Source organism: Exiguobacterium sp. s6 (genome assembly GCF_018618155.1).
Lineage (GTDB): Bacteria > Bacillota > Bacilli > Exiguobacteriales > Exiguobacteriaceae > Exiguobacterium > Exiguobacterium mexicanum_A.
Genome location: NZ_JACSLN010000001.1, coordinates 452,385 through 913,757, shown reverse-complemented (window position 1 = coordinate 913,757; position 461,373 = coordinate 452,385). Strand labels below are relative to the sequence as shown.

Genomic DNA, 461,373 nt, shown 5'->3' with positions numbered 1-461,373 from the left:
GCGAGAGTGTCGCTGCCGGACGGGTCGGATGGACACCGGCCCGATATAACGTCTCATCGACATAAATATTGCCGAGGCCGACGAAAATCGATTGATCGAGCAACGCCGTCTTGATCGCACGAACGTTCATCCGCTTCAGACGGCTGTGAAGCGTCTCTGCTGTCACTTCAGGATCGAACGGTTCGAGGGCGAGCAGCGACAATGGCGGTGTCAAAAACAACTCTTCATTCGTCTTCAACTCCATCGTCCCGAACTTCCTGACATCGTTATAATGAAGCGTCGTCCCGTCCGTGAAGGTGAAGACGACATGCGTATGCTTGACCGGACTGACCATTTCGTCATGCGGGAAGAATTTCCCTTCCATTCGCAGATGCGAAACGAGATAGCCGTTCGTCAATTTGAACAAAATGAACTTGCCGCGTCGCTCGACGTCTTGAATCGTCTCGTCGAGCAACTGTTGTTTCCAAATCTCCGGTTCGTGACCTCGAATGATTTTTGCGTCGAGCACCTCGACATTTGCAATTGTTTTTCCCGAGACGAATGGCCGCAATCGGCGACAGACTGTCTCCACTTCTGGTAATTCTGGCATATCGATTTCCTTTCTCGTCTTTATTTCGTGTCAAACCATGTCTCACCGAACGAACCGTCCGCGCGGAGCGGCACGTCCAAGGTGACCGTGTGTTCCATCGCTTGTTTGACGATCGTCTCGAGCGAGTCCATTTCTTCTTTAGGTCCTTCAAAGATAAGTTCATCGTGGACTTGAAGCAATAACTTCGATTGAAGTCCTGACTCACGGAGTGCCACGTCGACATCAATCATCGCTTTTTTGATAATATCGGCGGCCGTCCCTTGAATCGGCGTGTTGATCGCTGTGCGTTCCGCGAAACCGCGCAAGTTGAAGTTGCGGGAATGGATGTCCGGGATATTGCGGCGACGCTTCAGCATCGTCTCAACATAACCGTGTTCCCGCGCCCGTTCGATCGCGGCATCCATGAACCGTTTCACACCCGGGAACTGCTCGAAATACGTATCGATGAACGTCTGTGCTTCTTTTCGGCTAATGCCGAGGTTTTGCGACAGCCCATAGTCGCTAATGCCGTAAATGATGCCGAAGTTGACGGCTTTGGCCTGGCGACGCATGAGCGATGTCACTTCTTCTTTGGCGACTCGGAACACGTTGGCCGCCGTCGACGTATGGATATCCTCATCATGGAGGAATGCCTCGAGCATCTTCTCGTCTTGCGACATGTGGGCCATGATCCGAAGCTCGATTTGCGAATAGTCGACCGCATACAGCATCCAGTCGGCCTCACTCGCGGTGAACGCTTTGCGAATGCGCCGCCCTTCTTCCAAGCGGATCGGGATGTTCTGTAAGTTCGGGTTGACCGAGGACAACCGTCCGGTCTGCGTCAACGTCTGCGTATAACGGGTATGGATCTTCCCGTCGTCTTTGATGACTTTTTGCAAGCCTTCGACATATGTCGATTGCAACTTGCCGAGCTCGCGGTAATGCATAATATGTTCGACGATCGGATGGAGCGGCGCGAGTTTCTCGAGCACGTCCGCTGCCGTCGAGTAACCGGTCTTCGTCTTTTTGACCGGTGGCAACGCCAACTTCTCGAATAGGATGACGCCGAGCTGTTTCGGCGAGTTGATATTGAACGGCTCACCGGCGAGACTGTGAATCTCCGCCTCGAGTTGAAGTAACCGTTCCCGCAAATCGTCTTCCATCACTTTCAATGTCGCCACGTCGACGTGAATCCCGGCCCACTCCATCTCTGCAAGCACCGAGGCGAGCGGCCGTTCCAAATCTTCATAGAGCGACGTCTGTTCGTTTTGGTTGAGTTCTTTGCCAACGTTTACGAACAGCGTCAAAATCGCCATCGCCTTCTCGCCGAGATGTTGCTCGAGCACGTCCTGTTCCGGGACGTGCAGCTTCGCACCCTTGCCATAAACCGCCTCGTCTTCCGGTAACGTGTAATCGAAATGAGCGGCAATCGAATCGAGTGTCGTTCCGCCCGACAGGTTCAGCAAATATCCGGCGACGAGCAAATCGTCATAGCCCCGGAGCGTCACACCATGTCGCTTCAATTGGACGATCGTCTGTTTCGCATCGAGACAAATCGTGGCTCGGTTCTCGTCGGCCAACCAGTCTCGTACTGCCGGGACGTCTAAAAGCGACACCTCGCCGACCGTCACGCCGGCTTTCGAGGCGATGGCCACACCGATGACCGGTTCTTCGAAATAGTCGTCTCGGAGTTGCTCGAGGATGAGGACCGCTTCTGTCAAATCTTGCTCGTCGATCGCAATATGATTCACCTCACGCGCTTCGACCGCTTCCTCGCTCGACGCTTCAAGGTTCAGTTTGCTCAGAAGCGATTTGAACTGAAGGCTCATGAACAACGGCTTCACTTTTCCAGCGTCATACGGATGGAACGTAAGGTCGTCCGTGCTAATATCGATTGGGACGTCCGTATAGATCGTCGCCAATTGTTTCGACATGAGTGCTTCCCGCTCGTTCGCCTCGACTTTCTCTTTTTGTTTCCCTTTTAATTCATGTGTATGTTCATATAGTCCTTCGACAGATCCGTAAGCCGTGAGCAGTTTAAGCGCCGTCTTCTCACCAACCCCCGGGATTCCGGGGATATTATCGGACTTATCCCCCATTAAGCCTTTCAAATCGATCATTTGGAGCGGGGTGAGACCGTCATAGCGCTCTTTGAACGCCGCCGCGTCCATCGTCTCCACATCGGTGATCCCACGCTTCGTCAAATAGACGGTGACACGATCGTCAATCAGTTGCAGTAAATCTTTATCCCCGGTGACGACCGTCACTTGATCGAACGCCTCATTTTTTGAGAGCGTCCCGATAATATCGTCGGCCTCGTACTGGTCGAGTTCGAGCACTTTGATCCCGAACGCCTCACAAATCTCGCGGACGATTGGGAACTGTTCCCGGAGTTCCCCTGGGGTCTTCTGCCGTCCCCCCTTATAGTCAGCATACGTGTCGTGCCGGAACGTCTTCTTCGACGCATCAAATGCGACCGCGAAATGCGTCGGTTGCTCATCTTCCATCAATTTTAACAACATCATGGTGAACCCGTACACGGCGTTCGTATTTCGACCGCTCGCATCCGTCATCGGAGGCAGCGCGAAAAACGCACGATATGTGAGTGAGTTTCCATCAAGAAGTAGTAGTTTATTCATTGGTCAACCTCCATTCTATCTGATTCCATCATATCATACGGGCACATGCGTTCGAAAAAAAAGACCCTTTTCTAGTAGCTAGAAAAGGGTCAATCTTCCTGACCGAGTGGAGATGAGCACCGGCCGGGACACGAGATGATGAAGAGGTCTCATCTATAGAGTAGCATCGCTTTGTAAAGTCGGTATGAACCCGACATGAATTCCATGTTAAGCGATTGGGAATTTGATTGTGAACGTTGTCCCAGCACCTTCGACACTATCCACGTGAATCGTCGCGTGATGAAGGTCGATGATATGTTTGACGATGGCAAGGCCGAGACCTGTCCCGCCGGAGTTCCGGCTCCGCGCTTTATCGACCCGGTAGAATCGTTCAAAGATTCGGCTCACTTCTTTCGGCGCGATGCCAATCCCGTTGTCTTTGACAATCAAATATGATCCGTCCGTTCTCTTTTCGACCGCGATTTCGACACGGCTGCCTTCCGGCGAGTAGTTGATGGCGTTGGCGACAAGGTTCAAGATGACTTGCTTGATTCGGTTCATGTCCGCCTGCAAGACGACTTCCCCGTCGTGGCGCGACTCCAAGTGAATCGATTTGCCTTCCGCTTTCTGGCTCAACACGAGACACACTTCCTCAACGAGCTGATTGAGCTGGACCGGGGTGAAGTCCAAATGGAAATCTTCACGTTCAAGCCGTGACAGCTCGAGTAAGTCCTCAACGAGCATTTGCATGCGCGTCGCTTCTTTTTGAATGATATCCAAAAATTGATCGCGCAACTCGGGCACTTCTTTTGCCCCGTCAAGGAGTGTCTCACTGAAACCTCGGATCGATGTGAGCGGCGTCTTCAACTCATGGCTGACGTTCGCGACGAAATCTTTCCGCATCTTCTCGAGTCGTTTCAATTCAGAAATATCGTTAAACAGGAGCGTCGTCCCGCGCAACATGCCTGTATCACTGAAGATTGGTGCGGCCGACACCATATACGTCTTTTGGTTGAATCCAGTTCGAATCGACAATTGACGGCGGTGGGGCTCTTCGGTCAAATAGACGTCCTCGATCAACGTCTCGACGTCTGGACTCGGTAAAATGCCGTGATAAAATTGACCAATCATCAAGTCATCGTATTGGAACATGTCACGATATGAGCGGTTGACGAGCGTCACGATGCCACGTTCGTCGACCAAAAGCAACCCTGCCCCCATGTATTCGATGAGTGACTCGAGCCTTGCCCGTTGCACGGATTCACCAAGTGAGATCGTCTCCAAGTTACGGGCGAGAACGTTGATCGACCCGGCCAGACTGCCCGTTTCTTCATCATTGCGCAATTCGTACACACGGGCCCGATAGTTTCCGTCGGCAAGTTCACGTAACACGATTGTCGCCTCATCGATTGGTCGGATAAACTGATTCGTCAAATTATGCAACACGAACAAAATCAAGAAGAATGAGAAAATCAAGGCCAAGGCAATCGTCAGCCAAATCCGGTCATATACCCCTTCTAGATCGGAGACGTAGCGGATGAAACTGAGATACACCGTATCACCCGAGGAGAGTTCGATCGGTTTTGTGAACTGAATCAAATCATCGCGCGTCTCGTTCCCAAACGTCCCGTCGTCTGGGATTGAAGCAGCGTCCATCCGAAAATCGAACGAACCGACCCGAAACGGTGTCCCGGCGATCACTTCCATCCGGCGATTGAGGAGCAGAATGTCGAAACTGCTCTCGTCATCGATTTGCCGGACATAGTCTTGAATCGCCTCGAGGTCGCCACCCTCTAAATATAAGGCGGCGAGCTCCGTGTCCTCTTTCAAACGATCGCGTTCGGAGTCCAAATAGAAGTCTTTGAACAATTGACCAAGCACGATCCCGAGGGTCAACAAGACGCCCGTCACGAGCAGGATGAGCGTCGTCAAAAAACGCGAGCGGTACGTCTTCATTCGGGCATCGGCTCTTCCATCTTATAGCCGAGACCGCGAATCGTTTTGATATATGTCGGTTTTTTCGTCACCGGTTCAATCTTTTCCCGAAGGTGGCTAATATGGACATCGACGATGCGCGTATCGCCGACGAAATCGTAATTCCAAATAGCCGATAAGAGTTGATCACGCGTCAAGACACGGCCTTTGTTTTTAGCAAGATAAGCTAACAGTTCGAACTCTTTTGGGGTCAACTCAAGCCGCTCCCCGTTTTTGAACACTTCATAGTTCGAAGCGATAATTTTCACGTCGCCGATTTCAATGACGTCCGCGTCCACCGCCGGCACCTCTTGTGGAGCCGAACGCCGTAAGATCGCTTTGACCCGGGCCACGACTTCACGCGGACTGAACGGTTTCGTCAAATAATCATCTGCCCCTAGTTCGAGTCCGAGCACTTTATCGAACTCATCGTCTTTTGCCGTCAACATCAGGATCGGCGTGTTCACTTTCTGTTGGCGGAGTCGCTTACAAACTTCGAGACCATCCATCTCGGGCAACATCAAATCGAGGACGATCAATACCGCATCCTGCTTCTCGGCGAGTTCGAGACCCGTCTTCCCATCATGGGCCGTCTCAACCTCAAAACCGGCTTGCTCCAAATTGAATTTCAATAACGTCGCAATCGACACCTCGTCATCGACAACAATCACTTTTTCGGCCACGCTTAGTTCCTCCTCTAATCTATCTGTTCTGTCACGTACACTACCTATTTTACAAATCAATGCCACGTCCGACCAACCTCAAAGCAAATCTTTACAAAAACAAAACAAATCCACGTTCTTCTTTCAGTGTAGCACGCGACCCTCAAAAACCAAGCGTACAAAAAACCTCGCCTGCTCAGCAGACGAGGTGACGAATCAGTTAAGGACGTTCAAGACGGAGCGGACCGATTCAGCCGAGCGCTCAAGCGCGGCCGTCTCCTCTTCCGTCAATTCAAGTTCGAGCACACGTTCAATCCCGTTCGCGCCAAGTATCGTCGGGACACCGAGATACAAGTCGTGGAAGCCGTACTCACCGTCGAGATACGCGATGGCCGGTAAAATACGTCGTTGATCTTTCAAGATCGCTTCGACCATCTCGACGATGGCCGCTGCCGGCGCATAGTAGGCCGATCCGTTCCCGAGTAGCTGGACGATTTCGCCGCCACCTTTACGGGTCCGATTGACGATCGCATCGATTCGGTCGCTCGGCAATAGCTTCTCGAGTGGGATGCCTCCCGCGTACGAGTAACGAATGAGCGGGACCATGTCATCCCCGTGCCCGCCGAGCACGAATCCAGAGACGTCCTTCACGGAGATATTCAACTCCGCAGCGACGAACGTCCGGAACCGGGCCGTATCGAGCACACCGGATTGACCGATCACGCGCTCTTTCGGGAAGCCTGACTCTTTGAAGGCGGCATATGTCATCGCATCGACCGGGTTCGTCAAGACGATTAAAATCGCATCGGGTGAATAGCGGGCCACTTCTTTCGTGACGGCACGCATCACTTTGGCGTTCGTCGAGACGAGGTCGTCCCGGCTCATGCCAGGTTTCCGGGCAATCCCGGCCGTGATAACGACGATATCCGAATCCGCCGTGTCGGCGTAATCCGACGTCCCCGTGATCCACGAGTCAAACCCTTGAATCGGCGCCGTCTCTTGCATATCGAGCGCTTTCCCTTTCGTCGGGCTCTCGTTTTCTTTGATATCGAGCAGGACGACGTTACCGAGCTCTTTTTGAGCCAGATACAGTGCAGTCGTGGCTCCCGTGAATCCGCTACCGATCACCGAAATTTTATTGCGACGAATCATTGTGCTCTCCCCCTTGGTTTAACTGATGAATTACATGTTTTTGATTAGTTCATCTGCAAACTCTGAACACTTCACTTCTGTCGCGCCGTCCATAAGGCGGGCGAAATCGTATGTGACGACTTTCGAGGCAATCGTCTTCTCCATCGAGTTGATGATGAGGTCAGCCGCTTCGTTCCAGTTCATATGACGAAGCATCATCTCACCTGACAAGATGACTGATGACGGGTTGACCTTGTCAAGACCTGCATATTTTGGTGCCGTACCGTGTGTCGCTTCAAAGATCGCATGGCCCGTCACGTAGTTGATGTTCGCTCCTGGCGCGATCCCGATTCCGCCGACTTGGGCAGCGAGTGCATCCGAGATGTAGTCCCCGTTCAAGTTCATCGTTGCCACGACATCGAATTCACGTGGACGTGTCAAAATCTGTTGCAAGAAGATATCGGCGATCGAATCTTTTACGATGATTTTGCCTTCCGCTTCTGCTTTCGATTGAGCTTCGTTTGCAGCCGCTTCGCCTGACTCTTCTTTGATGCGGTCGTACTGTGCCCATGTGAAGACTTTGTCGCCGTATTCTTCTTCTGCGAGCTCATAACCCCAGTTTTTGAAGGCGCCTTCTGTGAACTTCATGATGTTCCCTTTATGGACGAGCGTGAGCGATTTACGGTTGTTCGCGATCGCGTACTCGAGAGCCGCGCGAACAAGGCGTTTTGTTCCTTCAGACGAGATCGGTTTGATGCCGATTCCAGACGTTTCTGGGAAACGGATTTTGTTGACGTTCATCTCTTCTTTTAAGAATGAGATCAATTTTTTCACTTCGTCGCTGCCTGACGCGTACTCAATCCCAGCGTAGATATCTTCTGTGTTCTCACGGAAAATGACCATGTCTGTATCTTCTGGGCGCTTGACCGGTGATGGGACGCCTGTGAAGTAACGGACCGGACGCAAGCACGTGTACAAGTCAAGTTCTTGACGGAGTGCTACGTTGAGTGAACGGATTCCGCCGCCGACCGGTGTCGTCAATGGACCTTTGATGGCAATCAAATATTCACGGATTTGATCGAGTGTCTCGTTTGGAAGCCATTCGCCTTTTTGGTTGAAGGCCTTTTCCCCAGCGTACACTTCCATCCATTCGATTTTCTTCTCGCCGCCGTATGCTTTTTCGACAGCCGCATCAAAGACGCGCACCGATGCGTTCCAGATGTCTGGTCCTGTGCCGTCACCGATGATAAATGGAATCGTCGGTACGTTCGGTACGTTTAATACACCGTTCTCAACTGTGATTTTTTCGTTTTGTGTCAACATAATGAATCCCCCTAAGTACATTTATGTAGGCCGACGCGAACGCCGACCTACGTCAATTGTTAGTTTACCAAAGTTTATGTCTAAATTGTGACTCGATCTTCTCGTGTCGCGTCAATTAACGCTCATTCACCGGGACGTATGACCGGTTCGTCTCGCCAACGTACTCGGCGCGCGGACGAATCAAGCGGTTGTCAGCATACTGTTCGAGAATGTGGGCGATCCAGCCCGACATGCGTGAGACGGCGAAGATCGGTGTGAACAACTCTTCATCGAGACCGAGCGCATAATAAGTCGATGCTGAATAGAAATCAACGTTCGGCTTCAAGCCTTTCTCTGTCTCGACGAGGTGATCGATCTTCTCAGACATCTCGTACCATTCCGGCTCGCCGATTTGGGCCGTCAGTTGGCGGCTCATCTCTTTCAAATGTTTCGCACGCGGGTCGCCGTCCTTATAGACACGGTGACCGAAGCCCATGATTTTCTCACGACGCTCGAACTTGCCGCGAACGTAGTCTTCGACTTTGTCGACCGAACCAATCTCGTGGAGCATTTTCATGACCGCCTCATTCGCACCGCCGTGAAGCGGGCCTTTGAGCGCTCCCATCGCTGCCGTCACGCCTGAGTAAATATCAGACAACGTGGCAACGCAGACGCGGGCCGTGAACGTCGAAGCGTTCAATTCATGGTCGGCGTGAAGGATGAGTGCCTTATCAATCGTCTTCTCGGCTACCTCACTTGGTTCTTCTCCGTTCAACATGTATAGGAAATTGGCCGCATACGACAAGCCAGGTTTCGGCGCAACCGGTTGTTCGCCTTTACGAAGACGAGCGAACGCCGTTACAATCGTCGCAATTTGAGCTTGGAGACGAATCGCTTTGCGCATGTTCGCTTCTGTACTCATATCTTCAGCCTCTTCATCATAAAGCGCGAGCTGTGAAAGGGCCGTCCGAATCGTCGCCATCGCATTGGCCGATTTCGGCGCCCGTTCGAGCGTCGCGATGACTTCTTTTGGTAATTTGGCTTCTTTCACGAGCGCTTCAGAGAGCTCAGTTAATTCATCTGCTTTTGGAAGACGGTCGTTCCATAATAGGAAAACAACCTCTTCAAAAGTGGCGTGGTCCGCCAAATCGTCGATTGTGTATCCTCCGTAAGTCAATTGTCCGTCGATGATCGAACTGACTTTTGAGGCCGCTGCCACAATTCCTTCTAATCCTTTTGTCGTTGACATCAATAACTCCCCCTCAGTCTTTAAAAGTGATCGACCGCATCATACAGTCTGTTGTGTAGGGAATAAGGGCGGGAAGTCGAACACTTTCCCCAATCCGTTTCGAGCTCGCTCCACCCTGTCCTTTATCTAGTATAAACAATTTACTGAAAAAAAGAAATGTAAGCGTATCCAGCCGTCAAAAAATGTCAGAACCATTTTTCTAACAGGCTAAATCCACCTAAAATCAAAGCGGCGATCCCGGCTCCAATCAGCGGTCCAACCGGCACACCTTTCATGAAACCGACGGCTAGGATGGTGCCCGCGAGGAGTGCCGTCGTCACGACAGGGTCCACTCGCATCAGTTGAACGCCTTGGGCCGCGGCGAGCGCGACGAAGATTCCTGACCCGAAAGCGATGATGCCGACCGGCCCTTTAATACTATTCCACAATTCCCTAAACCCGATGTCACCGGTCGCAATCGGGACGAGCACGGCAATCGTGATAATCGTCACGCCCCAATGGATGCCTTTTGAGGCGAGCGTCGGAAACAGTTGATCACCGAATCCGATTGCTTTAATAATCAATAGGACGCTGCTGGCGATGATGATCGATTGGTTATGGGCAATGACACCGATCAACACGAGCAGCAATAAGAATAAATACGCACTCATCATAGACTCTCTTTCTGAATGGAAAAAGAACCGACTCATGAGAGAGTCGGTTCGATTGGCATTCGATTACGCGTTGTAGATTTTACCAGTAAGTGGGTCGATCGAAATCATCTGTCCGTCACGGAACGTTGATGTCGCTGATTCGACACCGACGATGACCGGTTTACGGAGTGATGGCCCGACGATACCAGCATGGCTCGTCAATCCGCCGTCTTCAGTGATGATTCCAGCCGCTTTTTCAATCGCTGGCATCATTTCTTTATCTGTGAATGGTGCGACGAGGATCATGCCGTCTTTCGCTTTCGCATTCGCTTCGTCTGCATTGTTCGCAATGACGACTTCACCGACGAGACCGCGCTCACCGATCCCGCGGCCGTTTGCGAGGGCGTGACCGACGATATGAACTTTCATCATGTTCGTCGTACCCGCAGTCGCAGCCGGGATACCAGCCGAGATGACGACGAGGTCACCGTCTGTGACGAATCCAGCGTGACGAGCCGCTTCTGAAGCTTGTACCAACATCTCATCCGTGTTGTTCGGCATTGTGTCAGCGATGATCGGGTACACGCCCCAAACGAGGTTCAATTGACGTGCCACACGCTCTGACTCTGTGACCGCGATGATGTTCGCCTCTGGACGATACTTCGCTGTACGAGCAGCCGTGTAACCTGATTGTGTCGGTGTCAAGATCGCTTTCGCGTTCAAGTTGATTGCCGTGTGGGCAACCGCTTGTGAGATTGCATCCGTGACCGTGTGCTCACTGCGTTTCTGACGATCTTTAAGCAAGTTTTTGTAGTCGAGCATTTGCTCAGTACGTACAGCGATTGCTGCTTGCATTTGAACTGACTCGATTGGGTAGTCCCCTGCTGCCGTCTCACCTGAAAGCATGACCGCATCCGTACCATCGAGGATGGCGTTGGCAACGTCAGATGCTTCCGCACGTGTTGGACGCGGGTTGCGTTGCATTGAATCAAGCATTTGTGTAGCCGTGATGACCGGTTTCCCGAGGTCGTTACACTTCTTGATCAATTCTTTTTGAACTGGTGTGACTTCTTCCGTTGGGATCTCGATTCCGAGGTCACCACGAGCGACCATCAAACCGTCAGAAATCGCCAAGATTTCGTCGATATTGTCGACACCTTCTTGGTTCTCGATTTTCGGATAGATTTTGATGTGTGACGCGTTGTTGCGTTCAAGAAGTTGACGAATCTCAACGACGTCAGACGCACGGCGGACGAACGATGCCGCGATGACATCGATGTCTTGTGAAATCCCGAACTCGATGTCCGCGATGTCTTTGTCTGTAAGGGCAGGAAGGTTTACCTTGACGTTAGGCAAGTTGACACCTTTCTTCGTCTTGATGACGCCTTCGTTTTCGATGACGCAGCGAAGGTCACGGTTCGGGAGCTTCTCAACGACAAGGAGACCGATGAGTCCGTCGTCGAGCATGATGCGTGAACCGACTTCAACGTCTTCGTAGAGACCTTCGTACGTGACCGAGAAACGATCTTTCGTTCCGACGATTTCTTCTGTCGAGACGATGATGACTTCTTTGCCTTTTTCGAGGAGTGCTTTTCCGTCTTCAAACGTATGTGTACGGATTTCAGGACCTTTCGTGTCAAGAAGAACCGTCACGACTTTGCCGGCAGCTTTTGCTGCTTCACGGATGTCGCGGATACGTGCGCCGTGCTCTTCATAGTCACCGTGTGAGAAGTTGAGACGGGCGACGTTCATACCGGCTTCAATCATTTCCGGAAGACGTTTCTCTGAAGCTGGTCCAATCGTACATACAATTTTCGTTCTACGCATAAATAAAAACCTCCTAGGGGATGTATTACATTTACACACAGAAAACGGGGGGTCAACCGACCTGATCCCGTCTCTGTGGAGTTCACTGGTACTCGTTAAATCGAAAGTTGGTTCGAAAGATCGATCAACTGCATATCGAGCGTGTGCTTGTTGTGATCGAGCGCTTCGTCGATATCGAGATCCATCATCTTACCGGCACGAATGCCGACGACACGTCCTGCCTTGCCTTCGAGTAAAATCTCGACAGCGTAAGCACCCATGCGGCTCGCAAGCACGCGGTCCGCAGCAGTCGGGGAACCGCCACGTTGAATGTGTCCAAGAATCGTCACGCGTGTCTCTGAGTTTGTCTTCTCAGCGATCATCTTTCCGATCTCTTCCGCACTGCCGGCGCCTTCAGCGACGACGACGATCGAGTGTTTCTTACCGCGAGCCACACCATGGTTGATGCGTTCCACGATCGCACTCAAGTCTTCTGGACGTTCTGGGACGAGGATTGACTCGGCACCGCCGGCAAGACCGGCATAAAGTGCGATATCACCTGCGTCACGGCCCATCACTTCAATGACATACGTCCGTTCATGCGACGACGCCGTGTCACGGATTTTGTCAATCGCGTCAAGCGCCGTGTTGAGCGCTGTGTCGAATCCGATTGTCGCATCTGTACCCGGGATATCGTTGTCGATCGTTCCCGGCAGACCAATTGTTGGGAAACCGAGTTCTGTCAACTTTTGGGCGCCACGGTATGAACCGTCTCCACCAATTACTACGAGCGCGTCGATGTCGAATTTCTTCAACTGCTCGACCGCTTTCGCACGACCCTCTTCCGTTCTAAACTCAGGGCAACGGGCCGAACGTAAGAATGTTCCTCCGCGTTGAATGATATCGCCGACCGAACCGAGGTTCAATTCGACGAGATCTCCTTCGATTAGACCTTGATAGCCGTTATACACACCGTACACTTCTAGACCTTCGAAAATTGCTTTTCGGGTCACGGCACGGACTGCAGCGTTCATTCCAGGGGCGTCTCCCCCACTTGTCAATACCGCAATACGTTTTAAATTCACGTCACTCACCTCTTATGTGTTTTAACGAAATCTGAAAATAAAATACCATGTCTGACCTTTGTTTTACAACACAAGTATGTGAAAAAAAAGCATGGGGTGTGCTCAAAACCAGTCATCTCGTGAGTGAATGAACGTGAACCCGAAGCGGTTGTTAACGTTTTCACGAGCCAATTGTGCCAATTTGATGATATTTGGCGGCCCGCCCTTGCAACAACTCATTTTGAGTCCGGCCTCGCAACTCCGTCATGTGTTGTGCTAATACAGGCTTTAAGAGTGATGACTGTAATGACACATCGATGTGGGCGCCGCCGAATACCTCGGTGACGACTTCATCGACAATCCCTAAATTCAGCAAATCTTGTGCTGTGATCTTCATCGTCTCCGCTGCGCGTTCTGCGAGCTTCGCGTCTTTCCACAAGAGCGCGGCGGCGCCTTCTGGTGAAATGACCGAATACGTGCTGTTCTCTAACATGAGCAGACGGTCACAGACACCAATCCCGAGCGCTCCGCCCGACCCGCCTTCTCCGATGACGATCGAGATAATCGGCACTTTCAACGTCGCCATCTCGAACAAGTTGCGCGCAATCGCCTCGCTTTGTCCACGCTCTTCGGCGGCTTTCCCAGGGTAAGCGCCTTTCGTATCGATGAACGTGATGACAGGACGATTGAACTTTTCCGCTTGCTTCATAAAGCGAAGCGCTTTGCGATAGCCTTCTGGATGCGGCATCCCAAAGTTACGTTTCATGTTCTCTTTCGTGTTACGACCTCGTTGATGGCCGATAATTGTCACCGCTGTCCCGTCGAGTGTGGCCAATCCCGTTACGATGGCAGCATCATCATAGCCGTGACGGTCACCGTGCAACTCGATGAAATCTGGAAACAGTTGGGTGATATAATCGAGCGTCGTCGGCCGTTTCGGGTTACGCGCCAGTTGCACGCGATCCCACGGTTTCATATTCCCATAAATGTCTTTTTCTAATCGATGAAGCTTTGCTTCAAGATGACGGATTTCTCGAGATAAGTCGATGCCTTTCGTCTCTGCCGTCTCGCGCAACTTCCCGAGCTGTTCGTTTACTTCTTTGATTGGATCAAACATGATGGACCTCCCCGCCGTGTAACTCGATCATCTTCTTCAAGAACGAACGCATCTGTTCACGGTGAACGACGGCGTCCAGTTGCCCCGCTTCTAACAAGAACTCGGCAGTTTGGAAGTTGTCTGGCAATTTCTCACGAATCGTCTGTTCGATGATGCGACGACCGGCGAAGCCGATCAACGCCCCCGGTTCGGCGACGTTCACATCCCCGAGCATCGCGAAACTGGCTGATACGCCACCTGTCGTCGGGTGCGTCAAGTAGGCGACGTACAAGAGACCGGCCTCGTCATGTTGTTTCAACGCAATCGACGTATTGGCCATCTGCATCAAGCTGACCATGCCTTCTTGCATGCGCGCTCCGCCTGAAGCGGTGAACAGGACGACCGGCAATCGTTCTTTCGTCGCGGTCCGGACGGCCGAGGCGATCGCTTCTCCGACATACGCCCCCATCGATCCCATACGGAAGCGGGCGTCCATGACGCAGACGACGACCGGGAGCCCATCGATCGTGGCGCGGCCACAGACGATGGCTTCTTCAATCCCAGTTCGCTCCCTGTCTTTTTTCAATTTATCTTCATAATCTGGAAAATCAAGCGGGTTCTCTTTGACGAGCGGTCCCGCAAATTTTTCAAACGATTGACCGTCGACCAACATGTGAATCCGCTCATCTGCACTGAGCGGGAAATGGTAGCCGCAATCACACACTTTATGATTTTCGTTTAACTGTTTCGTGTAATGCATATATTTACAGGATGGACATTTTGTCATCAAGCCTTGTGGTGCGTCAATTTTTGGTTCTCGTTGACGCAAAGGCATATATCGTTTCGGTTTCTTGAAAAAAGCAGTCATCGCTTCCCCCTCGTTCATTCCGGCATCCCCGCCTCACGCCACATCTCCAACAATCGTCTACGTTCATCTTCAGTATACAAGTCGCCCGCGTCCGTCCCGTCATAAAATCGGTTTACTTCACTCCAAATTCGAATGAACAGTTCATTCTTCAACCCGAAGATGAGATGCTGCCGGAAGGCACGGTCCGTCTCCACACTCCCCTCTAGCAACGCGATGCGTTCCGGGGTCGGTTCGACTTCCGTCAACGCCAAGCGTTCGAGCAGTCGCAACATATCGACAATGTCTGACGCCTTCGTCTGTTTCGTGACGATAAATTCAGACAAAATCTCAATATACCGATGGCGATCTTGCTCACATAAAAACGTGCCGCCGCCATGTCTCGTCTCAACGATTCCAAGGAAGCTGAGTGCCCGTAACGCTTCACGGACCGAGGCACGGCTGATGGATAGGGTCTCGGCGAGTTCCCGTTCTGACGGGAGACGGTCGCCTGGCTCGAGTGAGGCCTGGACGATCAACGTTCTAATTTTAGAAATATTTTCGTGAAATGAGGATGCGTGTTTTCCATGCATCTGACCGTTCAACTCCCTTTTTGGATGGCATTTTCTCTAAAGTGGTCAGACCAATTAATCAGATTATACCACTTTTTATGACTTGGTACTAGTTTTCGTACCGGGCAATTTCGAGTCGACCCGCTTCAACACGACATCCGTTTCACCAAACCGTTGTTTCAACGCCAAGAGCAATGACTCCGTCGGATTGACCGCATACGCCGAGGCAAGTTGCTTCACTTCCTTTGAATCCGAGAACCGACAAATAACCGGCACATCCCCTTTGGACGTATGGAGCAACTCTTCGAGGTCGGCGAACGACTCCAAGCGCAGCCGGACAAAGAGCGCTTGTCCATGGAGCGGCCGGACCCGCTCGACGACGAGTTGACGCCGTCCGTCCCGTTCATTTGGATGCACCTCGAGCAAGAGGACGTTCCCGACGTAAAGCGAGCGCGAAAATTGCGCGAACACTCGCGGGAAGATGACGACCTCATCTTGCGACACACCGTCATCGACCATGACGACACCCATCTCTTCGTTCTTCTTCGTCTTAAATGTCCGAATCGCATCCACGTAGACGACGATGAATCCACGTTCGCCATGGAGCACTTCATCAATCGTCACCGTCTCGATCGAGAGGGGCGCGACCGTCGTCAATGGCGAATGGACGATCCACGTCCCGAGCGCCTCTCGTTCTTCTTCGGACCAATTCGGCTCAATCGGCGCGGATCGTTTTAACCCGAGCGCGGATAACTCATCCGGGAGCAGATGCGTCTCTGTCTCCTCGCGAAGCCGTTCGACCGCTTCAAAGGCACGTCGACGCTCACCATGGTACATCCGATCCAACGCCCCAGCACCGAGCAGGCGTCGCAGTTTCATATGGTCTTTCGTTCCCCAGTCCATGAGTTCAAGCAGGCGCTTCACATCGGTGAACTCGGCATGATGCTCAATCAACCGTTCGACATCGCGTTTCGTCAACCCTTGGACCGCCTTCAGTCCGAGACGCACGCCGGGCCCTTCTAAAAAGGCGGCGGCTTGGCCGTGCAGAACGTCGGGCGGATAGACAGGGATTTTTCCTTTCCGCAACATGCGGACGAGCTGATTCGTCTTGTCGTACGTCACGAGATAGAAGATTCGTTCAAAGTGCGCCTTCACATAAGCTAGACGGTAACTGATCAAACTGTAGGCGACGGCGTGGGAACGGTTGAAGCCGTAACCTGCGAACTTCTCGATCCACGAGAACACTTGCCGCATCGAGTCACTGTCGAACCGCTCCGACGAACGTTCTAAGAAGCGGGCCTTCTCGACGTCAATCGCTGCCACGTCTTTCTTGGCGATGGCGCGGCGTATCAAATCCGCTTCGGCGTATGAGTACCCCGCGAGCTCCCGCAACAAGCGCATGACTTGTTCCTGGTAGACGAGCACGCCGTTCGTCGTCCGCATGATGTCGCCGACGACCGGATGGACCGCTTGATAAGGCATCCCATGCTTGCGCTTCGCATACGTATCGATGAACTGCATCGGCCCCGGACGATAGAGCGACATCGTGACAACGATATCCTCGAACTCGGTCGGCTTCACTTGCCGAAGCGCTTGTTTCATCCCTTCCGACTCAAATTGGAAGATCCCGTCCGTGTCACCCCGGGCGAGCACGCGGAACGTCTTGGCGTCATTCAATGGGATCGTCTTCAGCGAAAACAGCTCATCCGTCTCCCGAATCAGCGCCTCCATCTGCCGGAGCCTCGTCAAATTGCGCAGGCCGAGCAAATCGATTTTCAACAGACCGAGCGCTTCGAGATCCTTCATATTATATTGGGTCACTTGCTCCCCTGTCGTCGGCTGCAACGGTGTGATCGCATCAAGTGCCTCCCGGCTGAGCACAAGGCCGGCCGCATGGACCGAAGCTTGGCGCGGTAACCCTTCCAACTCGGAGGCGATTTTCAAGAGCTGCGAGCGTTTTTGACTGCCGGCGAACCATTTCACTTTCGAAGGGTTGGCCAAAATCCCGGCCAGCCCGTCATCTTTTACTTGTTTGCTGGCCGCTTGTCCTTCTTCAAGCGTCAGACCGAGCGCCCGCGCGACATCCCGTAACGCCACCTTTGCACCGAACGTGGCGAGCGTACCGATTTGGGCCGCATGGTTTTCACCATACTTCTCCAACACGTAGCGAACGACCTCATCGCGTCGTTCATCCTCGAAGTCCAAGTCGATATCCGGCATCGTGATTCGTTCCGGATTCAAAAATCGTTCGAACAAGAGACCGAACCGGACTGGGTCGACCTCGGTGATGTGAAGCGCGAAACTGACGAGCGACCCGGCCGCGGAACCACGACCCGGACCGACCTCGATCCCTTGTTCCTTCGCATAGCGAACGATATCTTCGACGATGAGGAAGTAAGAGGCGAAACCCGTCCGCGCGATGATATCGAGTTCATAGCGGGCCCGTTCGATATAATCTTCTTGGAATAGGTCGAGCGCCTTTAAGCGGTCGGCAACGAGTCGCTTCAACCGGTCGATGGCACCTTCGAATTCTGGGATGGATGTTGTAGCTTGCGGCAACCGAGTGACGGACACGAGAGATTCGAATCGGTCGAGTGCCTCGAGTTCGATCGGTTCAAACCAATCGTTCATCTCACTCGGTAGGCGGACGTATTTCCCTTTCTGGTGAACGTCTTCTTGCGAGATGAGCTCTCCTTCGCCGATGGCGACGATGGCACGATACGCCTCGAAATCTTCTGGGCGCATGTAACACGTCTCGGGGGCCGGCACGAGCTTCGTGCCGAGCTCATCCCGCATCTCGCGGAGCTGTCTGAGCATCAACGTCTGCTCCGTCGTTTGGGGCGCCGGCAATCCGAGCCATAGTTTCTCCTCGTTCACGTAACCGAGCAGATGGTTATACAAGCGCCTGCGGTGAACTGGGTCGTTCGTCTTCCAATTCTCCGGTAAGACGACTACCGCCAGTTCGGTCGTCTCGGTCACTCCATCGGCCTGCACAAGGCGATACAGTTCCGGCAACTGCTCCTCGGTCAACGCGTAGACGAGGACAGACACGTCAAACCCATCCATCCGCAACGTGGTCCGCAACCCGATGACAGGTTTGACCGCATAGCGCTCGCACAATCGGACGAACTGCGGCAAGCCGTATAATGCATCGTCAGCGAGCGCGACAGCCCGACTCCCTCTCTCAGCCATCAGCGCGACGTATTGTTCAAGTCGAATCGTGCTCTGCATCAAACTAAAAGCCGATCGTACATTCAAGTGGATCACAAGATCCCCCCTTTCTTTTTTTCACAATTGTCAAACTCATTCCGGCACTTGTCTGATACAATAATTATAGACAAAACTTCTCCTAAAAGGGGGTATAAACCGTATGATTATTAATCGGGGCAAAATCGCACGAGACAAGCTCGAAAATTTACAGAACGGCCAGACCGTCTTCGCCGATAGCCCGGAGATTATCGACCGACTCCGCCGCTATATCGCCGAGTATCAACTCGACGTCGTCGAGGACGTGACCGACCGCGGCACATGGTTCATCCCACAAGATCAGGATAAAAGCTGAAGAGAGCTGACCAACGGGTCAGCTCTCTTCTGTTTCGAACGTGAACGGTGCCGCGACTTCATCGAGTGCCGCGATCACTTCGTCCATCTCTTCCCATGTATCGATCGTGGCACCGGCTGCCATCGGATGGCCGCCACCGCGATAGCGTTTCGCCACTTCATTGATAACCGGCCCTTTCGAACGGATTCGCACCCGAATCTCATCTTTGTTCTCGACGAACATGACCCAGCACTTCAATCCTTCGAGTCCTGAGAAACTGTTGACGAGCAACGATGCCGCTTCCGGTGTCGCGTGGAACGTCCGCAAGACGTCCGCATCGATTTTGACGTAGCCGACACCCGCTTCTGTCACGTTGACGTTTTGAAGCACATAGCCTTGGAGTTGTAACGTCGCCAAGTTCGTCTTATACATTTGACGATACAACCGATTCGTATCGATGCCGTAGTTGATTAATTCGGCGGCGACCTCAAACGTGCGCGGCGTCGCATTGCGGAACTGGAACCGTCCCGTGTCGCCGACAATCCCGGCGAACAACAAGAATGCGGACGCCTCGTCAAGGGCAAGCCCCCAGATTCCCGCAAGTTCAGCAATCATCTCCGACGTCGAACTGACCGTCGTGTCGACGATTTGATGGGTCGCATACGCGTCCTCATCAGGGTGGTGATCGATTTTGACGACCGTCTTGCCTGTCAAGGCGTGCGGCCCATCGATTCGTTCGTGGTTAGCCGTGTCGAGCACGATGACGAGCGCATCTTTGTACATGTCGGCTTCAACATGCTCCATCTTGCCTAAAAATTCTAAGTCGCGGACGATGCCGCCGACGACGTAAATCCGTTTTTCCGGATAAGCGACCTCTAACATCCGCTTCAACCCTAGCTGACTGCCGAGCGCGTCAGGGTCAGGACGGACGTGTCGGTGGATCATGATCGTATCCGCCGCTTCAATCAATTTCAATATCGTTGCTGCCTCTGGCCAGTGTGCCATCGCCATTCCTCGCTTTCTTGAACACTATTCTATGGTATGATGATAACAGATTACACGTCTGAAAGGGGTTTCTTCACTTGGGTCAATTAATTATGATCGGACTCATTTTGTTTTCGTTAGGTGCCTATTTCGTTTCTAAACGACGCGCCTATTTGACGAAGACACCATACCGGAAAGCGCTCTTTAACACGCAAGCGCTTATCTGGTTGAGCCTGTTCCTCGCACTTTTCGCCGTCAACCAAATGATCGGCGGCCTCGGGCTCGGCTCGACGATCGGTTGGATCGTCAGCATCGCCATGCTCGTCCTAGGGCTAGGCAATGCCGTCGTCGGGTTCATCCGGTACCGTAAAATCTATCCGCTCGCGAACGAAGAGCCGATCAAACAAGCATAAGGACAGACAGAAACGAGCTGATGACATCATCAGCTCGTTTTTTAGTTAACGGTCGATCAATTGCGCCGTAACGAGCGCTTTGGCAACGAGTTGCGTGCCTTGCGTCATCTCGACGTCGACTTTCCCGAACTTCCGGCCAAGGTCGAACACGTTGGCCGAGACTCGGATTTGGCTCTCGATTTGAATCGGTTTCATGAAATAGACCGTGATATTCTCGACGACGAGGTCGCCTTTTTTCATATGACGCAGACTCCGAGTCGCCCCTTCGACGAGTAACGTCGTCAAGACACCTGACGACGCCGTCCCCATGTGGCTCGTCATTTGCGGCGCGACCTCGACGGTGAACGCGGTCCCGTTCGAGTTCGGATCTTCTTTCAATTGGTTTGTGATCATATTGTCGAACGTCTCGCCGACTTGCGGTTGGCGGTTGGCGAGTTGGAGCGCCTTCAAGACGTCTTGGCGACTGATGATTCCGAGCAGACGGCCGTAGTTGTCGACAACCGGCAACATCTCGATACCTTCCCATACCATTTGGTGGGCGGCATTGGTGACGCTCGTCTGAACGCCGACCGTGATCGGGCTCTTCGTCATCACTTTCTCGATTTCGGTGTCATGCGGGCGGTCAATCAAGTCTTTCGCCGTGATGACCCCGACGACTTTCATCTGTTCGTCGATGACGGGATAGCGATTATGTTTCGTCCGTTCATTCAGCTCATGCCAGCGTTTGACCGTATCGTCCACTTTTAAATAGAACGTGTCGTGGAGCGGAATGACGATATCCGATACGAGTAGAATCTCTTTTTTGATTAAACGGTCATAGATGGCACGGTTGATCATCGTCGCGACGGTGAAACTATCATAGGAGGTCGAGATGACCGGCATGTGGTATTTATCCGCCATCCGCTTCACTTCGTCGGTCGTATCGAATCCACCCGTGATCAAGACGGCACCGCCAGACTGGAGCACGAGTTCATGCGCCTTTTCCCGGTTTCCGATGATGACGAGCGAGTCGACATCGATGTAACGCATCATCGCTTCGAGCTTCATCGCCCCGATGACGAACTTCGAGAGCGTCTTATGCAGCCCGTCACGGCCGCCGAGCACTTGCCCGTCCACGATATTGACGACTTCAGCGAACGTCAGTTTTTCGATATTCTCTTTGTGCTTACGCTTGATTCGGATCGTCCCGACCCGTTCGATCGTCGACACAAATCCTAAATTCTCTGCTTCTTTGATGGCCCGATACGCCGTTCCTTCTGATACCGCCAACTCTTTCGCGATTTGGCGGACCGAAATTTTGGACCCGACATCGAGCGACTCGATATGTGCTATGATCTGTTCATGTTTTGTTGTCATGTCACGAGTCCCTTTCCTCAATACATTTTCTGTCATCCTCAGTATACTGTATCAGTCGTTCTTCTTCAAACTGTACTACTGAAATGGTGACATTTCCTTTCCGTTTTGGAAAACGTTATAATGAGAAAGAACGCCAATGAACGAGAAGGAAGGGAAACGAGTTGAATCAACGAACCAACCATATTGCACAATCTTTGGCCACGAAAGGGTTAGACGCCGCTTTCGTCACATCGAAAGCATCGGTCTTCTACTTTTCAGGAGTATACGCCGAGGCTCATGAGCGGCTCATCGCCATTCTTGTCTTGAAGAACGGCACGACCGCGATCGTCTGTCCAGCACTTGAAAAAGGAATCGTCGAAGCGAGCGAGTGGAACGGCGATATCGTCACGTACATGGATCATGAAAACCCATGGGACAAAGTCGTCAAACTGTTCCTCGACCAACAGATCATCCCCGAGCGAATCGGAGTAGAAGGCGAGCATTTGACGTACAATCGCGCCGAGCAACTCCGCGCCGGTTTCGCGGGACTGTCAATCATCGACTTGACGGAAGAGTTGCAGGCACTTCGCATGATCAAGTCACCGGACGAGGTCCGCTTGATGAAGCGCGCCGCCGAACTCGCCGATATGGCGATCGAGGCAGGGATTCGCGCATTGCGTGAAGGCGTGACCGAGCTCGAGGTCATCGCGGAAATCGAGTATGCGATGAAGAAGCAAGGCGTCCGGGAGATGTCGTTCGACACACTTGTGTTGTTCGGTGAGAATAGCGCCGACCCGCACGGTGTACCCGGCAACAATCGCTTGAAGAAAGGCGATTTCGCTTTGTTCGACCTCGGTGTCATTTGGCAAGGATACGCCTCTGACATCACTCGCACCGTCGTCTATGGAGAAGCGAGCACGAAACAACGAGAGATTTACGAGACCGTCCTCAAGGCCGAAGAAGCTGCGATCGAGATGGCGAACGTCGGGACGACGCTCGGCTCGATCGATATCGCGGCCCGTCAAGTCATCACGACGGCCGGCTACGGGGAATACTTCACGCATCGTGTCGGACACGGTATCGGCATCGAAGTACACGAATTCCCGTCAATGGCCGCCAATAACGACATGACGGCCCAAGTCGGGATGACGTTCACCGTCGAACCGGGGATTTATCTCCCTGGCGTCGGCGGCGTCCGCATCGAGGACGACATCGTCATGACCGAGAGTGGCCCGATTCTGTTGACGAGTTATCCGAAAACGCTCCAAGAAATCGATTGAGTCACAAAGAAAGACCAGCCGCGCGCGGCTGGTCTTTTTCACGGTCAATAAAAGAGTCGGAACATGACGTCTCGTTGTGGCACGTCACGGCGTTCCATCGTCTCAAGGAACGAGCGTTTGTCATACGGCACGGCTTGTGGGTGAATCGAGAAGCCGGCCTCACCCCACTCGAGGATGCCGTAACGGGCCAAGTCGTCACGGGCGACACCGAGCGCTCCCGGATTGAAATAATGTTTCACGTCATCCCGAAACATGTGCTCCGGATGATGATGCCCGAAGCAGATGACATCCGCCTCATACGCCGCGTAAAGCGACTGCATGTTCGAAAGTGTCGCCTCGACGATGTCGTGGAACGGTTCCTCGGTGATCGGCGTCTCCCGTTTCTCGGTCGGGATATGGTAATGGATGCCGTATACGCGAGTCCCTTCGACAACACGTTCAATCGTGCGCGGCAGCTTGAAGAGCGCCTCCGCATAGGCAGGTTTCAACGTACGCGCCACCCAATCATGATGCGGGCGCGTGTGTGCGTAGCTTTCGGGATGCCCTGTCCCAGCCATGAGCGACAACACGGCCTCGTCATGGTTGCCCGTAATCATGTGCACGCCGCGGTCGAGCAGTCGCGCCATCACTTCGTTCGAATCGGGTCCCATCGCAATCATGTCCCCTAAACTCCAGATTTGATCGATCCGTTGCCGGTCCAGTTCGGCAAGCACCGCATCGAGCGCTTGGACGTTGCCATGGATATCGGTCAATATGGCCAACTTCATGCAGACCCCTCCTTATTTCCGGTATTGATGGACGACGTTGACACCGCCGGTCACATCAATGACAGCACCCGTGACCATGTCAGAATCGCGAGCGAGCAAGAACAGAATCATTCGTGCGATATCTTCACCTGTCCCGTGCCGGCCGACCGGTGTCTGGTCATCCGGTTCGGCCGCTTCAATGCGCATCTCTTTTTGAGCGCCGACGATATTGCCCGGGTTGATCATATTGGCCGTGATCCCGTAGGCCGCCTCTTCGAGCGCGACCGACTTCGTCAAACTGACGAGTCCTGTTTTCGCTGCCGCGAACGCCGACCGGTGAATCCAGCCTGGTGCCGTCGCACTTTCCGGGAAGCCGTACGTGATGATGCGGCCGAACTGTTTCGACCGCATGCTCGGGATGGCTCGGCGCATCAACCAAAACGAGGCTGACAAGTTACCCGTGATCACCTCGTCCCATTCCTCGTCAGACAAGTCGACGAGACATTTCCGTTCAAAGATATATGGCCCGGCATTCAAGATGAGCGCGTCCGGTTCTCCGAACTTGGCCACCGCCTCTTCATAGGCACTCAAGACGGCCTGGCGGTCCGTCAACGGCGTCTCGATCATATGTAACCGCTCGTGGTTCCAATCGATTGGCTTCCGTTGCAATACGCTGACGTGCCAACCTTCTTCTAACAGTCGTTCCGTCACAATGCGGCCGATCCCTTTCGCACCGGCCGTGATGACTACGTGTTTCATCGTCATCCCTCCTCTGTATCATCTTACCCGTTCCGTCTGCTCATTTCCAAACTTCAACCTGTTCGGTGAGAAAGTTGTGAATATTTCACACATTTCTGAAAGAATCGGGCGTGAATTTAGGCAGAAGTGGTATACTATACATGTAAGCCGCACGTACATTTCAAGCGAAAGGTTGGGATTTACATGGCAATTGTCTACAAACATATTCTATCTGCCGTCGACGGCTCGAAAGAGGCGGAACGCGCATTTGAAACAGCAATCGACGTCGCCCTTCGAAACGATGGCAAGCTGTATATCGGTCACGTCATCGATACACGGACGTTCGCCACGGTCGAAGCATATGACCGGACGATTACCGAGCGTGCTGAAACGTATGCGAAGGAATTGCTCGAGGACTACGTCAATCGCGCGAAAGAACGTGGTGTCAAAGAAGTCGAGACGGTCATCGAGTACGGCTCTCCGAAAGTGACGATTGCTAAAAAAATCGCACCGAATCACGACATTGACCTCATCATCTGTGGAGCGACCGGCTTGAACGCCGTCGAACGCTTCTTCATCGGTAGCGTCTCTGAAAGCATCGTCCGCTATTCGAAGTGTGACGTGCTCATCGTCCGCCAATAACGTATTAACCAAGGGCCATCGCAAATGCGATGGCCCTTTCGTATGACTGATTATAATACTTTGACAGTTACTGTCTTACGACCGAAGTTGAGGGCCGCACTTTGTGAGTACATTAAGATGTCGATTTTGTTGCCTTTGATGGCGCCGCCTGCATCGGCCGCTGTGTATGTGCCCATCAACTTCCCGCCGACGTACACTTGTACTTTCTTGCCGAGCGGGATGACGCGCGGGTCGACAGCGATAACATTACGTTTTTGGGCCCGGACGTTCCAACCTAGTGCCGTCACACCTGAACATCCTTTGCAATACGGTGTGTAGGCCGAGGCATTCATTTTATAAGTTTTCGCTTTCAAACTTGTTTTTGTTACCGACTTTGTAGCTTTTTTAACTGACTTCAAGTACTTAGCAGCGATCCAACCTGCTTTGCCTTTGTAGTTGACGCGAATCCAAGCCCCTTTTGAGCCGGTACGCTGTAATTGTTGTCCTTTGTTGATCTTGCCGATGACTTTTCCGTTGAGTGAACCTGCCGAGCGGACGTTCAATCCGTTAACTTGGCTTTGAACGTAAACTTTTGAAGATGCCTCAACTTGTTGTTGTTGTGGCAAGAGCATAGCGAGTGTCATGACCGTCAGTAGTAAGACCGTTCCAATTTTTTTGAGCATGTGGTTTGTCCTCTCCTAGTCGGTTTGTGAGTTGTAAGTTCATGGTGTCGAATCTGTGGTGCCGTATTCACTGTCACATTTCGCGTTTATTGCTGAATGTTTCGTCCAGATAACTATATGACGAAACATGACGACGTGCGTTTACAACTAAAATTCATTTGAGTGTCATCAAAGTTACGATTAGATTACAAAACCGTCATCTTTTAAAGAAAGATGACGGTTTTAATAATAATCTTTAGTTTTTGTCATATTAATTCCCATTTAAAGGAATTAATATATCTGGATTGTTACGAAAACCTGCTTTTCTTACGTCAAATGTTACAAACGAGATGGATTCATTCGGTCCATTGTCACAATCCCTTCCCTCTTCATGCGTCAAAAGCACTAAAAAAGTCCGTCTCGCAAGGTTGCGGGACGGACTTTGTAATAACTTAAACGTGTGACTCAACGAGGTTGGCGATGCGTACGGTATCGCGTGCGATGACCAACTCTTCGTTCGTTGGGATGATGATGACTTTGACTGGTGAGTGCGGGTAGTTGATGAACAACTCTTTGCCGCGTGCTCCGTTGTTGAGTGATGGATCCCAATAAACACCCATGAACTCAAGGCCACGAAGGATGCGCTCACGGATGACGTCAGAGTTTTCTCCGACACCAGCTGTGAAGATGATTGCGTCGACGCCGTTCATCTCAGCCGCATATTGACCAATGTAACCATGGATACGGTTCGAGAAGATTTTGAGCGAGACTTCGGCACGGTGGTTGCCTTCAGCCGCTGCTTGCTCGATGTCACGCAAGTCACTCGAGATACCCGAGAGACCGTAGACACCTGACTCTTTGTTCATGACGTTCAATACGTCTTCAGCCGACTTGCCTGTCTTTTGCATCAAGAACGGGATGAGGGCCGGGTCAAGTGATCCTGAACGTGTGCCCATCGTGATTCCTTCGAGCGGTGTGAAGCCCATTGTCGTGTCGATCGAACGACCACCGGCAACCGCTGCGATTGATGCACCGCTACCGAGGTGGCATGAGATCAAACGAAGGTCTTCAAGCGGACGACCGAGAAGCTCTGCCGCACGTTGCGTGACGTACTTGTGGCTCGTTCCGTGGAAACCGTACTTCCGGACGCCGTGCTCCGTGTAGTACTCGTACGGAAGGCTGTACAAGAAGTTCTCTTCCGGCATCGACTGGTGGAACGCCGTGTCGAAGACCGCGACTTGCGGTACGTTCGGCAAAATCGTTTGGAACGCACGAATCCCCGTCAAGTTTGGCGGGATGTGGAGCGGTCCGAGTTCGACGAACGATTCGATGTTCTTCATGACTTCATCGTCGATGACGACCGAATCCGCGTACAACTCTTTTCCGTGAAGGACACGGTGACCGACGCCTGCGATTTCGTCGAACGACTGAATGATATCAAGGTCGATCAATTTTTCGAGCGAGAGCTCGACCGCTTCTTTATGTGAATGAAGCGGTGTGACGATATGGAACTTTTGTCCTTCGCCATATTTAATCGTGAAGATCGCATCTTCTTTTCCGACACGCTCGACGAGCCCGACGGCGAGCATCTTCTCAGATGGCATCTCGAGAAGCTGGAACTTTAATGACGAACTACCTGCGTTGACTGCCATAATTTTTGTCATGTCATACACCTCTTACCTTTCGATTTAAACACGAGTCTTTATCTGTTCTCTTAAAAACCGATAACTGTATCATAATGAAGATACTTGATATGGCATATGTTTTTCAAGTCTTTTGCCCAATAAAAATTATGTTGTTTTAAACCAATCGTCAATCTGTTTCACAATATTGGCAACCGCACGTACGTCCGTGAACGACGGCAATTCGACGAGGAGCGCTTGTTTCGGGCGTTTGACGCCTTCCCCGAGCTTTTGTAACATCAATAGGCTCTTCGCATATCGCTCATCTTTGAACATCGTCGTCGGGAGTTGCAGAACTCCTTTGACGACGGCCTCACGGTCCATCCACTGTTTTAATTTCCCTTCGTCATCCTGTTCAAACAAATTGTTCGGGATGACGAAGATGCCATGCGCGCCCGGTTTCAGGTGGCGCATCGCTTGTTCGATCAACAAGAAGTGGGAATAGGAATGGCCTTCCTCACGTTTCAAGGCGTAGCCTGACGCCACCTCATCGTTCGGATAGTAGCCGATCGGCAAATCGACGAGCGCTAAATCGCTCGGCTCGACGAACAACGGTGCGAGCGCGTCCTGGTGGAAATACGACACCGGTTTCCCGAGTAAGTTGCTGATCGCGTAAGACAGACGAAGCATCGTCTCATCGACTTCGACGGCTTGTGCGGTGGCGTCTTTCAATTGTGTCAACACGGCATGCACGAGTGTCCCCGTCCCGCTTCCAAGTTCAAGCACGCTCGCCCCGTCTTTGACGAGCTTCGTTGCCAAGTACCCGATGAACAGGCTGACAGCGTCCGGTGTCGGTTGGTGGTTCGGCGGGAGTGTCGTCGTCTCCTCGAGCACGAGCAGACTGACGGCTTTGCGGACATCATCCGTCTTCTCCTGTTCGACATCGACTCGTTCAAATACTTCAATCAACGCCTCGAGCGGTAACAAATCAAGGTCGGTCGTCAGCTTCTTCGCCTCTTTCTTCCAATCCCGATACAATTGTTCAAATCGTTCCATCTTCGATCATCCTTTCCATACAAAACCGGCCCTCTGATGGAGAGCCGGTCGGTTCACTTCTATTAGTGTAAGCGATTCGTGGTCATTTCGCCAAGCGAATCAGTTCGCTTTATCAAACGCTTCGAGCGCCGCATCGAAATCGACCTCGTCTGTCATCTCATCCATGTACTGGACGTATTGGACCGTACCTTCTGAGTCGATGACGAACACCGAGCGTGCGAGTAGACGGAGCTCTTCCATCAACACGCCGTAAGATTTCGCGAACGATTGGTCGCGGTGGTCCGATAACATGATGACGTTATCGAGGCCCGAGGCCGCACACCAGCGACGTTGTGCGAACGGCAAGTCGTTCGACACGGTCAAGACTGTCCCTCCAAGCGTTGCCGCTTTCTCGTTGAACGCACGCGTTTGTGCATCACAGACGCCTGTATCAATCGACGGGACGACACTAATCAATTTTTTCCCTGGGTATGACGCGAGCGTCACCTCTTCAAGTGCCGTCGTGAGCGCTGTAAAGTCCGGTGCAGCATCTCCGACTTTGACCGGATTCCCTTGCAGTGTAACGGTATTGCCTTTAAATGTTGGCATCGTTTCATCCCCTTTGGTTTGATTTATACTTCTTCATCATATCGATGGTGCCGTCTCGATGACAAACTTCCTGCCTCAGACGGCCTGATTGTGATTTTCCCTATATCGAGCGTCTAAAACGCTGTATAATGAAAGAGACTCAATTGACAAAGGGGATGACATGGATGAGAAACAACGTTTATTTGTACCATCGTAACGTCAACGACTTTACTAAAGAGGTAAAGAAACTAATCGAGATCGGTGAGAAGCATGGCTTCAACGTCGTGAATCGTCCGGAAGACGCCAACATCATCGTCGCCATCGGGGGAGATGGCGCGTTCTTACAGGCCGTCCGTTATACAGGCTTCCGTCAAGACGCCATCTACGTCGGGTTCGGACGCGGATTGAATGAGTTTTATTGCGACTTCGACATACATAAGCTCGACGAAGTCGATCGTTTATTCTCAGATAACTCTGCTCGGATCGAAGCCGGGCTCGAGGTACGGAAATATCCGCTCTTATCGGCTTCAATCAATGAATCGACACCGATGCTTTGTTTGAACGAAGCCTCGATCAAGTCGAGTATCATCAAATCACTCGCCATTGAGGTATATATCGACGATCTTCACTTCGAGACGTTCCGCGGCGACGGGATGGTCGTCTCGACGCCGACCGGCTCGACGGCTTATAATAAATCACTCGACGGCGCGATCGTCGACCCGCTCATCCCATGCATGCAAGTGAGCGAAATCGCTTCGGTGAACAATAACCGTTACCGTACACTCGGTTCTTCGTTCATCGTCCATGATTCACGCAAACTGTCGCTTCGCATCGTCGAAGACGGGAACGACTATCCGATCATCGGGATGGATAACGAGGCGCTCAGCCTCAAATATACCGACCGAATCGATATCGAGCTCTCTGACCAAGTCGTCAAAACGGTCAAGTTGAAAAACAACTCGTTCTGGCACAAAGTACAACGCTCATTCTTCTAAACGACAAAAGGCTAGCCGTCCATTTTACTTAGACGGCTAGCCTTTTTATTATGCGTTGACGACGTCGGCCTCATACACCGGCGACCCTTCGACGACCGTCATGACGAGTCGGTTGTCGAGGATGTCGCGCCCGCGAAGTTCGAAGAAGTCTTCTTCCCACACCGTGAACGTGGCGTTATAACTTTGAATCAACAAGCCGTCACGTCCGTGCGTGCCTGTGGCGACGCGCGGTGCATACGTGAAGCTACGGAGCGCTTCATACATCGACAGGCGTTCCGGCGGATTGAGCGCGCCCGACTCCTCGAACGATTGACGGGTGACGGCACCATACAGGCCTTTTCGTACATCGACCGAAGAAATTGGGGCGTCACTGCCCCCGAGAATGAGCGCTCCCGTGTCGAGCATCGATTTGAAGCGGTAGGCGTTATCGACCCGGTCGTTTCCGAGCCGATCGAACAACAAGTTCATGTCGTCCGACAAGAAAATCGGCTGCGCATCAATCAATACCGGCAGCGCCTGGATCCGTTTCAACAATGCATCGTTCAAGAGCGAGGCATGGATGATTCGGTCCCGCGTCCCGCGCTTGGCCGGATACTTCTCGAGCAACGTGATGAACTGTTCGGCGGCGGCATCCCCGATGACGTGGGCTGCCACGTTCATACCGTACGACCGCGCCTTTTTGACGAGCGCCTCGAGATGGTCCGGACGATGGACCTCGATTCCGCGCTGACCCGGCTCGTCCGTATACGGTTCCGATAAGAGTGCCGTCCGTCCCCCGAACGACCCGTCGACGAACAGTTTCATCGCCCCGAAATCGAAACGTGGTCGTTTCGCGAGCGCATCGTGACGAATTAATTGATCGACGACTTGTTCATGGACAAGCAGATGGGCGTGGAACGGGAGATCTGCTAACACGTCCTCATACGCTTGAATCGTCTCGAGCGGGTCGCCATGATAGAACAGGTCTTCCGTATGGGCGCCGACAATCCCGTGGGCGAAAAGCGAGTCGATGGCCCGGTGGAGTGAGGCGACATTTTTCTCGCGATTCCCCCCCAGTTCTTTATGGAGCAAATCGAGCGCCGCATCGTATAGCACCCCGTTCAGTTTCCCTTCCGCGTCGCGTCCGAGTTTTCCGCCTTCGATGACGGTATGGTGAATCAAGCCAAGTCGTTCCAATCCTTTCGAGTTGACGACGGCGACGTGGCGACAGACCCGCTTCAAGACGACGGGCCGGTCTGGGATGACGGCATCAATCATCTCACGCGTTGGCATCTCTCCGAGCAGACGGTCATTGAACCCTTCCGCGACGAGCCAATCGTCACTTCTGTCACTGCCGTCCTTTTGTTTCATCGACTCGAGCAGAGCTTGCAAATCCGTCGTCTCGGTCGCATCGATGCGGTCGAGCGCTTCCCCGTATCCGATCAAATGGATGTGCGAGTCGGTGAACGCCGGATAAACACTCTTCCCTTCAAGGTTCACAATCTGTTTGATCCTTCCGGCGTATGTACGACGAAGGTGGCCTTCCTCACCTAGCTTCAGAATGCGACCGTGCTCGACATACATGGCGCGAGCCTGTTCATGCTCTTTATTCATCGTATAGATCTTTCCGTTTACCCATAGCGTTCCCATCACAAAATTCCTCCTCGATTCAAAAAAGATTGACGTCTACGTTAATTCCCGTTTACGTCAATCTTCATGCATCATTATTTTCGTAATAGCTCTTGTTGCTCCAAACCTTTTTCGACACGCTGACGAATCTCGCGGGCCGCGCCTTCATCGAAGCGGCCGAGGACGCGTTCACCGATTTCGACGGCCGTGCCGTACTCTCCGTGCAAAAACTTGTTCTCGGCGAGCGTCAAGGCGATATGGACCTCGTTGTCACGCCGGCGATAGCGGTTCGCATATTGCAGGAGCTGCTCGGCGTACGTGACTTGGCGTAAGAGCGCTTTGACCCGGTCGCGGAAGTTGTCCATCGTCTCTTCGACGTCGTGGCTGAGTCCAACGATATACGTCATATTGAACGGCGCCTTCTCGAACTGTTCGTCCAACGATTGAACGCCTTTTTGCAATTGGCGCATATCGCTCGTCAAATCCGTCGGGACGACCGGCATGGCGCTCTTCGTAAGGAGTCGGCGATGGGCCGACAATTCCTTCTTCCAAGACTCGAGCTTGTTACGAACCTCGAGCTCTTCTTTACGGAGCGAGTTCGTATTCTCGATGAAGCGTTCATGCATGGCACTGAACTGGTCGAGCGACCGTTTTGCTTCTTGTACTTTCGACTTGATCATGCTGAACGGGATCATTTGGGCGACGAGCGCCTGTTCGATATCGAGCACGTTCGCCGTGAGCGTCGCCCGCTCACGTTCAAGCTGTTCAAATTCTTCACCGACTCGAGCGTTGATCTCATAGTTGCTGACGAGTCGAGTCATCTCTTGATGGAGTCGCGCCATGACTTCGCTCGTTTGGCGGTCACGGTCTTTCACACTCGCGAATTCTTTCTTCACGTATTGGCGCGCGTCGACTTCGGTCCGGAACGCTTCGAACAACTGGTCGATGTCCGAACTGAGCTGTTGCATGTCCATCTCGAAATGATCGAAGTTGAGCTGTTCGATGCGGTCCATGAGCGCCGATCGGCGATCTTCCGCCTGCTCGATTTCTTCCATTAAACCGAGCGGTTCGAGCGCGTAGCCGTCCATTTGCATCTCTTTATGCCCCGAACGCAACTGGTTGAGCTGTTGTTTCAAGTCAACCTGCACCGTGCGGACGAACTGAGGGATGACACTGACGAGTTCACGAATTTTCGTCACTTTCTCAGACAAGACTTGGCCGGCGACGTACGCCTCCGATACTTGGCCTTCTTGCTTCAACGTGATCATCTCGGTCCGTTTTGCTTCCGCTGCCGCAATCTCAGATTCGACGAGTTCATACGTCGGGCCGAACGCACTGTTTTGCGCGACGAGTGTCTTCCGGAATTGGTACAGCTCTTTCTCGTCTTTTTTGACGATATCGAGGAGCGACGAATGATGCTGATTAAACTCATCCATCTCGTCGAGCATGGCGTGTACCATCGACTCGAGCTCTTCAATCAACTGTTCCGTCGCATTCAAATCCGATTTAACTTTGAGGAAGCGATATTTGTCCAAATCTTCTTCGGCATGATAGAGCGCCTCATCGATTTGCCCGGTATGTACACTGACGAGTTCGTCCCATGACTGATGCCAACGCTCGAACTTTTCTTTCGTCTCGCCCTCCATCGGCCACTGTTTGAACTTCTGCAGTTCGGCCGGGACGCTGGCGCTGAGCACGCTTTGTTTGCGCATGTCTAAATCATCAATTTTCTGGTAAAAATTCCTTCGCACGAGCATGCTTCCCAGCATCGCCCCTAATGCGATGACAATGATTCCAATTAAAATTCCGTAGATTCCGTAATCCATCTCTGTCACAACCTCCAAGCCGCTTTCGTGGACTTATGTATCTGAATGAATAAATGAAGTATTTTATGAGTATAGATAATACTAATCATATTATAGAACCAATGATTTGCATAGGTTTTCCAACGGTTTAGGGAGAGAATGTTATTTTTCACATGAATCTTTTAAGAAGACAAAATAAAAAAATGCGTGTACCATAATGCTAATCAATCTTGCTTTCATTCATTAGGAGGGAATCCCATGTTCCAAACGACTACTTATTCTGGCGACTTGGCCGCCGGTTACGACCTACTAAACAAACAACTCGCCGCGCTTCTCGAAGGCGAGACGAACCGTGTCGCGAACCTTTCGAACGCGAGCGCGTTGCTCAACCAATTCCTCGACCGGATCAACTGGGTCGGCTTCTATTTAACAGAAGGCGAAGACGCTCTCATCCTCGGACCGTTCCAAGGCCTGCCGGCTTGCGTCCATATCGCGTTCGGTAAAGGAGTCTGCGGGACAGCCGCCTCGACGCAAGAGACACAACTCATCGCAGACGTTCATCAATTCCCGGGCCATATCGCTTGTGATGCGGCTTCGAACTCGGAAATCGTCGTCCCGCTCGTCCGTGACGGTAAGACCATCGGCGTGCTCGATATCGACAGCCCTGAGTTCGATCGCTTCTCGGATGTCGACCGTCAAGGGTTGGAGCAATTCTGTCAGACATTACTTCGCTTCATCTGATTGACAAGCGAATCATTTCGTCGTATACTGATTTTTGTGCATGAAATGACGATAGCAGTCATTGACAGACGTATCCACCTTTCGGGCCTCGACTGAGTCGGAGGAGCATCTCGTAGCTTCGCTATCAAGTGAAGGTGCTTGAACCTATGAAAGGGGCGTCACCAGTCTTTGACACCGTTGTTCTTTTGTGCAAAATACATGAACAACAAGGAGGAGTCCAAACATGGCTCGTTACACAGGTCCAGCTTGGAAACTCTCGCGTCGCTTAGGCATCTCGCTTAGCGAAACGGGTAAAGAATTAGCAAAACGTCCTTACGCACCAGGTCAACACGGAAATGGTCGTCGTAAAATCTCTGAATACGGTCTTCAGCTTCAAGCGAAGCAAGCACTCCGTCACATGTACGGAATCAACGAGAAGCAATTCCGTCGCATCTTCAACGATGCTGGGAAAATGCAAGGTATCCACGGTGAGAACTTCATGTTCTTGCTCGAGTCACGCCTTGACAACCTCGTTTACCGTATGGGTCTCGCTCGCACACGTCGTGGAGCGCGCCAACTCGTCAACCACGGTCACATCCAAGTTGACGGTTCACGTGTAGACATCGCGTCTTACCGTGTAAAACCAGGTCAAGTCATCTCAGTCCGCGAGAAGTCTAAAAACTTCAAAGCGATCGCTGAAGCTCTCGAAGTAGCACCAGCTACAAAAGACTACGTAACATTCGACGCTGAGAAGCTCGAAGGTACATTCGTACGTCTTCCTGAGCGTGCTGAATTGAACGACCAAATCAAAGAGCAACTCATCGTTGAGTACTACTCACGTTAATGCTTTTATCCCCTTCCCTGCCTCGGCAGGAAAGGGGATTTTTTTTACTTTAATATTTGTTCACGAATCCGGCCCATCTGCGTATCGAGCGCGTCCGCCATCTTGGCCGCTTCGATCAACTCGAGTTTCGACGCCTCCGGGACGACGTGCTGGTATTTATAATGTAGCTTATGCTCCGTCGCCGCCCAAAAGTCCATGGCGAGCGTGCGGATCTGAATCTCAGCCGGCACCCAAATGACGCGTTCCGCCAAATAAACTTTCGTCCGGACGATGAGATGCAGGCTCCGATAACCGCTCGGCTTTGGATCTTTGATGTAGTCTTTGATTTCATCGATTTGTAAATCGTCCCGCTTCTTCAAATGATCGAGGATGGCGTAAATGTCATCGCGGAAACTCGTGACGATCCGGACTCCTGCGACGTCATAAATATTGTCCCAAAGTGCTTCCACTTCAAGTGGGAGCCCTTTTTGGTTCATCTTCTTGATAATTGACGGCAACGTCTTCATCCTCGTCTTCACATGTTCGATCGGAGAGTAACCGAGCCGCGTCTGCCAATCGAGGTCGATGATGCCGAGGTCGCTCTCAAGCTCGGTGATCGCCATCTCATAGTAGCGGAACCGCTCCCGCCATTGGTGGAACTGTTCGCCAAAAAACTCTTCAATTTCCATAGGAAAGCCTCCTTATCGTCTATACTTGCCATCGTATCAGACCGAAACCAATTTGAGATATAAAAAAACGTCCATGTCCGCAACATTTGGGACATGGACGAATGCATCAGACGTGACGGATCACGAAGTATTTTTTCTTGCCTCGGCGGATGACCGTGAACTCACCAAGTGTATCGGCACGTGTCACCGTCTTATCGAGCGCTTGTTCGCGCTCCCCGTTCAAGTAGATCGCCCCGTTTTGAACGTCTTCGCGGGCTTGACGTTTTGATGGCGCAATCTTCGCTTCGACGAGAAGATCGACGAGGTTACGTTCGCCGTCAAGTTCGAACTGAGGCATGCCTTTGAATGCAGCATCCATATCTTCTGGCTTGAGCGCCTTCAAATCACCGCTGAAGAATGCCGCCGTGATGCGGAGCGCTTGATCGAGGCCTGCTTCACCGTGCACGAGTTTCGTCATCTCTTCGGCGAGGCGACGTTGGGCGATACGTTTTTCCGGTGCAGACGCCACTTCGCTTTCAAGAGCCAAGATGTCGTCATGCGACAAGAACGTGAAGTATTTGATGAACTTGATGACGTCGGCGTCGTCGACGTTGATCCAGAACTGGTAGAACTCGTAAGGTGTCGTCTTATCGGCGTCGAGCCAGACCGCACCACCGGCCGTCTTACCGAATTTTTGTCCATCCGACTTCGTCACGAGCGGTACCGTCAAACCGAACGCCTTCTCCGAGTGACCAAAGCGACGAATCAGTTCGAGACCGGCCGTGATGTTGCCCCACTGGTCGCTGCCCCCAACTTGAAGACGGCAGTTCTCAGTTTCGTACAACTTCAAGAAGTCGAACGATTGCAAGAGCATGTACGAGAATTCCGTGTACGAGATCCCGTTCTCCAAACGCGAGTCGACCGAGTCTTTGGCGAGCATGTAACTGATTGGGAAGTGTTTGCCGATGTCGCGCAAGAAGTCGATAATCGACAACTCTTCCGTCCACTCGTAATTGTTGCGGATTGAGATTGGATTCTCTCCTTCAAGCGGCAAGAAGCGGCTCAATTGGTCTTTGATTCGATCCGAGAATTGTTTGACCGTGTCGAGCGTGTTGAGCGAACGCTCGTCCGAACGTCCTGACGGGTCACCGATCATGCCGGTCGCCCCACCGACGAGCGCGATGACATGGTGCCCCGCCTCTTGGAAACGTTTGAGTGTTAAAATCGGCAGCAAGTGCCCGATGTGGAGCGAGTCCGCCGTCGGGTCGAACCCGGTGTAAAGCGTCGTCGGTTTGTTCAGCTGTTCTTTCAATCCTGCTTCGTCCGTCATTTGGTTGACGAGACCTCGAAATTCTAAATCCTTCAATAATTCCATCTGTTCCACTCCTTCAATTGACATAAAAAACGCCCCTTCTCATATTGAGAAGGGACGGAGATTCCGCGGTACCACCCTAATTGCCACAGCTGTGGCCACTTGTAGCGAGAGATAACGGTCTCGACCCGGCCGAACGGCACGCTCCAAAAGTGTAATTCATCGGCTGACATTGGCTAGTTCACAGCACCCACTAGCTTTCTGGACAAGCGGTCAGTCGACTACTTCGCTTTCTTCATAGCATCTTTGTTTATGGACTATGCTTTACATTTTATAAGTTCCATTTCCAAATTGTCAACCGAGAATATGGAAACTTGCATCCGGTAGTCGATTCGGGGTAAGGTCAGGAAGGACTTGTGCTATAATCGTATATATTACTGTCAAAAATAGTTTTACACCATATTAAGGAGGCTGTCATGCTGCAAAAGATTCGAGACACATGGAACCAACCAAAGTCCTTGAAAGCCCGCCGTTATGCCAATGTATTTTACGATGTATCGTGGAACGTACTGCTCTTAACGATTATATCGGTCGTTCTCATTGGATTTTTAGGCGCCGGGATCGGAGCGGGTTATTTCGCTTCCCTCGTCAAGGATATGCCGGCACCCGCATATAAGACGATGACGTCGCAAATCAACACCTACTCATCGACTTCTGACATTTATTTTGGAAGCGGTGAACGGATCGGAAACTATACGACGGATGAAGTACGCGTTCCCGTCGCCGTCGAGAAAGTCTCTCCGTTCGTCGTCGATGCGTTACTCGCGACAGAGGACGTCGAATTTTACGAGCACGACGGTGTCGTGCCAAAAGCGACACTTCGCGCCATCTTACAAGAAGCGACCGGGTCGGAAGACCGGACCGGTGGCTCAACGCTCACCCAACAGCTCATCAAAAACCAGATGCTGACGAACGAAGTGTCGTTCGAACGAAAAGCGAAAGAGATTTTACTCGCCCTTCGCCTCGAGAAAGCAATGAACAAAGATGAGATCTTGAACGCGTACTTGAACGTCGTCTCATTCGGACGAAACTCGATGGGACGCAACATCTCAGGGATTGAAGCAGCCGCTCGCGGTGTCTTCAATACATCGGCTGAGAAGTTGACGTTGCCACAAGCCGCTTTCCTCGCTGGGATCCCGAAAAACCCGTTCCTGTATACACCGTATTATCAAGGCGGTGTCATTAAAGAGGACGTGTCACCGGCCATCAACCGGATGAAAACGGTACTCAACCGGATGTACGTCGCTGGGAAAATCACAAAAGAAGACTATGACGCTGCATACAACTATGACATCACAAAAGACTTCATGAAGACGCAATCGAAGCCGCGTGATCGCTATCCGTATGTTGTGCAATGGGCTGAAGAAGATGCCCTCATTATCGTTCGGGATCATATGCTTAAACAAGACGGCGTTAACTTGAACGAATTGAGCGCAGATGACCGAAAAGAGATTTTAAACACATACGGACGTCGCGCCCACAACGCACTCCGTCAAGGTGGCTACAAGATTCATTTGTCCCTCGATAAAGAAGTGCACGAATCGATGCAACAACCGGCCCGGAACGTCAATAACTTCGGACCAAATAACTCACCAAAAGTCGACCCTGAGCAAGGTCCGGAGCAAACCGCCGCCATCATGCTCGACAACAAGACCGGTCGCATCCTCGGATTCGTTGGTGGTCGTTATGTGAACGGAAAAGCTGATGACTTCAACCGAGCGCGTCAAATGGAGCGCCAAATCGGATCGACGGCAAAACCGCTTCTCGTTTATGCTAACGCGATCGAGAAAGGCCTCATTACTACCGATACGGTTATCATTGATGAAAAATATAAATATCAAAATGGATCAAACCCAAACACCGTTGAAATCAACAATGAAGATTTAACATTCCGAGGGCCGATGACGGCGCGTGATGCGTTGAAACAATCTCGAAACGTACCGGCTGTGAAAATCTACGAGGAACAGGCTGACTTTAGAAGTGACACAGAGAAACTTCTTCAAATGGGGATGAACGTCCCAGACGATACACGTGATGCGCCATCGATGGCACTCGGTGTAAGTTCAGTAAAGCTAGCAGCACTTGCATCAGGTTACGCGATGCTCGCCAACGGTGGCGAACACGTCGAACCGTATATCATTGACCGCGTCGAATATCAAGACGAGGTGATTTACGAGAAGAATCCGAAGAAGACACGCATCTATTCAGATCGTACCGCTTACTTGATTGTCGATATGCTCCGCGACGTTTACACGTCAGGAACAGCGACATACGCCAAATCACTCTTGAACGTCCCTGGCGACTGGATGGGGAAAACCGGTACGACTCAGTATATTCGTGACTCGTATTTGGTCGGCTCGACCCCAGGCATCACGCTCGCCGTCTGGACAGGATATGACAAAGAAAATGGTCTAGTCGATGGACAAGGATATGGACGATACTATCAACGGACACAAGGCATGTGGTCTAAAATTGCTAACAATGTCTACCTCGACAGCCCAGAAGTATTCAACTCGAACGCCCGCTTTGTGCAACCAGCTAGTGTAAGAGCAAGCGACTTTGGTGACTCTGGCTCATTCTCTGAGAAGAAGAAAGTCGAAGAGAAGAAGAAGAAAGAAGAGGAAGCCAAGAAGAAAGCCGAAGAAGAGGCGAAGAAGAAAGAAGAAGCTGAAGAAAAACAAGAAGCCGAAGAGAAGAAACAAGAGGCTGAAGAAAAACAAGAAGCTGACGCTGCTGCGAAAGAAAAGGCAGATGCTGAGGCTAAAGCGAAAGCTGAAGCGGAAGCGAAGAAAAAAGCTGAAGCCGATAAGAAGAAAGCTGAAGAAGAAGCCAAGAAGAAAGCCGAGGCCGAGAAAAAGGCTGAGGAAGACAAGAAGAAAGAAGACGCCGAAGCTGCAGACGGCGCCTAACTCGACAAGAAAGGTCGACACATCGCGTGTCGACCTTTTGTCGTTCAATCTTCCATTGTCGATAAGTCACCTGTCTCAAGGTTCAATTCCCAGGCTTTCAAGACGCGACGCATGATCTTCCCGCTTCGTGTTTTCGGTAGCTTGTCTTTGAATTCAATCTCACGCGGGGCCGCATGGGCCGCGAGCCCTTCTTTGACGAACTTTTGAATCTCCGTCTTCAGCTCGTCTGACGGCTCATAGCCTTTACGGAGCGCGATGAACGCCTTGATAATCTCTCCACGGACCGGATCTGGTTTCCCGATGACACCGGCCTCGGCAACTGCCGGGTGCTCGACGAGACGACTCTCGACTTCGAACGGACCGACCCGTTCGCCTGCCGTCATGATGACGTCATCGACGCGGCCTTGGAACCAGAAGTAACCATCCTCGTCCATATAGGCCGAGTCGCCTGAGACGTACCAATCACCCCAGAAATAGCTCTCATACTTGGCGTCGTTCTTCCAAATCTTCCGCATCATCGACGGCCACGGCGTCTTGAGGGCCAAGTTGCCCATCCGATGTGGTGGGAGCGGTTGACCGCGGTCGTCTAAGATGGCCGCTTCACAACCCGGGATGGCTTTCCCCATCGAACCCGGTTTGATATCCATCGTCGGATAGTTACAAATCATCATCGCACCCGTCTCTGTCATCCACCACGTATCATGAATCCGTAACCCGAACGATTCGTTCCCCCAACGAATGACTTCCGGGTTGAGCGGTTCACCGACCGAGAGGATATGGCGGAGAGATGATAGATCATATTTCTCGAACGCTTCTTCGCCGGCACCCATGAGCATCCGGAACGCCGTCGGCGCGCTGTACCAGACGGTGACCCCGAACCGTTCGATGACCGAATACCAGAACTCCGGATTGAATCGTCCCCCGACGATCACATTCGTCGCCCCGTTCAAGAACGGAGCGAAAATCCCGTAGCTCGTGCCCGTCACCCAGCCTGGGTCGGCCGTGCACCAGTAAATATCATCCGATTGCAAGTCGAGCACCCATTTTCCCGTCATCAAGTGCTGCACCATGGCGTTATGGACGTGCAGGACGCCTTTCGGCTTCCCGGTCGACCCTGACGTATAATGCAAGATCATGCCGTCCTCACGGTCGACCCATGTGATGTCGAGGTCAGTCGAAGCTTCAGCCGCCAATTTGCGATAGTCGATGATTTTCCCGGCTTCTTCTACCCCGTCGCCAACGATCAAAATCGTCTCCAAGTGCGGGAGCTGATCGACCGGGATGCGCGGCAAGAGCGCCTCGGTCGTCACGATGACTTTCGCTTCCGAGTCGAGCAGACGGTCGTGAACGGCTTGTTCCATGAACGCCTCGAACAACGGACCGACGATGGCGCCCAATTTAAGTGTGCCGAGCAAAATAAAATAAAGTTCTGGACTCCGCGGCATGAAGATGAAGACGCGGTCGCCTTTCTCCACTCCAACCGATTTCAGAACGTTTCCGGACCGATTGCTTTCTCGTTTCATATCTTCATACGTATAGCGCTCTTCTCGTTCCCCATCGAAATAGAGCAATGCCAGTTTTGTGGCAAGTTCACCTTCGGCGTGACGGTCGATCGCTTCGTACGCCATGTTGACGTTCCCCGTCAAATTCCAAGAAAATAGTGCTTCTGCTTGAGTCCACTCGAACGACTGACAAGCCTCTTCATACGACGCCAATTGATGTTCCCCTGATAACGCTTTCAATTTTTCCATCGCTAAAGATTCGCCTCCCCTGTAATGAATGGTATAACCACTTTCAGTATAGTGTTAATATTGTGACAAATCAATGAATTTCCAAAATCTCCAAAAGAGCGTGAAAGAAGGAGAATGAAAGCGCTATAATAGAAGGTGGAAAAGGTGGTGACTCCATGGAAAAACAATATCATTCAAAGGTGTGGGAAACCTCACTCGGAGCCGTAATCATCGATGGACCCATCGAAAGCGATGTACTGGCGACGTATCGCCTCGATGAGGGATTGACCGCATTTCGTGAACCAGAGGACCAACATAAGGCCCTCGTCGAAATCGCTGACTTGAAAGAAGGTCGCATTATCGTGGCCCGCGTCGACAATCTCGTCATCGGCTACGTGACGTATTTATATCCAGACCCGTATGAACGTTGGAGCGAAGGGAACGACCCTTACATTCTCGAGCTCGGCGCCATCGAAGTGAGTCCGCGCTTCCGCGGTCAACGGATCGGCAAACAGCTGCTCGAAGTGTCGATGATGGATCCACATATGGACGACTTCCTGATTTTGACGACGGAATATTATTGGCACTGGGATCTAAAAGGAAGCGGACTCTCCATTTGGGACTATCGGAAAGTGATGGAGAAGATGATGAACCACGGCGGGCTCGTCTTCTTCCCGACCGACGACCCGGAGATCGCTTCGCACCCGGCCAACTGTCTCATGGCACGGATTGGCAAGAACGTCCGGCAAGAGACGATTGACCACTTCGATTCACTCCGGCTGCGACGCCGGTTCATGTATGACTGAGGAGGGATCTGGATGCTGATTGAACAAATGATGAACCGTCATGTCGTGACGATTCAACCGACCAACACGATTGCCCATGCGGCCAAGCTCATGCGCGACCACAAAGTACGCCATCTCATCGTCACAAATCCGGCCCGTCAAGTCGTCGGAATCGTCGGCCAGTTCGAGATGAGCGGTGCGACGAGTGTGTTCCACCCCGAAAGCGAGAGCGCTGACTTTAAAAACCCCGTCTCGAGCATCATGCGTCAAGATGTGACGACGGCGCACCCGTACGATTTTTTCGAAGACGCGGCCGCCTTGTTTTATGAATATCGTTTGACGTGTCTTCCAATCATCGAACAAGGAAAGCTCGTCGGCGTGTTGACCGAGACAGATTTATTGCGTTATTTCGTCCAATTGACCGGTGCACTCGAGCCAAGTTCACAAATTGAAATCTTAGTCGAGAATACGACCGGCACGCTTGAGAAAGTGACACGGCTCCTCGCCAAGACGAACGTGAATATCATCAACGTGTTCGTCCACCCGACGGCCGACCCATATAAACGGATCATCTCGTTCCGCGTGCAGACGATGAATCCGCTCCGCATCATCGAACGGTTGAAGCGTGAGGGCTTCGACGTGCTCGGTCCGGAGATGTCCCCATGAGACCGGCCTACATATTCGGCGAGAACGAGAACTCGTACCGCTTTCACGAAGATCATCCGTTCAATCCGATTCGCCTGGAGCTGACGACGTCTCTCCTGATCGCCTCAGGTAAGCTTCAGGCCTCCGAGTGTATCGCTCCTCCCCTCGCCTCAGTCGAGTCGCTGGCGCTCGTGCACGACCTCGATTATATCGAGGCGGTCCAAGCGGCTGCCGCAGGTGAGCTGTCGACGTTGAAAGCGAACAAATTTGGGCTCGGTACTGAAGACACTCCGATTTTCCCAACCATCCATGAAGGGGCGGCCCGGCTGGTAGGTGGGACGATGCACGCCCTTGACTTGGTCGCGAGCGGAAAAGTCGAGCGTGCGTTTCACGTCGGGGGCGGTCTGCATCACGGGATGAGACGAAAAGCGTCAGGTTTTTGTGTCTATAACGATGCGGCCGTCGCCATCGCTCACGTCCGTCAGACGTACGGGTCGCGTGTCTTGTACGTCGATACCGATGCCCATCACGGTGACGGCGTCCAATGGCTGTTTTATGACGATGCGGATGTGATGACCTTATCCATCCATGAGACCGGCCGCTACTTGTTTCCTGGGACAGGATCGGTCACGGAGCGTGGTAACGGGAACGGCTATGGATACAGTTGGAACGTCCCGGTCGATGCGTTCACCCAAGATGATTCCTTCCTGCGCTGTTACGAGACCGTGTTCCGGGAAGCGTGCGAGTGGTTCAAACCCGATATCATCCTGACACAGAACGGCGCCGACGCCCATGCGTTCGACCCGCTGACACACCTCGCCTCGACGATTCGGACGTTCGAACAGATCCCACAAATCGCCTCTCGACTCGCCGATGAGTACACGGAAGGTCGCCTCGTCGCCCTTGGTGGCGGCGGGTATGACTGGTATCGGACGGTGCCGCGCGCCTGGTCCCAAGTATGGGCCGGCCTGACGCGTGAGGCACCGTATCGTGGTGACATCCCGGTCGAATGGATTGAACAATGGCAGGCCAAAGCCGATCAAACGTTGCCGACGCGGTGGGATGACCACGCGTACACGTTCCAACACATTCCACGAAAGCAACAAATCGAGGAGAAGAATTGGGAAGTGTCGAAACGCGCCTTTTGGCCGTTCATCTCGAACGATCGCAAATCATTATATGTCTAAAAAAATCCCCTCGCCTGCGGAGTGACTCCGACAGGCAAGGGGATTTTTTTCAGTCTTGACGTACCGAATCACGACGTTCGATGCGGTGCGGCAAAACGACGTTTTTCTCTTCGATTTCTTCGGCGTTCAAGATTTTCGTCAAGAGACGCATGGCAACGGCACCGATGTCATACATCGGTTGGACAACCGTCGTCAATTTCGGACGAATCATCGTCGCGAGACGCGTGTTATCATGGCCGACGACTTCAAAATCGTTCGGGACCGAGAAACCGGCGTCTTGAATCGCGTGAATGACACCGAGTGCCATCTCATCCGTGCCGGCGAAAATCGCTTTCGGGCAATCGTCACGTTCGAGCATCTTCTGCATCGCCTCAAGGCCTGATGCGTACGTGTAATTCCCGAGGACGACGTCACTCTCACGGAACGGGAGTCCGGCGTCGTCAAGGGCACGGCGGTAACCAGAGAATTTCTTCTCGCCATTGATTTGTTGCTCGAGTGGTCCTGTGATGAAGCCAACTTGTTTGTGGCCGTGGCCGATCAACATTTCGGTCGCATCGTACGCTGCCTGCTCGTAATCGATGTTGACCGCCGGAAGGTCATATCCTTGGTTGAGCGTCGCCGCAAGGACGATCGGCACCGGCGACTTCTTGAACTCGTTGACGAGATCTTCGTGCAGACGTCCACCCATGAAGATGATGCCGTCGACTTGTTTGCCGAGCAACGTGTTCAACAAATGGATTTCTTTGTCACGGTTCGAGTCCGAGTTCCCGAGAATGATGTTGTACTTGTACATCGTCGCCACGTCTTCAATCCCACGCGCGAGGTCTGCGAAAAAGATGTTCGAGATATCAGGGACGATGACGCCGACCGTCGTCGTCTTCTTGCTGGCGAGTCCGCGGGCAACGGCGTTCGGACGATAACCAAGACGGTCGATGGCGTCCTGGACTTTCTTACGGGTCGTCGGTTTGACGTTCGGGTTTCCGTTGACGACGCGTGAGACGGTTGCCATCGACACCCCGGCTTCTCGTGCGACATCATAGATGGTTACATTATTACTATTCATTATAACTCCTCCTACAAGCAATGATTTTCAAACGATTTTCAAAAAACGTGTCAAAAAAGGAAGACAGGTATCTGTCATCATTTTACCCTGTCTTCACGCTATATAAAACGTTTCCAATTGGAAAGCTTACTTTTTCACCAAATCAAGTTGAGGGAACTGGGCCGTAAGCCCGTCCACGAATTGATCGAATTGGTCGAAATCGAGTTGTTGCTGGGCATCCGACAAGGCAATCGCCGGATTCGGGTGCACTTCGACCATGACGCCATCGGCTCCGACCGCAAGCGCCGCCTTGGCCGCCGGCAGTAACAAATCACGTCGTCCCGTCGAATGGGTGACATCGACCATGACCGGTAAATGCGTCTCTTGCTTCAAAATCGGTACCGCCGTAATATCGAGCGTGTTGCGTGTCGCCCGCTCATACGTCCGAATCCCGCGTTCGCACAAGATGACTTGGCTATTTCCGCTCGCCATGATGTACTCCGCCGCATAGATGAACTCCTCGATCGTCGCCGCGAGACCGCGTTTCAACAAGACCGGTTTTGAGGTCTTCCCGACTTCTTTCAACAAATCGAAGTTTTGCATGTTACGCGCGCCGACTTGGATGATGTCCACATAAGGGAGGGCCGACTCGACCGCACCTGGTGTCATGATCTCCGAGATGACCCGCAAGTCGTGGCGATCCGCTGCTTGTTTCAACAGCTGCAATCCATCAAACCCAAGTCCTTGGAAATCATATGGGGAGGTTCGAGGCTTATACGCCCCGCCGCGCAAGATTTTGACACCAGACAACGCTAACTTTTCAGCGACGGCATTCACTTGTTCAAATGATTCGACCGCACACGGTCCCGCAATCAATTGCGGACGTCCGTTCCCAATCGTGACATCATCGAGCGTGACAATCGTATCTTCGGCTTGACGCTTACGCGAGACGAGCAACGTCTTATCACGGTCTTCTCCTTGAAGCTCGGCCGAGGCTTTGAACATCTCTTTGAACAAGTGCTGCAAGCGAGCCGTCTCGAAAGGACCAGGATTCGATGCCGCAATAAAGTCTAACATTTCTCGTTCCCGGACCGGGTCGTACCGTTCGACGCCTTGCAGACGTTTCACTTTACCAATCTCGACAGCGAGCGTGCCGCGGCGGCTGAGCAAGTCGAGCATCTCACGATTCAACTCATCCATCTCGCGACGTAAACGATTCAATTGATCTTGTGGACTCATAAATACCCTCTCATTTCTAAGCCGTTCTTTCCAGAAACCTAATTATATCGAACTTTAACCGCTTTGTCATAGGGAAATGGGCTAGCGACACAAAATCAACAAAAAAAAAGCGTCCGGATGGTCCGGACGCTCAATGCATCACTTGTTGCCGTTTTTAAGATCGTTTTTCAAGTCCTTTAATTCTTGTTTCGACTCATCGTCGAGCAAGTCTTTTACAGGGGCTTCAAAATCCGATTCATAGTCTTCTGACTGATCACGGCTGCTTGATGCTTCTTGTTTGTTCGCTGCCGATTTGTTTGTGTTTGCTTTGTTCGCGTTCGGCTTGCTTTCTGATGACTTCGGTTTATCAGATGAGGCATCCGTTTTGGCGTCTGCTTTCGATGAATCGTTTGAGTCGTTCGATTTTTTTGTTTCGCTCGACTGATCTTCTGAAGCGCGGTCGAGTTGTTCTTTCACTTCAGCTTCTGCCTCGGCTACGAGCTGATCGGCTTTCTCCATCGCTTCTTCGATTGACAACTCGTCTTCGTCGACTTGTTGCTTCAATTCGGCTGCTTCACGGGCCTTATCTTTGACGAGGTTCAAGACAGGCGCTGCTTTATCGCTGGCCACTTTGATCCATTCGCCGACGACCGGCTCCGCTTTTTCACGTACTTCTTTCGATTTGACCGTCAATCGCTCACGCGACGTCGCCGTCTTCTCGTCTAAATACGTACGCACTTCACGACCGCTCTTCGGTGATGTGAGGAGTGCAACGGCCGCGCCGATTACGCCGCCAAGAACGACACCTGCCAAAAATCCACCGCTCGGTTGTTGTTCGTTGTTATATGTTTTGTTCTTGTCGTATGTCATCGTTACTTCCTCCTTGTGATGGTTATGATTTGATTGTATCGTCTGTCGCAATCAAGCCTGGTGAGACCGTTGTCGGTTCTTGTTCTTGTTTCCGGTCTCGACGTCCGCGACGACGTGATGGTCGTTCGTCAGAAGATGTCTCGGTTTTATTTTTCTTAAATAATTCTACAGCGACAGATCCCCATCGTACCGCTTGGGCGATCTGTTCTTTATTTTCGTCTGCTGCCACGTGAACAGAAGAAGAAACCGTCCGTACCGACTCCGTCACTTCGTTGAGCGACGTGCCGAGCTCATCAAGCGCGTGAGCCACTGGTGCGAGCAATTCTGTTTTCTCTTCGACGTTATCTACAAGACGGTTCGTCTTATGTAAGAGCGCCGTCACTTCCATTGTGATTCCGTCTAATTGACGTTCTAAGTTTTCAGTCGTGTTGGCGACGCTGCCGAGTGTCCGATTGACGTTCGACAAGACACGTGCCAAGAAAAATACGAGTACGACAAATGCGAGTGCCGCGATGAGCCCTGCAATGCCTCCTAATGTGATTTCCATGCATCCATTCCTCCTGTTCGATAATGTGGTGTTTTCATTATAGCACCATTATGACTGAAAAGATTTGTCACAACCGTTTTCGCCATCCGGTCTGATTATTCCTTTACCCGTTTTTATGTTTTCGATTACACTAAAATAGAAATAAATTTAAAAAAGTTAAAGGGGTGGACGTATGAGAGATCCAAGAATCACGCAACTCGCCGACGGATTGATCAATTATTCGGTCGAATTGAAGCCAGGGGAACGCGTTCTAATCGAAAATTTTGGTGTCGAGGAGTCGCTCGTCGAAGCGCTTGTCGAGAAGGCGTACGAAGCCGGGGGGCATCCGTTCGTCTTGTTGAAAGAGAGCCGTATTTTGCGTAAGCTCTACAGCGGAGCAAGCCGAGAGCAACTTGAGCTCATGGCCGACATCGAGCGCAAACAAATGCAGGCCATGGACGCCTATATCGGACTTCGGGCCGGTGACAACATTAACGAGTTATCAGACGTTCCGGCCGAGCAACAAAAACTCGTCGGGGCCACCATCGGTAAAATGCATACCGAGGACCGCGTCAAAGGAACGAAATGGGTCGTGCTGCGTTACCCGTCCCCATCGATGGCGCAACTCGCCGGCAAATCGACCGAGGCGTTTGAGGACTTCTACTTCAACGTCTGTACGCTCGATTACGGCAAGATGGACCGGGCCATGGACGCACTCGTCACGCTCATGAACGAGACCGACCGTGTCACGATCAAAGGGCCAGGAACGGACCTCAGCTTCTCGATCAAAGATATCCCGGCCATCAAGTGTTCCGGTCAGATGAACATTCCGGACGGTGAAGTGTTCACAGCGCCGGTCAAAGACTCGATCAACGGCGTCATCACGTATAACACGCCATCTCCGTATCATGGCTTCACATTCGAGAACGTGTCGTTGACGTTCCAAGACGGAAAAATCGTCAACGCGACGGCGAATGACACCGACCGAATCAATGACGTGTTCAATACGGATGAAGGCGCACGCTACGTCGGCGAATTCGCCATCGGCGTCAACCCGTACATCCAACACCCGATGAAAGATATCTTGTTCGATGAAAAAATTGACGGTAGTTTCCACTTCACACCAGGCCAGGCATATGACGACGCCTATAACGGGAACGACTCTTCAATCCACTGGGATCTCGTCAACATCCAACGTCCTGATTATGGCGGCGGCGAGATTTGGTTCGATGACGTATTGATTCGCAAGGACGGACGCTTTGTCGTCGACTCGCTCTTGCCACTCAATCCAGAAAATTTGAAATAACAAAAAACAAGCGTGCCGCAATCGGCACGCTTGTTTTCATTATAGCTTCGTCTTTTTGCCGAGCGCTGCCGACATCATCCAAATCTCTTTCTCGAGTCGCTCGATATGAGAGACGAACGTGTCTTCGATGGCTTCGTCCCCGTCTTCGAAGTTTTCCATCGCGTCTTGCATCTCTTGACGGATCTGTTTGAAGTCACTGATCACGTCCTTGATCATTTGATCGGTATCCGCATGGCGATCCCCTTCTTGCAACGTCGAATGTTCGAGATATTCTTTCATCGTCGCATACGGTTCGCCGTCATTCATCAAGAGCCGCTCCGCCACGTCATCGTACAGTTCAGCGACGAGGTTATACAGTTCCTCCAACTTTTCATGGTACGTGAAGAAGTGAGGTCCGCTAATGTACCAGTGGTAGTTATGCAGTTTGACGAATAAGAGGCCATAGTTGGCCACCTCTTTGTTCAATGTGCTCAATGCGCCTTGGCTTGCCATCATTAACATCTCCTTTTCCAAATTCAGTCGCTAATACTATTACCGTCTTGACTTGATGTTAAACACAAAAAAGCGAACGGCTTAAGCCATTCGCTCTCGATTCACGCTTCGAGTTGGACGTGATTCTCGTATTCACGTTGGTACGTTTGAATGTCTCCGGCTCCCATGAACAGGAGAACCGCGTCTTTATGTTGACTTAAGACACTGACCCCGCCCCGCTTCAAGACGTTCGCGCCTTCGATACGCGATTGCAAGTCTTCGATCGTGACGGTACCTTCTTGTTCGCGAGCCGAACCGAAGATGTCACACAAGTACACCGCGTCCGCTTCGGCTAATGCCGCAGCAAAATCATCCATGAATGACTTCAGGCGTGTATACGTGTGTGGTTGGAAGATGGCTACAACTTCACGCCCGGCGTATTTTTTACGTGCCGCTTCGACTGTCGCGCTGATTTCCCGTGGATGGTGGGCATAATCATCCACTAACACTTGGTTTCCGAGCGTCGATTCGCTGAAACGACGTTTCACGCCGTTAAACGTCTCGAGGCGGTCTTTAACCAATTCTTTCGGTAAGTTCTCATAGTCACACGTCGCGATGACGGCAAGGGCATTCAAGACGCTGTGGTTGCCATATCCCGGAATGCGGAACGTCCCATAGAAGTCGTCACGCAAGTAGACGTCAAACGTTGTTCCGTTGTCCGTCGAGTTCACGTTCTCGGCACGGAAGTCGTTATGGGCACCGAAACCGTAATAGACGATTGGCACGTTTGCTTGAATGTGTTGCAGGTTCTCATCATCGCCACAAGCGATGATGCCTTTTTTCACTTGCTTCGCCATCTCTTGGAACGCATCGATGACGTCATCGAGACCCGAGAAATAATCCGAGTGATCGAAGTCGATGTTCGTCATGATAGCGTAGTCTGGACGATAGTATAAGAAGTGACGCTTGTACTCACATGCTTCGAAGACAAAGTTCTTCGAGTCTTCGACCCCTTCTCCTGTGCCATCGCCAATCAAGAACGACGTCGGCTCGATGCCGCGCATGACGTGAGCCAACAGACCTGTCGTCGATGTCTTACCATGAGATCCCGTAATGGCGACACTCGTGTAGTGGTCGGCCAATTCGCCGAGAAACTCATAGTATTTGTATATCGTCAATCCGAGCTCGCGCGCTCGAACGACTTCAGGGTGATCGTCAGCGAAGGCGTTGCCCTGTACGACGATTTGCCCTTCGGTAATATTTTCAGGATCAAACGGAAGGATTTCAATTCCTTTGCGATTCAATGCTTCTTCAGTAAAAAATGCTTTGTCAACGTCCGAACCTCGGACCTCATTGTTCATGTCATTTAAAATTTGAGCTAAAGGACTCATGCCCGTTCCTTTAATTCCGACGAAGTGATAACGGTTCATCTGTAAATAGCCCCCCTAATTCATTGCGGTCTGTTGAAAAAATGCGACAAACCTTTGTCATTATAGCAAAACTCCAGGAGTCATGCTATTACAGATTATTGTTTTTTTTCGCCAAACGACGACTCTTATACATCGCCATCCGGTCTTGCGGTGTCATCATGACATTGAGCGGAGGGCCTTCCGCTTTATAAGAGACGCTCATCGCAGGCGTCAATTCTTCTTCGTCAGGCACTTCAATCGGTTCATCAGTCTGTAATGTTTTCGCAACATCTTCGACAACCGGGGCCACCGTCTCAACCGGTGCATCGAGCGAAACGTCCTCTTCGGTCACGTCTTGCTTTTCTTCCCGGACGGCAATCTTCGATGATTTCAAATCGGTCGAACCCATGAACACAGAGGCGAACCCGCTCTCTACAATCGAGACTTCCCCGAGGAGCGGTTTAGTATCTTGTTCAGCTGTCTCGTCTTCAGAGACGAGCGGGCTTTCCACGATCGTTTCCGTGGAAATAATCGTCTCTTCGCTTGGCGTCTCCGCTGATGGCGATTCGTCCGCTGCGACATCGAGGTCAGGCTGTGACGTCGGCGCATCATCGACGGTCGGCACGGATTTATCTACTGAATCAACCACAGCTTCATCAACTGATTCCATCACAGATTCGTCTACTGACTCCACCACCGGTTCATCTACGGAATCAATTACCGGTTCGTTCTTAGGCTCAGCCTCTACGATTGGCGGCACCGCTTCTGACACTTCCTCTACCGGGACGGCCACTCGCTTTGCTTGGCGGATCGCTGAATCGTCACGCGTCTCCGGAGAATGTTCAGTCGGCAGAATGATTTTCGGTTTCGGTCGGGCGTATCCATAAATCGGAGATGGCACATCCGACGGTACAAATTCATCCTTCGGCTCGGGCTTCGGTGCAGGCGCACCTTTCTTCCCTTCCTGGGATAGTTCGCGTCGAATTCGGTCTGCTTGTTGTTTTAATGAACGTTCATATGCATCCATACTTGATTCCTCGCTTTTTCACTCAATCCTATTTAGCAAAAAATCGGTCGAATTTAGCGACCGATTTCAAATGCTTTCCCTACTTCATATTCGTCATCCAATACGAGAATCCCTTTTTCTTGCGGTGCATCAGGTAAGTTCAATTCTCGCGCTGAACAAATCATCCCGTGTGAACTTTCACCTCGTAACTTCGATGGACGAATGATTAAACCAGACGGCATGACCGCTCCCGGTTTCGCGACGACAACTTTTTGGCCGGCCGCGACGTTCGGTGCGCCGCAGACAATCTGGACATCACCTTGATCGGTCTCAACTTGACAGATCGACAATTTGTCCGCATCCGGGTGCTTCTCAGCTTCTTTGACGTAGCCAACGACAAATTTCGGGGTGAAGTCCACGCCCGAAAGCTCGGCTTCGATATTTTGTTTACGCAAGATGACACCGAGCGTCTCAATCAACTCGGCCGTCAACTCGACCGGCCCGTGCCAGTCGCTGACGTCAAAATAATTACTGGCATTGAAGATGTTATAGCCATTAACTTTCCCCGTCGTCGATTTGACGATGGCGACATCATCTTTCCGTTCAACGACTTGGTGGTGGCGATCGCCTTCTCTTAACAAGACCATGAGGACATCGCCGATTCCTTCACGGTTATAAAAAGCATTAATTTGCATACGTAAAAACGCCCCTTCTTTCAAACTAGACACAAATAGTTTAGCAGATTATGCGTCCGTTGGTGGGTTCTTTTTTCCGACAATGAAAATTGGTTCGAGAACGCCGTCCTCATAATGGAAAGAAAGAGCCGTCACCGGAATCCGCCCATTCGTGAAAAAGTCGAACATGAGCTGTTGCATCGCATCATAACCTTGATCGTTGCGGATGTCCGCGATGATCATCACGTCCTGATGCGGTACCCCGACGAGCATATCGCCTTCGATCCGGCGCTCCATGACCCGCAAAAACTCATCATTTAAAATCCGTGACGCTTCATACCCGTCCCGAGCAGCCAGAAAATAGAACGTATTCCCGGCCACGGTATCTTCTTTTAAATCGGTCGGCAACTTCTTGACGTTCTCCCGTGCCAATTCGTCAAGACGCGTCAAAGGCATCCCGTCCAAATGCCGCTCTTCGATCAAGCGATAGCCGTTGCCCAAATCGAGTGCATAAAAGACAGCCGTCTCAGCTGTATGTGGCGTCATCGCAAGTGCTTCCCCACGCTTCGTCTCCGTCGAGAACGAGGCCGAACGGATGACGGGATAAATGTTGACTTCATTGCCAGCGAGTGTGACCGCATCGTCGGCCGAGAGCGCTGTCTTGATGTAGTCGACGACCTCTTCAATGGCGACTTCTCCCCGGACTTTCGCTTTCGCTACGAGCGGGGCGAGACGGATGTTGACGCCGAAGCGGTCCGTGGACCGCTCGATGCGCAACACCTCGTTCTCACGGTCATACGAGGTCCGGTACCCTTCCGTAAACCGGCGTTCGAGATGGCGACGTAATTCATTCCGTTCCATCTAGCTCACCCTAACCCATGAAGGAAGGCTTCGACTTGCTCAGGCGTCTTCCGTTCGCGTCCGACATAGCGGTCGACTTCTTGTCCGCCGTTGAAGGCGACAAAGCTCGGAATCCCAAAAATGTCGAGCTCTTGTGCGAGCTCCATCCAGTCGTCACGATCGACGTAGTAAAACGTCCAATCTTCGAACTTCGCTTCGATGTCTGGCATGAACGGATCGAGGAAACGGCAATCGCCGCACCATGTCGCTGAAAACATCAAGATGCTCTTCCCTTGTTTTGCTTCTGTATACTCGTTCATCGTTGTCAATTGTTTCATGTTCACCACTCCTGTTCTTTTTTCCCCATTCATGATAGCATAAGTCCGTTGTCACATTCCGCTCTCATGTTTTATGATCATCGGGAGCGAAGACTACGTGAAAAAGGTGAAGTCATGACAAAATGGACACGTGAACAGTTGAATCCAGAAATGAAACATCCGCTCGAGCAACTCGTCGGCGTCATCGGTATGCTGGCGATTCTGCGCTACGGTTACTTGTTCATCGATACGGACAAGACGCGAGGCGAGATTTTAGTATGGCTCGTCGTCGGGTTCGCCGTGATTTACATACTCGAACGGGTCGGCAAACGCCTCGTCCGTGCCTTGCCGATCATTCGAAAACGGTTTTTACTCCCCGTCTATGTCGTCTTGCTCGTCTTATTCTTGGCGAGCTTCCGCGTCCCTCGTGAAACCGTCGAGACCGTCCGAAATCTTTTCGGTTGGTGAACGAAAGAGAGCGTCCCGCTTATTCGCCGGGACGCTCTCTTTCGTGTCGCTCAATATTCGATTTTCATATCGTTCGGCCGGATCCGATTCATCCGGACCAACACTTGATAGACCGCATAACTGAGCACTGCCGGACCGACAATCAAAAAGCCGAAGACGACGATGAACATGTGCCAACTGAAGCCCATCGTCTCGAGCATGACAATCGGACCGACGAGTCCGCTCGTCCCCATCCCGGCACCAGCCGCGACGCTCTCGAGCTCGAACAACAGAATCGCGATTGGGGCGAGCACCGCCCCCGCTATCGTCGGCGGCAACAAGATCCAAGGATTCTTCACGATATTGCCGACTTGAAGCATCGAAGTACCAATCCCTTGGGCGATCGCACCGCCGATGCCATTGTCCCGATAACTCGTGATCGCAAAGCCAACCATCTGGGCGGCGCAGCCAACCGTCGCCGCGCCTGCCGCGATGCCGCTCAAGCCGAGCATGAGCGCGATGGCCGCACTCGAGATCGGTGCCGTGAGCGCGAGTCCCATCAGTGTCGCGACGACGACGCCCATGAACAAAGGCTGTTGTTCCGTGCCCCACTCGATCCACGTCCCGAGCTGCGTCATGAACAAGCCGACATACTTACCGATATAGGTTGCAGCCAAATAACCGACGCCAATGGTCGTGAACGGTGTGACCAAAATATCAAGTTTCGTCGATTTCGAGACGAGTTTGGATACCTCGACAGCGAGCAACGTCGCCACATAACTGCCGGCTGGCCCGAACTCGTAACCAAACGCCCCGACGACGAGCGCCGAGAACAAGATGAGCGGCGGTGCTTGAAGCGCATAGGCGATTGCAATCCCGATGGCCGGACCGGTCAAGCCGATGGCCACATCACCAATCTCGATGAGCGTCGACCCGAAACCGGACAGACTCGTTTCGAGCAATTGTCCACCCGCCGTCTTCATAATCAAGCCGATGATGAGCGTACTGAATAAGCCGAGTGCCATATAACTGAGTGCCGTCACAAAATAAAGCGACGGACTGAGCGTGATCCCTTTTTTCTTAAACATGGAAATCCCTCTTTCCTGTCTTGTCAGTCGTAAAGTTTCTGTCTTCACACTTTTATCAGTATAAGCGTTTCTCGGGAAATTTCAATATAAAAAACGCCACTACACGAGTGACGTTCTCCCTACCTTTAGCGTGAAGCTCGAAGCGTCTCCATCGTCGAACGATCGAGTCGTTTGACGAGCGCCTTGAGTAGCGCTTTCGCCGCATCATAGTCGTCCGTATGCAGAATCGAGGCGTGTGTATGGATGTAACGCGCCGCGACACCGATCACGGCCGTCGGGACCCCTTCCCCGCTCATATGGATGCGGCCTGCGTCCGTTCCACCTGGCGAGACGAAGTACTGCGTTTTGATGTTTTCATCAGACGCCGTGTCGAGTAGGAAGTCACGCATCTCTGGAGACATGACCATGACCCGGTCAAGGATTCGGATGAGCGCCCCTTCCCCGAGTTGGCCGAACTCCGTCTTATTGCCAGACGCATCGTTAGCCGGTGACGCGTCGAGAACGAGCGCGACGTCCGGACGAATCATTTCGGCTGCCGTTTGCGCTCCACGGAGTCCGACTTCTTCTTGGACAGTCGCACCCGAGAACAAGATGTTCGGATGATCGGCTTTTGTCGTCTCTTCGAGCAACTCGACCGCCAGACCAACCCCATAACGGTTATCCCATGCTTTGGCCATAATCTTTTTCGGATGTTTGAGCGGCGTGAAGTCGCTTGTCGGCACAGCCGGAAGACCCGGACGGACACCCCATGACTCGGCTTCTTCTTTCGTATCGGCGCCAATGTCGATAAACATCTGTTTCATGTCCATCGGTTTACTCATTGCGTCCGGTCCGAGCAGGTGCGGAGGTGTCGATGCGACGACGCCCGGAATCAATCCATCGTTCGTCACGATATCAAATCGTTGCGCCATGAGCACTTGGCTCCACCATCCACCGAGCGGCTGTATGTATAGCATCCCGTTTTCTGTGATCCGGGTGACCATGAACGCGACTTCGTCCATATGTCCAGCGACCATGATGCGTGGTCCCGCCTCGTCCCCGACCCGTTTCCCAAAGATTGAGCCGATGCCATCCGTCATGACTTCATCGACATGCGGTGTGATTCGGTCACGAACAAACTGACGAACCTCTGATTCGAATCCAGGTGCGCCCGGAAGTTCTGTCAACGTCTTGAATAAGTCTCTCGTTTTTTGTTCCATTTCCATCCATCCCTTCAACCGTTCTTGTTTCATTATATACAGAACTTTTCGGCAGATGCGAATGGTTTTCGTTCCAATGGGGTACAGGTTTTGGTACGATGTACATGATAGCCATAGTTCAAGGGGAGGTAGTCATATGAAGAAAAGGTATTGGTTAGTTGGGATCGGGGTTGCCATCGCGGCCGCACTTATGACGAAAAAAGTGTTAGATGAACGAAGCTTATCGGCCGAGGACGCGCTCGAGTACACAAAACGGGCATTCTCAGCCAAAGGTCACGTTCAAGGCGCATGGATCTCGGCATCACCTGAGATTTACACGTATGACGGACGTGAGTATGACGTCTTTAAAGGCGGCATCTCGGTTCTCGAGAACGACGAAGAGAAGACGTACCAATTTACAGTCGATTCAGAGACTGGCGCTTTACTTGAATATGCATGATGTGGGGTCGGCGATGACATTCGCCGACTTTTTTTGTTTAATCTGGGCGAAAGAGTGGAAAATTGAATATGGTACTTTTCAAACTCAAAAAGGAGTGATCCCACGTGAAGAAACTGATCGGTGAAGCAAACGAGCTCGTGTCACAAATGGTCGAAGGAATGGTCCATGCCCATCCTGAACTGTACGGTCGTGTGGAAGGATTCAACGTCATCTGTCGTGCTGACGGGGCCAAGTCCGGAAAAGTCGGACTCGTCTCGGGTGGAGGCAGCGGTCATGAACCGGCCCACGCCGGTTATGTAGGTGACGGGATGCTCGATGCCGCTGTATGCGGTGAAGTGTTCACGTCCCCGACCCCGGACATGGTGCTCGAAGGCATCAAAGCGGCCGATGGAGGAAACGGGGTATTACTCGTCGTCAAAAACTATGCCGGTGACGTCATGAACTTCGAGCTCGCCGCCGAACTTGCGGACGCCGAAGGAATTAAAGTCGACCACGTCGTCGTCGCAGACGATGTCGCCATCTCGAACAAGGAAGATCGTCGCGGTGTTGCCGGGACCGTGTTCGTGCATAAGATCGCCGGTGCGGCTGCAGCGAGCGGGAAATCACTCGCCGAAGTGAAAGCGCTTGCAGAGAAAGTCGCGGCAAACGTTCGCTCGATGGGTATGGCTGTCGAACCTTGTTACATGCCGGTGAGCGGCAAGCCAGGTTTTGATTTGAATGAAGAAGAGATGGAAATCGGCATCGGCATTCACGGGGAGCGCGGCGTCGAACGGAAGCCGACGACGAACGTCGATGCCATCGTGGATGACCTGCTCGGCCACTTGAAAAAAGAAGTGAGTCCTGGCGAAGTTGCCGTTATGGTCAACGGTATGGGCGGTACGCCCTTGTCTGAATTGTACGTGACGTATCATTTCGTCGCGAAAAAATTAGAAGATGCCGGCTACACGTTGAAACGGAAATACGTCGGCAACTATATGACATCCCTCGAGATGCACGGGTTCTCGATCACGCTCTTGCCGCTCGACGAAGAAATGACGGGTTATCTCGATGCACCGTCGGCAGCACTCGGTTTCAAACTCTAATCCAATGAATGAGGTGTTTATGCAATGTTGACGATTGATGGGTTCAAGCAAGCATTACGACACGCCCAATCCGAGATTGAGGCGAACAAGGATACACTGACCGACCTCGACCGCGCCATCGGCGACGGAGACCACGGCATCAATATGTCGCGCGGCTTTGAAGCGGTCGTCGCCGTACTCGATGACGACTATGCCAGCCTTGGCGACTTGAGCAAGAAAGTCGGGATGACGCTCATGTCGAAAGTCGGCGGCGCAGCCGGTCCACTATACGGGTCGGCATTCGTCAAGGCTGCACCTAAGTTTGGTGACGTGACCGAAGCCGATTTCACGCTCGTTAAAGAAGCGCTTCTTGAGGCGTCGACAGCGATCAAGGCGCGCGGGAAGTCAGAAGTTGGCCAGAAGACAATGGTCGATGTGTGGGAACCGTTCTTGTCTGACTTGAGCGAGGGTGACGATTTTGATGCCAAACTCGACCGCCTCGTCGGTGAGACCGAAGATATGATCGCCACGAAAGGACGGGCATCTTATTTCGGTGAAAACTCACGCGGTACGGTCGACCCTGGCGCACTCTCGAGTTCCATCGTGTTGAAAGCGATTATGAAGGAGGTTGAGTGACATCGTAGAGCTCATCATCGTATCCCATAGCGCTAAAATCGCTGAAGGGATTCAAGACTTGATGAAAGAGATGGCCCCCGCCGTTCCGATCCATTTAGCGAGCGGGCTTGAGGACGGCAGCATCGGGACAGATGTGACCCGTATCCTCGAGGCAATCGAGGCCGTCGACAAAGAAGCGCTCATCTTATCCGATATCGGTTCGGCCACGATGAACGCAGAACTCGCTGTCGATATGTATGAAGGCGATAAAACGATTCAGTTCTATGACGGTCCGATCGTCGAGGGTGCCTTCGTCGCTTCCGTCTCATCCGGTAACGGCATGGATGTCGCTCAAATCGTCGAACAATTGAAAATGGCATAAAAAAAGAGCCTCGCGGCTCTTTTTTTAACGTGGGTTATCGTTTTTCTCATAAATCGGGTTCATGAACTCGGTCGTCGAGTAGAAACGTGGAACAACCACGAACAAGATGACTACCGGGATCGCGATTAAGAGTAGCAAAATCAACACAGGCAACCAATAGACAATTTGTTGTCCGAGCATGTCGATGTTCGCATCCGCAAATTCAGTCGCGCCTTCGACTTCTGCGAGGTCAGCTGTTGCGAGGATTTTGTTGTCCGTCGCATCATAGTAATGGAACTCGGTCTTACGTGTGATGAAGATGCCGTCACGGATCGTATCAATTTCAACGACCGCCGCGATGACTTCATTGCCATTCGAATGACGGAGCGTCTCTTCTTTTACGATTTCAGCCGTTCCTTCTTTGTAGTCATAATGCGTGGCTTTCAGATCCTCTTCAAGGGCGTCCAAGAACGCCTCGTTTGCCGAGGTATTAAGTGGTGCGATTGTTAGAATGAAGATTAGTGCAAGCAGGCTTGCCCATGCTTTTTTCAACATCCCCATGTTCCCCCTTCTCTAATTCCAGTTTAGCGTCATTCCTATTGTACCAAGAAGAAAGAAAAAAGTGTGAAGAAAATGCTATTAAAATAAGAAAAAAGCGTGTCAAATTTTCGGACGGAAAGCTGCCTCCATCCGATAAATCGGTTGTCCCATGGCGCTGAAGCGCTCTTCGTACTCGGTGCGCACGTTATCCGCCGGTTCGTTCACATGTAAATCAAGTGAAATATCTGTGAAGTACATGCCGTATTGGCTCATGCTTTCGAGCGAATATTCGAATAACCCCCGGTTATCCGTCTTGAAATGAATCTCGCCTCCGCGTGGCAACACAGCCTCGTACGTGGCGAGGAACGTTTTATACGTCAAACGACGTTTCGCATGGCGTGTCTTCGGCCATGGATCGGAGAAGTTCAAATAGACGCGATCGACTTCACCGGCTTCGAAGTAGTCGACGAGTTGCTTGGCATCAACAGTCAACACGCGGACGTTTGGCATCGGTGTCTCGACGAGCTTTTGCACGATCGATACGGCGACGCTCTCGAATAACTCGATGGCGATGAAGTCGACGTCCGGGAACTGTTGGGCCATCCCTAAAATGAATTGCCCTTTCCCCGAACCGACCTCGATGAAGAGCGGATTGTCGTTCTTAAATTCTGCTTTCCAGTTCCCTTTTAACGTTTCAGGATGAGTGATAAAGACGTGTTCTTGAGCTTCCATATATTCTTTGGCCCAAGGTTTGTGACGTAAACGCATGTTTTTCCAACCTTTCGTTCAAGAAATGTTCAAGTTTATGCTGACTAGCCGCTTCGTGCGAGCAGTCCCCTTGCGATTATACACGAAATCATTGTTTAATGAACATGAATCATCCTTCACAAGGAGGTTATATCGATGAGCACGTTGGATCAATTTTTAATCTTTTACGCGGCCCCGCTGACGTTTTTCGGCGCCGTCATCGCCACGTTCGTTTGGGCGTATTTCATGAAACCTGATGATGTCTAATGCATATGGAAAGGGATGGCTCACACTCGTGATCCATCCCTTTTTTCATTGTGTCCGTTCATCTGCCTCATCGAGCAGTTCACGGAGCACGGTCAATCCTTCTGCCCGGGCGATGCCGTTCTGTTCCCCATACAACGTGAGAACCGTCTGGGCAATCGCATACCAGTGCATCCGGTAATGGAGCTCTGACGTGTAACGAATGCCGTAATGGCTAAACCACGTCTCCCACTCCGCCTCATCGACATAACTGTAAACGACCATCGCCAAGTCAAAGGCACGGTCGGCGATGATGGCGTCATCCCAGTCGGTCAAATACAACAGACCCGTCTCGTCCTCGATCCAGTTATTATGGTTAAGGTCCGAATGGCAGACGACAAGTTCACGTTCGTCATCGATCGGTTGATGCATAGTGAGCCAACGGACCGCTTCATCAATCGTCACATCCGCCTCGTCTTGCTCATAGGCGGCACATTGCCGAAGCAATAGCGTCGACGTGACCGGTGTATGATTCAATTGCTGCAGCATGAATAATAGCTCTTTCGAATGATGAATCTTCCCAAGCTGTGCCGCCACATCAGACCGTTTCATATCGGTTGGCGATAGCTCACGACCTTCGATGAACTGTTGGGCACTGAGGACGTCGCCGTTGAACATCCGCTTCGTCCACAGCAATTTGGGGACGATGCCTTCGGCGGAAAGAATGGCTAAAAACGGGGACGAGTTCCGTTTGACAAAGATTTTTTGTTGGCGCGTCGTCGCTACGTACGCTTCGCCTGTAATCCCACCTGCGGAAGCCACCGTCCACTCTTCACCGAGCGCACCGATTATATCTGAATACATATTCATCACGCTCAAATCTCATTAAGAATTACAAAGATACAATCACCATATTAACACGCGATAATCGTCATTGACAACGACTCGACTTGAATCTCACGCGGATTTCGTGCAATCGGGACGAGGCTCGCCGTTTCCCCTTGCACATAAACGTTCCAGTCTCCGTCGGCATGAAACGTCACGTCACCGAACGTTCCGTTCAAATAGACACGGACGCGTTGCCACGCATCGTAGGAATGGCTCGCCGTCAACTCATAGGCGATCACGCCTGGAGGCGACGGAAGGAACTTGAATTGCTCCACGACTTTCTGCCGACTATCGTAACGGAAACACGTATGACGGCGCCGCAATTTCAGCAGCGTCTTCACAAATTCGACCTCACTCTGACGCTCGTCCCGCAAATCCCAATCGAAGTGATTGATTCGGTCCGGTGCGTTGTAACTATTTTCGACCCCTTGTTTCGTCCGACCGAACTCCTGGCCTGCATGGAGGAACGGGACGCCTTGCGACGTGATGACGATGGCCGTGGCGAATCGTTGCATCCGTAATCGCACCGCCTCGTCCATATCCTCACACGATAAGAGCAATTTATCGTAGGTCGTGTAATTGTCATGCGCCTCGACGTAATTGATTGTATATTGCGGGCTCGGGAATCGTCCGACGGTGACGTTCGGGATTTGAACCGCTCCCGTGATGCACTCTCGAAGCTCCCATTCCCGCCATTCGTTACCAGAGACGAAACCGCGTTCGCGGTCATTGAACGTCGACCCCTTTAACGCGTCCCGCATCATGTCATTGAAGTGCCCGATTCGAGGCATAAAGGCGGCGTTATGGGACGAGGCTTTCAACGATGGGCTGAGCGGTGTCGCCAAATCCCATCCTTCCCCGTAAATCAAGATTGAACGATCAATCTTATCAAGCGAAGCCCGGACTTGATTCATCGTCTCGACATCATGGATCCCCATCAAGTCGAACCGGAAGCCGTCAACGTGATACGCCTCGGCAAAGAAAGTCACACAATCGACAATCATCCGCCGCATCATGTACCGTTCCGAGGCCGTGTCATTCCCAACCCCAGTCCCGTTCGCGACCGTCCCGTCATGTTCATAACGGAAATAGTAGTAAGGGACGAGCGCTTCGAGCGAGGATTGTTCACGGATAAAGACATGGTTCATGACGACATCGACGACGACCCGCATCCCGTGACGATGCAGTTCCTCGACCATATGAGCATATTCTAGAATTCTCGATAACGGCTCGGCTGGGTCTGAGGCGTAACTCCCCTCTAACCCGAACCAATGAATCGGGTCGTATCCCCAATTGTATGGCATCCGGGTCGCCTCATCGACGCTGCCGAAGTCATGGACAGGCAACAGTTGCAGATGGGTGACCCCGAGTTCTTTCAAATAATCGAAGCCGGCACTGTTCTCGCCGCTCGTTCTCACTCCGGTCTCGACGATGCTGCCATACAAACCTTGCATCTGACTCATCGAGGACGGATGACTCGTGAAGTCCCGGATGTTCAGTTCATAGATGACCGCATCGGTCGCTTTCCGAAGCGGCGGCCGTTCCGTCGACGTGACATGGGCGGCGACATGCGCCTCGACATCGATCAATACGCCAAATTCGCCATTCAGGCTGACGGCTTTCGCGTAAGGATCGACGACCGCGTTCGTTTCGACTGGCGTCTTGACGTACAGTCGATAATAGTGACCTTCATAAAACCGAGGCACGTCGGCATGCCAGACACCACGGCTCTCTTTAGACATACGAAACCGCTCGATTTCACGATGTGTCGTCGAGTCGTGGATGACGAGCCAAATCGAGAACGCGACGGGAGACCAAACGTATGCCTCGATCGAGTGTTCGGAAAAAGTGAGGCCGAGCGGTCCGTCATAGGCATAACGGCGTTCGAACTCGTCCGTATGCACGATTTCACGTGGCACGACGACAATCGTTTTATGTCCGGGGTGAAATACAGTATAGACCGCTTCAAGCGTGACCGGTCGCGCCAATCGGATATCTCGCTCAATCGTACCGGCCTCTGTCGTCCATTCATTGAGCACCACATAGTCGACCGGTCGACCGTTCTGTTCAATCTGTACTGGAACGGATTCATATTCGGCGATGACTTCCAGTCGAATCGTCTCGAACGAGAGCAAAGATGCCCGTTCAATCGTCACATGTGACGTCGTTTGTTGCTCTGGTGTGTGATGCATACGCGTTCCATCCTCTCCAACCTACTGGTCCAAAAATTGTCGAAACGGCATCTGGGCTGTCGCATCTAGTAGTTTCGCCACATCTCGAATTTGTTGGGCTTTGACGATCGGTGCCCTCGTGTTCACTTGTTTCAGCCACGACTCATAATCAGAGCGTGAAATGAACTGAGTCGACCGTGTCTCGGGCACGTGATCGAAATAGCCTTCTGGGGCCACCGTGACTTTTTGGATGACCCCGTCATAGGACGGAAGAAACTGTCGAATGATTTCTTCAGTGCGCGTCAATGCAATGAGCGGATTGACTACACGTTTATTTTCCCCTTTGAGCGGTTGATGAATCCATGTCTTCTGCTTTGAGATGTGATAGATGCTCCGATCGCCGTCAAGCCATTCGACCAAATACAGATGTGACGGTCCAATGATAAGATGGCTCAATTCGACAGTTGCCCCGTTCCATTCGACAACTGGACGATACATGAAGAAGTGTTGGTCGTTCCATTCGGTCACCATCTTGCGATAACCGTATTCACGAAGGAACGGCAAGAACGGCATGTCTGCTTCGGTCGCCCCTTCACACGCGAACTGCAACTTCTGGATGTGGCGACGGTTCGCGAGGAGCGCCTGAAACTGCGTCTCCGAGAGCGGGGTCGGTTCGAGCTCGATACGTTCCGTTCGACGCCAAAATTTCCACCACGGGTTCTCGAACTCCATGATCTCGGGTGGATTCAACCGATTGGACTCATGCAGGCGGCGCATACGGGCGACATCGGACTCGACGTATTCTTGGAAACGATTGAACTGATCGAGCATATTTCGTTCATATTTAGATGTCACGTCAAAAATTTTAATCGGGATCGCCATGTGTCCTCCTCTGACCGCTGTAACGGAAATACTTCAACTGCCTCATAGGCAGGGGTGTGGTTCGGATTGATTCGATAAAGGATGACGGCTTCAATCGACTCTTCGATCTTGAACGTCGGGGGGATGTGTGGAATGATCGTTCCGGTGTCCCACTTTTTGGCGAGCGTGACGTGCGGGACGAACGGTTTCCGGTCGAGTGACGCGATCTCTTCAGACAGCTTGCGCCGGAGCGTCCCGGTGAGCGCCGTCAATTTCGCAGACGAATCCGGGACGATCGTCAATACTCGAGGACGATCTGGTCTCCCGAAGTGATCAATTTGTTGGAACATCAGTGAAAACGGAGCCGTCACTTCCGTCACGTCACGCGTGATCTCTTTGACCGCCTCGACTTCATCATCGTCCAATGCGCCAAGAAACTGAAGCGTCAAATGGAATTCTTCCGGCCGATACGTCCGGCGATACGAATAAAACGGCAAGATGGCCCGTTGAACGCGTTCGAACTCCGCCTCCTCCATCGGTAGCGCTATAAAGTAATGTGTCGACATCGGAATCATCCTTTCTCACGAAACCGTCTCAACCCTAGGAATAAAATCGCGCCAATCACACTGACGACTGTGTACATCCAAAATACACCGATAATGCTGTTCACTTCAATGATGATTCCGCTCAACTGATTGAACGCGGCCGTCGCCAAACCTGAAGTAACTGCCATATAGACGCCAATCGCCGTCGAGGTGACGTTTCGGCTGACAAGGCTTCGCACAAACTGAAGCGCGACCGGAATGAGCAGGCCGACGACGAGCCCTTGGACGATGGCGAGCAGCCAGACGACCCACAGTTCTGGTTCGAGTGCGAGCCAACCGTTGCGGAGCGCTGAAACTAACGCCGCTCCCGCAAGTACGTTGACCGTCCCAAGACGTTCGACGATTTGATACGCCACTTTCATGAACGGGATCTCACAAAGCACGGCCACTAAAAACAACGTCCCGACGAGCGTCGTCGAGCCGCCGATACTCGTCACGTATATCCCGAAGTAATAGTTGTTCGCATAGATTGGACCGAAGACGAGCATGCCCCCAATCAAAAAGGCGATGAACGGGGCGTTCCAGACGGCCGACCAAGCGAACGGGGCGACCGTCGTCGCGCGCGTTGCCACCGGTTCGGCAATCGTCCTTAACACGATGCTGCCGGCCACGAGTACGATGGCGCTGAGCAAAAAAGTGCTCGCAAGCCCCCACGTCGTATCCGCGATTCGTCCCATCATGAAAACGGCGATGGCGAAACCGGCCGACCCGAATAGACGGATGGCTCCATAATCAATTTTGACACGGGCCGTATAATCGAGTGTCATCATATCGATAAGCGGGATGTGCGCGCATTGGAACACCGACCAGGCGACCATCAAGAGCACGATCCAAACGTAATCGGTCGTGAACAAGAACGTGATGGAAAGGGCGGCCGCCCCGATCATGGCGATACCGAGCCACGCCCGGACACGGCCCGTCCGATCGGCCAGCATGCCCCATAACGGCTGGACACCAATCGAGAGGATCGGCATGATGGCGACAATCGTTCCGACCTGACCTGGAGACAAATCAAAGCGTGCCTGCGAGAAGAAAAGTGCCATGTAAGGAATGAGGGCCCCTTGCGCGAAAAAGATAGCGACATACATTGATTGAAACGATAGTTTTTGTTGATTCACTGTAAACTTCCTTCCTAACAGACAGAGAGCCGACCGAATCAGTCAGCTCTCACGGATTATTATTTAGCGAGCTCATAAATCGCTTCCGCATAGATGGCGGCGGCGCGAAGTAAATCTTCAATTTCCATGTATTCATCGACTTGGTGTGCGACATCTTTCGCTCCTGGGAACAATGCGCCGAAAGCCACACCAGCCTCGAGCGAACGGGCATACGTTCCTCCGCCGATGGCCATCAAGTGTGCCGATTCGCCGGTTTGACGCTCATACACATCCGCCAACGTTTTCACGAGCGGATGGTCCTCGGCCACGTGGTGCGGCGGCATATGGTGACGCGTCGACAGTTCGAACCCGAACGACAAGGCGATCTCTTTCAAGTTTTGCAACCGTTCTTCAAACTTCGCGGTATACGGATAACGGATATTGACCGTCGCCGTCCGCTCTTCGCCTTGATAGCGGAACACGCCACCGTTAATCGTCAAGTCACCGGTCTCGTCGGTCGCTTCGATGCCGAGCGAAATCCCGCGTGAATCAGCAAAGACGTGGCGGATGAACTCGATGTAGCGCTCCCCTTGAATATCGAGTGGAAGCGTCAGTAGGAACCCGGCAAGTACGTAGGCCGCGTTCACACCATTATCCGGCTCCATCGCATGGGCGGCGACACCTTTCATCGTGAACGTATACGTCCCCGCGTCCCATGTGCACGTCCCGTCAGCCTCATATTTCGCAAGGTAGGCCTCAAATTTTTCTTCGAGCACATCTTCTGTCTCAAGTACCGCGGTCGCGAAATCCGGGACCATGTTCGGACGTTCTCCGCTCACGAACGAGACCAAGTGATGTTTCGAGCCGGGTACGCGCTGAATTGGGAGTTGCTTCAAGACACCGTCATACAAACCTTTTTCCGCGTTGATAATCGGGAAATCGGCATCCGGTGCGAAACCGTATGTCGGCATCGCTTCCTGCTTAAAATATTCACGGACACAGCGCCATTCGCTCTCCTCGTCACAACCGGCGATGAGGCGGACACGTTTCGATAGCGGCAACCCGAGTTCTTTCACGATGCGCAACCCGTAATAAGCAGCCATCGTCGGACCCTTATCGTCATTGCTGCCGCGGGCGTACAGTTTCCCGTCCGCGACCGTCGGATTGAACGCCCCATACGTCCATCCGTCTCCGGCCGGCACCACGTCTAAGTGGCAGAGGATCCCAACGATTTCTTCGCCTGACCCGTACTCCAAATGGCCAGCGTAACCGCCGACATCTTTCGTCACGAATCCGTCACGCTCTCCTAACGCAAACATATAATCGAGGGCGCGACGGACTTCAGGGCCAAACGGCTCGTTCGGTCCGGACTTGTCTTCATCGAGGACGCTCGGGATTTGTAACAACCCTTTTAAATCTTCTAAAAACGCGTCTGTTCGTGCGTCGACTTCTTGTCTCCAATTCATCTCAATCTCCCCTTTGCGAATGTTCTCTCCCTTATTAGTATATCCAAATGTTAGAAAGACGAACATTCATTTCGAAAATATTTTTTCGTTCGTCTTTTAGAAGTTTTATTATCCATTTACACGATGTTCATTCGATATTTACGTTCATAACATGTTCTTTACATTTCGATTGTTCGTTCTTTTCACTTGCAATTCTATTTGAGAGCGGTATACTAAAGGTGTAATTTTAGAAAATAACAATTTCATATTTCATTTGTCGTCCGTAGGTTTTGTCTTTCATCATTCTACGCATTGGGAGGTCATCCAATGAAAGGTTCAACAGATCGTATGCTAACCCGCATCAAGTCCATTTATTTGTTCATTAACGAAAGGGAATGCGTCACCACTTCAGAACTAGTAGAGGAGTTTGGGATCACGTCACGCACCGTACAACGTGATTTGAACGTTCTTGAATACAACAATCTGGTTGAAAGTCCGAGTCGGGGCACGTGGACGTCATCAAAACGTTCGCTCAAGACGGCAAATTGAATAACAAGTTACAAGGGATTCCGCACGCGGGTCCCTTTTTTTGCACAAAAAAGTACGTGCCGATTGACACGTACTTCCGAATCATATGAGGAACAAGTCGACTTCGGGTTCTGTCAACTCACGGTATGCACCAGGTTCAAGCGTTGGATCGAGTTCGAGGCCACCGATTTGGACGCGCTCGAGCCGCTCCACATGTTTTCCGACCGCGGCGACCATCCGTTTCACTTGATGATACTTCCCTTCCGAGAGCGTCAAGCGAATCGTCGAGCGGCGCCCGGACTTGCTGAGCAGTTCAAGTCGTGCCGGTTTCGTCGTGTAGCCGTCCTCGAGTTCGACGCCTTCGGCGAAGCGACGGACATCATCTGCCGTCATCTCCCCATCGACTTCGGCGATATATACTTTGTCGACGTGTTTACGAGGCGACATGAGCGCGTGATTGAACGCCCCATCGTTCGTCAATAGCAACAGGCCGGTCGTATCTTTGTCGAGGCGTCCGACCGGGAACAAATCGTAATGGGCATAGGCCGGGTCGATTAAATCGACGACCGTCGACTCGACTTTGTCCTCGGTCGCACTGATGACACCAGCAGGCTTGTTCATCATCAAATAGACGAACGGTTTGTACTCGACGACTTCCCCGTGCACGGTCACACGTTCCGCCTCTAAGTTGATTTGTCGTTTCGCATCTTTGACGGGCTGGTCATCGATCCGGACGGCCCCTTGTTTCAATAAAATCTTGACGTCTTTACGCGAACCATATCCCATGTTCGCCAATAATTTATCAATTCGCATTATGCTTTCCTCCGATATTGGAATCGTTTCCCTAGTAGTTTTCCGGCCAAGTGACTTCTCCAACCGAGATAGCCGTATACGACGAGGCCGATTCCGAAACCGACGACCGTAGCCAATATATCGTTCCCCCAGCTCGGCTCATCTCGGAGCGTGACGAACAACGAGCCGTATACCGCGATAAACATCGCCCCACCCATGGCAAACATGAGCATCGTCCGACGCAACAATTGCTTATACGGGAACTGGAGCGTCCGTTGAATTTTCCACACCATGAGGATGATCGCGACAATATAGCCGGCGATCGTCGCGTAACCGGCGCCGATGCCGCCGAGCGCATAGACGAACGGTACGTTGAGTGCAGCTTTCGTCAATAGTCCCATCGCCGTCGCGAAGATGGTGAAGTACTGACGATTGATCCCTTGCAGGATGGCCGCTGCCACCGAGTAATAGGCCAGGAAGAACGCACTCGGCGCATAGTGGAGCAAGTAGACCCACCCTTCCCGGTCACCCGGGAACAGTGTCCCGAACAACGGCTCGGAGAGGGCGACCAACCCGATGACGGCCGGGATGGTGACAAAGAACGACACTTGGAAGATGTGGTTCACTTGATTACGGACTTTATTCATGTCGCCGTGCGTGAACGATTTCGTGACGAGCGGAATCGTCGCCATCGACACACTTGCCGCGATCGATACCGGAATCAAGACGATCTTATGGGCGTTCCCGGTCAAGAATCCAAACGCGGACGTCGCTTCAGCGACTGACTTGCCCGAGTTGAGCAACGTGTTGACCATCGTCAACTGGTCGACGAACTGATAGAGCGGCGTCGACAAGCCGACCATGACGATCGGGATCGAGTAACTGAGCAACTCGAGCAAGAGCGATTTCATCGAACGGACCGGCGTACCGGCCGGATTATCCGTCTGACGATGGATGTCTTTCCGTTTGCGCCAATACATGGCGAGCACGACGATACTTCCGATTGCCCCGATAAAGGCGCTGAACGTCGCGATCGTCACGGCGAGTACTTTCAACCCGTTCAACTCGGTCGTCGCCACGGCAGCGGTCCCACCGAGCGAGTCGGCGAGCGGACGAATGAGTGCCGAGTCCGAGAAGACGAACAAGACGAGCATCGTTCCGCTGAGCAGGAACATGATGCGGACAATCTGTTCGATGACTTGCGAGATGGCCGTCGGGGCCATGTCCTGATGTCCTTGGAAATAGCCGCGCACCATGCTCATCGCTGGGATGAGCAGGAGTGCGAAACTGACGCTACGCGTGACGAGCGTCAACGAGTCGATATATTGCTGATTGTTCTCCGAGTTGCGGACCATGAGTTCTGATAACCACGGTGCTGAGAAAAACAGTAATAAAAAAGCGACGACTCCGGTCACGAGCATCAGCTTCATCCCTTGACGGAACAAGCGCTGACTCGTGCCATATTCACCGAGCGCGTTATACTTGGCGATAAATTTTGAGACGGCGACAGGAATCCCCGCCGTCGAAATGGCGATCATGAGCGCATAATAGGTGTAGGCCGCCTGATAGAGCGTGACGCCGGCAATCCCGACCATCGCTTGGAAGGGAAACGTATAGAGCAGTCCGAGCGCACGCGAGATCAAATTTCCGGCTGATAAGAGCAGCGTGCCTTTGACGAAGGACTCCCGTCCTGAATCTTGTTTGACGCTTGATGACATGAGATACCTCCATCTATTCTTTCACAACTAATGTACCTAGTTTTACAAAACAACCGTTTCTCATTATACTCTTACTGTTGCAGATAATAAAGTTACGAACCGTTAAAGTTTAGATTGAGAAGAGAAACGAGGGATACCATGATGAAAGATGTCATCGTCATCGGAGGAGGCCCAAGCGGCCTGATGGCGACCTACGCCGCCGCCAAAGCCGGAGCGAACACGCTCCTGATTGATAAAGGATCGAAGCTCGGACGCAAGCTCGCCATTTCTGGCGGCGGGCGCTGTAACGTCACGAACCGCAAGCCCGTCGACGAACTGATTCAGTTCATTCCGGGGAACGGACGCTTCTTATATAGCGCCCTCGCCCAGTTCGACAACCAGTCGATTATCGACTTATTCACCGGGTTCGGCATCCCATTAAAAGAAGAAGACAACGGCCGGATGTTCCCAGTGACGGACAAAGCGCAAGATGTCGTCAACACGCTCCTCGGCGCCATCGACGCACTCGGTGTCGAGATTCGCAAAAACGCGAAAGTGAAGACGCTCCATTTTAATGAAGCAAACGAGTTTGAAGCGGTCGAACTGGAGGACGGTGAACGCATCGAGGCAGGCGCCTGTGTCATCGCTGTCGGCGGACAATCTGTCCCCCACACCGGCTCGACCGGCGACGGATATCCGTGGGCCGAGAAAGCCGGGCACACGATCACGGAACTGTTCCCGACCGAGGTGCCGATTTTGTTGAACGATGCCTTTATCGGCACGAAACAGCTGCAAGGGCTTTCGCTCCGGGACGTCGCCCTCACCGTCCACGGTAAAAAAGGCAAACCGATCAAGACACACCGTGGCGATATGATATTCACGCACTTCGGCATCTCGGGCCCGATCGCCCTCCGTTGCAGCCAATATACGATTAAAGAGCGCAAACGCAGTAAAGAGCGCGTCGTCGCCCTCTCGCTCGACTTGTTCCCGGACATGGCACGTGACGAGCTGTATCAAGAGCTGTGGAACCAAGTCCAAGAACAACCGAAACGGGCCGTCAAGAACGTCTGGAAAGGGTTTATCCCGGAACGGATGCTCGACCTGTTGTTGGCCGACCTCGCTTTCGGTGAAGAAGACGCGAGTCAGTTGAAGAAACAATCGGTCATCGATTTTGCGACACGACTGAAGACGTTTGAGCTACATGCGACCGGGACGCTCGATTTCGATAAGGCGTTCGTCACGGGCGGCGGCGTCTCTGTCAAAGAGATCGCCCCGCAGACGATGATGTCGAAGAAAGCGGACGGCCTGTTCTTCGCCGGCGAGGTGCTCGACATTCACGGCTATACAGGTGGTTATAACATCACGGCCGCCTTCACGACCGGGCATTGTGCCGGGTCGCACGCCGCAGAATTTGCTGTACGTACAACCGTATAAAAAAGAGAGCCTATCGCGCGCGATAGGCTCTCTTTTGGTGTCACTGTTTCGCTTCAAGTTGGCGTCGCACTTCCGCCTCGAGCTCTGGCTCGGGTGGCAACCAGCCTTCCGGCTTCATGACCTTATTGTCTGACGCGCGCAGGATCGGCTTACCATCCGGACCGAGCTTCGCCATATTGGCGCGCTGCACGATCTCGAACAACGGCACCGGGTCGAGCCCGAGCTCGACGAAACTGCCCATCACGAAATAGAGGGCGTCCGTGAGCGCATCACCTTGTCCGACGAGTCGCTCGACGTCATTTGTCGGTGGGGCGTCCTGGAGCGATTTCTGAACAGCCTGTTCGAATCCTTGTTGGAACGTGGCGATGGCTTGCAGGAACTCTTCCTCGTTCCGTGCCGATTGATGTAAAAATTCGACGACGGCCTCTTCTGCCGTCCAGACCGAACGTTTGACGGCCCGGTCTAACTCGAGCGGCTGTGGTGCACTCGCTTCCGGGTGCCCGAACGTCTCATGGAATTGGCGAACTTCTTCATAGAAATAGCGTTTGCTCATATGATCCTCTCCTATCAGTCGACCGAGACGAAGTCGTCAAGGTCGAACACATCTGGTCGCACGATGGCGAAAATTTCATTGTCTTGTAAAAACATACCGGTCGACCCGTACACACGAGGAGTGACCATCTGTCCGTTCATCGTCCCTTCATCCGGGTTGATCGTGTAGAGGACGAGTTCTTCTGAATCGAGGACGTAAATGCGTCCCTGGCGTTCGACGAGGCCGACACCGCGGAAGTTCTCGAACTTCTGTTGAATCGAGGCGCTCATCCCTTCGGTCGTGAGCGGTTTTCTCGACTCGATGGCCCACTCCGTCTCAGGTGCTGGCGTTTCTTCGGCGTCTGCCTCATCAGCCGTGGTCGCCGTATCGGCGTCTGAATCCACTTCGGTCGTCGCATCCGTCTCGGTCGCATCGGCTGTTTCTTCTGTTTCTGGCTTCGCTTCAGCGTCGGTGGCCGTCTCATCCTCGAGCGTCCGTTCTTGGACGTATAACAGTTCCACATCCGGCGTGTCCGCCAAACGGCTCATGATGATCAGTCGTTTCGTCTCCTCGTCATAACCGAGGCCGAACAATCGGTCTGTCGAGGCGATTCCTTTAATCAATTTGCGTCGTTGTTCCGTCCACCGGCCCTCTTCACGCTCGATTGTCACGAGAACCCCATTTGCCGTGACGGCATAAATCTTGTCCTCGGAAATCATGCGCATACCGATGAACTCGCCGAACCGGTAGGGCTGTCCTTCGTTGCTGAGGATGAGTGACGCGTTCACGCGATTGGCGTTCCCGCTCACTTCGAAAAACTCTTTATTTTTCGTCAAGACGAGATATGACCCGATCGTGTCACTATAGTACACTTCATCGAGCTGTTGAATCTGTTCGAGGGCATCGGTCGTATCGATATCCTCCTCGTCCGGCGAAGCTTCGACGGGAGGTACAGATGTCGCTTGGTGACTCGTTTGAATCTCTATTTTTTCAAACGTCGAGGCGATTTGGCTTTGAATATCCTCGTCCGAAAAGACGAACACATAGCACAAAATCACGCCGACGACGACGGCAAACAGCGTCGTATATAGTACGTAAGAACGTTTCATGGACGTTTCGTCCCCTTTACATGCAGTATCGCCCTTTAGTGTAACAAACCCGCCCCGAAAAGAAAACGACATCATACAAAAGAAAGGAACGTGTGACAATGTCACACATTCCTTTGCTTATCCAACGACGATATTGACGAGCTTACCTGGAACGACGATCACTTTGCGGACCGTCTTCCCTTCCGTGAACTCTTGAACGCGTTCGTTCGCGAGCGCATCGGCCTCGAGCGCTTCTTTCGAAGCGTCGCGGGCCACGTGCATCTTCGCACGAAGCTTGCCGTTCACTTGGATGACGACTTCAATCGTGTCGCTGACGAGTTTCGACTCATCAAACTTCGGCCATGCCGCATACGTCAAGTCTTCCGTCATGCCGAGACGCTCCCACAACTCTTCGGCCAAGTGTGGCGCGACCGGGGCGAGCATCTTAACGAAGTTGATCATTTCTTGTTTCGGAAGCGTGTCTTGTTTGTACGCTTCGTTGATGAAGACCATGAGTTGCGAAATCGCCGTGTTGAAACGGAGCGCCTCATAATCTTCTGTCACTTTCTTCACCGTCTGATGGTACGTCCGTTCGAAGTCGGCAGTCGGTGCGACGTCTTGAAGCTCTGTCTGATCGAACAAACGCCAGACACGGTCAAGGAAGCGACGAGCGCCGTCGAGACCGTTCGTCGACCAAGCGATGGCCGCATCGAGTGGTCCCATGAACATCTCATAAAGACGAAGCGTGTCGGCTCCGTGCGACTTGATGATGTCATCCGGGTTGACGACGTTCCCTTTCGATTTCGACATCTTCTCGTTGTTCTCACCAAGGATCATCCCTTGGTTATAGAGTTTTTGGAACGGCTCTTTCGTCGGGACGATGCCGATATCGTAGAGCACTTTGTGCCAGAAACGAGCGTAGAGCAAGTGTAGGACCGCGTGCTCCGTACCACCGATATACAAATCGACCGGAAGCCAACGCTTTAACTTCTCTGGGTCCGCGATCATGTCTTCATTGTGCGGATCGATGAAGCGAATGTAGTACCAGCAGCTGCCGGCCCATTGTGGCATCGTGTTCGTCTCGCGACGACCCTTCTCACCCGTCACTGGATCCGTGTACGTCAACCACTCGTCTGCGTTCGCAAGCGGCGATTCACCCGTACCCGACGGTTTGATTTCATCGATGATCGGGAGTTCGAGCGGGAGGTCTTCGACCGGGACCGTCTTTAGCGTGCCATCTTCCATATGAACGATTGGAATCGGCTCGCCCCAATAGCGCTGACGGCTGAACAACCAGTCGCGGAGACGATACGTCGTCTTCGCACGGCCAGTGCCGGCAAGTTCAAGCTCTTCGATGATTTTGGCGATCGCGTCGGCTTTATTGAGACCGTCCAAGCTACCTGAGTTGACGTGGACGCCATCCTCGACGTAAGCCGCCTCATCCAAGTTGCCGCCGGTGACGACTTCACGGATTGGAAGGTCAAACGTCTTCGCGAACTCATAGTCGCGCTCATCATGTCCAGGAACGGCCATGACCGCACCTGTACCATACGTTGACAACACGTAGTCAGCAATCCAGATTGGAAGCTTCTCACCATTGACCGGGTTGATCGCGTAAGCGCCAGTAAACACGCCTGTTTTCTCTTTAGCAAGATCGGTCCGTTCGAGATCTGTCTTTTTCGAGACTTCTTCGACGTACGCCTCGATGGCGACGGTTTGTTCCGGTGTCGCGATGGCTTTCACGAACGGGTGCTCCGGTGCGAGCGTGACGTATGTCGCGCCGTAAAGTGTGTCCGGACGTGTCGTGAACACCGTGACGACTTTTTCGTGACCGTCGACTTTGAAATCGACTTCGGCCCCGACCGACTTGCCGATCCAGTTGCGTTGCATCTCTTTGACGCTGTCTGGCCAGTCAAGCCCTTCTAAATCATCGAGCAACCGCTCTGCGTATTCCGTGATGCGGAGCACCCACTGCTTCATCGGGACACGGTAAACCGGATGGCTGCCGCGCTCTGACAAGCCGTCGATGACTTCTTCGTTGGCGAGTACCGTCCCGAGGGCGGGGCACCAGTTGACGGCGACTTCATCGACGTAGGCGAGTCCGCGGTCATGGAGCTGTGTGAAAATCCATTGCGTCCACTTGTAGTATTTCGGGTCGGTCGTGCTGATTTCACGATCCCAATCGTATGAGAAACCGAGCTCTTTCAACTGGCGGCGGAATGTGCCGATGTTGCGCTCTGTGAACTCGCGCGGGTCATTCCCTGTGTCGAGGGCATATTGCTCGGCCGGAAGACCGAACGCGTCCCACCCCATTGGATGGAGGACGTTGAAGCCTTGCATCCGTTTCATGCGGGCGATGATGTCCGTCGCCGTGTAACCTTCCGGGTGCCCGACGTGAAGGCCGGCTCCTGATGGATATGGGAACATGTCAAGGACGTAGAAACACTCCTTGTCCGGGTCTTCTGTCGTCCGGAACGCATCTTTCTCGTCCCAACGCTTTTGCCATTTCGGCTCGATGTCTTGATGTTTAAAATAATCCAAAATTCATCCTCCTCTGCATAAATAAAAAGCCTTCCGCCCCGGTAATGGGACGAAAGGCTTGAAAGCTCTCCGCGGTACCACCCATGTTGCATTTCTGCCACTTGAGACGCCGGTAACGAGGCGTAACTCCGGTTCACCCTACTGTTCGTTCAGGCGAACTGCTCCAAGGCGAGTTCTCGCGGTCCATATACCGGTTCACACCACCCACCGGCTCTCTACAAATACAGACGTCACGATACTATTCCTCTTCTACGCATGTGTATGATCTCACTCGTTCATTTTAGCCCAATCTGTTTTAGAGCGTCAACTTGATTTTTCAGGCACTCGGATGTCTTTCATGAAAATGAAGAACGCGAGCGCGATGGCCGTGAGCAAGAATAGCATTGTGAAGACGGCACCGATGCCGAATACGTCATAGACGAGGCCCGATAAGGTCGGGCCGATCATCCGACCGACCGAGGCCGCGATATTGACGAGTCCTTGGAACTGTCCTGCTTTCCCCGGCGGTGCGAGTTTCGCGGCAATCGTCGGAACGGCCGGCCAAATGAACATCTCCCCGATCGTCATGACGACCATCGCGACCATGAACATCGTAAAGCCCCCCGCGAACGGAACGACCGCGAAGGCGGCGAGGAAAATAACGGCGCCAACGATGAGTTGCTTCTTCAAATCGTCTTCAAAGTAACGAAGGGCCCGGTTGAGGAGCGGTTGAGCGAACACGATCAAGGCGCCGTTCACCGTCCAAAGGAGCGAATACTGGCTGATTGTCACGCCGAGGTCTTTCGAATGGACAGCGATCGTGCCTTGCCACTGCACGTAAACGAACCAAAGGGCCGCGTAACCGATGGCGACGAACCACATCGATTTCATCGTCGCGCCGGACAACGTCGTCGCCGCAGCCTCAAGCTGCGATTGGACGACCGGACGGGCCGGGTCTTTCAAATAACGGAGCCCGAACAAGAGGACGACGACGAACAAGACCGATAAGAAGAAGTTCGCGTAAAAGATCCACTCGATGTCGATGCGCGCGATTTGCCCGCTCATCGCTGTCCCGAGGGCGACCCCGACGTTTTGGGCGACATAAATCGCGTTGAACGATCGTCGCCCCCCTTCCGGCCAGATCAAGCCAGCAAAAGCGTATACTGTCGGGAAGACGAGGCCACCCGAAAACCCAATCAATCCAAGCCAGCCCAAGTAACCGAGGAATGTGGCATGAAACAACAAGAAGCCGAGCGAGCTCGCGAGCAACAGCCCGACCGCGAGGATGAGCGTCCGCTTCCCGCCGATCCGGTCAAACAGCGTGCCCCCGATATAGTTCCCAGCGATGGCGAGCGCCGAGTTGACGAGGAGGGCAATCCCTGCGAGCGTCATCGATTCGCCTAAATATCCATTTATATAGAGTGTGTTAAATGGCCATAAAAAAGACGCCGCCGTTGTATTAAGCGCCATCGCAATGACCAAAATCCATACCGAAATCGGCATTTTATTGTTCATACCAGTTACTCCTTTCATTCCCGTTTAACGATAAAAATTCGGCACGACGGCCGAATCAAGAATAAGTCCTTCTCCAAGCTAACGGAACGCCCCATAACTGTCAAGAAAAATTACTTATTATGAAGTAAACACGAGGAGAGCTTGTGATAGCATGAGCAAAGAAGGAGAGGATATTCATGCAACATCCATTTGGTGACGCCAGATACCACAAATTAAATGAAGCATATCGCCGTGAGTTCGGCGGGAAAGTGTTCAAGGTACCGCTCGACGGCGGTTTCACTTGTCCGAACCGGGACGGGCTCGTCTCGAAGGGCGGCTGTACGTTCTGTTCGGACGACGGCAGCGGTGATTTTGCCGGCAACGCCTGCGATCCGATCCCGGTCCAATTTGCCGAAGTGAAAGCACGGTTGCATCGAAAGTGGAAAGAAGCCCGCTACATCGCTTACTTCCAAGCGTTCAGCAACACGTATGCCCCCGTCGCCCGGCTCCGGGAATTGTTCGAGCCTGCCCTTAAAGAGGAAGGTGTCGTCGGTCTATCGATCGCGACCCGACCGGACTGTCTGCCGGACGACGTCGTCGACTATCTCGCCGAGTTGAACGAGCGGACGTCCCTCACGGTCGAACTCGGTCTACAGACGATTCACGATGCGACAGCGAAAAAAATCAATCGTGGCCATGACTATAAGACGTTCCTCGAAGGTCTCGCCAAGCTCCGCCGACGCAATATAAGCGTGGTTGTCCATATCATTAACGGTCTCCCTGGCGAGACGACAGAGATGATGCTCGACACGGCGCGAGAAGTTGCTAAAATGGACATACAAGGAATCAAGATCCATTTGCTCCACGTCTTGAAGCACACGCCGCTCGCCCGTCAGTACGAAAAAGGATTGCTCGAGCTCATGGACGAGACGACTTACGTCTCCCTCGTCTGCGACCAGCTTGAGACGTTACCGCCCGAGATCGTCATCCATCGGTTGACCGGTGACGGGCCACCGGATCTGTTGATCGGTCCGACGTGGAGCCGGCACAAGATGGCCGTTTTGAACGCCATCGATGCCGAACTGGTGCGTCGTGATTCCTTCCAAGGAAAAAAGAAGGATGAGAGCTATGGGATTAATGAGAGTCTTACCGTTCGCGAAGTACCTACTCCGTGAACACGTCACACCTGGTGCCGTCGCCATCGATATGACGGCCGGCAACGGGCACGATACATTGTTTTTAGCCGAACTCGTCGAGGCGACGGGACACGTCTACGCGTTTGATGTCCAAGCAGCGGCGGTCGAGGCGACACGCATTCGCATCGAGGAAGCAGCATTGACGGACCGCGTTACTGTCATCCACGACAGCCACGACACCGTCCGAGAAATTGTAGCGGACGAGACCCGTCCGATCACAGCCGCCGTGTTCAACCTCGGTTATTTACCGGGAAGCGACAAGTCGGTCACGACGACGGGCAATACGACCATCGACGCCCTCGAGCAACTGCTCGACGTCATGGCCGTCGGTGGTGTCATCGTCGTCGTCATCTATCATGGCCATGATAGCGGCAAAATCGAGCGCGACGAGGTGCTCGCCTACGTCGAGGCACTCGATCAAAAGCGGGCCGGCGTCCTCCGTTACGGCTTCATCAATCAAATCAATCATCCCCCGTTCATCGTGGCGATTGAAAAACGTGCATGAAAACAGGCGACTCGAGCGAGTCGCCTGTTTTGTCATTCTCGGATCAATTCATAAAACGTGATGAGCGTCTCCGCGAACTTCGTGTTCAGTCGTTCATAGCCGAAATGCGGGAAGCCTTCGAGCCGGCGGATGTACACTTGATCGCCGCCGATTTTTCGACAGACGTTGAGCGTCAGCTTCACATCGGCGAAGCGGTCGTCCGGCGCATAGAAGCAAGCGAGTGGAAGGCGCGGCAAATGTTTCTTCTCTTCTTGATGCTCGACGATTTCTTCCTCGATTTCCCGGTATTGCCCGTAGGTGATCTCACCGAAGCGGGACGACTCTTCGCCTGCACCCATGAACGTCATCATGCCGAGCGGCAAATCCGGACGGAAACGGTCGACCGCACTCGCGACGACTTGTTTCAATCCGCCGATTTGGCGGGACGGATGCCAGTCGAACAAGGGTGAGATATATGTCAAACTGCCGAGCGGCACATCGTATTCCTGGAGCAATCGGTTCGTTAACAACGCCCCGAGACTGAAGGCGATGACGTGAATCGGCAGTTTGTACTGGCTCGCCTCGCGTAGCGTGTTCTTGATTAACAGCTTATGGTCTTCCGCCGTCAAGCCGACCGTCTGTCCGGTCACGACGAGAACTTCATATTCGTCACGTAACCGTCCTAAAAACGCCTCGCTCAAGCGTGACGTGAACTGGAGCGGATAGACGATCACGATGACCCCTTTTCGTGATTCTTCTTCGTATGTCATACTGTCACCTCATTTTATTATGTCCATGTTTTTATACTAACAAAAAACATCAGCCGAGACTGATGTTTGTCAGAAAATCCGTCTAGGGTCTTAGCTCGGGTCATAGCGCAAATGAATCAGTTCCATCGGTTGGTCGTACACTTCCTCTTGAATCCGATTCAATTCGATGAACGCCTCATGGTTCAAAAAGGCAATCGCCTGCTCGTTCGAACTCTCGACGTACAGTTCGATCGGTTGAACTTTACGTTCGCGCAGATGAGACAATAAGGCCGTTCCGAGACCTTGTCGGTGATGGGTCGGATGAAGATAGAGTCGGAGCACTTCCCACGTATCCCCGCGGTCGATCGCATGATAGAACCCGATGACGTCGCCTTCGGCTTCACCGACAATGAACAACTGCTCTTTCGCTTCCTCGCTTGAACTGATGGCGCGGACGATCTCTTCTTGCTGATAAGCCCGTTCCATTACTTTTGAACGAACCTCGTCTTGTTCACTGACCGTTGCGAGCGCAATATCGCGGATGGTGGCGGCATCTTCTGGTACGGCTTCCCTGATCTTCATAACGGCATCCCCCTTTTGGCCAATCTAGTAGTATCATTCCCCATCAGCAAAAAAATATCCTGCCCGCTCATTACTTTTTGATGTCGAAATGAAGGAAGACGTTATTTTCCATTTTGACTCGGGTATAAGAGTATCAATGCCAACTTACAAAAAGGAGTGTTACTATGGAACCGAAACTACAACATGATCCAAAACTAGAGCAAGCCAACAATCCAAATCGTCAGTTTGACCAAGCAAATGCAGGTGGCCCTAAAATCACCGTCGTGACCGGGATGCTCCTCGGCGCCCTCGTCGGCGGTCTGCTCGCCTTACTTAGCACGTCGAACCGTGAGAACACGAAACAATCGTTCTCGAGCGCGAAATCGTCGGTCGGCGGTCTCGTCGATACGGTCAAACAAGACCCAGCCGGAAAGGCCTCACAAGTCATTGACCAAGTGAAATCGGCTTCTGGAATCATCCAAGAAGTTGCCACTGACGTTCAAAACGTATACGAGAAAGTCGCTGGTGAAGTCGACACGGTCAAAGAAGACGTGAACAAAGTCGTCGGCACGGCGCAAGAAGCGAAGTCAGATCTTCAATCGATCGGCGAGAAAGTCGTCGATGCGAAAGATACGGCGCTCGGGCAAGAAACTTCATCCGACACGTCATCAAGCAATAACGAATCATCGAATGACAACAAAACACAAGCCTAACAAAAAAACGACCTTTCGCTGAGAAAGGTCGTTTTTACTGTCTTATGCGAAGCGTTTCGCGCCTTCTTCAAGCACTGCCGCTTTATCCGTTTGCTCCCATGGGAGTTCAACGTCTGTACGACCGAAGTGGCCGTAAGCTGCTGTCTGCTTGTAGATTGGACGGCGAAGGTCGAGCATCTTGATGATGCCGGCCGGACGGAGGTCGAAGTTCTCGCGAACGAGTTCGACGAGCTCAGTCTCGCTCAATTTGCCTGTGCCGAACGTGTCGACTGCGATCGATACCGGGTGGGCAACGCCGATCGCGTAAGCAAGTTGAACTTCTGCTTTGTCAGCAAGTCCCGCTGCAACGAGGTTTTTCGCTACGTAACGAGCCGCGTACGCCGCTGAACGGTCAACTTTGGTTGGATCTTTACCTGAGAACGCGCCGCCGCCGTGGCGAGCGTAACCACCGTACGTATCGACGATGATTTTACGTCCTGTAAGGCCTGCATCCCCTTGTGGTCCACCGATGACGAAACGGCCAGTCGGGTTGATGAAGTATTTTGTATCCGCGTCGATAAGTTCAGACGGGATGACCGCGTCGATGACGTGCTCTTTCAAATCAGCTTGGATTTGTTCGAGTGTGATGTCTTCGGCATGTTGCGTCGAGATGACGATTGTGTCGATGCGAACTGGGTTGTTCGCTTCGTCGTATTCGACCGTCACTTGTGTCTTACCATCAGGACGAAGGTAAGCGAGCGTGCCGTTCTTACGAACTTCTGCCAAACGACGTGACAATTTGTGTGCGAGTGAAATCGGGAGCGGCATGAGTTCTGGTGTCTCTTTTGTTGCGTAACCGAACATGAGACCTTGGTCACCAGCGCCGATCGCATCGATTTCTTCTTCAGTCATTTGTCCTTCACGAGCTTCAAGCGCTTGGTCGACGCCTTGGGCGATGTCTACCGATTGCTCATCAATCGATGTGAGGACAGCACAAGTCTCTGCATCAAAACCATATTTTGCACGTGTGTAGCCGATCTCACGAACTGTTTCACGAACCACTTTCGGGATATCCACGTAAGTTGATGTTGTGATCTCACCTGCTACGAGCACAAGACCTGTCGTGACAGATGTCTCAGCCGCAACGCGGGCGTTTGGATCTTCAGCTAAAATCGCATCCAAAATCGCATCTGAGATTTGGTCACAAATTTTATCCGGATGTCCTTCCGTGACGGACTCCGAAGTGAAAAGTCGACGGTTCAAGTTTGCCATTTCGAAAAACCTCCTATAATAAGGGTGATGTGTGGACGGTACTCGTTCCCCTTACGCGTTGCTTTGGGACGGTAATGAAAAAAACCTTTCGCCATGTTCAATGGGAAAGGTTGAATCGTTCTTCCTTACCCTCTTATCGTTCGAAGCTTGCGCTTCGCTTCAGGATAGCACCTTTTCCGAATAACAATGACAAATCGGACGGTTGCTGGGCTTCGTAGGGCCTTGTTCCCTCCACCGCTCAGAATAAGAGTATCCGTTACGAAGACCATCATATAAATGACACCCCGTTCTGTCAAGCGTATCGACTGAATTCGTAAAACTTTTCACGAACTCGCAATAGTTATGTTTGTGAAATATCAAACATTTTTTTGTCGGTTTTCGATTTTGTACTATGACCTGGTACAGAATATGTTAGAATGACAGTGTAAGAAAGCGCTTACTTTAAAGGGTAAAAAAGGCTTGTTTTTGATTAGTATGTCACATATAATAAAAACGTCATACTAATTAAACGCGGAAGTATGCGGATTTCATCCACATCTATTTAGGGGAAAGGTGGGATTCAGGATGGCGACAACGCTCCTGAAAATCGAAGAATTAATTAAAGGTGCCGACATGATGCGGAACTTAACGGTTCCAGAATTGGTGGAAGAAGCCATTCGCAACGGGGAAGGCGTACTGACGAAAGACGGGGCTTTATCGGTCAGTACAGGTAAATTCACAGGACGGTCACCGAAAGACAAATTCGTCGTGCAAGATGAAGTCAGCAATCATTTAGTAGACTGGGGTCCGGTCAACCAACCGATCGCAGAAGAGAAGTTCACGGCACTGCTCGATAAAGTGCTCACGCATCTCGAGACGAAAGACAAGCTCTATTATCTCGAGGCGTCTGCCGGGGCTGACGAGCATTATACGCTTCCAGTGCGGGCCATCACAGAATACGCGTGGCACAACTTGTTCGCGAAACAGTTGTTCTTGCGCGAATGGCCGACACAAGGTGCCTTTGATCCGTTCACGGTCATCTATGCACCGAGCTATAAGGCCGATCCGGAAGTCGACGGGACGAACTCCGAAACGTTCATTCTCGTCTCATTCGCCAAACGGACCATTCTGATCGGGGGAACAGAATACGGCGGCGAAATTAAAAAATCGATTTTCTCAGTCATGAACTTCCTGTTACCAGAACAGCACGTCTTGTCGATGCATTGCTCGGCGAACGTATCGGACGCCGGCGAGACGGCTCTCTTCTTCGGGCTATCGGGTACCGGAAAGACGACGCTATCGGCCGACACAGAACGTCATTTAATCGGGGACGACGAGCATGGTTGGTCTCCTGATGGCGTCTTCAACATTGAAGGCGGTTGCTACGCGAAGACGATCAACTTGTCGCGTGAGAACGAACCTCAAATCTACGATGCCATTCGATTTGGCTCGTTGATTGAGAACGTCGTCTTGGACGAGGAACGGGCGCCAGACTACAAGAACATCTCACTCACTGAGAACACACGGGCAGCCTACCCGATTCAATTTATCGATAACGCGATGCTTCCGTCACGAGCCGGGCATCCGAACACGATCGTCTTCTTGACGGCCGACGCGTACGGCGTCCTGCCTCCAATCAGCAAATTGACGAAGGAGCAGGCGATGTATCACTTCTTGTCAGGCTATACGTCGAAGCTAGCCGGCACGGAGCGCGGCGTGACGGAGCCGCAGGCGACCTTCTCGACATGTTTTGGATCACCGTTCTTGCCGCTCGCACCGGAACGCTACGCCGACATGCTCGGCACGTTGATCGAGAAACATGACGTCGACGTCTATCTCGTCAATACCGGTTGGACCGGCGGAGCTTACGGCGAAGGATCGCGGATGAAGCTCGCCTATACACGGGCGATGGTGAACGCGGCCGTCAACGGGAAACTCCGTGACGTCGAGACGACGCGCCATGACATCTTCAACGTCGAGATCCCACGCCACATCGACGGGGTGCCAGACGACGTGCTCAACCCACGGGGCACATGGAAAGACGGGGCCCGCTACGACGCCGAGGCGGCAGCGCTCGCCCGTAAGTTCCAAGACAACTTCAAACGATTCACGAAAGCGAGTGAGGCGGTCGTCGCGGCCGGCCCAATCATCGTGTAATAAAAAATGACTAGCACCTGGTTCAGGCGCTAGTCATTTTTTGGTGCGACGGCTAACATCCAGTCCATCGCCTCATCGGTCGTCTTCCACTTTTCCCAAAACGGGAGTTGATGAGCGAACGGGACGATCCAAAGTTCGGCCCGCTCCCCCATCCGTTCGGCCACGGCTGTCGCATGGCGGAGCCGCACTTGCTCGTCGTCTGTCCCGTGAATCAATAACGTCGGGGCCTCCCAGTCCTTGTAGAGGGGTGAACGCTCCACATACGCCTCACGAGCCGCTTCCGGGTCACCCCCGGTCATACGGCGGAGCATTTTCCGCATCGAGCGTTGCTCTTCGTACGTCCATTCCAAATTGGTGACACCCGCCCATGAGGTCACGGACGTGAGCGGCCGCTCCGCGGCGAGCGACAACGCCATCATGCCCCCGCGCGAGAAGCCAAGGGCATGAATGAGCGTGTCCGTTCGATGGACGCGATCATAAAGAGACAAGACATCCTCTAAATCGGCCCCGCCGAAGTCTTCTTTCCCGCTCCCCCCATGGTTACCCCGATAAACAGGCGCCACGACGTGGAAGCCTTTGGCCGCGAACTGCATCAACCGGGGCAAGCGCACGTCCCCGATGCGTCCTGTTCCGCCGCGCAAATAAAACAGGACGTGCCCGTTCGGTCGCGTCGGCGTGATCGTATAGGCGACGACATCCTCACCATCGCGCGTCGCGTACCAGCCACGGTGGACCGCATAACCGGCATATGGAGGGAGGACCTCGATCCGGTCAAACCATTCGTTTTTCATGTAACACCTTCATCGTTTCCGGGAGCACCCGGTCTTTCATCATGAAACTGTACCGGTTGTTCCGGAGCAGATTCGTTGGCAGTTCCTTCATGAGCACGGCGCCGTCGGTCTCATCGACGGCCGGATGGTCATCGAAGCGCTCGATCTCGGCGAAGTAAATATTTTTGATGACCGTGTCCCCGCGCCCGAGCACGCGGTATTGTCCGAGATAGTGCAGCGTCTTCACGACACCACCCGTCTCTTCATACACTTCCCGAATCGCGGCATCATCCTCATGTTCGCCGGGCTCAACTTTTCCTCCTGGGAACTCGAGTCCGCGTTGCTTATGCTTCGTCAGCACCCATTGATTCTCATAGCGGGCGACGACCCAGACGTGGAGCGGTGTATCCGAAAATGGATAGTGCGCAAAGCTCAACTCGACTTTATTGTGATAGTAGTCCGTGAATGTCAACATAGTCCATCCCTTTCTTTCCCCTGTCTACTCTCACTTTACCTTGTCTTCCCCCAGTTTCAAACAAAAAAATAGGCCCGCCGGAGCGGACCTACTCAAAATTATTGGTTCAAGCGCTTTTCAAGCTCAGCTTTTTGTTCTTCGTAACCTGGTTTTCCAAGCAAAGCGAACATGTTCGCTTTATACGCTTCGACGCCCGGTTGGTTGAACGGGTTCACCCCGAGAATGTATCCGCTCATCGCGCATGCCTTCTCGAAGAAGTAGAACAAGTAACCGAGGTGGTACGGCGTCATCTCTGGCAATTCGACAACGAGGTTCGGTACTTCTCCGTCCGTGTGGGCAAGGAGTGTTCCTTCAGCCGCTTTGTCGTTCACGAATTGAATCGTTTCGCCAGCGAGGAAGTTCAAGCCGTCGAGGTCTTGCGCGTCTTCTGGCACGTTCATCGCGTGACGGACGTTCGTGACACGAATGACCGTCTCGAACAAGTCACGACGACCTTCTTGGATGTATTGTCCCATCGAGTGGAGGTCGGTTGAGAAGTCGACAGCCGCCGGGAAGATCCCTTTGTTGTCTTTCCCTTCTGATTCGCCGTAAAGCTGTTTCCACCACTCCGACACGTAGTGCAAGGCCGGTTCGTAGTTGACGAGCAACTCGATCGACTTGCCTTTCGCATACAAGGCGTTACGGACGACCGCATATTGGTACGCCTCGTTCTCAGAGAGCTCTGGTGACGAATAGGCGTTTTGTGCGTCGCGTGCACCTTCCATGAGGGCATCGATGTCGATGCCTGCCGCAGCGATCGGAAGGAGTCCGACCGGTGTGAGGACCGAGAAGCGGCCTCCGACGTCATCCGGGATGACGAACGTTTCGTAGCCTTCCGCATCCGCAAGCGTCTTCAAGGCGCCACGGGCACGGTCTGTCGTCGCATAGATGCGCTCACGAGCACCGTCTTGACCATACTTGTCTTCCATGAATTGTTTCAAGACACGGAACGCGATCGCCGGCTCTGTCGTCGTTCCCGATTTCGAGATGACGTTGACCGAGACGTCTTTGCCTTCGAGCACCTGGAGCAACTCCGTCAAATAAGTAGACGAGATGTTGTGACCGGCGAAGAAGACTTGTGGCGCGTTGCGCTCTTCTTTTGACAATACGTTGAAGAATGAATGTTGAAGCATCTCGATGGCCGCGCGTGCGCCGAGGTATGATCCACCGATCCCGACGACGACGAGGACGTCCGAGTTCTCACGGATTCGTTCCGCGGCCGCTTTGATGCGGGCAAACTCATCCGTATCGTAGTTTGTTGGGAGGTCGACCCACCCAAGGAAATCGCTACCTGCTCCGCTACGGTCATGGATGACCGAATGCATTGCTTTCACGGTTTCTTGCAATTGATCGACTTCATGTTCCCCGACGAAAGACAGGGCGTTTGAATAATCGAAACGTACAGTTGACATGTCATTTCCTCCTTTAAATCGCTCCTTGAAGAGCCATACATGACCCATCATAAACGGAAACGTCGGATTCGTTCAATCATTATTGCAAAATAGGCATCAAATCGCCTTATTTGCTCAACTCAAGAATCGCTGCCACGTCTTCACGTTCGAGTGTGCGGAAGCGACCGAACGCCCCGCGTTTCATCGCCGAATCCAAGATGGCGTCGAACGTCGACTCGTCGATATCATAGTCACGGAGCGAGCTTGGCGCGCCGAGCTCATCGAAGAAGGCACGAACGGCTGCAATCGTACGCTTCGCCGTTTCCAAATCCGTGTCAGCCGGTTCGACGTTGAACACTTCTGTGCCTAAGCGTGCGAAACGTGCTGCATTGTCTTCATCGAGTACATGTTCCATCCAGCGCGGGAACAGGATCGCGAGTCCGCCTGCATGCGGGATGTCATGGACAGCCGAGACCGCATGTTCGATGTTGTGCGATGCCCAGTCGCCCGAGGCACCCATTTGGAGCACACCGTTCAAGGCGATCGTACCTGAGAACAAGATGATGGCGCGCAAGTCGACATTTTCTAAATCGTCGACGAGTTTCGGTGCCGATTCGACGACCGCTTTCAACACGCCTTCCGTCATCCGCTCTTGAACCGGCGCATGGTTCGGGTGGAAGTACTGCTCGAAACAGTGGCTCATCATGTCGACGATGCCGTAAATCGTTTGGTCTTTTGGCACTGATACCGTGTAACGTGGGTCGAGGATCGAGAACGTCGGATAGACGAGCGGGTGACCCCAGCCGTACTTCTCTTGTGTCTCCCAGTTCGTGATGACCGAACCTGAGTTCATTTCAGAGCCAGTCGCTGCGAGCGTGAGCACCGTACCGAACGGGACCGCTTCCGTCGGGATGTGATCGCGAAGCACGATATCCCAAGCGTCGCCTTCATACGGGATGGCCGCCGAGATGAGTTTCGTGCAATCGATGACCGAACCGCCGCCGACCGCGAGCAATGCGTCGATGTTTTCTTCACGCGCTTGTTTGACGGCACGACGTACCGTCTCGATGCGCGGGTTCGGTTCGACGCCTGAGAAGTCGACGTAGTCGATTCCGGCATTGTTTAACTCGGCCACGACTTCTTCGTACGTGCCGTTCTTTTTGATGCTCCCGCCTCCATAGACGAGCATCACTTTCTTGGCGTCAAGCGCCTTCAACTCGCTCGCGAGTTTTTCGATCTGATGTGTCCCGAAAATAAGTTTCGTCGGGTTCTTGTATTCAAAGTTGTGCATGTTTCATCCTCCTTCGAAAATATGTAACACCTACACTATATACCCTGTTTTTTATGATTGAAAAGCAATCAGGCCTGAGCGTAGATGCGGTCGATGATCGTATGGAGCGTCACCGCCTGTTCCGCTTGCTCGTACGATGGCTCGTGCCGGCACGCCTCGAGGAACGTGCGAATCTGACTGGCGTACGGATCTTGGAGCGTCAGATGGGCCGGTGATTTATCGAATAAGGCGCCATGCTCTTCCGTATGGAGTTGGAGTGGAAAGAGCGACGCCCCGCCCATCGTGCCCCGTAGTTCGACCCGCATCGTGTCCGCCGCCTCGACATTGGCCATGAAACTCGCGTCTAAAAACAAAGATGCTCCGTTGTCGAACGTGACCATCGCCCGGGCCGTGTCTTCGACCGAGAACGCCTCTGCGTCCCAATCACCCATCAGCCCGACACCAGGCCGTGTGCCGAGGTATTGACCGACGTGACCGATGACATCGACCGGCTTCGGATAATCCATCAAATACAAGGCGAGGTCGAGCATATGTACCCCGATATCGAGCAGTGCACCGCCTCCTTGCAGTTCCTTATCCGTGAACACGCCCCATCCCGGGATGCCACGACGCCGCAGGGCAAGGGCCGTCGCCGCATAGACGTGACCGAGTTCCCCGGCATCGATCATCCGTTTCAATAGTTGTGTGTCCGACCGGTGCCGGTAATGGAATCCGTAATGCAGCGTCCGCTCTGCCTTCCGGGCCGCTGCTAGCATCTCGTTCGCCTCACGGGCCGAGATGGCCGGCGGCTTCTCACAGAGGACGTGGCATCCTGCCTCGAGTGCGGCGATGACTTGCGCTTTGTGGAGCGCGTTCGGCGTACATACACTGACCGCATCGAGTTGTTCTGTGACGAGCATCTCTTCGACCGTCTCGTACACCCGTTCGATTCCAAACTGTTCAGCCACCGCTTCCCCGCGCTCACGGGTCCGATTCATGACGGCGACGACGTCAGCCCCTGCCGCGATGTATTGCGGGATATGGGCAGTCTTGGCAATCCCACCCGTACCGATGATTCCGATTCTCATGGTCCTCACTCCTTTTCTGTACTGTTCGTGAACGAGCGGGACATTTCCTGTACAAAAAAAGACGACCTGCACATGGCAGGTCGTCTCAATCACTTACTTCTTGAAGTTCGTGTTTTTGATCCAGTCTTCGAGCTTGTCCTTGAGGACAGTGAATCCTGGAGCTTCTTCTTGCTTGAAGTTTGAAGCTTCGTTGCGGCGTGGTGCGCCACGACGAGCTGGCTTAGCCGACTTCTCGCGTTTTGGAGCTTCTTGTGTCGCTTTCATTGAAAGCTTGATTTTCTTAGATGCTTCATCAACATCAAGAATTTTCACTTCAACTTCTTGACCGACTTGAACGTACTCGTTCACGTCTTTCACGTAGTCGTGTGAGATTTCAGAGATGTGGACAAGACCTTGAGTCTCGTCGTCGAGTGCGACGAACGCACCGAAAGGTTGGATTCCTGTTACTTTACCTTTTAAAACTTGATCTTTTTCGTATTTTGCCATTACAAACACTCCTATGCTAAATTCATCAACTTACTATAACATACTTTTTTCGATAAAGTGTACAAATTAGTAAAAAAGATTATTTGGGATTATTTTCGTGTTTCAAAGTCGACGGGTCGGGTAAATACAAATCAAGCAAGACTTCAAGTATTCCCCCCTGATTCCGCTAGGCTAACGCCTAGCCCTTTTTTTGTTCAAAAGCTTGTAAACGGTCGCTGTGCGGCCACCTCAAACACCGTCTCCCCTACCATTTCATTCAACATAATCGCGTTCCGATATACGGCCATCCCTAAATTCGTTGCCGCCGGCCCGTGCGAATGTTCCAAGTTCGTATGGGTGAACAGACTGCCGGTCAACCGAGTCTCTGTCGCGATTTGATAGCGGTTGTTGACGCGCCATAGTCGTTCCGCTTCCCATTCGATGTCAAATCGTTCGACCCACTCCGGAATCCGCGGTCGATACCCGGTCGCCGCCACGACCGCATCGTATTCGTTCGTGAACGATTCACCGCTATGCTGCTGAGTCCCTTCGACCATATAGCTCGATGAGTGCGATACGCGCTCGATTTCGATTTGGGTACACAAGTTCGTCGCTTGGTCCGTCCCGTCCGCCGTCCGATGATATAACGCCCCATAGATGGCACGGAGCGTATCCGGATTGACGCCATTGCGGAATCGTTCGAACGACTTCCCAAGTTGCTCACGTTCCGCGTACGGTAATCGATTGAAATACTCGACATACGACAAGCTGAAAATCTCTTCCCCGAGTTTGCCGCTCTCGAGCGACTCGAACACGTCCGAGCGCGTCACCCAATCAATTTGTTGCCGCGTTTTATCGGATCGACTCAATAAATCGAGATACACCTCCGCCGCGCTCTGCCCGCTGCCGATGACGACGATGCGGTCCTTTTCAAGCAATCGTTCCCGCTCCATTCGATACGAGCTCGTATGGATGACGTCTTGGAACGCCTCTGGGATGAGCGGTTCGGCCCCGGTCCCGATGACGACGTGTCGCGTCGATAGCGTCTCTTCGCCTTTAGGCGTCGCGACCGTGACGAGGAAGCCGTCCTGTGCCGGACGGACGTCGACGATCCGGTGCGAGAACTTGATTGTGTCGAGCGAGGCAGCGATCGCCTGCAAATAGCGATTGAACTCTGTCCGGGGAATCGTCGGGCTCTCTTGGACGATGAACGTCTGCAGTCGGCCCGCCTGCTTCAAGTAGTTCAAATAACTGTGCCGGCTCGTCGGGTCGGCGAGCGTCACAAGGTCATATAAATAATGCGTCTGCATCGTCGCCGCTTCGAGCAACATTCCTTCATGCCACTTGAAGTCGTCCCGCTCTTCAAAACATATCCCCGTCAATTTGGTCGATTCGCTGAGCGCCATCAAGCCGAGATTGTACGGGCCACATCCGATTGCTACAAAATCCACTCGTTCCAATGACCTCACCTCGCTCGTCTTTTCCCATCTATTATACCACTAAAACGTAAAACAGACCCTCATCGCTGAGAGTCTGTCACTGTCGTCGTCACTTCGAACTGTTTCATGAACCGATCGATGCGACGAATCGCTTCTTGTAATTGTTCGACCGACGTTGCGTAACTAGCCCGGACGAAGCCTTCACCGCTCGCGCCGAAGGCGTTGCCCGGCACGACCGCGACCCGTTCCTCGAGCAAGAGACGCTCGGCGAACTCTTCGCTCGTCAATCCGGTGTGGCGAATCGATGGGAAGGCGTAGAACGCCCCACCCGGTACGTGCGTCGGTAACCCGGCATCATTGAGGGCCTGGATGAAGTAGTTACGGCGCTGCCGATAGCTCTTCACCATCTTCGGTACATGCTGGTCGCGGCTCTTCAGTGCCTCGAGACCGCCGAACTGAACGAGCGTCGGGGCACACATCATGCCGTACTGATGAACTTTGAGCATCTCCCGTGTTACGACTTCCGGCGCACATGTGAACCCGAGCCGCCAGCCTGTCATCGCGAACGCCTTCGAGAACCCGTTGACGACGATCGTCCGCTCGCGCATGTCATGAAGCGTCGCAAAGCTTGTGAAAGGCTCGTCATATGACAGTTCGGCGTAAATTTCATCACTGACGACCCAAAGGTCATGTTTCGTCGCGAGTTCCGCAATCTCGGTGAGTTCTTCACCCGTCATCGTCGCTCCGGTCGGGTTTGACGGGAAGCAGAGGAGCATCGCTTTCGTGCGCTCCGTGATCGCCGCTTCGACGTCTTCCCGGTTCAGACGGAACCCGTTCTCCGGACGACAGGCGACCGGGACGACCGTCCCGCCGGCGAGCTCGATGAGCGGCCCGTACGAGACGAAAGCCGGTTCAACGACGATGACCTCGTCACCCGGGTTGAGGAGAGCCCGGAAGGCGATATCGAGCGCCTGCGACGCGCCCGTCGTGACAATCAGTTCCGTGGCCGGGTCATATGTCGCCCCGAACCGGTCCGCCATGTAACCAGCGATTTCTTGACGTAACTCGAGGAGACCGGCGTTCGCGCTATAGGCCGTGTAGCCTTGCTCGAGCGCCGCATAGCTCGCCTCGCGCACGTTCCACGGCGTGATGAAATCCGGCTCTCCCACCCCGAGAGAGACGACGTTTTCCATCGTTTGCGCCAAATCGAAGAATCGGCGAATACCGGACGGCTTCATTGAGACGACTTGTTGGGATAGTGACTTCATGGCGTAATATTCAACCGTTTGTCTTCGACTTGCGGGGTGAATAAAATGCCATCATGCTTATACGTCTTCAATTTGAAGTGCGTCGTCGTCGAGACGACCGAGTCAAGCGGTGACAATTTGTCCGAAACGAACGACGCGACGTCTTGAAGCGAGTTCGCCCGAATGACGACTTGCAGGTCGTAAGCCCCTGACATCAAATAGAGCGCCGTCACTTCCGGGAAGCGATAAATGCGTTCCGCGACCTCATCGAAACCACGACCCCGTTTCGGAGTGACTTTGACGTCGATGAACGCCGTGACATCGTGGCGATTGATTTTTTGCCAGTTGACCATCGCCCGGAAGCCGAGCAAGATGCCGTCCGCCTTGAACTTTTCGAGCATCGCCTCGACAGTCGCCTCGTCGGTCGCGAGCAAGTTCGCCAACAATTTCGTCTCGAGGTAGCCTTTCTCTTCGAGCAGCTCGAGCAATTCTAGTTCTTTCGATGTATACATAGTTATTCTCCTTCCGTTCTACCGGGGAACGCCCCTGTGAACGTTCTCTCTGTCTGTCTCACATAGTCCCGTCGTTCGGCTTGGACGATATGGAAGTTCTTCATTTCCATATTGACCAAACCGTGCTTGTGACAGAACCGATCAAAGTAACGACGGCGCGTCTCGTCTTGTTTGGCCGACAAGTTGTCGGTGCCATTGAACGCATAGAGCACCGTCGCGCGGGCCGGATGACGAATCGTCCCGACCTCACTGACACGTAGAATGAAATCCCAATCCCAGTAGTTATAGACGTCCTCGTCGAACGATCCAATCGTCTCGTGGAGCTGTTTTCGATAGAGCGTACCGGACGGGATAAACGTCGAGTCTTGGCGAAGGCGCTCCAAATCGAGGGCGTAGGCGAATGCCTCCCAGTCGGTGACGCGACGGCGCCCATCTTCCCACGTAAAGCGGAACAGTTCCGCGTCCGTGAAGACGAGGTCGGCCGAACGGATGTCCTCGAGCGCTTGTTCGATATGGGTCGGCATGAGTAAATCATCATCGTCGAGCAACAGGATATAGTCGCCGCTCGCTTCCTGCACGCCGCGATTGCGGGCTTTGACGTGATGATTCTCGCCAAGCTCGATATATCGAATCGATAATCGATTCAAAAAAGGCGCCAAAAGATGCTGTTTTGGCGGCCCGTCATTATTGATCACAAGTACTTCAAACTCCCCGAACGTCTGGACGACCAGACATTCGAGCAGTTCCGTCAGTTCCGTCTCCCGCGAGTGGACCGGGATGACGATGGAAACGAGCGGGTTCATCCGCGGTAAGCAGTTTCGACGTGCGGCAAGATGGCTTCCCAGCTGACGCCGTTTTCTTTCGATACCGTGACGAAATCGCCATAGGCGAATACGCTCTCGACGCCTTCGATGGCGACGAGTTTCGCGAGAAGCGGTTGGTCCGTCTCTTCGCCCGCTTTCACGCTTTGGCTTTTCGCGCCGAAGACGTTCTCAGGAAGTGTAATTTTCATTGCATTTGGATTCGGTGTTGGATCGATACGTAACATCGTGGTTCCCCCTTATAGTTGACAAGATTCTGAAGACGCGAGTAGTCGTGCCGCCATGGCCCGTGTTTCCGGTTCACTTGGACAGTCGCCAAAAGCGTCTGTCAAGATCTGTCGAATCACGTCATCCAATTGATCGATCGAATCGACGTGAATGAGCGCCAAGGCGATATCGTCAAACTCTGGTCCATACGACCCAAGCCCGTAACCGAGTGGGTCCCATGCTAATAATAAGTCTTCTGCTCTCATTTGTTAAACCCTTCTTTTTACCTTGATTTCAAATCGTACTCCCTCAATCTACCTCACTTTTCAGTTCGATGCTAGTGAGCGTTCGAATTTCCCTCGTTTTGAAAAAGCAGTCGTCACTATATATAGTAATCGCTCAAATCGTAAATTGAATAGAAGATAGGACGAAATCCAATGAATTTATCGTTTATTTGGACATCCGGTTCATGATTGACCGCTTACATAAAATTGCACGCGTTCTCACGCCAACGTCAATTTAATTTTTTTCTATCTCATATCTCATCTCAAATCGGATGATAGCGCCGTTTTTGAGTAAAAGTAATCTAGGCGTCGACAGTTTGCCGAATGTCAAGATTGCAAAACTAAATATAGGTGATTTATGATTAAAAAGACTAGAAAACGTCAATATATAGTTAACGGATATTTATCACGTTCATCCATCATTGACGTCGAATCGGACAAGTTCCGCTATACCTTTATAATATCTACATCCGAAGAAGGAGTGATCGTTTTGACATCCCCTATCCATCACGAGACGATGTTGGCTGCTGCGCCAACACTTACTGACGTCTCGACATTAATCCAATCATTAAAACAACGCTACCCACAGCTTAGTGTCGAACGATACGAAGAACGAGCCGTCCGGGCGCTCGAAGGAAAGACACTGACACAAGATGTAGTATATGAACTCTTGACGATGCACGCCCTCGATATGTTGAAGGCTGAAGAGCCGGACTGGACGTTCGTCGCCACAGAAATGTACTTAAACCGCCTCTATTTAGAAGCGGCCCGTAACCGCGGTTATGACGCCTCGATGCGTTACGGCGCTCTCTATCCAATGATTGAGACGCTCACGACAAAAGGCATCTTCACCTCGGCACTACTCGATACGTACTCGAAAGAAGACATCGCCTATTTGGAGACGTTGATTGACCCGTCACGTGACCGCATGTTCACATACATCGGTCTCCGGACGTTAGCAGACCGTTACCTCGGCCGCGACCACGTCAAAAACTTGTACGAGTTGCCGCAAGAGCGGTTCATGGTCATCGCCATGACGCTCATGCAAAAAGAGAACGCTGACCAACGTGTGAAACTCGTCGAAGAAGCGTATTGGGCACTATCGAACCTCTATATGACGGTTGCTACACCGACGCTTTCGAACGCCGGGAAATCGTACGGGCAGCTCAGCTCATGTTTCATCGACACGGTCGACGACTCGCTCCGCGGCATCTACGACTCGAACACAGATGTGGCCACGCTCTCGAAAGGCGGCGGCGGAATCGGCGTCTATCTCGGCAAGATCCGCTCACGCGGCAGCGACATCAAAGGCTTCAAAGGCGTCTCGAGCGGCGCGCTCCCTTGGATGAAGCAACTGAACAACACGGCCGTCTCGGTCGACCAGCTCGGCATGCGCCAAGGCTCGATCGCCGTCTACCTCGACATTTGGCATAAGGACATCTTTGAGTTCCTCGATGCGAAATTGAACAACGGGGACGAGCGCCTTCGGACTCATGACTTGTTCACAGGCGTCTGCTTGCCCGACTTGTTCATGCGTACGGTCGAAGCACGTGGCGACTGGCACTTGTTCGACCCGCACGAGATTCGTACGGTCATGGGCTTCAGCCTTGAAGACTTCTACGATGAGACGGAAAATGGTGGTTCGTTCACTGAGAAATACATGGCGTGTGTCAATACCCCGGAGCTCTCGCGCGTAACGGTACCGGCCATCGACCTCGTCAAACGCTACATGCGTTCACAGCTCGAGACAGGAACCCCATACATGTTCTTCCGTGACGCCGTGAACCGCGCTAACCCGAACAAACACGCCGGCATGATCTACAGCTCGAACCTCTGTTCAGAGATCGCGCAAAACATGTCACCGACGACGATCGACGAAGAGTACACAGCGGACGGAAAAATCGTCATCACGAAAACACCTGGTGACTTCGTCGTCTGTAACTTGAGCTCGATCGCCCTCGCCCGGGCCGTGAAGTCAGATGTGCTCGAACGACTGATCCCGATTCAAATGCGGATGCTCGACAACGTCATCGACTTGAATACGATCGAAGTACCGCAAGCGATGATCACAAACCAAAAATACCGCGCCGTCGGACTCGGAACGTTCGGTTGGCATCACCTGCTCGCCCTCGAAGGCATCCGTTGGGAATCGGTCGACGCCGTCCAGTACGCGGAAAAGCTATATGAGAAGATTGCTTACCTCACGATTCAAGCGTCAATGGAATTAGCTAAAGAAAAAGGCGCATTCGGTGTCTTCGAAGGATCGGAGTGGCATACGGGTGAGTACTTCAAACGCCGTAACTACCGCTCACACGATGAACTCGATTGGGACGGCCTCGCGGAAGCGGTTCATCAAAACGGTGTCCGCAACGCCTACATGATGGCAGTCGCACCGAACTCGTCGACGGCGATTATCGCCGGCAGCACCGCCTCGATTGATCCAATCTATAAGAAGGTCTACTCGGAAGAGAAGAAAAACTACAAGATCCCGGTGACGGTCCCTGACCTCAACCCGGAGACGAACTGGTTCTATAAATCAGCGTTCGAAGTCGACCAGCTCTGGAGCATCCGTCAAAACGCGGCCCGTCAGCGTCATATCGACCAAGCAATCAGCTTCAACCTATACGTCAAAAACGACGTGAAGGCGACCGAAATGTTGGCGATGCACCTTGAGGCGTGGTCACTCGGAATGAAATCAATCTACTACACGCGTTCGACGACCGTTGAAGTCGACGAATGTGAATCGTGTGCTTCGTAACGTCACGTAACAGAAAGGTGGGACCAACCATGAACGTCGCAATCGTCTATAGTTCGATGAGCGGGAATACAGAAGAGGTCGCCGAACTGATTCAGGCGACCCACGTCCATCGGGGCGACCGCGTCGCCCTGTATGAAGCGGACCGCATCGGCCATCGCGAAGCCCAATCACTCGCCACGTACGACCTCGTTTACTTCGGGTCGTATACGTGGGCGGACGGCGTCTTGCCGGACGAGATGAAAGACACGTTCCGTCTCGTCTTGAAAGAACTTAATGTGCCGCTCCGCCAAGCCGCCGTGTTTGGGACAGGTGACAAGATGTTCGTCCACTTCTGTCGGGCGGTCGACGAGATGGCCTACCACCTTTCGAAATACGGAATTCCCCTCGCCGGTGAGACATTGAAAATCGAGCAGTCACCGCGCAATCAACCGTACAACGTCCGTCATTGGGCCGAACGGTTGGCTAGAAACACCGAAGAAGGAGTATATGTCCATGACCATTCAAAAGATCAAACTACTGTCGCCCAAACATCCTAACCGGGCGACTGCCATTATCGGGGGCGAGACGAGTTCCATCGTCAATTGGAATGACATCGCCTATCCGCAGTTTTACACCATCTATAAACAATTGCTCTCAAACTTCTGGATCCCGGATGAGATCTCGATGTCAAAAGACATGCAGCAATGGCCGCAGTTGAGCGAGCGTGAACAAGACGCCTTCAAACGCATCATCGGGTTGTTGTCGATCCTCGACTCGGTACAGACACGCTATATCCTCGAGTCATCGATGTTCTCATCAGACTCGTCGGTGCACGCCGTGCTCGCCGTCATCGCCCAACAAGAAGTCGTCCATAACCAATCATATAGTTACGTCCTCTCGAGCCTCGTCCCGCTCAGCGAACAAAATCGAATCTTCGATATCGCCAAGGACGACGAGATGGTCATGAAACGGAATCAGTTCATCTTGGACTTATATGAGGACTTCCGGGCCGACCAGACGGCCGAGACGTTCGCCAAGTCGCTCGTCGCCTCGATCATTCTCGAAGGCATCAACTTCTATTCCGGTTTCGCCTACTTCTACAACTTGGCCCGTCACCAGAAGATGGTCGGCACGTCGACGATGATCAGCTACATCCAGCGTGACGAGATGCAACACTCGTATTTCGTCAGCCAGTTACTCCGGGCCGTCTTGACGGAAAACCCGGAGATCGACGCCGACGGCAGCTTCAGCCAGTTCGTCTATGACACGATGGCGGAAGCCGTTGACCTCGAGGTCGAATGGTGCGAATACGTCCTTCGCGACCTCGACGGGCTCGACGTCAGCGAGATGCGCGATTACGTCAAGTACCTCGCCAACAAGCGCCTCCGCGTCATCGGCTTGAACGATCTGTATGAAGGGTTCAACGAAGACGTCATGCCGTGGATTCGTGCGTACTCAGACGATTCATTGAATGCCACGAAATCCGACTTCTTCGAACAGAAGTCACGCTCGTACGCAAAAGTCACCGACGCCAACGGCTTCGACGACCTATAAGCACAAAACGCCCCGACTCACGATGAGTCGGGGCGTTTTTAATGGATGAAATTTAATGATAAGCGCGTACGTACTGAGCGATCCCTTCAGCGACACCTTCCGCCATGCGTTGGCGTGAGGCGTTGCTCCGTAAGTGGGTGACGTCTTGCGGCGAAGAGATGAAACCGAGTTCGACGAGGGCCGATGGCATCGTATTATAACGAATCACATAATAGTTCGCCGTCTTCACACCGCGGTTCGTCATCCCGGACATCTTACCCATCAAATTAGATTGAATGTTCGTCGCCAGCACACGGCTCTTCGAACTGTGGGCTGAATAAGACGAATAGAACGTCTCGACACCTTTAGCATACTGAGTCGTCGCAGCATTCGTGTGCAAGCTGACGAACAAGTTACCGCGAAGCGTTTTTGCCGTCTGAACGCGTTGGTCGAGCGTCAAGTAGACATCCGTCGAGCGCGTCAACCGGACTTGGTAGTCATACTTCGAACGAAGATACGCCTCGACTCGTTTCGTCACATCGAGAACAATCGTCTTCTCATAGAGCGATCCATTCACCGCTCCCGGGTCACCGCCTCCATGGCCCGCATCGAGGACGATGACGGCGTTGCTCGTCGCGCTCGGCTTGAGCGTCATCGCGTAAGCCGTCGAGATGTAGCCGTCGCGACCGTTGTACTTGATTTTATAAAAGCCGTTCGTCGAGCCGTAATGGTCGACTTGAGTGCCATGGGCGAGTCGGCCGAGAATCGTCGAGCTCGCCGAGGCGCTCGCCCGGACGTTCAAGACGTCCCCTGGTGTGTTCGTGTACACTTTCCCTTTAGGCGTCGCCGCAGGGGCGGCCGGGGCCTTCCCGGCCGACAACCAAGCTGTCGGGGTATAGAACGTGTCCGACCCGATATAGACGACCGACCAGCTCGAGTTATGTTTGCTGTACGTCACCGGCGTATACTTCGGCAACACACGAGCGACCGGTGATGATTGAAGCGTCTTCTTGAACAGGTTGGCATTTCGGTTCGCATATCCTGTTACTTTTTGAATGACAGGCGGTTTCGTCGTCGGCGGTTTCGTTACCGGCGGCGCTCCTGGTGTGATCCATGCCGTCGGCGTGTAATATGTTTTGCTGCCGATGTAGACGATCGACCAACTCGAGTTATATTTGCTCGAGACGACCGCCGACTTGGCCGGCAACACTTTCAACACCGTCGAACGTTGGTTGCGCGCGCCGAACAGTTTCAACTCGCGGTTGGCATGACCATCGACTTTTACGACTGGCGGTTTCGTCGTCGGCGGAGGCATCGTCGGTGCCCCAGGCGTAATCCATGCCGTCGGTGCATAATACGTTTCGCTTCCGACATAGACGACCGACCAGCTTGAATTATATTTGCTCGAGACGACCGCTGACTTAGCCGGCAACACCTTCAACACCGCCGAACGCTGATTCCGTTCGCCGAACAACTTCAAATCACGATTCGTATAGCCTGTTTCACGGGCTGGTGTCGATGCGACGGCTTTCGGGGCAATATATGCCTTGGCCGCATAATACGTCTTCCCGTTCAAGTACACTTTCGCCCAAGACGAGTTATGCACGGCATATTGAACGGTCGTGCCTTTTTTAAGCGTCCGGTACACGGTCGCCTTGCTATGGGCCGACACACGGATGTTCAAGTTGACGGTCGTCACACCCGTCGAAGTGGCAGCTTGCTTCGTGACCGTCGTGGATTGGGACGGGATCCGCTTGATGTACTGGGCGGAAGCATAGTACGTTCGATTGTTTAAATATATCTTACTCCACGATTTGTTATAAATTACATATTTTACTTTTGTTCCCTTTTTTAGCGTTTGTATCAATTTTCCGCTCGTGCTTGGTGCAGAGCGAACGTTCAAGTTGACTGTCGTCTCTCCGTCCAAAGTAGCGGCTTCTACCGCGGGTATTTGGATTGAAAACAAGACAATGGTCATGATGAGGGCAAGTTTAAAAAGCTTCATATTCATCCAAAATATTCCTTTCTTCATACGCACATCGCGACTGACAACACCTTCATAGTAGCACATTGCTTTTATTAAAAAAGTAAATATTTGAAAAAATGATGAATACTTTTTACAAAAAAGGTGAATGTTTTTACCCTTGTTTTCGCACAATCCAAAACGTGTCAGTGCCATGTCGCTCGATCTCGACGGCGAAAGGGGCCGCTAGTTGCAAATCAGTCTCGATGGAGCGATCGATTTGGAAAGGCGGCTCAGGTTGTCGAATGACAAACCCATCGAGTCCCTCGACTTCGGCGATCTTTAAGAACCGCGCCAAGTGCCCTTCCCGCTCTCTATATCGGCTCACTTCTTCGAAAGGTTTAGCCTTCACCCCGCCCCAGTACCGTCCTTCCACATAAGAACGATACGTGCGGACCGAATCTTCCGTAATCGGGTCGGGGGTATGGTCGAAGCGTCCGAAGTCTCGGGACGACTTGTCTTCGATCAACGAGGCGATCTCCGCGAATAGGTCAAATCCATTCATGTCGGCAAGTTCCATGACCGCCTGTTGAACGGCCTCGATGTGTCGTTGCAACGATCCCGGCGTCGCGGACGCCTTCAATTTTTTATCGCCTTCGTAGGCATTTAATATGCGGCCAACTTCCCCCGCTTCGCGCACGAGGCGGTAGTAGCTACGTTCTTCTTTCGTCTCGTCACGGTCTGTCGTTTGATTCGTGAGGGTGATGGCATATTGATTCGCCAGACACGTCGAAATAACGAAGACGTCCATCAGCTCTTCTCGCAGGGCGACACGGTCGTCGGCATAGAGCGCGCCGCCAACTTCGCCCGCTTCTTCTAACAGCCGGGCCAACCCCGACAGCGGCCGCCAGTAGCCGCCTAAATGAATAATCATCCGATCGATTCGTCGTTGTAATTCCTTCATGTTTAATCACCTATCCATCCTCTATATTTACCGGTTGCGTGGTATACTATGCTCAATCCAATCGTTAGGAAAGGGGCCATGTGTCGTGTCGCCAGCCAGGCTTTGGCAGTTACTTCGTTTCCTGCTCGTCATTATCGGGCTCGTCTTCGTCATTTGGGGACTGAGCGTCCTCTTTACGTACACGTATCCTTTCGTGTTCGCCTTCTTGTTATCCTTGTTGACCGTCCCGCTCGTCAATTGGTTCGAGCGCGAGACCAAATTGCCCCGGGCTCTTGGGACGCTCGCTTCCTTGTTGATCGTCATGAGTGTCGTCAGCGGTGTGATTGCCATCGTGGTGACTCAACTCATCCGTTACTTGACGATCGCCGCCGAGAAACTTCCCGACCAGATTGAAACGTTCACCGAATACATACAACGCATGTTCAACGAAAAAATTGCCCCGTTCGTCAATGATGCGTATGACAGCGTCCAGCGGCTCAATCCGGGACAGACGAACTCGCTCGAAGGCGGGATCACCGAAATCGGGGTCCAGCTCGGAGCCGCGATCGGCGTCTTGTCACGAGGGGTCGCCGGTTTGTTGCAAAATATCCTCAGCGCCTTACCGCTTGTCTTGCTCTTGTTCATCGTCATCGTGCTCGCCTGGTTCTTCATCACGAAAGACTGGAACGTCTACATGCGGTCCATCGCGCGCTTGAATGAGCGCAAAGGCTTCAAGGAATTTGAACTGGTCATGACCAATTTGCGCTCGGCCCTGTCCGGTTACGTCCGGGCCCAATTGACGCTTATCTCCATCACGTTCGGGATCGTCCTTGTCGGCATGTTCATCCTGCGGGTCGACAATCCATTCTCTTTCGCTCTTTTAGCGGCCATCTTCGACTTGTTGCCGTACCTCGGCGTCGGGACGCTGCTATTGCCATGGGCCGCCTATGCCGCCGTGAGCGGCGACTGGTTCCTCGCCATCGGCCTCGTCATCTTGTATATCGTCGTCATCGTCCAACGTAACTTGGCTGAACCGAAAATCGTTGGTTCTCACATTGGACTTGACCCGCTCGCCGCCCTCATCTCGATTTTTGTCGGTTTGCAACTGTTCGGGGTGCTCGGCTTCATTTTAGGACCGGTCTTGGCCGTTCTGCTCAAGGCGCTCTATAACGCCCAAGTGTTTCACTATATGTGGAGATTCGTCCTCGGGCCGACGACACCAAAAGAGCGATGACGCGTCATCGCTCTTTTGTCTTCGGTACCGCCACGAACGGCGCTCCTTCAGTTTGGTCCGGATGCGTCACCATCCCAGTCGTTCCCGCCTCATAGGCGGCCACGGCCAAAATACAGGCGTCGATAATATCATCGACTTGTACGTTCGACATCTTCCACTTCCAGGGCGAGCTTTTTGAATAGCGGCGCAACAACTCGATTCGTTCGAGTTCTCCCGCCTCGGTCTTCTTGCTGAAACGCGCCTCGTTCCCGGTCATGACGGCGAAGCACACTTCCGGATGTGACTCATAGACGTCCGTTTCAGCGATCGTTTGAAACTCTCGAATCCGCGGCACAAGGTTCCACGCTTGTTTGCTGATTCCTTTTCCGACTAGTTCGCGACTTCTCGCGTTGGCCGTCTCATACGATGCTTCTGTTACCACTTCTTGAATCGGTGGTGTGAAGATCGATGACTTCCGCTCTTTTAGTTGCGACCGCATCCACGCGTCACACGTTCGGCCCGGCTTATCGATCGACCCTAAGTCTTTCGGCATATCGACAAAATGCACGGCCCCTTCGATCAATAAATCTTCCAACTTCTCTGAGATGGTCAAACAGAGCGAGATGCTGTCGTACGTGATTCGTACCCAACCCCCGCGCGCGCCATCAATTCCTACTCCGACCACGGCGTCCCTCCTGCATCAAAAACAACACACCGAGCACCGCGCAAAAGACGGTCACTCCTAACAACCAACGGCTTGGCCAAGCCGTGTATCCGAAACCGGAGACGACGGCCAAACCGATCAATACAAATCCAATTTTCAACGTTTCCATCCTTCGAGCATCGAGGCGAGTGTGCGCACCATGACGCCAGTCGGTCCTTTTGGTCCGAGGTCGCTCGCCGACGAACGTTCGCTCGTCCCAGCGATGTCGAGATGGAGCCAAGGCGTGTCCCCGACGAACTCACCGACAAAAGCGCCGCCGAAAATCATATGACCGTAACGGCCCGGTGAGTTGTTCAAGTCGGCGACTTCCGACTTACGCACTTGGTTGATGAAGACATCGAAGTATGGCATCTGCCAGACGAGTTCGTTCGTGTCACGGCTCGCAGCTTCTAAGGCGCCATAGAGCGACGCATCGTTCGTCAGGCAACCAGTCACTTCCGTACCGAGTGCGACGAGCACACCGCCCGTGAGCGTGGCCACATCGATGATGGCTTGCGGTTCATACGTCTTGGCAAAGGTAACGGCGTCGGCGAGGACGAGACGACCTTCCGCATCCGTGTTGAGCACTTCAATCGTCTTCCCGTTCATCGCCGTGATGACATCGTCCGGCTTGAATGCGTCCCCTGAGATCATGTTGTCCGTCGATGGGATGACACCGATGACGTTCACGTTCGGTTTCGTCGTCGCGAGCGTCTCGAATAAACCAAGTACCGTCGCGGCGCCGCCCATATCCCCTTTCATACCGACGATGCCGTCTTTCGGCTTGATCGAGTAACCGCCCGTATCAAACGTGATGCCTTTTCCGACGACAGCGACAGGCGCCTCGTCTCCAGCTCCGCGATATTCGAGCACGATCAACTTCGGCGGGATCGTCGACCCTTGGTTGACGGCGAGAAGCGCGCCCATTCCGAGCCCTTCCATCTCTTCTTTTTCAATGATGCGATGTTCAAAGCCGTGACGTTCGGCCAACTCGACCGCATAGTCCGCGAGCGTTTCCGACGTCAAAATATTGGCTGGCATCATAGTGAGCGACCGCGCCACATTCACACCACGTCCGTAAGCTGCACCTGCTAGCGCCTCTTCCTCTGCATCAGCTCCGAGCAACGTGATCGTTACGTCCGGTTTCGCCGGTTTCGGCTCTGATTTGTATGTAGGATGCTCATACGTCGCCATCTCATACGCTTCAGCAAACAGTTTCGCCGTATTCGGTCCGAACGTGTCGAGGGCGACTGCGACGTCCGTGAAGGCCCGGGCTTTGATGTGTTTGGCGACTTTCCCGAACCAATTGCGCACATTTTCAACCGTATTTTCGTTCCGTTGTCCGAGACCGACGAATAGGATCCGTTTGACCGTTCCCTCAAACGTCGGGACGATGGAGACTTCACCTGTTTTCGTTGAAATATCTGCCGATTGAATCAATGCTTTGACGCGTCCATTAAACAATGAATCGAGTCCTTCCTCAATCGTGTCGGCAGCGCCGATCCCCACGACGATTGTGTCATATGAGCCGTTCCAATCTAAGTCTTTCACTTGATACATGTTTGCCACTTCCCTTCTTTATATATGGTTAGCATAACGAACTTCTGCCAAATAATGAAACAGTATGCGCAAGAGTCAATAAATCTTCGAATTCAGGCGTTAACTCCTCGTTGTGACGATGATTTATTTTATGATAGGATAAGAAAGTACGCAATCAGGCATCCCTCCCTGTTGAGGCGAGGCCATTTTGTTCGGTCGAGGCTTCCCCTAGTAGTAGACCGTTGCTACTTTAATCTTCCAGGTTTTCGTTAGTTCCTTTTTCATTTCGGGTAAGAACTAACGAGATAACGTTGGAAACCACTATTTCTTTGAAGAGAGGGACTACGCTTATGTCACACATTAAAGGTATTGGCGCATCTGCAGGAATCGCAGTTGCGAAAGCATTCGTCATGGAGACACCTTCATTTGACATCCCGACAAACAAAATCGAGGACGTAGCAGCTGAGAAAGCCCGTTTCCAAGCGGCGATCGCTCAGTCGAAGACAGAACTCGAAGAAATTCGCGAGATCACACTTCGTGAACTCGGTGAAGACAAGGCAGAGATTTTCTCGGCACACTTGCTCATCGTCGAAGATCCAGAGATCGTCTCACCAGTGAACGACAAAATTGAAAGCGAACACATGAACGCTGCGAAAGCGCTCGATGAAGTCGCTCAAATGATGGTCATGATCTTTGAATCGATGGATAACGAGTACATGCGTGAACGTGCTGCCGACGTTCGTGACGTCACGAAACGCGTCATGGCGCATATCCTCGGTGTCACATTCATGACGCCTGCGTCGATTTCTGAAGAAGTCATCATCATCGCTGAAGATTTGACACCGTCTGACACGGCACAACTCAACCGTAAATACGTCAAAGGTTTCGCGACAAACATCGGTGGACGTACGTCTCACTCGGCAATCATGTCTCGTTCACTCGAGATTCCTGCTGTCGTCGGTACAAAAGTAGCGCTCGAAGAAATCAAGAACGGCGACCTCGTCGTCATCGACGGAACAGAAGGCGACGTCTTCGTCAACCCGTCTGAAGAACTCGTCAATGAATACGTTGAAAAACGTGCCTCGTTCGAAGCTTACAAAGAAGAGTTGAAACAGCTCGTCAACGAAGAGTCGGTCACAGCCGACGGCCATAAAGTCAAACTTGCGGCAAACATCGGTACACCGAACGACCTCGAAGGCGTGTTGAAAAACGGCGCTGACGCCATCGGCCTTTACCGGACCGAGTTCCTCTACATGGACTCAGAAACGTTCCCGACGGAAGAAGAGCAATATACAGCCTATAAAGCAGTACTCGAAGGTATGGACGGCAAACAAGTCGTCATCCGTACACTCGATATCGGTGGAGATAAAGAATTGTCTTACCTCGACCTTCCAAAAGAAATGAACCCGTTCCTCGGCTATCGCGCGATTCGCCTTTGCCTCGAAGAGACGGACTTGTTCCGCACACAACTTCGCGCCCTTCTCCGTGCCTCAGCGCACGGTGACCTCGCCATCATGTTCCCAATGATCGCGACACTTGAAGAGTTCCGCGCTGCGAAAGCGCTCCTTCTCGAAGAAGAAGCGAAGTTGAAAGCAGAAGGCATCGCTGTCGGTAACTACGAGACAGGGATGATGGTCGAGATCCCATCGACAGCCGTCATGGCGAAGCAATTCGCGAAAGAAGTCGACTTCTTCTCAGTCGGCACGAACGACTTGATTCAATACACGATGGCAGCGGACCGCATGAACGAGAAAGTCTCGTACTTGTACCAACCGTTCAACCCGGCCATCTTGAACCTTCTCCACAACGTCATCACAGAAGCACATAAAGCTGGCAAATGGGTCGGCATGTGTGGCGAGATGGCTGGAGAAGAGCTCGCGATTCCAATCCTTCTCGGACTTGGCCTTGACGAGTTCTCGATGTCAGCTTCAAGCGTCCTTCGCGCACGTAGCCTCGTGAAGCGTTTGACGAAGTCAGAAACAGAAGCGATCGTCAACGACGTCCTCAACATGGATACAGCTGAAGAAGTCGTGAACTTCCTCAGTGAAAAATTCGATATTAAGAAGTAACAAAAAAAGAAGTTCTCGCAGCTGCGAGAGCTTCTTTTTTGTTTACTCGGCGCCTTTATCGTCCGTTCTGAAGTCGAGCGCTTCACCGGCGACGACCGTCTCTCCGAATGAGACGACGACGATTTTGCCGTCTCCGTTCGTCCAAATGATCGGCGTGATGAGCGATGGGACTTTGTCGCGAATCAAATTGAGGTCAACGTCGAGCAAGACATCTCCCGCTTCGACGCGGTCGCCTTCTTTCACTTTGGCGACGAAACCTTCGCCTTTCAGATTGACCGTATCGAGTCCGACATGGATAAGAATCTCGCGTCCATCGTCCGCAAGTAGACCAATCGCATGTTTCGTCGGGAAGAACGTCGTGATTTGTCCCGTGACCGGCGCAACGACTTGTCCTGAACTCGGTTCGATGGCAAATCCTTCGCCCATCATGCGGCCCGAGAAGACTTGGTCCGGAACGTCATCAAGTGACAAGATGACACCTGACATCGGGGCGAGGAAGCGATGATCGGCATGTTCGGCCGCTTCCGGTGTGATGACGGCTTTTTCTTTCGGCTTGTATTCGCCACCCTCGATGATGGCCGCGATTTGCGATTTGAGCGTATCGGATTTCGGTCCGAAGATGGCTTGAATATTATCTCCGACTTCGAGTACTCCGGCCGCTCCCAAATCTTTGAGCAAGTCTTTATCGACTTGTTTGACATCGTTCACGGTGACGCGAAGACGCGTGATACAGGCGTCGAGGTGTTTGATGTTTTCAGGTCCGCCGAGACCGACGAGCACTTCGTACGGTAAATCGTCTCCGACGACGGCTCGGGCTCCTTTTCCTTCAGCGACGGTTTCACGTCCCGGCACTTTCAAATCGAATTTCGTGATGGCGAAGCGGAAGCCGAAGTAATAAACGACCGCGAAGACGAGGCCGACCGGAATGACGAGCCACCAGGCTGTCCGGTTCGGCAACACTCCGAACAATAGATAGTCGATGAGTCCGCCTGAGAACGTCATCCCGATTTTTACGTTGAGCAAGTGCATGGTCATAAAGGATAGTCCAGCAAAGACGGCGTGAATACCAAAGAGTAGAGGTGCAACGAAGACGAACGAGAATTCGACCGGCTCGGTGATTCCCGTTAAGAATGAAGTGAGGGCTGCTGAGAAGTAAAGTCCTTCGACGTCTTTACGACGCTCTTTCGGGACCGTGTGGAACATGGCGAGACAAGCGGCAGGCAATCCGAACATCATGAACGGGAACTTCCCGGTCATATACGTACCGGCCGTAAACTCGACTCCGTCACGTAATTGTGCGAAGAAGATCCGTTGGTCCCCTTGGACAAGGTCTCCCGCCTGGTTCGTATATTCCCCGAACTGGAACCAAAACGGAGAGTACCAGATGTGGTGCAGACCGAACGGGATCAAAGAACGTTCGACCAAACCGAAGACGAAGGCAGAGACGGCGACGTTTGCTTCAATGATCGTGCTCGAGAACGTATTGATGGCCGTTCCGATTGGCGGCCAAATATAGGCGAGCGCAATCCCGATCACCAAGCTGAACGCGGCGGTCGCGATCGGCACGAACCGTTTCCCGGCGAAGAACCCTAAGAAATCCGGCAACTTAATGTTGAAGTACTTGTTGTATGCGAATGCGGCAATGAGACCTGCGATAATACCCCCGAATACCCCCATTTGGAGCGTCGGGATCCCGAGTACCGATGCATAGGCCGGGTCTCCCTGGGCGATTTCCGCGGTAATACCGTTCCACGTACTGATAACTTTGTTCATAATCAAATAACCAACGATAGCTGCTAACCCGGCAACACCGTCCCCGTTGGCTAGCCCGATGGCGACACCGACGGCGAACAATAGACCTAGATTGGCAAACACGATATCCCCGGCATCTGTCATAACTTGCCAGACGAGGACGAGTGAATCGTTTGCCAAGAAAGGTAAGAGCGAAACGAGATCAGGGTTTTGGAACGCGGTACCAAATGCGAGTAATAGACCGGCTGCCGGTAGAATCGCAACCGGAAGCATGAGTGCCTTCCCGATTCGCTGCAAAACACCAAACACTTTCTTCCACATCATGGTTCCCTCCTTTTGTCAGAATACTTACTTTTCCCCATCTGCCAGTAGGCTGAAACCGTTTCACCCATACAAAAAAAGCCAATCCATAATGGATTGGCTTATAGCTTCATTCAGTTTGCTTTCTTTTCGTTACCTGAAGCGATGACCGCTTGCATTTCTGATTTCAATGCATCAGAACGTGGTCCGAAGATTGCTTGAATGTTGTTACCGACTTCAAGGACACCAGCTGCCCCGAGGCGTTTCAATTCTTCTTTGTTGACTTGGCTCTTATCTTTAACTTCAACGCGAAGACGTGTGATACATGCGTCTAAGTGTTTGATGTTTTGCGAACCACCGAAACCAACGAGGATATCTTGTGCAAGTTCCGAACCTGTAGCAGTTGATTGCTCAACGACTTCATCTTCACGGCCCGGTGTTTTAAGGTTGAACTTACGGATAACGAAACGGAATCCGAAGTAGTAAACGACTGCGAACACGAGACCGACTGGAATGACGAGCCACCAGTCTGTACGGTTAGGAAGTACACCGAAGAGAAGGTAGTCGATCAAACCGCCCGAGAACGTCATCCCGATTTTGACGTTCAAGATGTGCATGACCATGAACGAAAGGCCAGCGAAGACTGCGTGTACTGCGAACAAGAGTGGAGCAACGAACAAGAATGAGAACTCGATCGGCTCAGTGATACCAGTCAAGAACGATGTAAGTGCTGCCGAAGCCAAGAGACCACCGACGACTGCTTTACGCTCAGGACGTGCTTCATGGTACATAGCGAGTGCTGCTGCTGGAAGACCGAACATCATGAACGGGTACTTACCAGTCATGAACGTACCAGCTGTGAGCTCGGCACCATCACGAATTTGTGCGAAGAAGATCGCTTGGTCACCACGAACGATGTTACCCGCTGCATCCGTGTACGAGCCGAACTCGAACCAGAATGGTGAGTAGAAGATGTGGTGAAGACCAAATGGAATCAATGAACGTTCGATCAAACCGAAGATGAATGCCGCGAACGTGCGGTTTTCAGTCAACATGAAGTTTGAGAACGTGTTCAAGCCGTGTTGAACTGGTGGCCAGATGAGAAGCATAACGAAACCAGCGACAACTGCCAATACTGCAGTAACGATTGGGACGAAACGCTTACCAGCGAAGAAGCCAAGGAATTGCGGCAATTCGATGTTGAAGTACTTATTGTATGCCCATGCGGCAATCAGACCAACGATAATCCCTCCGAATACCCCTGTTTGGAGTGTTGGAATCCCAAGTACTGATGCGTAAGCCGGGTCACCTTGTGCGATGATTTCAGGTGTGAGTTCGAGCCAAACACCCATTACTTTGTTCATGATGAGGAATCCGACGATGGCTGCAAGTCCGGCAACGCCGTCCCCTGCTAAACCGATCGCGACACCGACTGCGAATAAGAGTGCTAAGTTCGAGAAGATAATGCCACCCGCTTGCTCCATGAGCTGAGCGAATTTCACAACGCCTGCGTTCGTTAACCAACCAGCGCGTGATGTGAGGGCCGGGTTTTGCATCGCGTTACCGAATGCAAGAAGAAGACCGGCTGCCGGCAAGATCGCTACAGGAAGCATAAGTGCTTTACCGACTTTTTGAAGAACACCAAAGATCTGCTTAAACATGATAAATCCTCCTTTTGTGATTGTTTCGTGCGGAAAGACGACTGTAGATGTCAGACAACCGACGTATCTAAACGTTTTCATAATAAACGTTTATAAAAACAGAAACAGGCATGAATAAGGTATAGAACGTAGACCTCTCCTAATGGAGACATCGTTGCGTTCCACTCCTTACTCATGCCTGATCGAATCAGTAACACGTAAGATACGTGGTATCAGTTATCTACTTGTTAGGCGCTGGAGATGCATCGTCAAATATGTCGCTTCACCTCGCGGGACAGGACGCTTTAATTCGCGTTCCATGATGCCCATCAGCTCCCAAGCAGTACTATAGCATAGCGGATATTCTTCGCGCAATACCTTTTCAATTTTTTGTGGGGCCTCCACCATCTCACCCGTCGCAACCCGCTCAACGGCGTACCTTAAGTGCCGAAGTAAGCGCTTATAATCGAGTGAAGTCCGGTCCATTTTGACGTTCAAACGACTCTCAATCGTCTGAACGATTTGCCCGATGATTTGGTTGTGCCGGTTGACCTCGAGGACGTTTTTAAACGTCGTCGCCGAATGGATATGGAGCGCGATAAATCCGATCTCCGCATCGGGCAACAGCACGTCGAGCCGCTCGTGAATCATATCGACGATTCGTTCAGCCAAGGCGTACTCATTCGGATAGAGCGATTCGGTCTCAAGCAAGAACGGATTTGTCACTTCCATCCCTTGTTCGATCCGCTTCATCGTGAAGAACAAGTGGTCGGTCAAACCGATATGAATATGTTGATCGACTTTCTTGCCCGTATTGTTCTCGATAAAGCCGACGATTTCTTGCATGAAGGCAATAAAGTCTTCATCGACGTGTTTAACGAGCTCACGGTATTGTGATTGTTCTTCTTTATCTGTCAGTTGATACACTTTCTCCGGGACACTGGCCGGGTCGACGAGATCGCCCGCTTTCTTGCCGAAGCCAATCCCTTTCCCGAGTAGAATGACTTCCGGTTCCGGATCATGTTGGCAAATGACAACGCTATTATTCAACACTTTCTTGATCGTATACATCGGTAATGTCATTCTCATCGCATCCCTTACTAATTAAATCGTTATCTTATCTAGTATATCGGTTCGCCTTCTAAAAAAGTAGGCAGAAAACAAAAAAAGACGAACATTTCTGCCGTCTTTAAAACATTGAGTAACCACTCTTACGCAAGTAGCGGATCGTGACGCCGGCCAAAATCGCACCGAGCAGTCCGAAACCAAGCATGAACACATCCAAAAACTGAAGTCCGAGCACCCGTTCGTAAACGTTGGCGAGCGCGGTCGATGTCTCCGTGATGTAACTCGAGAGCTTGACGTTATCAATCATCATAATGACGAAAATCGGATAGATGAACACGAGCGTCCATGTTTTTTTAAGTAGCATGTTCAAAATGAAGCCGATGCTGAAGAAGATGACCAAATAAAGAATCGCCCCAATGACAGCCTGGATGATATGCATGCGATTGCCCCCTTTTCCCGTTGTCTATTATACCGAATCGCCCTCTCTTAGGTCAAAGGTGAACCATGAAGCGTCATCAAAAAAAGTAGCCCGTTCGGATGAGCGGGCTACTTGGTCATATTGCTTAGAATTTACCTTTTTTGAGGACGAGACCGTACTTCTTCAATTCGATGAAGTGTTTGTTGTCGATCACTTTCTTCATGAATGAAGCGTTGCGACCGAAGATTTTTTTGCCCATGACGATGCCGATGCCGTCGTTATGGCCAAGTGAAGCGACTGTCCCTTTGCTCTCATACGTGAATTTCGAAGTCGATTTTCCGTTGATGAGCGCCGCGATGTTTTTCGCTACGTTGTGCGCTTGTTGCGTCGCGATTTGAGCAGTCGGCGGGTATGGACGGTTTGAGACCGGATCCATGACAGCCGAGCAGTCACCGATGATGAAGACGTTGTCGTGACCTGGGGCACGGTTGTCCGCCTCGACCATGACACGGTTACGGACCGCTTCAAAACCAGATTTCTCGATGATCGGGCTACCGCTCACGCCACCTGTCCAAAGGATCGTGTTCGCTGCGATCGTCTCCGTCGTGTCGCCTTGAAGCGGACCGAACGTGACGACGCCAGGCTCAACGCCTTTGATGCCGTTGCCGAGTTTCATCTCGACACCGTTACGCTCGAGCCATTTCTGTGCATACGTCGTAAGTTCTGGGTCGAAACCAGGAAGGACGGTCGGAGCCGCCTCGATGTTCACGATGCGAACCGCTTCACGTGGCACGTCATACTGCTTGCAAAGCTCAGGGACACGGTTGACGAGCTCACCGAGGAACTCGATACCTGTGAAACCTGCGCCGCCGACGACGATTGTCACGTACGAGCGGTCAGCCGACCCGTTCGTCTTATATTGTGCGAATGAGTATTCGATATGTTCTTTGATTTTACGGACGCTGTTCAATGAACTGATTGTCATCGCGTTCTCTTTGAGGCCTGGGATTCCGAATGTTTCTGGAATGCCGCCGAGTGCGAACACGACATAATCATATTCAACAGTCGAGCCGTCTGCGAGGAGTACTTGTTTAGCCGTAGTATCGACGCGATCGACGATCCCTTTGACAAATTTCACGCGTGACGGGTTCACAACGTCGTTGATGTAGATACGAGCTTGCTCCGGTTTCATCGTTCCGGCCGCTGGTTCATGGAGCCACGTCGTCTGGTAATGGTAATCATGCTTGTTGATGAGCGTGATGTTCGCGTCGCCAGCTGAGAGCGTCTTCTGGAGGTTCACCGCTGTGATGAGTCCACCGAAACCTGCGCCAAGAATAACAATGTTAGGTCGTTTCATGTTCATTTCCACCTTGTTTTGATAGTTTTGTTTTCTTGAACAATCATGTTGTGTGTTTTTTCACATGAATGTTCACAATAAAGCCTAAACCTTGTTCAACCAATGTTCACAATTGCTTCTCGTTCATTGTACGCTGTTTATTTCGTTTTCTCAATGGAAAAGCTTATCTTCTTGAATTTTTTTTGAATGTATAGGATGTTTGTACAGAATGGATTTAATTCACGATTGTCACTATAATGGATGTATACGTTTTGAGGAGGAATTCGATGAAATCGACGAAAGATGTGATCATCATCGGTGGCGGCCCGGTCGGACTGTTCACCGCATTTTATGCAGGTATGCGCCAACTCGATACGGCGTTGATTGAAAGTTTGCCGCAGCTCGGCGGACAATTATCGACACTGTATCCAGAAAAATATATTTACGACATCGCCGGCTTCCCGAAAGTGAAAGCCCAAGATTTGATTGACCAATTAAAAGCCCAAGCCGATCAGTTCGAGCAGGACTATCGCCTCGGGGAGACGGTCGAGACGGTCGAACGTCTTGAAGACGGCACGTTCCAGATTACGACGAACAAGGATGAGTACCATACGAAAGCCATCATCATCACGGCCGGGAACGGGGCATTCGCCGCACGACCACTCGGTCTCGATGGTTGTGAAGACTATGCCAACCTTCATTACTTCGTCGACAACATGGAGAAATTCCGTGATCGTCGCGTCATGATCGCCGGCGGCGGTGACTCGGCTGTCGACTGGGCACTCATGCTCGAAGGCATCGCGAAGGAAGTCCATATCGTTCACCGCCGTGACCGCTTCCGTGCCCACGAGCATACGGTCGAGCAAATGAAGGCCTCGACGATCAACGTCTGGACACCATATAACATTGAATCACTTTCAGGTGAGACACACATCGAGTCGGTCGAATTGACGGACAAAGACGGCGAATCGAAATTCGTCGAAATCGACGACCTCATCTGTAACTACGGTTTCGTCTCATCGCTCGGCCCAATCAAAAACTGGGGCATGGAGTTCGAGAAGAACACGATCCGCGTCGACTCACGCATGGAGACGACGGTCGCCGGCATCTTCGCCTGTGGTGACATCGCGACTTATGAAGGAAAAGTGAAATTGATTGCGACAGGCTTCGGTGAAGCCCCGATCGCCATCAACCAAGTGAAGCAGCTCGTCGACCCGACAGCGCGTCACCCGCAACATTCGACTTCGGTATTTGCCGGGAAATAACGATGTGGCCCCATCTTCATGATGAGGGCCATTTTTCATTTGCGGATTGTTTGCACAATGACCCGGTCGAGCCAGTCGTCGAGTTGGGTGAAGACGAAACCGGCCTTTTTCGCCTCCGCGATCGACATATAATAGTCGACGTCCGTATCGTACGGCGACGACTCGCCATCTTTGATGATCTGGACCGGTTTATTTAAGTGATGGCCGATCCGTTCCATGAGTGCCCCGAGCGAGATGACCCCTTCACTCGCCGCGTTGAACGGTCCGGTCACGTTCGCCCGACCGACCCATTCTAGAAAGGCGGCCGCCTCAAAGCTTGAGATGAATCCCATCTTCGCTTCCGGATGATGCAGCACGATCGGCTCTTCCCGTCGGACGGCGTCGATATAAAACTTGAGACGGTCTGTATAGTCGTCGGGTCCGAGCACGATTGGCAAGCGGACCGTCGCGACCGGGAACGAGGCGCGATGGAAGAAATAAGACTCAGCCTCTCGCTTCCCTTGCCCGTAATCATGTTCGGATTCGAGATGATAGTCATGATGGAGCGGATTGAAATCACTTTCTTTCAACTCGGCGTCTGGCGCATAAACCGACATCGTCGACGTGAGCACATATTTACCGACCTGGTCCATGAAAGCGTCCGAGGCGATCTTTGCCTGGTACGGGTTAAAGCAAATATTGTCATAGACGAGGTCGTAATGGTCGCGTGACAAATCTTTCATCGTCGCCACCGACTGCCGGTCCCCTTTGATCGACCGGATGCCCTCCGCCTCGGGTACTTGCAGTTGTCCACGCGTCACAATCGTCACATCGTCACCGGCCTCCGCCAACCGAAGCGCCAACCGCTTTCCAAAATAGCGTGAGCCACCGAAAATCAATACTTTTCTCATCGTCCCTGCCCCTCCTACATGAAATGACATCTCTTTTCATTTTCCCTTGCATCCTCTCGACTAATCTTCCACATCCTTGAATATTTTTGTTATTCTTATATATATAGACAAGAAAGAGGCGAGACGCATGCATCAGATCACATTAGAAAAAGGATGGTCGTGTGAATTACCGACACAATATGCCATTTACCAAAGCTTATCGGACTTCAGCCGTTACTCGGTCCTTGACCAAGAGGAAGAGAGCGTCTGTTCGTTCCGCATCACGAACGACACGTGTAAAATCACAGCGTTTCGTCCTTGGCAACATCAAATCGAGTTAGACGCGGCTTCGAAACTCATTCGATTAATTCTGATTGAAGAGACAGACTGAATACAAAAAAGGCCAATCATGAACATGATTGGCCTTTCGTTTAGCAATCCCCAGGTGTCCCGGCGTTCGACGCCGTCCGGAAACTCGAGCCGCAACCGCACGTGGCGATGGCGTTCGGGTTTTTAATCGTGAAGCCGCCTCCGAGCATCGACTGCTTATAGTCGATCTCGAGACCGTCGACGACCCCGTGATCGGCTTCGGCGACGATGACACGGACGCCGTGGTGGTCAAACTGAACGTCCTTGTCTGTCTTATCCTCATCAAACCCCATCCCGTAAGACAGGCCGGTACACCCGCCCCCTTGCACTTTGATCCGCAAGTACTGGTCGTCGGGGCGTTCGGTCTGTTTCATCATATCGATGACTTGTAATGCGGCTGATTCTGTCAAATGAATCATCTGAACTCCTCCTTCGTTATCTTAACTTCAAGTCAACTGACTTGAGATTTTGTGAAATATCTTGTATAACTAAACTGTAACAAAAAAAATTAAATCGTTCCATCTTCGGGGCAGGGTGAAATTCCCGACCGGCGGTATTGAAGACAAGTTCTTCTCAGCCCGTGAGCGAGCAAGGCGTTGCTTGCTGATTTCGTGAGATTCGAAAGCCGACAGTAAAGTCTGGATGGGAGAAGATGGCGGCATCCGACCGATATCCGGATGTTTTCTTCGGCGTGGTCTAAACACCGATGAGAGCATCTATTTCGTATGCGCGTAAACTCTCCCGATTGTTTGATACAATCGGGTTTTTCTATGCGACGGGTGCCATTCATCAAGGAGCGACAAAAGGAGAGATTTTGATGAAAACAACGCGCAACAAACGATTGACAACACTGGTGACGCTATCGATGCTCGGGGCCATTTCTTTTGTCCTCATGCTCTTTAACTTCCCGCTGCCTTTCCTACCACCGTTCCTAAAAGTGGATTTCAGTGACATTCCCGCGCTCGTCGCCGGGATCGTGTTCTCCCCACTCGCAGGCGTCGTGGTCGTCGCTCTAAAAAACGTCCTCTACTATGTCTTCAACGGTGGCGGCGTTCCGGTCGGTGAAGTCGCGAACTTCTTTGCAGGTGTCGCCTTCATGTATCCGGTCGCATGGTTCTACCATAAACGTAAAACGAATAAAGCGCTCGCTTCAGGCCTCGTGGCCGGTACGATCACGATGGCACTCAGCTTGGCGATCTTGAACTATTTGCTCATCTTACCAGCCTACGCGTTCTTCTTCGGCATGACCGAGATGGCGCAACCGGCAGTCAAAACGGACCTCGTCCTATACGGTATCTTGCCGTTCAACTTCATTAAGGCCTTGTTGATCAGCGCCTTGTTCGTCCCACTCTTCCTCAAATTGAAGCCGTGGATCGAACGCCAGCGCATGCAACTTCAAGCGTAACTGACAAGCACCTAGACCCCGGTCTAGGTGCTTTTTGTATAGGTACGCTATGCTAATGAGAGAATAGGAGGAGATGGATTGAACACGACTGAAGATGTGACCCATTTTTTAGAGACTGATGTGGAACTGATGCGTCTGTTGACAATCGTCGCTTCGCTCGGTTTACCCGATTGGTGGATTTGTGCCGGATACGTGCGGGCAAAAATATGGGATGACGCGCACGGCTACGAAGTACCGACGCCGACCGAGGACGTCGATGTCATCTACTTTGACCGATCTCACATCGACGAGGCGATTGAAAAACAGTATGAGGCACAACTGCACGACCTGTTACCGAACGTCCCTTGGTCGGTCAAAAACCAGGCCCGCATGCATCTGGTCAATCAATTGCCACCGTATCAATCTGCGGTCGACGCCTTGGCCCATTTCCCTGAGACGGTCACGGCCATCGGTGTCAGTCTTGATGCGGGCGGACGCTTGAAGCTGGCCGCCCCTTACGGTATCGACGACATAGTCGAACTAAAGTTACGACCGACCCCGGCCTTTGCGAACGACTCTTCACAACATCATATTTATCGAGCCCGGATTAATAAAAAGAATTGGCAAGCCACTTGGCCGAGACTCCAAGAAGTGGATATACCTCGTCAGGGATGATAAACACTAGTGAAACCCACCGCCTTACGGTCGGTTTTTTGCTGTTCATTCATAAACGTCACAACGAAAAAGAGTGACCACCGAAGTGATCACTCTGAGTATACCGTGTTTGATTAGAGAAGAAGACCAGCGAGTGTCGCTGACATCAAGTTGGCAAGCGTACCTGCGAGAATCGCGAGGACACCCATGCGCGCGATGTCGTTCCGACGGTTCGGCGCCATTCCACCAAGACCACCGAGAAGGATGGCGAGTGATGAGATGTTGGCGAATCCACAGAGTGCGAACGCGATCATAGCTTCCGTACGTGCCGAGAGGTCACCAGAACCGATGATTGGTGCGAATTCAGAGAAAGCGACGAATTCGTTCAACACGAGTTTTTGTCCGAGGAAGCTACCGAATTGAACAGCATCTGCCCATGGCACACCGATCACGAATGCGAGCGGTGCGAACACATAACCAAGAATCAATTGAAGCGTGAGACCGTCGAAACCGAACAAGCCACCGATTCCACCGAGAATCAAGTTAACGAGCGCGATCAATGAAACGAAGGCGAGAAGCATCGCACCGACGTTCAAAGCAAGGAAGAGACCGTCAGAGGCACCGCGAGCGGCTGCATCGACGAAGTTCGCTGCCTTGTTCTCTTCATCTTCAGCGATTTCGATATCGTCATCCGGTACGTCTGTTTCCGGGACGATGATTTTCGCGAACATGAGACCAGCAGGAGCAGCCATGAAGCTCGCTGCGAGCAAGTACTCGAGCGGTACACCAAGAGCAGCGTATCCAGCAAGAACTGAACCGGCAACCGAGGCGAGACCACCGACCATGACAGCGAAGAGTTCCGATTGTGTCATCGTTGGAAGGTAAGGTTTGATGACGAGCGGCGCTTCCGTCTGACCGACGAAGATGTTCGCTGTCGCTGAGAGCGACTCTTTACGTGACGTGCCAAGTGCTTTGGCGAGAGCCGTACCGAGGATACGGATCACCCACTGCATGACACCTACATAGTAGAGAAGTGCGATGAGTGACGACATGAAGACGATAATCGTCAACACTTGGAACGCGAAGACGAAGTTGTCTCCGCCGACAGCTGTACCGAAGACGAAACTAATCCCGGCGTTCGCCGTGTTCAAGACGTTCTGGACGCCTCCTGAGATCCATTCTAACGCGTTACGTCCTACTGTAGTGAAGAGGACGAGGAAGGCGAACGTAAACTGTACCGCGAAAGCGGCAAGCACGGTGCGCCATTTGATGGCTTTACGGTTGGTCGAGAAGATGTAAGCGATTCCAATTAGTGCCAAAATACCAACCACGCTCATGATATTCATTGGTGTTGTGCTCCTTTCATATTGGGGAAACCTGATAATGTGATATACCCGAATCGAGATGTGTCCTACCGTTTGAAACGCTTTCTTTTTCTGTTGTTAAACGTCAGACAACCTACATTCGAACCTCTTTGAATATAACAGACCCTTTTTAAAAATGCAACGGGTCAAAACGGTCAAAATAAAAAAAGTTTGAAGGTCCTTCAAACTTTTTCACCATGCCATTTCTTCAATTTTTTCATATACATTCGTCACGAGTTGTTCCGGTGTATCCCCGGTCACGACCTCACCATCGACGAGACAAAACAAGTCAAGCGAACAGACGCCGCAGTAGCCCGTACAGCCATATTCGACGACGTCTAAGTCTGGATCGGACTCTAATTTGGCGCGGGCGATTTGTGAACCCATCGCTAAATTGGAGGCACAGAACTCAATGATCGGATTCATCATGTCATTCACCCTTCCCCTTTCCTTCAAAGCAGGAAAATGGTTCTTCTACGGCGTATTATAACATGATACAGTTGAAGTGTAACAAAGGGGGATTTTTATGCGCAAATTAGTCGTCTTGGGAGGCGGTTACGGGGGTATGCGTGTAATCGAACGTGTCCTCGGCCATCAGCTGAAGGACGTATCGATCACACTCATCGACCGTCTACCTTACCATGGATTAAAAACAGAGTATTATGCACTTGCGGCGGGGACCGTGTCGGATCGTGACATCCGCATCGATTTTCCAGAAGAGGTCGACTACATATACGGCCAAGTCACCGATATCGATACGGGGGACAAAATGGTCCTGCTCGCGAGCGGGGAAAAAGTGCCGTACGACGACCTCGTCATCGGCCTCGGTTGCGAGGACAAGTATCACAACGTACCCGGTGCCGCCGAGTTCACGTACAGCATCCAAACGTTAGAAGAATCACGAAAGACCCAGCAAGCAATCAACGGCCTATCTCCGGGATCGGTCGTCTCGATCGTCGGTGCCGGCCTGTCCGGTGTCGAGCTCGCCAGCGAGCTGCGCGAGAGTCGTCCCGACTTGACGGTCCGTTTGTTCGACCGCGGCCCGTCCGTCCTATCGTTCCTATCAAACCGCGTCTCGATGTATGTCCAGTCTTGGTTCGAGGAACATGGTGTCGAAGTCATCAATAACTCGAACATCGTCCGGGTCGACGCCGATGGGTTATGGAACCATGAACAGCACTTCGCTTCCGATTTGACGGTGTGGACCGCCGGGATTCAACCGGTCGCCGTCGTCCGCAACCAAGGTTGGGAACTCGATGGGGGGGGACGTGTCAAATTGACACCACACCACTACGTCCCGGAACAGCCCGATATCTTCGTCGTCGGGGACAACGCCAGCCTGCCGTATGCACCTTCGGGTCAGCTCGCAGAAGCGCAGGCCGAACAGATCGTCCAAGTGCTACTCTGTAAATGGAAAGGTGTCGCATATCCGGATTTGCCGGATATCAAACTCCGAGGCACGTTAGGATCGCTTGGGAAGAAGGCCGGATTCGGTGTCTTCATGGGCAAGCAGTCGCTCACCGGAAAAGTCGCGCGATTGCTCAAGTCCGGAATTCTTTGGAAACATAAAGTCATTAAATAACATGCCTGGGTCGACCATCTCGGTCGATCCTTTTTAATGTAAAGCAATCCATTTGTCGTTCAGCCACCATCGTGTTGAGCCAAAAGTCTTGTATCTGAATCCCCTGTATCCTTATCTAAATATTCAGATTATTGATTCGATTGACATATTCTACCCGTTGGCAAAACTTGTTACTCTAGGGTCACGGCCGAACGACTTCGTGTCACCTCGCCTACATAACCCGAAGGAGGAAACAAGTTGAAAAAAATCTGTAGCACCGTCCTCGCCTCATTGCTCGTCTTGTCAACCGTCCCGGAAGCCGCGGAAGCTGCTCCCAACAAATCGAAAGAACGCGTCATCGTCGTCTTCAAAGAGTCAGCGAAGAATATCCCGCTCTCAATCGAAGGCATGGAAGTTCGCCAACAGTACAAAAACATTCCAGCCGCAGCGCTTGAAGTACCGAAAGCCGCACTGAACGGACTGAAGAACAACCCGCACGTCGCCCACGTGGAAGTCGATCAAACGGTACAAATCGAGAACCAGACCCAGGACTGGGGCATCCCGAAATTGAAAGCCCCATCGGCTTGGCAGAGCGGATACACCGGGAAAGGCGTGAAAGTATCGGTCGTCGATACGGGGATCTCGCCGCATCCTGATTTGACGATTTCGGGCGGTGCCTCATTCAGCACGGTCACGAGCTCGTACGCCGATGACAACGGTCACGGGACGCACGTCGCTGGTATCATCGGGGCCCGTAACAACAGCATTGGGACCGTCGGGATTGCCCACGAGGCGAGCATTTACGCCGTCAAGGCACTCGAGGCGAACGGTAGCGGTAGCCTATCGAGTATTATCGCCGGGATCGATTGGTCGATCACGAACGATATGGACGTCATCAACTTGAGTCTCGGGACGACGAGTCCATCCTCAACGCTCCAACAAGTCGTCGACCGTGCCAATAATGCTGGCATCCTCGTCGTCGCGGCAGCCGGTAACAACGGACGCACCGACGGATCGGGCGACCTCGTCAACTACCCGGCCCGATACAGCTCGGCCATCGCTGTCGCAGCGACGGACATCAACAACAATCGCGCTTCATTCTCGGCTACAGGCAGCACGGTCGAAGTCGCGGCACCAGGCGTGAGCATCAACTCGACACTCGCAACTGGAGGATACGGCCAGATGAGCGGGACATCGATGGCGACACCGTACGTCGCTGGTAACCTCGCTCTCATGAAGCAAGCGTTCCCGACGTTGTCGAGCGCACAACTCCGCTCAAAACTGTCACAAGACTCGATCGATCTTGGCGCGGTTGGACGCGACGCCTGGTTCGGAAACGGACTCGTCCAAGCTCCAGCGTCTGGTGGGACGTCACAACCTGTTCAAGCACTCGCGACGACAGTATCGACATCGAAGTCGACTTATTACGCGGGTGAGCAAGTATCGATCTCATCGACGGTGCGGGACGCGAACGGCCAACCGGTCGCAAACGCCGACGTCCGTGTGACGGTCACACAACCTTACGGCACGACGCTCACAGGGACAGGCAAGACAAGTTCGACAGGCGCCATCACGTTCACGCTCTCGACAAGTTCTTCATCACAGCGCGGCACGTACCAAGTGAAGGCTGATGCGACGCTCACTGGCTACACGGCTGGTTCGGCGACGTCATCGTTCCGCCTTCTGTAACGAACAAGAGTCGAACGACAATCGTCGCTCGACTCTTTTCATGCTGTCGTCTGCTCGATGGCCGAGTAGACTTTTCGTAACTGGACGACCCCTTCGTCCACGACTTCCCCATTCAAGAGGACAAGCGGATAAAACCACTCGTCTTGCTTGATCGCCTCAGCGATGTCGTCGTCCGCCGTCTCGAAATCGATGTACTCGAACTCGAACGCCTGATCCGGATATTTCCGGGCAAGAGCACTTTGCAACCATTCATATGTCTCGATCGAGCTAGGTGCCCCGACGCAGCTCGCACACTGCACCTCAGCCCCATATACCGTGATTTTCATGTCCATTCCCCCTGTTCTCTCCTATTATACAAAATTCAATAAGTCGTATCGTCACAAAACGCTCAGCGTTAATGATTGAGAAACAATCTCAAACTTGCTAGAATGAAAGGGAACCAGAAAGGGGTAGATACCATGGAAATGTTTGATCAAGTCCAAGAAGTACTCGATAAATTACGCCCGTTCTTGCTTCGCGACGGCGGTGACGTCGAACTCGTAGACGTGGAAGAAGGCATCGTCAAACTTCGTTTGATGGGTGCATGCGGCAGCTGCCCATCTTCAACCATCACTTTGAAAGCCGGGATTGAGCGTGCGCTCATCGAAGAAGTACCTGGCATCGTTGAAGTCGAACAAGTATTCTAAACAAAAAGGGAGACGTGAGTCATCCCTTTTTTTCATGCATGCGTCCATTCATCTAAGCTTTCGACCATATAGGTCGGGAGCTTTTCTTGTTCTTGGATAAAGGCCGGACCGTGTACGCCCGAATTGACATGAAGCGTCCGGAGCCCACCGTTGATTCCGAACAAGATGTCAGTATGATAGTTATCCCCGACCATGACGACCTCTTCTTTTGTGAGACCGATCATCTCAAGGGCGATATCGACCATGACCGGTTCCGGTTTCCCGATGAAGAATGGGTCTTTTTCCGTCGTCACAGCCAAGACTGATGTGAGCGCCCCGTTCCCCGGCAAAAAGCCACGTTCGGTCGGGATGGCGATATCGCCGTTCGTCGAGATGAAGCGGGCACCGGAACGAATCGCGAGTGCGCCTTTCGCCAACTTCTCGTAAGTGATATGGCGGTCGAGCCCGATGACGACATAGTCCGCCTTCGCCTCTTCCGTCACGTGGAAGCCACGTTCTTCAAGTGCTAAACGCAAGCCGTCTTCCCCAATCATGTAAACCGTCGCGCCCGGCGTCATCTTCTCGATGTAACGGGCCGTCGCCATCGCGCTCGTCAATACGTGCTCCGGTGTGACATGTACACCCATCGAGACGAGCTTATCTGCCACTTGTTTCGGCGTCATCGACGCATTGTTCGTGACGAACAAGTACGGGAAGCCCGTTGCTTCGAGTCGATTCACGAAATCGACCGCTGCTTGAATCGGGGCTGTCCCCGCATAAATCGTGCCGTCTAAATCAAATAAGTATCCTTTAATCGAATCCATCCAATCACTCGCTTTCTGGTAGAAATGCTGATACAGGTCCAAGTTCCACTTCGATATAATGCCGAACCTGCTCTGGGAATGCCTCGAACGTCGCTCTATAGCGCTCGACCCAAGCGTCGAATCGGTCCGAGTCTGCCGTGACGAACTCCCGGACGTAATGAGCCCGCAGCGCCACGAGCGCTTTTGCGGCTACTGCCGTCTCGGCATCGAGCACGCGTTCATCGAGCAAAATATCGACGATGTCCTCATAACTGCCCGGGTCGCGCATGATGAAGCCATCAATCATCGAATTGCCGACATCAATCACGCCTTCCATCAAATGGACGGCCAACCGCTGTTTCGCCAGTTCGACCGTGAAGGCGTCCCCCTCTAGTTGATCAAGTCGACCGAGCATCGTCTCCATATGGGCCAACGTCTCGCTAATCTTTTCTCTGTTCACAAAATACATCGGAATCCCCCCTGCCTCCTATAGTAATCCTTTTTCTCGTTCGAGAAAAGAATCTCACCTATTTACATCATTTATCCGATTGTGATACACTAATCCACGGATTAACACAATAAATAGTATGACACATTAAATAGACATCACGTGGAGGGTACAACACTATGGAACGAGAATTAGCGCTAGAGATCGTACGAGCAACTGAGGCAGCAGCACTTGCTTCGTCAAAATGGATCGGTCGTGGTCAAAAGAACGAAGCAGACGGCGCAGCCACGTCAGCAATGCGTGAAGTCCTCGGGACGGTCAATATGGACGCCACCGTCGTGATTGGTGAAGGCGAGCTCGATGAGGCACCGATGCTCTATATCGGTGAACGTCTCGGCACGACGTTTGGGCCGGAAGTCGACATCGCGGTCGACCCGCTCGAAGGGACGTCAATCGTCGCCAAAGGGCTCGGCGATGCCATGGTCGTCATCGCGGTCGCCGATAAGGGCGCCCTCCTCCACGCACCGGATATGTATATGGATAAACTCGTCGTCGGACCGAATTTGAAAGGCAAAGTCTCGCTCGACGAACCGCTCGAATCGATCATCGAGAAGGCAGCCCTCTATAACGGCAAGCGTATCGAAGAAGTCACGGTCATCATGCAAGACCGTGATCGCCATGAGCACTTGCGTCAAGCGGCGATGAACATGGGCGCTCGCGTCAAGCTGTTCGAAGACGGAGACGTTTCGGCGGGAATCGCGGCAGCCGTCAAATCAAATCCGATTGACATCTTTATCAGCACGGGCGGCGCCCCGGAAGGCGTCATCACGGCAGCGGCCGTCAAAGCGCTCGGTGGCGACATGCAGGCACGCCTTCACCCGATGAACGAAGAAGAGACGGCGCGCGTCATCTCGATGGGCATCGAAGACCCGCTCCAATTGCTCACAATCGACGACCTCGTCAAGAGCGATGACTGCATCTTTGCGGCGACAGGCGTCACGTCAGGCGAACTGCTCGACGGCGTCAAATTCTTGACGGACGATATCGTCGAAACGACGTCGCTCGTCATGCGCTCGAAAACGAAGACGATTCGTAAAGTCGTCGCCGAGCACACGTTGTCACTCAAGCCATACCTCCAAAAACAAGAAATCAACGCATAATAAAACCTCCGCTCTCGATGAGCGGAGGTTTTCGTTTAGAATCCTTGTTCGAAATCCGTTCCGGCATGGTTTGTCTGTGGTCGTTCCGCTTGACGAATCGAGTCGTAGAACGTCGCGTACGTCGTCGTGAAGTACGGGTAGACGTACAAGAAACCGATTCCGAGTGTGAACACCCCGACGAAGAACCAACCGATGAATGAGAGGACAAGTTTGAACGCGTCCATCTTATGCCCATCCATCATGCGGCGTGATTCCGTGATCGCCTCAAGGGCCGATAGTTCCGGTTGGTCCCGTAAAATGTAATACGTCAGTGAGTACGAGAACCCTTTGATGATTCCCGGGATCACGAGGAGCAACGTCCATAAGAAAATGAACAATCCCATGAAGAACGGGGCGAGCACGTGCTTGACGTAGCCCGTTTTAAATGGTTCGAACAACTTTGAGACGCCTGGCCGCTCGCCGCGTGAAACGGAAAGGACGAGCCACGCCCATCCGATCGTGAGCGGTGCAATCAACAAAGTGAGAAGAAGCGACAAGAACGTAAGTCCCGTGTCAGCCGCCGTCGGTATCGCCTCTGGGTCTACAGGGACAGGCGGCGCGAACGATTGTGGAATCCCGTTCAAGACGACGAATAAAATTAATAGCCCGGCCATCAGCCAACGCTTTCCGGTTAACATTTTTTGTGCATGTTGTTTTAACTGTGCAGTCATTTTTCATCATCCTTTTTGTGAGGTCTTTCCTAAGTGTACGTCATCGCCCCCAGAAAAGTTTCAAAAAACCACGAAAAAAGGGAAAAGGTTTTTTCCCTCCCCCTCAATACATCACATTGCCCATGAAAAACTGTGACATCGATAAAATAAATAAGAGCACACCTGTGGCCACTGCCGCCAACGAAATGATTTTAAATAGACGGCTTCTCAGAAACGCCTGACGATATTCAAAGCGGCGGATCAGCAATACGTGGACAACCTCATAGAGAAGGACTGCGGCCGTGAAGTAAAACGTCATGATACTCCCTAACCCGAAGAACAACATCGCAAGTAAGCCCAGACCGAAGTTATGAATTCGGTTGTGGACGTCATCGCGGTCACCGACGGTCGCCGTTTGTACGTGTTGCATACTTCCACCTCACTTCCAAAACCCGAACAGAAACAATTGCTATAAATATAAGTTATCACAATTTTCCCACCCCCAAACCTGTCACACCGTCTTTTCACCTAAAAGAAACATTTGGAAAATAAATGTAACAAAAAAAGCGCTGATGTCATCAGCGCGTCATATGCCGGTCGAAGGCTCAGCTTCTTCCGATTTATTGAATTTGCGTTTCAGTTTGAGCGGTTGTTTCGTGCCGCCGAAGACCGGACCGTCTTCCGCCTCATCGATTTCCGTCTCTTTCTTGAGCACGAAGAACGGGCACCCAAAGTTACAGTATTCATACACGTAATCCATCACATGGTCGATCCGGTTGTCATATGTCGCGAACTTGGATTTTGTCTCATAAAATCCTTTCAACCGAAGTTGTCCGTGACCCCAGTCCCCGACGATATAATCATACTTATCGAGCACGTCGCTATAGCGTGCGATGAATGCCTCCTCGTCAAAACCGTCCCGTTTTTCTTCGATGACGGTATAGCCGTGGCGATTCACTCTAATCATGTTTCACACCTCCACTCTCCTATCATATCATGCCAACCGGCCCCGCCCCTATCCTTTTCGGATGGCATTATGGCGTGTCACAATCGTTTCCCGCAACACATCACGGAGCAGTTCTGGCATGAAGTAACGCTTCGTCTGGTCGGCCAAGTAAGGAAGGAGCGGACCGAACGTGAACATGTCGACCGTGGCGACGCGATACGTCTCATCGAGCTCGACTTCCTGACCGTGGACGTAATAGCGACCATGCCTCAACTCGAGTCCGTGGACAATCGGGGCGCCAAGCACCGTTCCGCGAAACCCGAGGCCGCGGACATGCATCGTCGTGAACGCTTCTTCTTGGACATCGTTTAAAAAACGGATCAGCGTGGCTCCGTCCAGCGAGAGCAGACAAGGGTTGATCGGATGCGGACAGATGCGGTGAAGCATATTGAGCGTGACGTGCCCCGGCAATAACCCTTCCAATAGGACGCCTGCCGGGATCACGCTCACTTCAGCGTCACACCAGTCCGCCAGCCCGCCTGCCAACAGTTCACCGAGGGCAGATGGGCCGAACCAGTCGCTCGGATAACCCGGCGTGTCAGCGATGGTCACGTCGAGCAGCCGCTCGGCTTGGCTGTATTCTTCTTGTAAGGTTGAAACCGTCGCTTCATCTGTCTCTCGTTCCGTCAAGTCATGCAAACTGGCCCGCTTCTCGATGATTCGGTTCCCATCGAGGGTGAGTTCCACTTCCCCGACGTATTGACCGTATTTGCCGGCCTGGGCGATCAAGACGCCGTTCGTGACGACCCCGTCATCGAGCACGTGATGGGTATGGGCCCCGAGGATGACATCGATTTCCGGAAACGCTTCGGCGAGCCGCTCATCGGCATAAAAACCGAGGTGGCTGAGGGCGATGACGACATCACAGTCTCGGAGTGTTTCAAGTGCACGTTTCGTCGCCGCGTGCGGCGCTTCGATGGCCCAACCGAGTTCCGGATAAAGTTCTTCATACGGTGCCGTCACGCCGAACAGCCCGATGCGGAGTCCGTCTCGTTCGATGACGAGCGTCTCCGTCGCCCAATCGGGTCTCGTGCCATCCGCCTGATAGACGTTCGCGAGCAACACCGGGAACTCCGCCTCTTCGTATAGATGGGCGAGCCAGTCATGCGGGAACGTGATGCCTTCGTTGTTCCCAATCGTGACCGCCGTCGGTTGGACGCGATTGAGCAGGCGGACGTTCACTTGTCCTCGCGTCACTTCCGTCGCCGGATGGGTCCGGTCGGCATGGTCGCCGAGATCGAAGACGAGCGTCTCTTCTGTCCGGTGCTCGTTCAAAAACGAGACGAGACGCGGCCAGTTATGAAATTTCGAATGTAAGTCATTATAATGATACATCGTGATCGTTCTCAAGACGATTCCCCTTCCTAGAACAGGCTGATTTGGCTCGGGGCGAGCTCATATTCGGCACCGAGGATCTCGATCAACCGTTTGGCGTTCGGTACCGCGTCTCCGGCCGAGTTGTTGTTGAAGTAGACGTACACCGACTTCGCCGCTGCGTCGACTTGTTTGAGCGCCGCCGCGAGCTCTTGCAGTTCGTCTTCACTGTAGCGATACAGACAACGCACATGACGCCACTCTTGGCTCGTCATTCCTGGTTTTCTAAGCCAGCCAGCCGTGTTGCGCCCGTGTAAGCGAACGACGGCCACTTCCGGATTGGTCACGACCGGCACGAACGGGATGCTGCTCTCTTTCGTCTGCGGCTCATCACAGATCGTGTTGATGAACCGAAGTTCCGTCAAGAAAGCGAGCGTCCGCTCCCGGAACGCCTTGGAGAACCAAGTCGGATTGCGGAACTCGATCGCGATGTCATAGTCCTTCAACTCGTCGCGAATCGTCCGCAAATAATCGAGATGCGGCTTTGAGACGTCAAACCACGGCGGCAGCTGGACGAGCACGGCCCGGAGTTTTCCGGCCTGCTTCAACGGTTCGACCGAGGTCCGGTATCGTTCGAACAGTTCGGCGAGCGGTAATTTCGGTTCGCGGTCATGTCCGCTCATTTCCCTGGAAACTTTGACGACGAACTGGAACGTTTCTGGTGTCTCCTGGTTCCACTTCTCATAGTTCTTCACAGGTTGAATCGCATAAAACGAGGAATCGATCTCGACGGTCGGAAAATGCCCCGCGTAGGTCGACAGTTTATGTTTACGTTCTTCCGGGTTCGTATAGAGCAAATCGTGGTCGCCCCATCCCGTCACACCGACATAAATCATCATGTTCCCTCCTCACATCATTGTTCGAACGTGGCCGTCGCTTTCCGCTTCGACCAGTTCAACGTTCCGGCGAACGTCACGAGCAACAGGACGAGTCCCATCACGAACGGATAGCGCATATCGATATCAAACGCAATCCCGGCGAGCGTCGGCCCGACGATATTGCCGATGCTCATATAGGCGTTGTTCATCCCCATCGCAAACCCTTGTTCCTTATCGGCCATTTTCGACACGAGCGTATTCAACACCGGTCGTAAAATCGACGTCGACAAGAAGATAATCAACGTGACGGCGAAGAAAATCGTGTAAGACCCGGCGAACAGCGAGAACAAGAAGCCGAGCGCGGCGAGCATGATGAAGATGAGCACGACTTTGATCTCACCGAGCAATGAAACGAGACGGTCGACGGCGAACAGCTGCACGATGACGCTGACGATGCCTGTCCCGGTGATCATGACCGCAATTTGTTGCGGTGTCGCGCTGAACGTCTCACTGACGAACAAGCCGAGGACAGATTCATACGCCATCAAACCGAACGCCATGACCAAGTTGATGACGAGCACGAAGAAATACGGCTTCCGTGTCGACGACACGAGTTGGCGCGGCAACGACTCGCTCTCGCTCGTTTGAACGTATGGCTCTCGATCCGGTTCCTTCAATAGAATGATCGACGAGATGACGGCGACGAACGAGACGATCGCCGACAAGAGAAGTGGCGCCTTCAAACCGAACTCAGCGAAGAAACCACCGATCCCCGGTCCGATAACGATCCCGAGCGACATTGCCGCGGAAATATAACTGTTCCCTTTCGCCCGTTGCTTGAGCGTGGTGATGTCGGCCACGTAGGCGAAAATCGCCGGAATCAACAGCGCGGCCCCGACGCCGCCGATTGCCCGTGAAATCAAGAGGACGGTCAGGTTGTCAGATAAGTAAAAGACGCCCATCGAGACGGTAAAGCCGATCAGACCTAAAATAATCATTAGACGGCGTCCGTAAACATCCGCCCATTTCCCGGCGATCGGCGACATGAGCAACTGGGCCCCTGCGAAGACTGAGATCATGAGACCGGCAGCAGTGCCGCCTTCTCCGATCATCTTCAAATAATCAGGAATGATCGGAATGATGATCCCGAATCCTGCTACAGCGATGAACATGTTCAACATGAGAATCGCCAATTGTTTCTTTTGTTTAGTCGTCAATGTATGTCACTTCCTTTTCATCCTTTCATTTTACTTGTTGATGAATGGAATGAGCAAACGATAAGACAGCAAAACACCCATCCTTGACCAGAGGATGGGTGTTCGTTCACTTGCTTATGAGATGCGTGATTGAGCGAGTGATTGATTGGAACGTTGTTTCGGTAAGAAAAGCGTGATCACATACACGATCAACGTTGGAACCGCCCAGGCGAGCCCGATCTCGGCCATCGGCAAGTTCGTGATCCATTCGGTTGCAGCAGACGGCGCCAAACCGTGTGTCGTCTCAAAGAGCGAGAGCACGAGGGCCGTATACACTGTCGCCTTCATGGCGACGTGAGGGTTGCGTTGAATCCGTTCCGTGATCGACACGAGAACGAGTGCGATCATGACCGGATACAAGAGCGTGAGAAGCGGTACCGCGATTTGAATCAACGTACCGAGTCCGACGAGTGAGATGAGATAGCCGAACAACGTCGTCGCGATAACGACCTGATAATACTTGAGTGATTCGAACGTGTTGCTGATGAAGCGTGAGAACTCAGTGATGAGCCCGACCGCTGTCGTCAAACAAGCGAGGAAGACTGCTGCCCCAAGTGCGAGCATTCCGACTTGTCCGAATGAAGAACCGGCGAACGCTTGAAGCAAGCTTGCGCCATCTGTCGTCCCCGTTTGACCCGTCATATTCGCTCCGATCGATCCGAGCGAGATATAGACGAGCATCAAACATGTGACGGCAAGTAAGCCTGACGAGCGGAGAAGCGAAGACGCTTCTTTTTGGTCTGTCATACCGTTCGCTTTGAGCGTGACGAGCACGATGGCCCCGAAGACGAGTGCGCCGAAGACGTCCATCGTCAAGTAACCTTGTTTGAAACCTTCCCCGAGCGCACCGATCCATGTCTCATATCCTTCTGCTGGTGCGACCGGCTTCCCGAGTGGAGCCACGAGGTTCGTGATTCCGATTGCCGCAAGCAAGAGCAAGAGGATTGGTGTGATGATGCGTCCGATGATTTCAATCAATTTTTGAGCGCGTAACGTCAAGAAGAACGTTAATCCGAAGAAGACAGTTGAACTGATTGCGAGCGTGAGCGTAGATGGCGCACCGAGGAACGGTACGACTCCCATCTCATACGTGACGGCTGCCGTCCGAGGAATCCCGAAGAACGGCCCGATTGCCACGTACATTAATCCCGTCAAGACGAGAGCAAGACGCTTCGGAATATACCGAGCGATTTGGTCAGACCCACCGCCGACCCGCGCGACTGCGAAGAGCGCGAGTAATGGTAGCCCGACGCCGGTAATGACGAAGCCGACTAGGGCTGGGACGAGGTTCTGTCCTGCCATCGCACCTAGCATCGGTGGGAACAGCAAGTTCCCGGCCCCGAAGAATAATGCGAAAATCGTGAACGCTAACGGGAATAATGTCGATTTTTTCATACAACTACCTCCACATACATGTAATACCTTCCGTGTTACCCAATGAATCAAATGACTAAATTTTCTGACAATAAAGCGCTTGGTCTATTTCATTATACACACTTTCATTTTTTTGACCACCCTATCCTTAAAAATGATGTTTATTTTTTTGAAATGTGGATTTTTCATATGGAACCGTTCCCTCATTTTACAAATTATCGGCGAGCAAATGAGGAAGGATTGCTCTTTATGAGAGAAATGGTCAATAACGGATATCGAATTTCCGGAAGGATTCGATCGTCGCCTCTTCGGCTTCGATGCGTTCGACCCCGACAAAACGATTGCCGTCATATAAAGCACGTTTATAAGATTCGAGTCTCTCCGCGTCTCCTTCGATTTGAAGTTCGACCGTCCCGTCATTCAAGTTCCGAACCCAACCCGTGATGCCGTATTCAAGCGCTGTCGCTTGAGCGAAGTAGCGGAAACCGACCCCTTGGACACGACCCGATACGATGAGATGTTGTGCTTGTTTCATGCATGTATTCCTCCTTGTATGTGAAATAACAGGTTTAATGACGCTATAGTTAGGAAATAATATTTAAGTAAAATAATGGATAGGAGTGGTGATGTGGAACAACTTGTGAATATGGTGACGACGTTTTCGGATTGGCTATGGGGAGTGCCAATCATCTCATTACTTGTCTTGTCTGGACTTTATTTGACGATTCGTTTAGGGTTCTTCCAATTCCGATACCCGCTATACATATTGCAACAAACGTTAGGCAGTGTCTTTAAAAAACCAAAAGGCGAAGGCGACATCAGTCCTCGCCAAGCACTCACGTCGGCCTTGTCGTCGACAATCGGTGCTGCCAATATCATCGGGGTACCGGCTGCCATCATGTTCGGTGGTCCCGGTGCCATCTTCTGGATGTGGGTCATCGCCGTCGTCGGGATGGCCATCAAGTTCTCGGAGAGCGTCCTCGCTGTCCGTTACCGCGAGAAAAACGAGGCCGGGGAATTTGTCGGCGGTCCCGTCTACTATATGGCCAAAGGCTTGAAGTTGAAATGGCTCGCTTCTTGGTTCGCCTTCGCCCTCATGATTGAACTCATTCCGAGTATCATGGTCCAAGGGAACGCCGTCAGTTCGGCCGTCCGCGAGACGTTCGACGGTAATACGCTCGTGACCGGACTCATCGTCGCGGGCCTCGTCGCGCTCGTCGTCTTCGGCGGAGTGAAGCGGATCGCCAAAGTGACAGAGGTCATCGTCCCGGCGATGGCGCTCGTCTATGTCGGTGCCGGGTTCATCATTGTCTTAATGAACTTCTCGCAAATCCCGGAAGTACTCGGGCTCATCTTCTCGTACGCATTCCAACCGATGGCTGCCCTTGGCGGTTTCGCCGGTGCCGCGATTGCCGAGACGATTCGTTGGGGCTTCGCCCGCGGTCTGTATTCGAACGAGGCTGGACTCGGGACGGCACCAATCGCCCACGCGGCCGCCCAAACGGATCATCCGGTCCGTCAAGGCTTCTGGGCCGTGATCGGGATTGTCATCGATACGCTCATCATCTGTAGCACGACGGCGTTCGTCGTCTTGTCTTCCGGTGTATGGACAGAGGCCGGCGCCATGAACGACCCGGCCGCTCTGACGACGATCGCATTCCAACAGTACTTCGGTTACACGGGTAGCCTGCTCGTCACGATCTCGCTCATCTTCTTCGTCTTGTCGACAATCATCGTCATCATCTTTTACGGGTCGCGCCAAGCCGAGTACTTGTTCGGGTTGAAGGCCGGCTTCTTGATGAAAGTCGTCTATATCGCCTCGATCGTCATCGGTGCGATCGGCGGCGCCCAAATGATTTGGAACTTCCTCGACTTCATGCTCGCGATGATCCTCATCCCGAACATGATCGCCGTCTTGATGTTGAGCGGTGAAGTGAAGCGCTTGACGACCGAGTTCTTCACGTCCGAGAAATATTATAAGAAAGACGTCGCCGAGAAGAAGGCGTCGTAACGACAAACCCGGCTGCAATCGCAGCCGGGCCTTTTTTATGAACTCGATTCAATCTTGTCGATCGCTTGACGAATCCGTCCGACCGAGGCGTCGAACTGTTGTTGTTCCTCGTCCGTCAGTTCGATTTCGACTATTTGGCGGATACCGGTCCGATCAATCAAGGCCGGTACGCCGATATGGAGGCCAGAGGCACCGTATTCTCCGTCGAGATGAGCACCGATCGTCACGACGGAGTTCTCGTTCCGGACGATGGCGCGGACGATCCGAAGGAGCCCGAGCCCAATCGCGTAGTACGCCGCGCTCTTATATTCGATAATTTGATTCGCCGCATCGCGGACCCCTTGATAGATGGCGTCCAAATCTTCTTGGCGGTACGATTCATTCTCCTCAAGTAACTGCTTCATCGACTTCCCATAAATGCGGGCATTGTCCCAGGCGACGAATCCCCCGGCGCCATGTTCGCCCATATAATAGACGTGGCAGTTCCGTGATGACAAGTCGAAGTACTCGCCGACCTTATAACGAAGACGGGCCGTGTCAAGCACCGTACCTGAACCGATGACGCGGTGCTTCGGCAAGCCTGACGCCTCAAAGGCGACGTGCGCCATGACGTTGACCGGGTTCGTTGCGACGACGATGATGCCATCGAACCCGCTCGCCATGATTTGTTTCGTGACGTCGCGGACGACGACCGCGTTTTGTTCGGCCAGGTCCATCTGGGTCTGACCGAGCTTTTGAGCGGCACCGGCCGTGATGACGACGATATCGGCGTCACGGCAGTCCGAGTAGTCCCCTGCCCAAATCCGGACCGGGCTCGGGGCGAACGAGATGCCGTGGTTGAGGTCCATCGCCTCCCCTTCAGCCTTGGCGTGGTTCGAGTCGATCAAGACGAGCTCTTCACAGAGCGCCGCCATCGACAATTGATAGGCGAAACTGATACCGACCCAGCCAGCGCCGACGACGGCGATGCGGGTGATGTCTTTTGGATCAATCGTTTCCATTCAATCATTCCTCCCTAAAAGCAGTCTCTCTCTTAGCATACCCGACTCTCCTTCGTTTCACGACAAAAAAAGCGAACTCCCTTGCGGTGAGTTCGCTAATTAAAGATTATCCGATCGATCCTTCCATCTCGAACTTGATGAGACGGTTCATTTCGACGGCATATTCCATTGGCAATTCTTTCGTGAACGGCTCGATGAAGCCCATGACGATCATCTCCGTCGCTTCTTCTTCCGAGATTCCACGGCTCATGAGGTAGAAGAGTTGCTCTTCTGACACTTTAGAGACTTTCGCTTCATGCTCGAGTGAGACTTGGTCGTTCAAGATCTCGTTGTACGGGATCGTGTCCGACGTCGACTCGTTGTCCATGATGAGCGTGTCACATTCGATGTTCGAACGTGCACCTTTCGCTTTACGACCGAAGTGGACGATTCCGCGATACGAGACTTTTCCGCCTTGTTTCGAGATCGACTTCGAGACGATTGACGACGACGTGTTCGGTGCGAGGTGAATCATCTTCGCGCCCGCGTCTTGGTGCTGCCCTTTACCGCCGAGGGCGATTGAGAGCGTCATACCGCGTGAGCCTTCACCTTTTAAGATGACAGCCGGGTATTTCATCGTGAGTTTCGAACCGATGTTACCATCGATCCACTCCATCGATCCACCCGCTTCACAGACGGCACGCTTCGTGACCAAGTTATAGACGTTGTTCGCCCAGTTTTGGATCGTCGTATAACGGCAGTACGCGTCTTTGTTGACAAAGATCTCAACGACCGCTGAGTGAAGTGAGTTCGTCGTGTAGACCGGTGCTGTACATCCTTCGACGTAATGGACAGATGCGCCCTCGTCGACGATGATGAGCGTCCGCTCGAACTGACCCATGTTCTCCGAGTTGATGCGGAAGTAAGCTTGGAGCGGTTGCTCGAGCTTCACGCCTTTTGGTACGTAGATGAACGAGCCACCTGACCAAACAGCCGAGTTGAGTGCCGAGAACTTGTTGTCCGTCGGCGGAATCAATTTTCCGAAATACTCACGGAAGAGGTCTTCATTTTCTTTAAGCGCCGTGTCTGTATCTTTGAAGACGACACCTTTCGCTTCGAAGTCTTCTTGCATGCTGTGATAGACGACTTCAGACTCATACTGAGCCGAAACGCCTGCCAAGTATTTTTGCTCCGCTTCCGGGATTCCGAGCTTGTCAAACGTACGTTTGATTTCTTCAGGAACCTCGTCCCACGAGTGCTCTGTCTTTTCAGACGGTTTGACATAATACGTGATCTCATCGAAATCGAGTGCCGTGAGATCGCCGCCCCATGTCGGCATCGGCATTTTGCGGAACTGTTCGAGTGATTTCAAACGGAACTCGAGCATCCATGCCGGTTCTTCTTTCATGCGCGAGATCGTCTCTACGATTTCATTCGTCAAGCCGCGGCCTGAACGGAAAATCGAGATGTCTCGGTCATGGAAGCCATATTTATAATCGCCAATGTCAGGCATGTTTTTCGCCATATCGGTCTCCTCCTTCTACTTACGCTTCCTCGTCGACTCCCTTTTCAAGCGCTTTCCACGCGAGCGTGGCGCACTTGATGCGAGCCGGAAACTTTGAGACGCCAGACAACGCTTCGATGTCGCCTAGGTCGAACGTGTCTGTATCGTAGTCTTTCCCTTGGACCATCTCCGAGAAGATATTGGCCAATTGGAGTGCCTCGTCAACAGACTTGCCCTTCACGATTTGAGTCATCATCGATGCCGAGGCGAGACTGATCGAACAGCCTTCCCCTTCAAACTTGGCATCTTTCACGATTCCATCCTCAACTTGGAGTTGGAGTCGGAGTGAATCCCCGCATGTCGGGTTGTTCAAGTCGATCGTCACGCCATCTTCGATGACGCCACGGTTTCTTGGGTTTTTATAATGATCCATGATGACCTGTCGGTACAACATGTCGAGATTGTTAAAACTCATAATTGAAATACTCCTTCGTTTGACGTAGCCCTTCGATGAAGCGGTCGACTTCTTCTTTCGTATTGTACAAGTAGAAGCTCGCTCGGGCTGTCGATGATTGCTTCAGGAGACGCATGAGCGGCTGAGCACAATGGTGGCCGGCCCGGACCGCAATGCCTTGCATATCCAAGACGGTCGCTAAGTCGTGGGCGTGCACGTCACCTAAGTTGAACGTGACGAGTCCGACCCGTTCCTCTGGCCCGAAGATTTGGATACCTTCGATCGTCCGCATCTGTTCGATGGCGTACGTCGCAAGCGCCCGTTCGTGGGCTTCGACGTTCTCGAGACCGAGGTCTTCTAAAAAGTCGATGGCCGCTGCCAAACCGACGGCGCCGGCGATGATCGGCGTCCCTGCTTCGAACCGGTACGGGATGTCTTTCCATGTCGACTCATACAAGTCGACGTAATCGATCATCTCCCCACCGAATTCGACCGGCTCCATGTTTTTAAGCAACTGTTTCTTCCCGTATAAGACCCCAATCCCGGTCGGACCGAGCATCTTATGGCCTGAAAAGGCGAGGAAGTCGCAGTCGAGTGCTTGCACGTCAAGTTTACGGTGCGGTGCGCTTTGCGCCGCATCGACGACCATGACCGCGCCTTTCTCGTGGGCGAGTTTCGCCACGTCGGCGATCGGGTTGATCGTGCCGAGCACGTTCGAGACGTGACTCATGGCAACGATTTTCGTCCGGTCCGACAAGACGGCACGGACCGCGTCGAGCGTGACTCGACCGTCCGGCGTCAATTCGACGTAACGGAGTTTGGCCCCTTTACGCTTGGCGAGCTGTTGCCACGGAATCAAGTTGGCGTGATGCTCCATCGGCGTGAGGACGATTTCGTCCCCTGCTTCGACGTTGGCATCCCCGTAGCTTGACGCGACGAGGTTAATCGCCGTCGTCGTCCCGCGTGTGAAGATGATTTCTTCCGGGACGGCGGCGTTGATGAATGAACGGACGCGCTCCCGCGCCCCTTCATACGCATCCGTCGCGTGCGTCCCGAGCGTATGGACGCCCCGGTGCACGTTCGAGTGGATGCGGCGATAGTAATCCTCGATCGCCTCGATGACAGCAAGCGGTTTTTGGGAGCTCGCCGCGCTGTCGAGATAGACGAGCGGATGACCGTTGATTTCCTGATCTAAAATCGGGAACTGTTTACGAATCGAGGCATCGATCATCTTAACGTACTTTCCCTTCGATGACTTCACGGAGACGGTCTTTGACCGACTCGATCGCGAGTTGCTCGACGACCGGGTTCAAGAATCCGTGAATGATCAAACGTTCGGCTTCTTTACGCGACAGACCGCGGCTCATCAAGTAGTAGAGCTGCACGTCGTCGACGCGTCCGACCGAAGCGGCGTGACCGGCCATGACGTCGTCCTCATCGATGAGGAGAATCGGGTTCGCGTCGCCACGTGCCTTTTCAGACAACATGAGGACACGTTCCGTTTGAACGCCGTTCGATTTCGAAGCGCCATGGTGAATCATCGATGTCCCGCTGAAGATGGCCGTGGCCGAGTCTTTTTGGACACCGTGAATCAAGATGAACCCTTCTGACGACTTCCCGAAATGGTCCGTCCGGATGTTGAAGTTTTGTTTCTGTGCGCCACGACCGACCGTGACGGCTTTCGTGTCTGAGAACGTGTTGTCTCCGACGAGGTGTGTCTTCGTCTCGACGAGCGAGTTGCCGTCATTCATGTGACCGAGCGCCCATTCAAGGCGTGCGTTCTCATAGACGACACCACGGCGGTTCATGAACGAGAGGGCCGACTCAGCAAGCTGATCGACGCCACCGAAGACGACTTTCGCGTTCGCGGCTGCGAACACTTCTGTCACGGCGTTGACCGTGTGCGGCTCGTTCGTGTTCGAGAGGAAGCTCTCGACATACGTCACTTCACTGCCTTCGTCCGCGACGATGATCGTGTGGTGATAGAGCGCGCCGTTCGCTTGTTCCATCGTGAAGATGGCTTGGAGCGGGTCTTTCAACTGGACGTTCTTCGGTACGTATAGGAACGCACCACCGTTCATGAGGGCAGCGTTCAACGCAGACAAACGTTCTTCGTCCACGCGGACACCTTCCGTCATGAAGTACTTCTCGACGAGGTCCGGATGTTGTTCCATCGCTTCGTTGATGCCCATGAAGAGGACACCTTCTGGCGTCGCGAGTTCGTTGTAGACGACATGACCGTTGCGTTCAACGAGCACGTTTGTACGGTGGTCTCCAAGAAGTGCTTCGATTTCAGGCGTCAAGCCGTCGTGCTTCGTGAGCTCGACGTCTCCAGAGACGAAGTCCCATTTATCAATCTTGATCTTTTCAACTTTTGGCAAGGCGAGAGTCGGCGCAAGTTCTGCTGCTTCTTTGCGACGGTTGACCATAAATGCCGGTCCACCGAGCGCCTCTGCACGTGCCGCTACTGCTTGTGCATCCAATTCAAATTGTACGGTCATCGTACAGCCTCCTTACGCTTCTGTGTCTACTGTCATTCCAAGATCTTGCTTCACCCAGTCGTAACCTTCTGCTTCGAGTCGTTGTGCAAGCTCTTTGCCACCTGACATGACGATTTTACCGTCCATCATGATGTGAACAAAGTCTGGCTCGATGTAGTTGAGGAGACGTTGATAGTGCGTGATGATCAAGCAGCCGAACTCTTCTGAGCGCATTTCGTTGACGCCTTTGGCGACGACTTTGAGCGCATCGATGTCGAGACCTGAGTCAATTTCATCGAGGATGGCGATGTTCGGTTTAATCATCATCATTTGAAGAATCTCGTTACGTTTTTTCTCTCCGCCTGAGAAGCCTTCGTTCAAATAGCGGTGTGCCATTTCTGAAGGGATTTCGAGGACGTCCATCTTCGCATCGAGTTCACGGATGAACTTCATGAGTGAGATTTCTTGTCCTTCTTCGCGGCGTGAGTTGATTGCTGAACGCAAGAAATCGGCATTCGTGACACCACTGATTTCAGCAGGATACTGCATCGCGAGGAACATTCCGGCTTGCGCGCGCTCGTCAACTTCCATGTCGAGTACGTCTTCGCCGTTCAAATCGACGCTTCCGCCTGTTACTTCATACAATGGATGTCCCATAAGTGCCGATGCGAGTGTAGATTTACCCGTCCCGTTAGGACCCATGATGGCGTGAATTTCGCCACCTTTAATTTCAAGATTAAGACCTTTGACGATCTCTTTTCCTTCGATTGAGACGCGGAGGTCATCAATTTTCATGTGTGGTACGTTAGACATTCGGATACCCCTTCCGTTTTCTCGCCATTTTTGGCGTAGATTAGATATATTCTAATCTTAATCTAGGCAATTTTTTATTTCAAGCGACTCACCTTATTATTCATTCTCAATAAAACTTAAATGTTGAGAATGAGAATATCGGGAAATCAAGACTTTATCCAACTTTTTCCTCGATTAAGGCCAAACTTGCTTTCCGTTCTTTCAAGGCGCCGGCGAAGAAGAAGGCGCCGCAAGCCGTCAACACGGCCAAGCTTCCAAACACTGGCAACGCGGCGTTATCAAACCCATCGAGCAACACCCCGCCGATGACAGGGCCGATCGTCTGACCGAGCGCCGTCAACCCCATCGCCCCGAAATACGTCCCGCGCAGGTGAGCCGGTGCCAATTCGTCCGTCAATACGTCCGTCATCGTGAACATGAGCACCTCACCGATTGTGAAGATGACCATCGCGATGAACAACACCCACGTCTCGGTCGCAAAACCGATGAGCAGGAGCCCCGTCGACAGCGTCCCGACGCCGAAAAAGAGTGACTTGATCGGCGACACGCGAATCCCGAAGCGCATGATCGGATATTGGACGATGAGGACGGTGATCGCATTGACCGTCAATAGATAGGCGAACAAACGTGAGCCATCGCTGAAGCCGTCATGGAACGCGATGAACTGCGGCAACGTCGCATTGAACTGACTATAGCCGATGATGGCGAAAATCATCCCGATGATGACGTAGCGGAACGTCTTATCTTGTTGTAACACACGGAACGTCTCCGTCAAGCGCGGCCGGACTTTGACGCCGTCCCCTTCCTCGAACGGATATTTCCGGAACAACGTCGAAATGACAAGACCGTATAACACATAGACGCCCGTGACAACGAAGAAGGCGCTCTTCGCCCCGGTGAGCGACAACACGACCGCGAGCAATGGACCAATCGCCGCCGCGATATTGATTAAAAAGTAGCGGACATTGTAGACGATGACGCGCTGGTCCGGTTGCGTCGTGTCGCTGATAAGCGCGCGGGACGCCGGTTCGAGGAACGACCGTGACACGCCCATAAGTACCGAGAACATGTAAAACCAAAATAATTCCGTCACGAGCGCGAACCCGCTGAACGTGATCGCATTCAAGGCGATCCCGATGAGCATCAACTGTTTGCGCCCATAGCGGTCAGACAGCGTGCCCCCAAAAAAGCTCATGAATAACCCCGATAACGCCGAGATGGCGAACACCGTCCCGATGACACTCGCCGAGAAGCCAAGCGTCGCAAGATAAATCGCAAAAAACGGCATAACAAAAAATGTCGACAGCCGGGCAAAAAATGTACCAAATAAGACACCCAGCGTCAGCGGATGAATGTGTCGTATGTTCATCCGGATCCCCCCTTTTTCTACATATATGTAGTGTACTTCTATTGGTGCGCCAAAACTACTCCAAACAAAAAAGGCCCGGGATGTCCCGAGCCTTGACGACAATTATTATTTGACCGGTACGACTGCGCCTTTGTATTCGTCCAAGATCCACTGTTGTGTCTCTTCTGACGTGAGGACTTCAAGGAGTGCCTTGACGCGCTCATCATCTTCGTCGCCTTCACGTGTGACGATCAAGTTGACGTAAGGTGAGTCTTCGCCTTCAAGGGCGATCGCGTCTTCGAGCGGGTTGAGGCCGGCATCGATCGCGTAGTTCGTGTTGATGAGGACCGCGTCCCCTTCACCGTTGTTGAACGCTTGCGGGAGAAGTGCCGCTTCAACGTCCGTCTTGAACTCCAAGTTTTTCGGGTTGTCGACGATGTCTGAAACCGTCGCGTCCGTCGTCTTGCCTTCTGCAAGCGTGAGTAAGCCTTCTGATTGGAGCATCGTGAGGATTCGGCCGTGGTCAGCGACTGACGAACTCATGATGATTTCAGCGCCTTCTGGCAACTCATCGAGTGATTTGTAGTCTTGTGAGTAGACACCAATCGGCTCGATGTGGACGCCGCCGGCTGATGCGAATTTGTAGTCTTTATTCTCAGCCATTTGCGACTCGAGGTACGGCTCGTGTTGGAAGTAGTTCGCGTCGAGTTCGCCGTCCGCGAGCGTTTTGTTCGGGAGGACGTAGTCTTGGAACTTCTTGATTTCGAGCGTATAGCCCTTCTCTTCGTAGTCGTCTTGAATGTGCTCTAAAATCTCAGCGTGCGGGACGTTTGACGCACCGACGACGAGCGTCTTGTCATCGCCCGAACCTGATTCTGAATCTCCGCCGCAAGCTGCGAGAATCGTAAGTGCTGAAGCTGCTGTCAATCCGAGTACTGTTTTCCATGATTTCATTATAAAACCCCTCCAAATTTTCTATTTAGATCAAGCGGAACGCTTGTCAATTACTGATACGAGTCGATCGCCGATGAACTGGATGACGAAGACGATAACCAAGATTAAGACGGTCGCGACGAACGTGACGTCACTCTGTGAACGCTGGAACCCTTCGAGGAACGCCAAGTTCCCGAGTCCCCCGCCCCCGACGACCCCTGCCATCGCCGTATAACCGACGATTGCGACGATCGTGACCGTGATGCCTGACACGATGGCCGGCAATGCTTCTGGGAACAACACTTTATAGACGATTTGCCATTTTGTCGCACCCATCGATTCAGCCGCCTCGATGACGCCGCGGTCGACTTCGCGAAGGGCGAGCTCGACCATCCGCGCATAGAACGGAGCCGCACCGATAATGAGCGCCGGCAACGCTGCCGTCGACCCGAGCATCGTCCCGACGACGAGTAACGTGAACGGGATGAGCAAGATGATCAAAATGATGAACGGAATCGACCGGAACACGTTGACGATTGCGCTGATGACCGTGTAAATCGGACGGTTTTTCATCATGAGCGGTTCGTTCGTGACGTATAAGAGCATCCCGAGGGCGAGACCGATGACGAACGTCGCGGCTCCGGCGACGAGCGTCATATAGAGCGTCTCCCACGTCTGTTCTAACATGACTTGCCAATCTACATTAGGAAACATCGCTTTCTACCTCCACTTCCACTGCCTGCGACCGGATTGAGGCGATGGCCCGCTCGACTTCAGCCGGCTCTCCGATCAATTGGATGAATAATGTCCCGAGGGCACCGACTTGTGACTGCGTCACGTTTCCGCCGATGATGTTGAAGCCGATATCATGTTGCTTCAACACTTCTGACAGAATCGGTTGCTCGGCCGTCTCGTTCAAGAATTTGAGCTTGACGATTTGACCGCTCGGATAACGCGCTTTCAAGTGCTCGAACGTGAGCGACATGTCTTCGACCGCGCCGATCTGTTTGACGAACTCTTTCGTGATCGGCTGTTCCGGATGTTGGAACACCTCGGCGACTTGTCCGGTCTCGACGACCTTCCCGGCCTCCATGACGGCGACGCGGTGGCAAATCTTTTGGATGACGTGCATCTCATGGGTGATGAGGACGATCGTCAATCCGAGCTTTTTATTGATGCTGACGAGCAGTTCGAGAATCGAATCGGTCGTCTTCGGGTCGAGTGCGCTCGTCGCTTCATCGCAGAGGAGCACTTCTGGATTCGTAGCGAGCGCACGGGCTATCCCGACTCGCTGCTTTTGACCGCCCGATAGTTGCGACGGATAGCTGTCTTCCCGTCCGCCTAAGCCGACGAGTTCGACAAGTTCTTGGACGCGGCGTTTGCGTTCGCTGGCCGGTACCCCGATGAGCTCGAGCGGGAAGCTGATGTTTTCAGCGACCGTGCGTGACCATAATAGGTTGAAGTGTTGGAACACCATCGAGACGTTTTTACGTACCCCGCGTAGTTCCTTCGGCGTGAGCTTCGTCAGCTCGCTGCCGGCGACCACGATTTCACCGCTAGACGGTGCCTCGAGTCGGTTGAGCAAGCGGATGAGCGTCGACTTCCCCGCCCCTGAATATCCGATTATTCCAAAAATTTCGCCGCTTTCGATGGTAAGCGACACATCATCGACCGCCTGGACCCGACCGTTTTTCGTATCGAACCATTTGGCCACATTGCGTAGTTGAATCAATCCATTTCCCTCCTGACAACAAAAAAAGTACGCACGTTTGAGCAAACGTGCGTACTTTATCGGTACGGACAACGATTGCTCTCATCTTCCAAGGTTTACACCTTGCTGGAATTAGCACCATTTCGGATTGCTCCGCGGTTGCTGGGCGTCATAGGGCCAGTCCCTCAGCCTCTCTTGATAAGAGTGGTTGCGTATTTGATTAGCTTTATCATAGCGACACATTATTTTCATGTCAAACTATTTTTTTCAGACAAATTAAAAAAAGGTGCCATCCGAGGATGACACAGAACGTAGCACCTTGAGTCACTGAAGGACAACCCATAGATGAACCTCTTTTGCCCGATCAGAGCATTCATCCTTATATGGGGGATTTTACCCAATCATCACTCGGTCTTCGAACGGACCATGCAATTACGCGACCGGTGCCCCGACGCTTGATTTTTTTGGGGGACAATCGAAGGGAAGGTCCACCTGAAATCGCGTAAGCTCATGCAACGGTTGTTCGAAAACGTCTTGCTGACGGGAAAATCTCGACCTATGTTGTGTTCAAGTAAGATGTTGTAATGAATATATCATTCGTGAACTTTCTGTGTCAACTGATTATTTAAAATTTTCAGATTATTCTAATCATCCTATCTCATTTGACGAAAGATAGGACGTGCTGGACGTTTTGAAACGCATACAAACGATCGCGAACTTGGCCATTTTCCAGCTTCAATAGCGCCGGGACGCTCATGACTTGATACGCCTCGAGCTCGTTCGGGATAAAGTTGGCATCGCGCTTTTCAATCTGGAGTTCGGGGTCGACGGCCTCGACGACCGAGAGCATCCGCTCGGCCACGGCGCATGTACCGCACATTGGGGCGTATATATATAAGAATCCGTCAGTAATCATTGTTCTCACCTCTCTTCTAAGTATATGAATCCGGGCCGGTCTGTTCAAAAGTTGTGCTCAAATGGAAAATTCTGAACATTTCAACATTTTGTATTGACGCTCGCTAGAAAGAGGCATAGTATGGTCATTAACTTTATTGCTTTTGTACATAACAGCATACCAGTAGAAAAGGACAGGTGAATCCCCAATGACGGAAGAGAAGCTTACCGGAAAACAGTTTTTGATGAACGTCTTGAACGGCCTCAGTCTTGCCATCCTCATCGCCCTCATCCCGAGCGCCTTGCTCGGTGAATTAACGAAAGCCATCTTACCTTATGTTCCGTCACTGCAGTTCATCTTAGATGCGACGACAATTGCGATGCGTCTCTTACCGGTCATCATCGGTGTCGCCGTCGCCATGCAGTTCGGACGCTCGGCACTCGAGGCCGGCACGATCGGCATCGCGACCCAAGTCGGGAGCGGCGCCATCCGCATCGAAGAAGGGGCGTTCCTCATGGCTGGAATCGGTGACGTCATCACGGCCGGTGTGACGGCCGCTCTCGCGACGTTCCTCGTCATGCAGTTGTCGCCACGCTTGAAGACGTACACGGTACTCGTCTTACCGATGACGGTCATCGTCGTCGCCGGAGGGATCGGGGCGTTCCTACTCACTTACATCTCACAAATCACAACATACGTCGGGACGATCATTATGACGATGACGGAACTGCAGCCGATTGTGATGGGCATGTTGATCGCGATGGCGTTCTCGCTCATCATCGTCTCGCCGATCTCGACGGTCGGCATCGCCACAGCGATCAGCCTGTCTGGTGTCGCGGCCGGGGCCGCCAACCTAGGGGTCGTCGCCGCCGGTTTCGGTCTCGCCATCGCCGGCTGGCAGATGAACGCGACGGGAACGTCGATCGCCCACTTCCTCGGGTCACCGAAGATTCAAATGGCGAACTTCGTCCGTCGTCCGATCATGATGTTGCCGGTACTCGCCAATGCGGCCATCCTCGGAGCGCTCGCAGGCATCCTTCGGATCGAAGGCACGCCGATCAGTGCCGGTTTCGGCGTCTCCGGCCTCATCGGTCCAATCAACGCCTTGCATTTGATGCCGGGGGGCTTCGCGCTCTGGAACGTCATGCTCGTCATCGTCTTGTTCGGACTCATCCCGGTGACGCTCGGAATCATCTTCTACCGCCTGTTCAACCGGACGTCGCTCATCCAGCCTGATCATTACCGCCTCGATTTCGAATGAACAAAAAAGCCCGGCTTCTCGTGAAGAGAAACCGGGTTTTGTTTAGCCTTGAATCATCGCTTCGTATTCTTCGGCTGACATGAGTTTGTCGACGTCTGACGCGTCGTTCAACTCGACTTCGATCATCCAAGCGCCTTCGAACGGTGCTTCGTTGACGAGTTCTGGTGAATCGGCGAGTGATTCGTTCACCGCTGTGATTTTCCCAGAGATTGGAGCGTACAACTCTGACACGGTTTTGACCGACTCGACCGAACCGAACGGCTCATCAAGTAAAATCGTGCCGCCGACTTCAGGAAGTTCGACAAAGACGATATCCCCTAGTTCGCTTTGTGCGAAATCCGTGATCCCGATGCGGGCCACGCTTCCGTTCACTTCAACCCATTCGTGCTCTTTTGAATAACGTAGATTGGCAGGTACTTTGCTCATCTTAACTTCCCCCTCAAATGAATTAGACTCACACGAGTATTATAGCACTTCGCCCCAAACGTCTGTAAACGACTTTTCTGAAAATCCGACAGTTGATTTTTGACCATCTGTCACGATTGGACGCTTTAAAAGCATACCATTGCTCGCGAGAAGCTCGAGTTGTTCGTCTTCTGATAAATTTGGCAGTTGATCTTTGATGCCTTCGTTTCGATATACTTGGCCGCTCGTATTGAAGAATTTTTTGAGCGGGAGACCCGACTGTTTCCATAGTTCGGCCAGTTCATCTTTCGACGGTGTCGCCTCGACGATATGGACGTATGTATACTCGACGTCGTTCTCTTTCAACCACTTCTCTGCTTTTTTACACGTACTGCATGGCGGATAGCCATATAGTGTCACCATGTTCATCACCTCTTCTATAAATGTAGCACATTCCGAACCGACCATTCACGCTTCAAGCAAACGCTCAATCTCTCGCTTCAACGACGCGTTCACCGGATGACGCGCCTCGATATAACCGAGAATCGCAGCTGCCGCCTCTACGGAACGCCCATAGCCTAATACCCCTTGCTCAAGGAGCCTAGTCACGTCAGGATGCTTCGTCTCGACGCGTCGCGTCGGATTGAACGGATCACTCATCTCCCCATGTGCCTTCAGCACGTTATTGATTGCTGCGACTTGAATGAGTTCAAAACCTGCAAGTCGCTCGCTACGTCGTTCCCGGAGCAATCCGACGTATAGGTTCGTCAGCGCCTCTTCATAGCAATACGCGGCGTTAGGGACGTCTGTGACGACGTTAGGCGTCGCGAAGGCGTGGAGCGCCTCGTCCCGCTCCCAGACGACACGGCCTGGCGTGTAGGCGATGCCAGGCATCTCAACGACTTCAAACACGGCGAACTCACCATAAATACCGTCCTCATACATGACCTTATGTCCGTCTTTCGTATTTTGGAACTGATACGCCAGCGGTTCGACGGCGAGCCAATCCAAATTGTCGATAAAGCGGGCCTTATGTCCGTCCTCGACAATCAAAAAGAAATCAAGGTCCGAATAATCATCGAGCCGGTCCGTCTCGAGCCCGATCGAACCGAGCGCGAGGAGCATGAGTGTGCCGTCATGCGCTGCGACCGAGCGGCCGATTTGATCCATCCGTTCTAACAATTCCTTACGTCTCATCTACTTCGCCTCCCTCCGTCCATTGTACGGTGTCGGCAAGGCAAAAAGAAAGGGCCGACCGCGTCCGGTCCACCCTTTCTCTCGCTTGCTTACACGATAAACTTGTTCGCTTTGATGAGGCTCGCTGCGACTTCGCGTTTCGTGCCGATGACGTTGATTGGCTGATAGCGGCTGAACTTCTTCATCGCCGACAAGAGCATGCGCTGCTCGTCGCCCGATGCGGCCGCATACAACACTTCTTTCGCCATGAGTTCGACTTGCTTGAACACTTGCTCGGCGAAGATTTCGGTGTAGCGGACTTTCTGTCCGTTCTTCTCAGCACCTGTGCGGGCGATGGCTTTATCCGTCCGCGCGATGGCCGCTTCAAGCGCATAGATGGCGCTGATGATGTCGGCGATCTTCGCGAGAATCTCTTGCTCGTTCTGGAGGTCTTGCTGATATTTCTGGACGGCCGTTCCGGCGATCATCAAGTTGATTTTCTTCATGTTCGACAGAAGCATCTTCTCGCGTGCGAGCGGTGAGCCGTCGAGCTCTTGCGGCATGTAGCTCATGAGCTCTTTTTGGAGTTTCTGTGCTTCGGCGAGGAGTGGCAAGTCGCCTTTCATCGCTTTCTTGAGGAGCGTGCCCGGCACGATCAAGCGGTTGATCTCGTTCGTTCCTTCGAAGATCCGGTTGATGCGTGAGTCACGGTACAAGTTCTCAACTTCATATTCGGTCATGAAGCCGTAGCCGCCGTGGATTTGGACCGCTTCGTCGACGACGTAGTCGAACGTCTCCGAGGCGAACACCTTGTTCAATGAACATTCAATCGCATACTCAGCGATCGCTTGGGCGACTTTCGAGCCGTCACGCATGTTGTCGTCGCCGAGGGCGTCGAGGCTGTCTTGGAACAGACCGCCCGTCCGGTAGACCGAGCTCTCCATCGCATAGATGTTCGCAGCCATCGTCGCGAGTTTTTCTTGGATGAGCGGGAACTGGCTGATCGGCGTCTTGAACTGTTTACGTTCGTTCGCGTACTGGACCGAGAGATCGAACGCACGTTTCGACGAACCGACTGCACCGACCGCGAGTTTGTAACGACCGACGTTCAAGATGTTGAAGGCGATGACGTGCCCTTTGCCGATTTCTCCGAGGAGGTTGTCGACTGGGACTTCGACGTCTTCTAAGATGAGCGTCCGTGTCGATGAGCCTTTGATGCCCATCTTCTGTTCTTCGGCCCCTGTCGAGACCCCTTTGAAGTCACGCTCGACGATGAAGGCGCTGAACTTGTCGCCGTCGATTTTCGCGTAGACGACGAACACGTTCGCGAAACCGGCGTTCGTGATCCATTGCTTCTCGCCGTTCAACACGTAGTGCGTGCCGGCCTCGTTCAAGACGGCCGTCGCTTTCGCACCGAGCGCGTCCGAGCCTGAGCCTGGCTCTGTGAGGGCGTACGCCGCGATCCATTCGCCGGTCGCGAGCTTCGGCAAGTACTTATGCTTTTGCTCTTCCGTTCCGAAGAAGACGATCGGGAGTGTCCCGATCCCAACGTGGGCGCCGTAGCTGAGGGCGAATGAACGTGCCTTGGCGAACCGCTCCGTGATGATCGATGACGAGATCTTATCAAGCTGATAACCGCCGTACTCTTCCGGTACGTCCGCGCCGAGGAGGCCGAGCTCGCCCGCTTCTTTCAACAGTTCGACCGAGAGATCGAACTCATGTTTCTCGATGCGTCCAAGGACTGGCATGACACGGTCGTCGACGAAGCTCGCCGTCGTGTCGCCAATCATCTTGTGCTCGTCCGAGAAGTCTTCCGGTGTGAACAAACGATCCGCGTCGAGTGCGTCGATGACAAAGCTACCGCCTTTAATCAATTCATGTTCTGTACGTTCCATTGTCAATTCCCCCTTATAGTAATTCGAAGACGCCAGCAGCACCCATACCGCCACCGATGCACATCGTCACAACCCCATACTTTTCATTGCGTCGTTTCATCTCATGCAAGATCGAGACCGCGAGTTTCGCGCCCGTGCAACCGAGCGGATGCCCGAGTGCGATCGCGCCGCCGTTGACGTTCACTCTCGACGGGTCGATGCCGAGTTCACGGATGACGCCGAGCGATTGGCTCGCGAATGCCTCGTTCAGTTCGAACAATCCGACTTCTTCCAACTTCACGCCGGCCATCTCGAGCGCTTTCGGGATGGCGACGACCGGGCCGATGCCCATCACTTCCGGACGGACACCGCCGACCGCGAACGAGAGGAATTTTGCCATCGGTTTCAAGCCTTGGCGTTCGGCTTCTTCACGCTCCATGACGAGCACGGCTGCCGCGCCATCGGACACTTGTGACGCGTTCCCCGCCGTCACCGAGCCCTTGATTTTGAATGCCGGGCGCAGTTTACCGAGCGCCTCGAGTGTCGAGTCGGCACGGACGCCTTCGTCATGTTTGACGACGAGTTCACGTTCCGCGACTTTCCCGTCCTCGCCGAGCACGTGCTCGACGACCGTGACCGGGACGATCTCTTCTTCGAACTTGCCGCCCGCGATCGCTGCCGCCGCTTTTTGGTGGCTGTCGATGGCGAACAGGTCTTGGTCTTCGCGCGAGATGTTATATTCGGCCGCGACACGTTCTGCCGTGTGCCCCATGCTCATATAGTATTCCGGAGCCGTCTCCATGATTGTCGGGTTCGGACGGATGACGTGGCCGCCCATTGGGACGAGGCTCATCGATTCCATACCGCCGGCGATGACCGCCGTCGCTTGACCGATCATGATTTTCGCTGCCGCGTCGGCGATCGCTTGAAGGCCGGACGAGCAATATCGGTTGATCGTGATGGCTGGTACTTCGTGCGACAAGCCACCTCGTACGGCCGCGTAACGGGCGATGTTCATCCCTTGTTCCGCTTCCGGCATGGCGCACCCCATGATGACGTCGTCGATCGGTCCCGTGTAGCCAGACCGCTCGAGCGTCGCTTTAATCGCATGACCCGCGAGTTCGTCCGAGCGAACGTTTCGGAACGAACCGCGTTTTGCTTTTCCGACCGGCGTTCGTGCGCCGGCCACGATGACTGCTTCTCTCATCTGTTAAGTCCCCCTTTTGTCAGTTCCGAAGTGGCTTGCCTTTGACGAGCATATGTTGCATCCGTTGCTGCGATTTTGGTTCCCCGATGAGGCTTAGGAACGCCTCGCGCTCGATGTCGAGGAAGTACTGCTCGTCGACCATCGTGCCGTATGCCAAATCGCCGCCGCTGATGACGTGAGCAAGTTTTTTCGCAATCTTCAAATCGTGTTCAGAGATATAGCCACCGTAGAACATTTCGTATGCCGCAAGTTCGAGCGTCGCTTTCCCCGTTTGACCGACGACCGGCAACTTCTCACGAACCGGTGCCGTGTACCCGTCAGCGAGACCGAGCACCGTCTGTTTCGCGTCGAACGTCAAGTGGTCGCGGTTCATCGAGATGCCGTCGACCGGACGGTGATAGCCGAGTGCTTTCGCGTCATAGGCCGACTTCGATACTTTCGCCATGGCGATATTCTCAAACGTCTGTTGCGCCGCTTTCTCGATGTTTTGCATCGACTTCGGTGTCTGCTCGAGGAGACGACGATACGTGTTGAGGTTTCCGCCCCCACCTGGGATGAGGCCCACGCCGACTTCGACGAGACCCATATACGTCTCGAGCGCCGCCTGCATGCGTGCGGCCGGCAAGCTGATTTCTGTCCCGCCGCCGAGCGTCATGCCGTAAGGTGCGACAACGACCGGGCGACCCGCGTAGCGAATCTTCTGGACGACTTGTTGGAACTTGTTGATGATCCAATCGAGCTCGTACCAGTTCTCGTCTTCCGCTTCCATGAGCATCATCGCGAGGTTGGCACCGACACAGAAGTTCTTACCATCGTTGGCGAGGACGAGTCCTTTGAAGTCGGTCTCGACGAGGTCGATCGACTGTTCGATCATCTGCATGATATCGACACCGATCGCGTTGTTCGGTGACGTGAACTCGAGGGCGACGACGTCGTCTCCGATATCGATGAGGCGGGCCCCACCGTTCTCGAGCACGATCCCGTTCGACTTGGCGAGCGGGGCGAGTTTCACTTCTTTCGGGTTGACGGTCTTCTCAACGTACGTCTGTGACGCTTGGTCGTAATACTGGTCTCCCTTATAGAACGATGTGTGTCCGGCAGCGAGCATCTCATCGATCCACGCCGGGACGTCATAGCCTTCCGCTTTCATGCGGGCGACCGATTTCTCGACACCGAGTGCGTCCCATGTCTCGAACGGTCCGAACTTCCAGCCGAAGCCCCACTTCATCGCGTCATCGATGGCGACGATCGAATCACTGATCTCGCCTGTGAGACGAGCCGAGTAGACGAGCGTCTTCGCCGTGACCGGCCAGAGCAGTTGTCCGACGCGTCCCTTGTTCAAGATGGCACCTTTCAGCTTCGCTTTTGAGCCTGGGAGCGATTTGATTTGGTCGAGCTCCGGTCCTGTAATCGCTTTCAATTGTTCGTATTCGAACGTCTCGAGATTCAGTTCCTGGATGACTTTTCCGTCTTTCTTATAGAAGCCTTGTCCGGCCTTTTGACCGATCCAGCCCTTCTCGACGAGCGTCTTCATTTCAGCAGGGACGTCGAACGTATCCTTCTCTTCACCGGCGTCGAGCGTCTCATAGACGTTTCCGGCGACGTGGACGAACGTGTCGATGCCGACGACGTCGAGCGTGCGGAATGTCGCCGATTTTGGCCGGCCGATGAGCGGTCCGGTGATCGAGTCCATCTCGCCGATCGAGGCGTTCTGCTTGAGCATCTCTTCGAACGTGACGAGGAGTCCGTATGTGCCGATGCGGTTCCCGATGAAGTTCGGTGTGTCTTTCGCTTCGACGACGCCTTTCCCGAGACGGTCCTCAGCAAAGCGGGCCATGAAATCGATGACCGGGCGTGCCGTCTTCTCCGTCGGGATGAGTTCGAGCAGTTTCAAATAGCGCGGCGGGTTGAAGAAGTGTGTCCCGAGGAAACGTGCCTTCAAGGCTTCCGGCAATACGCTCGCCATCGCCTCGATCGAGATACCCGACGTGTTCGAGCTGAGAATCGCGTCTTCACGGATGTAAGGTGCGATTTTTTCGAATAGTTGCTGCTTCACATCGAGCCGTTCGACGACGACTTCGATGACCCAGTCCGCTTCCTTCAAGCGCTCGAGATCATCTTCTAAGTTCCCCACGTCGATGAAGTTCAAGTGCTCCGCTGTCGCGAGCGGTGCCGGGTTTTGTTTCAATAGCTTTTGACGGTTCTCAGAAGCGATGCGGTTCCGTACTTGTGGTGACTCGAGCGTGAGCCCTTTCGCTTCTTCTTTCGCCGTCAATTCACGTGGTACGATGTCGAGCATGAGCGAACGAATCCCCGCGTTCGCCAAGTGAGCCGCAATCCCCGCCCCCATTACTCCTGAACCGATGACGACCGCAAAACGGATGTTGCTCGTCAAACGGAGGTCGGCTGATTGTTCGATGTGACTCGTCATATTGTTCCCCCCTCAATGAGAATGAATAGTGATTCATTTCAAGCGTAAAAAAAATCGCAATCACCATCGTGTTTACTCTTCTATCATAAATGAATGACAATTCATTCGCAAGCGTTCATTTTTCAAATTCGTTCCAATTTCACCGAGGACGATTTATTTTTCGGTCACTGTGGTATAGACACAAAGAGTCAATTTTAGAAAGGGGAATGTATACATGAGTGACAATCGTTTAAACACAGTGGGGAACCGACAGGATTTTGAATCGTTCAAGAAAGACGGTCAAGCGCAAGCCCATCAACCAGGAATCGATTCGAAGATGGAGCCGTTCCCAATCTATGAGCGTGAAGGATATAAAGGAAGCGATAAACTGAAAGATAAGGTCGCCATCATCACGGGCGGAGACTCCGGCATCGGGAAATCGGTCGCCATCTTCTTCGCCCACGAAGGTGCGAATACGGTCATCGTCTATAAAGACCAAAACGAGCTCGAGGACGCCGAGGCGACGAAAGAACGCATCGAAGAACTCGGTCAAGCTTGTCTATTGCTGCAAGGTGACCTCGGCGACTCGGCTTTCTGTCAAGACGTCGTCAAACAGACGCTCGAGACGTTCGGCCATTTGGACATCCTCGTCAATAACGCCGCCGAGCAACATCCGCAGGAGTCGCTCCTCGATATCTCGGACGACCAGCTCGAGCAGACGTTCCGGACGAACATCTTCAGCATGTTCTATTTGACGAAAGCCGCCCTCCCGTACTTGAACGAAGGCGCAAGCATCATCAACACGACGTCGATCACAGCGTACGAAGGTAACGATCAATTGATCGACTACGCATCGACGAAAGGTGCGATCACGGCCTTCACGCGTTCGCTCGCCAAGAACTTGGCCGAGAAGAAGATTCGCGTCAACGGCGTCGCACCAGGTCCGATTTGGACACCGCTCATCCCAGCGACGTTCTCAGCGGAAAAAGTCGCCTCGTTCGGTGACTCGGCTGAGATGAAACGTCCGGGCCAACCAGCGGAACTCGCCCCGGCTTACGTCTATCTCGCAAGTGACGACTCGACGTACGTCAGCGGACAGGTCATGCACGTCAACGGTGGGACGGTCATCAACGGATGATTTTGTAAGATGGCCCAGTGTTCAGTCACTGGGTCTTTTTGTTGGAAAAATAATCCATCCTATGTTAGCGTTATTGCATGCGTCAACCTGTCATTTAGACGAAAGAAAGGAGCCAATGATGGATGATTCATTATCGATTGACACAAGATGATTTTTTCACGTTACAAAAGAACTTCATCAAAAACTCGGTTCCCGATAAACGAAAATCTATACTTGTCACGCTCATACTCATGTTATTGACCGCCTTTTACGGATTTGCCCTCGCGATTGTCTTGTTACCGCAAACGCTCTCCGCCCCTGTCATCCTCGCACTCGCCGCCAGTGCCGCTGTGGTCCCGGCGCTGCTCTTATTCCCGCTCTTCAAGAAAGTGTATTTCACGATGAGGTTGAGACAGTTGCGATCCATACTTCGACAGGACTCGAAATGGCCACGTGATGTCACTTTGTCAATCCATGAGAACGGGATTGAAGTCAATTCGCTCCACAATGCCGTCAACAAACGGGTTCAAGTCGCGTGGGAAGCGATTGAACGAGTGAACGAGGACGAGACCCATCACTATATATTTATTGAAGCGGCGGAAGCGATTATCGTCCCGAAACAAAACCAGATGCTCAACGAGACGGAGCGAATTCGAATGAATGATCTGCTACAAAAACACTTAGGCATCACACTCTAAGCGACAAAGTTCTTCTTCAATCAGCACGTATTTATGACGAATCTCAAAGGAGTGGATGCAATGGTCACCACCTATCAACTGACGCTTGACGATTTTTTAGCTTTCCAAAACGACATGATTCACCATTCCAATCAATATAAACGAGCTCGCGGCGTATGGTTGAAATATATGAATCTCCCGCTATTCGCTCTCGGGTATGCGGCTGCATTCTTCCTCGTACCGCACCCCGATTCGATCGGCTTATCTTTACTCATCACAGTCGGAATCGGGCTATTGTTCGCGCTATTACTTAGACCGCTGCTAAAGGACTTGCATGCCCCGCTCGCCCTTTGGCAAACCCGTCGTGCCCTCAACAAACAGGACACTTGGCCAAAAGACGTCACGCTCCAGCTTTCTGACACGACCGTCGAGATGCATGCCGTTCGTGGCAACGTCCACCGAACGACGCAAGTCCCATGGACATCCATTCTCAAAGTGAACGAGAACGAGACGCATCGCTTCCTCTATTACGAAGAGGATGAGGCGTTAATCATCCCGAAGGTGAAAGACGGAGTCACGGAAGTCGAACAAAGTGAAATCGAGCGAATCCTCGACAAACATATGAACACAGAAAAGCACACGAGTTCACGTTGAACTCGTGTGCTTGTTTCATTTCTTGACCATCCCTTTTAAGACGAACGCGACGTTCGCCGGACGTTCTGCGAGGCGGCGCATGAAATATCCGTACCAGTCACGGCCGTATGGCACGTAGACACGGACTTTATAGCCTTGACGGACGAGCTCGAGTTGACGCTCGACCCGGATGCCGTACAGCATTTGGAACTCGAACTGGTCGAGTGGGATGTTGTTCAGTTTCACATGTTCGATGACCGCATCGATCATATGGTCGTCATGTGTTGCGATAGAGGCGTAGTTCCCGTTCGCCAGATGGAGTTTGACGAGCTTCAAGTAGTTATGGTCGACGTCTTCTTTCTCCGGGAAAGCGACCGTCGCCGGTTCCTTGTAAGCCCCTTTGACGATACGAAGGTTCGGCTTGAGCGGCGCGAGATGATTGATGTCATCTTCCGAGCGGTACAAGTATGACTGGATGACCGTCCCCAGGCCCTCAAAGTCCGTTTTCAATTTCTTGAACAAATCGAGCGTTTTCTCGCAACGTGCCTCGTCTTCCATATCGATGGCGACGAACACACCGACTTCTTTCGCCGTCGTCAAGATTTGACGCATGTTGTCTTCGATCAACTCGTCCGAGATATCGAATCCGAGCGACGTCAGCTTGAGCGACATGTACGCGTCAAGCTTCTCTTCCGCCATGATTTCGATGGCACGAATGATTTCATCCCGATTTTGGTTCGCTTCTGCGACCGTCGTGATGAATTCCCCTAAGTGGTCGACCGTGACCGATAATCCTTTCGCGTTCAACTCACGAATCGTCGGCACCGACGTCTTGAAATCTTCCCCCGCCACAAAGCGCGAAGCCCCGAACCGAAGCCCGTATTTTTTAGCCAAACTGTTGAGTGTTTTGTTTTGAGACATGTAGATAAATCCATCGCGCAACACTTTTTCCATCTGATTTTCCCCCTTACGTTTACACCCATCTATCTCTATGACGATGTCTGAAATTATTATGACATACAAACGTCCATTCGTCTGTAATTTTGTAATCGTTTTCACCGATTCATTTCCTTAGATTTAGAAAAAAACAGACGCCCCGTGGGACGTCTATTTTACAGGCTCGTATTCGGTGCCACATAGAGCAAAATACTGAGGAAAACGAGCACACTTCCAGCTAGGACGAACATATGCCAAATCGCGTGGTTGAACGGCAGTTTCTGCCACATGTAAAAGACGATCCCGACCGAATAGGCGATCCCTCCGGCGAGGAGCAACATGAACCCGTTATGTCCGATGGATTCATACAGCGGGCGCACGACGATGATACAAATCCAGCCGAGCGCGAGATACGTCACGTTCGATACCCACATGTACTTCCCGGTCGAGAACAGTTTCCAGATGATACCGAGAATCGCGACACCCCAGACGATTCCGAACAACGTCCAACCGAGCGTCCCTTTGAGCGATACGAGCGCGAACGGCGTATAACTACCCGCAATCAAGAAGTAGATCCCGGCATGGTCGAACACTTGGAGCACGCGCTTCGCCCGTGGATGCGGAATCGCATGCATGAGCGTCGAGAAGAGGTACAGTAAAATCATCGATACCCCGAACACGCTCACGGCGATGACGTTCCACGTGCTCCCCGTCTCGGTCGCCGTGTTCACGAGCAAGACGAGCGCGACGATGCTGAAGATGACCCCGAGGCCATGGGTGATGGCGCTCGCAATCTCTTCCCCGAGCGTGTCGGCATGGAGCATGTCTTTTAGCTTCTCTTGATCCATTCAGGTCCCACCTTTCAAATCTATTCCTCTAGTATGGTCATTTCCCGATTTTGTTGCAAACAAAAACATGGGTCGAAACGACCCATGTCTGTGAATTATGCGACATCCTTCACCGGGACGTCACATTCCATATTTTGTGCCCGCATCGCTTTGGCGCGCATGTGGAACAAGACCAGCAGCGTGATCGTCCCGATCGTGGCGATGACGTACGGGATGACCCCATCCATCTTGAAGCCGATCGGTGCCGTCAAAATGTAGAACCAGACGGCGTACAACATGAACGTCCCCGGAATGAGCGCGATATAGTGGTTGCGCCCTTTGATGTAGAGGTACATCGCCCCGACGAACAAGGCGATGACCGCCGTCGTCTGGTTGGCCCAGTTGAAGTATTGCCAGAGCATCTGGAAGTCCATGTTCGTGAGCACGTATGAGATCGCGAAGAGCGGGAGCGCGATCCACAGGCGTGACGAGAACTTCTTCTGCGCGACTTTCATATAGTCGGCGATGATCATCCGAGCGCTACGGAACGCCGTGTCGCCCGATGTGATCGGCAAGACGATGACACCGAGGATGGCGAGCGTGCCGCCGATGCTGCCGAGCATGAGCGTCGCCACTTCTTGGACGACAAGTGCCGGCGTACCGGTTTGAATCAATCCGAGCAATTCGCCTGGCTCGAAGATGGCCATGGCGGCCCCGGCCCAAATCATGGCGATGACCGCTTCGACAATCATCATGCCGTAGAAGATTTCACGGCCGTTGCTCTCTTTCATCGTCGTCCGCGAGATGATCGGCGACTGCGTGGCATGGAAACCAGACAACGCTCCACACGAGATCGTGAAGAAGAGGAGCGGCCAGATCGGCAAGCCGTCCGGATGCATGTTCGTGAGTGTCATCTCTGGAATCTTGTAGCCTTGTGCGAACAGACTGACGGCGATCCCGATGGCGCTGATCATGAGAAGCGCCCCAAAGAACGGGTAGATGCGCCCGATGATCTTATCGACCGGGAGCAATGTCGCCAAGATGTAGTAGGCGAACACGGCGAAGATGACGATCGTGAGTGTCGTCGCGTTGCCGTCGAACAAGTTGTTGATCATGTTACTCGGTGACGTGACGAACACCGTCCCGACCAAGAGCAAGAGAAGCAGGGCGAACCCGTTGACGACGTGGCGGAGCGAGCGGCCGAGGAACTTCTCGGCGAGCTGCGGCAAGTGCGCCCCGTTGTTCCGAAGCGAGATCATGCCCGTCAAATAGTCGTGTACCGCTCCAGCGAAAATCGATCCGAAGACGATCCACAGGAACGCGACCGGTCCATAGAGCGCCCCCATGATTGGGCCAAAAATCGGGCCGACCCCGGCGATGTTCAACAGTTGAATCATCGAGTTCCGTTTTTTCCCCATCGGCACGTAGTCGATCCCGTCCTGTGACGCGTAGGCAGGTGTCGTCCGCTCTTCCTTGATGCCGAACGTCTTCTCGACGTAGCTGCCGTACACTTTGTACCCGACGAATAGAATCGCCAAGGCAATAAAGAATGTAATCATGTGTGCTGTCCCCTTTTGAACGTATGTAGCCGGTCCCCACCGGCCCCGAAAAAATGAATCCCGTTGTTTTACACATATAATGTAAACGCTTACGTGATTGATTATACAGCAGTTCCCCTTTTTTGGTAAGAGGTTTCGTTCACTTTTTTGACACAAAATAAAGCCCTCAAAACTGAGGGCTCGTTCATTGATTAACGAAGGGCCGGGAGACCGACGTGACCGGCTCCGACGACTTTCGTCTCTTCCTTCGCTTGACCATCGAATTCACTGACGACTTTCACCGTTTGGCGAAGCTTGAGAGGTTTCACAGATAATGTATACGTGCCGTCCGCTTTCGCTTTCGTAGTCGCAAGCACGCGCTGTCCGTCTTTCAACGTGACGTTCGCGTTCGCCGTCGTGACACCCGTCACGACTTTCGCACCTGGCTTGATCGTGTCGACCGAGAGGACGAGCTCGACTTGCTCGGCTTCCGTGACTGGATCGAGTTCAATCGTGTACGACCGGAAGAGTCGTCCGGCTGCGTCCGTACGCGTCGCATCCGTCGCTTCGATTCCTTCGTATTGGTCGATATACTGCTTCCCGGCATCCGCCGTCTCGAACGTAGCGAGACGTTTCGCGTCGGCGACGACTTTCCAGTTATCATCGGCCTTATAGTCGACGGCACCACGGCTTGCGATGATGTAGTCCGAGATGACGTTACGTGTCTCATAAGCTGAACGGTAGACAATGCTGTTGCCACCGCCGAGACCCGGGAACGAAGACGAACCCGCACGGTAGTTGTTCGTCGCGACCAAGAATTCTTGGTCGAGCGTGATGGCCTTCCCGTTATATTCGACGTTCTTTACACGGTTTGCCGAAGCATCCACCAGTTTACCGCCGGCATCAAACTTCGCAGGACTCGTCACGTCAATTTCATACGTCAAACCGTCAAGGATATCAAAATTGTAGCTACGGAACCCGAGATCGAGCAACGGTTCCCCATCCGCTTTCACTTGCTTGTAAGCTCCGGCGGACATCTCGAGCCAGTCCATGACATCTTGTCCCGTCACTTTGACGACTTCAAGCGTATTCGGGTAGACATACAAATCAGCCACGTTCTTCAGTGCGATTTGACCTTTCGGGATGTTCGTGTAATAACTAGCATCCGTTAACTCGCGACCACCCGCCTTGAACGGTGCACCAGCTGAGAGGAGCGGCAATCCTTTATATGGCGCAAGTTCCGGGTTCGTCTCGAGTTCTTTCTCGACGAACCATTTCTGCGCGTTCGTCACAAACTGGACCGATGAATCGTCACGGACGAGCGCGAAGTAACTTTGGATATCGTCTTGAATCTCCCCGACCGGTCGATTGATGTATTCAATCGTCGCTTGATGCTCCGCCTCAATGAGCGCTCGAATCTCCGGGTCGACCGGGGTGTTCGTTGTGATTGAATCAAGTTTGGCCGTCGCATCGAGGACACGCCATATTCCGTCAACCTGCTCAAGCTCAAAGTCAATGACACCTAAATCTTTTCCTTGGTTATTCGCCATGACGACGGGCTTCCCATTGATTGTCCCTTTCGTCATATCCACGTTCGGGAACGAGGCGAACATGCCTTTCGCATCCGGGAAGCGTCCATGTTGGTGACCGGTCATGACCATGTCGAGCCCTTCGATTTTCGTGAGCGCGTAGCCGACGTTCTCTTCTCCGTCTTCTTGTTGGTCGGCGAGCGTCGCACTTTCCCCAATTCCTGAGTGTGCGAGTGCAACGACGACGTCCGCTCCTCGTTCTTTCAACTTACGAACCGCTTCACGTGCCGACGGGATAATATCGTCTACCTTCACGCGGCCTTGCAGGTTCCCCGAATCCCACGACATGATTTTCGGTGGTACGACACCGAACACCCCGACGTTGATTGTATGTGTCTCCCCATCCGTATCCGTGACCGTCCGCTCAATGATTTGGACCTCTTGTCCGTCAACGTTGAACTTCGCGACAATCGGATTCCCGTCTACATCTTTAACGTTCGAGTTGACGAAGCGAAACTTACCTTTCGATCCTTCCATCGCATCATACAAGAACTCGAGTCCGAAATTGAACTCATGGTTGCCGAGTGTAACCGCATCGAACTCGAGCGCCGCCATCGCCTTGTACATCGGATGCTCGAACGTGCCCGGATTTCCTTGATGCACTTCACGCACGTAGTCCCCGAACGGCGTCCCTTGAAGCGTATCCCCGTTGTCGAACAGGAACGTGTTGTCAGCCCCTGCTTCCGCACGATGCTGTTTGATGAGCGTCGCGACTTTCGTCAAGCCGATTGTGTTGTCGACTTTGTCCTGAAAATAGTCGTAGTTCGTGATGTTCGTATGTAGGTCTGTCGTCTCCAAGAAGCGGAGCTTTACAACGTCCTCTGATGCGAGCACGTTCGGTGCGTGGAGTGGTAATGTCCCTGGTAATACGAGCGCTGTCGCAATCGTCCATTTCAAGGCTGTTTTCATGTTCATTTCCCCTTTTTCCAAAAATGTTCCAACATCTTTCACTATATCACCGGCTTGTAAACGCAACCATTACTTTTTGTAAATTAATTCTCAAATGTTCTATCCAATAATTTTTTTCGATTTCTATTTGAGACGGCGTGAGACCGTGATACGATGAGAAAAACAGAACGCTTGTTCGTGAAAAGGAGAGGTGGCTATGCGACGTCGGATTTTTTGTATCGACAGCGTCTCGTTCTACGCCAGTTGCGAGTGCGCCGCCCGCAAGTTGAACCCGTACAAGACAAAGCTCGTCGTCTTATCGAACCTGCAGGACCACGGTGCCCTCGTCCTCGCCGCGACGCCGCCGATGAAGCAGCTCGGCATCAAGACCGGCTCTAGACGGTTCCACATCGACCGGTTGCCGTGGCATGAGCGACGGCACGTCATCTACGCCGAGGCCAGGATGAGTCATTATTTGAACGTGTCCGTCCAAATCGTCCACATCTTGCATCAGTTCGCACCGCCTGAGGCGATCCGCGTCTACTCGGTCGACGAGACGCTCGTCGACTTGACCGGGACGGAGCGGCTGTTCGGGAACGATGCGCACGTCGCCCGCCTCATCCGCTCGACCGTGTTCCGCTATACCGGCATCCCGGTCACGATCGGCATCGGGCCGAACAACGTCCTCGCCAAGCTCGTCCTCGACCTGCATGGGAAGAAGACAGGTGTCGCCAGCTGTTTCCTCCACGACGTCGAGAAGTTGATCCACCCGGCCCCGATCGGCAAGATGTGGGGCGTGGGGGCGAAGATGGAAGTCCATCTCCGGCGGCTCGGCATCGAGACGATCGGTGACCTCGCCCGCTATCCGCTCGAGACGCTCCATGAGAAGTTCGGCGTCATCGGCGCCGAGCTGTGGCATCACGCCTGGGGCATCGATGAATCGCCGACGATCCTCCCGCCGAGCTCCCTGTTCGGGGCGAAACGGCAGCGGCCCCGGACGATTGGCCACGGCATCACGCTCATGAAGGACTATGCGACGTACGCGGCCATCCGGCTCGTCCTGCAGGCGATTGCGGTCGAGGTCGGGATGCGGACCCGGCAGGCCGGTCTCGTCGGCGGGAGCGTCCATCTTGGCGTCCGCTACACCCGGACGAGCGAGCGGCGCGGGTTCAGCAAACAAAAAAAGCTCGTCCGCTTCACAGCGGACGAGCGCGAGTTCTTGCCGGTGTTGTTAACGCTTTTCCTCGACGCGTGGGACGAGACGGAGGCGGTCCGTTACGTCTCGGTCGCCCTCGGCAAGCTCGAGCCTCGGAGTGACCACGTTCAGCTGTCGTTCTTCGAGGACGAGTGGGCCCGGGCACGCCGATTCGACTTCCTCGATCTCGTCGATAGCTTGAACGTCCGCTTCGGCCGCGGCACGATCCGGCCGGCGTCGAGTTTACTGAAAGACAGTCCGCTCCGGACGCGGCAACGCCTCATCGGCGGACATAAACAAGGAGGTGAATCGTCATGAGCCAGACCCGCTACAAAGACCGCGGTGAATTGAAATGGATCCCGTTCCTCATGCCCGAGCACGTGGCGCTGCTAAAGAAATATTACGCCCACGTCCAAAAGATTGAGCTGCCCGATTTGGATGAGCAGTTGCTCTATCTGTGGCAGACCGAGCTTGAACGCGCCATCCGTGAAGGTGATGCCGTCGAGCTGACGCTGTTCGATAACGGTATGACCCACGTCATGCGCGGTTATGTCCACGCCATCTATTATGCCGAGCGTGAAGTCGAGCTATTCGACACGGACGTGCGCCGCATCCCGTTCGGTCAGATTCTGTCCGTCCGTTAAGACGCGTCAATCGCTTCCTGCGTCGTTTCGAACGTGTCGACGTGATCGAGCACGCCATAATGCTTGAGCGTCTGGCGCACGGGTGCCGACAAGTGCGCGAAGACGACACGACGGTCGGCCGCTTTCAACTCTCGGACGACGCGGCGAATCTCTTCGACGGCCGTCACATCGATGACCGGACAACGGTGGAAGTTGAAGATGAACACGTCGGGCTCGTTATGGATATGATGCAACACGTGCTCGAACATCTCGATCGCCCCGAAGAAGAGCGGTCCCTCGACGCTGAAGACGACTTGACCGTCGCGCGTCACGTACCGTTCCGTCTGTTCGCGGACGTCGATCGTATCGGCCATCCGTTTCGCGAACAAGGCGAGCGCACAGATGACCCCGACCTCGACGGCGACGACGAGGTCGACGAACACGGTCAGCCCGAGCGTGATCAGCAGGACGAGCGATTCGGCCGACCGATGTTTGAGCATCTCGAAGACGTGGTGCCGCTCCGACATGTTCCAGGCGACGCGCATCAAGATCGGGGCGAGTGCGGCCAGTGGGACGTAACTCGCGAGCGGTGCCAACACGAGCACGGCGAGGAGCACCGTCAACCCGTGGATGACACCGGAACGGCGGCTGACGGCCCCGGCTTGAATGTTCGTCGCCGTCCGGGCGATGGCGCCGGTCGCCGGAATGCCGCCGAAGAACGGAACGACGACGTTGGCGAGTCCTTGCCCGAACAGTTCCTTGTCGGGGTTCATCTTCGTGCCGGCCATGCCATCCGCGACCGCACCCGACAACAGCGATTCGAGCGCCCCGAGGAAAGCGATCGCGAACGCCGACGGGAGCAGCGTCGCAATCAAATCGAGGTCGATTGCGAGCCAGTTGAACTCAGGCAGTCCGCTCGGGATACCGCCATAGGCGCTGCCGATTGTCGCGACTTCTCCTGGGACGACGAGACTGACGAACGTCGGCACGAGCATCGCCATCAATAACAGCGGCAATTTCACGGGCAGTTTCGGTACGAGCCAGAGCGTCAAGAAACCGATGGCGGCAATGAAGACAGGCCATAAGCTCGCTTCATGTAACGACGTCACGAGCTGAAGGAAGTTCTCGTGGAAGTGCGGCGCCTTCTCAAACGTGATGCCGAACAGTTCGTCGAGTTGGTCGACAAAGATGACGACGGCGATCCCGGCCGTGAACCCAATCGTGACAGCGCGCGGCATGAAGCGGATCAGTCGTCCGACACGGAGCACGCTCATGAGGAACAACAGGACCCCGGCGAGGAACGTCGTCACGAGCAACCCTTCATAGCCATGCGCGAGCATGACGCCCGAGACGATCGGGATGAAGGCGCCGGTCGGTCCGGCGATTTGGAACGTCGAGCCCCCGAACAGGCTGACGATAATCCCGGCGATGATGGCCGTGTACAGACCGTACACCGGTCCGACACCGGAGGCGATCGCGAACGCCATCGCGAGTGGCACGGCGACGACCCCAACGGTGATCCCGGCCGAGATGTCTTTCTGCCATCCTTGGCGTGATGTCATGAGGTTGTCCATTCTTGCATTCCTTCTTTCTATTCAGTCGAAAACGAGTTCAGTGTACGCCTGTCCCTGCCCTTTGTAAACGACTCTGGCGAAACGTTAACATAATCGACAAAACAAAAAGACGCATCGCGATGGATGCGTCGAAGAGTGACCGGGGTACAAAAACAAATTCATATTTCAGTCAATCGAGAGGTGGCGAACTGTTTCAGTGCGTCACATAATACGAACAGCCGGGTTGTGATGGCTTCCTTGCTTCCATAACGAATCGTATCCTCCCGTGTCAATTCTTCTTGAAGTAACAGCTGATGGTGAAGGTAAGCCGTCTCGAGTAATTGGAGCAACTGCTCTCCTCTTACTTCTCGAACAATCGACTGATCTCCGTCACTGTAGCCTGCAAGAAACCCTTCTGCCATTCCCTTTAATTGTGCTTCATATAAGTCAAATCGATGCCTCTGATAGCGCTCTGTTTGTGAAAGAGCGACAAAAAAGGTCTCGTATAAGTTCATGAAATTGCCAGCCATGCCTCGCGGTGCATAAACGATCGGATAAGGATCAATCAAACAGACGCGATTGCCGTGCAATAAAATATTTTCAGGAGACGCATCTTGATTGACGAGACTAGGGACGCTGACTTGATCGTTGCGAAGTGCTGTCGCCGCGTTGAGCATTTGTTCGACTACATCGTCTTTAAACTCGGGATACATGGTACATAACGTTTTATAGTCTGCCAAGTGCTCGGCACTTTCTTCCCGGATAAACGTGTGAAGGTCCCCGCTTAAACTGCCGTGTAATCTCTTCTCGTCCGTCCACATCAAATAACCTAACCCCTCGATATCGTGTCGGATTTGATCGGTTTTTCGATAAATCTCGCCAATCTGAGCCCCGACCTGCACAACCTGTTCTTTCGTCATTGCATGTAAAGAAAGAGGGACACCTCCGAATGACTCTAACGTATACGTGAACTCAGCAGACACGTAGAATTCAAAAAAGTTTGGAGCAGCTCCTTGAACCGCGCGATTCACGGACTGATAATACAATTTCGTAGCGGCGTACTCTGCCATCAGTGCGTCATAGTCAAATAAGACAGGCTTTCCGTAAGCAATTTCTTTCGGAATCCGCAACACTAGTTCGCGACCGTCTTTTGACACTTTCCATGCGTCATGCCACGCACCTTCACCAAGAAAAATGGGTTCGGTGACACCAGCATGTCGGAACGCCTTGATTCTTTTTTCTTTGGTCCTTTGTTGAATCGTCATCGACATATTCAATCCTCCATTGTTCAATTCTATTTAGCGTATTACCTTGACTCGAACGACCAAAGTAACTTTATTGGAAATTACAGTAAATACTTTGTTATGGTTACTCTAAAGTGAAACACATAAAAAGGTAAGTCGTGACGACAACAGATCCAATTAATATGTGCATGGTATTAAAAAACGTCTACAGCTTTACTTAGAAAATGAGGGATGATACGATGAGTACGAAGTATCAACTGACATTCGAAGATTTTATGGCGCTACAGAAAGACTCATTAAAGAGAAGCGAGCATCATAAAGCTAGATACAATATTACAACCATCGCACTCGCCATGATGGTCTTCTTGCTCGGCTTTATCGTTCTCCATATCATATTGCCGATGTCTCTCTATTTTTATACTCTCTATCTGAATTCGGAGAACACCTTTAAGCTTATTGTAGTGTGTTTAGCTATCATCCCCGTCATTTTAATGAGACCACTTATAGGAAAGTATTACGATTTTGTCACGCTTCGTAAACTTAAATCTGCTTATAAAAATGATAAGCGATGGCCGCGCGACGTGACGTTGCACCTTCACGAAGCTGGGATTCACGTAACTTCGTCTTATGTCAGTGGGATTAAAAAAACCGATGTGGCATGGGAGTCCATTAAGGTTGTTGGCGAAAACGACCATCACTTCTTTTTATACTATGAAACGAACGAAGCGATTATTGTCCCCAAAGTGATTCCTGCACTGAATGAATCAGAAAATAGGGCGCTTTATGATCTAATAGTTCAACACTTGAGTCGTAATTCAAGAGGAACTAGTTGAATGTCTCGTAGAAATGAGGAATAGATCGATGGTTGTAAAGTATCAAATATCATCTGAAGATTTTATGGCGTTACAAAAAGACTATGTAAAAAGAGGGAAAATTCATCGAATAAAAGCTAACATTCTATTTGTATTATTAACGGCAATGGTATTTTTATCTGGAATCATAGTTTCCATTCTCGTATTACCTCAATCGGCATACTTGATGTCATTTACTTCGTACCAACTCTTACCAATCTTCATAGGCATCATTCTCGCAGCGCTAATGATACGCCCTGTTAAAAAGTTTTACGCCTTTGCTATAGGGTTACAACTCAAGTTCATGCTGAGGAACGATAAACGATGGCCACATGATGTCATTTTGCACATACATGAAACGTTTATCGACCTTACCGTCATTCGTGAAAAGATGAATACAACTACACAGATTGCTTGGGAATCGATTAAAATGATGGGGGAAGACGGTAAAAACCTTTACCTATATTATGAAGAAACCGAAGCGATTATCGTGCCTAAAAGTAACCCTGAAATGACTGAATCAGAGAGCCGAATACTTCATGATTTGGTCAATCAACACTTGAACCGTCACGAAGTAAATGAATAGTGAGAGAAAACCGAATAGTACTAAAAGACAGAACAAGAAGACGCAACCACTGTGTGATGGTTGCGTCTTCTTCAATTCGTCGGTGCCTCGACGACTTGGTCGCCCTCGTCCGCATCTTCCCCGAGCAGACGGACGTGACGGCCGAACAGCCACATGACGACGAGGTGGGCTTTCGCCTGCGTCTTCGTATAGAACCACCACGGCAGCGCCGGCACGAACTCATGGATGGCGACGAGCCCTTCTTCTGACTCCGGGAGCCGTCTGAACTCGAGCCGGCCGGTCTTGTCATCCTCACTCAACTTCGCGAACATGCCGCCGTCGATGGAATAGGACGCCATGTCGTCCGTCGCCTCGTCTTCGAGCGACAGATGGAGTGCGACGAGTGACGGACGGAGGAGCGCGATTTCCCAGTCATCGTCTTCTTTCGTCGTCTGGATGAGCGGATACGCGAGCCGGCCGAGCCACTCGAAATACGTGTCGGCCATCCATAGCACCGACTTGTTCTCCGGCAGACCGAACCGTTGAATCGAGCGGACCGTGTACTGTTGCGGCGCTTTTTTCTTCTTGCCGCCGCCTGACTTCTGTTTCTCTTCTTCCTCAAGTGCGTGCTCGACCGCTTCCTTGAACGGGATTTCTCCTTGTTTGACGCCGGTCGTGTCTTTCGCGACCATGGCGTGGCCCATGCTCTCGACGAGCGGATAGACAGTATCTTTCGGCTCGCCTGTCACCGCCATGACCCAAAGGCGGGACAATTTGATCGTCGGGAATGGGAAGTCGATCATGACGCGACGTTTGCCCATGACCTCAGCCGTGTCTTCAATCATCTTCCGATACGTCATCACCTCGGGTCCACCGATATCGATATGATGGTCGTACAGCGCCTCGGCGCCGACGACGGAGATGAGCGCCTGGACGGCTTCACGCAAATCGATTGGATGCGTCTCCGTCCTCGTCCAGTTCGGGAGAATCATGACCGGCAACCGTTTGACGAGCTTCGCGAGAATCGGGAACGACGAGCCTTCTGGACCGATGATGAGCCCGGCCCGAATCGTCGTCACCGGCACCCCTTGCCCGCCGAGAATCCGTTCGACCTCGAGCCGGCTCTTCAAGTGACGTGACAACGTCTTCGACTCTTTCGGAATGATGCCGCTCAAGTAGACGATTTGTTCGATGTCGTTCGCTTTTGTCGCCCGGGCGAAGTTGTCGGCGATGAGCGCGTCCATGTCTTCGAACGTCGCCTGCGTCAACCCGCCGTCCGGAATCATCGAGTGGACGAGGAACATGGCGTAATCCGCCCCCTCGCACGCCTCACGTGTCTGTTCATACGAGAACAAATCGCACGACCGCCATGTGATGTGGTCCTCGTCTTCCTTGTTTTTCGTCGAGCGGGACAAGGCGATGATGTCATATTCTTCTTTTAAATGGTCCATCACGTTCGAGCCGATGTAGCCGCTCGCGCCCGCGATGACGATGGTTTTTCGCATAGTGGTCACTCTCCCCTTTATTTACACATAAAGGTACTGTACCCGTCTTGGACTGAGATTAAATCAGTCCCGCGCCCTACAGTATGTACTGGAAAATTTATGTAAACTAAACTCAACTACAGGCAGAGGAGGAATGGCTATGGGAGTTTGGTATTTCTTGATGCTATTGATCGGTGGAGGGCTCGTGATTCGCGGCCTATTCAAAAAGAACACAAGCGGGCTGATACGCTTCGGAAGCCTCGTCATCGGCGGTCTGTTAATCGCACTCGGTTTGTTCATGTTCCAAGACGGAAGTGATGCGATTGTAGCGGATTTGTTTAACTTGTGGTGAATATTTCCGAACTGATTTCACGTTGGATTACGCTTAAAATGAAAACGAGTCGAGCCTTGTCCTAAAGGTTCGACTCGTTTTATGTCTTCGGTGTCCAATTGGATTCACACCCATTTTGCACCGCATAGTCATACAGAGGAGGAAGTTCCATAAGACATCATTCTGCATATACGACCACGGGATAAAGTGATCTGATCGCCGTGAATCTGTTTAAGTGGCTACATACAGTAAAACAGATGGCGTAACCGTGATTCAGTAAAATCTGTTTGAATTCGTCGAGCGATTGACGGGCCGAGACGAATTCGATTTCACTCAAAATCTGCTCCATCGCCTCGCATGTATTATATTTTTTTAAGAAGACTGTGCGTATAAATCCTATCATTTTATCATCGCGTTAAAGACGATGAATATTTTTTGGGAGCCTTGCCCACTCTGCAGTCTAAACTGGTCGACGGAAGAGTTGTCTTCGAGTGAATCGTTCCCAAACTAGCTAAGCTATTATTCTGCAAAAAGACAATTCGAGTGAACTAGTCACGCCTCATTATAATTAAATCATAGGAAAATTTTTGATAATCACGTTGTGAAAGGATAATAAATATCAAATAAATAACAGGTTATCACATACCCTAGTAGGTTAATAACAATAAACGACCTAATACGATTAATTCGCGCTAAATGGCCTGTCCTTGTTTTTTCTACCGTGATAAATAAATTTGATTGATGATCCCAGGATTGAAAATCGTCCTATCTTTGGTGTAATAAAAGTATTCTTTATAGTAGTTATCTTTGACAAATCCCCATTCGATAAAATGATTTGGTTCGTTAAGAAGAAACTCTAAAATTAATTTTTGGGCCAAATTTACTGCACCAGGTCTCAAACTGACTATTTGTATAATATCATTTATTGCTTCTTCGATATTTTTCTTTAGAGATTTCGACAAATTGGGGTAAGAATAAAATATAAAAATCCACCATACTTCTTTATCTTCAAAAATGCGATTCCAATTAATTTTACTAACCTTACTTTCTATAATTTTATTTAGACGATTATTAAAACTTCTCATATAAGAAGTTTGTTTAAAATACATGCACATAGCTGCAAGAACCACTGGGTTGTCTTCTTCAAAAATTTTATTACTAATGAGATTTAATTGTTTTTCAGGAATTTCAATTTGGTATAAACCAAAAAATAATAATAAATCTATCCAATCACTAGGAAAACTTTTAAATATTTTTTCTCCAAATCGTTCTATACTTCTCTCACTCGAAGGAGTTATATCTAGTTCAAACTTATCTTTTAAGAGAGTTAAAATTCTAATGATTTTTTGTGTTGAGGTATAAGTAATATCGGTTGAATAAAGTAAGAAAACAACAGTTACTAAGTCATTTTCATTGATACTAAAATTAATTTCGTTCTTATTTAAATGCTCCAATTTTTTTAAAATTACAGAAAGAGAATAAGACGTCACTAAATCTTTCTCCCCAGTTTCCTCTAACAAAATTCGATACTTGTTACTTATGCTTGTATACTTTACTTTTTTATTATTTTGTCGAAACCAGGAATTGATTTCTTTAATTAGAGTAAGTTGATTATCATCAAGATTTAATTCACTCGCTACTTCATCAGGAATGACCTTGTCTTTACTTTTATAAAATAATTTTTCTAGTTCCGGCACAAATTCTTCTGCTTTATATTTCCATTTATTAAAACTGATACTGTTATCAAATCTTTTTAGTTTTGCTTCATTAATTTTCAAATGATATTTATTTAAAACATCTCTCACAACTTTTACAATTTCAGTTTCAATTTCAGAATGATTTGAAAAAATAAAATAATCGTCTACAAAACGAAATATTCTATAATCGATATCGTTTTCTATCCTCATTTTCGATAATGTCTCTAGTATTTCCTGGTCAAGATGTACAAATAAAAATTCAGCTGCTAATCTCATAACCTCCGGTCCTACTAATATACCATTCGTTTTTGAACCATTTAAATTTTGAAGAAAAGAATCTAAATTACTATAAATCGAGCTAGCATTTTTTAAGTTTTTTGAGTCATAGGTTTTATTACTGATCAGCCATTTAAAAGAATGAGTATATATACTAGAGAAACAATCTTGAATATCGATTCTTATTAAAGCATTAAATTTGTCTTGAGAATAATTGAACACATTACTATTATAAAACTCTGTTATGCGCTTATAAGGTTTATGTCTAAAATAATCTCCACTAGATTCTAAACTAATTAAAAGTTGTTTTTTTTCATTTTCATTAGTGTAATAAACCGTTTGATTGTTATCTTTTTTGTAATATAGATTATTAACTCTAAACGGGGTTCTTAAAGAATAAACAGATTTCTTTTGAATGATGTTTAACAAGTCATACTCAAAAATTTCAATAAATAGTAATGATTCAACTAAACCAAGAGGATTAATAAATGAAATTTCCCGATACTTCTCATCTTTCTTTTTGACTTTGTACTTTAAAGGAACAGAATGCCATGAGGCGTCAAACTTTTTAGAAGTAGACATCTTAGTAAGCTTAAGTATACTGTTATATTTTTTTTTATTTACTAACAAATACTCATATAAATATTTATTAGTAAAAAAGTTTCCCTTTTCGTAAGGCAATAAGTCTGATATGACGTAATCTAATTTTTGTCTGTTAAATTTACTTTCCATATAAAGTTGACCTTCCTTATCAAAATGATATATTTAATATACACAATATCAAGGGCATTACTTTTGTAGTCATACAATTGTAAGTCTTTAAAAGGAGTAGCAGACTGTTTTCATTTTGTCTGCTACTTTTTCACTTTAATTATGCACATGAAAAAACTTAATAGCCAAATCAGAATAAGATTTATTAAGTGTACTTACCTGGTACAGCTGTCTCAGACACTTTTCCAGTTTTTCGTACTTCCATCCCAGTTTAGGATGCAATAAAATAGCTTTATTGTTTTTAAAATTTGCTAAATAAAATCCATTAATTACTTTATTTTTAATCAATAATGGTATAGTGACTCCTAACTGACGAAACAGTATACAAATATCTTTCGCAAAAAAATTTTTAGTTTCTCGTGTTATCCTTTCATAAGGATTTTCCTTTTTCATAAATCGTTTTAATTCTTTGTATGAATCACTAACTCCTCTAACTTGCCAACGAAACAAATTATTATTTTTTCGTTTCCCATAAAAAACAATCCTTTTGTAAAAAACATCTAGTCTAAAATCTAATTTTTCTAAGTCACCTGTATTTTGGAAATCGATAATATAAGATCTTAATTTTTCTTTATATTTTTGCAATTTGGAAAGAGCAATCCCAAAATTAAATTCCCCATCTTGTCCTTTATTAAATTGATATCCAAGATACTCTATACGTATATTATTTTCTTTCAAAAAACATTGAGTTTTAGTAATGTTTAGTTTAGTTTTAACCCCGAAAATTTCTTTTAAAATTTTAGATAAAAGTTTGTCAATGAATTTTTTCTCAAAGGATTCATCTAAAATAATTAGACCATCGTCAACATAACGCGCGTAAAAAACACAATTATCTTTAAAAATCTCTTTAATTCTCATGTCAAATTTTTTTCCTAAAATCTCAATCATAGAATTATGAATTCCTACACCAGGAACAAAAAGTTTATGTTGATTTACATACTTTTCAAAAAATTTTTTTTCATAAGAATGTAAGTTAAATAACCTCTCTATTTCCTTTACTGATTTAGACGTATCAACACTATAGAAGAAAGATTCAATATCAAATTTATAAATCGTATATTTATGAAACATATGTAAGTCAGGAATTATATTCATTAATTCGTTGATGACTGATGATCTATTGGGAAAAGTAAGTTTCCCATATTTATTAATAAGAAGTTTATAATAATCTAACTTCATAAGTTGAGATTTAGAAATAGAATTTTTGTCAATCACTTCTCTACTGTTTTTTATTGATGTTACATAATTAGGAATTCTAATATCACTTTTAATAAAGTCTTTAACAACTTCAACCTCTTCTTCATATAATTCAGATAATGTTTTGTATATGCTGTATCTCAAAAAATCCCCTCCATGGCTTTAAATTTTCATTTAGCCTTAATAAATTATTTTATATAAACATTATACGGTTACCTTCAATTTTATGGGATATCATTTTTGATAATATCCCATAAAACTAATTTATTATAATAAAAAAGTGTTGAGCCGAGTAACCTCGCATTCAACACTTTTTAAAATTTATTGACATATGTTTTTTTAGATAATTAATGGAGACCGCGGGAGTCGAACCCACGTCCGAAGGTATCGTAACGTATGCTTCTACTTGTGTAGTTTATCGATTAAGTCTCAATGAGGCATTATTAATAAACAACGTTATCACATTCAGGTCAAAGGCTTGTGATTCACAACCTATAAAAATCATGCAGTGCAGTACACTCGTCATTAGAGAGTTTATTAATCACACTTGGATTCTTCATATTCCAACATGTAAATGCTGCAATCGTTGCGGATTTCTTTGACCTATGTTGAGAATCAAATCGCAGCTGATTAGCAAAAGGACAAATAAGAAGAGGGCCATCCATGCATAAAATATGCACGGACGACCCTCTTCTTTCATTTCAACTTCTTATAACAGAACACCGGAAGTCAGCTAAGCGGTCTGATCATTCACCAGCTTGTTTCTTCTCATTTTTCTTCTGCAAATATGCTTCTCGAATCTGATTGATTTTATCTTTTTTATTCGACACAGCTGGTTTTTTTCCCTCTTGATACTTGGCAGCAGCCACTTTACTTTTCGTATCTAACTGATATTTTCCCATTTGATTCACCTGCTTTCATTTCATTGTGATTGAGTTGCTCCATAAAAAATCAAAAGACCTTCTAATCTCAATGAAATTAGAAGGTCTTCATTAAAAATCATTGATTGCAGCCATCGCAGACTGCTTAAAAATGGAGACGGCGGGAGTCGAACCCGCGTCCGAAGGCATCGTAACGCATGCTTCTACGTGTGTAGTTTATCTATTGAATCTCAATGTGACACTGCCGATAAACAGGCGTTGTCGCATCCAGTCTGATTCATCTCTTCTTCGCGCCCTCAGACGGCGAGGTTGAAGCGTAGCTTGCTTAGTTTGAGACCCTGATAATCATCCACACAAGCGATGGATGTCAGGATCCGCAGGGCACTTAGGCTGCTGCGAGTTGTGTGTTAGTTTTGCCAGTTATAGGCGTTTGCGTTTTAACGAGGCCGACCCCTCGACACGCCACATACGACCGACCTACCCCCGTCGAATCCATAACGTCCCCGAGGTGGTAATTGGTACTACAACAACTATACCACAATCAGGTCTTGCTGTCAGTATTTTTGCCGGTCCCGGAGTGCCCGGTCGACGTCACGCTTCGCGTCTTTCTTCTTCAAGTCGTCGCGCTTGTCATACTTCTTCTTCCCGCGCCCGATGCCGAGGAGACATTTGGCGAAGCCGTTCTTGAGATACACTTTGAGCGGGATGATCGTATACCCGTCACGCCCTTGCGCGCCGATGAGCTGATTGATTTGCTTCTTATGCAACAATAGCTTTCGGACACGAAGCGGCTCATGGTTGAACCGGTTCCCTTGCTCAAACGGGCTGATATGACAGTTGTGAAGCGTCGCCTCGCCACCGTCAAAGCGGACATAGGCGTCGGCGATATTGATCTTCGACTGGCGCACCGATTTAATCTCGGTCCCCGTCAACACCATGCCGGCTTCAATCGTATCTTCGATCGCATAATCGAAGGACGCTTTTCGGTTTTGCGCGAGCGCGTTCGAATCTTTCTTCTTGGCCATAGACATTCAGTCCTTTACTTCAATATGGAGGAGGGGTCGCCCCCTCCCGTCAGCGACGCTTCTTCGCTCCGCGTTTGGCGTCGCCTGTTCGTTTTTGACCGTCTTTCTTTTTCAAGTCGAGTGCCGAACGTCCTTGCGACGTCTTCGGCTTCTCGCCTGGTTTGGACGGTTTGCCGGCTTGACCTAGTTTCCCTGGTTTACCCGGCTTGCCGCGCTTCGGACGTTTGTCGTCACGGCCGCGGCCTTTTTTATCGTCCTTCTTCGGACGACCTTCCGTCGCTTTGATCGTCGTCGGTTGGCGACGGCGCGACTGTTCCCGCTTCGGCATGCCGACGACGGTGAAGTCGATCGTACGCTCGTCCAAGTTGACTGCGTCGACCTTGACGCGCACCGCGTCACCGATGCGGAACTGACGTTTCGTCCGCTCGCCGAGCAACATGAGCTGCGACTCGTCGAAGTGGTAGTAGTCATCCATCGACTGGAGACGAACGAGTCCTTCGATCGTGTTCGGAAGCTCGATGAACATCCCGAAGTTCGTGACACCGCTGACGACGCCGTCGAACTCTTCACCGAGACGTGATTCCATGTACTCGGCTTTCTTCAAGGCTTGCGTCTCACGTTCGGCATCGACCGAACGACGCTCGCGTTTCGACGCCTGTTCGGCGATCGAACCGAGACGGTCCTCGTACTTGGCGATCGTCTTCTCGGACACGTCGCCGTTGAAAGCATACGTGCGCATGAGACGGTGGACAATCAAGTCCGGATAGCGGCGGATCGGTGACGTGAAGTGCGTATAGAAGTCGGTCGCGAGGCCAAAGTGACCGAGCGAGACATCATCATACTTCGCCTGTTGCATCGAACGGAGCATGATCGTGCTGATGACCGGCTCTTCCGGTTCACCCGAGATCGCCTTCAAAATCTTCTGAAGCGTCTTCGGTTCGACCTTCTGGCCTTTGAACCGCTCGATATGCACGCCGAAGTTCGCGACGAAGTCGAAGAAGAAATCGAGTTTATCCGATTTCGGGTTATCGTGCACACGATAGATGAACGGCACGTCCATCTTGTGGAAGTGTTCGGCGACCGTCTCGTTGGCCGCGAGCATGAACTCTTCGATCAACTTTTCGGCAACCGAGCGCGGACGCAAGACGATGTCGGCCGGTTTGCCTTCTTCGTCGACGACGACTTTTGCCTCGGCGAAATCGAAGTTGATGGCACCGCGCGAGTTACGGCGCTTGCGGAGCACTTCCGCGAGCTCGGCCATCAAGTCGAACAACGGGATATACGGCTCGTACCGTTCGAGCGTCGCTTCGTCGTCACGTTCGATGATTTCACGGACGTTCGTATACGTCATCCGCTCCGTCGTCTTGATGACACTCGGGAACAGCTCATGGTGGACGACCTTCCCGTTTTGCGGGGAGATCTCCATGACGCAGCTGAGCGTCAACCGGTTGACGTGCGGGTTGAGTGAACAAATCCCGTTCGAGAGACGGTGCGGCAACATCGGGATGACGCGGTCGACGAGATACACACTCGTCCCCCGTTCGAACGCCTCGACGTCGAGCGGTGACCCTTCCGTCACGTAGTGTGACACGTCGGCGATATGGACGCCGAGCTCATAGTTACCGTTGTCGAGTTTCTTGACGTGGACGGCATCGTCCAAGTCTTTCGCGTCTTCGCCGTCAATCGTGAAGATTGTCTCGTTACGAAGGTCGACACGGCCCATAAAGTCCTTCTCGTCGGCCTCGTCCGGCACGGCGTTCGCCTGGTCGATGACATCTTCCGGGAATTCCGTCGGGATGCCGTGCTTATAGACGATCGACAAGATGTCGACGCCTGGATCGTTCTTGTGTCCGATGATGCGGACGACGTCACACGCTCCGGCGAAACGTCCGTCCGGATATTTCGTGATGCGGACGACGACTTTATGGCCATCGACGGCACCGAGCGATTTGTCCGGGTTGACGACCGGCCAGAAGTTGATGCGCTTGTCATCCGGCTCGATGAAGGCGAACTGGTCGAGGCGTCCGCTCGGGAGCGTATACGTCCCGACGAACTCCGACAAGCCGCGCTTCAATACTTTGAGGAGCACGCCCTCGGTCTTGCCGCGGTTGTCCTCGCGCTTTTTGACGAGGATCGTGTCGCCGTGGTAGACGTCTTTCAATTGGTCGGGCGGAAGGAACACGTCCTCCGTCTCCCCTTCGACCGATAAAAAGCCGAAGCCGCGTTGGTGAATCGAGATGATTCCCGCTGCTTGGCCGAGCACGGCGAGCGTCCCGTAACGGTTCGTCCGGGTGCGGCCGATTAAGCCCTCTTCTTCGAGGGTGTTCAAGGTGCGGATGAGCTCTTTAAAGGCATCCGTCGACTCGAGCGCGAGACGCTCGGTCAATTGGTCCACCGTCAGTGCTTTATCACTGGCTTGGATGATTTCTAGTAGTTGGTCACGTAAATTCAACGTGACACCTCCTTTTTAGACTGACCAGTCTAACGTTTCGAGAAAATCGAGCACGTCCTGGTGCAGTTTCTCTTTTTCTTTATCGAGTGTGATCACGTGTCCCGACTCCTCATACATGAGCAGTTCTTTTTGGAACGCGTTGATCGCCTCGTAAATTTCGTGTGCAGATTCAGGATCGACCATTTGATCTTTCGCCCCTTGGACGACGAGCGCCGGGACGAAAATATCTTCGAGTTTTGTCGTCGTGTCACGGACGAAGGCACGGAGGTCCTTGAGCGTCGGCATCGGTTTGAAGTCCGCCATCTCCTGTTCGATCTGTTCAGGTGATTTGTCTTCTCGAGATTTATATTCTCGAGCGTAGGCTTTGACTCCTTTGTATAACCGATCTTCGGCATCGATTCCGGTCGGAGCGCACATCGGGATGACGCCTTTGACGTTTTCCTCCGAAGCGAGGCGAAGCGACATGACGCCGCCGAGCGAGAGGCCACAGACGGCAATCTCCTCATAGCCTTTCTCTTTCAACGACTGGTAGGCGTTCATGACGTCTTCCCACCAGTCCGCCGGTCCGTACTGAAGCAATTCTTCCGGCGGGACGGCATGACCCCGATACTGGGGACCCATACACGTATAGCCTTCTTTTTGCAGGAAACGACCGAGCATGCGGACATCCGCGCTCGATCCGGTAAAGCCATGTAACATCAACACGGCACGTGGTCCGCCTTCAAAGAAGAACGGTTTCGGTGCTGTAATCTTCATTGCTAACGTCATCTCCTCATACAATCCATTATTCCCAAAAAATAATTGAAAAAAACAAAAGCCGACCGCCTCACGTAAAAATCGAGAACGATCAGCCTTTCATCATAATGATGCGACTAGTAATCCTAAAATGAAAAACAATGTGCCTAGTACAGCTGCAGTTCGGTTCAAAACAGCGTCGAAGCCGCGCGCTTTCTGGCGGCCGAACAACTGCTCCGCGCCACCTGCAATCGCCCCAAGACCTTGCGACCGACCTGACATGAGCAGTACGACGACAATCAATAAAACAGCCACGACGAGCAGGCTGATTGTAGCGATCGTTTGCATAGTAGTCAGTTCCTCCTTCTTTTTACACGCTTCTTATTATATAGAAGTTGGCGTCAAAACGCCAGCGTTCAAATTATCGGGATGGGTAGCTGAACCCTTCCCCGATAACCTCTTTCACTTGGTGGATGACGACGAAGGCACGCGGGTCGGTCACTTCGACGATTCGCTTGAGCGGACCGATTTGACGCTTGTCGACGATCATATACAACATGTTCTTGTCCTGCTTCGTGTAGTAGCCGTGGCCATGGATAATCGTTGCCGAGCGGCCGAGCGTCTCCGTCAACACGACGGCAAGTTCTTCTTGCTTGTCGCTGATGATCGTGACGGCCTTGCGGATGTTGAGCCCTTCGGCGACGAGGTCGATGACCCACGAGCCGATGATGATAGCGATCAACGTATAGAGCACGACCTGCTCCCCGAGGATGAATCCCGACGCCCCGACGACGATGGCATCGATGATGAACATCGACACGGCGACGCTCATGTGCAAGTACCGCTCCATGAGGCGGGCGATGATGACCCCGCCCCCGGTCGTCCCGCCGACGCGGAGCACCATACCGATACCGACCCCGATCATGATCCCAGCGTAGACGGCCGCGAGCAGTTTGTCCTCGGCCGGGCTGCCCCAACTATGGGTCAAGCTGAGGAAGAACGATGTCGAGATGACGGCGACGACCGAATAGACCATCGTCCGTCGGTCGAGCAGCTTATAGCCGACGATGAACAACAGACCGTTCCCGATGATCGACGTGACACCGAGGTCCCAGCCGAATAAGTAGTACAGGATGATCGTGACCCCGAGCAGGCCGCCTTCCGAGAAGTCGTTCGGGACGGTGAAGTAGTTCACCCCGAACGAGAGAATGAATGAGCCGGCGATGATCCAGGCGATATCCTTCAAGGAGATCGATTGGAGCTTCTTCCAGACTTGTTGACGCAGTAGATGTTGTTGCTGACGTTTCATCAATTTTCCCCCTTCCATAAAAAAAGACCGCGGCACAAAACCGCAGTCTTCATCTTACTGTTGAGCTGGCTTTGGCGCACCGTCTTTCATAATCGGCAACTTGCGGTCCACGACGTTCGTGTAGACGTTCAAGAGTGCCTCTTTTTCCAAATCCCAGTTATATTGCTCACGCGCTGTCTTCGTATTCTCTTCGACACGGGCGTAGAGTGCTTGATCGTCGAGCAGGCGGTTGACGCCTTCGGCGATCAAGTATTCAAACAGTTAATTCGATGATGCTGAATAATGATTAAAGCAGACGTTTTTCAACACTTCGAAACCGAGATATACGTTCATCGTATAGTACAGTAACGCCTAGACCGGTACTTTGTCAATCATCTTGAAGCGATTGCTGACGCCTTCGTCCTTGCCATCTACTTAATCGTCGGTTTGGGCTTCCTGTCCCCGACCTTGACGGCTGAGCGAGATAGCGAGTGGACATTAGAACAGACGACGGATGTACGACGGGTAACTGTGCATAGTAAACCGCGTATGTAACACTCGTTCAAGTATGTAAACGGACACACCAATTTCACCGCGTTTCATCCATCATTACTTTTTTTACCACATCTTCGAGGACCTGTATATTTTTTTCCCAGCACAGGTTTTCTAGCACGTAACGAATCCCATTCACGCCGTACTTCTCGCGCAATTCGGGACGCTCAAGCAATTTACGGAGCATGAGCTCGATTTCATTAAGGTCACGCTTCCGTGATACATAACCGACCTCGGCCGCTTCGATAACATTCGCCGCATGGCCTGACACCGCCGCGACGACGGGCTTTCCTACCGCCATATAATCAATCAGTTGACCTGGGATGACCGTATCGAACGCTCCTTGATCAACCAAACTAACAAACGCGACGTCTGCGTTTTTGATGGCCTGAAACGTCTCGCTTCGTGGCATCGCCTCGAGGAAGAGAAAGTTTTTGAACCCGCGGGCTTTGATTGTCTCTTTCAACTCGCTCTTTCGATAGCCATAGCCGATTAGTTTAAAGTGGACGCGCGGCTCATCACGAAACCGTTCCGCAAGATCGAGCAAAAGCGACACATCTTGTGCGAGCCCCATGTTGCCAGCGTACAAAATTTCCATCCGGTTATCTTCAGGGATGGTCCGTTTGAGGTTGCGCTCGCTTTCACGAATCGAGTTCGGCATATAGTGAATCGTCTCGTTCGGGACACCACGTTGACGTAAATAGCTACGGAACCCTTCCGAGTTGATGATAATCTCATCGGCCGCTTTGTAAAGTCGCTTCTCGAACCAAAACGCTGGGGCGAGCATCCAGTCATGCTTAAATACACCCGCACCTTTTAACGATTCTGGCCAAAGACTACGAACATCTAGAATCAATGGGACACCATATTTCCGTTTCGCATACACACCGACGAACGCCATGAAAAAAGATGGGGTCGTTGCAAAGACGACATCCGGTCTATTATTGAGTTGTCGCACAGTCGCGGCGCCTTTGATCATCTGGTCGAAAAGCAAAGCGAATTGACTCCACTTGCTCGACGCATGCTTGTGCTTCTTTGTGATGAGGCGCTTGATGAACTGTTTTCCGTTCAGCTCCTTATCGTTCCAAAAACGGTCACCTTTATACAAGTTGAAGTTCGGATACGATGGAGCAGCTGTGATGACCTCCACCTTGTAACCGCGTTCTTTCATGAGATGCGTAATATTTTGCATCCGGTTTCCGGCACTGCCGATTTCTGGATAGTAATTTTGACAGACCATTAACATTGTTTTCAAAAGGAACACCCTTACTGTTGTTCGAGTTCGTCCACGAAGCGCTTCAAGAGCGTGTGGACATTGGCTTTTAAATCTGGGTCGCAGAGCGCGTGGGCAATCGTCGCTTCGATGAAGCCAATCGGTTCCCCGACGTCATAGCGACGCCCGTCAAATTCATAGGCGAAGACGGTCTCCACCTCGTTCAATCGGGCGATGGCGTCCGTCAATTGGATCTCGCCTCCCGTCCCGACTTCTTGCGCCGACAACGCCTCGAAGACGTCCGGCGTCAAAATGTAACGGCCGAGGATGGCGAGGTTCGATGGGGCTTCACCGACGGCCGGTTTCTCAACGAACGTCCGGACCGGGATGAGCTTTCCTTCGACGGCAAGCGGGTCAATTATACCATATCGATTCGTCATTTCATACGGGACGCGTTGCACCCCGATGATCGAGCGCTCATACTGCTCGTACTGATCAATCAATTGCTTCGTCGCCGGCACGTCCGCCTCGATGATATCGTCCCCGAGCAGGACAGCGAACGGTTCGTCGCCGATAAACTTCCGGGCACACCAAATCGCGTGGCCGAGCCCTTTTGGTTCCTGTTGCCGTATGTAGTGGATGTTGGCGAGGTTCGACGAGTGGCGCACCGACTCGAGGAGCTCGGTCTTACCTTTTGACTCGAGGTTCTGTTCGAGCTCGATGGCCCGGTCAAAATGGTCCTCGATGGCGCGCTTGTTCTTCCCGGTCACGATGATGATGTCCTCGATGCCGGAAGCGACGGCTTCTTCCACGATGAATTGGATCGTCGGTTTGTTGACGATCGGGAGCATCTCTTTTGGCATCGCCTTCGTCGCCGGCAAGAAGCGGGTACCGAGCCCGGCGGCCGGGATGATGGCTTTCCGTACGCGTGTCATGGACGTCTCTCCTTTTTTATGCTTTATCTGATGATTATACCCAATTTCCCATCGTTCACGCACACAAAAAAACGGCCGTGACGCATGTCACGACCATTTCCGGTCGTCCATATACTTGTACAGGAACCAACCACCGACACCGAGCACAATGAGAAGAAGGAGAAAACCGCTGACCATCATGATGAACGCCTCCTTTTGCCTACACTCTTCTGTTCCCGGAATGACTGGTCGACAAGCACCCCTCTGACATTCTATTTCAGAACCACTTCCGTCCATGCCCCTCGATGAACCGGTACTCTTCTTGATAATGGTCATAGTGCCCTTCATCGATCATGTGTTGGAACGCCGCATCCCCTTCCGCAGCTCTCCGTTTCATCAATCGACAGAGCGCATCGATTCGTAACAGTAACATCGTCAGCAACTCCGTTGTCGAACCTTCCCAGCCGTAGGCTTCCAAGAAGAGAGCGACTCGTCGTTTGTACGTCCCATCATCGCGCTTCGCCTCATAGTAAACGACTTCACCCGACTCGGCTTGATGACGCCGGCTGAGCGGAACGAACGTATAAAGGGCATACACGATATCCCAGGCTCGTGGTCCGGGCGCCGCCAAATCAAAGTCGATGACTCCTGCCACTTTCCCGTCATGGAAAATTGTATTGTAGACGGCGAAGTCGTTGTGGCAAATCACTTCAAACGGTTCTGGCGTATGGTCGAGCGGTTACCAGTCCGACGGCCACTCGACATCGGCGGTCGCGTCGTGCAGCTGGCGCATCAATCGAGCGGCGTCTTGAATCGCCTCATCTGGCCACATGTAGGCTTTCAACGGATAATCGGCCGTCTCCCCTTCGAGATACGTCAAAATCTCCCGGCCCTGATCATCCACTCCGACAAATCGCGGAACGCCCGATATCCCTTTCGCCTCCAAATGCGTTAACAACCGATGAATATGCGCACTGCCATTTTTCTGCGTGCGATAGACGTGGTTCCCCTTTTTATAGACGGTCGACACGTTCCCGCCACTCAACCTTTTTTCTTGTTCATTCGATTGGTCCATCCAATCCCCCCATTCTTCATCAGTTACGTTCAGTATACAGCAACACGGAGGCTAGATAACGAGGAGGCTCGACACAGAGCGTTCGTGCCCGTCGAAGCGGCACCGTGACTCTTGCAGGAAAGCAATCTAACGGAGACCCCGCAAGCGCGTAAGCGCGAGGAGGCTCCGTGGATTGCCTGCAGAAAGCATCGGTGCCGCTTGGACAGGATTATCTTGGAATATACATACATTCAGTGTCGACTCTTGCAAGATCTTAGATTGGCGCGCGACTGAATCAGACGGTGGGCGACTCCTTGGGGAGAGTGATGCAAGGATGACCCCGTAAAGCGCGCATGCGCTGCGGAGGCATCCGCATCACCCCAGGAAAGCGTCCCGCCGTCTGATGAAGATAATCAAAACCACAAAAAAAACAGGCCCGCCATGAGGCGAGCCTGAAAAACATCAATTATTTTTTGAGGTTGTAGAACGACTTGATCCCGTCGTATTTCGCTACATCGCCGAGCATGTCTTCGATGCGGAGAAGTTGGTTGTACTTCGCGATACGGTCTGTACGCGAGAGCGAACCAGTTTTGATTTGACCAGCGTTTGTCGCAACAGCGATGTCCGCGATAGTCGCATCTTCTGTTTCACCAGAACGGTGTGAGATAACAGCTGTGTAACCAGCTTTTTTAGCCATTTCGATCGCGTCGAATGTTTCTGTGAGCGTACCGATTTGGTTAACTTTGATGAGGATCGAGTTCGAGATTCCTTTTTCGATACCTTCAGCCAATTTCTCAGTGTTCGTTACGAAGAGGTCATCCCCAACGAGCTGAACTTTGTCACCGATTTTGTCAGTGAGCAATTTGAAGCCGTCCCAGTCGTTTTCGTCGCAACCGTCTTCGATTGAGATGATTGGGTATTTGCTTACGAGCTCAGCGTAGAAGTCTACGAGCTCAGCAGTTGTCATTGACTTGCCTTCGCCAGCGAGTTCGTACTTGCCAGTTGACTTGTCGTAGAACTCAGAAGACGCAACGTCCATTGCGAGGTAGATGTCTTCGCCAGCTTTGTAACCAGCTTTTTCGATCGCTTCAAGGATAACTGTGATCGCTTCTTCGTTAGACTTAAGGTTTGGTGCGAAACCACCTTCGTCACCGACAGCTGTGTTAAGACCCATACCAGAAAGAACTGATTTGAGGGCGTGGAATACTTCTGCACCCATGCGGAGCGCTTCACGGAACGTTGGCGCGCCAACAGGCATGATCATGAACTCTTGGAAGTCAACGTTGTTGTCAGCGTGCGAACCACCGTTGATGATGTTCATCATTGGAGTTGGAAGCGTCTTCGCGTTGAATCCACCGAGGTACGTGTAAAGTGGAAGGCCGAGCTCGTCTGCTGCTGCGTGTGCTGCTGCCATAGAGACACCAAGGATCGCGTTTGCGCCGAGTTTACCTTTGTTTTTCGTACCATCGAGCTCGATCATTTTCTTGTCGAGTGCGTTTTGGTCGAATACATCGTAACCGATGAGTTCTGGTGCGATTGTGTCGTTTACGTTAGCAACGGCTTTGAGTACGCCTTTACCAAGGTAACGTGACTTGTCGCCATCGCGGAGTTCGACTGCTTCGTGCTCACCAGTTGATGCGCCTGATGGGACGAGGGCACGGCCGAAACCGCCGTCTTCTGTGAAGACTTCTACTTCGATTGTTGGGTTACCGCGTGAATCCAAAATCTCGCGTGCGTAAATTTCTGTAATCATTGACATGAAAATTCGCTCCTTTTTGTTTGGAAAGTTTTTTGTTTTACTTCGTGACGATTGATGTGCCGGTCATTTCTGCCGGTTGCTCTCCACCGAGAAGGTGAAGGAGCGTCGGGGCGAGGTCGCACAACGCGCCTTGGAGAACTGGTTTCAGTTCCACCCCTTCTTTCGTGACGATACATGGTACAGGTTCCGTCGTGTGGGCCGTCATCGGTGAGCCGTCCGGGTTCGTGACGAGGTCAGCGTTCCCGTGGTCCGCCGTGATGATCGCCGCGCCGCCTTTGGCAATGAGTGCGTCCACTACTTTACCGAGGCATTCGTCGACGACTTCGACAGCTTTCTTCGTCGGTTCGAGCATACCGGAATGGCCGACCATGTCCGGGTTCGCGTAGTTGATGATATACGCGTCATATTCGTCAGATTCGATTCGCTCCAAGAGTCCTTCTGTGAGCTCATACGCGCTCATTTCAGGCTGCAAGTCGTACGTCGCCACTTTCGGTGACGGCACGAGGAAACGATCTTCACCTTCGAACGGTGTTTCTTGTTGTCCGTTCAAGAAGAACGTGACGTGCGGGTATTTCTCAGTTTCCGCGGCGCGGAGCTGTTTGTACCCTTGCGCGGCGAGAGTCTCACCGAGCGTGTTTTTCAAATCTTCCGGTGGGAAGACGATGTCCGTGTCGATTTCATCCGAGAACTTCGTCATCGAGACGAGCAAGATGTTCTCTGGATGTGTGTTCGAAAGTTCGAAGCCTTTGAAGCCGGTCTTCTCTTTGAACACTTTCGCGAGCTCGATGGCCCGGTCCGGACGGAAGTTGAAGAACATGATCGCGTCGTTGTCTTTGATCGTCGCGACCGGTTGTCCGTCTTTCTCGATGACCGTCGGAAGAACGAATTCATCCGTCAAGCCGTCTGCGTACGACTGTTTAAGCACGTCGACCGCATTCGTGCCGACTTCGCCTTTCGCGTTGACGAGCACGTCGTATACTTTCTCGACGCGTTCCCAACGGTTGTCGCGGTCCATGGCATAGTAGCGTCCAGACACGCTAGCGACTTGACCGAGTCCGAGTTCAGCGAGCTTCGCTTCCGTCTGTTCGAGGAAGCCAGCGCCTGATTTCGGATCACAGTCACGGCCGTCCGTGAAAGCGTGAATGTATACTTTTTCGATGCCATGAAGTTTTGCGAACTCGACGATGGCGTACATGTGGTTGATGTGAGAGTGAATCCCACCGTCTGAGACGAGGCCCATGATGTGGAGGCTCGAATCATACTTTTTCACATGTCCGGCCAAGTGATTCATCGCTTGGCGGTCGAAGAGTGAACGGTCTTTGATGGCGTTGTTGACGCGTGAAAGTGACTGATAGACGACCCGGCCGGCACCGATGTTCAAGTGACCGACTTCCGAGTTCCCCATCTGACCTTCCGGAAGGCCGACGTACTCGCCTTTCGCGTTGAGGAGCGTATGTGGATACTGCTCCCAGTAGCGGTCGAAGTTCGGTTTGTTCGCCGCAGCGACCGCATTACCGAACGTTTCGTTCCGCATTCCAAAACCATCCAAGATGATGAGGGCGACTGGTCTTGCCATTTAAATCGCCTCCAACAACTTGAGGAACGAAGCAGCTTCAAGTGAAGCACCGCCGACGAGTGCGCCGTCGATGTCTTCTTGCGCCATATACTCCTTGATGTTCTCAGGTTTTACAGAACCGCCGTATTGGATGCGAACCGCAGCCGCCACGTCTTCACCGTAAAGACCTTTTACCACGTCACGAACATATTTGCATGAGCTTTGCGCATCTGCTTCGTCCGCTGATTTACCAGTGCCGATCGCCCAAACTGGCTCGTACGCGATGACGAGTTGTTTGACTTGGTCAGCTGAGAGGTCCGCGAGGCCACCTTCGACTTGCGTCTTGATGACTTCTTCGAACTTGTCGCCTTCGCGCTCTTCTAATGTCTCACCGACACAAACGATTGGCGTAAGACCGTGTTCGAACGCTTTTTTCGTTTTGCTGTTGATGAACGCATCAGATTCGCCGAAGTATTCGCGACGCTCTGAGTGTCCAAGGATGACGTATGTCACGCCGAGGTCAGCGACCATGGCCGGGCTGATTTCGCCTGTGTATGCCCCGCTGTCTTTGTCGTACATGTTTTGAGCACCGAGCTTAAGGTTTGACCCCTTCGCTGCTTCTACCATCGGTGCGAGGAAAAGTGCTGGTGCACCAATCGCCGCGTCAACTTTGTCCGTTGACGGGATGTTATTTTTAACTTCCTCTACGAAAGCGACAGCTTCCGAGAGTGTTTTGTTCATTTTCCAGTTACCTGCAATAATCGGTTTACGCATCGATAACCCTCCTCTATTTTACTTGTCGTTCAACGCTTCGACGCCTGGAAGTTTCTTGCCTTCCATGAATTCGAGTGAAGCGCCGCCACCAGTCGAGATGTGGCTCATTTGGTCAGCAAGGCCGAACTTGGCTGCTGCCGCGGCTGAGTCACCACCACCGATGATTGAGTATGCGTCGCTGTCTGCGAGTGCTTGAGCGACACCTTTCGTTCCGTTAGCGTACTTATCGAGTTCGAATACGCCCATCGGTCCGTTCCAAACGACAAGTTTCGATTCGCGAATCGCTTCCGCGTAAATTTCGACTGTCTTCGGTCCGATATCAAGACCCATGTGATCCGCAGGGATCGAGTCGATATCGACTGGTCCGACGTATGTCTCTTCGCCGAATTCTTTCGCAATGACACAGTCGACCGGCATCAAGAACTTCACGCCTTTGTCTTCTGCTTTTTTCATGAACTGACGAGCGAGGTCGAGCTTGTCTTCTTCAAGGAGTGACGTTCCGACTTCGTGCCCGAGTGCTTTCGAGAACGTGTACGAGAGACCGCCACCGATGATGAGTGTGTCAACGATGTCAAGAAGGTGGTCGATGACCCCAATCTTGTCAGCAACTTTCGATCCGCCGATAATCGCCGTGAACGGACGGTCTGGATTCGAGAGTGCCTTCCCGAGGACTTCAAGTTCTTTCTCCATCAAGAGACCAGCCACCGCGTGGTCCACGTTTTGCGCGATACCTTCTGTTGAAGCGTGGGCACGGTGAGCCGCACCGAACGCGTCGTTGACGAAGATATCAGCGAGTGCCGCGAAACCTTTCGCGAGTTCTGGATCGTTTTTCGTTTCACCAGGGTAGAAACGGACGTTCTCGAGAACGACGACGTCACCTTCACCAAGTTTTGAAACGGCTTCTTCTGCGACTGGACCGTACGCCTCTTCAACGAGGGGCACATCTTTGCCGAGAAGTTCAGCGAGACGTTTAGCGACCGGTGCGAGTGAGTACTCGAGGTTCTTCTCGCCTTTTGGACGGCCGAGGTGGCTCGCCAAAATGACTTTCGCGCCGCCGTCGATCAAGTGTTTGATCGTCGGAAGAGCCGCTTGGATCCGCGTTTCATCTTGAATGACGCGATCTTTGAGTGGAACGTTGAAGTCAACGCGGCAAAAGACGCGTTTCCCTTTTACATCGATGTCACGAATAGACTGTTTGTTCATAACCTTCGCCTCCATATGTCGTGCGTGTCAATTTCATAAATAGAGCGGAGAACAATCTCTTGTTTCCGCTCCTATTTGATTCTATTTAGTTCACGAACTTACTTCGCGATTTCAGCGAAGTGCTTGAGTGTGCGAACCAATTGTGCAGTGTAAGACATTTCGTTGTCGTACCAAGAAACTGTCTTAACGAGTTGCTTGTCGCCAACTGTCATTACTTTAGTTTGTGTCGCATCGAAGAGTGAACCGTAAGTGATTCCGACGATGTCAGAAGATACGATTTCGTCTTCAGTGTAACCGAATGACTCGTTCGCTGCTTTTTTCATTGCTGCGTTGATTTCGTCAACAGATACAGTTTTCTCAAGAACTGTTACGAGCTCTGTGAGTGAACCTGTAGCAACTGGTACACGTTGTGCCGCACCGTCAAGTTTACCTTGAAGTTCTGGGATAACGAGGCCGATCGCTTTAGCCGCACCAGTTGTGTTCGGTACGATGTTTGCTGCTGCCGCACGTGCACGACGGAAGTCGCCTTTCGGGTGTGGAGCGTCAAGCGTGTTTTGGTCGCCTGTGTAAGCGTGGATTGTTGTCATGAGACCTTCAACGATTCCGAACTGGTCTTGGAGAACTTTCGCCATTGGCGCCAAGCAGTTTGTCGTACAAGAAGCACCAGAGATTACTGTCTCAGTACCATCAAGGATGTCGTGGTTTGTGTTGTAAACAACAGTCTTCATGTCACCTGTAGCCGGAGCCGAGATCACAACTTTTTTCGCGCCAGCTTTCAAGTGAAGCTCCGCTTTTTCTTTTGCTGTGAAGAAACCAGTACATTCGAGAACGATGTCAACACCGAGCTCGCCCCATGGAAGTTCTTCTGGGTTGCGGTTAGCAAGTGTAACGACTTTCTCGCCGTTTACGAGGAAGTGACCGTCGTGTACTTCTACTTCTCCGTCGAAACGACCTTGTGTCGTGTCATACTTGAGAAGGTGAGCGAGCATCTTCGTGTCAGTCAAGTCGTTGATTGCAACAACTTCGACTCCTTCGTTTTTGATGATCTCGCGGAATGCCAAACGACCAATACGTCCAAATCCGTTAATACCAACTTTTACTGCCATAGTTAATTTCCTCCTTAGGGTAGAAGCTATTTATTGAAGAGCCAACGGGGGTCAACTCTTTAATAACGATTTAATAATTCTGTCGCCGCACCTTCGTCTGTGACGAGGATGATGTTCGGCGTGTGTTTCGCATATGCGGCAATCGCTTGTGCCTTCGATTTCCCTCCGGCGACCGCGATGACGGTGTCCATGTCGTCGAGCTCCTCTAATTGGATCCCGACCGTCTTGACCCGATGAACGATTTCACCTTCGGCGTTGAAGTAATATCCGAACGCCTCGGCGACGGCATCATGCCGTTCGATCATCCGCAAATGCTCTGGTGACGCGTGACGGCGTTTCGCCATCGTTTCCGCCTCACCAATTCCATGTACCACAATTCGCGCCGCTCTAATCATTTCCAGGACATTTTTTATGCTAGGTTCCTCCACCATCCGCTCGAACGTCTCTTGCGAAACCTCGTCCGGAATGTGGAGTAAATGATAGTCGGCATGGGCCCGGTCGGCCATTCGAGAACAGACGGTGTTCGCCTGTAACTCAAGCGTCTCCCCGAGTCCGCCGCGTGCCGGCACGAAATGCATCGGCCGTTCTTTTTTATCGGGCGACATCATGGCCGCAACCGATGCCATCGTCGTCCCGCCTGTGACCGCGATGATATTGTCGTCAGGTGCCAGTCGCGCTTTCAGTTGCGTGACGGCGGCCCGACCGATATCTCGCTGGACCCAGAACGTCTCGTCGGAATCACCCGGTACGATGACGACTTGGCGAACGCCTAGTTTTCGCTCGAGTTCTCGTGCAACTTCCGAGATGCCTAGGATCTCTCCCATGACCTCGTGCAAGTCTCTGAGAACGTTTCGGCCCGATTCCGTAAGGGAAATACCTTGAGTAGCGACCATCAATAGACCTTGGTCTTTCAAAAAGTCGACTTCTCGTCTTAGGATTCGTTCCGTCAGCCCGAGGCTTGTGGCGAGTGTCCGGCGGCCGATTGGCTGCATCAACCGGACGTAATGTAAGATGTCGTAACGATGTCGGAGCGTATCGAGCATGTCGGGAACGATTTGCTTCTGAACTTGAATCAGCTGCTGGATCATACTCATTCCCCCTCGACTTAAAGCATGGACAATTTTTGTCCCACTTTTATATTTGCGTCCCACCGCTACGACTTCATCTTATCAATGACCTTTCCGTCTTGCAACCCCTTCAAACGTTTTTTTTCGATGTAAGCGTATACTTAACAAAATCTTCAACTTTACTGTCATCGTATCGCCCTTGACTAATGACGCGCCCCTCGTGTAAAACGACGGGGATCTCGAACAAGTACTTCGCCTCGAGTTCTTCGTTGCCCGTGATGTCGACCTGCTCGAGTTCGAACGGATAGTCTTCCATGAGCCATTCGAGCATGACGAGTGCCTCCTCGCAGAGCGAACAGTTGGCACGCCGGTATAATGTCAGCACCATGTCAGTCCCCTCCTTTCCATAGTTGTCGTTCCCGCTCCCGCGAGTTTCCAAAACCGAGCGCCTCCCGATAGTTCGCCACGGTCCGTCGTGTCACCGTATAGCCGATCCGGGCCAACTCTCGCATGAGTGCGGCGTCACTCAAAGGTGACGTCTCTTGTTGAATCAGTTCGGCGAGCGCCTTTTTCACCATGAACGGCGATTGCCCATGATCCGTGGACCTGACGAAAAAGTGGCGCCACGCCATGACCCCGCCCTCGGTCGCCACATACTTTCCTTGGATGGCCCGTCCGACGGTCGACTCGTGCTTGCCGATCCGTTCGGCGACTTCTTTCCGCGTCAACGGATGCAAGACGAGCTTGCCGTCGAGCCAGTCCGCCTGACGTTCCGCGATGACCGTCCATACTGAATGAAGCGTCGCGTTCCGCATCTCGAGCGTCTCGTGCCACCACTTCGCCTCGCGGTCGTCCCCGATCCGAGCCACATCGAGCGTTGGGCTGAACCATGTTGTCACAAGCTCACCGTCACGCCGGACGACTTCGAGTTCCGGTACGATATGCTCGGTTCCTTCATATAATATTGGTGTTTTCGGTAACGTCGCCACGATACGGGTCACCCGGTCGAACTCGGCCACCGAGATGTCGAGTCGGCCCGGGATGTCATCAACGTTCGCGTCGAGCGCCTCGAACACGTCCAAGACGAGCGGGTCGTCATGTTCAATCGCATGCCGGTATTGGCAGTCACGCTCATTCTTCGCCCCGATCCCCGTCGGTTCTAAAAACAAGAGCGCCTGGCGTGCCGCCTCAATGTCCGCCACATCGACCTCGAAGCGATGGGCGAGCACGAAGTCACTATCAGGTAAGAGGCCGCGGTGGTCTAGCGCGAGGACGAGCCGCTTTTGAAGCATACGTTGGACCTCGTTCCCACTTCCTTCCTCAATCTGTTCGAACAGACGCGACTCGAACCCGCTCGCCGTGTCCTCCACCCATTCGACCGCGCCGCTGCCCATGGCGATGTTCGGGTTCCGCTTTGACAAGCGGCCGAGCTGAAAAGCGATCGCGGTCCGGTCTGCTTCGAGAACCGGCAGACGCCTGACCATGTCCTGGGTCAGTTGTTGCTTTTGAAGTTGCTGTTGTTCTTGGCGTTGCATCGGTCACACCCCTCTCGTTTCCTATTGTAGCGAAAGGCGGGAAAACGCGCTCAAAAAAAAGTGAGACGAACAGGATTGCTTTTTTAAAAAAACAAATGTATAATAAATCGTGTCAGAGAACATGCACCCGTAGCTCAGGGGATAGAGCACTGGTTTCCGGTGCCAGGTGTCGGGAGTTCGAATCTCTCCGGGTGTATCAAAGAAAGAGGTCAGGCAGATGCCTGGCCTCTTTTGTCGTTTTAGAATCGTCAAACCGTGGAATAGGTCAAAAACGATGACTATCGTTTGACCAACATTGACTATAGCGGTATGATATGTTTACAACCTACATAAAGGAGGCAGATTCAATGTTAATTCCAACAGTTATCGAACAAACAGGTCGCGGGGAACGCGCGTACGATATTTACTCACGCTTGCTCAAGGACCGCATCATCTTGCTCGGAAGTGCGATCGACGACAACGTCGCCAACTCGATCGTTGCCCAGCTCCTCTTCCTTGCAGCCGAGGACCCAGATAAGGACATCTCACTTTACATCAACAGCCCGGGTGGTTCGATCACTTCCGGAATGGCGATTTATGACACGATGAACTTCATCAAACCGAACGTGTCGACGATTTGTATCGGAATGGCCGCATCGATGGGTGCCTTCTTGCTCCAAGCCGGTGAAAAAGGCAAACGCTTCGCGCTTCCAAACGCGGAGATCATGATTCACCAACCGCTCGGCGGTACGCAAGGTCAAGCATCGGACATCAAGATCCATGCTGAACGCATCATCAAGATGCGCGAGAAATTGAACCAAATCATGGCCGACAACACTGGCCAGCCGCTTGAAGTCATCGAGCGCGACACTGAGCGCGACTACTTCATGTCAGCTGACCAAGCGAAAGACTACGGTCTCATCGACAAAGTCATGACGCGTTAATGACGCAACCCCATCCTCCTCAGAGGATGGGGTTTCAGCTTGTTGACTAACATGATTGATATCGCTCGTCCTTCCGGCGCCCACGCTTTCCGCAGGCAATCCCGGAGCCGCATCGCGACTAGCGTCGCTGCTGGGTCTCCGTTGGATTGCTCTCCTGCGGGAGTCGGGGCGCCATCGGACGAGCAACGCAAACGGTCGCCATCTGGCGGCCGTTTGTCTTTTTCTGAGGCCTCGATGGCCGAAGAAAAAGCCCTGATATGTTCTTCGAACCGATGAAAACGGGAAACGGTATGTATGGACCGTCACCGCCTCCGAACAGGAAGGGGAATCAATCATGTACCGAGCCCACATCGCCAAACGCCATGAACCGATCCACACCGCGGCCTCGTTGGACCAGTTGGTCCCGAAAGACCATCTCGTCCGCAAGATCGACCGCCATGTCGACTTCTCCATCGTCCATCGTCTGTGCGCACCACTCTATTCGAACACCGGGCAGCCCGGCATCGATCCGGAGATCCTCATCAAAATCATCCTCCTCGGCCCTTTGTTCAACATCCGATCCGTCCGCCAAACCATCAAAGAAATCGAGACAAACCTGGCGTACCGATGGTTCCTCGGGCTCGGAATGGACGAGAAAGTCCCTGACCATTCGACGATCAGCCAAGCCTACCGGCGACGGTTCGCCGGGACGGACGTCTTTCAACAAATTTTTGACGACATCATCCATCAGGCGGAGGCGCATAACCTCGTCTCGGGACGGATCCTCCTCACGGATTCGACACATATCCGGGCGAACGCCAGCAAGAAGAAGTTCGACAAGACCGAGGTCGACGCGGTCGAGGATGAACTGTTGGCGCGCGTGAACGAGGATCGGTCCGCGCACGGAAAAAAGCGCTAGAGCCCGCCGAGCCCGGCGAACCTAAAAAGAAGGTGAGCAAGGTGAGCCGTACCGATCCCGAGGCGGGCTACATGTATCGGACCCGGAAGCCGGAAGGCTTCTTTTGGCTCGTCCACCGAACGGTCGACGCAAAGTATAACTTCATCGTCGATGCCTACGTCACGCCGGGGAACGTGCATGACAGCAGCGTCTATCTGGAGCGTCTGGACTACATTCTTCAGCATTTCGCCTTCCCGCTCGAGGCGGTGGCGCTCGACGCGGGCTATTTCTCAACGGAGATCGCCAAGTCGCTCGTCAATCGTGGCATCTATAGCGTCATCTCGCGACGCCGCTTCGGCGGCAAGAAAGGGAAGTTCTGAAAATCCAAATTCACCTATCTCGCGGATGAGAACGCCTATCGCTGCCCGGCCCGCCAAATCCTCCGTTACAGCACGACGACCCGCCAAGGATACCGCCAATACGTGTCCGACCCGAAAGTCTGTCAAGACTGCCCGCTCCTCGAAAAATGCATGGAGAACGAGACGAACCGTCGGATCATAACGCGCCATTTGGACGAGCCGTTCCTCGAAGCGGTGAACAGGAATCGATTGACCGCATCCGGTCAATACCTATACCGTCTCCGGCCACAGACCGTGGAGCGCTCGTTCGCCGACGCGAAGGAGCTTCATGGGCTCCGCTTCACGTTCTACCGGGGCCGTGAGGCGGTCCAGCGCGCCAACCTGGTGGCAGCCACCGCACAAAACATGAAGAAGCTGGCCAACCTGTTGGCCTGGAGAGACCGTATACATACCATTTTTTCAATCTTGTGCCGGGCAGAGCGCCTCAAGCTCATCGAACCTAAAAAAAGACGAACCAATTCGCTTTTTGCGAATTGGTTCGTCAACAGCCTGCAACCCCATCCTCCTCAGAGGATGGGGTTTTTGTTTACTCTTCGACCTCGACCCCGAACACATAGCGGCTGTCCCCACGCGGCCACTCCCCGCCCGTCTCGAACAAATAGACACCCGGTTCGTCTGGGACGACGGGTTCAGACCGTACGAGTTCCCCGTCGATGATTTGATGGAATGAGACGTTCGACGGCTCGGCATGGAACTCGACATCAATCTCGGCACCCGGCTCGACGGGCACGAGCTGCAAGTCGTCCGCTTCCGGCAACCCGTGGTCTTCACATACCGCCTCGCCCCCATTGGACCAGCAGAACGTCGACTGCTTCACCTCGGCCGTCACCGATCCGATCCGGACTGTCGGGAGCGGCGGTTTGATCGAGGACTCCGACTTCCTAAACGAGGTGGCCAACAACGCGCCGCCGACGAGAATCAACCCAACCACGACGATCCATAACCCTTTTCGTCTCAACTCGCTCATCTCCTTTGTTCTTGTATTCCCCGTTCCACGAAAAAACGACCCACTTCCGTGAGTCGTCCCGTTCATTTCGGGCGTCGGAGCCCTTTCATCATATAGCCGCCTTTAAAGTCGATCGGATCGAATGCGACGAGGAACGCCTTCGGCTCATACTCCTCGACCATTTGCCGCAAATCTTTCATCCGTGTCCGTGCCGCCAAGACGTCGAGACGATATCGGATGCCGTCACGTCCCTGACCTTGGTAGTGCGTCACACCATAACCGCTGTCGCGCATCTTTTGGATGAGCTCGGCCGGGAACTCTTGCGTGTGGACTTGGATCATGTTGTAGCCGATGGCAAGCTTCCGCTCGACGTAACCGCCGACGAGAATCCCGAGCCCGAATCCGACCGCATAGACGATCATGCCGAGCGTCGTCAAATCTTGGAACACGATCCCGAGCGCGAAGATATAGATTAGCGTCTCAAGCGTCCCGAACAGCCCCGCAATCATCGTTTTTCCTTTGACGAGCATGATTGTCCGAAGCGTCAGCACCGGTACGTAGACGAGTTGTAATACTAGGATGAGCAAGATTTGCCCCATAGGATCGACCTCCATTCGAATTCAATATAACCACTATTCCAAATTTTAAGGCCGGATGCAACCAAAAAAGGCTGACCGCAGTCAGCCTTTCGCAATTATTTGTCTAAGTTATCCACGCTCGTGAGCAGTTCATAATCTTTGCGGATGACCTGATAGATGGCGTTCGTGTCACCTGACAATACTTCTTCCGCGCGCAATTGGTTGAGGAAGAGGCTTGTCGCGAACGTGACAAGGGCGCTTTTCGGGATCCCGATTTGTTTCGCACGCTCCGTGATGACCTGGTCTAAATCAGCGTCGATCGTGAGCGAGATTCTTTTCTTTGCATTCGACATAATCATGAAGCTCCTTTAAGTTACATTTCTAAGTCCTATACACAATTGCTAATTATATAGGAAGAATGGTTTTGGTGCAACCGGGGTCACGATGAGCTGATTTCTTCACCGTTTCGCACCTTGTCCGCGATCTGGTCGATCTTGCGGAGCCGATGGTTGATCCCCGACTTCGAGATCGGTCCCGTCTCGAGCATCTCGCCGAGTTCTTGGAGCGAGACGTCTTGATGGGTGACCCGGAGCTCGGCGATCTCCCGGAGTTTGACCGGTAAGATTTCAAGCCCGACCGTGCGCTCGAGGAACTTGATGTTCTCGACTTGACGGAGCGCCGCCCCGACAGTCTTGTTCAAGTTCGCCGTCTCACAGTTGACGAGCCGGTTGACCGAGTTGCGCATGTCTTTGATGATGCGCGCGTCCTCGAAGTCGAGCATGCCGCGCGTCGCCCCGATGAGTTTCAGGAAGTCCGAGATCTTTTCACTCTCTTTGATATAGAGGATGTGCCCTTTCTTCCGCTCGAGCGTCTTCGCGTTCAAGCCGAAGCGGTTGGCGAGGTCACGGAGCGCCTGGTTATGGTTCTCGTACAGGCTATACACCTCGAGGTGATATGACGACGTCTTCGGATGGTTGATTGACCCACCGGCGAGGAACGACCCGCGTAAATAGGCTCGGGCGAGGTTCTCGTCACGTGTCATGTCCGAGTTGAGCGTGCGGATCATCTCGTAGTTCTCCCCGAGGATCTCAAGGTCTCGAAGCATCGTCTCGGCACGCTGGGCGACCCGGACGATATAGACGTTGTTCTTCTTCAACCGCATTTTCTTCCGTACGAACAAATCGAGATGATGGTCGTACAGCCGTTTCATGAGGGAATAGATTCGACGTGCGATGGCGGCGTTCTCGGTCGAGACGTCGAGCGTCATCCCTCGCCCTAAAGCGAGCGAAATGACCCCGTTCATCCGGACGAGCGCAGATAGTTCCGCTTTCGCCTCGGCATCGGTCACGACGAGTTGCGTCAATTCTTTTTTGACGTCAGAGGCAAAGCTCATGCCGGTCCCCTCCTTTCTGTTCAATCACAACTTATTTCAGCTCAAGTTCTTGGAACGAGCGTGGTTTCTTGATGCGCAGGACGCGTTGCATGACGAGTCCGGCGATGGCGTCCGAGTCATGGCGGATATAGTCACGGTTATAGTCGACGATGTCCCCCGCGAGCACGTTCGTGCCGTAATTTCGGAGCTTCTTCCGATCGAAGCGGACTTCTTCCGAGCCGTCCTCGAGGTAACGCTCTAAATAGATGTCCTCGATCGGCTCGTTGTTGACGACGATCGTGTCGACCGTCGACTTGCCGAGATATGCCTCGATCGATTTCAAATGTTTCATCGCGTCATACCCTTTCGTCTCACCGGGCTGCGTCATGACGTTGCAGATGTAGACGACCGGTTTACCCGAGCGGACGATGGCGTCACGCACTTCTGGAATCAAGAGGTTCGGAATGATGCTCGTATACAAGCTCCCTGGACCGAGCACGATCAAATCGGCGTCCTCGATCGCCTCGACGACACCAGCCGCCGGCTTGATGCCTTCCTCGAGCAAGAACAGGCGCTTGATTTGTTTCTCGACGAGCGGGATCTTTGATTCACCTTTGACGATCGTCCCGTCCTCGAACTCGGCGGCGAGCGTCATGAGTGTCTCCGTCACTGGGAGCACCTTGCCTTGGGCGTTCAACAGCTGCGACAAGACGTCGACCGCCTTGACGAACGAGCCTTCGCAGATGTGCGTCGCCGCCGTCAACATGAGGTTGCCGAGCGAGTGCCCTTCGAGCCCGTAACCGCTGTCGAACCGATACTGCAAAATCTTGTCCATGAGTGGCTCGACCTCGGACAAGGCGAGGATGACGTTCCGGATGTCGCCCGGCGGCAACATATGGAACTCGTCACGGAGGCGCCCCGAGCTGCCCCCGTCGTCCCCGACCGTGACGATGGCCGTGATGTCGAGCGGATAATGCTTCAAGCCCCGGACGAGCGTCGAGAGGCCCGTCCCTCCACCGATGGCCACCACTTTTCTATCGCGTCTCATCTTATTTCTCCTTCGTCGCATGCGCGAGATCGCGATGGACGGTCTTGACGTTATAGCGCTCGGCGAAATGGGCCGATACTTTCTCGGCGAACGTGATCGAGCGGTGCTTCCCGCCCGTACAACCGAAGGCGACGACGACTTGCGTCTTCCCTTCGCGCTTGTACTGCGGCAACAGGAATTCGAGCATGTCGATCAGTTTTTTATAGAACGCCCGCGCCTCGGGGTGCGACATGACGTAGTTCTGGACTTCTTCCGTCTGCCCGGTGAGCGGACGGAGTTCCGGGATATAGAACGGGTTCGTGATGAAGCGGACGTCGAACAACAGGTCGATGTCGAGCGGGACGCCGTGTTTGAACCCGAACGACATGAAGTTGACCGTGAACGGAATCCGTTCCTCGTTGAACTGGAGCAAGATGCGGTCTTTGAGCATCTGCGGCTTCAAGTCGCTCGTATCGTAGAGCGTATGGGCCCGGTCACGGAACCCTTCGAGCAACGAGCGCTCCATCCCGATGCCGACGAGCGGCGCGTCTTCCGGGGCGAGCGGATGCGACCGGCGCGTCTCCTTGTAGCGGCGCACGAGCACTTCGTCCCGTGTGTCGAGATACAACAAGTGCGGGTGCACGTTCTTCTGTTCCAAGTCGTCGATGACGATGAACAGGCTGTCGATGAAGTCGCGCGTCCGTGTGTCGATCGCGACGGCGATCTTCGGCCGGACCGAGCTGATGACATCGATCAATTGCGGCAAGAGCACCGGCGGCAAGTTATCGACGCAAAAATAGCCGAGATCCTCAAAGCTATTCATTGCGACCGATTTCCCGGCCCCGCTCATCCCGCTGATGATGATCAATTCTTCTAATCCTTTAAAGTCTTCCATGTCACTGACGCCCCCTTAAAATTGACAACCGAGCCGTGTGTGCAGCTCTCTTCTGTCCTTAGTATAACGAACGTCCGAAAAAAAGAGAAGGGATTGCGGTCGCCCGCAATCCCTTCTGCCTCATGTCACGCGTTTTGTTCGTGCAACGCCTCGAGGAGTCCCTCGATATAGTGTTGCGCGTTTTGAGCGGCAATCGATCCGTCGTTCGTCGCGGTGACGACTTGACGGAGCGTCTTGTCGCGTACGTCGCCGGCTGCGAAAATCCCTGGGATCTTCGTCTCCATCGCTTCGTTCGTGACGATATAGCCTTGCTCGTTCGTGATGCCGAGGTCTTTGACGAAACCAGTGATCGGGTTCATACCAATATAGATGAACACACCGTCGATTTCGTGGTCCGACTCGGTCCCATCGACCGTGCTGACGAGACGTGCCCCGCCGACTTTACCATCCGCTTCCACGATCTCTTTGAGTGTGTGGTTCCAGATGAAGTCGATTTTCGGGTTGTCGAACGCCCGTTTTTGAAGAATCTTCTGCGCGCGAAGCTCGTCGCGACGGTGAACGATTGTCACCTTGTCAGCAAAACGTGTCAAGAACACGCCTTCCTCGACAGCTGAGTCGCCGCCGCCGATGACGAACAAGTTCTTCCCTTTGAAGAACGCCCCGTCACAGACCGCACAATACGATACACCGCGGCCGCCGAGCTCTTCTTCGCCCGGGACACCGATTTTCTTGTATTGTGCGCCAGAAGCGAGGATGATCGCCCGTGCTTTATAGTCACGGTTGTGCGCGTGGACGACTTTATATTCCGTCTCGTCCGAGATGCTTTGGACGTCGCCATAAGCGTACTCCGCCCCGAATGCTTTCGAGTGGTCGAACATTTTTTGAGACAAGTCTGGGCCGAGGATGCTGTCATAGCCCGGATAGTTTTCGATATCTTCCGTGTTCGCCATCTGTCCACCTGGGATACCGCGTTCGATCATAAGTGTCGATAAGTTGGCACGCGACGCGTAAAGTGCCGCCGTCATTCCGGCTGGGCCGGCCCCGATGATAATGACGTCATAGATTTTTTCTTCTGTCATAATGATTCCACCTCTGCATGAAATTGATTGACTTCAGTATAAGAAACCTAGGGAGGTATCGTCTATCTTTATGCTTGTTCGAGTGTCTGTTTGAACGAACGGATCGTGCCCGTGAGCGTCGCGACGTCGATTCCGAACGTGTCGGCGCAGTCGTCGAGGATGAGGGCATCCCGTTTCGCATAGAACATCCAGACGAGGGCCGCGGCCGATGCCGTGACGTCCTCGAACGATGCCCCGGCAAGGAGCAGGAGTGAGAACCGTTCATAGAAGTCGCCGTCGAGGCTCATCTGTTCCGCTTCCGTCACTTCCGTCTCGGCGAGCATGAGGGCCTCATACGCCCGAGCGATCCGGGCGTCACCGGTGAACGGTGCCCCGCAAATCTCAGCACGACATTTCTCGGCGAAGGCGAGCACCGTCTCGTTGTCGGTGATCCCGTTCGTCAACGCGAGTGCTTCAAACGCCTCGTCGTCGGCAAGTTTCGAGATGATTCGGATGATTTCGATGCGAGCCGCGTCTTCTTCTTGGCGCAACCCTTGGACGAGTGCCGAACGGAACTCGAGGTTGTCGCGGATGTCATACGGGCTCGCTTCTTCAAATTGTTTCAACTCGTCACTGTTCAAATAGGTGGCCGCTTCTTCAAGACGCCCGGTCTTGTAGGCGGACACGCTGAGCCAATGCCCGAACAGTGAATCCCCACGGAATCCGCGGTCTTTCAAGAGGCGGAGTTCTTCGTACGCGCGGTCGTATTGACCGACGAGCGCGAGTGTCGTGGCGAGTTTGTAGCGCAAGTCGAACTGGAGCGGGCGGACCCGTGTCAGCGGGACCGACAGTTGGAGCGCCGCTTCTGATTGTCCGGCCTCATGCAACAACAAAATCGTGTTCAAAATCGCATGCAAGTTGCCCGGGTTTTCATCGAGCACATACTCGAGCGTCTCGAACGCCGCTTCATCGTTGCCGAGATAAAAATTGACGATGGCCAAGTTGTTGAACGCCGGCCAAAAGCGCGGGTAGCGGTCGATCAATCGTTCGAGCGTCGACTTGGCGGCGAACAAGCGGCCTTTGTCGATATGCTGCTGGGCCTCGGTGTGCCACGTGATCAACTCGTCTTCATCTTCGTCCTCGAGTTCTTGCTCGAGTTCGATCAGTTCTAATAGCGATTGGACCGAGTCCGCATAGCGCCCGTGTGCCTCGACTTCGAGGTAACGTTTCGCATACATCGCTGCTTCTTCATATAAAGAGATATAAGCGCAATTGCTCGCAAGGTGATACAAGGCCTCGGTTGACGTCTCATCGAGTTCTAGCACCCGTTTCCACACGTCATTGGCGTGATAGATCTCCCCTACTTCAAATAACAGTTCAGCGTACTGTTTGTGATAGTCGACGCGGTGCGCTGCAGCGGCAGTGGCTTCAGCCATGAAAAAAGTCGCTTCATCTAGGCGACCTTCACGTAACGCACGACGACCTCTATAGTAGTGGAGCTCCGCGGCGAGCGGAGATTCTGGTTCGGGTAGCGTCATTACTGCTTCATAGTTCGCTTCCATATTCTAAATCCTCCACATCATCTCTAAATCTATTTTTAGTTGCAGGGTTAAGAATACCGCACTCAAACAACGAGGGCAACTGAAAAACTTAAAAAAAATCGGGACTATATTCCTTCTATAATGAATATATTTTGCTAGGTCGTTCAAATGCTTTTCGACAAAAATATGGAGGTTTCATGTCAGCGCCCATAGACACAAAAAAGCGGTATCGCCTTTAAAAAAAGTGATACCGCCCTAGTAATTTTATGAGGCCCTACATGTCTTGACCTCAAAATGATTTCGCACTAAATTGTGTCTATTTTGTGTCGATGGTATGGAGCTTTGCCCCAACGACGCGCTCTCCGGGCGCGACGTCACGATGGACGACGGCCCCGGCACCGATGACGGCCCGATCGCCAATCGTCACGCCAGGTAAAATCGTCACGTTCGCCCCAATCAACACCTCGTCCCCGATGTGGACGTCGCCGATCCGATACTCGTCGACGAGATACTCGTGACAGAGGATCGTCGAGTTGAACCCGATGACCGTGTTACGGCCGATCGAAATCCGCTCCGGGAACATGACGTCCGGCGTCACCATGAGGGCGAGCGCGCTATACTCCCCGATTTCAATACCGAGGAACGTCCGGTACAGCCAGCGCTTCGCCTTGACGGACGGGAAGTACCGGCCGATCAAGACGACGGTCGTGTTTTTGAAGACACGTAGGAAACGAATCGTCCGATACATCTGCCAGAGCGGATTCGGTCCGTCGAGACGAAACCGTTCCGTCTTACGCATGGACCGTGACCTCGTCGAGCCACGCCTCGAAATGTTCCATCGAGTCGATGATGACGTCCGGTTCGAGCGCTTCGAGGAACGCACGGCCTTTGATGGCCCAGCCGACAGCGACCGTCTTCGTCCCGGCGTTCTTGCCGCTGAAGATGTCCGTGTCGTTGTCCCCGACCATGACAGCGCGGTCCGCCGTCGATCCGAGCGCACGGAGCGCCCGTTCGACCGGTTCGGCGTGCGGTTTCTCATATTCCACATCGTCGGCCGTGACGACCACATCGAACAGATAGTCGATCTTGAACAGACGCAAGCCTTGCTCGACGACGGGACGGCCTTTCGAGGTGACGACGCCCATCTTGTAGCCTTTGGCGTGGAGGCGATACAGCCCCTCGATCACACCCGGATATTCGGCGACGAGCTGGTCGTGCATCGCGATATTGAAGCTGCGATAGAACGCCTGCATCTCTTTCCATTCCGGTTCATTGAGCGCCTTGAACGACTTCTCGAGCGTCGGTCCGATGAACGGGAAGATGTCCTCATCGCGATACGTCTCGTCCGGGAAGTAGTACCCGAGCGTGTGACGGAAACTCGCGATGATGAGCGGGTTCGTATCGAGCAACGTGCCATCCAAATCGAATAGAAGTGTATCCATCAATCAAACAGTCCTTTCTCTGAAGGGTCATCGTATCGTTTCGCTTTGCGGCGGACGATCATCATGACGACACCGAATACGATCATCGCGATCGAAACGAGTTGTGCCGTCCGGAGATCGCCGGCCATGAGGCTATCCGTGCGGAGCCCTTCGATATAGAAGCGTCCGATCGAATACCAGACGAGGTACGATAAGAAGATGTAGCCGCGCGGCGGGTTACCGACCATGCGCCAGACGACGAGCAAGATGACGCCGATGATGTTCCAGACGCTCTCGAACAAGAACGTCGGCAAGTAATAAGCGCCATCGATATACATCTGATTGACGATCCAATCCGGGAGGAAGAGCGTCTCTTTCAAGAAACGGCTCGTCGTCTCGGCACCGTGCGCCTCTTGGTTCATGAAGTTCCCCCAACGTCCGACCGCTTGCCCGAGCAGGAGCGACGGAGCGAGGATATCGGTGATCTTCCAGAACGACATCGACTTGCGCATGCAATAGATGATGACGACGAGCAACGCTCCGAAGATGGCGCCGTGGATTGCGATCCCGCCTTGGCGGATGTCGATGATCTGTCCAAGGTTCTCACTGTAGTAGTCCCATTGGAAGATGACGTAGTAAATCCGGGCGAAGACGATACTGATCGGAATCGACCAGATGATGACATCGACGACCCGTTCTGAATCATAATTGAGACGTTTCGCCTCGAACAAGGCGAGAACGAGGCCGAGCATCGCACCGAAGGCGATGATCATGCCGTACCAATAGATCGGGAGCGACCCGATTTCAAACGCGACGCGATCAAACGTTGGCTCTACCATTATTCCATGTCCCCTTCGTTGTCATGGATGGCGTTCGCGAGACGTTCCGCGAACTCTTCGGCCGTGTTGATGCCCATGTTCTGGAGGCGGTAGTTCATCGCCGCGACTTCGACGATGACGGCCAAGTTACGTCCCGGACGGACCGGGATCGTGAGCAACGGCACTTCGCTGTCGATGATTTTCATCGTGTTGTGATCGAGCCCGACGCGGTCGTATACTTTGCCCGCATCCCAGTTCTCGAGGTTGATGATCAAGCTGATCTTCTTGTGCGAGCGGACGGCGCCAGCGCCGAACAACGTCATGACGTCGATGATGCCGATTCCGCGAATCTCGAGCAAGTGACGAATCAGCTTCGGAGCCGAACCGACGAGCAACTGGTCCCCGGTCTGACGAATCTCGACCGAGTCATCGGCGACGAGGCGATGGCCCCGTTTGACGAGTTCGAGGGCGGTCTCGGATTTCCCGACGCCGCTCTGCCCTTTGATGAGCACGCCGACGCCATAGATGTCGACGAGTACGCCGTGCATCGCCGTCATCGGCGCGAGTTCCATCTCGAGGAAGTTCGTGATTTGTGACTCGATTGACGTCGTGACCGCGTTCGTGCGCATGAGCGGAACGTTCGCCGCCTCGGCTTCTTGTTCGATCTCTTTCGGGATGTCGAAGCCGCGCGTGATGAGGATGCCCGGTGTCAGTTCCGTGCATAAAATCTTCGCCCGCTCGCGGCGGCTCTCTTCCGACAAGCTCGCGTAGAATGTGAGCTCGGTCTTGCCGAGCACTTGAAGCCGATTTTTCGCATAGTGGGTATAGTAGCCGGCAAGGACGAGTCCCGGTCGACTGAGGTCCGGTGTGGCGACAGGACGGTGAAGTCCCTCTTCCCCGGCGATGACTTGAAGTTTGAAGCGCTCAACGAGTTGAGCCGTGCGTACGATATTTTGCATGAGTAATCTGCCCCTTTCACGCTCATTATTGTATCATAGCTCTTCTGGAGAAGCGTCAACGAAAGTGAGCCGAAACGTGTCGAAAAAAAGCGATGAAACTAAATTGTGGCAATTCCGTAGAACGGGTATAGACAAATAGGGAGGTGAAATGAAATGAATTCACTATTTTGGATTGCCATTGTCTTTATTTTTATCGTCGGGATCGCGGCGCTCTTCTACTTGGTCAAATCACTGTTTGACATGTGGCGCGAATATGCCGCGACGAAAAACGAGACGGTGTTGCTGTTGTTCATCTTGAACATCGTCGGCTTGTTCTTGTCCGGGTCGCTGTTATCGATGATCGTCGCCATCATCTTCTATTGGAAACGGTCGAAGACGATGCGGAACCTCGGGATTTTCTTACTCATCGCCGGACCGGTCCTGTTCATCCTGTTCATCATCGGCTCATTCACGCTGTATGACGGTCAAATGATGGATTGGGAACAAATGGAGTATCAAATGAATCTATGACATGACAAAAACCCGGAGGCAACTGCCTTCGGGTTTTGTCATGGATGTCTCATTCGCCCGGTACATAGCCGACCACGGTGTTCGACTCCGGTGCGACCAAGATCGTCGGTACGTCGACGCTACTGTTCGGGTCCGCTTCGAACGAGACGGCGAGCGCCTCGGTCCCGGCATACGCATCGTCCAACAGTTCATAACCATCATCGACCGTGACACGATGTACCTCGGCACTTGCTCCCGCATCGATTGCGGGCTCCTGCCAGTTCCGCGCGGTCACATACGCCCAGGCGACAGCAATCGCTTCGTCGCCAGCCGGCTCGTTCTCATTGACGATGCGCTGTTCGTCGGCACATCCGCCAAGCACCAGCACCGCAATCATCATCCATCCGTACGCTGACACAAATCGCTTCATCCCGTCCCTCCTCGTCTCTCAAGTTAAAAGAAACCCGAAGGCGAGAGGCCTTCGGGTTGTCGGTCATTGCTGATGGAACGGGTTGTTCAAGTCGGCCGGATTGACCGGGTCGACCGGATCGATTGGTTCCGTCGGTTCGTTTTTGTCCTCTTCGAGGAACGTCGACGGTGTGTGGAGCGAACCGTGTTCGAGGTCGATTGTGCCGGTACGCGTCCCGGCCTCGACTTCGATCCGCGGTGTTTGGCCACGGCCCGACAAGAATTCGAGTCGGCGTTGGGCGACGTCTTTCCGGTCGCGGATGATCTCGAGCTCGTCTAAATTACAGTGGAGACCACCGAAGTTCGTCTCGAGTTCTCCTTCGACCTCGACGCCGTGCGGCAAGACGAGACGGACGTTTCCGGCGAGCGAGGCGAGCTCGAACTTGGCCGGACGTGCCGTCGCGAGTTCGGCGCGGATGTTCCCGTTGCCGGTCTTGAGCGACGCCTTGTCGTACTTGCCGTTCACGATGACGGCTCCGTTGCCGGTCCGGACGTGAACGAGTTCCGACTCGACCGCTTCGACTTCGACCGTTCCGTTCCCCGTGTTGAGGAGCAGCTCCGAGGCATGTACTTCATGAAGTACGACCCGGCCGTTCGCCGTCTGGATACGAACGCTCTCGACGTCGAGGCCGTCGGCACGGACCTCACCGTTGAGCGTCTGTACGTGTAGGTGATCGAAATGATGATGCGGGACGTACAGTTCGACGTGCGCCCGGACAAGCTTGTCGCGGAGTGACACGACGAGACGGTCACCGATGACCGAATGCTTGACCGCTGACTGGAGCTGTTCGAGCGCCTTGTCCGCGTCTTGCTGACGGAGCGGACGTCCGGTGACGATCAGTTCACACTCGTCGTTGTCCGACGAGACGATCGTCGCCGAGGCGTTGAACAAGTCGAGCGAGATGTCTTTCCCGGTGAACGGGAACGATTTCGAATACGTCACTTCCGGCCCGAAGTTCGAGCTGAACGTGAAGTCGCTGTCACGAAGTTTCGTCACGAGCCCTTCGACCGCCGACGTCAGTTTCGTCGTGAGCGACTCGACCGAATACGCATCGACCTTCTCCGTCTCTTGACGTTCCTCGAGCGCTTGGACGCGCTCCGGCTCCAACTTCTCGAGTCGTTCGAGCTGGGTCATGCCTTCTTCAATCGTCAACTTCCCGTCTTTCACTTGCTGGAGAATCAGTTCACGCATTTCTTGTTTCACTGTTCGTTTCCCCCTTCGATTTGGTCACACGTCAATCATGTTCCCGTTTCTCATCATTTCTATACCTTACTTCCGTTTTCCTGCTTTCGGTTTCGCTCGGGCCGAATCCCGTTCTAACACCGGTTTCAAATACTTGCCGGTGTACGACGCGGCGACTTCGGCGACTTCTTCCGGCGTCCCGGTCGCGACGATCGTACCGCCGCCGTCCCCGCCTTCCGGTCCAAGGTCGATCAAGTAGTCGGCCGATTTGATGACGTCGAGGTTATGCTCGATGACGAGCACCGTGTCCCCGTTCTCGACGAGGCGTTGCAGCACTTTCAACAGACGAGCGATGTCGTCGACGTGAAGACCCGTCGTCGGCTCGTCCAAGATGTAGATCGTCTTCCCGGTCGAACGTTTATGGAGCTCAGAGGCGAGCTTGACGCGCTGCGCTTCCCCGCCGGACAGTTCCGTCGCCGGTTGTCCGAGTTTCATATAACCGAGACCGACGTCAAAGATCGTCTGGATCTTGCGCTTGATTTTCGGAATCTTGTCAAAGAAGTCGAGCCCTTCCTCGATCGTCATATCGAGCACGTCGGCGATCGTCTTACCTTTGTACTTCACTTCGAGCGTCTCACGGTTATAGCGTTTCCCGTGACACACTTCACACGGGACGTAGACGTCCGGCAAGAAGTGCATCTCGATCTTGATGATCCCGTCCCCGCGGCACGCCTCACAGCGTCCTCCCTTGACGTTGAAACTGAAGCGCCCTTTCTTATAGCCGCGCATCTTCGCCTCGTTCGTCGAGGCGAACACGTCACGGATATCATCGAATACACCGGTATACGTGGCCGGGTTCGACCGCGGTGTCCGTCCGATCGGTGACTGGTCGATATCGATGACTTTGTCGATATGGTCGAGCCCTTCGATCTTCTTATGTTTGCCTGGCTTCGCCTTGGCCCGGTTGATGTGGTGGGCGAGCGATTTATACAGGATCTCGTTGATGAGCGTCGACTTCCCGGAACCGGAGACACCAGTGACAGCGATGAACATACCGAGCGGGATCGAGACGTCGACCCCTTTCAAGTTGTTCTCTTCCGCCTTCAAGATTTTCAAGAAACGCTCGTCCGGTACTTTCCGTTCGGCCGGGAGCGGGATGAACTTCTTACCGGACAAATATTGGCCCGTGAGCGACTTTCGGTTCTTCATGAGTTGCTTCGGCGTCCCGGCGGCGATGACTTCTCCGCCGTGTTCGCCGGCGCCCGGTCCGATGTCGATCAAATAATCGGCTGCCATCATCGTATCCTCGTCGTGCTCGACGACGATGAGCGTGTTGCCGATATCGCGCATCTGTTTGAGCGTCGCAATCAAGCGGTCGTTGTCACGCTGATGCAACCCGATTGACGGTTCATCGAGGACGTATAGGACGCCCGTGAGCCGCGAACCGATTTGAGTGGCGAGACGAATCCGTTGCGCTTCCCCGCCCGAGAGCGTCCCGGCGGCGCGAGAGAGCGTCAAATAGTCGAGCCCGACGTTGTTCAAGAAGCTGAGCCGCTCACAAATCTCTTGCAAGATGAGACGGGCGATGGCGATATCTTTCTCGCTCAACTCTGTCATGATCGAGTCGAACAACTTGATGGCGTTGACGACGGACAGTGAGGTCACTTGCCCGATATGGTGGCCCGTGATTTTGACGGCGAGCGTCTCTTCTTTCAACCGATAACCGCTGCATGTCGGACAGGCGTGTGTCGCCATGTACGTCTCCATCTGTTCACGGATATAATCGGACGTCGTCTCTTTATAGCGGCGCTCGATGTTGCGGAGCACCCCTTCGAAGAAGATCGTGTTCGTCCGGACTTGTCCGAAATCGTTCTCGTAACGGAACAAGAACGACTCTTCGTCCGTCCCGTGCAAGACGAGGTCTTGGTCACGCTTCGACAGACGTTCGAACGGCACGTCCATGTCGATGTCAAAGTGTTTGCACATCGAGGCGAGCAGTTGCGGATAATATTGCGAGCTTGTCGGCTGCCAGGCGACGACGGCGCCTTCCTTCAGCGTCTTCGACGGGTCCGGGATAACGAGTTCCGGGTCGACATCAAGCTTCGTACCGAGCCCGTCACACGTCGGACAGGCACCGAACGGCGAGTTGAACGAGAACATACGCGGCTCGAGTTCGCCAATCGAGAAGCCACAAATCGGACAAGCGTGATGTTCGCTGAACAGGAGCTCGGTCCCGTCCATCTTGTCGATGATGGCCCGGCCGTCGGCGAGGCGAAGCGCCGTCTCAAGTGAGTCGGCAAGACGACCTTCGACGTCAGCGCGGACGACGAGGCGGTCAACGACGACTTCGATCGAATGTTTCTTATTCTTATCAAGCTCAATCTCATCAGTCAGTTCAATCGTCTCGCCGTTGACACGGACACGGACGAACCCTTCCTTTTTGAGCGAGTCGAACACTTTGACGTGCGTCCCTTTACGGCCTGAGACGATCGGCGCCAAGATTTGCAGGCGCGTCTTCTCCGGCAGTTCCATCACTTGGTCGACCATCTGCGAGATCGTCTGGCTCGAGATTTCGATGCCGTGACGTGGACAGACCGGTTTCCCGATGCGGGCGAACAACAGGCGTAAGTAGTCATAGATTTCCGTCACCGTCCCGACGGTCGAGCGCGGGTTGCGGCTCGTCGTCTTCTGGTCGATCGAGATGGCCGGGCTGAGGCCCTCGATCGTATCGACGTCCGGCTTGTCCATCTGTCCGAGGAACTGTCGGGCATAGGCCGATAAGCTCTCGACGTAGCGACGCTGTCCTTCGGCGTAGATCGTATCGAACGCGAGTGACGATTTGCCCGAGCCGGACAAGCCCGTCAAGACGACGAGCTGGTCACGCGGGATATCGATATCAATGTTTTTCAAGTTGTTGACGCGCGCCCCTTTAATGACGATCGCATTTTTCTTTTCAGCCATTTAATTCCCTACCTTCAACTCCAAGATTAAGTCACGCAATTCGGCCGCCCGTTCGAACTGGAGGTCGCGGGCCGCTTGTTTCATTTCTTCTTCTAGTTTGGCAATCGCCACCTCGCGCTCGGCCGGTTTCATCGAACTGAGCGACTCGAGCACTTCTTCCTCGGCATCGACCGTCGCGCGGATGACGCCGCGCACTTCTTTGCGGATCGTCTGCGGCGTGATGCCGTGTTCTTCATTATAGGCTTGTTGAATCGAGCGACGACGGTCGGTCTCTTCAATCGCCCGTGTCATCGAGTCGGTCATCTTATCAGCGAACAAGATGACGTGCCCGTTCGAGTTCCGGGCCGCCCGTCCGATCGTCTGGATGAGCGACCGGTCCGAACGAAGGAATCCTTCCTTGTCGGCGTCGAGAATCGTGACGAGACTCACTTCCGGGATGTCTAGACCTTCCCGCAGCAAGTTGATCCCGACAAGGACATCGTATTTTCCGAGACGCAGGTCACGGATGATCTCGATCCGCTCGAGCGTTTTGATCTCTGAGTGCATATAGTTGACCTTGATGCCCGCTTCACGCAGATAGTCCGATAAGTCCTCGGCCATCTTCTTCGTGAGCGTCGTCACGAGGACGCGTTCGTCCTGTTTGATGCGTTCGCGGATCTGGTCCATCAAGTAATCGATTTGTCCTTTGATCGGATGGATCTCGATCGTCGGGTCTAAGAGACCTGTCGGCCGGATGATTTGTTCGATCATGTCCGGTGTATGTTCAAGCTCATACGGACCCGGTGTCGCCGAGATGAAGATCGCCTGTGACAACTTCTTCTCAAACTCTTCAAACTTGAGCGGCCGGTTGTCCTTCGCCGACGGGAGGCGGAAGCCGTGATCGACGAGCACTTGTTTCCGGGCCTGGTCACCGTTGTACATCCCGCGTACTTGCGGGAGTGTCACGTGCGACTCATCGGCGACGAGTAGGAAGTCTTTCGGGAAGTAGTCGATGAGCGTGTACGGCGTCGCCCCTGCCTCGGTCAAGTTCAAATGGCGCGAATAGTTCTCGATGCCTGAACAGTAGCCCATCTCACGCATCATCTCGAGGTCATAGTTCGTCCGCTGTTCAAGCCGTTGCGCCTCGAGCAGCTTCCCTTCCTCGCGGAACTTCTCGAGCTGTTGTTCGAGCTCGGCCTCGATGTTGACGATCGCTTTTTGCAGCTTCTCGTCGCGGGTGACGAAGTGGGATGCCGGGAAGATCGAGACATGCTCGCGGTCGGCGATGATCTCGCCGGTGAGCGGGTCCATCTCGCGGATCCGGTCGATCTCGTCTCCGAAGAACTCGACGCGCAAACACTGCTCGTCGCGTGACGCCGGGAAGATCTCGACGACGTCACCTCGGACACGGAACCGCCCGCGTTGGAAGTCGATATCGTTCCGCTCATATTGGATGTCAATCAACTTGCGGAGCATCTGATCACGACCCAACTCTTTACCGACGCGGAGACTTAAGACGAGGCTGTTATATTCTTCCGGGTTACCGAGACCGTAGATGCACGACACAGAGGCGACGATGATGACGTCATCGCGCTCGAACAAGGCCGACGTCGCCGAGTGACGAAGTTTATCGATCTCGTCGTTGATCGAGGCGTCTTTCTCGATGAACGTGTCCGTCGATGGGACGTACGCCTCTGGCTGATAATAGTCGTAATAGCTGACGAAATATTCGACGGCGTTGTTCGGGAAGAATTCCTTGAACTCCGAATAGAGCTGTCCGGCGAGCGTCTTGTTGTGGGCCAAGACGAGCGTCGGCTTCTTCACTTCTTGGATGACGTTCGATACGGTGAACGTCTTCCCGGTGCCGGTCGCCCCGAGCAACGTCTGGTACCGGTCGCCGCGATTGACGCCCTCGACGAGCTGTCGAATCGCCTCCGGTTGGTCGCCGGCCGGCTTATATTCTGATTGTAAGTCGAACGGAACGCTAATCTTATCCATATATATTCCTCGCTTTCTGTTCCTTGCATATTGACTTGATTATAGCACATACACGAACAAATATTCGCTTCTGACACGCTTCCCAAATCGCTCCGCTTTTCGTTATCATGGAGAGTGAATCTAAGTAGAAACGAGTTGGTCGTCATGTGGTCACTTCTCTTCATCCCGCTCGGTGCCATCGTCGGCGCCTTGTCCGGATTCTTCGGCATCGGCGGCGGGGTCATCATCGTCCCGGTGCTGCTCTTTAGTGGTTATTCGGCAGCAGAGGCCGTCGCCACGTCGCTCTTGTTCGTCGTCGGGACGAGCCTGTCCGGCGCGAAGAAACATACGTCGCTCGGTAACGTGTCCTGGTCGACAGGCATCACGGTCGGACTGACCGGCGCCGTCACGGCACAGCTGTCGAGCCGCCTCGTCCTCTCGATCTCGGGGACGTATGATTGGTTACTGAACTTATTTTATCTGGCTATCCTATCTTATTTTGCCGTTACGCTATTAAAGAAAACATCGAAACCGCAGAAGCCGAAAAAATCGACCGTTCTCGCGGGGATGATGATCGGAGCGATGGCCGGACTGTTGTCCGCCCTCCTCGGCATCGGCGGCGGGTTCATCATCGTCCCGCTCCTCGTCAGTTGGCTCGGCTTCACGACGCATCGCGGGGTCGGGACGAGCCTTGCTGCCGTCCTGTTCATCTCGCTCGGCGGACTCGTCGGCTATCTGCCGTCGCTATCGCTCGATTATGTGACGCCGCTTGCCCTCGTCCTCGGGGCGTTCATCGGCGCGCCGATTGGGGCATCCCTCACGGACCGTTACGACGATAAAGAGATTTCGCGGCGCCTCGCTTGGCTCTACCTCGCCGTCATCGCTTCGATTCTCCTCGACCTCGGCGCCACGAGCTTTCCCCCGCTCGCGTACGTGAGCTTGATGGTCCTGCTCGTCTTTCTCGTCGGGATCGCCCTCGACTTCAGACGCCGGATTACCAATCAAAACCACTTTTCATAAGAAAAGTGGCTTTTTTTGCATATTCGGTTTTGAAACGCTTTCATTTGGGGCATATAATGAAGTGGTAAGCCAAATTTAATATGGAAGGAAGGGAGTATCACATGTCAGCATTCGTCAGCGAAATTATTGGTACAATGCTACTCATCTTGCTCGGTAACGGTGTCGTCGCCGGCGTCGTCCTCCGTCATTCGAAAGCGGAGAACGCAGGTTGGGTCGTCATCACGTTCGGTTGGGGCTTCGCCGTTATGATCGGGGTATACGCGGCCGGAATCTATGGAGGGGCTCACTTGAACCCTGCCGTGACGGTCGGTCTCGCGACAGCAGGCTCATTCCCTTGGGCTGATGTGCCAGCGTATATTTTGGCACAATTCATCGGGGCGTTCATCGGGGCCGTCCTCGTGTATGTCCATTACAAGCCGCACTATGATGCGACCGACGACCCGGGCGCCAAATTGGCGACGTTCTCGACGGCACCTGGGATTCGTAGCACGCCGTTCAACGTGATCGGAGAAATCATCGGTACGTTCGTCCTCGTCTTCGGAATTTTATCTTTCGGGGCCAACACGTTCACGGACGGTTTGAATCCGCTTATCGTCGGTTTCCTCGTCGTCTCGATCGGTCTCTCGCTTGGTGGTACAACGGGATATGCCATCAACCCGGCGCGTGACCTCGGACCGCGGATTGCACATGCGATCCTTCCTATCAAAGGCAAAGGCACGTCGGACTGGGGCTACTCATGGATCCCGGTCGTCGGACCGATCATCGGGGCGGTCATCGCCGCATTGCTGTACGGTATTCTCGTACCATAATCTTTCTAATTTCTAAGGAGGCTCTCTCATATGGAGAAAGAAAAACGCTACATCTTAGCACTTGACCAAGGAACGACAAGCTCACGGGCGATCATCTTCGACCACGACGGAAAAATCGTCACGACCGCTCAGCGCGAGTTCAAACAGTACTTCCCTAAGCCAGGCTGGGTCGAGCATAACGCCAATGAGATTTGGGGTTCTGTCCTCGCCGTCATGGCCGAGGCGTTCGGTTCGGCCGACATCGATCCAAAAGAGATCGCAGCTATCGGGATCACGAACCAACGGGAAACAGCCGTCGTCTGGGAGAAGTCGACAGGACGTCCGGTCTATAACGCCGTCGTCTGGCAATCGCGTCAAACAGCCGGTATTTGTGATGAGTTGAAGGAAGCCGGTCATGCCGACTTGTTCCGCGATAAGACAGGCCTCTTGATTGACGCCTACTTCTCAGGCACGAAAGTCAAATGGATCCTCGACAACGTCGAAGGCGCCCGTGAGAAAGCCGAAGCCGGTGACCTCCTCTTCGGAACGATTGACACTTGGCTCATCTGGAAACTGTCAGGCGGCCACGCCCACGTCACGGACTACTCGAACGCGTCACGGACGCTCATGTACAACATCTATGAGCAGAAGTGGGACGATGAGTTGCTCGAGATCTTGACGGTACCGAAGTCGATGCTCCCGGAAGTCAAACCGTCGAGTGAAGTGTACGCCAACACGATCCCGTATCACTTCTTCGGCTTCGAAGTTCCGATCGCCGGCGCGGCCGGTGACCAACAGGCTGCCCTCTTCGGTCAGGCCTGCTTCGAGTCAGGAGAAGGTAAGAACACGTACGGTACAGGTTGCTTCATGCTCATGAACACGGGCGAAGAAGCCGTCAAGTCGGACCATGGTCTGCTCACGACGATTGCGTGGGGTTATGGCGGAAAAGTCGAATACGCGCTCGAAGGTTCGATCTTCGTCGCCGGTTCGGCCATCCAGTGGCTCCGTGACGGGCTCCGTATGCTCAAGTCGGCGAAAGACACGGAACAGTACGCCAACCGCGTCGAGACGACAGACGGCGTCTACGTCGTCCCTGCCTTCGTCGGACTTGGTGCCCCGTATTGGAACTCGGACGTCCGTGGTGCCATCTTCGGCCTCACGCGCGGGACGGAGAAAGAACATTTCGTCCGGGCGACGCTCGAGTCACTCGCCTATCAGACACGCGATGTCTTGACGGCGATGGAACAAGATTCTGGCATCGAGTTGAAGACGCTCCGCGTCGACGGCGGTGCGGTCAACAACAACTTCCTCATGCAGTTCCAAGCGGACATCTTGGACGTCCCGGTCGAACGGCCTGAAGTGAGCGAGACGACGGCTCTTGGTGCCGCCTATCTCGCCGGTCTCGCCGTCGGGTTCTGGAAAGACCAAGCAGAGATCAAACAACAGTGGAAACTTGACCATCAATTCGAACCGAAGATGGACGACGCACACCGCGAAAATCTGTATAAAGGCTGGCAACACGCAGTCGAAGCGACAATGGGCTTCAAACCATCAAAACTTGAACTTTAATTGAACGCACGAAAGGGAGCATCCGCCAAGGATGCTCCCTTTTATAGTTTCCGTAACCGCAGACGCGGGCTCGCCGGTTCGGCGACGAACAAGATGCCGAGCTCGTGCGGGTCGGTCTCGTACATCGCCCGTTGCACGAAACGGATGTCCCCGTTCAAGTTGAGCACCTCGAGCTTGATGTACGGTTTATGCAACTGGAGCGCCTCATAGAAGCTGCTCCCGCCCGTGATGACGGTTCCGTTCACTTTGTAGATCGATTCGCCCGGGATGAGCTGCATCGCCTCGCCCGGTGAGCCCGGGAGCGTGTCGATGATGACCGCTCCTCGGTTGCCGTTGATGAACACCGGCGTCGTCCCTCGATTCTCTCGCTTGATGAGTTGTAGCGCCAACTCATACAACACGAACAGACCGAGCAAGATGTAGGCCGCGTACGGGACGTCGATGGCGTAGGAAGCCCCGAACAAACCGATGGCGATGAGCGCGAGCAGGCCTCGATACAGGCTCAAGCGGCCGAGGAGCGTCCCTGGGAGTGCTCCCGTCGACAGCAGGCTGACCCCGATCGGGATCGGCAAGATGATCGGCACTGGGCCGTCGAGACCGAAGGATGGGGGTAGGAAGACGACAAGCGGGAAGAACCAGAGCCGTTTGACGACGTGGCCGCCGATGAACTGGCCCCGTTTGGACAAGATGAGCGTCGGTGACGTCTCGACCGGACCGTTCCACCGTAAGAGAATCGCCTCCGCGAGCGTCACGACACCGAACACGAGCGCATACACCGGCCAGTCGACCTCGGCCAATCGCTCCATCCACCCTGTCAGTCCCCCATACTCGATGACGTCACGAAGCGCGACTGCCGTCAGCATGATCAAAAACGGGAACGCCGGGCTACTGAAACGCGGGTGCATCGTCAAGACGATAAGCGCGTAAAGCACGCTGAACGTCACGACCCATTCCCAGTTGACGGTCGTCTCGAGCAGAATCAGCGCCGCCGAACCGATGACCGCAAGGAGCAGGCTCGGCCATAGAAAATGGCGCCAGTCCGATTTCGGCGAACGCCGACGCGAGCGGAACATGCCCCGCTCCCGTTTGATGCGCGTCATGGATATGTAAGCGAGGGCGACGAGCGTCGCCCAGAGTAGCGGACTACCGATCAAGGTCAACAAAGCAGTAAAACTCATTCGTAGAACGTCCACACTTGTCCAATCCTTTCCCTAATCCTTATTTTGCAGCTTCTTCGAGCGCGCGATTCAATTGAGTATCGTTCGCCTCGTCTTGAATCTCCTCGAGCAAGCGTGACTCGAGCGCCGACGCCGTCGCTTCATTGACGATCCCGTCTTCCGGCAAGTTGTTGTCGGCTTGGAAGGCACTGACGGCACGGCCCATCGTATCACCGAAATAGCCCGGCTGTCCGCCCGGTTCATAGCCGATGCCCGTCAACACGGTATGCAAGTTCGAGACCGCTTCCCCGTAGTCCCCGACTTTGAGCGTATCCGCGTCGGCGAGGATGCGGGTGACATTGAAGTAGTCCGGTTGATCGACCTCGACGTCCGGTTCGATGCCTTTCTCGTTGATCCAGTTTCCGTCCGGTGTGAGCCATTTGCTCGTCGTCAGCTTCAAGTTGCTGCCGTCCTCTAAATCGAACGCCGTCTGGACGACGCCTTTCCCGAACGTCTTGTTGCCGATGATTGTGGCCCCGGCACCTTCTTTGAGGGCCCCGGCCAGAATTTCAGACGCCGATGCCGACCCTTCGTCCGTCAAGACGAACAAGTCGTACGGCTTCGCTTCCCGGGCACGGCCGCTCTGCGACTCGCGGTCCCCATCCGCATTCTCGATTTGGACGACCGGTTTGTTCGTCGGGACGAATCCTTCGGTCATCTCGATGACGGCAGGAAGCAATCCACCCGGGTTGCCTCGTACGTCGATGATCAGGCTATCGATCCCTTCCGATTCGAGCACCTCGAGCTGCTCTAAAAATTCGTCCGCCGTCGGCTCGGAGAATTGGGTCACCTCGATATAACCAACCTTTTTCCCGTTCTGTTCTTTCACTTCCGAGTAGACGGTCTCAATCGGAATCGTGTCACGTGTGATCTCGTAGTCGGCCTCTTGTCCGCCGCGGCGAATCGTGAGCGTGACGACGGTCCCTTTCTCGCCCCGAATGAGCTGAACTGCCTCTTCGACGGCCATCCCTTCGATTGACTCGCCGTCGACCGCCGTGATGACGTCGCCGGCCCGGAGTCCCGCCTCTTCGGCCGGTGCGCCTTTGATTGGAGCGACGATTAAGATGTCTTCTCCTTTCTTCTCCAAAGTCGCGCCGATTCCTTCAAAACTCGACTCGATCGAATCGGTGAACTGTGACGTCTCTTCGGCGTCGAGGAAGTCCGAGTACGGGTCGTCAAGCGCTCCGGTCATACCGTCGAGCGCTCCCGTCAACAAGTCCTCTTCCGAGATGTCCTTGAGCGAATGCGTCTCGATTAATTGCCGGACTTGGTCGACCTTGTCCCAGCCTTCTGCCTTCGGTTGAATCGGCAACGCCGTATCCGTAAACGCCATCGTCGCGAGCCCTGCACCGGCTCCGGCGACGAACGTGGCGCCGGCTAGTAATCCTGCGGTTGTATTTTTCACGGGTGATTCCCTCTTTTCTCTTTGTCAGTCTTTCATTCAGTATAGCAAAAAGTTCAGAAAAACGGACGCGTTCCACAAATTTGGAACACGTCCGTCTCATCAGTAACCGATATAAGGACCCGGGTCGACCGCATTCGGTTGTCCTGGCGCCCATTGTCCGCGATGTAATTCGAAGTGGAGATGCGGTCCCGTCGACCAGCCCGTGTTGCCGAGCGTACCGACGGTCTGGCCAGCGGACACCGTTTGCCCAGACGAGACCGTGATCGAGTCGAGATGGGCATAGACGGTCGTCCAGACGGCCCCACCGACGATGTGGGAGACGAAGACGACGTTGCCGTATCCGGTCGCCGGCGCCGCCTTGATGACGATGCCTGGTGCCGCCGCGACGATCGGGGTCCCGGTCGCATTGACGAGATCGATGCCGCGATGCGACTCCGCCACGCCTGTCAATGGGTTTTGGCGAGGACCGAACGGGCTCGACACGTAACCGGACACCGGACGGACGAACGAGGTCGCTGGCCCCGACACGTTCGTCGGAGCTTCCGCAGGTGGTGGGGTCGTCGGTGCTGGTGAGGCCGTGGCCTTCTCGTCCGACTGTCCTTTCGCTTCCGCTGCGGCTTTGGCCTCGGCTTGTGCTTTCGCCTCGGCTTCCGCCTTCGCCCGTGCTTCCGCTTCAGCTCGAGCCTGCGCTTCGGCCGCTTCTCGTTCCGCCGTGGCGATCGCTTCGAGCTGCCCTGCGATGATGCGGCTCTGTTCGTTCATGAGCGCCTGCTCTTCGGCACGGCTCATTTTTTCAAGTTCGAGCAGTTCGACCTGTTCGTTCAGCTCCGACAACAAGTCGCGCTTCTGTTCGGCGGCGACGTCGAGCGCTTGTTTCGTCACGACGAGCTCGCGTTCTTTTTGTTTCAAGAATGACAGCTGCGTCCGTTGCCGCGCCTCGAGCGTTTCGAGCCGCTCGACTTCATTCATGTAGGTATGTATGAGGTCCCGGTCCTGCTCCGCGATCGTCTGCGCGGTCAACAGCCGCGTCACGAAGTCTCCGAACGAGCGGGACTCAAAGACGACTTGGAGATAGGACCGGTCCTCGTGTACTTGAAGCACACGAAGACGCTCACTAAGGAGCGCCTTCTGGCTTTCGAGGTACTGCCCTTGGGCAGCGAGTTGATCACGGGTTTCCTCGAGCTCAGTGCGCGCCGCGTCCGCTTCTTCCTGCTGGACGGCGATCTGTTCACTTAATCCCTCGAGACGTTCATTGACGGCGCGAATCTCTGTCGATACCGCGTCGCGTTCCGCCTCGGTGATGTCGAGCTCGGCGTCCGTCTCGTCTTGCGCTTTCTTGGACTCCTCCAATTGATTGGATAGACGATCTTGTCGTGCTTTCAGCGTGTCTTTCTCCGTCGCCATGACCGGCGAGGCAAGTAGCGTCAAACTTAATCCAAGCGCAAGCGAACGTTTCATCCGCCAACTCCTCCTCATATTTAAATTAGATTAGACTTTCAAGAACCGACCGAGTGATGTCGTCGAACCCCAGATCCCGATGAAAGCACCGAGCGCCAAGAGGACGAGCGACACTTGTGTCGTCAGTACCGATGGATCAATCAATTTAAATATATCACTGTTCAGTTGATCTAGCGATGGTTGTAAAGCACTATATGCGACGTCATAACCGAAGTAGATGACGGCGATCGGGATGAGCGCGCCGAGCACACCGAGGAGAAGTCCTTCGATGAAGAACGGCCAGCGAATGAAGCTGTTTTTCGCCCCGACGAGACGCATGATTTCAATCTCGCGACGGCGTGAGAAGATCGTCATCTTGATTGTGTTCGAGATGAGGAACATCGCCATGAGTGTGAGACCGACGATTAACGCAAGTCCACCGATGCGAATCCCATTGAAGAAGGCGAACATCTTATCGATATAGTCCTGTCCGTATGTGACCTTATCGACGTTGTCGAGTGATTGTACCGCTTTTGCAACCGTCTCCGTGTTGAGCGGGTCTGACGCCTTGACGATATAGCGGTCATGGAGCGGGTTGTCTTTCTCGACCGTCCCATAGGCGTTAGCATCTTCCCCGAGTTGGTTACGGAAGTTCTCCAGTTCCTCTTCTTTCGAACTGAACGTGACCGACGCGACGCCAGGAATCTGTTCTAAGTTCTCACCTAAGTTTTCGACCTTCGCTTCTTCCGCGGTCCGGGTGACGAAGACTTGGATTTCGACGTCGTTCTCGACGTTCTCCGAGATCTCATTGACGTTGAACATGACGAGGGCGAACACCCCGACGAGTAACAAGGTGATGGTGACGGCACTGACAGCCGCAAACGTCATCCACCCGTTGCGAAGTGTTCCCTTGAACCCTTCGCGTAGATGACGGATTCCACTTTTAAATATCATAGCCATATGCTCCTTTCTCTTCATCGCGGACGACTTTCCCGTTCTCGATCGCGATGACGCGATGACGAATCTTGTCGACGATATCACGGTTGTGCGTCGCCATGACGATCGTAGCCCCGCGACGGTGAATCTCTTCAAAGACTTCCATGATGCCCCAAGCCGTGTCCGGGTCTAAGTTACCGGTCGGCTCGTCGGCGATGATGAGCTTAGGCTTATTGACGATGGCACGGGCGATCGACACACGTTGCTGCTCCCCACCCGACAGTTCGTCCGGATAGTTGCGCGCCTTGTGCTTCAGGCCGACGAGGTTCAACACGTCCATGACCTGTTTGCGCATCGTGCCCGTGTCGGCTTGAACGACCTCGAGCGCGAACGCGACGTTCTCATATACCGTCAAAGACGGCAACAACTTGTAGTCTTGGAAGATGACGCCGAGTTGACGGCGCAGTTTTGGGACGTGGCGGTTTTTCAGTTTGCCGACGTCGATCCCGTCAATCATGAGCTGGCCGCTCGACGGTTTCTCCTCCCGATAAATCATTTTCATGAACGTCGATTTCCCGGCGCCGGATGGTCCGACGACGTATAGAAATTCGCCGTCTTCAATCTTCAAATCGAGGTCGTCGACTGCGACGACACCGTTTGGATATACTTTGCTGACTTTTTGCATCGATATCATAACGTATTCCCTACCCTTTTTATATATTTTTCATGCATCTATGACGAATTCTGAATTGGTTTCGACGAATTGATTCGTTAAATGAATATTTTCGTCTAGCCTCTGTTCTACACGATAATCAGACGACCTGTCAAGCGACCATATACCAGTCACCCCTATCCAATTCATCGCTGAGGCGATAGTTCAAGCGCCTACAATTATAACAATCGAACTTTTAAATAACCATTACAGGATTGTTTCAGTTGGATTGAGTTCGGTGGGAAATTGTCGAAATGAAGATGGGATTCACGAGATCGACACAGACGGTGAAACGCACATTCAAAAAGGCACTCGCGGACGCGAGTGCCTTAGTCAAATCACGAGTTTCCCGTGCCTTGATTATTTTTTCTCAGCGAGCCAAGCCGCGACCGCTGTGATTTCTTCGTCTTTCTCGATCACGTTCGCAGGCATGGCGCCTTTCCCGTTTTTGATAATTTCTTCGATTTCACTAGCCGACAGACGTGAACCGACGTCCGAAAGTTTCGGGCCGCTCATACCTTCTAAGTTCGCACCGTGGCACGCCGCACAGTTTTGAGCGTAGACCGCTTCCGCGTCGACCGACGCCGTGTTCGCGCCGTCCCCGTTGCTCGTCGACTCTTCTTCATCGCCACCGCCGCACGCACCGAGCGTGAGCATGGCGCCAAGTCCAATCGCCATCATCCATTTCTTCATAATCAGGTTCCCCTCCTAAGTTGTAGAAATAACCTACTTTTACCATTATAGCCGTTATGAACCGCTTTCTAACCTAATCTCATGAAAAATACACAAAGATTCCACAACTTACGGCACGTTGATATAGCGTTTGTCGGACGTGAATCCTTGCCCCATCACCTCGTGCGCCTCGCTGAAGATGAGGAACGCATCGGGATCGATGCGACGGATGATTTCTTTCAGACGACTCACTTCGTTTTGGCGGACGACAACGAGAAGCATTGGTCGCTCGAGACGCGAGTACGCCCCGATCGCCTGGATCTCCGTCGCGCCCCGGTCGAGCTCGTCGAAGACGGCGCGCGTGATGATGTCCCGCTTCTCCGAGATGACGTATGCCATCTTGTCCTGCGTGAAGCCGAGCTGGACGAAGTCGATCATCTTGATTGTGATGAACAGCGCGATGAGTGCGTACAGTCCCGTCGTGAACGAGAACGTGACCGCAGCGACGAGGACGACCGCCCCATCGAGGATGGCGATACAGAGATAGAGCGGGATGTGGGTGAATTTATGTAGGATTTGCGCGAGCAAATCCATTCCCCCGGTCGAGGCCCGTCCCCGGAAGATGAGCCCGAGACCGATGCCGACGCCGGCCCCGCCGAAGATGGCTGCGAGCAGCGTGTCATTGACAGCCGCTCCCGCGTCGATCGCTTCATAAAATAAGATCACGCCCGGCAAAAAGATTGACCCGACGAGCGACTTGACGCCGAAGCCGAGCCCGAGGATCATCCAGCCGACGAGGAGGAGCAACACGTTCGATACGAGCTGGAACGCCCCTGGCGAGATGTTGAACAGCTCGTACGTGATGATCGAGATCCCGCTGACGCCGCCCGAGGCGAGGTTGTTCGGCAATAGGAACAAGCTGAACGCCGAGGCGACGAAGACAGACCCGGTCAATAAATAGATGTAGTCTTTGACGATTTGCTTCATTAAAGGTTTTCTCCTCTACATACAACGTGGCCCAAAGACGTCAGTCCTTGAGCCACTTGCATCACATATTTGTCTTGCGGAGGTAAGCGTCGACGAAGCCCATGATGTCCCCATCCATGACGCCGCCCGTGTTCCCGACCTCATAGCTCGTGCGGTGGTCTTTGACCATCGCGTACGGGTGGAAGACGTACGAGCGGATTTGGCTGCCCCAGCCGATGTCTGTTTTCTCGCCGCGGATCTCATCGAGCTTGCGTTGCTGCTCGTCGAGTTCGCGTTGATACAGTTTCGCTTTAAGCATCTTCATCGCCGCTTCGCGGTTCTTGATTTGCGAACGTTCAGCCTGACACGAGACGACGACACCTGTCGGCACGTGCGTGATCCGGACGGCCGAATCGGTCGTGTTGATGTGCTGACCGCCGGCACCTGACGCGCGGTACGTGTCGATGCGGAGGTCTTCCGTCTTCACTTCGATCTCAATGTCGTCATTGAACTCCGGCATGACATCGCACGAGACGAACGATGTATGACGGCGGCCTGACGAGTCGAACGGCGAGATTCGGACCAATCGGTGAATCCCTTTCTCCGCTTTCAAATAGCCGTAGGCGTTATGCCCGACGATACGGAGCGTGACCGACTTGACGCCGGCCTCTTCGCCCGCAAGGTAGTCGACCGTCTCGACTTTCCAGCCTTGCTTGTCAGCGAAACGTTGATACATGCGCAGAAGCATCGATGCCCAGTCTTGCGACTCGGTACCGCCCGCCCCCGGGTGCAACTCGAGGATCGCGTTGTTCGCGTCATACGGTCCGTTCAAGAGGATCTCAAGTTCGAACGCGTCGAAATCGGCCTTGAGCGCCGTCACCATTTCCGCGAGTTCTTCTTGCATCTCAGCGTCCGGCTCTTCTTTGATGAGTTCAAGCGTGACTTCGCCGTCCTCATGGCCGTCCGCAAGCTGTTGATACTTGTCGACCATCGCTTTGAGCGCGTTCGACTCGTCGATAACTTTTTGCGCCTTCTCTTGGCTGTCCCAGAAGTCCGGGTACGTCATCTCGTTCTCAAGCTCGGCGATGCGGGCCTGCTTCTCTGTCAGGTTGAGCGATTGGCGATAATTCTCGAGGCGTTTCGCCATCGCCTCGAGTTCGTTGCGAATATCTGAAATTTCCATAGTGTAGGTCACCTTTCCGTAGGAAAGAGGCGAGCGGGCTCGCCTCTTTCAAAATTAAGCCTGTTGTTTGCCGTGGCAGTTTTTGAACTTCTTGCCTGAACCACACCAGCACGGGTCGTTACGCCCGAGCCGTTGGTCTTCAGAGCGACGGACCGGCTTTTTCTTCACCGGCGTGTCGTCCTTGCCAGACACCGCCACTTCCTCCTCGACGACTTTCTCGCGTCGGAGGTTGTCGCCGACTTCGGCACGGAGCACGAAGCCGGTCACTTCTTCGGAGATGGCCACGTTCATCGCATCGAACATGTTGATCCCTTCCGCCTGATACTCACGGAGCGGGTCGTTCTGCCCGTAAGCGCGCAAATGAATCCCTTGACGAAGCTGGTCCATATGGTCGATGTGCGCCATCCAGTGCGAATCGACGGCACGGAGAACGATGATTTTCTCGAACTCGTTGAAGCGTTCCGGCGGCGCGAGTTGGCGTTTCGCCTCATACTGCGCGTTCGTGCGTTCAGCGAGGAGCTCGATGATCTCTTCGCGCTCTTTGCCGAAGAAGTCCTTGCCTTCGACCGGTTGCTCGAGAGCGAGCGTCTGGTTGGCCCAGTGCGCGAGTTCCTCGATGTTCCACTCTTCCGGCACGAGTTCGAGCGGCGTATATTGCGCCACGCCCGTCTCGACCGTCTCTTGAATCATCGAACGGACGATGTCCGTGACCGATTCGTTCTCGAGGATGCTGGCCCGGTCTTTGTACATGACTTTCCGTTGGTCGGCCATGACGTTATCGTAGCCGAGGAGCTGCTTCCGTGCGTCGTAGTTGTTGCCTTCGACACGTTTTTGGGCCGACTCGACCGCTTTCGAGACCATGCGGCTCTCAATCGGTTGCGTGTCGTCCATGCCGAGGCGCTCCATCATGCTCTGGAGGCTGTCGGTACCGAAGCGGCGCATAAGCTCGTCTTCGAGTGACAAGTAGAACTGGGATTTACCCGGGTCCCCTTGTCGTCCGGCCCGTCCACGGAGCTGGTTGTCGATTCGGCGTGATTCATGGCGCTCGGTCCCGACGATGTATAATCCGCCGAGCTCGATGACGCCTTCGCCGAGCTTGATGTCGGTACCGCGTCCGGCCATGTTCGTCGCGATCGTGACCGAACCTTTTTGTCCGGCGTTCTCGACGATTTCGGCCTCACGCGCGTGGTTCTTCGCGTTCAACACTTCGTGTTTGACCTTCTTCTTCGAGAGGAGCTTGCTCAAATACTCCGACGTCTCGACGGCGACCGTCCCGACGAGGACCGGTTGTCCCGTCGCGTGGGCTGCCATGATTTCGTCGACGACGGCTTTGAACTTGCCTTCCATCGATTTGAAGATGAGGTCCGAACGGTCTTCCCGAAGGATCGGTTTGTTCGTCGGGATCGTCACGACCTGCATGTTGTAGATGTTACGGAACTCTTCTTCCTCCGTCTTCGCCGTCCCGGTCATCCCGGCCAGCTTCTCATACATGCGGAAGTAGTTCTGATACGTGATCGTCGCGAGCGTCATCGATTCGCGTTGAATCTCGACGCCTTCTTTCGCCTCGATCGCCTGGTGCAACCCTTCCGAGTAGCGACGTCCGTCCATGACCCGACCCGTGAACTGGTCGATGATCATGACTTGGCCGTCGCGGACCATATAGTCGACGTCATGATGCATGACGGCGTTGGCACGAAGGGCGAGCCCGACGTGGTGGTTGACCGAGACGTGCTCGATTGCGAACAAGTTGTCGATGCCGAAGAACTTCTCGGCAAGGTCGACCCCTTTGTCCGTCAAGAGGACCGATTTCGTTTTCACGTCGACCGTGTAGTCGTCCTCGATCTTGAGCGTCCGCACAAACGCGTCGGCCCGTGTATAGAGCTCTGTCGATTTTTGAGCCGATCCCGAGATGATGAGCGGGGTCCGCGCCTCATCGACGAGAATCGAGTCGACTTCATCGACGATCGTGAAGTAGAGCTCGCGTTGGACACGGTCTTCTTTATAAAGGACCATGTTGTCACGCAAATAATCGAAACCGAGTTCGTTGTTCGTCGAGTACGTGATGTCACAGTTGTAAGCCGCCTGCTTTTCGACGCGGTCCATGTTCGACACGTTGAGGCCGACCGAGAGACCGAGCGCAAAGTAGAGCGGTTCCATGAGTTCTTTGTCACGGCGGGCCAAGTATTCGTTGACCGTCACGACGTGGACGCCGCGGCCCGTGAGCGCGTTCAAGTACACCGGGAGGGTCGCGACGAGCGTCTTCCCTTCCCCGGTCTTCATCTCGGCGATGTCGCCGTTATGGAGCACGTAGCCCCCGATGAGCTGGACACGGTAGTGGCGCATGCCGAGCACGCGCTCGGACGCCTCGCGGCAGACCGCGAACGCTTCTGGCAAAATATCGTCAAGCGTCTCGCCCTTGTCCAAACGCTCCCGGAACTCAATCGACTTCGCCTGAAGTGCTTCATCAGACAATGCCTTAATCGGTTCGGCGAACGACTCGACGAGGTCGGCCGCTTTTTCTGCTTTTTTCAATACTCGTTTCTGTGGAGCAAATAAATCTTTCAAAAAGTTCGCCATACGCTTTATCTCCTCTGCATTCACTAAAAAATGCATGTTTTTTCCCTAATGTACAGTTTAACCGAAGTGACCCTTGCTTTCAAGGAAAGGCAAAAGGAAACGGCCCTCCGAGTCGGAGGGCCGTGTGGTTTCAAGGTTGAATTATTCTGGTTCAATCAAGCCGTATTTGCCGTCTTTACGACGGTAGACGACGTTCGTGTTGCCCGTCTCTGCGTCTGAGAAGACGAAGAAGCTGTGTCCGAGCATGTCCATCTGAAGAATCGCTTCTTCCGTGTCCATCGGTTTGAGCGTGAAACGCTTCGTCCGCACGAGTTCGAGTTCTGCCTCGTCCTCGTCATAGACGACCACGTCTTCGGGACCTTCGAGTGATTTGAAGTACTCGCCGATACCGCCATCTTTGGCACGCGATTTACGGTTGAGTTTCGTTTTGTGTTTACGGATTTGACGTTCCAATTTGTCGACGACGAGGTCAATTGCCGCGTACATATCGAGGTTAGTCTCCTCAGCACGGAGCAACAAGTTCGGCATCGGGATCGTCACTTCCACTTTTTGTTTCTCATTGTACACTTTCAAGTTGACGTAAGCCGTCTGTGCATCCGTAGGAGTTGTGAAATACCGAGTCAATTTGTCCAGCTTTTTCTCGACATAGTCTTGGATGGCTGGTGTGACTTCAATGTTTTCGCCGCGAATGTTATAAATCATCTGAACTCCTCCTTAAAATAACCGCTTGACCCAATGATTCGTCAGATTGGACCGAATCTCCTGCTTCATTTCTGAAAAGAAAGTGGAACCAGGTGGCTCATATATAGTATACCCCGAATCCGAATCGTTTGAAAACGTTATCATCAGAAAATAATGACAATTTTGTTCCGACAGGTCCGTCTTCCACGTGAATCGGTGGTATAGAAACAAACTACCCGTTCTGCCCGTTCTTAAACGCGATTTTGATTGGGAAGGACATTATGTGAGAAAAACAAAAAAGTCGGCCCCGTTAGGAGCCGACTCGTGGTTCGAAATTATAATTTTGTAACGTTAGCCGCTTGTGGGCCACGCTCGCCATCAACGATTTCAAACTCTACCTCTTGACCTTCGTCAAGTGATTTGTAGCCGTCAGTTTGGATTGCTGAGAAGTGTACGAATACGTCTTTGCCGCCTTCTACTTCGATGAATCCAAAACCTTTTTCTGAGTTAAACCATTTTACTTTACCTACCATGTGTAAATCCATTCCTTTCACCATTGAAGAATACAGAGGCTTTCCCTCTATCGGTAATCTTACCACCTTCTTGCAGGCGTGACAAACACTTTCTCAATTTTTTGTAAACGAATACGTATTTGGCTTACATTGGAATTATATTTCCCTACTTTTCATATCGACTCGTTGAATTTACATATTTTGTGATATATCATGAAAGGGATGATTTAGGTTTGTATCCACCTGTTATGGCCTAGCCCAAAAATCTAATACGAAAAGGATGGTGCAGCTGTATGCGCCCCTACCATTCCGAAGAGAAATACCGGATCACGAAACGGACTGTGGCGATTTTGCCATGTCGAGACATGACGATGCAGTCGCGAGTCATTCTGGAGGACGGATCTGAGATCATGACGCCGCTCCGGCCCTACCAGCTGTTGCAGCTCTCGTGCCGCCAGTACAGCAGTTCGATCGAGGAACGCATCTTCGTTGCCAAGCGCGTCGCCGGTGTCAAAGGCAAAGTGCCTGTCGTCATCGAACCGACGTCCGGGCTCGTCTTCTTCCCGACGAAGTCCCCGAAGCGCCCTGATTGCGAATGGTACGCCTGGTCCCACATCCGTGACATCTCGAGTGACTCGCTAGAGCCGAACGGCTCGGTCGTCACCCAGGACGGGCACAGGATCCAAACGAACGCGACCGCGTATGTCCTCCGCAACCAGCTGAAAGCGACGGGCGAACTCGTCGCTCGGTTCCAACAATTGAACCAGAGCGCAACGCTCAACTCTTGACCCTTCCGTCGAATCGACGGGAGGTTTTTTTCTGTCGGTTTCGCTTCACTTTTTGAAAAAGAGGTCGATATATTGGTCGAGGTGACAACTATGCAAATCCAAGCCCCCATGACCGCGACCGTCGCGGTCACAGCCGGCATCCAGACGAATCGCATCTATAAAGCCGAGCTCGTCAAACAGACCGGACCCGACTCCGGGATCGTCAAAATCAATGGCGAGCACGTCGAGGTCACGTTCGAGGACGGGCTCCCGAAGACGAACCCGTTCCAATTGACGCTCGCCGAGCAAGACGGCCAGCTCATCGGGACGATCGTCGTCAAGCCTGAGCCGGAGATGCCGGACACTTCGACCGGCCAACCGGTGAAACTCGATACAAAAATCCAGGCGTTGCTCGCTTCGCTACCGCACGAGGTGCGGATCGCCGTCAGCCGCCTGCTCCAATCAGGACGGTTACCGATGAACGAGGACACGGTGCGACTGCTCGAAACCGTCTTTAAAGGTGACCTGCGCGATGCGGTCCTTTGGCTAAAGACGATCGAGGCCCCGACGCTCCCGCGTGACGTCGCACGCGACATCGCCGTCGCGTCATTAGATGAAGCGAGACAACTGGTGACTCGTCCGGCGCCCGACGCCCCCTACCCGCAGAAAGAACGCTTCATCGAGCACGTCAACTTGTCGCGTCCCGTCAGCGAACGTTTGACACCGACACCGGAGACGGTCGACCGACTCATCAAGGAATTGCCGGAGCCGCGCCCGACGCGAATCGAGCCGCGCGAGGCGTTACCGCCCGTTCTCGGCCGACCAGTGCTCGTCAAAGAAGTGACGACACACCTCGCGACCGTGACGAACACGTTCCGAAACGAGCAAGTGACGGTCACGAAACAGCTCGGCCAAGTCGCCGCCCTCGTCGAGACGAACCCGCATCAGGCGCGCCCCGCGCTCGAGACGGTGTCGACCCGGCTGACGCAACTCATCCAAAAGACGGACGCCCTGTTACATACGAGCGCGACCCAAGAGAAGGCGCTCGTCGCGATGACGGCGAAGCTCGACGTCGCCCTCGGGTTGCTGTCGACGAAACCGGCCGAGAGTGCCGCGCTCATTAAAGAAGTGCGCGCCAGCTTGAACGAGTTCCGCTACGTGCCGAACCACGTCCGGCTCGAATATATCCCGCACCAGGCGACCCGCGCCGGCGAACTGCCGCGCGTCACGCCGTTCAAGGTCGACCCGAACTTATCCGGCCGCGTCATCCAAGAGACGGCGCAGCGCGTCCAGGCGTCAACATTGTCATTGAAAGCTGACGCGGCGACACCTGAAGCACAGCGGCTCGCCTCGTTCTTCCAAGTCCAACAGACGCTGAATCGGCTCGACGGCGGACAGCTCCAGCAGCTCATCCTCGCCTTGCCGGCGAAAGTCCAAGAGATCGACACCGGCATCCACGTCCATATCCAAAACCGTGAGGCCGGCGACGTCGTCGACTGGGAGAACAGTGTGCTCTATATCCGACTCGAGACACCACGTCTCGGAGAGATCGGCGTCAAACTCGAGGCGATCGACCGGAATCTTCGGCTCACGCTCGAACACGATGACCCGGTCGTCGAGACGCTCGCCAAGCCGCTTCTCGGCAAGATCGAGACGACGCTCGAGGCGATCGGTTACCGGAGCGTGACGACCCAGTTCCGCCCACTGACGAAGACGGACCGACCGGAGACCGAGCGTCCGACGCTCGAGACGACCGGCTATGATTTCCGCATCTAGGAGGCTGTTATGTATCAACGTATGGATTTGACGAAACGAAAGACGGCCGCCGTCGTCCGCTATGACGAGACGATCGACCGGGCCCCGGTCATCGTCGCCCGCGGGACAGGCGCCGTCGCCGATAAAATTTTAGATGAGGCAAGATCGCGCGGCGTCGCCATCGAGCACGACCACTCGCTCCTTGGCCACCTGCTCGACCTTGACCTCGGGGATGCGATTCCCCCTCAGCTGTATGACGTCATGGCCGAAGTGCTATTACTGATCGAAGAACTCGACACCATCAAAGGAGACCCATCATGAACCCGAACCGACTATACGAAATGAGCCCGCAAGAGCTGACCCAAGCGATGCTCCACGCGCTCGTCTACCACTATGAACAAGCCAGGACGGCGACGATCGCCGAACGCAACCGCCACTTGCGCCAAGCACGCGAACTGCTCGCGAAGCTCCATCAAGGACTCCACGACGGTGGCGGCATCATCTCAGCGCAACTCGACGAGCTTTACCTCTATATGGCGAAATCGAGCCTCGAGGCGTTGATCGAACAAGACATGGACAAAATCGAGGAGCTTCACGGTCTCGCGACCGAGCTCGACAAGACGTGGGGCGAGGCGATTGAAAACGCTCGTCTTCAACCCGTACCTTCAGGAGGAAACCGTTATGAAAATTACCAATAACGTGCAAGCACTCAAAGCGTACTCGTCGCTCACGCTCAACCAGGCGACGATGAAAAAGACGATGGACCGTCTCTCGAGCGGTGTCCGCATCAATAAGGCGTCCGACGACGCGGCCGGGCTCGCTATCTCCGAGAAGATGCGTATACGGCTCGATTCGTTATCGATGGCCGAACGCAACACACTCGACGGCATCTCGCTCACGCAGACGCTCGAAGGCGGGATGAATGAGACACACGCCCTCCTGCAACGGATGCGCGAACTGTCGGTTCAAGCGGCCAATGGGACATTGAGTGAAGATGACGCGAAAGCCGTCCAAGAAGAGATTGACGCGTTGACAGAAGAAGTGACCCGTATTGCTGAGACGACTGAGTTCAACTCGAAGAAAATTATGAACGGCGAATACACGGTAACGAACGCCTCGATTTTCTTCCAGCTCGGCGCCGGTAGCGGTGAAGGCGTCACCGTTAGCGTTGAAGATATGCGCGCCCACGCGCTCGGGATCACGGCGACGACAGCAGGCGGCGGCGCACTGACGCCTGTAGACGATGACAACGATACGACGACACCGGGCACGACGTATTACGCGCTCAGCGTGCTCACGCCAGCTGATGCGGATGACGCAATCGCCCAGTTCGACGCGGCTATCAATAAAGTCTCACTTGAGCGCTCGAAGCTCGGGGCTATCCAAAACCGTTTAGAAGCGAACGTCGGTGTCGTATCGATTGGTTCTGAGAACTTGACCGCGTCCGAGTCACGCATCCGCGACGCCGACATGGCTCGCGAGATGATGGATTTCGCCCGTCTCAACATCTTGAACCAGTCCGGCATGGCGATGATCGCCCAGTCGAACGCGTTGCCGCAAGGCGTGTTACAATTATTGAACTAAGCTAAAGAAAGGACGAGGCTCATGGACATTCGTCGCATTATGGAGACGCAGTCGCTCCACGGCGCGGGCAAAGCGAAACGCCCTGACGCCGAGCCCAGCGTCTCGTTCTCGAACGTGATCGGTCAAAAACGAGAGGACCGCGAGTACGAGCGCTTCCAGCGCCAAATCGCGGCCATCCACGAACAAGGTGAACTCCTCGCTGAGAGCCAGACGGTCGAGTCACTCACCGAATATAAACGCTTGATCAAAGACTTTATGAAAGACGCCGTTGACGCGGCGCTCAGCCTCGAGGACAAACGCGGGTTCAACCGCCGGGGCCGGGCCAAAATCTATAAGATCGTCGAGCAGGTCGACCAAAAACTGCTCGCACTGACGGACCAGGTCATCTCGGGAGAAGCTTCACGATTGTCGCTCCTCGACCAAGTCGGTGAGATTCGCGGACTGCTCGTCAACGTGTACGTATGAGGTGAATGATGGCTGAACATTTATTTTCAAAAAAAGTGAAGTGTCCCTACTGTTTAAAGGAAAGTCAGACGCCGCGCATCTTGTCGCGCCATATCCGGCCACAAGAAGTCGCGAAGGATGGCTATACGACGTACGATGGGGACAACCCATACTTGTATGAGCCGGTCGTCTGCAGTTACTGCCATCTCGTCTTCCACGACTCGTTCGACAAGATCCGAAAGCACAACCGGGAAGCACTCGAGACGAACTATTTCTCACGAGTCAACCCGGAGACCCTCCAAGGTGACCGCTCACCCGATCACGTTATCAAACTGTACAAGTTCGCGGTCATGACGGCACAGCTGAGCGGGCAGAAACCATCTGTCATCGCTATGCTCGGGATGCGGCTCGTCTGGATGAATCGTTTGATCGGGAACGAGACTTCCGAAAAGGAATGGATGCAACGGACGCTCGACAAGTATAATGAAGTGCAGGAAGTGTATACCGACCAAGTCAGGACCGGTTTACCGTATGATCAGCTCATGCTACGGATCGCCGACTTATCGGCTTCTCTCGGTCTATATGAGGACGCCCGGCGCTGGTACGGGATTTTACTCGGCAGTAAAGAAGTCTCAGAACGGATCCGGACGCAAGCGAAGGATCATTGGGAAGACTTCCGGGCCGAGCACGCCTAGACGGACAGGATTCCCTGTTCGTCTTTTCTTGATTTCGGGTATGGGGAAGAGATACTTATATAAGGGGGAACCAACATGTTTGAACAACGTTACGTGACGGAAGTCCGCAGCATCTTCCAAGAACAGAAACAGCTCGCCGAAAGCGCGCTCAGTCAAGTGAGCGACGACGACTTACACCGCGTGCTCGCAGCGGACACGCTCTCGCTCGCCGTCATCGTGCAACACATGTCGAACAATATGTTGTCACGTTGGACCGACTTCTTGACGACGGACGGTGAGAAACCGGACCGGAACCGTGACGCCGAGTTCGAAGACCAACAGTTGTCTCGCGCCGAGCTCATGGCGACGTGGGACGAGCGTTGGCAGTTGTTAGATGACGTGCTCGCGAGCCTCACGCCGGAAGACATCGGCAAGACCGTGTTCATCCGTGATGAGGAGAAGAGCGTCATCTGGGCAATCGAGAAACAAGTGTCGCACTACAGCTATCACGTCGGGCAGATCGTCTATCTTTCGAAGCTGTTTGCCGGAGACAATTGGAACGTGTTGACGATCCCGTTGCCGCATCAACGTAAATAAGAGAAAGCGCATCGACGCGATGCGCTTTCTCTTATTTGGTGACATCAATCTTGTATTCGTATGACTCTTCGGCCAACTTCTCATAATCCGTGTTCGTTGGGCCACCAACGATAAACCGGACTTCCGTCAACTCTTCCGGCATCGCGTCCGCCATAAACATGACGTTCCCTTCTTTTTTTACTTTTCCGAGGAAGTCACCGCCGACGTCATCCGAGAACCAAAGATCGGCATCGATTTGTTCGCCTGTGTTCGTGACGAGCGTGCCTTGGTCGGGATAAAAGTGAATCGTGTCGTCAATCGTGTTCTCGGCCGTGACATTTACGACGACAAGCGTCACTTCGTCTTTCCCGTCGAACATTTCAAGATACTCCTCAGCGACGCTCATGCGTGAAGTCTGGACTTTATTGACTTCGAATTTGACTGAACCCATCGTCTCGCCCAACGCCAATTCGGTGTTCTTCATGTGGATGGTGTTCGTACCAATTTCACTGTCATATACTTCCTCTTCTGCCGTGACTGTTTCTTGTTCCTCCACTTCTGATTCTTTCACTTCCTCACCCTGTTCGGTCGGTGCAGTGCTCGAGGCCGGCTCAGTTTCTTCCCCGCAGCCGGCGAGTAACGCGAATGGTAAGGCAAATAGGAATCCGTATCGTTTCATGTTCATAGGTACTCTCTCCTTTTCGTGTGACGAATGGTGGTTGATATAACGAGCATAACGGATTCGTTCGCCTTACCTTGGTAATAAAAAGTACCAGGTTCATACCCCATCACAATAAAAAACAAGGCTCGTAATTTAGCCTTGTTAGGTCTTGACATTTATCCTCTAGCTTTTAAGTCTTCTTCTTCATACGGGTCGGGCTTGTCCTCGATTGGCGCGTCGTCCTCGACGTACGCCTCGAGTTTCGGGTCCCGTTCCACGTATTCATCGTACGCCCCTTCTGGACCGTAGACGAAGTAACGACGATCTTTCGCGTTCGGTTTTACCTTTTTCTCACTCATCTCGTTTCCCTCCCCTTTCCAGAACAGAAGCAACGGGTATAGTGGTATTTACCCGATATTACAACAAAACAGGCGTGTTTGCATCCATCCTAAAATCGATGAAACTTCTGAGGGATCAACCCCGTATAATAAATCAATACATAAGCGAAAGGATGGGTTCGATGGGTTTATTCAAAAAAGGGATAAGGCGCGGGATGCTTCTGGTAGCAGGATCATGTGTACTTGCCCTGTATAACGTGCTGGCTGGTGACGCGGATAGCGTCCGTCTCATTTTGACGTACGGCGGCATCGGCTTCTTCCTCGGCGTGACGAGTGTCATCTACGAAGTCAGGGCGTGGTCGTTCCCAAAACAGATTTTGATCCATTGGGCCGTCATGCATGTTACGATTTTGCCACTTATTTTTCTATCGGGGCTTATCCCTATCAACTCCATTCAAGACATGGGTCGAGCTTACTTGAACTTCACCGTCAGCGGGCTCATTTTATTTACCGTGACTTACCTGGTCTCCAAAGTACGACGCCAACTAAAGACTCCGTAAACGACAAACAGCTCGAAGGCGCGCCTTCGAGCTGTTTCATGTCTGTTGGTCGAATAATCCGGAAAAGTTCGAATCGACGTCATCGTACGGGTCGACGTACGATTTGACCGTCTTCCGTTCTTGGCGTGTCGTCCCGAGCGTCATCCCGAGCCGTTGATGTTCCGCTTCAATCAAGCGGGCAATTTTTTGACTGTCGTCGACGAGCTGACGGATGACCGTCTGATCGGCCGCTTCTAAATCCGGTCCGTGCGCCGACAGCAACTGCTCGCGGTCATCGAGCAGTTCATGAATTTGGTCCATCCACGTGTCGTACGTCGGCTCTTCCGGAACTTGTGCCAGCAAGTCTTTCAGCCGTTGTGTTTTGAGGATGATCTCGTCAATCGGTCTCATCCTTGTTTCGCGAGTTTCATCGCTTCCTTCCACGTGTCGCGGAGCTCGGTCGTGAAGTCGAGCACTTCGTCGAGAATCGTCGTGTCGTTCTTCACGTTCGCATCGACGAGACGGCGCCATAAGTATTCATAGAGCGAATCCAAGTTTGCCGAGATGGCAATATCTTTATTGAGTGTCAGACGCAACTCTTGGAAGATTGCTTGCGTCTTTTGGATGTTCGTATTTTTTAAATCAGGATTTCCTTGCTCAATAGCGAGTTTGGCGAGGCGCATGAACTTGAGCGCCCCGTCATACAGCATGAGCGTGAGTTCCTGTGGGTTTGCGGTCGTGACCGCGTTGTTTTGATATGCTGCATATGGGTTGGCTACCATTTAAATTCCTCCTCTTACATGCCTCCGCCTAGAAACTGTTGCAGTGATGCTGCTTGCGAGTTTGCTTGGTTCATCGCCGTCTCCATCGCTGTGAAGCGACGGTAGTAGGCGTTTTCTTTACTAATGAGTAAGTCGTTTAAGCGCTCGATGCGTGTATCGATAGCTGTCATCTCTCGTCCCATCGAGTATGTTGGCGCACCGGCACCCTCGGCCCCGGCGATTCGGGTGATGGTTGCTCGTGAACTAACAGCGGCGTCACGGATTTGTGGAAGTAATCCGTTCGTTTCGTTCGTAAACAATTGATATACTTGCTCCGGGTCTTTTTCGATGGCAGCTTTGAGCTTCTCTTCGTTCAACTCAATCTTTCCACCGTTTGTGAAATCAGATCCTGTGGCAAGACCGATTTGGAACATCTGCTTCATCGTATCATCGTTCGTTGAAGATGACGTGCTTGACCATTTACTACGCATCGTGTCCATCGCACCACGAACAATCGTGTCTCCGCGAAGCATCCCGCTCATCGCTTTCTCTTCCCACTTCTTGATTTCGTCTTCCGACAGTTCATCACGCTGGGCTTTCGTCAGTGGTGCGAATGAGCGGAACTTGTCTTCACGAACCTTCTTGTTCATCAGGTCGATTGTCTCATTATATTTGTCGACGAACCCTTTAATGTTGTCGAAGATTTTTTGTGTGTCCGTGGCAGCGGAGAGAGTAACTGGTCCAGCAGTCGGATTATCCGGTGTCGGAAATCTTGATTTCAGCGTGAGTGTCATATTGTCGATCGTGACAGTGTTTGAAGCTCTTTCCACATCGATTCCATTCACTTTAAACTGAGCGTTTTGACCGATTGGATTCGTCGCGCCTACCGAGAAAGATGTTTTAAAACTCGAATCAAAATCAATTGTCGCATTCGCGCCAGTTTCTTTCGTCGAAAGTGAGATTTTACCGGTCGACGATTCGAAGAAAGCCGATAATCCTGTATCTTTTTCGTTCAACTTACTCATCAATTCTTGTACAGTTGCATCCGCACTCAGCTCAATCTTCTTGTAAGTGCCTGTCACGGTCGATTTATATTGAATCTCGAAACCTGTTCCTGAGGTATACTCAGCAGCAACTCCTTTAGGAATAACCCCACCTGGATACGTTGTCATATTCGTAGCCGTTAATTTGCCAGTTGTCGCATCATAAGTAAAATCAGCTTTATTTAATGGATTTCCTGCAGAATCTTTAAATGTCATTGTCGCAAAATCCAAATCTTTCGGTAGCGTCAGTTCAGTTCCAGCCGTCTCTTGAATGACACGTTTTTGACCAGAAACAAACCCAATCATATCTGAAAGTTTTGTTGTACTTGTCAATTTTGCGCCATTTTTATCGGTTGCACTTAAAATCGTCGTCGCTGACGTTGCGAGTTGCGTCACCGAGTCGACGCGAATAGCACTATTCCCGCTAGACGGGCCAGCTACGACCGAAACACGTGATTCATCAGATGAACTTGACGTCTTCGCATAGAAGTTACGGCTGAACATCAAATCGACGGCGCTATTACGAAGCGTCATAAGTGAACGGTTGATTTCACGGTAGGCGTCCCGCTTCCACTCGGTCGTCTGTTTCTTTTGTTCGAGCTTGTCGACCGGTGCCCGTTCGACTTGCATCAATTGCTTAATGATTGTATCAGTATCAATTCCACTGGCGAGTCCGCCAAATCGGATTGGTGATGTCATAGTTATCCCCCTTTAGACGCGCTCATCGAATAAATGATTGAACTCCATAAACGCCGCGAAGAAGTCGAGTGACTTCTTGCTTGGAATCTCGCGGATGACTTCGTTGTTCGTATCCACGATTTGAATATAGTAGTCGTTCAATTTTTCATGCTTCATAAACTTCAATCCAGTACGTTGTTGATCTAACACAAGATTCGCCTTCTCGACTGCTGCCTCTAACTTCGTAACGTGTTGAGGCGTCGGAAGAATGACGATGCCTTCGCCGACGAGACGAGCATGATTCGCTTCAACGAACACGTTTTTCGTTTGTTCATACGGCAGGACGGAAGAAGGTAGGTGAAGCCGGACTTCAGAGATGGTCGGATTCATAAGCTTCTGCTCCTCTTATAATTGTTCTCACATACTATATCGGATTGGGTCACTCCAGTTTTCAGTGTTTTGACGAAATGGTTCATGCTTCTCTCGTTCAAGGCGGGCCAGGTGAGCTTGCAGGGTTTGAAACTGGTCATTCAAGTGTAGTCTTCTCTTTTCATCACTCGTTGTCGCTTCAATCGCGATTGAACGCATCGTTCTTAAAATATCTTCGACTTCAGTCAATCGCTTCTGTTCTGTCTCGAGGGCTTGCCATTCCCTGGCCAATTCTTCGTACATCATAGGACACCTTCTCTCCTACTTTATATCGACTTGTCAATTAAAAAGTTGACTCGAGCTAGCAAGTAATCGTTTCGGGTTCGGGGGCTTAAACGGGAATAGATGAGAGAAGAGATCATTCCATGAAGGAGATGGCACAGAATGGACTGGGAAGGGTTATCGGATGAACAGGTAGCAATTTTTGTCGCAAGTATTTTAGGGGATGGAGAAATCACAAAATGTTATGCATATGACCGGCGAGTGAACAACAGCTATCGTGAACACTTCAGTCTGGGGCAACTGAGCTATCGACAGTGGAAACAACAAAAGTTGCCTGACTTGTTATACATACGAGGGAATAATTTAGTATCGCGTTCGATTCCGCTCATGACAAAGTTGTTCCCACTTTTTTATCCGAACAATAAAAAGCACATCCCGTTCGAACTACTGGAAGACATTCATCATCACTCTTTTTTACTGACGCTTTATCTGGATGACGGATCGCTTCTACTCAGTAAACGATTCAATCACAAGAAAAAAGAAATTCAGTTCACTCCACACGTCGCGCTCTACTTGCAAGCATTTTCAAAAGAACAGTTAGAACAATTGGCAGCCTTTTTATTGGAACGCTTCAGTGTAAATGTTCGGACGTCAGGTACGCCGAGCGGGACGGGGTGCTATCTTAAAACGACAAAAGTGACAGATACGTTCCAAGTTCTTAATCTATTGAAACCTTACCTTGTCGAGCTACCCGAATTTGCATACAAACTAGATTGGGAGACGCGTCTCGATTCAGAAATCAAACTCTATAAAACGACACATCCCGACTACACCGTGAGATTGCCCAATGCTTAAATCGAACGTATTGGTCCGTCGTCTATAAGTGGCAAGACGTGAAAAACCGCAAAGCCTGAGCTTCGCGGTTTTTAGTATAGCTTTTAAATAGTCAACTGCTATATTAACGGAGCAATTGAAGTACAGCTTGCGGCTGCTGGTTTGCTTGCGATTCACCATATCTTTCAATATGGACTAGACTATATCTTCACCCTTTTACAATATTCATGTAATTAATCACATTAGTGTAAAATAGGGGCTGGGCACTTCCCTCGCCGTTTACGAGGTACGGATCTCATAACCATAGACGTTAAGTCGGTAGGTCGTTCATCCTAGTCGTTGAACCTTCATCACAGTTTCCTGACAGATGCTTGGCTGCTGATTGTCCAATCCCTTCCTTTTTTCAAAACGTTCACGCTCACCGTTTCCAGTCACGTTGTCGTAAGGAGGGCTCTAAGGAGTCCCAGCAATTCACCCAGTTGTACTCTCATCCGTTACCAGATAAGACGCCCGTAAATCTTACCGAAGAAGTTGTAGGACTGCTTCTGGTTGAGATTTTGCTTGAGCCAACATTGCTTGCGCAGCTTGGTTGAGGATGTTGTTCTTCGTAAAGTTCATCATCTCTTTCGCCATGTCTACATCACGGATACGTGATTCGGCTGCTTGAAGGTTTTCTGCAGAAGTGCTCAAGTTGTTGATTGTGTGTTCGAGACGGTTTTGAACAGCACCTAATTTAGAGCGTTCAGAAGATACTTTTTCAATTGCAGTATTAATTGTAGTAATTGCTTTGTCGGCTGAAGATTGTGTCGATACGTTGATTCCTTTTTTAACGACTGCCGCAGTCGTAACTGACCCATCCGCTCCAACTACTGCAGCAGTAGACGATTGAACAGTCTGGGTGATTGCGTCACCTTCATAAGTTCCTGGAGTTGCAATCGCTGCTTTTACAGTGTTGAAATCAAATTTGACTGTAGCAGACTGGTTGCTATCTTTAGAGCCAATCACTACTGAACTTTGACGGTTATTAACTGTAACAACGTCTCCGACAGCTGTTCCTGATCCATTTGCAGCTGTGTTTAATTGCATTGAAAGTGTTTCTGGATTTGCAGTAAAAGTATACGAATCTCCATTTGAGTTAGCGGCGTTTGTTGCAATTGTTAAAGTTGCTCCGTTAGATAAGGTCGCAATACCGTCCGTTCCTGTTGAGTTCACTGCTGCATTTGACCAAGTAGTCCCACCATCAGAAGAGTACTCTGCAGAAGTAACTTTACCTGCTGCTTCACCAGTTACGCGCACTTGATAAGTCGTTGCAGTTGATCCTGTGTACGCCGAAACGTTAGCAGTTCCTGCTCCAGCACCAGCATCAGATTGCGTAACAGCTGACGAAGTCGCAACAGCTTTCGTTACGCTAACGTATAGCCCATTTAAGTTCTCTGATGTAGTTTCAACAGCAGAAACACCCGTGTTCGTGTTGGTGAACGATGTCGTAACCAAGTTCCCCGCGACACCTAAAGATTGTGCATCCATAGACCCTACAGCCAGTTTGATATTCTGTGAAGCATTAGCCCCAATGTGGAAAGTACTGTCAAGGCCACCTGCCAATAAGTTTTTTGTGTTGAATTCAGTAGTGTTAGAAACACGTGTGATTTCACCAGCTAATTGGTCTACTTCTGCTTGAATCTGTTTTCTGTCATCATTCGTTGCTGTATCGTTACTCGATTGTACAGATAGTTCACGCATGCGCTGAAGAATTGAATGTGTTTCGTTCAATGCACCCTCAGCAGTTTGAATGAGTGAAATTCCGTCTTGTGAGTTACGTGTTGCTTGATCCAAACCACGAATCTGTCCGCGCATTTTTTCAGAGATTGCAAGGCCAGCAGCATCATCTCCAGCACGGTTGATGCGAAGACCAGAAGATAGTTTCTCCATCGCTTTACCAGTTTGAGTCGTGTTGAACGACATATTGCGATGTGCGCCCATTGCATTCATGTTATTGTTAATAATCATTGTAATTTCCCTCCATAGGTTTGAGTTTTTTCCGCTCTTCCAAATCCATTTGTCCGAGCATACAAGGTTTAGGCCGGCCCCTCACCTTGCATTAGTTGGAACGTTTTCGCGTTTCCATACTCTATATCGGAGACATCCCGCGTCTGTTTAGTCTTTTTCAAAAAAAGTTACACGTTTTGACTACTTGTATTCAATTCGCATAGAAAAACGACCCATCACTGGGCCGCTCCTCCTCACTTCACAGCTGTTCTAGCTTCATCCACAAACCTTGTCCCTGTCTGCCCATGAATCGCCTCCCCGGCTCGCTCGAGCGACGTGATGATGGCTTCACGCCCGAAACGTGAGGTCACGAAAGCGAGTGCCGACTCGACTTTCGGTAACATGCTACCGGCTGGGAATTGTCTGTCCTCGATATAACTTTGGTCTCCGCGACCAAAAACCGATCTAAGCGGCTTTGAATCGTTTTTCCAAGAATAATCGTAATTTGATTGACAGACATGAGCATCCGATTCCTTTTAGTGAGTTCAATAATAGTTAGACATGGCAGTGATTGGGGCCGGCTCTCCTCCTAAGAGAGCATCATCACTCATCCTATAAAACGATCGTTCTGTAAAAAACTTGTCACATCCATTATCCTCTCTAAAAAATCCCGAAATCTTCACCTCACATTTATTAGCCAGAAATTTTTATAAAATCGTACATTTTATGAGTCTCTTGAATCGTTTACCTATTTTCGAAATATTTCCTTTCAATCCTTTGCCAATTTTCTCTATACTTGGTTCGAGCCATATCTAGAACAAAGGGAAATCAAGGAGGGAAACCATTGAACAAACGAAGTAAACGCTTGAGTACTGCTATCTTTTTAACCGGGGCGCTGTTTGCCACCATGTACACTCAAGACGTAAATGCCGCATCGAAAACAGCTATCGTCGATACATCCGTATTAAATGTTCGACAATCTTCCTCTACATCATCTCCAATCGTTGGAAAATTGACGAAAGGGAGCACTGTTTCTATTTTAAGCACAAAAGGAACTTGGGCTGAAATCAATTACAAAGGTGCCAAGCGCTATGTGTCTTCCACATACTTAAAGATGACATCTTCTGCACCGACTACTTCTAGTAAAGTCGAGCAAACGTACACTGTCACCGAAAACTTGAATTTGCGGAAGGCTGCCAGCCTAAAGTCAAACGTATTAGTAACAATCCCGAAAAACAAAGAAATTCAATACCTTTCAAAATCCGGTAGTTGGTATCGTGTGAAGTACGGATCAAAGACGGGGTACGTGGCTTCAAAATACGTTAAAGTTCAAAATACAGTCGTTAAGAGCGCTACCGCTGCCGCTCCAAAACCGACTCCAATCTCGAAGAACACTACTTCATCGAGCACTACTCAAAAGGTATACACAACGACTGCTAACTTGAACATGAGAGCAAAAGCTTCGACGTCAGGTAGTCGCATGTTGACTATCCCGAAAAACAAAGAAGTTCAATATATCTCGAAATCTGGAAATTGGTACCGTGTGAAGTATGGGTCAAAGACAGGTTATGTGTCTGCCAGCTATATTAAGGTAACCAATAAAAGCGTTAATCCTGTTACCGTAAAGCCTACTGCTCCAAAGCCAACACCGAAGCCACCCGCCTCAACGACAACAAAAACAAATGTATATAAGACCAAAGAAAATCTCAATTTACGTAGTTCGGCATCACTTTCGGGTAAAGTGCTCGTCACTATCCCAAAAAACAAAGAGGTCCAATACATCTCGAAATCCGGGAATTGGTATCGCGTAAAATATGGATCAAAGACAGGTTATGTGTCTGCTAGTTATGTTGCGGTAACTACCAAAACGGTTAGCCCTGTAGCACCAAAACCAACACCTAAACCGCCTGCATCCACACCCGTTAAAAAAGTTACGTATAAAACAAAAGAAAACCTTAACTTACGAAGTGCGGCCTCTTGGTCCGGTAAAATTCTGCTCACGATTCCGAAAAATAAAGAAGTGACCTATGTATCGAAATCTGGTAGTTGGTATCGTGTAACTTACAACGGAAAAACCGGTTATGTTGCGAGTAGCTATTTGACAGAAGTCAAGCCAACCTCTTCAAAACCCGTAGCTCCGACTGCTAAAAAATACTATTATACAACCGCTAATCTGAATTTGCGCGATAAAAATTCATTGAGCGGGAAAGTAATGACTACTATCTTAACCAACAAACAGGTCGAGTTTGTATCTGCTCATGGTGATTGGTATAAGGTTAAATATGATGGGAAAGTCGGTTACGTCTCTAAAAAATATTTAACTGAGAAATCACCCGCGTCGACAAGTAAACCGGTTGAAACAGAAGAGGACTATTCAATTGAATACGAGGCTATCGTCACAGCAATGCCGAGTTTAAATGTTCGTAGTACTCCACAAGTCACAGCTTCAAACGAAATCGGCACTGTATTGTTCAACCAAATTATCGGAGTCATCGAACATGTAAATGACTCGTGGGTTAAGATCGAATTTGAACTTGGTGATAAATTGATTCCTGCTTATGTCAGTAGCGCTTACATCAAACCATATACGGGCCCGACTGTTCCAGAGACAATCCCAGGCACGAAAAACGTCGTTTTAAACTATAGCGATTATGAATTGAAATTAACTGATATGGTTCAAATTCAAAAGAATGTTAATGCACAGACAGATAAATACCGTGGATCTGCTGCTTATGTATCTAAAGAGTTCATCCAATTGATTGAAGGCACTCAAAGCGGAAGAGTTTCGGCGAGCACTTTGAACGTACGTGCCGATGCCACAACAAATTCCCACATCTATGGAGTTTTGAACAGTAACAGTGTGGTCTCGATTCTTGGAGAAAAAGACAACTTCTATATCATCTCTTATAAGCGGAAAGCAGGAGAATCTGAACGAGTCTTCGATAACACATGGCGGTTAGCGATGGAGTCTGATATTTTAAATCAAGTTGATCCTCGTCTCGTTAAATTCGAGGCTGCGCTTGATTCACCTCGCGAGTCGTTCCAGTATTTAGATTTGTCTAAATCATCCAGTGTCTCTGCAACCATTTTGAATAAAGCACTACAAGGTAAAGGTATCTTATCTGGTCAAGCACAGGCTTTCATCGATGCTGGTAAGGCATTTAATATTAACGAAATTTATTTAATGTCACACGCTTTCCTTGAAACAGGAAACGGGACATCCACTCTCGCTTCTGGTGTTTGGGTAGATACGAATGGGAACTTGAGTACTTCTACGAGCACTCGTCACAAACTAGTCTATAACATGTACGGAATCGGTGCGACAGATGCCAATCCTACAGCTGGTGGTGCCAAGCACGCATTTGATAATGGCTGGTTTACTCCCGCAGCTTCTATTTATGGTGGTGGAGAATGGATCAGTAAACGATACGTGAACAATACGCGACAACAGAATACACTTTACAAAATGCGCTTTAACCCAGCAAAACCTGGTACGTATCAATACGCTACCGATATCGAGTGGGCCTATAAGCAAACTTTTAAAATTCATGAGATTTATAAACAGCTTGAAGAATATACAGTTGAGTTTGATATTCCACGCTTTATTTATTAAAACAACTTGAACGTTTAAAGAAGGAGAGTTTATCAGCTCCTTCTTTTTTGATACCCATGATAAGACAAACAAAAACAGAGGATTGTTATCGCCCGGTCGGGTAACAGTCCTCTGTTTTTACCATTCTCATAATTCATTTTACGAATAATTGATTTAAATAGGCTATTACTAAATCAATTATTTGATACTTTGACCATTTCCGTCTCGTTCTGCAAACTCTCCGCGACCCGGACGAGCTCCGTCATCGCGCCGTTCACTTCACCGAGACTGGCCGCCTGTTGGCTCGCCGCTGACGTGACTTCTGTCGCGTAGCGTGACGCCTCTTCGACCATGCCGACGATGCCAGCCGAGTTTGTGACGACCGAGTCGATCTGTCCGCGCGACTCATCCAAAAGCGCATCGACCGAATGGACGTGGCTGTACACTTCGTTCGCCGAGTTATGGATCGATGCGAACGCACCGCCCGCCTTCTCGACGAGACCGACACCCGTCTCCACTTCCGCTTTCACGTTCGCCATCGATGACGACGTGTCGCCGACGAGACGTTTGACGTCGACAATCAAATCCGTGATCTCTTGCGTCGAGTTCGCCGTCTGTTCGGCAAGCTTCTTGACCTCGGCCGCGACGACCGCGAAGCCGCGTCCATGTTCCCCGGCCCGGGCCGCTTCAATCGATGCGTTCAAGGCAAGCAAGTTCGTCTGCGCCGAGATGTCGCTGATGACGTCCGTGATGCGCGAGATCTCGCCTGTCATCTCCGTCAACTTGCTGTTGAGCGTCGACGACTGCTCGACTTTGCCAGCAATCGCATGCATCGCATCGACCGACGACGAGGCAAGGCCTTTACCGCTCTCGGCCTCTTGTTGCATCTCACTCGCCGATTCGAGCGCAGAACCCATCTCTTGACGGATGTTCTCCATCGTCCGGGCGACGGCACCGAGCAAATCCATCGAGCTGTACGTCGCATTGACGTTGTCTTCAAGCATCTTGTTCAAGGCGTCCATCGCTTGGCGGATGTTCTCGCCGGCGACATTCCCTTCTTGGACCGCTGCCGCGATCTCTTGCGCCGAACCGGTGAGTTGGTCCGCCGTGTAGCGCATGTTCGTCCCTTGTTCCCGCAGGTGTCCGACCATGTTGTCCATCGACAGAAGCAGACGTCCCATCTCCGAACGGTCTGTCGTCGTCTCGTCCGCGAACACGACCGTCAAGTCGCCGTTTCCGACCTCGACCGCCTTGTCCGACGCCAATTCGATGGCTTTGAGCGGACGACGGGCGATCAAGTAGATGACGGCGCCACCAATCCCTGAAATGAGCAAGGCCACGGCCGTCCCGACGAGCATGACCTGACCTTTCGCCATCTCAAGCTCCGTGAGCAACAAGAGCGTGATCCAGCCGACCGCTCCGCCCGTGATAAAGGATGTGACCAAAATCCAAGCGAGCAGTTGGGTCGTAAAGTTTTTGAATAGCTTCACTATGAGTTCCTCCTCTGTGTAATTCATCACCTACTATATCGTCCGATTGCCAGCTTTTGTATAGCGTTTTCAGTTGAAGTTTTGGTCAATGAAAAAACGCCCCCGTCTCGAGAGCGTTCATTTCAAAATCGGTCGTCTTCTTTTGTCATGTGCACCTGTTCCCGCGGTGTCAAAAGCGCATCGATTGCGAGCGCGAGCGCGGCCGCCCAGTGCAACATCATGCCAAGGAACGGGATGAACCCGAGCACCGACGCCGTGATGCCGACAATCGGTCCAACCGAAATCCGCTTCAGCCGCGTGATCGACAAGACGAGCACCACGATGTGGAACACGAGCATGAATCCGAGCGGTGTGTAGCCCATGCTGATGATGAACAGCCCGCCGAGCGCCGGGATACCGAGCAGCGTCTCGAATGCAGCACCCATCCATTTTAAATTTCGAACCATTTGTCTCACCTCACAGTTCTAACAAATAAAACTCATAGCCGCCGTTTTCAGCGAACCCGGCCCGCTTGTAAATCTCGAGCGCGGCCTTGTTCTCCGTCTCGACGTCGAGCTCGAGTTTCGTCCGGCCCATGCGGAACAGTTGCTGGACCATCTGTTTCAACATCTTCGTTCCGTATCCCTTGCCTTGCTCGTCCGCCTTGACGCCGAACGCGTGGATGCTGCCGGCATCTTCACCAGAAAGGAGCGCACGGATGATTCCGACCGGACGACCGTCGACCTCACCGATGTACGTCACGCGGTCCGGTGTGTCGATCTGTTGATAGATGTTCTCCGTCACGTCGACCGGGTCACCGAACGCTTCAGAGAGCGTCTCGATGATAAGCGGACGGTCCGCTTCGGTCGCCTCACGGAGCGACACCTCGTCCGGCTTCAAGAACAGCTCGGCTTTTTTGAGCACCAAGTTATATTCCGAGAACTGATACGCCGCGCCAAGACGATCGATGACCGCCTTGCCGTCCTTCGATTTGCGATCGATGACGAATGTGAACGCCTCACAACCGTTCTGTTTCGCATCCTGTTTCGCCGTTTCAAAGAGTGCCGTGAAGACACCTTGCTTCCGGTAGTCCGGATGCACGAGCGCATTCACTTCATACTCGTTCGGGAGATATGGGAAAAGTACCATATACCCGACGAGCGTATCATTGTCATAGACGGCGTAGTCGTTCTGACCGACCGCCACATGTCCGAGTTTCACGTCAATCTTGTCAAATGCATTGACCGCTGCCTCGAGCGCCGCCACCTGTTCTGCTTGTCTCACTTCTTCTACTGTCCAATTCATGTGATCACCTCACGTCATATTGTAGCACAATCGAAAAAGCCCGCCGTAGCGGGCAGGCTCATAACGTACGGAACTCGAGCTCCGGAAGCGTCTCAAGCAGCTCCGCGATCTCATCCGTGTGCGCCTCGGCACCCGGGACGGCCTCGGTCGGTTCGACCCAGAAGAACGTCTTGTCGCTCGCTCCGAGGTAGTTGCCGTAGCCGACTTCCTCTGCGAACGCCGCTTCCGATAGTTCACGGTCAATCAAGTCCAAATGGAACAACAACTGGTCGTCGCCGTCCTCGACGTTATAGTAGAGGTCGAACGTGCCGTAGCTGTTCTGATCGCCGACATCGACGACGTCTTGCGCCTTCTCGATATAGACGTCCCCACGCTCAATCGCCTCGACGATTTTCGACGGGAGAATGATCTCATAACCGAGCTCACGGTCACGGATCGTCTGCGTCGTATCGTCAGTCCGTCCCCGGGACGAGACGACACCGACCGTTGCGACGAGGGCACCCGTCACGCCGAGCGCGACCGCCCATTTCATTGTTTTGTTCATGTGGATTCACTCCTCTTTAGACTTGCCATGAGACGATTATCGCACAAAATGCCCTTAAATCATTAAATATTCTGAAAAAATGTTTAGCGATGCGTTGACGCACGTTCCGCAATCCCATACGATAAAAGTATCGCATTATAGAAAAGAGGAACCGACATGTCAAACGAACAACAATTGTCACGCGCACAGCTCGACGCGCTCTTGAAAAACGTCTTCGCCCTTCAAATCCCGGTCATCGAGAAGTTCATGACCGACCTATTTAAAAAGTACGTCTCGACGGCGTCAACGTTCAAGCAGGACATGGACACGATGAAAGCGACGGAGTGGCATAAACAGTTCTTCGGTCAAAAAGTGATGCCGCACTTGTTCATCGAGAACCTCGGCTTCGGCGCCTCGTTCCGTCACCAGGAACAAGACAAAGTCGTCAAAATCCCGGACAACATGACGGTCGTGAAGCCGGACTCGGACGACCAAATCGAAGAGATCCTCCAAAACCTCGACAAGACGCTCGCGTCGATGGACGGGATCAAAAACAAAGGACTCGTCAAAAAGTTCTATAAAGAGACACTCGAACTCATCTGCCAGCTCGGTAGCCGTACCGGGATGATGGACGAGTTTTATGAGAAAGTCAAAGGCAGCTTGACGAAAGCTTGACCCGCGATCCACGTCCTCGGACGTGGATTTTTTTAATTTTTGCTTCTCGGCTCGAACACGGCCAAGCGTTCGATGTTGGCCAAAATCGGCTTCGCCCGCCCGATCAACGTCTGCGTCGTCTCAAGCGACAGCGACTGTTGATGCGCCTCGACACTCTCCCATACCTCATACACGACGATCGACTCGTCGTCGAGCGACGCCGCGACTTGATACACGCAACACGTCGCCTCTCGTTCCATCGCCTCGGCCGCCTCGAGCAAGATGGCGAGAAGCATCTCACGCTCGCCCGGAACGGCCGTCAATTTGCCGAACAATCCATACGGTTTCATTTTCATCCCTCCTTGTCGTATCGATTCGCCGCCGGCATCGTCTTCTCCTTTACACGAAACTGGCTACGGCTGTGGAAGACGACCCCAATCATGACGAACGAGATGCCGACGAGCGACAGCCCGGACGGTAGATGTGCCCCGAGGAAGATCAATTCCCCGATAAGCGCGAACAACACCTCGAGCGCCTGCGTCGCCTCGACCGTCGCCAGTCTCCCCATGTCGTGTTTGACGAGGTCGGTCGCCTTGAAGAACAGCACCGTCGCGACGACACCAGACAAGAGTGCGACAAGTAGCGTCTGCGTCAGTTGCGAACCCGTGGGCGCCCCCGTCGTCAACCCGTAACCGAACAAGAGGAGCCAGACTGGGAGCGAACCGACACACATACCAAGGATGCGCTCGAACACGTCGAGGTCGGTGTGGGCCATCATCTTCCGGTTTCCGAGCGGATAGGCGAACGCAGCAATCAGTACCGGAATCACACCCACCACCAAGAAACGCGGCTCGAAGTCGGCGAGGAACTCGACTTGCATCAAGACGACGCCGAACAGGATAAGCCCCGAGAAGCGGAGCGCTGTCCACGGAATCTGTTCCCGCGTCCCGTCATCACGACGGAAGAGCGGCGACAATAGTGCCCCGGCGATAATCGTCACTTGCCAAGTGCCCGCGATGAGCCAAGGCGGGGCGGCCTCGGCGGCGAGACAAATCGGGACGTAAAACAGACCAAAGCCGACCGTTCCCCAGACGAGCCACGGCCACGGCTGTTCGACGAGCGCCTGGCGCACCCGGGTCATCCCGCCCCGGACGTAGACGACGAAAGCGAGGAGCGGAATCATGAACAGGAAGCGGAGCGAGGCACTGTACGCCCAGTGACCACCTCCGACTTGCATCGATTCGTTCAACACGAACGTGCTCGCAAAAAATAAGGCGGCGAGTACACCTAATAGAAGCGGACGCATATGTACTCTCCTTTCCGAATCCTCATGTGTTCCATAAATTGTGTCAGATACCCTGCTTATCTACTATATACGTTTTAAGATTGTTATATGACAGTTGTCAGATTAAGCGTAACACATCCTCAGTGAATCCTCGCGCGGAGTTCCTAACTCGAGGCACTCCTCTAGTCGTCCATTGACTTTGTCAGGAACATTCATGAGTTCGTCATGCGCGAAGCCCGTTCCTTTCTGAAAGAACTCTCAGAGGAGACTCACTTTGATACGCCCGCACGTTTCGACGGGTTTTTGACGTTTTACCTTCGGCTAGAGCCCGGTCACCAGCGCGGCAACCTTTCACTCATTGATCCAGCGGTTGGCAGTCGAGAAGACACTTCTCTCACTAGAGAGCCTATCCAATATTTGTTCATGGACCAGGTCGCACGCAGTCTCTAAATGTTTTTCAGACGTGTCGCCTCGTCTAGTTTCGTCTTCACGACGTAGTAGGCATTCATCTTCACGACTGGTCCTCTGCACGTCCCGCTCCGTAGCATGGGTACCATCTAATTTCCCTCGTTCCGTTGTGATAAGGCGGGTGTAGTTCATGGCTTTTTTATCCGTCTGGATATATGTTGTGGTGACTTCATTCTACACAAGAACGGCACCGTGTAGACATACTTCAGGATTTTCGGACATGGTCTATACCATGATGCAATATAACTATCTAAAATTTTATAACCCTGCCCTGATGATTATTTTATACACTTCTTCTCATTTTCCAATCTATAATGGAAGTCACTGGTGAACAATCGTTCGTGCTCATCTGGTTTCAATTCACTAGAGCATATGATAGATACACGAGGGACATCATTTCTTTACCTTCGCCTTATCTGTGACAGGAGGAATAAATTATGGACGAACCCGACACTACTGTTGATCCATTCGAAAGAATGAAGAGAGTCGATTTACATGATAATAAAATTCAAGGCGAATCAGAGCCGAAAAACAAACATCATAGGACTTTGACGTTAGAACCCACGGTCCCAATCAATGAAATTTTGACTACAGATCCTATCATGAAAGTGACCCTGTGGATTGGAAGTTTTGGCATTTATAACGAATCTATTTTGACTTTTTATTCGAACGGTTTCGTTAAACGAGAACTCTTTATCCTTCAAACGTTTGGCCAAGAACAACGAATAGAATCTGATTGGTATAATCAGGCCGATTCTGCAAAAGTTTTAAAGAAATTCAATTCTTTTAAGACGCATCTCTGGCCGGAGCTGTTCGTAGAAACGGAAACAATCACTCACGATGGGACGCAGTGGAAGTTGGAGGTCTGTAAGATGGGGGAGGAGACTCGTTCCTATAGCGGCAGCAATGCTTACCCGCCGAAGTGGAGGTCCCTCAAAAAATTGTTCGGCCACTATTGACGTCCAATCGTTTGTTGACCAGCCCCCACAGGAAGGTGTGAGGATACCACATGGGAAAGAAACGAAAACCAATCCGCAAAGTCGTCAAATATGCCCCTAAACTTGTTTTAGAGTCTGCCGCGTCACTCGGTCATTACGGAGCCCTTGCTTTTGAAATAGTAACAAATCCAATCCAACTTCTCTCGGTCAACCTTTCCGATGAGCTCGCAAAGTCTCCCTATGTGAAATACCGGCGCCGCTTCATGGACTATCTCGCATGGAAACTGTATTCGGAAGGCGATATGACCCTCGAGAACATGTCCTGGCTCATGGACGAGTTCAAGACACGCGATGATGTCGTCAAACTGTTCATCGCCCGTGCCAAAGAGATTTCGGAGACCAATCACTCTTATCAGGCGACCATTCTATTGGCCATCTACTCTGCGAAAGTGTTTGCCCGGCCAGAATTCGCCGCAAGCAGTGAGTCCGCTTTCTTCTTGCATCTTCTGTCACAAGTGAATGACAACGACCTTCGCCATTTTGAACTCATCTATGGCCACGCGGCTGCTCTCGAACATAAATTTACTCCACTTTACGCTTGTGACGCCTATTATCAATCGATCGGTGATCCAATCTTTCAACAACTTCCCCCCTAAAAAACGTGAGGCTGCTCTCTTGGCGAGGCTAAGCGATGACCCGGAATTCGTCTCGTTTTACACGAGTACAGACAAGCTGACATTCCTGGGTGTGTTGATGCAGCGTTCGTTCAGTTACGGAAGCATCGGACATACTCAAATCTCATTGAACCCATATAGCGATACGTTAAAAAAACTGTCAGAAGAGTCTCGGTTGTTGGAAGATTCTTTGATGCGTTCATCGAGCCCTTCGTAACCTCGAGCCCGAACCGCCTAGTCTCGATAAGTACGCCTCTTGATCAATCAAAAGTTTTTGTATACAGAGTACTTAATGTATGGTCATGTCTAATCAAAAGTGACGAGAACACTTTGAGATGTATACGTTTCTACAAGAACAGCGTGCTTTTCATAGAATCGATTCGACTCCACCTTGACGGATATATAAAGAGTGTGTATACATTTCGACGTCGAAACGTGTACACTCTCTTTTGTTGTCGAGTCATGGCATGTCCTGACTCGATCATGAATATTTTTGTATGTACATCGCATCATCTGCGACCAAAAACAGTGTCTCCACTGAATCTCCGTCTGTCGGGTACGCGGCCTGCCCGATCGAAGCATCGAGCGTTACCGGCACATCTCCGATTGAGAGCTCGTATTTCAATGTCGCCTTCTTGAAGTCCAAAGGATAAGGCGACAGGATGACGAACTCGTCTCCGCCGATGCGACCGATTTTCGCCACATGTGGCAGATTATCACGTGCAAATTTACTGTAGGTTTGTAGCGCCTGATCACCTTTCATGTGTCCGAACGTGTCGTTCACTTGCTTGAACCCGTTCAAATCAAGGACATACAGATGAAACGGTGCACCGTCCTCAATCCAGTCCCCCGCCACTTTCATGATCCCGTTCCGATTCAGGAGTCCCGTCAGCTCATCCCGCATCAGCTGTTCCTCGAACATCCTCTGTCGCTGTTTATGAAGAATCAACGACAATCCGAACACCCAGCCGCACACCCAAAAGATGACGACGAGGAATAGGACGTCGTTATAGGGATGGTCCGCACTCCCAGAAAAGTGTCCCAACACGGACAGAATAAAGCGCCCCGCGAACGCGACGGTGATACTGACATATGCGATCAATGCGACCGTATACTCCAACAGTTCTCCCTTGATCGAGTGTTTCCACAAGTAATGGATCGTGAACAGACAAAGACCGACCGCCACAGCGTCATGGAATACGTATCTGGCCTCCACGTTGTCGCGTACAAGCCAGGATATGACGAGACAACCACCGACAAACAGAACATCAGTCCGTGCCGCCCTGTCTCCTGTTTCCTGATGGCCATCAATAACTCGAACCCCGAGATACAGGTAATAAAAACTTAACAGGGAACCTGCCGTATGAAGAAAGATTGCCCACTCGTCTAATTGTATATAGAAGAGCATGGCGACGAAACTGAGCGATCCTAGCATACCGCCCAGGACCCAACGACCAAGCGATGGATGATCGAAGAGGATATGTTGCTGCGAGTACATCGTGATGGCCCCGAGAATGGATAACCCACTCACCACGATGCTTAGTGTGAATATGTCAAATGACATGTGATTCATCCCCCAAAGATTGATTCATTTCAGGTCAGTCCTCTAATGATTAGACTTTCAACAACACATTAGACCATAGAAATTTGTCTAATTCAATACATAATTTCAAATATTAAGAAAATGAGTTTCTACTATAACACATTATTCCATATACACTACCTTCAATCGCACTATACGGTCTCTCAGGTAGAATTCTTCAACTCAAAAAACTTATCCATTCATTTCTTTTTAAAATTTTGACATAAAGATTTTTATGGAAGAGAACATATTCTCATATGGTTCCTTTTTATCCCATTCGTTACAATCTAAGATAAGTACAAAGTTACTTCAACACACCGCTCACCGTGGCCACAATCCATTCATCACCGAGCACGTGCCCAAAGTCAAGGTTTTATGATACTGATTTGGTCGAAGCTCAAGGTCACCACCGTATAGTGGTCACGGATGGAGGACCATTCCTTCATCGTCTCCATCAGATACGTTCGATTCGGCAAAGCCGACAACGAATCGAGCATGGCGAGTTGCCAAATCTCTTGTTCTTGTCGTTTCATGTGGTTGATATCGCTCGCCACACATTGTGTGTAGAGGAGGCGGCCCTGTGAATCGATGTGCGGAATGCGTCGTTCCTGAATCCATTTGACCCCCTACTTCCCTACGGCAGCGATAGACGATATCGACGTATGTCTCCGTGAGAAGACTCGTCGCTGCCGCCTCGTTTTCACCGACATCTTGTCGATGGATCCGCTCTGATAACAAGCGCCACGCGCGGTCAATTTCCTTGTCGCCGAGGGCACATGTCAGACGTTTGGATTCGGCCAAATTGTAGAGGCTGCACGTGACGTGACGATCCCCGGTATCGTTCACGTAATACGTGTCACATTTGCACATGACCTCTTGATATTGGCCCGTCGCCTTATGGAAGACTGGAATCTCCATGTTGGGTAGCGTCTCATCTCCGCTCTTCACATTCTCAATATACGACCACAGGCGATGTCGAGACGTTCGGTCTCGTGATGCCCCTCACTCCGATCGACTTTCTTTTCTGGAAGAGCTGGACGGGGATACCCTTGGCATTATCGCTGCCAGTTACTTTAGAGTGTTGCACTTCATTTTGTTATTCATCATACTAAAAAGAAAAAGGAGTGAACCCCGATGCAGCATCCACCGATGCCTTCCCCGACCCCGGAGGAAGTGCTCCGTTTGAAACGTGTCCACAATCCGATCAAACCGACTGAACTCCTCGCGAAGGGGCTGCTCCTATTGATCGGTGCTTTCATCTTCGCCATCGGGCTTGAGGCGTTCCTCGTCCCGAACCAAATCATCGACGGCGGCATCGTCGGCGTCTCGATCATCACGTCGTATTTGACAGAGACGAAGCTCGCCATCTGGCTCGTCCTGTTCAACTTGCCTTTCATCTATTTCGGCTATCGTCAGATCGGGAAGACGTTCGCCGTCGTCACCTTGATCGCCATCATGCTCATGTCCGGCTTCACGATTTTGCTCCACTCGATTGAACCGTTCACCGACGACCTGCTGTTGTCGACCGTGTTCGGCGGCTTCTTGCTCGGGGCCGGCATCGGTCTCGTCATCCGGGCCGGCGGATCGCTCGACGGGACCGAGATCTTGGCCGTGTCGTTCACGGACCGCTTGCCGTTCTCAGTCGGCGAGATCGTCATGTTCTTCAACATCTTCATCCTCGGGACGGCGGGCTTCGTCTTCAGCTGGGACCGGGCGATGTACTCGCTCATCACGTACTTCGTCGCCTTCAAGACGATCGATATCGTGCTCGAGGGACTCGACCAGTCGAAGGCGGCGTGGATCATCACGACGGCGCCGGACGACATCGGTCAGGCCATCATGGACCGGCTCGGTCGGGGCGTGACGTATCTACACGGCGAAGGCGCCTATACGGGTGACGGCAAGAAAGTCGTCTTCACCGTCATCAGCCGATTGGAGGAGACGAAGCTGAAAGACATCCTCGACGACTATGACGAGAAGGCGTTCCTCGCCATCGGCAATATCCATGACGTCCGGGGCGGCCAGTTCAAAAAGAAAAATATTCACTAAAAAAATCGGCCCCCTGGGACCGTTTTTTTTGTTTATCCGATTTTAGCTTGGTCACGCCCGCTCGTCTTGGCGTGATAAAGGGCGGCGTCGGCCCGTTCGAACACGAGGGTGCCCGGTTCGGCCCCGGCGAGCGAGGCCCCGAGCGATACCGTCATCGGGATTGTTGTCCCTTCAAATGAGAACGGTGTGTCCCGGACGACGGTGACGATGTCGTCGGCGATCGACCTCACGTCTCCGACATCCTCGAGCACCATCAAGAACTCTTCCCCGCCGTAACGGCCGACGAAGCAGCCCTCCGGACAGTTCACCTGTAATGTTTGAGCGATGTGGTGAAGCGCCGCGTCACCGGCCCGGTGCCCATATGTATCGTTCAACTGCTTGAAGCGATCGACGTCGATGACGAACAGCGCCCAAGGGAGACCCGACATCTCGACCTCGTTCAACCGCTCGAGCGTCATGTATCGGTTCGGAAGCCCGGTCAGTTCGTCAATCGTCGCCCGCTGCGTATGGAGCCGGAACATGCGCAGATGCGTCTCGATTTGTTTCGCGACCCAGTAGCACATCCAGCCACCGAGGAAAGTCATGACGAAATACGGCAAGAACACGGTCGTGAACGCCTGGATCGGGACGTTGCCCGCAATCCGAAACAAGACGAGCACGGCCCCGAACACGAGATAGGCCGAATACAAGTGGCCACGTCGCAGCATCAGTCGATTCAACACGAGCGACAAGACGAGAAACAGGCCGAGCGTGCCGAACGAGCTGACGAACTGCTCCGTCATGCCATCGAGGGCGAAGCGACCGAGGAGCGTCAAGCCCGTCGTGACAGTGACACCGACCGGTCCGGCATAGGCGCCTGAGAGCGCGAGCGGGATGATCCGGAGGTCGACCCGTGCCTCTCCGACTTGGAACGAGTTGACCGTCAACAGCACGGCCGCGAGCCCCATGGCGAGACCGAACCAGATGCGGACCGCGTAAGGAGAACCCGTCTGGATCGGCAACAATTGGCGCATGAGGTACAACGTCAGCGACAAGACGAGATAGATGATACTGATATTGATAAAAAAGATATTGATGACTTGACCCAAACTACCTCGTCCTTTCCCGCCGTTTCTTTCCCCCTATCCTATCGTACAAAAGTGACGCATGTCACCCTATCCAAATTTTAGGACAGCTAAAAAGCCGGAAGCTCACGCCTCCGACTTGTTTTGCATCATCTGTTTCATCAAGTTGGTGCTGTCCCGAGCCGATTCGTTCTCGGCTTGCATCTGGACGTACACCTCATGGCGATGGATATCAATATGGCGCGGGGCGTCGATGCCGAGCTTGACCTGGTCGCCTTCGATGGCGAGCACGGTGAGCGTCACATCGTCCCCGATATGGATCGCCTCGCCTTGTTTTCGTTTCAATACGAGCATCAGCGCACCTCTTCTTTCTGACCGCCGAGCGGGAACCGGGCCGGGTAGACGTCATCCAAGATGACTTGCTTCCCGCGGCGCTCTTTCGTCTCGATGACAATCGGTGCCTTCAAGTTGAGCGTCGAGGCGTCGAACGGCTCACGGAGCGTCACGATGGCATATACCGAGACGTGCTCCGCCTCATCGATGCCGAGCTGTTCTTTCGCGCCGTCGGTCAATTCGAACGCATAGTCCGGCTTGTGCCAGAACGGGTTCGTCACGACAAAGGCGCAGGCCGGGTCCTCGAGCGACTGGAGCGACCAAAACGGGAGCTCGTCCCCATACGGGATGAGGGTGAACGTCTTCGAGTCCGGGAATCCGGGAATCTCGCTGACAAACGAGATTGTCTCTTCTTCATTTACTTCGATTTTGCCAAAATAGTCTGTCTCAATGAACATGGGTTGTCCTCACTTTCAACGCGTCTCATCATACATGCCACCGACCGGCCACATTTCGAGCGACGCCTGCTGACGGAGCGAGATATCCGTCGTCCATGGCGTGAACGAGATGTCGGCCGGGGTGAGTGATACATCAATCTGTGCCGGCGTCAGGTTCCACTCGATTTTGACATCCGCCGGCGTATACGTCAACTTCACGCGGTCAATCGATTTCGGCATATAGCCCATCTCGACGATCGGGTATGGATCGTTCACTTTACTTGCAGCAATACTCGGGATCGGGTTCCCGTTCTCGATGCGCATGAGTTGATCGCCTTCTTGCGCCGCTTGGATTGTCGCTTCGCGCACGCCTTGTTCACCGAGCTGACCGAAGTAGCGGCCGAGCTCGAGTGTTCCTTTCAAATTGCTTTCACTGCGAGCGACCGATGAATCGACCTCGAGCGTCCCTTGTCTTGTCTGTTGCGTCATCTCGACCTTGCCTTGCGTCATTGATACGTCGGCCCGGCCCTGTCTCATCTCGAGCACGGGCCGGTTCGACTTCATCTGGATGGCGGCATGGGTTTGCCGCATCTCAAGTCTAGCGAGGTTCATCCGCACTTACCGGAGAAAGTCGAGAAGCGTCGGTTGGATGATTCGGGCCCCGGCCGACAGTGCCGCTCTGTGTACCGTCTCATGAGATTTAAGCTCCATGATGACCTTCTCGATATCGATGTCTTCGTTGTTTGACATAATCGTCTTGGCGATGATTTCGTGGTCTTGCAGACGGTTGTCGACAAGCTCAAGTCGGTTGGCACGAGCCCCGAGTTCAGCCCGTTCCGTAATCAAGCTTTGACCGAGCGTATCGAGCACCCCGAGCATTGTCGAGAAGTCTTTGCCGGTCTTCGTCGAGTCCTGAAGTGCTAAACTTAAGTCACGTAACCCTTTGAACAGTTCTTCGCCGAATACGGTCTCCGGCTGCATGTTCACTTGGACCGTGATCCCTTTTGACACCTCGAACTTGATTTCACCACTCCCGGCTGGAACGGTTCCACCCTCATAGATATTTGCGACAGGCGCAGCTGGATCGGTACTCGCCAAGTAGGCTTTCAAACTCTCGATATCGATGAGTGGAGCATCCGTCATCGTCCCATTATAAATGTACTTCTCGCCGGCTTTCGAGTTCGCGAGCGAACCAATATGTTCGACAAGTTGGTCAATCTCGCTTTTAATAATTTGACGTTGTGACGATTCATACGTATCGTTCGCCGCTTGCGTCGTCAGTTCACGAATCCGTTTGACGGCTTCCGTCACTTCATTCAACGTCGAATCCGTCAAATCCATCCAGCTCGTCGCCTCACTGACGTTGCGACGGAATTGATCGACTTCACGCACCTCCGTCCGGTAGCGGATGCCTTGCATCGCCACGACCGGGTCCTCAGACGCTTTTTGAATTCGCTTTCCGCTGATGAGTTGCTCTTGGACACGGGCAAGCGTATTATAGCTGCTTGATAAATGTTTCAAGTTCGTCTGTGTGAGCATCGTCTGTGTAACACGCATTATTTATTACCTCCCTACGACACCCATGCCGTTAATGATTTTGTCGAGCATCTCGTCGACAGCCGTAATGTTCCGCGCCGCCGCATTATAAGCGTGCTGGTACTGAATCATCATCGTCATTTCTTCATCGAGCGAGACGGCGCTCACCGATTGGCGCCTCTGATCCGAACTCGCCATGAGGGCGAACGTGCTCTTCGCGAGACTACCGCTTTGGCTAGCCGACACCGCCATATTCCCGATGATGTTTTGGTAATATTTACCAATTGATGCATTCGTCGTGACTGATCCCTCAGTAAATGACAATACTTGATTCTTTAAATCAGCAAGTGCCAAGGCCCCGCTGCCATCTCCTATATTGCCATCTTTCGAAGCGGCAATTAAATCCAAGTTTTTCATAATCGCATCCCCGACAGTAATGTCCGCGGCACTCGTCATGTTATCAAAGAATTGATTCGTACCAGCGACACCTGCCGCATCGATATTACCACTGTGCGAGGTGTTGAAGGCAGTTGCGAATTGTAGCGCCATTTCATCTAAGTCTTTTAACATGACTGTGAAGGCACCATCAATTCCCTCGCTTCCATTTTCGCCATACATCTCGACAAGTGCTTTCAACTTTCCGTTCGGAATATCAGAGTGAGTGAGCGGTATAACCGTGCCCGCTGCATCCGTTAATTCGAGGCCGTCAAATTTTCCGATTCCTCCTCCAATGGCGTCAACAAGCGTCACATTATTCGGCGCTGCTTTCGTTCCGATATTAACGACGATATCAATTCGTCCCTCGGCCATCCGTTGCGAATTACCACGCGTTTCGCCGTTTAAGTAATCGACCGGTTTACGATCGAACTCGATATATTGGGCGAGTTCGTCCATATAGCGGTCGCGCTCGTCATACAGTTCGTTCGGAAGAACCCCAATCGGCTCAGCGTCCCCGATTTGACGATTGACGTCACTGATCTTTGTCAAAAGATCGTTCACTTTCTTGATGACGACGTCGGCTTCTGATTTCAAATCATCTTGTACTTTCGTGAGCGAAGACGACATATAGTTGAATGTCTCCGTAAGCGTCATCGCCCGTTGGCGCACAACACTGCGGGCCCCGGTGTCGTCCGGATTGACCGACAAATCTTGGAGCGAACCCCAAAACAAGTCAAGTGCTTTCGCAAGCCCGTTCTCCGACGGTTCGTTGATGATATCTTCCATCCGACCGAACGCCGCTTCTTTCGTCGCGTAAAATGAATTTTTCACCGTCTCGTCTCGATACTGCTGGTCGATCATCAAGTCACGAATCCGAGCGAGCGTCTCCCCGCGGACACCTGTCCCGAACTGCCCGGCCTTCGTTCCGCCGAAGTTGACGCTGAGCTGTTCGGTCATGCCGAGCGATAGGCGCTGGCGTGAGTAACCCGGGTTCGAGGCGTTAGCGACGTTGTTCCCTGTCGCCTGGAGCGCCCACTGGTGCGTCGTCAAACTGCGGCGCGCCGTCTCTAATCCCATAAATGTTGAGCCCATTAAACTTCCTCCTTATACATCTCGGCTGAACGAGCGCGTCTCGAGCGCCTGTTGACCGTACGTGAAATCATCTGCCTCTGGCAGGAGCATATCCAAATGCCATTCGATATACCGGAGCGACTGTTCGAGCAAGACGGCGTTCAATTCATTCTGCCGTTTCAGCTCGAGGACGACCGGTCGTAACGCTTCTTTCTCTTCATCGTCCAAAATGTACGTTCCTTGAAGTCGTTCCGCCTCTTTTTGTTTGATTTGTCGGACGAGCGTCGCCTCTTCCTTGACGAGCGCGCTGAACGCGGGCATATCGCCGTTGATGAGCAGTCGTTCTTTTTCATAAGCGATTTCGAGTAAACGTGTATGTAATGTGAGCATAAGTCTCTCCTTTGTCCAAAAAAAGAGCCGACTAAAGAAAGGGTGTCCCTTGTTTAGTCAGCTTCCGTGCCATCATATTTATGCGAAGGTCTCCCTCGGACCTCGCTTTCATTCATCCTTGTAGAAAGCGTTTGGCGATCTCGCGCGCGTCCCGTGTATACGTCCCGGCGTTAATCTCCGCCTTCAAGGCGTTGATCTTCTCCAGGCGCTCCGGATGTTTCACCGGTTCTTCAAACCGGGCGCGGGCTTCGGCCGATATCGATAGTTGGTCCGTTTGGCGTGTCAGCTCGGGCTTCGTCTCAGGTTGCGTTTTCTTCTCATAAGTGTTCGGTAAGTGTACCCACTTTGCAGAATCGATGCGCATACGTGTCCCCCCTCTTCTCAGTTGTTAGTCCAAACGATAAGCGCGAACGCTCGGCTGCTTGTTTACAGTTTCCTGTAAACCTTGTAATTCTTGCTGCATATCTGTCTGACAAGCCGAACAAACTTTTCCTTCGTTCGTCGGCTTACCACAACGCACACAAGCGATGCTCATAGCTGGGTTGTCCTTGATAATCAAGCGTCCTTCATGGATATATCGCGTGATATCAAGTTCGGAGACGCCTGTCGCTTCGACGAGGGCCCCGATCGTTGTCTGTTTGTTAGCGGGTTCGCGGATGAAGTCCCGGACTTTCAAGAAGTTTTGGAAATCAACTTCCGCGCAGGATGGGCAGTAAGGCGAGCGGCTTTGTTTCATGAACAGCCGTCCGCATGTTTGACAAGTTGTTGCTTCCACAGTCATTCACCTCTGCCCTTTATATCGGACGCATTTTTGATTTGTTTAGCGTCCGGAACAGGCAAACGGCAGAAACTTGTTCCGCCCCGGCCCGGCGCAGGGTGAGCGCCGCTTGATGCAACGTCGTCCCCGTCGTATAGACGTCGTCAACGAGGACAATTTTGCCACAACGCGGTAACCGCTGTACAGCGAACGGATTCGTACGGTGCCGCCTTTCTTCTTTCCCAAGTTCACGCTGACTCGAAACCTCGGATTTGACGAGCACCTGCTCCGTCGGTCCAATCATCCTTGCGAGCAACTCCGCCTGATTGAAACGCCGCGTCCGTAACCGCTCCTCGCTGAGCGGGATCGGCACGTAGAAGACGTCCGGCTCTCGCAGCTGCCTTAGTACCGGGCGCATCTGATTGGCCAGGACGACGTCACCGCCGAACTTGTAGCGGTGGAGCCAGTTCACGCCCGCCTCGTCATATAGGTAGAGCGAGCGCACGGTCAAGTCGAGACCGAGGCCGAGCCAACGGACGCAATCGTCGCATGTCGCCCCGTCCTCGGTCGGATGGCCGCAGCGCGGGCAGCCCGAGATGATTGGGGTCAATCTCCCCTCACAGTCCGGGCAGACCCAGTCCCGTTTCAAGAGCGTCGCCGGGCTCCAGGGAATAGCGAACGGTTTTCGGCAGACGAGACAGTTCATCGCCGGTTCGCCTCCTCGATCTCGCGGATGGCCCGGTCTTGCTGGAACGTGCGCTCGTGGTAGAAAAAGACGACATCCCCGGTCGGCGCGGTCGGTTTCCGACCGGCCCGCCCTGCCATCTGGACGAGGGCGCGGGACGAGAACAAGGCGTGACTGCTGTCGAGGACGGCGACGTTGACCCCGGTCACGGTCATACCCCGCTCCCAAATCGACGTCGCGAGCACGATCCCGGTCGTCGCTTCGAGCCATTCGAGCGTATCCGTCCGCTCGTCCGTATCGGCCGAGACGGCTTTGCAGGGGAAGCCGTTTGTCTCAAGCAGCTCCCTGTATCGGGCAAGGTCCGGCTTCGTCGGGACGAACAGCAAACGTGGGGAACCCTCGTATTGCCGACAGAAGTCGAGGATCGCCTGCCCCGTCTCACGCACGAGTCGCGGCACCGGCAAGTCGTGCCCGTGATAGCGACGCGATAGATGCACGGTCGGGAACTGGCGCTGCCAGACGGTCGGCGTCGCCGTCACGAATAAGAACAGGCCTTTCCCGGCTCGGCGGAGCGTCCACCAAAGTGCCAAATCGAAGGCGAACGGGAAGGCATCAGACTCATCGATGAGGACGTAATCGAACACATGTCGTAAGTTCACGAGCAGCGGCGCCGTCGCGACAGTGATCATTCCAATCGTGTCCTTGTCCCCGCCCCCGTAGCGCCGGGTGACCGGGACAGAGAAGGCGGCCTCGAGCCGGTCGACCCATTCGATGGCGACGTCACGGCGCGGCGAGACGATGAGGACACGCTTCCCTTCATTGACGACGCGCGCGATGACCGGGAATGTCATCTCCGTCTTCCCGGCCCCGCAGACGGCATGGACGAGCCCGCTCGTCCGAGATTCCCACCAGGTGAGCAACTGCCGGCTGATGTGTTGCTGGTCGGCCGACAGTTTGAACGGCATGACGAGTTCCGTCGGTTCGACCGGTGTCGTGATGTCTTCTTCCCCGAGACGGTCGCACTGACAGACACGGCCGAGATGGAGGCAATTCCGGCAATAGCGACACGCACCGTGGTGGCACGTGAACGAGCGGGTGTCCGTACTCAGACAGCGTTGACAGATTCCGAAGCGGATGGCAGGCGTGCCGGTCGGCGCGATGATGAGTTGTCCCAATACAATCAGTCCTTTTTGAATGAGGATATCATGTGAGAAGCCGTCGGACATGAGGCGTTGTCAGCATGTAGCGTCACCATTCCCGTACGGAACCTGAGCCATTTGCGACTTACGACCGAGGCGAACGGTGCAACATCTCTTTTATAATGAGTGTAGTCCAGTAATTGGAAAGCAGGTGTCCGATGCACAAACGACCGCTTCATAACGTCTTGACCGTACTCGGAATGATGGCCGTGTTCTGTCTCGGTTGGTGGGTGTGGTATGTGCTGAACGGCAGTGAGGCGGCCGAACAACGAGCCGTCCGAACAGCCGAAACGTATGTCGACACGACGTATCCCGAGATGGAACTCGTCGTGACCGACGTGACGTACTTATCCCTGTACGATGCGAAATATTACGTATTGTTCGCGTCCCCGTCCCATGTCGAAGCTGAGTTGTGGGTGCGCGTCACTCGAGCCGGAGACGTCGTGGACGACAATATCGGGGATGCCACTAACGTCTCACGGTCATTGGACCGACGTGATGCCTTCGACTAACACCTATAACCAAAAAACTCGTCAGACGATTTCGTCTGGCGAGTTTTTCTCGTTATGCGTTCCGTTTGTAGAACATGATCGCCTCATACGCCCGGAGCGACAACGTCGTCCCGTCGAGCTGGGGCACGTCATAGTTGTGGCTGACGACCTCGGCCTGCGTGAAACCTGCCGGAATCTCATACGTCGTCTCGGGCCCGTAGAAGTTCGCGACGACGAGCACTTCCTCGTCTGCCGTCTTCCGCGTGTACGCCCAGACATCGAGCGCGTCCGGTGTGAGGAGCGTATAGTCCCCGTCCGTCAACACGTCGAACTCTTTGCGGAGCGAGATCAAGTTCTTGTAATGGTAGAACACCGAATTTGGGTCGTCAAGCGCCGTCTCGACGTTGACGTCCGGATAGTTCGGCGCCACGTTGATCCACGGCGTCCCGCTCGTGAAGCCGGCGTGCGGCGTCGCGTCCCACTGCATCGGCGTCCGCGAGTTGTCGCGCGACTTCTGTTTGATGGCGGCCATCATATCCTCATGTGACACACCCTGTTCGCGCTTCAAGTTATAGACATTGAGCGTCTCGATGTCACGATACTCGTCGAGCGAGTCGAAGCCCGGATTCGTCATGCCGATCTCCTCGCCTTGATAGATGTACGGCGTCCCTTGGAGGCCATGGAGCACGGTCGCGAGCATCTTCGCGCTCTCGAAGCGGTGGTCGGTGTCATTGCCGAAGCGGCTGACGACGCGCGGCTGGTCATGATTGCACCAGAAGATGGCGTTCCAGCCCTTACCGTGCATTCCTTCCTGCCACGTCGACATGATGTCTTTCAGTTGGATGAAGTCGAACGGCGCGGCGACAAACTTCTCGCCGTTCGGATAGTCGACTTTCAAGTGGTGGAAGCTGAACGTCATGCTGAGCTCACGCTCGTCCGGGCTCGAGTAGCGGACGCAGTGGTCGAGCGTCGTCGATGACATCTCGCCGACCGTGATAACGTCATGCCCGTCGAATACCTCGCGGTTCATCTCTTTCAAATATTCATGGATACGCGGCCCGTCCGTGTAGAACTTGCGGCCGTCCGAGTCGTCTTCCGGGAAGTCCTGCTGCTTCGAGATCAAATTGATGACGTCGAGGCGGAACCCTTTGATGCCCTTGTCACGCCAGAAGCGCATCATCTCATAGACGTCCTCGCGCATCTGCTCGTTCTCCCAGTTCAAGTCGGCCTGGGTCACGTCGAACAAGTGGAGATAATATTGGCCGCTCTTCTCATCATACTTCCAGGCGTTGCCGCCGAACTTCGACTCCCAGTTCGTCGGCTCGTCGCGCCAGATGTAATAGTCGCGGTAGCGCTCGTCGCCGGCGAGCGACTTCTGGAACCACTCATGCTCGGTCGACGAGTGGTTGACGACGATGTCCATCATGAGGCCGATGCCGCGCGCCTCGGCCTCACGGACGAGCTCATCGAGGTCGTCCATCGTCCCGTACGAAGGATCGATTGCGTAATAGTCGCTGACGTCATAGCCGTTGTCGTTTTGTGGTGACTTGTATACCGGCGTCATCCAGATGTATTCGATGCCGAGCTCGGCCAAATAGTCGAGCTTGGCCGTCACGCCTTTGATGGAGCCGGTGGCATTGCCTTCCGGGCTATAGAAGCTTTTCGGATAAATTTGATAGACGACAGATTTGCGCCAGTTTGATGGTGTCATAGGTGTAGTCTCCTTTTGTAAGAGTTTTCATTTGTACAGGAAAAGGGGAAGAACCTCCGTCCCTCCCCTTGTCAGTCATCTTCTTATGCAACTTTATTTTCTTCGATTTCACCTTTCTTCATATAGCGCTTCGACAAGACGAATGTGAGCGCGAACGGCACGACGATCGCGATGATCATCCCGACGATGAAGAGCAAGATCTTATCGGTGAAGATGGAGAGGAAGCCAGGTAGTCCTCCGACCCCGATCCCAATCGCTTGAACATCGTTCAAGGTGATGAAGACGGCGGCAATCGCCGACCCGATCATCGCCGAGTAGAACGGGAACTTGTTCGGTAAGTTCACCCCGAACATGGCCGGCTCGGTGATCCCGAAGTAAGCCGAGATGGCTGATGTCGACGCCATACTCTTTTGTTTCGCGTTGTGCTTATAGACGAAGAACATGGCAAGTGCAGCCGAGCCTTGGGCGATGTTCGACAAGGCGAGCATCGGCCAGATGAACGTACCGCCCGTTTCCGCGATGAGCTGAAGGTCGATCGCGATGAACAAGTGGTGCATCCCCGTGACGACGAGCGGTGCGTAGAACAATCCGAACAAGAGCGCACCGACGACCGGTACGACTTCGAACACGTTGACGAGGCTCGTCGCGATGACGTTCCCGATTCCGCGTGTGACCGGTCCGACGATCGCGAGCGCGAGGAAACCGGTGACGACGATGGTCGTGATCGGTACGACGAGCAATTGAATCGCGTTCGGGACGTGTTTTTTCAAAAACATCTCAATATGGCTCAAGATGAAGGCCGCGGCCAAAATCGGAAGGATCTGACCTTGATAGCCGACTTTCTCGATTTCGAACAAGCCGAGGATGTTGAACGTCGGGACGTCGCCTTCAAGCGCCGCCTGCCCATAACCCCAGGCGTTCAAGAGGTCCGGGTGGACGAGCAAGAGACCCATGACAATCCCGAGCACTTCGCTGCCGCCGAACCGTTTCGTCGCCGACCAACCGACGAGTGCCGGGAGGAAGACGAACGCCGTGTTCGCCATCATGTTGATGAGGTCCCAGAGTCCTTGCAGGTTCGGGTACGCCTCGATCAGCGTCGCATCATCGACGAACAGCCCTTCCGACGCGAGCAAGTTGTTGATCCCCATCAATAGACCGGCGACGATGATGGCCGGGATGATCGGCATGAACACGTCCGAGAACACTTTGACGAGTTTTTGGAGCGGGTTCATCTTCTTGCCGCCGGCCGATTTGACCTCGGCGACCGTCGCCGCTTCGAGCCCGGCGAGTTTGATGAATTCGGCGTAGACGCGTTCGACGTCACCGGCCCCGATGACGACTTGATAAACACCCGAGTTTTCGAATGCCCCTTTGACGAGATCAGCTTCTTTCACTTTTGCTTCATTGACGAGCGACTGGTCTTTCAACGAAAGACGGAGCCGCGTGACACAGTGTGCCGCTTTGTCGACGTTATCCTTGCCCCCGATGGCTTCAAGGATATCCGCGGCGATTTGACGATAATCTGCCTTCATATTTGTTGGCCTCCTTTGTTTGAAAGCGTTTGTTGAAAACGGTTACTTATGAGTACAAACAAAGTTTAACTTATATAGACGAGTTCTGTCAACAACTTATCTATATAAGTTATGCGTGACAAATTCGTGACAGGCGTTCACTATTTTTGTTCCCTCTCCCCTCGATTCAAAACGAAAAAAAAAGACCCCTTCGAAAGAAGGGGCACTAGCGGCGCGCCACGTCACTGAACTGAAACTTGTCGAGCCGGTGGCGGGACTCGGTATACTCGAACTGTCTGCCCTCATAGAGGAACGTGTCGTTCGTGATGACGATGACGTACTCGTAATCGTGGAGGTCGAGCCTCATCCGGTCGAGCTCGATCACATCCTCGGCCGCGATCTTCCGCTTGGCATAACTGATTTGGAGCCCGAGTTCATGCTCGACGTACTCATAAATCGAGCGGGCGGCGATTTCTTCCGTCAGTCCCGGAACGAGGTCTTTGACGAAATAGTTCACGTCTAGGATGACGTTCTCCCCGTCGAAGTTCCGGACCCGTTCGATCCGGTACATCCGCGTCCCCGGCTCAAGGTTCATCCGGTCGCCGAGCCAAGTCGGCGCCTCGATGTCCTCGAACGAAGCGACCGACGTCTGGATCGAGCGGCCGAGCAAGGAAGCGTACACTTCCGAGAAGCTGACGATGCCGTTGAATTGGAACTCGATTTGGTCGCGCCGGAGTACGAAGACGCCTTTCCCGTGATGCTTCCGGACGTAACCGTGCTCTTGGAGCAGGTCGAGCGCTTTCCGGACCGTACCTCGGCTCGCCTCATACTCATGCATGAGCTCGGTCTCGGATGGCAGCTTCGACTCCGCCGCATATTCCCCGGTCTTCATCCGCTCGGCGAGGCGCTCATAGATTTGACGATATTTGGCCACAGGCTCACTCCTCTCTATCGAAAAAGACGACCGGATGGCCGTCTTTTGTTTACCACTCGCGGCGATACCACGTGATGCCGATCGCACCAGGTCCAAGGTGTGTCCCGATGACCGGTCCGAAATGACCGCCCGTGACATGGGCCTGTGGGAACTTCTGTTTCATCGACGCGATCTCCTCGGCCTGACGGTCCGGGCAGTTGGCGTGGATGATGCCGATACAGTAGCCTGCACCGTCGCCCTCGATCGATTGTTCCATCATCTCTTCGATGCGGCGGACCGCCTTCTTGTACGTCCGAATCTTTTCGAACGGGACGATCAACCGGTCTTGGAAATGCAACACCGGCTTGATTTGAAGGAACGATCCGACGAGCGCCTGTGCCGCGCTGAGTCGTCCGCCTCGTTGGAGGTGATCGAGGTCATCGACGACAAAGTACGCACGAATCAACTCGCGCATCTTTTCAAGGTGAGCCATGATCTCCTGTGCCGACGCGCCTGCGTCGCGCAGATGGATCGCTTCTTCGACGAGGAACGCTTGAGGCATACATGAGATCTCCGAATCGAAGGCGTGGACGTTGACGTCGACCATACCGTTCAAGGCGATCATCGACTGGTACGTGCCGCTGATCCCGCTCGAGAGGGTGATCGCGATCACATCCGTCACCTCGTCCGGCAAACGTTCAATCAATTCGATCGTTTCCCCGATGCTCGGTTGGGAAGTCGTCGGCAAGTTCCCTGCCTCGATCCGGTCATAAAACGCCTCAGTCGTGATGTCGACGGCTTCGCGGAATGACTCCCCGTCAAAGATCACGCTGAGCGGGGCGACGTGGATGTCGTGCCGCTCACAAAATTCGGCCGGCAAATAGGCAGTACTGTCGGTCAAAATGGCTATGTTTCCCATGCTATATCCTCACTTTACATCGTTTCGTTTTCCAATTGAATGTGGATTCCATTCCATATTGTAGCATAAAAACGATGTATTGCATCGGTAGAGGTCAAATCTCAACCCATCCGCGGCGGATGGCATCGACGACGGCTTGCGTCCGGTCGTTCACTTCCATCTTGCGAAGCACCGACGAGACGTGGTTCTTGACCGTCTTCTCGCTGATGAACAACATGTCGCTGATGTCGCGGTTCGAGCGGCCCTCGGCGAGCAAGTGCAACACTTCGACTTCACGGCGCGACAACAATTGGTAGACCGGATCGTCCGTGCGATTCTCGACGTTACGGCCGGCCTGCTCCCCTTTGAATTGGAGCAAGCGACGGTATTCCTTCAAGACGTTCGTCGTCACTTTCGGGTGCAGGTACGCCCCGTCTTTCGCGACCGAACGGACCGCCGAGATGAGCTCGGTCGAAGCCACTTCTTTGAGCAGGAAGCCCGATGCGCCCGCTTCGAGCGCATGCGTGATGTACGACTCGTCGTCATGAATCGACAGGATGAGGACACGCGTCTCCGGTGACAGCACCGACAACTGTTTCGTCGCCTCGATCCCGTTCAGTTCAGGCATGTTGATATCGAGAATCAAGATCTCTGGTTTGTGGTCGGCGGCGATGCGAATCGCCTCGGTGCCGGTCCGTCCTTCGGCGACGACCGTGAATTCATCCTCTAAATCAAAGATCCGTTTCAAGCCTTCTCGAAACAGCTCATGGTCATCCACGATCGCGATGCGTGTTTGTAATTGTTCCATCTGGATACTCCCCCTTGTTCTTGTCTTACGTGATTGGAATCGACATGCGGACGACCGTCCCTTTGCCGACTTCCGAATCAATGGTCATACTTCCGTTCACCAGCTCGATCCGTTCCCGCATCCCAACGATCCCGAACGACTCTTCGCAAATCGTGCTCGGCACGAATCCGACCCCATGGTCCCGTACATGAATATGTATCGCGTCATGCGCTTGCTCGACGTTGACGATGATCTCCGCCGTCTTCGAGTGTTTGATTGCGTTTTGGACGGCCTCTTGGACGAGCCGGAACACGTTGATTTCCAGTTTCTCAGGCAATCTGGCCCGAGACCCCCGGTAGTTGAGCCGTGTCTTGATGGTCGTATATTCCTCAGTCTGATGGAGGTATCGTTCGAGCGTCGGCAAGAAGCCGAGGTCGTCAAGTGACATCGGACGAAGGTCATAGATGAGCCGCCGGACGTCGACGAGCGCACCGCGGATGAGGCGTTTCAGCTCGTGCAGTTCGGCGAACGCCTCGTCTTTCCCGCGCTTGTCGAACGTCTTCTCGATCAAATCGGCTCGAATCAAAATATGAGCAAGCGATTGCGCCGGTCCGTCGTGCATCTCACGGGCGAGGTGGCGCCGTTCACGTTCGGCCGCCTCGAAGACGCTGATTGCCATCTCTTGCTTCTTCATCATGTCCGAATACTCTTGCTGCAGATCGTCCCGAAGGAAGTTCAGCACGACGGAGACGCGGCTGACGAGTTTGTCGGCCCGTTCGATCGTGTCCTCGAGGACGAGCAGGCGGCGTTCGAGGTCGTTGCGACGCTGTTGGCCGGCCATCTCTTCTTTTTGGATGAGAAAGCGTTCGAGCTGCATTTGATTGGCGCGTTCATACGCCTCTCGGATCTCTTGCTCGCTATGTATATGGAACTTCTTGCTTACTTGGACGAGTTTGTTCTTCGCCGCTTTCACGAGCAGGTCGAGCCGCTCCGACTCCTCGATACAAAACTCGATCTTATGCGTCAACTCTCTCAGTTCGTTTTGAATCAACGAATACTCGTTGGCCGAACTCTCGGTAATCCGGACGATCTCCTCTTTACTTTCCGTCACCGTATCAATCATATTTGTTATGATATGTTCTAAAGCTGTACGATCGGTAATATGATTCACGATGCCATCCCCTAATAATTCGGTAGTAAGTCTTCATCTATTCCTATTATCGACTGCGGAACGTTCGATTACAGTAAAAAATGGAGGCTCTCCTTCCCATTCGCCGCACCAGGCGTTGACGCCTACTTGAATTTTAAAAAAAATATTCAAAAATAGAAAGGAGAATTTTCAGAAATGTCTACTGAACAAAATTATACTATAAAACAAGACGGAGAATACGAGGTCGTCATTCAAAAGTCAAAATTTATCGCCCACTTCAAACGGGTCACCTCTGAAGCAGAGGCACAGGCGTTCATCCAAGCCATCAAGAAAGCACATTGGAGCGCCAATCACAACTGTTCCGCCTATATCATCGGCGAGCGGAACGAGTTCCAAAAAGCGAACGATGACGGCGAGCCGAGCGGGACGGCCGGGCTGCCGATGCTCGAAGTGCTCCGGAAACGCGAGTTGAAAGACACGGTCGTCGTCGTCACCCGCTACTTCGGCGGCATCAAGCTCGGCGGCGGCGGACTGATCCGCGCATACGGCGGCACGGTGAGCGAAGGTCTCGACGCGGTCGGCATCGTCGAGCGCATCCCGATGCAACGCTTGACGCTCACGGTCGATTACGGCTGGATCGGCAAGGTCGAGAACGAACTGCGGCAATCATCGTACCTCCTCGACGACATCGTCTACGCGGACACCGTCACGTTCCACATCTCGGTGCCGGTCGAAGAGACCGAGGCCGCAATGGCATGGCTCGTCGATTTGACGAACGGACAAGGGGGACTCGAGACCCAGGACCAGCGCATCATCGAACGTGATTTTGTGCGGTAGGTCACGTATACTAAAGGAAACGAATGAAATGAGGAGACGACATGGAACAAGACTCCCGCAAGAAACGCCCCGTGTGGAAGATCGTCCTGCTCGTGCTCGGCCTCGTCCTGTTGATTGGCGGGTCGGCCTTCGGCTACTTCGTCTTTAAGGCGAACGAGACGGCGGAGAACACGAACAGCGAGCTGACACGAGGTGACAAGTCGGACCGTCGGGAAGAGACGGTCGACCTGACGAAAGATCACTTCTCCGCCCTACTCGCCGGCGTCGATGGCGGTGCCTCGCTCGAGGAAGGACGGACCGACTCGCTCATGGTGGCGACGTTCAACAAGGAATCGCGCCAAGTGACGCTCGTCAGCATCCCGCGCGACTCATATGTCGACATCGTGACGACGGACGGCGAGTTCAAAGACAAGATCAACCACGCCTACGCCTACGGCGGCATCGACACGACGATCGCGACGGTCGAGAAGCTGTTCGACATTCCAATCGACTACTACGCGACGATCAACTTTGACGGCATCGAGGATCTCGTCGATGCGGTCGGCGGTGTCGAGGTCGATGTGCTCGTCCCAATCTCGGGCCGGGCGACCGGTAACGTCGAGCTCGAACCCGGCGTCCAAATGTTAGATGGAAAAGAAGCACTCGCCTACGCGCGCATGCGCAAAGACGACCCCGAGGGTGACGTCGGACGGGTGAAACGTCAACAGCAGGTGCTCGAGGCCATCATCAACGAGGCGACGACGATCAATTCGTTCACGAAGCTCAACCGGATCATGAATGCGGTCGGCGATAACATCCGAACGAATATGTCCTTGTCCGAGGCGTCACAGCTGCAGCCGTACACGAAGTCGCTCCGGTCGTTCAACCAAGAGACGCTCGCAGGCGGTGACTTGACGCTCGGCGGTGTGTATTACTACGAACTCGACCCGGCCGACTTGAGCGAGAAACGCACACTCTTGAAGAGCGAGCTCGGCCTGCCGGTGACGGCGGAAGACAGTGACAACGGAACCGGCGACGGCTTGAATGAAACGGAAGACGGTTTCAGCGAGACGACGACGTACTGATACCAAAAAACGACCGGGGACGCGTGTCCCCGGTCGTTTTCATATGGTCACATCAGGCCTTCGGCCGGCCGAGCAGGCGTCGTGACGTCTGGATGATCGGCTTATAGTTCGGATGGATCAACTCGGTCGATTCGACGATCAGCTCGATGACGATGAGCACGATGACGAACGTGATGACCGCCCCGAGCATCGTCGTCTTGGCGAACAAAATCGAGGCGATGCCGAAGAAGAATGTCATCCCGTACATGAGCAGAACGGCCTGCCGTGTCGTGAAGCCCATAGCAATTAGTTGGTGATGCATGTGGGATTTATCTGGTGACATTGGCGGACGTCCTTGAATTACACGACGCATGATAGCAAATATAGTATCAGAAATAGGTAAGCCTAATAATATTACCGGTACTATTAAAGAAAAAAGAGTAACATTTTTGAAGCCAAGTAATGAAAAAACAGCTAACATATATCCAAGAAATAACGATCCAGTATCTCCCATGAAGATTTTAGCCGGATAAAAATTATATATAAGAAAACCTAATACACTTGAAAGTAACAATAAAGTAGTGATCGTTAAATACACATTCCCTTGAATTATGGCTAATATTGCAATTGTTCCAAGCGCGATACTCGAAACACCGGCAGCTAACCCATCAAGACCGTCAATTAAGTTAATTGAATTCATAATACCTATCAACCACAAGCACGTTAACGGGACGCTCCACCAGCCTAAATATAATTGCTGATCAAAGGGCAAATTAATCAATTCAATCCGCATACCTGAATTCAAAATAATAACTGTTGCAATCATCTGGCCCATCAATTTAACGCGTGCTGTCATTTGAAAGCGGTCATCGATAAAACCGGTCAAGATGATTACAACCGCCCCAATCAGGATGGCATCATTATATCGACTCGTCGGCAGCAAAAGAGCATAACCGATGAAAAAAGCAATGAAAATAGCAAGGCCACCGATCCGTGGCATAGTTTTTAAATGTACTTTTCGGGCGTTCGGGTGATCGACCGCTCCGATCAGAAAAGCAAACCGGCGAATGAGCGGCGTGATCAAGATGGCCATCACAAAACTGACCAACATGGCAATCCATAACATGGGCCAACGTTCCTCTCTCGTAAAAATAGACTCTGGCGAATTATAGCATATTTCTCTTGAGGCGAAACGTATCAGAAATGTTACAACGAAAAAATCCCGACGACTTTATGCATCATCAGGAGTATCACTGGACAGTAGAATTCGTTGTCGTTTCTTCTATGACTTCGTATGTATATAACCCTCGTCCTATTTTTTTTATTGACGGATTAACTGTCTCTATTTTCACCATCAACTGGTAAATATTACTGATTTGGTGACGGTAGCGTAACTCTAGTTCCATTTGTATATCTCGAACGTTCATTGTTTTACGCTCTGCTAACAAATCAGTCACTTGGTGTACATAAACTTCAATAGGATAACGCTGATTAACACGTCTAGGTCGTAACCTTCTAAGTGACTCTGTGAGTGTTTCTTGTTTTTGACTACGATTAAGTTCTGAAATCAAATACTCAGCACGTCTTTGAAGTTGACGATACGATTCTTCAATTTCCATTAGTTCACGATAAATACTATCATTGACTTCTTTAAATTCCATTATTATCCCTCCTCAATTTAAAGTGTAACGTTACTGTAATATGTTTGTCATCCAAATTCAACTTCTGATAATCTAATTTTTGACCCAACACAAAAAGATGACGACTGTTCGGGGCAGTCGTCATCTCACGGAAGATGATCGTAGTCTTTACGCGCCGACGCGTTCGAGGATGCGTTCGAGCGAGAGTTCGTCGGTCGAAGCGACGATGAGGTCTGCATGACCAAGCATCGATTCTTCCCCGACGGCGACAGCAAACATGTTTGCCGCTTTGATTGCAGTCACGCCTGCGGCTGCGTCTTCAACGCCGATGGCATGTTCGGGTTTCACGCCAAGGGCAGAGGCAGCCTTCAAAAACACTTCGGGATGTGGTTTTGATTCGGCGACAGTTGCTGCATCGACAATGTGATCGAAGTAATGACGGACACCAAGTGCGTCTACGACCGCGAATGCGTTTTTAGAAGCCGATGCCATTCCGATTTTGAGACCAGCCTCTTTGATTTCATCGAGGAATGAAATGATGCCTGGCAACAAATCGTCTGAAGAGATGTGTTGAATGAGTTCAACGTAATGCTCATTCTTCTTCTGTGCGAGTTCCGCTTTCTCATCCGGTGTGAAATCGTCTTGTCTCCCACCGAGCGCGAGGATGCGCTCGAGCGAGTCCGTCCGACTCACGCCTTTTAGCGTCTCATTGAACTCGCGGTCAAACGGAATATCAAGCTCTTCTCCAAGTTGTTTCCAAGCGAGGTAATGGTACTCCGCGGTGTCAGTGATGACACCGTCCAAATCAAAAATGACTGCTTCAATCGTCGACATACATGCTTTCCGCCTTTCCTTCTAATGTTTCTGTCGTCAGACTACATTAAGGGAACTTGACAAGTACCCGTTGCACGATTGGTCATTGATGCAAACGGTTGCACTTGTTCGATTTCTATTATAAATGAAAAAGCTACCATCATGCAACCGCTTTCGCAAAAAAATAAAAAAGTAGGAGAAGCCTGCGCCTCTCCTACTGCTTACAACTGGATCCCGACCACTTTCACGTTCACCGAGAGCGGTGTCATCGCGAGCATCGTGTCCATGTCTTGCGTGATGCGTTCCTGTACGGCCGTCACCGTCTTGACGATCGACTGACCGTAAGCGATGTAGAGCGACAAGTTGATCGTGACGCCTTCTGACGACTCGTCGACTTTGACGTGCTTCATGAGCGCACGCTCCGACAGTTTCGTATCTTCTTGCGTGAACGACACGTGTTTCGTCTCTTTGACCGCGACTGCGGCGATCATTTCGACGACGTGACGTGAGACGTTGACGTCTCCTTCTGTGCTATGCATTCCATTTTCGTATGGCATGGTGTCACTTCCTTAACTCTAGTTTCGCTTCCCTTTATAAAGTGTAGCGGAAAACGTCCGTTTAGAAAAGGGTTTACGGTTTTGCATCTTTCACATCTTGGGCACGGCGAACGTCAATCTCGACGAGCGGCTTCAATAGCTTGACGACCGGCGGACTGATGATCAATAGGACGATCAAGAAGGCGACACCGAACAAGACGAGCAATTGGAGCCATGACGTCGGCATGAACCCGGCCGGCACGAACGCCTTCCAGGCTACGACGAGGAAGACGTGCACCAGATAAATGTAGAGACTGTATTTTCCGGCCCGAGTGATGACCGGTAGCTCGCGCCCCGGGATGATGAGTGCGAAACTGATCGCCATGAGGATCGATACCGTATAGACGATCAAGAAGGCGAACGGCCCGCTCCAAATCGCCTCCGGCACCGCCGTCTCATAGGCGAACCGGAACTTGAACAAGTTGCCGATATGATAGAACGCGCTCTCGTTCTGAAGACTCATCGAGGCGAGCAGCCCGAGTGTGAGCGTCGTGAAGACGGCGAATCCGCCAATCCGATACCGGTTCCGTTGCTCGGCCCGCTTCGGCAGTTCGAAGAAGTTCATCGTGTTCCGCGCGCTCATCCAGTTCCCGATCAAGAAGAACGGATAGAACATGATGACTTTCCGCAGGGCGAAGAACCCGGTCGATTCAGCTTGGAAGCCGAACAAGAGCGCGAATAGGAGCGCGTACAGCACGTATCCTTTCAACTGGGTCACATACGGGGTGATGACGTACCAGATGATGATCGCCATCAAGTACCAGAGCGCCCAATACGGCTTCAATAGAATCAGTCCCGGGTTCTCGAGCGACAAGAGCGGGATGCCCTCGGTGAAGGCAAACCATGAGCCGAGGATCACTTGCCAGATGACGTAGACGACGAACAGCTGGATGATGCGCAAATAGCGGTTCTCCCGGAAGAAGTAACCGCTCAGCATAATGAATAACGGCATGTGGAACGTGTATAAGAATAAATAGACCCATTTCGGCAAGATATCGTCGTAAGCACCGCGCACGTCCGTCAACAAGTGACCGAACACGACGAGCAAGACGAGCACGCCTTTAATATTATCGTACCAATGATTTCGCATGATATTCCCTCAAGTTCTATAAATCAATATTGTTGTTTAGCCAATTCTTTTTGACGATTCCAAAAGGCAATCGTTTCTTTCTTCCGTTCAATTGGAAACTCCTCGAGCATCTCGCCCACTTCGTCTTCGAGTGGCAACAGCAATCCGGGGTTTTCCTGAGCGCACCGCATAATCTTTTCAAACTGCGTAAAGAACACCTCGAGTTCGCGAGGAGCCTGCGTTTCGAGCAGCTGTCCAGCTTCCGCGACATATCCGCCAAAATAAGTGAGATAGAAGATGCGCACCCGTTCCGTGAGCACCGGATCCGTGAAACGTTCTGCTTCTTTGACGATGGCCGCCCCTTCACGCAACATGTTAAAGTTCATCAAAAAACGATTCGTTCCCTTGTCCCCTAGTCGGACAATCTCTTTGATGAGCCGAAGCATCTCTTCAGCTTCGAAGCCTTCGCTGAAATAACGGTTCAACGTCGTCTTCACGTCTGCATGCTGTTTATACAGACCGACGATGAGCTCAATCAACTCGTTTTGGTCGAATTGCTTGAGCTCGGCCCGCAACTCGCCCACCTTCATCTTCTTCATCCAATTCCCTCGCTTCATTTTTTGCCTCATTCATCATAGCCGATTTTTTGAACTGATGAAATTACGTTTCCACAAAAAAATGATGACGTCACTGTCATCATTCCCCGGATTTGCCCTTCGCAAGCCGAAACGTCAAGAAATCTTCATCCGACAGCATGTTTCAAGCGTATTCAAATAGACGAGAGTGGGTACAGTATAGTATAGTAGTCTTACCAAATAATCAGAATATTCTAATAAAAGGAGGTGTGGAGAATGGCTTCCGTCATTCGTAACCGTCACCACATGGTACATGACCCGAAACGTTCATTCTCTAACTTCGGATTTTGGTGGTTCACCGGCGCCTTTTCCGTCGGACTGCTCATCGTCGCCTTCGAACCGATCCGGGAACGATTCACCGCCATCCATCCGATTCTGTCCGTGCTGTCCTTTGTGTTCCTTTCGTTCTTTATCGGTGTCGCCATGAAACTCGCGCGTGACGTCTGGTGGCTCAACTACCTGCTCGAACGTACATCGAACCGATACATGTACATCGGGGCCGACACACTCCGTAGCTGGCAGTACACGCTCGACTCCATCTGGTTATTGACCCGCACGTCACAAAAAAAGCTCGGCCGATTGTATATCCAAATCGACCGAACTGTCCGTTCTGAAGAGGCAAAACGTCTGTTCGCCGCCTATTTGATTGATCGTGGTGTGCTCGTCGTCTACTCGAGACCATCGAAACCGAAGAAGATGGCTTAACCGAGATAGGGCGCCAGCCAGGTCTGCGCTGCCTCAACTTCTTCCATACGTAGCTCGTGCCCGCCTTCGTGATAGAAGAGTTCAACGTCCGCTCCGGCACTTCGGAGCGTCGATGTGAGCTCTTCTGTTTCTGTTTTCGGGCAAATCGGGTCACGCTCCCCAGCCGAGATGAACACGTTCGCCCCCGTAAGGTCTGGCAACGTGAGTGAACGGTCGGGCACCATCGGGTGGAACAAAAGGGATGCGTGGAACGCATTCTTCCGGTAAAGCGCCGATCCGATCAAATTGGCCCCGTTCGAATAGCCGAGCGGGATCATCTTGTCGCGGTCGATGCCATATTCCGCCGCCGCATCATCCAAGAACGTCAAGAACCGTTCCGTCTGTTTCTTCAAGTCCTCGAGGTCGAGGACGCCTTCCGCGTGACGTCGGAAGAAGCGGGACATGCCGTTCTCAAGCACGTCCCCTCGGAGCGTCAAAATGTTCGCCTCGGGAGCGAGTCTTCGTGCGAGCGGAATCAAGTCCTGCTCCGTCCCTCCTGTGCCGTGCAATAAAACGAGTGTTGTCTCGGTCGTGCCTTGAATGAATTGATGTATCATGTCATATCTCCTCTCGGGATTGTAATTGTCGGTAACGTACGGGTGATCGCGTCACGGTCTTGTTCGAACCATGCCGGGAGCTGGAGCGTCGAGCCGAGGCCCTCCAAACTCTCATCGATCAAAAAGCCGGGCGCATCGGTCGCCAGTTCATGTAGAATTCGGCCGGCGTCATGGAAGTAGACCGAGCGGAAGTAGTGGCGCTCCTTCACTTCAGTCGGACGGAGCCCGAGCTCGAAAATGGCGTCTTGCCATGAGGTATAGTCTTCTCCGTCATTGATGCGCCACGCGATATGATGGACCGTCCCCGAACCGGGCACTCCGTTCGGCAGGATAGTCTTTTTCACGTCGATGACGTTGCCGTAGTCGGCCGATGCTTGTAGGCGAATCCATTCTGAATCTTCCCCTACCGTCTCAAAGCCAAACAGTCCCGTCAACAAGCGGACCGTCGCCTCAGGGTCTTTCGACAACAGCGTCGCCCCGGCAAAACCGGTGATCGCTTCAGCTGATGTCACGCCCGGAACGACCCAACTCGTCTGTTTCGAACTCGCCCGGGTGACGAGCTCGACGACGAGTCCGTCCGGGTCTTCAAACAAGAGCGACGGCTCGCCGAACCGTTCGGTCGCGACCGTGCCGACGCCATGGTCGTTCAATCGTTTCTCCCAAAACAAGAGACTGTCTTCCGGGACGAGGTAAGCCGTGACCCCGACTTGTCCGCTGCCGACGCTGCCTTTGCCGATCCCTGGGATCGGGAAGAACGTGATGACCGTCCCCGGTGACCCTTGCTCGTCCCCAAAGTAGAAATGGTACGTGCCCGGGTCATCGAAGTTGACCGTCTGTTTGACGAACCGGAGTCCGAGGACATTCCCGTAAAAGTCTAATGTGCGTTGTGGGTCTTTCACCATCGCCGAGATGTGATGGATACCCGCTGATTGCTTCGTCATCTCATGTCCTCCTTTTTATTATCTTGATTTCAAGATAAATCATTTTCGAAGAAATGTGAAACTTTTTGCTCAATATGGCGTACGCTAATAGTAGACACCTATAAGGAGGTACATATATGACGTTACAAATCGATCGTGTGTCAAAACAGTTCGGCGAATTCACGGCTGTCGACGACTTGAGCTTCCACGTCCCGAAAGGCGAGATGTTTGGCCTGCTCGGAGCGAACGGGGCTGGGAAGACGACGACGTTCCGCATGATTCTCGACATCCTAAAACCGAGTGACGGGACGATCCTCTGGGACGGCCGAAAAGTCGACCACCGCATCGTCGGCTATCTGCCGGAAGAACGGGGCCTCTATCCGAAGTCACCCGTCCGGGACCAGCTCGTCTTTTTAGCAAGCTTGAAAGGAATGCGCCAAGCCGAGGCGAAACGGGCGGTCAAGTCATGGCTCGAACGACTCGAAATCCCGCAGTATGAGACGATGCGCGTCGAACAACTGTCCAAAGGAAACCAGCAGAAGATTCAACTCGTGGCCGCCCTGCTCCACAACCCGGAGCTGCTCATCCTCGATGAACCGTTCAGCGGGCTCGACCCGGTCAACGTCGAGATCTTGAAACGTGAAGTGCTCGCCCTCCGCGACGCCGGGACGACGATCGTCTTCTCGAGCCACCGGATGGAGCACGTCGAGGAGCTGTGCCAACATATCGGCATCTTGAAAGGCGGCCGCGCGGTCGTCAGCGGCGACGTTCCGACGATCAAGGAACGTTACGCTGAACCGGTGCTCTTTATCGAGACGGACCGACCTGACGTGCTCCAAGCCCTCCCGGTCGTCCGGGCGATCGAGCCGCATAAAGACGGCCATTTCGTCCGACTCGACTCATTTGAAGACAGTGATGCGGTGCTCGGGGCCCTCGTCTCGAACGGTGCCGCCGTCAAGACGTTCATGCGCCAACCCGTCTCATTAAACGACATCTTCATCAAGGAGGTCGGTCAACATGTTTCATAACTTCGGACCACTTTACTCGTTCACGTTACGCTCGAAGCTGCGCTCAAAGGCGTTCCTCATCTCGACGATTTTAACGATCTTGTTCATCCTCGGCTTCACGAACATCGACCGTCTGCTCGCGAACTTCGAGGATACCGACCAGGCCCAAGCCATCCTCGTCACTGAAAACAACGACCTGACGACGCTCATGCAGTCGCTCGGTTATGAAGACATCGAATCGGCCGCGATCTCCGAGTCCGAGGCGCGTGCTGGCCTCGACAATGGGGATTATGAGATTGTCGCCTTCATCGAGGGCGATTCGGCCCGCGTTCTATCGGAACGCCCAGAACCGGACTTCACGACGGTCCTCCAGACGGCGCTCCGCGAAATCCGGAACGCCGAACTGATCGAGACGTCGAACATCGATCCGGCCGTCCTCGCGGCGTTGAATGAACCTGTCACGGTCGAAGAGTCGTATCTCGGCCGCGGCGGAGAGAACTCGGACGAACTGTTCTCGTCGTTCGCGTTCGTCTACGTCATGCTCATGTTGCTCTACGTCTCAATCATCACGTACGGCTCGATGATTTCGACCGAGGTCACGACCGAGAAGTCGTCACGCGTCATGGAGCTGATCATCTCGACGACGCATCCGGTGACGCACATGCTCGCCAAAATCTCGGCCATCGGGACGCTCGCGTTGCTTCAAATCGCGATTTTCCTCGGCTTCGGGTACTTCAGCGCCCGCAGTAACGAGATGGCCCAGTCGGTCATCGATAACGCCGGCAACGTCCGGGCCGTCGTCTACCTGTTGACGTTCTTCACGCTCGGCTACCTGCTCTATGCGGCCATGTTCGCCGTACTCGGCTCACTCGTCAGCCGGGTCGAAGAATCGCAACAGATGACGATGCCGGTCATCATGCTCCTTGTCGCCGGGTTCCTCGCCGCCATGTTCGGCTTGAACAACCCGGAAGCACCGATCGTCACGATTTTGTCGTACGTCCCGTTCTTCACGCCGATGCTCATGTTCCTTCGTGTCATGCTCGTCGATGTGCCGGTGTGGGAAGTCGCGTTGTCGATCGGCATCATGATTGCCACGATCGGTGTGATTTTGTGGGTCGGCTCGAAATTTTATCGCGGCGGCGTCCTATTCTACGGCAACAACGCGATTAAACAATGGCGACAAATATTACAGAATCGACAATAACGTTTACAGCATTTTCGTTTTCGTATACTCTAAAGAATGTGCAAAATGAGGAGGAAACGAACAATGCGATCACGATTACTCGCAGCTTTAATCTTTACTTTCATGACGACGCTCACGACGTTCATCTGTTATACCGTCTTCTTGGACGCCGATGCGCTGTGGCAAATCTTGCTCGCATACGCGGGAAGCACGTTCCTCGGGACGCTCGCTTTTTGGTATCCGGTCAGCCGGCGTCCAGAGACGTCGCGGTTCGGCGGCGCGTGGATCGGCATCTTGATCACGACGACGACGCTCATCGGATTCACCGCGATCCGCTTCACCGTTCGTGGTGACGCCGCGTCCTTACTCGACTGGCAGACGATGCTCGCGAGCCTCGCCTACACGTTCGGTTACGTCGGTTGGGTGCTCACGATTCTCAACATCGTGCTCGGCTTTTTACTTGCCGGGACACGACCGAAAGTAAGATATGACGCACGTTCTGTGCGCTGAACGACAGAACGGCCACCCAAATGGGCGGCCGTTCTTTTTTATGCTCGATACCAATCCCAAAATGAAGCACCTTGTGCCACAATCACATAGTCCAACCACTGCGAAAAGCTGAAGGGAAAACGATGTAATTTAGCGTCCTCTTCGTCAAAGCTCAAAAATTCTCCAATCCACATCCGGTTGTCCGTCTCACTTATGTATTCGCAAACCATCCATTCTCCGTCACGCCCTGCCCCGACCGGCAAAAAACGTGCTGGACACTCCCATAATTGTTGGTGCTCAAGGATGTCCTCGATCGAGAACAATTCGATTGCTCCGCCGTATTCCGGGTCTTCGAACAGTTTGGCACCGTTATGTTCGCCTAAGCATGCACGGACCGCTACCGGTGTTTCTTTCGGCAACCGCTCTAACTCCGTCGCAGTAGCTGGACCGTTGAAGGAAAATGTCAGTTGATTCACGTATCCTTCTTCTAACTGGACATCGAGCCGGTTGTTCACCAACCGTCGTTTCAGTACTTGAACAGCAATCATCACATTGTTCCTTTCATCCATAATGAAAAACCGTGGTCCCCCACGGCCTTCACTGCAATTTATACGATTTATCGACGACCCCGAACTCCGTGTATTGGAACGAGTTGTCGACGAACTGGTCCGGTACGAGCTGCTCGATATAGCGGGCGAACGGCACGATCCGATGCGTCGGTTCGTGCGAGCGTCCCAGGTCGAGCACGGCATCGACGAGCGCCTCGAGCGCATGATGTGACGTCGGTTCTTCGTCCTCGGCGAAGATGCGACGGAGTTCTTCCTCATGCATCAGGTCGAAGATGCGCATGCGTGCCTCGAGCTGCCGCTGCATGTCCTCGGTCGACTTGCCGTGCATCGCCTCATCGTAGGCGAGCTTCATCTGCTCAAGTTCTGGGACTGTCCCTTTCATGAGCACTTTGAGCGACTCGCCCGTCCAAATATGGCGGGCCAAATAGTTCGCGTCGATCTTGAGCGCCTCGGCGAGCGCCTCTATGTAAGGCATCGTCGGGTAGACTTCACTCAGTTCGGTCCGGCGAATAAAGTACGGGGCGACGCCGATGCGATCGGCGAGTGCCTCGACCGAGATGCCGGCCCGCTCACGTAATATTCGAATCCGATCCCCATAACCCCGGTACGGTGCGTTTTTTCCATCCATGTCTCTCTCCCCCTCTCTTTTTAGTATAGTTCCCGAATCCATAAAAAAATACTCGGAAGCATACGCCTCCGAGTAAAATGTTCAACTTATTTTTTCGTCAATTCGACGACTTCTGTAGAACCGGCTGTGACCGTGTCGCCTTCAGCAACGAGTTTGTTCACGCCGAAGCTGTCGTGGTTCGTGATGATCACCGGTGTGATCGTCGACGGCGCGTTCGCTTTGATGAAGTCGAGGTCGAACGTGACGAGTGTGTCGCCAGCTTTGACGGCTTGACCTTCTGTCACGTGCGTTTCGAAGCCTTCACCTTTAAGATTGACCGTGTCGAGACCGATGTGAATCAAGTACTCGGCACCATTGTCAGCGTTGATCCCAATCGCGTGTTTTGTCGGGAAGACAGTCGCGATTGTACCGTTGACCGGCGAGACGACTTTGCCGTCTGTCGGTTCGACGGCGATGCCGTCACCCATCATTTTTTGCGAGAACACTTGGTCAGGAACGTTCGTGATGTCAATGACCTTCCCTGTAAGCGGTGAAACCGCGTTAAGTTGTTCTTCTTTACCACCAAATAGTTTTTTAAAGAATCCCATAGCTTAATCCCTCCAACATGTTCTGTTAATCAAAGTCTTAGCTTTTATACCCGAAAAGCTTCCTCTTCAATCCCTACCCTATAAACGGTATAGTTGTAATAAGGTAGTGCGAATTCGTTTACACATCGTAAGAATACGAGTGTGCAATCGCTTTTGCAAGCCCTTTTTACACTTTATAAAAATTTCACATGATGGAGGCGCTTACAATGACGACTTTCACAAAATTGTCATATGAACGGCCCGACTTGGACGCTTTGAACAGCCGATTGTCGGACTATTCAGTCGAATTGCAACAAGCGAGCACACTCGAAGAGGCGAACGAATTGATTCGCCAAATCAACCAGGAACGGAACGCGTTCGAGACGCAAAGTCAACTCGTCGCAATCCGCCACTCGATCGATACGCGTGATGCGTTCTACGAGGCCGAGCAGACATTTTTTGACGATGCCTTGCCGGTGTACGAGAAAGAGGTCCAGGCGTATTATCGCGTCTTGACCGAGCACGACCTGCGGAGCCAACTCGAACAGGAATGGGGCAGCCAGTTGTTCGAACTCGCCGAGCGCGCGCTCAAGACGTTCGAGGAGTCGCTCATCCCGAAACTGCAGGAAGAGAACCGATTGGCGACCGCCTATCAGAAAGTCATGTCGGCTGCCCAAATCGAATTCGACGGCAAGACGCTCAACTTGTCCCAGTTCGGCCCGTATCTTCAGTCCCCTGACCGTTCGGTGCGAAAAGCGGCGTCCGAGGCCCGTTATACATATCTGGCCGACAACGGGGACGAACTCGACCGCATCTACGGCGAACTCGTACGCGTCCGGACCGACATCGCGCACGCGCTCGGCTTCCCGTCGTTCGTCGAGCTCGGTTACGCCCGGATGCAACGTGTCGGCTATGACGAGTCGAACGTCGACAACTTCCGCAAACAAGTACGCGACGTCATCGTCCCGCTCGCGACGACGTTAAAAGAGAAGCAGGCGAAACGGATCGATGTCGATTCGCTCACGTACTACGACGAGTCGTTCGTCTTCCCAGACGGCAACGCGACGCCACAGGGCGACGAGGCGTTCATCATCGAAGGCGGGAACACGATGTATCGTGAACTCTCAAAAGAGACGGACGAGTTCTTCCAATTCATGCAACAGCGCGGCGCCCTCGACTTGACGGCGAAACCGGGCAAGGCCGGCGGCGGTTACTGCACGTACCTCCCGTCGGAAAGTCTGCCGTTCATCTTCTCGAACTTCAACGGAACGGCCGGCGATATCGACGTGCTCACGCACGAGGTCGGTCACGCCTTCCAAGTGTACGAGAGCCGTCATTTGACGACGCCGGAATACGCGTTCCCGACCTACGAGGCGTGTGAGATCCACTCGATGTCGATGGAGTTCTTCTGCTGGCCATGGATGGAACTGTTCTTCGGCGACCAAGTCGACAAATACAAGTTCAATCATTTGGCAGGAAGCATCACGTTCCTCCCGTACGGCGTCCTCGTCGACGAGTTCCAGCACGTCGTCTACCGCAACCCTGACATGACGGTCGCTGAGCGTCGCCAGGCATGGCGTGACCTTGAGAAGGTGTACTTGCCGCACCGTGACTATGAGACGAATGACTACCTCGAGTCAGGCGCTTGGTGGCACCAACAAGGACACATCTTCCAGAGCCCGTTCTACTATATCGACTACACGCTCGCACAAGTGTGCGCCTTCCAGTTCTGGGTGCGCATGCATGAGGACCGTGAGGCGGCGTGGAGCGATTATCTCACGCTCTGCCAAGCCGGCGGCAGCCGCTCGTTCCTCGAGCTCGTCGAATTGGCCGGTCTCAAGTCGCCGTTCGAGGACGGCGTGTTGAAACAGACGGTCGGACAGATTGAAGACTACCTATTGAAGCATCCGCTTGCGAACTAAAACGAACCCACTCACGTCAGCGTGAGTGGGTTTTCTCGTTCTAGATCTAAGTGTACTTCCACATCAAGACGCAAAAACAGGTGAGCCCGTGAGCCCACCTGTGTCTTCAAATCACATCTAATGGTTCTTTTTGGCTCGGTGGCGGGAACGCCTCGTCAAGCGCATTGAAGTCATCCTCGGTCAAGTTGAGGAGCAACGCCGCGCCGTTCTCTTCGACGTGCGCTTTCTGCCCCGCTTTCGGGATGGCGATGACGTTTCCGCTCCGCACCGTCCACGCAAGCAAGATTTGGGCCGGTGTCGCACTGTACGCCTCGGCGATCCGGTTCACCGTCTCGTCGTTGAAGACTTTCTCTTTCACGTCGCTGCCTTCCGCGAGCGGGGCGTAAGCCATCATCGGGATTCCTTGCTCCTGTAAAAATGGCAACAAGTCGTATTCGACGCCGCGGCTGCCTAGGTGATAGAGCACTTGGTTGACCGCGCAATGTTTCCCCTTCGGCAAGGCGAGCAGTTCTTTCATGTCGTCGACATCAAAGTTCGAGACACCCCACGCTCGGATCTTACCGTCCGCCTTCAACTGTTCGAGCCCGTCGACCGTCTCCTCGAGCGGGATGTTCCCGCGCCAATGCAGGAGATATAAGTCGAGGTAGTCCGTACCAAGCCGTTCGAGCGTCGCGTTACAAGCTTGGACGAGTTTGTCGCCCCCGGCGTTATGCGGATACACTTTCGAGACGAGGAACACGTCTTCCCGCCGGTCTTGGATCGCTTCACCGACGAGCGACTCCGATTTCCCTTCTCCGTACATCTCCGCCGTATCGATGACGTGCAACCCGCAGTCGAGTCCCGTCCGGAGTGCCTCGATCTCGGCATCCCGTTTCGATTCGTCTTCTCCCATGCGCCATGTGCCTTGCCCGAGGGCCCTCATTTCACGCCCGTCTGGCAGTTCAGCCACGTGTTGTTTCAGTGTCGCCAAAATTAATGTATGTGGAATGCGGTTCATGCCATCTCCTCCTTCGTCCATTGTTCATGTAACGGCCCGGTCGTCCCAAAGACGGGATCGGTCGCCGGTTTGTCGACTCGTTCGATCCGTTGCACACTGTCCGGCCGCTCTTCCGGTTTCCCTGTCAACGTGTCATAATCGCGTCCTTCCGGATAGGCTCCGACGATGGCGAAGTCTTCACTCGCCTCGAGACGGCGATGTCCCGTCCCGGCCGGCAAAATCAAGACGTCTCCTGCTTGAAGCGAGACGAGGTCCCCGGTCGCACCGCCAAGTTGGACGGTCGCCCGGCCCGACTTCACGCCGAGCACTTCATGCGTGTTGCTATGGTAATGGTGATAATCGAACACCCCGTTCACCCAGCTGTTCCCCCAACCGTTATGTTCGAACGTCGCCTGCATCCCGTCCGTCTCATCGAACACGCCGCGATACAACAACACCGGGAAATCCGGATTGTTCGGGATCGAGCCGTCGTCTTCAAATCGATATGTCAACACATCCATATTGTTCCCTCCTTGTCTCTGTCTTTGTACCCGAGTTGACGCCCGATTAACCTGTGAGCCAACTCACGGTTAAAAAGTTCAAAAAGATAATTACAAAAAACTTAGTTTGTTCGATAGACAAACTAAAAAGTTTGATGTATTCTATTCCTGAAAACGATTACAGAAATGAGGAGGATGAATCGCATGTCACAAACTCAAACGAAAAAGGAATACTATCAAGGTGTCGGACAAATCAAATTTGAAGGTACTTCTTCTACAAACCCATTCGCCTTCAAACACTACAACCCAGAGGAACAAATTGGTGGGAAGTCGATGGAAGAGCTGCTCCGTTTCGCCGTCTCGTATTGGCATACGTTCACAGCCGATGGAACCGACCCGTTCGGCAAAGCCACGATGATCCGACCGTACGACCGCCTTTCAGGAATGGACCTCGCCAAAGCCCGTGTCGAAGCGGCGTTCGAGTTCTTTGACAAGTTGAACGTGCCTTACTTCTGCTTCCATGATTTCGATATCGCTCCTGAAGGAAGCACGCTCGCTGAGACAAACCGAAACATCGACGTCATCGTCTCGATGATGAAAGAATATATGAAAACAAGTAAGACAAAATTACTTTGGAACACAGCGAACATGTTCTCACATCCACGCTGGATTCATGGAGCCGCGACTGCGCCGAATGCAGATGTGTACGCATACGCAGCAGCTAAAGTGAAAAAAGGACTCGAAGTCGGGAAAGAGCTCGGGGCCGAGAACTATGTGTTCTGGGGAGGTCGTGAAGGGTATGAAACGTTGCTCAACACCGATATGGGACTTGAGCTTGATAACTTGGCCCGCTTCTTCCACATGGCCGATAGCTATGCCAAAGAGATCGGCTTTGATGCCCAGTTCTTGATCGAACCGAAACCAAAAGAGCCGACGAAACACCAATACGACTTCGACGTGGCGACGGGTCTCGCCTTCTTACAGAAATATGACTTGGCGGACCGCTTCAAATTCAACATCGAAGCCAACCATGCGACGCTCGCCGGACACACGTTCGAACATGAGCTTCGCGTCGCCCGCGTGAATGGGATGCTCGGATCCGTCGACGCGAACCAAGGTGACCCGCTCCTGGGCTGGGATACGGATGAATTCCCGACCGACCTCTATTCAACGACGCTCGCCATGTATGAGATTTTGTTGAATGGTGGGCTCGGAAGCGGTGGGCTCAACTTCGATGCGAAAGTCCGCCGCGGTTCATTCGAACCTGAGGACTTGTTCTATGCCCACATCGCAGGCATGGACAGCTTCGCCGTCGGTGCGAAAGTCGCTCAACGCTTGATTGATGACCGTGTGTTCGAAAACGTCATCCAAGATCGCTACGCAAGCTACAATGAGGGAATCGGAAAAGACATCGTCTCCGGTCAAACCGACTTCCACAAACTTGAAGCCCATGCGTTCACGCTTACTGACATCCAAAATAAATCGGGACGTCAAGAACAGCTCCGTCACATCCTCAACCAATACTTGTTGGATGTACAACGCCCTTAATCGCGAAGCCCAGACTCCATGATGGGGTCTGGGCTTTTAAATCAAAACCGGAAAGGATGAACCTAATGAAATACGTCATCGGAATCGATTTAGGGACGAGTGCGGTCAAAGCCATCCTCGTCGACCAAAACGGGCAACTTTGCGGGGAAGCGAGTCGCGCCTACCCCCTCATCCAAGAACGAGAAGGCTACAGCGAACAAGATCCGTCGGCCTGGGTCGAACAGACGGTCAACGCCTTGACCGAGCTCGTTCAACAGTTCGAAGGACGTCCTGAAGACATCGAAGGCATCAGCTTCTCGGGACAAATGCATGGGCTCGTCTTACTCGATGCGCAACATCAGTTGCTTCGCAATGCGATTCTTTGGAACGATACGCGAACGACCGCTGAATGTGAGGAGATCAAGGATCGACTCGGACCGCTACTCCTCGACCTCACTAAAAACCCTGCGCTCGAGGGATTCACGCTCCCGAAACTACTATGGGTGAAGCGGCATGAGCCTGACTTGTTCCGTCAAGCAGCCGTCTTCCTGCTCCCGAAAGACTATGTCCGCTATGCGTTGACAGGTCAACTGCACATGGATTATTCCGATGCAGCCGGAACGCTTCTCCTCGATATCGCTAAAAAGGAATGGAGCGACGAAATCTGTGAACGGGTCGGTGTGCCGAAATCCCTCTGTCCCCCACTCGTCGAGTCGTCTGATCAAATCGGGACGCTCAGCTCTTACTACGCGACGCGCACCGGCCTTTCTTCGAGCGTCAGCGTGTTCGCCGGAGGTGCGGACAATGCCTGTGGTGCCATCGGGGCCGGTATTTTGAACGATCAACAAACGATGTGCAGCATCGGCACATCGGGTGTCGTCTTGGCCTATGAACCAACCGCCCGGCTCGATTTTAAAGGGAAAGTCCATTATTTCAATCATGCTAAGCCAGGTGCCTATTATACGATGGGTGTCACCTTGGCAGCAGGACACAGTTTATCGTGGTTCAAGGATACGTTCGCACCGGACCAATCATTCGAGACGTTGCTCGCCGAAGTGAAAGACGTACCGATCGGGGCGAACGGGTTGTTGTTCACTCCTTATCTCGTCGGCGAACGGACCCCTTATGCGGATGCCATGGTGCGAGGAAGCTTTATCGGAATGGACTCCACCCATCGGTTGGCGGATTTTTCACGGGCCGTGCTAGAAGGAATCACGTTCTCCTTAAAAGAGTCACTCGAGCTGTTCCGTGCGGAAGGGAAAGTGATCACGTCGATCGTTTCGATTGGAGGGGGCGCCAAAAACGAGGCGTGGCTGCAAATGCAGGCAGACATCTTCGACGCTACCATCATCAAGCTTTCCAACGAGCAAGGCTGTGCGCTCGGTGCCGCCATGTTGGCTGCGTACGGCTGTGGGTGGTTTGACAGTCTCGAGGACTGCAGTGAGGCGTTCATTCAGGAGGCGAAGCGATACGAACCGATTCCAGAAAACGTCTCACGCTACCACGCTTTATTCGCACTCTACCAACAAGTCTATCCGGCCACGAAACAGCTCTCTCATGGCCTGTCCGCATTTCGGAGAAAGTGAGACGACGATGAACTATACATCCGACCATTATGGGACCGTGGACGGTATCCCCGTCTCGCGTCACCGCGTATCGACAGACTCGTTCAGCTTTTCTTGTATCGATTATGGGTGTACCATCACGGAAATTGCCGTCCCCGATCAACTGGGGAACATGAAGAACGTCGTATTGGCGCTTGATTCGCTTGAGGATTACGTCCGTCACGATTATTATCTAGGTTGCGTGGTCGGACGGGTGGCCGGAAGGATACAGAACGGTCAGTTCACACTCGACGACCAGACCGTTCAACTGCCTTTGAACGACGGTCCCAACCACCTTCACGGTGATCACTTCCATAAGGTGGTCTGGAACCCATCCATCGAACGGACGGATGATGGCGTGACCATTCGATTTGAACGGTCGTTTCCTCATGGCCATCACGGATATCCTGGGAATATTGACGTGTCGGTCGAATACACGATTACTCCCCACACCGTGGCGATTCGCTATGAGGCGAAGACCGACGCACCGACCGTCATGAACATGACGAATCACACATACTTCAATTTATCAGGGACGTCCCTTCCGATTTCTGACCATACGCTTCAGCTTATGAGTGACTCGTTCTATGAACTAGACGAGACCCTTATTCCGCGCCGCGTGAAGTCCGTCATGACCTCCCGGGCATTCGATTTTAGAGAGGCGAAACGAATCGAAGATGGTCTAAACGATACAGATGCGCAACTTGACCTCGCCGGAGGCTTCGATCACCCGTTTTGCCTGCCCCAGACGGAACGTCCTCAAATCGAACTTCGTCATGCTTCCGGTCGCAGGCTTTCCGTCCATACGACCGAGCCGTGTGTCGTCTTCTATTCGGGTAATATGCTTCCGAACGAGCTGAGACGGACCGGCCTTTGTTTAGAGACGCAACAAGCACCGAACCTGCTGGACCCTCGTAGTGTGTTACGTCCCGCCGAGACATACGTCTCCGAGACGACGTGGACGTTTGCCCCATAACAATAGCCCGCCACCTGAAGGTGACGGGCTATTCGTCATTGCATCATTCGACGCTGTAAAAACTGCTCGATGGCAAGCGAGGCCATCCCGATCGCTGAAGCGTGGTCGCTCAATTTCGACGGGATGAGCTCGAACGAATGATCGGCTTGCGCATACACGCGTGATGAGATGGCCGTGCGAATCATGTTGAGGACCATCGGATGCGATTCGATGACCCGACTTTGAATGATGATCACTTTCGGATTATAGACGTTCAGTACCGTATTCAACCCGACCCCGACGTAAAAGCACCATTTTTGTAGTTCATTCAACACCGATGCCTCATTGGCCTGTAAACTTCGTTGGAGCGTCTCGACCGTGTGCCCCGGCAAATACTTGTCCCATAGTACTTTTTCCGAGGCATACAACTCCCAACACCCTCGGTTGCCACACGTACATTTTGGTCCATTGTATTCAATGGACATATGCCCGAACTCGCCAGCGAACCCGTCCTCGCCTCGATACAGTTCCCCATGCAAGATGATGCCCGTACCGACACCGGTCCCGAGACTGACGAATACCATCTCCTCATGGTCTTTCCCGGCCCCGAACCGTCGTTCTCCGTAAGCCCCCGCATTGGCCTCGTTCTCTAAATTGACGGGTACATCATAACGATTCTCTAAATCTTGCTTCAAACTCGTCACGTCAGGACGGAGGTTCGGGACAAAAATGACTTGTTGCTCGCGATTAATGAGTCCAGGCACCGAGACGCCGATTCCAATGAGCCCATATGGAGAGGACGGCATCTTACCAAGCAACACATCGATGGCAGCTCTCACTTTCGGTTCTGCCTCCTGGTCCGCCTCGGCCCACTCGGTCGTCAACGACTCCACAACGTTGCCTTTTAAATCGGTCAATACCGCATTGATCGCTTTCACGCCTAAATCGACTCCGATCGTGAATCCTGCCTGCTGGTTGAACACGAGCATGACCGGGCGACGCCCCCCGCTCGAATCGCCTTGTCCGATTTCAAAGATGAGTTCTTCGTTCAATAGAGCGCCAATTTGCGCAGATACCGTCGATTTGTTCAACCCCGTCACTTCTGACAGTTTTGCGCGTGAAATTGGGTAACTACGAATAATTTCATTCAACAATACGGTTTTATTCATTTTTTTCACAAGCTGTTGATCAGCGGTCACATCTAATTTTGCCAATGACTTTGTCTCCCCTTTATACGAAGTGATGTCTCATCCATCGTTTAACTTTCGTTCCATTCCGTTTACTCTCAAATTCATTATACAAAAACTGCAAAAATATAGTTGAGAATTCGAGCCTCATTTTGTATGATAAGGATAGTTAGTTTATCCGTCAAACAAACTAACTTATTTTTTAACTTGATATTGTAAGCGTTACCAATTCCAAGGAGGGCAAAACGTGATGAAACAAAATCAGAACACGCTATACCTCATGACCATCACACTCGTCGCGACATTAGGTGGCTTGTTGTTCGGTTATGATACTGCTGTCATCTCAGGCGCAGAGAAATCATTGGAGAAGTATTTTATTGACGGGCTGAATTTAAGTTCGCTCGTACACGGGGCGACCACTTCCTCGGCATTGATCGGTTGTATCATCGGGGGGATCATCTCCGGTATATTCGCAAGCCGATTTGGTCGTAAAAAATCATTGATTTTCGCGGCCACTCTTTTCTTCTTGTCCGCACTGGGATCGGCTTATCCCGAAGTCCTCTTCTTTACGAAAGGCGAACCGACGATTGCCCTTCTACTTACGTTCAACTTGTATCGCATCATCGGCGGAATCGGCGTCGGACTTGCCTCGGCCATCACGCCGATGTATATCAGTGAGGTCGCGCCAGCTGCGATTCGAGGACGGCTCGTGTCACTAAACCAATTTGCCATCATCCTCGGGATGCTCGTCGTCTACTTCGTCAACTGGTCGATCACAAGTGGGCAAACGGTCGCCTGGATCGATGACATCGGTTGGCGGTATATGTTTGCCTCTGAAGCCATCCCGGCCCTCCTTTTCGGTTCTCTCTTATTAATTGTTCCGGAAACACCACGGTATTTGGCGCTCCAAGGCGAGGAAGAAAAAGCACTCCACATCCTCAGTCGAATCAATGGCAAAGAACGTGCCGAAGCGATCATGCAAGACATCAAATCGTCTGTCAGTCATTCTTCAGCCAAGCTGTTCACTTACGGAAAACTGGTCATCACCATCGGGATTCTCTTATCGGTGTTCCAACAATTTGTCGGCATCAACGTCGCATTGTACTATGCCCCACGAATCTTTGAAAGTATGGGTGCCGCTAAAGACGCTTCCATGATGCAGACCGTCGTCATGGGGCTCGTCAACGTCGTCTTCACCATCGTCGCCATCTTGTTTGTCGATAAAGTCGGTCGAAAACCACTGCTCATCATCGGTTCGGTCGGCATGGCAATCGGGATGTTCGGTGTCGCTTCGATGGCCTACACGAATGCAATCGGAATCGGTACACTCATCTTCATCATCATCTACACAGCCTCATTCATGATGTCATGGGGACCGATTTGTTGGGTACTCATTTCGGAAATCTTCCCAAATAAAATTCGAGGGCAAGCGGTCGCAATCGCCGTCGCCGCTCAATGGACCGCCAACTACTTCATTTCATCGACCTATCCGATGATGATGGAATTTAGTGGTACGATGACATACGGATTTTACGGGGTGATGAGCGTATTGTCCGCCTTGTTCGTCTGGAAGCTCGTACCGGAGACGAAAGGAAAAACGCTCGAAGAGATGGAGACGTTATGGAGCAGCAAACAAGCTGTCTCAAAAGACGTATCCGCCTCATAACGATAAAAAGACAGCGGTTCTCTCATTGAAGAGCCGCTGTCTTTTCTGATTTAGGAAATGACGTCTTCCCCGGTCTGTTCAATATGCCCTTCTCCCCAGGCACACATCGCATCCAAAATCGGTTGGAGCGACCAGCCGTAGTCGGACAGGGAATAGACGACTTTCGGTGGGACTTGTTCATACACCGTGCGAATGATGACACCGTCCGCCTCGAGCTCGCGCAACTGTTGCGTGAGCATTTTTTGCGTGATGTTCGGCATGAGCTTTTTCAATTCGCTCGTCCGCCGTTCCCCTTTGATGAGATGACACATGATGACGACTTTCCACTTGCCGCCGATGACGTCGAGCGTCGCCTCGACCGGGATGTTGTATGGCATGATGATTCCTCCTTATGGACCGGGATAGGTACTTTTCGGTGCCTATCGTACTTGAAAGTGCGTACTTCCCAATTAAATTCGATGGACTTATGATAGCAACTGTAGCTCAGTTATACAAGTTCATCTCACCAGTAACTGCTTCTTGAGACAGTAAGGGTCTTTTTCGACCGTACTGGACAATAAAGAAGATTGAGATGCTCGAGCTGCCTCGAGATGAAGGGCCCTCATCTCAACAAACATTCTTTAGGAGGAATTACTTAGGAATCAACCGTACGCCCATCCTGTCGACGAACAGGCACCGAAAAACGGAGGGCTGGCCTTGCTCGCCCTCGCCATCAGCGCATTCGGCATCGGGACGACCGAGTTCGTCCCGGTCGGCCTGCTCGCATCCATCGCCAGCGACTTGAATATTGGCATCACGCTCGCCGGTCTTATCATCTCCGGTTATGCCATCGGCGTCGCCGTCGGTGCGCCGATCTTGACGGCACTCACGAACCGGATGAATCGCAAGACGTTACTCATGGCACTCATGGTCGTCTTTATCGGCGGAAATTTGGTCTCCGCCTTATCGACCAGTTTTGAACTGCTGATTGCTGCCCGATTTATCACCGCGTTCGCACACGGTGTCTTCTTCTCCATCGGGGCGACGATCGCCGTACAGCTCGTGCCACCGCATAAAAAAGCGAGTGCCATCGCACTCATGTTCACCGGCTTGACGGTCGCGACCGTGACCGGCGTCCCGCTCGGCACGTTCATCGGTCAAGCGTTCGGATGGCGCGCCACGTTCTTCGCCGTCGCCGCACTCGGGATCGTATCGATCATCGCCAGCTTCTTCTTGATTCCGAAAGATTTGAAACAGTCACCACCAGCGAAGTTCTCCGATATGAAGAAATTGCTCACGAACGGCCGAATCATGCTCGGCTTCTTGATCACCGCACTCGGTTACGGCGGAACGTTCGTCGCCTTCACGTACTTGACGCCAATCATGCAGGACGTGACGAACATCAGTCCGAGCTTGATTAGTATCGTCCTACTCGTCTACGGGATCGCCGTCGCCATCGGCAACTGGGCAGGCGGAAAATTTGCCAATGAAGACCCGGCCAAGGCGTTGTTCTATATGTTCATCGTCCACGCCGCTGTCATGATCGTCATGTCGTTCATGATCCCGTTCAAAGTCGCGGGACTCATCGCCATCGTCTTGATGGGACTGCTCGCCTTCATGAACGTACCTGGCCTTCAACTATATATCGTGCAGTTGGCAGAGAAGTATGTACCAGCCGCGGTCGATGTCGCGTCGGCGCTCAACATCGCCGCCTTCAATATCGGTATCGCGCTCGGTGCGACCATCGGTGGGATTGTCGCGGACTCGATCGGTCTCGTGCATACGCCTTGGGTCGGTGGCATCATGGTCATCATCGCTGTCATCTTGACCGCCGTCTCACGTCGTTTGGAAGCGAACTAAGGAGGACGCCATGTTCAACAATCATGTCAGCTACAATCGGATGTATCGGGAGGGCGAGCTCACGCTCGGCCTCCACATCCCGTTAGAAAATTTCAAGATGCGCACCCCGACGCTCGAACGTCAAGTCGAGCTCGCCCAACGAGCAGACGACTATGGCTTCACGGCGCTCTGGCTCCGAGACGTCTTGCTGAAAGACCCGAACTTCCTAGACCCGGCCGTCGGACAGATTTACGACATGCTCATCTATGGGACACACTTGCTCGGTCAGACGAAACGCATCGCCCTCGGCACGTCCGCCCTCGTCTTGCCGCTCCGGCACCCGCTCCGTTCGGCGAAAGAAGTCGCGACGATTGAAGCGTTGTTCCCAGAACGTTTGATTCTCGGCATCTCGTCCGGTGACCGTCGAGCCGACTTCAAAGGACTCGGGGTCGACCATGCGACACGGGGCGAGCAGTTCAAAGAGTCGCTCCGTGTCATGGAGCAGGCACTCTACCACAACTATCCGACCATCGATTCGTCGTACGGTGAGGTCCATGAGGCGACGCTCGTGCCCCGTCCGAAAAAACGCATCCCGACGATGATCACCGGGTTCGCGCAGCAGGACATGGACTGGCTCGGGCAACACGGGGACGGGTGGATGTATTATCCGCAGGCCCCATTCGCCCAACAGCAAGTGCTGAGCGATTGGCGCGAGTCAGGTCAGACGCATGGAAAAGGGTTCCGTCCGTTCTCGATGCCGATGCATCTCGATTTGGCGCATGACCCGGACGAGCTTCCGACTCCGATCCGGCTCGGCTTCCGTGTCGGTCGCAATCAATTGATCAAACTGCTCGAGGCGTATCGGGCCATCGGCGTCAATCATCTGTTCTTCGCCTTGTTCGACGGGCAACGTCCGGCCGACGAGGTCATCGAGGAGCTTGGGGAATATGTGCTCCCCCATTTCCCACCGCTCTTGTAACACAAGCACATCAAAAAGACGACTTTCCATTGTGGAAGTCGTCCTTTTACGTGACAGGGAATGATTCTTTTACGCATCTGTAGATGCTAGTTTCATCTACCATCCTCCGTGTTCACTCGCATCTATGTCACTATTTTTCTACTTGTCAGTTCGCTACACTCATTTGTAAAGGCTCTCCCGTCGACATCGGAATGCCTTCTTCCCATAGTTCAATCGGGAGCGAGACGATGGCGTTATGCTCACGCGGTGCGGTGAGTTTTCGTTTCGTGTTCAGGTCCAACATCCCCCAGCATTCTCCATCCACGATGAATGCGACTTTAGATGAATCGTCGTCCCAGGCAAATCCGACTTCTTCACACGCTTCAATCGGTGGTGCGATTTGGTCGTAAATCCAAAGCGCGTCCGCGACGCCTTCCATCTCCCCTGAAGAATTCAATGGACAAAAATAAACGTACCCCGTATCCCCATCATCCTCAAATACACAGACGTAGCGTTCATTTGGCGAGACCGACTCAATCACAAACGTTTCTTCTTCATTCATGTTCAGTTCCCCTTTCCATTTTTACGTGAACGATAGGAAAGCCAAGTCATGGCGACTTGGCTTTCAAGTTTAGTTCACTTTATTCTCGAGCTGTTGCAACTTCGTCGAGTAATATTCGATGATGTCGCGGCGCCGGATGATACCGATGAAATACTTCCCGTCATCGACGACCGGCACGAAGTTTTGATCGGTGATCGCATCGACGAGCTCCTCGATTTGCGCCGTGATGGCGACCGGCTTATACCGTACGCGTTGCTTGATGTCTTTCAGGCGTGTCCGGAGCACTTTTTCGTAGTCTTCTTCCCCGCGAAGCTGTTCGGCGAGTGCCCAGAGCAAATCCCCTTCTGTCATCGTCCCGGCGTAAAAGCCGTTCTCGGATACGAGCGGCACCGAGGTGAAGCGGTGATGCTTCATCTTCTCGAGCGCTTGACGCACCGTCGATTCCGGGTCTAAATATTTGACGTCTTCTTTCGGATATAAAAAGAAAGCGATATTCATGTACAATCTCTCCTCAATCTAAAAATCCACCTCTCCATTGTACCATGTATTAAGGTCTAGTCAGCACAAATTGACCATCTAAATGTCATCCGCTCTAGCAAAAGGAGGCTTATTTCTTTTTTCTTGTGAAGCGTTTCCAGACGAGCTATTCGAATTGTGTGAGAACACAAAAACAAGCACGGTCCCGAGCGGCTTTTCCATAGCCATCCTTGACCGTGTGACGAACACCAACGGCTCTATGTCAAAACCTCGACATACAGCAAACTTGTTCAATCTCAACTCGAACAAAGTGCTTCATTTTAGCTATACCCGTGTACAAGTCGTTCTAGCCTCAAAATCCGTAACAAACATGCTACAGATGACCATCAAAAAAAAGCCTAGGAATCTTCCTAGGCTTGGCACACAGTCAAATAAATCCGAGCAACGTCTTGTTGAACTTGTCCATCTCGTCGAGGACGGTACCGTGACCGCTCTCCTCGAACCGCTCGATACGAGAGTTCGGGATGCCTTTTTCCATCTCGAGCGCGAACTCGAACGGACAAATCTTGTCATGTACGCCATGGATGATGAGCGTCTCGACGGTGACTTTCGGTAAGTCCTCGCGCAGATCCTCATCACGGAGCGCTTTCGCCGAAGCGATCGTCCCGTGGCTCGACGCGACGAGCGACAGATGATGGAACCAGTTTTGCATCGGTTTCGAATGTTCTTTCTCGAAGAAAATCTCACCGAACCCTTCGAGCATCTTTGGACGGTCTTTCAGCGTATCCTCAATCAACGCGTCGACCTCGGCTTGCGTCATCCCGTACGGATAGTCCGGACGTTGCGTGAACACTGGTGCCGCTGCGCCTGAGAGGACGAGTTTCTTCAACCCGTCATCCGGGAAATCGACGGCATAGCGGATGGCGATGGCCCCGCCCATCGAGAAGCCGACGAGCGTGAAATCTTTGATGCCAAGCCCGTCAACGACCATGTGCACGTCCGACGCCATCGTCGCATAGTCATAACCTGTCGCCGGTGCATCCGACTTGCCGTAGCCACGATAGTCGATCCCGACATAGCGATAGCCTGCTTCGAGCAATGCATTCTTTTGATACTCGAACATGTTGTTGTTTGCCGGCCAGCCGTGCAAGAAGACGACGGCATCGCCTGTCCCGACGTCTTCCACGTAAATACTCGTTCCGTCATGTGCGGTAATATAATTCCCCATTGGTCAAAACCCCCAGTTGGATTGTTGAGCGGCATGCTTGTTTGCCCACAACCCAACTTTTCCCGTTTGACCGAAGTGGAAACCTATCAACTGTCGCGCCAGAGCGATTCGCCTTTCAAGACATGCTCAATCGCCGCCGCTCCTTCGCGTAATACGGACGTCCGCCACGACTCGTCTTCCGGATAAAACATCGCCATGAACTCTTTTCGAATCCCATTCCGTGCTTCGGGGTCTTTCGTCCCTTCAAAGTAGAGCCGGTTCTCGAGGATGATTGTCAAGAACTCGCGAATCGTCGCTTTCGTCGACGTCCCGAATGTCCCGAACTCGAACAACGCCGAGACGAGCCGTTTGTCCGGGTGATGCGTGTCGCGCACATAGTAGAAGTGGTTCGTCGAGTCCCCGAGGACATCGGTCGGGTCATACGTCTGGATGTTCTTCAACCCGTAAGTCCGCTTCAACTCGTCGACGTCACGCCCGTCGCGCTCACTAATGACCATCGTCACTTCGTTCGTCGGACCGAGCGCCGTATGCCAATCCATGTGGACGACGCGGTCATAGCGATCGAGCAGGTCATGTTGAATCTCCTTCAAAAAGATGGCGGACGGCTCATCCGACTCACCGCCATAATAGACGCCTTTCGGGAACTGATATTGTCCCATCCCTTTCGCCTCGGTCATCGCCTCGAAGCCGTCGAGCTTGATACCAGAACCGAGGAACGAGTAGATATGTTCGCGCGATTCATGGTAGTCATCGATGACGCCATCCGGGACGAACAAGTGCCGCATGACTTCATACTCTTTATTGACGTTACGCGGGAGTGATTCCCGGTCGATGACGTAGTTCCGGTTCAAGTCGACGTTATGTTCATTGACGCGGCGGAAGTGCTTCATCCCCCACGGATTGACCGCATGGATGAGACAGATCCCTGTCGACTCGTGCCGAAGGTTTTCGAGTTGCGTCTCGACGAACTGATGCGTCACAGCGGCACCGGCATACCCTTCGATGCCGTGCTCGCCGATTGTCATGAGGAGCACCGCCTCGCGTGACCCCGCCGGCTCACCGATGATCAAGTCGATCGTGTCCTCGCCGATCGAGTGGGACATCACGCGGGCCGTCGGATAATAGGTTTTAACGTTGTCGAGTAAGGCGAGAAACTTCTCACGCGACTCTTCGTATGATGATGAAAAATAATGACTCATGGTGATTCCCTCCATTCTTGTCTTCTGTACCCCATTCCCATTCCAGACCAGACTAAAAACGCCTCCATGGCGGAGACGTTTTCTAAATTTAGTGGGCCCCGGCTTTCGTCCCACGGTTTTGACGCCGGAACTCGAACAAGTAGACGAGCGGAGCGAGCAGAACGGCGCCGAACACCCAATACGCGCCCGGGCTCACAAACAACATCTCGAACGCCCGGAAAAACCAGGCGACGAGCGAGAAGCCGACGACGAGTTCGGCCGTCCAAATGACACTACGACGAACAGCGAGCGTGAGCGTGTTCGTTTTTTGGAAGAGGGCCGCAAGAAAGGCGATCAAAAAGGCCGGGAAGCTACTGAACCAAAGCATCCGATTGAGCGTCGATTCGGCAAAATACGTGTTGCCGAGCGATACCGTGATGACATAATGCGCGACGAGCACCAACAAGACGACAATCCAACCCATGAGGACGTCACGTTCCCATTTTTTCATCGTCACTCACTCCTTTATCACTAAACAAAGAACAACCAAATAATTCACCAGTAAACGATAAAGAATAAGAAAAATATTAATTACAAAAATTTACTTACAATAATCTAAAGGTTAATATTAGATTATAAATGAAAAAAATGGAGGTTGTTATAGTGGAAAAGTTTTCCTCTGACATTCGTATGGTTTCACAGCGTATTCAACAACTTAGAAATTCAATCTCAACCGAAGAAGCCACGAAAACTGCATTAATTATGCCTTTCTTTCAGACTCTAGGATACGATGTATTCAACCCGGCTGAGTTTACCCCTGAATACATAGCTGATGTCGGTATCAAGAAAGGCGAAAAAGTAGATTATGCAATCATGGAAGAAGGACAACCAACCATCCTGATTGAAGCAAAATCTATTCGGGAGCCTTTGACTAAACATGATTCCCAACTATTCCGCTATTACGGAACAACACAAGCTAAATTTGCAATTTTGACAAACGGTGACATGTATCGTTTTTACACAGACTTAGAAACACCAAATGTGATGGATACTGTACCCTTTTTTGAAATCACTCTGTCGAACATCAAAGACAATGAAATTAAAGAACTTTATAAATTTAAAAAACAAGAGTTCAATGTAAATACAATTCTTTCGACGGCTGAAGAATTGAAATATTTAAGTGCAATTAAAGAGCAACTAAAAACACTTTCACAGTCTCCTAGCGACGAACTGATCCGACTTTTAATACAGGAATGCTACCAAGGAATGAAAACTCAAACCGTAGTAGATAAATTTAGACCGATTGTTGCGAAAGCATTTAATCAATTTATAAATGAGAATATGAATGAACGTATTAAACATGTAATTTCTGGAGAAACCAATGCCTCAGCTCAAACACCAGCAAATCAAGAAGTTCCAATTGAACCAGAAGCAATTGAAGAAGTGATAGATGTACCTTCGCAACCAATTATCGAAACGACACAGGAAGAAATAGAAGGATACGCTACAGTAAAAGTTCTTTTAGGTTCAGTAATTGATAAAGACCGCATTTATTATCGCGATAACGCCAGTTACTTCAATATACTGATAGACGATAGTAATAGAAAGTGGGTGTGTCGTCTGCATTTAAATTCTTTAACAAATAAATATATTACATTCCGAGACGAGCCTACTGTTCGTTACAAAATTAACCACGTCTATGAAATTGAGCAATTTACAGATCGGTTAAGACAAATCGTGCAAGATATCGCAAGCACAAATTAAATAGTTATATCATGCGGAGCATTTCAATTGCTCCGTTTTTTTGTCGAAATAGTCATTTGGAACATAAATTTTCCTCATTGTTTATTTACCCGTTTTGCGAACGCTTCGGACAATTATGCGTCAAAAAAGACGCGTCCCGTAAGGAAGACGCCAGATTATTTGTCCATCAAGTGACGGGCCCATTCGGTCGCCCGCTCGAGCTCTCCGTCTTTGAGCGGTCCTTCTTTATCAAGGACGATGAACGATTCTTTCAGCACCGGTTCCGCTCCTTTTTCGAGCAATAACTGCTCCATGCGGGTCGAGGCGTGACCGAACCATTTGACGATTTTCCCGACGAAAAAGCCTTGATCTTCTTCGGCCATACTCGTATCGAAGGCTGCAGCTCGCGTACCACGCAGCGCATGGTCCGACAAGCCATCGAGAAACGTCTTCACATCCTCGGTCTCGCGCCCTCCGTGAGTCGGCGAACCAACGATGAACAAATCAAGGTTGGCGAGGTCGCCGTATCCGACGTGGCTGATCTGCATGATGTCGACGCGGTGTAAGTCGCTGAATCCGTCCTTGATGGCATATGCGACTTTTTCGGTACACCCGTACATCGAGTCAAAGATGATGAGGATTTTCATGCGATTTCCCCTCCCATAAATGAACGGCCTCTGTTATCTACACAGAACTATTCCCTTAATGGTGAAGCGTTCATCATGAATCACTTCTTTTCTCAATAATCCTCAAAAGCACCTCTAACTCCTCGACTTCATGGTCATCCGCCTCGGTCTCACGGTACGTCTCGATATATGTGCGCAACACATCCAACCCGTCCTTCATCTCAAACGTGAGTGATTTCAGAATTTCTAGATGTAAATCTGCCCAGTTCCATGTATCTACCGATTTCAAGAGATCTAATAGTTCGAGATACACCACATCATTCGATAACATGTTAATAGCAGAACAGATAGCCGGATCGAGTTCATTTGCCGTCTCCAGACTCATTTCGCTTAATTCTTCAAAGTCATAGTCTGACATTCCGAGCATCAATGCGATGCCTTGTTTCAACCTTATCTCATGATCTTGAACAATAAGCACATCACTAACTCGTGCATCAACGAACGACTGGAAGCTCGACAACGAGCTATAATCAAGTTCGAACATGGGGAATCTATCACTGAATCGACGTCGCATTTCCTTGATGACTTGAGTGAACGACTTATGATTTGTATCAAACGAACGCGCGATTCGTGGATACAGTTCCGGATCATTTGCCAATCCCACAAGGAGATTGACAAGTTGTTGTTTCGTTAACTTTTGGAGCTGCTGTCGCACATTACGGTTCGAAGGTACTGCCACCTTTTCCCGCAACAAAAAGTAGGCGGCGACCTCGTGTTTACAGTGCCCTTTCGTATATGGACAATCGCAAGACGAATCGACAATATCAATACCTGATAACGTGATGAGGAGTTCGTATGTTTCCGACCCTTCCGCTGTAAGATGATATGTCGATTCTCGTTCTGACTCCACGACGACCCGACCATCGAGCCAATATTCATAGCCACGATCCAATATGCGATTTGGTATATGGTCTACAAAATCATATAAATTCATTGTCGTTTCCTCACTCTAATGAAAATGAACAATGCGGCCCCAATCCCTACGGCAGCGTATGCTATCTTATCCAAATGGTCACGTATGCTGAACGGAGCGTCATGCCGATACTCGGCCCGCTTCCACCCAAACCCATCCTCGACCGCGAGCACGTCCTCCATCACTTCCCCTTTCACTTTCCGATACGTTGTCCCAATCGGATACATGTTCGAGGCGTCACCGTAGAAGCTGCCATCCATATCGTCCGCCAACGTCTTCACCTCGCCGACGACGTCACCCAAGTCAGCCTCCAATACCGCGACGTCCATCACTTCATACACCCGTCCGTCCAACACGACGAACGCATACGCCCAAGATAAGGATTGGGCTGACATTGAAACCGATAGGAACAGCAGCAACAATCCGATGATACGCCTCATCGAATCGCCCACACGAACGTCGCCGAGTCGCTCAAGTCGATCTCGTCCGGCTCAAGTTCCGGCATCGCCGCCTCCGAGAAGAGCACCTCGTCATGGAGCGTGAGACGCGTCGGCGAATAAAGATGAAGCTCACCCCACGTGTAGTCGATTTGAAGCAAGTCACCGAGCGTCGCCCCGGCCCCTTTCGCCAACAGTTCGGCCCGATGACGCGCGTTCGCCGCCGCGCTCGCGAGCAGTTCGTCTTGGATTGTGTCCGCATCCTTGATCGTGAACGAGATGGACAGCTTCGGCTCGGCTAGCGAGTTGCTGACATGTTCGATGACCGCTGACAATTGTTTCGTATCGAGCGAAAATTCGAGTTTCGTCTTCTGCTGACAGACGTAACCCCGGAAACGAGACTTGTAGTTACCTTGTTTGTCGCGGTAGCTCTCATAGTCGGTGTCGATCGAGAAGTCGGTCGTCTTTAAATCCGTTTTCGCGAAGCCAGCCTGCTCAATCGCTTTTTGCAGACGTGTGACGGCGAGTGCCGCCCCGTTCATCGTCTCCTCATAGCGGACGGCTCTTGACGACAAATCCATTCTCACGACAATCAAATCAGGCTTGGCCGATACTTTCCCTGTGCCTTTGACAGTGATGGTGCGGTCCATATGATTTCCTCCTTCATTGTTGGCGATTTAAAAACGGCACACTGCTTTTAGTTCACGAAAATGCGCAATAACGCATAATTTCGATATTTACGATTTCTCCGCTCTGTGTTCGAAGCGTATAAAAGTTCTTTTTCCACAAGTTGATGAAGTGCTTTTCGAACCGTGTTCGGTGAATAGCCTGTCATTTCGACACCTTTCGCCACCGTCAAGATTGGTTGTTCAAAGCTCGTAATCCATAGTTTACGTTCCGCTTCGTTTTCAATTAGCTGTTCACCTTCTGACAGCAAGCGATTGGCTTTATTCAATTGATCCAACAACTTTGTCGCCATTCGTTCTGAAGCATCAACGAAAAACAGTAACCATTTCCCCCAATCCGACTGGTCTCCACGAACACCGTTGAGCAAATCGTAGTAGCGGGCTTTTTCTTTCTCAAGTTCTTCACTCACAAAAAAGATGGGGTGCGTAATCACTTTTTGCTGCAGGAGATAAAGCACAATTAGAATCCGCCCTAAACGCCCGTTCCCGTCCAAAAATGGATGGATGGATTCAAATTGAGCATGCATAATTCCTGTTTTAAGAAGTGGAGCCGCTTGTTCATTAATGACATATCCGTCTGACTTTAAGTGGTTCTGCGGTAGCAATCGTCCGTAAGAATCAGTATTGATAAATTTTTCTAAGTTCTCCATGTATTCGTTAATCAAATGAGCCTCTACCGGAATATAAGAAGCATCTTCTAATCGATTTGTCGGCCCGATAAAATTTTGAATTTTACGGAACTCACCGGATGAACTGACTTCGCCTCGACTTCCTTTCATCAAAATCTCATGTAACTGCTTGATCAATCGTGTCGTCACCGGATAACCATTTTCGACAGATTCATACCCAAACTGCAAGGCCCTCATATAGTTCTGAATTTTGATAATATCGGAATCGTCACTTTTCTTCAGCGAAGACTCCATCATATCCGTGAACGTCACTTGTGATCCTTCGATTTTCGTTGATTCAACGGATTCTTGAAGCGATAAGAGTTGCATTAATTGCTTACTTGCTTTCGAATGCGTCAATTCAACATCGAGTTTTCCAAGTAGCGTATTCACATGCGCCAGACGTTCAAGTAATTTGATGGCTTGTGTGATTTCTATTTTGACAGGTAATTTGGTTAATCCTTGTATCGCCATGACACTCATCCTTTAAGTCATATTTATTATAATATTGACTTAATAATATATCAGCTTTTAAAAATCAAATAGACATGAAATGTGACTTATTTAAATTTAGTCATCATGAACGCCTCTATATCATCAAGTGTTTCAGCGCCACGTAGCGACGGATAGGCATCTCGACTGAAGACGAGTCCTTCGTCCGTGTTCAAGAACATGTACCGCTCACCGTCCGGAAATCCGTAATCACTCACATCCATCACTTGGAGCGTGGCCCCGTTTTGTGACCAGATGTGGGAAGCATCATATGGAATCGGCATAAAAATCCCTTCCATGCCGAGGCGAAGTTCAGAGATGACGTCCGCATCAGACTGAAGCACTTCAGAACCGACACCGGCAACGGTAAGTACTTTCATCTCACTCCCAGGCTCAACCTCACCTCGATAGACGTCTGTCACGCCAATCGTCACGATCGACTGATATTCCTCTTGTCCGTTGAAGTCGAGCTCGATGTGGTCAATCTGCTTCACGACGCCTCTCACCACGGTGGGATTCCATTTCGAGAATAGCTCGTCTTCACTCATCTCGGCAAGGTTTGCCGACGACATCCTGACATCGATGTCATCTTCATCGATATAAGCGACCGACATATTGCTCGAGCTGTCCGACAGCGGAATCAATTCTTTAACTGATTTAGGCGAGAATTCTCCCACCTCTAAGTGTCTCGGGGCACATCCCAGCGTAGGTGGGAGATGAATCGACCGTCCCCGACGCCCTCGGCCACCGCTGTGACAGAACGACGAACAAAAGTTCGCGATTCCGTCAGATTTCCTCGCCCCCTCCGCGGGTATCGGAATGGGACGAGCTTCATCCTGGCACCGGGCAAAGGAGGGACGGACATGCTGAAGGGCTACAAATACCGGCTCCACCCGACGGCTTCACAGGCCGAGTTCCTGATCAAGACGATCGGCTGCACCCGCTTCATCTACAACAAGCTGCTCGAGGACCGCATCGCCATCCATGAGGAGGCGATGGCGAGCGGCGGGCCGAGGCGGAAACCACCGACACCGGCCTCCTACAAGCCGCTGTTCCCGTTCCTTTGCGAGGCGGACAGCCTCGCGCTCGCGAACGCGAAGCTGCACCTCGACGCGGCGTTCGCGAAGTTCTTCGCCGGGACGGCCGGCTTCCCGGTGTTCAAGTCGAGACGGAAGGCGCACGCGTCCTACACGACGAACAACCAGCACGGCACGGTCCGCATCGAGGAGGACCGCATACGGCTCCCGAAGGTCGGGTTCATCCGGTTCACACAGCATCGCGGCTTCGACGGGGAAATCCGCTCGGCGACCGTATCGATGACGAGGGCGGGCAAGTTCTTCGTGTCGCTCCTCGTCGAGCAGGACGACGAGCCATGGATCCCGGCCGAGCACAAGGTCGGCATCGACCTCGGGTTGGAACACTTCGCCACCATGACGAACGACGATCTCATCACGGAGAAGATTTCGAACCCGCGCAACCTGCGAAAGGCCGAGGCGCGGCTCAAACAAGCGCAGCGCGCCCTCGCCCGCAAGAAGCCCGGCAGCAAGAACTGCGAGAAGGCCCGGATCCTTTTGGCTAAAAAGCATGAAAAAGTACGGAACCGCCGACATGACTTCCTCCACAAGCTGTCGCGACGCATCGTCGACGAGAACCAAGTCGTCGTGGTCGAGACGCTGAAGCCGAGGGAGATGATGAAAGACCGCCGCCTCGCGAAGTCGATCGGGGACGCCGGGTGGGGCGAGTTCGTCCGCCAACTCGAATATAAATGTAAATTCTACGGACGGACGCTGATCAAGGCCGACCCGTGGTTCGCCTCGACCCAGGTCTGTTCGAGCTGTGGCGAGAACGGCGGCAAGAAGGGGATGGACATCCGCGAGTGGACGTGTGCCGCGTGCGGCGCACACCACGACCGCGACGTCAACGCGAGCCTCAACCTGTTGCGCCTCGCCGACCGAAACACCTCAGGGCAGGGACTGCCCGACGAGCTTGGCCCATAACCGTGGCTGGTCAAAGCACGGTCTTCCCAAGAAGCTCCCACTTCAATTCGCGAAGCAAATAAGTGGTGAGTAGTTCACAACCGTCCCATGTCACGACAAAGAGTGTGACAGCGGCTGCTGCGATGAGACCGCCCATCCAACGCCAATGTCTTCGTTTCTTTACCTCGACTTCCATCGATTCCTCGACGAAACGATCATCGACGTCCCCCATCAAACGTGTAAGTCGATCTCCATTAATAGCGCCACCCCTTCCGCTTCGAGCGCTTGCTTCAAGTCGTTCCGAGTCCGAAGCAGCACCATCTTGACCTTGCTCTCGCTCACCTGGCGCATCTTCGCGATGTCTTTGATCGACAGAAAGTGAAAGTAACGCCCCATAAAGATCTGCCGGGTCTCTTGCGGCAACTGGGCCAAAAAGTCGTTCAACAACTCGATGACTTCTGAATCGGTCGCGACGGAGGAGGCGAGACAGTGCTCGAGCTCACTGACGATGAGCGGGACTTGTCCCGCTCCGCGCTTCTTGGCGTTCGCCTTCTCATACTTATGGAGCGAGACGTTACGAACAAGCTTCGCCAAATAGGCGGCGAGTCGTGCTGGACGTGTCGGCGGAATCGCTTGCCACGCCTTCATGTACGTATCATTGACGCACTCGTCCGCGTCCTCTCGGCTGTTTAAAATGTTATAGGAAATCGTATGACAATAGCCGCCGTACTTTTGGGCCGTCGCCTCAATCGCCCGTTCGGAACGTTGCCAATACAAATCGATAATCGCTTGATCGTCCAATCGAATCCCCCTCTCGATGTACTTACATCTTTATAGACCGGAAATGAAGTCCATCGGTCACAACTTCTGTAAAAGTTTTTTGGAGCGGCTCTTCACGGCCGGACTCCCTGTCTCGAGCTGTGTCTCGAGCAAGACTTTCAGTTCGTCCCGGAATCGTGGATGCATGGCGCTCAAGTCGAAAATCGCCTGTAGGGAGTTGACGATGACGATGTTGCTCGTCTCCGTGTCAATCCAATCGGTGAGCACATGAACGATGGCGGCCGCCTCGTCTTCCGTCCACGTCAGGCGTGGCATGAGTTGCGCCAAGTGCCACCTCACTTCTTGTTGAGTCGCGATATGTAGCTGTTGGAATAAGGACGCCTGATGCGCTTGAAGCAACTTTGGATGACGGCGTGTCACTTTCTCCATCGCGTCTGCGCTCCGCATCCGGATGACGGGACGGTCATCGGTTAGGCCGGTCATCAATTCGCTGAATCGGTCCGGGTCGTTCCCGACGTAGGCGACGACCGCATCGACATGGCCAATCGAGCGCAAATCCCCACCACTCAATACTTCTCGGATGTCCATTCTCCCACCTCTTTCTTCGTTCTCATTTTACAGAAAAAGGGACTCAGTAGACACTGAATCCCTTTGCATGCATATTAGTTATTCTCTTGCTTCAACCGATCGATGATATTATCCGACTTTACTTTCGAAATCGCGTACAGCATCGAAGAACCAACGATGAGGAAGATTACGACCGTGACGAACAAGATATCGCCCCACGGCAACGTGAACGCTGCTTCGAACGTGTTGATTTGCGCTCGGTAAATCAGGTACATGATGAGAATACTAATCGGCACCCCATACGCCAATGCTTTCATGCCGTAGAAGATGCTCTCATAGTACACCATCTTGTTGAACCCTTTCGGTGTCATCCCGACCGACCGTAGCATCGCGAATTCGCGGCGTCGAAGCGAGACGCTCGTCGAGATTGTGTTGAAGATGTTCGCCACCGAGATGAGCGAGATTAAGACGATGAACCCATAGACGAAAATCGATAACAGCAACAACACTTGCTCTTGTTGTTCACGCTGCTCCGACACGTTGAAGATGTATTGGTCCATGTTTTGTTCCGCCTCAATCACTTGTTGCGTCGCCTCAGGATTACTCGTGTTCAAGGCGATCGATGGACTCGATTGCTTCATCAATTGACCGATTTCATCCTCTTCAAACGTCCCTTCCCGAACGATCACATCGAGCCATCCAAGTGAACTCGTCATCACACCGGTCGGGGCGACGTCGGTCATGGCGCCGATTTTGATTGTTTTGAGCGGTGCCGTCTCGTCCGTTGCGTTCTCGTCCCGGAGTTCGAGCGTATCGCCGATTTCGGTCTCAATCGTCTTCGAGTTCACAAATTTCTTCTTGTCGACGTCTTGATACGATACTTCATCAATCAAGACGGCACCCGGCATCTCCCCGTCTTCAAAATTGCTGGCGGATGCCCCGATCTGCTTCAAGTACGCATCGAAACTTTCATCATCTAATTGATAAAGGGAGACATAATACATGAATTTCCCATCGACGAACGTGGACACCAAGTCTTCATTCTCGGTGACCGCGCTCGGTAACCGTGCTTCGTCGACCATCGTCTGGACGGTCGTGTTCTCGAAGTATGTCCCGCTCGTCACATTATCCAACGTCTCATAGCGACGTAAGTCATCTTTACTGAGATTCGACCCGTTCACGAGAATGTCGAACTCGTACGTGCCTTGTGACATCTCGAGTGACTGTTCAAGTCGATCCGTGAAGTAACTGACGACTAAAAACAGCACGATACTGATGACGAGCGAGAACACCGTCGCCAAATACCGTTTCCGGTTGCGTTTTGTGTTTTTCAGCCCAATCTCCGCTTCCAATCCGAAGATCCGTCGCACGAGTTTCGACGTCTTCACGTTCTTCGACGTCAGTCGCACGTCCTGGGTCTGACGAATCGCGTCAATCGCAGAAATCTTCGAAGCGCGGCGCGCCGGCAGATAACACGAGATGAAAATCGTCACGCTCGAAATGAAGACCGTCAACAGGAGTGTGAGCGGGGTGACGACGACTTCAAACTTCTCCGTCACGTTGAGCGCCTTCTCCGCAAAGGCGTTGATGAACAAGAACGTGACCCCGATTCCGGTCACCCCGGCGATGATGCCGATCGGGATGCTAATCCCTCCGATAATCAATCCTTCAAAGAAGACCGAGTTTCGTTTTTGCCGTTTCGTCGCCCCGACACTCGCGAGCATCCCGAGATAACGGGAACGCTCAGATACGCTGATGGCGAACGCGTTATAGATGAGCGAAATCGAGCCGATGACGATGACCGTCATGATAATCCCGACGAAACCATACAACGTCTTACGCAATCCGCCGTCGTCTGTCACTCCGTAATAGCGAAGCAACGATGAGTTATAAGCGATCCCTTCAATTTTCTGTTCGTTCATCACTCGTTCCGTATCCGAGTAAATCGAGTTATCGACATCATTCAAGGCAACGAACGTATCGACGGTCGCACCGTTCAACGCTTTGTCGTCAATGTATCCGACAACCGTATAGCCCGGCGACCAAGTCGGCTCCCAGGCCGGGCGCGTCATCGTGCCGACGACGGTCAACGTCACCGTATCTTTGACCTTCAACTGTTCAAGCATCGTCTCCCCTTCGCGGATCAAACCATCATTTTGGGTCAACACCCGACCGGACGACTCGTCCACGCGCTCACCGATCTCAATCGTCAATTCATCCCCGATATTGTACGTGACTTGCGCATTTTGACGGATGGCCTCGGAAATGACGACTTCGCCTTCTTTGTTCGGCAAGCGTCCGTCCGTCAAGTTGACGGGAAAGTTTTTCAGCCCCGACGTGTTATAGTTCCGGACGTATAAGTAAGGTTTATACGCATTCTGCGATTCCTTTAATTCCGCATAGCCGTCACTTGATAGGATGACGTCCTTCGTCGATGCATCATTTCGAATCGCCTCGACCTGCTCCTCATTCGTGTTGATGTATTGGACGTGCCATTCCCCATTGTCCGCGATGTCTTGACGGATCATCAAGTCCAGGAACGACGAACCCAGCGTCGTCACAGCCGTGATCATCGCCACCGAGATGATGACCCCGATGATGGTGACGAGCGAGCGCCGCTTGTTTTCACGCAAGTGGCGAAGCGTCATTTTATTGATGATGTTCATGAGCGGACGACCTCGTTCTTCGCAATCTTCCCATCCTCGATCGAGATGATCCGGTCGGCCTGCAAGGCGATCCGTTCGTCATGCGTGATGATGATGAGCGTCTGATTGAACTTTTTGTTGAACAGTTTCAAGAGGCTCATGATCTCTTCACTGTTTTGACTGTCCAAGTTCCCCGTCGGCTCATCGGCCAAGATGATGGCCGGGTTGCTGATGAGCGCCCGACCGATGGAGACGCGTTGTTGCTGCCCGCCAGACAGTTGGTTCGGCAGATGCGTCAACCGGTTCGATAGCCCGAGGATTCCGATGATGCGCTCCAAATGGGCGGCGTCAACTTTTTGCTCGTCCAACAACATCGGCAACGTAATGTTCTCCTCGACCGTCAAAATCGGGATCAAGTTGTAAAACTGATAAATCAAACCGATTTGACGGCGGCGGAAGATGGCGAGCTGCGTCTCGTCCAATTTATAAATATCCGTGTTGTCGATCAACACCTGTCCACTCGTCGGGACATCGACGCCGCCGAGCAAATGTAACAACGTCGACTTCCCCGAGCCCGATGGTCCGACGATACAGACGAACTCGCCTTTTTTGACCGTGAACGACACGTCATCGAGCGCCCGCACTTCCATCTCGTCTTTCCCGTATACTTTCGATAAGTGTTTTACTTCTAATATATTCATGTTTGCACCCTCCAGTACTTGATCTACTTTGAGTGTACCGAGCGAGTGTGACACGTCCGTGACTCGAAAGTGACTGTTTCGTCACTTAAGCGATTAGACGATTGCTTTGTAGAATCGAATTTGAAACGCAGTTCCAGCTCCACGTTCACTGCGTACGGTCAATTCACCTTGTTGGCTCGTGATGATGCTGTGGGCCATGGCGAGCCCGATACCGACGCTGTCGTCCCCCGCATTCATCCCTTTATAAAAACGTTGGAAAATGTACGGGACGTCTTGTTTGGCGATGCCACTCCCCGTGTCGCGAATGACGATTTCCGTATACAGGGTATTCTCACTGTAATCGATGAACAGCTCCCCTTGTTCCGGTGTATGCTCGACGCAATTCTTTAAGATGTTGATGAGCGCCTCGGTCGTCCACTTCATATCGCCTTCGAACGCGACGTCACGCTCACCCGTAATCTGGAGCCGTTGCATTTTAATATCGATTGGCACGAGCAACGGTTCCGTTACGGCTTGAACGAGCACGGGGACGGGCACCGGTTCCCGTTTGAACTGAATCGTCCCGGCATCGATTTTAGACAGCTTAAGCAGTGACGAGACGAGCCACTCCATCCGCTCGAGCTGCACCTGCACGTTATGCGTGAACTCTTGACGCTTGTCATCCGACAGCCGCGGGTCACTGAGCAAATCCGCCATGACGGTCATCGACGTGAGCGGCGTCTTCAACTGATGAGAGATGTCGGAGATGGCATCCGTCAACTTCTGCTTGTCCTCTTCGAGATGCGTCCCTTGTTCCGACAGCATCTTCGTCACTTTATAGATTTGACTCTTCAACAGGCTGAGTTCGCCTTCGCGATTGTCTCGGACGTCAAGTTGATAGTTGCCGTTGCTGATTTCTTGCAGGTAACTAGATAGCTGATCGATCTCCCGATAGCGCCACGCCGTGAAGCGATAGGTCGCCCTCAAGAGTGCAATTGATAGGATGATGATGAGGATGAACGCCTCCAAGGAGATGAAGACGACTGCGACAGTTGAGGCCACCCCAATCAGCAACAAGAGGCTGACGAAATAGATGCGGATTTCTCGATTGCGCAACATGTCAGCGTTCCACCTTATAGCCGATGCCACGGATTGTCTTAATCAACGTCGGCCGTTGCGGGTCGTCCTCGAGCTTCTCGCGTAACCGTTTGATGTAGACAGTCAACGTATTGTCATTCACAAAATCCCCACCCATGTCCCAAATCTGGTCGAGTAGTTGGGCGCGTGACAATACTTGCCCTGTATGTCTGCCGAAGATGAGCAAAAGGCGGTATTCAAGCGCGGTCAATAGAATCTCATCCCCATCCTTTTTCACTTTCGCGTCTTGCGTATTGATTTCGACCGACCCGATTTTCAGAATAGGCGAACTGGTCTGTTTATGGTAGCGGCGCAACACCGAATGAATCCGCGAGATGAGTTCACGGACCCGGAACGGTTTCGTGATGTAGTCGTCCGCCCCCATATCGAGTCCCATGACGACGTTCACTTCATCATCGAACGCCGTCAAAAAGATGACAGGTATGTCCTGTTTTTGTTTCACGAGCCGGCATAAGTCATAGCCGCTCCCATCCGGCAACGACAAATCGAATAGACACAGGTCAATCGTATGTAACTGTTGTTCAATCAAACGTGTCGCGTCGGTCGCGTTCTGGCACAACGTCGTCGTGAATTGTTCTTGTTCGAGCGAATATTGGAGACCGGAGGCGATTGTCCGGTCGTCTTCAACGATTAAAATGTGCATCTGATTCCCTCCTGACTCTTCTCTTCATAATATAGCAGTCTTTTTCAAGTGAGGAGACAAAACAAAAAACCGAACGAGACATCTCGTTCGGGATGGCCAGACGTCGGTCACGCTCAGATTAGGATGTTGTCACACGAAGGCACTGTGGTCGTTCGAATCCGTCTGCACCTAAAAACCGTAGCGCATCAATCGTTAACGCGTCGAGCTTGATGGATTGAACGCTCGGCTCCGTCTGTTCATCGACCCACACTTTCCAAATCTCGACTTCCTCCGCCGTCTTCAAGTGATCGGTTATATACTCTACGAGCTGTTCGGCTCTCGCATCGGAATATCGCCAGCGCAACTCCACGACGTGCGGTTTTGAAGAATAAGCCTCGACGTTCGCCACGTCATAATATAGGTCTCGCTTAATTTCGATTTCATCAAGCTGCTCTTCTGACTCGACGTTCATCAAAATCTTTTCATCACGGTCAAGGCCTTCGTCGTCTGTAAGCATGTCAGGCAACACGACGCCTTTTTTGATGGCCTCGTTGATCGATAAGAACTCGATATACGGATTTTCGACTTCTTTCAGTGGGTGATCGCTCGTTATAAATTGAAATTCACTCATGTAAAAACCTCCTGATCTTTGATATCCTGCTCGTTATCGCTTCATCGCATGAATGGAAATGAGGAGTCCAATCCAATATCCAATGATTGAACCGATGACAATACCATACATGGACGAAAAATTGAGTAAGACAGAGATGAGTAGTCCGCCAGCCGTTCCAAACGCAAGGCCAAGACCGACCGCAGATTCACGCCATTCGTTCATGTTTACCCTCCCCTTCCACCCACTTCATACGAAGCAGCCCGCCCAAACGTTTCATCGCCCATCTACTATTTTTCATATAAAAAAGGGACCCAGTATACACTGAATCCCGGTAAAACATTATTCGACTGTCGATGCTGCTTCGGCAAGCGCAGCTTCTTCTTTATGATAGTTCTCAACGAACGCATCAAGGTGCGCCCGCACTTCGTCTGTCGATTTCGTGTCCATCAGCTTCACACGGAGATCGCTCGCCCCGCGGAAGCCTTTCACGTAAATCTTGAAGAAGCGGTGTAAGTTCGAGATTGAACGCGGCACGTCTTCTTGGAACTTGTCCTGCAAATCGAGTTGGAGACGAAGCAAGTCGAGGTACTCTTCCATCGAGTGCTCACGCGGCTCTTTCTCGAACGCGAACGGGTTCTTGAAAATCCCACGGCCGATCATGACGCCGTCGACGCCATATTTCTCGACGAGTTCTAACCCCATTTGACGGTCGAGGATATCGCCGTTGATCGTGATGAGCGTATCCGGTGCAATCTCATCGCGCAGTTTGACGATATCCGGAATCATCTCCCAGTGCGCGTCGACTTTACTCATCTCGTTGCGTGTACGCAAGTGAATCGACAAGTTGGCGATGTCTTGCTTCAAGAGATGCGTCAACCAGTCGCGCCACTCATCGAGTTTCGCGAAACCGAGACGTGTCTTGACGCTGACCGGGATGCCGCCGGCTTTCGCCGCTTGGATGAGTTCCGCTGCGACGTCAGGACGGAGGATGAGCCCGCTCCCTTTCCCGCGCTTCGCCACGTTCGGCACCGGGCAACCCATGTTGATGTCGAGGCCTTTATAGCCCATCTCGGCCATCCCGATGCTCATCTCGCGGAAGTAGTCAGGATTATCGCCCCAAATGTGGGCGACCATCGGCTGTTCGTCCTCGGTGAACGTCAAGCGTCCGCGCAGGCTACCTTTCCCTTCCGGGTGGCAGTAGCTGTCCGAGTTCGCGAACTCAGTGAAAAAGACGTCAGGTCGGCCGGCATGGGCGACGACGTGGCGGAAGACGACATCGGTCACGTCTTCCATCGGGGCAAGTATAAAGAATGGACGCGGAAGGTCGCGCCAGAAGTTTTCTTTCATGTCAAATCATTCCCTTTCGTAGTCAATCCAACAAAATCACTTTATCTATCTTATTATGGACGCGGGAATGTATCAACTGACAATACTTCAAGAATCTATGCGCTATTCCTTTTCGATGAGTTTAAAGAAGTGAGCAAACCCGTCCTGCAGCAAATACTCCAGTATACGATTCGTATGAACAGACTCGACAACTTGAACATTTAATAACGTTTGGAGCACCATCCCATCGATGGCTGCCATCGTCCAGGCGGCGACCGCTCTCGTCGAGGGTCCGCGTTCAACGCCGTACGCTCTCACAAAGATGGCTTCGACGCGATTGATCCAATCCTCATATTTTTCCTTAAACTTATTTTGTAACTCCACATTCCCGAGCATCGCCTCATGGGCCAAATAAAACTGCAAACGGCTTTCCGCATCTTTTTTGAGTCGGTCTTGCATCCCATCGAAGATTTCTTGAATGATTTCGCGGGCCTCTTTCTTGTCTTCAATCGAGACGGTCGCGATTCGTCGAATCTCACCTAATCCTTCGTCCATCACGTCATACAGAATGGCCTCTTTCGAACTGTAATAATGATAGATCGCGCCCGTGCTAAACCCTGCTTTTTTTGCGATTCCCCGAAGCGTCGTACCTTGAATCCCGTTTTCGATAATCGTCGCTCGCGCCGCTTCTAATATCTTTTGTTTTCCTTCGTTCATCATATGCTCCGACGCTCCTCACGTAATAATGGCTAATTATATCATAATGATTTGTCGGATTTATGACATGTCCCTGTGACGTACCAAACCTTATTGACAACGCTTTCATTGATTTGTTACACTTTTCACATAAACATAACGAACGTTCGGTATGTTTAGTGACATCATCTTTTCATCGTTGCTTCATCACTATCCTTTAGAAATGAAAGGAGCGTTATCGTATGTTCTTCTTTGAATCTATCCCTTGGTACAATGTCGTGATGTGGTTCGTCGTATTCGGTCTATTGATCGGGTTGAATGAAATCGTCCGATCTAGCAAAAAAGCGAGCATCTTCATGTTCATGGCCGTACCAATCGCCTTGACCCCGATTTGGTTCTTCACTGCCGACCCTGAAATCACCTCGTGGTTCCATTGGGTGAAAGTGTATTCAGCATTAGCCGGAAGTTTGATTTACATGGTCATCCGCTTCACGGATTATCATAAGAAACATCCATGGTATTTGATGCTCGTCCCAGGTATTTTGGCACTCAACATCGCCGAGGCCGTCGTTCGAGAGTTCCAAGTCGGTATCATGGGATTTGAAGGTATGGTCGATGGGATGTACTATATCTCGGGCGGTTGGAACTACGTGAACGCCATCGCGGGAATCTTGAACTTGGTCCTCATCTGTGGCTGGGTCGGTATTTTTGCCACATCTGGTAAGAAAAAAGACATGCTCTGGCCGGACCAAACGAAACTTTGGATTGTCGCTTACGGCATTTGGAACATCGCTTACGTCTATTCATGCGCACCAGGTAACGCTTTTTATTCAGGCTTCGCCTTGAACATCGCCGCGACGGTTCCCGCCTTGCTTTGGGCAAAAGGCACATGGATGCAAAACCGGGCGCAGACGCTCACATTTTGGATGATGTGGGTCATGACGTTCCCTTACTTCTTTGCTGTCGGTAGTACGTTCAATGTGAGTGTGTCCTACAATCCGGCAGCGAACTGGACGATCGCCCTGCTCAGTTTGGCACTGAACGTCGTCCTCGCCGTCTGGCAAGTGACACGGATTGTCAAATACAAACTCAATCCGTTGAAAGACGAATTGTGGAAAGATACGCACGAATATAAAGAAATCGATGCGATGCGCGAAACAAATCATCAAGAGTTAGAACATGCACATGTGAAAGCTCTATAATCCAAAAACAACAACCTCAATGGAACCGTTCATCGGTTTCACTAAGGTTGTTGTTTTTCTAATGTTATTAGATGAAGGCCTTAACTTTTAATGTATTCGCGTTATTGTGGACCTAACTCTCCCGTACCAAACGTTGCATCGAACGCTCGGCACCAGATGACTACGGTCGTGTATTGCGTGAGATCAACATCTTCAGGAATCAAATAATTTTGGTTCCCGGTATTGCCCTTTAACGCGCCTAGACGAATCCCTTCTGTCGTCTCCATCCCCGGCTGAATCAAATAGACGAACAAGTCTGGCCCATTTGTCGTTTGGAAATCTTCGAAGCGCAAGTACACGCCGTCTTCTGCACGGATCGTTTGAATGTTCCCTGACGTTTCATAGTTCTTTTCTCCATCCATGAACACTCCTGCCAAGTCGGCAAACTCCGTAGCGGTTCCGTCATCCTCAGACGACGAGGGTTCCGTCGCTTCCTCGGCTTCTCCTTCTTCCACGTTTGTATCAAGTGAGGTCGGCGGAAGTCCCTCATCAACCGTCTCGTCCAAGAAAATAGGAGAAATGAGCCACCACCCAATCAGCAGGACGGCTACTCCCCCTATACCTAAAATCACTTTTGTCACGTTTCGCATCATCTTCACTCCTTATCATGAGAAAATCTTTAGTTCTCAGTACAAGTAACCTATTAAATCCAAATGACCTTCCGTCCATGCTTTATCACCGACCGACCGAATCATCAACTCATCAAAGGATGCTTCTCCGATTCCACGTGTCGTCTGCCGTTCATCGTCGATTTGGAGCCACGTACACATGTTGTCGACATGGTTGAATCCCGTTCGTAAATAAAGATCAGGTCGGTCCGCAAACAATAAGAGGAAATCGACTTGATTCGTCTCTCCTAAATCAATGACCTCATTCAATAACGCCTTACCAATACCGTCGCCCTGCATCTCTTTTTTGACGCATAAATCAATCACACCAAGAACTTGAATCGGTTCCCCGTTCAAATTCATCACTCGATAGTCTAGTCCGACATGACCAACGACTTCCCCTTCGTCCCCAAAAGCGAGAAGACGGAGATGAGGCAACTGCTTGAAATATCGACGATTCGGATAGAGCGGTTCAAATGATGCCACCAATAAATCACTGATTTCATTACTCAATGTCTCATCAATCTCTAATTCTAAATAACGATGAATGTTCATCCACAGTCTCCCCCTAACGTGATACTAAAAAAACCTCCGATTTCTATACAAAATCGAAGGTTCATCTGCATTCATCTTATTCCATTTTCTCTAGCCACGCCACCGTCTCCACATGTGCCGTATGCGGGAACATGTCGACCGGTGTGACTTCGACAAGTCGGTAGCCGCGGTCGGCGAGGTAACGCATATCGCGCGCCTGCGTCGCGACGTTACACGACACGTAGACAATCCGCTTCGGTGCCATCTCGACCATCGTCTCGAGGAACGACTCGGCACAACCTTTACGCGGCGGGTCGACGACGATGACGTCAGGATTGATGCCATCCTTCTTCCACTGTGGCAACACATCTTCTGCCGCGCCACACGCGTACGTCACGTTGTCGATTTCATTGACAAGCGCGTTCTGTTTCGCGTCCTCGATCGCTTCCGGTACGACTTCGACGCCGTACACGTGCGCCGCTTTCCGGGCGAGGAACAGACTGATCGTCCCGATGCCGCAATAGGCGTCGACGACTTGTTCCGTCCCCGTGAGTTGCGCGTATTCGAGCGCCTTGCCGTACAGTTTCTCCGTCTGGACCGGGTTGACCTGGAAGAACGAGTGCGGGGAAATCGTGAACGTCAATCCACCGATCTTATCTTCGATCGTCTCATGGCCATATAACAATTTGTTCGTCGATCCTAAGATGACGTTCGTCTTGTCCGGGTTGACGTTTTGCATAATCGACGTCACGTCCGGGAGACGCTTCAAGATGTCGGCGACGATCTCGTTGACGCCTTTGATTTTCGTCGTCTTCGTGATGAGGACGATCATCAATTCACCCGAATGGTACCCGTAACGGGCCATGACGTGGCGGATGACGCCGCGCCCGGTCTTCTCATCGTACGCCGGCACATTGTGCGCCGCGAGCACGTCACGGACGACTTGGACGGCCTCATCGTTGCGCTCGTCTTGGATGAGGCATTCCTTCATCTCGACGATATCGTGCGAACGTGGACGATAGAAACCGGCGACGAGGCGACCGGCCTCGTCTTTGAACGGCACTTGCGCCTTGTTACGGTAACGCCATGGTTCCGGCATGCCGATTGTCTCGTGGACGGGCACGTCGAACTGACCGAGTCGTTTCAACGCATCGACGACACGGTCCCGTTTTTGACGGAGTTGGCCTTCGTAGCTGAAGTGTTGGAGCTGACAGCCCCCGCACTGATAGAAAATCGGGCACGGTGGCTCGACACGGTCCGCACTCGCTTCTTTCACATCGATCAAGCGGGCGAATCCGTACTGTTTATTCGTCTTCGTCACGACGATCTCCACGGTCTCTCCCGGAAGTGCGTTCGGGACGAACAACGTATAACCGTCGACGCGTGCCACGCCCGCGCCTTCGTGTGTGAGGTCGTGGATGTGGACGTCGAGACGGTCATTTTTTTGGACTGGTAACATGAGTCTCTCCTTTCCCGATTCAAAAAATAGTGTGTATTGGTTCATACCCGTTCCAAGCGAACGAAAAGCTCGGCGTGTGCGCCACGCCGAGCCGACTCATTCTGCTTTCTCGTTTGACACGTTGAACAGCTGTTTAATCATCTGTTCGCGTTCATACTGGGCGTTCAAGTCTTCCATCTCACGGATGCGCGCGTTCGGCGCGAGCACCGTCAAGTGACGGAACAAGTTCCGCATCTCGCCCGTGCATTCGCCGCCGTACTCACCGTCGATGTTGAGACTCATCGGTTCCGTCGTCGTCTTCATCTTGACGCGCCCCGTCTTGACATGCTCGACGAGCGGACTTGACAAGTGCTCACCACGGAGCAATAAACGGACGACGTGGATGAACTCGAACAAGTTACACTTGCGTAAGATGAACAAGTCGAACAGTCCGTCGTTCAATGACGCGTGCGGTGAGATCTTCTCAAAGCCACCGACCGAGTTCGAGTTCGACGTGAGGAAAATCATGACCTCGCCGCTGAACGTACCCTCATCATGTTCGAGCTCGATGTACGTCGGCTTGATGAGTGGAAGCTTTTCCATCCCTTTGACGTAATAGGCGAGCTGACCGAGCGCCGTCTTCAGTTTCGACGGGACCTCGTACGACAGCTCCGTCATGATGCCGCCGCCGGCGATATTGATGAAGTAGTGGATATCCCCTGTCTCCCCTTCAATCTCACCGAGGTCGACCGGCATCTCGAAACCGTCACAGATGACGTCGAGGGCGCCGACAACGTTGAGCGGGATTCGCATCGCCCGGGCGAAGTCGTTCGTCGTTCCGACCGGGATGAGTCCGATTGTCGGACGCGTGTCGAGCGGGGCGAGTCCCGAGATGACCTCGTTCAGCGTCCCGTCCCCACCGGCCGCGATAATCAAGTCGAACTCGGCCTCCGCGGCCCGAACGGCCTCGAGCGTCGCGTCGCCGATCGCTTTCGTCGCGTACGTCGACGTCTCATAACCCGCATCCTCGAGGCGGTTCAAAATGTACGGGAGTTCCCGTTTGATCACTTCTTTTCCAGATGTCGGGTTATAGATGACCCGTGCGCGTTTTCGCATATCGTCACCATCAATCTGCTAATTTTTTAATTCTAAATTCTCCAATTCATTACTTGTTAACCAGTTGCCTTCAATACTTTGACAACAAACCGAAAAATATCTATTAATTTCTTTTTACCACGCTTATGGGTTAAAACACGATATATCCATTCAATTTTAAGCAATCTAAAAAGCTTAGGCGCTCGGCGGACTTCACCAGAAAGAACATCGAATGTGCCTCCTACGCCCATATAGATGCCTTTATCTACATGATCAATTAAAGAAGCAATCCATTGTTCTTGTAATGGCATACCTAACCCTACCAAAACTACATCAGGTTGAGTACGTATGCATAAGTCTCTAATTTGATTCTTTTCCTCATCCGTAACAAAGCCATGGAAACTTCCACTCCAATTGATGTTCGGATATTTTTTACTCATCCTCTTCTTGAATTCGGATTGAATGTGAGGTTCTGCCCCATAACTAATAATGCTGTATCCTTTTACATTTGCTTCCGCTAGCATCATCTCAGCCAATTCTATGCCGGGAATAACATGGTCAATCGGTTGGTGAAATCTTTTAGAAGCCCATTGGATTCCAACACCATCAGGAATGAGATATTCCGCTTTATGAAGAATTTTTTTATACTCTGGATTGCGCTCCGCCTCCATAATAATTTCTGGATTTGCGGTAATAAAAAATGCTTTTTTATCATTTGATAATATATTTCGCAATGCGTCTAACCATTCATCTCGGCTACCATCTAAAAATGAATAGTTAAATATTTTAATCTCTTTGAATTTCATAAAATCATCAGCGTTTGGCGATCTCTTCGTGGAACAAGCCATCGAGGAGTGCCGGGTTCGCCATCCCTTTCGTCTGCTTCATGATCTGCCCGATGATAAAGCCTTTGGCACGGTCTTTCCCGTTCTTAAAGTCTTCAATCATCTGCGGATGCGCTTCGAACAAGTCGAGGATGTAGCCGCGGAGCAAGTTCTCGTCCGAGATTTGGGCGAGACCGTTCGCTTCGACGTACGCCTTCGGCTCGGCGCCTTCTTCGATCATGGCTGTGAACACGCGTTTGGCGATCTTCGAAGAAATTGTACCTTCTCCAATCAAACGAATCAACTCCGCGAGCGAGCTCGGTGTCAATTTCATCGTCTCGATCGTATCGTCCGATTTGTTCAAGTGACCGAGCACTTCGCCCATGAGCCAGTTCGCGGCCGCTTTCGGTTCGGCACCGGCAGCAGTCGTCGCTTCGAAGAAGTCCGAGAACTCCCGCGTCGACGTGAGCGCCTTGGCGTCATAAGCTGACAGGCCGTAGTTGTTCATATAACGTTCACGACGTGCGACCGGAAGTTCCGGAAGCGTGGCGCGGATGCGTTCTTTCCATTCCTCATCGATTTCGAGACGGACGAGGTCCGGCTCTGGGAAGTAGCGGTAATCGGCCGCTCCTTCTTTGACACGCATGAGAATCGTCTTCTTCGCCGCCTCATCAAAACGGAGCGTCTCTTGACGCATGACACCGCCCGTGATGAGGAGTTTACGATGACGGTCTTCCTCATACTCGAGCGCCTTCAAGACGTTCGAGAACGAGTTCAAGTTCTTGAGCTCCGTCTTCGTGCCGAACGGCTCTTGACCGAACGGACGGACCGAGATGTTACAGTCGCAACGAAGCGACCCTTCTTCCATCTTGACGTCCGAGACGCCCGCGAACGAGAGCACTTCTTTCAAGCGCTCGAGGTAAGCGACAGCATCTTTCGGTGAACGCATGTCGGCCTCACTGACAATCTCGATGAGGGGTGACCCGGTCCGGTTGAAGTCGACGACCGAGTGTTTCTCGCCCGTGTGGTTCATCTTCCCGGCATCTTCCTCGAGATGGACGCGTTCGATGCGGAACCGTTTCATCTCACCGTCGACTTCGACATCGACGTGACCGTTGAAACCGATTGGCTGGTCGAACTGCGAGATTTGGTACGCTTTCGGCGTATCTGGATAGAAGTAGTTCTTGCGGTCGAACTTCGTGTCGGTCGCGATTTCGCAGTTGAGTGCCATCGCGGCCTTGATGGCGAGATTGACCGCCTCTTCGTTCAATTTAGGCAAGACGCCCGGGTGTCCGAGACAAATCGGACACGTCTGTGTATTCGTTTCGGCACCGTATGTGCGCGAGCAGCCACACCAAATCTTCGACTTCGTGCTCAGCTCGGCGTGCACCTCGATCCCGATGATCGTTTCAAAGTTCATCGTACGTCCTCCTTAGAGCTGTGGCATCTTGAAACCGCCGTTTGCTTGTTCAAAAGCATGGGCCACGCGGTAGAGTGTTGGTTCACTGAAATGGTTCCCGATGATCTGTAAACCGACCGGGAGACCTTCTGACAAGCCAGCCGGTACCGAGATGGCCGGAATGCCCGCCAAGTTGACCGGAATCGTCATGATATCGTTGGCATACATCGTGAGCGGATCTTCGAGCTGCTCGCCGAGTTTGAACGCGACCGTCGGCGCTGTCGGTCCGATAATCGCATCGTAGTCGGCGAACACGTTCGCGAAGTCTTGCTTCATGAGCGTGCGGACCTGTTGCGATTTTTTATAAAACGCATCGTAATAACCTGAGCTGAGTGCGTACGTCCCGAGCATGATGCGGCGTTTCACTTCTTCCCCGAAACCTTGTTCGCGCGAGTACGTGAACACTTCTTCGAGCGCATCGGCCTCGGCGCGGCGTCCGTAACGGATGCCGTCAAACCGGGCGAGGTTCGAAGATGCTTCCGATGACGCGAGCAAGTAGTATGTCGGGAGCGCATATTTCACCGTCGGGAGCGAGACCGTCTCGACCGTCGCACCGAGCGACTTGAGCGTCTCGACCGCTTGTTCAATCTGTTTACGGACACCGTCTGACACGCCTTCGGCCATGAACTCTTGTGGAAGTGCGAGCTTCATGCCTTTGATATCACCGTGAAGCGATTTCGTGTAATCCGGTACGTCGACCGTTGCCGATGTCGAGTCCATGTCGCAATGACCGGCAATCGCGTTCAACAAGTAGGCGTTATCTTCGACCGTACGTGTGAGCGGACCGATTTGGTCGAGCGACGAGGCGAATGCGACGAGGCCGTAACGTGAGACGAGACCATACGTCGGTTTCATCCCGACGACGCCACAATAGGCCGCCGGCTGACGAATCGAGCCACCCGTATCCGAGCCAAGGCTGAATAAGACTTGACCGGCCGCGACCGTTGCCGCTGAACCACCTGACGAACCGCCTGGTACGCGGTCTGTGTCCCACGGGTTGCGGACGACTTTGAATGCCGAGTTCTCGTTCGATGAACCCATCGCGAACTCGTCCATGTTGAGCTTCCCGATTGTGACGGCACCGGCGTCATGGAGACGCTCGACGACCGTCGCGTCATGGGCCGGGACAAAGTTCTCGAGGAACTTCGAGGCACACGTCGTGCGTGTCCCTTTTGTGACGATGTTGTCTTTGACGCCGATCGGCAAACCGAAGAGCGGGTTGTCCGATGTCTTGGCGAGCTCGTCCATCCGTTTCGCCTGTTCGAACGCATCTTCGTTGAGCGTCAAGAAGGCACCGATTTTCTCGTCGGTCGCCTCGATGCGGTCAAATGATTCTTTGACGAGGTCGGATACCGTGACTTCGCCTTCTTTTATAAGCGTATGCAGCTTGGCTACACCGTGATCAAATAAACTCATGAAGGGCCTCCTTATTCAAAGACCGCTGGGACACGGACTTGACCGTTCTCCCAATCTGGCGCCATCCGTTCGACTTCCTCGCGTGGAAGTGAAGGACGAACCTCGTCTTTGCGTAGTACGTTTTTCAAATCTAGGGCATGGGTCGTCGGGATGACGCCCGTCGTATCGAGTTCATCGAGTTGCTCGGCGAACTCGAGGATTTTTGTCAATTGCTCCGTGAAGTGCGTCACTTCATCTTCTGTGATCGCAAGTCGGGCGAGTCCGGCGACGTGCCGAACTTCAGCTTCTGTGATTCGAGCCAAAGGTTCCACCTCCAACAGTTTTCAATACATCGTCCATTATCATACCACTTTTTTATAAGACAAAAAAGAAAATCCCATCTCGCCAATCTTGATGTCTTTTTTGAAAAGTTAGGGAATGTCCCTGTAATATTGACTCGTTTCCAAAAACGCCTATTCGGTCCGTCCCTCAATCTCATTATGCTTAGAAAGAAGCATTCTTTTTTTCGAGGAGGATCCCTATGTCAATCCGTAACAAACTGATCGTCGCCTTCACCGTCTTGCTCGTGTTGTTGCTCGGGGTGAGCGGCTACTCATTCTATGCGTTGAACGCGTCCAAGGCCGCCCAGCAAGATATGAACGTCTCGTGGGTGCCGGGGATGGACCAAATTCATCAAGTCGATAAACAGCTGCTTGAGATTCGCCAACAGATGATGCGTCACGCCTTGGTCGAAGACGAGGTGACCAAGCAAAATGTCGAAACGAACCTCGACACGGGCATCACGATTCTCGAGCAACAGATGAGCGGTTATGAGTCGACCATCATCACGAAAGCCGACCAGGAGCTGTTCAATCAAGCGACGGACCAATGGACGACATTTAAAACGAATATCGAGGAGCTCGTCCGCATTTCGAACACGGACGGTCAAGCCGCAGCCGATGCCTATATCCGGGACACGGCGACACCGGCCGCCGACGCCCTCTCGAACACGCTCGGTCTGCTCGTCAACTTGAACCGCGACGCGATTCGGTCTGACACGGAATCCGGTGCGGCGCTGTTCGAGCAAGTCCAGTTCACACTCATGGTCATCATGGCTGCGGCTGTCGTCTTTACAGTATTGATGATGGTATTCATCTTCCGCTCGATCTTCGAACCGCTCAACGAGTTCAAACTGAAGATGCGCGAACTCGCCACGAGTCAAGGCGATTTGACGACCGCCATCCCGGTGAAGCGACGCGACGAGTTCTCGGGACTCGCCCGCGACTTCAACCAATTCATCGCCAACCTCCGTCAATTGATCCTTCAAGTGAACGGTGTGTCACGCGGGGTGACCGAACAATCCGCTCACATGTACGACGAATTGAAAGCGCTTGATACGTACATGACGACGACCGCCGCGACGACAGAGGACTTGACAGCCGGCATGCAACAGACGGCCGCGAGTGCACAAGAGATGAACGCGTCGGCCTCCGACATGGAACGGACGCTCCACCATATCGTGACGATGGCCGCCGAGCGAAAAGCCGAGGCCGCACAAGTCGATGCCCGTGCCGTCGCCCTGCGTGACCATGCCGTCGAGGCGAAAGCGTCCGCACTCAGTGTCCTGTCATCGACACGTGTCAATTTAGAGAAAGCGATGCAGGACGCCAAAGCCGTCCGGGAAATCGCGACACTCACGAATGACATCCTCGACATCGCCGCCCAGACGAATCTCCTGTCCTTGAACGCCTCGATCGAAGCCGCTCGGGCCGGTGAAGCGGGACGCGGGTTCGCCGTCGTCGCCGATGAGATTCGAAAACTGGCGGAGACGAGCCGGACGACCGTCGAACGGATTCAAGCCATCTCGACGACCGTGCTCCACTCCGTCGACCATTTAAATGACACGTCGAGCGAGATGCTCGGTTTCCTCGATACGAACGTGTTGAAAGACTATGATCAGCTTGAGGAAGCGGCCGAGCATTACAGTGAGGACGCCGGCCGATTCGAGACGACCGCATCAGAATTCGCCGATGCCGCCGTCGAACTCGAACAGTTGACGTCGAACATGATCGGGGTCATCCAAGATGTCGCCGTCACGGTCAACAACGGGGCGCTCGGCACGCAAGAAATCGCCGAGAAAGTGACCATGTCCGTCGACCGCTTCAGCGAGTTGAACCGGGCCACCGAGATGTCCCAACAAAAAATGGATGAGTTGAACGAGTTGATCGGTCAATTCAAAGTATGAAAAAAAGGAAGCGTCCTCGCGTGAGGATGCTTCCTTTTGGTTAGGCGGCCGCTTGCCGCAACTCTTTTTTCCGTTCCAATTCGAAACGCTTCGTCTCGGCGACGACGACACCCGACAAGAACAAGAGACCAATCAAGTTCGGGATCGCCATCAGTCCGTTGAAGACGTCCGAGATGGCCCAAATCAGATTCAAGTTCGTCGTCATCGCACCGAGTCCGGCGACGAGGATATACATCATCCGATACGGAACGATCGCTTTCTCCCCGAGCAAGTAATAGACCGACCGTTCGCCGTAATAACACCAGCCGATGACCGTCGAGAAAGCGAAGAAGACGAGCGAGATCGTGACGATGAGTTCCCCAATCGGGCCGAGGAAGTAAGCGAATGACGCTTGCGTCAACTCGATACCTTGGAGCCCGCCCGTATATTGACCGCTCATGACGATCGTCAATCCGGTGATCGAACAGACGATGAGCGTATCGATCAATACTTGCGTCATCGAGACGAGCGCTTGCCGTCCCGGGAAATCGGTCTTCGCGGCAGCAGCTGCGATCGGCGCCGAACCGAGACCCGCCTCGTTCGAGAACACGCCTCGGGCAACTCCGTAACGGATGGCCGCACCGAGCGCCCCGCCGCCGATGGCCTCCGCACTGAACGTGCTCGAGAAGATGGTCGCGAACGCCGATGGGATCAACTCGTAATTGGTGACGAGAATGACGAGACCGCCTCCGACGTATGCGAAGATCATGACCGGCACGAAAATGCCGACGACTTTCCCGATTGATTTGACGCCGCCGAGAATGACGAACGCCGTCAAGACCATCATGCCGATTCCCGTCGCGATCATCGGTACCCCGAACGACGTGTTCAAGGCAAGACTGATCGAGTTCGTCTGGACACCGTTGCCGATTCCGAACGCAGCGATTGACGCGAACAAGGCGAACGTCATTCCGAGCCACCGTTTTTTCAACCCGTGCTCCAAATAGTACATCGGTCCACCGGCGATTTCTCCCCGCTCATCGACGACACGATATTTGACGGCAAGGATCGCTTCGGCGTATTTTGTCGCCATCCCGATAAAACCGGAGAGCCACATCCAGACGATGGCCCCCGGACCCCCGAGGACGACCGCCGTCGCGACACCGACCATGTTGCCGGTCCCGACCGTGGCCGCGAGCGCCGTCATGAGTGCTTGGAAATGTGAGATATCCCCGCGCTGCCGCTTCTGTTTCGCGACCTCTGCGTCCGTCTGCTGTTTCGGGATGAACGCTTCTTTCAAACCGACACCGAGACGTGTCACTTGGATAAATCCGAGCCGGAACGTCAAGTAAATCCCTGTCCCGATCAATAGAATCAACAAATGTGGTCCCCAGACGAGATTCGATAGACTCGTCAAGACCGCTTCAAATTGCTCCATGCTAGTTATGCCCCCTATGTATTTCTTGAATTCACTGTTCCTTCATATTTTTCAGAACATTCTCAACTTCGTCAAGTTGACGGGGCATGAAACCGAGACGTTGCCGTGTAATATTTTTGTAATATACCTCTCTGACGCTTTGAATGACCTTGATTCCAAATTTAGTATTTGAAATAAATTTGTAATGAGAAACCCTAACAAAAACGGCCTCCCCTCAAGGAAGCCGTCGCCATTTATGATGTGAGCGACGTGACGACTTCGTCGACGTGCCCATTCACTTTCACACTGCGCCATTCCTGTTCGATATAACCGTCCTCATTGATGAGGAACGTCGAGCGGACGATGCCGTAGTACTCTTTCCCGTAGTTCTTCTTCAACTGCCAGACGCCATATAACTCCGACACCTCATGCGTGTCGTCGACGAGCAAATCGAACGGAAGCTCGTGTTTGGCGATGAAGTTTTGGTGCTTCTTCTGGCTATCGGCCGAGATGCCGAGGACGACGGCCCCGTTCAATCTCGGTGTCGCGTCACGGAAATCACACGCCTCGGTCGTGCAACCCGGCGTCGCGTCCTTCGGGTAGAAGTAAAGGACGACTTTCTGACCACGATAGTCCTCGAGCGAGATCATGTCCCCGTTTTGGTTCGGTAATGTGAATGTCGGTGCTAACATGTTGTTTCCTCCTTATCCGAACGACGGGTCGACGAGGTTCTCGTCATAACCGTCAATCGCTTGTTCTAATTTTTGTTTGAGTGGTTCGAGCACTTCGAGATACTCGACCGGGTCTTCTGTCTCGGCCGCTTTTTGGAGCTCCGCCTCATTGTCGGTATACCACGTCCGGTACGCCTCGAAATAGTCGGTCATCGTGTCTTGATTCTCTGGTACGGTGAGTGTCTCGGACATGAGCAAGAAGACGTTATTGTCGGCTTCGAGCGCCATATAGTCGGTTTGGGCGTTCACTCGGTCGTAAATCGGACCGGCCTCATCTTCCGGCACGTCGGCGAGACGGGCGTTCGCTTCCGGATTCACCCCGTACTCGTTCGCTTCGATGCCCGTCAGCATGACTCCGACTTCTCCGATCACGTCCGCCGGGAGCAAGGCCGGTGTGACGACGAGCTTCCACTCATCCTCTTCTTTGATGGCGACTTTCGAGAGCCGGTTCGGCAGTTCATTGCCGTCCGCGTCTTCCATCTCGTGGACGATGAAGGCGACGTCCCCGTCCTCGTTCACCCAGCTCTCGTACATATCGCCTGGTGTGAGCTCGCGCGTCTTCGCGCCCGTCGCCGGGATGGCGGTCAACTCGCCCGCATAATCGATTGCTTTAAGCGCGGCCGCATCCCCGTCTTCGAGTGCTTGTTGATACGACGCATACACCGTTTCAACCGCTTCCGGGAGCGGCGCTTTCGTCTCTTCGGCCGTCTCCTCGACCGGCGCCTCTTCTCCCGTGCCGCACCCCGCAAGCAGGCCGGTGAGGGCAAGCGGCAATATCCACTGTTTCATCGAATCATTCCCTTCACAAGACGTCCTGTACCCCCATCCTACCACGACTCGATTTCGAGCGAAAACGACAAGCTTTTCTGGAAAATTGTTTCACTAGGATTTCACCAAGATTTTCGATACAATACAGACGTAAGCGCTTAACTGCTTGATCACTTTTTAAGGGGGAACGAGAATGATTCCATACAAACATGAACCATTCACAGACTTTACAAACAAAGAGAACGCCGCAGCCATCCAAGCGGCAATCGAGAAAGTGAACGGTGAGCTCGGGAAAGACTATCCGCTCGTAATCGGTGGGGAAAAAGTTACGACGGAAAGCAAAATCACGTCTTACAACCCAGCTAACAAAGAAGAAGTCATCGGACACGTCTCGAAAGCGAACCAAGAGCTCGCGGAGCGTGCGATGCAAGAAGCGCTCACTGCGTTCGACTCATGGCGTCACGTCGACCCGGCCGTCCGTGCCGACGTCTTGTTCAAAGCGGCGAACATCGTCCGCAAACGCAAGCACGAGTTCTCGGCCTACCTCGTCAAAGAGGCAGGCAAGCCGTGGAACGAAGCAGACGCGGATACAGCGGAAGCGATCGACTTCATGGAGTACTACGCACGTCAAATGCTCGAACTCAAACCAGGTAAAAAAGTCGAGAGCCGTCCGGGCGAATACAACCGCTATGACTACATCCCACTCGGGGTCGGGATCGTCATCAGCCCTTGGAACTTCCCGTTCGCGATCATGGCAGGGACGGCCGTCGCGGCCATCGTCGCCGGTAACACGATCCTCTTGAAACCAGCTTCGACGACACCGATCGTCGCTGCGAAATTCGTCGAGGTCATGGAAGAAGCAGGCTTGCCGAAAGGTGTCCTCAACTTCATCCCGGGACCAGGCGCTGAAGTCGGTGACTACCTCGTCGACCATCCGAAGACACGCTTCATCAGCTTCACAGGTTCACGTGACGTGGGCTTGCGCATCAACGAGCGCGCCTCGAAATTGAACGACGGCCAAATCTGGCTCAAACGTGTCATCGCTGAGATGGGCGGAAAAGACACGATCGTCGTCGACGAATCAGCGGACCTCGAACTCGCGGCCCAATCGATCGTCAAATCGGCATTCGGTTTCTCAGGTCAAAAATGTTCGGCTTGTTCACGTGCCGTCATCGTCGACAGCGTGTATGACACGGTGCTCGATCGCGTCGTCGAATTGACGAACGAACTCTCGGTCGGCAACACGGAGCAGAACGAACACTTCATGGGACCGGTCATCGATGCGGCCGCGTTCAAGAAGATCACGTCATACTTCGACGTCGCCAAAGAAGAAGGCAAGATCGTCGCCGGCGGAAAAGCGGACGACTCGACAGGCTACTTCGTCGAGCCGACGGTCGTCGCCGACGTCGCACCGAAAGCACGTCTCATGCAAGAAGAGATCTTTGGACCGATCGTCGCCTTCACGAAAGCGAAAGACTTCAAAGAAGCGATCGACATCGCCAACAACACGGAATACGGCTTGACGGGTGCCGTCCTCACGCGTGACCGCTCAAACCAAGAGTACGCGCGTCAGAACTTCCACGTCGGCAACTTGTATTTCAACCGTGGCTGCACAGGCGCCATCGTCGGCTATCAGCCGTTCGGCGGGTTCAACATGTCAGGCACAGACTCAAAAGCAGGCGGACCGGATTATATCCAACTCCACATGCAAGCAAAAACGACGTCTGAGACGTTTTAATCCAAAAGCCCGGCTCATTTGAGCCGGGCTGTTCACTACATAAAGGAGCGCCGACGCAACCGTCAGCGCTCCTTTTGTCATGCCCTCATCCGAGTGCTACATCTAAAATCATCATGATCGTGAAGCCGAGCATCAATGCCATCGATGCCATATCTTTATGCCCGTTCTCTTGCGACCCAGGGATGACCTCTTCGACGACGACGAAAATCATCGCCCCGGCGGCAAAGCTGAGCGCGAACGGCAACAGCGGCTCCATGACGAGCACGGCCCAGACACCGACCAAGGCAGCCGCCGGTTCGACCATGCCCGATAACTGACCGTAGAAAAAACTTCGGCGCCGGGAGAGCCCGTCTCGTCTGAGCGGGAGCGACACGGCGGCACCTTCCGGAAAGTTTTGAATGCCGATCCCGATGGCCAAGGCGATGGCACCCGTCAGCGAAGCGGACGGGAAATCGGCCGCGACCGCCCCGAAGGCGACGCCGACGGCCAGTCCTTCCGGAATGTTGTGCAGCGTGATCGCCAAGACGAGCAACGTGCTCCGCTTTCGTTTTTGCGGGCGGATACCTTCCGCGTCCTCAATCGGAGATGTCGGATGCACGTGCGGGATCAGTTTATCGACGACCGCCAAAAACAGACCGCCCGCTAAAAAGCCGACGGTGGCCGGCAACCAAGCCGGCATCGCGTCTTGCTCCGCCATCTCGATGGCTGGCGCAAGGAGTGACCAAAAACTAGCGGCGATCATGACCCCGCCGGCAAACCCGAGCATACTGTCCATCAACCGCGCGTTGATCGACTTCGTCATAAAGACGATGGCCGCCCCAAGCGCGGTCATGCCCCACGTGAACATCGTCCCGAGCAGTGCCTGCATGGCCGGGCTCAGTTGAGCCACCCATTCCCACATCACCGTCGCCCCCTTTTCACCTTATTCTTTTCCCGGGACACACGCGTTGCTAACGACAAAAAAGAGGAGAGCCGGTTCGCTCTCCTCCATACTATTAAAACGCGCGCATCAAGTTCGCCATCTCGATGGCCGCCGTTGCCGCTTCCCAGCCTTTGTTCCCGGCTTTCGTGCCGGCGCGCTCGATGGCCTGCTCGATCGTCTCGGTCGTCAAGACGCCGAAGATGACCGGTACTTCTGACTGATAACTCGCTTGGGCGACACCTTTCGCCGCTTCGCTGCAGACGTAGTCGAAGTGCGGCGTCGCCCCGCGGATGACGGCCCCGAGTGTGATGACGGCGTCATACTTCTTGCTCATCGCCATCTTTTTGGCGACGAGGGGGAGCTCGAACGCGCCCGGGACGAATGCGATCTCGACGTCGTCTTGTTCGACGCCGTGGCGCTTGAGCGCATCTTTCGCCCCGTCCAGCAAGCGCATCGTGATGAGATCATTGAACCGTCCGACGACGATTCCGACTTTCAAGCCTTTTCCGACCAAGTTTCCTTCAAATGTATGCATCATGATTCTTCTCCTCCAAAATGGTTCATTTTTTGTTGTTTCGTCATTCGATATTTCTCGTTCGCCGCATGGGCGCCGACGATAATCGGGACACGTTCGATGACCGTGATCCCGCACGCTTCCAAGGCATCGACTTTTTCCGGGTTGTTCGTCATGAGCCGGACGTTCGTGATCCCGAGGTCACGAAGCATCGCCGCGCTGACCCGGTAATCGCGTAAATCGGCGTGCAGACCGAGCGCGACGTTCGCCTCGACCGTATCTAGCCCTTGTTCTTGTAGTTCGTACGCCTTCAACTTGTTGAGCAGACCGATGCCGCGCCCTTCTTGTCGCATATACAAGATGACACCACCTTCGGCTTCCACTTTCGCCATCGCTGTGTCGAGTTGTGGCCCGCAATCGCAACGATAGGAGCCGAACACGTCGCCGGTCAGACACTCGGAATGGATGCGGACGAGCGGTGCGTGTTCGAGCTCACCTTTCAGGAGTGCGACGTGTTCTTCCCGGTCGAGGACGTTCCGATAGCCGATTAATCGGAAGTCCCCTTTCACCGAGGGGAGCGAGACGTCCGCCTCTCGACTGACGAGGTCCGTCTCCATATAGCGGACGAGCGCCTCGATCGTGATGAACTTTAAACCATGCGCTTCTGCGACGCGTTCAAGGTCCGGCACCCGGGCCATCTCGCCGTCCGGGCGGATGATTTCACAGATGACGGCGACCGGTTCACTTCCGGCGAGGCGCGCCAAGTCGACCGACGCTTCTGTATGTCCGCGTCGTACCGAGACGCCGCCTTTTTTGGCGATGAGCGGGAAGATATGTCCCGGACGTTGAAAATCAGCCGGACGGGCGTTGATGTTCGCGAGTTCGCGCACCGTATGGGCCCGTTCGCTCGCCGAGATGCCCGTCGTCGAATCGACGTGGTCGACGCTGACCGTGAACGCCGTCCCGTGTGGATCGGTGCTGTTTGCGACCATCGGCTGCAAGTCGAGCAGGACGGCCACTTCTTCAGCCAGGGAGGCGCAGACGAGCCCTTTCCCTTCCGTGATGAGGAAGTTCATCGTCTCTGCGGACATTTTGTCCGCGAGGACGACGAAGTCTCCTTCGTTCTCACGGTCCTCATCGTCGACGACGATAATCGGTCGTCCCATCTTCAAATCTTCGACTGCTTCTTCAATCGTGTGGAACATTACCATCCCGCCTTTCCATACCCTTGCGACGCCAGTGATTCAAGCGTCATCGGTTTTTGATTTACGAGTTTTTCCATATATTTAGCCAACATGTCACATTCCAAATTGACCGCGTCTCCTGCCTGTTTCATCCCGAGCACCGTCTCGCTGTACGTATGTGGGATGAGTGACAACGTGAATCCGCGTTCGGTGACATCAAACACCGTCAAGCTCGTCCCGTCGACCGAGATCGAACCTTTCGGGACGATATAGCGGAGGAGCGACGGCTCACAGCTGATGTCGACATAGACGGCGTTCGCGAGCGACCGTTTTTTGACGATACGCCCGACCCCGTCGACGTGACCCGAGACGAAATGGCCGCCGAAGCGTCCGTTCGCGGGCATGGCCCGCTCCAAGTTGACGCTCGTACCGGGGCGGACCCCGTCGAGACTCGACGCCTTGAGCGTCTCCGGCATGACGTCGACCGAGAAACTATCACGGTCGAACGTCGTCACCGTGAGACAGATGCCGTTGACAGAGATGCTGTCACCGAGCTTCACATCCTCGAGGACGATCTTTCCGCTCAGCGTGAGCCGGAGAGACGGACCGTTCCGCTTTACTGCCTTGACACTACCAATCTCTTCAACGATTCCCGTGAACATTGGACTCCTCCTTTCGCATGATCAGTTTGATGTCGGTGCCGAGCGTCTCCACCGATTGAACCTCATACCGTTCGACCGCATCGAGCGGCCCATCATGATGCGAGCGGTAGAAACCGCCCTTGCCGCCGAATACGCGTGGCGACTGGTACATGACCCACTCGTCGACGAACTGTCCGTCCAAGAGTGAAGTGACGAGCGTCGGTCCCGCTTCAACGAGCAGGCGGCCGATGCCGCGTGCGTAGACGTCTTGTAGGACAGCTTCGAGCGATGTGTAGTCGGCGATTTCGACGCCATTCGCTGCCAGCGCGTCACGTTTCGCTCGGTCGTCCGACGTCGTGTACAGAAGCACCGGATTGTCGTTCGCCGTCCGCACGAGCTGGCTCGATAGCGGCGTACGCAACTCACGGTCGAGCACGATGCGGAGCGGCTGTGTCGTCTCGCGGTCGAGCCTGACAGTCAGGGCCGGATCATCGGCGAGCACGGTGCCGACACCGGTCAAGATGGCATCGACCGTCGCACGCAGTTCATGGACGTCCTGTCTCGCTTCCGTCCCGGTCACCCATTTGCTGTCACCGTGATCAAGCGCGACTTTGCCGTCGAGGCTCGTCGCCGTCTTCAAGATGACGTACGGTCGTCTCGTCTCGAGCGACCGCAAGAACGCCGTATTGAGCGCTCGCGCCTCGCTTTCGAGCAACCCGACCTCGACGTCAATCCCGGCCGCTTTCAACCGGGCGATGCCGCGCCCTGAGACGAGCGGATTCGGGTCTTCCATCGAGATGACGGCACGCTTGATGCCAGACTCGACGAGCAGGTCGGCACACGGCGGCGTCTTGCCGTAATGCGAGCACGGTTCGAGCGTGACGTACATCGTCGCACCGTAGGCGGCAGCGCCGGCCATGCGGATGGCGTGCACCTCGGCGTGCGCTTCCCCTGCCTTCAAGTGAGCGCCGAACCCGACGACCCGGCCGTCCTTGACGACGACGGCGCCGACGCGCGGGTTGATGCCGGTCGATGAGGCGGACTTGGCCAATTGGATAGCTTGTTGCATGTACTGATTCATAATCTCCCTCCTTATTTCGCACAAACAAAAAGACCTCAAGGAATGATCCTCAAGGTCTCGGTGGGAGGTGTCGGTCGTCATTTGGGCAAGCCAAATAAGCGTTTTCTTTACAGAAAAACGTACGACGAACTACAGGTCGCGTGGACCTGTTCTGTTTCCTTCTCCCATCCAGACTATACTGTCGGCTCTAGAATCGCACTAGATCCACCGTTCGCACAAGTGCGCCCGGGTCACGGACTTAAGGCTCGCGCCTATCACCGCCGGTTGGGACTTTCACCCGACCCCGAAGGAATATTTGTTTGTACGCTTCCACTTTAGCGCAAAAATAAATCGATGGCAAAACGAAATGCGCAAAAAGGCGCCGCTCGTTTGAGCAGCGCCTTCACAATCATGCCAAGAATAGGACGACGAGAAGACCGACGATCCAGCAATAGAACGAGAAATATTTGAGCTCGCCTTTCGCCATGATGTGTTGGAACCATTTGAGCGAGATGGCCGTGAGCGCATACGAGGCGATGAACGCCAAGATGAGCGGTCCAAACAGTTCACGCGTTTCCGGATTCGTGAACAGCGCCGGTCCATCTAAAATCATCGTCCCGAGACTGACCGGGATGAATAAGAAGAACGAGAAGCGGAGGGCCGACTCTTGCTTGATGCCGAGGAGCATCGCCATGACGATTGTGGCGCCGGAGCGGCTGATCCCTGGAATGAGTGCGACCGCTTGAGCAAGTCCAATCAAAATCGCGTCGCGGAGCGTGATGCCGCCGTCGCCTTTGTTCCCGCGCATGTTGCGGATGAACCAGAGCGCAAGCCCGGTCAAGATGAGCGTGTAACCGACCGTGGCGACTCCACCGAGCGTCTCCCCGATCCAATCACCGAACAAGACACCGAGCAAACCAGCCGGGACGGTCGCGACGAGCAAGAGCCCGATGAACTTAACATCAATCATCGTCTCGTCGCTGCGATCTTTCTTAAATAAGAACGTCCACAGACTGACGACGAGACGGACGACGTCTTTCCGATAAATCGTCAAGACGGCGAGCAGCGAGGCAAAGTTCACGAATATCTCGAACGAGAGTCCCGGCAGTTCGATATCGAACAGCTCTTGGAAGATGACCAAGTGACCGCTTGACGAAATCGGGATCGGCTCCGTGAAGCCTTGAATCAAACCGAGCAGTAAGTAGAACAACCATATTGTCATATCGTAATATCCTCTTTTCTTTTTTACATCAATTCCATTATTTTAGCAGACCGTCTGTTTCACTGACCAGCCTTTCAAAAAAAATTCGTTATTTTCAAAACTTTCATTGATTAGTCTGAAAATTAAATTTATTATAGAAGAGTACTCAACTGGTGCAACGGTGATGACCCCATTGGCCAGTTGGGTACTTTTTCGTACAGAATATGACATTTACGCCATCATAAAACTTTTTGTTTACAATTGAACCCATTTAATATTAAATTTGTAATAGAACTGTTACCATTTTTTCAAAGTGTAACCAGGGCTTTAGACCTATCGGTTCATAAAATCGGTTTAAAAAAAACTTGAAGAATGCACTTATAAATTGTAAAAACTGGCCGATAGTATGATTGTAGAAGCAACTTCGTCATCTTTGTCGGTTCAGATATGAGTCCATGGAAGGAGGAACCATCATTGAGTCAAACGCTATCCACTAAATCCCACCACTTGTCCACCGAGCAACAGAGGATGATTCACTGTATCCGTCTACTCGGCGACTTGTTGAAGGAACGTCCACGTCGCTCTGTGTATCGTCGCTTCGCGATGGAACAAAGCTGGCCATCTCCCGAGTCGATTATCCGACAGTTCGGGTCATGGGCCGAGGCGCTCGCCATCGCCGGCTACGAATGGCATGGAGAGGCGACCGTCGACCTCCCAGATAAAATGCCGAAGTACACGCGCGAAGATATCATCGAGACGCTCGCCCTCTACTCGCGCGACATGGGATCGATCATCACGCTCAAAAAATATCAGGAATGGCGCAAGCTTCATCCTAAAGCACCGAGCCATTACCATATCGTCAAGACGTTCGGCTCGTGGCATGACGCCTGTGCCGAGGCCGGACTTGAAGCGAGTGTGACCTATTCCAAATCCGAGCTCTCGAACGCACTCCGTGAAGCGATTCACGAGATGGGCTTCTCTCTTTCCTTCGAGGCGTATCGCGAATGGGCAAAACGGAACAACAAACCATCCACGAAAGCCATCCTTCATCGTTACGGCTCGTGGTCGGCGGCGATTCACGCGGTCGAGTCAGAAATCTTCAATCAGAAATTATAATCTTTCATTCATAAGGAGGACGCCGGGTATCCGGTGTCCTCCTTTATTTTGTAGGTGTACCGTTGTCGCTCGTCCTTTCGGCGCCCACGCTTTCTGCAGGCAATCCAGGAGCCGCATCGCTTACGCTGCTGGGTCTCCGTCGGATTGCTGTCCTGCAAGAGTCGGGGCGCCGAGGGACGAGCGAATCGAATTCGATTTAACATTCGTTCAACGGCGCCTAGGCCGGTGCCCGAACTCCTAGGGGAGAGCGATGCAAGGATGACCCCGTAAAGCGCGGCACGCGCTGCGGAGGCATCCGCATCGCCCCAGGAACGGAGGGCATCGGCCCAAGCATCGTTCATGTTGATCAGACAAAAAAGGAGAACACCGATGAGCCGGTGTTCTCCTTCATCATTGAATCCGTTCCGTCGACGTGTCGCGATAATGGGCGACACGGTCACGGCCGTTGAATTTCGCACCGACGTACATGGCCCGGTCTGCGTGACGCAGCAACGTGTCGAGGTCCTCATACTCGTGAATCGTCTCGATGCCGATGCTCGCCGTCACCTGGACGCGAATTCCTTCCGAGCCGAACGGATGGTTGCGGAGCGCTTGGCGAATCTTCTCCCCCGTCACGATGGCAGCAGCCTCATCCATGCGTGGGAAGACGAAAACGAACTCTTCGCCGCCGTAACGCGTGACGAGATCCCCGCTTCGGATGAGACGCGTGAACAACGTCCCAGCCTCGATCAACACCTCATCGCCGAACGCGTGACCGTACGTGTCGTTGATCGCCTTAAAATGATCGAGGTCGACCAAGAACACCGACAACGGATACGATGCGACATCGTTCAACCGCTCTTTCGTCCACCGCTTGAGCGCCCGCTGGTTCGGGAGTCCCGTCATCGGATCGGTCAAACTTTCATGTTGGAGACGGTTCCGTTCGTCGATCCGTTCGAGCGACCAGGACAGTGTCTTCAACAGGCGATGGAGCTCGACGGCGATCGCCCCGTCGTAAGCCCCGTTCGCCGTCGTCGAGATCATACAGCTGACCGCGTTCGTCGTGCTCGACACCGGTTGGATGACGAGTGCCGAATGATGGAGCTCGGTTTGATGTGCCTGCAGGTCGGGATGCCACTCATGAAGCGAATCATACACAAAGTATGGTTCTTCCGCGTCGCGGTGCCGTTCGAGTGTGTAGGCGTCGGCGACGGGGGTGGACGTACGGCCGCTGATATCATAAAACGTCCGGTGCTCGTCCCGATTGACTTGGAGCCAGCCGCGCTCGAGCTCGACGACTTCCCGGAGCCCGTTCCAAAACTTCTCGATGAGCAGTTGCTCGTTGTCGACGCGGTACAGTTGCTCTTTCAACCGTTCGACTTGATCGATCTTCGACTGCGTCTCTTCGGTCTCCGTCGCTTTCGATAATCCCATCTTGAGGAGCGACAGGATGAGGAACGTCGCCATCAGCCCCGTGTATCCGAACAGTTGGAACGCCTCGATGGCGACCATCGTGAACAACAGCTCGAGCGAGATGACGAGCCAGTCAAAACGGAGCAAACGCCACATGATTGGGAGCGGGATCCGTTCCCCAATCAGGAACCGCGATAGCAGGAAACTGAAGCCGAGGACGAGGAACAAGACGGCAAAGAAGCCAATCAGCGCCGTACCTTGTTCGAGCAGATGAACGTTCGGTCCAATCTGTCCGCCGAGCCGCAAATAGACGAGCCCCGGCAAGACGAGGAGCATCGCCTCGATCAACGTATTGAGCGGATAGAAATGCAAAAAACGCCGACGTCCGACTTTGTTCGTGAACGTCCGGGCCTGAAACGTGAGTAAGAGGAGCTGTCCCATCAACAAGGCCGGCAACAGGCCGTACAAGAAGAACGTCATGAAGACGAACATCTCATGGAACGTAAAGTGAAGGTGCCGCCGCTTGAGCGGGTTCATGACGAACAGGGCGCCGAGCGTGAAGATGAACCAAAATAACGACCAATCAAACGTACCGATGCCGAGCCACATGTAGGCGAGGATTCCCATGAAGACGAGCGACCACGAGAACCAGCTTCTGATGAGGTACTTCCGAAATCGCATCGTCTCCCCCCTTTTCTTTATCATTCCTACATAGTATGAAGGGTTTTGGTGGAAGATTCCAGCCGTTGTTTGAAAGTTGTGACAATAAAAAAAGATCGCGACTCGCGTCACGATCCTGTCATCACTTTGCTTTTAAGAACGAAAAACCGATCGAGCCTGACCCCGTGTGGGCCCCAAGGAGCGGTGCGAGTGTGTCGACCCGAATTTTGGCTTTGTCGCCGAGCTCACGTTTCCACGACTCGGCCAGTTCTGGCACGTTCCCGTGGAAAATCGAGACGTCCGTGCATTCACCCGAATCGATGACTTGACGGAGCGCTTCGAACAACTGGGCTTGCGCCTTCTTATACGTCCGAACCGTTTGATACGGAACGATAAGACCGTCTTCGAAGCGAAGCACCGGCTTCAATTGCAACATATTCCCGATGAGCGCTTTCGACTTCGAGATACGGCCGCCTTTTTGCATTTGCGTCAAGTTTTGCAAAATCAATTCGATGTGGACGTCCTCGACTCGTTGTTTCATATACGCTTCGACATCCTCGAGCGTATCCCCACGCTCGACGCGTTCAATCAACTCTTCAAGCATGAGCCCCATCGTGTAGATGCCGGCCCGTGAGTCGATGGCGAGCAGTTTGAACTCGGCGATCTCTGCACCTTGAACCGATGCCGAATACGTCCCGCTCAAGTCCGACGACAAGTGGACGGCGATGCCCATATCATATTGATCTTTGATGCTCTCATACAAGGTGACGAAGTCGCCGATGGCCGGTTGGCTCGTCGAGACGCGTTCACCTGCGTCGATCCATTCGTACACAGTCTTGGCATCGACCTCGACCCCGTCTTTATACGGCTGGTCGCCTTTGACGACATAGAGCGGAACGATATGGATGTCCGGGTGGTGTTGAATCGAATCAGGAAGGACGACCGTGCTGTCCGTAATATAAGCAATTTTCATGTGTTAGCTCTCCTTCAATCTGAATTAGTACCTGGTAATATTATTTTATCACAGGTGAAGCGGTTTCACTATTTTTTCAAAATTGAAATCCTATGAAGTTTCACATATTCCCGTCCGCGATGTGCTCGAAACGGGTAAAAGATAACATCGGACAAAGGAGGAATCGGTATGATTCACATTCAACACGTCAATAAAATCTATAAGACCGGGGACGTCGAAACCGCGGCGTTGAAAGACATTGATTTGACGATCAATGACGGGGCCTTCGTCGTCATCCTCGGCCCGAGCGGGAGCGGCAAGAGTACGCTGTTGAACGTCATCAGCGGCCTCGACACGGTGACGTCCGGGACGATCACGTTCGGTGACACCGTCTTGACGGACTTATCGTCCGAGCAGATGACAGCGTTTCGACGCGACCATCTCGGCTTCATCTTTCAACAATATAATCTACTCCAAAACTTGACCGTCTACGAGAACGTTCAAATCGGGGCCGATTTATCGACCGACCCGCTCCCAATCGAAGAGTTGTTGGATCAAGTCGGGTTAGCGGCTGCCCGTGACAAATACCCATACCAATTGTCGGGCGGCGAGCAACAACGCGTCTCGGTCGCCCGGAGTCTCGCCAAAAATCCGTCCATCATCTTCTGCGACGAACCGACGGGCTCGCTCGATGAGGACAATTCAAAACGGGTGCTCGAACTGCTCGAGCGCTTGAACGAGACGTACAACAAGACGGTCGTCGTCATCACGCACAACACGGGCATCAGTGAGATGGCCGATGACGTCATCAAAATGAACTCGGGACGGATCGTGGAGTATACGCACAACCCGGTCCGAAAAGCCGCTCGCGACATCCACTGGGGGTGAGACAGATGCTGTATAAAAACGTATGGAAGACGCTCGCCGGCAAATGGATGCAGCTCCTTGCCATCGCCGTCATCATCGTCATGAGCTCGCTCACGTATACGATGATGTTTTATGGCATAAGCGGCATCGAAGTGCCGACCGAGGAGTATCTCGCCTCATCGAATCAAGAGGATTTTGCCGTCGAGATGCTGAACCGGGTCACGGAAGAAGAGGCGGCCCTGCCTGAGTTGGCGGACTTCATCGCCTCCGGCCGCTACACGCTCTCGGACTTGCAACGTGTCGACGAGGCGGCGTTCGATGACTTGATCGCGGCACGCATCGACGCCGTCGAGGGCGAGATGGACGGCGCGACGCTTGAGCTCCGCGCCTCGAAGCTATTGACCTACCCATTCGGCTCGAGCGAACACCGCGGACTCGTCTTGAAAGAAGCGGACACGATCAACGTGTCTTATCTCGAGGCTGGCAAGCGGCCTGAGCAAAACGATGAGGTCGCCATCAATGCGAAATACGCCGAGAAGAACGGGATTGAAATCGGTGATTCGCTCGACCTCGGTACCCCTTTCACGGTGAGCGGATTCGTCTTGTTCCCGGACTACACGCTCCCGCTATTTGATGAGAACTTCTTTAATTTGGATCCCGGCACGCAGACGCTCCTTTTGATGACGGACGCGGCCTACGACGAGGTGATTGGAACCGAATCGTTCCGCCTTGCCGGTGTCACTGACGGGACGGTCGTGACCGACGTCGAACTCCCGTTCGTCATCTCGGTCATGGAGACGGAAAACATCATGCGCAGCGGCGCCATCTATAGCGAGATCTCATCTGGTAAAGCGATGGCGCTCGGCTTGAGCCTGTTCATCGTCTCGATTGCCGTCATCATCGTCGCCATCCTGATTTCGAACATGCTCGAGGCCGAGCGCGGACAAATCGGGCTCTTGAAAGCGATTGGCTACAACCGCCGCCAAATCGCGGTCCCGTACCTAGTCTTCATCTTGTTGTTCGCGACGCTCATGCTCGTCATCGGCTATTTCCTCGGGCTCTACTTCGCCGAGCCGCTCAAAAATCTGTATCTCGACTTTTATCTGTTGCCGTCCATCACCATCGCCCAAAGTCCGCTCGTGTTTCTCACGGCCGTCTTCGCCCCGCTCCTGTTCTTCGCGCTCGTGGCGGGAGCCGTCATCTACAAAATCATGGGCGAGAGCGCTCTCGCTTTGCTGTCGCCTCGAGACAACGCCTCACTCAATCGACTGAGCCGCATCGTCAGCCGTCTGCTCCGGAACGCCCGCGGCAAGACGAAATTCAAATATTTATACGCCGTCAAAAGCACAGGCAGCTTCATCATCTTCTTTTTCGGTATCCTGTTCTCGACGCTCCTCATCGTCTTCGCCCTCATGATGAACGGGGCGGTCGACCGGATGACGGTCGGCGAGTTGAACGAGGCCGACTATGAATATGAGGCGTACACGACGACGCAACCCGTGCTCGAAGATGGACAAGAGCCGTTCCTCACCTACCCGTTCGCCTTCGCTCAAGACAACCTTGTCACGTTGAAAGGGCTCGATGCGACGAACACACTCTACCCTCTCGAAGACGAAGACGGGAACGAACTGGTACCGAAAGCGGATGAGATCATCGTCAACGCCTCACTCGCCTTGAAGCTCGGCCTCGAGACCGGGGACACGCTTGACATCGAACTCGACAACGAGACGTTGTCGTACCCGATCGGAGGTATCGCCGACGAATATGCGGGCGATGTCGTCTACCTGCCTCGGGCAACGCTCAGCGAACAATTATCGAACGGGACGACACGTGATTTGTTCAACGGGATTTATGCGACCGAACGGCCGGACGAGACGGACTATCCGACGGTCATCTCACGAAGCGGTCTGATTGAGCAGTCCCAATCGATCAATGAGTACATGAACTTGATGATGAACGTCATGATCGGCGGATCGGCCTTGATCGCCTTCAGCATCCTGTTCGTCTTGACCGCACTCACGGTCGAGAAAAATTATTACGTCATCTCGCTCTTGAAAGTGATGGGCTACGACCGGCGCGAGGTCCGCTCGATGATTCTCAATAGCTACTTCATCTACGCGCTCATCTCGGCCCTGCTCAGCATCCCGATCGCCCTCGTCATCTTGCGGGTCATCATCGTCGTGTTCGCGGAAGATTATGGACTCGTCTTGCCGCTCGAGTTCGAGTGGATTTATCTGCTTTATACACTCGGTGCGGTGACGCTCCTCTTCTTCGCAAGCACGTTCATCAGCCGTCGCAAGATCGATCAGATTCCGCTCCAAGAAGTATTGAAGACGTATCAAGAATAATTTTTCGCCAAATAGGGCATAATAAGAGAAGAGACCAGGCCTCTCCCTGTGAGGGGCCTGACTATTTGAAGAAGAGGATGATTCTTATGAACCGTACACAAGTATTGCTCGCCATCCCAGGAAACTGGTCATCGGCCGAGGCAGTCAGCGAACAAATCAGTTTACATAGCGAAGGCTACACGATGGCTGGCCTACTGCTGTTAGAAGATGAGACCGGAAAAGCGTTCACGGTCGAAGTCGTCGAGCGCGACCCGGCTCTCGCCGAAGCGATGATTCATGCCAGCTCGGGCGGTTTCACGCCGAAAATCGCGAAAGGGCTTACCCGCCACACGCATATCGTCTATTTGATCGTCGACGTCAATGACGTGACGGACATCGCGGCGGCCCGCCGTGCGGCCAATGCCATCTTGAACGCCGGCGGACTCGGCGTCATGGTCGAGACGGCTGGGGTCGCCTACTCGAAAGACGAATGGCAAGAGTCGAAAGAAGAAGACCTCGCCCTCGACTACTCGCTTCTCACAGCCATCACAGAAGAAGAAGACGCCTACGTCTCGTGGGGCATGAAAGCGTTCGGTCACGCCGACGTCGCCGTACCGGCCACGCTCGAAATTGAAGACGCGATTCACGTCGTCCATTCGTTCAACTTCCACCTCATCTCGGGTGGATCGATGTTCGGGGACGGGGACAGCTTCACGTTCGAGGACGGCAAAACGTTCACGGTCGAAATGGGTGAAGACGAGCGGACGTCCATCGACAACTTGCTCCATAACCCGTTCGGCTTGATTTACCTCGTGCCACAGACAACTGAAGGTTGAACATGGCGATCGATTCGGACTCCCGTCCAAATCGATCTTTTTTTGATTAATCGATTATAATTAATCTATACAAATAATAGATTAGAGGTGAATCATATGAAAGAGTCGCCTACGGTTGAGTTCAAGCGAGAACTTACAGACGCTGTCGTTCACGAAGTGATTGCGTTCGCCTACACGCAAGGTGGTGTTCTTTATATCGGTATAGAAGATGATGGTACCGTCCTCGGTGTCCCTAACGCACATCAACAACTCGAAGCAGTATCAAACAAGCTACATGACAACATTCAACCAGCTATTCTAGTCCATTTATATTTAGAAGTGGTTGAGCTCGACAAAAAAGAGGTCATAAAGATAGCTGTAGCCCGCGGAACGAGACGCCCTTATCATTTGAAGAGAAAAGGCATGAAATCGTCGGGTGTTTTCATTCGGTACGGTACGTCTGTCACAAATGCCTCTGAAGAAAACATCCGCCAAATGATTATCGAATCAGATGGGACGAACTTTGAAACGATGCGTAGTTTGAAACAGGAACTGACTTTCGAGGAAGCTTCTCACTTTTTTGCTCAAACGAACATCAAATTTGGTGTCGAGCAACAACGTACACTTGGCCTGATGACAGATGATGGCTATTACACAAATTTAGGGCTCCTTCTTTCTGACCAATGCGAACACTCAATCAAATGCGCCCGCTATTTAGGGAACGACAAGCTTGAATTTCAAGATCGTAAAGAATTTAGTGGCTCCATTCTCGCGCAAGTCGAATCCGTCTATGAATACCTTAGTCTGAACAATGCCACGTCAGCACGCTTCGTCGGTCTAAAACGGCTCGAGACCGAAAGTTATCCTAGTCCTGCTTTGCGAGAAGCTCTTGTAAATGCCGTTACACATCGCGATTATAGTTTTAGCGGTAGCATCTTGATTCATTTATTCCAAAACCGAATCGAAATCGTCTCGGTGGGCGGACTCGTGAAGGGCTTAACGATCGAGGATATCAATTTAGGTATTTCTCAGAGCCGTAATCCAAAACTAGCCAATGTATTGTATCGTCTGAAATGGATTGAAAGTTATGGTACCGGGTTACAACGAATCAAAGAAAGCTACAAAGAAAGTCTCGAACGACCATTCTGGACTACGAGTCCGAACGCCTTTGTCGTGACGTTGCCTAAACAACAGCTAACGACACCAGACTCTGACGAAAACGAACTCGAACAATGGCTTAGTCAACAGTCCGAATTTACGACAAGAGAACTCGAAGCCTATTTGAATAAAAGCAAAGGGACTGTCCGAAAACTGATCGAACAGTTGATAGCCGAACGAAAAGTGACCCGTGTCGGAAACGGTCGAACGACGCGCTACCGTACGTTAAACTAAACAAGAGCTCACAGACTTTCGTCTGTGGGCTCTTGTTTTGGTTGCGCCGGCATATCGAGCGGCAAGAAATAATGTGCGCGCCCTTCCCACCCGAGTCGATCACTCAACAGGTCGAACGACGTCCGGAAGAAGGCTTGGATGTCATCTGCCCGACTCACGTTCTCAATCGACAAAAAACATTCGCTCATCTTGGCGTCGTAGTAGGCGTCCGCTGGTTGAAGCCGCTCCGAGCCGAGGTCGGTGTATTGAAACGGATACGGCAAGATGAAGAACGTCGGCACGTCGACGGACTCGTCGCCGAGCCAAAAGCCGAACTCGATCATGTGCTCGTCGAACGCCGCCTTTTCGATCACCTTGTCCTCGGGGAACGGCTCGAATTTTCCGTAGACGATGAGCGATGACACGTCGAACGTGCCCCAAAACAAGGCCGGCTTCACTTTCCGGCATCGGAGCGGGGCGAGAAACGCCGCTTGTTCCCGCGCCGCGTACTGGAACAGGCGCACCCCTTTCAGGGCCGTCGATGTGTCATAGGCGAGTGGGGTCTCATCGCGGTCGAGCCACCAGATGTCGCGCATCTCTTGCGATTTCGGGTTGATGGTGACGGTGATGCCGGATGCATGGAGTGCGTCGACCATCGCGTCGTAGTATGATTTGATCGGCTTCCCGTCCGTCAACGGGATGGCGGTCGTTTCGGTTTCGACCTGCACCGTGATGACCGAGGTCGCGACATCGACGTCGATGTCGAACAACGTCTCCCCGCTCCAGAGCGGTCCCGTCGAAAATCCATTCACGGTGAGCGGTAACGTGACGTGGGCCCATTGCGGCTCTTGCGGGGCGAGACCGAGTTTTATTTTGCCTAAAATTTGCGACACGAGATGGAGCGTGAGCTTCGTGTCCGCCCATTCGGAGTGGCGTATGCTTTCCATCAGCGTTTCCTCATTTCTTCATTCGAACAAGTGACGCAGCTACTCTCCTGATTCCCTGTCCTCGACGCAAACAACCAAAAAAAAATCCACAGACGTGTGTCTGTGGATTCAACCGCGCATCTCTTGGAGACGCTCGAGTTGATGGGTCAGCTCGCCGATCGGGACGAACCGGGCCCGGCGGAGCGTCTCTCTGCCGTCGAGGAAAAACAGGACGACCGGGACGGTGAAAATCGAGTAGGCTCCGGCAATCTCCGGCACCTGATCCGAATCGATGGCGACCGCCTCGATATCGGGGAACTCCGTCAACATCTCCTCGACTTGCGGTTTGAGCGAGTGGCAGACGCTACAGGTCGGATGCGAGACGTAGACGAGCAATTGGTCTGTATTCGCGATCCGGTCGTGTAGTGCAGAAAGTGTGGTGACAGCTTCCATCGAACTCCCTCCTTTTTTGATTACGCGTCGAGCCAAAGCACCCCGACCGTCTCAAAGCCGGCGTGGACCGCGATCGATGGGCAGAAGCGCGTCTTAACGACTTCAATATCTGGCAATTTCGCCTGGATGAGCGCGACGAGATTGTCTTGCATTTCCGGCGCGAGTGCCGTCTGGACGAAGACACGGTTGTTGTGAATCCCGTTCGCGGCGTGGCGGCGTTCAAGCTCGGTTACCATCTCAGCGTACGCTTTTTTGAGCGACCGTGCTTTTTTGAACGGGATGACTTTTCCGGTCTCATCGAGCGTGATGATCGGTTTGATGTTCAAGATGTTGGCAAGGAACATCTCACCAGACGAGACGCGACCGCCGCGGCGCATCGTTTCCATGTTGCCGATGATCATGAAGAAGTTCTTCTTGTCGCGCCACGCTTCGAGCAAAGCGACGATTTCTTCGGCTGATTTGCCTTCGGCCTCGGCGGCGAGTCCGAGTCGGACGAGTTCTTGCTGCGCTTCAAGCGCCGCGTGCGAGTCGACCGTGTATACTTTGAAGCCGGCTGCTTCGGCTGCTGCGCTCGAGTTTTTCACCGTCGAGCTCAACCCGTTCGAACAGTGGACGGCGATGGCACAGTCGTATCCTTCCTCTTTCAAGCGCTCATAGCGCGCGATGAAGTCGCCAAAAATCGGCTGTGATGTCTTCGCCTCTTTCTTTTGGTCGATCATATAGCGGTGCAAGTCTTCGAGTGACAAATCGACTTCGCTATAGCCGCTACCGTCGACGATCAATTGAATCGGAACGATATCGACACCGAGCCGGGCCGCCTCTTCCTTCGAGAAATTGGCCATGCTGTCGGTAATCCATGCGATTTTGGTCATAACAAAAATCCTCCATTGGTCGTTCAATTTTTTCCTAATTCATTATACCTCATTTTTCGGATTCGTTCCTTTTTGACTGATTTGGCCGAAAAAAGACAGCGAGACTCATCGTCGCACTGTCTTCGGCTTCGACTCATCGTGTCGAAATCAACTTCGTATGGGCAAACTCGTCATGCGGCAACTCCGTCTCTTTTCCTGCCTTGATCTGTTGGAGCGCCTTCAAGAGCGGCAGCCCAAGCGTCGCTGGATAGACAACGTCTTTATAAAGCGTCCGCTTCACGACTTGCTCGAGCGAGAGCGGGCGTCCGTCTTGGCTCACGACTTTGATGCCGACGACTTGGTCGCCGATCGTTTGCCCATTTTTGTTGAGCAAGAAATACACTTCTCCGGCGATCGTCACGAGCGTCGGCAAGTAATACCGTTTCACATCTTTTCCGGGAAACAGCTTCTTCCGAATCATCTTCTCGACGAGTTTCGCCGGCGTTTGAAAAATGAATTGATCGATTTGACTGGCAACGGCGCGTTTCCAAATTGGGACTGCCACGTTCATCATCCTCTCGTTTCGGGTCTAGCCTTTTGATTCCTCTTTTGACTTCGCTTGAAACGCAGAAAACGGACAACCCGAGCGGGCGAACAAGTTCGGCGTCACAATTTCGTCATTGTAGTGACGATGGAACACGTGCGTCGCGGCCGGTGACATGGGCGGGATGAGCCATCCCCATTGCCCGGTCACCTCACGACCTGCGTCCTGTTCGTTCTTCTCGAACCGTTTGAACTGCTTCGCCGCCGTATGGTGATCGACGATCGTCACCCCGGCCCGCTCGAACGACTGTAGGACGGCGACGTTCAACTCGACGAGGGCCCGGTCGCGCCAAAGCGTCCGCTCTTTCGATGTATCGAGCCCGAGCGACGTACCGACGAGGGGCAATAAATCATAGCGGTCCGTATCGGCCAAGTTGCGCGCCCCAATCTCGGTTTCCATATACCAGCCGTTGAACGGGACCGACGTGAAGCGCAAGCCGCCGATTTCGAGCTCCATATCGGCGATGGCCGGGACGGCGTGCCATTTGACCGTTCGTCCGTCGAATAAGTCGTATGCCTCGTGCCGAATCTCGACTTCGAGCACCGCATCGTCCGGCAGTTCATAGAGCTGGACCTCACGTCCGTCGGTGATGAGAAGCGGCAGGACGTCAAACGCGGTCCCGGCCCCGACCCAGCCGAGCCGTTCGGCTTGCCTCGTGATGGACAGCGAGAGCGGGTCACCAACGATCCCATCTTCCGTCTCATATGCCGCATAGCGGATGAGTTGCGCGTTCAGCAAACGGAACTCGTTCGGGAGCACGGTCATCGTCGAACGGATTTTCCCGTCGTTCGTCGCGTAGCGCAGATGGCCGACGAGCGCCTCAAACACCTCGTCGAACGTCGTCACGCCCCGGGCGTCCCGGACAGTGAGCGTCTGCCAAAACAGCCGGCCGATGCATCGGTTCGAGTTGCGCCAGGCGAGTTTCGCACCTTCCATCAACTCGTCTGTCGTGAGCGTGTACGTCCCGGTCTGCTCCAGCTCGACGGCGATCGCCTCGAGCCGATCTGTATAATCGCCTTCTAGTTGTGAGAAAAAGTGTCGGATTGCCTGCATGTCCATGTTGTCGATCTCCTCTATGTAGTCTGTCCCCCTCATCTTAGAGAAAATCGCTACGGGTTTCTAGTTTTAGCGTACAGAAAAAGCGAGCCGGTGTTGGCTCGCCTTCAGTCTGTCTGATCGATCAAGTCTTTCGCTTTTTGAATCGTGAATCCTCGCGGTTTTTCGCTCTCTAAAGCGGTCAATCGCTTCTCGAGTTCGACCGTCTGTTCATACGACGCCTCATATTGGTAAAGCCCGTTGGCGAGCTCGGTCAGCCGCGTCACTTGAATCGGTAGCGGTGCCATCCCATCATCTAGCAAGATGACGAGGCTCAGGTCACTGTCGACTGGCAGGCGGATCGACGCGTAAAAGGCGATCGTCTTGAAGCCGCGCCGCATGATGACGATCGGTGACGTGCCGACCGCGACGTCTTGGTCGCGCAGGCGTGTGATCGTAATACCGGCGTGGATCAAGCGACTCGAGGACGGGATCGTCTCGACGTATTCCTCGATCGGGGTCAGCGTGCCCGCCTCGAGCGCCTGTTCGAACTCCGACTCTTTGAGCGGACGGCTGAAAATGAATCCTTGGATGACGTGGCAGCCGAACTCGCGGAGGCGGAGCAAGTCGTCCATCATCTCGACGCCTTCGACGACGACGTTCATCCCAAACTCCTCGGCGATGAGGAGCAGGCTCCGAATGATGCCTTGGGCCTTTCGGCTTTGGTTGACGTTATGGGCGAACACCCGGTCGATTTTAATCGTCTGAGCGCTATACGCCTGCAAATAGGCAAGCGACGAGTACCCTTTCCCGAAATCGTCGAAGGCGATCGGGATGCCGAGGTCGTTCAATCGTTCGAACGCTTGTGTGATCTGTTGGGCGTCTTCTAATAGCGACGTCTCCGAGATCTCGACCTCGAGATAGCTTGCCGGGATGTGATAACGGGAGAGCGTGTCTTCGAGCACATGTTCGAAATGTTCTTGGTACAAGTATTTGGCCGATACGTTGATCGAGATCGGCACTTTCTTCGGAAGCGTCATCAAATACCGGCACACTTCTTCAATCAACCAGTTCGTCAGTTCGAGGTGCAGGCTGCTCTCCTCGGCGAGCGGGATGAACTCGGCCGGCGAGATCGAGCCCCACGTCGGATGCGTCCACCGCATGAGCGCCTCGGCCCCGACGATTTGCCCCGTCCATGCGTTCACTTTCGGCTGATACATCAAATAAAATTCTTTGTTTTGAAGGGCACCGCGCATATCCCGAAGCAGTTCATACCGCTTCAACGATTCGATGTCCATTTGTGACGAGTACAGTTCCAGTTGGGCCCCGATCTTCTTATCGGCCCGGTTCATGGCGATACAGGCGTGCTTAATCAATTCGCTCGCCTGTGTGCCATCCTCCGGATATCGGCTCACCCCGATCGAGATACGGGCGAACAAGTCGTACACATCGACGCGGAAACGGTGGGTCGAGAGTGTGCCTAGCTTCTTGCCGAGCGCGAGCACTTCCGGGTCTTCCAAGCGCCGTGGCAACACGATGAGCACGTTATCCGCATCGAGATGTCCAAGGAGCGCGTCTTTCGGCAAGAGACGAATCAATTGATTCACCGTCGCGACACGCCACTCGTCGCCAAGTTCGTAACCGAACGTATGGTTGATCTCCGCGATCCGGTTGAACGACAGCGAGAACAACGTGAACGGATTGCGCTTCCGGGTCAAATGATACACCGATTCGGTGATCGATTCGCGATTCGGCATGTTCGTGATCGGGTCGAGCGAGGCGAGACGCCAAATCTCTTCTTGCTGCTCTTTCAACTGCGTGATGTCTTTGACGAGCGTCCGGAATCCGACGACATGGCCGCCTTCAGAAAAAATGGGTTCCCGATTCTCTTCAATCCATTTGACGTTCCCTTTGGCGAAAATCCGGTACGAGAACGTCGACGGTTTGCCGCTCAGCGTCACTTCCCGCGCCTGCTTGATTTTCGGGACGTCGTCCGGGACGACGACTTTTTGCCAATAATCCGGATGGGCATTGAATTGATCTTCCGTATAACCAAAGATGAGCGAGAAGCCCGGCGTCAAAAACTTGAATTGCTTCGATTCGAAATAGCGCTCAAAAATGACCGAGTCGACGATTTCACACAACTGCCTCACTTTCGATCGTTCCTTCGTCAGTTCTTCTTCGGCTGTGACCAGGTTCGTCACGTCGAACATCGCCCAGGTGACGGCTTTTCGGTCTTTCGAGACACCGACCTTCACAATCAATTCCAAATACTGTTTCATCTTCGGGTTGAAGGCGCGCAGTTGTGTCTCATATTCGAATTGCGAGTGATCGTGAAGCAACGTCTCGATCGCCGCCGCGAACGCGCCCCGGTCGTCCTCATGAATCAGGTTTCGGAAGTCCTCCCGCTTCATGTCGGCGAGCTGTCGCTTCGTCAAACCGAGCAGGTTCCCAGTCTGCGGGGAATGATAGAACGTCCCGGTCTCGAGGTCGAGCTCAATCAAAATGAGCCCAGGGATTCGCTCGAACAGTGAGCGACTCACTTTCATCCGATTGTAGCGTTCCCGCAACTCCGTCTGCGTCGTCAAATCTTTGACGACCCCGTAAAGACCCGTGATGACCCGTCCCGTATAGAGGGGGGTGTTCGTGATCGACAGATGAATCGAGCGTCCGTCCGCGTTCCGCGCTTGCAGTTCGTAATGCACCGTCTCACCTTGGAGCGATCGCTGATGGAATACTTGGACCCGTTCACTTTCGGCCTTCGGCAGCCACGAGGCCGGATGGACGAACCGCTCTTCTTCCCCGTTGAACAGAAGCGACAGTTTTTCATTTGAGTCGACGAGTCTCAAGTCACAGTCTAGGACGTAGACGGCGTCCGGATACTGATCGAGCAGCAACGGGTCGATATTGATCCGTTCCCCACGTTCCAATTGTTCAACGTTTGATTCCAATGCATGCTTCCATTGTCGGAAGAAGCCCATTTCTACCACTCCCCGGTGTGACGTTCGTCACATGAATATCGTATTACCTTGATTATATAAGATGAGGCCAGACGGATACGCTTCTGTTTTTGAAAATAAGGGGAACAATCTCTCTTTTGTACATATTTTCAAATTAATGTCATTATTTTAAGCGCTAAAAAAGACCACGGACTCGATTGAGCCGTGGTCTCCCGTTTTAGCGTTGTTTCACGACGACCGAGCCATAAGCCGGTACATCGACCGAGCCCGAGACGCGTTTAATCGTCTTCGTGCCCGCTTGTTTCCCATCGACGATGAGGTTCCATTGCCCGCTCGGCAATTTCACTTTGACCGTCTTGGCGTTGGCGTTGTGCGTGATGAACAAGTCTTTTTTCTGGCCAGGTGCTTTGTCATCGATCGAGTAGCTGATGACGTTCGCTTCGGCTTTGTAGAATTTCAAGTTTTTCTTCACGTCCACCGCTTTCGTCATGCGAAGACCTGGGTTGTCTTTACGCATCTCGATCAAGCCTTTCATGTACTGGACGTCCGCCTTACGGTCAGCGGCCCGTTTCCAGTCCATTTGGTTGATGCGATCCGGTGATTTGTACGAGTTGTGGTCGCCTTCTTTCGTGCGCATGAACTCTTGACCGGCATGGATGAACGTCGTTCCTTGGCTCGTCAAGAGAATGTTCGACGCGAGACGGTGCATCTTCGTGCGGTCCGCTTCCGACGTTTCTGGGTTCGTGAGTTCGAGCTTGTCCCAGAGCGTGTGGTTGTCGTGCGCTTCGACGTATGTGATCGCTTGCGTCGGTTCTTTCGTGAAGCCTTTGATGTCGGCGCTGTAGTCGATTTCGCCGACGATTCCCGTCTTGATGCGGTTCTCAAGGCCGGCTTTACCATTGATGAAGCCGTTGTCCGTGTCGACGAAGACACTGCCTTTCAAGCCGTCGCGGATGTTGTCGTTGAAGTGTGCGACGCCTGGCATCTTGTATGCGTTCTTCTGGTTCGCTTTCTTCGCCGGGTCGAGTGGCGTGCTGAGGTCCCACCCTTCGCCGAAGACGAGGATGGAAGGATCCACTTTGTTCAACGCCGAACGGACTTGGTTCATCGTCTTGACGTCATGGATGCCCATGAGGTCGAAACGGAACCCGTCCCAATGGTATTCTTTTGCCCAATAGACGACCGAGTCGACGATGAGCTTCTGCATCATCTTGCGTTCCGACGCGGTGTCGTTGCCGACGCCCGTTCCGTTCGCGAAGTCGCCGCCTTCAGTGTAACGATAGTAGTATCCTGGGACGATCTTGTGCAAGTTCGACGCCTGCGCATCGAACATGTGGTTATAGACGACGTCCATGACGGCGCGTAAGTTGTTGTCATGGAGGCCTTGGATCATTTGTTTCATCTCGCGAATCCGGACTTTGGCGTCATACGGGTTCGTCGAGTATGAGCCTTCCGGTGCGTTATAGTTTTTCGGGTCATACCCCCAGTTGTACGATGCATCCGGTTTCGTCTCATCGACCGAGGCCGTGTTGTAGTCGTATACCGGAATGAACTGGACGTGCGTGACGCCGAGGTCTTTCATATGGTCGAGGCCTGTCTTCGTCGCTGTCTTCTTGCCGTTGACGAGGAGACGTGTCCCTGGCTCGACGACGCCGAGATATTTGCCTTTGTTCGTGATGCCTGAGTCATACTTGTCTGACGTGACGTCAAAGATTGACAAGTCGCGGACATGCGTCTCATAGATGATGGCATCTGTCCGTTTCGCCAATTTCGGTTTCATCGAGTTCCAACGTTTCGGCTTCGTTTCGTTCAAGTCGACGACGACCCCTTGGTCCCCGTTCACACCGACCGCCGTCGCGTACGGGTCGACCGCGCGGACGCTGCCTGACGCGTGCTTGACGTTGTACGTGTAGCCAATGCCATCCAAGTCGCCGCGTACTTCAGCGACCCACGTGCCGCGCTCGCCACGCTTCATCGAAATCGTCTTCTTCAAGTCTTTATCTGAAGCAGGACGCGTTTTCGGCATGTTCCATAGTTCGAGCTTGACGTCTTGAGCCGTCGGGGCCCACAGGACGAACTGTGATTTTGAGTGCTTGTACGTCACGCCGAGCTTGCCGTCATAGGCGTACTTCGCATCGAACTCCGGTGAACGGAGGACGTCGCCCGCTTGGAGCACTTTATCTCCGAACGTCGGATGTTTCGCCGTGATGACCGCCGCCAAGTCGATATCGGCACTGAAGCGGACCGTGACCGATTTGTCGCCTGATTTCTCAACCGACTCGACCGTCGCACCTTCGACCGTCAATTCGCTCAAGAACGTCTCATCGATGACGCGGTTGAGCGTGAGCTCCGCTTGACGGAACGTGTCCGCTTCGAATGAGACGATTTTCGGTGAGCGATCGATCTCTGGTTCTGAGTAGTAGATCGTCGAATCGCCTTCGACGAGCCAAATCTCTTTCGCTGTGCTGAGCGCGAACCGATCTTCCCCATCTTTTTCGGCCCATTCCCCTTTTTTCGTGACGAGCCCGATGAGTTTCTTCACGTCCGGGTTCGCGAACTTCACGTTCGCCACGCCACCGTATGCGTCCGTCTCATCGAAGTTGATGCTTTGCCCGTCGCCACCGTCTGGCCATGTCCAAAGACCCCAGTCGGTATATGTATTGTCGTAACGGAAGTAATGAACTTTCATATCCACGTCCGTTGCTGCCGTCTCCCCGTCCGGGTTCGACGTATAGATCTTCGAGTCGCCTGACTTGATCCACACTTCGGCAACGCCGTCTTTGATCATATCGCTCGTGATGAAGCGGTCGTTCTCAGACCCTTTATCCTTCTCCCAGTTGTCCGTACGGACGATGAGACCGAGCTTTTCTGGTGAATCGACCGGGAATTCGTAGGCCGCCACCTTTCCGAAGTCGTCCTCGCCGTTGAAGGCGAAGGCTTTATTCGGGAAATAATCTGGGTTATTCGCCCAAAGCCATAAGTTCCAATCCGTTTGATTGTCCGGGGCCTCTTGATAGTGAACGACGACGAGCGTCGATTTGCCTTTATCGAGAGCGGACGATGACATCGGAAACATTGAGAACACTAGTGCAAACGTTAGCACAACTGCCCATACCTGTTTCCATCGCTTGTTGACCATGTGGGTCCCTCCTTGTAGCATTAATTTAGGAAAACGCTTACACAAAAATTGTAAACGTTTCCTTTTCGGAATTCAATGTTTTTCTAGACAAACACCTAACACCTTCCACTTTGCGCCATCGGTTGGGAAACCCCCTCTATTTTCCATTTGAAAAACGATTGCATTATTGGTCGATTGGACTGTATATAGAAGTTAGGGGAGGAATTTTAAAAATATGTCACTTACGAACCTCATTAACAACTTGATCGCCAACGCCAGTCTGTTGCTGGTCGGCCTCTATATCATCTCGCGCCTCACGAAGCTGGGCGTGACGACGAAGCTCCCGCTCCGGCGTCAAGTCACCATCTCCTTCTTACTCGCCGGGCTGTCGATTGTGATCACCCTCCACGGCGTGTTGTGGAACGCGCAAGCCGACTTTCAATACGGGTTTGTCCCCATCATCATGTCGGCGCTCTACTTCGGCCTGCCGGGTGTACGCATCACGTATGTCGCGAGCATTCTCGTTTTGCCGTTCATCTTGACCGAGACGCTTTTGTTGATCACGTTTCTCGACTACACGCTCGCCGCATCGGTCGCTGTCGCTTTCCTATGGTTCCGTGAACGAATCAAGCCGGCGCGGGACATCCGAATCGTCAATGCGATCAGCCTAGGATTCATCTCGTTGTTCTCATTGTTAAACGTCAGCAATTATAATCAAATCGAAACGTATGTGATGACGCTCCTCGCCTTCATCACCATCGGGTACTCGGCCGGATTCCTTCTCCATATCGTCTACGGGGGCATCCATAAAATCCAACGCTCGGAACGGCTCATCTCGAAATATAAAGAAGCGGCCTTCACCGACGCGTTGACCGGACTTGGGAATCGCCGCCGCTTCGAGGAAGAGATGAAGCGCGTCGACGAAGAAGTGTTCAATGGAACGCAAGACGTCGCCTTGCTCTTCCTCGACATCGATCATTTCAAATCGATTAACGATACGTACGGCCATGATGCCGGTGATGCCATCTTGATCGAATTAGGCAACCGGTTGACGAAAACCGCCCGGACCGATGACATGGTCTGCCGCAACGGCGGCGAAGAATTCTCGGTTTTATTGGCCGACTGCACGTTGTCGCAAGGGTTCGTCATCGGCAAACGCTATTTGCGGCAAATCGCCGAAACGCCGTTCTTATTGCCAGACGGATCGTTGATTGACGTCACCGTCTCCATCGGCATCGCCAGCACATCAGAGTCCAAAATCGCCACGTCGAGCCAACTGATTAAAAAAGCCGACGTCGGCTTATATGTCGCCAAACGGAGCGGACGCAACCGGCTCGGCAAGTGGAACGAAAAGAAAGCGAACTAACCCCTGATGCGCGGCATCAGGGGTTCATTATAGTTTCTTCCATTCTTCTAACGCCTCTAAGTACCAACGATAGCTCAGCTTGAACTCTTCATCGGTCACATCCGGCGGCCACAACGCGCGCGGAATCAGCCCCGTGAACTTTGCCGCTCCTGTATGCGCATAAATATAAGAGGCGACTTGGGTCGACATATCTCTCGTCAAAAAGCCTGTCACGAACTTTCCGTCCTTGCTTTCGAATATGATGTCGAGTCGGCGTCCTTCCATCTCGTCGAGGATCAACTGATTGTATCGTCGATGCGCCTCGTCTTTATGTTTGTACACCATCCCACGTCGTGCGTTATCGTCTCGTTCCCAGCGATGGTCCTTTTTTTCCTTTTCCGTAAAGATTTTATCAATCATACGCGGGTCATCAATCGTTAAGCAACAAAAGATATGGTCATACGACAACTGATCATCGTTCACCAAGTCCATGATGTCTGCTTTTGGGATGACGCGTGCCTTGTAACGGATCATCACTCTCCGGACGACCTCCTCCTTCTCAAAGACGAGCCACTGCTTTCTCCGTTCGAACTTCTCATGTAACAGCTTATAGTTCATCTGATTCACCTCATGATTCAGCATACCAAAAAACGACGCCCGAGTGATTCGGACGCCGTCTGTGTTAGTTCCCGTATTTTTTAAACAGTTGATAGTTCTTGTTCCCACCTGACAAGTTGTAAACGTCGGTGAAACCGAGGTTGCGGAGCACGTTTTGAGCCGCGTTCCCCGTCACCCCGCCGTTGCAATAGACGACGGTCGGCTTGTCTTTTTCCATGTCCTTGGCGGCATCACGCAAGTTACCGAGCGGGATGTTGACCGCACAGTCGACACATGCTTTTTCGAACTGCGAAGCTTTACGCGTATCGATAATCTGCATGTCTTCACCCGCATCGATCCGCTTCTGCAGCTCGGCCGGCGTGATGAGTCGCGCCGATTGATCCATACTGTTCGCGAGCACCATGCCCGTGTACATGACCGGGTCTTTCGTCGTCGAGAACGGTGGCGCATAAGCGAGATCGAGATGGAACAAATCATCGACTTTCGCCTTGAACGTAATCGCCGTGACGAACACGTCGATGCGTTTGTCGACACCTTCGAACCCGACGATTTGAACGCCGAGCAATTGGCGTGTCGCCCGGTCACCGATCGCTTTAATCGTCATGTCTTTCCCGCCCATATAGGCCGGCTTATCCGGTTTCGTGTTATGGAGCACTTCGATGTCGTATCCGAGTTCGCGTGCCTCACGTTCCGATAGACCGGTCTGCGCGACCGCTTGGCCGAACACTTTGAAGATGCCCGTCCCGAGGATGCCTCGGTGTTCGAGGTCGCCGCCCGTGATGAGGTCACCGAGAGCGCGCCCCATCTTGTTCGCCGTCGAACCGAGCGGACGCCAAATCGGTTTACCCGTGACGAGCGAGAAGCTTTCGGCGACGTCGCCGGCCGCATAGACGTTCTTCACGTTCGTCTCCATGCGCTCGTTGATGGCGATCGCACCCGTCTCCCCGATCGTCACCCCGATCGACTTGGCGAGTTCTGTGTTCGGACGGACGCCGACCGACAGGATGACGAGGTCGGTGTCGATCGTCTTGCCGCTCTCTGTGACGACGCGTTCGACGTGACCGTCACCGATGAGTTCCGTCACCGTCTCACCGAGCATGAGCTCGATGCCGTTCTTCTCGAGGTGATCTTCGACCCGGCACGCCATGTCTTTGTCGAGCGGCGGCATCACTTGTGGGAAACGCTCGATGATCGTCACATCGATGCCGCGCAATTTGAGCTGCTCGGCCATCTCGAGGCCGATGAAGCCGGCGCCGATGATCGTCGCGTGCTTCGGATTCGTTGCGTCGACAAAGTTGCGCGTCGCTTCCGCGTTCTGGATGTTGCGAATCGGGAACACGTTGTCCGAGTCGACACCCGGGATCGGCGGGATGATGCTCGAGGCGCCTGTTGCGAGGACAAGGCGGTCATAGCTGTCCGTGAACGATTCGCCTGTCTCGAGGTTCTCGACCGTGATCGTCTGTGCGTCGGCATCGATCGCCGTCACGTTATGTCGTGTCATGACGTCAAGTTGATAGCGCTTCTTGAAGAACGCCGCGTCACGAGGCGTCAAATCGTCGCGTGACTCGACTTCGCCGCCGACGTAATACGGGATGCCGCAACCTGAGTACGAGATATCGTAATCGCGATCGTAAATCGTAATCTGTGCGTCTTCATTGTTACGACGTGCTTTTGCCGCGACCGACGTACCGGCGGCGACTGAACCGATGATGACCAATTTCATAAAAAACACTCCTTAATAAAGTAGTAGGCTGATATATAGTCCGAGCAACGTGATGGCGAGCGTCGGGATCGTCAAGATGATGCCGACTTTAAAGTATTGACCCCAACCGATTTTAAGCCCTTTCGTACGGAGCACATGGAGCCATAACAACGTCGCGAGCGACCCGATCGGTGTGATCTTCGGACCGAGGTCGGAACCGATGACATTCGCATAGATGAGCGCTTCTCGAATCTGACCGGTCGTATTCGTCAAATCGATGGCGAGCGCGTCAATCATGACGGTCGGCATATTGTTCATGACCGATGACAAGATGGCGGCCAAGAAGCCCATCCCGAACGTGGCGCTGAAGGCGTTCACGGCGAACCAGTCGATAAAGTTGGCGAGCACTTGCGTCAGTCCCGCGTTTTGCAGACCGTAGACGACGATATACATCCCGAGCGAGAAGAAGACAATCGCCCATGGCGCCCCGCGTAGGACGGACCGGGTCGGCACGGCCGGTGAACGGTTCGCCATGATGAGGAAGAACAACGAGATGACGCCTGCGACGAGCGAGACCGGGATGCCGATGATGTCACTCGTGAAGTATCCGATGACGAGAAGTGCGAGCACGACCCACGACAAACGGAACATTTTATGGTCTTTGATGACCGAGGCCGGCTCGACGAGTTTCGATAAATCGTATTGCTTCGGAATGTCCTTTTTGAAATACAAATACAAGACGAGCAAACTTCCGGCCACGGCGAATACGTTGACGAACACCATCCGCGCCGCATATTCGGCGAAACCGATGCCGAAGAAGTCGGCCGAGACGATGTTGACAAGGTTCGAGACGACGAACGGCAGACTCGCCGTATCGGCGATGAACCCGGACGCCATGACATATGCCAACACGACCGCATCCGGTAGTTTGAGCGCCCGCACCATCGCGAGCACGATTGGTGTCAAGATGAGCGCCGCTCCGTCATTGGCGAACAACGCCGCGACGAGCGCACCGAGCAACGTGATATAGACGAACAGCTTGACGCCGCCGCCTTTGGCGATGCGGGCCATATGTAAGGCAGCCCATTCAAAAAAACCGATCTCGTCCAAGATGAGCGAGATGATGATGATGGCGATAAATGTGAACGTCGCGTTCCAAATGATGCCCCAGACAGTACCGACGTCGTCCAAATTGACGACCCCGGTGAGTAAGGCGATGACCGCCATCCCCATCGCCGAGTAACCGATGCCGAGGCCTTTCGGTTGCTTGATGATGAGGAAGAGCGTCACCAAAAAGATAATACTAGCAATCCACTGCACAATGAGTTCCTCCAATATACCTCTATTTGTTTAGCAAGTCTGTTGTAAGCCGCGCAGCACGAGGCTGACGCCGTCTTCTGTCGACTCGACGTCGAGCGTGACGTTCTCCGCCATCGCTTCGGCATCTTTCGCGACGGCGAACGTGAGGCCGTCGAAGTCTTTCACGTCATCCGTCGTTTCCGGAGCCGCGACGACGAGACCGAGCGTCGGGCCACAGCACCCAGCTTCGGTACAGATGCGGACCGATTTCGTCGCTTCCTCAGCCAGTGCCGCTTTCATAAAGTCAATCGCTTCATTCGTGATGTTCATGTAACTTCCTCCTTGAGTAGTTGTGACAGTGCCGGGTAACCGACCGGCAGTTGTTCTTGCCAGGCGAGTAACGTCGGGCGCGGATAGGCGCTCACACGCTCGAGCCAAGGCGCCTCGCTCGCGACTTTCGCCGTCAGCAACTTGCTCGTCACGTCGAGCGGTGTGAACGATTGGTTGACGACCCGGGCGAACGGTTGAATCTCAGCCCGTTCTAAGTCAGCGACGAGCCGCTCGGCTTCATACACTGGTGTCGCTTCAGGCAACGTCGTGATGACGACGTGTGTCTGTTTCGGGTCGCGCAGTTTCGGCAACAGCTCGCGGACCGCTTCCGGGACGACCCCGGTCGACCGTTCGAGTTCGCGGTGATAGCTCTCGGTCGCATCCAAGAGGAGAAGCGTGTGACCCGTCGGCGCCGTATCGATGACGACGAAGCGGTCTTTCGCTTTCGCCACTTGATCGGCGAAGGCGCGGAAGACGGCGATCTCTTCGGTGCACGGCGAACGCAAGTCCTCTTCGAGCATCATGCGCTGCTCGTCGTTCATTTCCCCCGCTTCCCGGAACACATCCATCCGGTACTTCTCAATCTCAATTTTAGGGTCGATCGCATCGACGGTGAACGTATCCGGGACGTCCAACCCGATCGTAAAGGCGACATGCGCGGCCGGGTCCGTCGTCGTCAAATGGACGGCGTGCCCGCGCTCACTGAGCGCGACGGCGACGAGCGAGGCGAGCGTCGTCTTGCCGACCCCGCCTTTCCCCATCGTCATGATGACGTTCGGTCCGTCCATCTCGATTTCGTCGACGAGACGATCGATGGATCCGTAACGACTCGTGTCATAACGTGTATTCGGGACGGCGACCGTCTCCCTGTTCACCCAGCGTCGGAGCGCCGGGACACCGACGAGATTCTCGTACGCATATGGCAACGTGAACGTCTCGAGGTCGGCGATGCCTTTCGGCAGTTCGTGGAGCGCTTGTTGTTGACGCTCGATGAACCGTTTCGTATAGCGGTCCGTCCCTTCTTTGACTGCGACGATGCCGTTGATGACGAGTTGCATCTGTTCGATCCCGATCGCGTGAAGTTCGGTCGCGGCTCGCGCCGCCTCGACGAGCGTCGACGTCTCGGGACGGGCGACGAGCAACAGCGTCGTTTCCTCGCCATCGGTGAGCGTCTCGACGGCCCGTTTATACTGCAGTTGCTTGTCAGCCAAACCAGCGAGCGGACCGAGGCAAGACGCACCAGTCGTGTTCGTCTCTAAAAATTCATCCCACGCGCTCGGCAACGTCAACAACCGTAACGTGTGACCGGTCGGCGCCGTGTCAAAGATGACGTGATCGTACGTCTCACGTGCCGATTCGGACGTCAATAGCTCGGTGAACTGGTCGAACGCCGCGATCTCGACCGTACAAGCGCCGGACAGTTGCTCTTCCATCGACTGGATGGCTACGTCCGGCAACACACCGCGATATGGTCCGACCATGCGTTCCATGTATTGTTGCGCCGCCTCTTCCGGGTCGAAGTTCGCGATGGCGAGACCTGTATCCGGGACGAGGCGCGGTGTCTCGTCAAGTTCCATCTCGAACACGTCTTGAAGGTTGCTCGCCGGGTCGGTCGAGACGAGCAAGACACGTTTTCCACGGTCAGCGAGCGTCAAGGCGAGACTCGACGCCGTCGACGTTTTGCCGACACCGCCTTTCCCGGTCAAAAATACGTAACGGGTCGGCTCGATTGTCGTGTAGTCAAAGCGATTCATAATGACGCGCCTCCTTATTTTTTGAGCGTGATGCGCACTTTCGGTTTCTCGCCGTCTTGCGTGGCGAACGCCTCGACCGGGAGTTCTGTCAATCGGGCGATCTCCTCGTTCGTCATATAGGCACCTCGTTTGACGATTTCACCGTCGACGACGGTGAGTGGAAGCGTCTCGAGCCCGTTCGCGATTTCAGCTTGGACGTGGGCGTTCTCGACGAACCGGTTCGGCTCGGAGGCAAGGTTATAGCGGGCCACATCAAAGCCGCGTTGTTTCAATACGTAATGGATGGTCGCGATCCGCGTCAGTTCGGGATCGATCGACGGACCACACAATCCGGTTGGGCAGCACATGGCTGGTTCGAACACTTCAAGTTTCATCGTTGACTCCTCCTCAAATCGCACACTCAGCGTCACAGTCACAACTCGCATCGACCGTCTCGATGTTGTCGAGCAACTCGACGACGATCGCATAGAACGGGCTCGTCTCATTCAACCGATAGTGAATCCACTGCTTGTCGCGGCGTTCTAACAATAGCCCCGCTTGGCGCATCATCTTCAAATGACGGCTGATGGCCGGCTGCGAGATGTCGAAACAGTCGACAAAACTGCAGGCGCACTGCTCTCCTGCCTGCATTTGCTTGAGCATCGTCAAGCGGGTCGGGTCGGCGAGCACTTTGAGCACTTTACTTAAATCATCTACCGTATGCATCGTCATTCTCCTTCTCTGTATAACAAATCCGTTATATAACCTTTACGTTATGAAATTACCATAGTTTTTCATTCGAGGCAATTGTCATTTCAGAAAAAGTTCGGTATGATGAAACACGTTGTGAAACCATGTGTCGGTCGAACGACTTCTTTCATATAATGCGGCGTTTGATCTTCGTGAGACTCGGAGATCAAAGTCAAAAATATATAGAGAGGTGTGTTCTTTTGGAAAAATTGAATACGATTAAACAAGATTGGCTCGGCAACGTCCGGGCTGACGTCCTAGCTGGCTTCGTCGTCGCGCTCGCACTCATCCCTGAGGCGATCGCGTTCTCACTCATCGCGGGAGTCAACCCGATGGTCGGACTGTATGCCTCATTCATCATCGCCATGGTCATCTCGATCGCGGGCGGTCGTCCGGCCATGATTTCGGCCGCGACCGGTGCGATGGCCCTCGTCATCGTCTCGCTCGTCGCGGACCACGGACTCGAGTACTTGCTTGCAGCCGGGATGTTGGCCGGAGTGTTCCAAATCGCGCTCGGCTATTTCGGCATCGCCCGATTGATGAAATTCATCCCGCGCGCCGTCATGGTGGGCTTCGTCAATGCGCTCGCGATTTTGATTTTCCAAGCGCAATTGTCGAACTTTGAAGGCGAGAGCTGGATCATCTGGGCGCTCGTCACCGGTTCACTCGCCATCATCTTCTTATTCCCACGTATCACGAAAATGATCCCGGCCCCGCTCGTCGCCATCGTCGTCATGACGGTGCTCGCCATCACGCTCGGTCTCGATACGAAAAACATCGGTGATATGGGAACGATCTCAGCAACGCTACCGGAATTTTTATTCCCGAACGTCCCGTTGACGTTTGACACGTTGATGATCATCCTTCCTTACTCGATCTCCCTCGCCTTCGTCGGATTGATTGAATCGCTGTTGACGGCACAAATCGTCGATGACATGACAGGTACGGACTCGAACAAAAATCGTGAGTCGCGCGGTCAAGGGATCGCCAACATCATCGCTGGTTTCTTCGGCGGGATGCCAGGTTGTGCGATGATTGGCCAATCGGTCATCAACGTATCGTCTGGTGCTCGCGGCCGTCTGTCGACGTTCGTCGCCGGACTCGCGTTATTCATCATGATCATGACGATGAGCGATGTATTGATGCTCATCCCGGTCGGCGCTCTCGTCGGTGTCATGTTCTTCGTCTCGTATGCGACGTTTGACTGGGGCTCGCTCAAAGCGATGCGTACCGCTCAAAAATCGGATACGGTCGTCATGCTCGTGACGGTGCTCGTCACGGTCGTCACCCACGATTTGTCACTCGGTGTATTCGCTGGGATTTTGACGGCAGCGATTCTCTTCGCCGCAAAAATCTCGAAAGTCGAACTCGATCGCAGTGTAGACGCCGATCGTGCCCGTTACATCGTGAACGGTCAGCTCTTCTTCGCCTCGACGTCTGAGTTCGTCAATCAGTTCGATGTGACCGAAGACGCCGAAGCCGGTGTCAAACACGTCACGATCGACTTCTCGAACACCCATCTTTGGGACGACTCGGCCATCGGTGCCATCGATAAAGTCTTCTTCAAGTATCGCGAAGTCGGGATCGAGCCGGAACTATTGAACTTGAACAAAGATTCAGAGAAACTGCTCAATACGCTCGCGCTTCACTTGAAACAACAAGAAGCAAACGCTGGCCATTGATTTGGTCTCTACGGGAGTGGACATTCGCGTTCACTCCCATTTTTTTATCCATGGCTCTATAAAATCGCATATACTAAAAATAGATTGTGTGAAAGAGGAGGACGTTTCAATGGGAAAGGTATTTTTAGCGGCAGACGGGTCTGCCCACTCGAAGCGGGCGCTTGAGAAAGCGATCCAGCTTGCCAAAGCATCAGACGCATCGATCGACATCGTCCATGTCGTCAGCGCCAAAGAATCGAAAGAAGCCGCGCTCAACTCGACCGGAAAACTCGATCTCGAAGCGAAGCGAAAATTGATGTTACAACCGCTCTTCGATCAAATCGTTGCAGCCGGGCTCGAATATGAATATATCGAACTTCGCGGCGAACCGGACGTCGAGCTCGTCAAATACGCGAACCATCAGCCGTACGAGTACGTCGTCGTCGGTTCACGCGGACTGAACACGTTCCAAGAGTTCGTGCTTGGCAGCGTCAGCCATAAGCTTGCCAAACGCGCTCTCGCCCCGGTCATCATCGTCAAATGATGGTCACCCTTTCTCAGCCGAGAAAGGGCTTTTTTTCTGTTCCATACAGGAAATAAGTACTAGGTGTGGAATGGGATAGTGAACTCAATTTATGAAGGAGGAACATACTTGGATATTGCCAATGACTCAAATTTATTGCTCATTTTATTGCCGCTCCTCATCCTACAACTCATCTTGCTCGTCGTCGCCTTGATTGATTTACTGAAGCGACAAGAGACGAACGGACCGAAATGGGTGTGGCTTCTCGTCATCCTGTTCATCAACATCCTCGGGCCAATCGTCTACTTCCTATGGGGACGGACGAAGCGATGAACGTCACCCAACTGACGAAACGATTCGGCACGTTCACCGCGCTCGACGACGTCAGCTTCTCGCTCCGACCGGGTTGCACGTCGCTCCTCGGTGAGAACGGGGCCGGAAAGACGACATTGCTCAACATGATTGCCCGCGTGACGACACCGACGTCGGGTCAAATCGTCGGCCACGACGCCATTCGTATCGGTTATTTGCCGCAGCGGCCAGCGCTCTATCCATCGCTCACCCCGGTCGAGACGATCCGTTATGCGGCCGAATTGACCGGGGTAACGGGTGTCGATCCGGTCCATCTGCTGAAACGGGTCGGACTCGAGCCCGTCGATCGGCCAGCAGCGCACTTGTCCGGTGGCATGCGGCAACGGCTCGGCATCGCTCAGGCACTGGTACATGACCCGGAGTTGTTACTGCTCGATGAGCCCGTGTCGGCGCTCGACCCGCGCGGCCGCCGGGAAGTGCTCGACCTCTTAAGCGACTTGAAGCGGGAGCGGATGATTCTCTATTCGACGCACGTGCTCCCCGACGCCGAGGAAGCGAGCGACTGGGTGCTCCTGCTCCGGCAAGGGCGCCTGCTCATGGAAGGGACCGTGACCGATTTGCTCGGTTCGAAGTCCTCGATCCAAGTCCGTCTGTTCAACGACGTCTTGACGGAAGAGGAATGGCGGACGCTCCCCGGTGTCAGTCACGTCACCCGCTCCGGGACGACGTGGGAACTGGAGACGGATGCGAAAGACGTGACGGAACGGGCGTTGCTCCAACTGCTCCTCGAACGTGGTCTCCGGCTCCAATCGCTCCACGTCGGACACCCATCGCTCGAGTCACTCTTCTTGGAGGTGAACGCCTGATGAAACTGGCCATCTTCAAACAAGAGTGGAAAGAGTCATGGCGCAATAAGCGGGTGATTTGGGTACCGATCGCCTTGATGCTGCTTGCGGCGATGCAGCCGCTCACGCTCTACTTCCTCCCGGACATCTTGGCCTCAGGCGGCAATTTGCCGGACGGTGCGGTCATCGAGATCCCGACCCCGTCACCGGAAGAAGTACTCATGTCGGCGAGCGAACAGTTGCGGCAAATCGGACTGCTCGTCGTCCTCTTGTCCGCCATGCATACGTTCAGCCACGAACGGTCGCTCGGCACGCTCGCCTGGCTCAAATCACTGAAAATCCCAGCCACGCGGATCGTCCTCAGCAAATGGGGACATTATTCGCTACTCGCCGTGATCGCGATCGGACTTGCCCAACTGAGTGCCGCCTACTACACGATCGTCTTGTTCGATTCGTTCGATGTCACCGATTTTTTGCTCGCGACCGGACTGCTCATGCTCCATTTCGTCGTCCAGCTGTCGATTTTCTTCATGCTTGCGTCGTTGCTCGAGAGCGGACTCGTCGCCCTCGTCATCACGCTCGCTCTCCACTTCATCATGTCGCTCCTCCTCGGTTGGCTCGAATGGGATTGGATGCCATGGCGGCTCGGCTCGTTATCGGCCGAAGTGCTCATGGGCGAGAACTTACTCGTTTGGCCGATTGTCAGCGGCATCTTGTTGATCGCCGCCACGTTGTTCATCGCCTCGAGACGGTTGTTGTTCATCAGCCGTTCGTCTTGAGTTGCAAGCATCATGTGAAAGCCATCGGAAAATTCCGATGGCTTTTTAGGTACAATGAATCAAATTAAGAAATATAATTTCCTATTTATGTTACATATCATTGAATTAAAAATACAAAATGGTACACTTTCGAGTAAGTAGTGAAGCGCTTACATTTTAGAGGAGGAACTGTTATGAAGAAATGGATTGGCGGTCTCGCCGCCCTCACGCTCGTCACGTCATCAGTCGTATTGCTCGATGCCGATGCCAAGTCTGTCCCGAAAAAGCCGAAAGTCGAGCTCGGGGTCGACCGGTTGATGGACAATCCTGAAATCTTGGCGGGTAAACGAGTCGGACTGATCACGAATCCGACCGGGGTCGATGCCAACATGACGAGCATCGTCGACTTGTTCCACAACTCCGATGATTTCGAACTGACGGCACTGTACGGACCGGAGCACGGCGTCCGCGGTGATACACAAGCCGGATCGACGATCAGTTCGTACATCGATGAAGTGACAGGTCTTCCGGTGTATAGCCTGTACGGTGCGACGAAGAAACCGACGGCCGAGATGCTGAAAGACGTCGATGTGCTCGTCTTTGATATTCAAGACGTCGGCACCCGCTTCTACACGTACATCTATACGATGGCGTATGCGATGGAAGCCGCGGCCGAGAATGACATCCCGTTCGTCGTCCTCGACCGGCCGAACCCGCAAGGCGGGCTCCGCGTCGAAGGACCGGTGCTCGACCCGGCCTATTCGAGCTTCATCGGCCTCTATCCGATTCCACTCAAGCACGGCATGACCGTCGGTGAGCTGGCACGCTTGTTCAACAAAGAATATCAGCTTCAGGCCGACCTCGAAGTCGTCAAGATGAAGGGCTGGAAGCGCTCGATGCTGTATGAAGATACGGGACTCCCGTTCGTCATGCCGTCCCCGAATATGCCGACGACGGATACGGTCAACGTCTATCCAGCGACCGGTCTGTTCGAAGGAACGAACTTGTCGGAAGGACGTGGCACGACGAAGCCGTTCCAGTTGATTGGTGCCCCTTACGTGAAGGCGCATGACTACGCCAAGACGTTGAACGGACTCGAGCTTCCGGGCGTCACGTTCCGCGCTGCCTCGTTCACGCCGACGTTCTCGAAGAACGCGGGCAAACTGTCGCACGGCGTCGAAGTGTATGTCACCGAGCCGTCGAAGTTTGAAGCGGTCAAGACCGGCATCGCCATGGTCAAGACGGCACACGACCTGTATCCGGACGAGTTCGAGTTCCTCGCCAACGACTTCATCACGAAGCTGACCGGGAACGCCTACGTGAAAGACATGATCCTCGCCGGTGAGTCGCTCGAGGCGATCATGGACAAAGTCGACGCCGAGCGCGATGCGTTCTTGCCGATTCGAAAAGAGTATTTGTTGTACAAATGACAACCAGGCAGGCTCAATGGAGTCTGCCTTTTTTTGTAATCAAACGGTAATACCCATCATCGCCCTACTCAATATATTATATGGTTATATAATCGAAAAAGGAGCTTCCCATTTTGAAAAAACCTGCCTCAGTCTTGCTCGCTGCCGCCTTGGCGACCGCGTTCACATTTACCCCGCCGACCACTCCGCTCACCGTCAATCCGACGACGGTCGAGGCGTCTTATCGTGAGACGGCCGTCAATACGAAAGGTTCCGTCACGGGGATCAGTCAACTCAACGTCCGGAAAACACCATCAAGCTCAGCGACAAGTTTAGGTAAACTTGTTCGCAATGGCACGATGATGGTCCGGACATCGTTCACGACGAACGGGGCCCGATGGTACAAAATCCAATGGGGCACGGGCTACGCATACGTTCCGGCCGCATACGTCAAGCTATCGACAGCCGAAGTCGCGTTCACGAAGACAACGTACGTCGCCCCGTCGAGCGTCTACTTGAAGTCACGTCCGCTCACGACCTCGCCGAACGTCGTTTTCCTGCGCCAAGGGATGAAGCTTGAGACAATCTCGTATCGATACACGGGCACGATACGTTGGTACAAAGTGCGCGTCGGGACGAAGACGGGTTATATCTTAGCGAAGCACATCACGTTTAGAGCACCGGCGAGCGGCGTCTTGGGTGAGACGAATGAAGAGCGCCAGGCGGCCGGTTTGTCAGCGCTCTCCGCGTCGAGCGAGGCGAACCGCGTCGCCCAGGTCCGGGCCGACGAGATGGCACGGACGGGACAGTTCTCCCACCAGCTCCGTGAGAACGGAAGCCCAGGGAATACGCTCGACGCCTATAACGTCAGCTATCGCGGTTGGGGTGAGAACATCTACATGGGATCGAGCGACCCCACGCAAGCCGTGAACGCCTGGATGAACTCGACAGGTCATCGCGCCAACATCTTGAACGGAAACTTCACACACCTCGGTGTCGGCGCCGCCAAGAACGCACAAGGGTCGACGATTCACGTCCAAGTCTTTTTGACGAAATGAAAAACCGGGAAGTCGCATTGATCGCGACTTCCCGGTTTTTTTAGCGGCGTTCGTCTTTCAGGCTTTCAAGGTTTTGTTGGGCCTGGCCCGTCTTCTCTTTGGCCGTCCCTTTCACTTGGTCTTTTTGTCCTTCACGTTTGAGCGATTGATTGTCCGACGCTTTGCCGACCGCTTCTTTCGCTTTGCCTGCCGCCTTATCAATTAAGCCATCGACTTTTTTGTTAAGTCCGTCTTTCATGTGAATCTCCTCCTCGTGATATCATGTCTAATTCATGTACCACTCTGAGAAAAACTCAAACATAGTGCTCTTTGACGAGCACCCGGAAACGCGGTCGGACGGTCAGCTCGATCGTCGTCACCGTGCGGTTACGATCCTCGTTCATGACGATCAATAGCTCGCCGTGGTCGCGCCGATCCTCGAGCACCTCGACTTTCCCGACCGTGCGGAGGAGCTGATAATACAGCAACTCCCCCGTCGCGTCTTTCACGTTCACCTCGAACTCGTGATAACTTGGTGAGATTTTGAAGTAGAACGACTCTGCCCCGTTCGAGAAACGGAACACCGACTCGTCGTAATAAAACGGGAGTGTCGTGTCCATCCGTTTCGGCTCGACCGTACAAAACAACGCCCACGCCATCTCGTCCGGAAATTTTTCGCTCGACTCTTCTTTGTTGAACTGCCACTTTTTCATCGCGATCCCTCACTTCGACTTCCATTAATTGTCTGAATAATTAGACTATTATATTTCATTCGGCAACGGGTTCGGAAGTTCCTGCAAACGGGAACAAAACCTTGTACGCTATTTCACGTTCTGGAGTTGAAAGGAGTTGCGTCCACGTGTCCATCATCGCCCTCGATCACGTCACGAAACGGTTCGGTGAGACGATTGCCTTGAATGATTTTTCACTTCACGTCGAGGCCGGCGAACTGTTCGGTCTGCTCGGACCGAACGGGGCCGGCAAGACGACCGCCATCTCGGTCATGCTCAACCTATATCCGGCCGACAGCGGTTTAATCAAAATCTTCGACCACTCGATGCCGAAGGACGAACTGACGATTAAACGGCGCGTCGGCATCGTCCCGCAGCACGTCTCCGTGTACGATCAGCTGACCGTCTTTGAAAACATCCAATTTTTCGCTGAGCTATATGGCTTCAAGCCGTCTGAAGCGAAACAAAAGACCGAGGCTGCCCTCGACTTCGTCGAACTCACCGCGCACCAAAAGAAACGTCCGCCGGAACTGTCCGGGGGGCTCCTTCGTCGTCTCAACATCGCCTGCGGCATCGTGCACGAGCCCGAACTCATCTTCATGGATGAACCGACCGTCGCCATCGATCCACAGTCGCGCAACACCATCCTCGAGAACATCCGCGAGTTGAATCGACGCGGGGCGACGATCATCTACACGTCCCACTACATGGAAGAAGTCGAGATGCTCTGCGACCGCGTCGCCATCGTCGATGAAGGACGGATTATCGCCGAAGGGACACAAGACGAACTGAAAGACCAAGTCATGACACTCGAGACGGCCCGCATCAAAGTCGACGCTCTCACCCCTGGCCTCCTCGAACGTCTCGAATCGCTCGAGCGAGTGAAGAAAGTCGATTACGAGGAACCGTTCCTCGAAGTGTCACTCGAGAAAGACACCCCGCTCGCCCCGCTCCTTGACGTGCTCCATGACGAACGGGTCCGTTTCACCTCGATCACCGTCGACCGTCCGTCCTTGAATACCGTCTTTCTGGCTCTGACCGGCAAGACACTTAGGGAGTGAGTCCGATGAAACTATGGACGTTCATCAAATACGATGTCAAACAGCAACTGCGTGATCGCTCGACCATCTTTTGGATGCTCATCTTCCCAATCATTCTCATCTTCGGACTCGGCACGATGTTGTCGGCCATCTTCAACAGCAACTTCTCGCTCCCGGTCACGGACGTCGCCTACGTCGAACAGTCGACCGACGACTATCGAGTACCGCTCGAGACGTTCCTCGCCGACGATGATATAAAAGAGTTTATCCGTCTCGTCCCGTATGACAGTATGGCCTTGGCCGAGACCGGCGTGAATGACGGTGATGCCGACGTCATTCTCCACTTGGACGGTCCTGACGTGCGCTTACTGTACGAGGAACCGTCGACGATCGAGTTCGATGTGCTCGAGGCCGTGCTCCGGCAATATACGGACGTCGCCAATCAGCAAATCACACTCGCTGAGACGGGTGTCTCCGCCCCGTTTACGCCTGAGTCGTTCATCGACAGTGAGAGCGTCGACTTGTCGGGTCGGACCCCGACGTCACTCGAATATTTCACCGTCACGATTTCCATCATGACAGCGCTGTTCGGTGCGTTCTACATCACGGGCATGCTCAGTGAGGAGCAACCGATGACGGGGAGCTATCTTCGGATCCAAGCCGCTCCCGTCAAACGAATCGAATATCGCCTGGCCCGCAGCTTGAGCCGATACACGCTCATCTTCCTGCAACTTGTGCTCGTGTTTTGGTTCAGTCACTTCGTGTATCGCAGCTTCTCGCTCGACTACGTTCACTTCAGTCTATTGTTCCTATCTTGGCTCGCCCTCGCTTTATACGGTACGGCGTTTGGTTTCTTCATCTCAAGCTTACCCCGTATCTCGCGCGCGACGAAAGACGCGATTGTCAACGGGTTCGTGGCCATCATCATGATTCTCTCTGGCGGCTATGTCCCTGGTTTCGACCAAGTGACGCTGAGCTTCGTGCCGTGGGCTAAGTACGTCTTCATGCCGATTTTCATGCGGGAAGGGATGCTTCAGGTGCTCTTGCGCGGCGGAGACACGTCCGTGTTTTGGCAAAGTCTCGGTTGGCTCGCCATCCATCTGTTCGTCTTTGCCGGGATCAGCCTGCTGCTATGGAAAGGGGTGAACCGCCGTGGTGCTATTTAGACATGTCGCCAAGCGTATGCTTCGGAAAAAAGGGCTATGGGTGTTCACGTTCGTCTCCGTGTTCGGGTTCGCCCTCATCCTGTCTTTCCTCAGTTCGACGTCCGCCTTGAACGCCTCGATTGGCATTCTCGACCGCGACGGCGGAACACTCGCCGGTCGCGTGATTGAAGAAGCGGGACGGTTCGGAGCGGTGACACCGCTTGAGACGGATGAGACCGACGAGGCGTTGCTCCAAGGACAGGACGTCGTCTTAGTGATTCCGGACGGATTCAGTGAGGCGCTCTTGAATGGTGAGACGCCGCGATTATCGTTCAGTGCGACCGAAGGGAGTGACGCCGCGTTGATCGAACAAGCGCTCAATTCACACTTGTCCCGTGAGCGACAACTATTGATCGCAAGTGAGTTTGACGAGGAACGGTTCACCGAACTCGCCGAACGTGAGACGGAAAACGGCTATACCCTCTCGAGTGAGCCGTTCCAACAGAGCGTGGCGACGACGGCGCGGACGCAGGCGTTCCTCGGCCTCTTGTCGTTCGTCATGATGTCGGCGTTCCTTCAGTTCATTCCGTTGTTCGTCGCCGACGACCGGGACGAGAAGATTTATTCACGCCTATTTGCGGCCCCGGTCACGCCCCGGCGTTACATCGGTTCGCTGTTCGTGTCGTTTTGCGCGGTCGGGCTGCTCTACGTGCTCATGTTGCTCGCCTTCAGCGCTGTCCTCTATCGACAGGACATACTCGCGCACCTACCTGTCCTCACGCTGTTGTTTATCGTCTATTTATTCGTCTGTCTCGCCATCGGTTCGCTCATCGCCATCCTGGCGACGAACCGGGAGAAAGCGAACATTTGGCAGACGTCCGTCACGATGGCCGCTGCCATCACCGGCGGCGCCTTCATCAGTCTGACGTGGCTGCCTGATACGCTCCAGGTCGTCGGACGCTTCTTGCCGACGTACTGGTTCAATTACGGGGTCGCCCAAATGTACGAGGACCATTTCCCACTCCAATCCGTCCTCATCATGCTCGGGATGGCGCTCGCTGTCTTTCTCCTCAGCGCCTGGGCGTTGAAGAAACGGCCGCTCACATAAAAAGGAGAGCCATCGCGGGCTCTCCTTTTTATGTGAGTCGATTAACGTTGCAACGTCGGCACGACTTTCTTGAAGAACACCTCGACGAGTCCCGGGTCGAACTGCCGGCCCGCTTCTTCTGCGATGACCGCGAGCGCTTCGTCGAGCGTCTTCGCTTTCCGATACGGGCGTCCCGTCATCATGACGTCGAACGTGTCCGCAATCGAGATGATGCGTGACGCGAGCGGGATCTGCTTTCCGCTGATCCCTTTCGGATAACCGTTCCCGTCCCATCGTTCATGGTGGGCGAGCACGATTTCGGACAGCGGTCCATACTCCGGCACCGTGCTCAAGATGTTGTAGCTCACTTCGGGATGACGTTTGATTTCACGCCATTCGGACTCGGTCAACGTGCCCGGCTTGTCTAAAATCTCATTGCTGATTGCAACCTTGCCGATATCATGCAGCGTCGCCGCCGTGACGAGTTCGTTCACATCGGCACTCGTGAACCCCATCGCCTGTCCGAGTTGCCGCGACAGCTCGGCGACGCGTTGCGAATGTGCTTCTTCGCGCGGGATTTTCTCGTAGAGCGTTCGCATGATGAGCTGAATCGAATGATGGCGTCGGCTTTGTTTCTCCGACACTTTATGGTGATACATCCGGTCCTCGGCCAAATTGAACACTTCCGCGATGGAGAGCGCGTCATCGTCCTTCACCGCTTCTCCGAACGATGCCGAAATCGGCAGCCCTTCGATCGATTTGGCGAGGAACAGTTGGCTCAGGCGATCGGACAATCGGTTCGCCTCTTCAAGTGACGTATTCGGCATGATGATGACAAACTCATCCCCACCGATTCGAGCGACCGTATCCTTCCCTCGAATCTCACGTTTGAGCGTCATCGTCGCCTCAATCAACAAGCGATCCCCGACGAGATGACCGAACGCGTCGTTCGTCAGCTTCAACCCGTTGACGTCGACGACGATTAAGGCGAGCGGATAATAGTCCGGCTCATCGTACGTGATGAGCGCCTCATCGAAGTAACGGCGATTCTTCACCCCGGTCAATTGGTCGTGATAACTCAAATACTCGATTTCCATCTCATATTTCTTCTTCTCGGTCACGTCACCGATATAGCCGTGCCAAAGGACGTGCCCTTCATCGAGCTTCTCTGGACGCGACGATCCCAAGATCCACGTCGTCCGACCGTCGGGCGTCAGGACGCGAAACTCCGCATCCCAAATCGTCAAGTTCTCGTACGACGTCTCGATGCTTGCCATCACGTTCGGATAATCTTCAGGGTGAATTTTCGAGAATACGAGACCCGGGTCTTGTTTCATCTCCTCGAACGTGATACCGGTCAGCACCTCGAACCCCCGGCTAAAGAATGGGAAGTGGAAGCTGCCGTCCGGGCGCCGCTCGAACTGATAGATGGCACCGGGCACTTGATCGGACAGCTTCGTGAGCAATCGGTCCCGCTCGGCGAGTTCTTCCTCGAGCAGGACGCGTTCCGTCACGTCTTTGGCGACTGCGTAAATATAGTTGCCTTGGACTTTTGAATGCCACTCGATTGATCGATAGTCTCCATCCATGGTCCGGTATCGGTTGACGAAACGGAAGATGTCTTGGCCAGCTTCGAGCAAGGCGAACGCTTCATTCGTCTTCTCGACGTCATCCGGATGGATCAGGCTCGTGAAGTCCATGTTCTCGAGTTCTTCGAGCGGAAATCCGAGCACACGCTCCCACGCCACGTTCAAATGGAAAATCTCATGATTGGTCAGGGACATGATGCACTCCAAGTCGACGGTCGCGAACCCTTCGAACATCGACTCTTTCGCATCCCCGATTTGCCGGTCCGCTTTCGTCATCTGCTCGAGGATGTGCACGATATACAATTCGACGAGCCCAAGGCGGCTCGCCTCTTTATTTCCTTGCATGACAATCGTCAAATCCCCGTAAAAGACACCGTCCTTCTCGATTTTAAACAAGACGACTTGGCCAAGGTTAAAAATCCGTAAAATATTTTTGATCAGTCGTTTCGGCAACACCCCGTCGACGAGCGGTAAAATGTCGTCGAACACGATTGGGCTCGGTGCCTCGAGTAACTTGGACCGTTTCGGGCTCATCGGCCATTTGCGGCCGACCGGATGGAAGCCTAGCACATCGAGGCTGCGCTCGAGCAGTTCATCAATGCCCGAGAGCGCCACGGTCGAGTACGTCTGTCCATCATCATCGACTAAATTGAGCGTCACGGCCTTGGCACCGGTGAACCCTCGAATCTGGTCGAGGAAATGTTGGTTCATCAACAATTCTCGTCCGGTCGTCACGAAGCGGTGCGACACGTTGACGAGTTGTTTCAGCGCATTGTTCTCTTGGACGTGCGGTGTGATGTCGTGGAACAGCGTCGACACATGACCCGGACGCTCGCTAAAGACAGACAGTTCATACCAGGCCTTGTTGCGACGTGAGAAATGTTCGAACGTGATGGCTTCGCCACTGCTGACAGCACGCGCGACTTGGACGATCCATTCCCGTTCGCTGTATTCAAAATCTTTCAACTTGTCGGTGATCCGTCCACCGAGAAAATGTTCGCGCTTTGCTTTCATGATGCGCTCGAACGCTTCGTTCACTTCATGAAACTCGTAATCGACGGGCTCCCCCGCCTCATCGTAGAGCACTTTAAACTCGACGTAGCCTTGGGGCATATGGCGCAACAAGGATTGAAATTTGGTCTGGTCTAAGTCTGCCACGTCGGTCCCTCCTCCGTTCAATTCTACTTTTCAGTTTACCTCATTTCTTACAAATTCCCTATATTTTCCGAATCGATTCTCGCCAATATGCGCACATTAAGTTTTTGTAAATGACACCTCTCAGCTTGCACCTCCCCATCTCGATTGTTAGTATGATTACGAAAACCGATATCGAAAACCGATTTTAAGGAGATGATGCACGTGGAAGACCGCGTTCTTCGAAAACTATTTCTCGGTTTTATCCATATCCATATCTTGCACCACGCCTCTGAACACCCGGTGTACGGAGCATGGATGGTCGAGGAGCTCCGCGAACACGGCTACTCGATCAGCGCCGGCACGCTCTATCCGATTTTGCACTCGATGGAGCAAGACGGGCTGCTCGTCCGGACGAACGAGCTCGTCGAGGGTCATATCCGGAAAAATTACACGACGACCGAAAAAGGCCTCGTCGTCTTGGCGGAAGCCCGTCAAAAAGCGTATGAACTATTCAAAGAAATTAAGGAGTGAAGCACATGTCCAACCAACGCGTAACGTTCAAAACGTTACTTGAGATTTTATTCGTATCGACCCGGCTCGGCCTGACCTCGTTCGGCGGACCGATCGCCCACCTCGGCTATTTCCATGAGGAGTACGTCCGCCGTCGCAAATGGATGGACGAACGCGCCTATGCCGACCTCGTCGCCCTCTGTCAGTTCTTGCCGGGTCCGGCGAGCAGCCAAGTCGGCATCGGGATTGGGATCGTCCGTGGCGGCATCCTCGGCGGGATCACGTCGTTCATCGGGTTCACGGCCCCGTCCGTCATCGCCCTCATCTTATTCGCCCTATTGGTATCGGGACTCGACGTCTCAGACGCGGGCTGGCTTTATGGATTGAAAGTCGTCGCCGTCGCCATCGTCGCCCATGCTATTCTCGGGATGGCCGGCAAATTGACGCCGGACGCGAAGACGCGGACAATCGCGTTCTTCGCACTCGCCGGGGTGCTGTTATGGCAGACGACCTATAGCCAAGTGCTCGTCATCTTGCTCGCCGGACTTGCCGGGTTCTTGCTGTTCAAACCGCAAAACCTCGACGTCAAGTCGGCTTCGTTCCCGCTCTCGAAACGACTCGGGGCGACGCTCCTCGGCCTGTTCGGGGCGCTCCTCGTCATCTTGCCGATCTTACGGGAGACGATCGAGAGTCAATCGGTCGCCATGTTTGATAGCTTTTACCGCGCGGGGGCCCTCGTCTTCGGCGGCGGCCACGTCGTCTTGCCGCTACTCGAGCGCGAACTCGTACCGGCCGGTTTCTTAAGTGAAGAGGCGTTCCTCGCTGGTTACGGGGCCGCCCAAGCCGTACCGGGACCGCTCTTCACATTCGCGTCTTATCTCGGGACGGTCATCACTGGCGTGCCGGGAGGTCTGCTCGCCACGCTTGCCATCTTCTTGCCGGCGTTCCTGTTGATCCTCGGCGCCTTGCCGTTTTGGGATGCACTCCGTCGCAACCCGAAAGTCGCCGGTGCGCTCATCGGTGTCAACGCTGCCGTCGTCGGGATTTTGATTGCCGCCTTCTATCAGCCGATCTTCACGAGCACGGTGAACGGTGCGGTCGACTTCGTCTTCGCTGCTTTCTTGTTCGCCATGATCGCATATTGGAAGATGCCGCCTTGGGCGCTCGTCATCGTCGGGGTCATCGGCGGGATGATCATCGGCACGTTATAACACGAAAAAGGGACTTCATTGCGAAGTCCCTTTTGTCATGGTCGCCATTTCCAGCGCATATAGTTGATGAACAGCTTCACGTACGCCAACTGTTCACGGACGACGTACTTCAATTTCGTTGCCGGGGGCGTCTTTGCGTAGAGCGCATCGATCGCTAGGTCAAAATACAGTTTACCGACGAGCCGGGCCCGCCTGACGTGAAAATCGTTCGTGACGATCGTTAGTCCAGGCTCCCCATCCCAAATCGGACGGCTGAACAGAAAGTTCTCGTACGTCGACGTCGACTCCGCCTCGATATGGATTCGCGCCGCGTCAACGCCACGTGCCATCAACTCCCGGGCAATGACGCGCGCTTCCGCCATCCCTTCGTCGGGTCCTTGTCCGCCGGAGGCGATCAGCTCGATGTGTGGATATATGCTTGCATATGCGGCCGCCGCTTCAATCCGGTGCATCAAGGCCTGGGACGGTTGAATCCCGTTCACTTTCGCACCGAGGACGAGAACGTATCGATACGTTCCATCTGCAGTTTTTCTCATTGTAGGCTCCTTTATGCTTGAACATGAGGAAAGGACCTAACTATACTTTCCTTAGTCAGGTCCCTTCCTCATCCTATAATTACTTCAGGTTTACTGCTTGATGTCGACAATTCGCCCTTCAACAGTCGGTGTGACCGTTTGAAGTTTCACGAGATAATCACGCATGATTTCCCAGTCAATAATCCCCAAATCATTCACACGACCCTCTTCATATGCCTTTTTAAACTCAAGGTAGTTGTCCCCACCTTTTGCAGCAAAGAAGTTCGTTGCAATCTTATAATTCTCATTCGTTACGACGTCCACATATTGTCCATTACGAAGCACTTGCGCCTTCACAATTCGGTTATTTGCTGCTTTCGAACTATCAAACTCAATCTTCATACCTGACATATGCAAGAAACCGCCACTCTCAATTGGGTAGACGCTCACGCTACGCTCAAGGGCTGATAACAGTTCGCTTCCTTGCAACGTCATGACCGCTAACGTATTTCCGAACGGAAGTGTTGTCAATACTTCACCTGCCGTCACTGGGCCTGCATTGATTGACGCACGGATACCACCAGCGTTTTGAATCGCTGCGACAACTTCGCCGTCGACTTGTTTTGCACGATCCAACATGCCGTCCGTAATCAAGTTCCCTAACGCCGTCTCATTTTTACGAACGCTCGGTTTGTTGACATCCCCAGCATCACGCGGGTTGTCAAATACCGCAGTCGTCGTCGCACCAATCTCGGCGTTACGGATGCTTTCAATTTCTTTTGCAAATGGAGCAAGTAAGCTGACCGCCGTCGGATCAGCGGCATAGCCTTTGATGTCAATCAACTTACCTTGGTGTGCAACAACTTTCCCCGTGTGGTCAAACTCGACATCGAGCGTACCGAGGAATTCCCCATATTGATACGCTTGTACAATTACAGTTGGCTCTTCTCCATCAACCACAACGACTGGTGCGTCTAAACGAGAATGCGAGTGACCACCAATAATGACATCAATTCCTTCTACGCGTTTCGCGAGTTCTAAATCATTATCGATTGCCGGATTGTCGTCGAACCCTAGGTGCGAGACGGCTACGATTTGATCGACACCGCGCTGTTTAAACGCTTTGACGGCTTTCTCGGCTTCTTCAACATAGTGTTGGAATTTGATTGGTCCTGGACTAGCGATGTTCGCCGTGTCTTCCGTCGTCAATCCGAAGAATCCAACTTTCTTCCCGTCCACCACTTTGATGACGCCTTCGTATAATTTTCCATCGTACGGCTTTCGCTCAATCTCATCCGAGTAAAGACTGCTCAAATATTGATCAGCACTATAATCCACGTTCGAACTGACGAACGGGAATTTGGCGTTTTGAATAAAAGTTGCAAATTCTTGGTGCCCCGCCTCTGTGCCAAGGTCAAATTCATGGTTGCCCGGTACCATCAAGTCATAGTTCATGTAGTTCATGAGTGTCAAATCAGCTAGTCCTTTGAACTCGTTGAAGTAAAGCGATCCCGAGAACACATCTCCCGCATCGATCAACAGACGATCTGCATTCTCTTGTCTGAGTTGATTAATTGCCGTAGCTCGTTTTGGTGCGCTATCGAGTGAAGCATGTGTATCGTTCGTATGCATCACAGCCAATTTGAAACCTTCCACTTTATATGGAACATCGACCGTCACACGCTCTCCCTTATGTGTGTACGTCGCTTGTGCCATAAACTCACCGATTGTCGCGGTCGATAGGTTTGACAAATTCACAGGCTGTTTTCTCACTTGCTTACCGATTTTCACGTTGAAGATCCGATGTTTCCCGGTAATCTTTTCTCCTTGCTTGAAGACAAGCGGTGACTCTGGCAACAGGATTTCAATCGCATCGTTTTTTTTCGTTTCGTATGTATCTTTAGAATCTTGTTTTGCTTCGACTGAAGCAACTGGTGCGATTGCCGATACGGCCAATGCCGCAACGATCATACCGGTGAATAAATGTTCCGACTTAGATGAAAACATATACTTTTCCCCTTTCGAACTTCCCCTAATACAGCGACATGACGACTTGTGGTTGAGAGCGTTACCAAAAACCTCTCTTCTTTAAAATATAGGACAATAGACGTGGAAACAATCTTTTTTTGTAAATGTTTTTTGGTTTTTGCGATTCGATGAGTATCCTCTTAAAAAAAGAAACCGGATGTGGCGCCTCACACCCATCCGGTACGTTCATTCCCTATATGGTCGATTACTGATAAAAGTATTCAATAATTCGTGAAGTCGCAAATCCTGGTTCGTCATCGTACCATTCTGAGGCCCAACTTAAATCACCATGGACATCCTGTTCAATACAGTCGACCAAGGCACCGACAGATTTCACAATCGGAGCATCAACGAGAGTCTCATAGTCTTGAACCACGCCAGGAACAATCGAATACGAGTCAAAATCTGGGACAAACAATGCTATTTTCGTGTTGAATAAGCAGGCTTCAAACGGGATAGAAGAATAATCGGTGATGACCCATTCTGCTTTGATTAAATGAGGCATAATCGACTCAGTCGGCTCGATAAATTGTATCCCTTCAATCGGAACAGATAACTCAACCGCCGGATGAAGCTTTACCATGAACTGAAATCCTAGCTCAGTCAACGCTTCTTGCATATCCCGAATATAAGAAATCACATCAAAATCGGTGTTCTCACGATACGTCGGTGCATAAATGACGAGACGGTCTTTTTTCATCGGTTGCAAGTGATACCAATGATCGGTCCGCGGCATCCCTAACGAGACAAAGCGGTCAAGAGGTAAATCATGTGCTTCGGAAAATTGTTCCGCGCATTCCATACCAGGAACGACGAACTGCCCATACTGTTGATAGACTCGTCGAAATCGTTTATTCGCGCGCTCACCTCGTTCTTGATTTTGTGTCGCATGAAGCCCGAACGACTTCAGCGCTCCTGCCGCATGCCAAACTTGAAATCGTTTCGTGCCAAGTCGAATCGGAAAAGAAGCCAACTCAACGATATAGTTATCCATGATCGCATGTGAAGAAGTCGCCATGAGATAAGGCAATCGAAGCAATCGATTCACTAGAGTCATTGGTCGATAAATGATATTCCGATGACTCGGAGCATCTCTCAGCATCGCTTTTCGTTGATCATAAAAAATATAGACGCGGTTTCCCTCACTTGCTAATTGATTAGCGATTGGCCAAACGTTATCACCATATGTCACGATGCAGGTTGTTTGCGATTTAGGAGTAAATAGTAAGCAGGCGGCGTAAATCGTGCGGAGAAGAAACAAGTAACAAGAAATGACATAGTCCTTCATCATCTTATTTCCTTAGTTCCTTAGCGAGCATCTCCACTACGTTTGCGGCAGCATGCCCATCATCAAATTCACAGAACCGGTGATGGAACTGCTCCATCTTGCCTTGGTACATTGCTTCAATCGACTCCAACTCTTCCAACGTCTGGTACAACTCTTCTTCGGTCCGGACTAATGGCCCTGGTGCCTCTTCGGTGAAGTTCATATAAAAGCCACGAATATCGTCACGGTACTCCTCTAAGTCGTACACGTAAAAGAGCATCGGTCGCTTCAAATGAGCGAAATCAAACATGACGGATGAATAGTCCGTGATCAACACATCGCTGATTGTATAGAGTTCTGCAATATCAGGATAATGCGACACGTCAAGCACATGAGGCGAGACGTTGCTCAAGTCAAGGTTCTCCGAGACGAGATAATGGAAGCGAACGAGCAGGACATAGTCGTCTCCAAGCCTTGACACAAAGTTTTCAAAATCTAATGGAAGCGTTAAGCGGTATTGTCCTCTTCCTTCGTTTTGTTGGTCACGCCAAGTCGGCGCGTACAAGATGATTTTTTTATCATTCGGCAACTCCAACTTGTCTTTGACGCGCTTTGTCACTTCTCGTAATCGGGTTTGGTGATAAAATAGATCATTGCGCGGGTAACCAACCTCTAACATCGTTCGATGAAAGGCGAACGCACGTTTAAAAATATTTGACGAGTAACTATTCGGAGAGATTAAATAGTCCCATTTACTCGACTCTCGCGTGAAGGACGCCTTATATCGCTCCGTGTCTGTACCCGGCATATGGACTGTATTCATATCCAACGCCAATTTTTTGAGCGGTGTCCCGTGCCACGTTTGTAAATAAATCGTGTTCTCGTCCTTCGGGATCCAGTTGGGAAGACGACTATTTGAAACCCACACGCGAGCTCGTGCCATGTAGTACACCCATTGGAATGAGAGACGTCGAACCGTTTTCACACCTGCCGGAAGTTCAATCGACGTCCGAGAATCGAGACTCCACACTAATTCATCATGCGGATACTTACGACGCCATTCTTCAAAAATAGCTTTTGGACTGTCACTGTATTGTTTACCTAAAAAACTTTCAAACATGACAAGGTTCTGGTTCTTCATTTTAGGAAGCTGTTGCAGAAATTTCATTGCCCAGAAGTAAACAATGCGACCTGCTTTAGCCTTTACCTTATGAAAAAGGACGTTCATTTGGTATTACCTCTACCTTCATTAGTCATAATTCATCGTAAACGTAAAAAATAGTACAAAACGAAGTCATTTCGCTCAGAACAGCGCCATCCGTAAGTAGGGGCCACTGTGAGTTTAAGCGTAAAGCGACTATCCCACATTAATCGTCATCCGACTATTTTTTAGATAATCGCTATAGACGCTGTTGTACTTCGCTACAAAACAGATTGCTTCGAATTGTTTGATGAGACATTGATCAAGCTTAGTCATTTTGATTCGATAACGCTGATTCTAAAATTTTGTTCACGATTCGGATTGATGCTTGACCGTCCCCATATGGATTAGACGCAGAGGCCATCCGCTTATACAATTCCAAATCGTCTAATAAACGGCTCGTTTCAGCCACAATTGTTTCACGGTGACAACCTACGAGTTTCAGCGTTCCTACTTCAACCCCTTCAGGTCTCTCTGTCGTATCACGCATCACTAGGACTGGAACTCCGAGCGAAGGCGCCTCTTCTTGTATACCACCCGAGTCGGTCAAGACGAGATAAGATTGACCGAGGAAGTTATGAAAATCAATGACATCGAGTGGTGGAATCAAATGCACTCTAGACAAGTCACCTAACACCTGTTTGGCCAACTGTTTAATCAACGGATTCAAATGCACGGGAAAGACGACTTCAATATCATCGTATGCTTCTACTAAATCACGAGTCGCCATAAAAATATTTTGCATCGATTCCCCGAAGTTTTCTCGCCTATGGGCTGTGAGCAAAATCATACGACGCTGCTTTTGACGAATGCTGTCAATAAGCGGATGTCGATAGTCATCGTTCACTGTCTTCATCAATGCATCAATTGAAGTATTCCCAGTCACTATAATCGTTTCGAGTGGCTTACCTTCTTCCAGTAAGTTTTGTTTCGCTTGATTTGTCGGTGCAAAATGCAGGTCGGCCAACACACCAATCAATTGACGATTGGCTTCTTCGGGAAAAGGAGAGTACTTGTTGTTTGTCCGAAGGCCAGCTTCAACATGCGCAACGGAGATTTGATGATAGTAAGCGGTCATCGCAGATGTGAATGCAGTCGTCGTGTCACCATGAACTAAAATCATGTTTGGTTTTTCTTGAATCAAAAGGGCTTCAAGTTCTTGCATAATAGCAGTCGTAACACCGACCAACGTTTGATTGACTTTCATGATATTCAAGTCATAGTCCGGTACAATGTCAAAATACTCGAGCACTTGATCCAGCATTTCCCGATGTTGAGCCGTCACGATGATTTTCGTCTCAATGTGATGATGCTTTTTTAGTTCTTGAATGACCGGAGCCATTTTTATTGCTTCTGGTCGTGTTCCAAAGATTGCAATGACTTTATACATGACAATGTTCCTCCCTCTTATTTTGCAATGTGGGAAGCTATTAATCTGGCGACTTCTCGACTAGCCGTTCCGTTTTCAAACGTCGAGAATTCCTTCACAAAATCGTCATATTTTCTTTGGAAATCGTTTGTCCATCCTGTGTCTTTCAAACATTCAATCAGATCGTTGCATGTCATCACCACAGGGCCTGGTGATTGCTCCCGAAGGTCAAAATACATGCCTCGATATGCCCAATACTCCTGCATGTCCGGGCAATAGAAGATCATCGGTTTACGAGTCAAGGCAAAGTCGAACATGACAGAAGAGTAGTCCGTCACTGCTACGTCCGAAATGATATAAAGTTCTTGAATATCTTCATATTTCGACACGTCAATCACGTTAGGCGGTAACTCCAAATCTTTCAATGCAGTAGCCTCTAAATAGTGTAGACGCAACAACAACGTATCCTTTCTGTTCAATGATTCGCTTAATTGTTGGACTATTTCCGATGTGCGCTCCACTGAATTTTGATTCCAATCTCGGAACGTCGGCGCAAATAAAATCACTCGGCTTTCTGAGGCAATTCCAAGAGAAGCTTTCACTTGTTTACTTAACGAATCTTTGTTTGCCAATAACAAGTCGTTGCGAGGCGAGCCACATTCTAAAATGTTGGCGTCCAATTGAAACGCTTGTTTAAAAATAGTCGTGTTATATGGGCTCGAAGACAAGAACACATCCCACGCCGAAACTTGTTTCTTTAAACGGTTAACGTCTTGTGTGGACAGTCCTGTCAATTTGTCATGGCCCATCTTTTTCAATGGCGTGCCGTGCCACGTTTGCACGTACAATTGCCTCGCCTGTTTTTTGAAAAACTGCGATACACCTTGGTTATCCACAATGACCAAAGACTGTCCGAGCAGTCGCTTGTACTCCTCGGTACCTCGCGTCACGTACATCGGATTGCCTGGCACCGTAACATGCTTCCCTTCTTCAAATGACCAGATGTACTGAACCGGCAAATCCATCTTCAGCAACTCTTCGTAAATATATTTCGGACTGTCACTGTATTGTTTACCCATATGGCTTTCAAACATGACATACGGTTTAATCGACAGCGTCTTTTGTTTTCTCGTGAGTAGTCCGTCAAAACGATGTGAAATTTTTCCGAATAGGTAACTTTGTTTAATCAATTCGACATTCTTTTTCAGGACATTCGTAGGAATCACATCCAACTCGATGAAATTATTTTTGTATAATCCAATGCTGAATTGATGCGTCTCGTTCGATGCTCGTTGGAGTCTGAAATTTGTCACTTCGCTGTTTGACAAGACGTGTCGTCCTGTCTTGTTTCCTACTTTGTAACTGAGTTCAATCGTATATTTACCAAATGGAAGGTTTGGTAAAATGAAGTCGACGCGATTTGGACCGGCCGTCAAGCCAAGTTGTTGTGCATATTTGGCTGCGTCATTTTTAACCGCAATCGTCGCGGTCACCTCAGAATCCGAGAATCCGAACACGCTGAAGTCCAATTCGACGCTTAACGTCAAATCGTCACTTAACTCGATCCGCTTGACATCCGTACGCGCTTTTAGACCCGGAAGCTTTAAAAACTTCTTCTCATTTTGATTCGTTTGCTCACTGACAAAATATACATTCGCCCCGTCAATCATGATGCGATGGAGTGGTATTTCCTCGTTGTTCACATACTTGATGTAGTCATTGAACCCGTCCACATCATTTTTATAAATCAAGAAGTAGAGAATCCGCTCATCGGTCGGCAATCGCAAGAACTCATACGGGTCAAACGTATTTTTGAAGTACTCATGCGCAATCTCATGAAACTCAACCCGATATTTGTCGGTTTGGTCTTTATAATCGTTCAAGTACAACTTCATATCATGTCGCAAAAACTTGTTGTTCTTGTGCCCTTTATACAGCTGTAAGTTGTTCTCATAGATGAACTCGTCCCACATCGAGTGCGCCTTCAGACGGTTCTTCAAGTTCGCAATCTCGTGACGTCGGTTCGTGATCGACAACGCAGTCGGATCCGTATCCGTCACGACGCGCCAATAGTAAATATTTTGCGTGATGATCGAAATGCTGTCCGCTAAGAAGTACGCTTTACCGGTAAACAAGACGTCTTCGTAATGGATGCCTTCCGGGAACCGGAGTTGGTGACGGTCTAAGAAAGAGCGTTTGTAAATTTTATTGACCGAGAGACTGTCAAACAGGATCGCCGGCATCTCTTTCACACTAATGTTCTGCAGGTCTTGTTTAAAGACAAGGTTTTTATACCAAATGTGATAGTTGTTCGTTCGTACGACTTGGCCCGATACAATATCAGAGTTCGTCCGGTAGCTAGCCGCCAACATTTTCTCACAAGCGTCGTGTGTGTACCAGTCGTCCCCGTCTAAGAACATCAGATAATCGCTCGTACTCGCGGCAAGCCCAGTATTCCGCGGAACACTGCAGCCGCCGCTGTTCTCGGTCAAATGAATGGCTTTGAATCGCTCATCTTTGGCCACAAACGCATCGATGAGTTCACTGGTCCGGTCAGTCGAACAGTCGTTGACGACGATACATTCAAAGTTCTTGAACGTCTGTGCCGCCACTGACTCTAGTGCTTCTTCGATATAGAGTTCGTTATTATAAGCAATCACAACAATCGAAAGTTCTGGTTTAGATGGTCCAAATATGTTTTTCATAATCAACCTCGCTCCAACTCTTTAAAAATCCGTTCCCATTCTTCCACGATTTTCTGTTCGGCAAAGCGACTACTGTTCTCAAACGAAGTCTCCGAAAATTGAAGGTACAACTCCCGGTTCGTCGCAATTCGCTTCATTTGTCGAGCCATTTGATACATGTCGTTGATTGGCACGATAAATCCGTCTTTGTAATCGAAAATGATTTCTCGAATCCCCGGTGCGCAATCTGTGGAAATACACGGTAATCCCAATGACTTCCCTTCAATCAGGGACATCGGGAGACCTTCAGCTTGCGACCCCAACACGACGACGCTTGACTGTTTCAAGTTCGACTCGATATCCGATGAATATCCTTCTAAAAAGACGCGTTCAGAGAGGCCGAGTGATTTGATTTGATGATTGAGTTTTTCTCGCTCTGGACCGTCGCCGATGATGACGAGATTCCAATCCACTTCATGGACAATCAAATGAAACGCGTTGATGACGGTATCGAACCCTTTCTCTTTGATGAGACGACCTGTCGTCACGAAACGCTTATTGTTCCACAGTTGTAACGGATTCATTTTCTCTCGAAACGGGCTCGGATTATATACATAATCGACATTTCTAAACCCTTTTGACTTAAAGTATGATGTATCCTCGTGAGACAACGTCAAGAAGCAATCAATCGTTTTGTAGTATTTCATCACTTTCTTGTATCGATGAGTCCCTTTCGATGCTAGATAACTCTCATGTGATTGTCCGATCAGTTTGATGTTTTTCCTAAACTTGATGTCATCAAACCACTGCATGCCCCACACTTGCGCCACGATGACGATGACCTCTTCCTCGCCAAACTTGTCAAAATACTCGCCAAGCCGCTTCGAGGCTGAAATCTTTTTCGCTCTTCGTCTCAACTCTTTCAAGATTTTTTTAGGGCTTCTTTTTTTAATCAACGAAAAGATAGATTGTTGCAATGGCGCCCGATAGCCGTCATCATGCAATAAAAAAATCGGAATGTTTTTATCGAAATAGACGACCTGATTGTCTTCGAACTCATTAATGCTGACGACTTCAACACGGTGCCCTTCTTGTTTAAATTTCGAGGAGAGTGTCGAGATGACTCTCTGTACACCACCCATACCATTGTATTCATTGACGACAAAAACGATATTCCTCATAATTTACCCCTCTAGCTTTGTAGTTGTCATTTCTAGCCATTTAGACTTTGTTTTGATTTGAAAGCTGTGATTTCCGACCACGTAGTGCTCTTGCAAGTCATATGACTTTAACGAGCTCCATACGGCTTTCTTTACGAATTGATCCGCTTGATAACGGACTTGAAGGAAGAATTTATACGACCCTTCAACCACATCCTGTAAATCAATCTCAAAGTGGTAGGGCATATGTTGATTCGTGCCATATATTTCTTGTGACTGATTTACATAGGTTTGCTCCGTTTTTGTAGCCGTGTTCAATACGCTTAACACGACTTCATGTCTCTCATTCGTTAAGTTCGGATGGTTCTTAATCGAATATCGTCCATCGAGTGCAAAAATGTTCGCTTGGACCGCGAGGCGTGTCGCCTGTTGATCAAGGGAGGCGATGCTTTGCACGACAAACGTCACATTCCGGGAACTCTTCAATGAAATCGCCTGTCCCATGCATTCCGTTTTCAGTTCATCCACATTCAAACGACTTTCAAATGGGATGAAGATGTCTTTGGCGTCTATGTTCTTAACGACACAGCCGAGTTCAACGTCATATCCACTTAAAAAAGCGAGGTGCTTTTTCAAATCAATGCTTGCTGAAAACGTCTCGTTCAGTTGAAACGGCTTTGATAAATCTACCACTTGATTGAATGACAGGAGCCTGATTGCAAGAGAAACTTGCGGACGTTCCACTGCTGTTTGTGTGGTGACACGGCCTGTGAGAGAAAAGTCCAATGTCGAGTCCGACGTGTCGAGAGAAATGTCTTCTAGGAAAGCTGTATAAGATAACGAGAGTTCCGCACTCTGCAAGTTCATCTCGTCGTTCATAAAGGCGTTATAAATGGCACCTACTTTTTTCGCATCTCCGTAGCCAATCAACTTTCCTTGATGCAACCAAGCCGCCTTGGAACAGAATGACTCGATGGCATGGCGATCATGACTGACAAAGATGATTGTCTTGCCTGCGTCTTTAAACTGATTCATTTTAGCCATGCATTTTTGACGGAACATCGAGTCACCTACCGCCAGTGCTTCATCGACAATCAAGATGTCAGGGTCCACGTTCACCGATATGGCAAATCCTAGTTTGGACTTCATCCCTGACGAGTAATTCTTGACAGGTTGGTAAATGAATTCACCCAACTCTGAAAACTCGATGATGCGCTCGACCTTCTCAGCCATTTCCTGTTCCGTATATCCCAGTAAAGTACCTTTCAAAAAAATATTGTCGTAGCCTGTAAGTTCCGGATCAATGCCAGAACTGACGTCCAAAAACACCAATGCGCCGTCCACATGAACGTCACCTTGATTGGCGTCCGCAATCCCTGTGATTATTTTGAGCAACGTAGACTTCCCAGAGCCATTTCTCCCCAATATTCCAATTGCTTCTCCTTTAGGAAGTTCTAGAGATACATCGTCCAGTGCCAAAAAATCTTTATGCAGTGTCTGTTTGAAGAGAAGTTCTTTAATTGGACCCCATTTATCTTTGTACAATTTATATCGTTTGGTGACATGTTTAACTTTAACAGAATACTCCATCGTTATTTCCTTTCCTTACAAAACGTCTAAAAATAGAGGTTTCATACGTGAGTAGATATAGTTACCCAAAAATAGAACAATTGCAACGACAGTCCAAAAGTATAAAGTTTCGATTGGTTTATTCCAGAACGCTTCGTCGTATAGCAACGTGCCTCGATAACCATCGACGATATAATGAAATGGATTGATTTTCGCAATCCACGCATACTTACCCAAATTTTCAGGGTTCCACAGGATTGGCGTCATCCAAAACAAGAAAATCAAAATTGTATCTAAAAACCGTCCGAAGTCTTTGCTGACCGCAACAAGCGGTGCCAAAAACGAACCGAAGGCAATCAGTAGAACTAGCGCGGCTACATCATAATATATAATTTGAATCCAATATATTGAAAGTTCAACTTCAGTCAGACTCAACAAAATCAATGCAACACTGATAATGAGAACGTGTTGATAGAACGCGAACAGCACTTGAACTGTCGGCAAAATTGAAATCGGGAATGGCGTGTTCTTGATGATTCCTCGTTTTGAACGATACACTTTAAATGAGTTTTTTAAGGCATCATTGATAAAAAACCAGCTAAGCATACCGACACTCAACCAAATTACGAACGGAACCTCACCGATATTGTTGTTGGCGCGTGCTCCGATACTAAATACAAACCAATAGACTAATATACGAATCGCCGGATTGATGAATGCCCAAAGCACACCTAATACGGTACCTGCGAATTCTTTTTTAATTTCCTGCTTGGCAAGCACATGAACCATCTGTCTCTTTTTCCACATTTGCGAATATATATTTGATAGCATCTCGCTTGTTTCCTTTCACTTCCTAAGTATGAAGCTTCCTAAATTCTGTTGCGACGTCAACCTAAAGGTCTTATCCCGCAACACACAGAATACCTCTAAAAGGGAAGTCTGACGTTGCAAATTGGTTACACCGACTTTTACATCATAAAAACACCTCAATAAAGCGAACAAAACGTCCAAACTTTAATGAGGCAATTTTTATCCCTTTTCTACTACAAGAGATTTGAAAAATCAATGACTTACTCGTAGCAGGTCCCTTTAATTCTTCAATTGGTTTTTGATAGACGTAGTAGAAATGCCTTCTGTTCGATCTAAGTAAATCACTTCACAGTAATCCTTCAAAAAATCAAACTCTCCGACCCAATCGTTCCCCATTACGAAAACATCCACATCATACTTTTGGACATCTGTGACTTTTTGATCCCAATTCTCTTCGGGAATCACCTCATCGACGTAGCGAATCGCTTCTAAAATAAGCTTTCGATTTTCAAAGCTGTGAAATGACTCTTTATGTTTTACTTTATTAAATTCATCAGTCGAGACAGCTACGATCAAATAGTCGCCTAGTTCTTTAGCTCGTCTAAGTAAATTAATGTGCCCCCAGTGGAGTAAATCAAATGTACCGTATGTTATTATTTTTTTCATAATAAAAAAGCACCTCACTTATAGTTTCATATAAATTTAAAAACTCATTTTAGAAATTCACTGCATGACCGTAAGTATTATCATCGCATCGAACTCACATTAATCATATCACTCATGAATTATTAACATAATAACACGATTCTGTACTCCTGACGATTCAAGCTTATAAGCTGTTGGTTTTTCGATTATTTATTCAAATATCATACCAAGTTTATTTATCAAATCAATTACGACTTGATGAAAAATAAGCGACAATTTCTAATCGTCTGGACAGAAGCGTTCAAACGTGACGTATTATTCGTTAATCATCGTCGCTTGACCACCTTGCCACAGCCACGTATCGCCCTCTTTTATATACAAATGCAATGCCCAAAAGCGCCCTTCGTACGCGTTCGTCCCAAGGATAAAACGTTCTTCTAACAACACGTGGACGATAGCCAGTTCGCCTTTTATCGTCTCATTAAACGTGACAGTTTCTTGAGCAATCCATTGAATCGATTCAGGATCAACAAACTGATCTAAAAACGTTTCTTTATCAAACTGACGCCCACTCGAATCAACATAGCGGAACGAATCATGCATCATTACCTCTAATGCTTTCATATCACCATTGATTTGATGAGTTGAACGACTATCGGAAATTTGTTTCATAGTGATTGTTTCCATAAATGCATCTTCCTTTCCTCGCGTATCATACCATACACCTCAAACGTCCGACATAATACACATCTGAAATGATTTAAAAATCAATTTGCCTCCTCATTAAAAATCAAATCAATTAATTGCTTCGACTAGCTATACTAATAAAGAATGAATTTCCAAATCTTATTCCATAACAGAGGTGTACACAGTGAAACGAGTCATTAGTTTATTATTCATGGTTTTATTAATTACTATTTCCCCTGCGCATGCAGAACAAACGAAAGTTCTTCTAGTGGCTGGAACGACGATTTTTACCGACCAACAAGAAACATCTGAACTACAACTAACAGAGCGCCATCAGATTGTCTTGCTCGAGACGTCGACTGATACCCACTCAAAAATCAAGACAGACGACATCGAAGGCTACGTTCGGAACAGTGACATTCGTCATGCTTCCGCCATGTATGTGACTAATGAGACAACTACCAAAAACGACAAGGGTGAGAGCGTCACCTCGTTAGCGTTTGGAGCCGTCGTTCACGGGTTCGATATAGACGCCCAGCCGCTTCTTCTCACAACGGAAGGTACATGGATCGAGCGTTCGGCTGTATCCACCACTCCGATTCAACCTAAACCCTATTATACCAAAGGAAAGATAATCGTTTACGCATCACCAAATGGAGAAGTATCGGGCAAAACGACGATGGGTCAATCACTAATCGGGTATGGCATCATGGATGGATTTTTAAGAGTCCAGCAAGGCGATCGATACGGCTTCATCCGAATCAGCGATGTCAGTGAACAGCCTGTTAAAACCGGGCAAGTCTACGCGCTGACGACTTCAGTCTACTATCAAGATTTAGGCATAACAAAGTTAGGAACACTTCCAAGGGGACAACTGCTTCACGTCTATGGGATCGAAGGGAAATATACTCGAGTTCTTGTAAATAGACGTTTTGTTTTTGTCAATAGTACTTCACTTGCGAATCAAATGCCTTCATATGGCAAATCCGGCTCTCGCTTTGCCCAACAAAACGCTCCAATTTACCGGGATGTCGATAAAAAAGAAATCGTTGGCTCACTGAAACGATCACAACAAATCAACGTCTACGGGACGCAAGGCCACTTTACCCGTGTTTACGTAAATAAGCAGTTTTTCTTTGTCGAGACAAAATTGCTCGGATCAAAACTTCCGCCCTATTTATCAACCGGAAAGCGGTACATGTTAAAGAATACGCCTCTTTATTCAAAGGCTACAACTCAATCGAAAACGACATTGTCATTTAAGCGCGGCCAATATGTACACCTCTACGGGACATCTGGTGCATTCACACGTGTTCTCGTAAACGGAAACTATTACTTCGTTTCTACAAACATGACCGGCACGAAAAAACCACCGCTTTATGATTCGACGGGGAAACAATACGTCCGCTACAATCATGTAAGTATCTATTCGGCGCCATCGACGTCAACACGTGTCACGCGCTTGAAGCGTGGACAAGTCGTCGAGACGTTCGGGACATCAGGGTACTATTCGCGTATTCTCGTAGGCGGCTCGTATCGCTACATCGCGACGAACTATTTAACATTGAACAAACCGACAGCCAAACTGAAAGCAGGCACCGTCTTTTATGTTCAATTGAACGACACACCGTACTTTCATACCGATGTCACGTATACGAAACCTGCCGGCACGCTGAAGCGAGGGACAAAATTAATTGGCCTCCGGTCAATCGATGACGACTTTTGGTATGCGAAGCTTCCTTCTGGAAAGAAAGTCTACGTATTAAATCCTTACATTGCTCAGACCAAACCAAAATCAATCAAGGTGCAACGTGTGAAGCCAGCGTTACATTACGCCACAACTAAACGTACCGCATTCTATGCGAATGCGAACGACAAAACACCAATCGGATACCTCGATGCAAATATTCGGGTCTACCCTCGCGGAAAAAGTGGAGACTCTTACTTGATTCAATACGATTGGCGTCCGGTATACGTAAAAACAACAACCATCCGGGTCAAACAAGACCCTCTTACAATTAAGCGTGGCAATTCACAAAAAGAGCGATTCATCGCAGCAGCTGTCAACCAGTTAGGGACGCCTTACACATGGGGTTCGCAATCACCTCGAAACGGCGGCTTTGATTGTTCAGGACTCATACACTATGCTGCGAATCAGGCTGGGAAGATTGGCGGTCGTGCCAATGTGTCGGGATACTGGTACGGGAACCATTTCAAACAACGGAGAACAAGTTTCACAAGTGGTAAACGGGGCGATATAATTTTCTTCGCGGGCACATATCGGAACGGCCCATCACACATCGGAATCATGCTCAGTAATGAGTTCTTTATTCACGCCGGTGGTGAAACGTTGCAAATCAACTCAATCCATGACCCGCAATGGCGTCCGTATTTCCTAGGCTACAAATCACTTTAAGTTCGCATCTTGACATTCTTGCTTCAGCCCGTTAAAGTAACGATAACATTCATACGAACTCGCGATGAGAAAGAAGAGTAGCGTGAAGATACGTCTCCAGAAAGCCGGTGGTCGATGCGAACCGGTGACGTGTCTCACGTGAATGGGCTTTTGAGCGTTCAGACCGATACGTAGGCTCTGACGGGTCCTCCCGTTACCGAGGACAGCGAATGATGGTTCGCGATGAGTGGGGAGGCGCGAAGTCTCTCAACGAAGGTGGCAACACGGGGAAATCTCCTCGTCCTTCATGTCCGATCGGGCATGAGGGGCGGGGAGATTTTTTGTTTGATTGCTTGGAGGTGTTCGGGTGATGTCCCGCGGATATAGGCACCACGGTCATCATAAACAAATAGTACATGTCCTGCTTCCTGATGAATGAACTGAACGGCAGGATACGACATGGCCCAGCCACGCAGTCGTGGTCTCAATGGTTGAAAGTCTTGGTGACAAATCGCCTCCAACAAACGAGACATCCGGATCTGGTCTCGATCAGCAATCGGCACGATATACGTCCAGAGCGTCTCCTCCTCTTCTTCGGAACGAATCAACGCCGTCTGAAAGCGGAGCGATTTGTCGCGAATCAATCGAAACATACCGGTGTTGCCCGGGTGATCACCATAAACATGATACACGAGCGTGAAGCCCTCACCGTTCGGAAACAAGGTGTCGAACAACCCCTTCGCTTTTCGTATCACGGCATCGAAATACGCTTGATTCAACTCATCCGATTGATCGAGAAACGGACTTAATTCTTCTTCTAGCTCGATGTGCTCAGTGAGCGCATCTCCTGAGAATTGATTCGGTTTTAAGATGTGCATCATAGTTTCCCCTTTTCTCTCAAATTATAAGGAGGTTATCGATATGAAACAACTCATCATCAACGGCGACGAACTGACACCGGTGGCAATCTTTCATCGATTAGAAGGAGAACGGAAAGTGTTGCTCGAGAGTCGCGCCGAAGGCAAGCACGGCCGCTACTCGATCATCGCTTCGAACCCGGTCGAGACGATTCGCGCCGACGGCAACGAAGTGACCGACGCATCCGGCACGATGCACACAGAAGATCCGCTCGCCTTGTTGTCGGAACTGGTTGCGCGGGACACACCGGACGCCCCCTATCCGTTCATCGGCGGTGCCGTCGGCTATATCGGCTATGACATGCAGCGCGTCTATGAACCGATCCCGAATACCCCGAGCGAGACGCGTGGTTTGCCGGACGCCTTGTTCCAACGATATGAGACGGTCGTTCTCTATGATCATGTCGAGGAGCAGGTCATCGTAATCGACACCGGGGATGATGATGCTGAGAAGCGACTCCACCACGTCAAACAGGCTCTCGAGACGGCGAAGACACACGAACTTGCCCCCGTCGTCCGCACGAGTGAACGGGTGTTGACTGGCAAGGATGAATTTGTCGAACGCGTCCTAAAAGCGAAAGAAGCCATCCTCGCCGGAGAGGTGTTCCAACTCGTCTTATCCCAACGAATCGATGCGACGTTCACCGGCGACCCGTTCCATTTCTATCGGACGCTCCGGAAACAGAACCCGAGTCCGTACTTGTTCTATATCGACCTCGGCGAGGCGATCGTCCTCGGGGCGTCCCCGGAGAGTCTCGTCCGCGTCGAGGGCAATCGCGTCTCGACGAACCCGATCGCCGGCACCCGCCCCCGTGGCAAGACAATCGAAGAAGACGTGCGTCACGCTGCTGATCTCATTCAAGACGAGAAAGAACTCGCCGAGCACCGGATGCTCCTCGACCTCGGTCGCAACGACATCGGCCGGGTCGCCAAAGTCGGCTCGGTCACGATACCGAAACAGATGGAAGTCGAGCGCTTCAAAAACGTCATGCATCTCGTCTCCGAGGTCGAAGGTGAACTGCGCGACGACTTGAATCCGATTGACGCGCTGCGGGCCTGTCTCCCGGCCGGTACCGTCTCGGGCGCCCCAAAGATTCGAGCGATGCAGCTGATTGACGAATTGGAAACGGTGAAGCGCGAAGTATATGCCGGGGCCGTCGGCTATCTCGACGTCCGGGGCGGCTATGATTTCGCCCTCGCCATTCGGACGATGGTCGTTCAAGGTGACACGGCCTATGTCCAAGCCGGTGCCGGCATCGTCTACGACTCGGACCCGGTGTCAGAATATGAAGAGACGTTGCATAAAGCCAAATCACTCTTGGAGGTGTTCGCATGATTCTACTCATCGATAACTACGACTCGTTCACGTATAACGTGTATCAAGATGTCGCCCGGTTCAGCGACGTCTTGGTCGTCCGCAATGACGAACTGACAATCGACGCGATTCGCGACCTCAATCCGGCTGGAATCATCATCTCCCCAGGTCCAGGTGGCCCGCTGGATGCCGGTGTCTCGCTCGATGTCGTCCGCACCTTGTCCGGCACCATCCCCATCCTCGGCGTCTGTCTCGGACATCAAGTCATCGCCGAGGCGTTCGGTGGCACGGTCGGTCGGGCCGAACAGGTCATGCATGGGAAGACGTCCGTGATCGAGACGACCCCGGGCGTCTTGTTCGACGGGAGTCCGAGTGAGGTCATGCGCTACCATTCGCTCGTCGTCTTGGAGACGGACCTCGTCGTGACCGCTCGCACGCATGACGAGGTCATCATGGCGCTCGAACATCCCGAGCACCCGACATATGGTGTCCAGTTCCATCCCGAATCGATTGGAACGCCAAACGGACGTGACGTGTTCAAGCGCTTCGTCGACTTGTGCCATGCAAAAAGACCGAGGAACGCGTCCTCGGTCTGAGCGTCAGGCCTTCAAGAAATCTTCCATTTGGAAGTCATGTTTGTCGAGCATGATTTGGTCCGGCGTCACGCCATTTTGACGCAATTTGGCAATCGTCTCATGCAAGAAGTCATCGCTGCCGACAAGGTAAAACAGTCCGTCTTTGTCTGCGGCGAGCGTCTCGACCAGCTGGTAATAGTCCGGACGATTGTCGACGAACTCGGCCGTGAATCCATTCGTTGACGCGAACACATCGTTAAACAAATATTCTTTCGACGAGTCGACGTTCAACGAGTGGAGGTGCGGCACACCTTCCCCGTTCGCCAAATACGCGAGTACGAGCGGGCGGAACGTCGCAATGCCGACCCCGCACGATAACAGATAGACGTTCTTCCCTTCCCGCTTCAATGGCACGTTCGAATGCGTCTTGAAGATGGCGACCTTGTCCCCGATGTTCATGTCACGCAAGATTGATTTAAACGTCGAACATTCCGGTTTGACCCGAGTCGTGATACCGATCGCGCCTTCATGCGGCAACGTCGAGATCGACATGTGCCGAATCAACGTCCGGTTCGGTCGATCTTCCTTGTTAAATCCCTCGAGCGCGAAGTGTGTGTGCGCCCCTTCTTCCCACGTGAAGCCCTCGGGCAGTTCCAGTTTGAACGTGTATGTATCTCGCGCTTCCTGCACGACTTGTTGAATCGGTGTCCAATAAATCTGCATGCTGATCCCCTCCTTCTATTAATAGACCGCGATTGGTCCATACGGTCCTTGAATGATCTCCAGTTTCGTCTCAAAAATGTCAGATAGGATGTCGGCGTCCATAATCTCTTCGACCGTACCAAAGGCGGCGATGTTCCCGTCTTTCATCGCACAGATGCGGTCCGAATATTTCGCCGCGAAGTTGATGTCATGGAGCACCGTGACAATCGTCCGTCCAAACTCGTCGGCGACGTGCCGCAAGTATTCCATCATCTGGACCGAGCGAGCGATATCGAGGTTGTTGAGCGGCTCGTCGAGGAGCACGTATTCCGTTTCCTGACAGAGCACCATCGCGACGTACGCCCGTTGGCGCTGCCCGCCCGACAGTTCATCGAGATAGCGATGCTCGAGCGACGTCAGATCGAGGAAGTCGATATATTTCGAGATGATCCGTTCGTCCTCTTGCGTCAACCGCCCCTTCGAGTATGGGAAACGTCCGAATCCCGCGAGCTGACGGACGGTGAGACGCGTCACGAAATGATTCTCTTGCCGTAAAATCGTGACGATTTTCGCCAAGTCTTTCGATTTCGTGCTCGACACGTCCATGCCGGCGACTTGGATTTGACCCGCGTCTAAATCGAGCAAACGGCCGATCATCATGAGCGTCGTCGATTTCCCAGCCCCGTTCGGTCCGATCAACGACGTGAACCCAGCCTTCGGGATGTCGAGATTGATTGGTCCGATTTGGACATTATCCGAATACGATTTTTGTACTTGTTCAAGTTGAATCATAATGACCTCTTCCTTAAAATCACCGCTAAGAAAATCACGCCGCCGAACAGTTCGATGATGACGGACACGACACTCGGTGTATTGAGAATGTGATACATAAAGAAATACGCACTCGTCAACACGAAGAATCCAAGCGCGAACGCCATCGGAAACACGTATTTATGATCGTACGTCGCTGCCACTTGATAGCTGAGCGTCGCCACCAAAAATCCAAAGAACGTCAACGGTCCAATCAGCGCCGTCGATACCGACATGAGAAGCGAGATCAAGACGAGCGTAAAGATGACGCTCCGGCGATGGTTCACCCCGAACGATGTCGCCACGTCTTTCCCGAGTGCGACGACGTTCAAGCGATTCGAGAAACTATACAACAACGTCCCGACGACAATCACAATCGGAATGACGATCGGGAAGTAGGCGGCATCGGCATGCATGACCGAACCGAACAGACGGGCCTGCAGGACGTCGAACTCGGATGGGGCGAGCATGCGTCGCATGAACGAGGACACCGAATTCAATCCCGTCCCGATGATAATCCCGACGAGAAGCATCAGTTGCAGGTTGCCGTATTTCCCGGACAAGAGCCAGCCGTACAAGAGCAGACTCATGAGCACCATGAGGCCAACCTGGGTCAAAAAGGCACCGGTTCCCGAAAAGCCGATTAGCGCACCCGCCCCGAAGAAGAAGATCATACTCGTCTGAATCGTTGAGTAGAGCGCGTCGAACCCGAGCAAGGATGGTGTGATGATGCGGTTGTTCGTCACCGAATGAAACGCGACCGTCGCCAAGCTTTGACAGAGCGCGGCGATTGCCATCGTGATGACGGCGACGACCCGACGTTCGACGACCGGGACGAACGACGGTGAGTCGAACGGGACCGGATTGTTGAAGACGAGTAACCCGAACGCACAGAGCAGTCCCCCGACGATAAAGAAGGCCAGGAACAACCAATAGCGGCGCTGTTCTCGTTTCGAACGGAACGCCGTCGCACACCGATCGTCTGTATGCACGGACCGACCATCAACATCGTATGCTTCCCGATGCTTCGTCTTATTTTCAATAAGTGTGCTCATCGTACCCCTCCCGTCTTCCGTTGTCTCAAGAGAATTACGATAAATACGATTGACCCGACCGTACCGAGAATGAGCGATACCGGCAATTCGAACGGCATGATGATCGTCCGCGAAATCAAATCGCTGACGAGGACCGTTCCCATCCCGATGACACATACCCACGGCAAGTTGCTGCGGAGGTCGTCCCCGCGAAACATCGAGACGATGTTCGGGACGATCAGCCCGAGAAACGGCAGATTACCGATGACCGTCGCCACGACCCCGACCGCGAGCGCGATCAATCCCGTCGCAATCAAGATGAGACGATTGTAATTGACGCCTAAGCTCGTCGCGATGTCCTCGCCGAGACCAGCGAGCGTCAAGCGGTTCGCGAGGATGAAGATGAAGAATGTGACGAGGATGATGAGCCACAAGTATTCATAACGTCCGACCTGCACCGATGCGAACGACCCGACGAACCAACCTTCGATCGTCTGGCTGGCTTGAAAAAATAGACCGAGAAACGTCGATACGGCCGAGACGACCGCCCCGAGCATGAGTCCGATAATCGGGACAATCAACGACGAGCGGAGTTTGACCGAACGCAGAAACCAGAAGAAGACCATCGTTCCGATGAATGAAAAGACGATTGCCCCCGTCATCCGCATCATGAGCGTCGGAGCCGGGACGAGCAGATACACAGCGAGCAGGCCGAGCCCCGCCCATTCGAGTGTACCTGTCGTCGTCGGTTCGACGAGACGGTTCTGTGTGATCAGTTGCATGACGAGCCCCGACATCGCCATGGCGGCACCGGTCAACATGATGGCGACCGTGCGCGGAACGCGGGTGATCCAAAACATGTCCGACCCGCCTTCTTGACGAATGTCATAGACGCCGGTCACGAGCGAAAGGCCCGCCAATATGAACACCACGAGCATTGCTACGATAAAGGACTTCGTCCATATGTTAGAAAAGGAGGGCTGAGACAATGTCTCAACCCTTGCTGTCATTGGTTTTTGCACAACGTGACTCCCTTATTTCGAAAGCGCGGCTGCGATATCGTTGAATAGTTCAGAATAAGTTTGAATCGACTCGTTGATGTACGTATCGTTCGGCGCATACACGATTTTTTCGTCTGTCACGGCTTTCGTTTTTTGGAGCGCCGGTGCGTTATCGATCACGTCCGCTGCAGGCACTGCGTCTTCCATGCTTGAAATGGCCGCATCACGGTCGAGGACGAACAACCAGTCCGGGTCACTCTCGGCAATCGCTTCGACCGAGACCTCATCCCCTTGATGGTCCCCTGTCGTTTTCGCTACTTCGAGGGCTGGTGTCCAGTCAAAGATGTCATACATCGGTCCGAAGACACGTCCTGTGTTCGGTGCCGAGAAGCCGATATTTCCGCCTGAGACGATGACTGACATCACCGTGTCTTCACTGTCGTATGCCTCTTTCACACTGTCAATCGATGCTTCGAAGCTCGCGATGAGCTCATCTGCTTCCGTTTCTTTTTCAAAGATTTGTCCGAGTGAGCGCGTCGTCGTCTCAAAGCCTTCGACCAAGATTTCACCTGGCGTGCCCGCATCTTCCGGGAGCTCGATGTTCAAATCGATGACGGCTGCTTCCGGAACCAATTTTTTAATGTCGTCGTAGTAGTCGGCGAATCGTTGACCGACGATGACGACATCCGGATCCACACCGGCGATCGCTTCTAAGTTCGGTTCATTGTGCATTCCGACGTCCACGATGTCTTTATCATTTTTATAAGGCAAGTCCGCTGGAATCAATCCGATCGGGGCGGCGACCAAGTCGATTTCCCAATCTGAGAGCGTCTCGAACGTTCGGTTGTCGAGCGCGACGACCTTCTCCGGGTTGACAGGCACATCGATCGTTCCATGTGCGTCCGTGATTTCAACTGTTTTCGGTGCTGTCTCCGCTTCCGCGCTTCCTGCGTCTTTCGTCTCGTCCGTGCTACCGCATGCGGCTAGCGTGAAGACGAGTGATGTGAGCATGACTGCTGCTTTCCATTTCCCCATTCTTTCCATCTCCCTATGTATCTGTTTTTGAATGACGACCTCCTCAGTGAGTCCGCGACTAGTCCACGTTTCTGCTCTATGTAAGGAATACTGACGCCTTCTCACTGATAATGATTATCATTGTCGTTTTTATTGAGAAGCATAACAAACAAAAATAGGTTGTGCAATGCCAAATTTTCAAATTGGAAATGGAAATATTATTCTTTCTATCTAATGCAAACAAAAAAAGAAAGCGGATGCTGATCCACTTTCTAGAACTGAAGTTTCTTATCCCCTGTCTCGTTTTCTCCTGTGAATACTGTAAGTGAGAAACAGCACGAACGTGTATGTCAACGAGAAGAGAACAATCTGTAGAAGACCGTCTGGAAGAGTATCCACGATAAAAAATAGCGAGAAGATGATGGCAAAAATCATGTAGGGACCGCGGATTTCGTCCGACAAATCGCGCCAATAAATCAAGACAAGCGCTAATGCGAGCGGTCCGTACAATGCGAGCAAGATGAAAAACGGAACAGGACGCATCAAAAATGGCACGTTTGATTTATCACCCCTCATGCTTCCGAAATCCCATTAGCAAGCAACAACAGAAAAATCCAAATCGATAGCGGCACGATCAACCCAAGATTCCCAACGAGGCTGAACACGCGTACCATCTTCTCTTTCGAGAATAGGCCCCAAATCAATGTGGCGATCAAGGCGATATCTAAAGCGATATACACCCAGATGGCCGTCATCAAGTCCAAATTCGGAAAAAAACGAGCGTTCACAGTGAACAGCGCCACGATTGTCAGGATCGAAAGTCCAAACGTTACGTAGAGCGGCGCATAGCGGCGTTGTGTCATGTGGTCACCTCACTTTTCTGTTGAACCATCTGTCGGCAACGAAGGATGCACGTCTCGACGTAACCATCGAGCTGGTGTGGCAAAAACATCGTATACGTCCCTTCCTCTGTTGCCTTCGCATCCCGCTCGACTTTCACGACGAGTTCACGTAGTTCATTCGTCGCATGGTTTTTCAACAAAGTGAAATCGAAGACACCTAGTCGTTGAGCTAGGCGTGCATTATACGCATCAAAATCGGCATAATACATCACCTGCTTTTCCGGGTCATTCGTGATGACTTGCTTGAGCCATCCCTTGTAGAAACCTTGTAGCCAAATCTCGTCCGCGACGAGATGGCAATAATAGCCGAGGCGGAACGATTGATTCTCGTCCACACTGTCCATCCAATATTGATCAAGATCGAGCCGTCTTGTCATATCCTCATGCCGCCCCGCGTAATAGTGGGTGTTTTGTTTAGAAATCGTCGCATCGGGCGCAAGATTCCCGAACAAAAAAGCCGTGCGATCGACATCTGTCAAATACGCCCACACCTCATTCGCAATGACGAGATGCATCAGATGAGAACCCATCATCTCTCCCCCCTTTTCCTAATTATCCCATTCAAGTATTCATCTCGACAACCCGACTCTAGTCTGATACGCTAACTATACTTACCGTTCAGTATAGTTAGGGGGAAACACATTGAGTAAAAAACAATTGTTATTGCGGACCGCCGCACAAATCATTCAAACCGAAGGCATTCAACAACTGTCGATGGACCACTTAGCCAAACGCGCCGGCATCACGAAAGGCGGCGTCTTATACCACTTTGAAAGCAAGGCCAACCTATTGCAGCAGATGAATAGAATGGCGCTCGATGAATTTGAAAATCGGATCGTCCATCATCAAACCAGGTTGGATGGTCCTTATCCGTTCACACGCGCCTACGCCCTCGCGACGCTCGATTATAGCGATGGTGATGCCGACTTGATTGCCGTCTTCATCTCATCGCAAGAAGACGCGAGCGACAAGCTTTGGAATGACGCCGCCAAACGATGGGATAAACAGTTCGCCGCGGATGGTCCTGACGCTGATTGCGTGCTCGAACTTCGACTGCTCTGTGACGGGTTTTGGTTCGCATTGACATACGGCTATAGTGCTGCGTTCAAAGATCGTGCCACCCGCATCATCCGACAAAAGTGCGACGCACTGTCAAAAGGAGAATCGTAACATGGGCTTCGTCTATCTCGTCGGTGCCATCGTCTCTGAACTGTTCGGTTCGAGCATGTTGAAGCTGAACGCGACGACAACGAGCCGCCTGCCCGTCCTTGGTGTCGCCTTCGGTTACGTGACGGCATTTTACTTATTGTCGCTCGCCCTTCTTTCCATCCCGCTCAGTTTCGCCTATGCGTTTTGGAGCGGGGTCGGCACGGCCGCGACGGCGCTGATCGGCTTTCTTGTCTTCAAGGAACAAGTCCGGGTTCAGACCGTTGTCGGCATCGGGCTTGTCATCGTCGGGCTCGTCTTGATGAAACTATGAGGAGGGAAATCATGAAATCCTATGGAATCTTACTGTTATCGATTGCGTTCGAAGTGCTCGGGACGTCGATGTTGAAGCTGTCGGACGGATTCACCAATCTGTTCCCGAGTCTCGTTCTCTTACTCAGCTTCGCCATCTCGTTCACGTTGATGGGCATCGTCTTGAAGAGCATCCCACTCAGCATTGCCTATAGCGTCTGGGCCGGACTCGGCACGGTCGCGACCGGGCTGATCGGGGTGTTCGTGTACGGTGAAGTGCTGTCGACGTTGAACAGCATCGGCCTGATCGTCATCGTGCTCGGCGTCATCGTCATGAATCTTGGAAAACGGGAGGAGCAACCACATGCTGGCTGACTTGATCGAACGACAGGAACGGGCATTGCTGACGACCGAAGTACGCACATCGCCTGAGCACTTGCACCGTCTACTCACGGATGATTTTTTTGAAATCGGCAGTTCGGGGCGCATGTTATATCGGACGGCATCTGCCGCCACGATGGACCTCGGCGAGATTCACATCACCTTATCCGACTTCTCACTGGATACCGTTCAAGACGACGTCGTCCTGGCCACGTATCGGACCGAAGACCACTCCACTGGACGCATCGCCTTGCGCAGTTCGATTTGGGTGAACGTCGATGGCCGGTGGAAGATGCGGTTCCATCAAGGGACAATCGTTCCGCCTTCTCGACACTAAATACGTCACCTCAAAAGGGAGTGTCCCAATCGACACTCCCTTTCGTCGTACCTGATTCATTTTTGTACATACCCATCATGTTCATTTTGCTTATAATCAAGCCATCCAATGAGGTGAAAGGAAGATGAACATGAGTCAACACACAAAAAAGCAATGGTTTCAATCCGTTCGTCCGAGGCGTTCCGTAGAAGAACAACTGGCCCTCAAAGCGTCGCGTGAAACGAAATTGACGTTCGAGCCGACCATCCCGCTCGATGCCATCCGTAAAAAACGACCGACCGTCACCGTCACGTTCACGGTCGGGGGCTTCGGCGTCCATAACGAGTCCACCTTCACGTTTTTTGAAGATGGCGCGGTCAAACGGGAAATCATCTGGCGTGAAGAGTTCGACTTGGGCACGGCGATCCCCAGATCCGGTTGGTACAACGAAACAGATGCCTTCCGCGTCCATGAGCGATTCGTGTCGCTCGTCTCCCATCGCTGGCCTGAAGTGTTCGAAGAGAAAGGATGCTTCACGATGGACGGGACGCAGTGGAACTTCACCGTGAACCGTCACGGCAAACTGTTGCACCAGCATAGTGGCAGCAACGCCTATCCCTCCAATTGGAAAGCTGTCATCGAACTGTTCGGCATCTCTTGAACGAAAAAAGAGCACCCACTGTGGGCACTCTCCGTTTAGATGGCTTGAATCATCTCGACTCGATTGCCGAACGGGTCGCGGAACTCGAACCGGTCGAATCCGGGAATCGGGATGCCCGTGAGCCGCTCGATGCCTTCCGCCTCAAGTTTCTGTCCCCATTCCGCTAAATCGGTCACAGCATAGGCGACATGTCCTTTCGTCGACAGCCGGTCAAACCCGTCCTCGGTGCCGACGTGGACGCTACGGTCGCCGACCTCGAGCCAAAAGCCGCCCCGCCCTTGAAGCGACGCCGGTTTCTCGATTTCTGGAAGACCGAGCACGCCGCAATAAAACGAACGGGCACGGGCTTCCTCCCCTTTCGGGATCGTGATTTGCACGTGATGGATGCCTTGAATCATGTCGTTTTCCCCTTTCGATACGTCAACCCGACGAACTGAAGTTTTTGGTTGAACAGGCGCGGATACGCGAGATAACCGACCATGACCGCCGAGATCGACGCGGTCGTCAAGATCAGGAATAAGATGAGCAACTGATACAACACTGCTTCCATCGGGTCGGCCCCGCCGATGATGAGTCCGCTCATCATACCCGGTAGTTGGACGAGCCCCATCGTCTTTTGCGCCTCGACGGTCGGAATCATGCTCGTGCGGATGGCGCTCTTCAAACTGCGCTCGATCGCTGCCTTCGGTGTGCCACCGAACGACAAGATGAGCTCAATCACTTCATCGCTCCGCTCGACCTCGTCTTTGAACTTGTTCAAGAACAGGAGCGACAACACCATACAGTTTCCGATGACCATGCCGCTGATTGGGATGACTTTCTCCGGCTCGAACGGGATGATGCCGAGTCCGAGCATGAGGCCCATCGTCAACGTCTCGACCGTGACGAGCGTGAGCAGAATCATCCATGTGATGCCGGGGATGCCGTCCCCTTTCTTGATGATGTTCTGTGTCGCCGCCCCAATCATGAGCAGGATCATGAGCAACATGAACACCGGGCTGTCGCTCTCGAAGACGAACGTCAAAATATAGCCGATGATGAGCAACTGAACAATCGACCGCACCGTCGCAATCAAGATGTCGCGTTCGAGTCCGAGTTTTAAGAACAGCGCCAAACCGAGCGGGATGGCGACGAAAATCAACGAGGTCATCAGTTCGATGAACGTCATAGCTCTTCCCCCCTCACGAAACGACCGATCATCGGGTTGTCCGACTCGTCGATGAACGTCGCATCGCCGAACTCAATCAGTTCCCCGTTTCGCAAAAACCACATGTCATCACTGACACGGCGGGCCTGATCCAAGTCGTGCGTGATCCAGATGACGGTGACCCCGAAGTCTTGTTGCAGCCTGACAATCAATCGCTCGATTTCTTTCACGGTCCGATAGTCGAGGCTTGCCGTGATCTCGTCCAATAACAGCACGTCCGGCTTGTTGACGAGCGTCCGAGCGATGGCGACGCGACTGCGTTCCCCGCCCGACAACGTCTTGATCGGTTGGTCGAGCGAGATGCCGCTCAAGTCGACTTTCTGAAGCAAATCCGCCGCCCGCTCGCGTTCAAGTGTCTCACCGAAGATGGCTTTCGGCAGGTTCATGTTGTCGTACACCGTGCCGTCAATCATAGGCGCACTTTGGAACGCCATACCGACACGTTGGCGCAACTCGATGACGTCAATCGAATCGATGTTCTCCCCTTTAAAATAAATCGCGCCCGCGTCCGGCGATAACAGGCCGTTGATGTGCTTCAGGCACGTCGTCTTACCGGCACCGCTCGGACCGACGAACGTCGTGATCCGTCCTTCCCGAAAATAACCCGTCACGTTATGTAAAATGTCTCCATGACTCACGTTCTTGAATTCAATAATATGCATCGGCGTCGCCTCCCATCATGTCATGCTGTCCGTCTCAAAAATACATGTATAAGTTTTCTGAACTCACAGTCTATACCCTTCCTCGACCACAACATCACCATTCGCGTCGAGTAGCGGGGTGATGCCACCACCTGTCCCGACCCACGTCTGGATATAGTTCACGCCGGTTGCCGTGTCGACAAGGATTGTGATTTGACCGAGTTCCGGCAGTTGTTCCGTCAACTTGACGTGAAACCGTTTCGATCCCGCCGCTTCTTCTGCTGTTTTCTTTTTGAATAACATTGTATCCCGCCTTTCTACTTTCAACTTTACGCAACATATCCCTTGGTTTCAATGAATGAGACGCATCCATGAGTGCCGGATGTGAACCCCCTTTAATCCCTACAAAAAAACACGCCAATCTCGGCGTGTTTTTTCATGAATAGCTCCGCTCGATGACGAAGCTCGTCTTATCTCCTCTGAAGTAGGACCGTGAATATTCAATCGTGCGTCCCGAGGCATCCTCGGTCACCGTCTCGATATAGAAACACGGTGTGCCGAGCGGACAGTCGAGCAACCCACTCACTTTCTCATCGGCTAGCGCGATTTCGAGCGACTCCGTCGTTTTGGCGACATGGACGTCATGGACTTGCGATAACGTCTGGAAGAGCGAATGCTCGGCCTGGTCTTTCGTGATGCCCGGTGCGATCTGCCACGGGATGAACGATACCTCGTATTGCGTCGGCTCCCCGTCGGCATGACGGATCCGCTCAATTTTTTGAATCGGCGCCTGTTCGTCGACGGTGAACACGTCTGCGAGTTGTTTCGTCGCCGAGACGACGGACAAGTCGATGAGCGAAACTTGCCCGCGCTTGCCTTGGACGGCGAGCTGGGCCGCGTAGTTGTTCGGCGTGTGCGATAACGTCTGACGTACCTTCTTGCCGGCGACGAACGTGCCGCGCCCTTGTTGGCGAACGAGATATCCTTCCGTCGTCAATTGGTTGAGCGCACCGCGTACGGTCGTCCGGCTGACGTCGAACTCCTCACACAAGGCGTACTCGGTCGGGAATTTCTCCCCTTCTGTATAATGGCCGCTCTTGATGCGGGATAATAGTTCTTCTTTAATTGCGGTTTGAAGCGTCGATTGCGACATGCTGTCACCCCTTCTGTCGTCCTTCTTTCCTTTATTCTGATACAGGAAACATACAAATGCAAATACAAAAAACAATTTGTATTATTTGTACTTTTTATATTGCGACAAATTGTATCATTTGTTATATTTGTTACAACAAAAAGAAATCGCTTTCATAAAAGGAGGAGTTGGCACTATGGCAGTCAAGGTCGTCATCATCGGTGGAGGTTCAAGTTATACCCCCGAAATCATTGAAGGATTCATTCAGCGGCAAGCGACGTTCCCGGTCCGGGAGATCGTCCTCGTCGACATCGAGGAAGGGAGAGACAAATTAGACATCGTCGGCCGTCTCGCCGAACGGATGATTCAAAAGGCAGGAGCGGACATCTCGCTCAGTTGGACACTCAATCGAAGAGAGGCCCTGCACGGTGCGGACTTCGTCTCGACACAGATTCGCGTCGGTGGTCTCACGGCACGTGCGTTAGATGAGCGCATCCCGCTCAAGCACGGTTTCATCGGCCAAGAGACGAACGGCGCCGGCGGCTTGTTCAAGGCGTTCCGCACGATTCCCGTCTTGATCGAGCTCGCCAACGAGATGGCCGAGATTTGCCCGGACGCTTGGCTCGTCAACTTCACGAACCCGGCCGGTATCGTCACCGAGGCCGTGTTGAAGCATTCGGCCCATAACAAGGTCATCGGCGTCTGCAACATCCCGTTCAATATGCGCAACTCGGTCGCCGAGATTTTACAGACACCGGTCGAGCGCGTCGGCATCGAATTCATCGGACTCAACCACTTCGTCTTCGGCCGTCACGTCTGGGTCGACGGGATTGACCGCACCGATGACGTGCTCGCCGCCTTGAACGACGGCACCGACTATTCGCCGGCGAACATCGTCGGGCTCGGTTGGAGCGAATCGTTCTTGAAGTCGCTCCGCATGTTGCCGAACCCGTATCACCAGTACTATTTCCAGACGAAAGACGTGCTCGAGAAAGACCTCGCCGCCTACGAACAGAACGGGACGCGGGCCGAGGTCGTGCAACAAGTCGAGGCGCAACTGTTCGAGAAGTACAAGGACATCGAGCTCGACGTGAAGCCCGAAGAGCTCGAACAACGCGGAGGCGCCTATTATTCGGACGCCGCCTGCAACTTGATGGACTCAATTTACAACGACCGCGGCGATATCCAGACGGTGAATACGCTGAACCGAGGCACGATCCGCGATTTACCGGACGACGCCGTCATCGAAGTGAACGCCGTCATCACGAAGTCGGGACCGCGTCCGATCGCAATCGGTTCGCTCCCGCTCCCAATCAAAGGACTCATCACCAATTTGAAGACGTTTGAACAACTCGCCATCCAAGCGGCCATCTCGGGCTCGTATCACGACGCCTATCTCGCCTGCTTGATGAACCCGCTCATCCAAGATGAGAAAAAAATCGATTCGCTCCTCCGTGAGCTGTTCGATGCACATGAAGCGTTCTTACCCCAATTCAAGAAGGAGGTTTATTCGTGAACAAATTTATCGAAATCGCTGGGCGCATCGGCTCCCAGCGTCACTTGGTCGCCATCCGCGACGGCTTCGTATCGGTCATGCCGCTCATCATCGTCGGCTCGCTCGCTGTCCTCATCAACAACTTCCCAGCCATCAACTTAGGTGGCCTCTCGCTCGACTTCGTCGGTATGATGAACGGTGCGTTCGGTGAAGGGAATTGGCAAGGGCTCGGCGGCAACATTTGGACGGCCTCGTTCGCCATATTAGGGCTGTTAGTCGCCTTCTCGATTGGGTATAACTTGGCCCGGTCGTATGGGGTCGACGGACTCGCCGCCGGGATTCTCTCGGTCGCGTCGTATATCATGCTTGTCCCGGTCACCGAGGACTGGGGACTCAACTTTGCTTGGCTCGGCGCGCAAGGGTTGTTCGTCGCCATCATCGTCTCGATCGTCGTCACCGAGCTGTTCCGTTATCTCATCAACACGAAACTGACGATCAAGATGCCGGACGGAGTACCGGGTGGAGTCACCCGTTCGTTCCAGGCGCTTATCCCATCGATGCTCATCTTGACGCTCGTCGCCGCTGTACAATTGTTCATGACGCTCCAAATTGAGCTCAGCATTTTCGAAGTCATCTTCAAAGTCATCCAGCAACCGCTCCAAGGGTTCGGCGATTCGCTCGCAGCCGGTCTCGTCATTGCCTTCTTGAACCACATCCTTTGGTTCTTCGGGTTGCACGGCACGAACATCATCGGTTCGGTCATCGAGCCAATCTATCTGCCGCTCATCGAACAAAACTTGGCCGCGTTCCAAGCAGGCGCGTCAGCATATGACGTCCCGTTCACGGTCACAAAACCGTTCCTCGACACGTTCGTCTTCATGGGAGGATCTGGTACGACGTTCGCACTCCTGCTCGCCATTTTCATCGTCGTCCGCAAGCAGCGTAATCACCCGTATCACCAAGTCGCGAAACTGTCGGCACCCGCTGGACTGTTCAACATTAACGAACCGGTCATCTTCGGTCTTCCGATCGTGTTGAACCCAATCATGTTGATTCCGTTCATCTTGGTCCCGGTCACACTCACAATCGTGTCATACGTCGCCTTGACGACCGGCATGGTGCCGAAGACGGTCGCCATCGTGCCTTGGACGACGCCACCAATCATCAGTGGTTATCTCGTCACTGGCGGTAGCGTCCGCGGTATCTTGCTCCAACTTGTCAACTTGACGATTGCGACGGCGATGTACATCCCGTTCGTCATGGCCGGCGCGAAAGCAATGACGGCCGAAATGAATAAGAACCAATCTGCTGCCAACGAAGGAGAGAAAATTTCGTGAAAACTGAAACGATGCAACAACTGTCATTCATGATCATCTTGCATGCCGGCAACGCCCGCTCATCGGCGTTCGAGGCGATTGCAGCCGCAAAGCGCGGTGAAGTGGAGACCGCCGAAGCAAAAATGAAGGAAGCCGATACCGCCTTTTTAGAGGCACACAAAATGCAGACCGAGCTCCTGCAAGAAGAAGCACGCGGCACGGCAAGCGACATGAGCGTCTTGCTCGTCCACGCCCAAGACCATCTCATGACGGCGATGACCGTCAAAGAACTCGCCATCGAGATGATTGATATGATCACTCGACTCAATCGATTGGAGGAAACGAAATGAATATTTTACTCGTCTGTTCGGCAGGCATGTCGACATCAATCCTTGTTGAAAAAATGCGGGCCGAGGCCGCAACCCGTGGATTAGAAGCGACAATCGAAGCGATTCCTGAGTCGCGTTTAAAGGAGCAAACGAACGTCGACGTCATCTTGATTGGACCACAAGTCCGCTATCTTGAAAGCAAAATCAAGTCGTCGGTGTCGGTACCGGTCGCCGTCATCGACAACATGGCGTACGGTCTCATGAAAGGCGACCAAGTGCTCGATCAAGCGCTCGGTCTCGTCCAGAATGCATAAGACGTTCGTCTTGATCAACGCTGACGATTTCGGACTGACGACCGGGGTGAACAGTGGCATCATCGACAGCCACGTCCACGGAATCGTCAACTCGGCGACGATGATCATGAACGGTCACGCCGTTGAAGAGGCTGTGGTGCTCGCGAAGCAGCATCCGACTCTTCACGTCGGGGTGCATCTCGCCTTGACGTGGGGCCGACCGCTCGCCGAGACGAGCGCACCGCTCACGAAAGAAGACGGGACGTTCCGCTACACGAACCGTTTTCTGACGGAAGCGGCGCCAGACCCGGAATTTGTCTATCTCGAGTGGAAAGCCCAAATCGAGGCGTTTCGTGCGACGGGTCTCTCGCTCCATCACCTCGACAGTCATCACCACGTCCATGGCTGGCCGGCGATTCAAGACGTCATCGTCCGTCTCGCCGAAGAATATGGCACGACGTTTCGGGCCTTAACGACACTCGACGCACGCCGGGATTTGTGGGTGACCGAACGGTTCAGTGACGCGTTCTACGGTGACGGCGTCACACGAGAGACGCTCGATGCGATTCCACCTGGAGACTCGATTGAGGTCATGGTCCACCCGGCCGATCTCGACCCCATACTCCCGAGCGTCACGTCTTACCTCGATGCACGTCTCGTCGAGAAAGACCTGCTCACATCCTATCACCGCCCCGATTGGTGGGCATAACGAAAGCGAGTCCTTATGCGGGACTCGCTTTTGTCATAGCTGGAAATGTTGTTTGATTCGTTCGGCGACCGTCGCCGCATCGAGATGTGTGTTGTTGATGCGCAAATAGTTGTCGACGTCGAGTTCCCCGTCCTGTGAGTTCAATCGATAGAGCGTCGCCGTCTGCTTCAATTCACCTTCCGACCAGGCGATGTCCCGCTTCGTCGGCTTATGCGTCAGCCGGTTCTCCGTTTGGTTGCGAATCAGCCGCTCTTCAATGTCCGCCTCGAGTTCGACATAATAGATGTCGGCCCCGTTCGACTCGAACAGGTCGGTCACTTGTTTGATATACGCCCAGTCCTCTTCTAAATCGAACGCCCAGACGAACGTGAAAATCATCCCGTCCAAATCACTTTTCGCGACCGCTTCGAACAGTTCGCGACGGAACAGCTGGACGAGGCGGCGGCCTTCGTCCGTCCCATAACTGAAGAATGGACTGACGAGGTCGATCGTCATATGGTTATGGAACAGCTTTAAATCCGTGATGCTGGCGAGCTCTTGTCCGACCGTCATCTTGCCGACGGCTTGTGGACCGAATAATACGACGAACTTCATCTCATTTCCCCCTGGTCATCTGTTTCATTTTTATGAGTATACAGGAATCGGTTCACGATGCGTAACATATTTTCCAATTAACTTGATAACTGATTGATTTACTCCCACGCAACACAAGTCAAGGTGATTTGTTCACTCATCAAACCATTCCAGATGATATCCACTTGGAACGTATCATCGATATCCGCCACTTGATGACTGGCGTTCGTATACATCGTCACACCACCATTGGCTGTCCCGAGGGTTTCCGAAAATTCACTCGCCATGTTGGGCAATTCACTTGAAGACAACACACTATCAATTCGCCATTCCACCGGATGACTGCGAATCTTCCCTTCGATCGGCTCACCCATGTATGTAAGTTCGTGTCGTTCACTAATCTCATATTGATAGAAATTCTTTTTGGATTGATGCACTTCAACGACGACTTCCCATGAATCACTCTGCCCTTTGAAGACGAGGAATTCTGGTTCTTCCATGGCAAATAGGTGCGGAAATGGTAAGAGTAATATGAGAGCTATGATCGCTAGGCTAAAAATGATGATACGACGCTTGTCTTTCATGAGGTCGGCTCCTTTTTGAGGTTTTTATGTATGTGAGTCTTCAGCTTGCAGTCAAATCAAATTCATCAGGAACCACTTCTATATCCTAATTAACGAAAACATCGATATCTCCTGCTTGGTTATTGTCATGATGTCTAGGATTCTCAACCAACGGGAGAACTGATCCGCTTTGCAATAAAAAACGAGCGACCCGCAGTCGCTCGCTTCGTTCATGCTTCAAACGCTCGTCGCAATACTTCTTCCTCCTCAGCATGTCCCAAATTCCGATTCACGACCCGCTCGACGTCGAGTCCGAGCTCCTCTTTCAACAAGTTCGCGCTCCGATCTTGGCCGATGATGACGACCTCACTCCACTTGTAATGCTTATGCAGTTTACGAATCTCTTCGGCGATGTCCCGATAGAATTGATGGATTTGGTTCTCTTTCCGGCTATCGAATTGATCCACTTGGCTGCTCGATGAAGCCTTACCGCCCGCACCGCGCCCTTGATAGCGTCTCCATTGGTCAGTGTCTAAATCAAGATCGAACACGACGACGTCCTCGACTTCACCTAGTCGGGTGTCATACACCGTGATGCTGTCGAGCTGGGCGAGCAAGATGCCCGTGTTTGGGAACTCGGCGTCGAGTCTCTCGATTTGATCCAAGTTCGGTTTGTCCCCGTAATGAAACTCGTTATCGACATCGAGCTGTAGGAAGTGCAATTCGAACAAGCCGTCATTCCCTTCCGCGAATAAGACGATGCTGCGCAACAGCTTATGTTCGTTCCCTAAAATTTCTCGCTCGGCCCGTTCCCGGAGTTGCTTGAACGCCTTCCATTTCGCCTCATCTCCGCTCGCCTCGACTTCTTGCTCGAGCCGGCGCAACTCGTTTTTCAAGTTGATCTCCCATTTACCACGCTCACTAGGTTTCGTGCTCAAGTACAGACTGAGCACCCCCGCCTCCGTATTGTGAAGTTGCTTGATTGTTCCCAGTTCAGTTGATAATGCCATGTCGTTCCCTCCTTAATAAATGAAAGCAGCAAGTATCCCCGTGATGAACACGGATGTGATGGTCACCGTCGAGAACCCGGCGACAATCATTTTCGGTAAAATCTCATCCTCGATGACATGCACCTCCTCTTCCGTTTCCCCGATACTCTTCGCGGCCTCTTCACTCAAGATGAGTGTGCCCGGGAATCCGTACAGCGCCGTCAACCCGATTGCCATCGACATCTCTTTCGAATAGCCAAGGAAGCGTCCGACGATGAGTGCGAACAACAGCAGTCCGGACACACCGAGGACGAACGAGATGGTAATCGGGACAATCAACTCGAACAAAGCACTCGGTGATAGCGTCGCGAGCGGACCGAAGATGATGAGAAGAATCGCAATCATGATGAGACCATAGGCATCAATCCCGTTCAACGCGTTCGCTTTCAAAATCTTAAAGCGGCGCAACACAATCCCGAGAATCAAGGCGATGACGAACGTGTTCAAGTATCCGTTCGTCCAGCCACTCAAGACGGTCGAGAGGAGGACGACAACCCCCATGACGAACAGCGTCCCCGCCGTCGTATGAAACGCGGCCGGTAAAATCGAATCGTCTGTCTCGTCATGGACGACCGCGTGCTCTTCCGGTGTGACGAGCGTGCCGTCGCGATGCGCCGTCCGGATGCGACGTGCTTCTTTTCGTAGGATGATCGATGTGAGCGGAAACCCGATCAACCCTTGCGTCGCCGCAATTAACACTGGGAAGACGGCGACCGAGACGAGACCAGCGTTTACCGCCGCGTCTTGGACGAGGATGATGGAGATCGTTCCGCCGCTTATGGCTGCGATCGCACTGAGCACGTAGTTCGTGTCGAGGAACAACTGACCGATGCCATATAGGAAAGCAGCAATCCCGAGGACAGCGGACACCCCGATGACGAACGTCTTCCATTGTCGTTTGAACTCATCGAGGCTGATCAACGTCCCAAGATGGACAATCACGAGACCGACGACCGTCTGACCGAGCGTCAGTAACGAAGAGGAAGGCAACAAATCTTCCGGGAATAATCCCGATTTGAACCCGATGAGAAAGATGACCGAGGCGACGAACAGAGACGACAGGAGCGCTTTCGTCTTCTTTGAGACATAGTCGCTAATCGTCCAAATCAGCATGACGATCGTGAAGGCGAGTAAGGAGTTCATGCCGGAATCCCCTTTCAGGATTGAGTCCTACATCAACGAGTTGAATCACCGGAGTACTTCGACTGTTTACGGAGCGCATATAGTTTTTGAATGTTAAGGAACGTGACTTTGAGGACGGCGTAGAGCGGGACGGCGAGCAACATACCGACGATACCGGCGAGACGCCCCGCCACGAGCAGGACGAGCGTGATGGTGATGGGATGGACACGAAGTGACTTGCCTTGGACGAGCGGTGAGATGACGTTGGCGTCAAGTTGTTGGACGATGGTGATGGCGATGATGACGTAGATGGCTTTGACCGGTTCATCGATGAACGCGATCAGGACGGCGGGTGCGGCCCCGAGGAACGGGCCGAAATACGGGATGATGTTCGTTGCGAAGATGAACAGACCGAGCGGCAGGAAGAATGGGACGTCGAGCAACCACAAAGCGATTGTCGCGAAAAAACCGACGAACGTACAGACGATGAGCTGGGCCCGGACGTAGCGTTTAATCGTCTCGTGCATGTCGTGCAGGATGTGACGGGCGTCCTGTTCATATGTCGGTGGAATCCAGCGGACGATTGCGCTCGAGAGCTTACCGCCGTCAATCAACATAAAGACGTACAAGAACAAGGCGATGAACAACGTGAACAGTCCGGAGACGATGAGGGCGAGCAGACGGCCGAGCGACCCGGCGACCGAACCGATGACGACTCCGAGCGCATCGGCCAATTGGCGGACCCACGTCTCGACGGACGTCGCGTTCTGTTCGGCGTACTCACGGAACCAACTGTACTCTTCGAGGCGAGCGTACAATAACAGGAATTGACGATAACTCTCTTCGGCGAAGCGCGGGAACGTATCGAGCAAGGCGAGCAGTTGCCGCGTGATGAGCGGACCGAGCGTCAGGACGAATACGACGGTCAATAAGAGCAACAGCAACAGAATCGCCAAAATCGCGAGCGACCGGCGCTTGAACTTCAGTTCCAACCAATCGACGAGACCGACCGTCAAATAGAATAAGATGCCGGCGAATAAAAACGGGGTCAGGACAGTGGCGAAAAAGATTCCAATCGGATAAAACAAGAATTCGACTTGTTTGGCCATGAACACAATCGTCAAGATGAGCAACACCCAAATCCCATTACGAAACGCACGGGTCGTCCAAAAGGGCTGCATGTCGGTTTCCCCTTTCTGAAACGTTACATTAGTTCTTTCCCGTTTTGAACAAGTTCAGTCCACCTACCTGTTTTGTATGTGCCCCCGACAAGTATTTGTTTACCCCCGCTTCATATGAGGAATAGGCATATCATCTATGTTTATAAAGGAAGGTGTCATCCCGTGACTTGTCCACGCTGCGGAGCGAAGACCCGCTCGAAAACTACTGTTTGTCCGACGTGTGGCCATCGCCCGCGTCACTTGAAATGGATTGCTGTCCCTATCGTCATCGCACTCATCGCATTCGTCTCGTTTTTGACGAACGCCTATCTCACCGACACTCCGCGCTCGAGTGAATCGCTCGCCGACAAAGTCGATTTGAACATCACCGAAGATACGGTCTCGGCCGACGGGGCCACCACCGTCGACCTCGAGACGTTGCAAGATAGCTTATATACGATTGGAACGGGCTCCGGCTTTTTGATTAGCCCGCAAGACGTATTGACGGCGGCCCATAACGTCGCCGGCATCACTCGCGTCACATTGAAACAAGGTGACGAGACCGTGAACGGTACCGTCGTCGGTCGGACCGACGCCATCGCCGTCATCCGCATCGAGAAAGTGAAGGCGACAGCGTTCTCGTTCAGCCACGCGATTGTCGGACCGGACGAGCCGGTGTTAACGCTCGCGCCGGATGAGCAGATCGAAGGAACGCTCACGTTCGAAGAAGACAGCTATAAGCGGGAATTCGATTTACCGAACCGCGCCGTCGGCAGCCCGATCGTCACGGCCAATGGCCGGGTGCTCGGCATCCATTTGGTGACGAAGACGCTCCCGGTCGCCTTGTTCGAACAAGACGTGTTGTCGTTCCTCGAGTCGGACACGCCGGCCCCGCCCCCGACGAAAAAACGCAGTACGCCGGCCGCTGAACTGGCACCGGTCGCACCGATCACACCGGTCCCGAAACGAGAGGACCCGGCAGAACCCGCTCCGGCTCCAGAACCCGAACCGACACCGGAACCAGAAGCTGCTCCCGAAGCTCCAACTGAAACCGAGGAGCCAGCAGAAGAACCGGCTCCGGTCGAAGAGGAAGCACCAGCCGAGCCGGAACAACCGGCCGAAGAACCTGAGACGCCTCCCGTCACAGAACAACCGACCGAACCTGACGTCCCTGTGACCGAACCGGCGGAACCGGTCGAGCCAGAGAAGCCAGCCGCTCAGGAGAAAGAAGCGGAAGCACCGGCACCGGTCAATAAGCAAGACAAACCGAACACAAAACTAAAGACAGATCAGCCCGACACAAAGCCGAAACAAGACAAGACCGATAAACCGGTACCACCGCCCGTCACCGAGGAGAAACCGGACGCAACTGACGCGACCGAGGATGTCCCGGACGAGCCGGCAGAAGACGAAGAAAGCACGCCATCTGAATGATGACGTGCTTTTTCATGTGTTTTTTCGAGAGCGCCGCTGCACGTTGCCGACCGCGGCCCCGAACAACAGCAGGATGATTGACAACATCCAAAACGGCATCACGTCCTGCAACAACCAGACGATCAGCGCACTGATGGCGATGACGACGCCCATCCATAAGAAATTCGACTGTCCCATTTGTTTCACCTCAGCCTCATCATAGCACATCGATTCGATGCGCCGTCGCCTGTGGCGGCAGCGAGCGTGTCATCTTCTCATCGTGCTCGACACGTACCCGTTGCCCGACGGCGAGCGGTGTCTCATCCTCTCGAAGCGGCTCTTCCCAGTGAAATACGATCCCATCGAACGGCTCGGCATCCAAGTTCGGCGCGACTCGAATCCGCGTTGGCTCGAGCTCGACGATATACCCTGTGAACGTAATCATCTCCATTCCTCCATTTCCTCGGAAATCCTTCCCTTTTCTTTTCCCATTTTTTGAAATTAATCTACTCGTCCGTCCAATTGCTCGGTATAATGAAGCCACACTCATGAACTTGGGAGGGACCCTCATGAAACACACCATCGATTTACACCATCCAGACTTTCAACGCACCTTCCTCGAGATGATGCTCCTAGAAGAACTGATTGACGATTATAACACCGAGTCCATCGAGTCGCTCATCGTCCGCGGCGAGACGAACTTTCCCGAGGACCCGTTCTTCCCGGCGATGCGGGCGTATCCGCTCATCCGCGAAGGCGAGTTCGGCCGGGCCCGCGCCGTGCTCGAAGCCGCGGGCGAAAAAGGCGACCATTACATGATCCACTGCCTCCATGGCCTCTTGAGCGATGATACGAATTTCACGTTCGAGGCCGAGCAGCATTTCCTTCGCGCCGTCGAACGCTATCCGGACGTGCCGATGGTCCAACGCGCGATTGCCGTCCATTACTTCAACCGCAAGTTTTACGGGGAGGCCGGACTCCACTTGATGCATTACGTCCGGCTCTCCGGGTTCAACGAAGAGACCGTGCCAATGCTGCTCGAATTCTTCCAAGCGTTCGATGAGATTCCGCTCGAGATGAACGATGAGCTCCTCAAGGTAGCCATCGGGTACTTGAACGCGAACCCGCGCAACCCGCGCGCCCACTCGCTCTACGCGTCCATCTGTAGCCATCGGGTCGAGATGCTCGTCAAGCGGTTGCCGGAAGACAATCATCAGCTCGACGACGAGACGATCGCGATGCTGCTCGAGGTCGAAGAGCACGGCATGTGGAGCGCGACATATGACGACAGTGAGGACCATATGTTCCGCGCCATGTTCGCCGATTATATCGACAACGTCGTCTTGCCGAACACGTCCAGACTGTATGTATATCGCTTACGTCTTCGCTACTGGTACCATCGGCTCACGCACCGCTTGACCGGGGGTTACGGGGACTCGATGCGCTCGTCGTAAACGTAAACAAACAGCCCGAACTTTTTGAAAGAGTTCGGGCTGTTTGCTGTCGTCAAATTAATCAAAGTGGTGATGAGTTAATTTCTATATTATTGGCCAACTGTTGAATATCCATTTGCTCTGTCGCTACTCGAACACATAATTCGATTGCAAGAGACGACTCTAATACGAGCGCAAATCCGTTACGGGCTAAAAACAATTGAAGTGCTCCATAAGCAGTGCGTTTGTTGGCATTAATAAAACAATGGTTGTTAATCAATGAGTGGAATAAGGCAGCCGCCTTTTCAAATACAGTAATATAAGCATCTTCACCAAACGCAGAGTGGTTCATTCTTTGAACAGACGAGCTTAATAAACCTCTGTCTTTTATACCAATTGGTTCTTCAGGTGAATACCTCAGAATCATTAAACGATTGATAGCAATCACTTCTGTTTCCGTTACATACTGAATCAACGATCTACTAATCCTTTAAATGTCTCATCGTGCTGACTCATAATTTGCTCCATTTCTTTAAAGAAGTTCGGAGCGATATCCATGTTAGGAGGAATTTCAATCTTATTAGTCGGTTTGATTAAAATGCCCTCATCTGTCGTAGTTACGGAAACTGTATCGCCCACTTCTAAATTCAGATGCCGCAATTCACTTATAGGAATTGAGACATGAACAGAATTTCCGTGTTTCACTAACTTTCTTTCACTACTTTTTAGTTTTTGCACAAAAACACCTCCACATTAAATACTTATAATACATACTGTATGTATTAAATGTAACAGATTTAACCCGTTTTTGCACTCAAACCTAACCAATCATTTATTACATATACGGATGAATCGGTCCGCGCAACTCGAACGAGTAGTCCTCGTGGTTGACGATGCCAACGACTTGATCGCTCTCGAGCAACTGCAGCAAAAACTCGGCCATCTCTTCGGCCGTATGATACTTCTCGACGTTTTGGCTATAATCAAAGTCCTCTTCTTCACGGGCACGGTTCGCAAAGCCGGTCTCCGTCGCGGCCGGTGCGAGCACTTTCGCCCGCAGCTTATCCCCGTCGTTCATGAGCTCTCGAGCGAGCCCTTCCGTATACGCACTGACGAAGAATTTCGACGCGCTGTACGTGACGCCTTTTTTGGCGATATGATATCCGACGACGGACGCGACGTTCACGAGTGTCGCCCCTTCGACGTTGTGATAGTCCCGGACGTACAGGCTCGAGAGCACCGTCAACGCCTCCACGTTCAAGCGAATCATATTCTCCATCTTTCCGACCTCGACATCTTTCACGAGATTCGAGTCGCCGAACCCGGCGTTATTGACCCACGTCTCGATGTCGAGCTCGGCGAGTGACTCATACAGTCCGTACACGTTCTCGCTATAAGACAAGTCTTTCGCCTTGATGATGACGTCACTCTTCGGTGAAATCGATTTGATCTCACTCCGCAGTTTCTCGAGTTCGTCGTGACGACGCGCCACGAGCACGAGCGATTTCCCTTGCTTGGCGAACTGTTTCGCCGCTTCATAGCCAATGCCTGAACTTGCCCCGGTGATGACAGTATATTTCATGATCGTGTCCCCTTTTCACTTTGATCGAGATGTTGTCTCTTTTCCGCAATTCCCCTAACCCTGCCCCCTCAATCCTTGGAACACGCAAAAACCGTCCTTCCCTGGACAGGAAAGGACGGTCCGCCTTACGTTTGGAAGCGACCGATGAGCGTCTGCAAGTCTCCGGTCATATTGCCGAGCGACTCGGCGACACCGTTCAACTCTTGAATCATCGCGAGCTGGGCGTCGGCCGTCTCACCGACGCTACGCATCGTCTCGGCCGTGCCTTCACTGTCACTCGCCATATGGATTGCCGCTGTCGCGACTTGTTTCGTCGTCGTCGCGATCTCGCTCGAGGCGACCCGAATCTGTTCCGTGTTCTCGACCGAGGCGTGCAATTGCCCGACGATTTGTTGGAACGACGCCGTCGCTTCTTCAAGCAACGCCGTGTTCGTCTCGACGCGACGGGCACTGATGGCGTGACGTTCGAGCACCGCGTTCGATTGCGTTTGAATCGATTCGATCAAGCCGGCGATTTGGGACGCCGATTGTTTCGACTGTTCCGCAAGCTTGCGGACTTCTTCAGCGACGACGGCGAAGCCTTTCCCTTGTTCCCCGGCCCGGGCCGCTTCGATGGCCGCGTTCAAGGCGAGCAGGTTCGTCTGGTCGGTGATCGACTGGATGACCTCGGTAATGAGGGCAATCTCATCTGACTGTTGTTTCAACGCCGTGATCGATTGACCAGTCACGACCGTCTCCGATTCGAGGGCGAGCACTTCTTGTTTCGCTTGTTGAATCGTCTGTTCCCCGCGTTCGGCGAGCTTCAGACTCGTCTGGACGTCTTGGCTGATCGTCCCGATCGACGTGGCGATCCGCTCGACGCCTTCATCGGCCGCTGCGACCGCCTGCCCACTCTTCGAGGCAGCCGCCGCCTGGTTGACCGTCTCACCGACGACTTGTTCAATCATCCGTGTCGTCTCCTCTGTCTGCGACGACATCTCTTCCGTACTCGCGTACAGTTCTTCCGACTGCGCCGTAATCTCTTGGGCGTTCCGGCTCACTTCGTCGATGAGTTCGCGGAGATTGCCTTTCATCTGGTTGAAGCCAAGCATCAACTCGCCGATTTCATCGCGCGTGAGCGCTTGAAGGTCAGCGCGTGTCAAATCACCGTCGGCGACGATGCCGACCTCGTCCGATAGTTGGCGAAGCGGGACCGTGACCATGCGTTGGAGGAAGTAGCCGGCGCCGAGCGTGAGTACGAAAATGATGACGGCGATCACTGCAGAGTATATCAATGCACTTTGACCTCGACTCTCAAGCTGCGCTTGCTTCGCCAACATCGCGGCTTCCGATTCGGCTTGCATCGTCTCGCCTGACTCAATGATCGATGCCGTCACATCCGGCATCAACCGGAGCGCGAGTCGGTCCACTGTCTCTTGATCATCCGCGTCGATTGCTTGAATCAACTGTTGTGCTAAGTCATCGTAACCTAATGCGTATGACATCAAATTCTCTAGTTCTTTCGTCTCTTCTGTCGAAGGCGAAAGTTCTAACAAGGCATTGATTGCTTCTTTTTTCTCTTCTGACCCTTGCTGCTCTGCTTCAAGCCGGGCCGGCTCTTGTTCAAGAATATAACCACGCAGGCCATACGCCTGACGGACCATCCCTAACGATAATTCATCGGCCGCCTTCATCCGCATGACATCTGATGAAATCATTTCTTCATATCGGCTCGTCGCATCGTTCAGCGCCATCAGATTGTAACCCATCCCGATTACGACGAGTAAAAGAATCATTCCGATCCCGCCAAACAGTTTCTGCGTCAATGTGAGTTGATTTAGCCTTTTTTTCATCTTCTCGAGGAACTCGTCCTCTCACACCTCTATTTCTATCAAATTTTGGAATCACATGATTTCTATCGGTTTGTGCAAACGGTTTTCCACATTTGTTTCCAATTATTTTAATGGATTGACCTTATTTACGAGTCTTATGTTCCATTTATTGTCACAAAAAAAGACCACAGCCCATCATGGCTGCGATCTAGCTTCATAACTTGAACTGTGACACACGATTCGAAAGTTCGACCGCTCGTTGTTCGGTCTCCTGCATCCGTGCCTGTACGTCGTTGAACCGCTCGACGGAAAGCTGGACTTTCTCCGAAATCGATTGGGTCCCGTCCGCCCCTTCGGTCACCGTCGTCGCGACTTCTTGGATGACGTGGAGGATACTGTCGGTCATATGACGGAGTTGGAGCGCGTTCGTCTCGAACGTCTCTGCCGTTTGTCCGAACACGGTCGCATCCGCTTCATATTGTGTGGCCGACTCCTCGAGCCGGTCGTAATCGGCGAGCACTTTCGTGTCGAGGAACGTCAGCATATCAGCCGAGCTCGTATTGAGCCGGGCGACCGAATCGATGACCGTGTGCGACACCGCTTGAATCTCGTTCACCGTCTGCCGCGAGTTCTCGGCCAGCTTTCGAATCTCCGAGGCGACGACCGCGAAGCCGCGACCGGCATCTCCGGCCCGAGCGGCCTCGATTGATGCGTTCAAGGCGAGCAAGTTCGTCTGGTCGGCGATGGTCAAGATGGCACTCGTCAAGACGCGAATCTGTTCGACCGACTGCGCCCCTTTGATGGCGTCGTCGAGCTCGATGCGCTTCTTGTCGATGATGGTGTTCGCTTCTGTCTTCGAGGCGACAGCCTGCTCACGGAGCGCATGGGCCCGACGCTCGACATCGCTCGCTGTCTTGGCGCTGTCGTTCGAGAGGTCGACGATTGTATCGATGGATCCGCCCATCTCGACCGTCGACGCGCTCATCTCTTGCGACGACGCGGCCGTCTCTTCCATACCGGCCGTCAATTCTTCGACCGTGCCTGACGTCTCTTCCATATAACGACTCAGTTCGGTCACTTCCGTCGCCACTTCTTTTGACGACACGAGGACGACTTTTGCCGTCTTGTCGACGTCAATCATGATGTCGCGTAGCGTCGCGAGGAACGTGTTGAACGAACGGCTCACTTGCGCGATCTCGTCGTTCGATGTGACCGGGATGGCCATCGTCAAATCGCCGCCTTGTGAGGCCAATTCGTCAAACTTCTCTTGGAGCACCCGCATCGGTTTGATGATGGAACGCAATAAGCTCAGTCCGAGGAACAAGAGAAGGACGAACGCTCCGATCGTTACTGCAAGTAGTGCGATGAGCGACTGCCCGAACTCGCGTTCCATGTCGTCGCCGACGCGTTCTGACCCTTCCGAGTTGTAAGCAACGAGTTCTTTCAGGCGCTGTGTGAAGTTATCGTATGTCGATTGGGACTGGGCGTCATAATACGAGCGGGCCATGCCGTTATTGCCGGACGTGCTGAAGATGAGCATGTTGTCCGATACGCGCTGATACATCTCCCACTGCCGACTGAAGTTGGCGAACAGCTCTTTGTCTGTCTCGCCTGTCGCCGTCTGTTCGTATTTCGGGGCGATCTCATTGATGCGCGTCCGAATGTCTTTCATCTCGGTCATCAATGCTTCTTTCGCGGCCGCGTCTTCGGTCACGATGTGTTCGAGTTCGAGCGCGCGATAGTTCGCCGCGAGCGTATTCAGTTCATGGGCGTAGTCGAGCCCTTTGCTCCAGTTGTTGACGATATCATCGCCTTGCCGGTTCGCATCGGCGAGCGATAAGAGCGAGTAGCCGCCGACACCTGCGACCATAAGGAGCGCGAGGATGACGAGTCCCCACAGCTTTTGACGGATGGTCAGGTTCTTGCCGGACACCCGCTTCCCTTCACGCGTGCTCGACTTTCGCCACTTCGGTTTCCATTGAAAGCGCCGGACGTTCAAACGGTTCCGCAACACCTTCCACTTCTGTTTCACTGACATATGTATTTTCCCCTCTCGCGTGCAACGTTTCTTCCTATATCGTCTTGACGTCGAGGAATCTAAAGGAAATTGACCAAAATAAAAAAAGATGACTGAAAACTCAGTCATCTCTTGATTCGTTATTGCACGTTCAACACGGTTTGCGTGCCTTCAATCATCTTGATCTCTGTCCATTTGACGACGCTCTTGCCGATCGGGTCGTTGGCGACCATGAAGTCGGCGAGCGCTTGGACTTTTAACGGATCGACCGGTTGTTTCACGTTATTCAAACGGAAGCGTGATACTTTATTGAACATATCCAAAAATGCGATTTCTACTTTAGTCTCAGTCATGGGTTAGTCCTCCTTGGATGTGGGTGTGATTAGACGAGATCGTATTCGCGAACGACCGACACGGTGGAATCTTCTTGCTCGGTCAAGTCGAGCATGAGGTGGCCGAACGCCTCGGCGTTGTCAGCCGTGAGTTCCGCCCGGATCGGACCGAAGCGCTGCGTTTTCTTCGTCGGTTTCAAGCTGTTCAAATCGTGGTGCGTCGTCAAGACGAGCGTCGCTTTCTTTTCAGTCAATACGGCCATGGGGGATGGCTCCTTTCAGGGATGGATTACGATTCGGATGGATAGGTTGAGTCGAGGCGCTCGAGCAATTGAATCATGCGCTCAAGGCGCGTCTCGATCCGGTGGAGCAGATAGAGCGAGACGACGATCGGGAAGCCGAGGTTCGAGATGAGTTCGGGCCAGCTCATGCGGCCACCCGCTCATCGGAACAGGCTCCGGCGGAACGCTTTAATACACGCATCAGGGGTTCCTCCAATTAGAACGTCACGTGGAATTCACGCGACACGACGTATGCGGCGGATTCGACCGCGAGAAGCGCGATCAACAGATTACCGAACTGCTTGATCTCCTCGGTCTCCATCCGCGCACCGAGTGGACCGAACCGGACGAGCTGACGCTTTTCCTTGCCGTCAACGAGCCGCTTCGTGTCGAGATAAAAGACGCTTGCGTATTCTCGATACACTGCCATATGTCTCACCTCCTTCGCCCCTATTAACCGCAGTTGGTGAATGTTTGCTCATTTTTCCTTGTAACCTTTTTGTAACGACTATAGACCCATTCTGAATGAAGGCGCATTCATCGTCTCGAATCGGCTTTATTCCTTGAATTCTCATACCAATTAGGGTATGTTAATAGACATTACTTGATTGGTATAAAGCACTCCTAAAGTCCCGTAAATTTATTACCTCACTTTAAAAAAATTGGCAGTTAAATGCTTGAAAATGGGTTACTATACGAAGGAGGGCATTTTCGAAATGACCAGTTTGACTTGAAGAAGGAGATACTCTAGATGAACAGCTTAGACTTCGCACTCAACACCCCTATTCCTTCCGCTCAACTCGACTTCGACCAAACCGACCTGACGTTTTACGCGACCGACTGGGATGATTATCGCCCCGAAAACGCGAAGCCGCTCCTGTACAACGAACGCCCATTGACCGTCTATCCACTAAAAGAACTGAGCCGTGCGTTTCATGTCGCCGGGATTCCCCGTAGCCAGCAACAGCTGATCAAATGGGAAACCGACGGCGTCTTGCCACCGACCCCGTTCACGATGGGACGCAAGCGCTTCTATACGGAAAATCAGATTCGGACCATCGTCGACATCGCATTGGAATGCGGACTGCGTCCCCGGACACATGTAAAAAAAACATGTTTTTCCGAGGTAGCCCATAAAGAATTAACTTACATACTCCAGCTAGAACTGAAAACCGAATTGCCGCATGAATGAGCGGACATGAGACAGCCCTTCCTGACGATTCAGGAAGGGCTGTTTTTGGATCAACTTATAACTTCTCTCGTGCCGCTTCGGGGACGTCCGCGACCGACACTTCGTCGTATGACGTAACCTCATCTTTATTTTTGACGTACAACTTCAAGTACGCCCCGTTCCGAAGTTCTTTCGTCGCTGTGAACGTGACCGTTTGCGAGTCCCCGTCCTTCGTCAGCGCTTCCGTCGAGTAGACGTAGCGGCGGACGACGTCACCCGAGTCGAGTGTCGTCTCTTCCACTTCCGTGACCTCCCCGACTTGCACGTAGACATGATCCTTCCCAATCCGTTGCCAATCGATATTGACGAGCCCAATGATGACGACGATGAGCGCGAGGCTCGCGATGATTCCTTTTTTCATGATGTTCTCTCCTTCATATCACTTGTTTCGTGAACCGTCGTACGGTCAACACGTAGTAGAGCGCATAAATCGCGCTATACACACCCATCCAGACGAGCACCGGCACCGTGAAATCCATCGCCAGCAATCGTGAGAATGCGACGAGGGCGACCGAGGCGTGCACGATCCCGAGCGAGAACGGCGCCAAAAACACGACGGCAATCTGTTGACGGATCGTCCGTTTCACATCCCGCTTCGAGATCCCGACTTTCCGCAACACCGCATATTTGGCCCGGTCCTCCTCGGCCTCAGTCATCGTCTTGAAATAGATGATGCTGCCGGTGGCGACGAGGAAGACGAGTCCGAGGAAACTGCCGACGAACAACAGCGCGCCGTGCACGGCCATCGCCTCGCTATACAACGCCGTCGCGCTCGAGAAGTTCGCCTCAATCGACAACGACTCGGATAAGGCGGTCTGCTCTTTATAATCGGCGACCGAGACGGCCTGATACGCCAACGCCTCTCCCGGCAGTGCCGTGAACACGTCGTCTGGCGTGACGAGCAGCAAGCCACCGAACGTCATGACGTTGAGCGGTGTCTCCTCATAGCGGGAGGCGACTTCATGTGTCACGCCATCAAGCTCGATCGTGGTCACATTTTCTGAGAACCGCTCGTCATAGAACGGGTCGATCAAATAGACCTGGTCAGAGGCTAGCATTTTAGGTTTATCCCAGCCCATGTCGGACGCGACGTCACGGAACGTCGACTCGTCGATGACACCATATTCACGTTCTCCCATCTCCCCAGCGACACGGACCGTCTTCTCGAGGACCGTCGTCTGATGGAGCACGTCGGCGTCGATGTCACGTGTCTCCCCTTGCCAGGCGAACGTGTACGGGGCGTACGATGTGACTTGTTGCTCGGCGTAATAATAGACGCTGAAGATGGCACCGCCGGCCGTGATTGCCGTCGCACTGATGATGCTGATGAGCGTGAGCGTCTTGGCGTTGCCACGAATCCGATATAACAGCTGTGACGTCGTCAACAAGTTGAGACGACGCCACGCCCAGCGTTCGTTCGCTTTCAAGCGGCCGAGGATGAAGATGAGGACGCTATGGAACAACAGGCCCGACCCGACGATTGTGAGACCGATGATGAGGAGTGGCATCGCCGCAGTGAGGTATCCCCAAAGCGGTGACGTCGCCAAGTCTTGCAGCGCTAGCCAATAGGCCGCACCGAGGACGAGCACCCCGAGGAGCGCCATGATTGGGCTCGCCTGAGGGATGTCCTCCCCTTTCTGGTCGGCATGGAACAGCTCGATCAATTTGAAGCGATAGATGACCCGGTAGCCTTGGAACGACGTGAACAAGAAAATCGCCACGAACACGAACGTCGTCTCGATGAGGGCCGACATCGCGACCGTGAAGCCAATCGACAAGTCGCTGTTCATCAACCGGAGCAACAGTTGTAACAGCGCGTTCGAACCGAGGAGACCGAGTCCGATCCCGATGAGGAGCGACACCGCCCCGATGACAAGGTTCTCGAACAACAGGAGTGTCCCGATTTGTTTCTTGCGTACCCCGAGCAGCGAATAGAGGCCGACCTCGCGCTTCCGTCCTTTCAAAAAGAAAGCGTTCGAGTAGGCGATGAACAAGGCGACGAAGACGAGCAGGATGAACGTCGAGGCGCTCATTAAACTTCGAATCTGCCCCGACGTCTCGGCCATGCCGCTGATTTCATCGCTATATTTGAGCGTCGCGAACGTGAAATAGATGATGATCGAAAAGATGGTCGTCCCGACGTAGAGTGCATAGCGCGACAAGTTGCGGGCGACGTTCTTTTTCGCCAAATCAAACAGCGTCATCGGACGCACCGCCCTTCAGCTCGTCAAGAATCGTCTGATAGAACGTATCGCGCGACGTCGTGCCGCGGATCAGTTCTTTCGACAACCGTCCATCCTGGATATAGAGGACCCGGCGACAGAAACTCGCGGCGTAGGCATCGTGCGTCACCATCATGATTGTCGTCTCAGCCTCGTTCAGCCCGGCGAGCGTCTGGAGCAGGTCCGTCGCCGACTTCGAATCGAGCGCACCCGTCGGTTCGTCGGCAAAAATCAACTTCGGATTGGAGATGAGCGCGCGGCACACCGCCGTCCGCTGTTTCTGACCGCCCGAGATTTGGTACGGGTATTGGTCAAGGATCGTCGTGATTCCGAATCGTTTCGCGAGCGCGTCGACGCGCGACCGCGTCTCTTCGACCGGTGTCTTCGTGACGGCGAGCGGGAGCAAGATGTTCTCCCGGACCGTGAGCGAGTCGAGCAGGTTATAGTCTTGGAAAATAAAGCCGAGATGGTCGCGCCGGAAGTCCGAGAGCGCTTCTTCTTTGAGCTTGGCGATATTCTCGCCGTCGACGAGGATGTCCCCATCCGTCGGCGTATCGATCGTCGCGAGCACGTTTAACAGCGTCGACTTCCCGGCGCCCGATGGCCCCATGATCCCGACGAACTCACCGTGGTCGATCGTGAACGACACCCCATCGAGTGCATGGAAGGCGTTGCCCCCGGTCACGTATGTTTTTTTAATGGCATCAACTTGTAGTAATGGATTCATTGTTTAGCACCTCTTTCTGAATACAACGATACAAGCCGTACCTTAACTGAAAATCACGCGTACCTTACGAAATCCTTAAGTGTTATGCTTGAGCGAGAGGTGATGAATATGGAACAACCACGCATCTTGATCGTCGACGACGAGAGAGATTTATGTACGCTCATCCAAAGAGCGTTAGAGAAAGAAGGCTTCCGCGAGATTCGGACGGCCCACACGATTCAAGATGGACTCGCAACGTTCACCGCGTTCGCACCCCATCTCGCCATCCTCGACGTCATGTTGCCGGACGGCGAAGGTTACGAGCTATGCCGGCAAATCCGGAACACGTCGAACATCCCGATTTTGTTTCTGTCGGCCAAGTCCGACGAGGTCGACAAGATTCTCGGCCTCGCCATCGGCGGCGACGACTATATCACGAAGCCGTTCAGCCCGAAAGAAGTCGCCTTCCGTGTCAAGGCGCAACTCCGCCGCGTGTCGCTCTATGACGCACCCGAGCTCCCTAATGACACGGTCGTCGGCCCGTTCCGGTTGAACGCGGACGGCACCGAGGTGGATCGCGACGGGGTCCGGCTCGAGCTGACGGCCAAAGAAGTCGGCCTGCTCGCCTGCTTCATGCGCAATCCGAACCGGATCCTCAGCAAAGAGACGCTGTTCACGCAAGTGTGGGGCGAAGATTTTTATGGCGCCGACAACACGGTCATGGTACACATGCGCCGACTCCGAGAAAAAATCGAACCGAACCCGTCCCAACCGACCTACATCAAAACGGTCAAAGGGCTCGGCTACAAGTTCGAGGCATAGGAGGCGGTCACTTGTGAAATGGAAACTGACCGGCAGTTATTTGGTATCGATCCTGGCCATCGTCGCCATCGTCGTCATCTTGAACGTCATCATCCTCGTGACACTCCTCATCAATCAGCGGACCGGGATTGATGACGTCGAGAGCAGCTCCGGCGAGACGTTCACACGCACGTTCAACCAATATATGACGCTCGAGGACGGCGAACCGGTCGTCAGTCCGGATGGGGTACGTGCGCTCGAGGCGAACAACGCGTTCCTGCAAGTGCTCGACGAGTCGGGCCGTGTCGTCAGTGACATCGATGCGCCGGCGACGGCACCGGATGCGTACTCACCGATCGAATTGATTCACATCTATAAATATAAGGACGACGACCTCGTCCTCTATTTCATCGGCGAGTTCGAGGACTACAGCTATCTCGTCGGCTTCCCCGAGGCGACCGAGGGCCGCATCGTCACGATGATCGATCCCCAGTCCGTCCTCGCCTACTTGTCGAAGGCCGGGCTCATCTTGCTCATCGTCGACCTCGCCGTCGCCGCGCTGATCGGACTCGCCTTCAGCTCGATTTTGACGAAACCCGTCTATCGATTGACCGAACGGATCGCCCAGTTGAAGGCGCGTGATTTCTCGACCGTCGAACCGAAGCGACCCGGCATGTATCGACCCGTCTTCGCCAACTTGAACGATGTGTCCGAGACGTTGACAACGTACGAGTCGGAACGGGAAGAGCTCGAGACACGCCGGAAAGAGTGGATGAGCAACGTCTCGCACGATTTGAAGACACCGCTCGCCTCGATCCAAGGCTACGCCGAACTGCTCGACGATCGGGACCTCGAGGAAGCGGAACGAATCCAATACGCCGAAGTCATAGAACGCCAAGCCTTGTATATGAAAGAACTAATCGACGACTTCAACTTGACGATGCGGCTCCAGCACGGCGACTTCCCGCTCGAAACGATCGAGACCGGACTCGAGCCCTTCGTCCGTGAGCTCGTCATCGACGTGTTGAACGACGCGCGGTTTTCCGATCGGAACGTCTCGTTCACGAGCACGGATGCGGCCACGCGGAACATCGACCGGCACTTCATGAAGCGGGCGCTGCTCAACTTCTTGTATAACGCCCTGCTCCATAACGACGAGACGGTCGCGGTCCGTGTCACCGTTGCGCACGACACGATCACGATTCAAGACGATGGCACCGGCATCGACGCGAAGGACCTCCCGTACATCTTCGAGCGCTACTATCGGGGCACAAACACGACCGATGCGCTCGGGAGCGGGCTCGGGATGGCCATTTCCCGGGACATCATCAAAGCGCACGGCGGCACCGTCACGGTGACGAGTGAACGCGGGTCCGGGACGACGATTCGCATCGAGTTGCCGGCATGACACAATCAATTACAGACAGTTAGCCCGACCAAGGACACGGATCGACTTCTAGGGGGTTAGCAAGCAAAGGGAGACCCGGCAGCGACAAAGTCGCGGTGCGGCCCCCTGATTGCCCCAGAAAAGCGAGTCGTGTCTGGGCGGACAAACAAAAACCGCAGACATTTGATATGTCTACGGTCCATTCAGAAGGATCCGCTCAACGGAGCGAATCCTTCTTTGTCGTTTCATAGTCCTCGATCCACATCTCGAGTTCGTCGATCGGGAGCGGACGCGAGAAGTAATACCCTTGCATCTCGTCACAGCCGAGCGAACGGAGCGTGTCGAGCTGTTCCGGCGTCTCGATGCCTTCGCACACCGTCTTCAATTCGAGCCCGCGAGCGAGCTCGATGATTGACTGGACGATGACGTTGCCGGTCGGGTCGTTGTCCGTCACTTGGATGAACTGACGATCAATTTTGATCTCGTGGATCGGATAGTGCTTCAAATAGACGAACGCCGAGAATCCGGTCCCGAAGTCGTCAATCGAGATCGAGAACCCTTGTTCCCGGAAGGCGATGAAGCGTTCGATGACGTGCTGTTGATTCTCCATCCCGACGCTCTCGGTGATTTCGAACGTCAAATAGTTCGGACAGACGTCCATCTCTTTGACGATTTGGCCCAACTTCTCGACGACCCCGTCCGATAGAAAATGACGAGCCGACAAGTTCAGTGCGAGTTGATACATCCGTCCCGAGGCGTGCCACACTTTCAACTGACGGCATGCCTCGGCGAGCGCCCATTCCTCGAGGGCGATGATGACGCCCGTCGACTCGGCGATTGGGATGAAGTCGAGCGGTGGGATCAACCCGTGTTTCGGATGAATCCAACGCATCAATCCTTCAAACCCATTCAGTTTCCCGGTCGCCGCTTCGATCTTCGGCTGATAATAGAGGGTGAACTCGTTCAAGACGAGCCCTTTACGGAGGTTCATCTCAAGCGTCAGGCGTGCCGTCGCCTTTTCGCTCATCTCTTCTTCGTAAAAAGCGATTCCTCCGCGTTGTACGTGACGCTCATTGGCCGTGATCCGAGTCGTGTCCATCATCTCGAGCGTCGAACGCGACTTGTCCTCGATCGAGATAAAGGCGCTCATCGTCAAGACGACATCGAGTTCCCCGACCGCGAACGGCTCGTTCGTCACCGTCTCGCAAATCAAATCGGCGTATCCTTTGACTTTGATCCGGTCCCCGTAAGGCGTCCATAGTAAAAAACCAGACTGGGAGATACGCGCCAAGAGCGAGACGTCGACGACTTGCTGGATTCGTTCTGACAGTTCGATGACGATCTCGTCTGCCCGTTGGATACCGATCGCCGTCTCGACGGAGCGGAACTCATCCGCCCGCAAATAAATCAATGAGCCTAGCTGATGCGGCGTCTGCTCCCGGAGCGCGTCCACCCGTTCGATGAAGCCGTTCAAGTTCATGAGTCCGGTCTGTTCATCCGTATAGGCGAGCTTGGCGAGATGGTCGTCGATTTCTTGACGGTCGAGCCGGAGATAGAGGATGGCGATAAAATCGGATAGCGTGCTGACAATCAATTCCTCGATGAACGTCCACTGGCGCGGCGCATACGTCTCGCAACAGATGACCCCTTTGGCCCGATTGTTCGCATAGATCGGCGCGTCGAGCATCGAGTAGACTCGCTGCCCTTCCACAAAGTGTTGCTGGTACAAGTCCTTCACCCACTCATGGGTCCGGACGTTCTCAAACGGCAACACCCGGTTCGTCCGCAGGGCGTCGAAGTAGACCGGTGCGTCCCCACGCATGACCGTCAATGCCGGTTCACTCGGGCCACTCTCTTTCGAATAGGCGACTTGGCAACTGATCGATGCGTACGTCTCGTCAAAGTGCCAAATCGAGACCGTATCGACGTTGAGCATATCGGAGACGACTTCGCACATGTAATGAAGCGTCTGTCGCACCGCTTCCTCCGTCACGTCGGGCATCCGGACGAGTTCGAACAGTTTCTCTTGATGTTGTCGGTATGTTTGTGATGAATTGTTCCCCTCGTTCATAAGTCCCCTACTCTCGTTCAAACGTTTTGCATTCATGATAGCACGAAAAGATATATAAATAGGTTTCCAAAATTCAACAGAAAGTCAATTTTCGATTACCCTGTTTCTTTAGTACTTCTTCTTCGTCCACGCCCAAAATTATTGACCTTATTTTCAACGGAATCCACTGATTGAGCCATTTCCACCATTGCTTGCCGTATGTGTAAACCCTACAATAAAAATGTATCGTTTCACCTGTCGATAATTGTCAATTGAAATCAAGAGAAGGAAGTGACCCCATGTACCCTAAGTCCGGCCTCATGTACTCATTCGCAGCCATCGCAGCCGTAAGCATCATCGCCCAGGCCGATGAAGCCGCTGCAGCCAGCACACACATCGTCCGTGCCGGTGACACACTTTGGTCGATCAGCCAAACGCACAACGTGTCGGTCGCCCAGTTGAAAGCAAGCAACAACTTAAGCTCTGACCGTCTCGCCATTGGCCAGACGCTCAAGTTGAGTGGGAGCGCCCCAAGCACAGTAAAACCCGCCGCTACGACAGCCACGCCAGGACCGGGTACCGTTACAACGGCCAATTTAAATATGCGCCTCGCCGCAGGTACATCACATAAAGTGCTCGTCACGATTCCAAAAGGCAAGACGCTCAATCCAATCCAAACAAGCGGCGCTTGGACGAAAGTTAGCTATGGCGGAAAGACCGGCTGGGTACATAACGGTTACTTGACGACCGCATCCGTCAAACCGACCACACCGAGCACAATGGCTCCGACGACAGCGACGACGTCAAAGACGACCGCCAACTTGAACCTTCGTGCCTCGAAATCAACGAATTCAAGCGTGCTCGTCACAATCCCGAAAGGCAAGTCGGTCACCGTGTTGAGCATTGAGGGCAGTTGGTCCCACGTCAAATACGGCACGAAGACCGGATTTGTCGCCAATACATATTTAACGAAAGCGGCCTCGACGCCAACAACGACGCCGAGCCAACCGGTCGCACCGTCGAAGCCGGCCATCAAAGAAGAGAGCATCAACCAGTCTTACGTCACGACGGCGAATTTGAACGTCCGTCAAGGCCCAGGGATCGGTTACGCCCTCGTCACGAACATCCCGAACGGCACGACCGTCAAAGCGACGAAACAGAGCGGCACGTGGGTGTACGTCACGTATAACGGCAAGAGCGGTTACGTCAGCACCGGTTACTTGAAACAGACGACGACGGCACCGAGCGCGCCGGTCACTCCGAACGCCGGAGACGGCGGTGCGGGCAACGAATCGTTCGACTATGTCGTCAATACGCCATCGCTCAACGTCCGCGCCTCGGCCTCGACAAGCTCTGCCGTCATCGGCAGCGTCACGGCCGGACAGACGCTCCGCGTCGTTCAAACGTCGAACGGCTGGCATCAAATCTATGTCGGCAACACGACCGGTTTCGTCGCGGCTTCATACGTCAAAGCGGTGCCGAAAGGTTCTACGACGGCACCGTCAGGCTCGTCTGACGGACTAGCGAAGAGTCTTGCCGCCATCGCGGTCGCCAAGAAATATGTCGGCACGCCTTACATCTGGGCGTCCTCGAACCCGGCCAACGGTGGGTTCGACTGCTCTGGACTCATCTATTACGCCTACAATCAGGCAGGCTACAGCGTGCCCCGCACGAACGTCGCCACGTATTGGTCCGGGTCTTATTTCGGGACACAGCTCAGCAAGACGTTCGTCCCGAAAGCAGGCGACCTCGTCTTCTTCGAGAACACGTACACGGCCGGCCCGTCACACATGGGCATCATGATCGATTCGGACACGTTCATCCATGCCGGGACGTACGGACTCGGCTACAACACGATCAGCAAAGAGCCATATTGGAAATCACGCGTCATCGGCTACAAACGACCGTGACCTTCGGCGCATTGGAAGACCCGACCTTTGTCGGGTTTTTTTTCGTGGGGCAGGATTTCCCTCGAAAGACTCGAACACGAAAGATAGAATGGGAAGAGAAAGAAGGAGGTGTCCGATGGGAAATAATCGATTCGCTAAAATTCCGTACCGAACTTACACGATGGCCCTCGCCGTCGCTTGTCTCATCGGCGTATTGTTATTCGGGCTCGGACTGAGCTATTACTGGAAAGAAAAGCACGTCGCCGTCGATGAAACGGTGCGCGACTTGAATCATGCCTCTGACTTGGCCGGGGTCGAGTCGTACCTCGTCTTGCATCACGCAGCCAAACTGTACGAGGCGAACTCCGAGCAACCGACCGCCCTGTTGTCGGCCCCGTACCGTGAACGGGCGCTCCAATACAATATCCAATTGCTCGACGACTTCGAGACCGGGGTCGATGAGCGTGAACGGGACGCCCTGCTCCGTTTCTCCGAACAGCTCGAGGACACGTTGAACGAAGACGGGTCGAGCCGATTCGAGGCTGTACCGTTCGACGTCATCGAGTCGATCAATCGGCGCTGGCTCTACCAAGGTCTCGAGCGGACCGCCCAGGCGAACACCGCCTATGAATTGACCGACGCCGTCATGCGGATGCAGATGGCGTTCGTCGAAGGTGTGACGAACCTGCTCGCCGAGACGCCGGACCGAGACCAGCTCGACTTCGAGGTCTCGACGATCGCGAACGAGGCCCGGCTGATCGAAGACATCGTCGCGACCGATCCGTCGCTGAAAACCAAATCGGTCGAAGACTTGATCGAGAGCGCGCTCGCACTCGGACGGGTGACGGCCGCCAATTCGACGCTCGAGGCCCGTTACGTCAACGGGACGAGCTTTTATGAGGACTCACACGCTGCCCTTCAAACCGTGCGGTCGACGGCAGATGACACGCTCATGGCCGAGCGCGACCGTTACGGGACGCTCGCCATCGCCGCCCTTCTCATCACGATGCTGTTGTCGGCGGGTCTTCTGCTCGCCCTCTGCTACACACGCAAGATGTATGCCCACGACTTGGCACACTTGAAGGCCCGTGCCCTCGCCATCGACCCGAGCACGGAACCGGTCGCGGAATCGTTCCCGCCGAATCATGACTTCCGCAGCATCGAGGACGAACTCCGAGAGATTGCCGTCAGTGTCCACTCGACGGTGCACACGCTCGAGACACAATCGGACGACCTGCTCCGGTATCACGAGCGCTGGTCGTCGCTCTTCTCCGAGACGGGACTCGCCATCGCCTTGATCGATGACACGTACGACTTCATCGAACGAAACGATGTGTTCCGCCAGTTCTTTGGGGAACGCAACTTGTATGAGATCAATCAGCTCTTCACCGACACGGGACGCCGCCTGTTGCGCGAGGCGCTCGCCGGGGTGACGGAGAACGGGACGAGCGCGCAGTTCATCTTGCACTTGAAAGGTGAGCATGTCCGCTTCTTGAACGTCAAAATCATCCCGCTCAAGCGCGGCGAGACGCTCACGTATTACCTCATCCTCGAAGATGAGACCGAGCGCGTCGAGCGTGAGCGCAAAGTCGACCGGCTCGTCCGCTTCGACCTCGCCACCGAGCTCTATAACGAGTACGGTTTCCTCCGCGCGTGGGAGAAACAAGACATCGACGGCACGTTCCTGTTGATCAAACTGAACGACTTCCACCACCTCGTCGACTGGTATGACCCGACGTATGCCGACCTGCTCATGACCGAGTTCGCCCGACACGTCGAGGACCGGCTCGAGAAGTACGCGCACCACTTGTTCGGCCGCTACCGTGACGATACGCTCATGCTGTATGTGAAAGGGCTTCGTAACGTCGACGAGACCGAGTTGCTGGAGCTGTTCCCGACCGAGCTGTTGATTAACCAGAAACGCCAGACCGTGCATCTTCAAATCGGGGCGACCCATACGACGCCAAACTACAACGACTGCCTGTTCGAGGCGACGAAGGCGCTCCAACACGCCAAAGAGACGCGGACGCCTTTCGTCTGGTACGACTCGAGCATCCTCGCCCAGCTCCAATGGGCCGCCTTGATCGAACAGGCGCTCCCGGAGGCGATCGAACAAGGCCATATCACCGTCGCCTATCAGCCGCAAGTCGAGTTGAAGACGGGCCGTGTCGTCGGGGCCGAGGCGCTCGCTCGCTGGCAACACCCAGACATCGGCTACGTGCCGCCGAATGAGTTCGTCCGCATCGCCGAACGATCCGATCAAATCCTTTGGTTATCGCATTCGATCCTTGATTTGGTCGTGCAACAGCTCGTTTCCTGGCGCGATACCCCGTTCACCGACATCTCGTTGTCGTACAACTTGTCGGCCCATTCCGTCGACCCGTCGATCGTCACGAAGCTGCGTGACTTGGTCGAGACGTATCCATGGCTCCCGGACCGGTTGAAAATCGAGCTGACCGAGTCGGCCGACATCATGTCACATACGAACGAGCTCGAGCGGCTCGAAGATATCGCCGACCTCGGCTATTGCCTGTCGATCGACGATTTCGGTACCGGCTACGCCTCGTTCGAAGCGATTTGGCACTTGCCAATCCAAGAAGTGAAGATCGACCGCATGTACGTCAGCGGAAAAGCGAAGGACAGCACGTCGTTCCTCCGCGCCGTCTCCCGATTCGCGAGTGAACAAGAACTGACCTCGCTCGCCGAGGGAATCGAGACGAAGCAAGACTTGGACCGCATCCTCGCCGAAGGCGTCGAGCTTGGCCAAGGTTACTACTACGCCCCGGCCCTCGACACGATTGCGTTCGAGGCGTGGGTGAATGAAAAAAGAGGCCGTCTCGCCTAAGCGAGGGCCCCGTTCGACCGGCTGACACATGTCAGCCGGTTTTTCGTTTGAGGAGATTAAAGACGAGCTTCAACGCGATCAACAGTCCGATGACAGGCAAGATGACGGGCAGCGAACCGCGTGGCAACAGCCCGAACACGATGAACACCGTCATCCCGATGGCGAAGAACAGCTTGACGCCCCGCTCATGGCCCTCGAACTTCTCCCAGCGCCAGACGAGAAGCAGTAACGTCAGCGGTGCGAACAAAAACGTCAAGAAGAAGAACGGCATATGCCGTGTGTACCAGGGTTGGGTCATTTCAATCGTACCTCCTCATACAACGCTTCCGTCGCTTCGTTCGACTCCACGTTCACGTAGATCGGCTTGCCGCTCCAGTCGATGCGAACGGCGGCCTCGATGTCCCGGTCGAGGAAGACGAGCACATCCTCCCCGCCTGTCGTCCGGAAGTGACCGGTCAAGCGTGAGCCGACGGCGGCACCGTTCGTCCGGCGGTCGAGGCTCGGCCGATACGTCAACGTGACGGTTTCGATTTCATCGTACGGCACCGTCTCGCCGTAACTGCCCTCGATGACGAGCGCCGAGTCGGTGAACGTCACCTCGGTCGGTTGGTTGAACCAGAACAAGAGACCTCCGACAAAACCCAAGATGAGCGTCAAGACGAGGACGAGCGGGATGAGCCGTTTTTTGCCGCCGGGACGAAGTTTCCCGCGCTCATCAAAAATATTCCCGTCATACTTTTGGCTGCGCCATAGCATGACGACGACGAGCAAGACGATGAGCAGGAAGAACGGCTCGAGCGGGATGTCGAGACCAGACATGTCGATGGCGGCGATGACGAGAAAGATGCTTGCGATGCCGTAACACATGAAGCCGAGCAATCGTGCCACCGCCTTGATGTCCACACGCGCCTTGTCCTCGCGCTTCATCGTGTTATATCCCGAGATGAGGAAATGCCAGCCCAAGCGATGGACGGCAAATCCGAGCAAGAATAAAATGAGTGCTGCAATGACGAGTCCCCACATAGAGGTGTCCCCCTTTCTTCTATAGTGTACGAGAAAAACGGACCAAATGTTTCAAAATCATAAGGCGTGCCAATGACTTGGACGATATCTTATACTGGAGTCAGAACGCTCAAGGAGGAATTCGATGTATCGGACAAAAGCAGACTTTCTACAAGATTGGACCAAGTCCTCGACCGGCACGCTCGATGTGTTTCGCGCCGTCACCGACGAGGCGCTCGGCCAGGAGATCGTTCCCGGTCATAACTCACTCGGCTGGATCGGTTGGCACGTGACGACCGCGCTCGGTTATTTCACGAACTTGCTCGGCTTCCGGCTGTCGGCCCTGAAGAGTTTGACACAACCGACCGACGCGGCACTGATTGCCGATCAATATGCGCGTTACGCCGATGAGATCGCGAAGGCGGCCGAACAGTTCTCGGACGAGTACCTGCTCGAAGAAGTCGACGTCCACGGCGCGAAGCAACCGCGCGGTGCCGTCTTGCGCATGATGATCGACCATCAGACGCACCACCGCGGGCAGATGACGGTACTCCTCCGTCAAGCCGGACTCACGGTCCCTGGCGTCATGGGCCCGACGAAAGAACAGATGAAGGCGTGAAAAAAGGCGAGGCCCCGCGGGGTCTCGCCTTTCGTCACATCGATGACGGCGTATTCGCCTTGTTTTGCATCCGGCCAATCCCTTCGTATTGGACAGTACCCGGGTCACGCGCATATTTCCACGCGTTACGAGCGTCGATCAACCGTTTTGTCCGCATCCCGTCGAACGCTTCCGGCTTCAAGTTGACGAGCTCGTCCCATTCCGTGACGAGGATGGCGACGTCCGCTCCTTTGAGCGCCGCCTCGACCGTCATCGCCTGTGGATAATCCCACTTGGCGAGCGGATCGTAGCCGATGATGTCGATTTCACGCAGCGCCAAGTGGCGAGCGAGCGTGACCGACGGTGCGTCACGCATATCGTCCGTGCCCGGTTTGAAGGCGAGACCGAGGAAGGCGACCTTGAGGCCGCTCTTGTGCTCGACTTTCGAGGCGACGTAACCCATCTGGGCGTCGTTCGAGTGCATGGCGGCACTGATGACCGGCAAGTCGAGCTCGTTCTCGTGGGCGACGTTCAAGAGCGCGTGCATGTCTTTCGGGAAGCACGAGCCCCCGTAACCGAGGCCGGCGTTCAAGAACGAACGTCCGATGCGCGGGTCGAGACCCATCCCGTCGGCGATCGTCGTGATGTCCGCCCCCGCCTTATCGGCGAGACGTGCCAAGTCGTTGATGAAACTGATTTTCGTGGCGAGAAACGCGTTCGAGGCGTATTTGATGAACTCCGCGTCAATCGGCGACGTGCAGACGAGCGGGACACCGAGGCGTCCATAGATGCCCGCGAGTTCCTCGCACATCTCAAGGTTGTCACTGCCGATGACGACACGGTGCGGTTTCAACACGTCGGCGAGCGCGCGCCCTTCTTGGAGAAACTCGGGGACGACGGCGAACGTGTGAGCCGGGTACATGATCGACAGCATGTCGGTCGTTCCCGGTGGCACGGTGCTACGGATGATGATCTTTTGTTTCGACTTCACCTCGGACAAGGCCGCGTCGACGAACGTCAAGTCACAGCTGCCGTCGCTCTTGCTCGGCGTACCGACCGCAAGGATGAGGTAGTCGACCGTTTCTGTGTCGGCGATCGAGTCTGTGAACGTGATCGAGCCGGGGTAGTCACGTAACACGTCTGCCATGCCCGGCTCGTGGAACGGGACGTCCCCGCTCATGAGACGAAGCAGTCTCGGTTGATCTTTCTCGACACCGATGACCTCATGCCCCGCTTTCGCCAGTCCGCACAGGGTGGCCAGTCCGACATAGCCAAGGCCGATGATTCCAAATTTCACGATAGTTCCTCCTTCAATAGTCTTCTCCTAACAGTAACGAAAAGCGGCGAGCAAGGGAAGGCTCTAACACTCTGTGAATATTCTCTGCTATAATGAGTCAAAATGAGGCTAGAAAGGAATAACCGCATGGGATTGCTCGCTTTCTTTTTGATTTCGCTGTTCGTGTTCTACTGGTTTCCTATTCGAGGTAGACTCAAGACTTTCCTGCTTATCTTGATCATGATCAGCGGTTGGCTGTCGATTTTCGAGCTCGTCGCGATCATCGAAGCCCGTCCATGGGTCGCTGCCCCGGTCCTCGCGCTCATCGGTTTGTTCGTTTGGAAGTGGCGCAAAGACAGACAAAAGAAACAAAACAAGCAACAAAGCATTTGACAGCAACGTCGAGTGCTTTTTTATATGTATATTTTTTCCAACAGATATGGAATAATATTTTATATGATGATATAGGTGATTGAAAAATAAGGGGAGACTTCTATGACTTCTTACGGGCTCGACATCGCACCTTGGATTGAACCACTGGCCCAGTTCGTGTTTTGGTATCCGTTCTTCATGGCGCTGTTTTGGATCTCGGGCGCCCTCTTGTTCAGCTTGACGCGAGAGAAAGAGGAAGAACGTCACGAACGCCGACATCCGCGAACTGCTCTTCCTCGGGCTCGTCTCCTCGTTCGTCGCCGCTCTCCTTCTGTTCATTTGGCGGACGTACAACAAACGGAAATATGGACCGCTCAACCGGCGTCAGATGCCGAAAGATACGACGCTCGATGATTGGCTCGCCCTCGATTTGATGGAGCCGGAGGACATCCATCGCCTCCAGTCCGATAAAGTCATCGTCTTCGAGAAAAAACCGGTGAAAGAGTTGAAATGATGCGCTACTTCAAAATAACTTAACCCCTCGTCGCATTGACGAGGGGTTACTTTAGTCTCCAGGCAATTCTACTTGATTACCGGATTTGATGGTCCCATCCATGACGTGTTCCATTTCCTCTAAGCTGAACGCGTCCACGAGCTGGATGCCGTCGACGTACACCGTCGGCACGTAGGCGACGCCGAAGTCACGCGTGAACAGGCGTGAGTTTTGGATGCCAATGTCGACATGGTTCTCAAGCAACTCGGCCGCATTGAGGTTGAACTCGGCCGCGAGTTCTCGGGCGTATGCTTCCGTCCCGAACCCGTCAGACCCGGAGTCGAGTCCGATGGCGCGCTGCACTTCATAGTAGCGGTCCGGGATGAGCCGTTCCACGTTATAATCCACGTTCGCGAGCAGTTGCGACTGTTCGTTCAACAGGACGAGCGGCTGTCCCTTGAACGTCGCCTCGCCCGTGTCAATCCAGCGCTCCTCGATCTCCGGCAGTATTTCTTCCATCCACTTCTTGCACCACGGACAGCTATAGTCGAAGATGAACACAATCTCGTGCTTGCCTTCTCCGAGCGCGACCTTGTCCTCGAGCGGGAGCTCGTACTTCGTGTATGTATGCAACTTCGCCGACTCGACGGCCTCGCTTTGGCTGCAGGCAGAAAGGATCAGGATGAGTCCGACGAATAGTAGATAAAATCGTTTCATGTATAAACCTCCTTATGTTCAATGATTCACATTTTTAGTTATACCATGTCTGGCCGATAGGCTCGAGTGACGTTATCGTGAAGTTCTTCAAAAGAAACGACACAAAAGAAAACGAGAGGACCCTATGGCCCGCTCGTTTCATGTATAAGGTGTATTATCATTCATTCCCCATAAACGCCTCCATCGTCGCCGCCGTATCCGAAGAGATGCCGTCCTTCTTCACGACTTTCCCGACCGTCTGCAGGATGATCTTCCAGTCATTGAAAAACGTGATGTTGTCGACATACTTCACGTCGAGGACAAAGCGGTCGGGCCACGACAGCAGGTTGCGACCGTTCACCTGGGCGAGTCCCGTCAGTCCAGGACGAACGTCATGTCGTCGGCGCTGCTCGTCGTTATAGCGCGGTAAATACTCGACGAGAAGCGGGCGCGGTCCGACGATGGCAATCTCCCCTTTGACGATATTGAACAGGCTCGGCAACTCATCGAGACTGAGTGATCGGAGTGTTTGACCGAACGGAGTCAAACGTGCCTCGTCCGGCAACAGCTCCCCGTGCTCATCCCGCTCGTCGGTCATCGTCCGAAATTTCACCATCTCAAAGATGACGCCGTCCTTGCCCGGACGTTTTTGTTTGAACAGCACCGGTCCCCCGAGCTTCCACTTGATGAGGCCGGCGATCATGACGAGGACTGGACTTAAAACGAGCAGTGAGACCGTCGCAAGAATCATGTCTTGCGGACGTTTCACAAAACGTGCATACATGGGAACTCCCTCCTATCGGAACGAAGAATACATCGAGTCATAGTAGGATTGATACGCACCGGACACAATCCGTTCAATCCATTCAGGATGCTCCACATACCATTGAATCGTCTCGACGATTCCATCTTCAAATCGATATCGCGGGGTCCATCCGAGTTCGTCGGCCATCTTGGTCGCGTCGATCGCGTAACGTCGATCGTGTCCCGGACGGTCTTTCACGAATTGAATCAACTCGTCTGACTGTCCGAACGCTTTTATGATGATGTGAACGAGCTCCAAGTTTGTTTTTTCGTTATGCCCCCCGATGTTGTAAACCTCACCGAAACGTCCATTCTCTCGAACGACATCGATGGCCTCACAGTGATCGCTCACATGCAGCCAGTCCCGAATCTGTTGCCCGTCGCCGTAAACCGGTAACGGCAAGTTCGACATACAGTTATGAATCATGAGCGGGATAAGCTTCTCCGGGAACTGGTACGGCCCATAGTTGTTGCTGCATCGCGTCGTCTTGACCGGCAAGCCGTATGTCTCGTGATAGGCTCGAACGAGCAGGTCAGAGCTCGCTTTCGAGGCCGAATATGGACTGTTCGGGGCAATCGGTGAGTCCTCGGTGAAATAACCGGTCGCGCCGAGCGACCCGTACACCTCGTCCGTCGACACATGGACAAAACAGACGCCTGCCTCATATTCCCGGCTGTACTTATCATCAGGGGCGACTTTCCAATGACGCATCGCCGTGTCGAGCAGCACTTGCGTCCCGAGAACGTTTGTCGTCAAAAACAGTTCAGGCTCGGTGATGCTACGGTCCACATGCGATTCTGCTGCGAAGTGGACGACTTCATCGACTTCATACGTCGTGAACAATCGGTCTATTGCTTGCCGATCACGAATGTCGGCCTTCTCGAAATGGTAGAGTGGATCTGCCTCGAACTCCCGAAGGTTCTCGAGATTCCCTGCATACGTGAGTGAATCGACATTAAGAATGCGGTACGCTGGATGTTTTGCCCGCAAGTGTTTTATGAAATTTGAACCGATGAACCCGGCTCCGCCAGTCACTAGGATTGTTCGCATCCGTTCTCTCTCCTTCCTCGACGAGTGATAAGAGATATTGTCCATAATCGGTCATCTTGAGCGTCAAACCGATATCCTTCAACTCGTCTCGTGTGATGAATCCGCGACGCCAGGCGATCTCCTCGAGACAGGCGATATAATAACCTTGCCGCTCTTGGACCGTTTGGACGAACACCGACGCTTTGATCATACCTTCTGGCGTTCCAGTGTCGAGCCATGCCATCCCTCGTCCGAACAGCACGACGTTCAACTCCCCGCGCTCGAGATACATGTTGTTGATTGACGTGATTTCAAGTTCGCCCCTTGTCGAAGGTTCGACACGTTTGGCGAATTCGACGACTTGATTGTCGTAGAAGTATAGTCCGGGGACCGCATAATTCGATTTTGGGGCCACCGGTTTTTCTTCGATTGAGACGACCCGATTTTCGGCATCGAATTCGACGACACCAAAGGCTCGTGGATCTTTTACCGGGTAGCCAAAGACAGTCGCCCCTTGTTTTTTCGCTTGCGCGTGCTTCAAGAAGCGCGTCAAATCGGGTCCGTAAAACACGTTATCCCCTAAGATGAGACAAACCGAATCATCGCCGATAAAATCTGCCCCTAGAATAAAGGCGTCGGCCAGTCCGACCGGCTTCGTCTGCACTTTATAGGAGATGTCGATGCCGAGCTGATGCCCGTCCCCGAACAGACGCTCATATCCGCCGATGTCTTGTGGGGTCGAAATGAGCAGGATTTCCCGAATCCCCGCTAACATCAACACGGACATCGGATAGTAAATCAACGGTTTATCGTAGATCGGTAACAGTTGTTTGGAGACGGCCTTTGTCATCGGATAGAGGCGCGTTCCGTTCCCGCCTGCTAATATGATGCCTTTCATCGTTTCATCATCCTTTCTTGAATCACCGTGCAAATCCGTGTCACGTCTTCTGCGGCAAGGTCTGGATAAAGCGGAAGTGTCAGCACCCGCTCGGCAATCTCACGGGCGACGGGGGTGCTGCGGCTCGCAAACCGGTTCTGATTCCACGCATAATCCGTCACGAGCGGATAGAAATACTTCCGGGTGAAGATACCTTCCTTCGCCAAGGCGTCATGCAGCTCATCCCGTCGATTCTCCTCCGCCGTCAAGATGATGGGATAATAGGAATGGTTGGTTTTGACGCCGGGTTGAGGTGTCAGGATACGAATTCCATCAATACCTCTGAGCAATTCGTCATATAGCTCCCGCACCTGCTTCCGCCGTGCGATTGTCTCATCGATATGGCGCAAGTTGCATAATCCCATCGCCGCCTGAAATTCATTCATCTTGGCGTTCCCACCCGGCTCTTGAACCGTTTCCGGTCCAGTGATGCCAAAGTTTTTTAACTGATTGAAACGATTTTTCAACGCAGGGTCATTGAACGTCAAGGCTCCTCCTTCAATCGTATGGAATACTTTCGTGGCGTGGAAACTGAACATCGAGACATCCCCGAACGTGCCGATCCCTCGTCCGTTCACGTTGACGCCGAACGTATGGGCCGCGTCATAAATCACTTTCAGGTTGTGTCGTTTGGCAATCGCTTCGATGGCCTCGACGTCACATACATTTCCGTATACATGGACTGGAAGGATTGCTGAGGTCTTCGTCGTAATCAATCGCTCTAATTTGGAAGCGTCGAGCGTAAAATCGTCTGGGCGAATATCTCCGTACACGGGCGTCAGCCCTTTACGGATTAAGGCGTGGCTCGTCGAAGCAAAGGTGAAAGGCGTCGTGATGACTTCTCCTGTCAATCCGAGTGCTTCAATCGCCGTCTCGAGTGCCAAGTGTCCGTTCGTGAACAGGGATACGTGCTCGACCCCTAAATAATCAATCAACTCATGCTCGAGTTGCTGATGTTTGGCGCCGTTGTTCGTCAACCATCCCGATGCCCACAACTCACGAATCTCATCCGTATACTCTTCAAATGATGGGAGTATCGATTTGGTGACGGGAATAGCTTCTGGCGGACGGTCAGGCTGATTTGATGCTGGATGAGCCGGAAATGCGGCGGATTGGATATCGACGATGTGTAGCATAAGGCACCTCCTAGGTCACTTGGCGATTCGAGACGAGTGCGTACCGTTCAAGCATGAATTGGATTTCCGGTTTGGAACAATGCATCATCACGTCGATGATGGACAAGTTCGGTTGGAACGTATAAGGCCCTTGATCGTACGTGATTGAATCGGTCTTGATAAACGATAGATCAATCCTCGCCTGTTCGAACACATCGGCATCATACAAGCACATTCCGTTGATCGCATTCACGTAATGCGTCGCCCTTAACTGTTCACACATCTTGATAATCCTCGCTTGGCCCTTCAATCCGAATCCAGCGTTCAACTCCGACGAAAGAATGAATGTCGTCGAGATGCCGAGATACCGTGCGACTTCCTCGATGCCGTTTGCCAAATACTTCCCGACGTTTCGTTCGGGATGACGAATCACTCGTTCGAGCAATGGGAAGATGTGTTCGAACTGAGGGGCTTTGTGATAGGCGTGTCGCAACAGTTTCAACTGTTGTTCGGCAATCTCATCCGGTTGTGCCCGTTCATGGTCGCAAATCAAACGATTTTGGCTCATCTTTTGAATTGATAACGTGAACGGGTGAGGGTTTCCATCAATCAGGACACGATTTCGATGAATCCACCCTTTTTTGATGAAATGAACGTCGTCATACACAACGAATGTATCGACCGCATGGATCAACTGGAAGTACCCGATATAAGGGAAGAAGTAAGGTTGCATGATGCCCACGTTCATGACGTCTCTCCTTTACGAAATGATTTGTTTCGCGCGTAACGTGTCATAGTATCCTTTGGCCGTGACATCGTTTCGATGGAACTTGACGAGTTCCCGCGATAACATGCCATGTTCGATGAGACGCTCCGGATGTTCGAGGTACTGTTCAATCCCTCGTTCGATCGATTCGACCGTGATGTCACACATGTAGCAGTTCTTTCCGTCTACGGAGTGATGGGAGACGTTATTGATTTGATCGCTGATGACGACCCCCATGCCTGAGGCTCTCGCTTCGATGATGGTCCCGTTCCCGTTCGAATACGTGGCCGGCAGGACCAAGATATCCGCTTGTTCATACACTTTCGGCATCTCGTCCCACGCCCGGATCTCATCTAAGAAGTGGACGTTCTTCAAATCGTGCTCTGCGATATATGCTTTACACGCCTCGAGTTGTTGTCCTGAATTGTTCAAATAGAGTTCGAGGGAATAGCGTTTTGATAAATTCCGATATGCTTCTAACACGAGCAGCGGCTGATAGCGTTCGACGAGACGATTCGCAAACAAAAGTTTGAACGTGTCGCCCGGCTGTTTCCGTCTCAATCCATGATCGAAGTAAGCATCAATGTCCTGTGCATATGTCGCATGCACAACTTTTTCAGGATCAAACCCGAGATGGTCCTTGAATTGCTCGACCGCTACCGTCCCCATCCCGAAATATAAGTCGGCATCCTTGAACATCCAGTGCAACAGTTTCGTTTTATATGGATTGTCTTGAGGATTCGTGAGCCGATCAGAAGGGTCGTCGTCATTTTGTAGCGGACGAATCGGTTCACTCATGACGACGGTCTTGATTCCGAACAGTTTTGCCACTCTCACGATGCCCGCATGTCCAGCCATGAATCCGCCGAGTAGGATGACATCCGGTTTGAACCGAATCAGCTCTGGGATCAATCCGAGCGAGAGATAACCGAGTTTGGGAAACCACTTCGTGTGTTTTAAGATTTGACACTTTTCGCCGAGCGGGATTTTCCACCAGTCCGGCCGATTTTGATCGAGGTGCTCATAAAACCAAAATTCAGCGTCAAAATATTCTTCCAAGGCGTAGCACAGTTTCACTTGATAAGGGGAAGCGATATTCCCGATAAAGACGAGTTTTTGTTTCATCGTTCACCCTCCCTTACGGTTTGACGGGGGTCGGTCGTGCCTTTCCATACCTCGCGTCGGACGTAATCCGTGTACGAAATCAAAATCCGTACCACTTTGTCCGAGACGTTCGGCATGCTGTAGTCACTGACGAGGCGAGGCCGCTCCTGCTCCATGACGACCGACAACCCTTGTAAGATTCGCTCTTTCTCAAGCCCGACCATCAAGACGGCCCCTTCTTCCATCGCCTCCGGCCGCTCATGCGTCTCTCTGATATTCAACCCTCTCAAGCCAAGGATGGAAGACTCTTCGCTGATTGTCCCGCTGTCACTGAGCACCGCTTTAGCATGCAGTTGAAGGTGGTTATAGTCGACAAATCCGAGCGGCTTGAGAAGTCGAACCAACGGATGAAACGAGACGTTCAATTCATGAATCCGCTTCATCGTCCGAGGATGGGTGCTGACGATGACCGGTAGTCCATACTGCGCCGCGATTGCGTTCAAACTGTCGACAAGTGCCAAGAAGTGTTTGTCGGAGTTGACGTTCTCTTCTCGATGCGCCGAGACGATGAAGTAGTGGTCCGGAGTCAGTTCAAGTCGGCTCAGCACATCTGACTGTTCAATCGCCTCTCGTTTCGACATCAACACCTCGAACATCGGGCTTCCCGTCTTGATGATTCGTTCCGCCGGGAGCCCTTCTCGGAGAAGGTATTCCCGGGCGATATCGCTGTACGTCAAATTCACGTCCGCGGTATGGTCGACGATCTTGCGGTTGATTTCTTCCGGGACACGTTGGTCGAAGCAACGGTTTCCCGCCTCCATATGGAAAATCGGGATTTTCCGGCGTTTGGCTGCAATCGCCGCAAGACAAGAATTTGTATCTCCGAGAATCAACACCGCATCCGGACGTTCGAGTTCAAGCACGGGATCGACTTGGATGAGAATGTTACCAATCGTCTCAATCGGGCTGCCCGTCGCAGAATTAAGAAAGTAATCGGGTTTTCGCAAAGAGAAATCCTCGAAAAACACTTCATTTAATTCATAGTCATAATTTTGTCCCGTATGCACGAGGACGTGCTCGATGGCCTCAGAGTGTTCCAGTTTATGAATAACGGCCGACAGGCGTATGATTTCGGGACGCGTCCCGACGATGGTCATCACTTTGAGTCGTTTCATCTTGCACCTCCATAAAGTATGTGTCCGGGTTGTTCGGGTCATAGGCTTCATTCACCCACATGACGGTCACCAAGTCGGTCGTTCCGATGTTTTCAATGTTGTGCGTATAGCCGGTTGGGATATCGAGCACACGCATCATCTCTCCCGTGACGTGATACGTATGGACCTCGTTCTCTCCGACCTTGCGGAAACGAATCAACGCCTCGCCGCTGACCACGAGGAACTTTTCATTTTTCGTGTGGTGCCAGTGGTTCCCTTTCGTGATCCCGGGCTTGGCAACGTTGACGGACACTTGTCCCCGGTCGGGCGTCCGGATGAATTCAGTGAACGACCCGCGTGCATCTTCATTCAACTTCAAGTCATAAGCGAAGCGGTCGACAGGCAAGTAACTGAGGTACGTGCTGTACAGTTGCTTCGTAAACACATCCTCTAAATTCGGGACGGCCAAGCTCTGGCGACTTTCTTTGAATGTCTGTAACAAGTCGGCGATTCGGCCGAGCTCGATTGGCGGATGGACTGCAACTTCTTCCTCATACACGGCCGGGGTTCGTCTTTTCACATCGAGCAAGCCGACCAATGCATCGATCACGTCATCGATATACGCCAGTTGCACGGTGCGTGCCGGGTCGTGAATTTCTATCGGCAAGTCTCGTGCCACCCGATAACAAAATGTTGCGACGACACTGTTATAATTCGGCCGTCCCCACTTTCCAAACAGGTTCGGGAAGCGGAACAGATAGATGGTGCGCCCCGTTTTCTCATGTTCGTGTCTCAAGACGTTCTCCGCCGCGAGTTTACTGCGTCCATACGGATTGTCCTGAGTCGCTTGAATCGAGGAGGCAAACATGATGGGCGCGTCATTCTCATGAGCGGTTAACGATGCGACCAACTGCTCGGTGGACCCGGTGTTCCCTTCCACAAACTCGGTTTCAGTTTCCGAGCGGTTCACCCCGGCCAAGTGGTAGACGAACTCAGCGTGTTGGCAAAATTGTTGAAGTTCGGCTTCCGACGTATCGCGTGTGGACGAGAATACATCGTGACCCCGTGCGGTTAATTCGGCGACCAGATTCTTGCCGATGAATCCAGTTGCCCCGGTGACAAGAATGTTCATGATACTTTCACCCAGCTCGCAAGTTCTTGTTGGATGTACGGAAGGGTCAACAAGAGTTGCTTCACTTGCTCGACATTCAACTGTTCTGTGTTGGCCGAGTTATATTCGCCCTCGACCGTCAAGCGCTTGCTTCCTTCATTGAAATATTTATCGTAGTTCAAGTCGCGCGTGTCAGCCGGCACCCGGTAGAAGCCGCCCATGTCTTCCGCGACAACATTCTCTTCTCGTGTCAATAACGTCTCGTATGACTTTTCACCATGCCGTGTGCCAATGACTTTGATCGGGTTGTTCGCATGGAACAGCTCGAGCAACGCTTGGGCCAACACCCCGATCGTGGACGCAGGTGATTTTTGGACCATGATATCTCCCGCATGCGCGTTCTTGAAGGCGAAGACGACGAGTTCGACCGCATCTTCGAGACTCATCAAGAACCGTGTCATGAACGGGTCCGTCACGGTCAACGGCTCGCCCCGTTTAATTTGGTCCACGAATAATGGAATGACAGAACCCCTTGATGCCATGACGTTTCCATAACGTGTGCCGCAAATCAATGTTTGGTCCGGGCCCACGGCTTTTGCTTTGGCGACGAAGACTTTTTCCATCATCGCTTTCGAAATACCCATCGCATTGATCGGATAGGCCGCCTTGTCCGTCGATAGGCAGATGACCTTTTGGACTTGTTGTTCGATGGCCGCGTTCAAGACGTTATCCGTCCCGAGCACGTTCGTCTTCACTGCTTCTAGAGGGAAGAACTCGCACGAAGGAACTTGTTTCAATGCCGCCGCATGAAAGACGTAATCGACGCCGTACATCGCGTTGCGCACACTGTTCACATCACGAACATCTCCGATATAAAATTTGAGTTTATCGTCATGATAGAGCTTACGCATATCGTCCTGTTTTTTCTCGTCTCGTGAAAAAATGCGAATCTCTTTAATATCCGTTTTCAGGAAACGTTGCATGACAGCGTTTCCGAATGAGCCTGTGCCTCCAGTGATCAATAATGTCTTGTCCTTAAACATTGCGAATCCTCTCCTTTGTCATGATGTCAGTTGCTTCTAAAGGTGATGGGAAAGTTGAGTTGGAAACAATTGCAATGATGTTGATACTATCGTGTTACCCGTCTCATTGTGAGAATAGGAAAGAAATGTTTATCATTTTTTTGAAAGATGACATGTCTAATGTTTGCATCCCTTGAAAAAAGACACCCTGTTCAGGATGTCTTCGATGCATGGCTGATAAACCCACGCAACAGTTCTTTTTCATCATCCCGAAACGTGAAGATCCATAGAAAGATAAAGTAGACGAGACCGACCGCAGCAGCTTTAAAGAGAAAGTGGATCAGTGAGTCGACAGGTAAGTATCGTTGTACCACTAGGCCCGCCACGCCTAGAAAAACCAACGCTGGTGCAATCTTCACATGGCATTCGTAGAAAAATTTCCACATTTTTAATTTCAAGACGCGTATATATACCATGTTCATAAAGACGACAGTACCGACCAAATTCCCAATCAAGATGGCGATGGCAGCACCAATCGCCCCGTAATGCGGCGATAAGAGAAGCGACAGGATCACACTGACCGTCGCGACGATGAGCGATGCGAACGCCCGGTACTTGATTTGATTGACCGCGATCAACGTCGTGTAGGCGATTTCTTGCGTCAACGTGATGATTCCAGGAAGAATGAGTAATAACGCGACCACATAGGACGGAAAGAAGTCGGGACCGACCCAAAGTCCGATGAACTCCCGTCCCATCGTCGCAAAACTGATGATAATCAATCCGACGATGTACAACTGGATGCGTCCGACACGGACCAATAAGTTATCCAATTCGGACTGTCGATTATAGGTCGTCATACGCGTGACCTTCGGCAGGAAGAGTGATCCGATCGCTGATGAAATGGTCCAAACATACCCCTCAATGACCATCCCGATTGAGAACAAGGCGATGGAGGCACTGCTCGCCAAAGCCCCGAGAATGGTCGGGGTGATGTTCAAGATGAAACGTTGGGCGATAGCGATGACGGTCGTCCAAGAGGAGAAGGAAAAGATATCCCGATACATCGAACGGCTGTTATGCAAAAAGTCGATGGCCGTCTCCGTTCTGCGGAGCAGGTAGATGCCTTTGCCGATGATGATGGATAGACCGACGATGGCGTTGACGAAAACGAGTGCGTACAAGCCAAATCCGAACAAGAGCGCACCAATCATCAAGACGACGGTCGATACTTTCTCGATCAAGTTGAACCAGTTGAGGACGACGAACCGTTCGTTCGCGATAAAAATCCCATTGAACGGTTTGGTCGGGAACAAGACGACGATGTAAAAGCCGACCATGATATATAAAACTTTAAGCGTCTCCACTTCAGTCGGTGATAGACTCGCGTAAATCGTATCGATCATCACGTACACACCAATCAGGACAATTCCAATCAGAATTGCAATGCCGAGGAAAAGTTTGAACGCGACACCGAGAAAACGGGACGCTCCTTCTGAATCTCCGAGCGCATGATATTTTGACAGGAAGCGTGACACCGCCGCCTCCAAGCCGAAATCTAGCGCAAAGATGCTGACGAGCGACAGCGAGAGCATATAGAGTCCATAGTTCGCCTTCCCAATTTCCGCAATCATCCATGGTGTGTAGAACAGCCCGGCGAGGATATTAAATCCGATGGCGATGTAAGACATGAGTACACCGATTTTGATTTGCCGTGAACTTTTTTGTTCATCAAACTCCACTTTCGTCGTCACCAGATTCCCCTCCCCTTATTTCTGTTGCCAAAAGAACATATAAAGCGGTTCGTTACGGACAAACAAGAGCAGCAGCATCGTGATGGCCAAGTAATAGACGAGCAGGCGCTCCCGACGTTCGAAGGAACGAATCAGTTCTGGGATCAACAACATGACGAAGATAGAAAAGTATTGGACAATCCGCATCATCGAAGGATTAATGAACGTGAGCGGCAGAAAACACAGGGCGAGCAACAAGGCGTTCAAATAGTGGGTCACGTTCGGGTTGACCGCAATCATCTGCTCACGTCGCCAAAGTGAAACGATTGTGATCAGAATCAAGATCATGGAGAAGTTAAAGGTCCCTGCTCCCGTGTAGTACTCATATTCGTTGTAACCACTGATGGTACGGAAGAATTCGAACAATGGGACGCGGAACACGAACAAGAATGGGATCAACGCACCCATGAACAGCAGATAACGTGGCGTGATCGTCTTCGTCGCCAAGAAATAAAACGGGAGGAAGACGAGTGCGGATTTATGGATTGTCGCTGCTAGCAATACGACTCCAACAAATGGCCAAAACCGTCTCGTTTGAATAAAATAGTAACCAATCAATACGGCGATGGCCGTCGCGATCGTTTGTCGGATGCCGGTGATGGCAAAGAAGGCATAGAACAATGTCGAGAAAATAAGGAAGCTGAGCAGTGGTTCGGTCGAATTCCGGTAAATCCAGACCCCAAACGGAATGAGGAATAAGAGCGCGACTGTCAAGAGATACCATTGATAGTTCTCGGTCGCGATTTGAATCGTCTTCTGCAACAGATAGTAACCGGGATCTCGACCGTCCCCATCCCCAAACACGATGTTGATAAAATTGTCTCCCAGCCGCTCCCACGAGATTCGCTTCGTCTCATCGAACATCCACTTGTATTGCATCGTGTCCGCTCCGACGCTGAAGTGACGAAAGCCAGACAATAGAATCCATTGCCCTGTCGCAATCGTCACAAACAGCAGTTTCCCGTGCTTGATACCATCATCACGCAGGAGGAGCGCCGCCCATGCGATCAGAAGCAACATATTAATCAGATAGATCCACATACGACCTCCTCCTTTTCGGCTGTCAGCGGTAACGAAGATTCATCATGCCCCGGTACAGCGTCAATAGACGATGATAGATGAATGACGAGACAAGTAATATCTTTTGATCGACCCAATTCAAATGCCGATTCCCGTCGAACCGCCGGATCAACTCGTCCCTGACGTCTGGCTCGGTCGACCGATAGATGGCTTTAAATACCGTTTGGATTTGAGGGGTGGTTTCGCTGTTGATTGCGTCGAGTCGAATCAATAGCTGTTCGAAGAAGCGAGCCGTTTCGATTGGTGCGAGGTTCGCAATCTTTTTCGTTTGCTGCTTCGCATGAATCCGCGTCTTCTCATGCGGCTCTGTCGTCATCTTGAAATGATAGCCCTCTAGAGCCAAATCAGTGAAACATACCCAGTCTTGGATATACCGATATGACGTCGGAAACCCGCCGACGCGTTTGAGTGCTTGTTTTGGAATCAGTAAGGCGCATCCGCTCAAGCACGCCTCCAGCAACAAATAGTCGAACATATCCTCACTCGTGTACATCCCTTTCGGCTGTCTTCTCGGGCGATGGATTGGACGACCCGACTCATCAATCAGTTTCGTACCGCATGAAAGGATATGATGTTCCGCCTGATCACCTAGTTTCTCTAGATGCTGAACCTGTGTTTTGATTTTATCTGCGGTGTAGAGGTCGTCATGACTCAGCCACGAGAACCAATCGCCTCGCATCTTCTCAATCCCTAAGTTGAGCGCGGTCGATACCCCGCCATTTGGTTTTTCGAAGTACCGAATCCGGTTCCCAAAGCTGCGGGCAATCTCCGCCGTCGCACCGCCGTCTGTCGAACCGTCATTGACCACGATCACTTCCACCCGCTCATACGTCTGGGCGAGGGCACTTTCAATCGTTTCCTTCAAATAGTCCGCTCCATTGTAGACGGGGATGACAATCGAGACGAGTGGGTTATTCATTTCGCTTCCTCCTCTTGCTTCCCGTAATTCAAATCAAATCAGCCGATTAATGTTTTATTCATACGTGTATGCGTAGTAAGCATCCTTGCCGGCTCGTTCGCGTTTATTCATCACGATCCCCAACATATGGGCGCCAGACAAGATGAGTTGTTCTTTCGCTTTCAGCACCAAGTCCCGATTCGAGGTATCACAACCTACGACGAGGATGGTCCCATCGGTCTCACTCGCGAGAAGTCGGCTGTCCGCCACATGCATGAGCGGCGGTGCATCCAAGATGATCAAGTCGTACTTCTCCTTCACCTCATCCAACAATTGCTTCATCATCGGCGATGCGAGCAGTTCCGACGGGTTCGGCGGAATCGGACCCGCTGCCAACAAGTGAAGCTTCGGCACTTTTGTCATTTGAACCGAACGGTCGAACGTCGTCCGTTTGGCGAGGACGGTGGACAAGCCCGTTTGACCCGCAAGCTGGAACGTGAAATGGACCGTCGGCTTGCGCATGTCACAATCCATGAGCAGCACCTTTTTTCCAAGTTGTGCGTAGACGATGGCCAAGTTCGAGGCCGTCGTCGATTTCCCTTCGCCTGGTGAAGCCGATGTGACGACGATTGTTTGTAACGTGGCCCCAAGCGCCGTGAATTGTAGATTGGTGCGAATCGTTCGATATTGTTCAGCGATTGGGGATTTAGGATTGGCTAGCGTGATAAGGCTGCGCCCAGAATCACGATGTTTGTCTTGTCTCTTTGACAGGTGGAACATGTGGATCGTCTCCTTTCGGCTCGTTGGCAGCCTCAGTTTTTGGTTTCACTACCTTCGGGTTCATGTCACGTTTTTCAATGACCGGGATCGAACCGATGACCGGCATTGCCAAAATAAGTTCGGCCTCACGCTCATCGTGAATCCGTTTATCGAACGTATGACGGATGAGGGCGAGCACGCCTCCGACCACAAAGCCTGCAAGCAGCCCGATCGCAGTATTCATGACGATATTCGGGGCGATTGGTTCGCCTGGTACGACGGCTTCCGATAGGATGCGAACATTATCG

General features: G+C 52.5%; 458 protein-coding genes, 1 tRNA gene, 1 other RNA gene, 4 pseudogenes, 4 riboswitches and 3 other annotated features (2 of these 471 running past the window's edge). Of the genes and pseudogenes, 130 read left to right on the top strand and 334 right to left on the bottom strand.

Annotated features, from left to right (window positions below):
- The 14 genes from mutM to dnaE form a co-directional block, all read right to left on the bottom strand.
- Positions 1–589, bottom strand: partial view of a DNA-formamidopyrimidine glycosylase gene (gene mutM / locus KNP75_RS04690; protein WP_215189956.1) — the 5' portion only. 236 nt of this gene lie to the left of the window's left edge; the window shows 589 of its 825 coding nt (coding positions 1–589); it begins with the start codon at positions 587–589; its stop codon lies off the left edge, out of view.
- 20 nt (positions 590–609) lie between these two features.
- A complete protein-coding gene (polA, locus tag KNP75_RS04685; protein ID WP_215189955.1) occupies positions 610–3,207 on the bottom strand; it encodes a DNA polymerase I in 2,598 nt (865 codons plus the stop codon).
- A gap of 207 nt (positions 3,208–3,414) precedes the next feature.
- A complete protein-coding gene (pnpS, locus tag KNP75_RS04680; RefSeq protein ID WP_215189954.1) occupies positions 3,415–5,142 on the bottom strand; it encodes a two-component system histidine kinase PnpS in 1,728 nt (575 codons plus the stop codon).
- The gene (locus KNP75_RS04675) at positions 5,139–5,843 is read right to left on the bottom strand and encodes a response regulator transcription factor (RefSeq protein ID WP_034778217.1); all 705 of its coding nucleotides are present in this window, start codon (positions 5,841–5,843) and stop codon (positions 5,139–5,141) included. Before KNP75_RS04675 ends, pnpS begins: the two co-directional genes overlap by 4 nt.
- 195 nt (positions 5,844–6,038) lie before the next feature.
- Positions 6,039–6,974 (bottom strand): malate dehydrogenase, encoded by a 936-nt coding sequence (mdh, locus tag KNP75_RS04670; protein WP_215189953.1) that lies wholly within the window; start codon positions 6,972–6,974, stop codon positions 6,039–6,041.
- A gap of 30 nt (positions 6,975–7,004) precedes the next feature.
- Entirely contained in the window at positions 7,005–8,273 is a 1,269-nt protein-coding gene (gene icd, locus KNP75_RS04665; RefSeq protein ID WP_034779982.1) for an NADP-dependent isocitrate dehydrogenase, read from the bottom strand.
- Positions 8,274–8,391: 118 nt separating this feature from the next.
- Positions 8,392–9,504 (bottom strand): citrate synthase, encoded by a 1,113-nt coding sequence (gene citZ / locus KNP75_RS04660; RefSeq protein WP_215189952.1) that lies wholly within the window; start codon positions 9,502–9,504, stop codon positions 8,392–8,394.
- A 185-nt stretch (positions 9,505–9,689) separates the two neighbouring features.
- Positions 9,690–10,154, bottom strand: coding sequence for a DUF441 domain-containing protein (locus tag KNP75_RS04655; RefSeq protein WP_214711711.1), 465 nt, complete (start codon positions 10,152–10,154; stop codon positions 9,690–9,692).
- Between the two features lie 66 nt (positions 10,155–10,220).
- On the bottom strand, positions 10,221–11,963 hold the full coding sequence (pyk, locus tag KNP75_RS04650; protein WP_214753045.1) for a pyruvate kinase: 1,743 nt from the start codon (positions 11,961–11,963) through the stop codon (positions 10,221–10,223).
- 95 nt (positions 11,964–12,058) lie between these two features.
- The gene (gene pfkA, locus KNP75_RS04645; RefSeq protein ID WP_034778227.1) at positions 12,059–13,027 is read right to left on the bottom strand and encodes a 6-phosphofructokinase; all 969 of its coding nucleotides are present in this window, start codon (positions 13,025–13,027) and stop codon (positions 12,059–12,061) included.
- 160 nt (positions 13,028–13,187) lie between these two features.
- Complete coding sequence (locus KNP75_RS04640) at positions 13,188–14,123, bottom strand: acetyl-CoA carboxylase carboxyltransferase subunit alpha (RefSeq protein ID WP_034778229.1); 936 nt, start codon at positions 14,121–14,123, stop codon at positions 13,188–13,190.
- Positions 14,116–14,970 (bottom strand): acetyl-CoA carboxylase, carboxyltransferase subunit beta, encoded by an 855-nt coding sequence (gene accD / locus KNP75_RS04635; RefSeq protein ID WP_034779984.1) that lies wholly within the window; start codon positions 14,968–14,970, stop codon positions 14,116–14,118. Before accD ends, KNP75_RS04640 begins: the two co-directional genes overlap by 8 nt.
- Before the next feature lie 14 nt (positions 14,971–14,984).
- Entirely contained in the window at positions 14,985–15,539 is a 555-nt protein-coding gene (locus KNP75_RS04630; RefSeq protein ID WP_034778231.1) for a FadR/GntR family transcriptional regulator, read from the bottom strand.
- A gap of 75 nt (positions 15,540–15,614) precedes the next feature.
- Complete coding sequence (gene dnaE, locus KNP75_RS04625) at positions 15,615–18,785, bottom strand: DNA polymerase III subunit alpha (RefSeq protein WP_215189951.1); 3,171 nt, start codon at positions 18,783–18,785, stop codon at positions 15,615–15,617.
- A gap of 103 nt (positions 18,786–18,888) precedes the next feature.
- Here dnaE and KNP75_RS04620 point away from each other — a divergent pair, with 103 nt between their 5' ends.
- Positions 18,889–19,080, top strand: coding sequence for a YtzJ family protein (locus tag KNP75_RS04620; RefSeq protein ID WP_034778236.1), 192 nt, complete (start codon positions 18,889–18,891; stop codon positions 19,078–19,080).
- Positions 19,081–19,098: 18 nt separating this feature from the next.
- Here KNP75_RS04620 and KNP75_RS04615 read toward each other — a convergent pair whose 3' ends face one another.
- Positions 19,099–20,064, bottom strand: coding sequence for a DHH family phosphoesterase (locus tag KNP75_RS04615; RefSeq protein ID WP_214706652.1), 966 nt, complete (start codon positions 20,062–20,064; stop codon positions 19,099–19,101).
- Between the two features lie 77 nt (positions 20,065–20,141).
- Between KNP75_RS04615 and KNP75_RS04610 the strand changes: the two genes are divergently transcribed.
- The gene (locus tag KNP75_RS04610) at positions 20,142–20,456 is read left to right on the top strand and encodes a YtpI family protein (RefSeq protein ID WP_233004412.1); all 315 of its coding nucleotides are present in this window, start codon (positions 20,142–20,144) and stop codon (positions 20,454–20,456) included.
- Between the two features lie 45 nt (positions 20,457–20,501).
- On the opposite strand, the gene KNP75_RS04605 is transcribed toward KNP75_RS04610, so the two are convergent.
- Positions 20,502–21,812 carry a DRTGG domain-containing protein gene (locus KNP75_RS04605; protein WP_034778238.1) on the bottom strand — a complete coding sequence of 437 codons (1,311 nt, stop codon included), beginning with the start codon at positions 21,810–21,812 and terminating at the stop codon, positions 20,502–20,504.
- A 161-nt stretch (positions 21,813–21,973) separates the two neighbouring features.
- On the opposite strand from KNP75_RS04605, the gene KNP75_RS04600 reads away from it, so the two are divergent.
- Positions 21,974–23,071: a M24 family metallopeptidase gene (locus tag KNP75_RS04600; RefSeq protein ID WP_034778239.1), complete on the top strand. Its 1,098-nt coding sequence runs from the start codon at positions 21,974–21,976 to the stop codon at positions 23,069–23,071.
- Between the two features lie 44 nt (positions 23,072–23,115).
- Here the strand turns inward: KNP75_RS04600 and KNP75_RS04595 are convergent, their stop codons facing one another.
- Positions 23,116–23,838 (bottom strand): metallophosphoesterase family protein, encoded by a 723-nt coding sequence (locus KNP75_RS04595; RefSeq protein WP_215189950.1) that lies wholly within the window; start codon positions 23,836–23,838, stop codon positions 23,116–23,118.
- A 12-nt stretch (positions 23,839–23,850) separates the two neighbouring features.
- Positions 23,851–24,576 (bottom strand): SDR family oxidoreductase, encoded by a 726-nt coding sequence (locus KNP75_RS04590; protein ID WP_034778243.1) that lies wholly within the window; start codon positions 24,574–24,576, stop codon positions 23,851–23,853.
- 183 nt (positions 24,577–24,759) lie between these two features.
- Between KNP75_RS04590 and KNP75_RS04585 the strand changes: the two genes are divergently transcribed.
- Complete coding sequence (locus tag KNP75_RS04585) at positions 24,760–25,197, top strand: universal stress protein (RefSeq protein ID WP_021065608.1); 438 nt, start codon at positions 24,760–24,762, stop codon at positions 25,195–25,197.
- 50 nt (positions 25,198–25,247) lie between these two features.
- On the opposite strand, the gene KNP75_RS04580 is transcribed toward KNP75_RS04585, so the two are convergent.
- The 4 genes from KNP75_RS04580 to tpx all read right to left on the bottom strand — a co-directional run bounded on the left by KNP75_RS04580 (position 25,248) and on the right by tpx (position 29,104).
- Entirely contained in the window at positions 25,248–25,859 is a 612-nt protein-coding gene (locus KNP75_RS04580) for a 3D domain-containing protein (RefSeq protein WP_215189949.1), read from the bottom strand.
- A gap of 431 nt (positions 25,860–26,290) precedes the next feature.
- Positions 26,291–27,502, bottom strand: a complete 1,212-nt coding sequence (locus tag KNP75_RS04575) for an acetate kinase (RefSeq protein ID WP_021065605.1) — start codon at positions 27,500–27,502, stop codon at positions 26,291–26,293.
- Between the two features lie 126 nt (positions 27,503–27,628).
- A complete protein-coding gene (locus tag KNP75_RS04570) occupies positions 27,629–28,516 on the bottom strand; it encodes a class I SAM-dependent methyltransferase (protein ID WP_034778248.1) in 888 nt (295 codons plus the stop codon).
- A 99-nt stretch (positions 28,517–28,615) separates the two neighbouring features.
- Entirely contained in the window at positions 28,616–29,104 is a 489-nt protein-coding gene (gene tpx / locus KNP75_RS04565) for a thiol peroxidase (protein ID WP_131471299.1), read from the bottom strand.
- Positions 29,105–29,259: 155 nt separating this feature from the next.
- Here tpx and KNP75_RS04560 point away from each other — a divergent pair, with 155 nt between their 5' ends.
- Complete coding sequence (locus KNP75_RS04560; RefSeq protein WP_034778250.1) at positions 29,260–30,078, top strand: NAD kinase; 819 nt, start codon at positions 29,260–29,262, stop codon at positions 30,076–30,078.
- Between the two features lie 48 nt (positions 30,079–30,126).
- Here KNP75_RS04560 and KNP75_RS04555 read toward each other — a convergent pair whose 3' ends face one another.
- Together KNP75_RS04555 and ezrA are read right to left on the bottom strand one after the other, a co-directional pair.
- Positions 30,127–31,707 (bottom strand): amidohydrolase, encoded by a 1,581-nt coding sequence (locus KNP75_RS04555; protein ID WP_215189948.1) that lies wholly within the window; start codon positions 31,705–31,707, stop codon positions 30,127–30,129.
- A 74-nt stretch (positions 31,708–31,781) separates the two neighbouring features.
- Complete coding sequence (gene ezrA / locus KNP75_RS04550; protein ID WP_214823157.1) at positions 31,782–33,512, bottom strand: septation ring formation regulator EzrA; 1,731 nt, start codon at positions 33,510–33,512, stop codon at positions 31,782–31,784.
- 237 nt (positions 33,513–33,749) lie between these two features.
- Here ezrA and KNP75_RS04545 point away from each other — a divergent pair, with 237 nt between their 5' ends.
- Together KNP75_RS04545 and rpsD are read left to right on the top strand one after the other, a co-directional pair.
- Positions 33,750–34,232, top strand: a complete 483-nt coding sequence (locus KNP75_RS04545; RefSeq protein ID WP_138859180.1) for a GAF domain-containing protein — start codon at positions 33,750–33,752, stop codon at positions 34,230–34,232.
- 223 nt (positions 34,233–34,455) lie between these two features.
- Positions 34,456–35,055 (top strand): 30S ribosomal protein S4, encoded by a 600-nt coding sequence (gene rpsD / locus KNP75_RS04540; RefSeq protein ID WP_029595169.1) that lies wholly within the window; start codon positions 34,456–34,458, stop codon positions 35,053–35,055.
- A gap of 44 nt (positions 35,056–35,099) precedes the next feature.
- Here rpsD and KNP75_RS04535 read toward each other — a convergent pair whose 3' ends face one another.
- A complete protein-coding gene (locus KNP75_RS04535; protein WP_034778254.1) occupies positions 35,100–35,723 on the bottom strand; it encodes a GTP pyrophosphokinase in 624 nt (207 codons plus the stop codon).
- Positions 35,724–35,829: 106 nt separating this feature from the next.
- The gene (gene tyrS / locus KNP75_RS04530) at positions 35,830–37,077 is read right to left on the bottom strand and encodes a tyrosine--tRNA ligase (protein ID WP_215189947.1); all 1,248 of its coding nucleotides are present in this window, start codon (positions 37,075–37,077) and stop codon (positions 35,830–35,832) included.
- Between the two features lie 47 nt (positions 37,078–37,124).
- Positions 37,125–37,322, bottom strand: a binding site (T-box leader).
- Positions 37,323–37,490: 168 nt separating this feature from the next.
- Here tyrS and KNP75_RS04525 point away from each other — a divergent pair.
- Entirely contained in the window at positions 37,491–39,983 is a 2,493-nt protein-coding gene (locus KNP75_RS04525; protein ID WP_215189946.1) for a transglycosylase domain-containing protein, read from the top strand.
- A gap of 44 nt (positions 39,984–40,027) precedes the next feature.
- Here KNP75_RS04525 and acsA read toward each other — a convergent pair whose 3' ends face one another.
- On the bottom strand, positions 40,028–41,734 hold the full coding sequence (acsA, locus tag KNP75_RS04520; RefSeq protein WP_214823160.1) for an acetate--CoA ligase: 1,707 nt from the start codon (positions 41,732–41,734) through the stop codon (positions 40,028–40,030).
- 155 nt (positions 41,735–41,889) lie between these two features.
- Between acsA and KNP75_RS04515 the strand changes: the two genes are divergently transcribed.
- The 3 genes from KNP75_RS04515 to KNP75_RS04505 are packed head-to-tail and all read left to right on the top strand — an operon-like array spanning position 41,890 to position 44,330.
- On the top strand, positions 41,890–42,519 hold the full coding sequence (locus KNP75_RS04515) for a GNAT family N-acetyltransferase (RefSeq protein ID WP_034778259.1): 630 nt from the start codon (positions 41,890–41,892) through the stop codon (positions 42,517–42,519).
- 12 nt (positions 42,520–42,531) lie between these two features.
- The gene (locus tag KNP75_RS04510; RefSeq protein WP_214753029.1) at positions 42,532–43,164 is read left to right on the top strand and encodes an acetoin utilization AcuB family protein; all 633 of its coding nucleotides are present in this window, start codon (positions 42,532–42,534) and stop codon (positions 43,162–43,164) included.
- Positions 43,161–44,330 (top strand): acetoin utilization protein AcuC, encoded by a 1,170-nt coding sequence (locus KNP75_RS04505; RefSeq protein WP_214706433.1) that lies wholly within the window; start codon positions 43,161–43,163, stop codon positions 44,328–44,330. The genes KNP75_RS04510 and KNP75_RS04505 overlap by 4 nt, the downstream gene beginning before the upstream one ends.
- Positions 44,331–44,379: 49 nt before the next feature.
- Here the strand turns inward: KNP75_RS04505 and ccpA are convergent, their stop codons facing one another.
- The 4 genes from ccpA to KNP75_RS04485 all read right to left on the bottom strand — a co-directional run bounded on the left by ccpA (position 44,380) and on the right by KNP75_RS04485 (position 48,007).
- Positions 44,380–45,393 (bottom strand): catabolite control protein A, encoded by a 1,014-nt coding sequence (ccpA, locus tag KNP75_RS04500; RefSeq protein WP_034778263.1) that lies wholly within the window; start codon positions 45,391–45,393, stop codon positions 44,380–44,382.
- A 126-nt stretch (positions 45,394–45,519) separates the two neighbouring features.
- Entirely contained in the window at positions 45,520–46,611 is a 1,092-nt protein-coding gene (locus KNP75_RS04495; protein WP_034778264.1) for a bifunctional 3-deoxy-7-phosphoheptulonate synthase/chorismate mutase, read from the bottom strand.
- Positions 46,612–46,749: 138 nt separating this feature from the next.
- Complete coding sequence (locus KNP75_RS04490; RefSeq protein ID WP_034778265.1) at positions 46,750–47,460, bottom strand: YtxH domain-containing protein; 711 nt, start codon at positions 47,458–47,460, stop codon at positions 46,750–46,752.
- A gap of 22 nt (positions 47,461–47,482) precedes the next feature.
- Complete coding sequence (locus KNP75_RS04485; protein ID WP_034778266.1) at positions 47,483–48,007, bottom strand: DUF948 domain-containing protein; 525 nt, start codon at positions 48,005–48,007, stop codon at positions 47,483–47,485.
- A 172-nt stretch (positions 48,008–48,179) separates the two neighbouring features.
- Here KNP75_RS04485 and KNP75_RS04480 point away from each other — a divergent pair, with 172 nt between their 5' ends.
- Positions 48,180–49,292 carry an aminopeptidase gene (locus KNP75_RS04480; RefSeq protein WP_034778267.1) on the top strand — a complete coding sequence of 371 codons (1,113 nt, stop codon included), beginning with the start codon at positions 48,180–48,182 and terminating at the stop codon, positions 49,290–49,292.
- 39 nt (positions 49,293–49,331) lie between these two features.
- On the opposite strand, the gene KNP75_RS04475 is transcribed toward KNP75_RS04480, so the two are convergent.
- The 6 genes from KNP75_RS04475 to KNP75_RS04450 all read right to left on the bottom strand — a co-directional run bounded on the left by KNP75_RS04475 (position 49,332) and on the right by KNP75_RS04450 (position 54,030).
- Complete coding sequence (locus KNP75_RS04475; RefSeq protein ID WP_034778268.1) at positions 49,332–49,784, bottom strand: Dps family protein; 453 nt, start codon at positions 49,782–49,784, stop codon at positions 49,332–49,334.
- A gap of 101 nt (positions 49,785–49,885) precedes the next feature.
- Entirely contained in the window at positions 49,886–51,193 is a 1,308-nt protein-coding gene (gene murC / locus KNP75_RS04470) for a UDP-N-acetylmuramate--L-alanine ligase (protein ID WP_034778269.1), read from the bottom strand.
- Between the two features lie 88 nt (positions 51,194–51,281).
- Positions 51,282–52,199, bottom strand: a complete 918-nt coding sequence (locus KNP75_RS04465; RefSeq protein WP_215189945.1) for a hypothetical protein — start codon at positions 52,197–52,199, stop codon at positions 51,282–51,284.
- A gap of 53 nt (positions 52,200–52,252) precedes the next feature.
- Positions 52,253–52,873 carry a YtpR family tRNA-binding protein gene (gene ytpR, locus KNP75_RS04460; RefSeq protein WP_138859168.1) on the bottom strand — a complete coding sequence of 207 codons (621 nt, stop codon included), beginning with the start codon at positions 52,871–52,873 and terminating at the stop codon, positions 52,253–52,255.
- Positions 52,874–52,921: 48 nt separating this feature from the next.
- A complete protein-coding gene (locus tag KNP75_RS04455; protein ID WP_215189944.1) occupies positions 52,922–53,713 on the bottom strand; it encodes a DUF1444 family protein in 792 nt (263 codons plus the stop codon).
- 5 nt (positions 53,714–53,718) lie between these two features.
- Positions 53,719–54,030: a thioredoxin family protein gene (locus tag KNP75_RS04450; RefSeq protein WP_034778277.1), complete on the bottom strand. Its 312-nt coding sequence runs from the start codon at positions 54,028–54,030 to the stop codon at positions 53,719–53,721.
- A 114-nt stretch (positions 54,031–54,144) separates the two neighbouring features.
- On the opposite strand from KNP75_RS04450, the gene KNP75_RS04445 reads away from it, so the two are divergent.
- Positions 54,145–54,477, top strand: coding sequence for a hypothetical protein (locus KNP75_RS04445; protein WP_114167197.1), 333 nt, complete (start codon positions 54,145–54,147; stop codon positions 54,475–54,477).
- A 50-nt stretch (positions 54,478–54,527) separates the two neighbouring features.
- Here the strand turns inward: KNP75_RS04445 and KNP75_RS04440 are convergent, their stop codons facing one another.
- Together KNP75_RS04440 and KNP75_RS04435 are read right to left on the bottom strand one after the other, a co-directional pair.
- On the bottom strand, positions 54,528–55,544 hold the full coding sequence (locus KNP75_RS04440; protein ID WP_214797296.1) for a PTS sugar transporter subunit IIC: 1,017 nt from the start codon (positions 55,542–55,544) through the stop codon (positions 54,528–54,530).
- Between the two features lie 125 nt (positions 55,545–55,669).
- A complete protein-coding gene (locus KNP75_RS04435) occupies positions 55,670–56,743 on the bottom strand; it encodes a M42 family metallopeptidase (protein ID WP_034778279.1) in 1,074 nt (357 codons plus the stop codon).
- A 136-nt stretch (positions 56,744–56,879) separates the two neighbouring features.
- Between KNP75_RS04435 and KNP75_RS04430 the strand changes: the two genes are divergently transcribed.
- From KNP75_RS04430 to dhaM, 4 genes are all read left to right on the top strand, one after another.
- The gene (locus KNP75_RS04430) at positions 56,880–57,182 is read left to right on the top strand and encodes a PepSY domain-containing protein (protein WP_021065576.1); all 303 of its coding nucleotides are present in this window, start codon (positions 56,880–56,882) and stop codon (positions 57,180–57,182) included.
- A gap of 104 nt (positions 57,183–57,286) precedes the next feature.
- A complete protein-coding gene (dhaK, locus tag KNP75_RS04425) occupies positions 57,287–58,264 on the top strand; it encodes a dihydroxyacetone kinase subunit DhaK (RefSeq protein ID WP_215189943.1) in 978 nt (325 codons plus the stop codon).
- A 24-nt stretch (positions 58,265–58,288) separates the two neighbouring features.
- Entirely contained in the window at positions 58,289–58,879 is a 591-nt protein-coding gene (gene dhaL / locus KNP75_RS04420; protein WP_034778286.1) for a dihydroxyacetone kinase subunit DhaL, read from the top strand.
- The gene (dhaM, locus tag KNP75_RS04415) at positions 58,872–59,240 is read left to right on the top strand and encodes a dihydroxyacetone kinase phosphoryl donor subunit DhaM (RefSeq protein WP_285800834.1); all 369 of its coding nucleotides are present in this window, start codon (positions 58,872–58,874) and stop codon (positions 59,238–59,240) included. The genes dhaL and dhaM overlap by 8 nt, the downstream gene beginning before the upstream one ends.
- 24 nt (positions 59,241–59,264) lie before the next feature.
- Here the strand turns inward: dhaM and KNP75_RS04410 are convergent, their stop codons facing one another.
- Both KNP75_RS04410 and trmB read right to left on the bottom strand, forming a co-directional pair.
- Positions 59,265–59,774 carry a hypothetical protein gene (locus tag KNP75_RS04410; protein WP_235420207.1) on the bottom strand — a complete coding sequence of 170 codons (510 nt, stop codon included), beginning with the start codon at positions 59,772–59,774 and terminating at the stop codon, positions 59,265–59,267.
- Between the two features lie 105 nt (positions 59,775–59,879).
- The gene (trmB, locus tag KNP75_RS04405) at positions 59,880–60,527 is read right to left on the bottom strand and encodes a tRNA (guanosine(46)-N7)-methyltransferase TrmB (RefSeq protein ID WP_215189942.1); all 648 of its coding nucleotides are present in this window, start codon (positions 60,525–60,527) and stop codon (positions 59,880–59,882) included.
- Positions 60,528–60,662: 135 nt separating this feature from the next.
- On the opposite strand from trmB, the gene cydS reads away from it, so the two are divergent.
- Positions 60,663–60,773 carry a cytochrome bd oxidase small subunit CydS family protein gene (gene cydS / locus KNP75_RS15900; protein WP_021065570.1) on the top strand — a complete coding sequence of 37 codons (111 nt, stop codon included), beginning with the start codon at positions 60,663–60,665 and terminating at the stop codon, positions 60,771–60,773.
- 45 nt (positions 60,774–60,818) lie between these two features.
- Here the strand turns inward: cydS and KNP75_RS04400 are convergent, their stop codons facing one another.
- From KNP75_RS04400 to pepV, 6 genes are read right to left on the bottom strand one after another with little or no spacing between them, the layout of a single operon-like run.
- Positions 60,819–61,613, bottom strand: a complete 795-nt coding sequence (locus KNP75_RS04400) for a phosphotransferase family protein (protein WP_034779996.1) — start codon at positions 61,611–61,613, stop codon at positions 60,819–60,821.
- 50 nt (positions 61,614–61,663) lie between these two features.
- A complete protein-coding gene (gene pulA, locus KNP75_RS04395) occupies positions 61,664–63,829 on the bottom strand; it encodes a type I pullulanase (protein ID WP_215189941.1) in 2,166 nt (721 codons plus the stop codon).
- Positions 63,830–63,850: 21 nt separating this feature from the next.
- Positions 63,851–64,690, bottom strand: coding sequence for an NERD domain-containing protein (locus KNP75_RS04390; RefSeq protein ID WP_034778292.1), 840 nt, complete (start codon positions 64,688–64,690; stop codon positions 63,851–63,853).
- Positions 64,660–65,235 (bottom strand): RNA 2',3'-cyclic phosphodiesterase, encoded by a 576-nt coding sequence (thpR, locus tag KNP75_RS04385; RefSeq protein ID WP_215189940.1) that lies wholly within the window; start codon positions 65,233–65,235, stop codon positions 64,660–64,662. The genes KNP75_RS04390 and thpR overlap by 31 nt, the downstream gene beginning before the upstream one ends.
- A gap of 5 nt (positions 65,236–65,240) precedes the next feature.
- The gene (locus tag KNP75_RS04380) at positions 65,241–66,392 is read right to left on the bottom strand and encodes an MFS transporter (RefSeq protein ID WP_215189939.1); all 1,152 of its coding nucleotides are present in this window, start codon (positions 66,390–66,392) and stop codon (positions 65,241–65,243) included.
- A 59-nt stretch (positions 66,393–66,451) separates the two neighbouring features.
- The gene (gene pepV, locus KNP75_RS04375; RefSeq protein WP_215189938.1) at positions 66,452–67,837 is read right to left on the bottom strand and encodes a dipeptidase PepV; all 1,386 of its coding nucleotides are present in this window, start codon (positions 67,835–67,837) and stop codon (positions 66,452–66,454) included.
- Between the two features lie 306 nt (positions 67,838–68,143).
- On the opposite strand from pepV, the gene KNP75_RS04370 reads away from it, so the two are divergent.
- On the top strand, positions 68,144–68,365 hold the full coding sequence (locus KNP75_RS04370; RefSeq protein ID WP_081637897.1) for a DeoR family transcriptional regulator: 222 nt from the start codon (positions 68,144–68,146) through the stop codon (positions 68,363–68,365).
- 81 nt (positions 68,366–68,446) lie between these two features.
- Here the strand turns inward: KNP75_RS04370 and KNP75_RS04365 are convergent, their stop codons facing one another.
- The gene (locus KNP75_RS04365) at positions 68,447–69,157 is read right to left on the bottom strand and encodes a pseudouridine synthase (RefSeq protein WP_215189937.1); all 711 of its coding nucleotides are present in this window, start codon (positions 69,155–69,157) and stop codon (positions 68,447–68,449) included.
- Entirely contained in the window at positions 69,157–70,854 is a 1,698-nt protein-coding gene (locus KNP75_RS04360; protein WP_214763271.1) for a putative polysaccharide biosynthesis protein, read from the bottom strand. The genes KNP75_RS04365 and KNP75_RS04360 overlap by 1 nt, the downstream gene beginning before the upstream one ends.
- A gap of 138 nt (positions 70,855–70,992) precedes the next feature.
- Between KNP75_RS04360 and KNP75_RS04355 the strand changes: the two genes are divergently transcribed.
- Positions 70,993–72,267, top strand: coding sequence for a BaiN/RdsA family NAD(P)/FAD-dependent oxidoreductase (locus tag KNP75_RS04355; RefSeq protein ID WP_034778302.1), 1,275 nt, complete (start codon positions 70,993–70,995; stop codon positions 72,265–72,267).
- Between the two features lie 40 nt (positions 72,268–72,307).
- On the opposite strand, the gene KNP75_RS04350 is transcribed toward KNP75_RS04355, so the two are convergent.
- From KNP75_RS04350 to KNP75_RS04335, 4 genes are all read right to left on the bottom strand, one after another.
- Complete coding sequence (locus tag KNP75_RS04350) at positions 72,308–72,820, bottom strand: pyrophosphohydrolase domain-containing protein (protein ID WP_215189936.1); 513 nt, start codon at positions 72,818–72,820, stop codon at positions 72,308–72,310.
- A gap of 14 nt (positions 72,821–72,834) precedes the next feature.
- Positions 72,835–73,908, bottom strand: a complete 1,074-nt coding sequence (locus KNP75_RS04345) for a hypothetical protein (RefSeq protein ID WP_214706497.1) — start codon at positions 73,906–73,908, stop codon at positions 72,835–72,837.
- A gap of 117 nt (positions 73,909–74,025) precedes the next feature.
- The gene (gene leuS, locus KNP75_RS04340) at positions 74,026–76,428 is read right to left on the bottom strand and encodes a leucine--tRNA ligase (protein ID WP_214706500.1); all 2,403 of its coding nucleotides are present in this window, start codon (positions 76,426–76,428) and stop codon (positions 74,026–74,028) included.
- 42 nt (positions 76,429–76,470) lie between these two features.
- Positions 76,471–76,689: a binding site (T-box leader), on the bottom strand.
- Between the two features lie 42 nt (positions 76,690–76,731).
- On the bottom strand, positions 76,732–77,922 hold the full coding sequence (locus KNP75_RS04335) for an MDR family MFS transporter (RefSeq protein ID WP_214797304.1): 1,191 nt from the start codon (positions 77,920–77,922) through the stop codon (positions 76,732–76,734).
- Positions 77,923–78,098: 176 nt separating this feature from the next.
- Between KNP75_RS04335 and mnmL the strand changes: the two genes are divergently transcribed.
- A complete protein-coding gene (gene mnmL / locus KNP75_RS04330) occupies positions 78,099–79,076 on the top strand; it encodes a tRNA modification radical SAM protein MnmL/YtqA (protein ID WP_215189935.1) in 978 nt (325 codons plus the stop codon).
- On the top strand, positions 79,030–79,602 hold the full coding sequence (gene mnmM / locus KNP75_RS04325) for a tRNA 5-(aminomethyl)-2-thiouridylate-methyltransferase MnmM (RefSeq protein WP_034778311.1): 573 nt from the start codon (positions 79,030–79,032) through the stop codon (positions 79,600–79,602). Before mnmL ends, mnmM begins: the two co-directional genes overlap by 47 nt.
- 32 nt (positions 79,603–79,634) lie before the next feature.
- Here mnmM and KNP75_RS04320 read toward each other — a convergent pair whose 3' ends face one another.
- Positions 79,635–80,351 (bottom strand): alpha/beta fold hydrolase, encoded by a 717-nt coding sequence (locus KNP75_RS04320; protein WP_034778316.1) that lies wholly within the window; start codon positions 80,349–80,351, stop codon positions 79,635–79,637.
- A 90-nt stretch (positions 80,352–80,441) separates the two neighbouring features.
- Positions 80,442–80,912 carry a GNAT family N-acetyltransferase gene (locus KNP75_RS04315; protein ID WP_034778317.1) on the bottom strand — a complete coding sequence of 157 codons (471 nt, stop codon included), beginning with the start codon at positions 80,910–80,912 and terminating at the stop codon, positions 80,442–80,444.
- Positions 80,913–81,076: 164 nt separating this feature from the next.
- Here KNP75_RS04315 and KNP75_RS04310 point away from each other — a divergent pair, with 164 nt between their 5' ends.
- Positions 81,077–81,604: a hypothetical protein gene (locus KNP75_RS04310; protein ID WP_138859149.1), complete on the top strand. Its 528-nt coding sequence runs from the start codon at positions 81,077–81,079 to the stop codon at positions 81,602–81,604.
- Positions 81,605–81,646: 42 nt separating this feature from the next.
- Here KNP75_RS04310 and metK read toward each other — a convergent pair whose 3' ends face one another.
- Positions 81,647–82,855 carry a methionine adenosyltransferase gene (gene metK, locus KNP75_RS04305; RefSeq protein WP_138859148.1) on the bottom strand — a complete coding sequence of 403 codons (1,209 nt, stop codon included), beginning with the start codon at positions 82,853–82,855 and terminating at the stop codon, positions 81,647–81,649.
- Between the two features lie 130 nt (positions 82,856–82,985).
- A riboswitch (SAM riboswitch) is annotated at positions 82,986–83,105 on the bottom strand.
- 314 nt (positions 83,106–83,419) lie between these two features.
- On the opposite strand from metK, the gene pckA reads away from it, so the two are divergent.
- Positions 83,420–84,991, top strand: coding sequence for a phosphoenolpyruvate carboxykinase (ATP) (gene pckA / locus KNP75_RS04300; RefSeq protein WP_034778322.1), 1,572 nt, complete (start codon positions 83,420–83,422; stop codon positions 84,989–84,991).
- 29 nt (positions 84,992–85,020) lie between these two features.
- Here pckA and KNP75_RS04295 read toward each other — a convergent pair whose 3' ends face one another.
- From KNP75_RS04295 to KNP75_RS04240, 12 genes are all read right to left on the bottom strand, one after another.
- Positions 85,021–85,782, bottom strand: coding sequence for an alpha/beta hydrolase family protein (locus KNP75_RS04295; RefSeq protein ID WP_214788836.1), 762 nt, complete (start codon positions 85,780–85,782; stop codon positions 85,021–85,023).
- Entirely contained in the window at positions 85,763–86,236 is a 474-nt protein-coding gene (gene ytkD / locus KNP75_RS04290; RefSeq protein ID WP_034778327.1) for an RNA deprotection pyrophosphohydrolase, read from the bottom strand. The genes KNP75_RS04295 and ytkD overlap by 20 nt, the downstream gene beginning before the upstream one ends.
- A gap of 98 nt (positions 86,237–86,334) precedes the next feature.
- Positions 86,335–87,687: a glucose-6-phosphate isomerase gene (locus KNP75_RS04285; RefSeq protein WP_034778329.1), complete on the bottom strand. Its 1,353-nt coding sequence runs from the start codon at positions 87,685–87,687 to the stop codon at positions 86,335–86,337.
- Positions 87,688–87,793: 106 nt separating this feature from the next.
- The gene (locus KNP75_RS04280) at positions 87,794–88,957 is read right to left on the bottom strand and encodes an iron-containing alcohol dehydrogenase (protein ID WP_215189934.1); all 1,164 of its coding nucleotides are present in this window, start codon (positions 88,955–88,957) and stop codon (positions 87,794–87,796) included.
- 68 nt (positions 88,958–89,025) lie between these two features.
- On the bottom strand, positions 89,026–90,024 hold the full coding sequence (locus tag KNP75_RS04275; protein ID WP_215189933.1) for a Gfo/Idh/MocA family protein: 999 nt from the start codon (positions 90,022–90,024) through the stop codon (positions 89,026–89,028).
- A 93-nt stretch (positions 90,025–90,117) separates the two neighbouring features.
- Positions 90,118–90,510, bottom strand: coding sequence for a S1 domain-containing post-transcriptional regulator GSP13 (yugI, locus tag KNP75_RS04270; RefSeq protein WP_016509788.1), 393 nt, complete (start codon positions 90,508–90,510; stop codon positions 90,118–90,120).
- 194 nt (positions 90,511–90,704) lie between these two features.
- Positions 90,705–91,940, bottom strand: a complete 1,236-nt coding sequence (locus tag KNP75_RS04265; RefSeq protein WP_353049030.1) for a lysine N(6)-hydroxylase/L-ornithine N(5)-oxygenase family protein — start codon at positions 91,938–91,940, stop codon at positions 90,705–90,707.
- 68 nt (positions 91,941–92,008) lie between these two features.
- Positions 92,009–93,196, bottom strand: coding sequence for an aminotransferase (locus KNP75_RS04260; RefSeq protein ID WP_138859141.1), 1,188 nt, complete (start codon positions 93,194–93,196; stop codon positions 92,009–92,011).
- Complete coding sequence (locus KNP75_RS04255; protein ID WP_021065542.1) at positions 93,193–93,687, bottom strand: Lrp/AsnC family transcriptional regulator; 495 nt, start codon at positions 93,685–93,687, stop codon at positions 93,193–93,195. The genes KNP75_RS04260 and KNP75_RS04255 overlap by 4 nt, the downstream gene beginning before the upstream one ends.
- Positions 93,688–93,689: 2 nt before the next feature.
- The gene (locus KNP75_RS04250; protein ID WP_138859140.1) at positions 93,690–94,490 is read right to left on the bottom strand and encodes a glycosyltransferase family 2 protein; all 801 of its coding nucleotides are present in this window, start codon (positions 94,488–94,490) and stop codon (positions 93,690–93,692) included.
- Positions 94,487–94,735: a NifU N-terminal domain-containing protein gene (locus KNP75_RS04245; protein ID WP_034778343.1), complete on the bottom strand. Its 249-nt coding sequence runs from the start codon at positions 94,733–94,735 to the stop codon at positions 94,487–94,489. Before KNP75_RS04245 ends, KNP75_RS04250 begins: the two co-directional genes overlap by 4 nt.
- 12 nt (positions 94,736–94,747) lie before the next feature.
- Positions 94,748–94,981 carry a DUF1871 family protein gene (locus tag KNP75_RS04240; RefSeq protein ID WP_034778345.1) on the bottom strand — a complete coding sequence of 78 codons (234 nt, stop codon included), beginning with the start codon at positions 94,979–94,981 and terminating at the stop codon, positions 94,748–94,750.
- A 508-nt stretch (positions 94,982–95,489) separates the two neighbouring features.
- Between KNP75_RS04240 and KNP75_RS04235 the strand changes: the two genes are divergently transcribed.
- The 3 genes from KNP75_RS04235 to KNP75_RS04225 are packed head-to-tail and all read left to right on the top strand — an operon-like array spanning position 95,490 to position 99,290.
- Positions 95,490–97,757, top strand: coding sequence for a ribonucleoside-diphosphate reductase subunit alpha (locus KNP75_RS04235; protein WP_034778347.1), 2,268 nt, complete (start codon positions 95,490–95,492; stop codon positions 97,755–97,757).
- Between the two features lie 29 nt (positions 97,758–97,786).
- Positions 97,787–98,293 (top strand): flavodoxin domain-containing protein, encoded by a 507-nt coding sequence (locus tag KNP75_RS04230; RefSeq protein ID WP_138859138.1) that lies wholly within the window; start codon positions 97,787–97,789, stop codon positions 98,291–98,293.
- Entirely contained in the window at positions 98,250–99,290 is a 1,041-nt protein-coding gene (locus tag KNP75_RS04225; RefSeq protein WP_034778351.1) for a ribonucleotide-diphosphate reductase subunit beta, read from the top strand. Before KNP75_RS04230 ends, KNP75_RS04225 begins: the two co-directional genes overlap by 44 nt.
- Positions 99,291–99,342: 52 nt before the next feature.
- Here KNP75_RS04225 and KNP75_RS04220 read toward each other — a convergent pair whose 3' ends face one another.
- Together KNP75_RS04220 and KNP75_RS04215 are read right to left on the bottom strand one after the other, a co-directional pair.
- Positions 99,343–101,280, bottom strand: a complete 1,938-nt coding sequence (locus KNP75_RS04220; protein ID WP_215189931.1) for an N-acetylmuramoyl-L-alanine amidase — start codon at positions 101,278–101,280, stop codon at positions 99,343–99,345.
- Between the two features lie 127 nt (positions 101,281–101,407).
- Positions 101,408–102,196 (bottom strand): MazG nucleotide pyrophosphohydrolase domain-containing protein, encoded by a 789-nt coding sequence (locus KNP75_RS04215; protein ID WP_215189930.1) that lies wholly within the window; start codon positions 102,194–102,196, stop codon positions 101,408–101,410.
- Between the two features lie 85 nt (positions 102,197–102,281).
- Between KNP75_RS04215 and ytvI the strand changes: the two genes are divergently transcribed.
- Positions 102,282–103,409 (top strand): sporulation integral membrane protein YtvI, encoded by a 1,128-nt coding sequence (gene ytvI / locus KNP75_RS04210; protein WP_215189929.1) that lies wholly within the window; start codon positions 102,282–102,284, stop codon positions 103,407–103,409.
- A 4-nt stretch (positions 103,410–103,413) separates the two neighbouring features.
- Here ytvI and KNP75_RS04205 read toward each other — a convergent pair whose 3' ends face one another.
- Genes KNP75_RS04205 through KNP75_RS04195 form a run of 3 tightly spaced genes read right to left on the bottom strand, consistent with a single transcriptional unit; the run spans position 103,414 to position 105,651 of the window.
- On the bottom strand, positions 103,414–104,073 hold the full coding sequence (locus tag KNP75_RS04205; protein ID WP_214753012.1) for a DUF429 domain-containing protein: 660 nt from the start codon (positions 104,071–104,073) through the stop codon (positions 103,414–103,416).
- Positions 104,054–104,212, bottom strand: a complete 159-nt coding sequence (locus KNP75_RS04200) for a hypothetical protein (RefSeq protein WP_161787546.1) — start codon at positions 104,210–104,212, stop codon at positions 104,054–104,056. Before KNP75_RS04200 ends, KNP75_RS04205 begins: the two co-directional genes overlap by 20 nt.
- On the bottom strand, positions 104,209–105,651 hold the full coding sequence (locus KNP75_RS04195; protein WP_034778358.1) for a leucyl aminopeptidase: 1,443 nt from the start codon (positions 105,649–105,651) through the stop codon (positions 104,209–104,211). The genes KNP75_RS04200 and KNP75_RS04195 overlap by 4 nt, the downstream gene beginning before the upstream one ends.
- 329 nt (positions 105,652–105,980) lie before the next feature.
- Here KNP75_RS04195 and ptsP point away from each other — a divergent pair, with 329 nt between their 5' ends.
- Positions 105,981–107,699 (top strand): phosphoenolpyruvate--protein phosphotransferase, encoded by a 1,719-nt coding sequence (gene ptsP / locus KNP75_RS04190; RefSeq protein ID WP_215189928.1) that lies wholly within the window; start codon positions 105,981–105,983, stop codon positions 107,697–107,699.
- Positions 107,700–107,834: 135 nt separating this feature from the next.
- Here the strand turns inward: ptsP and ptsG (KNP75_RS04185) are convergent.
- The 5 genes and pseudogenes from ptsG (KNP75_RS04185) to KNP75_RS04165 form a co-directional block, all read right to left on the bottom strand.
- A pseudogene (gene ptsG, locus KNP75_RS04185) lies at positions 107,835–109,772 on the bottom strand (glucose-specific PTS transporter subunit IIBC); the annotation flags it as partial.
- 140 nt (positions 109,773–109,912) lie between these two features.
- A pseudogene (gene ptsG / locus KNP75_RS04180) lies at positions 109,913–111,412 on the bottom strand (glucose-specific PTS transporter subunit IIBC); the annotation flags it as partial.
- 216 nt (positions 111,413–111,628) lie between these two features.
- The gene (gene glcT, locus KNP75_RS04175; protein WP_214751818.1) at positions 111,629–112,474 is read right to left on the bottom strand and encodes a glucose PTS transporter transcription antiterminator GlcT; all 846 of its coding nucleotides are present in this window, start codon (positions 112,472–112,474) and stop codon (positions 111,629–111,631) included.
- A gap of 106 nt (positions 112,475–112,580) precedes the next feature.
- Positions 112,581–112,898: a YuiB family protein gene (locus tag KNP75_RS04170; protein ID WP_021065526.1), complete on the bottom strand. Its 318-nt coding sequence runs from the start codon at positions 112,896–112,898 to the stop codon at positions 112,581–112,583.
- A gap of 124 nt (positions 112,899–113,022) precedes the next feature.
- Complete coding sequence (locus KNP75_RS04165) at positions 113,023–114,234, bottom strand: NAD(P)/FAD-dependent oxidoreductase (RefSeq protein WP_214706576.1); 1,212 nt, start codon at positions 114,232–114,234, stop codon at positions 113,023–113,025.
- 266 nt (positions 114,235–114,500) lie between these two features.
- Between KNP75_RS04165 and KNP75_RS04160 the strand changes: the two genes are divergently transcribed.
- Complete coding sequence (locus tag KNP75_RS04160) at positions 114,501–115,478, top strand: NAD(P)/FAD-dependent oxidoreductase (RefSeq protein ID WP_034778371.1); 978 nt, start codon at positions 114,501–114,503, stop codon at positions 115,476–115,478.
- A gap of 35 nt (positions 115,479–115,513) precedes the next feature.
- Here the strand turns inward: KNP75_RS04160 and KNP75_RS04155 are convergent, their stop codons facing one another.
- A complete protein-coding gene (locus KNP75_RS04155; RefSeq protein WP_215189926.1) occupies positions 115,514–116,368 on the bottom strand; it encodes an NAD-dependent epimerase/dehydratase family protein in 855 nt (284 codons plus the stop codon).
- A gap of 127 nt (positions 116,369–116,495) precedes the next feature.
- Between KNP75_RS04155 and KNP75_RS04150 the strand changes: the two genes are divergently transcribed.
- The gene (locus tag KNP75_RS04150) at positions 116,496–116,738 is read left to right on the top strand and encodes a hypothetical protein (protein ID WP_029595120.1); all 243 of its coding nucleotides are present in this window, start codon (positions 116,496–116,498) and stop codon (positions 116,736–116,738) included.
- 40 nt (positions 116,739–116,778) lie between these two features.
- On the opposite strand, the gene KNP75_RS04145 is transcribed toward KNP75_RS04150, so the two are convergent.
- Positions 116,779–117,135 carry a HesB/IscA family protein gene (locus tag KNP75_RS04145; protein WP_138859128.1) on the bottom strand — a complete coding sequence of 119 codons (357 nt, stop codon included), beginning with the start codon at positions 117,133–117,135 and terminating at the stop codon, positions 116,779–116,781.
- Positions 117,136–117,232: 97 nt separating this feature from the next.
- Positions 117,233–117,374: riboswitch (FMN riboswitch) on the top strand.
- 159 nt (positions 117,375–117,533) lie between these two features.
- Here KNP75_RS04145 and KNP75_RS04140 point away from each other — a divergent pair.
- Together KNP75_RS04140 and KNP75_RS04135 are read left to right on the top strand one after the other, a co-directional pair.
- Complete coding sequence (locus KNP75_RS04140) at positions 117,534–118,121, top strand: ECF transporter S component (RefSeq protein ID WP_029595118.1); 588 nt, start codon at positions 117,534–117,536, stop codon at positions 118,119–118,121.
- Between the two features lie 129 nt (positions 118,122–118,250).
- Positions 118,251–118,775, top strand: coding sequence for a nucleotidyltransferase family protein (locus tag KNP75_RS04135; protein ID WP_215190395.1), 525 nt, complete (start codon positions 118,251–118,253; stop codon positions 118,773–118,775).
- A 113-nt stretch (positions 118,776–118,888) separates the two neighbouring features.
- Here the strand turns inward: KNP75_RS04135 and KNP75_RS04130 are convergent, their stop codons facing one another.
- Together KNP75_RS04130 and KNP75_RS04125 are read right to left on the bottom strand one after the other, a co-directional pair.
- On the bottom strand, positions 118,889–120,100 hold the full coding sequence (locus KNP75_RS04130; protein WP_029595115.1) for a NupC/NupG family nucleoside CNT transporter: 1,212 nt from the start codon (positions 120,098–120,100) through the stop codon (positions 118,889–118,891).
- 210 nt (positions 120,101–120,310) lie between these two features.
- Positions 120,311–120,547 (bottom strand): YuzB family protein, encoded by a 237-nt coding sequence (locus KNP75_RS04125; protein ID WP_021065517.1) that lies wholly within the window; start codon positions 120,545–120,547, stop codon positions 120,311–120,313.
- 97 nt (positions 120,548–120,644) lie between these two features.
- Here KNP75_RS04125 and KNP75_RS04120 point away from each other — a divergent pair, with 97 nt between their 5' ends.
- Together KNP75_RS04120 and KNP75_RS04115 are read left to right on the top strand one after the other, a co-directional pair.
- A complete protein-coding gene (locus KNP75_RS04120; protein WP_215189925.1) occupies positions 120,645–121,700 on the top strand; it encodes an NAD(P)/FAD-dependent oxidoreductase in 1,056 nt (351 codons plus the stop codon).
- Between the two features lie 237 nt (positions 121,701–121,937).
- Positions 121,938–123,368, top strand: coding sequence for a S8 family serine peptidase (locus KNP75_RS04115; protein ID WP_215189924.1), 1,431 nt, complete (start codon positions 121,938–121,940; stop codon positions 123,366–123,368).
- Positions 123,369–123,406: 38 nt separating this feature from the next.
- Here KNP75_RS04115 and KNP75_RS04110 read toward each other — a convergent pair whose 3' ends face one another.
- Positions 123,407–123,700: a DUF1462 family protein gene (locus KNP75_RS04110; RefSeq protein WP_138859124.1), complete on the bottom strand. Its 294-nt coding sequence runs from the start codon at positions 123,698–123,700 to the stop codon at positions 123,407–123,409.
- A gap of 96 nt (positions 123,701–123,796) precedes the next feature.
- On the opposite strand from KNP75_RS04110, the gene KNP75_RS04105 reads away from it, so the two are divergent.
- A complete protein-coding gene (locus tag KNP75_RS04105) occupies positions 123,797–124,054 on the top strand; it encodes a NifU family protein (RefSeq protein WP_232819607.1) in 258 nt (85 codons plus the stop codon).
- 32 nt (positions 124,055–124,086) lie between these two features.
- Here the strand turns inward: KNP75_RS04105 and KNP75_RS04100 are convergent, their stop codons facing one another.
- Complete coding sequence (locus KNP75_RS04100; protein ID WP_214706604.1) at positions 124,087–124,857, bottom strand: TIGR01457 family HAD-type hydrolase; 771 nt, start codon at positions 124,855–124,857, stop codon at positions 124,087–124,089.
- Positions 124,858–124,861: 4 nt separating this feature from the next.
- Entirely contained in the window at positions 124,862–125,305 is a 444-nt protein-coding gene (locus KNP75_RS04095) for a DUF86 domain-containing protein (protein WP_214797322.1), read from the bottom strand.
- A gap of 158 nt (positions 125,306–125,463) precedes the next feature.
- Here KNP75_RS04095 and glpX point away from each other — a divergent pair, with 158 nt between their 5' ends.
- Positions 125,464–126,444 carry a class II fructose-bisphosphatase gene (gene glpX / locus KNP75_RS04090; RefSeq protein ID WP_215189923.1) on the top strand — a complete coding sequence of 327 codons (981 nt, stop codon included), beginning with the start codon at positions 125,464–125,466 and terminating at the stop codon, positions 126,442–126,444.
- A gap of 35 nt (positions 126,445–126,479) precedes the next feature.
- On the opposite strand, the gene KNP75_RS04085 is transcribed toward glpX, so the two are convergent.
- The 8 genes from KNP75_RS04085 to KNP75_RS04050 form a co-directional block, all read right to left on the bottom strand.
- Positions 126,480–127,154, bottom strand: a complete 675-nt coding sequence (locus KNP75_RS04085) for a DUF975 family protein (RefSeq protein WP_034778418.1) — start codon at positions 127,152–127,154, stop codon at positions 126,480–126,482.
- Between the two features lie 103 nt (positions 127,155–127,257).
- Complete coding sequence (locus KNP75_RS04080) at positions 127,258–127,563, bottom strand: hypothetical protein (protein WP_034778423.1); 306 nt, start codon at positions 127,561–127,563, stop codon at positions 127,258–127,260.
- 156 nt (positions 127,564–127,719) lie between these two features.
- A complete protein-coding gene (locus tag KNP75_RS04075) occupies positions 127,720–128,100 on the bottom strand; it encodes a YutD family protein (RefSeq protein ID WP_214706624.1) in 381 nt (126 codons plus the stop codon).
- A gap of 48 nt (positions 128,101–128,148) precedes the next feature.
- Positions 128,149–129,489, bottom strand: coding sequence for a bifunctional metallophosphatase/5'-nucleotidase (locus tag KNP75_RS04070; protein WP_251128191.1), 1,341 nt, complete (start codon positions 129,487–129,489; stop codon positions 128,149–128,151).
- A gap of 14 nt (positions 129,490–129,503) precedes the next feature.
- Positions 129,504–130,349: a DUF72 domain-containing protein gene (locus KNP75_RS04065; protein ID WP_214706626.1), complete on the bottom strand. Its 846-nt coding sequence runs from the start codon at positions 130,347–130,349 to the stop codon at positions 129,504–129,506.
- 17 nt (positions 130,350–130,366) lie between these two features.
- Positions 130,367–131,548, bottom strand: coding sequence for an MFS transporter (locus KNP75_RS04060; protein WP_034778427.1), 1,182 nt, complete (start codon positions 131,546–131,548; stop codon positions 130,367–130,369).
- Between the two features lie 114 nt (positions 131,549–131,662).
- Positions 131,663–132,982 (bottom strand): branched-chain amino acid transport system II carrier protein, encoded by a 1,320-nt coding sequence (gene brnQ / locus KNP75_RS04055; protein WP_034778429.1) that lies wholly within the window; start codon positions 132,980–132,982, stop codon positions 131,663–131,665.
- A gap of 241 nt (positions 132,983–133,223) precedes the next feature.
- On the bottom strand, positions 133,224–133,496 hold the full coding sequence (locus tag KNP75_RS04050; RefSeq protein ID WP_034778432.1) for an acylphosphatase: 273 nt from the start codon (positions 133,494–133,496) through the stop codon (positions 133,224–133,226).
- A 111-nt stretch (positions 133,497–133,607) separates the two neighbouring features.
- Here KNP75_RS04050 and KNP75_RS04045 point away from each other — a divergent pair, with 111 nt between their 5' ends.
- Positions 133,608–134,972 (top strand): alanine/glycine:cation symporter family protein, encoded by a 1,365-nt coding sequence (locus KNP75_RS04045; RefSeq protein ID WP_251128278.1) that lies wholly within the window; start codon positions 133,608–133,610, stop codon positions 134,970–134,972.
- Positions 134,973–135,007: 35 nt separating this feature from the next.
- Here KNP75_RS04045 and KNP75_RS04040 read toward each other — a convergent pair whose 3' ends face one another.
- From KNP75_RS04040 to KNP75_RS03990, 11 genes are all read right to left on the bottom strand, one after another.
- Positions 135,008–135,973, bottom strand: a complete 966-nt coding sequence (locus KNP75_RS04040) for an L-lactate dehydrogenase (protein WP_034778438.1) — start codon at positions 135,971–135,973, stop codon at positions 135,008–135,010.
- Between the two features lie 106 nt (positions 135,974–136,079).
- Positions 136,080–137,477 carry a Fe-S cluster assembly protein SufB gene (sufB, locus tag KNP75_RS04035; protein WP_034778439.1) on the bottom strand — a complete coding sequence of 466 codons (1,398 nt, stop codon included), beginning with the start codon at positions 137,475–137,477 and terminating at the stop codon, positions 136,080–136,082.
- 19 nt (positions 137,478–137,496) lie between these two features.
- Complete coding sequence (gene sufU / locus KNP75_RS04030) at positions 137,497–137,931, bottom strand: Fe-S cluster assembly sulfur transfer protein SufU (RefSeq protein ID WP_034778441.1); 435 nt, start codon at positions 137,929–137,931, stop codon at positions 137,497–137,499.
- Positions 137,921–139,141: a cysteine desulfurase gene (locus tag KNP75_RS04025; protein WP_034778443.1), complete on the bottom strand. Its 1,221-nt coding sequence runs from the start codon at positions 139,139–139,141 to the stop codon at positions 137,921–137,923. The genes sufU and KNP75_RS04025 overlap by 11 nt, the downstream gene beginning before the upstream one ends.
- 1 nt (position 139,142) lies before the next feature.
- Positions 139,143–140,411: a Fe-S cluster assembly protein SufD gene (gene sufD, locus KNP75_RS04020; protein WP_034778444.1), complete on the bottom strand. Its 1,269-nt coding sequence runs from the start codon at positions 140,409–140,411 to the stop codon at positions 139,143–139,145.
- A 12-nt stretch (positions 140,412–140,423) separates the two neighbouring features.
- Positions 140,424–141,185, bottom strand: a complete 762-nt coding sequence (gene sufC, locus KNP75_RS04015; RefSeq protein WP_114166887.1) for a Fe-S cluster assembly ATPase SufC — start codon at positions 141,183–141,185, stop codon at positions 140,424–140,426.
- Positions 141,186–141,357: 172 nt separating this feature from the next.
- Positions 141,358–142,572, bottom strand: coding sequence for an MDR family MFS transporter (locus KNP75_RS04010; protein WP_034778450.1), 1,215 nt, complete (start codon positions 142,570–142,572; stop codon positions 141,358–141,360).
- 105 nt (positions 142,573–142,677) lie between these two features.
- On the bottom strand, positions 142,678–143,505 hold the full coding sequence (locus KNP75_RS04005) for a MetQ/NlpA family ABC transporter substrate-binding protein (protein ID WP_034778453.1): 828 nt from the start codon (positions 143,503–143,505) through the stop codon (positions 142,678–142,680).
- 30 nt (positions 143,506–143,535) lie between these two features.
- A complete protein-coding gene (locus KNP75_RS04000; RefSeq protein WP_034778455.1) occupies positions 143,536–144,198 on the bottom strand; it encodes a methionine ABC transporter permease in 663 nt (220 codons plus the stop codon).
- Entirely contained in the window at positions 144,188–145,216 is a 1,029-nt protein-coding gene (locus KNP75_RS03995) for a methionine ABC transporter ATP-binding protein (RefSeq protein WP_034778457.1), read from the bottom strand. Before KNP75_RS03995 ends, KNP75_RS04000 begins: the two co-directional genes overlap by 11 nt.
- A gap of 78 nt (positions 145,217–145,294) precedes the next feature.
- Positions 145,295–145,400: riboswitch (SAM riboswitch) on the bottom strand.
- A gap of 453 nt (positions 145,401–145,853) precedes the next feature.
- A complete protein-coding gene (locus tag KNP75_RS03990; protein ID WP_138859103.1) occupies positions 145,854–146,111 on the bottom strand; it encodes a thioredoxin family protein in 258 nt (85 codons plus the stop codon).
- Between the two features lie 187 nt (positions 146,112–146,298).
- Between KNP75_RS03990 and KNP75_RS03985 the strand changes: the two genes are divergently transcribed.
- Positions 146,299–147,351 (top strand): PTS sugar transporter subunit IIC, encoded by a 1,053-nt coding sequence (locus KNP75_RS03985; protein ID WP_215189922.1) that lies wholly within the window; start codon positions 146,299–146,301, stop codon positions 147,349–147,351.
- A gap of 42 nt (positions 147,352–147,393) precedes the next feature.
- Here the strand turns inward: KNP75_RS03985 and gcvH are convergent, their stop codons facing one another.
- From gcvH to KNP75_RS03955, 6 genes are all read right to left on the bottom strand, one after another.
- Positions 147,394–147,777 carry a glycine cleavage system protein GcvH gene (gene gcvH / locus KNP75_RS03980; protein ID WP_021065488.1) on the bottom strand — a complete coding sequence of 128 codons (384 nt, stop codon included), beginning with the start codon at positions 147,775–147,777 and terminating at the stop codon, positions 147,394–147,396.
- Between the two features lie 39 nt (positions 147,778–147,816).
- Positions 147,817–148,179, bottom strand: a complete 363-nt coding sequence (locus KNP75_RS03975; RefSeq protein WP_034778464.1) for an arsenate reductase family protein — start codon at positions 148,177–148,179, stop codon at positions 147,817–147,819.
- Positions 148,180–148,224: 45 nt separating this feature from the next.
- Positions 148,225–148,953: a hypothetical protein gene (locus tag KNP75_RS03970; RefSeq protein ID WP_215189921.1), complete on the bottom strand. Its 729-nt coding sequence runs from the start codon at positions 148,951–148,953 to the stop codon at positions 148,225–148,227.
- 89 nt (positions 148,954–149,042) lie between these two features.
- Positions 149,043–150,827 carry an acyl-CoA dehydrogenase family protein gene (locus KNP75_RS03965; RefSeq protein WP_215189920.1) on the bottom strand — a complete coding sequence of 595 codons (1,785 nt, stop codon included), beginning with the start codon at positions 150,825–150,827 and terminating at the stop codon, positions 149,043–149,045.
- Positions 150,828–150,840: 13 nt separating this feature from the next.
- Positions 150,841–152,013, bottom strand: a complete 1,173-nt coding sequence (locus KNP75_RS03960) for an acetyl-CoA C-acetyltransferase (protein ID WP_214707315.1) — start codon at positions 152,011–152,013, stop codon at positions 150,841–150,843.
- Between the two features lie 19 nt (positions 152,014–152,032).
- Positions 152,033–154,444 carry a 3-hydroxyacyl-CoA dehydrogenase/enoyl-CoA hydratase family protein gene (locus tag KNP75_RS03955; RefSeq protein WP_215189919.1) on the bottom strand — a complete coding sequence of 804 codons (2,412 nt, stop codon included), beginning with the start codon at positions 154,442–154,444 and terminating at the stop codon, positions 152,033–152,035.
- 214 nt (positions 154,445–154,658) lie between these two features.
- On the opposite strand from KNP75_RS03955, the gene KNP75_RS03950 reads away from it, so the two are divergent.
- The 3 genes from KNP75_RS03950 (at position 154,659) to KNP75_RS03940 (ending at position 156,871) form a co-directional block, all read left to right on the top strand.
- Positions 154,659–155,561: an SDR family oxidoreductase gene (locus KNP75_RS03950; RefSeq protein WP_215189918.1), complete on the top strand. Its 903-nt coding sequence runs from the start codon at positions 154,659–154,661 to the stop codon at positions 155,559–155,561.
- Positions 155,562–155,683: 122 nt separating this feature from the next.
- Positions 155,684–156,238 carry a YcxB family protein gene (locus KNP75_RS03945; RefSeq protein ID WP_215189917.1) on the top strand — a complete coding sequence of 185 codons (555 nt, stop codon included), beginning with the start codon at positions 155,684–155,686 and terminating at the stop codon, positions 156,236–156,238.
- Between the two features lie 60 nt (positions 156,239–156,298).
- Positions 156,299–156,871, top strand: coding sequence for a YcxB family protein (locus KNP75_RS03940; protein ID WP_215189916.1), 573 nt, complete (start codon positions 156,299–156,301; stop codon positions 156,869–156,871).
- Between the two features lie 15 nt (positions 156,872–156,886).
- Here KNP75_RS03940 and KNP75_RS03935 read toward each other — a convergent pair whose 3' ends face one another.
- From KNP75_RS03935 to KNP75_RS03920, 4 genes are all read right to left on the bottom strand, one after another.
- Positions 156,887–157,804: a proline dehydrogenase family protein gene (locus tag KNP75_RS03935; protein ID WP_215189915.1), complete on the bottom strand. Its 918-nt coding sequence runs from the start codon at positions 157,802–157,804 to the stop codon at positions 156,887–156,889.
- A 158-nt stretch (positions 157,805–157,962) separates the two neighbouring features.
- Complete coding sequence (gene trhA / locus KNP75_RS03930) at positions 157,963–158,634, bottom strand: PAQR family membrane homeostasis protein TrhA (RefSeq protein ID WP_215189914.1); 672 nt, start codon at positions 158,632–158,634, stop codon at positions 157,963–157,965.
- A 95-nt stretch (positions 158,635–158,729) separates the two neighbouring features.
- Complete coding sequence (locus KNP75_RS03925) at positions 158,730–160,172, bottom strand: carbon starvation CstA family protein (protein WP_215189913.1); 1,443 nt, start codon at positions 160,170–160,172, stop codon at positions 158,730–158,732.
- A 191-nt stretch (positions 160,173–160,363) separates the two neighbouring features.
- Positions 160,364–162,649 carry a bifunctional 2',3'-cyclic-nucleotide 2'-phosphodiesterase/3'-nucleotidase gene (locus KNP75_RS03920; protein WP_251128190.1) on the bottom strand — a complete coding sequence of 762 codons (2,286 nt, stop codon included), beginning with the start codon at positions 162,647–162,649 and terminating at the stop codon, positions 160,364–160,366.
- Between the two features lie 196 nt (positions 162,650–162,845).
- Between KNP75_RS03920 and KNP75_RS03915 the strand changes: the two genes are divergently transcribed.
- The gene (locus KNP75_RS03915) at positions 162,846–164,141 is read left to right on the top strand and encodes a Y-family DNA polymerase (RefSeq protein WP_215189912.1); all 1,296 of its coding nucleotides are present in this window, start codon (positions 162,846–162,848) and stop codon (positions 164,139–164,141) included.
- On the top strand, positions 164,138–164,467 hold the full coding sequence (locus KNP75_RS03910; RefSeq protein WP_215189911.1) for a YolD-like family protein: 330 nt from the start codon (positions 164,138–164,140) through the stop codon (positions 164,465–164,467). The genes KNP75_RS03915 and KNP75_RS03910 overlap by 4 nt, the downstream gene beginning before the upstream one ends.
- Here the strand turns inward: KNP75_RS03910 and KNP75_RS03905 are convergent.
- Both KNP75_RS03905 and KNP75_RS03900 read right to left on the bottom strand, forming a co-directional pair.
- Positions 164,464–166,020, bottom strand: coding sequence for a SulP family inorganic anion transporter (locus KNP75_RS03905; RefSeq protein ID WP_215189910.1), 1,557 nt, complete (start codon positions 166,018–166,020; stop codon positions 164,464–164,466). The two genes, KNP75_RS03910 and KNP75_RS03905, sit on opposite strands and share 4 nt — an antisense overlap.
- 158 nt (positions 166,021–166,178) lie before the next feature.
- Positions 166,179–167,270: a phosphotransferase gene (locus KNP75_RS03900; protein ID WP_251128189.1), complete on the bottom strand. Its 1,092-nt coding sequence runs from the start codon at positions 167,268–167,270 to the stop codon at positions 166,179–166,181.
- Positions 167,271–167,482: 212 nt separating this feature from the next.
- Between KNP75_RS03900 and KNP75_RS03895 the strand changes: the two genes are divergently transcribed.
- Entirely contained in the window at positions 167,483–168,076 is a 594-nt protein-coding gene (locus KNP75_RS03895; protein ID WP_215189909.1) for a YcxB family protein, read from the top strand.
- Positions 168,077–168,104: 28 nt separating this feature from the next.
- Positions 168,105–168,680 carry a YcxB family protein gene (locus KNP75_RS03890; protein ID WP_215189908.1) on the top strand — a complete coding sequence of 192 codons (576 nt, stop codon included), beginning with the start codon at positions 168,105–168,107 and terminating at the stop codon, positions 168,678–168,680.
- Between the two features lie 71 nt (positions 168,681–168,751).
- Here the strand turns inward: KNP75_RS03890 and KNP75_RS03885 are convergent, their stop codons facing one another.
- Positions 168,752–170,164 carry an NAD-dependent epimerase/dehydratase family protein gene (locus tag KNP75_RS03885; RefSeq protein ID WP_215189907.1) on the bottom strand — a complete coding sequence of 471 codons (1,413 nt, stop codon included), beginning with the start codon at positions 170,162–170,164 and terminating at the stop codon, positions 168,752–168,754.
- A gap of 139 nt (positions 170,165–170,303) precedes the next feature.
- Between KNP75_RS03885 and KNP75_RS03880 the strand changes: the two genes are divergently transcribed.
- Positions 170,304–170,495 carry a hypothetical protein gene (locus KNP75_RS03880; protein WP_215189906.1) on the top strand — a complete coding sequence of 64 codons (192 nt, stop codon included), beginning with the start codon at positions 170,304–170,306 and terminating at the stop codon, positions 170,493–170,495.
- A 695-nt stretch (positions 170,496–171,190) separates the two neighbouring features.
- Here the strand turns inward: KNP75_RS03880 and KNP75_RS03875 are convergent.
- The 21 genes and pseudogenes from KNP75_RS03875 to KNP75_RS03775 all read right to left on the bottom strand — a co-directional run bounded on the left by KNP75_RS03875 (position 171,191) and on the right by KNP75_RS03775 (position 193,528).
- Positions 171,191–173,179: an RNA-directed DNA polymerase gene (locus KNP75_RS03875; RefSeq protein WP_215189905.1), complete on the bottom strand. Its 1,989-nt coding sequence runs from the start codon at positions 173,177–173,179 to the stop codon at positions 171,191–171,193.
- 135 nt (positions 173,180–173,314) lie between these two features.
- Positions 173,315–174,559, bottom strand: a complete 1,245-nt coding sequence (locus KNP75_RS03870; RefSeq protein WP_215189904.1) for an RNA-dependent RNA polymerase family protein — start codon at positions 174,557–174,559, stop codon at positions 173,315–173,317.
- A 602-nt stretch (positions 174,560–175,161) separates the two neighbouring features.
- The gene (locus tag KNP75_RS03865; RefSeq protein WP_215189903.1) at positions 175,162–175,317 is read right to left on the bottom strand and encodes an alcohol dehydrogenase; all 156 of its coding nucleotides are present in this window, start codon (positions 175,315–175,317) and stop codon (positions 175,162–175,164) included.
- Between the two features lie 128 nt (positions 175,318–175,445).
- Positions 175,446–175,801, bottom strand: a transfer-messenger RNA (tmRNA) gene (ssrA, locus tag KNP75_RS03860).
- 49 nt (positions 175,802–175,850) lie between these two features.
- The gene (smpB, locus tag KNP75_RS03855) at positions 175,851–176,321 is read right to left on the bottom strand and encodes an SsrA-binding protein SmpB (protein ID WP_029595066.1); all 471 of its coding nucleotides are present in this window, start codon (positions 176,319–176,321) and stop codon (positions 175,851–175,853) included.
- A gap of 49 nt (positions 176,322–176,370) precedes the next feature.
- Positions 176,371–178,773, bottom strand: a complete 2,403-nt coding sequence (gene rnr / locus KNP75_RS03850) for a ribonuclease R (protein WP_215189902.1) — start codon at positions 178,771–178,773, stop codon at positions 176,371–176,373.
- Between the two features lie 15 nt (positions 178,774–178,788).
- A complete protein-coding gene (locus tag KNP75_RS03845) occupies positions 178,789–179,529 on the bottom strand; it encodes an alpha/beta hydrolase (RefSeq protein WP_029595064.1) in 741 nt (246 codons plus the stop codon).
- Positions 179,530–179,631: 102 nt separating this feature from the next.
- Positions 179,632–179,856: a preprotein translocase subunit SecG gene (secG, locus tag KNP75_RS03840; RefSeq protein ID WP_012726902.1), complete on the bottom strand. Its 225-nt coding sequence runs from the start codon at positions 179,854–179,856 to the stop codon at positions 179,632–179,634.
- Positions 179,857–179,929: 73 nt separating this feature from the next.
- On the bottom strand, positions 179,930–180,817 hold the full coding sequence (locus KNP75_RS03835) for a YitT family protein (RefSeq protein WP_251128188.1): 888 nt from the start codon (positions 180,815–180,817) through the stop codon (positions 179,930–179,932).
- Positions 180,818–180,871: 54 nt separating this feature from the next.
- Positions 180,872–181,066, bottom strand: coding sequence for a hypothetical protein (locus tag KNP75_RS15680; protein WP_251128187.1), 195 nt, complete (start codon positions 181,064–181,066; stop codon positions 180,872–180,874).
- A gap of 319 nt (positions 181,067–181,385) precedes the next feature.
- Positions 181,386–182,594, bottom strand: coding sequence for a glycosyltransferase family 4 protein (locus tag KNP75_RS03825; RefSeq protein WP_251128277.1), 1,209 nt, complete (start codon positions 182,592–182,594; stop codon positions 181,386–181,388).
- A 20-nt stretch (positions 182,595–182,614) separates the two neighbouring features.
- Positions 182,615–183,496, bottom strand: coding sequence for a UTP--glucose-1-phosphate uridylyltransferase GalU (gene galU / locus KNP75_RS03820; RefSeq protein WP_214823202.1), 882 nt, complete (start codon positions 183,494–183,496; stop codon positions 182,615–182,617).
- A gap of 256 nt (positions 183,497–183,752) precedes the next feature.
- Positions 183,753–184,550: pseudogene (locus KNP75_RS03815) on the bottom strand (phosphotransferase).
- Between the two features lie 445 nt (positions 184,551–184,995).
- Entirely contained in the window at positions 184,996–186,288 is a 1,293-nt protein-coding gene (gene eno, locus KNP75_RS03810; protein ID WP_021065450.1) for a phosphopyruvate hydratase, read from the bottom strand.
- 37 nt (positions 186,289–186,325) lie between these two features.
- Complete coding sequence (gpmI, locus tag KNP75_RS03805; RefSeq protein ID WP_034778523.1) at positions 186,326–187,864, bottom strand: 2,3-bisphosphoglycerate-independent phosphoglycerate mutase; 1,539 nt, start codon at positions 187,862–187,864, stop codon at positions 186,326–186,328.
- On the bottom strand, positions 187,865–188,617 hold the full coding sequence (tpiA, locus tag KNP75_RS03800) for a triose-phosphate isomerase (protein WP_034778525.1): 753 nt from the start codon (positions 188,615–188,617) through the stop codon (positions 187,865–187,867).
- 18 nt (positions 188,618–188,635) lie between these two features.
- Positions 188,636–189,820 carry a phosphoglycerate kinase gene (locus tag KNP75_RS03795; RefSeq protein ID WP_131437839.1) on the bottom strand — a complete coding sequence of 395 codons (1,185 nt, stop codon included), beginning with the start codon at positions 189,818–189,820 and terminating at the stop codon, positions 188,636–188,638.
- A gap of 98 nt (positions 189,821–189,918) precedes the next feature.
- Positions 189,919–190,926, bottom strand: coding sequence for a type I glyceraldehyde-3-phosphate dehydrogenase (gap, locus tag KNP75_RS03790; protein WP_034778529.1), 1,008 nt, complete (start codon positions 190,924–190,926; stop codon positions 189,919–189,921).
- 59 nt (positions 190,927–190,985) lie between these two features.
- On the bottom strand, positions 190,986–192,011 hold the full coding sequence (locus KNP75_RS03785; RefSeq protein WP_034780023.1) for a sugar-binding transcriptional regulator: 1,026 nt from the start codon (positions 192,009–192,011) through the stop codon (positions 190,986–190,988).
- Positions 192,012–192,123: 112 nt separating this feature from the next.
- Positions 192,124–192,381: a glutaredoxin family protein gene (locus KNP75_RS03780; RefSeq protein ID WP_034778531.1), complete on the bottom strand. Its 258-nt coding sequence runs from the start codon at positions 192,379–192,381 to the stop codon at positions 192,124–192,126.
- A 1-nt stretch (position 192,382) separates the two neighbouring features.
- Positions 192,383–193,528 carry an RNA polymerase factor sigma-54 gene (locus tag KNP75_RS03775; protein WP_214823205.1) on the bottom strand — a complete coding sequence of 382 codons (1,146 nt, stop codon included), beginning with the start codon at positions 193,526–193,528 and terminating at the stop codon, positions 192,383–192,385.
- Between the two features lie 123 nt (positions 193,529–193,651).
- Here KNP75_RS03775 and KNP75_RS03770 point away from each other — a divergent pair.
- The 3 genes and pseudogenes from KNP75_RS03770 to KNP75_RS03760 form a co-directional block, all read left to right on the top strand.
- Positions 193,652–193,724: transfer RNA gene (locus KNP75_RS03770), tRNA-Arg, on the top strand.
- A gap of 151 nt (positions 193,725–193,875) precedes the next feature.
- Positions 193,876–194,451 (top strand): ATP-dependent Clp endopeptidase proteolytic subunit ClpP, encoded by a 576-nt coding sequence (clpP, locus tag KNP75_RS03765; RefSeq protein WP_024370422.1) that lies wholly within the window; start codon positions 193,876–193,878, stop codon positions 194,449–194,451.
- A gap of 334 nt (positions 194,452–194,785) precedes the next feature.
- Positions 194,786–196,119 (top strand): annotated as a pseudogene (locus KNP75_RS03760) (IS1182 family transposase); the annotation flags it as partial.
- A gap of 154 nt (positions 196,120–196,273) precedes the next feature.
- On the opposite strand, the gene KNP75_RS03755 reads toward KNP75_RS03760, so the two are convergent.
- From KNP75_RS03755 to hprK, 12 genes are all read right to left on the bottom strand, one after another.
- Positions 196,274–196,714 carry a hypothetical protein gene (locus KNP75_RS03755; RefSeq protein ID WP_215189899.1) on the bottom strand — a complete coding sequence of 147 codons (441 nt, stop codon included), beginning with the start codon at positions 196,712–196,714 and terminating at the stop codon, positions 196,274–196,276.
- A 62-nt stretch (positions 196,715–196,776) separates the two neighbouring features.
- On the bottom strand, positions 196,777–197,292 hold the full coding sequence (locus KNP75_RS03750) for a DUF2179 domain-containing protein (protein ID WP_021065440.1): 516 nt from the start codon (positions 197,290–197,292) through the stop codon (positions 196,777–196,779).
- 95 nt (positions 197,293–197,387) lie between these two features.
- The gene (locus KNP75_RS03745; protein ID WP_021065439.1) at positions 197,388–197,624 is read right to left on the bottom strand and encodes a hypothetical protein; all 237 of its coding nucleotides are present in this window, start codon (positions 197,622–197,624) and stop codon (positions 197,388–197,390) included.
- Positions 197,625–197,710: 86 nt separating this feature from the next.
- Positions 197,711–198,664 carry a DNA-binding protein WhiA gene (gene whiA, locus KNP75_RS03740; RefSeq protein WP_034778536.1) on the bottom strand — a complete coding sequence of 318 codons (954 nt, stop codon included), beginning with the start codon at positions 198,662–198,664 and terminating at the stop codon, positions 197,711–197,713.
- 31 nt (positions 198,665–198,695) lie between these two features.
- Entirely contained in the window at positions 198,696–199,691 is a 996-nt protein-coding gene (locus KNP75_RS03735; RefSeq protein ID WP_214752922.1) for a gluconeogenesis factor YvcK family protein, read from the bottom strand.
- Position 199,692: 1 nt separating this feature from the next.
- The gene (gene rapZ / locus KNP75_RS03730) at positions 199,693–200,565 is read right to left on the bottom strand and encodes an RNase adapter RapZ (protein ID WP_029595053.1); all 873 of its coding nucleotides are present in this window, start codon (positions 200,563–200,565) and stop codon (positions 199,693–199,695) included.
- A 125-nt stretch (positions 200,566–200,690) separates the two neighbouring features.
- Positions 200,691–201,644 (bottom strand): thioredoxin-disulfide reductase, encoded by a 954-nt coding sequence (gene trxB, locus KNP75_RS03725; protein WP_029595052.1) that lies wholly within the window; start codon positions 201,642–201,644, stop codon positions 200,691–200,693.
- A 68-nt stretch (positions 201,645–201,712) separates the two neighbouring features.
- The gene (locus KNP75_RS03720; RefSeq protein ID WP_251128186.1) at positions 201,713–203,185 is read right to left on the bottom strand and encodes a tetratricopeptide repeat protein; all 1,473 of its coding nucleotides are present in this window, start codon (positions 203,183–203,185) and stop codon (positions 201,713–201,715) included.
- Positions 203,186–203,480: 295 nt separating this feature from the next.
- Positions 203,481–203,963: an acyltransferase gene (locus tag KNP75_RS03715; protein WP_215189898.1), complete on the bottom strand. Its 483-nt coding sequence runs from the start codon at positions 203,961–203,963 to the stop codon at positions 203,481–203,483.
- A complete protein-coding gene (ppaX, locus tag KNP75_RS03710; protein ID WP_215189897.1) occupies positions 203,956–204,606 on the bottom strand; it encodes a pyrophosphatase PpaX in 651 nt (216 codons plus the stop codon). Before ppaX ends, KNP75_RS03715 begins: the two co-directional genes overlap by 8 nt.
- A complete protein-coding gene (gene lgt / locus KNP75_RS03705) occupies positions 204,606–205,424 on the bottom strand; it encodes a prolipoprotein diacylglyceryl transferase (protein WP_034778541.1) in 819 nt (272 codons plus the stop codon). The genes ppaX and lgt overlap by 1 nt, the downstream gene beginning before the upstream one ends.
- Positions 205,424–206,362, bottom strand: coding sequence for an HPr(Ser) kinase/phosphatase (gene hprK, locus KNP75_RS03700; RefSeq protein ID WP_034778542.1), 939 nt, complete (start codon positions 206,360–206,362; stop codon positions 205,424–205,426). Before hprK ends, lgt begins: the two co-directional genes overlap by 1 nt.
- A 153-nt stretch (positions 206,363–206,515) precedes the next feature.
- Between hprK and KNP75_RS03695 the strand changes: the two genes are divergently transcribed.
- A complete protein-coding gene (locus KNP75_RS03695) occupies positions 206,516–206,872 on the top strand; it encodes a hypothetical protein (protein ID WP_215189896.1) in 357 nt (118 codons plus the stop codon).
- 49 nt (positions 206,873–206,921) lie between these two features.
- Here the strand turns inward: KNP75_RS03695 and KNP75_RS03690 are convergent, their stop codons facing one another.
- The 4 genes from KNP75_RS03690 to uvrB all read right to left on the bottom strand — a co-directional run bounded on the left by KNP75_RS03690 (position 206,922) and on the right by uvrB (position 213,440).
- Entirely contained in the window at positions 206,922–207,281 is a 360-nt protein-coding gene (locus KNP75_RS03690) for a hypothetical protein (protein ID WP_029595045.1), read from the bottom strand.
- 63 nt (positions 207,282–207,344) lie between these two features.
- Positions 207,345–208,523, bottom strand: coding sequence for a DUF4097 family beta strand repeat-containing protein (locus KNP75_RS03685; RefSeq protein ID WP_214763333.1), 1,179 nt, complete (start codon positions 208,521–208,523; stop codon positions 207,345–207,347).
- A gap of 66 nt (positions 208,524–208,589) precedes the next feature.
- Positions 208,590–211,463, bottom strand: coding sequence for an excinuclease ABC subunit UvrA (gene uvrA / locus KNP75_RS03680; RefSeq protein ID WP_215189895.1), 2,874 nt, complete (start codon positions 211,461–211,463; stop codon positions 208,590–208,592).
- Positions 211,464–213,440: an excinuclease ABC subunit UvrB gene (gene uvrB / locus KNP75_RS03675; protein ID WP_034778544.1), complete on the bottom strand. Its 1,977-nt coding sequence runs from the start codon at positions 213,438–213,440 to the stop codon at positions 211,464–211,466. It lies immediately after the preceding gene.
- 144 nt (positions 213,441–213,584) lie between these two features.
- Here uvrB and KNP75_RS03670 point away from each other — a divergent pair, with 144 nt between their 5' ends.
- The 3 genes from KNP75_RS03670 to glpK all read left to right on the top strand — a co-directional run bounded on the left by KNP75_RS03670 (position 213,585) and on the right by glpK (position 216,796).
- Positions 213,585–214,439 carry a sulfite exporter TauE/SafE family protein gene (locus KNP75_RS03670; RefSeq protein WP_215189894.1) on the top strand — a complete coding sequence of 285 codons (855 nt, stop codon included), beginning with the start codon at positions 213,585–213,587 and terminating at the stop codon, positions 214,437–214,439.
- Positions 214,440–214,540: 101 nt separating this feature from the next.
- Positions 214,541–215,248 (top strand): MIP/aquaporin family protein, encoded by a 708-nt coding sequence (locus KNP75_RS03665; RefSeq protein ID WP_034778546.1) that lies wholly within the window; start codon positions 214,541–214,543, stop codon positions 215,246–215,248.
- 30 nt (positions 215,249–215,278) lie between these two features.
- On the top strand, positions 215,279–216,796 hold the full coding sequence (glpK, locus tag KNP75_RS03660; protein ID WP_215189893.1) for a glycerol kinase GlpK: 1,518 nt from the start codon (positions 215,279–215,281) through the stop codon (positions 216,794–216,796).
- 41 nt (positions 216,797–216,837) lie between these two features.
- Here the strand turns inward: glpK and KNP75_RS03655 are convergent, their stop codons facing one another.
- From KNP75_RS03655 to cspD, 11 genes are all read right to left on the bottom strand, one after another.
- Positions 216,838–217,974 carry a PDZ domain-containing protein gene (locus tag KNP75_RS03655; RefSeq protein WP_215189892.1) on the bottom strand — a complete coding sequence of 379 codons (1,137 nt, stop codon included), beginning with the start codon at positions 217,972–217,974 and terminating at the stop codon, positions 216,838–216,840.
- 40 nt (positions 217,975–218,014) lie between these two features.
- A complete protein-coding gene (locus KNP75_RS03650; protein ID WP_215189891.1) occupies positions 218,015–219,418 on the bottom strand; it encodes a S41 family peptidase in 1,404 nt (467 codons plus the stop codon).
- 99 nt (positions 219,419–219,517) lie between these two features.
- A complete protein-coding gene (locus tag KNP75_RS03645; protein WP_034778550.1) occupies positions 219,518–220,876 on the bottom strand; it encodes a murein hydrolase activator EnvC family protein in 1,359 nt (452 codons plus the stop codon).
- Positions 220,877–220,906: 30 nt separating this feature from the next.
- Positions 220,907–221,809: a permease-like cell division protein FtsX gene (gene ftsX / locus KNP75_RS03640; protein ID WP_215189890.1), complete on the bottom strand. Its 903-nt coding sequence runs from the start codon at positions 221,807–221,809 to the stop codon at positions 220,907–220,909.
- On the bottom strand, positions 221,799–222,485 hold the full coding sequence (ftsE, locus tag KNP75_RS03635; protein WP_214707244.1) for a cell division ATP-binding protein FtsE: 687 nt from the start codon (positions 222,483–222,485) through the stop codon (positions 221,799–221,801). The genes ftsX and ftsE overlap by 11 nt, the downstream gene beginning before the upstream one ends.
- A 378-nt stretch (positions 222,486–222,863) precedes the next feature.
- On the bottom strand, positions 222,864–223,196 hold the full coding sequence (gene cccB / locus KNP75_RS03630; RefSeq protein ID WP_034778559.1) for a cytochrome c551: 333 nt from the start codon (positions 223,194–223,196) through the stop codon (positions 222,864–222,866).
- 108 nt (positions 223,197–223,304) lie between these two features.
- On the bottom strand, positions 223,305–224,162 hold the full coding sequence (locus KNP75_RS03625) for a YitT family protein (protein ID WP_034778561.1): 858 nt from the start codon (positions 224,160–224,162) through the stop codon (positions 223,305–223,307).
- 61 nt (positions 224,163–224,223) lie between these two features.
- Complete coding sequence (prfB, locus tag KNP75_RS03620) at positions 224,224–225,324, bottom strand: peptide chain release factor 2 (RefSeq protein WP_214753859.1); 1,101 nt, start codon at positions 225,322–225,324, stop codon at positions 224,224–224,226.
- Between the two features lie 54 nt (positions 225,325–225,378).
- The gene (secA, locus tag KNP75_RS03615; protein ID WP_215189889.1) at positions 225,379–227,901 is read right to left on the bottom strand and encodes a preprotein translocase subunit SecA; all 2,523 of its coding nucleotides are present in this window, start codon (positions 227,899–227,901) and stop codon (positions 225,379–225,381) included.
- 141 nt (positions 227,902–228,042) lie between these two features.
- On the bottom strand, positions 228,043–228,603 hold the full coding sequence (gene hpf / locus KNP75_RS03610) for a ribosome hibernation-promoting factor, HPF/YfiA family (protein ID WP_021065412.1): 561 nt from the start codon (positions 228,601–228,603) through the stop codon (positions 228,043–228,045).
- A 314-nt stretch (positions 228,604–228,917) separates the two neighbouring features.
- The gene (cspD, locus tag KNP75_RS03605) at positions 228,918–229,115 is read right to left on the bottom strand and encodes a cold-shock protein CspD (RefSeq protein WP_021065411.1); all 198 of its coding nucleotides are present in this window, start codon (positions 229,113–229,115) and stop codon (positions 228,918–228,920) included.
- 272 nt (positions 229,116–229,387) lie between these two features.
- On the opposite strand from cspD, the gene KNP75_RS03600 reads away from it, so the two are divergent.
- The 8 genes from KNP75_RS03600 to KNP75_RS03565 all read left to right on the top strand — a co-directional run bounded on the left by KNP75_RS03600 (position 229,388) and on the right by KNP75_RS03565 (position 234,915).
- Complete coding sequence (locus KNP75_RS03600) at positions 229,388–229,882, top strand: competence protein ComK (protein WP_215189888.1); 495 nt, start codon at positions 229,388–229,390, stop codon at positions 229,880–229,882.
- 90 nt (positions 229,883–229,972) lie between these two features.
- Positions 229,973–231,637, top strand: a complete 1,665-nt coding sequence (locus tag KNP75_RS03595; RefSeq protein ID WP_251128185.1) for a hypothetical protein — start codon at positions 229,973–229,975, stop codon at positions 231,635–231,637.
- A 9-nt stretch (positions 231,638–231,646) separates the two neighbouring features.
- Complete coding sequence (locus tag KNP75_RS03590) at positions 231,647–231,937, top strand: EscU/YscU/HrcU family type III secretion system export apparatus switch protein (RefSeq protein ID WP_029595031.1); 291 nt, start codon at positions 231,647–231,649, stop codon at positions 231,935–231,937.
- Positions 231,934–232,314, top strand: a complete 381-nt coding sequence (locus tag KNP75_RS03585) for a flagellar export chaperone FliS (protein WP_215189887.1) — start codon at positions 231,934–231,936, stop codon at positions 232,312–232,314. The genes KNP75_RS03590 and KNP75_RS03585 overlap by 4 nt, the downstream gene beginning before the upstream one ends.
- On the top strand, positions 232,298–233,200 hold the full coding sequence (locus KNP75_RS03580; RefSeq protein ID WP_215189886.1) for a flagellin N-terminal helical domain-containing protein: 903 nt from the start codon (positions 232,298–232,300) through the stop codon (positions 233,198–233,200). Before KNP75_RS03585 ends, KNP75_RS03580 begins: the two co-directional genes overlap by 17 nt.
- A 21-nt stretch (positions 233,201–233,221) precedes the next feature.
- Positions 233,222–233,665, top strand: a complete 444-nt coding sequence (locus KNP75_RS03575; protein ID WP_215189885.1) for a YaaR family protein — start codon at positions 233,222–233,224, stop codon at positions 233,663–233,665.
- Between the two features lie 8 nt (positions 233,666–233,673).
- The gene (locus KNP75_RS03570) at positions 233,674–234,339 is read left to right on the top strand and encodes a DUF2225 domain-containing protein (RefSeq protein WP_215189884.1); all 666 of its coding nucleotides are present in this window, start codon (positions 233,674–233,676) and stop codon (positions 234,337–234,339) included.
- Positions 234,340–234,414: 75 nt separating this feature from the next.
- On the top strand, positions 234,415–234,915 hold the full coding sequence (locus tag KNP75_RS03565) for a DUF1572 family protein (protein WP_215189883.1): 501 nt from the start codon (positions 234,415–234,417) through the stop codon (positions 234,913–234,915).
- A 31-nt stretch (positions 234,916–234,946) separates the two neighbouring features.
- Here the strand turns inward: KNP75_RS03565 and KNP75_RS03560 are convergent, their stop codons facing one another.
- Together KNP75_RS03560 and KNP75_RS03555 are read right to left on the bottom strand one after the other, a co-directional pair.
- Positions 234,947–235,579, bottom strand: coding sequence for a DUF4352 domain-containing protein (locus KNP75_RS03560; protein ID WP_215189882.1), 633 nt, complete (start codon positions 235,577–235,579; stop codon positions 234,947–234,949).
- Positions 235,580–235,731: 152 nt separating this feature from the next.
- The gene (locus KNP75_RS03555) at positions 235,732–235,914 is read right to left on the bottom strand and encodes a hypothetical protein (RefSeq protein ID WP_215189881.1); all 183 of its coding nucleotides are present in this window, start codon (positions 235,912–235,914) and stop codon (positions 235,732–235,734) included.
- Positions 235,915–236,075: 161 nt separating this feature from the next.
- On the opposite strand from KNP75_RS03555, the gene KNP75_RS03550 reads away from it, so the two are divergent.
- A complete protein-coding gene (locus tag KNP75_RS03550) occupies positions 236,076–236,453 on the top strand; it encodes a DUF3021 family protein (RefSeq protein WP_215189880.1) in 378 nt (125 codons plus the stop codon).
- A gap of 36 nt (positions 236,454–236,489) precedes the next feature.
- On the opposite strand, the gene KNP75_RS03545 is transcribed toward KNP75_RS03550, so the two are convergent.
- Genes KNP75_RS03545 through KNP75_RS03525 form a run of 5 tightly spaced genes read right to left on the bottom strand, consistent with a single transcriptional unit; the run spans position 236,490 to position 239,589 of the window.
- Complete coding sequence (locus tag KNP75_RS03545; protein ID WP_215189879.1) at positions 236,490–236,843, bottom strand: flagellar protein FliT; 354 nt, start codon at positions 236,841–236,843, stop codon at positions 236,490–236,492.
- Positions 236,840–237,214 (bottom strand): flagellar export chaperone FliS, encoded by a 375-nt coding sequence (gene fliS / locus KNP75_RS03540; protein ID WP_215189878.1) that lies wholly within the window; start codon positions 237,212–237,214, stop codon positions 236,840–236,842. Before fliS ends, KNP75_RS03545 begins: the two co-directional genes overlap by 4 nt.
- Positions 237,215–237,228: 14 nt before the next feature.
- On the bottom strand, positions 237,229–238,935 hold the full coding sequence (gene fliD / locus KNP75_RS03535; protein ID WP_215189877.1) for a flagellar filament capping protein FliD: 1,707 nt from the start codon (positions 238,933–238,935) through the stop codon (positions 237,229–237,231).
- Positions 238,936–238,947: 12 nt separating this feature from the next.
- Positions 238,948–239,304, bottom strand: coding sequence for a flagellar protein FlaG (locus tag KNP75_RS03530; protein ID WP_215189876.1), 357 nt, complete (start codon positions 239,302–239,304; stop codon positions 238,948–238,950).
- Positions 239,305–239,331: 27 nt separating this feature from the next.
- The gene (locus KNP75_RS03525) at positions 239,332–239,589 is read right to left on the bottom strand and encodes a hypothetical protein (RefSeq protein WP_215189875.1); all 258 of its coding nucleotides are present in this window, start codon (positions 239,587–239,589) and stop codon (positions 239,332–239,334) included.
- Positions 239,590–239,727: 138 nt separating this feature from the next.
- Between KNP75_RS03525 and KNP75_RS03520 the strand changes: the two genes are divergently transcribed.
- Complete coding sequence (locus tag KNP75_RS03520; RefSeq protein ID WP_251128184.1) at positions 239,728–240,420, top strand: endonuclease; 693 nt, start codon at positions 239,728–239,730, stop codon at positions 240,418–240,420.
- A 498-nt stretch (positions 240,421–240,918) separates the two neighbouring features.
- Here the strand turns inward: KNP75_RS03520 and KNP75_RS03515 are convergent, their stop codons facing one another.
- Entirely contained in the window at positions 240,919–242,406 is a 1,488-nt protein-coding gene (locus tag KNP75_RS03515) for a flagellin N-terminal helical domain-containing protein (protein ID WP_215189874.1), read from the bottom strand.
- A 233-nt stretch (positions 242,407–242,639) separates the two neighbouring features.
- Positions 242,640–242,789 carry a hypothetical protein gene (locus tag KNP75_RS03510; RefSeq protein ID WP_215189873.1) on the bottom strand — a complete coding sequence of 50 codons (150 nt, stop codon included), beginning with the start codon at positions 242,787–242,789 and terminating at the stop codon, positions 242,640–242,642.
- A 440-nt stretch (positions 242,790–243,229) separates the two neighbouring features.
- On the opposite strand from KNP75_RS03510, the gene KNP75_RS03505 reads away from it, so the two are divergent.
- Positions 243,230–245,998 (top strand): SH3 domain-containing protein, encoded by a 2,769-nt coding sequence (locus KNP75_RS03505; RefSeq protein WP_215189872.1) that lies wholly within the window; start codon positions 243,230–243,232, stop codon positions 245,996–245,998.
- 173 nt (positions 245,999–246,171) lie between these two features.
- Here the strand turns inward: KNP75_RS03505 and KNP75_RS03500 are convergent, their stop codons facing one another.
- The 4 genes from KNP75_RS03500 to KNP75_RS03485 form a co-directional block, all read right to left on the bottom strand.
- Entirely contained in the window at positions 246,172–247,467 is a 1,296-nt protein-coding gene (locus tag KNP75_RS03500; protein WP_215189871.1) for a methyl-accepting chemotaxis protein, read from the bottom strand.
- 122 nt (positions 247,468–247,589) lie between these two features.
- Positions 247,590–247,913, bottom strand: a complete 324-nt coding sequence (locus KNP75_RS03495) for a hypothetical protein (RefSeq protein ID WP_215189870.1) — start codon at positions 247,911–247,913, stop codon at positions 247,590–247,592.
- 10 nt (positions 247,914–247,923) lie between these two features.
- Complete coding sequence (locus tag KNP75_RS03490; protein ID WP_215189869.1) at positions 247,924–248,751, bottom strand: GNAT family N-acetyltransferase; 828 nt, start codon at positions 248,749–248,751, stop codon at positions 247,924–247,926.
- Between the two features lie 58 nt (positions 248,752–248,809).
- Entirely contained in the window at positions 248,810–249,295 is a 486-nt protein-coding gene (locus KNP75_RS03485) for a hypothetical protein (protein ID WP_214763374.1), read from the bottom strand.
- A gap of 156 nt (positions 249,296–249,451) precedes the next feature.
- Here KNP75_RS03485 and KNP75_RS03480 point away from each other — a divergent pair, with 156 nt between their 5' ends.
- Complete coding sequence (locus KNP75_RS03480; RefSeq protein ID WP_034778604.1) at positions 249,452–249,949, top strand: hypothetical protein; 498 nt, start codon at positions 249,452–249,454, stop codon at positions 249,947–249,949.
- A gap of 32 nt (positions 249,950–249,981) precedes the next feature.
- Here the strand turns inward: KNP75_RS03480 and KNP75_RS03475 are convergent, their stop codons facing one another.
- Together KNP75_RS03475 and KNP75_RS03470 are read right to left on the bottom strand one after the other, a co-directional pair.
- Complete coding sequence (locus KNP75_RS03475) at positions 249,982–250,278, bottom strand: putative quinol monooxygenase (protein WP_034778607.1); 297 nt, start codon at positions 250,276–250,278, stop codon at positions 249,982–249,984.
- Between the two features lie 2 nt (positions 250,279–250,280).
- The gene (locus KNP75_RS03470) at positions 250,281–251,234 is read right to left on the bottom strand and encodes a DMT family transporter (RefSeq protein ID WP_215189868.1); all 954 of its coding nucleotides are present in this window, start codon (positions 251,232–251,234) and stop codon (positions 250,281–250,283) included.
- 884 nt (positions 251,235–252,118) lie between these two features.
- Here KNP75_RS03470 and KNP75_RS03465 point away from each other — a divergent pair.
- Together KNP75_RS03465 and KNP75_RS03460 are read left to right on the top strand one after the other, a co-directional pair.
- On the top strand, positions 252,119–252,640 hold the full coding sequence (locus KNP75_RS03465) for a hypothetical protein (RefSeq protein WP_215189867.1): 522 nt from the start codon (positions 252,119–252,121) through the stop codon (positions 252,638–252,640).
- Positions 252,641–252,690: 50 nt separating this feature from the next.
- On the top strand, positions 252,691–253,275 hold the full coding sequence (locus KNP75_RS03460; protein ID WP_215189866.1) for a hypothetical protein: 585 nt from the start codon (positions 252,691–252,693) through the stop codon (positions 253,273–253,275).
- A gap of 499 nt (positions 253,276–253,774) precedes the next feature.
- Here KNP75_RS03460 and KNP75_RS03455 read toward each other — a convergent pair whose 3' ends face one another.
- Positions 253,775–254,857, bottom strand: coding sequence for a GGDEF domain-containing protein (locus KNP75_RS03455; RefSeq protein ID WP_215189865.1), 1,083 nt, complete (start codon positions 254,855–254,857; stop codon positions 253,775–253,777).
- Positions 254,858–255,295: 438 nt separating this feature from the next.
- Complete coding sequence (locus tag KNP75_RS03450) at positions 255,296–255,793, bottom strand: hypothetical protein (protein ID WP_215189864.1); 498 nt, start codon at positions 255,791–255,793, stop codon at positions 255,296–255,298.
- Positions 255,794–256,009: 216 nt separating this feature from the next.
- Between KNP75_RS03450 and KNP75_RS03445 the strand changes: the two genes are divergently transcribed.
- The gene (locus KNP75_RS03445; RefSeq protein WP_215189863.1) at positions 256,010–256,924 is read left to right on the top strand and encodes a YitT family protein; all 915 of its coding nucleotides are present in this window, start codon (positions 256,010–256,012) and stop codon (positions 256,922–256,924) included.
- A gap of 32 nt (positions 256,925–256,956) precedes the next feature.
- On the opposite strand, the gene KNP75_RS03440 is transcribed toward KNP75_RS03445, so the two are convergent.
- The 11 genes from KNP75_RS03440 to KNP75_RS03390 all read right to left on the bottom strand — a co-directional run bounded on the left by KNP75_RS03440 (position 256,957) and on the right by KNP75_RS03390 (position 264,810).
- A complete protein-coding gene (locus KNP75_RS03440; protein ID WP_215189862.1) occupies positions 256,957–258,012 on the bottom strand; it encodes a GGDEF domain-containing protein in 1,056 nt (351 codons plus the stop codon).
- Positions 258,013–258,114: 102 nt separating this feature from the next.
- The gene (gene csrA / locus KNP75_RS03435) at positions 258,115–258,342 is read right to left on the bottom strand and encodes a carbon storage regulator CsrA (RefSeq protein ID WP_215189861.1); all 228 of its coding nucleotides are present in this window, start codon (positions 258,340–258,342) and stop codon (positions 258,115–258,117) included.
- On the bottom strand, positions 258,342–258,779 hold the full coding sequence (fliW, locus tag KNP75_RS03430; RefSeq protein WP_138859041.1) for a flagellar assembly protein FliW: 438 nt from the start codon (positions 258,777–258,779) through the stop codon (positions 258,342–258,344). Before fliW ends, csrA begins: the two co-directional genes overlap by 1 nt.
- A 15-nt stretch (positions 258,780–258,794) precedes the next feature.
- Positions 258,795–259,370, bottom strand: coding sequence for a DUF6470 family protein (locus tag KNP75_RS03425; protein WP_215189860.1), 576 nt, complete (start codon positions 259,368–259,370; stop codon positions 258,795–258,797).
- Between the two features lie 6 nt (positions 259,371–259,376).
- Positions 259,377–260,315: a flagellar hook-associated protein FlgL gene (flgL, locus tag KNP75_RS03420; RefSeq protein ID WP_215189859.1), complete on the bottom strand. Its 939-nt coding sequence runs from the start codon at positions 260,313–260,315 to the stop codon at positions 259,377–259,379.
- A gap of 6 nt (positions 260,316–260,321) precedes the next feature.
- Positions 260,322–261,824: a flagellar hook-associated protein FlgK gene (gene flgK, locus KNP75_RS03415; RefSeq protein WP_215189858.1), complete on the bottom strand. Its 1,503-nt coding sequence runs from the start codon at positions 261,822–261,824 to the stop codon at positions 260,322–260,324.
- Positions 261,825–261,836: 12 nt separating this feature from the next.
- Positions 261,837–262,193, bottom strand: a complete 357-nt coding sequence (gene flgN / locus KNP75_RS03410; RefSeq protein WP_215189857.1) for a flagellar export chaperone FlgN — start codon at positions 262,191–262,193, stop codon at positions 261,837–261,839.
- 112 nt (positions 262,194–262,305) lie between these two features.
- Entirely contained in the window at positions 262,306–262,557 is a 252-nt protein-coding gene (locus tag KNP75_RS03405; protein WP_131435359.1) for a flagellar biosynthesis anti-sigma factor FlgM, read from the bottom strand.
- 24 nt (positions 262,558–262,581) lie between these two features.
- The gene (locus tag KNP75_RS03400; protein WP_251128182.1) at positions 262,582–262,974 is read right to left on the bottom strand and encodes a flagellar protein; all 393 of its coding nucleotides are present in this window, start codon (positions 262,972–262,974) and stop codon (positions 262,582–262,584) included.
- A 13-nt stretch (positions 262,975–262,987) separates the two neighbouring features.
- Complete coding sequence (locus KNP75_RS03395) at positions 262,988–263,656, bottom strand: ComFC family protein (protein WP_215189856.1); 669 nt, start codon at positions 263,654–263,656, stop codon at positions 262,988–262,990.
- Positions 263,653–264,810 carry a helicase-related protein gene (locus KNP75_RS03390; protein ID WP_215189855.1) on the bottom strand — a complete coding sequence of 386 codons (1,158 nt, stop codon included), beginning with the start codon at positions 264,808–264,810 and terminating at the stop codon, positions 263,653–263,655. The genes KNP75_RS03395 and KNP75_RS03390 overlap by 4 nt, the downstream gene beginning before the upstream one ends.
- Positions 264,811–264,992: 182 nt before the next feature.
- On the opposite strand from KNP75_RS03390, the gene KNP75_RS03385 reads away from it, so the two are divergent.
- A complete protein-coding gene (locus KNP75_RS03385; RefSeq protein WP_215189854.1) occupies positions 264,993–265,346 on the top strand; it encodes a hypothetical protein in 354 nt (117 codons plus the stop codon).
- A 52-nt stretch (positions 265,347–265,398) separates the two neighbouring features.
- On the opposite strand, the gene treC is transcribed toward KNP75_RS03385, so the two are convergent.
- The 6 genes from treC to KNP75_RS15805 all read right to left on the bottom strand — a co-directional run bounded on the left by treC (position 265,399) and on the right by KNP75_RS15805 (position 272,316).
- Positions 265,399–267,036, bottom strand: coding sequence for an alpha,alpha-phosphotrehalase (treC, locus tag KNP75_RS03380; protein ID WP_215189853.1), 1,638 nt, complete (start codon positions 267,034–267,036; stop codon positions 265,399–265,401).
- Positions 267,037–267,119: 83 nt separating this feature from the next.
- Positions 267,120–268,568, bottom strand: coding sequence for a PTS system trehalose-specific EIIBC component (treP, locus tag KNP75_RS03375; RefSeq protein WP_034778639.1), 1,449 nt, complete (start codon positions 268,566–268,568; stop codon positions 267,120–267,122).
- Between the two features lie 205 nt (positions 268,569–268,773).
- Positions 268,774–269,439, bottom strand: a complete 666-nt coding sequence (treR, locus tag KNP75_RS03370) for a trehalose operon repressor (RefSeq protein WP_251128274.1) — start codon at positions 269,437–269,439, stop codon at positions 268,774–268,776.
- 91 nt (positions 269,440–269,530) lie between these two features.
- On the bottom strand, positions 269,531–270,379 hold the full coding sequence (locus KNP75_RS03365) for a DegV family protein (protein WP_034778644.1): 849 nt from the start codon (positions 270,377–270,379) through the stop codon (positions 269,531–269,533).
- A gap of 94 nt (positions 270,380–270,473) precedes the next feature.
- Positions 270,474–271,166 carry a response regulator transcription factor gene (locus KNP75_RS03360; protein ID WP_034778646.1) on the bottom strand — a complete coding sequence of 231 codons (693 nt, stop codon included), beginning with the start codon at positions 271,164–271,166 and terminating at the stop codon, positions 270,474–270,476.
- A 25-nt stretch (positions 271,167–271,191) separates the two neighbouring features.
- Positions 271,192–272,316 carry a sensor histidine kinase gene (locus KNP75_RS15805; protein ID WP_215189851.1) on the bottom strand — a complete coding sequence of 375 codons (1,125 nt, stop codon included), beginning with the start codon at positions 272,314–272,316 and terminating at the stop codon, positions 271,192–271,194.
- 174 nt (positions 272,317–272,490) lie between these two features.
- Between KNP75_RS15805 and KNP75_RS03350 the strand changes: the two genes are divergently transcribed.
- Positions 272,491–273,132: a YigZ family protein gene (locus KNP75_RS03350; RefSeq protein WP_034778649.1), complete on the top strand. Its 642-nt coding sequence runs from the start codon at positions 272,491–272,493 to the stop codon at positions 273,130–273,132.
- 41 nt (positions 273,133–273,173) lie between these two features.
- Complete coding sequence (locus tag KNP75_RS03345) at positions 273,174–274,196, top strand: LCP family protein (protein ID WP_215189850.1); 1,023 nt, start codon at positions 273,174–273,176, stop codon at positions 274,194–274,196.
- A 52-nt stretch (positions 274,197–274,248) separates the two neighbouring features.
- Here the strand turns inward: KNP75_RS03345 and KNP75_RS03340 are convergent, their stop codons facing one another.
- The 6 genes from KNP75_RS03340 to KNP75_RS03315 form a co-directional block, all read right to left on the bottom strand.
- A complete protein-coding gene (locus KNP75_RS03340; protein WP_214707144.1) occupies positions 274,249–275,301 on the bottom strand; it encodes a glycosyltransferase family 4 protein in 1,053 nt (350 codons plus the stop codon).
- A 124-nt stretch (positions 275,302–275,425) separates the two neighbouring features.
- Positions 275,426–275,836 carry a Rok-like winged helix domain-containing protein gene (locus KNP75_RS03335; RefSeq protein ID WP_214707142.1) on the bottom strand — a complete coding sequence of 137 codons (411 nt, stop codon included), beginning with the start codon at positions 275,834–275,836 and terminating at the stop codon, positions 275,426–275,428.
- 147 nt (positions 275,837–275,983) lie between these two features.
- Entirely contained in the window at positions 275,984–276,649 is a 666-nt protein-coding gene (pgmB, locus tag KNP75_RS03330) for a beta-phosphoglucomutase (protein ID WP_215189849.1), read from the bottom strand.
- Positions 276,650–276,849: 200 nt separating this feature from the next.
- The gene (locus KNP75_RS03325; protein WP_034778659.1) at positions 276,850–277,185 is read right to left on the bottom strand and encodes an Asp23/Gls24 family envelope stress response protein; all 336 of its coding nucleotides are present in this window, start codon (positions 277,183–277,185) and stop codon (positions 276,850–276,852) included.
- A 73-nt stretch (positions 277,186–277,258) separates the two neighbouring features.
- Positions 277,259–278,314, bottom strand: coding sequence for an acyltransferase family protein (locus tag KNP75_RS03320; protein ID WP_215189848.1), 1,056 nt, complete (start codon positions 278,312–278,314; stop codon positions 277,259–277,261).
- 23 nt (positions 278,315–278,337) lie between these two features.
- Complete coding sequence (locus KNP75_RS03315) at positions 278,338–278,892, bottom strand: hypothetical protein (protein WP_214753921.1); 555 nt, start codon at positions 278,890–278,892, stop codon at positions 278,338–278,340.
- Between the two features lie 252 nt (positions 278,893–279,144).
- Here KNP75_RS03315 and KNP75_RS03310 point away from each other — a divergent pair, with 252 nt between their 5' ends.
- Entirely contained in the window at positions 279,145–279,633 is a 489-nt protein-coding gene (locus KNP75_RS03310) for a hypothetical protein (RefSeq protein ID WP_034778666.1), read from the top strand.
- On the opposite strand, the gene KNP75_RS03305 is transcribed toward KNP75_RS03310, so the two are convergent.
- Entirely contained in the window at positions 279,630–280,229 is a 600-nt protein-coding gene (locus KNP75_RS03305) for an alpha/beta hydrolase (protein ID WP_215189847.1), read from the bottom strand. The two genes, KNP75_RS03310 and KNP75_RS03305, sit on opposite strands and share 4 nt — an antisense overlap.
- On the bottom strand, positions 280,226–281,170 hold the full coding sequence (locus KNP75_RS03300) for a VOC family protein (protein ID WP_215189846.1): 945 nt from the start codon (positions 281,168–281,170) through the stop codon (positions 280,226–280,228). The genes KNP75_RS03305 and KNP75_RS03300 overlap by 4 nt, the downstream gene beginning before the upstream one ends.
- Positions 281,171–281,286: 116 nt before the next feature.
- Between KNP75_RS03300 and KNP75_RS03295 the strand changes: the two genes are divergently transcribed.
- From KNP75_RS03295 to KNP75_RS03285, 3 genes are all read left to right on the top strand, one after another.
- Positions 281,287–282,177 (top strand): ABC transporter ATP-binding protein, encoded by an 891-nt coding sequence (locus tag KNP75_RS03295; RefSeq protein ID WP_034778673.1) that lies wholly within the window; start codon positions 281,287–281,289, stop codon positions 282,175–282,177.
- Positions 282,167–283,360 carry an ABC transporter permease gene (locus KNP75_RS03290; RefSeq protein WP_214796913.1) on the top strand — a complete coding sequence of 398 codons (1,194 nt, stop codon included), beginning with the start codon at positions 282,167–282,169 and terminating at the stop codon, positions 283,358–283,360. Before KNP75_RS03295 ends, KNP75_RS03290 begins: the two co-directional genes overlap by 11 nt.
- 63 nt (positions 283,361–283,423) lie before the next feature.
- Positions 283,424–283,849, top strand: a complete 426-nt coding sequence (locus tag KNP75_RS03285; RefSeq protein ID WP_034778678.1) for a hypothetical protein — start codon at positions 283,424–283,426, stop codon at positions 283,847–283,849.
- A 38-nt stretch (positions 283,850–283,887) separates the two neighbouring features.
- On the opposite strand, the gene KNP75_RS03280 is transcribed toward KNP75_RS03285, so the two are convergent.
- The 3 genes from KNP75_RS03280 to KNP75_RS03270 all read right to left on the bottom strand — a co-directional run bounded on the left by KNP75_RS03280 (position 283,888) and on the right by KNP75_RS03270 (position 285,612).
- Complete coding sequence (locus tag KNP75_RS03280; RefSeq protein WP_215189845.1) at positions 283,888–284,376, bottom strand: SMI1/KNR4 family protein; 489 nt, start codon at positions 284,374–284,376, stop codon at positions 283,888–283,890.
- A gap of 49 nt (positions 284,377–284,425) precedes the next feature.
- On the bottom strand, positions 284,426–285,025 hold the full coding sequence (locus KNP75_RS03275) for a helix-turn-helix domain-containing protein (RefSeq protein WP_021066527.1): 600 nt from the start codon (positions 285,023–285,025) through the stop codon (positions 284,426–284,428).
- 86 nt (positions 285,026–285,111) lie between these two features.
- Positions 285,112–285,612, bottom strand: coding sequence for a PTS sugar transporter subunit IIA (locus KNP75_RS03270; protein WP_021066526.1), 501 nt, complete (start codon positions 285,610–285,612; stop codon positions 285,112–285,114).
- A 206-nt stretch (positions 285,613–285,818) separates the two neighbouring features.
- On the opposite strand from KNP75_RS03270, the gene KNP75_RS03265 reads away from it, so the two are divergent.
- Complete coding sequence (locus KNP75_RS03265) at positions 285,819–287,513, top strand: M3 family oligoendopeptidase (protein ID WP_215189844.1); 1,695 nt, start codon at positions 285,819–285,821, stop codon at positions 287,511–287,513.
- A 106-nt stretch (positions 287,514–287,619) separates the two neighbouring features.
- On the opposite strand, the gene KNP75_RS03260 is transcribed toward KNP75_RS03265, so the two are convergent.
- Positions 287,620–288,510: an aldo/keto reductase gene (locus KNP75_RS03260; protein ID WP_285800833.1), complete on the bottom strand. Its 891-nt coding sequence runs from the start codon at positions 288,508–288,510 to the stop codon at positions 287,620–287,622.
- Positions 288,507–289,010 (bottom strand): cupin domain-containing protein, encoded by a 504-nt coding sequence (locus tag KNP75_RS03255; RefSeq protein ID WP_034778690.1) that lies wholly within the window; start codon positions 289,008–289,010, stop codon positions 288,507–288,509. Before KNP75_RS03255 ends, KNP75_RS03260 begins: the two co-directional genes overlap by 4 nt.
- 183 nt (positions 289,011–289,193) lie before the next feature.
- On the opposite strand from KNP75_RS03255, the gene xylA reads away from it, so the two are divergent.
- The 3 genes from xylA to KNP75_RS03240 all read left to right on the top strand — a co-directional run bounded on the left by xylA (position 289,194) and on the right by KNP75_RS03240 (position 293,096).
- A complete protein-coding gene (gene xylA / locus KNP75_RS03250; protein ID WP_034778691.1) occupies positions 289,194–290,537 on the top strand; it encodes a xylose isomerase in 1,344 nt (447 codons plus the stop codon).
- A 65-nt stretch (positions 290,538–290,602) separates the two neighbouring features.
- A complete protein-coding gene (gene xylB, locus KNP75_RS03245) occupies positions 290,603–292,102 on the top strand; it encodes a xylulokinase (RefSeq protein WP_215189843.1) in 1,500 nt (499 codons plus the stop codon).
- A gap of 7 nt (positions 292,103–292,109) precedes the next feature.
- A complete protein-coding gene (locus KNP75_RS03240) occupies positions 292,110–293,096 on the top strand; it encodes an aldose epimerase family protein (RefSeq protein WP_215189842.1) in 987 nt (328 codons plus the stop codon).
- Positions 293,097–293,131: 35 nt separating this feature from the next.
- Here the strand turns inward: KNP75_RS03240 and KNP75_RS03235 are convergent, their stop codons facing one another.
- On the bottom strand, positions 293,132–294,244 hold the full coding sequence (locus KNP75_RS03235; RefSeq protein ID WP_215190388.1) for an ROK family transcriptional regulator: 1,113 nt from the start codon (positions 294,242–294,244) through the stop codon (positions 293,132–293,134).
- A gap of 268 nt (positions 294,245–294,512) precedes the next feature.
- Between KNP75_RS03235 and xylE the strand changes: the two genes are divergently transcribed.
- A complete protein-coding gene (xylE, locus tag KNP75_RS03230; RefSeq protein WP_215190387.1) occupies positions 294,513–295,928 on the top strand; it encodes a D-xylose transporter XylE in 1,416 nt (471 codons plus the stop codon).
- Between the two features lie 50 nt (positions 295,929–295,978).
- On the opposite strand, the gene KNP75_RS03225 is transcribed toward xylE, so the two are convergent.
- Positions 295,979–296,308 carry a winged helix-turn-helix transcriptional regulator gene (locus KNP75_RS03225; protein WP_200881502.1) on the bottom strand — a complete coding sequence of 110 codons (330 nt, stop codon included), beginning with the start codon at positions 296,306–296,308 and terminating at the stop codon, positions 295,979–295,981.
- A gap of 310 nt (positions 296,309–296,618) precedes the next feature.
- Here KNP75_RS03225 and KNP75_RS03220 point away from each other — a divergent pair, with 310 nt between their 5' ends.
- Both KNP75_RS03220 and KNP75_RS03215 read left to right on the top strand, forming a co-directional pair.
- Positions 296,619–297,767, top strand: coding sequence for an MFS transporter (locus tag KNP75_RS03220; protein ID WP_215190386.1), 1,149 nt, complete (start codon positions 296,619–296,621; stop codon positions 297,765–297,767).
- 10 nt (positions 297,768–297,777) lie between these two features.
- Positions 297,778–298,725 (top strand): LLM class oxidoreductase, encoded by a 948-nt coding sequence (locus KNP75_RS03215; protein ID WP_215189841.1) that lies wholly within the window; start codon positions 297,778–297,780, stop codon positions 298,723–298,725.
- A gap of 145 nt (positions 298,726–298,870) precedes the next feature.
- On the opposite strand, the gene KNP75_RS03210 is transcribed toward KNP75_RS03215, so the two are convergent.
- The 5 genes from KNP75_RS03210 to KNP75_RS03190 all read right to left on the bottom strand — a co-directional run bounded on the left by KNP75_RS03210 (position 298,871) and on the right by KNP75_RS03190 (position 302,660).
- Complete coding sequence (locus tag KNP75_RS03210) at positions 298,871–299,266, bottom strand: DUF2251 domain-containing protein (RefSeq protein WP_215189840.1); 396 nt, start codon at positions 299,264–299,266, stop codon at positions 298,871–298,873.
- 69 nt (positions 299,267–299,335) lie between these two features.
- Positions 299,336–299,764 carry a CBS domain-containing protein gene (locus KNP75_RS03205; protein ID WP_021066516.1) on the bottom strand — a complete coding sequence of 143 codons (429 nt, stop codon included), beginning with the start codon at positions 299,762–299,764 and terminating at the stop codon, positions 299,336–299,338.
- 406 nt (positions 299,765–300,170) lie between these two features.
- The gene (locus KNP75_RS03200; RefSeq protein ID WP_215189839.1) at positions 300,171–300,971 is read right to left on the bottom strand and encodes an alpha/beta fold hydrolase; all 801 of its coding nucleotides are present in this window, start codon (positions 300,969–300,971) and stop codon (positions 300,171–300,173) included.
- 86 nt (positions 300,972–301,057) lie between these two features.
- The gene (locus KNP75_RS03195) at positions 301,058–302,170 is read right to left on the bottom strand and encodes a M14 family metallopeptidase (protein ID WP_215189838.1); all 1,113 of its coding nucleotides are present in this window, start codon (positions 302,168–302,170) and stop codon (positions 301,058–301,060) included.
- An 88-nt stretch (positions 302,171–302,258) separates the two neighbouring features.
- A complete protein-coding gene (locus KNP75_RS03190; protein ID WP_215189837.1) occupies positions 302,259–302,660 on the bottom strand; it encodes a hypothetical protein in 402 nt (133 codons plus the stop codon).
- A 152-nt stretch (positions 302,661–302,812) separates the two neighbouring features.
- Here KNP75_RS03190 and KNP75_RS03185 point away from each other — a divergent pair, with 152 nt between their 5' ends.
- A complete protein-coding gene (locus KNP75_RS03185) occupies positions 302,813–303,913 on the top strand; it encodes a type I restriction endonuclease (RefSeq protein WP_353049018.1) in 1,101 nt (366 codons plus the stop codon).
- Positions 303,914–304,068: 155 nt separating this feature from the next.
- Here KNP75_RS03185 and KNP75_RS03180 read toward each other — a convergent pair whose 3' ends face one another.
- The 6 genes from KNP75_RS03180 to KNP75_RS03155 all read right to left on the bottom strand — a co-directional run bounded on the left by KNP75_RS03180 (position 304,069) and on the right by KNP75_RS03155 (position 308,451).
- A complete protein-coding gene (locus tag KNP75_RS03180) occupies positions 304,069–304,539 on the bottom strand; it encodes a flavodoxin family protein (protein WP_214753947.1) in 471 nt (156 codons plus the stop codon).
- A gap of 73 nt (positions 304,540–304,612) precedes the next feature.
- On the bottom strand, positions 304,613–305,512 hold the full coding sequence (locus tag KNP75_RS03175; protein ID WP_215189836.1) for an SWIM zinc finger family protein: 900 nt from the start codon (positions 305,510–305,512) through the stop codon (positions 304,613–304,615).
- Positions 305,509–305,931, bottom strand: coding sequence for a hypothetical protein (locus KNP75_RS03170; protein WP_215189835.1), 423 nt, complete (start codon positions 305,929–305,931; stop codon positions 305,509–305,511). The genes KNP75_RS03175 and KNP75_RS03170 overlap by 4 nt, the downstream gene beginning before the upstream one ends.
- The gene (locus tag KNP75_RS03165) at positions 305,928–306,578 is read right to left on the bottom strand and encodes an SIMPL domain-containing protein (protein ID WP_214753953.1); all 651 of its coding nucleotides are present in this window, start codon (positions 306,576–306,578) and stop codon (positions 305,928–305,930) included. The genes KNP75_RS03170 and KNP75_RS03165 overlap by 4 nt, the downstream gene beginning before the upstream one ends.
- 47 nt (positions 306,579–306,625) lie before the next feature.
- Positions 306,626–307,756, bottom strand: a complete 1,131-nt coding sequence (locus KNP75_RS03160; RefSeq protein ID WP_215189834.1) for a Fic family protein — start codon at positions 307,754–307,756, stop codon at positions 306,626–306,628.
- Between the two features lie 86 nt (positions 307,757–307,842).
- On the bottom strand, positions 307,843–308,451 hold the full coding sequence (locus KNP75_RS03155; protein WP_215189833.1) for a hypothetical protein: 609 nt from the start codon (positions 308,449–308,451) through the stop codon (positions 307,843–307,845).
- 186 nt (positions 308,452–308,637) lie between these two features.
- Here KNP75_RS03155 and KNP75_RS03150 point away from each other — a divergent pair, with 186 nt between their 5' ends.
- Complete coding sequence (locus tag KNP75_RS03150; RefSeq protein ID WP_215189832.1) at positions 308,638–309,771, top strand: RNA-guided endonuclease TnpB family protein; 1,134 nt, start codon at positions 308,638–308,640, stop codon at positions 309,769–309,771.
- Positions 309,772–309,781: 10 nt separating this feature from the next.
- Here KNP75_RS03150 and KNP75_RS03145 read toward each other — a convergent pair whose 3' ends face one another.
- The 11 genes from KNP75_RS03145 to KNP75_RS03095 form a co-directional block, all read right to left on the bottom strand.
- Complete coding sequence (locus KNP75_RS03145; protein WP_215189831.1) at positions 309,782–309,985, bottom strand: hypothetical protein; 204 nt, start codon at positions 309,983–309,985, stop codon at positions 309,782–309,784.
- Complete coding sequence (locus KNP75_RS03140; protein ID WP_215189830.1) at positions 309,982–310,551, bottom strand: RNA polymerase sigma factor; 570 nt, start codon at positions 310,549–310,551, stop codon at positions 309,982–309,984. The genes KNP75_RS03145 and KNP75_RS03140 overlap by 4 nt, the downstream gene beginning before the upstream one ends.
- 57 nt (positions 310,552–310,608) lie before the next feature.
- The gene (locus tag KNP75_RS03135) at positions 310,609–311,118 is read right to left on the bottom strand and encodes a hypothetical protein (RefSeq protein ID WP_215189829.1); all 510 of its coding nucleotides are present in this window, start codon (positions 311,116–311,118) and stop codon (positions 310,609–310,611) included.
- A gap of 74 nt (positions 311,119–311,192) precedes the next feature.
- Positions 311,193–313,763, bottom strand: coding sequence for an ABC transporter permease (locus KNP75_RS03130; RefSeq protein ID WP_215189828.1), 2,571 nt, complete (start codon positions 313,761–313,763; stop codon positions 311,193–311,195).
- On the bottom strand, positions 313,760–314,443 hold the full coding sequence (locus tag KNP75_RS03125; RefSeq protein WP_034778726.1) for an ABC transporter ATP-binding protein: 684 nt from the start codon (positions 314,441–314,443) through the stop codon (positions 313,760–313,762). The genes KNP75_RS03130 and KNP75_RS03125 overlap by 4 nt, the downstream gene beginning before the upstream one ends.
- Positions 314,444–314,536: 93 nt before the next feature.
- Positions 314,537–315,541, bottom strand: coding sequence for a sensor histidine kinase (locus tag KNP75_RS03120; protein ID WP_215189827.1), 1,005 nt, complete (start codon positions 315,539–315,541; stop codon positions 314,537–314,539).
- Position 315,542: 1 nt separating this feature from the next.
- Entirely contained in the window at positions 315,543–316,223 is a 681-nt protein-coding gene (locus KNP75_RS03115; protein ID WP_215189826.1) for a response regulator transcription factor, read from the bottom strand.
- Positions 316,224–316,341: 118 nt separating this feature from the next.
- A complete protein-coding gene (locus KNP75_RS03110) occupies positions 316,342–316,833 on the bottom strand; it encodes a hypothetical protein (RefSeq protein WP_215189825.1) in 492 nt (163 codons plus the stop codon).
- 33 nt (positions 316,834–316,866) lie between these two features.
- Entirely contained in the window at positions 316,867–317,037 is a 171-nt protein-coding gene (locus tag KNP75_RS03105) for a hypothetical protein (RefSeq protein WP_215189824.1), read from the bottom strand.
- A 117-nt stretch (positions 317,038–317,154) separates the two neighbouring features.
- Positions 317,155–318,162, bottom strand: a complete 1,008-nt coding sequence (locus KNP75_RS03100) for a tRNA dihydrouridine synthase (protein WP_215189823.1) — start codon at positions 318,160–318,162, stop codon at positions 317,155–317,157.
- Between the two features lie 102 nt (positions 318,163–318,264).
- Complete coding sequence (locus tag KNP75_RS03095) at positions 318,265–318,861, bottom strand: TetR/AcrR family transcriptional regulator (RefSeq protein ID WP_215189822.1); 597 nt, start codon at positions 318,859–318,861, stop codon at positions 318,265–318,267.
- Positions 318,862–319,079: 218 nt separating this feature from the next.
- Here KNP75_RS03095 and KNP75_RS03090 point away from each other — a divergent pair, with 218 nt between their 5' ends.
- On the top strand, positions 319,080–320,039 hold the full coding sequence (locus tag KNP75_RS03090) for a DUF5692 family protein (protein WP_215189821.1): 960 nt from the start codon (positions 319,080–319,082) through the stop codon (positions 320,037–320,039).
- Positions 320,040–320,140: 101 nt separating this feature from the next.
- On the opposite strand, the gene KNP75_RS03085 is transcribed toward KNP75_RS03090, so the two are convergent.
- The 8 genes from KNP75_RS03085 to gatC form a co-directional block, all read right to left on the bottom strand.
- Positions 320,141–320,668: a DM13 domain-containing protein gene (locus KNP75_RS03085; RefSeq protein ID WP_251128181.1), complete on the bottom strand. Its 528-nt coding sequence runs from the start codon at positions 320,666–320,668 to the stop codon at positions 320,141–320,143.
- Between the two features lie 36 nt (positions 320,669–320,704).
- Positions 320,705–321,241, bottom strand: coding sequence for a GNAT family N-acetyltransferase (locus tag KNP75_RS03080; RefSeq protein WP_215189819.1), 537 nt, complete (start codon positions 321,239–321,241; stop codon positions 320,705–320,707).
- Between the two features lie 76 nt (positions 321,242–321,317).
- The gene (rlmD, locus tag KNP75_RS03075) at positions 321,318–322,679 is read right to left on the bottom strand and encodes a 23S rRNA (uracil(1939)-C(5))-methyltransferase RlmD (RefSeq protein ID WP_215189818.1); all 1,362 of its coding nucleotides are present in this window, start codon (positions 322,677–322,679) and stop codon (positions 321,318–321,320) included.
- 96 nt (positions 322,680–322,775) lie between these two features.
- Positions 322,776–323,774 (bottom strand): diacylglycerol kinase, encoded by a 999-nt coding sequence (locus KNP75_RS03070; protein WP_215189817.1) that lies wholly within the window; start codon positions 323,772–323,774, stop codon positions 322,776–322,778.
- Positions 323,775–323,830: 56 nt separating this feature from the next.
- Positions 323,831–324,559 carry a WecB/TagA/CpsF family glycosyltransferase gene (locus tag KNP75_RS03065; protein ID WP_214707028.1) on the bottom strand — a complete coding sequence of 243 codons (729 nt, stop codon included), beginning with the start codon at positions 324,557–324,559 and terminating at the stop codon, positions 323,831–323,833.
- 7 nt (positions 324,560–324,566) lie between these two features.
- Complete coding sequence (gatB, locus tag KNP75_RS03060) at positions 324,567–325,997, bottom strand: Asp-tRNA(Asn)/Glu-tRNA(Gln) amidotransferase subunit GatB (RefSeq protein ID WP_021066489.1); 1,431 nt, start codon at positions 325,995–325,997, stop codon at positions 324,567–324,569.
- A gap of 12 nt (positions 325,998–326,009) precedes the next feature.
- Positions 326,010–327,452: an Asp-tRNA(Asn)/Glu-tRNA(Gln) amidotransferase subunit GatA gene (gatA, locus tag KNP75_RS03055; protein ID WP_215189816.1), complete on the bottom strand. Its 1,443-nt coding sequence runs from the start codon at positions 327,450–327,452 to the stop codon at positions 326,010–326,012.
- Between the two features lie 11 nt (positions 327,453–327,463).
- On the bottom strand, positions 327,464–327,754 hold the full coding sequence (gene gatC, locus KNP75_RS03050; protein WP_021066487.1) for an Asp-tRNA(Asn)/Glu-tRNA(Gln) amidotransferase subunit GatC: 291 nt from the start codon (positions 327,752–327,754) through the stop codon (positions 327,464–327,466).
- Positions 327,755–327,972: 218 nt separating this feature from the next.
- On the opposite strand from gatC, the gene KNP75_RS03045 reads away from it, so the two are divergent.
- The gene (locus tag KNP75_RS03045) at positions 327,973–329,676 is read left to right on the top strand and encodes a methyl-accepting chemotaxis protein (protein WP_215189815.1); all 1,704 of its coding nucleotides are present in this window, start codon (positions 327,973–327,975) and stop codon (positions 329,674–329,676) included.
- 40 nt (positions 329,677–329,716) lie between these two features.
- On the opposite strand, the gene KNP75_RS03040 is transcribed toward KNP75_RS03045, so the two are convergent.
- The 3 genes from KNP75_RS03040 to KNP75_RS03030 form a co-directional block, all read right to left on the bottom strand.
- Positions 329,717–331,093 carry an alanine/glycine:cation symporter family protein gene (locus KNP75_RS03040; RefSeq protein ID WP_214753999.1) on the bottom strand — a complete coding sequence of 459 codons (1,377 nt, stop codon included), beginning with the start codon at positions 331,091–331,093 and terminating at the stop codon, positions 329,717–329,719.
- 233 nt (positions 331,094–331,326) lie between these two features.
- Entirely contained in the window at positions 331,327–331,764 is a 438-nt protein-coding gene (bcp, locus tag KNP75_RS03035; RefSeq protein WP_215189814.1) for a thioredoxin-dependent thiol peroxidase, read from the bottom strand.
- 12 nt (positions 331,765–331,776) lie between these two features.
- Positions 331,777–332,592, bottom strand: coding sequence for a nuclear transport factor 2 family protein (locus KNP75_RS03030; protein ID WP_215189813.1), 816 nt, complete (start codon positions 332,590–332,592; stop codon positions 331,777–331,779).
- Positions 332,593–332,764: 172 nt separating this feature from the next.
- Between KNP75_RS03030 and pruA the strand changes: the two genes are divergently transcribed.
- On the top strand, positions 332,765–334,309 hold the full coding sequence (gene pruA / locus KNP75_RS03025) for an L-glutamate gamma-semialdehyde dehydrogenase (protein ID WP_034778762.1): 1,545 nt from the start codon (positions 332,765–332,767) through the stop codon (positions 334,307–334,309).
- Positions 334,310–334,394: 85 nt separating this feature from the next.
- On the opposite strand, the gene KNP75_RS03020 is transcribed toward pruA, so the two are convergent.
- From KNP75_RS03020 to KNP75_RS02995, 6 genes are all read right to left on the bottom strand, one after another.
- Entirely contained in the window at positions 334,395–335,210 is an 816-nt protein-coding gene (locus KNP75_RS03020; protein WP_214754002.1) for a ZIP family metal transporter, read from the bottom strand.
- A 94-nt stretch (positions 335,211–335,304) separates the two neighbouring features.
- A complete protein-coding gene (ribH, locus tag KNP75_RS03015; RefSeq protein ID WP_034778766.1) occupies positions 335,305–335,769 on the bottom strand; it encodes a 6,7-dimethyl-8-ribityllumazine synthase in 465 nt (154 codons plus the stop codon).
- Complete coding sequence (gene ribA / locus KNP75_RS03010; RefSeq protein ID WP_215189812.1) at positions 335,766–336,950, bottom strand: GTP cyclohydrolase II; 1,185 nt, start codon at positions 336,948–336,950, stop codon at positions 335,766–335,768. Before ribA ends, ribH begins: the two co-directional genes overlap by 4 nt.
- Positions 336,950–337,591 (bottom strand): riboflavin synthase, encoded by a 642-nt coding sequence (gene ribE / locus KNP75_RS03005; RefSeq protein WP_215189811.1) that lies wholly within the window; start codon positions 337,589–337,591, stop codon positions 336,950–336,952. The genes ribA and ribE overlap by 1 nt, the downstream gene beginning before the upstream one ends.
- Positions 337,572–338,651: a bifunctional diaminohydroxyphosphoribosylaminopyrimidine deaminase/5-amino-6-(5-phosphoribosylamino)uracil reductase RibD gene (gene ribD / locus KNP75_RS03000; protein ID WP_215189810.1), complete on the bottom strand. Its 1,080-nt coding sequence runs from the start codon at positions 338,649–338,651 to the stop codon at positions 337,572–337,574. The genes ribE and ribD overlap by 20 nt, the downstream gene beginning before the upstream one ends.
- A 152-nt stretch (positions 338,652–338,803) precedes the next feature.
- A riboswitch (FMN riboswitch) is annotated at positions 338,804–338,946 on the bottom strand.
- 93 nt (positions 338,947–339,039) lie between these two features.
- Complete coding sequence (locus tag KNP75_RS02995; protein WP_034778775.1) at positions 339,040–339,852, bottom strand: undecaprenyl-diphosphate phosphatase; 813 nt, start codon at positions 339,850–339,852, stop codon at positions 339,040–339,042.
- A 453-nt stretch (positions 339,853–340,305) separates the two neighbouring features.
- Here KNP75_RS02995 and KNP75_RS02990 point away from each other — a divergent pair, with 453 nt between their 5' ends.
- Positions 340,306–340,947 (top strand): homing endonuclease associated repeat-containing protein, encoded by a 642-nt coding sequence (locus KNP75_RS02990; protein ID WP_233004553.1) that lies wholly within the window; start codon positions 340,306–340,308, stop codon positions 340,945–340,947.
- A gap of 390 nt (positions 340,948–341,337) precedes the next feature.
- Here the strand turns inward: KNP75_RS02990 and KNP75_RS02985 are convergent, their stop codons facing one another.
- Positions 341,338–343,020 (bottom strand): GGDEF domain-containing protein, encoded by a 1,683-nt coding sequence (locus tag KNP75_RS02985; RefSeq protein ID WP_215189809.1) that lies wholly within the window; start codon positions 343,018–343,020, stop codon positions 341,338–341,340.
- Between the two features lie 121 nt (positions 343,021–343,141).
- Positions 343,142–343,972, bottom strand: a complete 831-nt coding sequence (locus tag KNP75_RS02980; RefSeq protein WP_214754012.1) for a DegV family protein — start codon at positions 343,970–343,972, stop codon at positions 343,142–343,144.
- A gap of 168 nt (positions 343,973–344,140) precedes the next feature.
- Here KNP75_RS02980 and KNP75_RS02975 point away from each other — a divergent pair, with 168 nt between their 5' ends.
- From KNP75_RS02975 to KNP75_RS02960, 4 genes are all read left to right on the top strand, one after another.
- Complete coding sequence (locus KNP75_RS02975; protein ID WP_214796898.1) at positions 344,141–344,839, top strand: ABC transporter ATP-binding protein; 699 nt, start codon at positions 344,141–344,143, stop codon at positions 344,837–344,839.
- 5 nt (positions 344,840–344,844) lie between these two features.
- Entirely contained in the window at positions 344,845–347,166 is a 2,322-nt protein-coding gene (locus tag KNP75_RS02970) for an ABC transporter permease (protein WP_215189808.1), read from the top strand.
- Positions 347,167–347,252: 86 nt separating this feature from the next.
- Entirely contained in the window at positions 347,253–347,981 is a 729-nt protein-coding gene (locus KNP75_RS02965) for a DUF4261 domain-containing protein (protein WP_034778786.1), read from the top strand.
- A gap of 96 nt (positions 347,982–348,077) precedes the next feature.
- The gene (locus KNP75_RS02960; RefSeq protein WP_215189807.1) at positions 348,078–349,352 is read left to right on the top strand and encodes an RNA-binding domain-containing protein; all 1,275 of its coding nucleotides are present in this window, start codon (positions 348,078–348,080) and stop codon (positions 349,350–349,352) included.
- 8 nt (positions 349,353–349,360) lie between these two features.
- Here the strand turns inward: KNP75_RS02960 and KNP75_RS02955 are convergent, their stop codons facing one another.
- From KNP75_RS02955 to pulA (KNP75_RS02925), 7 genes are all read right to left on the bottom strand, one after another.
- On the bottom strand, positions 349,361–350,278 hold the full coding sequence (locus tag KNP75_RS02955; protein WP_215189806.1) for a DUF5996 family protein: 918 nt from the start codon (positions 350,276–350,278) through the stop codon (positions 349,361–349,363).
- A gap of 108 nt (positions 350,279–350,386) precedes the next feature.
- Entirely contained in the window at positions 350,387–350,710 is a 324-nt protein-coding gene (locus KNP75_RS02950; protein WP_214710921.1) for a thioredoxin family protein, read from the bottom strand.
- Positions 350,711–350,730: 20 nt separating this feature from the next.
- Positions 350,731–351,582 carry a DegV family protein gene (locus tag KNP75_RS02945; protein WP_214796894.1) on the bottom strand — a complete coding sequence of 284 codons (852 nt, stop codon included), beginning with the start codon at positions 351,580–351,582 and terminating at the stop codon, positions 350,731–350,733.
- A 133-nt stretch (positions 351,583–351,715) separates the two neighbouring features.
- Positions 351,716–352,132, bottom strand: a complete 417-nt coding sequence (locus tag KNP75_RS02940; protein ID WP_233004560.1) for an RDD family protein — start codon at positions 352,130–352,132, stop codon at positions 351,716–351,718.
- A gap of 18 nt (positions 352,133–352,150) precedes the next feature.
- On the bottom strand, positions 352,151–353,224 hold the full coding sequence (locus tag KNP75_RS02935; protein WP_214823672.1) for a nitric oxide synthase oxygenase: 1,074 nt from the start codon (positions 353,222–353,224) through the stop codon (positions 352,151–352,153).
- A gap of 104 nt (positions 353,225–353,328) precedes the next feature.
- A complete protein-coding gene (locus tag KNP75_RS02930; RefSeq protein WP_215189805.1) occupies positions 353,329–356,181 on the bottom strand; it encodes an EAL domain-containing protein in 2,853 nt (950 codons plus the stop codon).
- Between the two features lie 196 nt (positions 356,182–356,377).
- Complete coding sequence (gene pulA / locus KNP75_RS02925) at positions 356,378–359,299, bottom strand: type I pullulanase (RefSeq protein ID WP_251128180.1); 2,922 nt, start codon at positions 359,297–359,299, stop codon at positions 356,378–356,380.
- 214 nt (positions 359,300–359,513) lie between these two features.
- Here pulA (KNP75_RS02925) and KNP75_RS02920 point away from each other — a divergent pair, with 214 nt between their 5' ends.
- A complete protein-coding gene (locus KNP75_RS02920; protein WP_215189804.1) occupies positions 359,514–360,644 on the top strand; it encodes a GGDEF domain-containing protein in 1,131 nt (376 codons plus the stop codon).
- A 27-nt stretch (positions 360,645–360,671) separates the two neighbouring features.
- Here the strand turns inward: KNP75_RS02920 and KNP75_RS02915 are convergent, their stop codons facing one another.
- The 7 genes from KNP75_RS02915 to KNP75_RS02885 all read right to left on the bottom strand — a co-directional run bounded on the left by KNP75_RS02915 (position 360,672) and on the right by KNP75_RS02885 (position 367,031).
- Complete coding sequence (locus tag KNP75_RS02915; RefSeq protein WP_215189803.1) at positions 360,672–361,241, bottom strand: hypothetical protein; 570 nt, start codon at positions 361,239–361,241, stop codon at positions 360,672–360,674.
- 64 nt (positions 361,242–361,305) lie between these two features.
- Positions 361,306–362,964: an FAD-dependent oxidoreductase gene (locus tag KNP75_RS02910; RefSeq protein ID WP_215189802.1), complete on the bottom strand. Its 1,659-nt coding sequence runs from the start codon at positions 362,962–362,964 to the stop codon at positions 361,306–361,308.
- Positions 362,965–362,976: 12 nt separating this feature from the next.
- Complete coding sequence (locus KNP75_RS02905) at positions 362,977–364,263, bottom strand: arsenic transporter (RefSeq protein WP_215189801.1); 1,287 nt, start codon at positions 364,261–364,263, stop codon at positions 362,977–362,979.
- Between the two features lie 30 nt (positions 364,264–364,293).
- The gene (locus tag KNP75_RS02900) at positions 364,294–364,572 is read right to left on the bottom strand and encodes a Fe-S cluster assembly protein HesB (protein ID WP_058764334.1); all 279 of its coding nucleotides are present in this window, start codon (positions 364,570–364,572) and stop codon (positions 364,294–364,296) included.
- Positions 364,569–366,326 carry an arsenical pump-driving ATPase gene (gene arsA / locus KNP75_RS02895; RefSeq protein WP_215189800.1) on the bottom strand — a complete coding sequence of 586 codons (1,758 nt, stop codon included), beginning with the start codon at positions 366,324–366,326 and terminating at the stop codon, positions 364,569–364,571. The genes KNP75_RS02900 and arsA overlap by 4 nt, the downstream gene beginning before the upstream one ends.
- Before the next feature lie 14 nt (positions 366,327–366,340).
- Entirely contained in the window at positions 366,341–366,700 is a 360-nt protein-coding gene (gene arsD, locus KNP75_RS02890) for an arsenite efflux transporter metallochaperone ArsD (protein ID WP_215189799.1), read from the bottom strand.
- Positions 366,701–366,713: 13 nt separating this feature from the next.
- Entirely contained in the window at positions 366,714–367,031 is a 318-nt protein-coding gene (locus tag KNP75_RS02885) for an ArsR/SmtB family transcription factor (RefSeq protein WP_052090154.1), read from the bottom strand.
- Between the two features lie 224 nt (positions 367,032–367,255).
- On the opposite strand from KNP75_RS02885, the gene KNP75_RS02880 reads away from it, so the two are divergent.
- The 7 genes from KNP75_RS02880 (at position 367,256) to KNP75_RS02850 (ending at position 373,621) form a co-directional block, all read left to right on the top strand.
- Positions 367,256–368,737, top strand: a complete 1,482-nt coding sequence (locus KNP75_RS02880; RefSeq protein WP_215189798.1) for a SulP family inorganic anion transporter — start codon at positions 367,256–367,258, stop codon at positions 368,735–368,737.
- Between the two features lie 109 nt (positions 368,738–368,846).
- Positions 368,847–369,260 (top strand): universal stress protein, encoded by a 414-nt coding sequence (locus KNP75_RS02875; RefSeq protein ID WP_034778808.1) that lies wholly within the window; start codon positions 368,847–368,849, stop codon positions 369,258–369,260.
- Between the two features lie 108 nt (positions 369,261–369,368).
- Complete coding sequence (locus KNP75_RS02870) at positions 369,369–369,572, top strand: PLD nuclease N-terminal domain-containing protein (RefSeq protein ID WP_082665716.1); 204 nt, start codon at positions 369,369–369,371, stop codon at positions 369,570–369,572.
- Entirely contained in the window at positions 369,569–370,417 is an 849-nt protein-coding gene (locus KNP75_RS02865; protein WP_215189797.1) for an ABC transporter ATP-binding protein, read from the top strand. The genes KNP75_RS02870 and KNP75_RS02865 overlap by 4 nt, the downstream gene beginning before the upstream one ends.
- The gene (locus tag KNP75_RS02860; RefSeq protein ID WP_215189796.1) at positions 370,417–371,175 is read left to right on the top strand and encodes an ABC transporter permease; all 759 of its coding nucleotides are present in this window, start codon (positions 370,417–370,419) and stop codon (positions 371,173–371,175) included. The genes KNP75_RS02865 and KNP75_RS02860 overlap by 1 nt, the downstream gene beginning before the upstream one ends.
- Before the next feature lie 173 nt (positions 371,176–371,348).
- The gene (locus tag KNP75_RS02855) at positions 371,349–372,584 is read left to right on the top strand and encodes an exo-beta-N-acetylmuramidase NamZ family protein (RefSeq protein ID WP_215189795.1); all 1,236 of its coding nucleotides are present in this window, start codon (positions 371,349–371,351) and stop codon (positions 372,582–372,584) included.
- A 113-nt stretch (positions 372,585–372,697) separates the two neighbouring features.
- A complete protein-coding gene (locus tag KNP75_RS02850; RefSeq protein ID WP_215189794.1) occupies positions 372,698–373,621 on the top strand; it encodes a CAP domain-containing protein in 924 nt (307 codons plus the stop codon).
- A gap of 40 nt (positions 373,622–373,661) precedes the next feature.
- On the opposite strand, the gene KNP75_RS02845 is transcribed toward KNP75_RS02850, so the two are convergent.
- Positions 373,662–373,859, bottom strand: a complete 198-nt coding sequence (locus tag KNP75_RS02845; RefSeq protein ID WP_034778818.1) for a CsbD family protein — start codon at positions 373,857–373,859, stop codon at positions 373,662–373,664.
- A gap of 55 nt (positions 373,860–373,914) precedes the next feature.
- Complete coding sequence (locus KNP75_RS02840; RefSeq protein WP_058764353.1) at positions 373,915–374,313, bottom strand: hypothetical protein; 399 nt, start codon at positions 374,311–374,313, stop codon at positions 373,915–373,917.
- 146 nt (positions 374,314–374,459) lie between these two features.
- Here KNP75_RS02840 and KNP75_RS02835 point away from each other — a divergent pair, with 146 nt between their 5' ends.
- From KNP75_RS02835 to KNP75_RS02825, 3 genes are read left to right on the top strand one after another with little or no spacing between them, the layout of a single operon-like run.
- Positions 374,460–375,392 (top strand): ABC transporter ATP-binding protein, encoded by a 933-nt coding sequence (locus KNP75_RS02835; RefSeq protein ID WP_215189793.1) that lies wholly within the window; start codon positions 374,460–374,462, stop codon positions 375,390–375,392.
- Positions 375,393–375,397: 5 nt separating this feature from the next.
- On the top strand, positions 375,398–376,537 hold the full coding sequence (locus KNP75_RS02830) for an ABC transporter permease (RefSeq protein ID WP_251128178.1): 1,140 nt from the start codon (positions 375,398–375,400) through the stop codon (positions 376,535–376,537).
- A complete protein-coding gene (locus tag KNP75_RS02825; protein ID WP_215189791.1) occupies positions 376,524–377,624 on the top strand; it encodes an ABC transporter permease in 1,101 nt (366 codons plus the stop codon). Before KNP75_RS02830 ends, KNP75_RS02825 begins: the two co-directional genes overlap by 14 nt.
- A 41-nt stretch (positions 377,625–377,665) precedes the next feature.
- Here the strand turns inward: KNP75_RS02825 and KNP75_RS02820 are convergent, their stop codons facing one another.
- On the bottom strand, positions 377,666–380,350 hold the full coding sequence (locus KNP75_RS02820) for an HD domain-containing phosphohydrolase (protein WP_353049017.1): 2,685 nt from the start codon (positions 380,348–380,350) through the stop codon (positions 377,666–377,668).
- Between the two features lie 201 nt (positions 380,351–380,551).
- Between KNP75_RS02820 and KNP75_RS02815 the strand changes: the two genes are divergently transcribed.
- Both KNP75_RS02815 and chrA read left to right on the top strand, forming a co-directional pair.
- Positions 380,552–380,860 carry a PadR family transcriptional regulator gene (locus tag KNP75_RS02815; protein WP_058764359.1) on the top strand — a complete coding sequence of 103 codons (309 nt, stop codon included), beginning with the start codon at positions 380,552–380,554 and terminating at the stop codon, positions 380,858–380,860.
- Positions 380,861–380,865: 5 nt separating this feature from the next.
- Complete coding sequence (chrA, locus tag KNP75_RS02810; RefSeq protein ID WP_215189790.1) at positions 380,866–382,050, top strand: chromate efflux transporter; 1,185 nt, start codon at positions 380,866–380,868, stop codon at positions 382,048–382,050.
- A gap of 35 nt (positions 382,051–382,085) precedes the next feature.
- Here chrA and KNP75_RS02805 read toward each other — a convergent pair whose 3' ends face one another.
- The 11 genes from KNP75_RS02805 to KNP75_RS02755 form a co-directional block, all read right to left on the bottom strand.
- On the bottom strand, positions 382,086–382,586 hold the full coding sequence (locus KNP75_RS02805) for a YdcF family protein (protein ID WP_215189789.1): 501 nt from the start codon (positions 382,584–382,586) through the stop codon (positions 382,086–382,088).
- A gap of 90 nt (positions 382,587–382,676) precedes the next feature.
- Positions 382,677–384,572 (bottom strand): bifunctional metallophosphatase/5'-nucleotidase, encoded by a 1,896-nt coding sequence (locus tag KNP75_RS02800; protein WP_215189788.1) that lies wholly within the window; start codon positions 384,570–384,572, stop codon positions 382,677–382,679.
- A 226-nt stretch (positions 384,573–384,798) separates the two neighbouring features.
- On the bottom strand, positions 384,799–385,881 hold the full coding sequence (locus tag KNP75_RS02795; RefSeq protein ID WP_215189787.1) for a CDP-glycerol glycerophosphotransferase family protein: 1,083 nt from the start codon (positions 385,879–385,881) through the stop codon (positions 384,799–384,801).
- A 4-nt stretch (positions 385,882–385,885) separates the two neighbouring features.
- Positions 385,886–386,980 (bottom strand): CDP-glycerol glycerophosphotransferase family protein, encoded by a 1,095-nt coding sequence (locus KNP75_RS02790; RefSeq protein WP_251128270.1) that lies wholly within the window; start codon positions 386,978–386,980, stop codon positions 385,886–385,888.
- 349 nt (positions 386,981–387,329) lie between these two features.
- Positions 387,330–388,451, bottom strand: a complete 1,122-nt coding sequence (wecB, locus tag KNP75_RS02785) for a non-hydrolyzing UDP-N-acetylglucosamine 2-epimerase (RefSeq protein ID WP_215189785.1) — start codon at positions 388,449–388,451, stop codon at positions 387,330–387,332.
- 17 nt (positions 388,452–388,468) lie between these two features.
- Complete coding sequence (locus KNP75_RS02780; RefSeq protein ID WP_215189784.1) at positions 388,469–391,135, bottom strand: bifunctional glycosyltransferase/CDP-glycerol:glycerophosphate glycerophosphotransferase; 2,667 nt, start codon at positions 391,133–391,135, stop codon at positions 388,469–388,471.
- 2 nt (positions 391,136–391,137) lie between these two features.
- Positions 391,138–392,295, bottom strand: a complete 1,158-nt coding sequence (locus KNP75_RS02775) for a glycosyltransferase (protein WP_215189783.1) — start codon at positions 392,293–392,295, stop codon at positions 391,138–391,140.
- Positions 392,296–392,298: 3 nt separating this feature from the next.
- Positions 392,299–393,864, bottom strand: a complete 1,566-nt coding sequence (locus KNP75_RS02770; RefSeq protein WP_215189782.1) for an ABC transporter ATP-binding protein — start codon at positions 393,862–393,864, stop codon at positions 392,299–392,301.
- A gap of 15 nt (positions 393,865–393,879) precedes the next feature.
- Positions 393,880–394,674 carry an ABC transporter permease gene (locus KNP75_RS02765; RefSeq protein WP_215189781.1) on the bottom strand — a complete coding sequence of 265 codons (795 nt, stop codon included), beginning with the start codon at positions 394,672–394,674 and terminating at the stop codon, positions 393,880–393,882.
- Between the two features lie 258 nt (positions 394,675–394,932).
- Entirely contained in the window at positions 394,933–395,319 is a 387-nt protein-coding gene (tagD, locus tag KNP75_RS02760) for a glycerol-3-phosphate cytidylyltransferase (RefSeq protein ID WP_215189780.1), read from the bottom strand.
- Between the two features lie 294 nt (positions 395,320–395,613).
- The gene (locus KNP75_RS02755) at positions 395,614–395,985 is read right to left on the bottom strand and encodes a nuclear transport factor 2 family protein (protein ID WP_251128176.1); all 372 of its coding nucleotides are present in this window, start codon (positions 395,983–395,985) and stop codon (positions 395,614–395,616) included.
- A 184-nt stretch (positions 395,986–396,169) separates the two neighbouring features.
- Between KNP75_RS02755 and KNP75_RS15800 the strand changes: the two genes are divergently transcribed.
- A complete protein-coding gene (locus KNP75_RS15800; protein ID WP_215189779.1) occupies positions 396,170–398,401 on the top strand; it encodes a C40 family peptidase in 2,232 nt (743 codons plus the stop codon).
- A 55-nt stretch (positions 398,402–398,456) separates the two neighbouring features.
- Positions 398,457–398,689 (top strand) — a binding site (T-box leader).
- Here the strand turns inward: KNP75_RS15800 and KNP75_RS02745 are convergent.
- Positions 398,686–399,258, bottom strand: coding sequence for a DUF3885 domain-containing protein (locus tag KNP75_RS02745; protein WP_214754088.1), 573 nt, complete (start codon positions 399,256–399,258; stop codon positions 398,686–398,688). (Overlaps the previous feature by 4 nt.)
- A gap of 43 nt (positions 399,259–399,301) precedes the next feature.
- Between KNP75_RS02745 and trpE the strand changes: the two genes are divergently transcribed.
- Both trpE and KNP75_RS02735 read left to right on the top strand, forming a co-directional pair.
- Positions 399,302–400,633 carry an anthranilate synthase component I gene (gene trpE, locus KNP75_RS02740; protein ID WP_215189778.1) on the top strand — a complete coding sequence of 444 codons (1,332 nt, stop codon included), beginning with the start codon at positions 399,302–399,304 and terminating at the stop codon, positions 400,631–400,633.
- On the top strand, positions 400,630–401,208 hold the full coding sequence (locus KNP75_RS02735) for an anthranilate synthase component II (protein WP_034778872.1): 579 nt from the start codon (positions 400,630–400,632) through the stop codon (positions 401,206–401,208). Before trpE ends, KNP75_RS02735 begins: the two co-directional genes overlap by 4 nt.
- A gap of 3 nt (positions 401,209–401,211) precedes the next feature.
- Here KNP75_RS02735 and KNP75_RS02730 read toward each other — a convergent pair whose 3' ends face one another.
- The 7 genes from KNP75_RS02730 to KNP75_RS02700 form a co-directional block, all read right to left on the bottom strand.
- Positions 401,212–401,910 (bottom strand): ferredoxin--NADP reductase, encoded by a 699-nt coding sequence (locus KNP75_RS02730; RefSeq protein WP_034778874.1) that lies wholly within the window; start codon positions 401,908–401,910, stop codon positions 401,212–401,214.
- 18 nt (positions 401,911–401,928) lie between these two features.
- Positions 401,929–402,681 carry an iron ABC transporter ATP-binding protein gene (locus KNP75_RS02725; protein ID WP_058764412.1) on the bottom strand — a complete coding sequence of 251 codons (753 nt, stop codon included), beginning with the start codon at positions 402,679–402,681 and terminating at the stop codon, positions 401,929–401,931.
- Positions 402,678–403,754 (bottom strand): iron chelate uptake ABC transporter family permease subunit, encoded by a 1,077-nt coding sequence (locus KNP75_RS02720; RefSeq protein WP_215189777.1) that lies wholly within the window; start codon positions 403,752–403,754, stop codon positions 402,678–402,680. The genes KNP75_RS02725 and KNP75_RS02720 overlap by 4 nt, the downstream gene beginning before the upstream one ends.
- The gene (locus KNP75_RS02715; RefSeq protein WP_251128268.1) at positions 403,751–404,743 is read right to left on the bottom strand and encodes an ABC transporter permease; all 993 of its coding nucleotides are present in this window, start codon (positions 404,741–404,743) and stop codon (positions 403,751–403,753) included. Before KNP75_RS02715 ends, KNP75_RS02720 begins: the two co-directional genes overlap by 4 nt.
- A gap of 24 nt (positions 404,744–404,767) precedes the next feature.
- Complete coding sequence (locus KNP75_RS02710; RefSeq protein ID WP_200881490.1) at positions 404,768–405,769, bottom strand: siderophore ABC transporter substrate-binding protein; 1,002 nt, start codon at positions 405,767–405,769, stop codon at positions 404,768–404,770.
- Positions 405,770–406,320: 551 nt separating this feature from the next.
- Positions 406,321–406,611 carry a hypothetical protein gene (locus KNP75_RS02705; RefSeq protein ID WP_215189775.1) on the bottom strand — a complete coding sequence of 97 codons (291 nt, stop codon included), beginning with the start codon at positions 406,609–406,611 and terminating at the stop codon, positions 406,321–406,323.
- Complete coding sequence (locus KNP75_RS02700; RefSeq protein ID WP_215189772.1) at positions 406,608–407,180, bottom strand: zinc dependent phospholipase C family protein; 573 nt, start codon at positions 407,178–407,180, stop codon at positions 406,608–406,610. Before KNP75_RS02700 ends, KNP75_RS02705 begins: the two co-directional genes overlap by 4 nt.
- Positions 407,181–407,292: 112 nt before the next feature.
- On the opposite strand from KNP75_RS02700, the gene KNP75_RS02695 reads away from it, so the two are divergent.
- From KNP75_RS02695 to KNP75_RS02675, 5 genes are all read left to right on the top strand, one after another.
- The gene (locus KNP75_RS02695) at positions 407,293–407,820 is read left to right on the top strand and encodes a TetR/AcrR family transcriptional regulator (protein ID WP_215189770.1); all 528 of its coding nucleotides are present in this window, start codon (positions 407,293–407,295) and stop codon (positions 407,818–407,820) included.
- A 1-nt stretch (position 407,821) separates the two neighbouring features.
- The gene (locus KNP75_RS02690) at positions 407,822–408,130 is read left to right on the top strand and encodes a DMT family transporter (protein ID WP_034778888.1); all 309 of its coding nucleotides are present in this window, start codon (positions 407,822–407,824) and stop codon (positions 408,128–408,130) included.
- An 11-nt stretch (positions 408,131–408,141) separates the two neighbouring features.
- Positions 408,142–408,483, top strand: a complete 342-nt coding sequence (locus KNP75_RS02685) for a DMT family transporter (RefSeq protein WP_215189768.1) — start codon at positions 408,142–408,144, stop codon at positions 408,481–408,483.
- On the top strand, positions 408,473–408,826 hold the full coding sequence (locus tag KNP75_RS02680; RefSeq protein ID WP_215189766.1) for a nuclear transport factor 2 family protein: 354 nt from the start codon (positions 408,473–408,475) through the stop codon (positions 408,824–408,826). Before KNP75_RS02685 ends, KNP75_RS02680 begins: the two co-directional genes overlap by 11 nt.
- Before the next feature lie 130 nt (positions 408,827–408,956).
- On the top strand, positions 408,957–409,466 hold the full coding sequence (locus KNP75_RS02675) for a hypothetical protein (protein WP_215189764.1): 510 nt from the start codon (positions 408,957–408,959) through the stop codon (positions 409,464–409,466).
- Between the two features lie 35 nt (positions 409,467–409,501).
- Here the strand turns inward: KNP75_RS02675 and KNP75_RS02670 are convergent, their stop codons facing one another.
- From KNP75_RS02670 to KNP75_RS02650, 5 genes are all read right to left on the bottom strand, one after another.
- A complete protein-coding gene (locus KNP75_RS02670) occupies positions 409,502–409,864 on the bottom strand; it encodes a VOC family protein (protein ID WP_214796858.1) in 363 nt (120 codons plus the stop codon).
- A complete protein-coding gene (locus tag KNP75_RS02665; protein WP_214751501.1) occupies positions 409,861–410,634 on the bottom strand; it encodes an ABC transporter permease in 774 nt (257 codons plus the stop codon). Before KNP75_RS02665 ends, KNP75_RS02670 begins: the two co-directional genes overlap by 4 nt.
- Positions 410,631–411,335, bottom strand: a complete 705-nt coding sequence (locus KNP75_RS02660; protein WP_215189762.1) for an ABC transporter ATP-binding protein — start codon at positions 411,333–411,335, stop codon at positions 410,631–410,633. Before KNP75_RS02660 ends, KNP75_RS02665 begins: the two co-directional genes overlap by 4 nt.
- Positions 411,336–411,398: 63 nt before the next feature.
- Complete coding sequence (locus KNP75_RS02655) at positions 411,399–411,617, bottom strand: DUF6440 family protein (RefSeq protein WP_215189761.1); 219 nt, start codon at positions 411,615–411,617, stop codon at positions 411,399–411,401.
- A gap of 133 nt (positions 411,618–411,750) precedes the next feature.
- The gene (locus KNP75_RS02650) at positions 411,751–412,467 is read right to left on the bottom strand and encodes a GntR family transcriptional regulator (protein WP_214796856.1); all 717 of its coding nucleotides are present in this window, start codon (positions 412,465–412,467) and stop codon (positions 411,751–411,753) included.
- 175 nt (positions 412,468–412,642) lie between these two features.
- Between KNP75_RS02650 and KNP75_RS02645 the strand changes: the two genes are divergently transcribed.
- Genes KNP75_RS02645 through KNP75_RS02625 form a run of 5 tightly spaced genes read left to right on the top strand, consistent with a single transcriptional unit; the run spans position 412,643 to position 416,588 of the window.
- Positions 412,643–413,962, top strand: coding sequence for a 6-phospho-beta-glucosidase (locus KNP75_RS02645; protein WP_215189759.1), 1,320 nt, complete (start codon positions 412,643–412,645; stop codon positions 413,960–413,962).
- On the top strand, positions 413,959–415,278 hold the full coding sequence (gene celB, locus KNP75_RS02640; RefSeq protein WP_215189756.1) for a PTS cellobiose transporter subunit IIC: 1,320 nt from the start codon (positions 413,959–413,961) through the stop codon (positions 415,276–415,278). Before KNP75_RS02645 ends, celB begins: the two co-directional genes overlap by 4 nt.
- An 11-nt stretch (positions 415,279–415,289) precedes the next feature.
- On the top strand, positions 415,290–415,607 hold the full coding sequence (locus tag KNP75_RS02635) for a PTS lactose/cellobiose transporter subunit IIA (protein ID WP_215190381.1): 318 nt from the start codon (positions 415,290–415,292) through the stop codon (positions 415,605–415,607).
- Entirely contained in the window at positions 415,604–415,900 is a 297-nt protein-coding gene (locus KNP75_RS02630; protein ID WP_214751486.1) for a PTS sugar transporter subunit IIB, read from the top strand. Before KNP75_RS02635 ends, KNP75_RS02630 begins: the two co-directional genes overlap by 4 nt.
- The gene (locus KNP75_RS02625) at positions 415,893–416,588 is read left to right on the top strand and encodes a ChbG/HpnK family deacetylase (protein WP_215189754.1); all 696 of its coding nucleotides are present in this window, start codon (positions 415,893–415,895) and stop codon (positions 416,586–416,588) included. The genes KNP75_RS02630 and KNP75_RS02625 overlap by 8 nt, the downstream gene beginning before the upstream one ends.
- Before the next feature lie 33 nt (positions 416,589–416,621).
- Here the strand turns inward: KNP75_RS02625 and KNP75_RS02620 are convergent, their stop codons facing one another.
- From KNP75_RS02620 to KNP75_RS02600, 5 genes are all read right to left on the bottom strand, one after another.
- Positions 416,622–417,182, bottom strand: coding sequence for an AAA family ATPase (locus KNP75_RS02620; protein WP_214751480.1), 561 nt, complete (start codon positions 417,180–417,182; stop codon positions 416,622–416,624).
- A 98-nt stretch (positions 417,183–417,280) separates the two neighbouring features.
- Positions 417,281–417,745 (bottom strand): hypothetical protein, encoded by a 465-nt coding sequence (locus tag KNP75_RS02615; protein WP_215189752.1) that lies wholly within the window; start codon positions 417,743–417,745, stop codon positions 417,281–417,283.
- 209 nt (positions 417,746–417,954) lie between these two features.
- Positions 417,955–418,734, bottom strand: coding sequence for a VLRF1 family aeRF1-type release factor (locus KNP75_RS02610; protein ID WP_215189750.1), 780 nt, complete (start codon positions 418,732–418,734; stop codon positions 417,955–417,957).
- Positions 418,735–418,746: 12 nt separating this feature from the next.
- Entirely contained in the window at positions 418,747–419,916 is a 1,170-nt protein-coding gene (locus KNP75_RS02605; protein WP_215189748.1) for a hypothetical protein, read from the bottom strand.
- 32 nt (positions 419,917–419,948) lie between these two features.
- Positions 419,949–421,076: an AI-2E family transporter gene (locus KNP75_RS02600; RefSeq protein ID WP_034778919.1), complete on the bottom strand. Its 1,128-nt coding sequence runs from the start codon at positions 421,074–421,076 to the stop codon at positions 419,949–419,951.
- A gap of 162 nt (positions 421,077–421,238) precedes the next feature.
- Here KNP75_RS02600 and KNP75_RS02595 point away from each other — a divergent pair, with 162 nt between their 5' ends.
- Positions 421,239–422,489 (top strand): hypothetical protein, encoded by a 1,251-nt coding sequence (locus KNP75_RS02595; protein WP_215189746.1) that lies wholly within the window; start codon positions 421,239–421,241, stop codon positions 422,487–422,489.
- Positions 422,490–422,501: 12 nt separating this feature from the next.
- On the opposite strand, the gene KNP75_RS02590 is transcribed toward KNP75_RS02595, so the two are convergent.
- Both KNP75_RS02590 and KNP75_RS02585 read right to left on the bottom strand, forming a co-directional pair.
- The gene (locus KNP75_RS02590) at positions 422,502–422,666 is read right to left on the bottom strand and encodes a hypothetical protein (protein ID WP_215189744.1); all 165 of its coding nucleotides are present in this window, start codon (positions 422,664–422,666) and stop codon (positions 422,502–422,504) included.
- A 19-nt stretch (positions 422,667–422,685) separates the two neighbouring features.
- Complete coding sequence (locus tag KNP75_RS02585; RefSeq protein ID WP_215189742.1) at positions 422,686–422,913, bottom strand: DUF3221 domain-containing protein; 228 nt, start codon at positions 422,911–422,913, stop codon at positions 422,686–422,688.
- A gap of 124 nt (positions 422,914–423,037) precedes the next feature.
- On the opposite strand from KNP75_RS02585, the gene KNP75_RS02580 reads away from it, so the two are divergent.
- Positions 423,038–423,922 carry a tetratricopeptide repeat protein gene (locus KNP75_RS02580; protein ID WP_251128175.1) on the top strand — a complete coding sequence of 295 codons (885 nt, stop codon included), beginning with the start codon at positions 423,038–423,040 and terminating at the stop codon, positions 423,920–423,922.
- 61 nt (positions 423,923–423,983) lie between these two features.
- Here the strand turns inward: KNP75_RS02580 and KNP75_RS02575 are convergent, their stop codons facing one another.
- The 9 genes from KNP75_RS02575 to KNP75_RS02535 all read right to left on the bottom strand — a co-directional run bounded on the left by KNP75_RS02575 (position 423,984) and on the right by KNP75_RS02535 (position 430,354).
- Positions 423,984–424,376 (bottom strand): type II toxin-antitoxin system death-on-curing family toxin, encoded by a 393-nt coding sequence (locus tag KNP75_RS02575; protein ID WP_236355712.1) that lies wholly within the window; start codon positions 424,374–424,376, stop codon positions 423,984–423,986.
- On the bottom strand, positions 424,373–424,639 hold the full coding sequence (locus tag KNP75_RS02570) for an AbrB/MazE/SpoVT family DNA-binding domain-containing protein (protein ID WP_214706758.1): 267 nt from the start codon (positions 424,637–424,639) through the stop codon (positions 424,373–424,375). The genes KNP75_RS02575 and KNP75_RS02570 overlap by 4 nt, the downstream gene beginning before the upstream one ends.
- 97 nt (positions 424,640–424,736) lie before the next feature.
- Complete coding sequence (locus tag KNP75_RS02565; RefSeq protein ID WP_215189739.1) at positions 424,737–425,483, bottom strand: SDR family NAD(P)-dependent oxidoreductase; 747 nt, start codon at positions 425,481–425,483, stop codon at positions 424,737–424,739.
- A 125-nt stretch (positions 425,484–425,608) separates the two neighbouring features.
- The gene (locus KNP75_RS02560; protein WP_084592853.1) at positions 425,609–427,315 is read right to left on the bottom strand and encodes a methyl-accepting chemotaxis protein; all 1,707 of its coding nucleotides are present in this window, start codon (positions 427,313–427,315) and stop codon (positions 425,609–425,611) included.
- Between the two features lie 193 nt (positions 427,316–427,508).
- Entirely contained in the window at positions 427,509–429,332 is a 1,824-nt protein-coding gene (locus tag KNP75_RS02555) for a methyl-accepting chemotaxis protein (RefSeq protein WP_215189737.1), read from the bottom strand.
- A 119-nt stretch (positions 429,333–429,451) separates the two neighbouring features.
- A complete protein-coding gene (locus tag KNP75_RS02550) occupies positions 429,452–429,664 on the bottom strand; it encodes a DUF2922 domain-containing protein (protein ID WP_215189735.1) in 213 nt (70 codons plus the stop codon).
- 29 nt (positions 429,665–429,693) lie between these two features.
- Entirely contained in the window at positions 429,694–429,906 is a 213-nt protein-coding gene (locus KNP75_RS02545) for a hypothetical protein (protein WP_215189733.1), read from the bottom strand.
- Positions 429,907–429,932: 26 nt separating this feature from the next.
- Complete coding sequence (locus tag KNP75_RS02540; RefSeq protein ID WP_016510821.1) at positions 429,933–430,073, bottom strand: YvrJ family protein; 141 nt, start codon at positions 430,071–430,073, stop codon at positions 429,933–429,935.
- Between the two features lie 68 nt (positions 430,074–430,141).
- Positions 430,142–430,354 carry a hypothetical protein gene (locus KNP75_RS02535; RefSeq protein ID WP_215189731.1) on the bottom strand — a complete coding sequence of 71 codons (213 nt, stop codon included), beginning with the start codon at positions 430,352–430,354 and terminating at the stop codon, positions 430,142–430,144.
- A 321-nt stretch (positions 430,355–430,675) separates the two neighbouring features.
- On the opposite strand from KNP75_RS02535, the gene KNP75_RS02530 reads away from it, so the two are divergent.
- The gene (locus KNP75_RS02530) at positions 430,676–431,116 is read left to right on the top strand and encodes a helix-turn-helix domain-containing protein (protein WP_215189729.1); all 441 of its coding nucleotides are present in this window, start codon (positions 430,676–430,678) and stop codon (positions 431,114–431,116) included.
- Positions 431,117–431,171: 55 nt separating this feature from the next.
- On the opposite strand, the gene KNP75_RS02525 is transcribed toward KNP75_RS02530, so the two are convergent.
- Genes KNP75_RS02525 through KNP75_RS02515 form a run of 3 tightly spaced genes read right to left on the bottom strand, consistent with a single transcriptional unit; the run spans position 431,172 to position 434,104 of the window.
- A complete protein-coding gene (locus KNP75_RS02525; protein ID WP_215189727.1) occupies positions 431,172–431,516 on the bottom strand; it encodes a YxeA family protein in 345 nt (114 codons plus the stop codon).
- A gap of 13 nt (positions 431,517–431,529) precedes the next feature.
- Entirely contained in the window at positions 431,530–433,359 is a 1,830-nt protein-coding gene (locus tag KNP75_RS02520; RefSeq protein ID WP_215189725.1) for an FtsX-like permease family protein, read from the bottom strand.
- The gene (locus KNP75_RS02515; RefSeq protein WP_215189723.1) at positions 433,346–434,104 is read right to left on the bottom strand and encodes an ABC transporter ATP-binding protein; all 759 of its coding nucleotides are present in this window, start codon (positions 434,102–434,104) and stop codon (positions 433,346–433,348) included. The genes KNP75_RS02520 and KNP75_RS02515 overlap by 14 nt, the downstream gene beginning before the upstream one ends.
- A gap of 108 nt (positions 434,105–434,212) precedes the next feature.
- Here KNP75_RS02515 and KNP75_RS02510 point away from each other — a divergent pair, with 108 nt between their 5' ends.
- Both KNP75_RS02510 and KNP75_RS02505 read left to right on the top strand, forming a co-directional pair.
- The gene (locus KNP75_RS02510; RefSeq protein ID WP_215189721.1) at positions 434,213–434,905 is read left to right on the top strand and encodes a response regulator transcription factor; all 693 of its coding nucleotides are present in this window, start codon (positions 434,213–434,215) and stop codon (positions 434,903–434,905) included.
- A 13-nt stretch (positions 434,906–434,918) separates the two neighbouring features.
- Positions 434,919–436,292, top strand: a complete 1,374-nt coding sequence (locus tag KNP75_RS02505) for a sensor histidine kinase (protein ID WP_215189719.1) — start codon at positions 434,919–434,921, stop codon at positions 436,290–436,292.
- A 196-nt stretch (positions 436,293–436,488) separates the two neighbouring features.
- On the opposite strand, the gene KNP75_RS02500 is transcribed toward KNP75_RS02505, so the two are convergent.
- Positions 436,489–438,342, bottom strand: coding sequence for a sensor domain-containing phosphodiesterase (locus KNP75_RS02500; protein ID WP_215189717.1), 1,854 nt, complete (start codon positions 438,340–438,342; stop codon positions 436,489–436,491).
- A 278-nt stretch (positions 438,343–438,620) separates the two neighbouring features.
- On the opposite strand from KNP75_RS02500, the gene KNP75_RS02495 reads away from it, so the two are divergent.
- Together KNP75_RS02495 and KNP75_RS02490 are read left to right on the top strand one after the other, a co-directional pair.
- Positions 438,621–440,231: a C40 family peptidase gene (locus tag KNP75_RS02495; RefSeq protein ID WP_251128174.1), complete on the top strand. Its 1,611-nt coding sequence runs from the start codon at positions 438,621–438,623 to the stop codon at positions 440,229–440,231.
- Between the two features lie 115 nt (positions 440,232–440,346).
- Entirely contained in the window at positions 440,347–443,055 is a 2,709-nt protein-coding gene (locus tag KNP75_RS02490) for an EAL domain-containing protein (RefSeq protein ID WP_215189715.1), read from the top strand.
- Positions 443,056–443,086: 31 nt separating this feature from the next.
- Here the strand turns inward: KNP75_RS02490 and KNP75_RS02485 are convergent, their stop codons facing one another.
- Both KNP75_RS02485 and KNP75_RS02480 read right to left on the bottom strand, forming a co-directional pair.
- Positions 443,087–443,353: a hypothetical protein gene (locus KNP75_RS02485; protein ID WP_058764467.1), complete on the bottom strand. Its 267-nt coding sequence runs from the start codon at positions 443,351–443,353 to the stop codon at positions 443,087–443,089.
- Positions 443,350–444,078, bottom strand: a complete 729-nt coding sequence (locus tag KNP75_RS02480) for a DUF3784 domain-containing protein (RefSeq protein WP_215189713.1) — start codon at positions 444,076–444,078, stop codon at positions 443,350–443,352. The genes KNP75_RS02485 and KNP75_RS02480 overlap by 4 nt, the downstream gene beginning before the upstream one ends.
- A 124-nt stretch (positions 444,079–444,202) precedes the next feature.
- Between KNP75_RS02480 and KNP75_RS02475 the strand changes: the two genes are divergently transcribed.
- Positions 444,203–444,676: a DinB family protein gene (locus KNP75_RS02475; RefSeq protein ID WP_034778958.1), complete on the top strand. Its 474-nt coding sequence runs from the start codon at positions 444,203–444,205 to the stop codon at positions 444,674–444,676.
- 34 nt (positions 444,677–444,710) lie between these two features.
- On the opposite strand, the gene KNP75_RS02470 is transcribed toward KNP75_RS02475, so the two are convergent.
- Complete coding sequence (locus KNP75_RS02470) at positions 444,711–445,952, bottom strand: UDP-glucose dehydrogenase family protein (RefSeq protein WP_215189712.1); 1,242 nt, start codon at positions 445,950–445,952, stop codon at positions 444,711–444,713.
- A gap of 126 nt (positions 445,953–446,078) precedes the next feature.
- Here KNP75_RS02470 and KNP75_RS02465 point away from each other — a divergent pair, with 126 nt between their 5' ends.
- From KNP75_RS02465 to KNP75_RS15740, 3 genes are all read left to right on the top strand, one after another.
- A complete protein-coding gene (locus KNP75_RS02465; RefSeq protein ID WP_215189711.1) occupies positions 446,079–446,324 on the top strand; it encodes a hypothetical protein in 246 nt (81 codons plus the stop codon).
- Between the two features lie 102 nt (positions 446,325–446,426).
- Positions 446,427–446,717 (top strand): hypothetical protein, encoded by a 291-nt coding sequence (locus KNP75_RS02460; RefSeq protein WP_215189710.1) that lies wholly within the window; start codon positions 446,427–446,429, stop codon positions 446,715–446,717.
- Positions 446,692–446,817 (top strand): hypothetical protein, encoded by a 126-nt coding sequence (locus KNP75_RS15740; RefSeq protein ID WP_268872641.1) that lies wholly within the window; start codon positions 446,692–446,694, stop codon positions 446,815–446,817. The genes KNP75_RS02460 and KNP75_RS15740 overlap by 26 nt, the downstream gene beginning before the upstream one ends.
- A gap of 51 nt (positions 446,818–446,868) precedes the next feature.
- Here the strand turns inward: KNP75_RS15740 and KNP75_RS02455 are convergent, their stop codons facing one another.
- From KNP75_RS02455 to KNP75_RS02385, 15 genes are all read right to left on the bottom strand, one after another.
- Positions 446,869–447,513, bottom strand: a complete 645-nt coding sequence (locus KNP75_RS02455) for a thioredoxin domain-containing protein (protein ID WP_215189709.1) — start codon at positions 447,511–447,513, stop codon at positions 446,869–446,871.
- 157 nt (positions 447,514–447,670) lie between these two features.
- On the bottom strand, positions 447,671–448,276 hold the full coding sequence (locus tag KNP75_RS02450; RefSeq protein WP_215189708.1) for a sugar transferase: 606 nt from the start codon (positions 448,274–448,276) through the stop codon (positions 447,671–447,673).
- Positions 448,277–448,288: 12 nt separating this feature from the next.
- Positions 448,289–449,347 carry a dTDP-glucose 4,6-dehydratase gene (gene rfbB, locus KNP75_RS02445; protein WP_215189707.1) on the bottom strand — a complete coding sequence of 353 codons (1,059 nt, stop codon included), beginning with the start codon at positions 449,345–449,347 and terminating at the stop codon, positions 448,289–448,291.
- On the bottom strand, positions 449,253–450,224 hold the full coding sequence (rfbA, locus tag KNP75_RS02440; RefSeq protein ID WP_215189705.1) for a glucose-1-phosphate thymidylyltransferase RfbA: 972 nt from the start codon (positions 450,222–450,224) through the stop codon (positions 449,253–449,255). The genes rfbB and rfbA overlap by 95 nt, the downstream gene beginning before the upstream one ends.
- On the bottom strand, positions 450,221–451,399 hold the full coding sequence (locus KNP75_RS02435) for a DegT/DnrJ/EryC1/StrS family aminotransferase (protein WP_215189703.1): 1,179 nt from the start codon (positions 451,397–451,399) through the stop codon (positions 450,221–450,223). Before KNP75_RS02435 ends, rfbA begins: the two co-directional genes overlap by 4 nt.
- 10 nt (positions 451,400–451,409) lie before the next feature.
- On the bottom strand, positions 451,410–452,126 hold the full coding sequence (locus KNP75_RS02430) for a WbqC family protein (RefSeq protein ID WP_215189701.1): 717 nt from the start codon (positions 452,124–452,126) through the stop codon (positions 451,410–451,412).
- Between the two features lie 12 nt (positions 452,127–452,138).
- Complete coding sequence (locus KNP75_RS02425; protein ID WP_138858902.1) at positions 452,139–453,269, bottom strand: glycosyltransferase family 4 protein; 1,131 nt, start codon at positions 453,267–453,269, stop codon at positions 452,139–452,141.
- On the bottom strand, positions 453,266–454,423 hold the full coding sequence (gene wecB / locus KNP75_RS02420) for a non-hydrolyzing UDP-N-acetylglucosamine 2-epimerase (RefSeq protein WP_215189699.1): 1,158 nt from the start codon (positions 454,421–454,423) through the stop codon (positions 453,266–453,268). Before wecB (KNP75_RS02420) ends, KNP75_RS02425 begins: the two co-directional genes overlap by 4 nt.
- Positions 454,350–455,534 (bottom strand): polysaccharide biosynthesis C-terminal domain-containing protein, encoded by a 1,185-nt coding sequence (locus KNP75_RS02415; protein WP_215189697.1) that lies wholly within the window; start codon positions 455,532–455,534, stop codon positions 454,350–454,352. The genes wecB (KNP75_RS02420) and KNP75_RS02415 overlap by 74 nt, the downstream gene beginning before the upstream one ends.
- Positions 455,531–456,556 carry a polysaccharide biosynthesis protein gene (locus tag KNP75_RS02410; protein WP_034778988.1) on the bottom strand — a complete coding sequence of 342 codons (1,026 nt, stop codon included), beginning with the start codon at positions 456,554–456,556 and terminating at the stop codon, positions 455,531–455,533. The genes KNP75_RS02415 and KNP75_RS02410 overlap by 4 nt, the downstream gene beginning before the upstream one ends.
- A gap of 191 nt (positions 456,557–456,747) precedes the next feature.
- Entirely contained in the window at positions 456,748–458,289 is a 1,542-nt protein-coding gene (locus KNP75_RS02405) for an oligosaccharide flippase family protein (protein ID WP_215189695.1), read from the bottom strand.
- A gap of 15 nt (positions 458,290–458,304) precedes the next feature.
- Positions 458,305–459,369 (bottom strand): EpsG family protein, encoded by a 1,065-nt coding sequence (locus KNP75_RS02400; RefSeq protein WP_215189693.1) that lies wholly within the window; start codon positions 459,367–459,369, stop codon positions 458,305–458,307.
- A 22-nt stretch (positions 459,370–459,391) separates the two neighbouring features.
- Positions 459,392–460,327, bottom strand: coding sequence for a glycosyltransferase family 2 protein (locus KNP75_RS02395; protein ID WP_215189691.1), 936 nt, complete (start codon positions 460,325–460,327; stop codon positions 459,392–459,394).
- 54 nt (positions 460,328–460,381) lie between these two features.
- Positions 460,382–461,086, bottom strand: a complete 705-nt coding sequence (locus KNP75_RS02390) for a CpsD/CapB family tyrosine-protein kinase (protein ID WP_214754170.1) — start codon at positions 461,084–461,086, stop codon at positions 460,382–460,384.
- On the bottom strand, positions 461,049–461,373 hold the 3' end of the coding sequence (locus tag KNP75_RS02385) for a YveK family protein (protein ID WP_052090165.1). Its footprint extends 452 nt past the window's final position; the window shows 325 of its 777 coding nt (coding positions 453–777); the start codon falls outside the window, past its right edge; it ends in the stop codon at positions 461,049–461,051. Before KNP75_RS02385 ends, KNP75_RS02390 begins: the two co-directional genes overlap by 38 nt.

Bases quoted from the DNA above. Each gene is read 5' to 3' on its own strand.
- polA (WP_215189955.1), bottom strand. From the start codon at position 3,207: ATGAATAAACTACTACTTCTTGATGGAAACTCACTCACATATCGTGCG.
- pnpS (WP_215189954.1), bottom strand. From the start codon at position 5,142: ATGAAGACGTACCGCTCGCGTTTTTTGACGACGCTCATCCTGCTCGTG.
- mdh (WP_215189953.1), bottom strand. From the start codon at position 6,974: ATGATTCGTCGCAATAAAATTTCGGTGATCGGTAGCGGATTCACGGGA.
- citZ (WP_215189952.1), bottom strand. From the start codon at position 9,504: ATGTCAACGACAAAAGGATTAGAAGGAATTGTGGCAGCGGCCTCAAAA.
- KNP75_RS04655 (WP_214711711.1), bottom strand. From the start codon at position 10,154: ATGAGTGCGTATTTATTCTTATTGCTGCTCGTGTTGATCGGTGTCATT.
- pyk (WP_214753045.1), bottom strand. From the start codon at position 11,963: ATGCGTAGAACGAAAATTGTATGTACGATTGGACCAGCTTCAGAGAAA.
- KNP75_RS04640 (WP_034778229.1), bottom strand. From the start codon at position 14,123: ATGTTTGATCCAATCAAAGAAGTAAACGAACAGCTCGGGAAGTTGCGC.
- accD (WP_034779984.1), bottom strand. From the start codon at position 14,970: ATGACTGCTTTTTTCAAGAAACCGAAACGATATATGCCTTTGCGTCAA.
- KNP75_RS04630 (WP_034778231.1), bottom strand. From the start codon at position 15,539: ATGCATGGAAAACACGCATCCTCATTTCACGAAAATATTTCTAAAATT.
- KNP75_RS04620 (WP_034778236.1), top strand. From the start codon at position 18,889: ATGATTATTAATCGGGGCAAAATCGCACGAGACAAGCTCGAAAATTTA.
- KNP75_RS04615 (WP_214706652.1), bottom strand. From the start codon at position 20,064: ATGGCACACTGGCCAGAGGCAGCAACGATATTGAAATTGATTGAAGCG.
- KNP75_RS04605 (WP_034778238.1), bottom strand. From the start codon at position 21,812: ATGACAACAAAACATGAACAGATCATAGCACATATCGAGTCGCTCGAT.
- KNP75_RS04595 (WP_215189950.1), bottom strand. From the start codon at position 23,838: ATGAAGTTGGCCATATTGACCGATATCCATGGCAACGTCCAAGCGCTC.
- KNP75_RS04590 (WP_034778243.1), bottom strand. From the start codon at position 24,576: ATGAAACACGTAGTCATCACGGCCGGTGCGAAAGGGATCGGCCGCATT.
- KNP75_RS04585 (WP_021065608.1), top strand. From the start codon at position 24,760: ATGGCAATTGTCTACAAACATATTCTATCTGCCGTCGACGGCTCGAAA.
- KNP75_RS04580 (WP_215189949.1), bottom strand. From the start codon at position 25,859: ATGCTCAAAAAAATTGGAACGGTCTTACTACTGACGGTCATGACACTC.
- KNP75_RS04575 (WP_021065605.1), bottom strand. From the start codon at position 27,502: ATGACAAAAATTATGGCAGTCAACGCAGGTAGTTCGTCATTAAAGTTC.
- KNP75_RS04570 (WP_034778248.1), bottom strand. From the start codon at position 28,516: ATGGAACGATTTGAACAATTGTATCGGGATTGGAAGAAAGAGGCGAAG.
- tpx (WP_131471299.1), bottom strand. From the start codon at position 29,104: ATGCCAACATTTAAAGGCAATACCGTTACACTGCAAGGGAATCCGGTC.
- KNP75_RS04560 (WP_034778250.1), top strand. From the start codon at position 29,260: ATGACATGGATGAGAAACAACGTTTATTTGTACCATCGTAACGTCAAC.
- KNP75_RS04555 (WP_215189948.1), bottom strand. From the start codon at position 31,707: ATGGGAACGCTATGGGTAAACGGAAAGATCTATACGATGAATAAAGAG.
- ezrA (WP_214823157.1), bottom strand. From the start codon at position 33,512: ATGGATTACGGAATCTACGGAATTTTAATTGGAATCATTGTCATCGCA.
- KNP75_RS04545 (WP_138859180.1), top strand. From the start codon at position 33,750: ATGTTCCAAACGACTACTTATTCTGGCGACTTGGCCGCCGGTTACGAC.
- rpsD (WP_029595169.1), top strand. From the start codon at position 34,456: ATGGCTCGTTACACAGGTCCAGCTTGGAAACTCTCGCGTCGCTTAGGC.
- KNP75_RS04535 (WP_034778254.1), bottom strand. From the start codon at position 35,723: ATGGAAATTGAAGAGTTTTTTGGCGAACAGTTCCACCAATGGCGGGAG.
- tyrS (WP_215189947.1), bottom strand. From the start codon at position 37,077: ATGGAATTATTGAAGGATTTAGAATTTCGAGGTCTCGTCAACCAAATG.
- KNP75_RS04525 (WP_215189946.1), top strand. From the start codon at position 37,491: ATGCTGCAAAAGATTCGAGACACATGGAACCAACCAAAGTCCTTGAAA.
- acsA (WP_214823160.1), bottom strand. From the start codon at position 41,734: ATGGAAAAATTGAAAGCGTTATCAGGGGAACATCAATTGGCGTCGTAT.
- KNP75_RS04515 (WP_034778259.1), top strand. From the start codon at position 41,890: ATGGAAAAACAATATCATTCAAAGGTGTGGGAAACCTCACTCGGAGCC.
- KNP75_RS04510 (WP_214753029.1), top strand. From the start codon at position 42,532: ATGCTGATTGAACAAATGATGAACCGTCATGTCGTGACGATTCAACCG.
- KNP75_RS04505 (WP_214706433.1), top strand. From the start codon at position 43,161: ATGAGACCGGCCTACATATTCGGCGAGAACGAGAACTCGTACCGCTTT.
- ccpA (WP_034778263.1), bottom strand. From the start codon at position 45,393: ATGAATAGTAATAATGTAACCATCTATGATGTCGCACGAGAAGCCGGG.
- KNP75_RS04495 (WP_034778264.1), bottom strand. From the start codon at position 46,611: ATGAGTCCACAAGATCAATTGAATCGTTTACGTCGCGAGATGGATGAG.
- KNP75_RS04490 (WP_034778265.1), bottom strand. From the start codon at position 47,460: ATGACATACGACAAGAACAAAACATATAACAACGAACAACAACCGAGC.
- KNP75_RS04485 (WP_034778266.1), bottom strand. From the start codon at position 48,007: ATGGAAATCACATTAGGAGGCATTGCAGGGCTCATCGCGGCACTCGCA.
- KNP75_RS04480 (WP_034778267.1), top strand. From the start codon at position 48,180: ATGAGAGATCCAAGAATCACGCAACTCGCCGACGGATTGATCAATTAT.
- KNP75_RS04475 (WP_034778268.1), bottom strand. From the start codon at position 49,784: ATGGCAAGCCAAGGCGCATTGAGCACATTGAACAAAGAGGTGGCCAAC.
- murC (WP_034778269.1), bottom strand. From the start codon at position 51,193: ATGAACCGTTATCACTTCGTCGGAATTAAAGGAACGGGCATGAGTCCT.
- KNP75_RS04465 (WP_215189945.1), bottom strand. From the start codon at position 52,199: ATGGATGCATATGAACGTTCATTAAAACAACAAGCAGACCGAATTCGA.
- ytpR (WP_138859168.1), bottom strand. From the start codon at position 52,873: ATGCAAATTAATGCTTTTTATAACCGTGAAGGAATCGGCGATGTCCTC.
- KNP75_RS04455 (WP_215189944.1), bottom strand. From the start codon at position 53,713: ATGGAACGGAATGAATTACGTCGCCATCTCGAACGCCGGTTTACGGAA.
- KNP75_RS04450 (WP_034778277.1), bottom strand. From the start codon at position 54,030: ATGAAACAATTGACAACGATGAACGAGTATACAGAAGCAAAACAAGGG.
- KNP75_RS04445 (WP_114167197.1), top strand. From the start codon at position 54,145: ATGACAAAATGGACACGTGAACAGTTGAATCCAGAAATGAAACATCCG.
- KNP75_RS04440 (WP_214797296.1), bottom strand. From the start codon at position 55,544: ATGTTTAAGAAAAAAGGGATCACGCTCAGTCCGTCGCTTTATTTTGTG.
- KNP75_RS04435 (WP_034778279.1), bottom strand. From the start codon at position 56,743: ATGGAACAAAAAACGAGAGACTTATTCAAGACGTTGACAGAACTTCCG.
- KNP75_RS04430 (WP_021065576.1), top strand. From the start codon at position 56,880: ATGAAGAAAAGGTATTGGTTAGTTGGGATCGGGGTTGCCATCGCGGCC.
- dhaL (WP_034778286.1), top strand. From the start codon at position 58,289: ATGTTGACGATTGATGGGTTCAAGCAAGCATTACGACACGCCCAATCC.
- KNP75_RS04410 (WP_235420207.1), bottom strand. From the start codon at position 59,774: ATGTTGAAAAAAGCATGGGCAAGCCTGCTTGCACTAATCTTCATTCTA.
- trmB (WP_215189942.1), bottom strand. From the start codon at position 60,527: ATGCGTTTACGTCACAAACCTTGGGCCAAAGAATATATGGAAGCTCAA.
- cydS (WP_021065570.1), top strand. From the start codon at position 60,663: ATGAGCACGTTGGATCAATTTTTAATCTTTTACGCGGCCCCGCTGACG.
- KNP75_RS04400 (WP_034779996.1), bottom strand. From the start codon at position 61,613: ATGTATTCAGATATAATCGGTGCGCTCGGTGAAGAGTGGACGGTGGCT.
- pulA (WP_215189941.1), bottom strand. From the start codon at position 63,829: ATGCATCACACACCAGAGCAACAAACGACGTCACATGTGACGATTGAA.
- KNP75_RS04390 (WP_034778292.1), bottom strand. From the start codon at position 64,690: ATGGCGATCCCGATTAAAATTTTTGACGTGACATCTAAATATGAACGA.
- thpR (WP_215189940.1), bottom strand. From the start codon at position 65,235: ATGTCGACACATTACTTTATAGCGCTACCGATGGAGGAGGCGGAGTTC.
- pepV (WP_215189938.1), bottom strand. From the start codon at position 67,837: ATGAATTGGAGACAAGAAGTCGACGCACGAACAGACGCGTTTTTAGAA.
- KNP75_RS04370 (WP_081637897.1), top strand. From the start codon at position 68,144: ATGAAAGGTTCAACAGATCGTATGCTAACCCGCATCAAGTCCATTTAT.
- KNP75_RS04365 (WP_215189937.1), bottom strand. From the start codon at position 69,157: ATGCGAATTGATAAATTATTGGCGAACATGGGATATGGTTCGCGTAAA.
- KNP75_RS04360 (WP_214763271.1), bottom strand. From the start codon at position 70,854: ATGTCATCAAGCGTCAAACAAGATTCAGGACGGGAGTCCTTCGTCAAA.
- KNP75_RS04355 (WP_034778302.1), top strand. From the start codon at position 70,993: ATGATGAAAGATGTCATCGTCATCGGAGGAGGCCCAAGCGGCCTGATG.
- KNP75_RS04350 (WP_215189936.1), bottom strand. From the start codon at position 72,820: ATGAGCAAACGCTATTTCTATGAAGAAGTTCGCCAATTCCATGAGACG.
- KNP75_RS04345 (WP_214706497.1), bottom strand. From the start codon at position 73,908: ATGAAACGTTCTTACGTACTATATACGACGCTGTTTGCCGTCGTCGTC.
- KNP75_RS04335 (WP_214797304.1), bottom strand. From the start codon at position 77,922: ATGAACAATAAAATGCCGATTTCGGTATGGATTTTGGTCATTGCGATG.
- mnmL (WP_215189935.1), top strand. From the start codon at position 78,099: ATGCAACATCCATTTGGTGACGCCAGATACCACAAATTAAATGAAGCA.
- mnmM (WP_034778311.1), top strand. From the start codon at position 79,030: ATGGGATTAATGAGAGTCTTACCGTTCGCGAAGTACCTACTCCGTGAA.
- KNP75_RS04320 (WP_034778316.1), bottom strand. From the start codon at position 80,351: ATGACATACGAAGAAGAATCACGAAAAGGGGTCATCGTGATCGTCTAT.
- KNP75_RS04315 (WP_034778317.1), bottom strand. From the start codon at position 80,912: ATGAAGATCAGGGAAGCCGTACCAGAAGATGCCGCCACCATCCGCGAT.
- KNP75_RS04310 (WP_138859149.1), top strand. From the start codon at position 81,077: ATGGAACCGAAACTACAACATGATCCAAAACTAGAGCAAGCCAACAAT.
- metK (WP_138859148.1), bottom strand. From the start codon at position 82,855: ATGGCAAACTTGAACCGTCGACTTTTCACTTCGGAGTCCGTCACGGAA.
- pckA (WP_034778322.1), top strand. From the start codon at position 83,420: ATGGCGACAACGCTCCTGAAAATCGAAGAATTAATTAAAGGTGCCGAC.
- KNP75_RS04295 (WP_214788836.1), bottom strand. From the start codon at position 85,782: ATGAAAAACGAATGGTTTGACCGGATCGAGGTCCTCCCTCCATATGCC.
- ytkD (WP_034778327.1), bottom strand. From the start codon at position 86,236: ATGTTGACATTCACGGACTACTATCACAATAAAGTCGAGTTGAGCTTT.
- KNP75_RS04285 (WP_034778329.1), bottom strand. From the start codon at position 87,687: ATGTCAACTGTACGTTTCGATTATTCAAACGCCCTGTCTTTCGTCGGG.
- KNP75_RS04280 (WP_215189934.1), bottom strand. From the start codon at position 88,957: ATGCACAACTTTGAATACAAGAACCCGACGAAACTTATTTTCGGGACA.
- KNP75_RS04275 (WP_215189933.1), bottom strand. From the start codon at position 90,024: ATGAGAATCGGAATCATCGGTACGGGTGGGATTGCCAAGACTGCCCAT.
- yugI (WP_016509788.1), bottom strand. From the start codon at position 90,510: ATGGCAAAATACGAAAAAGATCAAGTTTTAAAAGGTAAAGTAACAGGA.
- KNP75_RS04260 (WP_138859141.1), bottom strand. From the start codon at position 93,196: ATGAAGTCACTATCCCAACAAGTCGTCTCAATGAAGCCGTCCGGTATT.
- KNP75_RS04255 (WP_021065542.1), bottom strand. From the start codon at position 93,687: ATGTATACATCGAAAGAACTAGAATTGCTCGAGCTGCTCGAAGAGAAA.
- KNP75_RS04250 (WP_138859140.1), bottom strand. From the start codon at position 94,490: ATGAACCCGCTCGTTTCCATCGTCATCCCGGTCCACTCGCGGGAGACG.
- KNP75_RS04245 (WP_034778343.1), bottom strand. From the start codon at position 94,735: ATGTTACGTATCGATCCAACACCGAATCCAAATGCAATGAAAATTACA.
- KNP75_RS04240 (WP_034778345.1), bottom strand. From the start codon at position 94,981: ATGAGAGCAGAAGACTTATTATTAGCATGGGACCCACTCGGTTACGGG.
- KNP75_RS04230 (WP_138859138.1), top strand. From the start codon at position 97,787: ATGAACGTCGCAATCGTCTATAGTTCGATGAGCGGGAATACAGAAGAG.
- KNP75_RS04225 (WP_034778351.1), top strand. From the start codon at position 98,250: ATGACCATTCAAAAGATCAAACTACTGTCGCCCAAACATCCTAACCGG.
- KNP75_RS04220 (WP_215189931.1), bottom strand. From the start codon at position 101,280: ATGAATATGAAGCTTTTTAAACTTGCCCTCATCATGACCATTGTCTTG.
- KNP75_RS04215 (WP_215189930.1), bottom strand. From the start codon at position 102,196: ATGAAGGAATTACAACGACGAATCGATCGGATGATTATTCATTTAGGC.
- KNP75_RS04195 (WP_034778358.1), bottom strand. From the start codon at position 105,651: ATGTATCAAGTGAAAGACTTAGATTGGAACGGCTCATATGACACAATC.
- ptsP (WP_215189928.1), top strand. From the start codon at position 105,981: ATGTCACACATTAAAGGTATTGGCGCATCTGCAGGAATCGCAGTTGCG.
- glcT (WP_214751818.1), bottom strand. From the start codon at position 112,474: ATGACATTACCGATGTATACGATCAAGAAAGTGTTGAATAATAGCGTT.
- KNP75_RS04170 (WP_021065526.1), bottom strand. From the start codon at position 112,898: ATGCATATCATCCAGGCTGTCATTGGGGCGATTCTTTATTTGGTCATC.
- KNP75_RS04165 (WP_214706576.1), bottom strand. From the start codon at position 114,234: ATGAAACGACCTAACATTGTTATTCTTGGCGCAGGTTTCGGTGGACTC.
- KNP75_RS04160 (WP_034778371.1), top strand. From the start codon at position 114,501: ATGAAATCGACGAAAGATGTGATCATCATCGGTGGCGGCCCGGTCGGA.
- KNP75_RS04155 (WP_215189926.1), bottom strand. From the start codon at position 116,368: ATGAGAAAAGTATTGATTTTCGGTGGCTCACGCTATTTTGGAAAGCGG.
- KNP75_RS04150 (WP_029595120.1), top strand. From the start codon at position 116,496: ATGCATCAGATCACATTAGAAAAAGGATGGTCGTGTGAATTACCGACA.
- KNP75_RS04145 (WP_138859128.1), bottom strand. From the start codon at position 117,135: ATGATTCATTTGACAGAATCAGCCGCATTACAAGTCATCGATATGATG.
- KNP75_RS04140 (WP_029595118.1), top strand. From the start codon at position 117,534: ATGAAAACAACGCGCAACAAACGATTGACAACACTGGTGACGCTATCG.
- KNP75_RS04135 (WP_215190395.1), top strand. From the start codon at position 118,251: ATGCGTCTGTTGACAATCGTCGCTTCGCTCGGTTTACCCGATTGGTGG.
- KNP75_RS04130 (WP_029595115.1), bottom strand. From the start codon at position 120,100: ATGAATATCATGAGCGTGGTTGGTATTTTGGCACTAATTGGAATCGCT.
- KNP75_RS04125 (WP_021065517.1), bottom strand. From the start codon at position 120,547: ATGATGAATCCGATCATTGAGTTCTGTGCCTCCAATTTAGCGATGGGT.
- KNP75_RS04120 (WP_215189925.1), top strand. From the start codon at position 120,645: ATGCGCAAATTAGTCGTCTTGGGAGGCGGTTACGGGGGTATGCGTGTA.
- KNP75_RS04110 (WP_138859124.1), bottom strand. From the start codon at position 123,700: ATGGACATGAAAATCACGGTATATGGGGCTGAGGTGCAGTGTGCGAGC.
- KNP75_RS04105 (WP_232819607.1), top strand. From the start codon at position 123,797: ATGAAAGGGAACCAGAAAGGGGTAGATACCATGGAAATGTTTGATCAA.
- KNP75_RS04100 (WP_214706604.1), bottom strand. From the start codon at position 124,857: ATGGATTCGATTAAAGGATACTTATTTGATTTAGACGGCACGATTTAT.
- KNP75_RS04095 (WP_214797322.1), bottom strand. From the start codon at position 125,305: ATGTATTTTGTGAACAGAGAAAAGATTAGCGAGACGTTGGCCCATATG.
- glpX (WP_215189923.1), top strand. From the start codon at position 125,464: ATGGAACGAGAATTAGCGCTAGAGATCGTACGAGCAACTGAGGCAGCA.
- KNP75_RS04085 (WP_034778418.1), bottom strand. From the start codon at position 127,154: ATGACTGCACAGTTAAAACAACATGCACAAAAAATGTTAACCGGAAAG.
- KNP75_RS04080 (WP_034778423.1), bottom strand. From the start codon at position 127,563: ATGCAACACGTACAAACGGCGACCGTCGGTGACCGCGATGACGTCCAC.
- KNP75_RS04075 (WP_214706624.1), bottom strand. From the start codon at position 128,100: ATGATTAGAGTGAATCGCCACGGCTATACCGTCATCGAAGAAAAACGG.
- KNP75_RS04065 (WP_214706626.1), bottom strand. From the start codon at position 130,349: ATGATTTATGTCGGTGTGACGGGATGGGGCGACCACGATTTGCTCTAT.
- brnQ (WP_034778429.1), bottom strand. From the start codon at position 132,982: ATGAAAAAATCGACATTATTCCCGTTAGCGTTCACGATTTTCGCATTA.
- KNP75_RS04050 (WP_034778432.1), bottom strand. From the start codon at position 133,496: ATGAAACAAGCACAACATCTCATCGTATCGGGTCGTGTCCAAGGGGTC.
- KNP75_RS04045 (WP_251128278.1), top strand. From the start codon at position 133,608: ATGGTGACGACGTTTTCGGATTGGCTATGGGGAGTGCCAATCATCTCA.
- KNP75_RS04040 (WP_034778438.1), bottom strand. From the start codon at position 135,973: ATGGAAACGATTGATCCAAAAGACATCACCCGCATCGCCGTCGTCGGC.
- sufB (WP_034778439.1), bottom strand. From the start codon at position 137,477: ATGGCGAAAAACATGCCTGACATTGGCGATTATAAATATGGCTTCCAT.
- sufU (WP_034778441.1), bottom strand. From the start codon at position 137,931: ATGAGTTTTAACAATCTCGACATGTTGTACCGACAGGTCATCATGGAT.
- KNP75_RS04025 (WP_034778443.1), bottom strand. From the start codon at position 139,141: ATGATCGATGCCTCGATTCGTAAACAGTTCCCGATTTTAGATCAGGAA.
- sufD (WP_034778444.1), bottom strand. From the start codon at position 140,411: ATGACCGTACAATTTGAATTGGATGCACAAGCAGTAGCGGCACGTGCA.
- sufC (WP_114166887.1), bottom strand. From the start codon at position 141,185: ATGAAAATTGATGACCTCCGCGTCTCAATCGAAGGAAAAGAGATCGTC.
- KNP75_RS04010 (WP_034778450.1), bottom strand. From the start codon at position 142,572: ATGAACATACGACACATTCATCCGCTGACGCTGGGTGTCTTATTTGGT.
- KNP75_RS04005 (WP_034778453.1), bottom strand. From the start codon at position 143,505: ATGAAATCATGGAAAACAGTACTCGGATTGACAGCAGCTTCAGCACTT.
- KNP75_RS04000 (WP_034778455.1), bottom strand. From the start codon at position 144,198: ATGTTTCCTAATGTAGATTGGCAAGTCATGTTAGAACAGACGTGGGAG.
- KNP75_RS03990 (WP_138859103.1), bottom strand. From the start codon at position 146,111: ATGATTACTGACGGATTCTTATATATATACGCCCCAATGTGCGGTACA.
- KNP75_RS03985 (WP_215189922.1), top strand. From the start codon at position 146,299: ATGACGGAAGAGAAGCTTACCGGAAAACAGTTTTTGATGAACGTCTTG.
- gcvH (WP_021065488.1), bottom strand. From the start codon at position 147,777: ATGAGCAAAGTACCTGCCAATCTACGTTATTCAAAAGAGCACGAATGG.
- KNP75_RS03975 (WP_034778464.1), bottom strand. From the start codon at position 148,179: ATGGTGACACTATATGGCTATCCGCCATGCAGTACGTGTAAAAAAGCA.
- KNP75_RS03970 (WP_215189921.1), bottom strand. From the start codon at position 148,953: ATGAGACGTAAGGAATTGTTAGAACGGATGGATCAAATCGGCCGCTCG.
- KNP75_RS03965 (WP_215189920.1), bottom strand. From the start codon at position 150,827: ATGGAACGTACAGAACATGAATTGATTAAAGGCGGTAGCTTTGTCATC.
- KNP75_RS03960 (WP_214707315.1), bottom strand. From the start codon at position 152,013: ATGAGAGAAGCAGTCATCGTGGCCGGCGCACGAACGCCGGTCGGAAAA.
- KNP75_RS03955 (WP_215189919.1), bottom strand. From the start codon at position 154,444: ATGACGAGTCACATCGAACAATCAGCCGACCTCCGTTTGACGAGCAAC.
- KNP75_RS03950 (WP_215189918.1), top strand. From the start codon at position 154,659: ATGAGTGACAATCGTTTAAACACAGTGGGGAACCGACAGGATTTTGAA.
- KNP75_RS03945 (WP_215189917.1), top strand. From the start codon at position 155,684: ATGATTCATTATCGATTGACACAAGATGATTTTTTCACGTTACAAAAG.
- KNP75_RS03940 (WP_215189916.1), top strand. From the start codon at position 156,299: ATGGTCACCACCTATCAACTGACGCTTGACGATTTTTTAGCTTTCCAA.
- KNP75_RS03935 (WP_215189915.1), bottom strand. From the start codon at position 157,804: ATGGAAAAAGTGTTGCGCGATGGATTTATCTACATGTCTCAAAACAAA.
- trhA (WP_215189914.1), bottom strand. From the start codon at position 158,634: ATGGATCAAGAGAAGCTAAAAGACATGCTCCATGCCGACACGCTCGGG.
- KNP75_RS03925 (WP_215189913.1), bottom strand. From the start codon at position 160,172: ATGATTACATTCTTTATTGCCTTGGCGATTCTATTCGTCGGGTACAAA.
- KNP75_RS03920 (WP_251128190.1), bottom strand. From the start codon at position 162,649: ATGAAAACAGCCTTGAAATGGACGATTGCGACAGCGCTCGTATTACCA.
- KNP75_RS03915 (WP_215189912.1), top strand. From the start codon at position 162,846: ATGCGACGTCGGATTTTTTGTATCGACAGCGTCTCGTTCTACGCCAGT.
- KNP75_RS03910 (WP_215189911.1), top strand. From the start codon at position 164,138: ATGAGCCAGACCCGCTACAAAGACCGCGGTGAATTGAAATGGATCCCG.
- KNP75_RS03905 (WP_215189910.1), bottom strand. From the start codon at position 166,020: ATGGACAACCTCATGACATCACGCCAAGGATGGCAGAAAGACATCTCG.
- KNP75_RS03900 (WP_251128189.1), bottom strand. From the start codon at position 167,270: ATGTCGATGACGATTCAACAAAGGACCAAAGAAAAAAGAATCAAGGCG.
- KNP75_RS03895 (WP_215189909.1), top strand. From the start codon at position 167,483: ATGAGTACGAAGTATCAACTGACATTCGAAGATTTTATGGCGCTACAG.
- KNP75_RS03890 (WP_215189908.1), top strand. From the start codon at position 168,105: ATGGTTGTAAAGTATCAAATATCATCTGAAGATTTTATGGCGTTACAA.
- KNP75_RS03885 (WP_215189907.1), bottom strand. From the start codon at position 170,164: ATGCGAAAAACCATCGTCATCGCGGGCGCGAGCGGCTACATCGGCTCG.
- KNP75_RS03880 (WP_215189906.1), top strand. From the start codon at position 170,304: ATGGGAGTTTGGTATTTCTTGATGCTATTGATCGGTGGAGGGCTCGTG.
- KNP75_RS03875 (WP_215189905.1), bottom strand. From the start codon at position 173,179: ATGGAAAGTAAATTTAACAGACAAAAATTAGATTACGTCATATCAGAC.
- KNP75_RS03865 (WP_215189903.1), bottom strand. From the start codon at position 175,317: ATGGGAAAATATCAGTTAGATACGAAAAGTAAAGTGGCTGCTGCCAAG.
- smpB (WP_029595066.1), bottom strand. From the start codon at position 176,321: ATGGCCAAGAAGAAAGATTCGAACGCGCTCGCGCAAAACCGAAAAGCG.
- KNP75_RS03845 (WP_029595064.1), bottom strand. From the start codon at position 179,529: ATGAAGATTACAGCACCGAAACCGTTCTTCTTTGAAGGCGGACCACGT.
- secG (WP_012726902.1), bottom strand. From the start codon at position 179,856: ATGCAAACGATCGCTACAATCAGCCTGCTCGTCGTGGCTGTTTTATTG.
- KNP75_RS03835 (WP_251128188.1), bottom strand. From the start codon at position 180,817: ATGAAACGTCAGCAACAACATCTACTGCGTCAACAAGTCTGGAAGAAG.
- KNP75_RS03825 (WP_251128277.1), bottom strand. From the start codon at position 182,594: ATGTTAATGGTCTGTCAAAATTACTATCCAGAAATCGGCAGTGCCGGA.
- galU (WP_214823202.1), bottom strand. From the start codon at position 183,496: ATGACACGCGTACGGAAAGCCATCATCCCGGCCGCCGGGCTCGGTACC.
- eno (WP_021065450.1), bottom strand. From the start codon at position 186,288: ATGTCAATGATTACAGAAATTTACGCACGCGAGATTTTGGATTCACGC.
- gpmI (WP_034778523.1), bottom strand. From the start codon at position 187,864: ATGGCAAGACCAGTCGCCCTCATCATCTTGGATGGTTTTGGAATGCGG.
- tpiA (WP_034778525.1), bottom strand. From the start codon at position 188,617: ATGCGTAAACCGATTATTGCAGGTAACTGGAAAATGAACAAAACACTC.
- KNP75_RS03795 (WP_131437839.1), bottom strand. From the start codon at position 189,820: ATGAACAAACAGTCTATTCGTGACATCGATGTAAAAGGGAAACGCGTC.
- gap (WP_034778529.1), bottom strand. From the start codon at position 190,926: ATGGCAGTAAAAGTTGGTATTAACGGATTTGGACGTATTGGTCGTTTG.
- KNP75_RS03780 (WP_034778531.1), bottom strand. From the start codon at position 192,381: ATGGTGCTGACATTATACCGGCGTGCCAACTGTTCGCTCTGCGAGGAG.
- KNP75_RS03775 (WP_214823205.1), bottom strand. From the start codon at position 193,528: ATGCAACGCCAAGAACAACAGCAACTTCAAAAGCAACAACTGACCCAG.
- clpP (WP_024370422.1), top strand. From the start codon at position 193,876: ATGTTAATTCCAACAGTTATCGAACAAACAGGTCGCGGGGAACGCGCG.
- KNP75_RS03755 (WP_215189899.1), bottom strand. From the start codon at position 196,714: ATGAGCGAGTTGAGACGAAAAGGGTTATGGATCGTCGTGGTTGGGTTG.
- KNP75_RS03750 (WP_021065440.1), bottom strand. From the start codon at position 197,292: ATGGGGCAAATCTTGCTCATCCTAGTATTACAACTCGTCTACGTACCG.
- KNP75_RS03745 (WP_021065439.1), bottom strand. From the start codon at position 197,624: ATGTCGAATGCAAAGAAAAGAATCTCGCTCACGATCGACGCTGATTTA.
- whiA (WP_034778536.1), bottom strand. From the start codon at position 198,664: ATGAGCTTTGCCTCTGACGTCAAAAAAGAATTGACGCAACTCGTCGTG.
- KNP75_RS03735 (WP_214752922.1), bottom strand. From the start codon at position 199,691: ATGAGACGCGATAGAAAAGTGGTGGCCATCGGTGGAGGGACGGGCCTC.
- rapZ (WP_029595053.1), bottom strand. From the start codon at position 200,565: ATGGAAGACTTTAAAGGATTAGAAGAATTGATCATCATCAGCGGGATG.
- trxB (WP_029595052.1), bottom strand. From the start codon at position 201,644: ATGACAGAAGAAAAAATCTATGACGTCATTATCATCGGGGCCGGCCCA.
- KNP75_RS03720 (WP_251128186.1), bottom strand. From the start codon at position 203,185: ATGGAAGCGAACTATGAAGCAGTAATGACGCTACCCGAACCAGAATCT.
- KNP75_RS03715 (WP_215189898.1), bottom strand. From the start codon at position 203,963: ATGCGTAAGACGGAACGGTTTCGTCTCGACGGACCGAATCCGCTCTGG.
- ppaX (WP_215189897.1), bottom strand. From the start codon at position 204,606: ATGGATACACTTCTATTCGATTTGGATGGCACGTTGCTCGATACGAAC.
- lgt (WP_034778541.1), bottom strand. From the start codon at position 205,424: ATGGTAGAGCCAACGTTTGATCGCGTCGCGTTTGAAATCGGGTCGCTC.
- hprK (WP_034778542.1), bottom strand. From the start codon at position 206,362: ATGCAAAATATCGTACGCACGGCTCAACTCGTTGAGCGCTTCAAACTT.
- KNP75_RS03695 (WP_215189896.1), top strand. From the start codon at position 206,516: ATGAATTCACTATTTTGGATTGCCATTGTCTTTATTTTTATCGTCGGG.
- KNP75_RS03690 (WP_029595045.1), bottom strand. From the start codon at position 207,281: ATGAAGCGATTTGTGTCAGCGTACGGATGGATGATGATTGCGGTGCTG.
- uvrA (WP_215189895.1), bottom strand. From the start codon at position 211,463: ATGGCTGAAAAGAAAAATGCGATCGTCATTAAAGGGGCGCGCGTCAAC.
- uvrB (WP_034778544.1), bottom strand. From the start codon at position 213,440: ATGGATAAGATTAGCGTTCCGTTCGACTTACAATCAGAATATAAGCCG.
- KNP75_RS03670 (WP_215189894.1), top strand. From the start codon at position 213,585: ATGTGGTCACTTCTCTTCATCCCGCTCGGTGCCATCGTCGGCGCCTTG.
- KNP75_RS03665 (WP_034778546.1), top strand. From the start codon at position 214,541: ATGTCAGCATTCGTCAGCGAAATTATTGGTACAATGCTACTCATCTTG.
- glpK (WP_215189893.1), top strand. From the start codon at position 215,279: ATGGAGAAAGAAAAACGCTACATCTTAGCACTTGACCAAGGAACGACA.
- KNP75_RS03655 (WP_215189892.1), bottom strand. From the start codon at position 217,974: ATGAGTTTTACTGCTTTGTTGACCTTGATCGGTAGTCCGCTACTCTGG.
- KNP75_RS03645 (WP_034778550.1), bottom strand. From the start codon at position 220,876: ATGAAACGTTCGCTTGCGCTTGGATTAAGTTTGACGCTACTTGCCTCG.
- ftsX (WP_215189890.1), bottom strand. From the start codon at position 221,809: ATGATATTTAAAAGTGGAATCCGTCATCTACGCGAAGGGTTCAAGGGA.
- ftsE (WP_214707244.1), bottom strand. From the start codon at position 222,485: ATGATATCGATGCAAAAAGTCAGCAAAGTATATCCAAACGGTGTCGTC.
- cccB (WP_034778559.1), bottom strand. From the start codon at position 223,196: ATGAAGAAATGGATGATGGCGATTGGACTTGGCGCCATGCTCACGCTC.
- KNP75_RS03625 (WP_034778561.1), bottom strand. From the start codon at position 224,162: ATGAAGCAAATCGTCAAAGACTACATCTATTTATTGACCGGGTCTGTC.
- prfB (WP_214753859.1), bottom strand. From the start codon at position 225,324: ATGGAAATTTCAGATATTCGCAACGAACTCGAGGCGATGGCGAAACGC.
- secA (WP_215189889.1), bottom strand. From the start codon at position 227,901: ATGGCGAACTTTTTGAAAGATTTATTTGCTCCACAGAAACGAGTATTG.
- hpf (WP_021065412.1), bottom strand. From the start codon at position 228,603: ATGATTTATAACATTCGCGGCGAAAACATTGAAGTCACACCAGCCATC.
- cspD (WP_021065411.1), bottom strand. From the start codon at position 229,115: ATGGTAGGTAAAGTAAAATGGTTTAACTCAGAAAAAGGTTTTGGATTC.
- KNP75_RS03600 (WP_215189888.1), top strand. From the start codon at position 229,388: ATGCGCCCCTACCATTCCGAAGAGAAATACCGGATCACGAAACGGACT.
- KNP75_RS03595 (WP_251128185.1), top strand. From the start codon at position 229,973: ATGCAAATCCAAGCCCCCATGACCGCGACCGTCGCGGTCACAGCCGGC.
- KNP75_RS03590 (WP_029595031.1), top strand. From the start codon at position 231,647: ATGTATCAACGTATGGATTTGACGAAACGAAAGACGGCCGCCGTCGTC.
- KNP75_RS03585 (WP_215189887.1), top strand. From the start codon at position 231,934: ATGAACCCGAACCGACTATACGAAATGAGCCCGCAAGAGCTGACCCAA.
- KNP75_RS03580 (WP_215189886.1), top strand. From the start codon at position 232,298: ATGAAAATTACCAATAACGTGCAAGCACTCAAAGCGTACTCGTCGCTC.
- KNP75_RS03575 (WP_215189885.1), top strand. From the start codon at position 233,222: ATGGACATTCGTCGCATTATGGAGACGCAGTCGCTCCACGGCGCGGGC.
- KNP75_RS03570 (WP_215189884.1), top strand. From the start codon at position 233,674: ATGGCTGAACATTTATTTTCAAAAAAAGTGAAGTGTCCCTACTGTTTA.
- KNP75_RS03565 (WP_215189883.1), top strand. From the start codon at position 234,415: ATGTTTGAACAACGTTACGTGACGGAAGTCCGCAGCATCTTCCAAGAA.
- KNP75_RS03560 (WP_215189882.1), bottom strand. From the start codon at position 235,579: ATGAACATGAAACGATACGGATTCCTATTTGCCTTACCATTCGCGTTA.
- KNP75_RS03555 (WP_215189881.1), bottom strand. From the start codon at position 235,914: ATGAGTGAGAAAAAGGTAAAACCGAACGCGAAAGATCGTCGTTACTTC.
- KNP75_RS03550 (WP_215189880.1), top strand. From the start codon at position 236,076: ATGGGTTTATTCAAAAAAGGGATAAGGCGCGGGATGCTTCTGGTAGCA.
- KNP75_RS03545 (WP_215189879.1), bottom strand. From the start codon at position 236,843: ATGAGACCGATTGACGAGATCATCCTCAAAACACAACGGCTGAAAGAC.
- fliS (WP_215189878.1), bottom strand. From the start codon at position 237,214: ATGGTAGCCAACCCATATGCAGCATATCAAAACAACGCGGTCACGACC.
- fliD (WP_215189877.1), bottom strand. From the start codon at position 238,935: ATGACATCACCAATCCGATTTGGCGGACTCGCCAGTGGAATTGATACT.
- KNP75_RS03530 (WP_215189876.1), bottom strand. From the start codon at position 239,304: ATGAATCCGACCATCTCTGAAGTCCGGCTTCACCTACCTTCTTCCGTC.
- KNP75_RS03525 (WP_215189875.1), bottom strand. From the start codon at position 239,589: ATGATGTACGAAGAATTGGCCAGGGAATGGCAAGCCCTCGAGACAGAA.
- KNP75_RS03520 (WP_251128184.1), top strand. From the start codon at position 239,728: ATGGACTGGGAAGGGTTATCGGATGAACAGGTAGCAATTTTTGTCGCA.
- KNP75_RS03515 (WP_215189874.1), bottom strand. From the start codon at position 242,406: ATGATTATTAACAATAACATGAATGCAATGGGCGCACATCGCAATATG.
- KNP75_RS03510 (WP_215189873.1), bottom strand. From the start codon at position 242,789: ATGTTACCGAAAGTCGAGTCGGCACTCGCTTTCGTGACCTCACGTTTC.
- KNP75_RS03495 (WP_215189870.1), bottom strand. From the start codon at position 247,913: ATGGTTCGAAATTTAAAATGGATGGGTGCTGCATTCGAGACGCTGCTC.
- KNP75_RS03490 (WP_215189869.1), bottom strand. From the start codon at position 248,751: ATGAATTGGACAGTAGAAGAAGTGAGACAAGCAGAACAGGTGGCGGCG.
- KNP75_RS03485 (WP_214763374.1), bottom strand. From the start codon at position 249,295: ATGAACAAAACAATGAAATGGGCGGTCGCGCTCGGCGTGACGGGTGCC.
- KNP75_RS03480 (WP_034778604.1), top strand. From the start codon at position 249,452: ATGTCAAACGAACAACAATTGTCACGCGCACAGCTCGACGCGCTCTTG.
- KNP75_RS03475 (WP_034778607.1), bottom strand. From the start codon at position 250,278: ATGAAACCGTATGGATTGTTCGGCAAATTGACGGCCGTTCCGGGCGAG.
- KNP75_RS03470 (WP_215189868.1), bottom strand. From the start codon at position 251,234: ATGCGTCCGCTTCTATTAGGTGTACTCGCCGCCTTATTTTTTGCGAGC.
- KNP75_RS03465 (WP_215189867.1), top strand. From the start codon at position 252,119: ATGGACGAACCCGACACTACTGTTGATCCATTCGAAAGAATGAAGAGA.
- KNP75_RS03460 (WP_215189866.1), top strand. From the start codon at position 252,691: ATGGGAAAGAAACGAAAACCAATCCGCAAAGTCGTCAAATATGCCCCT.
- KNP75_RS03455 (WP_215189865.1), bottom strand. From the start codon at position 254,857: ATGTCATTTGACATATTCACACTAAGCATCGTGGTGAGTGGGTTATCC.
- KNP75_RS03450 (WP_215189864.1), bottom strand. From the start codon at position 255,793: ATGGAGATTCCAGTCTTCCATAAGGCGACGGGCCAATATCAAGAGGTC.
- KNP75_RS03445 (WP_215189863.1), top strand. From the start codon at position 256,010: ATGCAGCATCCACCGATGCCTTCCCCGACCCCGGAGGAAGTGCTCCGT.
- csrA (WP_215189861.1), bottom strand. From the start codon at position 258,342: ATGCTCGTATTGAAACGAAAACAAGGCGAGGCGATCCATATCGGGGAC.
- fliW (WP_138859041.1), bottom strand. From the start codon at position 258,779: ATGTTCATTGAGACAGACTATTTTGGCAAAATCGAAGTAAATGAAGAA.
- KNP75_RS03425 (WP_215189860.1), bottom strand. From the start codon at position 259,370: ATGAACCTCGCTAGACTTGAGATGCGGCAAACCCATGCCGCCATCCAG.
- flgL (WP_215189859.1), bottom strand. From the start codon at position 260,315: ATGCGTGTTACACAGACGATGCTCACACAGACGAACTTGAAACATTTA.
- flgK (WP_215189858.1), bottom strand. From the start codon at position 261,824: ATGGGCTCAACATTTATGGGATTAGAGACGGCGCGCCGCAGTTTGACG.
- flgN (WP_215189857.1), bottom strand. From the start codon at position 262,193: ATGCTCACATTACATACACGTTTACTCGAAATCGCTTATGAAAAAGAA.
- KNP75_RS03405 (WP_131435359.1), bottom strand. From the start codon at position 262,557: ATGCGCATCGATTCTGCAAAGTGGGTACACTTACCGAACACTTATGAG.
- KNP75_RS03400 (WP_251128182.1), bottom strand. From the start codon at position 262,974: ATGACTGTGGAAGCAACAACTTGTCAAACATGCGGACGGCTGTTCATG.
- KNP75_RS03395 (WP_215189856.1), bottom strand. From the start codon at position 263,656: ATGAACTGTCTCGTCTGCCGAAAACCGTTCGCTATTCCCTGGAGCCCG.
- KNP75_RS03385 (WP_215189854.1), top strand. From the start codon at position 264,993: ATGCACAAACGACCGCTTCATAACGTCTTGACCGTACTCGGAATGATG.
- treC (WP_215189853.1), bottom strand. From the start codon at position 267,036: ATGACACCATCAAACTGGCGCAAATCTGTCGTCTATCAAATTTATCCG.
- treP (WP_034778639.1), bottom strand. From the start codon at position 268,568: ATGAAGGCAGATTATCGTCAAATCGCCGCGGATATCCTTGAAGCCATC.
- treR (WP_251128274.1), bottom strand. From the start codon at position 269,439: ATGAAGACCGGGGAATATGCGGCGGAGTCGAAGCTGCCATCCGAGACC.
- KNP75_RS03365 (WP_034778644.1), bottom strand. From the start codon at position 270,379: ATGGGAAACATAGCCATTTTGACCGACAGTACTGCCTATTTGCCGGCC.
- KNP75_RS03360 (WP_034778646.1), bottom strand. From the start codon at position 271,166: ATGGAACAATTACAAACACGCATCGCGATCGTGGATGACCATGAGCTG.
- KNP75_RS03350 (WP_034778649.1), top strand. From the start codon at position 272,491: ATGTCTACTGAACAAAATTATACTATAAAACAAGACGGAGAATACGAG.
- KNP75_RS03345 (WP_215189850.1), top strand. From the start codon at position 273,174: ATGGAACAAGACTCCCGCAAGAAACGCCCCGTGTGGAAGATCGTCCTG.
- KNP75_RS03340 (WP_214707144.1), bottom strand. From the start codon at position 275,301: ATGTTATGGATTGCCATGTTGGTCAGTTTTGTGATGGCCATCTTGATC.
- KNP75_RS03335 (WP_214707142.1), bottom strand. From the start codon at position 275,836: ATGGAATTTAAAGAAGTCAATGATAGTATTTATCGTGAACTAATGGAA.
- pgmB (WP_215189849.1), bottom strand. From the start codon at position 276,649: ATGTCGACGATTGAAGCAGTCATTTTTGATTTGGACGGTGTCATCACT.
- KNP75_RS03325 (WP_034778659.1), bottom strand. From the start codon at position 277,185: ATGCCATACGAAAATGGAATGCATAGCACAGAAGGAGACGTCAACGTC.
- KNP75_RS03320 (WP_215189848.1), bottom strand. From the start codon at position 278,314: ATGCGAAATCATTGGTACGATAATATTAAAGGCGTGCTCGTCTTGCTC.
- KNP75_RS03315 (WP_214753921.1), bottom strand. From the start codon at position 278,892: ATGAAGAAGATGAAGGTGGGCGAGTTGCGGGCCGAGCTCAAGCAATTC.
- KNP75_RS03310 (WP_034778666.1), top strand. From the start codon at position 279,145: ATGGCTTCCGTCATTCGTAACCGTCACCACATGGTACATGACCCGAAA.
- KNP75_RS03305 (WP_215189847.1), bottom strand. From the start codon at position 280,229: ATGATACATCAATTCATTCAAGGCACGACCGAGACAACACTCGTTTTA.
- KNP75_RS03300 (WP_215189846.1), bottom strand. From the start codon at position 281,170: ATGACGAAGCAATCAGCGGGTATCCATCACATCTCGGCGATGGTGAAA.
- KNP75_RS03295 (WP_034778673.1), top strand. From the start codon at position 281,287: ATGACGTTACAAATCGATCGTGTGTCAAAACAGTTCGGCGAATTCACG.
- KNP75_RS03290 (WP_214796913.1), top strand. From the start codon at position 282,167: ATGTTTCATAACTTCGGACCACTTTACTCGTTCACGTTACGCTCGAAG.
- KNP75_RS03285 (WP_034778678.1), top strand. From the start codon at position 283,424: ATGCGATCACGATTACTCGCAGCTTTAATCTTTACTTTCATGACGACG.
- KNP75_RS03280 (WP_215189845.1), bottom strand. From the start codon at position 284,376: ATGATTGCTGTTCAAGTACTGAAACGACGGTTGGTGAACAACCGGCTC.
- KNP75_RS03275 (WP_021066527.1), bottom strand. From the start codon at position 285,025: ATGGATGGAAAAAACGCACCGTACCGGGGTTATGGGGATCGGATTCGA.
- KNP75_RS03270 (WP_021066526.1), bottom strand. From the start codon at position 285,612: ATGGGATTCTTTAAAAAACTATTTGGTGGTAAAGAAGAACAACTTAAC.
- KNP75_RS03265 (WP_215189844.1), top strand. From the start codon at position 285,819: ATGACGACTTTCACAAAATTGTCATATGAACGGCCCGACTTGGACGCT.
- KNP75_RS03260 (WP_285800833.1), bottom strand. From the start codon at position 288,510: ATGAACCGCATTCCACATACATTAATTTTGGCGACACTGAAACAACAC.
- KNP75_RS03255 (WP_034778690.1), bottom strand. From the start codon at position 289,010: ATGGATGTGTTGACATATCGATTTGAAGACGACGGCTCGATCCCGAAC.
- xylA (WP_034778691.1), top strand. From the start codon at position 289,194: ATGTCACAAACTCAAACGAAAAAGGAATACTATCAAGGTGTCGGACAA.
- xylB (WP_215189843.1), top strand. From the start codon at position 290,603: ATGAAATACGTCATCGGAATCGATTTAGGGACGAGTGCGGTCAAAGCC.
- KNP75_RS03240 (WP_215189842.1), top strand. From the start codon at position 292,110: ATGAACTATACATCCGACCATTATGGGACCGTGGACGGTATCCCCGTC.
- KNP75_RS03235 (WP_215190388.1), bottom strand. From the start codon at position 294,244: ATGAATAAAACCGTATTGTTGAATGAAATTATTCGTAGTTACCCAATT.
- xylE (WP_215190387.1), top strand. From the start codon at position 294,513: ATGAAACAAAATCAGAACACGCTATACCTCATGACCATCACACTCGTC.
- KNP75_RS03215 (WP_215189841.1), top strand. From the start codon at position 297,778: ATGTTCAACAATCATGTCAGCTACAATCGGATGTATCGGGAGGGCGAG.
- KNP75_RS03210 (WP_215189840.1), bottom strand. From the start codon at position 299,266: ATGAATGAAGAAGAAACGTTTGTGATTGAGTCGGTCTCGCCAAATGAA.
- KNP75_RS03205 (WP_021066516.1), bottom strand. From the start codon at position 299,764: ATGAATATCGCTTTCTTTTTATATCCGAAAGAAGACGTCAAATATTTA.
- KNP75_RS03200 (WP_215189839.1), bottom strand. From the start codon at position 300,971: ATGGGGAATTATATTACCGCACATGACGGAACGAGTATTTACGTGGAA.
- KNP75_RS03195 (WP_215189838.1), bottom strand. From the start codon at position 302,170: ATGAGTCATTATTTTTCATCATCATACGAAGAGTCGCGTGAGAAGTTT.
- KNP75_RS03190 (WP_215189837.1), bottom strand. From the start codon at position 302,660: ATGAAAAAATGGGAACGTGACGTCCTCATGGGTTGGATTGTCGTCTTG.
- KNP75_RS03180 (WP_214753947.1), bottom strand. From the start codon at position 304,539: ATGAAAATCCTCATCATCTTTGACTCGATGTACGGGTGTACCGAAAAA.
- KNP75_RS03175 (WP_215189836.1), bottom strand. From the start codon at position 305,512: ATGAATTTATATGATTTTGTAGACCATATACCAAATCGCATATTGGAT.
- KNP75_RS03170 (WP_215189835.1), bottom strand. From the start codon at position 305,931: ATGAGGCGTATCATCGGATTGTTGCTGCTGTTCCTATCGGTTTCAATG.
- KNP75_RS03165 (WP_214753953.1), bottom strand. From the start codon at position 306,578: ATGGACCGCACCATCACTGTCAAAGGCACAGGGAAAGTATCGGCCAAG.
- KNP75_RS03160 (WP_215189834.1), bottom strand. From the start codon at position 307,756: ATGGCGATACAAGGATTAACCAAATTACCTGTCAAAATAGAAATCACA.
- KNP75_RS03150 (WP_215189832.1), top strand. From the start codon at position 308,638: ATGCTGAAGGGCTACAAATACCGGCTCCACCCGACGGCTTCACAGGCC.
- KNP75_RS03135 (WP_215189829.1), bottom strand. From the start codon at position 311,118: ATGGACATCCGAGAAGTATTGAGTGGTGGGGATTTGCGCTCGATTGGC.
- KNP75_RS03130 (WP_215189828.1), bottom strand. From the start codon at position 313,763: ATGAACATCATCAATAAAATGACGCTTCGCCACTTGCGTGAAAACAAG.
- KNP75_RS03125 (WP_034778726.1), bottom strand. From the start codon at position 314,443: ATGAATATATTAGAAGTAAAACACTTATCGAAAGTATACGGGAAAGAC.
- KNP75_RS03120 (WP_215189827.1), bottom strand. From the start codon at position 315,541: ATGTTGCGCAATCGAGAAATCCGCATCTATTTCGTCAGCCTCTTGTTG.
- KNP75_RS03115 (WP_215189826.1), bottom strand. From the start codon at position 316,223: ATGCACATTTTAATCGTTGAAGACGACCGGACAATCGCCTCCGGTCTC.
- KNP75_RS03110 (WP_215189825.1), bottom strand. From the start codon at position 316,833: ATGAGTGAATTTCAATTTATAACGAGCGATCACCCACTGAAAGAAGTC.
- KNP75_RS03105 (WP_215189824.1), bottom strand. From the start codon at position 317,037: ATGAACGAATGGCGTGAATCTGCGGTCGGTCTTGGCCTTGCGTTTGGA.
- KNP75_RS03100 (WP_215189823.1), bottom strand. From the start codon at position 318,162: ATGAAAGAAAACTTCTGGCGCGACCTTCCGCGTCCATTCTTTATACTT.
- KNP75_RS03095 (WP_215189822.1), bottom strand. From the start codon at position 318,861: ATGATGAACGAAGGAAAACAAAAGATATTAGAAGCGGCGCGAGCGACG.
- KNP75_RS03090 (WP_215189821.1), top strand. From the start codon at position 319,080: ATGTTCTTCTTTGAATCTATCCCTTGGTACAATGTCGTGATGTGGTTC.
- KNP75_RS03085 (WP_251128181.1), bottom strand. From the start codon at position 320,668: ATGCGAAACGTGACAAAAGTGATTTTAGGTATAGGGGGAGTAGCCGTC.
- KNP75_RS03080 (WP_215189819.1), bottom strand. From the start codon at position 321,241: ATGAACATTCATCGTTATTTAGAATTAGAGATTGATGAGACATTGAGT.
- rlmD (WP_215189818.1), bottom strand. From the start codon at position 322,679: ATGTTACCAGTCCAAAAAAATGACCGTCTCGACGTCCACATCCACGAC.
- KNP75_RS03070 (WP_215189817.1), bottom strand. From the start codon at position 323,774: ATGCGAAAACGCGCACGGGTCATCTATAACCCGACATCTGGAAAAGAA.
- KNP75_RS03065 (WP_214707028.1), bottom strand. From the start codon at position 324,559: ATGAAATTCAAAGAGATTAAAATATTTAACTATTCATTTTTAGATGGT.
- gatB (WP_021066489.1), bottom strand. From the start codon at position 325,997: ATGAACTTTGAAACGATCATCGGGATCGAGGTGCACGCCGAGCTGAGC.
- gatA (WP_215189816.1), bottom strand. From the start codon at position 327,452: ATGAGTTTATTTGATCACGGTGTAGCCAAGCTGCATACGCTTATAAAA.
- KNP75_RS03045 (WP_215189815.1), top strand. From the start codon at position 327,973: ATGTCAATCCGTAACAAACTGATCGTCGCCTTCACCGTCTTGCTCGTG.
- KNP75_RS03040 (WP_214753999.1), bottom strand. From the start codon at position 331,093: ATGGAGCAATTTGAAGCGGTCTTGACGAGTCTATCGAATCTCGTCTGG.
- bcp (WP_215189814.1), bottom strand. From the start codon at position 331,764: ATGTTAGCACCGACATTCACATTACCGAACCAAAACGGGGACATGATC.
- KNP75_RS03030 (WP_215189813.1), bottom strand. From the start codon at position 332,592: ATGAAACAGTGGATATTGCCGCTTGCCCTCACCGGCCTGCTTGCGGGG.
- pruA (WP_034778762.1), top strand. From the start codon at position 332,765: ATGATTCCATACAAACATGAACCATTCACAGACTTTACAAACAAAGAG.
- KNP75_RS03020 (WP_214754002.1), bottom strand. From the start codon at position 335,210: ATGTGGGAATGGGTGGCTCAACTGAGCCCGGCCATGCAGGCACTGCTC.
- ribH (WP_034778766.1), bottom strand. From the start codon at position 335,769: ATGATGCATACATTTGAAGGAAACTTGGTCGGAAAAGGCTTGAAAGTC.
- ribA (WP_215189812.1), bottom strand. From the start codon at position 336,950: ATGTTCCACACGATTGAAGAAGCAGTCGAAGATTTGAAGATGGGACGA.
- ribE (WP_215189811.1), bottom strand. From the start codon at position 337,591: ATGTTCACGGGAATCGTTGAAGAGATTGGTAGTGTCAAGGCAGTAAAG.
- ribD (WP_215189810.1), bottom strand. From the start codon at position 338,651: ATGAATCAGTACATGCAACAAGCTATCCAATTGGCCAAGTCCGCCTCA.
- KNP75_RS02995 (WP_034778775.1), bottom strand. From the start codon at position 339,852: ATGACAATATGGTTGTTCTACTTACTGCTCGGTTTGATTCAAGGCTTC.
- KNP75_RS02985 (WP_215189809.1), bottom strand. From the start codon at position 343,020: ATGCGATTTCGGAAGTACCTCATCAGAAGCTGGTTCTCGTGGTCGCTC.
- KNP75_RS02980 (WP_214754012.1), bottom strand. From the start codon at position 343,972: ATGAAAATTGCTTATATTACGGACAGCACGGTCGTCCTTCCTGATTCG.
- KNP75_RS02975 (WP_214796898.1), top strand. From the start codon at position 344,141: ATGATTCACATTCAACACGTCAATAAAATCTATAAGACCGGGGACGTC.
- KNP75_RS02970 (WP_215189808.1), top strand. From the start codon at position 344,845: ATGCTGTATAAAAACGTATGGAAGACGCTCGCCGGCAAATGGATGCAG.
- KNP75_RS02965 (WP_034778786.1), top strand. From the start codon at position 347,253: ATGAACCGTACACAAGTATTGCTCGCCATCCCAGGAAACTGGTCATCG.
- KNP75_RS02960 (WP_215189807.1), top strand. From the start codon at position 348,078: ATGAAAGAGTCGCCTACGGTTGAGTTCAAGCGAGAACTTACAGACGCT.
- KNP75_RS02955 (WP_215189806.1), bottom strand. From the start codon at position 350,278: ATGGAAAGCATACGCCACTCCGAATGGGCGGACACGAAGCTCACGCTC.
- KNP75_RS02950 (WP_214710921.1), bottom strand. From the start codon at position 350,710: ATGGAAGCTGTCACCACACTTTCTGCACTACACGACCGGATCGCGAAT.
- KNP75_RS02945 (WP_214796894.1), bottom strand. From the start codon at position 351,582: ATGACCAAAATCGCATGGATTACCGACAGCATGGCCAATTTCTCGAAG.
- KNP75_RS02940 (WP_233004560.1), bottom strand. From the start codon at position 352,132: ATGAACGTGGCAGTCCCAATTTGGAAACGCGCCGTTGCCAGTCAAATC.
- KNP75_RS02935 (WP_214823672.1), bottom strand. From the start codon at position 353,224: ATGGACATGCAGGCAATCCGACACTTTTTCTCACAACTAGAAGGCGAT.
- KNP75_RS02930 (WP_215189805.1), bottom strand. From the start codon at position 356,181: ATGGGCTTCTTCCGACAATGGAAGCATGCATTGGAATCAAACGTTGAA.
- pulA (WP_251128180.1), bottom strand. From the start codon at position 359,299: ATGGTCAACAAGCGATGGAAACAGGTATGGGCAGTTGTGCTAACGTTT.
- KNP75_RS02920 (WP_215189804.1), top strand. From the start codon at position 359,514: ATGTCACTTACGAACCTCATTAACAACTTGATCGCCAACGCCAGTCTG.
- KNP75_RS02915 (WP_215189803.1), bottom strand. From the start codon at position 361,241: ATGAACTATAAGCTGTTACATGAGAAGTTCGAACGGAGAAAGCAGTGG.
- KNP75_RS02910 (WP_215189802.1), bottom strand. From the start codon at position 362,964: ATGAAATTGGTCATCATCGGTTCAGTCGCCGCCGGTACGTCGGTCGCG.
- KNP75_RS02900 (WP_058764334.1), bottom strand. From the start codon at position 364,572: ATGAACATCACGAATGAAGCGATTGACTTTATGAAAGCGGCACTGGCT.
- arsA (WP_215189800.1), bottom strand. From the start codon at position 366,326: ATGAATCGCTTTGACTACACGACAATCGAGCCGACCCGTTACGTATTT.
- arsD (WP_215189799.1), bottom strand. From the start codon at position 366,700: ATGAAACTTGAAGTGTTCGAACCAGCCATGTGCTGCCCAACCGGATTG.
- KNP75_RS02885 (WP_052090154.1), bottom strand. From the start codon at position 367,031: ATGCATACGGTAGATGATTTAAGTAAAGTGCTCAAAGTGCTCGCCGAC.
- KNP75_RS02875 (WP_034778808.1), top strand. From the start codon at position 368,847: ATGGGAAAGGTATTTTTAGCGGCAGACGGGTCTGCCCACTCGAAGCGG.
- KNP75_RS02865 (WP_215189797.1), top strand. From the start codon at position 369,569: ATGAACGTCACCCAACTGACGAAACGATTCGGCACGTTCACCGCGCTC.
- KNP75_RS02860 (WP_215189796.1), top strand. From the start codon at position 370,417: ATGAAACTGGCCATCTTCAAACAAGAGTGGAAAGAGTCATGGCGCAAT.
- KNP75_RS02855 (WP_215189795.1), top strand. From the start codon at position 371,349: ATGAAGAAATGGATTGGCGGTCTCGCCGCCCTCACGCTCGTCACGTCA.
- KNP75_RS02845 (WP_034778818.1), bottom strand. From the start codon at position 373,859: ATGAAAGACGGACTTAACAAAAAAGTCGATGGCTTAATTGATAAGGCG.
- KNP75_RS02840 (WP_058764353.1), bottom strand. From the start codon at position 374,313: ATGAAAAAGTGGCAGTTCAACAAAGAAGAGTCGAGCGAAAAATTTCCG.
- KNP75_RS02830 (WP_251128178.1), top strand. From the start codon at position 375,398: ATGAAACTATGGACGTTCATCAAATACGATGTCAAACAGCAACTGCGT.
- chrA (WP_215189790.1), top strand. From the start codon at position 380,866: ATGTCCAACCAACGCGTAACGTTCAAAACGTTACTTGAGATTTTATTC.
- KNP75_RS02805 (WP_215189789.1), bottom strand. From the start codon at position 382,586: ATGAGAAAAACTGCAGATGGAACGTATCGATACGTTCTCGTCCTCGGT.
- KNP75_RS02800 (WP_215189788.1), bottom strand. From the start codon at position 384,572: ATGTTTTCATCTAAGTCGGAACATTTATTCACCGGTATGATCGTTGCG.
- KNP75_RS02795 (WP_215189787.1), bottom strand. From the start codon at position 385,881: ATGAAGGACTATGTCATTTCTTGTTACTTGTTTCTTCTCCGCACGATT.
- KNP75_RS02790 (WP_251128270.1), bottom strand. From the start codon at position 386,980: ATGTTTGAAAGTTTTTTAGGTAAACAATACAGTGACAGTCCAAAAGCT.
- wecB (WP_215189785.1), bottom strand. From the start codon at position 388,451: ATGTATAAAGTCATTGCAATCTTTGGAACACGACCAGAAGCAATAAAA.
- KNP75_RS02780 (WP_215189784.1), bottom strand. From the start codon at position 391,135: ATGAAAAACATATTTGGACCATCTAAACCAGAACTTTCGATTGTTGTG.
- KNP75_RS02775 (WP_215189783.1), bottom strand. From the start codon at position 392,295: ATGAGGAATATCGTTTTTGTCGTCAATGAATACAATGGTATGGGTGGT.
- KNP75_RS02770 (WP_215189782.1), bottom strand. From the start codon at position 393,864: ATGGAGTATTCTGTTAAAGTTAAACATGTCACCAAACGATATAAATTG.
- KNP75_RS02765 (WP_215189781.1), bottom strand. From the start codon at position 394,674: ATGCTATCAAATATATATTCGCAAATGTGGAAAAAGAGACAGATGGTT.
- tagD (WP_215189780.1), bottom strand. From the start codon at position 395,319: ATGAAAAAAATAATAACATACGGTACATTTGATTTACTCCACTGGGGG.
- KNP75_RS02755 (WP_251128176.1), bottom strand. From the start codon at position 395,985: ATGGAAACAATCACTATGAAACAAATTTCCGATAGTCGTTCAACTCAT.
- KNP75_RS02745 (WP_214754088.1), bottom strand. From the start codon at position 399,258: ATGCACATCTTAAAACCGAATCAATTCTCAGGAGATGCGCTCACTGAG.
- trpE (WP_215189778.1), top strand. From the start codon at position 399,302: ATGAAACAACTCATCATCAACGGCGACGAACTGACACCGGTGGCAATC.
- KNP75_RS02735 (WP_034778872.1), top strand. From the start codon at position 400,630: ATGATTCTACTCATCGATAACTACGACTCGTTCACGTATAACGTGTAT.
- KNP75_RS02730 (WP_034778874.1), bottom strand. From the start codon at position 401,910: ATGCAGATTTATTGGACACCGATTCAACAAGTCGTGCAGGAAGCGCGA.
- KNP75_RS02725 (WP_058764412.1), bottom strand. From the start codon at position 402,681: ATGATTCAACTTGAACAAGTACAAAAATCGTATTCGGATAATGTCCAA.
- KNP75_RS02720 (WP_215189777.1), bottom strand. From the start codon at position 403,754: ATGAGCACACTTATTGAAAATAAGACGAAGCATCGGGAAGCATACGAT.
- KNP75_RS02715 (WP_251128268.1), bottom strand. From the start codon at position 404,743: ATGACAGCAAGGGTTGAGACATTGTCTCAGCCCTCCTTTTCTAACATA.
- KNP75_RS02710 (WP_200881490.1), bottom strand. From the start codon at position 405,769: ATGGGGAAATGGAAAGCAGCAGTCATGCTCACATCACTCGTCTTCACG.
- KNP75_RS02705 (WP_215189775.1), bottom strand. From the start codon at position 406,611: ATGACACAACGCCGCTATGCGCCGCTCTACGTAACGTTTGGACTTTCG.
- KNP75_RS02700 (WP_215189772.1), bottom strand. From the start codon at position 407,180: ATGGGTTCTCATCTGATGCATCTCGTCATTGCGAATGAGGTGTGGGCG.
- KNP75_RS02690 (WP_034778888.1), top strand. From the start codon at position 407,822: ATGGGCTTCGTCTATCTCGTCGGTGCCATCGTCTCTGAACTGTTCGGT.
- KNP75_RS02685 (WP_215189768.1), top strand. From the start codon at position 408,142: ATGAAATCCTATGGAATCTTACTGTTATCGATTGCGTTCGAAGTGCTC.
- KNP75_RS02680 (WP_215189766.1), top strand. From the start codon at position 408,473: ATGCTGGCTGACTTGATCGAACGACAGGAACGGGCATTGCTGACGACC.
- KNP75_RS02675 (WP_215189764.1), top strand. From the start codon at position 408,957: ATGAGTCAACACACAAAAAAGCAATGGTTTCAATCCGTTCGTCCGAGG.
- KNP75_RS02670 (WP_214796858.1), bottom strand. From the start codon at position 409,864: ATGATTCAAGGCATCCATCACGTGCAAATCACGATCCCGAAAGGGGAG.
- KNP75_RS02665 (WP_214751501.1), bottom strand. From the start codon at position 410,634: ATGACGTTCATCGAACTGATGACCTCGTTGATTTTCGTCGCCATCCCG.
- KNP75_RS02660 (WP_215189762.1), bottom strand. From the start codon at position 411,335: ATGCATATTATTGAATTCAAGAACGTGAGTCATGGAGACATTTTACAT.
- KNP75_RS02655 (WP_215189761.1), bottom strand. From the start codon at position 411,617: ATGTTATTCAAAAAGAAAACAGCAGAAGAAGCGGCGGGATCGAAACGG.
- KNP75_RS02650 (WP_214796856.1), bottom strand. From the start codon at position 412,467: ATGTCGCAATCGACGCTTCAAACCGCAATTAAAGAAGAACTATTATCC.
- KNP75_RS02645 (WP_215189759.1), top strand. From the start codon at position 412,643: ATGGCAGTCAAGGTCGTCATCATCGGTGGAGGTTCAAGTTATACCCCC.
- KNP75_RS02635 (WP_215190381.1), top strand. From the start codon at position 415,290: ATGCAACAACTGTCATTCATGATCATCTTGCATGCCGGCAACGCCCGC.
- KNP75_RS02630 (WP_214751486.1), top strand. From the start codon at position 415,604: ATGAATATTTTACTCGTCTGTTCGGCAGGCATGTCGACATCAATCCTT.
- KNP75_RS02625 (WP_215189754.1), top strand. From the start codon at position 415,893: ATGCATAAGACGTTCGTCTTGATCAACGCTGACGATTTCGGACTGACG.
- KNP75_RS02620 (WP_214751480.1), bottom strand. From the start codon at position 417,182: ATGAAGTTCGTCGTATTATTCGGTCCACAAGCCGTCGGCAAGATGACG.
- KNP75_RS02615 (WP_215189752.1), bottom strand. From the start codon at position 417,745: ATGAAAGACAAGCGTCGTATCATCATTTTTAGCCTAGCGATCATAGCT.
- KNP75_RS02610 (WP_215189750.1), bottom strand. From the start codon at position 418,734: ATGGCATTATCAACTGAACTGGGAACAATCAAGCAACTTCACAATACG.
- KNP75_RS02605 (WP_215189748.1), bottom strand. From the start codon at position 419,916: ATGAACTCCTTACTCGCCTTCACGATCGTCATGCTGATTTGGACGATT.
- KNP75_RS02600 (WP_034778919.1), bottom strand. From the start codon at position 421,076: ATGCAGCCCTTTTGGACGACCCGTGCGTTTCGTAATGGGATTTGGGTG.
- KNP75_RS02590 (WP_215189744.1), bottom strand. From the start codon at position 422,666: ATGGGACAGTCGAATTTCTTATGGATGGGCGTCGTCATCGCCATCAGT.
- KNP75_RS02585 (WP_215189742.1), bottom strand. From the start codon at position 422,913: ATGATTACGTTCACAGGGTATATCGTCGAGCTCGAGCCAACGCGGATT.
- KNP75_RS02580 (WP_251128175.1), top strand. From the start codon at position 423,038: ATGAAACACACCATCGATTTACACCATCCAGACTTTCAACGCACCTTC.
- KNP75_RS02565 (WP_215189739.1), bottom strand. From the start codon at position 425,483: ATGAAATATACTGTCATCACCGGGGCAAGTTCAGGCATTGGCTATGAA.
- KNP75_RS02560 (WP_084592853.1), bottom strand. From the start codon at position 427,315: ATGAAAAAAAGGCTAAATCAACTCACATTGACGCAGAAACTGTTTGGC.
- KNP75_RS02555 (WP_215189737.1), bottom strand. From the start codon at position 429,332: ATGTCAGTGAAACAGAAGTGGAAGGTGTTGCGGAACCGTTTGAACGTC.
- KNP75_RS02550 (WP_215189735.1), bottom strand. From the start codon at position 429,664: ATGACTGAGACTAAAGTAGAAATCGCATTTTTGGATATGTTCAATAAA.
- KNP75_RS02545 (WP_215189733.1), bottom strand. From the start codon at position 429,906: ATGGCCGTATTGACTGAAAAGAAAGCGACGCTCGTCTTGACGACGCAC.
- KNP75_RS02540 (WP_016510821.1), bottom strand. From the start codon at position 430,073: ATGAGCTGGCCCGAACTCATCTCGAACCTCGGCTTCCCGATCGTCGTC.
- KNP75_RS02535 (WP_215189731.1), bottom strand. From the start codon at position 430,354: ATGGCAGTGTATCGAGAATACGCAAGCGTCTTTTATCTCGACACGAAG.
- KNP75_RS02530 (WP_215189729.1), top strand. From the start codon at position 430,676: ATGAACAGCTTAGACTTCGCACTCAACACCCCTATTCCTTCCGCTCAA.
- KNP75_RS02525 (WP_215189727.1), bottom strand. From the start codon at position 431,516: ATGAAAAAAGGAATCATCGCGAGCCTCGCGCTCATCGTCGTCATCATT.
- KNP75_RS02520 (WP_215189725.1), bottom strand. From the start codon at position 433,359: ATGACGCTGTTTGATTTGGCGAAAAAGAACGTCGCCCGCAACTTGTCG.
- KNP75_RS02515 (WP_215189723.1), bottom strand. From the start codon at position 434,104: ATGAATCCATTACTACAAGTTGATGCCATTAAAAAAACATACGTGACC.
- KNP75_RS02510 (WP_215189721.1), top strand. From the start codon at position 434,213: ATGGAACAACCACGCATCTTGATCGTCGACGACGAGAGAGATTTATGT.
- KNP75_RS02500 (WP_215189717.1), bottom strand. From the start codon at position 438,342: ATGAACGAGGGGAACAATTCATCACAAACATACCGACAACATCAAGAG.
- KNP75_RS02495 (WP_251128174.1), top strand. From the start codon at position 438,621: ATGTACCCTAAGTCCGGCCTCATGTACTCATTCGCAGCCATCGCAGCC.
- KNP75_RS02490 (WP_215189715.1), top strand. From the start codon at position 440,347: ATGGGAAATAATCGATTCGCTAAAATTCCGTACCGAACTTACACGATG.
- KNP75_RS02485 (WP_058764467.1), bottom strand. From the start codon at position 443,353: ATGACCCAACCCTGGTACACACGGCATATGCCGTTCTTCTTCTTGACG.
- KNP75_RS02480 (WP_215189713.1), bottom strand. From the start codon at position 444,078: ATGTGGGGACTCGTCATTGCAGCACTCATTTTATTCTTGCTCGGATTT.
- KNP75_RS02475 (WP_034778958.1), top strand. From the start codon at position 444,203: ATGTATCGGACAAAAGCAGACTTTCTACAAGATTGGACCAAGTCCTCG.
- KNP75_RS02465 (WP_215189711.1), top strand. From the start codon at position 446,079: ATGGGATTGCTCGCTTTCTTTTTGATTTCGCTGTTCGTGTTCTACTGG.
- KNP75_RS02460 (WP_215189710.1), top strand. From the start codon at position 446,427: ATGACTTCTTACGGGCTCGACATCGCACCTTGGATTGAACCACTGGCC.
- KNP75_RS15740 (WP_268872641.1), top strand. From the start codon at position 446,692: ATGCCGAAAGATACGACGCTCGATGATTGGCTCGCCCTCGATTTGATG.
- KNP75_RS02455 (WP_215189709.1), bottom strand. From the start codon at position 447,513: ATGAAACGATTTTATCTACTATTCGTCGGACTCATCCTGATCCTTTCT.
- KNP75_RS02450 (WP_215189708.1), bottom strand. From the start codon at position 448,276: ATGTATGCACGTTTTGTGAAACGTCCGCAAGACATGATTCTTGCGACG.
- rfbB (WP_215189707.1), bottom strand. From the start codon at position 449,347: ATGCGAACAATCCTAGTGACTGGCGGAGCCGGGTTCATCGGTTCAAAT.
- rfbA (WP_215189705.1), bottom strand. From the start codon at position 450,224: ATGAAAGGCATCATATTAGCAGGCGGGAACGGAACGCGCCTCTATCCG.
- KNP75_RS02435 (WP_215189703.1), bottom strand. From the start codon at position 451,399: ATGCTACACATCGTCGATATCCAATCCGCCGCATTTCCGGCTCATCCA.
- KNP75_RS02430 (WP_215189701.1), bottom strand. From the start codon at position 452,126: ATGAACGTGGGCATCATGCAACCTTACTTCTTCCCTTATATCGGGTAC.
- KNP75_RS02425 (WP_138858902.1), bottom strand. From the start codon at position 453,269: ATGAAACAAAAACTCGTCTTTATCGGGAATATCGCTTCCCCTTATCAA.
- wecB (WP_215189699.1), bottom strand. From the start codon at position 454,423: ATGAAACGACTCAAAGTGATGACCATCGTCGGGACGCGTCCCGAAATC.
- KNP75_RS02415 (WP_215189697.1), bottom strand. From the start codon at position 455,534: ATGAACATTCTTGTCACCGGGGCAACTGGATTCATCGGCAAGAATCTG.
- KNP75_RS02410 (WP_034778988.1), bottom strand. From the start codon at position 456,556: ATGTTTAAGGACAAGACATTATTGATCACTGGAGGCACAGGCTCATTC.
- KNP75_RS02400 (WP_215189693.1), bottom strand. From the start codon at position 459,369: ATGTGGATCTATCTGATTAATATGTTGCTTCTGATCGCATGGGCGGCG.
- KNP75_RS02395 (WP_215189691.1), bottom strand. From the start codon at position 460,327: ATGAATAACCCACTCGTCTCGATTGTCATCCCCGTCTACAATGGAGCG.
- KNP75_RS02390 (WP_214754170.1), bottom strand. From the start codon at position 461,086: ATGTTCCACCTGTCAAAGAGACAAGACAAACATCGTGATTCTGGGCGC.